Origin of the sequence: Cohnella endophytica, from assembly GCF_003628305.1 — a bacterium.
Classification (GTDB): Bacteria; Bacillota; Bacilli; order Paenibacillales; family Paenibacillaceae; genus Cohnella; species Cohnella endophytica.
On sequence record NZ_RBZM01000004.1, the window covers coordinates 230,686 to 692,058 of the forward strand.

At 53.0% G+C, this 461,373-nt stretch carries 431 protein-coding genes, 4 tRNA genes, 1 other RNA gene, 3 pseudogenes, 1 riboswitch and 3 other annotated features (2 of these 443 cut by a window edge); of the genes and pseudogenes, 363 read left to right on the top strand and 76 right to left on the bottom strand.

Annotated features, from left to right (window positions below; all coding sequences use genetic code 11):
* A protein-coding gene (locus D7Z26_RS07570; protein ID WP_120975487.1) for a methyl-accepting chemotaxis protein crosses the window boundary here: on the bottom strand, window positions 1-123 show its 5' end (the start). The gene continues 1,851 nt to the left of window position 1, outside the view; the window shows 123 of its 1,974 coding nt (coding positions 1-123); it begins with the start codon at window positions 121-123; its stop codon lies beyond the left edge, outside the window.
* Between the two features lie 173 nt (window positions 124-296).
* Between D7Z26_RS07570 and D7Z26_RS07575 the strand changes: the two genes are divergently transcribed.
* The 9 genes from D7Z26_RS07575 (at window position 297) to D7Z26_RS07615 (ending at window position 13,426) form a co-directional block, all read left to right on the top strand.
* Window positions 297-2,123 carry a cache domain-containing sensor histidine kinase gene (locus tag D7Z26_RS07575; RefSeq protein WP_120975489.1) on the top strand — a complete coding sequence of 609 codons (1,827 nt, stop codon included), beginning with the start codon at window positions 297-299 and terminating at the stop codon, window positions 2,121-2,123.
* A 17-nt stretch (window positions 2,124-2,140) separates the two neighbouring features.
* Entirely contained in the window at window positions 2,141-3,475 is a 1,335-nt protein-coding gene (locus tag D7Z26_RS07580; protein WP_120975491.1) for a response regulator, read from the top strand.
* Window positions 3,476-3,573: 98 nt separating this feature from the next.
* Window positions 3,574-4,494, top strand: coding sequence for a carbohydrate ABC transporter permease (locus D7Z26_RS07585; protein WP_120975493.1), 921 nt, complete (start codon window positions 3,574-3,576; stop codon window positions 4,492-4,494).
* 8 nt (window positions 4,495-4,502) lie between these two features.
* Window positions 4,503-5,369 carry a carbohydrate ABC transporter permease gene (locus D7Z26_RS07590; protein ID WP_120976498.1) on the top strand — a complete coding sequence of 289 codons (867 nt, stop codon included), beginning with the start codon at window positions 4,503-4,505 and terminating at the stop codon, window positions 5,367-5,369.
* Window positions 5,370-5,495: 126 nt separating this feature from the next.
* A complete protein-coding gene (locus D7Z26_RS07595) occupies window positions 5,496-6,959 on the top strand; it encodes an ABC transporter substrate-binding protein (RefSeq protein WP_120975495.1) in 1,464 nt (487 codons plus the stop codon).
* Window positions 6,960-7,032: 73 nt separating this feature from the next.
* Window positions 7,033-9,450 (top strand): glycoside hydrolase family 31 protein, encoded by a 2,418-nt coding sequence (locus D7Z26_RS07600; RefSeq protein ID WP_120975497.1) that lies wholly within the window; start codon window positions 7,033-7,035, stop codon window positions 9,448-9,450.
* Between the two features lie 11 nt (window positions 9,451-9,461).
* Window positions 9,462-12,200 (top strand): discoidin domain-containing protein, encoded by a 2,739-nt coding sequence (locus tag D7Z26_RS07605; RefSeq protein ID WP_120975499.1) that lies wholly within the window; start codon window positions 9,462-9,464, stop codon window positions 12,198-12,200.
* Between the two features lie 175 nt (window positions 12,201-12,375).
* Complete coding sequence (locus D7Z26_RS07610) at window positions 12,376-12,786, top strand: phage holin family protein (protein ID WP_120975501.1); 411 nt, start codon at window positions 12,376-12,378, stop codon at window positions 12,784-12,786.
* Window positions 12,787-13,045: 259 nt separating this feature from the next.
* Window positions 13,046-13,426 carry a cytochrome c oxidase subunit II gene (locus D7Z26_RS07615; protein ID WP_120975503.1) on the top strand — a complete coding sequence of 127 codons (381 nt, stop codon included), beginning with the start codon at window positions 13,046-13,048 and terminating at the stop codon, window positions 13,424-13,426.
* A gap of 77 nt (window positions 13,427-13,503) precedes the next feature.
* Here the strand turns inward: D7Z26_RS07615 and D7Z26_RS07620 are convergent, their stop codons facing one another.
* Window positions 13,504-13,755 (bottom strand): hypothetical protein, encoded by a 252-nt coding sequence (locus tag D7Z26_RS07620; protein ID WP_120975505.1) that lies wholly within the window; start codon window positions 13,753-13,755, stop codon window positions 13,504-13,506.
* A gap of 93 nt (window positions 13,756-13,848) precedes the next feature.
* On the opposite strand from D7Z26_RS07620, the gene D7Z26_RS07625 reads away from it, so the two are divergent.
* The 10 genes from D7Z26_RS07625 (at window position 13,849) to D7Z26_RS07670 (ending at window position 19,389) form a co-directional block, all read left to right on the top strand.
* On the top strand, window positions 13,849-14,136 hold the full coding sequence (locus D7Z26_RS07625) for a Dabb family protein (protein WP_120976500.1): 288 nt from the start codon (window positions 13,849-13,851) through the stop codon (window positions 14,134-14,136).
* Between the two features lie 154 nt (window positions 14,137-14,290).
* Complete coding sequence (locus D7Z26_RS07630) at window positions 14,291-14,713, top strand: DUF86 domain-containing protein (RefSeq protein WP_120975507.1); 423 nt, start codon at window positions 14,291-14,293, stop codon at window positions 14,711-14,713.
* 135 nt (window positions 14,714-14,848) lie between these two features.
* Window positions 14,849-15,511: a helix-turn-helix transcriptional regulator gene (locus D7Z26_RS07635; protein WP_120975509.1), complete on the top strand. Its 663-nt coding sequence runs from the start codon at window positions 14,849-14,851 to the stop codon at window positions 15,509-15,511.
* Between the two features lie 139 nt (window positions 15,512-15,650).
* Complete coding sequence (locus tag D7Z26_RS07640; protein ID WP_120975511.1) at window positions 15,651-16,130, top strand: hypothetical protein; 480 nt, start codon at window positions 15,651-15,653, stop codon at window positions 16,128-16,130.
* Window positions 16,131-16,134: 4 nt separating this feature from the next.
* The gene (locus D7Z26_RS07645; RefSeq protein ID WP_120975513.1) at window positions 16,135-16,452 is read left to right on the top strand and encodes a YtxH domain-containing protein; all 318 of its coding nucleotides are present in this window, start codon (window positions 16,135-16,137) and stop codon (window positions 16,450-16,452) included.
* A gap of 180 nt (window positions 16,453-16,632) precedes the next feature.
* Window positions 16,633-17,445: a glutamate racemase gene (racE, locus tag D7Z26_RS07650; protein WP_120975515.1), complete on the top strand. Its 813-nt coding sequence runs from the start codon at window positions 16,633-16,635 to the stop codon at window positions 17,443-17,445.
* A gap of 139 nt (window positions 17,446-17,584) precedes the next feature.
* Window positions 17,585-18,478, top strand: coding sequence for a M14 family metallopeptidase (locus D7Z26_RS07655; protein ID WP_120975517.1), 894 nt, complete (start codon window positions 17,585-17,587; stop codon window positions 18,476-18,478).
* A 63-nt stretch (window positions 18,479-18,541) separates the two neighbouring features.
* Window positions 18,542-18,796, top strand: coding sequence for a hypothetical protein (locus D7Z26_RS07660; protein ID WP_120975519.1), 255 nt, complete (start codon window positions 18,542-18,544; stop codon window positions 18,794-18,796).
* A gap of 52 nt (window positions 18,797-18,848) precedes the next feature.
* Window positions 18,849-19,151, top strand: coding sequence for an iron-sulfur cluster assembly accessory protein (locus tag D7Z26_RS07665; RefSeq protein ID WP_120975521.1), 303 nt, complete (start codon window positions 18,849-18,851; stop codon window positions 19,149-19,151).
* Window positions 19,138-19,389 (top strand): DUF1450 domain-containing protein, encoded by a 252-nt coding sequence (locus D7Z26_RS07670; protein WP_120975523.1) that lies wholly within the window; start codon window positions 19,138-19,140, stop codon window positions 19,387-19,389. The genes D7Z26_RS07665 and D7Z26_RS07670 overlap by 14 nt, the downstream gene beginning before the upstream one ends.
* Before the next feature lie 67 nt (window positions 19,390-19,456).
* Here the strand turns inward: D7Z26_RS07670 and D7Z26_RS07675 are convergent, their stop codons facing one another.
* Entirely contained in the window at window positions 19,457-21,475 is a 2,019-nt protein-coding gene (locus tag D7Z26_RS07675; protein ID WP_120975525.1) for an LTA synthase family protein, read from the bottom strand.
* Window positions 21,476-21,637: 162 nt separating this feature from the next.
* Between D7Z26_RS07675 and D7Z26_RS07680 the strand changes: the two genes are divergently transcribed.
* The 6 genes from D7Z26_RS07680 (at window position 21,638) to D7Z26_RS07705 (ending at window position 28,485) form a co-directional block, all read left to right on the top strand.
* Window positions 21,638-22,291 carry an O-methyltransferase gene (locus D7Z26_RS07680; protein ID WP_120975527.1) on the top strand — a complete coding sequence of 218 codons (654 nt, stop codon included), beginning with the start codon at window positions 21,638-21,640 and terminating at the stop codon, window positions 22,289-22,291.
* A gap of 528 nt (window positions 22,292-22,819) precedes the next feature.
* Window positions 22,820-24,505: a peptide ABC transporter substrate-binding protein gene (locus tag D7Z26_RS07685; RefSeq protein ID WP_120975529.1), complete on the top strand. Its 1,686-nt coding sequence runs from the start codon at window positions 22,820-22,822 to the stop codon at window positions 24,503-24,505.
* Window positions 24,506-24,643: 138 nt separating this feature from the next.
* Complete coding sequence (locus tag D7Z26_RS07690; protein ID WP_120976502.1) at window positions 24,644-25,573, top strand: ABC transporter permease; 930 nt, start codon at window positions 24,644-24,646, stop codon at window positions 25,571-25,573.
* A 3-nt stretch (window positions 25,574-25,576) separates the two neighbouring features.
* Complete coding sequence (locus D7Z26_RS07695; protein ID WP_120975531.1) at window positions 25,577-26,491, top strand: ABC transporter permease; 915 nt, start codon at window positions 25,577-25,579, stop codon at window positions 26,489-26,491.
* A 13-nt stretch (window positions 26,492-26,504) separates the two neighbouring features.
* The gene (locus D7Z26_RS07700; protein ID WP_120975533.1) at window positions 26,505-27,536 is read left to right on the top strand and encodes an ABC transporter ATP-binding protein; all 1,032 of its coding nucleotides are present in this window, start codon (window positions 26,505-26,507) and stop codon (window positions 27,534-27,536) included.
* Entirely contained in the window at window positions 27,529-28,485 is a 957-nt protein-coding gene (locus D7Z26_RS07705; protein WP_120975535.1) for an ABC transporter ATP-binding protein, read from the top strand. The genes D7Z26_RS07700 and D7Z26_RS07705 overlap by 8 nt, the downstream gene beginning before the upstream one ends.
* Before the next feature lie 434 nt (window positions 28,486-28,919).
* On the opposite strand, the gene serS is transcribed toward D7Z26_RS07705, so the two are convergent.
* The gene (gene serS, locus D7Z26_RS07710; protein ID WP_120975537.1) at window positions 28,920-30,212 is read right to left on the bottom strand and encodes a serine--tRNA ligase; all 1,293 of its coding nucleotides are present in this window, start codon (window positions 30,210-30,212) and stop codon (window positions 28,920-28,922) included.
* Window positions 30,213-30,582: 370 nt separating this feature from the next.
* Window positions 30,583-30,815, top strand: a binding site (T-box leader).
* 61 nt (window positions 30,816-30,876) lie between these two features.
* Here serS and tyrS point away from each other — a divergent pair.
* Window positions 30,877-32,163, top strand: a complete 1,287-nt coding sequence (tyrS, locus tag D7Z26_RS07715) for a tyrosine--tRNA ligase (RefSeq protein ID WP_120975538.1) — start codon at window positions 30,877-30,879, stop codon at window positions 32,161-32,163.
* A gap of 87 nt (window positions 32,164-32,250) precedes the next feature.
* On the opposite strand, the gene D7Z26_RS07720 is transcribed toward tyrS, so the two are convergent.
* Window positions 32,251-33,462, bottom strand: coding sequence for an MFS transporter (locus tag D7Z26_RS07720; protein ID WP_120975540.1), 1,212 nt, complete (start codon window positions 33,460-33,462; stop codon window positions 32,251-32,253).
* A gap of 188 nt (window positions 33,463-33,650) precedes the next feature.
* On the opposite strand from D7Z26_RS07720, the gene hemE reads away from it, so the two are divergent.
* From hemE to D7Z26_RS07760, 8 genes are all read left to right on the top strand, one after another.
* Window positions 33,651-34,706, top strand: coding sequence for a uroporphyrinogen decarboxylase (gene hemE, locus D7Z26_RS07725; protein WP_120975542.1), 1,056 nt, complete (start codon window positions 33,651-33,653; stop codon window positions 34,704-34,706).
* Window positions 34,703-35,653 carry a ferrochelatase gene (hemH, locus tag D7Z26_RS07730; RefSeq protein WP_120975543.1) on the top strand — a complete coding sequence of 317 codons (951 nt, stop codon included), beginning with the start codon at window positions 34,703-34,705 and terminating at the stop codon, window positions 35,651-35,653. Before hemE ends, hemH begins: the two co-directional genes overlap by 4 nt.
* Window positions 35,650-37,152, top strand: coding sequence for a protoporphyrinogen oxidase (gene hemG / locus D7Z26_RS07735; RefSeq protein ID WP_120975545.1), 1,503 nt, complete (start codon window positions 35,650-35,652; stop codon window positions 37,150-37,152). Before hemH ends, hemG begins: the two co-directional genes overlap by 4 nt.
* A 1,072-nt stretch (window positions 37,153-38,224) precedes the next feature.
* A complete protein-coding gene (gene mobA, locus D7Z26_RS07740) occupies window positions 38,225-38,842 on the top strand; it encodes a molybdenum cofactor guanylyltransferase (protein WP_120975547.1) in 618 nt (205 codons plus the stop codon).
* A 16-nt stretch (window positions 38,843-38,858) separates the two neighbouring features.
* Window positions 38,859-40,124, top strand: coding sequence for a molybdopterin molybdotransferase MoeA (locus tag D7Z26_RS07745; protein WP_233566708.1), 1,266 nt, complete (start codon window positions 38,859-38,861; stop codon window positions 40,122-40,124).
* Window positions 40,125-40,182: 58 nt separating this feature from the next.
* Window positions 40,183-40,701, top strand: a complete 519-nt coding sequence (gene mobB, locus D7Z26_RS07750) for a molybdopterin-guanine dinucleotide biosynthesis protein B (RefSeq protein ID WP_120975549.1) — start codon at window positions 40,183-40,185, stop codon at window positions 40,699-40,701.
* Window positions 40,702-41,022: 321 nt separating this feature from the next.
* On the top strand, window positions 41,023-42,777 hold the full coding sequence (locus D7Z26_RS07755) for a proline--tRNA ligase (RefSeq protein ID WP_120975551.1): 1,755 nt from the start codon (window positions 41,023-41,025) through the stop codon (window positions 42,775-42,777).
* A gap of 102 nt (window positions 42,778-42,879) precedes the next feature.
* Window positions 42,880-45,081, top strand: a complete 2,202-nt coding sequence (locus D7Z26_RS07760) for an ATP-dependent helicase (RefSeq protein ID WP_120975553.1) — start codon at window positions 42,880-42,882, stop codon at window positions 45,079-45,081.
* Window positions 45,082-45,100: 19 nt separating this feature from the next.
* On the opposite strand, the gene D7Z26_RS07765 is transcribed toward D7Z26_RS07760, so the two are convergent.
* Genes D7Z26_RS07765 through D7Z26_RS07775 form a run of 3 tightly spaced genes read right to left on the bottom strand, consistent with a single transcriptional unit; the run spans window position 45,101 to window position 47,505 of the window.
* On the bottom strand, window positions 45,101-45,883 hold the full coding sequence (locus D7Z26_RS07765) for an ABC transporter permease (protein WP_120975555.1): 783 nt from the start codon (window positions 45,881-45,883) through the stop codon (window positions 45,101-45,103).
* Window positions 45,884-45,889: 6 nt separating this feature from the next.
* Complete coding sequence (locus D7Z26_RS07770) at window positions 45,890-46,693, bottom strand: ABC transporter permease (RefSeq protein WP_120975557.1); 804 nt, start codon at window positions 46,691-46,693, stop codon at window positions 45,890-45,892.
* Window positions 46,690-47,505 carry an ABC transporter ATP-binding protein gene (locus D7Z26_RS07775; RefSeq protein ID WP_120975559.1) on the bottom strand — a complete coding sequence of 272 codons (816 nt, stop codon included), beginning with the start codon at window positions 47,503-47,505 and terminating at the stop codon, window positions 46,690-46,692. Before D7Z26_RS07775 ends, D7Z26_RS07770 begins: the two co-directional genes overlap by 4 nt.
* A gap of 894 nt (window positions 47,506-48,399) precedes the next feature.
* Here D7Z26_RS07775 and D7Z26_RS07780 point away from each other — a divergent pair.
* The 6 genes from D7Z26_RS07780 to D7Z26_RS07805 all read left to right on the top strand — a co-directional run bounded on the left by D7Z26_RS07780 (window position 48,400) and on the right by D7Z26_RS07805 (window position 56,285).
* Complete coding sequence (locus tag D7Z26_RS07780; protein WP_120975561.1) at window positions 48,400-50,244, top strand: cache domain-containing sensor histidine kinase; 1,845 nt, start codon at window positions 48,400-48,402, stop codon at window positions 50,242-50,244.
* Window positions 50,245-50,250: 6 nt separating this feature from the next.
* Window positions 50,251-51,882, top strand: a complete 1,632-nt coding sequence (locus tag D7Z26_RS07785; protein WP_120975563.1) for a response regulator — start codon at window positions 50,251-50,253, stop codon at window positions 51,880-51,882.
* Window positions 51,883-51,901: 19 nt separating this feature from the next.
* Window positions 51,902-53,491: a beta-N-acetylhexosaminidase gene (nagZ, locus tag D7Z26_RS07790; RefSeq protein WP_120975565.1), complete on the top strand. Its 1,590-nt coding sequence runs from the start codon at window positions 51,902-51,904 to the stop codon at window positions 53,489-53,491.
* 203 nt (window positions 53,492-53,694) lie between these two features.
* Window positions 53,695-54,804: a CapA family protein gene (locus D7Z26_RS07795; RefSeq protein ID WP_233566710.1), complete on the top strand. Its 1,110-nt coding sequence runs from the start codon at window positions 53,695-53,697 to the stop codon at window positions 54,802-54,804.
* A complete protein-coding gene (locus D7Z26_RS07800; RefSeq protein ID WP_233566711.1) occupies window positions 54,788-55,621 on the top strand; it encodes a glycerophosphodiester phosphodiesterase in 834 nt (277 codons plus the stop codon). The genes D7Z26_RS07795 and D7Z26_RS07800 overlap by 17 nt, the downstream gene beginning before the upstream one ends.
* A gap of 4 nt (window positions 55,622-55,625) precedes the next feature.
* A complete protein-coding gene (locus D7Z26_RS07805) occupies window positions 55,626-56,285 on the top strand; it encodes a fumarylacetoacetate hydrolase family protein (protein ID WP_120975570.1) in 660 nt (219 codons plus the stop codon).
* 50 nt (window positions 56,286-56,335) lie between these two features.
* Here the strand turns inward: D7Z26_RS07805 and D7Z26_RS07810 are convergent, their stop codons facing one another.
* From D7Z26_RS07810 to D7Z26_RS07820, 3 genes are all read right to left on the bottom strand, one after another.
* Entirely contained in the window at window positions 56,336-57,454 is a 1,119-nt protein-coding gene (locus D7Z26_RS07810; protein ID WP_120975572.1) for an HD domain-containing phosphohydrolase, read from the bottom strand.
* An 82-nt stretch (window positions 57,455-57,536) separates the two neighbouring features.
* Window positions 57,537-58,103, bottom strand: a complete 567-nt coding sequence (locus tag D7Z26_RS07815; RefSeq protein WP_120975574.1) for a TetR/AcrR family transcriptional regulator — start codon at window positions 58,101-58,103, stop codon at window positions 57,537-57,539.
* On the bottom strand, window positions 58,100-58,831 hold the full coding sequence (locus tag D7Z26_RS07820; protein ID WP_120975576.1) for an MBL fold metallo-hydrolase: 732 nt from the start codon (window positions 58,829-58,831) through the stop codon (window positions 58,100-58,102). Before D7Z26_RS07820 ends, D7Z26_RS07815 begins: the two co-directional genes overlap by 4 nt.
* Window positions 58,832-59,084: 253 nt before the next feature.
* Here D7Z26_RS07820 and D7Z26_RS07825 point away from each other — a divergent pair, with 253 nt between their 5' ends.
* The 4 genes from D7Z26_RS07825 (at window position 59,085) to D7Z26_RS07840 (ending at window position 62,810) form a co-directional block, all read left to right on the top strand.
* Window positions 59,085-60,473, top strand: coding sequence for an extracellular solute-binding protein (locus tag D7Z26_RS07825; protein ID WP_120975578.1), 1,389 nt, complete (start codon window positions 59,085-59,087; stop codon window positions 60,471-60,473).
* A 74-nt stretch (window positions 60,474-60,547) separates the two neighbouring features.
* Entirely contained in the window at window positions 60,548-61,426 is an 879-nt protein-coding gene (locus D7Z26_RS07830; protein WP_120975581.1) for a carbohydrate ABC transporter permease, read from the top strand.
* Window positions 61,426-62,256, top strand: a complete 831-nt coding sequence (locus D7Z26_RS07835) for a carbohydrate ABC transporter permease (RefSeq protein WP_120975583.1) — start codon at window positions 61,426-61,428, stop codon at window positions 62,254-62,256. The genes D7Z26_RS07830 and D7Z26_RS07835 overlap by 1 nt, the downstream gene beginning before the upstream one ends.
* 50 nt (window positions 62,257-62,306) lie before the next feature.
* Entirely contained in the window at window positions 62,307-62,810 is a 504-nt protein-coding gene (locus tag D7Z26_RS07840; protein WP_233566712.1) for a DNA-deoxyinosine glycosylase, read from the top strand.
* A 93-nt stretch (window positions 62,811-62,903) separates the two neighbouring features.
* Here D7Z26_RS07840 and pepF read toward each other — a convergent pair whose 3' ends face one another.
* From pepF to D7Z26_RS07855, 3 genes are all read right to left on the bottom strand, one after another.
* Window positions 62,904-64,694 (bottom strand): oligoendopeptidase F, encoded by a 1,791-nt coding sequence (gene pepF / locus D7Z26_RS07845; protein WP_120975585.1) that lies wholly within the window; start codon window positions 64,692-64,694, stop codon window positions 62,904-62,906.
* A gap of 236 nt (window positions 64,695-64,930) precedes the next feature.
* Entirely contained in the window at window positions 64,931-65,110 is a 180-nt protein-coding gene (locus tag D7Z26_RS07850; protein WP_120975587.1) for a hypothetical protein, read from the bottom strand.
* Window positions 65,111-65,140: 30 nt separating this feature from the next.
* The gene (locus tag D7Z26_RS07855; RefSeq protein WP_120975589.1) at window positions 65,141-65,374 is read right to left on the bottom strand and encodes a hypothetical protein; all 234 of its coding nucleotides are present in this window, start codon (window positions 65,372-65,374) and stop codon (window positions 65,141-65,143) included.
* Between the two features lie 208 nt (window positions 65,375-65,582).
* Between D7Z26_RS07855 and D7Z26_RS07860 the strand changes: the two genes are divergently transcribed.
* From D7Z26_RS07860 to D7Z26_RS07870, 3 genes are all read left to right on the top strand, one after another.
* Window positions 65,583-66,299: a class I SAM-dependent methyltransferase gene (locus D7Z26_RS07860; RefSeq protein ID WP_120975591.1), complete on the top strand. Its 717-nt coding sequence runs from the start codon at window positions 65,583-65,585 to the stop codon at window positions 66,297-66,299.
* A 91-nt stretch (window positions 66,300-66,390) separates the two neighbouring features.
* Window positions 66,391-66,588 (top strand): cold shock domain-containing protein, encoded by a 198-nt coding sequence (locus D7Z26_RS07865; protein ID WP_120975593.1) that lies wholly within the window; start codon window positions 66,391-66,393, stop codon window positions 66,586-66,588.
* Between the two features lie 162 nt (window positions 66,589-66,750).
* Entirely contained in the window at window positions 66,751-67,497 is a 747-nt protein-coding gene (locus D7Z26_RS07870) for a YebC/PmpR family DNA-binding transcriptional regulator (RefSeq protein ID WP_120975595.1), read from the top strand.
* Window positions 67,498-67,562: 65 nt separating this feature from the next.
* On the opposite strand, the gene D7Z26_RS07875 is transcribed toward D7Z26_RS07870, so the two are convergent.
* Window positions 67,563-68,216 carry a transposase gene (locus tag D7Z26_RS07875; RefSeq protein WP_147423838.1) on the bottom strand — a complete coding sequence of 218 codons (654 nt, stop codon included), beginning with the start codon at window positions 68,214-68,216 and terminating at the stop codon, window positions 67,563-67,565.
* Between the two features lie 539 nt (window positions 68,217-68,755).
* Window positions 68,756-69,928: a tRNA 2-thiouridine(34) synthase MnmA gene (mnmA, locus tag D7Z26_RS07885; protein WP_120975602.1), complete on the bottom strand. Its 1,173-nt coding sequence runs from the start codon at window positions 69,926-69,928 to the stop codon at window positions 68,756-68,758.
* Between the two features lie 228 nt (window positions 69,929-70,156).
* Here mnmA and cymR point away from each other — a divergent pair, with 228 nt between their 5' ends.
* From cymR to D7Z26_RS07960, 15 genes are all read left to right on the top strand, one after another.
* Window positions 70,157-70,576 (top strand): cysteine metabolism transcriptional regulator CymR, encoded by a 420-nt coding sequence (cymR, locus tag D7Z26_RS07890; protein ID WP_120975604.1) that lies wholly within the window; start codon window positions 70,157-70,159, stop codon window positions 70,574-70,576.
* 12 nt (window positions 70,577-70,588) lie between these two features.
* Window positions 70,589-71,743, top strand: coding sequence for a cysteine desulfurase family protein (locus D7Z26_RS07895; RefSeq protein ID WP_120975605.1), 1,155 nt, complete (start codon window positions 70,589-70,591; stop codon window positions 71,741-71,743).
* A 31-nt stretch (window positions 71,744-71,774) separates the two neighbouring features.
* Complete coding sequence (locus tag D7Z26_RS07900; RefSeq protein ID WP_120975607.1) at window positions 71,775-72,323, top strand: PRC-barrel domain-containing protein; 549 nt, start codon at window positions 71,775-71,777, stop codon at window positions 72,321-72,323.
* On the top strand, window positions 72,320-72,526 hold the full coding sequence (locus D7Z26_RS07905) for a hypothetical protein (protein ID WP_120975609.1): 207 nt from the start codon (window positions 72,320-72,322) through the stop codon (window positions 72,524-72,526). The genes D7Z26_RS07900 and D7Z26_RS07905 overlap by 4 nt, the downstream gene beginning before the upstream one ends.
* A 137-nt stretch (window positions 72,527-72,663) precedes the next feature.
* On the top strand, window positions 72,664-73,734 hold the full coding sequence (locus D7Z26_RS07910; protein ID WP_120975611.1) for an AI-2E family transporter: 1,071 nt from the start codon (window positions 72,664-72,666) through the stop codon (window positions 73,732-73,734).
* Window positions 73,735-74,098: 364 nt separating this feature from the next.
* Window positions 74,099-76,726, top strand: coding sequence for an alanine--tRNA ligase (gene alaS / locus D7Z26_RS07915; protein ID WP_120976510.1), 2,628 nt, complete (start codon window positions 74,099-74,101; stop codon window positions 76,724-76,726).
* A gap of 89 nt (window positions 76,727-76,815) precedes the next feature.
* Window positions 76,816-77,091 (top strand): IreB family regulatory phosphoprotein, encoded by a 276-nt coding sequence (locus D7Z26_RS07920; RefSeq protein ID WP_120975613.1) that lies wholly within the window; start codon window positions 76,816-76,818, stop codon window positions 77,089-77,091.
* Window positions 77,092-77,093: 2 nt separating this feature from the next.
* Window positions 77,094-77,507: a Holliday junction resolvase RuvX gene (ruvX, locus tag D7Z26_RS07925; RefSeq protein ID WP_120975615.1), complete on the top strand. Its 414-nt coding sequence runs from the start codon at window positions 77,094-77,096 to the stop codon at window positions 77,505-77,507.
* Window positions 77,508-77,517: 10 nt separating this feature from the next.
* Window positions 77,518-77,820 carry a DUF1292 domain-containing protein gene (locus D7Z26_RS07930; protein WP_120975618.1) on the top strand — a complete coding sequence of 101 codons (303 nt, stop codon included), beginning with the start codon at window positions 77,518-77,520 and terminating at the stop codon, window positions 77,818-77,820.
* Window positions 77,807-78,103 carry a DUF1292 domain-containing protein gene (locus D7Z26_RS07935; protein WP_120975620.1) on the top strand — a complete coding sequence of 99 codons (297 nt, stop codon included), beginning with the start codon at window positions 77,807-77,809 and terminating at the stop codon, window positions 78,101-78,103. Before D7Z26_RS07930 ends, D7Z26_RS07935 begins: the two co-directional genes overlap by 14 nt.
* Window positions 78,104-78,173: 70 nt before the next feature.
* Entirely contained in the window at window positions 78,174-79,502 is a 1,329-nt protein-coding gene (gene mltG / locus D7Z26_RS07940; RefSeq protein ID WP_233566714.1) for an endolytic transglycosylase MltG, read from the top strand.
* 166 nt (window positions 79,503-79,668) lie between these two features.
* Window positions 79,669-80,553, top strand: a complete 885-nt coding sequence (locus D7Z26_RS07945) for a peptidase U32 family protein (RefSeq protein WP_120976512.1) — start codon at window positions 79,669-79,671, stop codon at window positions 80,551-80,553.
* Between the two features lie 39 nt (window positions 80,554-80,592).
* The gene (locus D7Z26_RS07950; RefSeq protein ID WP_120975624.1) at window positions 80,593-81,852 is read left to right on the top strand and encodes a peptidase U32 family protein; all 1,260 of its coding nucleotides are present in this window, start codon (window positions 80,593-80,595) and stop codon (window positions 81,850-81,852) included.
* A 165-nt stretch (window positions 81,853-82,017) separates the two neighbouring features.
* Window positions 82,018-84,132 carry a methyl-accepting chemotaxis protein gene (locus D7Z26_RS07955; protein WP_233566716.1) on the top strand — a complete coding sequence of 705 codons (2,115 nt, stop codon included), beginning with the start codon at window positions 82,018-82,020 and terminating at the stop codon, window positions 84,130-84,132.
* 120 nt (window positions 84,133-84,252) lie between these two features.
* Window positions 84,253-86,088: a peptidoglycan D,D-transpeptidase FtsI family protein gene (locus D7Z26_RS07960; RefSeq protein WP_158602243.1), complete on the top strand. Its 1,836-nt coding sequence runs from the start codon at window positions 84,253-84,255 to the stop codon at window positions 86,086-86,088.
* On the opposite strand, the gene D7Z26_RS07965 is transcribed toward D7Z26_RS07960, so the two are convergent.
* On the bottom strand, window positions 86,021-87,166 hold the full coding sequence (locus tag D7Z26_RS07965; protein WP_120975628.1) for an AI-2E family transporter: 1,146 nt from the start codon (window positions 87,164-87,166) through the stop codon (window positions 86,021-86,023). The two genes, D7Z26_RS07960 and D7Z26_RS07965, sit on opposite strands and share 68 nt — an antisense overlap.
* A gap of 182 nt (window positions 87,167-87,348) precedes the next feature.
* Here D7Z26_RS07965 and D7Z26_RS07970 point away from each other — a divergent pair, with 182 nt between their 5' ends.
* Window positions 87,349-88,827, top strand: coding sequence for a polysaccharide deacetylase family protein (locus D7Z26_RS07970; protein WP_158602244.1), 1,479 nt, complete (start codon window positions 87,349-87,351; stop codon window positions 88,825-88,827).
* A gap of 73 nt (window positions 88,828-88,900) precedes the next feature.
* Here D7Z26_RS07970 and ilvD read toward each other — a convergent pair whose 3' ends face one another.
* From ilvD to D7Z26_RS07985, 3 genes are all read right to left on the bottom strand, one after another.
* Window positions 88,901-90,589 carry a dihydroxy-acid dehydratase gene (gene ilvD / locus D7Z26_RS07975; protein WP_120975632.1) on the bottom strand — a complete coding sequence of 563 codons (1,689 nt, stop codon included), beginning with the start codon at window positions 90,587-90,589 and terminating at the stop codon, window positions 88,901-88,903.
* Between the two features lie 167 nt (window positions 90,590-90,756).
* Window positions 90,757-91,419, bottom strand: a complete 663-nt coding sequence (locus D7Z26_RS07980; protein ID WP_120975634.1) for a 3'-5' exonuclease — start codon at window positions 91,417-91,419, stop codon at window positions 90,757-90,759.
* A 156-nt stretch (window positions 91,420-91,575) separates the two neighbouring features.
* Window positions 91,576-92,070, bottom strand: coding sequence for a DUF2269 family protein (locus tag D7Z26_RS07985; RefSeq protein WP_158602245.1), 495 nt, complete (start codon window positions 92,068-92,070; stop codon window positions 91,576-91,578).
* Between the two features lie 344 nt (window positions 92,071-92,414).
* On the opposite strand from D7Z26_RS07985, the gene D7Z26_RS07990 reads away from it, so the two are divergent.
* From D7Z26_RS07990 to D7Z26_RS08025, 8 genes are all read left to right on the top strand, one after another.
* Window positions 92,415-92,759, top strand: a complete 345-nt coding sequence (locus D7Z26_RS07990; RefSeq protein ID WP_120975638.1) for a DUF805 domain-containing protein — start codon at window positions 92,415-92,417, stop codon at window positions 92,757-92,759.
* 188 nt (window positions 92,760-92,947) lie between these two features.
* Window positions 92,948-94,657 carry an extracellular solute-binding protein gene (locus D7Z26_RS07995; RefSeq protein ID WP_158602246.1) on the top strand — a complete coding sequence of 570 codons (1,710 nt, stop codon included), beginning with the start codon at window positions 92,948-92,950 and terminating at the stop codon, window positions 94,655-94,657.
* Between the two features lie 57 nt (window positions 94,658-94,714).
* Window positions 94,715-95,644 (top strand): ABC transporter permease, encoded by a 930-nt coding sequence (locus D7Z26_RS08000; protein WP_120976516.1) that lies wholly within the window; start codon window positions 94,715-94,717, stop codon window positions 95,642-95,644.
* A 227-nt stretch (window positions 95,645-95,871) separates the two neighbouring features.
* Window positions 95,872-96,543: a carbohydrate ABC transporter permease gene (locus D7Z26_RS08005; RefSeq protein ID WP_233566717.1), complete on the top strand. Its 672-nt coding sequence runs from the start codon at window positions 95,872-95,874 to the stop codon at window positions 96,541-96,543.
* A gap of 22 nt (window positions 96,544-96,565) precedes the next feature.
* Window positions 96,566-97,390 (top strand): response regulator transcription factor, encoded by an 825-nt coding sequence (locus tag D7Z26_RS08010; protein ID WP_120975644.1) that lies wholly within the window; start codon window positions 96,566-96,568, stop codon window positions 97,388-97,390.
* A gap of 1 nt (window position 97,391) precedes the next feature.
* Entirely contained in the window at window positions 97,392-99,107 is a 1,716-nt protein-coding gene (locus tag D7Z26_RS08015; protein WP_120975646.1) for a sensor histidine kinase, read from the top strand.
* A 26-nt stretch (window positions 99,108-99,133) separates the two neighbouring features.
* Window positions 99,134-100,174, top strand: a complete 1,041-nt coding sequence (locus D7Z26_RS08020) for a Gfo/Idh/MocA family protein (RefSeq protein ID WP_120975648.1) — start codon at window positions 99,134-99,136, stop codon at window positions 100,172-100,174.
* A 162-nt stretch (window positions 100,175-100,336) separates the two neighbouring features.
* Entirely contained in the window at window positions 100,337-102,712 is a 2,376-nt protein-coding gene (locus D7Z26_RS08025) for a hypothetical protein (RefSeq protein ID WP_120975650.1), read from the top strand.
* 75 nt (window positions 102,713-102,787) lie between these two features.
* On the opposite strand, the gene sigK is transcribed toward D7Z26_RS08025, so the two are convergent.
* Window positions 102,788-103,489 (bottom strand): RNA polymerase sporulation sigma factor SigK, encoded by a 702-nt coding sequence (sigK, locus tag D7Z26_RS08030; protein ID WP_120975652.1) that lies wholly within the window; start codon window positions 103,487-103,489, stop codon window positions 102,788-102,790.
* Window positions 103,490-103,720: 231 nt separating this feature from the next.
* On the opposite strand from sigK, the gene spoVAC reads away from it, so the two are divergent.
* The 15 genes from spoVAC to D7Z26_RS08105 all read left to right on the top strand — a co-directional run bounded on the left by spoVAC (window position 103,721) and on the right by D7Z26_RS08105 (window position 116,511).
* Window positions 103,721-104,233: a stage V sporulation protein AC gene (gene spoVAC, locus D7Z26_RS08035; RefSeq protein ID WP_120975654.1), complete on the top strand. Its 513-nt coding sequence runs from the start codon at window positions 103,721-103,723 to the stop codon at window positions 104,231-104,233.
* Entirely contained in the window at window positions 104,220-105,239 is a 1,020-nt protein-coding gene (gene spoVAD, locus D7Z26_RS08040) for a stage V sporulation protein AD (RefSeq protein ID WP_199731691.1), read from the top strand. Before spoVAC ends, spoVAD begins: the two co-directional genes overlap by 14 nt.
* A 19-nt stretch (window positions 105,240-105,258) precedes the next feature.
* The gene (gene spoVAE, locus D7Z26_RS08045) at window positions 105,259-105,609 is read left to right on the top strand and encodes a stage V sporulation protein AE (protein ID WP_120976519.1); all 351 of its coding nucleotides are present in this window, start codon (window positions 105,259-105,261) and stop codon (window positions 105,607-105,609) included.
* Window positions 105,610-105,796: 187 nt separating this feature from the next.
* Complete coding sequence (locus tag D7Z26_RS08050) at window positions 105,797-106,750, top strand: AAA family ATPase (protein ID WP_120975658.1); 954 nt, start codon at window positions 105,797-105,799, stop codon at window positions 106,748-106,750.
* A gap of 2 nt (window positions 106,751-106,752) precedes the next feature.
* Window positions 106,753-107,997 carry a DUF58 domain-containing protein gene (locus tag D7Z26_RS08055; RefSeq protein WP_120975660.1) on the top strand — a complete coding sequence of 415 codons (1,245 nt, stop codon included), beginning with the start codon at window positions 106,753-106,755 and terminating at the stop codon, window positions 107,995-107,997.
* A complete protein-coding gene (locus tag D7Z26_RS08060) occupies window positions 107,994-110,216 on the top strand; it encodes a transglutaminase TgpA family protein (protein WP_158602247.1) in 2,223 nt (740 codons plus the stop codon). Before D7Z26_RS08055 ends, D7Z26_RS08060 begins: the two co-directional genes overlap by 4 nt.
* A 158-nt stretch (window positions 110,217-110,374) precedes the next feature.
* A complete protein-coding gene (locus D7Z26_RS08065) occupies window positions 110,375-110,899 on the top strand; it encodes a YqeG family HAD IIIA-type phosphatase (protein WP_120975664.1) in 525 nt (174 codons plus the stop codon).
* Between the two features lies 1 nt (window position 110,900).
* Window positions 110,901-112,022, top strand: coding sequence for a ribosome biogenesis GTPase YqeH (yqeH, locus tag D7Z26_RS08070; RefSeq protein ID WP_120975666.1), 1,122 nt, complete (start codon window positions 110,901-110,903; stop codon window positions 112,020-112,022).
* 32 nt (window positions 112,023-112,054) lie between these two features.
* Window positions 112,055-112,906 carry a shikimate dehydrogenase gene (gene aroE, locus D7Z26_RS08075; protein ID WP_120975668.1) on the top strand — a complete coding sequence of 284 codons (852 nt, stop codon included), beginning with the start codon at window positions 112,055-112,057 and terminating at the stop codon, window positions 112,904-112,906.
* Between the two features lie 47 nt (window positions 112,907-112,953).
* Window positions 112,954-113,250, top strand: coding sequence for a ribosome assembly RNA-binding protein YhbY (gene yhbY / locus D7Z26_RS08080; RefSeq protein ID WP_120976521.1), 297 nt, complete (start codon window positions 112,954-112,956; stop codon window positions 113,248-113,250).
* A 21-nt stretch (window positions 113,251-113,271) separates the two neighbouring features.
* On the top strand, window positions 113,272-113,859 hold the full coding sequence (locus tag D7Z26_RS08085) for a nicotinate-nucleotide adenylyltransferase (protein WP_120975670.1): 588 nt from the start codon (window positions 113,272-113,274) through the stop codon (window positions 113,857-113,859).
* The gene (gene yqeK / locus D7Z26_RS08090) at window positions 113,849-114,412 is read left to right on the top strand and encodes a bis(5'-nucleosyl)-tetraphosphatase (symmetrical) YqeK (RefSeq protein WP_120975672.1); all 564 of its coding nucleotides are present in this window, start codon (window positions 113,849-113,851) and stop codon (window positions 114,410-114,412) included. The genes D7Z26_RS08085 and yqeK (D7Z26_RS08090) overlap by 11 nt, the downstream gene beginning before the upstream one ends.
* Before the next feature lie 34 nt (window positions 114,413-114,446).
* On the top strand, window positions 114,447-114,791 hold the full coding sequence (rsfS, locus tag D7Z26_RS08095; RefSeq protein ID WP_120975674.1) for a ribosome silencing factor: 345 nt from the start codon (window positions 114,447-114,449) through the stop codon (window positions 114,789-114,791).
* Window positions 114,788-115,699 carry a CvfB family protein gene (locus D7Z26_RS08100; RefSeq protein WP_120975676.1) on the top strand — a complete coding sequence of 304 codons (912 nt, stop codon included), beginning with the start codon at window positions 114,788-114,790 and terminating at the stop codon, window positions 115,697-115,699. Before rsfS ends, D7Z26_RS08100 begins: the two co-directional genes overlap by 4 nt.
* Before the next feature lie 11 nt (window positions 115,700-115,710).
* Window positions 115,711-116,511, top strand: a complete 801-nt coding sequence (locus D7Z26_RS08105) for a class I SAM-dependent DNA methyltransferase (RefSeq protein WP_120975678.1) — start codon at window positions 115,711-115,713, stop codon at window positions 116,509-116,511.
* A gap of 72 nt (window positions 116,512-116,583) precedes the next feature.
* Here D7Z26_RS08105 and D7Z26_RS08110 read toward each other — a convergent pair whose 3' ends face one another.
* On the bottom strand, window positions 116,584-118,800 hold the full coding sequence (locus D7Z26_RS08110) for an MMPL family transporter (RefSeq protein ID WP_120975680.1): 2,217 nt from the start codon (window positions 118,798-118,800) through the stop codon (window positions 116,584-116,586).
* A gap of 135 nt (window positions 118,801-118,935) precedes the next feature.
* On the opposite strand from D7Z26_RS08110, the gene D7Z26_RS08115 reads away from it, so the two are divergent.
* From D7Z26_RS08115 to D7Z26_RS08125, 3 genes are all read left to right on the top strand, one after another.
* Window positions 118,936-119,553 (top strand): TetR/AcrR family transcriptional regulator, encoded by a 618-nt coding sequence (locus tag D7Z26_RS08115; RefSeq protein ID WP_120975682.1) that lies wholly within the window; start codon window positions 118,936-118,938, stop codon window positions 119,551-119,553.
* Window positions 119,554-119,605: 52 nt separating this feature from the next.
* Window positions 119,606-119,849: a binding site (T-box leader), on the top strand.
* Between the two features lie 81 nt (window positions 119,850-119,930).
* Window positions 119,931-122,369, top strand: a complete 2,439-nt coding sequence (gene leuS / locus D7Z26_RS08120; protein ID WP_120975684.1) for a leucine--tRNA ligase — start codon at window positions 119,931-119,933, stop codon at window positions 122,367-122,369.
* 329 nt (window positions 122,370-122,698) lie between these two features.
* Complete coding sequence (locus tag D7Z26_RS08125; protein ID WP_120975686.1) at window positions 122,699-123,406, top strand: hypothetical protein; 708 nt, start codon at window positions 122,699-122,701, stop codon at window positions 123,404-123,406.
* Window positions 123,407-123,980: 574 nt separating this feature from the next.
* Here the strand turns inward: D7Z26_RS08125 and comER are convergent.
* On the bottom strand, window positions 123,981-124,805 hold the full coding sequence (gene comER / locus D7Z26_RS08130; RefSeq protein ID WP_120975688.1) for a late competence protein ComER: 825 nt from the start codon (window positions 124,803-124,805) through the stop codon (window positions 123,981-123,983).
* 110 nt (window positions 124,806-124,915) lie between these two features.
* Here comER and D7Z26_RS27445 point away from each other — a divergent pair, with 110 nt between their 5' ends.
* From D7Z26_RS27445 to D7Z26_RS08150, 4 genes are all read left to right on the top strand, one after another.
* The gene (locus D7Z26_RS27445; RefSeq protein WP_199731680.1) at window positions 124,916-125,545 is read left to right on the top strand and encodes a ComEA family DNA-binding protein; all 630 of its coding nucleotides are present in this window, start codon (window positions 124,916-124,918) and stop codon (window positions 125,543-125,545) included.
* A gap of 85 nt (window positions 125,546-125,630) precedes the next feature.
* Complete coding sequence (locus D7Z26_RS08140; RefSeq protein WP_120975690.1) at window positions 125,631-126,917, top strand: homocysteine synthase; 1,287 nt, start codon at window positions 125,631-125,633, stop codon at window positions 126,915-126,917.
* Window positions 126,918-126,952: 35 nt separating this feature from the next.
* Window positions 126,953-127,489: a deoxycytidylate deaminase gene (locus D7Z26_RS08145; RefSeq protein ID WP_120975692.1), complete on the top strand. Its 537-nt coding sequence runs from the start codon at window positions 126,953-126,955 to the stop codon at window positions 127,487-127,489.
* 107 nt (window positions 127,490-127,596) lie between these two features.
* Window positions 127,597-130,176 carry a DNA internalization-related competence protein ComEC/Rec2 gene (locus D7Z26_RS08150; RefSeq protein ID WP_120975695.1) on the top strand — a complete coding sequence of 860 codons (2,580 nt, stop codon included), beginning with the start codon at window positions 127,597-127,599 and terminating at the stop codon, window positions 130,174-130,176.
* A 43-nt stretch (window positions 130,177-130,219) separates the two neighbouring features.
* Here the strand turns inward: D7Z26_RS08150 and D7Z26_RS08155 are convergent, their stop codons facing one another.
* Complete coding sequence (locus D7Z26_RS08155; RefSeq protein WP_120975696.1) at window positions 130,220-131,671, bottom strand: hypothetical protein; 1,452 nt, start codon at window positions 131,669-131,671, stop codon at window positions 130,220-130,222.
* Entirely contained in the window at window positions 131,668-132,207 is a 540-nt protein-coding gene (locus D7Z26_RS08160) for an RNA polymerase sigma factor (protein ID WP_233566718.1), read from the bottom strand. Before D7Z26_RS08160 ends, D7Z26_RS08155 begins: the two co-directional genes overlap by 4 nt.
* 196 nt (window positions 132,208-132,403) lie before the next feature.
* Between D7Z26_RS08160 and D7Z26_RS08165 the strand changes: the two genes are divergently transcribed.
* From D7Z26_RS08165 to holA, 3 genes are all read left to right on the top strand, one after another.
* A complete protein-coding gene (locus D7Z26_RS08165; protein ID WP_120975698.1) occupies window positions 132,404-132,952 on the top strand; it encodes an RNA polymerase sigma factor in 549 nt (182 codons plus the stop codon).
* Window positions 132,949-133,956: an anti-sigma factor family protein gene (locus tag D7Z26_RS08170; RefSeq protein WP_120975700.1), complete on the top strand. Its 1,008-nt coding sequence runs from the start codon at window positions 132,949-132,951 to the stop codon at window positions 133,954-133,956. The genes D7Z26_RS08165 and D7Z26_RS08170 overlap by 4 nt, the downstream gene beginning before the upstream one ends.
* A 224-nt stretch (window positions 133,957-134,180) precedes the next feature.
* The gene (holA, locus tag D7Z26_RS08175) at window positions 134,181-135,212 is read left to right on the top strand and encodes a DNA polymerase III subunit delta (RefSeq protein WP_120975702.1); all 1,032 of its coding nucleotides are present in this window, start codon (window positions 134,181-134,183) and stop codon (window positions 135,210-135,212) included.
* 134 nt (window positions 135,213-135,346) lie between these two features.
* Here holA and rpsT read toward each other — a convergent pair whose 3' ends face one another.
* On the bottom strand, window positions 135,347-135,619 hold the full coding sequence (rpsT, locus tag D7Z26_RS08180) for a 30S ribosomal protein S20 (RefSeq protein ID WP_120975704.1): 273 nt from the start codon (window positions 135,617-135,619) through the stop codon (window positions 135,347-135,349).
* A gap of 128 nt (window positions 135,620-135,747) precedes the next feature.
* Here rpsT and gpr point away from each other — a divergent pair, with 128 nt between their 5' ends.
* The 7 genes from gpr (at window position 135,748) to hemW (ending at window position 144,800) form a co-directional block, all read left to right on the top strand.
* Window positions 135,748-136,752, top strand: coding sequence for a GPR endopeptidase (gene gpr, locus D7Z26_RS08185; RefSeq protein WP_120975706.1), 1,005 nt, complete (start codon window positions 135,748-135,750; stop codon window positions 136,750-136,752).
* A 337-nt stretch (window positions 136,753-137,089) separates the two neighbouring features.
* Window positions 137,090-138,370 carry a stage II sporulation protein P gene (locus D7Z26_RS08190; protein WP_120975708.1) on the top strand — a complete coding sequence of 427 codons (1,281 nt, stop codon included), beginning with the start codon at window positions 137,090-137,092 and terminating at the stop codon, window positions 138,368-138,370.
* Window positions 138,371-138,385: 15 nt separating this feature from the next.
* Window positions 138,386-138,790 (top strand): hypothetical protein, encoded by a 405-nt coding sequence (locus D7Z26_RS08195; protein WP_120975710.1) that lies wholly within the window; start codon window positions 138,386-138,388, stop codon window positions 138,788-138,790.
* Window positions 138,791-138,981: 191 nt separating this feature from the next.
* Complete coding sequence (locus D7Z26_RS08200) at window positions 138,982-139,194, top strand: YezD family protein (protein ID WP_120975712.1); 213 nt, start codon at window positions 138,982-138,984, stop codon at window positions 139,192-139,194.
* Between the two features lie 440 nt (window positions 139,195-139,634).
* Entirely contained in the window at window positions 139,635-141,581 is a 1,947-nt protein-coding gene (locus tag D7Z26_RS08205; protein ID WP_120975714.1) for an endonuclease MutS2, read from the top strand.
* Window positions 141,582-141,683: 102 nt separating this feature from the next.
* Window positions 141,684-143,501 (top strand): translation elongation factor 4, encoded by a 1,818-nt coding sequence (gene lepA, locus D7Z26_RS08210; protein WP_120975716.1) that lies wholly within the window; start codon window positions 141,684-141,686, stop codon window positions 143,499-143,501.
* 114 nt (window positions 143,502-143,615) lie between these two features.
* Complete coding sequence (gene hemW, locus D7Z26_RS08215; RefSeq protein WP_233566723.1) at window positions 143,616-144,800, top strand: radical SAM family heme chaperone HemW; 1,185 nt, start codon at window positions 143,616-143,618, stop codon at window positions 144,798-144,800.
* A gap of 535 nt (window positions 144,801-145,335) precedes the next feature.
* On the opposite strand, the gene D7Z26_RS08225 is transcribed toward hemW, so the two are convergent.
* Window positions 145,336-145,881 carry a DUF1572 family protein gene (locus D7Z26_RS08225; protein WP_120975720.1) on the bottom strand — a complete coding sequence of 182 codons (546 nt, stop codon included), beginning with the start codon at window positions 145,879-145,881 and terminating at the stop codon, window positions 145,336-145,338.
* 196 nt (window positions 145,882-146,077) lie between these two features.
* On the opposite strand from D7Z26_RS08225, the gene D7Z26_RS08230 reads away from it, so the two are divergent.
* From D7Z26_RS08230 to deoC, 13 genes are all read left to right on the top strand, one after another.
* Window positions 146,078-146,578, top strand: coding sequence for an N-acetyltransferase (locus tag D7Z26_RS08230; RefSeq protein ID WP_120975722.1), 501 nt, complete (start codon window positions 146,078-146,080; stop codon window positions 146,576-146,578).
* A gap of 136 nt (window positions 146,579-146,714) precedes the next feature.
* On the top strand, window positions 146,715-147,740 hold the full coding sequence (gene hrcA, locus D7Z26_RS08235) for a heat-inducible transcriptional repressor HrcA (RefSeq protein WP_120975724.1): 1,026 nt from the start codon (window positions 146,715-146,717) through the stop codon (window positions 147,738-147,740).
* A 52-nt stretch (window positions 147,741-147,792) separates the two neighbouring features.
* On the top strand, window positions 147,793-148,389 hold the full coding sequence (gene grpE, locus D7Z26_RS08240) for a nucleotide exchange factor GrpE (protein ID WP_120975726.1): 597 nt from the start codon (window positions 147,793-147,795) through the stop codon (window positions 148,387-148,389).
* A gap of 77 nt (window positions 148,390-148,466) precedes the next feature.
* Complete coding sequence (gene dnaK / locus D7Z26_RS08245) at window positions 148,467-150,308, top strand: molecular chaperone DnaK (protein WP_120975728.1); 1,842 nt, start codon at window positions 148,467-148,469, stop codon at window positions 150,306-150,308.
* 86 nt (window positions 150,309-150,394) lie between these two features.
* The gene (gene dnaJ / locus D7Z26_RS08250) at window positions 150,395-151,516 is read left to right on the top strand and encodes a molecular chaperone DnaJ (protein ID WP_120975730.1); all 1,122 of its coding nucleotides are present in this window, start codon (window positions 150,395-150,397) and stop codon (window positions 151,514-151,516) included.
* A 143-nt stretch (window positions 151,517-151,659) separates the two neighbouring features.
* Complete coding sequence (locus D7Z26_RS08255; protein ID WP_233566724.1) at window positions 151,660-151,809, top strand: YfhD family protein; 150 nt, start codon at window positions 151,660-151,662, stop codon at window positions 151,807-151,809.
* A gap of 5 nt (window positions 151,810-151,814) precedes the next feature.
* Window positions 151,815-152,090 carry a hypothetical protein gene (locus D7Z26_RS08260; RefSeq protein WP_120975734.1) on the top strand — a complete coding sequence of 92 codons (276 nt, stop codon included), beginning with the start codon at window positions 151,815-151,817 and terminating at the stop codon, window positions 152,088-152,090.
* Window positions 152,091-152,248: 158 nt separating this feature from the next.
* Complete coding sequence (gene prmA, locus D7Z26_RS08265) at window positions 152,249-153,235, top strand: 50S ribosomal protein L11 methyltransferase (protein ID WP_120975735.1); 987 nt, start codon at window positions 152,249-152,251, stop codon at window positions 153,233-153,235.
* Window positions 153,232-153,909, top strand: a complete 678-nt coding sequence (locus D7Z26_RS08270; protein ID WP_233566725.1) for a site-2 protease family protein — start codon at window positions 153,232-153,234, stop codon at window positions 153,907-153,909. The genes prmA and D7Z26_RS08270 overlap by 4 nt, the downstream gene beginning before the upstream one ends.
* An 87-nt stretch (window positions 153,910-153,996) precedes the next feature.
* Window positions 153,997-154,767 carry a 16S rRNA (uracil(1498)-N(3))-methyltransferase gene (locus D7Z26_RS08275; RefSeq protein WP_120975739.1) on the top strand — a complete coding sequence of 257 codons (771 nt, stop codon included), beginning with the start codon at window positions 153,997-153,999 and terminating at the stop codon, window positions 154,765-154,767.
* Window position 154,768: 1 nt separating this feature from the next.
* Entirely contained in the window at window positions 154,769-156,118 is a 1,350-nt protein-coding gene (gene mtaB / locus D7Z26_RS08280) for a tRNA (N(6)-L-threonylcarbamoyladenosine(37)-C(2))-methylthiotransferase MtaB (RefSeq protein ID WP_120975741.1), read from the top strand.
* Between the two features lie 115 nt (window positions 156,119-156,233).
* Entirely contained in the window at window positions 156,234-156,662 is a 429-nt protein-coding gene (locus D7Z26_RS08285; protein ID WP_120975743.1) for an NUDIX hydrolase, read from the top strand.
* 40 nt (window positions 156,663-156,702) lie between these two features.
* A complete protein-coding gene (gene deoC, locus D7Z26_RS08290) occupies window positions 156,703-157,389 on the top strand; it encodes a deoxyribose-phosphate aldolase (protein WP_120975745.1) in 687 nt (228 codons plus the stop codon).
* Here the strand turns inward: deoC and D7Z26_RS08295 are convergent.
* Window positions 157,376-158,329 carry a Na/Pi cotransporter family protein gene (locus D7Z26_RS08295; RefSeq protein ID WP_120975746.1) on the bottom strand — a complete coding sequence of 318 codons (954 nt, stop codon included), beginning with the start codon at window positions 158,327-158,329 and terminating at the stop codon, window positions 157,376-157,378. The two genes, deoC and D7Z26_RS08295, sit on opposite strands and share 14 nt — an antisense overlap.
* A gap of 69 nt (window positions 158,330-158,398) precedes the next feature.
* Here D7Z26_RS08295 and D7Z26_RS08300 point away from each other — a divergent pair, with 69 nt between their 5' ends.
* Together D7Z26_RS08300 and D7Z26_RS08305 are read left to right on the top strand one after the other, a co-directional pair.
* Complete coding sequence (locus D7Z26_RS08300) at window positions 158,399-159,790, top strand: class I SAM-dependent rRNA methyltransferase (protein WP_120975749.1); 1,392 nt, start codon at window positions 158,399-158,401, stop codon at window positions 159,788-159,790.
* 146 nt (window positions 159,791-159,936) lie between these two features.
* On the top strand, window positions 159,937-160,158 hold the full coding sequence (locus D7Z26_RS08305) for a hypothetical protein (RefSeq protein WP_120975751.1): 222 nt from the start codon (window positions 159,937-159,939) through the stop codon (window positions 160,156-160,158).
* 54 nt (window positions 160,159-160,212) lie between these two features.
* On the opposite strand, the gene D7Z26_RS08310 is transcribed toward D7Z26_RS08305, so the two are convergent.
* Window positions 160,213-163,524 carry an S-layer homology domain-containing protein gene (locus D7Z26_RS08310; RefSeq protein ID WP_120975753.1) on the bottom strand — a complete coding sequence of 1,104 codons (3,312 nt, stop codon included), beginning with the start codon at window positions 163,522-163,524 and terminating at the stop codon, window positions 160,213-160,215.
* Between the two features lie 194 nt (window positions 163,525-163,718).
* On the opposite strand from D7Z26_RS08310, the gene addB reads away from it, so the two are divergent.
* The 24 genes from addB (at window position 163,719) to D7Z26_RS08435 (ending at window position 191,671) form a co-directional block, all read left to right on the top strand.
* Window positions 163,719-167,264, top strand: coding sequence for a helicase-exonuclease AddAB subunit AddB (gene addB / locus D7Z26_RS08315; RefSeq protein ID WP_120975755.1), 3,546 nt, complete (start codon window positions 163,719-163,721; stop codon window positions 167,262-167,264).
* A complete protein-coding gene (locus D7Z26_RS08320; protein WP_120975757.1) occupies window positions 167,251-171,255 on the top strand; it encodes a UvrD-helicase domain-containing protein in 4,005 nt (1,334 codons plus the stop codon). Before addB ends, D7Z26_RS08320 begins: the two co-directional genes overlap by 14 nt.
* Before the next feature lie 43 nt (window positions 171,256-171,298).
* Window positions 171,299-171,913: a hypothetical protein gene (locus tag D7Z26_RS08325; RefSeq protein ID WP_120975759.1), complete on the top strand. Its 615-nt coding sequence runs from the start codon at window positions 171,299-171,301 to the stop codon at window positions 171,911-171,913.
* A gap of 108 nt (window positions 171,914-172,021) precedes the next feature.
* Window positions 172,022-172,498: a hypothetical protein gene (locus D7Z26_RS27990; RefSeq protein WP_325050441.1), complete on the top strand. Its 477-nt coding sequence runs from the start codon at window positions 172,022-172,024 to the stop codon at window positions 172,496-172,498.
* A gap of 132 nt (window positions 172,499-172,630) precedes the next feature.
* Complete coding sequence (locus D7Z26_RS08340) at window positions 172,631-172,996, top strand: histidine triad nucleotide-binding protein (RefSeq protein WP_120975761.1); 366 nt, start codon at window positions 172,631-172,633, stop codon at window positions 172,994-172,996.
* A 144-nt stretch (window positions 172,997-173,140) separates the two neighbouring features.
* Window positions 173,141-173,314, top strand: coding sequence for a 30S ribosomal protein S21 (gene rpsU, locus D7Z26_RS08345; protein WP_115990702.1), 174 nt, complete (start codon window positions 173,141-173,143; stop codon window positions 173,312-173,314).
* 15 nt (window positions 173,315-173,329) lie between these two features.
* Entirely contained in the window at window positions 173,330-173,773 is a 444-nt protein-coding gene (locus D7Z26_RS08350) for a GatB/YqeY domain-containing protein (RefSeq protein ID WP_120975763.1), read from the top strand.
* A gap of 169 nt (window positions 173,774-173,942) precedes the next feature.
* Window positions 173,943-175,313 (top strand): NfeD family protein, encoded by a 1,371-nt coding sequence (locus D7Z26_RS08355; protein ID WP_120976531.1) that lies wholly within the window; start codon window positions 173,943-173,945, stop codon window positions 175,311-175,313.
* A gap of 66 nt (window positions 175,314-175,379) precedes the next feature.
* Window positions 175,380-176,366: a flotillin-like protein FloA gene (gene floA / locus D7Z26_RS08360; RefSeq protein WP_120975765.1), complete on the top strand. Its 987-nt coding sequence runs from the start codon at window positions 175,380-175,382 to the stop codon at window positions 176,364-176,366.
* A 48-nt stretch (window positions 176,367-176,414) separates the two neighbouring features.
* Window positions 176,415-176,951, top strand: coding sequence for a hypothetical protein (locus tag D7Z26_RS08365; protein ID WP_120975767.1), 537 nt, complete (start codon window positions 176,415-176,417; stop codon window positions 176,949-176,951).
* A gap of 185 nt (window positions 176,952-177,136) precedes the next feature.
* Window positions 177,137-177,433: a sporulation protein YqfC gene (gene yqfC, locus D7Z26_RS08370; RefSeq protein WP_120975769.1), complete on the top strand. Its 297-nt coding sequence runs from the start codon at window positions 177,137-177,139 to the stop codon at window positions 177,431-177,433.
* A gap of 61 nt (window positions 177,434-177,494) precedes the next feature.
* On the top strand, window positions 177,495-178,673 hold the full coding sequence (gene yqfD / locus D7Z26_RS08375) for a sporulation protein YqfD (protein ID WP_120975771.1): 1,179 nt from the start codon (window positions 177,495-177,497) through the stop codon (window positions 178,671-178,673).
* Window positions 178,674-178,711: 38 nt separating this feature from the next.
* A complete protein-coding gene (locus D7Z26_RS08380; protein WP_407643496.1) occupies window positions 178,712-179,668 on the top strand; it encodes a PhoH family protein in 957 nt (318 codons plus the stop codon).
* A gap of 22 nt (window positions 179,669-179,690) precedes the next feature.
* Window positions 179,691-181,985 (top strand): HD family phosphohydrolase, encoded by a 2,295-nt coding sequence (locus tag D7Z26_RS08385; RefSeq protein ID WP_120975775.1) that lies wholly within the window; start codon window positions 179,691-179,693, stop codon window positions 181,983-181,985.
* A complete protein-coding gene (gene ybeY / locus D7Z26_RS08390) occupies window positions 181,957-182,502 on the top strand; it encodes an rRNA maturation RNase YbeY (RefSeq protein ID WP_120975777.1) in 546 nt (181 codons plus the stop codon). Before D7Z26_RS08385 ends, ybeY begins: the two co-directional genes overlap by 29 nt.
* Window positions 182,499-182,873: a diacylglycerol kinase family protein gene (locus tag D7Z26_RS08395; RefSeq protein WP_120975779.1), complete on the top strand. Its 375-nt coding sequence runs from the start codon at window positions 182,499-182,501 to the stop codon at window positions 182,871-182,873. The genes ybeY and D7Z26_RS08395 overlap by 4 nt, the downstream gene beginning before the upstream one ends.
* A gap of 24 nt (window positions 182,874-182,897) precedes the next feature.
* A complete protein-coding gene (gene cdd / locus D7Z26_RS08400) occupies window positions 182,898-183,323 on the top strand; it encodes a cytidine deaminase (RefSeq protein WP_120975780.1) in 426 nt (141 codons plus the stop codon).
* 27 nt (window positions 183,324-183,350) lie between these two features.
* Window positions 183,351-184,253, top strand: coding sequence for a GTPase Era (era, locus tag D7Z26_RS08405; RefSeq protein ID WP_120975782.1), 903 nt, complete (start codon window positions 183,351-183,353; stop codon window positions 184,251-184,253).
* A 121-nt stretch (window positions 184,254-184,374) separates the two neighbouring features.
* Window positions 184,375-184,524 carry a YqzL family protein gene (locus D7Z26_RS08410; protein WP_120975784.1) on the top strand — a complete coding sequence of 50 codons (150 nt, stop codon included), beginning with the start codon at window positions 184,375-184,377 and terminating at the stop codon, window positions 184,522-184,524.
* A gap of 6 nt (window positions 184,525-184,530) precedes the next feature.
* Window positions 184,531-185,331 carry a DNA repair protein RecO gene (gene recO, locus D7Z26_RS08415; RefSeq protein WP_120975787.1) on the top strand — a complete coding sequence of 267 codons (801 nt, stop codon included), beginning with the start codon at window positions 184,531-184,533 and terminating at the stop codon, window positions 185,329-185,331.
* A gap of 325 nt (window positions 185,332-185,656) precedes the next feature.
* Window positions 185,657-186,544: a glycine--tRNA ligase subunit alpha gene (gene glyQ, locus D7Z26_RS08420; RefSeq protein WP_120975789.1), complete on the top strand. Its 888-nt coding sequence runs from the start codon at window positions 185,657-185,659 to the stop codon at window positions 186,542-186,544.
* Window positions 186,537-188,618, top strand: a complete 2,082-nt coding sequence (glyS, locus tag D7Z26_RS08425) for a glycine--tRNA ligase subunit beta (RefSeq protein ID WP_120975791.1) — start codon at window positions 186,537-186,539, stop codon at window positions 188,616-188,618. The genes glyQ and glyS overlap by 8 nt, the downstream gene beginning before the upstream one ends.
* A gap of 82 nt (window positions 188,619-188,700) precedes the next feature.
* Complete coding sequence (locus tag D7Z26_RS08430; protein ID WP_120975792.1) at window positions 188,701-189,507, top strand: pyruvate, water dikinase regulatory protein; 807 nt, start codon at window positions 188,701-188,703, stop codon at window positions 189,505-189,507.
* A gap of 598 nt (window positions 189,508-190,105) precedes the next feature.
* Window positions 190,106-191,671: a glycosyltransferase family 39 protein gene (locus D7Z26_RS08435; protein ID WP_120975794.1), complete on the top strand. Its 1,566-nt coding sequence runs from the start codon at window positions 190,106-190,108 to the stop codon at window positions 191,669-191,671.
* Window positions 191,672-191,698: 27 nt separating this feature from the next.
* Here the strand turns inward: D7Z26_RS08435 and D7Z26_RS08440 are convergent, their stop codons facing one another.
* A complete protein-coding gene (locus D7Z26_RS08440) occupies window positions 191,699-193,765 on the bottom strand; it encodes a glycosyltransferase family 2 protein (protein ID WP_120975796.1) in 2,067 nt (688 codons plus the stop codon).
* A complete protein-coding gene (locus D7Z26_RS08445) occupies window positions 193,762-194,787 on the bottom strand; it encodes a sugar phosphate nucleotidyltransferase (protein ID WP_158602248.1) in 1,026 nt (341 codons plus the stop codon). Before D7Z26_RS08445 ends, D7Z26_RS08440 begins: the two co-directional genes overlap by 4 nt.
* A 487-nt stretch (window positions 194,788-195,274) precedes the next feature.
* Here D7Z26_RS08445 and D7Z26_RS08450 point away from each other — a divergent pair, with 487 nt between their 5' ends.
* The 7 genes from D7Z26_RS08450 (at window position 195,275) to rnpB (ending at window position 202,173) form a co-directional block, all read left to right on the top strand.
* On the top strand, window positions 195,275-195,745 hold the full coding sequence (locus D7Z26_RS08450; protein ID WP_120976532.1) for a YaiI/YqxD family protein: 471 nt from the start codon (window positions 195,275-195,277) through the stop codon (window positions 195,743-195,745).
* An 85-nt stretch (window positions 195,746-195,830) separates the two neighbouring features.
* Window positions 195,831-197,657: a DNA primase gene (gene dnaG / locus D7Z26_RS08455; protein ID WP_199731681.1), complete on the top strand. Its 1,827-nt coding sequence runs from the start codon at window positions 195,831-195,833 to the stop codon at window positions 197,655-197,657.
* Window positions 197,658-197,690: 33 nt separating this feature from the next.
* A complete protein-coding gene (gene rpoD, locus D7Z26_RS08460) occupies window positions 197,691-198,833 on the top strand; it encodes an RNA polymerase sigma factor RpoD (RefSeq protein WP_120975802.1) in 1,143 nt (380 codons plus the stop codon).
* Between the two features lie 91 nt (window positions 198,834-198,924).
* The gene (locus D7Z26_RS08465) at window positions 198,925-199,758 is read left to right on the top strand and encodes a hypothetical protein (protein WP_120975804.1); all 834 of its coding nucleotides are present in this window, start codon (window positions 198,925-198,927) and stop codon (window positions 199,756-199,758) included.
* Window positions 199,759-199,778: 20 nt separating this feature from the next.
* Entirely contained in the window at window positions 199,779-200,579 is an 801-nt protein-coding gene (locus D7Z26_RS08470; protein ID WP_233566726.1) for a tRNA (adenine(22)-N(1))-methyltransferase, read from the top strand.
* Window positions 200,546-201,661, top strand: coding sequence for a Nif3-like dinuclear metal center hexameric protein (locus tag D7Z26_RS08475; protein ID WP_120975808.1), 1,116 nt, complete (start codon window positions 200,546-200,548; stop codon window positions 201,659-201,661). Before D7Z26_RS08470 ends, D7Z26_RS08475 begins: the two co-directional genes overlap by 34 nt.
* A gap of 101 nt (window positions 201,662-201,762) precedes the next feature.
* An RNA gene (gene rnpB / locus D7Z26_RS08480) (RNase P RNA component class A) lies at window positions 201,763-202,173 on the top strand.
* Between the two features lie 67 nt (window positions 202,174-202,240).
* Here rnpB and D7Z26_RS08485 read toward each other — a convergent pair.
* On the bottom strand, window positions 202,241-204,187 hold the full coding sequence (locus D7Z26_RS08485) for a S8 family peptidase (protein WP_233566727.1): 1,947 nt from the start codon (window positions 204,185-204,187) through the stop codon (window positions 202,241-202,243).
* Window positions 204,188-204,415: 228 nt separating this feature from the next.
* Here D7Z26_RS08485 and D7Z26_RS08490 point away from each other — a divergent pair, with 228 nt between their 5' ends.
* The 5 genes from D7Z26_RS08490 (at window position 204,416) to thiI (ending at window position 208,525) form a co-directional block, all read left to right on the top strand.
* Window positions 204,416-204,916, top strand: a complete 501-nt coding sequence (locus tag D7Z26_RS08490) for a YpuI family protein (RefSeq protein WP_120975810.1) — start codon at window positions 204,416-204,418, stop codon at window positions 204,914-204,916.
* An 86-nt stretch (window positions 204,917-205,002) separates the two neighbouring features.
* Window positions 205,003-205,209, top strand: a complete 207-nt coding sequence (locus D7Z26_RS08495) for a DUF1540 domain-containing protein (protein ID WP_120975812.1) — start codon at window positions 205,003-205,005, stop codon at window positions 205,207-205,209.
* A gap of 120 nt (window positions 205,210-205,329) precedes the next feature.
* Window positions 205,330-206,019 carry a lytic transglycosylase domain-containing protein gene (locus D7Z26_RS08500; protein WP_233566729.1) on the top strand — a complete coding sequence of 230 codons (690 nt, stop codon included), beginning with the start codon at window positions 205,330-205,332 and terminating at the stop codon, window positions 206,017-206,019.
* Between the two features lie 116 nt (window positions 206,020-206,135).
* Window positions 206,136-207,308: a cysteine desulfurase family protein gene (locus D7Z26_RS08505; protein ID WP_120975814.1), complete on the top strand. Its 1,173-nt coding sequence runs from the start codon at window positions 206,136-206,138 to the stop codon at window positions 207,306-207,308.
* On the top strand, window positions 207,305-208,525 hold the full coding sequence (gene thiI / locus D7Z26_RS08510; RefSeq protein ID WP_120975816.1) for a tRNA uracil 4-sulfurtransferase ThiI: 1,221 nt from the start codon (window positions 207,305-207,307) through the stop codon (window positions 208,523-208,525). The genes D7Z26_RS08505 and thiI overlap by 4 nt, the downstream gene beginning before the upstream one ends.
* A 38-nt stretch (window positions 208,526-208,563) precedes the next feature.
* On the opposite strand, the gene D7Z26_RS08515 is transcribed toward thiI, so the two are convergent.
* Window positions 208,564-209,313 (bottom strand): TerC family protein, encoded by a 750-nt coding sequence (locus D7Z26_RS08515; protein ID WP_120975818.1) that lies wholly within the window; start codon window positions 209,311-209,313, stop codon window positions 208,564-208,566.
* Between the two features lie 143 nt (window positions 209,314-209,456).
* Between D7Z26_RS08515 and D7Z26_RS08520 the strand changes: the two genes are divergently transcribed.
* From D7Z26_RS08520 to D7Z26_RS08545, 6 genes are all read left to right on the top strand, one after another.
* Window positions 209,457-210,134, top strand: coding sequence for a TerC family protein (locus D7Z26_RS08520; RefSeq protein WP_120975820.1), 678 nt, complete (start codon window positions 209,457-209,459; stop codon window positions 210,132-210,134).
* 138 nt (window positions 210,135-210,272) lie between these two features.
* Window positions 210,273-210,755 carry a hypothetical protein gene (locus D7Z26_RS08525; RefSeq protein WP_120975822.1) on the top strand — a complete coding sequence of 161 codons (483 nt, stop codon included), beginning with the start codon at window positions 210,273-210,275 and terminating at the stop codon, window positions 210,753-210,755.
* 217 nt (window positions 210,756-210,972) lie between these two features.
* A complete protein-coding gene (gene typA, locus D7Z26_RS08530) occupies window positions 210,973-212,814 on the top strand; it encodes a translational GTPase TypA (protein WP_120975824.1) in 1,842 nt (613 codons plus the stop codon).
* 80 nt (window positions 212,815-212,894) lie between these two features.
* Window positions 212,895-213,209, top strand: coding sequence for a YlaH-like family protein (locus tag D7Z26_RS08535; RefSeq protein ID WP_120975826.1), 315 nt, complete (start codon window positions 212,895-212,897; stop codon window positions 213,207-213,209).
* Window positions 213,210-213,259: 50 nt separating this feature from the next.
* Entirely contained in the window at window positions 213,260-213,574 is a 315-nt protein-coding gene (locus D7Z26_RS08540) for a hypothetical protein (RefSeq protein ID WP_199731682.1), read from the top strand.
* Window positions 213,571-214,698: an LCP family protein gene (locus D7Z26_RS08545; RefSeq protein WP_120975828.1), complete on the top strand. Its 1,128-nt coding sequence runs from the start codon at window positions 213,571-213,573 to the stop codon at window positions 214,696-214,698. Before D7Z26_RS08540 ends, D7Z26_RS08545 begins: the two co-directional genes overlap by 4 nt.
* A gap of 237 nt (window positions 214,699-214,935) precedes the next feature.
* Here the strand turns inward: D7Z26_RS08545 and D7Z26_RS08550 are convergent, their stop codons facing one another.
* Complete coding sequence (locus D7Z26_RS08550; RefSeq protein ID WP_233566734.1) at window positions 214,936-215,496, bottom strand: YhcN/YlaJ family sporulation lipoprotein; 561 nt, start codon at window positions 215,494-215,496, stop codon at window positions 214,936-214,938.
* Window positions 215,497-215,712: 216 nt separating this feature from the next.
* On the opposite strand from D7Z26_RS08550, the gene D7Z26_RS08555 reads away from it, so the two are divergent.
* On the top strand, window positions 215,713-217,044 hold the full coding sequence (locus D7Z26_RS08555) for a PhoH family protein (protein WP_120975830.1): 1,332 nt from the start codon (window positions 215,713-215,715) through the stop codon (window positions 217,042-217,044).
* Window position 217,045: 1 nt separating this feature from the next.
* On the opposite strand, the gene D7Z26_RS08560 is transcribed toward D7Z26_RS08555, so the two are convergent.
* Window positions 217,046-217,546 carry a hypothetical protein gene (locus D7Z26_RS08560; RefSeq protein ID WP_120975832.1) on the bottom strand — a complete coding sequence of 167 codons (501 nt, stop codon included), beginning with the start codon at window positions 217,544-217,546 and terminating at the stop codon, window positions 217,046-217,048.
* 144 nt (window positions 217,547-217,690) lie between these two features.
* On the opposite strand from D7Z26_RS08560, the gene D7Z26_RS08565 reads away from it, so the two are divergent.
* Window positions 217,691-218,986 (top strand): ABC transporter substrate-binding protein, encoded by a 1,296-nt coding sequence (locus tag D7Z26_RS08565; protein WP_120975834.1) that lies wholly within the window; start codon window positions 217,691-217,693, stop codon window positions 218,984-218,986.
* On the opposite strand, the gene D7Z26_RS08570 is transcribed toward D7Z26_RS08565, so the two are convergent.
* Window positions 218,969-220,054, bottom strand: a complete 1,086-nt coding sequence (locus D7Z26_RS08570; protein ID WP_120975836.1) for a coiled-coil domain-containing protein — start codon at window positions 220,052-220,054, stop codon at window positions 218,969-218,971. The genes D7Z26_RS08565 and D7Z26_RS08570 overlap by 18 nt on opposite strands.
* Window positions 220,055-220,149: 95 nt before the next feature.
* On the opposite strand from D7Z26_RS08570, the gene D7Z26_RS08575 reads away from it, so the two are divergent.
* Window positions 220,150-221,334: a class I SAM-dependent methyltransferase gene (locus D7Z26_RS08575; protein ID WP_158602249.1), complete on the top strand. Its 1,185-nt coding sequence runs from the start codon at window positions 220,150-220,152 to the stop codon at window positions 221,332-221,334.
* Window positions 221,335-221,422: 88 nt separating this feature from the next.
* Here D7Z26_RS08575 and D7Z26_RS08580 read toward each other — a convergent pair whose 3' ends face one another.
* Window positions 221,423-221,659, bottom strand: coding sequence for a DUF2626 family protein (locus D7Z26_RS08580; protein ID WP_120975840.1), 237 nt, complete (start codon window positions 221,657-221,659; stop codon window positions 221,423-221,425).
* Window positions 221,660-221,966: 307 nt separating this feature from the next.
* Here D7Z26_RS08580 and D7Z26_RS08585 point away from each other — a divergent pair, with 307 nt between their 5' ends.
* The 25 genes from D7Z26_RS08585 (at window position 221,967) to sigG (ending at window position 251,190) form a co-directional block, all read left to right on the top strand.
* Window positions 221,967-222,611, top strand: coding sequence for an RsfA family transcriptional regulator (locus tag D7Z26_RS08585; protein ID WP_120975842.1), 645 nt, complete (start codon window positions 221,967-221,969; stop codon window positions 222,609-222,611).
* Window positions 222,612-222,716: 105 nt separating this feature from the next.
* Window positions 222,717-223,634, top strand: coding sequence for a ketopantoate reductase family protein (locus tag D7Z26_RS08590; protein WP_120975844.1), 918 nt, complete (start codon window positions 222,717-222,719; stop codon window positions 223,632-223,634).
* Between the two features lie 19 nt (window positions 223,635-223,653).
* The gene (locus D7Z26_RS08595) at window positions 223,654-224,052 is read left to right on the top strand and encodes a DUF3397 domain-containing protein (protein WP_120975846.1); all 399 of its coding nucleotides are present in this window, start codon (window positions 223,654-223,656) and stop codon (window positions 224,050-224,052) included.
* A gap of 185 nt (window positions 224,053-224,237) precedes the next feature.
* A complete protein-coding gene (gene bshC, locus D7Z26_RS08600; RefSeq protein WP_158602250.1) occupies window positions 224,238-225,887 on the top strand; it encodes a bacillithiol biosynthesis cysteine-adding enzyme BshC in 1,650 nt (549 codons plus the stop codon).
* Between the two features lie 24 nt (window positions 225,888-225,911).
* Entirely contained in the window at window positions 225,912-227,174 is a 1,263-nt protein-coding gene (locus D7Z26_RS08605) for an adenosylhomocysteinase (RefSeq protein ID WP_120975850.1), read from the top strand.
* A 142-nt stretch (window positions 227,175-227,316) separates the two neighbouring features.
* Window positions 227,317-228,477 carry a DUF4349 domain-containing protein gene (locus tag D7Z26_RS08610; RefSeq protein WP_120975852.1) on the top strand — a complete coding sequence of 387 codons (1,161 nt, stop codon included), beginning with the start codon at window positions 227,317-227,319 and terminating at the stop codon, window positions 228,475-228,477.
* A gap of 142 nt (window positions 228,478-228,619) precedes the next feature.
* Window positions 228,620-229,057 (top strand): division/cell wall cluster transcriptional repressor MraZ, encoded by a 438-nt coding sequence (gene mraZ / locus D7Z26_RS08615; RefSeq protein WP_120975854.1) that lies wholly within the window; start codon window positions 228,620-228,622, stop codon window positions 229,055-229,057.
* 74 nt (window positions 229,058-229,131) lie between these two features.
* On the top strand, window positions 229,132-230,088 hold the full coding sequence (rsmH, locus tag D7Z26_RS08620) for a 16S rRNA (cytosine(1402)-N(4))-methyltransferase RsmH (protein ID WP_120975856.1): 957 nt from the start codon (window positions 229,132-229,134) through the stop codon (window positions 230,086-230,088).
* A 53-nt stretch (window positions 230,089-230,141) separates the two neighbouring features.
* Window positions 230,142-230,564 carry a cell division protein FtsL gene (ftsL, locus tag D7Z26_RS08625; RefSeq protein WP_120975858.1) on the top strand — a complete coding sequence of 141 codons (423 nt, stop codon included), beginning with the start codon at window positions 230,142-230,144 and terminating at the stop codon, window positions 230,562-230,564.
* Between the two features lie 29 nt (window positions 230,565-230,593).
* Complete coding sequence (locus D7Z26_RS08630; protein WP_120975860.1) at window positions 230,594-232,849, top strand: penicillin-binding transpeptidase domain-containing protein; 2,256 nt, start codon at window positions 230,594-230,596, stop codon at window positions 232,847-232,849.
* 88 nt (window positions 232,850-232,937) lie between these two features.
* On the top strand, window positions 232,938-234,866 hold the full coding sequence (locus tag D7Z26_RS08635; protein WP_120975862.1) for a stage V sporulation protein D: 1,929 nt from the start codon (window positions 232,938-232,940) through the stop codon (window positions 234,864-234,866).
* A 115-nt stretch (window positions 234,867-234,981) separates the two neighbouring features.
* Window positions 234,982-236,469 carry a UDP-N-acetylmuramoyl-L-alanyl-D-glutamate--2,6-diaminopimelate ligase gene (locus D7Z26_RS08640; RefSeq protein ID WP_120975864.1) on the top strand — a complete coding sequence of 496 codons (1,488 nt, stop codon included), beginning with the start codon at window positions 234,982-234,984 and terminating at the stop codon, window positions 236,467-236,469.
* Window positions 236,466-237,890: a UDP-N-acetylmuramoyl-tripeptide--D-alanyl-D-alanine ligase gene (locus tag D7Z26_RS08645; RefSeq protein ID WP_147423840.1), complete on the top strand. Its 1,425-nt coding sequence runs from the start codon at window positions 236,466-236,468 to the stop codon at window positions 237,888-237,890. Before D7Z26_RS08640 ends, D7Z26_RS08645 begins: the two co-directional genes overlap by 4 nt.
* Before the next feature lie 4 nt (window positions 237,891-237,894).
* On the top strand, window positions 237,895-238,857 hold the full coding sequence (gene mraY, locus D7Z26_RS08650; protein WP_120975868.1) for a phospho-N-acetylmuramoyl-pentapeptide-transferase: 963 nt from the start codon (window positions 237,895-237,897) through the stop codon (window positions 238,855-238,857).
* 16 nt (window positions 238,858-238,873) lie between these two features.
* On the top strand, window positions 238,874-240,313 hold the full coding sequence (murD, locus tag D7Z26_RS08655) for a UDP-N-acetylmuramoyl-L-alanine--D-glutamate ligase (protein WP_120975870.1): 1,440 nt from the start codon (window positions 238,874-238,876) through the stop codon (window positions 240,311-240,313).
* Between the two features lie 45 nt (window positions 240,314-240,358).
* Entirely contained in the window at window positions 240,359-241,456 is a 1,098-nt protein-coding gene (gene spoVE / locus D7Z26_RS08660) for a stage V sporulation protein E (RefSeq protein WP_120975873.1), read from the top strand.
* Between the two features lie 5 nt (window positions 241,457-241,461).
* Window positions 241,462-242,574, top strand: coding sequence for an undecaprenyldiphospho-muramoylpentapeptide beta-N-acetylglucosaminyltransferase (gene murG / locus D7Z26_RS08665; RefSeq protein ID WP_120975875.1), 1,113 nt, complete (start codon window positions 241,462-241,464; stop codon window positions 242,572-242,574).
* 153 nt (window positions 242,575-242,727) lie between these two features.
* Entirely contained in the window at window positions 242,728-243,633 is a 906-nt protein-coding gene (murB, locus tag D7Z26_RS08670; protein ID WP_120975877.1) for a UDP-N-acetylmuramate dehydrogenase, read from the top strand.
* Between the two features lie 16 nt (window positions 243,634-243,649).
* The gene (gene murA, locus D7Z26_RS08675; protein WP_120976539.1) at window positions 243,650-244,924 is read left to right on the top strand and encodes a UDP-N-acetylglucosamine 1-carboxyvinyltransferase; all 1,275 of its coding nucleotides are present in this window, start codon (window positions 243,650-243,652) and stop codon (window positions 244,922-244,924) included.
* Window positions 244,925-245,007: 83 nt separating this feature from the next.
* Window positions 245,008-245,793, top strand: coding sequence for a cell division protein FtsQ/DivIB (locus tag D7Z26_RS08680; protein ID WP_120975879.1), 786 nt, complete (start codon window positions 245,008-245,010; stop codon window positions 245,791-245,793).
* 187 nt (window positions 245,794-245,980) lie between these two features.
* The gene (ftsA, locus tag D7Z26_RS08685) at window positions 245,981-247,228 is read left to right on the top strand and encodes a cell division protein FtsA (RefSeq protein WP_120975881.1); all 1,248 of its coding nucleotides are present in this window, start codon (window positions 245,981-245,983) and stop codon (window positions 247,226-247,228) included.
* Window positions 247,229-247,280: 52 nt separating this feature from the next.
* Entirely contained in the window at window positions 247,281-248,417 is a 1,137-nt protein-coding gene (gene ftsZ, locus D7Z26_RS08690) for a cell division protein FtsZ (protein ID WP_120975883.1), read from the top strand.
* 193 nt (window positions 248,418-248,610) lie between these two features.
* Window positions 248,611-249,573, top strand: coding sequence for a sigma-E processing peptidase SpoIIGA (gene spoIIGA / locus D7Z26_RS08695; protein ID WP_120975885.1), 963 nt, complete (start codon window positions 248,611-248,613; stop codon window positions 249,571-249,573).
* A gap of 16 nt (window positions 249,574-249,589) precedes the next feature.
* Entirely contained in the window at window positions 249,590-250,312 is a 723-nt protein-coding gene (sigE, locus tag D7Z26_RS08700) for an RNA polymerase sporulation sigma factor SigE (RefSeq protein ID WP_120975887.1), read from the top strand.
* Window positions 250,313-250,407: 95 nt separating this feature from the next.
* A complete protein-coding gene (gene sigG / locus D7Z26_RS08705; protein ID WP_120975889.1) occupies window positions 250,408-251,190 on the top strand; it encodes an RNA polymerase sporulation sigma factor SigG in 783 nt (260 codons plus the stop codon).
* A 462-nt stretch (window positions 251,191-251,652) separates the two neighbouring features.
* On the opposite strand, the gene D7Z26_RS08710 is transcribed toward sigG, so the two are convergent.
* Both D7Z26_RS08710 and D7Z26_RS28085 read right to left on the bottom strand, forming a co-directional pair.
* Entirely contained in the window at window positions 251,653-252,345 is a 693-nt protein-coding gene (locus D7Z26_RS08710) for a hypothetical protein (protein WP_233566735.1), read from the bottom strand.
* Window positions 252,346-252,402: 57 nt separating this feature from the next.
* Window positions 252,403-252,576 (bottom strand): annotated as a pseudogene (locus D7Z26_RS28085) (transposase); the annotation flags it as partial.
* Window positions 252,577-253,030: 454 nt separating this feature from the next.
* Between D7Z26_RS28085 and D7Z26_RS08715 the strand changes: the two are divergent.
* The 9 genes from D7Z26_RS08715 (at window position 253,031) to D7Z26_RS08755 (ending at window position 261,116) form a co-directional block, all read left to right on the top strand.
* Window positions 253,031-253,309 carry a YlmC/YmxH family sporulation protein gene (locus D7Z26_RS08715; RefSeq protein ID WP_120975893.1) on the top strand — a complete coding sequence of 93 codons (279 nt, stop codon included), beginning with the start codon at window positions 253,031-253,033 and terminating at the stop codon, window positions 253,307-253,309.
* Between the two features lie 66 nt (window positions 253,310-253,375).
* Window positions 253,376-254,206, top strand: coding sequence for a peptidoglycan editing factor PgeF (gene pgeF, locus D7Z26_RS08720; protein WP_120975895.1), 831 nt, complete (start codon window positions 253,376-253,378; stop codon window positions 254,204-254,206).
* Window positions 254,207-254,213: 7 nt separating this feature from the next.
* Window positions 254,214-254,912: a YggS family pyridoxal phosphate-dependent enzyme gene (locus D7Z26_RS08725; RefSeq protein WP_120975897.1), complete on the top strand. Its 699-nt coding sequence runs from the start codon at window positions 254,214-254,216 to the stop codon at window positions 254,910-254,912.
* Between the two features lie 2 nt (window positions 254,913-254,914).
* Window positions 254,915-255,376: a cell division protein SepF gene (locus D7Z26_RS08730; RefSeq protein ID WP_120975899.1), complete on the top strand. Its 462-nt coding sequence runs from the start codon at window positions 254,915-254,917 to the stop codon at window positions 255,374-255,376.
* A 7-nt stretch (window positions 255,377-255,383) separates the two neighbouring features.
* Window positions 255,384-255,653, top strand: a complete 270-nt coding sequence (locus D7Z26_RS08735; RefSeq protein WP_120975900.1) for a YggT family protein — start codon at window positions 255,384-255,386, stop codon at window positions 255,651-255,653.
* Between the two features lie 11 nt (window positions 255,654-255,664).
* Window positions 255,665-256,450 carry a YlmH family RNA-binding protein gene (locus D7Z26_RS08740; RefSeq protein ID WP_120975902.1) on the top strand — a complete coding sequence of 262 codons (786 nt, stop codon included), beginning with the start codon at window positions 255,665-255,667 and terminating at the stop codon, window positions 256,448-256,450.
* An 83-nt stretch (window positions 256,451-256,533) separates the two neighbouring features.
* Complete coding sequence (locus tag D7Z26_RS08745; RefSeq protein WP_120975904.1) at window positions 256,534-257,019, top strand: DivIVA domain-containing protein; 486 nt, start codon at window positions 256,534-256,536, stop codon at window positions 257,017-257,019.
* A gap of 95 nt (window positions 257,020-257,114) precedes the next feature.
* Window positions 257,115-257,423, top strand: a binding site (T-box leader).
* A 44-nt stretch (window positions 257,424-257,467) separates the two neighbouring features.
* Window positions 257,468-260,554: an isoleucine--tRNA ligase gene (gene ileS / locus D7Z26_RS08750; RefSeq protein WP_120975906.1), complete on the top strand. Its 3,087-nt coding sequence runs from the start codon at window positions 257,468-257,470 to the stop codon at window positions 260,552-260,554.
* Between the two features lie 160 nt (window positions 260,555-260,714).
* Entirely contained in the window at window positions 260,715-261,116 is a 402-nt protein-coding gene (locus D7Z26_RS08755) for a DUF5665 domain-containing protein (protein ID WP_120975908.1), read from the top strand.
* A 76-nt stretch (window positions 261,117-261,192) separates the two neighbouring features.
* Here D7Z26_RS08755 and D7Z26_RS08760 read toward each other — a convergent pair whose 3' ends face one another.
* Window positions 261,193-261,927, bottom strand: coding sequence for a TraR/DksA C4-type zinc finger protein (locus D7Z26_RS08760; RefSeq protein WP_120975910.1), 735 nt, complete (start codon window positions 261,925-261,927; stop codon window positions 261,193-261,195).
* Between the two features lie 183 nt (window positions 261,928-262,110).
* On the opposite strand from D7Z26_RS08760, the gene lspA reads away from it, so the two are divergent.
* The 12 genes from lspA (at window position 262,111) to D7Z26_RS08820 (ending at window position 275,758) form a co-directional block, all read left to right on the top strand.
* Window positions 262,111-262,641, top strand: coding sequence for a signal peptidase II (gene lspA, locus D7Z26_RS08765; RefSeq protein WP_120975912.1), 531 nt, complete (start codon window positions 262,111-262,113; stop codon window positions 262,639-262,641).
* The gene (locus tag D7Z26_RS08770) at window positions 262,607-263,587 is read left to right on the top strand and encodes an RluA family pseudouridine synthase (RefSeq protein ID WP_407643497.1); all 981 of its coding nucleotides are present in this window, start codon (window positions 262,607-262,609) and stop codon (window positions 263,585-263,587) included. The genes lspA and D7Z26_RS08770 overlap by 35 nt, the downstream gene beginning before the upstream one ends.
* Before the next feature lie 139 nt (window positions 263,588-263,726).
* A complete protein-coding gene (locus D7Z26_RS08775) occupies window positions 263,727-264,980 on the top strand; it encodes an LL-diaminopimelate aminotransferase (RefSeq protein WP_120975916.1) in 1,254 nt (417 codons plus the stop codon).
* Between the two features lie 280 nt (window positions 264,981-265,260).
* Window positions 265,261-265,821 carry a bifunctional pyr operon transcriptional regulator/uracil phosphoribosyltransferase PyrR gene (gene pyrR / locus D7Z26_RS08780; RefSeq protein WP_120976541.1) on the top strand — a complete coding sequence of 187 codons (561 nt, stop codon included), beginning with the start codon at window positions 265,261-265,263 and terminating at the stop codon, window positions 265,819-265,821.
* A 40-nt stretch (window positions 265,822-265,861) separates the two neighbouring features.
* Window positions 265,862-267,163: a dihydroorotase gene (locus tag D7Z26_RS08785; RefSeq protein WP_120975918.1), complete on the top strand. Its 1,302-nt coding sequence runs from the start codon at window positions 265,862-265,864 to the stop codon at window positions 267,161-267,163.
* Between the two features lie 12 nt (window positions 267,164-267,175).
* A complete protein-coding gene (carA, locus tag D7Z26_RS08790; RefSeq protein ID WP_120975920.1) occupies window positions 267,176-268,321 on the top strand; it encodes a glutamine-hydrolyzing carbamoyl-phosphate synthase small subunit in 1,146 nt (381 codons plus the stop codon).
* Window positions 268,308-271,526 (top strand): carbamoyl-phosphate synthase large subunit, encoded by a 3,219-nt coding sequence (carB, locus tag D7Z26_RS08795; protein ID WP_120975922.1) that lies wholly within the window; start codon window positions 268,308-268,310, stop codon window positions 271,524-271,526. Before carA ends, carB begins: the two co-directional genes overlap by 14 nt.
* A gap of 78 nt (window positions 271,527-271,604) precedes the next feature.
* Window positions 271,605-272,342: an orotidine-5'-phosphate decarboxylase gene (gene pyrF, locus D7Z26_RS08800; protein WP_120975924.1), complete on the top strand. Its 738-nt coding sequence runs from the start codon at window positions 271,605-271,607 to the stop codon at window positions 272,340-272,342.
* Complete coding sequence (pyrE, locus tag D7Z26_RS08805; protein WP_120975926.1) at window positions 272,342-272,989, top strand: orotate phosphoribosyltransferase; 648 nt, start codon at window positions 272,342-272,344, stop codon at window positions 272,987-272,989. The genes pyrF and pyrE overlap by 1 nt, the downstream gene beginning before the upstream one ends.
* Window positions 272,990-273,115: 126 nt before the next feature.
* Complete coding sequence (locus D7Z26_RS08810) at window positions 273,116-273,520, top strand: hypothetical protein (protein ID WP_147423841.1); 405 nt, start codon at window positions 273,116-273,118, stop codon at window positions 273,518-273,520.
* A 188-nt stretch (window positions 273,521-273,708) separates the two neighbouring features.
* Window positions 273,709-274,638, top strand: a complete 930-nt coding sequence (locus D7Z26_RS08815; protein WP_120976543.1) for an ABC transporter ATP-binding protein — start codon at window positions 273,709-273,711, stop codon at window positions 274,636-274,638.
* Between the two features lies 1 nt (window position 274,639).
* Window positions 274,640-275,758 (top strand): ABC transporter permease, encoded by a 1,119-nt coding sequence (locus tag D7Z26_RS08820; protein WP_120975930.1) that lies wholly within the window; start codon window positions 274,640-274,642, stop codon window positions 275,756-275,758.
* A gap of 476 nt (window positions 275,759-276,234) precedes the next feature.
* Here the strand turns inward: D7Z26_RS08820 and nagZ (D7Z26_RS08830) are convergent, their stop codons facing one another.
* Together nagZ (D7Z26_RS08830) and D7Z26_RS08835 are read right to left on the bottom strand one after the other, a co-directional pair.
* A complete protein-coding gene (nagZ, locus tag D7Z26_RS08830) occupies window positions 276,235-277,536 on the bottom strand; it encodes a beta-N-acetylhexosaminidase (protein ID WP_233566736.1) in 1,302 nt (433 codons plus the stop codon).
* A 72-nt stretch (window positions 277,537-277,608) separates the two neighbouring features.
* Window positions 277,609-279,261 carry a glutamine--tRNA ligase/YqeY domain fusion protein gene (locus D7Z26_RS08835; protein ID WP_120975934.1) on the bottom strand — a complete coding sequence of 551 codons (1,653 nt, stop codon included), beginning with the start codon at window positions 279,259-279,261 and terminating at the stop codon, window positions 277,609-277,611.
* 233 nt (window positions 279,262-279,494) lie between these two features.
* Between D7Z26_RS08835 and D7Z26_RS08840 the strand changes: the two genes are divergently transcribed.
* The 12 genes from D7Z26_RS08840 (at window position 279,495) to D7Z26_RS08895 (ending at window position 289,403) form a co-directional block, all read left to right on the top strand.
* Window positions 279,495-280,271 (top strand): ABC transporter ATP-binding protein, encoded by a 777-nt coding sequence (locus tag D7Z26_RS08840; protein WP_120975936.1) that lies wholly within the window; start codon window positions 279,495-279,497, stop codon window positions 280,269-280,271.
* The gene (locus tag D7Z26_RS08845) at window positions 280,231-281,346 is read left to right on the top strand and encodes an efflux RND transporter periplasmic adaptor subunit (RefSeq protein ID WP_199731683.1); all 1,116 of its coding nucleotides are present in this window, start codon (window positions 280,231-280,233) and stop codon (window positions 281,344-281,346) included. The genes D7Z26_RS08840 and D7Z26_RS08845 overlap by 41 nt, the downstream gene beginning before the upstream one ends.
* 3 nt (window positions 281,347-281,349) lie before the next feature.
* Window positions 281,350-284,220 carry an ABC transporter permease gene (locus D7Z26_RS08850; RefSeq protein ID WP_120975938.1) on the top strand — a complete coding sequence of 957 codons (2,871 nt, stop codon included), beginning with the start codon at window positions 281,350-281,352 and terminating at the stop codon, window positions 284,218-284,220.
* A gap of 3 nt (window positions 284,221-284,223) precedes the next feature.
* Window positions 284,224-285,114: an ATP-binding cassette domain-containing protein gene (locus tag D7Z26_RS08855; RefSeq protein ID WP_120975939.1), complete on the top strand. Its 891-nt coding sequence runs from the start codon at window positions 284,224-284,226 to the stop codon at window positions 285,112-285,114.
* A complete protein-coding gene (locus D7Z26_RS08860) occupies window positions 285,111-286,667 on the top strand; it encodes an ABC transporter substrate-binding protein (protein ID WP_120975941.1) in 1,557 nt (518 codons plus the stop codon). Before D7Z26_RS08855 ends, D7Z26_RS08860 begins: the two co-directional genes overlap by 4 nt.
* Window positions 286,668-286,838: 171 nt before the next feature.
* The gene (locus tag D7Z26_RS27450; protein ID WP_199731684.1) at window positions 286,839-287,003 is read left to right on the top strand and encodes a hypothetical protein; all 165 of its coding nucleotides are present in this window, start codon (window positions 286,839-286,841) and stop codon (window positions 287,001-287,003) included.
* Between the two features lie 88 nt (window positions 287,004-287,091).
* Window positions 287,092-287,271, top strand: a complete 180-nt coding sequence (locus tag D7Z26_RS08870; protein ID WP_120975945.1) for a YycC family protein — start codon at window positions 287,092-287,094, stop codon at window positions 287,269-287,271.
* Between the two features lie 74 nt (window positions 287,272-287,345).
* Window positions 287,346-287,422: transfer RNA gene (locus D7Z26_RS08875), tRNA-Met, on the top strand.
* A gap of 28 nt (window positions 287,423-287,450) precedes the next feature.
* A tRNA-Ile gene (locus tag D7Z26_RS08880) sits at window positions 287,451-287,527 on the top strand.
* 93 nt (window positions 287,528-287,620) lie between these two features.
* Window positions 287,621-287,709: transfer RNA gene (locus D7Z26_RS08885), tRNA-Leu, on the top strand.
* Between the two features lie 126 nt (window positions 287,710-287,835).
* The gene (locus tag D7Z26_RS08890) at window positions 287,836-288,531 is read left to right on the top strand and encodes a uracil-DNA glycosylase (protein WP_120975947.1); all 696 of its coding nucleotides are present in this window, start codon (window positions 287,836-287,838) and stop codon (window positions 288,529-288,531) included.
* Window positions 288,528-289,403 carry an SPL family radical SAM protein gene (locus D7Z26_RS08895; RefSeq protein ID WP_120975949.1) on the top strand — a complete coding sequence of 292 codons (876 nt, stop codon included), beginning with the start codon at window positions 288,528-288,530 and terminating at the stop codon, window positions 289,401-289,403. Before D7Z26_RS08890 ends, D7Z26_RS08895 begins: the two co-directional genes overlap by 4 nt.
* On the opposite strand, the gene D7Z26_RS08900 is transcribed toward D7Z26_RS08895, so the two are convergent.
* On the bottom strand, window positions 289,346-290,218 hold the full coding sequence (locus tag D7Z26_RS08900; RefSeq protein ID WP_120975951.1) for a protease complex subunit PrcB family protein: 873 nt from the start codon (window positions 290,216-290,218) through the stop codon (window positions 289,346-289,348). The genes D7Z26_RS08895 and D7Z26_RS08900 overlap by 58 nt on opposite strands.
* Before the next feature lie 644 nt (window positions 290,219-290,862).
* Between D7Z26_RS08900 and D7Z26_RS08910 the strand changes: the two genes are divergently transcribed.
* The gene (locus D7Z26_RS08910) at window positions 290,863-291,102 is read left to right on the top strand and encodes a hypothetical protein (RefSeq protein ID WP_120975955.1); all 240 of its coding nucleotides are present in this window, start codon (window positions 290,863-290,865) and stop codon (window positions 291,100-291,102) included.
* Between the two features lie 370 nt (window positions 291,103-291,472).
* Here D7Z26_RS08910 and arsC read toward each other — a convergent pair whose 3' ends face one another.
* On the bottom strand, window positions 291,473-291,895 hold the full coding sequence (arsC, locus tag D7Z26_RS08920) for an arsenate reductase (thioredoxin) (RefSeq protein WP_120975959.1): 423 nt from the start codon (window positions 291,893-291,895) through the stop codon (window positions 291,473-291,475).
* Window positions 291,896-291,928: 33 nt separating this feature from the next.
* Entirely contained in the window at window positions 291,929-293,221 is a 1,293-nt protein-coding gene (locus tag D7Z26_RS08925) for an arsenic transporter (protein ID WP_120975961.1), read from the bottom strand.
* Window positions 293,222-293,312: 91 nt separating this feature from the next.
* Between D7Z26_RS08925 and D7Z26_RS08930 the strand changes: the two genes are divergently transcribed.
* The gene (locus D7Z26_RS08930; RefSeq protein WP_120975963.1) at window positions 293,313-293,696 is read left to right on the top strand and encodes a MerR family transcriptional regulator; all 384 of its coding nucleotides are present in this window, start codon (window positions 293,313-293,315) and stop codon (window positions 293,694-293,696) included.
* 52 nt (window positions 293,697-293,748) lie between these two features.
* Here D7Z26_RS08930 and D7Z26_RS08935 read toward each other — a convergent pair whose 3' ends face one another.
* The 3 genes from D7Z26_RS08935 to D7Z26_RS08945 form a co-directional block, all read right to left on the bottom strand.
* Window positions 293,749-294,018: a hypothetical protein gene (locus tag D7Z26_RS08935; RefSeq protein WP_120975965.1), complete on the bottom strand. Its 270-nt coding sequence runs from the start codon at window positions 294,016-294,018 to the stop codon at window positions 293,749-293,751.
* 179 nt (window positions 294,019-294,197) lie between these two features.
* Window positions 294,198-294,344 carry a hypothetical protein gene (locus D7Z26_RS27285; RefSeq protein ID WP_158602251.1) on the bottom strand — a complete coding sequence of 49 codons (147 nt, stop codon included), beginning with the start codon at window positions 294,342-294,344 and terminating at the stop codon, window positions 294,198-294,200.
* A 709-nt stretch (window positions 294,345-295,053) separates the two neighbouring features.
* Window positions 295,054-295,129: transfer RNA gene (locus D7Z26_RS08945), tRNA-Val, on the bottom strand.
* Window positions 295,130-295,330: 201 nt separating this feature from the next.
* On the opposite strand from D7Z26_RS08945, the gene D7Z26_RS08950 reads away from it, so the two are divergent.
* Window positions 295,331-295,525, top strand: coding sequence for a hypothetical protein (locus tag D7Z26_RS08950; RefSeq protein WP_120975969.1), 195 nt, complete (start codon window positions 295,331-295,333; stop codon window positions 295,523-295,525).
* A gap of 220 nt (window positions 295,526-295,745) precedes the next feature.
* On the opposite strand, the gene D7Z26_RS08955 is transcribed toward D7Z26_RS08950, so the two are convergent.
* On the bottom strand, window positions 295,746-296,492 hold the full coding sequence (locus tag D7Z26_RS08955; protein ID WP_456064393.1) for an MBL fold metallo-hydrolase: 747 nt from the start codon (window positions 296,490-296,492) through the stop codon (window positions 295,746-295,748).
* 561 nt (window positions 296,493-297,053) lie between these two features.
* Here D7Z26_RS08955 and D7Z26_RS08965 point away from each other — a divergent pair.
* Together D7Z26_RS08965 and D7Z26_RS08970 are read left to right on the top strand one after the other, a co-directional pair.
* Complete coding sequence (locus tag D7Z26_RS08965) at window positions 297,054-297,632, top strand: copper amine oxidase (RefSeq protein WP_147423842.1); 579 nt, start codon at window positions 297,054-297,056, stop codon at window positions 297,630-297,632.
* Window positions 297,633-297,756: 124 nt separating this feature from the next.
* On the top strand, window positions 297,757-298,053 hold the full coding sequence (locus D7Z26_RS08970; protein WP_120975975.1) for a DUF1292 domain-containing protein: 297 nt from the start codon (window positions 297,757-297,759) through the stop codon (window positions 298,051-298,053).
* 85 nt (window positions 298,054-298,138) lie between these two features.
* Here the strand turns inward: D7Z26_RS08970 and D7Z26_RS08975 are convergent, their stop codons facing one another.
* Together D7Z26_RS08975 and D7Z26_RS08980 are read right to left on the bottom strand one after the other, a co-directional pair.
* On the bottom strand, window positions 298,139-298,558 hold the full coding sequence (locus D7Z26_RS08975) for a DUF1885 family protein (RefSeq protein WP_120975977.1): 420 nt from the start codon (window positions 298,556-298,558) through the stop codon (window positions 298,139-298,141).
* Window positions 298,559-298,687: 129 nt separating this feature from the next.
* On the bottom strand, window positions 298,688-300,160 hold the full coding sequence (locus D7Z26_RS08980; protein ID WP_120975979.1) for an aminotransferase class I/II-fold pyridoxal phosphate-dependent enzyme: 1,473 nt from the start codon (window positions 300,158-300,160) through the stop codon (window positions 298,688-298,690).
* Between the two features lie 261 nt (window positions 300,161-300,421).
* On the opposite strand from D7Z26_RS08980, the gene D7Z26_RS08985 reads away from it, so the two are divergent.
* Window positions 300,422-301,594, top strand: coding sequence for an MFS transporter (locus D7Z26_RS08985; protein WP_120975981.1), 1,173 nt, complete (start codon window positions 300,422-300,424; stop codon window positions 301,592-301,594).
* Window positions 301,595-301,872: 278 nt separating this feature from the next.
* Window positions 301,873-304,899 (top strand): efflux RND transporter permease subunit, encoded by a 3,027-nt coding sequence (locus D7Z26_RS08990; protein WP_233566737.1) that lies wholly within the window; start codon window positions 301,873-301,875, stop codon window positions 304,897-304,899.
* Between the two features lie 89 nt (window positions 304,900-304,988).
* Here D7Z26_RS08990 and D7Z26_RS08995 read toward each other — a convergent pair whose 3' ends face one another.
* A complete protein-coding gene (locus tag D7Z26_RS08995; RefSeq protein ID WP_120975983.1) occupies window positions 304,989-305,639 on the bottom strand; it encodes a YktB family protein in 651 nt (216 codons plus the stop codon).
* Between the two features lie 219 nt (window positions 305,640-305,858).
* On the opposite strand from D7Z26_RS08995, the gene D7Z26_RS09000 reads away from it, so the two are divergent.
* The gene (locus D7Z26_RS09000) at window positions 305,859-306,458 is read left to right on the top strand and encodes a hypothetical protein (RefSeq protein ID WP_120976553.1); all 600 of its coding nucleotides are present in this window, start codon (window positions 305,859-305,861) and stop codon (window positions 306,456-306,458) included.
* 74 nt (window positions 306,459-306,532) lie between these two features.
* On the opposite strand, the gene D7Z26_RS09005 is transcribed toward D7Z26_RS09000, so the two are convergent.
* Window positions 306,533-307,066, bottom strand: a complete 534-nt coding sequence (locus tag D7Z26_RS09005; RefSeq protein WP_120975984.1) for a YceI family protein — start codon at window positions 307,064-307,066, stop codon at window positions 306,533-306,535.
* Between the two features lie 169 nt (window positions 307,067-307,235).
* Here D7Z26_RS09005 and gndA point away from each other — a divergent pair, with 169 nt between their 5' ends.
* Complete coding sequence (gndA, locus tag D7Z26_RS09010; RefSeq protein ID WP_120975985.1) at window positions 307,236-308,651, top strand: NADP-dependent phosphogluconate dehydrogenase; 1,416 nt, start codon at window positions 307,236-307,238, stop codon at window positions 308,649-308,651.
* A gap of 1 nt (window position 308,652) precedes the next feature.
* Here gndA and D7Z26_RS09015 read toward each other — a convergent pair whose 3' ends face one another.
* Window positions 308,653-308,937: a hypothetical protein gene (locus D7Z26_RS09015; RefSeq protein ID WP_120975987.1), complete on the bottom strand. Its 285-nt coding sequence runs from the start codon at window positions 308,935-308,937 to the stop codon at window positions 308,653-308,655.
* 127 nt (window positions 308,938-309,064) lie between these two features.
* Between D7Z26_RS09015 and D7Z26_RS09020 the strand changes: the two genes are divergently transcribed.
* A complete protein-coding gene (locus D7Z26_RS09020; protein ID WP_267900991.1) occupies window positions 309,065-309,598 on the top strand; it encodes a shikimate kinase in 534 nt (177 codons plus the stop codon).
* Here the strand turns inward: D7Z26_RS09020 and D7Z26_RS09025 are convergent.
* The gene (locus D7Z26_RS09025) at window positions 309,595-309,900 is read right to left on the bottom strand and encodes a rhodanese-like domain-containing protein (RefSeq protein ID WP_120975988.1); all 306 of its coding nucleotides are present in this window, start codon (window positions 309,898-309,900) and stop codon (window positions 309,595-309,597) included. The genes D7Z26_RS09020 and D7Z26_RS09025 overlap by 4 nt on opposite strands.
* An 83-nt stretch (window positions 309,901-309,983) precedes the next feature.
* Here D7Z26_RS09025 and D7Z26_RS09030 point away from each other — a divergent pair, with 83 nt between their 5' ends.
* The 6 genes from D7Z26_RS09030 to ptsP all read left to right on the top strand — a co-directional run bounded on the left by D7Z26_RS09030 (window position 309,984) and on the right by ptsP (window position 316,417).
* Window positions 309,984-310,364 carry a FluC/FEX family fluoride channel gene (locus D7Z26_RS09030; RefSeq protein ID WP_120975990.1) on the top strand — a complete coding sequence of 127 codons (381 nt, stop codon included), beginning with the start codon at window positions 309,984-309,986 and terminating at the stop codon, window positions 310,362-310,364.
* Complete coding sequence (locus D7Z26_RS09035; protein WP_120975992.1) at window positions 310,340-310,741, top strand: fluoride efflux transporter FluC; 402 nt, start codon at window positions 310,340-310,342, stop codon at window positions 310,739-310,741. Before D7Z26_RS09030 ends, D7Z26_RS09035 begins: the two co-directional genes overlap by 25 nt.
* 28 nt (window positions 310,742-310,769) lie before the next feature.
* Window positions 310,770-312,062, top strand: coding sequence for a 3-phosphoshikimate 1-carboxyvinyltransferase (gene aroA / locus D7Z26_RS09040; protein WP_120975994.1), 1,293 nt, complete (start codon window positions 310,770-310,772; stop codon window positions 312,060-312,062).
* Between the two features lie 40 nt (window positions 312,063-312,102).
* Window positions 312,103-312,537: a CoA-binding protein gene (locus D7Z26_RS09045; protein WP_120975996.1), complete on the top strand. Its 435-nt coding sequence runs from the start codon at window positions 312,103-312,105 to the stop codon at window positions 312,535-312,537.
* A gap of 281 nt (window positions 312,538-312,818) precedes the next feature.
* Window positions 312,819-314,666 carry a glucose PTS transporter subunit IIA gene (locus D7Z26_RS09050; RefSeq protein WP_407643498.1) on the top strand — a complete coding sequence of 616 codons (1,848 nt, stop codon included), beginning with the start codon at window positions 312,819-312,821 and terminating at the stop codon, window positions 314,664-314,666.
* Window positions 314,663-316,417, top strand: coding sequence for a phosphoenolpyruvate--protein phosphotransferase (gene ptsP, locus D7Z26_RS09055; protein WP_120976000.1), 1,755 nt, complete (start codon window positions 314,663-314,665; stop codon window positions 316,415-316,417). Before D7Z26_RS09050 ends, ptsP begins: the two co-directional genes overlap by 4 nt.
* Window positions 316,418-316,491: 74 nt before the next feature.
* Here the strand turns inward: ptsP and D7Z26_RS09060 are convergent, their stop codons facing one another.
* The gene (locus tag D7Z26_RS09060) at window positions 316,492-317,013 is read right to left on the bottom strand and encodes a type 1 glutamine amidotransferase domain-containing protein (protein ID WP_120976001.1); all 522 of its coding nucleotides are present in this window, start codon (window positions 317,011-317,013) and stop codon (window positions 316,492-316,494) included.
* A gap of 102 nt (window positions 317,014-317,115) precedes the next feature.
* Between D7Z26_RS09060 and D7Z26_RS09065 the strand changes: the two genes are divergently transcribed.
* The 5 genes from D7Z26_RS09065 to D7Z26_RS09085 all read left to right on the top strand — a co-directional run bounded on the left by D7Z26_RS09065 (window position 317,116) and on the right by D7Z26_RS09085 (window position 320,416).
* Entirely contained in the window at window positions 317,116-317,535 is a 420-nt protein-coding gene (locus tag D7Z26_RS09065) for a VanZ family protein (protein WP_120976003.1), read from the top strand.
* A gap of 69 nt (window positions 317,536-317,604) precedes the next feature.
* Window positions 317,605-318,015, top strand: a complete 411-nt coding sequence (locus D7Z26_RS09070; RefSeq protein ID WP_147423843.1) for a TraR/DksA C4-type zinc finger protein — start codon at window positions 317,605-317,607, stop codon at window positions 318,013-318,015.
* Window positions 318,016-318,112: 97 nt separating this feature from the next.
* On the top strand, window positions 318,113-318,472 hold the full coding sequence (ytxJ, locus tag D7Z26_RS09075; RefSeq protein WP_120976006.1) for a bacillithiol system redox-active protein YtxJ: 360 nt from the start codon (window positions 318,113-318,115) through the stop codon (window positions 318,470-318,472).
* Window positions 318,473-318,602: 130 nt separating this feature from the next.
* Entirely contained in the window at window positions 318,603-319,619 is a 1,017-nt protein-coding gene (ccpA, locus tag D7Z26_RS09080) for a catabolite control protein A (protein WP_120976008.1), read from the top strand.
* Between the two features lie 95 nt (window positions 319,620-319,714).
* Window positions 319,715-320,416, top strand: coding sequence for a 5'-methylthioadenosine/adenosylhomocysteine nucleosidase (locus tag D7Z26_RS09085; protein ID WP_120976010.1), 702 nt, complete (start codon window positions 319,715-319,717; stop codon window positions 320,414-320,416).
* A gap of 66 nt (window positions 320,417-320,482) precedes the next feature.
* Here D7Z26_RS09085 and D7Z26_RS09090 read toward each other — a convergent pair whose 3' ends face one another.
* Together D7Z26_RS09090 and D7Z26_RS09095 are read right to left on the bottom strand one after the other, a co-directional pair.
* Complete coding sequence (locus tag D7Z26_RS09090) at window positions 320,483-321,745, bottom strand: acetoin utilization protein AcuC (protein WP_325050446.1); 1,263 nt, start codon at window positions 321,743-321,745, stop codon at window positions 320,483-320,485.
* Window positions 321,706-322,338, bottom strand: a complete 633-nt coding sequence (locus tag D7Z26_RS09095; RefSeq protein WP_120976559.1) for a GNAT family N-acetyltransferase — start codon at window positions 322,336-322,338, stop codon at window positions 321,706-321,708. Before D7Z26_RS09095 ends, D7Z26_RS09090 begins: the two co-directional genes overlap by 40 nt.
* Before the next feature lie 250 nt (window positions 322,339-322,588).
* On the opposite strand from D7Z26_RS09095, the gene acsA reads away from it, so the two are divergent.
* Complete coding sequence (gene acsA, locus D7Z26_RS09100) at window positions 322,589-324,313, top strand: acetate--CoA ligase (protein WP_120976012.1); 1,725 nt, start codon at window positions 322,589-322,591, stop codon at window positions 324,311-324,313.
* Between the two features lie 90 nt (window positions 324,314-324,403).
* Here the strand turns inward: acsA and D7Z26_RS09105 are convergent, their stop codons facing one another.
* From D7Z26_RS09105 to rpsD, 4 genes are all read right to left on the bottom strand, one after another.
* Entirely contained in the window at window positions 324,404-327,502 is a 3,099-nt protein-coding gene (locus D7Z26_RS09105) for a penicillin-binding protein 1A (protein WP_120976014.1), read from the bottom strand.
* 158 nt (window positions 327,503-327,660) lie between these two features.
* Entirely contained in the window at window positions 327,661-328,164 is a 504-nt protein-coding gene (locus D7Z26_RS09110) for a ferritin (protein ID WP_325050447.1), read from the bottom strand.
* Window positions 328,165-328,229: 65 nt separating this feature from the next.
* Complete coding sequence (locus D7Z26_RS09115; protein ID WP_120976018.1) at window positions 328,230-328,454, bottom strand: DUF1450 domain-containing protein; 225 nt, start codon at window positions 328,452-328,454, stop codon at window positions 328,230-328,232.
* Window positions 328,455-328,576: 122 nt separating this feature from the next.
* Window positions 328,577-329,176, bottom strand: a complete 600-nt coding sequence (rpsD, locus tag D7Z26_RS09120) for a 30S ribosomal protein S4 (protein WP_120976020.1) — start codon at window positions 329,174-329,176, stop codon at window positions 328,577-328,579.
* 376 nt (window positions 329,177-329,552) lie between these two features.
* On the opposite strand from rpsD, the gene D7Z26_RS09125 reads away from it, so the two are divergent.
* The 5 genes from D7Z26_RS09125 (at window position 329,553) to D7Z26_RS09145 (ending at window position 334,363) form a co-directional block, all read left to right on the top strand.
* On the top strand, window positions 329,553-331,532 hold the full coding sequence (locus D7Z26_RS09125; RefSeq protein WP_120976022.1) for a sensor domain-containing diguanylate cyclase: 1,980 nt from the start codon (window positions 329,553-329,555) through the stop codon (window positions 331,530-331,532).
* 113 nt (window positions 331,533-331,645) lie between these two features.
* The gene (locus D7Z26_RS09130) at window positions 331,646-332,371 is read left to right on the top strand and encodes a hypothetical protein (RefSeq protein ID WP_120976024.1); all 726 of its coding nucleotides are present in this window, start codon (window positions 331,646-331,648) and stop codon (window positions 332,369-332,371) included.
* 60 nt (window positions 332,372-332,431) lie between these two features.
* Window positions 332,432-333,547 carry an aminopeptidase gene (locus tag D7Z26_RS09135; protein ID WP_120976026.1) on the top strand — a complete coding sequence of 372 codons (1,116 nt, stop codon included), beginning with the start codon at window positions 332,432-332,434 and terminating at the stop codon, window positions 333,545-333,547.
* Window positions 333,548-333,630: 83 nt separating this feature from the next.
* Window positions 333,631-333,870 carry an HPr family phosphocarrier protein gene (locus D7Z26_RS09140; RefSeq protein ID WP_120976028.1) on the top strand — a complete coding sequence of 80 codons (240 nt, stop codon included), beginning with the start codon at window positions 333,631-333,633 and terminating at the stop codon, window positions 333,868-333,870.
* A gap of 202 nt (window positions 333,871-334,072) precedes the next feature.
* Complete coding sequence (locus D7Z26_RS09145) at window positions 334,073-334,363, top strand: YlaN family protein (protein WP_120976030.1); 291 nt, start codon at window positions 334,073-334,075, stop codon at window positions 334,361-334,363.
* Window positions 334,364-334,431: 68 nt separating this feature from the next.
* Here D7Z26_RS09145 and cax read toward each other — a convergent pair whose 3' ends face one another.
* Window positions 334,432-335,493 (bottom strand): calcium/proton exchanger, encoded by a 1,062-nt coding sequence (cax, locus tag D7Z26_RS09150; protein WP_233566739.1) that lies wholly within the window; start codon window positions 335,491-335,493, stop codon window positions 334,432-334,434.
* Window positions 335,494-335,671: 178 nt separating this feature from the next.
* On the opposite strand from cax, the gene D7Z26_RS09155 reads away from it, so the two are divergent.
* On the top strand, window positions 335,672-336,049 hold the full coding sequence (locus D7Z26_RS09155) for an Asp23/Gls24 family envelope stress response protein (protein ID WP_120976032.1): 378 nt from the start codon (window positions 335,672-335,674) through the stop codon (window positions 336,047-336,049).
* A gap of 66 nt (window positions 336,050-336,115) precedes the next feature.
* Here D7Z26_RS09155 and ftsW read toward each other — a convergent pair whose 3' ends face one another.
* Together ftsW and D7Z26_RS09165 are read right to left on the bottom strand one after the other, a co-directional pair.
* Window positions 336,116-337,291: a putative lipid II flippase FtsW gene (gene ftsW / locus D7Z26_RS09160; RefSeq protein WP_120976033.1), complete on the bottom strand. Its 1,176-nt coding sequence runs from the start codon at window positions 337,289-337,291 to the stop codon at window positions 336,116-336,118.
* A 19-nt stretch (window positions 337,292-337,310) separates the two neighbouring features.
* A complete protein-coding gene (locus D7Z26_RS09165) occupies window positions 337,311-337,655 on the bottom strand; it encodes a YugN family protein (RefSeq protein WP_120976035.1) in 345 nt (114 codons plus the stop codon).
* 303 nt (window positions 337,656-337,958) lie between these two features.
* Here D7Z26_RS09165 and D7Z26_RS09170 point away from each other — a divergent pair, with 303 nt between their 5' ends.
* From D7Z26_RS09170 to D7Z26_RS09205, 8 genes are all read left to right on the top strand, one after another.
* Window positions 337,959-339,089: a M20 metallopeptidase family protein gene (locus D7Z26_RS09170; protein ID WP_120976563.1), complete on the top strand. Its 1,131-nt coding sequence runs from the start codon at window positions 337,959-337,961 to the stop codon at window positions 339,087-339,089.
* A 161-nt stretch (window positions 339,090-339,250) separates the two neighbouring features.
* The gene (locus D7Z26_RS09175; protein WP_120976037.1) at window positions 339,251-340,945 is read left to right on the top strand and encodes a DNA repair helicase XPB; all 1,695 of its coding nucleotides are present in this window, start codon (window positions 339,251-339,253) and stop codon (window positions 340,943-340,945) included.
* The gene (locus D7Z26_RS09180) at window positions 340,942-342,924 is read left to right on the top strand and encodes a helicase-associated domain-containing protein (protein WP_120976039.1); all 1,983 of its coding nucleotides are present in this window, start codon (window positions 340,942-340,944) and stop codon (window positions 342,922-342,924) included. Before D7Z26_RS09175 ends, D7Z26_RS09180 begins: the two co-directional genes overlap by 4 nt.
* Before the next feature lie 65 nt (window positions 342,925-342,989).
* Entirely contained in the window at window positions 342,990-343,481 is a 492-nt protein-coding gene (locus D7Z26_RS09185; protein ID WP_120976041.1) for a YlbF family regulator, read from the top strand.
* A gap of 24 nt (window positions 343,482-343,505) precedes the next feature.
* Window positions 343,506-343,769, top strand: a complete 264-nt coding sequence (locus D7Z26_RS09190) for a YlbG family protein (protein WP_120976043.1) — start codon at window positions 343,506-343,508, stop codon at window positions 343,767-343,769.
* A gap of 228 nt (window positions 343,770-343,997) precedes the next feature.
* The gene (locus D7Z26_RS09195; RefSeq protein WP_120976045.1) at window positions 343,998-344,435 is read left to right on the top strand and encodes a hypothetical protein; all 438 of its coding nucleotides are present in this window, start codon (window positions 343,998-344,000) and stop codon (window positions 344,433-344,435) included.
* A 140-nt stretch (window positions 344,436-344,575) separates the two neighbouring features.
* Window positions 344,576-345,478 (top strand): LysR family transcriptional regulator, encoded by a 903-nt coding sequence (locus D7Z26_RS09200; protein ID WP_120976047.1) that lies wholly within the window; start codon window positions 344,576-344,578, stop codon window positions 345,476-345,478.
* Entirely contained in the window at window positions 345,471-346,331 is an 861-nt protein-coding gene (locus D7Z26_RS09205; RefSeq protein ID WP_120976049.1) for a PHP domain-containing protein, read from the top strand. Before D7Z26_RS09200 ends, D7Z26_RS09205 begins: the two co-directional genes overlap by 8 nt.
* Before the next feature lie 66 nt (window positions 346,332-346,397).
* Here D7Z26_RS09205 and D7Z26_RS09210 read toward each other — a convergent pair whose 3' ends face one another.
* Window positions 346,398-348,137, bottom strand: a complete 1,740-nt coding sequence (locus D7Z26_RS09210) for an Rqc2 family fibronectin-binding protein (protein ID WP_120976051.1) — start codon at window positions 348,135-348,137, stop codon at window positions 346,398-346,400.
* Window positions 348,138-348,684: 547 nt separating this feature from the next.
* Here D7Z26_RS09210 and D7Z26_RS09215 point away from each other — a divergent pair.
* The 4 genes from D7Z26_RS09215 (at window position 348,685) to dapF (ending at window position 354,591) form a co-directional block, all read left to right on the top strand.
* Window positions 348,685-351,498: a calcium-translocating P-type ATPase, SERCA-type gene (locus tag D7Z26_RS09215; RefSeq protein ID WP_120976053.1), complete on the top strand. Its 2,814-nt coding sequence runs from the start codon at window positions 348,685-348,687 to the stop codon at window positions 351,496-351,498.
* Window positions 351,499-351,678: 180 nt separating this feature from the next.
* A complete protein-coding gene (locus tag D7Z26_RS09220; protein WP_120976055.1) occupies window positions 351,679-352,401 on the top strand; it encodes a DUF7002 family protein in 723 nt (240 codons plus the stop codon).
* A 71-nt stretch (window positions 352,402-352,472) separates the two neighbouring features.
* The gene (gene purT, locus D7Z26_RS09225; RefSeq protein ID WP_120976057.1) at window positions 352,473-353,630 is read left to right on the top strand and encodes a phosphoribosylglycinamide formyltransferase 2; all 1,158 of its coding nucleotides are present in this window, start codon (window positions 352,473-352,475) and stop codon (window positions 353,628-353,630) included.
* 127 nt (window positions 353,631-353,757) lie between these two features.
* Window positions 353,758-354,591: a diaminopimelate epimerase gene (dapF, locus tag D7Z26_RS09230; protein WP_120976059.1), complete on the top strand. Its 834-nt coding sequence runs from the start codon at window positions 353,758-353,760 to the stop codon at window positions 354,589-354,591.
* Window positions 354,592-355,781: 1,190 nt separating this feature from the next.
* Here the strand turns inward: dapF and D7Z26_RS09235 are convergent.
* Together D7Z26_RS09235 and D7Z26_RS09240 are read right to left on the bottom strand one after the other, a co-directional pair.
* Window positions 355,782-356,984 carry an MFS transporter gene (locus D7Z26_RS09235; protein WP_120976061.1) on the bottom strand — a complete coding sequence of 401 codons (1,203 nt, stop codon included), beginning with the start codon at window positions 356,982-356,984 and terminating at the stop codon, window positions 355,782-355,784.
* Between the two features lie 69 nt (window positions 356,985-357,053).
* Window positions 357,054-357,335, bottom strand: a complete 282-nt coding sequence (locus D7Z26_RS09240; protein WP_120976063.1) for an ArsR/SmtB family transcription factor — start codon at window positions 357,333-357,335, stop codon at window positions 357,054-357,056.
* Between the two features lie 193 nt (window positions 357,336-357,528).
* Here D7Z26_RS09240 and D7Z26_RS09245 point away from each other — a divergent pair, with 193 nt between their 5' ends.
* The 15 genes from D7Z26_RS09245 (at window position 357,529) to spoVM (ending at window position 373,368) form a co-directional block, all read left to right on the top strand.
* A complete protein-coding gene (locus D7Z26_RS09245) occupies window positions 357,529-359,412 on the top strand; it encodes a bifunctional homocysteine S-methyltransferase/methylenetetrahydrofolate reductase (RefSeq protein ID WP_120976065.1) in 1,884 nt (627 codons plus the stop codon).
* Window positions 359,413-359,596: 184 nt separating this feature from the next.
* On the top strand, window positions 359,597-359,857 hold the full coding sequence (gene remA / locus D7Z26_RS09250; protein ID WP_027084220.1) for an extracellular matrix/biofilm regulator RemA: 261 nt from the start codon (window positions 359,597-359,599) through the stop codon (window positions 359,855-359,857).
* A gap of 13 nt (window positions 359,858-359,870) precedes the next feature.
* On the top strand, window positions 359,871-360,497 hold the full coding sequence (gene gmk / locus D7Z26_RS09255) for a guanylate kinase (RefSeq protein WP_120976067.1): 627 nt from the start codon (window positions 359,871-359,873) through the stop codon (window positions 360,495-360,497).
* Window positions 360,498-360,512: 15 nt separating this feature from the next.
* Window positions 360,513-360,719, top strand: coding sequence for a DNA-directed RNA polymerase subunit omega (rpoZ, locus tag D7Z26_RS09260; RefSeq protein ID WP_120976069.1), 207 nt, complete (start codon window positions 360,513-360,515; stop codon window positions 360,717-360,719).
* 147 nt (window positions 360,720-360,866) lie between these two features.
* Window positions 360,867-362,132 carry a bifunctional phosphopantothenoylcysteine decarboxylase/phosphopantothenate--cysteine ligase CoaBC gene (coaBC, locus tag D7Z26_RS09265; protein ID WP_120976071.1) on the top strand — a complete coding sequence of 422 codons (1,266 nt, stop codon included), beginning with the start codon at window positions 360,867-360,869 and terminating at the stop codon, window positions 362,130-362,132.
* A complete protein-coding gene (gene priA, locus D7Z26_RS09270; protein WP_120976073.1) occupies window positions 362,129-364,630 on the top strand; it encodes a primosomal protein N' in 2,502 nt (833 codons plus the stop codon). The genes coaBC and priA overlap by 4 nt, the downstream gene beginning before the upstream one ends.
* A 34-nt stretch (window positions 364,631-364,664) precedes the next feature.
* Window positions 364,665-365,156: a peptide deformylase gene (gene def / locus D7Z26_RS09275; protein ID WP_120976074.1), complete on the top strand. Its 492-nt coding sequence runs from the start codon at window positions 364,665-364,667 to the stop codon at window positions 365,154-365,156.
* Window position 365,157: 1 nt separating this feature from the next.
* On the top strand, window positions 365,158-366,111 hold the full coding sequence (fmt, locus tag D7Z26_RS09280; RefSeq protein ID WP_199731685.1) for a methionyl-tRNA formyltransferase: 954 nt from the start codon (window positions 365,158-365,160) through the stop codon (window positions 366,109-366,111).
* 71 nt (window positions 366,112-366,182) lie between these two features.
* Window positions 366,183-367,580, top strand: a complete 1,398-nt coding sequence (gene rsmB, locus D7Z26_RS09285) for a 16S rRNA (cytosine(967)-C(5))-methyltransferase RsmB (RefSeq protein ID WP_199731686.1) — start codon at window positions 366,183-366,185, stop codon at window positions 367,578-367,580.
* A gap of 51 nt (window positions 367,581-367,631) precedes the next feature.
* Window positions 367,632-368,678, top strand: a complete 1,047-nt coding sequence (gene rlmN / locus D7Z26_RS09290; protein WP_120976565.1) for a 23S rRNA (adenine(2503)-C(2))-methyltransferase RlmN — start codon at window positions 367,632-367,634, stop codon at window positions 368,676-368,678.
* A 5-nt stretch (window positions 368,679-368,683) separates the two neighbouring features.
* The gene (locus D7Z26_RS09295) at window positions 368,684-369,451 is read left to right on the top strand and encodes a Stp1/IreP family PP2C-type Ser/Thr phosphatase (RefSeq protein ID WP_233566741.1); all 768 of its coding nucleotides are present in this window, start codon (window positions 368,684-368,686) and stop codon (window positions 369,449-369,451) included.
* A complete protein-coding gene (gene pknB / locus D7Z26_RS09300; protein ID WP_120976080.1) occupies window positions 369,448-371,535 on the top strand; it encodes a Stk1 family PASTA domain-containing Ser/Thr kinase in 2,088 nt (695 codons plus the stop codon). Before D7Z26_RS09295 ends, pknB begins: the two co-directional genes overlap by 4 nt.
* Window positions 371,536-371,597: 62 nt before the next feature.
* Window positions 371,598-372,503, top strand: a complete 906-nt coding sequence (gene rsgA, locus D7Z26_RS09305) for a ribosome small subunit-dependent GTPase A (RefSeq protein ID WP_120976082.1) — start codon at window positions 371,598-371,600, stop codon at window positions 372,501-372,503.
* 1 nt (window position 372,504) lies between these two features.
* Entirely contained in the window at window positions 372,505-373,149 is a 645-nt protein-coding gene (gene rpe, locus D7Z26_RS09310; RefSeq protein WP_120976084.1) for a ribulose-phosphate 3-epimerase, read from the top strand.
* A 138-nt stretch (window positions 373,150-373,287) separates the two neighbouring features.
* Window positions 373,288-373,368, top strand: a complete 81-nt coding sequence (gene spoVM / locus D7Z26_RS09315; RefSeq protein ID WP_041064529.1) for a stage V sporulation protein SpoVM — start codon at window positions 373,288-373,290, stop codon at window positions 373,366-373,368.
* A gap of 85 nt (window positions 373,369-373,453) precedes the next feature.
* Here spoVM and rpmB read toward each other — a convergent pair whose 3' ends face one another.
* Window positions 373,454-373,642: a 50S ribosomal protein L28 gene (rpmB, locus tag D7Z26_RS09320; protein WP_120976086.1), complete on the bottom strand. Its 189-nt coding sequence runs from the start codon at window positions 373,640-373,642 to the stop codon at window positions 373,454-373,456.
* Window positions 373,643-373,844: 202 nt separating this feature from the next.
* Here rpmB and D7Z26_RS09325 point away from each other — a divergent pair, with 202 nt between their 5' ends.
* From D7Z26_RS09325 to D7Z26_RS28090, 10 genes are all read left to right on the top strand, one after another.
* Window positions 373,845-374,204: an Asp23/Gls24 family envelope stress response protein gene (locus D7Z26_RS09325; RefSeq protein WP_120976088.1), complete on the top strand. Its 360-nt coding sequence runs from the start codon at window positions 373,845-373,847 to the stop codon at window positions 374,202-374,204.
* A 24-nt stretch (window positions 374,205-374,228) separates the two neighbouring features.
* Window positions 374,229-376,085 (top strand): DAK2 domain-containing protein, encoded by a 1,857-nt coding sequence (locus D7Z26_RS09330; protein ID WP_120976090.1) that lies wholly within the window; start codon window positions 374,229-374,231, stop codon window positions 376,083-376,085.
* Between the two features lie 32 nt (window positions 376,086-376,117).
* Window positions 376,118-376,972: a DegV family protein gene (locus D7Z26_RS09335; protein ID WP_120976092.1), complete on the top strand. Its 855-nt coding sequence runs from the start codon at window positions 376,118-376,120 to the stop codon at window positions 376,970-376,972.
* Window positions 376,973-376,976: 4 nt separating this feature from the next.
* Window positions 376,977-379,034 (top strand): ATP-dependent DNA helicase RecG, encoded by a 2,058-nt coding sequence (gene recG / locus D7Z26_RS09340; RefSeq protein ID WP_199731687.1) that lies wholly within the window; start codon window positions 376,977-376,979, stop codon window positions 379,032-379,034.
* Between the two features lie 110 nt (window positions 379,035-379,144).
* Entirely contained in the window at window positions 379,145-379,438 is a 294-nt protein-coding gene (locus D7Z26_RS09345) for a stage VI sporulation protein F (protein WP_267900992.1), read from the top strand.
* A gap of 144 nt (window positions 379,439-379,582) precedes the next feature.
* Window positions 379,583-379,697, top strand: a riboswitch (TPP riboswitch).
* A 113-nt stretch (window positions 379,698-379,810) separates the two neighbouring features.
* Window positions 379,811-380,851 carry an ABC transporter substrate-binding protein gene (locus tag D7Z26_RS09350; protein ID WP_120976094.1) on the top strand — a complete coding sequence of 347 codons (1,041 nt, stop codon included), beginning with the start codon at window positions 379,811-379,813 and terminating at the stop codon, window positions 380,849-380,851.
* Between the two features lie 36 nt (window positions 380,852-380,887).
* A complete protein-coding gene (locus D7Z26_RS09355) occupies window positions 380,888-381,190 on the top strand; it encodes a thiamine-binding protein (RefSeq protein WP_120976097.1) in 303 nt (100 codons plus the stop codon).
* Window positions 381,180-381,965, top strand: coding sequence for an ABC transporter permease (locus tag D7Z26_RS09360; protein WP_120976099.1), 786 nt, complete (start codon window positions 381,180-381,182; stop codon window positions 381,963-381,965). Before D7Z26_RS09355 ends, D7Z26_RS09360 begins: the two co-directional genes overlap by 11 nt.
* On the top strand, window positions 381,962-382,756 hold the full coding sequence (locus D7Z26_RS09365; RefSeq protein WP_199731688.1) for an ABC transporter ATP-binding protein: 795 nt from the start codon (window positions 381,962-381,964) through the stop codon (window positions 382,754-382,756). Before D7Z26_RS09360 ends, D7Z26_RS09365 begins: the two co-directional genes overlap by 4 nt.
* Window positions 382,757-382,906: 150 nt before the next feature.
* Window positions 382,907-383,089: a hypothetical protein gene (locus tag D7Z26_RS28090; RefSeq protein ID WP_407643499.1), complete on the top strand. Its 183-nt coding sequence runs from the start codon at window positions 382,907-382,909 to the stop codon at window positions 383,087-383,089.
* Between the two features lie 723 nt (window positions 383,090-383,812).
* On the opposite strand, the gene D7Z26_RS27995 is transcribed toward D7Z26_RS28090, so the two are convergent.
* Window positions 383,813-384,217, bottom strand: a complete 405-nt coding sequence (locus D7Z26_RS27995) for a DUF2642 domain-containing protein (RefSeq protein ID WP_325050442.1) — start codon at window positions 384,215-384,217, stop codon at window positions 383,813-383,815.
* 1,299 nt (window positions 384,218-385,516) lie between these two features.
* Between D7Z26_RS27995 and D7Z26_RS27920 the strand changes: the two genes are divergently transcribed.
* The 11 genes and pseudogenes from D7Z26_RS27920 (at window position 385,517) to D7Z26_RS09445 (ending at window position 395,710) form a co-directional block, all read left to right on the top strand.
* Window positions 385,517-385,642: a hypothetical protein gene (locus D7Z26_RS27920; protein ID WP_267900993.1), complete on the top strand. Its 126-nt coding sequence runs from the start codon at window positions 385,517-385,519 to the stop codon at window positions 385,640-385,642.
* 576 nt (window positions 385,643-386,218) lie between these two features.
* Window positions 386,219-386,875, top strand: coding sequence for a hypothetical protein (locus D7Z26_RS09395; protein WP_120976109.1), 657 nt, complete (start codon window positions 386,219-386,221; stop codon window positions 386,873-386,875).
* 360 nt (window positions 386,876-387,235) lie between these two features.
* Entirely contained in the window at window positions 387,236-388,162 is a 927-nt protein-coding gene (locus tag D7Z26_RS09400) for a 5'-nucleotidase (RefSeq protein WP_120976111.1), read from the top strand.
* 329 nt (window positions 388,163-388,491) lie between these two features.
* Complete coding sequence (locus D7Z26_RS09405; protein ID WP_120976113.1) at window positions 388,492-389,103, top strand: hypothetical protein; 612 nt, start codon at window positions 388,492-388,494, stop codon at window positions 389,101-389,103.
* 536 nt (window positions 389,104-389,639) lie between these two features.
* A complete protein-coding gene (locus D7Z26_RS09410; RefSeq protein WP_120976115.1) occupies window positions 389,640-390,593 on the top strand; it encodes a hypothetical protein in 954 nt (317 codons plus the stop codon).
* A 551-nt stretch (window positions 390,594-391,144) separates the two neighbouring features.
* A complete protein-coding gene (locus D7Z26_RS09415; protein WP_120976117.1) occupies window positions 391,145-391,678 on the top strand; it encodes a hypothetical protein in 534 nt (177 codons plus the stop codon).
* Window positions 391,679-391,763: 85 nt separating this feature from the next.
* Window positions 391,764-392,384 carry a bis(5'-nucleosyl)-tetraphosphatase (symmetrical) YqeK gene (gene yqeK / locus D7Z26_RS09420; protein WP_120976119.1) on the top strand — a complete coding sequence of 207 codons (621 nt, stop codon included), beginning with the start codon at window positions 391,764-391,766 and terminating at the stop codon, window positions 392,382-392,384.
* 31 nt (window positions 392,385-392,415) lie between these two features.
* Window positions 392,416-393,009, top strand: a complete 594-nt coding sequence (locus D7Z26_RS09425) for a hypothetical protein (RefSeq protein WP_120976120.1) — start codon at window positions 392,416-392,418, stop codon at window positions 393,007-393,009.
* A gap of 12 nt (window positions 393,010-393,021) precedes the next feature.
* A pseudogene (locus D7Z26_RS09430) lies at window positions 393,022-393,901 on the top strand (class I SAM-dependent methyltransferase).
* 125 nt (window positions 393,902-394,026) lie between these two features.
* On the top strand, window positions 394,027-394,422 hold the full coding sequence (locus tag D7Z26_RS09435; RefSeq protein ID WP_120976122.1) for a hypothetical protein: 396 nt from the start codon (window positions 394,027-394,029) through the stop codon (window positions 394,420-394,422).
* Between the two features lie 706 nt (window positions 394,423-395,128).
* Window positions 395,129-395,710: a phospholipase D family nuclease gene (locus D7Z26_RS09445; protein ID WP_120976127.1), complete on the top strand. Its 582-nt coding sequence runs from the start codon at window positions 395,129-395,131 to the stop codon at window positions 395,708-395,710.
* A gap of 9 nt (window positions 395,711-395,719) precedes the next feature.
* On the opposite strand, the gene D7Z26_RS09450 is transcribed toward D7Z26_RS09445, so the two are convergent.
* On the bottom strand, window positions 395,720-396,181 hold the full coding sequence (locus D7Z26_RS09450) for a nucleoside deaminase (RefSeq protein WP_120976129.1): 462 nt from the start codon (window positions 396,179-396,181) through the stop codon (window positions 395,720-395,722).
* Window positions 396,182-396,553: 372 nt separating this feature from the next.
* Between D7Z26_RS09450 and rsmD the strand changes: the two genes are divergently transcribed.
* Window positions 396,554-397,210 (top strand): 16S rRNA (guanine(966)-N(2))-methyltransferase RsmD, encoded by a 657-nt coding sequence (rsmD, locus tag D7Z26_RS09455; RefSeq protein ID WP_120976131.1) that lies wholly within the window; start codon window positions 396,554-396,556, stop codon window positions 397,208-397,210.
* A complete protein-coding gene (gene coaD / locus D7Z26_RS09460; RefSeq protein WP_120976133.1) occupies window positions 397,179-397,709 on the top strand; it encodes a pantetheine-phosphate adenylyltransferase in 531 nt (176 codons plus the stop codon). Before rsmD ends, coaD begins: the two co-directional genes overlap by 32 nt.
* 342 nt (window positions 397,710-398,051) lie before the next feature.
* On the opposite strand, the gene D7Z26_RS09465 is transcribed toward coaD, so the two are convergent.
* Entirely contained in the window at window positions 398,052-399,308 is a 1,257-nt protein-coding gene (locus D7Z26_RS09465) for a nucleoside recognition domain-containing protein (protein ID WP_120976135.1), read from the bottom strand.
* Window positions 399,309-399,397: 89 nt separating this feature from the next.
* Window positions 399,398-400,633, bottom strand: coding sequence for a nucleotidyltransferase (locus D7Z26_RS09470; protein ID WP_120976136.1), 1,236 nt, complete (start codon window positions 400,631-400,633; stop codon window positions 399,398-399,400).
* Between the two features lie 156 nt (window positions 400,634-400,789).
* On the opposite strand from D7Z26_RS09470, the gene D7Z26_RS09475 reads away from it, so the two are divergent.
* The 19 genes and pseudogenes from D7Z26_RS09475 (at window position 400,790) to uraD (ending at window position 418,482) form a co-directional block, all read left to right on the top strand.
* The gene (locus D7Z26_RS09475) at window positions 400,790-401,317 is read left to right on the top strand and encodes a YceD family protein (protein ID WP_120976138.1); all 528 of its coding nucleotides are present in this window, start codon (window positions 400,790-400,792) and stop codon (window positions 401,315-401,317) included.
* Between the two features lie 53 nt (window positions 401,318-401,370).
* Window positions 401,371-401,544, top strand: a complete 174-nt coding sequence (gene rpmF, locus D7Z26_RS09480; RefSeq protein ID WP_115990919.1) for a 50S ribosomal protein L32 — start codon at window positions 401,371-401,373, stop codon at window positions 401,542-401,544.
* Window positions 401,545-401,734: 190 nt separating this feature from the next.
* The gene (gene fapR / locus D7Z26_RS09485; protein WP_120976140.1) at window positions 401,735-402,310 is read left to right on the top strand and encodes a transcription factor FapR; all 576 of its coding nucleotides are present in this window, start codon (window positions 401,735-401,737) and stop codon (window positions 402,308-402,310) included.
* A gap of 13 nt (window positions 402,311-402,323) precedes the next feature.
* Window positions 402,324-403,313, top strand: a complete 990-nt coding sequence (gene plsX / locus D7Z26_RS09490; protein WP_120976142.1) for a phosphate acyltransferase PlsX — start codon at window positions 402,324-402,326, stop codon at window positions 403,311-403,313.
* Window positions 403,314-403,322: 9 nt separating this feature from the next.
* Window positions 403,323-404,309, top strand: coding sequence for a beta-ketoacyl-ACP synthase III (locus D7Z26_RS09495; RefSeq protein ID WP_120976144.1), 987 nt, complete (start codon window positions 403,323-403,325; stop codon window positions 404,307-404,309).
* Window positions 404,310-404,326: 17 nt separating this feature from the next.
* Complete coding sequence (gene fabD / locus D7Z26_RS09500; protein WP_120976146.1) at window positions 404,327-405,253, top strand: ACP S-malonyltransferase; 927 nt, start codon at window positions 404,327-404,329, stop codon at window positions 405,251-405,253.
* Between the two features lie 45 nt (window positions 405,254-405,298).
* Window positions 405,299-406,045: a 3-oxoacyl-[acyl-carrier-protein] reductase gene (fabG, locus tag D7Z26_RS09505; protein ID WP_120976575.1), complete on the top strand. Its 747-nt coding sequence runs from the start codon at window positions 405,299-405,301 to the stop codon at window positions 406,043-406,045.
* Window positions 406,046-406,110: 65 nt separating this feature from the next.
* Window positions 406,111-406,344: an acyl carrier protein gene (gene acpP, locus D7Z26_RS09510; protein ID WP_115990925.1), complete on the top strand. Its 234-nt coding sequence runs from the start codon at window positions 406,111-406,113 to the stop codon at window positions 406,342-406,344.
* 101 nt (window positions 406,345-406,445) lie between these two features.
* Window positions 406,446-407,684, top strand: a complete 1,239-nt coding sequence (gene fabF / locus D7Z26_RS09515) for a beta-ketoacyl-ACP synthase II (RefSeq protein ID WP_120976148.1) — start codon at window positions 406,446-406,448, stop codon at window positions 407,682-407,684.
* An 88-nt stretch (window positions 407,685-407,772) separates the two neighbouring features.
* Complete coding sequence (gene rnc, locus D7Z26_RS09520; RefSeq protein WP_120976150.1) at window positions 407,773-408,474, top strand: ribonuclease III; 702 nt, start codon at window positions 407,773-407,775, stop codon at window positions 408,472-408,474.
* Between the two features lie 30 nt (window positions 408,475-408,504).
* Entirely contained in the window at window positions 408,505-412,074 is a 3,570-nt protein-coding gene (gene smc, locus D7Z26_RS09525; protein ID WP_120976152.1) for a chromosome segregation protein SMC, read from the top strand.
* Window positions 412,075-412,318: 244 nt separating this feature from the next.
* Window positions 412,319-413,323, top strand: a complete 1,005-nt coding sequence (ftsY, locus tag D7Z26_RS09530) for a signal recognition particle-docking protein FtsY (RefSeq protein ID WP_120976154.1) — start codon at window positions 412,319-412,321, stop codon at window positions 413,321-413,323.
* A gap of 268 nt (window positions 413,324-413,591) precedes the next feature.
* Window positions 413,592-414,101 carry a serine O-acetyltransferase gene (locus tag D7Z26_RS09535; protein ID WP_120976156.1) on the top strand — a complete coding sequence of 170 codons (510 nt, stop codon included), beginning with the start codon at window positions 413,592-413,594 and terminating at the stop codon, window positions 414,099-414,101.
* A 418-nt stretch (window positions 414,102-414,519) separates the two neighbouring features.
* Window positions 414,520-414,675 (top strand): hypothetical protein, encoded by a 156-nt coding sequence (locus tag D7Z26_RS27290; protein ID WP_158602252.1) that lies wholly within the window; start codon window positions 414,520-414,522, stop codon window positions 414,673-414,675.
* Between the two features lie 2 nt (window positions 414,676-414,677).
* On the top strand, window positions 414,678-416,003 hold the full coding sequence (locus tag D7Z26_RS09540; RefSeq protein ID WP_120976158.1) for a 5'-deoxyadenosine deaminase: 1,326 nt from the start codon (window positions 414,678-414,680) through the stop codon (window positions 416,001-416,003).
* Between the two features lie 16 nt (window positions 416,004-416,019).
* Window positions 416,020-417,102, top strand: coding sequence for an XdhC family protein (locus tag D7Z26_RS09545; protein WP_120976160.1), 1,083 nt, complete (start codon window positions 416,020-416,022; stop codon window positions 417,100-417,102).
* Entirely contained in the window at window positions 417,062-417,655 is a 594-nt protein-coding gene (locus D7Z26_RS09550) for a nucleotidyltransferase family protein (RefSeq protein ID WP_158602253.1), read from the top strand. The genes D7Z26_RS09545 and D7Z26_RS09550 overlap by 41 nt, the downstream gene beginning before the upstream one ends.
* 249 nt (window positions 417,656-417,904) lie before the next feature.
* Window positions 417,905-417,973: pseudogene (locus D7Z26_RS09555) on the top strand (hypothetical protein); the annotation flags it as partial.
* Window positions 417,970-418,482: a 2-oxo-4-hydroxy-4-carboxy-5-ureidoimidazoline decarboxylase gene (gene uraD / locus D7Z26_RS09560; protein WP_120976163.1), complete on the top strand. Its 513-nt coding sequence runs from the start codon at window positions 417,970-417,972 to the stop codon at window positions 418,480-418,482. The pseudogene D7Z26_RS09555 and the gene uraD, both read left to right, overlap by 4 nt.
* Before the next feature lie 10 nt (window positions 418,483-418,492).
* On the opposite strand, the gene D7Z26_RS09565 is transcribed toward uraD, so the two are convergent.
* Window positions 418,493-419,728 carry an MFS transporter gene (locus D7Z26_RS09565; protein WP_120976165.1) on the bottom strand — a complete coding sequence of 412 codons (1,236 nt, stop codon included), beginning with the start codon at window positions 419,726-419,728 and terminating at the stop codon, window positions 418,493-418,495.
* A gap of 162 nt (window positions 419,729-419,890) precedes the next feature.
* On the bottom strand, window positions 419,891-420,364 hold the full coding sequence (locus D7Z26_RS09570) for a MarR family transcriptional regulator (RefSeq protein ID WP_120976167.1): 474 nt from the start codon (window positions 420,362-420,364) through the stop codon (window positions 419,891-419,893).
* Window positions 420,365-420,692: 328 nt separating this feature from the next.
* Here D7Z26_RS09570 and ylxM point away from each other — a divergent pair, with 328 nt between their 5' ends.
* The 17 genes from ylxM to D7Z26_RS09655 all read left to right on the top strand — a co-directional run bounded on the left by ylxM (window position 420,693) and on the right by D7Z26_RS09655 (window position 433,982).
* Window positions 420,693-421,061 carry a YlxM family DNA-binding protein gene (gene ylxM, locus D7Z26_RS09575; RefSeq protein ID WP_407643492.1) on the top strand — a complete coding sequence of 123 codons (369 nt, stop codon included), beginning with the start codon at window positions 420,693-420,695 and terminating at the stop codon, window positions 421,059-421,061.
* A 49-nt stretch (window positions 421,062-421,110) separates the two neighbouring features.
* Entirely contained in the window at window positions 421,111-422,490 is a 1,380-nt protein-coding gene (ffh, locus tag D7Z26_RS09580; protein WP_120976171.1) for a signal recognition particle protein, read from the top strand.
* Window positions 422,491-422,545: 55 nt separating this feature from the next.
* Entirely contained in the window at window positions 422,546-422,818 is a 273-nt protein-coding gene (gene rpsP / locus D7Z26_RS09585) for a 30S ribosomal protein S16 (protein WP_120976173.1), read from the top strand.
* Window positions 422,819-422,843: 25 nt separating this feature from the next.
* Window positions 422,844-423,077, top strand: a complete 234-nt coding sequence (locus D7Z26_RS09590) for a KH domain-containing protein (protein WP_115990949.1) — start codon at window positions 422,844-422,846, stop codon at window positions 423,075-423,077.
* 169 nt (window positions 423,078-423,246) lie between these two features.
* A complete protein-coding gene (gene rimM, locus D7Z26_RS09595; protein ID WP_120976175.1) occupies window positions 423,247-423,768 on the top strand; it encodes a ribosome maturation factor RimM in 522 nt (173 codons plus the stop codon).
* 2 nt (window positions 423,769-423,770) lie between these two features.
* Complete coding sequence (gene trmD, locus D7Z26_RS09600; RefSeq protein ID WP_120976177.1) at window positions 423,771-424,547, top strand: tRNA (guanosine(37)-N1)-methyltransferase TrmD; 777 nt, start codon at window positions 423,771-423,773, stop codon at window positions 424,545-424,547.
* Window positions 424,548-424,724: 177 nt separating this feature from the next.
* A complete protein-coding gene (rplS, locus tag D7Z26_RS09605) occupies window positions 424,725-425,069 on the top strand; it encodes a 50S ribosomal protein L19 (RefSeq protein ID WP_115990952.1) in 345 nt (114 codons plus the stop codon).
* A 78-nt stretch (window positions 425,070-425,147) separates the two neighbouring features.
* Window positions 425,148-425,870, top strand: coding sequence for a signal peptidase I (lepB, locus tag D7Z26_RS09610; protein WP_120976179.1), 723 nt, complete (start codon window positions 425,148-425,150; stop codon window positions 425,868-425,870).
* 57 nt (window positions 425,871-425,927) lie between these two features.
* Window positions 425,928-426,794, top strand: coding sequence for a ribosome biogenesis GTPase YlqF (gene ylqF, locus D7Z26_RS09615; protein ID WP_120976180.1), 867 nt, complete (start codon window positions 425,928-425,930; stop codon window positions 426,792-426,794).
* 143 nt (window positions 426,795-426,937) lie between these two features.
* Window positions 426,938-427,459, top strand: coding sequence for a thiol-disulfide oxidoreductase DCC family protein (locus D7Z26_RS09620; RefSeq protein WP_120976183.1), 522 nt, complete (start codon window positions 426,938-426,940; stop codon window positions 427,457-427,459).
* A gap of 83 nt (window positions 427,460-427,542) precedes the next feature.
* The gene (locus D7Z26_RS09625) at window positions 427,543-428,196 is read left to right on the top strand and encodes a ribonuclease HII (protein ID WP_120976185.1); all 654 of its coding nucleotides are present in this window, start codon (window positions 427,543-427,545) and stop codon (window positions 428,194-428,196) included.
* An 83-nt stretch (window positions 428,197-428,279) separates the two neighbouring features.
* Window positions 428,280-430,151, top strand: coding sequence for a hypothetical protein (locus D7Z26_RS09630; RefSeq protein ID WP_120976187.1), 1,872 nt, complete (start codon window positions 428,280-428,282; stop codon window positions 430,149-430,151).
* Window positions 430,148-430,459: an EscU/YscU/HrcU family type III secretion system export apparatus switch protein gene (locus tag D7Z26_RS09635; protein ID WP_120976189.1), complete on the top strand. Its 312-nt coding sequence runs from the start codon at window positions 430,148-430,150 to the stop codon at window positions 430,457-430,459. Before D7Z26_RS09630 ends, D7Z26_RS09635 begins: the two co-directional genes overlap by 4 nt.
* Window positions 430,460-430,484: 25 nt before the next feature.
* On the top strand, window positions 430,485-430,886 hold the full coding sequence (locus D7Z26_RS09640) for a YraN family protein (protein ID WP_233566745.1): 402 nt from the start codon (window positions 430,485-430,487) through the stop codon (window positions 430,884-430,886).
* Window positions 430,887-431,277: 391 nt separating this feature from the next.
* Window positions 431,278-432,324 (top strand): FtsH protease activity modulator HflK, encoded by a 1,047-nt coding sequence (gene hflK / locus D7Z26_RS09645; protein ID WP_120976191.1) that lies wholly within the window; start codon window positions 431,278-431,280, stop codon window positions 432,322-432,324.
* Window positions 432,321-433,187, top strand: coding sequence for a protease modulator HflC (gene hflC / locus D7Z26_RS09650; RefSeq protein WP_120976193.1), 867 nt, complete (start codon window positions 432,321-432,323; stop codon window positions 433,185-433,187). The genes hflK and hflC overlap by 4 nt, the downstream gene beginning before the upstream one ends.
* Before the next feature lie 48 nt (window positions 433,188-433,235).
* A complete protein-coding gene (locus D7Z26_RS09655) occupies window positions 433,236-433,982 on the top strand; it encodes a GTP pyrophosphokinase (protein ID WP_120976196.1) in 747 nt (248 codons plus the stop codon).
* 17 nt (window positions 433,983-433,999) lie between these two features.
* Here the strand turns inward: D7Z26_RS09655 and D7Z26_RS09660 are convergent, their stop codons facing one another.
* Window positions 434,000-435,562, bottom strand: coding sequence for a YifB family Mg chelatase-like AAA ATPase (locus D7Z26_RS09660; RefSeq protein WP_120976197.1), 1,563 nt, complete (start codon window positions 435,560-435,562; stop codon window positions 434,000-434,002).
* 180 nt (window positions 435,563-435,742) lie between these two features.
* Between D7Z26_RS09660 and D7Z26_RS09665 the strand changes: the two genes are divergently transcribed.
* The 28 genes from D7Z26_RS09665 to D7Z26_RS09800 all read left to right on the top strand — a co-directional run.
* On the top strand, window positions 435,743-436,312 hold the full coding sequence (locus D7Z26_RS09665) for a hypothetical protein (protein ID WP_120976199.1): 570 nt from the start codon (window positions 435,743-435,745) through the stop codon (window positions 436,310-436,312).
* A gap of 311 nt (window positions 436,313-436,623) precedes the next feature.
* On the top strand, window positions 436,624-437,784 hold the full coding sequence (sucC, locus tag D7Z26_RS09670) for an ADP-forming succinate--CoA ligase subunit beta (RefSeq protein WP_120976201.1): 1,161 nt from the start codon (window positions 436,624-436,626) through the stop codon (window positions 437,782-437,784).
* A 32-nt stretch (window positions 437,785-437,816) separates the two neighbouring features.
* On the top strand, window positions 437,817-438,743 hold the full coding sequence (gene sucD, locus D7Z26_RS09675) for a succinate--CoA ligase subunit alpha (protein ID WP_120976203.1): 927 nt from the start codon (window positions 437,817-437,819) through the stop codon (window positions 438,741-438,743).
* A gap of 173 nt (window positions 438,744-438,916) precedes the next feature.
* Complete coding sequence (gene dprA / locus D7Z26_RS09680) at window positions 438,917-440,122, top strand: DNA-processing protein DprA (RefSeq protein WP_120976205.1); 1,206 nt, start codon at window positions 438,917-438,919, stop codon at window positions 440,120-440,122.
* A gap of 58 nt (window positions 440,123-440,180) precedes the next feature.
* On the top strand, window positions 440,181-442,277 hold the full coding sequence (topA, locus tag D7Z26_RS09685) for a type I DNA topoisomerase (protein ID WP_120976579.1): 2,097 nt from the start codon (window positions 440,181-440,183) through the stop codon (window positions 442,275-442,277).
* Between the two features lie 32 nt (window positions 442,278-442,309).
* Complete coding sequence (gene trmFO / locus D7Z26_RS09690; protein WP_120976207.1) at window positions 442,310-443,641, top strand: FADH(2)-oxidizing methylenetetrahydrofolate--tRNA-(uracil(54)-C(5))-methyltransferase TrmFO; 1,332 nt, start codon at window positions 442,310-442,312, stop codon at window positions 443,639-443,641.
* 81 nt (window positions 443,642-443,722) lie between these two features.
* On the top strand, window positions 443,723-444,268 hold the full coding sequence (gene hslV, locus D7Z26_RS09695) for an ATP-dependent protease subunit HslV (protein ID WP_120976209.1): 546 nt from the start codon (window positions 443,723-443,725) through the stop codon (window positions 444,266-444,268).
* 32 nt (window positions 444,269-444,300) lie between these two features.
* Entirely contained in the window at window positions 444,301-445,689 is a 1,389-nt protein-coding gene (gene hslU / locus D7Z26_RS09700) for an ATP-dependent protease ATPase subunit HslU (RefSeq protein WP_120976581.1), read from the top strand.
* Between the two features lie 68 nt (window positions 445,690-445,757).
* Window positions 445,758-446,528 carry a GTP-sensing pleiotropic transcriptional regulator CodY gene (gene codY, locus D7Z26_RS09705; RefSeq protein ID WP_120976211.1) on the top strand — a complete coding sequence of 257 codons (771 nt, stop codon included), beginning with the start codon at window positions 445,758-445,760 and terminating at the stop codon, window positions 446,526-446,528.
* 293 nt (window positions 446,529-446,821) lie between these two features.
* Window positions 446,822-447,235: a flagellar basal body rod protein FlgB gene (gene flgB / locus D7Z26_RS09710; protein ID WP_120976213.1), complete on the top strand. Its 414-nt coding sequence runs from the start codon at window positions 446,822-446,824 to the stop codon at window positions 447,233-447,235.
* Between the two features lie 3 nt (window positions 447,236-447,238).
* The gene (gene flgC / locus D7Z26_RS09715; protein WP_120976215.1) at window positions 447,239-447,682 is read left to right on the top strand and encodes a flagellar basal body rod protein FlgC; all 444 of its coding nucleotides are present in this window, start codon (window positions 447,239-447,241) and stop codon (window positions 447,680-447,682) included.
* 46 nt (window positions 447,683-447,728) lie between these two features.
* Window positions 447,729-448,031, top strand: coding sequence for a flagellar hook-basal body complex protein FliE (gene fliE, locus D7Z26_RS09720; RefSeq protein ID WP_120976217.1), 303 nt, complete (start codon window positions 447,729-447,731; stop codon window positions 448,029-448,031).
* An 86-nt stretch (window positions 448,032-448,117) separates the two neighbouring features.
* A complete protein-coding gene (gene fliF, locus D7Z26_RS09725; RefSeq protein ID WP_120976219.1) occupies window positions 448,118-449,689 on the top strand; it encodes a flagellar basal-body MS-ring/collar protein FliF in 1,572 nt (523 codons plus the stop codon).
* A gap of 11 nt (window positions 449,690-449,700) precedes the next feature.
* Window positions 449,701-450,711, top strand: a complete 1,011-nt coding sequence (fliG, locus tag D7Z26_RS09730; RefSeq protein WP_120976583.1) for a flagellar motor switch protein FliG — start codon at window positions 449,701-449,703, stop codon at window positions 450,709-450,711.
* Complete coding sequence (gene fliH / locus D7Z26_RS09735) at window positions 450,704-451,546, top strand: flagellar assembly protein FliH (protein ID WP_120976221.1); 843 nt, start codon at window positions 450,704-450,706, stop codon at window positions 451,544-451,546. The genes fliG and fliH overlap by 8 nt, the downstream gene beginning before the upstream one ends.
* Window positions 451,533-452,852 (top strand): flagellar protein export ATPase FliI, encoded by a 1,320-nt coding sequence (gene fliI, locus D7Z26_RS09740; RefSeq protein WP_120976223.1) that lies wholly within the window; start codon window positions 451,533-451,535, stop codon window positions 452,850-452,852. The genes fliH and fliI overlap by 14 nt, the downstream gene beginning before the upstream one ends.
* A gap of 12 nt (window positions 452,853-452,864) precedes the next feature.
* The gene (fliJ, locus tag D7Z26_RS09745; protein WP_233566746.1) at window positions 452,865-453,311 is read left to right on the top strand and encodes a flagellar export protein FliJ; all 447 of its coding nucleotides are present in this window, start codon (window positions 452,865-452,867) and stop codon (window positions 453,309-453,311) included.
* A gap of 44 nt (window positions 453,312-453,355) precedes the next feature.
* On the top strand, window positions 453,356-454,270 hold the full coding sequence (locus D7Z26_RS09750) for a magnesium transporter MgtE N-terminal domain-containing protein (RefSeq protein WP_120976227.1): 915 nt from the start codon (window positions 453,356-453,358) through the stop codon (window positions 454,268-454,270).
* Between the two features lie 43 nt (window positions 454,271-454,313).
* A complete protein-coding gene (locus D7Z26_RS09755) occupies window positions 454,314-455,741 on the top strand; it encodes a flagellar hook-length control protein FliK (protein ID WP_120976229.1) in 1,428 nt (475 codons plus the stop codon).
* 24 nt (window positions 455,742-455,765) lie between these two features.
* Window positions 455,766-456,230 carry a flagellar hook capping FlgD N-terminal domain-containing protein gene (locus D7Z26_RS09760; RefSeq protein ID WP_120976231.1) on the top strand — a complete coding sequence of 155 codons (465 nt, stop codon included), beginning with the start codon at window positions 455,766-455,768 and terminating at the stop codon, window positions 456,228-456,230.
* Complete coding sequence (locus D7Z26_RS09765) at window positions 456,223-456,609, top strand: TIGR02530 family flagellar biosynthesis protein (RefSeq protein ID WP_120976233.1); 387 nt, start codon at window positions 456,223-456,225, stop codon at window positions 456,607-456,609. The genes D7Z26_RS09760 and D7Z26_RS09765 overlap by 8 nt, the downstream gene beginning before the upstream one ends.
* Window positions 456,610-456,701: 92 nt before the next feature.
* Window positions 456,702-457,520 carry a flagellar basal body rod protein FlgG gene (gene flgG, locus D7Z26_RS09770; protein WP_120976235.1) on the top strand — a complete coding sequence of 273 codons (819 nt, stop codon included), beginning with the start codon at window positions 456,702-456,704 and terminating at the stop codon, window positions 457,518-457,520.
* Between the two features lie 63 nt (window positions 457,521-457,583).
* Entirely contained in the window at window positions 457,584-457,817 is a 234-nt protein-coding gene (locus D7Z26_RS09775) for a flagellar FlbD family protein (RefSeq protein ID WP_120976237.1), read from the top strand.
* Entirely contained in the window at window positions 457,814-458,296 is a 483-nt protein-coding gene (locus tag D7Z26_RS09780; protein ID WP_120976239.1) for a flagellar basal body-associated FliL family protein, read from the top strand. The genes D7Z26_RS09775 and D7Z26_RS09780 overlap by 4 nt, the downstream gene beginning before the upstream one ends.
* Before the next feature lie 90 nt (window positions 458,297-458,386).
* Complete coding sequence (fliM, locus tag D7Z26_RS09785) at window positions 458,387-459,388, top strand: flagellar motor switch protein FliM (RefSeq protein WP_120976241.1); 1,002 nt, start codon at window positions 458,387-458,389, stop codon at window positions 459,386-459,388.
* Entirely contained in the window at window positions 459,378-460,589 is a 1,212-nt protein-coding gene (gene fliY, locus D7Z26_RS09790) for a flagellar motor switch phosphatase FliY (RefSeq protein WP_120976243.1), read from the top strand. The genes fliM and fliY overlap by 11 nt, the downstream gene beginning before the upstream one ends.
* Window positions 460,590-460,610: 21 nt before the next feature.
* On the top strand, window positions 460,611-460,973 hold the full coding sequence (locus D7Z26_RS09795) for a response regulator (protein ID WP_115990989.1): 363 nt from the start codon (window positions 460,611-460,613) through the stop codon (window positions 460,971-460,973).
* A gap of 36 nt (window positions 460,974-461,009) precedes the next feature.
* Window positions 461,010-461,373 carry the 5' portion of a flagellar biosynthetic protein FliO gene (locus tag D7Z26_RS09800; protein ID WP_120976245.1) on the top strand. Its footprint extends 179 nt past the window's final position, so 364 of the gene's 543 nt are visible here — the first part of the coding sequence; it begins with the start codon at window positions 461,010-461,012; its stop codon lies beyond the right edge, outside the window.

A 461,373-nucleotide genomic window follows, 5' to 3' on the forward strand; every position in this document is an offset into this window, starting at 1 on the left:
TTTCCGCTCGATTATCGATTGGGATTTGTTATACGAGATCAAACCGACAAGGAGAACGGACACAAACGTCGAAACAAAAAACAGAATAAATAATTTCGCGCTTACCGATCTGAACATAAGCATGAAGACGCCCCCTCGACTGGTTACCTATCTATAATTGTAAGGGCTATCTTAATCGTGATAATGTGTTATTCTACGGAAAATAGGCGAACTTGTACGCACTTCCGACATCCTTCTCCAAGAAGCATAGAAATGCGCGCATAATAGGGTTTCTACCAACCGTTGGAGGCAAGAGAATGAGCCCGAAGCTAAAAAATCCTTTGACGAGAATGAACGTGCGGCAGCAATTGATCTTATTGTTCCTGGTCTTGGTCAGCCCCGTATTCATTCTGAACTGGTACGCGAACACGAAAGCGGAAGGCATTCTTAAAGAGCACGTGACGAGCGCCTACGAGGAATTGAACAAACAAAACCATTTCCTGATCAATCGGGATATCGACACGGTCAGCCGGATCATGACTACGATTATCCAGAACCCGATCACCCAAAGCATGATCAAAACGGACCGGGAGGAGACGGACTTCGAACGGGTCGTCAAATACGGCGAGATGAACACGATGCTGGGCAGCAACTCGGTCGGTTTGTTCGGCGGCGAGGCCGTATACTATTTCCTTTTCGTATACGATCCGGACAATAACTACCAGTTCGCCCCGGCAATTCCCGACATCGACAAGCAGAACAACAATTCCTCCGTATTTTTCTATTCCGACCTCATGAAGACGCCATGGATCGAAGATGCGCTTAAGGCGAAGGGCAAGGGCGTGCTCGCGTTAATCGACAACTTCGGACCGAAGGCGAACCAAGAAACGCTAGCCTATTTGCGAGCGGTGAACAGCATTACGAACGGCAAAAGCGTCGTCGGCGTACTCGTCGCGACGAAGATGGACAAGAAGATCGAGGAATCGTTCTCTACCGTTTCGCTGCCGGAAGGCGGCCAAATCTATTTGACGGATTGGTCCAACCGAGTGTTGGCTTCGACGGACAATACGATGGGGCAAGTGCTGAAGTTACCGCAAGGCATGGACACGGACAGCTCGATGGAAGAGACGACGAACACGATCACGGACGATGCCATCTATGTGGTACATACGAAATACGCGATCAACCAGAAACTCGTGTACACGATTCCGATCAAGTCTCTGCTACAGCAGCAGAGTGCCTTAAAGCAAGTGATCCAGACGATCTCGATCGTATATTCCCTTTTCGCGATCGTCGTAATGATGTATTTCTGGAGATCGCTCATGAGTCCGCTTAGGAAACTCGCGATGTTCGCCCGCTCCCACGAGCCCGGCAAACCATTGGCCAGAGCGCCCCAGCGCGAACGGAACGACGAGGTAGGAGTGCTGATCTATTCCGTTCACAATATGGCGAACCGGATTAACGACATGATACATAACCAATACGACATGGAGATCAGGCAGAAGGAATCCCAGCTCAGGCTGCTCTATCAGCAGATTAATCCTCACTTGCTATACAATACGCTGGAAAGCATCTATTGGAAGAGCTCCTTGGAAGGCAACACCGGATCGGCGGAAATGATCAAGGAGCTGTCCAAGCTCATGCGGATCAGTCTCAGCAGGGGGAGAGAGCTCATTACGATCGAGGAAGAGTTAGAACATGCGACGGCATATACGAGCTTGCAGCAGAAAAGGTATGAATACGGCTTTGCGATAAGGTGGGAAGTGAGCGATGAGGTGACCGGCAACTTGATTCCGAAAATCACGTTGCAGCCTCTGATCGAGAACGCCATTATCCACGGGGTCATGAACATGGGTGACGATGGGGAAATCATCGTCAGGGTTCGTCCGGATGGAGGTAACGTATGCATTACCGTAGAAGATAACGGGTACAAAGAAGTCGACTACGCTGCGATTAACGGAGTACTTAGGGACGACCCGTCCGAATCTTCCTCGGGTTACGGAATCAAGAACGTCAATAAGCGGATTCAACTGCACTTCGGCAATCATTACGGCCTTCGTTACGAGGCGCGCGAACCGGAGGGGACGAGGGTCGTCGTCCTCATTCCGAAGCGGACGATCGCGGATCACAATGACGAACAATAGGGAAAGAGGCTGAAGCCGTGTACAACATCTTAATCGTGGACGACGAACCGCTCATCTGCAGAGGACTCGCGAATCTGTTGGAATCATCCGGGTTAAACATTCAGAATCTGTATACCGCGAATAACGGATACGAGGCGCTCGATTACTTGAAGATGGAAACGATCGATCTGCTCATCACCGATATCCAGATGGGCGCGATGAGCGGCATCGAGCTTATGCAACAAGCGAAAATCATCAAGCCATGGGTTCAAGTCATCGTGATCTCGGCGCACGAGACGTTCCAATACGCGCAATTGGCCATCCGGCTAGGAGCAAGGGACTATCTGATCAAGCCGATCAACAGCGAGCAGTTGCTGAACTCCGTGCGGCACGTGCTGCTGCACATGGACAGGCCGGTTCAGGATCAGAAGGAGCTGATCTCGGATTTGCGCGAGCATTTCCGCATGGATCAACCGATTCCGCAGCGCATGGAAGTACTTAACCGACTCGTAACGGAGCCGTTCACGGAAGACCGTTACGCGGAAGTGATCAAGCTGGAGCAAGCGAATGATATTCGCTTGAACGGACCGTATTTCGCCATGGTGAAAATTCGTCTGGACCTCGATGCGACCGCGAGAGGCACGGTAATCGACGCGAAGGACGCGAGGTTGTTGCAATATGCCGTCCTGAACATCGTGAACGAATTGCTCGACAAGGAATGGGACCACCAATCGTTTTATTCCTCCGGCCAAGAAGTCAGCATCATCGCGCAGTGGGACGAAGCGAGATACGGAGATTCCAGCATAGACAAAATTAATCAGCTGGAGATGATCGGGCGCAGCTTGCATTTCAACGTCCATAAGTTCCTCGGTTTCCAAAGCACCGTCGGCATTAGTCAGATTCTGAAGGGGAGAGAGTTTCTGCCCGAGCTGCACAATCAGGTGAATAAAGCGATCGTATGGAATAAGGAGCATAAGGATCACCACGTGTTTTATTTCGGCGACTTCAAATGGGGGTTGTTCACCGAGGATCCGACGGAAGAGGATTTGGCGGCCCAGAACAATTTGATCGTCGAACGGGCGCACGAATATATACATTCCAACTATGCCCAAAAAGGATTAACGCTGAACGAGGTCGCGCAGAAAAACCATGTCAGTCCCAACTATCTCAGCTACTTGTTCAAGAAAAATACGGGCATCAACCTCTGGGAGTACGTGATCAAGCTGCGAATGGAGGAGAGCAAGCGTCTTATCCAGAACACCGATCTTCGAAGATACGAAATCTCGGAGAAGGTGGGTTACGAATCGCCGGAACATTTTAGCAAAATATTCAAAAAATACTTCGGGATCAGTCCGAGCGAAATGAAGAAGTAGGATCGCCCATGATCCACATAGATACGCACATGTTCACGTCGTCTCCCTTTTCCTACAATAGAGAATATCAGTAGATGAAAAGGAATGAGGGAGACACAATGAATCAAACAACAGCAGTTCCGAGACTTCCCTTGGATTCCCTGCCTAAGCGGCCTCCCGCGAAGTGGAAGAAATATATCTGGGGGTACTTGTTCCTATTGCCCGCGGTAGCCATTTTCTTCACTTTCTTGTGGATGCCGATCGGTAAAGGAATAATCTTTAGTTTTTACCACATCGACTTCGTAAAAGGGGATTCATTCGTAGGCTGGGAAAACTATAAGAGAGTGTTCAAAGATCCCGAGGTCATGGTTTCCGTGAAAAATACGCTTTATTACATGGGGCTAGGCATCGTGATCGGGTTCTGGGTTCCGATCCTGTTCGCCATCGCGATCTCGGAGATGAGACGCCTTCAGGGCTTCGCCCGGATTGCGGCCTACTTGCCATACGTCGTTCCGCTCGTCGTTCTGTACGGCCTGTGGAGATGGTTGTACGATCCGGTTGGCCCGATTAACGCGGTTCTTTCCCATATCGGCTTCGATACGATTCTGTTCATGACGGACAAGGCGTGGTCGATGATCTCCATCGTCATCATGGAAACCTGGCAAAGCTTCGGTTCGGCTCTCTTGATCTATCTCGCGGCGATCTTGAGCATTCCCCGCGATTGGTACGAAGCGGCGGAAATCGACGGAGCGGGCATCTGGGGTAGAATCCGCCACATTACGCTGCCGGCGATTAAGACTCAGGTCGTTTTGTTGTTCTTGCTGCAACTGATCGCGACGTCCCAAGGCTTCCAAACGCAATACGCGCTGTTGGACGGCGGTCCGAACAACGCAACGCTTACTTATGCTTTGCTTGTCGTTAGATACGCGTTCACGCGTCAAGATTACGGATCCGCTTCCGCTCTCGGCGTGCTTATGTTCCTCGTGCTTGGTTTGCTGGCGGTAATTCAATACCGGATATCCAACAAAGAGGGGGCATAAGCGTGAAGATAATAGAGAGAGGAATCATTTCGGATTACGATCTGAAAAGGCCGGGAGTCAAGATCGCCTATGGCTTCATGTTGCTGGTCATTCTCGTCATGGTCTGCACGATGCTGTACCCGCTGTTGGTCATCTTCTTCAACGGCTTGAAGCTGAACGCGGAAGTCAACTCCTTCCCGCCGACGTTCCTGCCTTCGGAGATTCATTTCGAGAACTATCATAAAGCTTGGACTTACATCAAACTGCCGTTATTCGCCCGTAATACGCTGTTCATTTTCGCGGGCAACATGTTCATGACGATCGTCGTCGTCGGTTTCGCTTCGTTCAGCTTATCGAGGATGAACGTGCCGTACAAGAAGGCCATTCAGTACTTTTTCCTAATGACGTTGTTCATTCCGCCGACGACTTACATCATTCCGAACTTCGTGAACTTGCGCGATCTCGGGTTGATGAATACTTTCTGGGCGCTCTGGCTGCCTGCCGGAGCGAATGCGTTTTTCCTGCTCCTGCTGAAGTCGTTCTTTGACGGAATCAACATCGAGATGTTCGAATCGGGAAGAATCGACGGCGCATCCGAACCTAGACTGTTTTTCCAAATCGCGTTTCCGCTGTCCGTGCCGATCTTCGCCACGCTCGCGATCTTCGTCTTCTCGAGCTCATGGAACGATTGGTATTGGCCGTCGTTGATCCTGTCGGACAACAATCATTATCCGCTCGCGACGGCCATCTATAAGTACGTCGTTAACGTGAGGAGATTGGATACGAACATCAAGTTCGCGATTCTATCCATGGTTACTTTTCCGCCGGTCATCGTCTTCTTGATCTTCCAGAAGTACATCGTTCGCGGTCTTCATCTCGGAGGCGTGAAGGGATAACGTTAAAACACAGCATGCGTAAAACTGCACATGATCGAAATAGGAATACACATTTCCTAGATGAATGCGCCTCCATTATGATGAGCGTGTAAGCAAAACTATTAAACGAAAAGGGGAATAACAACAATGCGTAAGATTTCAACGATTATCGCTTGCTTGATCGTATTCAGCCTTGTACTGGCTGCTTGCGGCGGCAAGAACAACAGTAGCAACAATGCTTCTCCAGCCGCTTCTCCGTCCGCTAGCACGCCTGCGGATTCCGCTTCCGATCCTTCGCCTTCAAGCGACGAACCGCCTGCGGTAGACCTGACGCAAGTCAAAGCAACGATCAGCATCTACTATCCGACTCCGGACCAAGTTGAAAAACGCGCCCTGGAAGACGATAAAATCAAACGCTTCAACGAAGTGTACCCTAACGTTGAAGTCGTGAAGAGCGACTGGCAGTATAACCCGAACGAAATCGGCATCAAAATGGGCGCTAACGAAGCGCCGACGTTGTTCAACACTTACGCTACCGAAGGTAAATTCTTGGCCGAAAAAGGCTGGGCGGCCGATATCACGGACTTATTCAACTCTTACGACAAAAAAGATCAGCTGAACCCGATCCTGCTCGATCAATTCAACATCGGCGGTAAAATCTTCGGTATCCCGCAACAAGGATACGTGGTAGGCACTGTCGTTAACACGAAAATGCTGAAAGACAAAGGCGTAGAAGTTCCTGCGCTAGACTGGACATGGGACGACGTTCTGAAAACGGCTTCCGCGGTTGCCGATCCGAAAAAAGGAATCGCGGGTATCGCTCCTATGGGTAAAGGCAACGAAGCCGGTTGGAACTGGACTAACTTCTTGTTCGAAGCTGGCGGCGAAATCCAAACGGTAGCCGACGGTAAAGTTACGGCAGCGTTCAACTCCGAAGCTGGTTTGAAAGCACTCCAGTTCTACAGCAAGTTGAAAGAAGCCAACGTAATCCCTGCCGACTGGGCTCTTGGTTGGGGCGATGCGGTTGGCGCGTTCGCTCAAGGCAGAACGGCAATGGTTATCGCGGGTCCTGACGGTCCGGTTGACCAAGGTTTGAACCAAGGCGGGATGAAACCTGAAGATATCGTGGTTTACCCAATGCCTGCATCCGCTTCGGGCGGCAAACACACCGGCGTTCTCGGCGGAGACTTCCTCGTCGTCAACCCGAACGCAACAAAAGAAGAACAACAACTGGCATTCCAATACGCCGTGTTCGATTATTTCTCCGACAAAGGCTTGGCTTCGACGGAAGAGTCCATCAAACAACGCAAAACGGAAAACAAATATTTCGTACCGCCGGTTATTCAATACTTCAAACAAGATTCCGAATACGGCGCGAAAGTAAAAGCCGTATACGACAAATACGACAACGTATACCAATACAGCAACGAATTGATGGCATTGCTGGACGGCAAACCGGAAGCGCAATTCAATACGCAAGATTACTACGCGGCTATGACGAATGTCATTCAAGAAGTCTTCTCCAAAAAAGGTGTAGACCTGAAAGCTCAGCTCGATGCTGCAGCCAAAACGGTACAAGAGAAATTCTATAACAACATCAAAGTAGAATAGGTTAGTAGGGGGTTGCCTAAGGCAAACGAAAGTTTGCAGGAGGCAACCCTCTCCCCTATCAGAGGTGAACGACATGTTAACTAGCGAGGCGATCATGCCGGATAAGCCGAGCGATAGGAAGGAAACAAGCCTTTCCTGTTCGATCGGAGCCATTCATAACATAGACGAAAGCGAAGGAACCGTCATTCTGCGCGGGGAGTTTGCGAGCATCGTCTTCTTTTTCGTGAACGAGAACACGCTTCGGGTGAAACTGTTTTTCGGCGGGACGCCCGATATGCGAGCGACGGCCGCGATCGTAGCTTCGGCCATCCAGCCCGTACAAGCAGACGTTGAGGAGAAAGACGGCCACATCGTCATTTCGTCGAACGCGTTGCACGCGGTGGTGAATCCCCAAGCCTTTTCCTTGCGCATCTTCAATTCGGAAGGCGTCATGTTGCTGGAAGAGAAAGCGATAGCCTGGGACGACAAGCGCAAACCCACATTCACGGCTACGAAATCCGCCGATTCCCACTTCTACGGATTCGGAGAGAAAACCGGGTTTCTCGATAAAAACGGCGAGCGTTACGAGATGTGGAATAGCGACGTCTACGAACCGCACGTACAGGATACGGACGCGTTGTATCAATCGATTCCCTTCCTGATCCATTATGACTACGGCAAGCCTGCCTATGGGCTGTTACTAGATAATCCAGGTCGGACGACATTCGATATGAGATCGTACGAAGATCGTTATACGATCAGCCTCCAGAGCGGCGAATTGGATTTGTACGTTCTGAACGGACCGAGCATCAAGGACGTGGTAAAGCGCGTCGGCGTATTGACGGGGACGACTTATATGCCGCCGATGTGGTCGATCGGCTATCAGCAATCCCGTTACAGCTACATGAATCAAGAAGAAGTGCTGGATATCGCCCGCACGTTCCGGAAGAAACAGATTCCTTGCGACGTCATCTACTTGGATATTCACTACATGGACGAGTACCGGGTGTTTACTTGGGATGAGAAGCGGTTTCCGAAACCGCTTGAGATGATGGCCGAACTTCGGGAGCTTGGCATCGAGCTCGTGCCGATCGTAGATCCGGGAGTGAAGAAGGATCCGAAATATTCCGTCTATCAGGAAGGCGTCAAGAACGGATATTTCTGCCGCAAGCTGGAGGGCGATATTTTCATCGGCAAAGTATGGCCGGGATTAAGCGCGTTTCCGGATTTCACGGACGATGCGGTCGCTGAATGGTGGGGCGACCGTCACCGGTTCTATATCGAACAAGGAATTAGCGGAATATGGAACGACATGAACGAGCCGTCGGTGTTCAACGAGAGCAAGACGATGGATTTGGATGTCGTTCACGGCAATAACGGCAATCCGAAAACGCACGAAGAGTGGCATAACTTATATGGCTTGCTCATGTCCAAAGCAACGTTCGAAGGAATGAAGCGAGGACTAGGGGGAGAGCGTCCGTTCGTGCTTACCCGCGCCGGATATACGGGAATCCAGCGGTTCGCGACCGTGTGGACGGGAGACAATCGCAGCTTCTGGGAGCATATGGCGATGAGCATTCCGATGGTGCTTAACCTCGGCATGTCCGGCATCGCGTTCGCGGGTCCGGATGTAGGAGGCTTCTCGCATCACGCATCTGGCGAACTCGTGGCCAGATGGACGCAGATGGGAGCGTTCTTCCCTTTTTTCCGCAATCATAGCGTTATCGAGTCCACGCGCCAAGAGCCTTGGAGATTCGGAGATCAAATAGAAGAAATTTGTCGCGAGTATATCGGTTTGCGTTACAAGTTAATGCCGTATCTTTATTCTTTGTTCTATGAAGCGCATACGACCGGCTTGCCGATCCTGCGTTCGCTTATCATGGAGTATCCGGAGGACCGCAAGGCTTATAACGTGTGCGATCAATTCCTGTTGGGAGATGCCTTGCTCGTCGCTCCCGTCTATCGTCCGGGTGTAGCCTCGAGGGCGGTGTACTTGCCGGACGGCATATGGTACGACGAACGTACGGGAGAGAAGTACGATGGCGGAAAATCCGTACTCGCGGATGCCCCGCTCGAGTCGGTTCCCGTGTTCGTGAAAGCGGGAGCGATCGTCCCAAGACAGTCGTTACGGCAATATACCGGCGAAGCTTCCGTCGAGCCCATGAGCCTGCATGTCTACGCGGCCCCCGAAGGGCAATCGGTATCCGGACGATTCGCGTTATACGAGGATGACGGTCGAACTTACGATTTCGAGGCAGGCATATATAGCATGCGGGAGTGGACTTACGAACAATCACTCGAAGGCAAACGCCTCGGCTGCGATTTCGTGCACTCGGGAAGAGACATAGCTCCGGAGACGGTGTTGGTGCTTCATCAGGTTGCCTTGTCTCCGACGGATTTGACTTGCTCCGGCGAAGCTGAAATCTCGGCTTGGAATTACGACAAAGAGAGTCGCATCTTGCAGATTACGATTCATGCAAGGCATTCGTTTGAACTTATCATTCGATCGTAGGGGGAAAGCGCGTGGCCAAACGAAGCTCGAAATTCAAGCGGATAATCGGCGTTTCGACCGGAATCGTCGTTATCGCGGCGGCAGCGGCGGCCTATTATCTATTCTTCGCGCCCGGTAATGCCAAAGCAAACTTCAAAGACAAGAACGGATTGTTAATCGTCAGCAATTCGAGTTATGAAATCGCATTTCAAGCGGACAATGGCTCGATCGCCTATCTTAAGAATAAAGATTCGGAGACCAACATCACGCTTGGCAACAGAGAGAAGGCGCTCTGGTGGGCGTTCCTGCAAGACGACTCCTCGACGAACGGAAAGAAAGCCGATGATTTCTCTTACGATTGGAGCGGCAGCAAAGGCGAGCTCGTCTTCCATTACGGGGGGAAAGTCAAAGTAGACGTAACGGCCCGTTTCGAGGACGATAACCGGATCTATCTGAATGCCGCCGTCGACAACCAGACGGAGCAGCCGATCAAGTCGTTCCGTTTCCCTTACGAACTGAACGTCGAGACGGCGAGCGTAACCGACGGACTACTTCCGATGTTGCCAGGAGCGAAGCTCAAGGACGCCTTCTTTAAGGAGAGCAATTCTTTCCAAGACCAATATCCGGGCGTCATGTTCGCAGCCTACGTCGGGCTTCGCACGAAAGGCGGCAATCTCGCGGTATACGACCTGGATCGCGGCGTGACGGCAACGATCGACCTCGGCTTCAAGAGTCAAGTTAAAGACGCGGGCAAGACCGGAATCGTTCACGATTACAAAACGTGGATCGATCCGAAGAAGCAATGGAACAGCCCGTCCGTCGTGCTCGAGATCGGGGATTACGAGGCTACGATCGCGAGCTACCGCGATTTGAACAAAATCGGCGAATATCGTTCGTTGACCGATAAGCTCGGCAGCGCCAAGGACGCCTTCTTCGAGCAGCCGTTCTATAAGGCGGACATCTCCGCGATCAAAGACGGAAGCTGGAGCAACTTGACCCAAAATTATTTGAACAAAATGAATTACAACGGAGTCATTCACCTCGTCGGGTTCCAGAAGGGCGGACATGACGAGAACTATCCAGACTTCTATCCGCCGGAAACGAATTGGGGCGGAGAGAAGGCATTCCTTGCCTTTATGCAAGCCGCCAAGGACAAAGGCGATAAAGTCGTGCCCTACACGAACATGTCGTGGTGGGGCAACCATTCCCCGACGCTCGCGAAGCTGCCTTCGGGCGTAACGATGGAAGATTTGATCGTACTGAAGGACAATAACACCATTACCCAAGAAGATTACGGGAAGCATAGCGGATACGTCGTGAATACGGGGCATCCGTTCTTCCTCCAACGGACGGCGGAAGAACATAAGAAACTGTTCGATACGGCCGGATTCGACGGACTGTTCGAAGACCAATGGGGAATACGTAACGCTCCGTACGTCTACAACAAAATCATTCCGGAAGGCACCGATCCGTCGTCGGCGTATTTCCAAGGCGTTCGGAATTACTTCTCGGCTTTGACCAAGCCGATGTACATGGAGGACGGAACGGACGTCCTGGCTAAGGACGCCGTCGGCTTCATGGGTTCGAACTTCTTGTGGGACCAGCTCGGTTACCGCAAGAAAACGGCTTCTTACACGGAGTACTACCCGATGGCCGGTATGTTGTTCCGCGACAAGGTGATGCAATTCCAGCACGACTTGGCCGCGGAGACGATGACGGACGATCAAGACATGCTGAGATGGAATCTCGCGATGGGTTACAACTTAAGCGCGGACTTCTTTAACGGCGTCGCCAATCCATGGGTGGACATGGTCGGCGTATATCAGAAATTCATTTTGTCCCAATACGCTGACTCGCTGGTCAAGAGCTTCGGCCAAGTGACCCCGACCGTAACGAAAACGGATTTCGGCACGTACGCGGTAACGGCGAATTGGAACAAGAACGAAGCATACGCGCTAGATAACGAAGATTCGCTTGCTCCCGGCGGTTACGACGTATCCGCGGCGGACGGAAGCCGGAGAGCCGGTAACTACTCGCGGCTGAACGGGCAGGATCTGGATACCGGCGACCATAATCTGGTCGTAGTACGGGAGCAAGACGCGATTCGCGTCTATCAACCGATCGGCTCCGATACGACGCTCAAAATCCGTAAAGGCAAAGATTGGCCGCACGTGACGGCAGCGGTTTACCTGGCCAACGGGTCGAAAATATCGGATCTGCAAGTGAAAGAAGACGGAGAGTTCGCGGTATTCGACTACGTCGGTCTAATCAAGGAGCAGAAGGTCGGTTATGTCGAGCTGAAGAGCTCCCCCGACGTCAGCAAGGCGACGGAAACGTTCGAGAAAGTCAAATTCCAATTCAATATGGCGCTTAACCAGAAAGTATTCTCGACCTCTAACACGGCTGAAGCCTTTGCTCCGGAACTTTCCGTAGACGGTGACCCGTACACTTACTGGGAGAGCACGGCGAAGCAATTCCCGCAATCGCTGACGGTCGATCTCGGCGCCGAGAAGAAAATCAGCAAGCTTATATTAAAACTGCCTCCTCAGGATGCGTGGGAGGCACGCGATCAGCAGATCGAGGTGCTAACGGGCACCGACGGGGAGAACTTCAAAACCTTGCTCGCTTCTAAGCCTTACACGTTCGATCCGAAAAAGGCGAATGAGGTCGCAATCGAGCTTGGAGAAACGACGACCCGTTACGTACGGATTACGATCATGGGCAACACCGGTTGGCTGGCAGCTCAAGTGTCGGAATTCGAAGTGTATTGATGTAAGAAAACCTTTATAACTCGATGAAGAAGTTGCGTTCGAGGCCGGTAACCGGTCTAGGCGCAACTTCTTCGCGTTGTAGCCGAATATCGCCTGTCACTTACCGTTACCGTCTTGTCCGACCCCGAATAAGCTGAATAAATAAATAAGCGCAGATCAAGGGGAGGGACGATGGATGCAAGTGCAAGCCGGGATCGTATGCGTGATATTCGGTGCGGTAATCTCATTCTCATTCGGGGTGTGGAACCAATCGCTAACTTTTCTTGTCCTATTAATGGCTATCGATTATATAACGGGCGTGGTAGCCGCGATAAAGGATGGCAGCGGGTTGAACAGCAACGTTGGCTTCTGGGGATTGTTCAAGAAGGCTTTGATTCTACTCATAATGATGATTTCCCACCGATTGGACGTATTGCTTAACGTGAACATGATTATGGGGAGCGCGGTGTTTTTTTACATCGCTAACGAGCTGCTGTCGGTAATCGAGAATTACGGGCGCATCGGACTGCCTCTTCCGGACCGTATAAAGCAAATCGTTCAGGTGTTGCGCGACAAGGCAGGGGAAAAGAATGATCAAGACAAATGAAGTTTGCGATGGTATGAAGACCGAATTTCGTTCGTCCGAAAGGACGGAGGAGAGACGGTTTTTTTTCGTCGACGCCGGGACGTATTCATTCCGGGATAGCGGCCAACACTAAGGAGTAGCAAGCGAATACATAGCGATGTTCATGAATTTGTCAAATGTTAAAAAAGTTGAACATTCTCTTCTACAAGTGCTTGAGTTCAAATGCTTGTTTTAGGTAAAATAAGAGGTAGACATTTTGTAGGAGACAGGGGAGTAGAAAATGCATAAATGGCTAATGTCCACATTGGTAACGATCGCGTGCGCTATGGGTGTATACCTTCTGGCTACAAGCCTGCCGGACAAACCAAAAGACGAAGCGTCCGATTTGAAAGAAGGACAGGTATTACTCAAGATCAAAGCGACGAACTATGAATTCGACCAAAAAGAGTATCATGTCAAAGCGGGAACCCTTTATAAAATCAAGTTCTCCAACACGCTCGGCAATCACGGCGCCGAAATCGTCGGTCTAAACGTCGAGATGAGCAAAGACGCTCCGGAGATGGAAGTAACTTTCGATAAACCGGGCGAATACGAATTGCATTGTTCTATTATGTGCGGAACGGGCCATTCAACCATGAAATCGAAATTCATCGTCGAGTAATCAAGCGAAAAGAAAAGGAGCCGAGACGGCTCCTTTTTTCCGATTAAGATGGTTTAACCTCTTCTCGGCGTTCGGTATCAAAGATGACGCCAAGTGCGTATCCGCTTAACGCCCAAGTCGCCCAAGAAACCGATCAACGCCCAACTGATCACGGTCAATACGTACATAAACCATACATTGACCTTATGGATATCGGTGAACAGCTCGACGAACCACATCGGTACGCTGAACATGATCAGGAACATGTTATGAGGGTCGTAACCGGTCGAATTGAACAAGCTCAGCGCAATACCGATCAACGTGCCGGCAATCGTCATAGTGTAGCGCATGGTCGATGAGGGGACTCCCTTCGCTTTAAGGCTTATGTATTCCGTAGTATGCGCGTAGCCGCGAATCTCATGATAAGAAAGGATTGGGAACAGATGATTACTCATATCGTATTTTTTAAACTTAAAGATCGCACGCCGGAAAGCATCGAAAGCACGGCGCAAGTTTTGCGCGACATGGAGGGTAAGATCGACGAACTTCTTCATTTGGAAGTCGGGAAGGACATCCTTTTTACGGAGCGTTCTTACGATATCGCGTTAGTGACTAAATTCGCTTCATTGGACGCGCTTCAAGCTTATCAGGTGCATCCCGTGCATAAGAAAGTGATCGAGCATATGACGTCCGTTCGCGAAGCGTCCGTCAGCGTCGATTACGAGAGTTAAATGATGCGTTTAGTGGAGAAAGACCCCATGAACATGGGCGACGTGTATCAGATGATGACTTACGTCGTTCTTATTCTGATTAGTTGCGTCATTATGATGGTTTGGCTTAAACGCAAGGCAAGGCGTAAGAAGAAATAAAGAGGAGGCCCAATGAATGTATGACGTGAACGTGGGCAGCATTCGTTCCCGACTCGCTTGCTTGCCGGAAATCGCGCAAGCATTATCCTCGACGACGGTATCTTGGCAGGGCGGACTGATCGAAGGACTGGCGCAGGAACGCGCGCTTCATCTCTCCGCGGAAATCGTTACGGACGTCGGACATTCCTTGATCGACGGTTTTATTATGAGGGATGCGAGCAGTTACGAGGATATTATCGATATTATTGCCGGGGAAGGCGTAATTTCCGAGCAAGTAGCGGAACCGCTAAGACGGATTGTTCTGTTGCGCAAGAAGCTCGTGCAAGAGTACGAACAGTGGCCGAGGGCTGAATTGCATCCTCTCACGGCGGAGTTGCCAAGGGTTCTAATGGGATTCTCCGATCAAGTGGAAGCTTATTTGAGGAAAGAATTAGCATAGCGCTTAGCGATTCGCAAAGTTTGGACGCATTTTCCTCGCGCCCGCGATTTACGAACCTCGGTGATTCCGCTACAATGAAGCCAAGACGCAGTCGCGCCGCAATTGAAGGCGGTATCGGACAAGGAGGGAATGCCCATGCTGCCCGTGCAAGAAGTCTCGACGAGACGACAGTTGCTTCAATTGCTGAAGACGCAAGGAAATAATTGTATCAGCGATTTGTCCAAGGCGCTGGGAATAACCGAGATGGCCGTTCGCCGCCATATTCAATCCTTGGAACGAGACAACTTGGTTCAATCGGTATTGGTTCGGCAAGCAATGGGAAGGCCGATGTATCGTTATTCCCTTACCGTACAAGCAGACGATCTGTTCCCGAAAAATTATCCCCAGCTCATGCTGGATTTGTTGGGAGAGCTCGAAGAGCAGGATGGCGGAGAACAACTCATAGATCGAATGTTCCAAGGCAGAAGAGACAAGCTGGAATCCCGCTTGCGGGACCGAATGCAGGACCGGCCTTTGGCGGAACGGGTATCCGAGCTTAGTGCGATTCAGAATGCCGGCGGTTACATGACCGAATGGGAAAAAGACGAAGAAGAAGGAGCTTTCCTTCTCTACGAATACAATTGTCCGATTGCTCAAGTCGCGAATCGGTACCGGCAAGCTTGCCACTGCGAGAAGCAGTTATTCGAGCGGTTGCTGGACGCCGACGTAAAGCGGACGGAGTGTTTGGCGGATGGCGGCTCACGTTGCACTTATTCGATTCGGTCTTTCTCATCTGAGAACAATAGCTTGGCGGAATAGTACGGCCCGTTGCGCATGCGACGGGCTGTTTTTTTATTTTGACTTTGTCCGTTGTGTCAAGACGGGCTATCGCTTCTTATACTGTCATTAACCGCATGGGCATTCGCCCGGGTTGCGAAGCAGCTGGGAGGGATCGCGGATGGGATGGGAAATAGCGGGATATGCGGTAGCCGCGGCGGCGATCGCGATTGGGTTCGCCGTAGCCGCCGGTATCGTTAAGGTTGCGCGGTCGCTGCGCAGGATCGATGCTTCGCTGGATCAAGTCGGCAAGGAGGCCGTCGAGACCTTGCGGCAGTGTCGTCGGCTGTCCGAAGAAGCTAGAGAGGCGCTTCAGGCGTCCAGCCAACGTCTGCAAGGCTTCGCTTCGCTCGCGGAGGGGGCGCGGGCGATCGGAGAAGCCGCTCAGACGGCGGCGCAAACCGCCATTCGGGTTACGGAAAAGTACCGGGATTGCCTGCTCTCGCCGCTTCAATCCCCATCTCGCGATCAAGAACAGAACGACGACGGCGTACCGGACTTCAAGGAGTTCGGAAGGAAGCTGTGGTCGCTGTGGAAGCAGCGTTCCTCTCCCGGCAGTCAAGACGAAGGGCCGAGTGCGGAGCCATTAGAAGGAGAGTGACAGTATGTCTAATAAAAAAGTAGTCAAATCGTTTCTGTGGGGAGCTCTTACGGGTGCGGTTACAGGCGCGGTAACGGCGCTGTTGTTCGCGCCGAAGTCAGGTCGCGAGCTTCGCGGAGATATAGCCGATACCGCCCATAAGGTCGGAGAGAAAACGGCCGATATTAGCCGTCAAGCCGGTTCCGCCGTACAATCGCTAGCGAAGAGGACGGGGCGTTTCGTTACCGATATCCGCTCGCGCAAAAACATTGAATTAACGGAAACGAACGAAGCGGCAGCTACGTTGGAAGAAAACCACGAGGACGAAGCGTCCGCGTTGTAAGTGATGGATGTCCATAAAGCCCGCTAATGCCGATCTTTTGCGCCGCCCGCTCCCGCAGGGCGGCGTTTGAGCGTGCTTCCCGTCTTGTCCGCGTCGCGAAGTTGAAGGTAACATTTTGCATGAGGGGCTCATAAAGTATTCTGATACGACTCCAACATCCATGAAGAAAGCGGTGTTCCCGTGCAGCAAGCGATCGCAGTCTTGGATTCCGGCGTGGGGGGACTGACCGTCGTGAAGGAAGTCATGCGTCAGCTTCCCCGTGAGAAAATATTGTATTTCGGCGATACCGCCCGGACGCCATATGGTCCCAGGCCTGCGGATGAAGTTATCGCGTTTACCCGCGAGATCGTCGACTATCTTGTTCGATTCCAGCCAAAGATGATCGTTATCGCTTGCAATACGGCTACGGCGGTCGCGCTGGAGGATATCCGGCAACGAGTCGATTTGCCTGTCGTCGGGGTCATCAACCCCGGAGCCAGAGCTGCTATCGGACTTACCAAAACCGGAGTCGTCGGCGTTATCGGCACGGAAGGAACGATCAGAAGCAAAGCATACGAAGTGGCGTTAACGCGGCTTTCTCCGCAGGTCGAGGTCGTAAGCCAAGCATGCCCGACTTTCGTGCCTCTCGTAGAAGACGGCAACTTCCGCTCGCATGAAACATCCAGCGCGGTCTCGGTCGCGTTGAGCGGATTTCGGAATTCGTCTATGGATTGTCTGATTCTCGGCTGCACGCATTATCCTTTTCTCGCGGATACCATTTCGGAAACGATGGGCGCCAAAGTGTTGCTCATTAACTCGGCGGAAGAGACCGCAAGGGAAATTAGCGCGATCCTGTATGGGAACAATGCGCTGGCGGAAAAGGAGGAAGTGCCGCTGCATCAGTTTTTCTGCAGCGGAGATCCTCGCAAATTCCAAGAAATCGCTCAAGCATGGTTAGGGAATCAAATCAAGCTTAATCCCGTAGTTTGGCGAGTCCCTCATATCGGCGCATAAGCGCAAGCAATGAAACGAGCAAAGAGCGTCTATCCGAGCGCTTTTGCTCGTTTTTCGTCGAAAGTGGGATATGTCGGTCTCGAAGAACATAAATCAATAAATATACGAAGCCGAGATAACCGGGAAAAGGGGAAATCGCATGAAGGAAAACTTCGTTTACGGGATGGAGCAACTTGTTCGGGAGATAGGAGTAATAGAGCGGAAATACGATTTCATCTCGATCGGGACGATCGGGCATAGCGTGCAAGGGAGGCCGATTCCTTATCTTAAAATAGGCGAAGGTCCTTTTCGATGGCACTTTAACGGCGCTTGCCATGCCAACGAGTGGATCACTTCGTTATTGCTCATGAGGTTCGTCGAGGATTATGGAGAAGCTTACGTCAAGGGGTTGCCATTCTGGGGAAAGTCTGTCCATGATTTGTTTTCTCGATGCAGTCTATGGGTCGTTCCGATGCTTAACCCGGACGGCGTGGAGCTTGTGAGACAAGGTCCGAATCCGAACGATCTTTACGCTCGGGAACTGATGCAGTGGAATCGGAATTCCAAACGGTTTCATAGATGGAAAGCGAATGCGCGGGGAGTCGACTTGAACGATCAATTTCCCGCATTCTGGGAGGAAGAGCGCTCTCGTAGGGCGATTGGAGGGCCAGGTGCGCGCGATTACGGCGGTCCGTCGCCATTGTCGGAACCGGAGTCGGCCGCTATAGCAGAATTTACGGAGCGCAATGAGTTCGATGCGGTGATCGCGTTGCATACGCAAGGAGAGGAAATTTATTGGAACTACCGAGAGGCGGAGCCGGCGGAATCGCGAATCTGGGCGGGGCGGATGGCCGAAGCTTCGGGATATCGCCCCGTCTACTTGGAAGGAAGCGACGCGGGGTATAAAGATTGGTTCATTCATCGATATGGGAGGCCGGGATTCACGGTGGAAGCCGGCTGGGGACATAATCCGCTTCCGATGGACGGCTTCGACGAATTGTACGACGATGTAGCAAGACTGTTAGCCGAAGCGCTCGATTGTTCGCCTTCTTGATTCGAGAAAGGGCGAGAGGGGTAAACTGGTGGCAAGCTCTCGATGCGAAAGGAGGCTCCTCGTATGGCTCGGAAGTCGTGGACGCTCTTATGGCGGCGCCTACCCGTAAGGGTATGGCGTATTTTACGTTCTGATCGCGTATCGTTGCGGGACAAGCTGTTATTGATTGTGCCCGTAGGGTTGTATTGGGTTTTGCCGGACTTCATGCCGTTCGTGCCGATTGACGACGCGGCGTTTACCGTGATCGCGGCGGGCTGGTTCGCCCGATCCATGGAGCGTAAATATCGGTTGGGCGATCGTAAGCAGGATATTGCATGATAGATAACGTTTCTTTACAATAGAACGAGAAACTAACGGGAGTGAAGAAGCGATGAATTGCAAAATTACGCGCAACGCGGCCAACGTGCTTCGCCGTGAATTGGACAAGCCAGAGAACGCGGAGCTAAAGCTTAAAGTATTTATTACGCATAGTCATGGCGATCATGCTCATTATGGAATGGATCTCGCCAAGCCGACGGATAAAGACGAAGTCGTATCGACGGACAAGGGCATCGACGTCATCCTGCCCATAGGGGACGAACTGCTCGACGGCGTGAAAATCGATTACCTTTACTTCCCGAAAGAAGGATTCATTATCACGAATCCAAGCAAGGGCAACCATGGAGACCACTGATCCCCAGCAGAGGACTTCGGTTAACGACGTACGGATATGCGATAAATGCAAGCATATCCGAGTAAAGACGATGCTTCCGAAGCTGCAGAAATTGGCTCCGGGAGACGAGATCAAAGTCGCCTGCAAATCCTACTGCGGACCCTGCTCGCGTTACGCCTTCCTGTTCGTTAACGGACGTTACATTACCGCGCCGACGGAAGACGAAGTAATCGCAAAGGCGAGCAAGTACTTCAAATAATCGACGCATAAGAAAAAGCCCCGTTACCGGGGCTTTTTCTTATGTTTACGAGGGCGAGCTTATCAGCTTATCGATCGTCTTCCTTAAAGGTCGGAATCAGATTATGTTCGATGACCCGGTCCGACACGCTGAGATCTTTCTTCGCGGACTCCGCCCCGGCCGCGCAGGCCGACGAGTCCGTTTTCGTCTCGGCGCCGACTTCCGATACGTCGTAACAAGTGCCGTTGCTAACGATTCCGTCTCCGCTCGGAACGAAGTACACTTTGCCGTCCGTAAATCCGCCATTGCGGAATACGACGTCCTTAGGAGCCGCGGAAAGCATGCTGACTCCCATCAGGTAACGGTTATCCGTGGGTATGCCGAGCAGATGCATAATTGTCGGAGTCGTATCCATCTGTCCGACCGCTTTGTCCACGACGCCCGCATGCTCGTCGTTCGGCAGGTGAATGAAGAAAGGAACTTTGCGAACGAGCCGGTCTTTGTCGATGTCGGATACCGGCTTGCCGAATAATTTCTCGTAAAGACTCCAGTCGTATACGGAATTATCGTGGTCGCCATAGAACATCAAGATCGTATTATCCCAAAGTCCTTCTTCCTTTAGGTCCGCAACGAGTTCTCCCACGGCGGAATCGACATAATGGGCAGCCTGCACGTAGTCCCCTAGTATTGTGCCTTGCAGGTCTCCTATCTTCAATTCTTGGTCATTATAGGGCAACTTAAAGGGATGGTGGCTCGATAACGTGATCGACATGGCATAGAATGGGGATTTCCCCCGATCTTTCAGTTGCTCGATCGTTTGACGGAAGAAGGAGGGGTCGCCCAGCGACCATCCGACGGGTTCGTCGATCGTGTAATCTTTGATCGTATAAAATTGGTCGTAATTCATATTGTGATACATATTATTACGGTTCCAGAAGCTTCCGTCATAAGCGTGATGAACGGTCGCATCGTAGCCGACGCTTTTCAAGATCGACGGCGCGCAATCGAATTCGTTGCCGGCGAAGCGGATGAATACCGATCCCGTAGGCAAGGGATGCATCGAGCAGCTCGTGGCGAAGTCGGCGTCCGAAGTACGTCCTTGCGCGGTCTGGTGATAGAAGTTAGGGAAATAGACGCTCTGTCCGATCAATTCGTTCAGATTCGGCGTAATTTCTTCTCCGCCGATCGATTGTCCGATGACGAATTGCTGGAAAGCTTCCGCTTGAACGACTAGAACGTTTTTTCCTTTGTATTCACCATACATAGGTTCGGTTTCCATTTGTTTTTGCAGTTGTTGCCGGTCCGTAAACCAGCTTTTGGCTTCCTGGATCTGTTCGCCCGACAAACTATCGCCGAACCAATGCTCCTTGGCGTAACGGTAAGCGTCGTATCCGTGGAAGCCGAGTAATCCGGTCACGTTGTAGATCGGGATGTTCCACCAGTTACCGACGAATAACCCGCGCGCCCAGCCGTTTTTTTGTTCGTCGACGGGATAATAGATCAAAGCCCAGCCGACAACGAACGCTAACGTTGCAGGGATAAACTTCCGCCACAGCGACAGCGATTTTCTTCCTGTGATTCGAACTTTTGAGGATACGGCACGTCGAGCCTTCGCATGTCGCCAGAAAACCCAGCCTACAAGCGCGAAGGCGATGGGGATATCGGCGAAGAGTAGCCAATCTTCGGGTTGTATGAGGCTCCAGATGCTTGCCTGCAATTCTCCGACTTGGCCGGCTTGCAGCAAAACGGGAACCGAGATGAAATCCTTAAAGTAACGGAAATAGATCAAGTCCGAGAATAGAAGGATCGACAACGCAAGGTCCAAGACGGCGATCGAGAGCGCTTTGGCTCGGCGTCCCAGAAAAAACGTCCAGAACGACACGAGCAAGACTGCGCCGATATTTACGGCCCATTTCCAATAGTTCATGCCGCCTACGTTAAATTGATGGTCAAGTTCGTTTAATTTGTAGGCTACAGAGATAACGAGTAGGGTAATGCCCCACGGCCAATACTGTAGCACTTTCAGCAACCCATAAAGTCCTTTACGCACGGCGGAGCCGATCTGCGCCATCATGAACATGACTTCCTTTCCACAATCGGCGATCATTGTTAACTCGCCTTACAGATGATTAACGCAATGTAAACCAATAACAAAAAATAGTATATCGCTATTGCGGGGGATTTTACAAACCTTGTGTTAGAATATTAGAATATTATGATGTTAGAGCCCGGAGACTAGCAGGGCGGAGCGATTGGAGGTAAGTTTCGGATGGGAGATACGGCTGATCAATATTTCGACTCTTTATATGAAGCGGACCTTGATTTGGAACGCGTGCAGGATCGGATTCGCGAAGCGGGAATGCCGGAAATATCGGTCGCTCCCGGCTACGGACGTCTGCTGACCTTATTGGTTTCGACGTCGAAAGCGCGATCCGCGCTGGAAATCGGAGCGTTGGGCGGATATAGTGGCATATGCCTGGCAAGAGGATTACCGGAGGACGGTAAACTTCTATCCTTGGAGTTGAAGCAACCTTACGCGGATATGGCCAAGGAAAACCTGGTTGCCGCCGGATTAGGTAACAAAGTCGAGTACCTCGTCGGGGACGCATCCGCGAGCCTTGAGCGACTTCTCGACGAAGGGGCTCGATTCGATTTTTTCTTCATTGATGCGGATAAAGAGAATTACCCCAACTATTTGGAAGCTTGCATCAGGCTTGGGAACGAAGGAGCGATTATCGCCGCGGATAATACGTTATTAAGGGGAAGGACGTTAGACCATTTCAAACAAGGGCCTTCCGTTCAGGCGATTCGACATTTCAACCGGCTAATTGCCCAAGATTCGAGATTATTCGGCGTGCATCTGCCGACCTATGATGGTCTGGCATTGGCGCAAATCAAGTCCTCGGTCATAAAAAACAGTTAAAAATCGCGCATTCGGCCGGAAACCCGACTGGTTCGAATGCCTTTTTTTGCTAATGTATAGCGCATTCATTGACTTTTATAAAATTTAGTTAGTATTCTGCTAAAATTTAATCCATTAGTTCAATAAAAATTCCGTATACTGGTAATAAAATGAACAAAATTTCAGATTTGCGATTACATTATTTGCATTTCTATCATAATGAATGAATGTTTATGCGTGAGGGTTGATTAATACTCAATAAAGTAAGCGTTTTCTGTCATTTTAGTGTTAGTATATGTGACATGAGTAGTAATATTCTATTACGTTGCCATAAACTCTCATTGCAGAATCCGAACAATTTATAGTAGTATTTCTAATGTTCCGGGAAATGTTCGAGCAGTGTTAAACGAGCAACCGTTTACGCGTAGAATTTTGTCGGAGCCAATTACCGGGATTGTATGGATTGGCAATGTCCGGTAAGAAATGAAAATGCATAGGAACTATGCAGAGCAGAAATGATAGCCAGTAAAAAAACGGGGAGGCAACACAATGAAATTCAAGAAGATTTTCTCGACTGCGATGGCAGTCACGCTTGCGGGCACGCTTCTTGCGGCTTGCGGCAACAACAACAGCAACAATTCTTCACCATCTCCATCCGGTTCCGCTTCGGCTACGACTGGCTCGGGTACGGGAAGCAAGCAAGAATTGGTCATGAACTACCGTGCAGATCCTCCGGCGCTCGACGTATCGATCGCGGAATCCGCCGCATCGTTCACGATCTTGGGAGCGATCAGCGAAGGTTTGTACCGTTTGGACAAGGATATGAATCCAGAACCGGCGCTTGCTGCCGAATTGCCTAAGATTTCTGATGATGGTTTGACTTATACAATTAAATTGCGCGATGGTCTTAAATGGGCGAACGGCGAGCCGTTGACAGCCAAAGACTTCGTTTACTCTTACCAAAGAACGCTTGACCCTGCAACGAAAGCTTCTTATGCTTTCATCTTGACATGGCTTAAAGGCGGTCAAGCGGTTCAAGACGCTAAAACGCCTGATGAACTGAAGAAAGCGCAAGACGAGCTCGGCGTTAAAGCAATCGACGACACGACGCTTGAAATCACGCTAGATCAACCGCGCGCTTACTTCACGGCTCAGCTCGCGTTCCTGAACTACTACCCGCAAAACGAGAAATTCGTTTCCGCTCAAGGCGACAAGAGCGGCGCTGATGCCGACAAAGTACTCGGCGCTGGTCCATTCGTTCTGAAAAGCTGGAACCACGAGCAACAACTCGTTCTAGTGAAAAACCCGGAATACTGGGATGCTGCGAACGTGAAGCTGGATAAAGTCACTTTGAACATCGTTAAAGATACGGGCACGGGTCTTAACCTGTACGAGTCGAACAAAACCGACTATGCCGATATCAAAGGCGACCAAATGAAAGCTTACGAAGGCAAATCCGAATTGCACCGCAAGAGCGAGCTCGTTACGGGCTACCTGAACTTCCAACAAACGAAAGTTCCTGCGTTCGCTAACGTGAAAGTCCGTAAAGCGATGAGCATGGCTATCGACCGCGAAGGTCTCGTAAACGTCGTTCTGAAAAACGGTTCCGTACCTGCAACGGGTTACGTGCCGAACGGAAACAGCGACGGTAACGGACAAGAGTTCCGTAAATCCGCTGGCGACACGGAAGTCGCGTTCGACGCGGCTCAAGCGAAAACTTTGCTTGCAGAAGGCTTGAAAGAAGTCGGTATCGCTTCCCTGCCTAAATTGACTGTAATGGGCGATGACACCGAAACAGGCAAGAAATTGCTCGAGTTCCTCGTTTCCCAATGGAAAACGAACCTGGGCGTCGATGTTGCTACTGAGCCATTGCCACATGCAACTCGTCTGGAAAAAGAACTTAGCAAAAACTACTCCATCGTATCCACATTGTGGGGCGCTGATTACAACGATCCGATGACTTGGCTCGATATGTACCTGACGGGCGGTCCGTTCAACACGCAAGACTGGAAAAACGACAAGTACAACGAGTTGGTCAAAGCGGCTGAGAAAAACCTCGACAACGCGGCTCGCGCCGAACAGTTGAAAGAAGCCGAGAAAATCCTGATGGACGAAGCAGCGGTATTCCCATTGTACTTCCGTTCTTCTCCGTTCCTGATCAAGGACAAAGTGGATGGTTTGATCTTGCCTCCTTACGGTCCGGACTTCGAACTGAAATGGACTTCGGTTAAGTAATCCGATTCATCGGAACCGATCGCGTCCGAACTTCAGTACAAGCAACAATCCATGGAAGAGGCCGTTATCAGAACGGCTTCTTTCATGTTGATTGTAGGGCATAGGAAAATTATTCATCCCTTGAAAGGAGGATTCATCGTGCTGAAATACGTGCTGCGCCGTTTCGTGTATATGGTAATAACGCTTTGGGTCATTATTACGGCCACTTTTTTTCTCATGAAATTGCTGCCCGGAAATCCTTTTGGTGAAGCGGCTGCGAAGATGCCTCCCGAGAATCTGGCGATATTGAAGGCGCAGTATGGTCTCGACAAGCCAGAATGGCAGCAATATCTCAAGTATTTGGGTAACGTCGTTAAAGGGGATCTGGGCGTTTCTTATCAATTCCCGACCCGTACGGTCGTAGAGGTCATCAAACAATCTTTCCCGGCATCGCTTGAGCTAGGTATCGAATCCCTTGCGCTCTCGGTGATCGTCGGTCTCACGCTCGGTATCATTGCGGCGCTTCGTCATAACAAATGGCAGGATTATTCCTCCATGTTCATCGCTTTGATCGGAATTTCGATTCCGTCCTTCGTAGTCGCCCCGTTGCTATCCTTGTACGTGGGGAACAAGTGGGGAATTCTGCCTCCCGGATTATGGGAAGGCCCGGAAAATCGCATTTTGCCCGCCATTGCTCTCGCATTCGGAACGATTGCGATCTTGGCGCGGATGATGAGGGCTTCCATGCTCGAAGTCGCCAGCTTGGACTATATCAAGACGGCGAAGTCCAAAGGTCTTGCCACCGGCAAAATCGTTGTTAGCCACATGCTTCGGAATGCCATTCTTCCGATCGTGACGATTCTCGGACCGATCGCGGTCAACGTCATCACGGGAACGCTCGTTGTTGAAAGTGTATTCGTAATTCCTGGGTTAGGTTATCAATTCGTAAGCTCCATTACGACTTTGGATTATACGATGATTACGGGACTGACGATTTTCTACGCGGCAATTCTTATCGTCGTGATGTTCCTGACCGATATCGTCTACGGCCTTGTCGATCCACGTATTCGCATGTCGGGGAGGAGATAAACAATGGATATGATTTCTAAGGATCAGTTTCAACCAGCCGAGAAAACGACAAACGCAAACTCCATCGTGCGTCCTTCCCTTACGTATTGGCAGGATGCTTGGAGGCGTTTGAGATCTAATAAAATGGCAATGACCGGCTTGATCGTTCTCGTCATCATGACGCTTCTGGCGATCTTCGCACCGCTTTTCAGCAAGTTCGATTATGAAACTCAATATTTGATGGATACCGATCTTAAGCCTTCCTGGACGCATTTCTTCGGTACGGACGATTTCGGACGCGATTTGTGGACCCGCGTATGGTGGGGGACGAGAATCTCGTTGTTCATCGGATTGGTCGCAGCGACGCTGGATTTGGTTATCGGCGTATTGTACGGCGGAATCTCGGCTTACTTCGGCGGCAAAGTGGATAACGTGATGCAGAGGGTTATCGAGATTATTTACTCCATTCCGCTTTTGCTTTTGGCGATCATCCTGATCGTGTTCATGGGACCCGGCATCAAGTCGATTATTATCGCTTATGCGATCACGGGTTGGGTAGGCACGGCCCGGTTGGTTCGGGGACAAATCCTGCTCCTCAAGGAACAGGAATTCGTATTAGCGGCAAGAACGCTGGGCGCGAAGCCGTCGCGGATCATTCTTCAGCATTTGATCCCCAACGTAATCGGTCTTATTGTCGTGCAAATTACGTTTATCGTTCCACTGGCCATTTTCTTCGAATCGTTCCTGAGCTTCATCGGGGTCGGCATTCGTCCGCCGATGGCGTCTCTCGGAAATCTGATCAACGACGGCGCGCATTACATGCGTTACCAGCCGCACCGGATCATTTACCCGACGATCGTGTTCAGCATGATCTTGCTTAGCTTTAACATACTTGGTGATGGATTGCGCGACGCGCTCGATCCGAAAATGAGAAAATAAGGAGGAGTGCCGAATGGGTAAACCCATACTTGAAGTCAACAATTTGCGCGTATCATTCAAGATGTATGCCGGTGAAGTTCAAGCGGTCCGCGGCGTCTCCTTCACGTTAGATAAAGGAGAAGTCCTGGCGATCGTCGGCGAATCCGGTTGCGGTAAATCGGTAACCGCGCAGACGATCATGCGTTTGATCCCCTCTCCGCCTAGCTATATTAAAGAAGGGTCCTCGATCCTTTTCGACGGAAAACACGAAATTTCCAAAATGTCCGAATCGCAAATGCAGAACATTCGCGGCAATGAAATGGGCATGATTTTCCAAGATCCGATGACTTCACTGAATCCGACGATGACCGTCGGTGCGCAAATTTCCGAAGGCATCTTGAAGCATCAGAAAAAGTCGAAATCCGAGGCAATGAAACGCGCGTCCGAGCTTTTGACTCTTGTCGGAATGTCGAATGCCGACGAACGCCTTCATCAATACCCTCATGAGCTTTCAGGGGGTATGAGACAGCGGGTTATGATCGCATTATCGCTCGCTTGCAATCCGAAGCTTCTGATCGCCGATGAGCCGACGACCGCGCTCGACGTGACGATCCAAGCGCAGATTATCGATCTTCTTCGCGATATTCAAGAGAAGACGGAAACGTCGATCATCCTGATCACTCACGATTTGGGCGTCGTAGCCGAGATGGCTCATAAGGTCATCGTCATGTACGCGGGCAAAGTCGTCGAGAGAGGTACGCTGGAAGATATTTTCTATAACCCGAGACATCCGTACACTTGGGGATTGCTTCGTTCCGTTCCGCGGCTCGATAGCGATAAAAACGCCGAATTGGATTCGATTCCCGGCACGCCGCCGGATCTGTACGCGCCGCCTGTCGGATGCGCGTTCGCCGCGCGTTGCCCTTATGCGATGAAAGTATGCAAAGAGATCGACCCGGAGCATTTCCACGTGAACGACGGACATAGCGCGGCTTGCTGGTTGAACCATCCGGAAGCGCCTGAAGTCGAGATGCCGGTCGGAATTGGGAGGGGAGCTCATGGCTGAAGATAATATTCTTGAGGTCAGGAACCTGCAGAAGCATTTTAACCTCAGCAATAACCGCGTGCTTAAAGCGGTAGACGGTTTAAACTTCGCGATCAAGCGGGGCGAAACGTTCGGACTAGTCGGCGAATCCGGTTGCGGTAAATCGACGACCGGCCGTACGATCATTCGTCTATATGAAGCGAGCGGCGGTCAAATTCTGTTTAACGGCGAAGACGTGCAGAAGATGTCCGGCGAGAAGCGCAAAAAGTTCAACCGGGATATGCAAATGGTATTCCAAGATCCGTACGCTTCCTTGAATCCCCGTATGACCGTCGGCAAGATCATCGGCGAGGGCATGGAGATTCACGGTTTGTATAGCGGCAAGGAAAAGAAAGAACGCATCAGCCAACTGCTTAGAGACGTTGGATTGAACGAAGAGCATGCAAGCCGGTTCCCGCATGAATTTTCCGGCGGCCAACGCCAACGGATCGGAATCGCACGCGCGCTGGCGATCGAGCCGCAATTCATCATTGCGGACGAGCCGATCTCCGCGCTCGACGTTTCCGTTCAAGCGCAGGTCGTGAACTTGTTCAAGAAGCTGCAGAAGGATCGCGGTTTGACCTATTTGTTCATCGCGCATGACTTGGCGATGGTGAAGCATATTTCCGATCGTATCGGCGTTATGTACTTGGGTAAGCTCGTCGAGGTCGCGACTTCCGACAAGCTGAACGCGAAGCCTTTGCATCCGTACACGCAAACTCTGTTATCCGCGATTCCGGTTCCGGATCCGGACGTTCAGAAGCAGCGCAAACGGATTATTCCGCAAGGCGAAATCCCGAGCCCGTTGAACCCGCCGAGCGGTTGCCCGTTCCGTACGCGCTGCCCTCATGCGATGGATCAGTGCGCGGCTACTATGCCACCGTTCAAAGAAGTCGAGCCAGGCCACTACGCGGCTTGCCACTTGCTCTAATAATCGATTAGTTAAAGAAGCCCCCAAGTCTCTCGCAGACTTGGGGGCTTCTTCGTAATGCAGACAGTATTTCCTCGGAAATCAATGGTGTGAGATAAGCCAATCGGGATATTGAGTAACTCTGTTTCGGATTAATTGAGCAGCCCAGTAACCCAGCACCCCAGCACCTCGCCAACCTAGCAACTCAGCAACTCAGCAATTCAGGAACTCCTTAGGTCGTCGAAAGCGGGATTAAGTGGAAAAACTCCAACTAATTTGTTTGAGAGCCCCTTTTTCGAGTAATGAATGGAAAAACTCCACTTATTTTCTCCCGAATGACCATTCTCCGGCCAATTGCTCTCAAATAGTCGTAGTTTTTACAACTAATTACCTATCATCTCGTAATTAGCCTGGAATAGTTGGAGTTTTTCCAATTCAGATAACCGACAAAAGCTTCACTCCTGCTCCGCCTTCGGATATAGCCGTTCCCGGCCGCCTAGGTAGGGTCTAAGCGCGACAGGTACGTAAATGCTTCCATCGGCGGCTTGGTGGTTCTCGAGCAATGGAATGAGGATGCGGGGACTGGCGACGGCCGTATTATTGAGCGTGTGGCAGTAACGCAAGTTGCCTTCGGTATCGCGATAACGGATGTTCGCCCGCCGCGCTTGAAAGTCGTGCAAATTCGACGACGAGTGGGTTTCCCCGTAAGCTTGTCGGCTCGGCATCCATGTCTCGATGTCGTATTGTTTATACGTTTTCTGCGACATGTCGCCCGTACAGACGGCCATGACGCGATAAGGCAGTTCCAACAGACGAAGCAGCTCTTCGGCGTTCCCGGTAATTTCGCCGAGTAGCCGGTCCGACAGCTCCGCGTCCGCTTCGCAGACGATGACTTGTTCCACTTTGGCGAACTGATGCACGCGGTACAATCCTTGCACGTCTTTGCCGGTCGACCCGACCTCGCTGCGGAAGCAGACCGATGCGGCCGCTAAGCGCAAGGGATCCGTAACATCGACAACTTCGTTCGAATAGTATGCGACAAGCGGTACCTCCGACGTGCCGATCATGACTTTGTTCTCTTCGGCGACCTTATAAATCTGATCCTCGCCAAGCGGAAAGAAGCCCGTATGACGCATTGCATCCGGACGAACCATTAAAGGTACGTCCAGAAGCGTGAATCCGCTGGCCAACAACAGGTCGAGCGCAAGCTGCTGTACCGCGCGATGAAGCAAAACCCCGTCGCCCGATAAGTAATAATTGCGCGTTCCCGCCGTTTTGACACCCCGCGGAATATCGATCATGCCGTGCATATTCCCCAAGGCGATATGATCAAGCATCTCAAAGTCGGCTGCAATAGGAACTCCGACGCGCCTGATTTCCACGTTATCTTCGTCGGAACGCCCGATCGGCGTATCCGGCGACACATCGTTCGGCACAAGTTGCATCAAGCTTGCATATCGCTCCTCCGCCGCCGTCAATTCTTTTTCGATCATCGCTAACTCTACATTCACTTGAGCGACTTCCGCTTTCAACGCCGCGACGCGCATGAAGTCTCCGCGGCTAACGAGCCGTCCGATCTGCTGCGAGGTTTTGTTGCGCGACTCCCGATGTTGTTCCGCCTCGTTCAACAGCTTGCGCCGCGATTCGTCACAATCGAGCAATTCCTTGACGGATAGCTCGATCCCTTTTTGGTCCGCGACCGTCTGAACCCGCTCTCCATTCTGCCTGATCCACTTGATGTCCAACATGCCGACACGCTCCTTTTTCCGAATAAAAACGCAAAAAACGCCCTCGTCTTCATGGGACGAGGAGCGTTTCAATACTCGCGGTGCCACCCAAATTGACCGAACAGACGAAGCCGTCCGATCCTCTTTAGTTCCGCGGTAACGTGCGGCAACGGTTAACTTAGGGAGAGCGCGGCTAGCCGCGGCCCAGCTTGACGAGAACGCCTCCGAGTTGGATGCTCTTCAATGGCATGATGTCGATCATTTAATTTGTTGTAGTATAGCTCATATAAGGGGACGCGTGCAAGCCCGAAACGCGAAGAACCGTCAGGAAAACAAAAGCATTTGACAAATGCCGCGAGGATATAATAAAGTGATTCAAACGAATACTGTAACCATTGCGATGAAGGGAATCAGTAGCGTTCGGAACCCGCGTTCCAGAAAGCCGGCGGTCGATGCAAGCCGGTACGCGAACGAACGTGAATTACGTCCCGGAGCTTCTTCGCCCGAAACCGCGATTCGCGGAAGGGGAAGACGGATTCCGTCCGTTATTCGGTTTGAGTGGAAAGTGCGCGTTTACGAACCGCATTTTCAATTAGGGTGGTACCGCGATGACTCGTCCCTGTCGATGACAGGACGGGTCTTTTTTGCGTAAATATCGAGGTTAAGACGAAAAGGAGAGGTTCGCATGATGAACGGAACGAAGACGGACAATGCTTTCGATCTGTTGGAAGAACTGGAATACAGGGGATTGCTTCAGCAGGTGACGCATCGCGAGCAATTGCAAGAGAAGCTGGCCACGGAGCAGGTAAAGCTTTACTGCGGGTTCGATCCTACGGCTGACAGCCTGCATATCGGACACTTGCTTCCGGTGTTGATTCTTCGGCATTTTCAACGCGCCGGACACCGTCCGATCGCGCTCGTAGGAGGCGGTACCGGTCTGATCGGAGATCCGAGCGGCCGTACGACCGAGCGTTCCTTGAATTCGGACGACACCGTCGCGGCTTGGACGAACGCATTGAAAGGACAATTGTCGCGGTTCCTGGATTTTAGCGACGAGAGCGGAGCGAAGCTCGTCAGCAACTACGAGTGGCTGGGACCGATGGACATCATTACGTTCCTGCGCGACATCGGCAAAAACTTTACCGTAAATTACATGCTGGCGAAAGATTCCGTCGATTCTCGACTCGCGAACGGCATCTCCTTCACCGAGTTCAGCTACATGATCCTGCAATCGTACGACTTCTACAGGCTGCACGCGGATCACGGATGCTCGCTTCAGATCGGCGGCAGCGACCAGTGGGGCAACATTACGGCGGGACTCGACCTAATCGGCAAAATGGGCGGAGGAGACGCGTTCGGACTGACGGTTCCGCTAGTTACGAAGAGCGACGGCAAGAAGTTCGGCAAGTCCGAATCCGGCGCCGTCTGGCTCGATCGCAGCAAAACGTCGGTATACGCGTTCTACCAGTTCTGGATCAACACCGACGACAACGACGTGATCAAGTTCCTGAAATACTTCACGTTCCTGAGCCGCGAGCAAATCTCCGAGCTGGAGCAGGAGCTTAGCGAACGTCCGGAGAAACGAGCTGCTCAGCGCGAGTTGGCCCGCGAAGTGACGCGTCTCGTGCATGGCGACGAAGCCGTCGTCAGCGCGGAGAAAATCACGCAAGCGTTGTTCTCCGGCGACGTGACTCAGCTGAGCGAAGACGAGCTCGTAGAGGCGCTGGGAGACATGCCTACGACGGTCGTGACGGGCGAAGAGGAAAGTCCGCTCCTGGAATTGCTGATTACCGTTCAAGCGGCTCCTTCCAGGCGCCAAGCGCGGCAGGACATCGAGAGCGGAGCGGTGTACATCAACGGTCAGCGCGAGACGGCAACCGATTTCGTACTCACTGCCGAACACCGGTTGCATGGCAAGTATGTCGTGTTACGACGCGGCAAGAAAAACTACTACCTCGTGAAGTTCGAATAGACGACGGAAGAGAAAAGCAGGGAATGAAACGGCCTCGTTATCGCGACCGGATTCGCTCCCTGCTTTTTTGATTGGATCGTAGCCGAATCAAGCCTTTACCTGCGTTTGCTTCCTGTACCGAATGGCTCGGCTCGCCCAAATACACGTCAGGAAGAGCAAGACGCCCGAAAGGACGAACAAGCCTTCTATGCCGATGAAGCCGGACAGAGCGCCGCCAACGACCGGTCCTAACATGTTCCCGAGAGCGAGAGCGCTGCTATTGAAACCGAACGAGCGGCTGACCATGTCGTCCGGCGTATGTTTGCGGATGAGCGAGTTCACGGTCGGAATCAGTCCGCCCATGAAGCAGCCGAGCAGGAACCGGAAAATAAGCAAGTGTCCGACGGTACCGACGAAGGCTTGCGGAATGAGCATGACTCCCGCGCCGGCCAGCGAAATAATCAGGATGCGAGAAGCTCCAATTCGGTCGCTAAGCCTGCCTAGCAGCGGAGCGCAGATCAAATTCGAGATGCCGGTCACCGAACCGACGAAACCGGCGTAGAAGGCGAGATTTTCCGTCGTGCCGTGCAGCTTCTCGACGTACAAGGGAATTAGCGGCATCGGACTGAGCATCGCGAATTGAATCAGGAAAGTGACCGTTAACAGAACCGGAAGCTGGCGAATGACGAGCAATTCCTTTAAGCCTTTGATAACGCTTGTTTGCGCTTTAAGAGCTGCGGCGTTGCGGTCGAAGCTCTCTTGAACGAGTAGCCAAGATACGACCGAAGCTAAGAAAAGAAAACTCCCCGTAATGTAGAAAATCGGCCTAAATCCGAAGCTGTCGGCCAGCAATCCTCCGATAAAGGGACCAAGTATGGCTCCGGCCGTACCGCCGGATTGCAAAGTTCCCATCGCGAAGCCGATCCGGTTTTTGGGAGTCGTCGCGGAGACGAGGGCGACGGCTGCGGGCGAGAAGCCCGAGATAACCCCGTTAAGCATCCGCAACGCCAATAGATGCCATGGCTCTGTCGCGAATCCCATGAGCACGATTACGATCGCCATGCCGAACCCGGAGCGCAGCAGCATCATTTTACGTCCGTATTTGTCCGAAAGCTTACCCCAAAGGGGTTGGAAAATGAACGAGGTAATGAAATTCGCCGCGAAAATAAAACCCGCCCACAGTCCGACCTCGTGATCATCGGTGAGGCCGAGATCCTTTTTCAGATATAGCGATAAGAACGGCATGATCATCGTCATTCCCGCCATGACCAAGAAATTGCCGCCCATTAGGACGGCAAGGTTGATTTTCCAACGTTGCATAATAGCTCCTTTCTTTGTCGTAGTATGTACATTGTCGCTTCCTATCATAGACCTGTTGTTCGGCTAAAGGTAGCATTGTCAAAGTATTGTCATACTCCGGGCGGGCTCCGAGGTTGTTCGAGCGCGGCAAAAGGGGCATAATGAAAAGAAAAGCAAAACCAATCCTTTACATAAAAGAGGCAATGATCATGATAGAAAACGATTTGTTCCTTCGGGCATGCAGGCAAGAGGCTGTCGAGCGCATACCGGTATGGTACATGCGTCAAGCCGGGCGTTACGATCCCGATTACCGCAAAATCAAAGAAAAGTATTCGCTGCTCGAGATTTGCAAGCAACCCGAGTTGGCGGCCGAAGTCACAATGATGCCCGTTCATAAGCTTGGCGTCGATGCGGCGATTCTGTATTCCGACATCATGAATCCGGTCGCGTCGATCGGGATCGATTTCGATATCGTGAAGGATATCGGGCCCGTCATCCACAATCCGGTCCGTTCCGCGGCGGACGTCGACCGCTTGACGCCGATCGATGTAGAGAAAGATCTCTCCCACGTGCTGGAGACGATCCGCATTCTGGATCGCGAGCTTAAGGTTCCGTTGATCACTTTCGCGGGCGCTCCGTTCACGCTTGCCAGCTATATTATCGAGGGCCGACCTACTAAGTCGTACATCCGGACAAAAACGCTCATGTACAGCGAGCCGCAAATCTGGCATCGTCTGATGGGCAAACTCGCCGACATGGCGGCGACTTATTTGCGCGCGCATATTCGGAACGGCGCCAAAGCGGTGCAACTGTTCGACAGCTGGGTCGGATCGTTATCCCCGTTCGACTTCCAGACTTTCGTGCTTCCGCACGTAGAGAAGATTTTCGAAAGCTTATCCGATCTGGATATTCCGAAAATTTACTTCCCCGGAGTGAGCTCAGGCGAGCTCTTGCCTCATCTGACGGGCTTGCGCGCGAACGTTATCGGCCTCGATTGGCGTGTACCGTTGTCCCAAGGCAGACAGCGCACGGGAGGCAAATTCGCGATTCAAGGCAATCTAGATCCGTACGTGTTGACTGCTCCGTCGGAAGTCATTCATGAGCACGCCCGCCGTTTGCTGGACGAAGGTATGCATGAGCCCGGGTTTATTTTTAACTTGGGACATGGATTGTACCCGGAAGCGTCGCTGGAAAAGCTAAGGGATTTAACGGAATTCGTTCATACGTATAGCGAAAAACAAATCGCGACGGGGGTGAGCCGATGAGCGGCCAAGCGGGAAAATCGATCGGCGTATTGGTTATGTCCTACGGGACGCCGGAGAGCTTAGAAGGCATCGAAGCTTATTACACGCATATTCGTAGAGGGAATCCGCCGTCCGCCGAGCAGTTGGAGGATTTGACGAGCAGATACCATTCTATCGTCGGCGGAGTATTCCCGTTGCGAGAGAATACGAACAACCAGGTGGCGGCTTTGCAACGGACGTTGGACGAGCTTGCGGGAGCCGGCACTTACGTCTGTTACCAAGGCCTCAAGCATGCGGCACCTTACATCGAGGACGGCGTAGCCGCGATGGCGGCGGACGGCGTCAAGGAAGCGGTCGGCATCGTACTGACGCCTCAGTATTCGGCGATGAGCGTCGGCGGTTACATGAAACGCGCCCAAGAGGAAGCGGAGAAGCACGGCATCGCCTTTAAGGCGGTTCGAGAGTACCATCTGCATCCCGAGTTGATCGACGCGCTTAAGATACGAGTGACGGACGGTTTGGAGCGTCTCGGAGGAGCGGGAAGTTCGGACGCTTTGGTCTTGTTCAGCGCGCATAGCTTACCGGCTAAAGTGCTCGAGATGAACGATCCTTACGCCGATCAACTGCTTGCGACTTCCGCGGCAGTCGCCCAAGCGGCGGGGGCGGAGAACTGGCAATTCACGTGGCAGAGCGCGGGACAGACCGGGCAGCCATGGCTTGGACCGGACATTTTGGAGACGTTGGAGAAGCTGGCGGCCGAAGGCGTGAAGTCCGTGCTCGTAACGCCGGTCGGATTCGTGTCGGATCACCTCGAGGTTTTGTACGATATCGATATCGAAGCTAAGAAGTTCGCCGAGGAACGCGGGATTCGCTTGGAGCGCATCCGGATGTTGAACGACGATCCTCAGTATATGGCCGCTTTGGCGGAGACGGTGATCGAGGCGGTACGAGGGAGGAACGGCGGATGACGGGAATTCGACACGTTCGCCGCATAGCGGTGCTAGGCGGCGGAATTACCGGCCTTAGCGCCGCTTTTTATTTAATTAAGCTTGCCGAGGCACGCGGAGAGAAGCTAGAGGTCACGGTTCTGGAAGGTTCGGCAAGACTTGGAGGCCGAGTGAATACGCTTCGGCGCGACGGCTTCGTTATCGAGCGCGGACCGGACTCCTTCTTGGCGCGCAAGTTGCCGATGATCGAGTTGGCCCGGGAACTGGGACTCGAAGGCGAGCTTGTCGGAACGAATCCGGCGGCGAAAAAGACGTATATCGCGTTGGACGGAAAGTTGCTGCCGATGCCGGAAGGCATGACGCTTGGCGTTCCTACGGACCGGGACAAGTTCATGCGCACGGAGCTTGTCGGCGAGGAAGGGAAGCTGAGGGCGTTCGAGGAAGTCGATTTACCGGCTGGAGACTTGCCTGAGGATGAGACAGTTGGGGCGTTCTTGGAGCGACGAATGGGACGCGAGATGGTCGAGAGGATCTTCGAGCCTTTGCTGGCGGGCATTCATGCGGGCGACCTGTACCGATTGGGGCTGAAGGCGACGTTCCCGCAGTTCAGGACGATGGTCAAAGAGCACGGCAGCTTGATCGCGGGAACGCGGGAGTCGCAAAGGGCGGCGGCCGCGAAGGTTGCGGCGGAAGCAGCTACCATTGCTTTAGAGGGTAAAGCTGGTGGCCAGGACGGGGCTGTCGATAGTAAGCCGCTGCCCGCGTCCGTGTTCATGACTTTCCGTAACGGTCTATCTACGATTATCGAGGCGTTGGAGTCGGCTCTACAGGAAGCCGGGTGCAACATTGTTACTGAGGCTCAGGTAGACGAGCTCGAGGTAGTCGGGGAGGCCGCGAATGACCAAGGCCGATATCGTCTGCGCCTCGCAGATGGTACTACGTTCGAAGCGGACGATGTCATCCTTACGTTGCCGGCCTATGCCGCAGCCGAACTGTTGGCGCCGCACGCGGACGTGTCCGCATTAACGAACATTCGCTACGTCTCTGTCGCCAACATCGTACTTGCTTACGACGAAGTACGGTTTAACCATGCGCTCGACGGTTCGGGTTTTCTCGTTCCGCGCAGGGAGCATCGTCACATTACGGCAAGCACGTGGACGTCCTCGAAGTGGCTGCACACCGCGCCTAAAGGCAAACGCCTGATCCGGTGCTATGTCGGTAGAGCCGGCGACGAGAAAAGCGTCGAGTTAAACGACGCGGTACTTTCCGCTGCCGTTCAGCACGACTTGTCGGAGCTGATGGGACTTAACGCGACTCCGGATTTCGTCGAGATCACGAGACTTCGCCATTCGATGCCGCAATATCCGGTAGGGCATCCGGAGGCGATCGCGGCTTTCCGCCAAGGCGTCGCGGAACGCCTTCCGGGCGTATTTGTGACCGGTGCAGCGTTCGGCGGCGTCGGCCTACCCGACTGCGTCGCGCAAGGCAAGCAAGCGGCTCAGGCGTTGCTAGGGTTTTGATTTAGTGAAAAGGAACAACCTGCGAGCTTTTTCGTCTCGGGTTGTTTTTTTGTTTCGTAGAGCATCTGTAGCAATAGAGGGCTCGCAGCAGTGAGTTACTTGCTTTGGCGAATTAACTGGGTCTAGAAAGGTGCTAACAGCAGGTAGTTACTTGCTTTGACGAACTAACTGGCGCTCGAGAAGGGCTCACAGCAGGTAGTTACTTGCTTTGACGAACTAACTAGCGCTCGAGAGGGGCTCCCAGCAGGGAGTTACTTGCTTTGGCGAACTAACTGGCGCTCGAAAGTGGCTCACAGCAGGGAGTTACTTGCTTTGGCGCGAACTAACTGGCGCTCGAAAGTGGCTCCCAGCAGGGAGTTACTTGCTTTGGCGAACTAACTGGCGCTCGAAAGTGGCTCACAGCAGGGAGTTACTTGCTTTGGCGAACTAACTGGTGCTCGAAAGGGGCTCACAGCAGGTAGTTACTTGCTTTGACGAACTAACTGGCGCTCGAAAGGGGCTCACAGCAGGGAGTTACTTGTTGTGACGAACTAACTGGTGCTCGAAAGGGGCTCATAGTAGGGAATTACTTGCTTTGGTGAACTAATTGGCGCTCGAGAGGGGCTCATAGTAGGGAATTACTTGCTTTGGTGAACTAATTGGCGCTCGAGAGGGGCTCACAGCAGGGAGTTACTTGATAAGGTGAACTAATCGGCGCTCGAAAGAGGCTCACAGCAGTTAGTTACTAGAAAAGATTGAACATCCCGCGCACATGGGTCACTCCACGAAGGTAGTTACTCGAAAAAATCAAACAACTATCGCTCAATAGGTACTCTCAGCAGTTAGTTACTCGAAAAAATCGAACAACTCCCTCACAGAAGGCACTCTCAACAGGTAGATACTCGAAAAAATCGAACAGCCCCCTCACAAGAGGCACCTCCAGCAGATAGTTACACGAAAATATCGAACAACTCATACATTTGCGATCCCGAAACGTGTCAAACTTGTCCCCATAGTTGTCACCGAGCCTTACATCGGGATAAAATAGACCCATTCATCACCTGTCGCGGATTTATTGAAGGGAGGCGTCGTCATGACGTCCGATCGATCCGTCGTTATCTTAGCCGGCGGCCAAGGACGCCGCATGGGCGGCGTCAATAAGGCTTTACTTCCGTTAGGCGGAGAGACGTTACTGGAGCGGCAGCTCAGAGAGGCTAGGAAATGGTCCGACGAGATCATCATCGTCGCCAACGAACCGATCTCGATGCCCGCAAGCATCGAGGCTGAGGCGCGCGTCGTTACCGACATCTATCCAGGCGACGGTCCTATCGCAGGTATCCACGCGGGTCTATCCGCGTCGTCGCGCCCTTACGTCTGGGTGCTAGCTTGCGATCACCCCTACCCGAACGCAAACGCGGCCGAACGGCTGCTTGAACGGATGAACGCCGCATCCCAAGCCGCCATTCCGATCATCCTCGACAGACCGCAGCCTCTGCACGCGGTATACCGCAAAGAGGTGGCTTCCGAAGCGGAAGCCATGCTCGCCAAAGGCCAAAGACGACTGACCGAGCTGCTGGATAAGATCGAATGGGTGGCATTGAACGAATATATTTTCGCGGAGCGGGGCATTCGAATTACTTTTGCCGACGATATCGATACCCCCGAGCATTACGAGCGGGAGAAAAGACTTCTCCGGATGGAACAACAGTAAAGGGGCGAAATTGCTCGTGCAACCTATAGATCATAACCAGCCCGACCGGTTCAGGCGCCATGCACTGCAACCGGAAGAGGCGCAAAGAATCCTTTTCGAATATATATCGCCTTTGCCCGACGAAGCGGTCCCGCTTGCCGATGCATGGGGAAGAACGTTATCGCAAGACATCAACGCGCCTCATCCTTTTCCGCCGTTTCGACGATCCGGAATGGACGGCTTCGCCGTGCGCGCGCAAGATTTGCTAGAAGCTTCTCCCCAAATGCCGATCAGCCTTGACATCATAGAGTCGATCCCGAGCGGGGTAGCGCCGACGAGAGCGATCGGTCCAGGACAAGCTTCGCGGATTATGACGGGCGGCATGTTGCCGGACGGTTCGGATACGGTCGTGATGCTGGAAATGACGACGACGGCAGAACGGGAAGAACATTCCATCGTAACCATCTCCAGAAGCGTACCGAAAGGAATAAACGTAGCGGATATCGGTTGCGAGATTGAGCAGGGAACGCATTTACTGCATGCCGGACAGCGTATCGGGGCCGGAGAATCGGCGTTACTTGCCGCTTGCGGCTATGCGGAAGTCCGAGTAACCCGTAGGCCTCGGGTGGCGATCCTATCAACCGGCAGCGAGCTTCTGGAGATTCACGAGCCGCTTGCTCCCGCCAAAATCCGCAACAGCAATGCCCCGATGCTGGCCGCGTTAATCAAGGACTGCGGAGCGGAACCCGTCTTACTCGGACAAGTTCCGGACGACGCCGTTAAGGCTCGCTCCATTATCGACGAGAGTATCGGCACTTGCGATATTTTGCTTACTTCCGGGGGCGTGTCGGTCGGCGATTACGACGTGATGGTCGACGTTCTGGCTTCGCCCGGCGTCGAACTGCTCTTTAACAAAATCGCCATGAGACCAGGAAGCCCAACGACAGCCGCCACCCTAAGAGGCAAGCTGCTCGTTGCGCTGTCCGGCAACCCTGGAGCCTGTTTCGTCGGCTTTCATTTGTTCGTCGCCCCCGCGCTCAGGAAGATGCTCAGCCAACAACCTTTCACGGCTAACCAAAGCTTCAAAGCCCATCTCGGTAAGGATTTCGCGAAAGTAAACGCCTATCGTCGGTACATTCGCGCCAGAACCGAATTGAAGGACGGGACGGTATGGGTAACCCCGACCGGCGACGATAAATCCAGTCTTATGAAGACGATCGTAGGCGCGGATTGCTTGATCGAGATTCCTCCGCTTAAGGAAGGACTCGCGAAAGGACATCTCGTGACAGCTTGGAAACTTTAAGAGGCAAGCGATCGATTCCGACATCCGCACGCCGCCGAAGGAGGAACAATAACCGCCCATGGACATTATCCAAATCGTCGGCTACAAAAATTCGGGTAAAACAACGCTAACTTGCGAACTCGTCCGGGCTTTTTCCTCGAAGGGCCTACGAGTCGGCACGATCAAACACGACGCGCACGATCATGACCCCGAGCCGCAAGGCACGGATACACGGTCGCACCGGGAAGCGGGAGCGGAGATTACGGCGTTCTCTTCGCCAAGCCGAACCGCTTGGGTGGAGGAGCATACTACGCCGCTGGAGCAACTCGTTGTCCGGATGGAGCAACGGGCATTGGACGTTCTTCTAATCGAAGGCTACAAGTCCGCGCCTTATCCGAAAATCGCGCTGCTGCGGGGCGAGGAAGACATAAACCTACTCGCTCTCCCGAACTTGCTTTCTGTCGTGTCGCGAGAGCCGAATCCAACCTTAACCGCGATCGCCGAGCAGCGTCGGCTCCCATTGTTCATCCATCCGGATCTCCGTTCCTTCACGCCGATCATCGCCTACTTGCTTGACAGAAGAGAACGATTGTTGTAGATTAACTGAAATCATTGTTCTTGTAAGTTTTGTTTCATCCATACAATAATAGCTTCGACCAAGGCCATGAGCCCCATTTCCTTCGTTCCAGAAAAGAAACCCTAGGCTGAGAGGTTTCGCGATCGAATGGTTTACTCCCCTCCTTGCGAGCTGCGGCGGTGAAAATCCAGTATCCGTCGCCGGTAATTCCCGTTAAGATTTCGAGGGATGTCGCGCTCCGTGCGGCATTCGAATTTAGGGTGGTATCACGAACACATTCGTCCCTGGCGAGTGTGTTTTTTTGTTTTTCCGCGATTTGAAAAAAGGAGGTCATACTTTACGATGAGACAAAGCAAATTATTCGCCCAAACCTATCGGGAAGCTCCGTCGGATGCCGAGGCTTTAAGCCATCGGTTGTTGCTGAGAGCCGGATTCATCAGGCCGCTCGCGGCCGGAATATATGCCTATTTGCCCCTAGGTCAACGAGTGCTTCGCAACGTGGAGCGTATCGTCCGCGAAGAAATGGACCGGACGGGAGCGCAGGAGCTGCTTATGCCGGCGATGCAACCGTTGGAGCTATGGGAACAATCCGGTCGAGATCAAGCGTACGGCCCGGAGCTTATCCGGCTGAAGGATCGCCACGAAAGGGAGTTCGCCTTGGGTCCTACCCATGAAGAGGTAGTAACGACGCTGTTCCGAGGGGAAGTGAACAGCTATCGTAAGCTACCCGTTACGCTTTATCAAATTCAGACGAAGTTCCGCGATGAACGGCGCCCGCGATTCGGGCTGTTGCGGGGCAGAGAGTTCGTCATGAAAGACGCTTACTCCTTCGATGAAGATTGGGAAGGGCTGGACCGGAGCTACCAGCTTATGTACGAAGCCTATCGTCGCATTTTCGATCGATGCGGCCTGAATTATCGGGCGGTGGAGGCAGATGCCGGTTCGATCGGAGGCGAGGGCGAGACGCACGAATTCATGGCGCTCGCCGATATCGGCGAGGATACGATCGTTTCCTGCGAAGCGTGCGACTACGCGGCGAATCTGGAAAAGGCGGAAGCCGGTCCGTCGAACGCAACGACTATCCAAGTCCAAACCCCAGCCTACGGGGAAAATACAACGAATCAACAGCCGCAACGACTCCATACGCCGAATGTACGCACGATCGACGAACTCGTAACGGCGATGCAATTATCCGCGTCCCGGTTTGTTAAGACGATGATCTACATCGTGGACGGCCAAGCGGTTGCCGTCTTAGTTCGCGGCGATCGTGAAGTGAACGAGCTTAAGGTCAAGAACGCGTTGCAAGCCGAGAAGGTCGAGATCGCCGATGCCGACACGGTGCTTCGCGTTACCGGAGCTCCGTCGGGCTTCGCCGGTCCGATCGGTTTGAGCGTACCGCTTCTCGTCGACATCGAAATCGCAAACGGCGAAGCTTGGATCGCGGGCGCGATCGAAGCGGATTATCACGTTAGCGATGTTCGTCCGGGCAGGGATTTTACGTTAACGCGCGTTGGCGATTATCGGAACGTCGCGGAAGACGACGTTTGTCCGCGTTGCCGGTCAGGCAAGCTGCAATTCTCGCGTGGCATTGAAGTCGGGCACGTATTCAAGCTGGGCACGAAATACAGCGAGCGGATGAACGCGACTTTAGCGGACCGATCAGGCAACGAAAAAGCGGTAATCATGGGCTGCTATGGAATCGGAGTTTCTCGATTATTGTCCGCGATCGCGGAGCAGTATCATGACGGGGACGGAATGGCTTGGCCGATGGCGTTAGCCCCTTATCAAGTCCACATCGTTCCGGTATCGGTGAACGATTCCGTGCAGATGGAGCTGGCGGAGCGTCTTTACGGTCAACTCCGCGATTCCGGAGTCGATACGTTGCTTGACGATCGGGAAGAGCGTCCGGGCGTGAAGTTCAAGGATTCCGACCTGATGGGCATCCCGATCCGAATCGTCATAGGGAAACAAGCCGCGGAAGGAGTCGTCGAGTTCAAGTTACGTACGCGACCGGACAAAGAAACGGTGAACGCCGGCGACGTTTGTGATAAAGTGAAGGAAGCGATACGCGAGGCCCTTGGGGCCTACCGAACTTAACAGGCTTCGTTCAGGGGAGCGCCTACTAGGGCGCTCTTTCCGTTGAAATGCCTTTAATTGAACCCAACCGCAACATCTGTCAGCGAGAGGAATTTTGGACATATGAAGACGACTACGTTTTTCGAACGAAAATATAACGAACTCGGCGTGGAGCTAAACGAAGTTCAGCGTGAGGCGGCCATGCATGCGGAAGGTCCGTTGCTTCTGCTGGCATCGCCCGGCTCCGGCAAGACGACGACGCTCATCATGCGGATCGGTTACTTGATCGAGGAGAAGGGCGTGCGACCGTCGCGAATCAAGGCCGTGACGTTCAGCCGAGCTTCCGCCCAGGACATGAAGGAACGATTCGCACGTTTTTTCCCGGCGCTTGCCCATCAAGCTCCCGACTTCTCGACGATCCATAGCTTTGCGTTCGAGGTACTGAGAGATTATTATCGCGGGCGTAGAATCGCCTACCGTATGATCGAGAATCCGAACGAGCCGGGTGCAGAGAAGCTAAACAAGCCGGCGATTCTTCGAGATATTTTCCGCAAGGTGAACCACGATTACGCCACCGACGACCAAATGGAGGAACTGACGAGCTACATTAGCCTGATCAAGAACAAGCTCCTTGAGGGCGACCGTCTGTCCGAAGCGAAGTGCGACGTACCGAAGGCTGCGGATATTTACAAGGAATACGAGCGCTTCAAGCAGTCCGGAACGCCCGAATTGCTGGTCGATTACGATGATATGCTAACGATCGCCAACGAGGCGTTGACGCAAGACGCGGAGCTGCTGCGCGGCTATCAGAACCGCTACGATTACGTGATGACGGACGAGAGCCAGGATACTTCCCTCGTGCAGCATGCGATTATCGCAAATCTGGTGCAGTCGCACGGTAATCTGTGCGTCGTAGCGGACGACGATCAGAGCATTTATGCTTGGAGAGCGGCGGAGCCCCAATATTTGCTCGACTTCAAGAACGTCTATCCGAATGCATCCATGCTCAAAATGGAACAAAATTACCGCTCGACCCCAAACATCGTGGACGTGGCGAACCGGTTCATTAAACGCAACAAAAACCGTTATGACAAAAACATGTTTACTCGTAACCCTTCGCATTCGCCGATCGCGATTACGGAGCTGCCGGATTACCGGGTACAGGCGAAATACGTCGTGGAGAAAATCGCGGACGGAGATCCGGAGGATTTGGGCGAAGTCGCAGTCTTATACCGAAACAACTCTTCTTCCATCATGCTCATGAACGCGCTCGACCGCATGGGAATTCCCTTTTATATGAAGGATGGGGATAATCGTTTTTTCTCCCACTGGATCGTCGAGGACGTGCTGAACTTCATGCGAATGACGTTTAACGATAAGAGGCCCGACATTCTGGAAAGAATCCATACGAAGCTGAACTGTTACATCACGAAGCAGCAGATGGCGGCATTGTCGGCGCTTGGTCCGATCGAAGAGGAATCCGTGTTCGACGCGTTGCTGCAGCATGTTCCTTTGCAGGAATATCAGATCAAACAGCTGGAAGCGGCCAAAACGACTTTCGCGCAATTAAAGGGCGCGAAGCCGCTGATGGCGATTCAGACCGTCCGGGATAAACTCGGCTACGATAAGGCGCTGGACAAAATGTGCGAACGGATGGGGTTCCGGAAAGAGTATTTGTCCGGGATTCTTAGCACGCTCGAAGAAATCGCAGAGCCCCTCGACTCGATGGAAGCCTTCGCCGCGCGGTTGAAGGAGCTGGAGCGCAACATGAAGCAATCCAAGTTCAACAAAGCCGGCAACGCGGTAACGTTATCTACGTTCCATAGCTCCAAAGGCTTGGAATTCCGGCACGTCTATATGATCGATCTGATCGACGGCATCATTCCGTCGGCCGACGACCGCAAGAAGGAAGAGCAGGGTCGGTCCGAGGAGATGGAAGAGGCCGTGAGGCTCTTTTACGTGGGGATGACGAGGGCGAAACAACGGTTGGAGCTGCTATATTATAAGAAAAAGGACGGAGACAACGTTCAGCCGTCGCCGTTCGTAACGGAAGTTCGCCATATTCAGGATCCGCCGAAGGAGATCGCGAAGGCTCCGGTCAAGCTGTCGTCTAAGAAGGCGAAGGAGTTAAAAGCGCAAATCCCGCCCAACCCGAATGCGATCCGCGAGCTCGCCGGCTTGACGGAAGGCCGCGAAGTCCGTCATCGCGTATTCGGCACCGGCGAGATCGTTCGATTGGACGGCGACAGCATCGAGATTCGATTCGGGACCGCGATCAAGCGGCTTTCCGCGAACATCTGCGTCGATATGGGGTTGTTGGAATAACGGACGAGTACAAAGGGAATTAGGATCCTGTCGAACGATAGTGCCGGACTCCGAATCTCCATACTAGCACGCAAGGAACGAGGAAAAGGCATCCGGCGAGCGGAGTTAGCATGTGAAGCAGGGGGCTGCCATCGGTTTTGCCGAGAATGTAAAGCAACGGCAAATAGTTGACGCACCCGAACGGGATGACGTACGTGAAGAAACGCACGACCCATTTCTGGTAAATGTTCAACGGATATTGGGCCATCTCCCTGCCGCCGTCCGTGAAAATATTGGCGATCTCGAGTCCTTGGATCGTCCAGAAGCACATCGCGGCGACCAACATGAAGATGCCCGTGAAAATAAACACTCCGCTGACGACCATGAAGAGAAGCGTTATCGCTTTCGCGAACGTCCAATCGACGTCGATGCCATAGACAGCCCAGCCTAAGACGAGTAAGCTTTGGAGCAATCTGCCGATTCGCGTAAATTCGAATTTCGAACCGAGTACTTGCAGCACGGTGCCGCGGGGACGAACGAGCAACCGGTCGAAATCGCCGTTCGATACAAGGGTCGAGAACATGTCGAAGCCTCTTCCCAAGCATTCGCTGATCGAGAAAGCCATGTGGATGACTCCGAAGCAGAGCGCGACCTCGTAGAAGTCCCAACCCTTGATTTGTCCGAATCTCTCGAACATGAAGTAAAGTCCGGCGAACACGGAGAACGGGATAAAAAATTGGCCGAACGACATGAGCCAAAAAGAAGTACGATATTGCATCTGGGACTTGAACAAAATGAGCAAATATTTGCCGAATAGCTTCATGCCGGTTTAACCTCCTTGCACGACGACTCGTCGTAGCGCCTTGCTCATCGTATATTTGCCAACCGCTACGAGTGCCGCCAACCAAGCCAATTGCAAGGGAAGCAGCTTTAGAGCCTCGTTAACCGGAATGTGACCGGAATAGATTCGGAACGGAAAATCGGACGTAAACCGGAACGGAAGCGCATAGACGATCGATCTCATCCAAGACGGCATAAGCGGAATCGGAATAATCATGCCAGCCAGGAACTCTCCGAGCACCGCGAAAAGGAGCAAAGAGCCCGCAGGCGACATCGTAACGAAAGTAGAGATATAGATAAGCATCGAGATCGAGACGAGGATGAGCAAGCCGAAGAGCAGCGCGACGAAGGAAAGGATAGCCGCTTCGAAAGTAGCCGGGAGATTCAAGCGGTAAGGTTCAGGAAGAAACGCGGCTACGAGAAGAATAGGAAAGCATCTTAGCAAAGCGCCCGACAGTCGTTGCGCGAGCAGCTTCGCGTACCAGAAACCGTAAAGCTCGCTCGGGCGGCATAGCTCGTAGGCGATGTTGCCGCCGGTAATGAGCTGGAACAGCTCGTTGTCGCGGAACCAGAGCACGATAAGCGCCAGGAACGCTTGCTGGAGCCAGATGTAATCCGCGATCTGCGGTAACGAGATCGGAGAATCGATGCTCGATTGGCTGTAGAACGCGACGAATACCATCAAGATGAGGAAGCCCCAGAAAAATTGCGTCGCGATGCCCGCGAGCGCGGCGGTACGATACTGCAAACCCATGGAAAGGCGGAGACGGAAAACGGATAGGTAGGCTCTCATGTGATTTGGTACTCCTTGTACATCCGGACGATGATGTCTTCGATGGACGACGAGCCGTCTGCCGTTTCGTCGACGTATTTGTCTCTCAGCGTGCCGATATCCCCGTCGTAGAGGAGGGTTCCTTTTCCGATAAGGAGAATCCGGCTGGCCAAAGCTTCGATGTCGTTCATGTCGTGCGTCGTCAGGATGATCGTAACGCCTTTTTCTTGATTGATCCGGGAAATGAATTGTCTGACCGCGATTTTGGAGACGGCGTCGAGTCCGATCGTCGGTTCGTCGAGGAAAAGAATGCTGGGGCTGTGCAAGAGGGATGCGGCGATTTCGCACCTCATTCGCTGACCGAGGCTGAGTTGCCTGACCGGCGTGTGGATCAAGTCTCCGAGGTCGAGCGTCTCGGTGAGCAGCTTAAGATTTTCTTGATATTCGGCTTCCGGCACGTCATAAATATCCCGAAGCAGGTCGAATGAGTCGATAACCGGAACGTCCCACCATAGCTGCGAGCGCTGGCCGAACACAACTCCGATATTCTGCACGTACTTCACGCGATCGAGCCAAGGCGTATAACCCATAATCGAGCACGAGCCCTTGTCAGGTACGAGAATGCCGCTCATCACCTTGATCGTAGTCGACTTCCCCGCTCCGTTAGGCCCGATATAACCGACGATCTCTCCAGGCTTGATCGCGAACGAAATATCGTTCAGCGCGGCCACCTCCGTATACTCCCTCCGGAACAGCGCCTTAAACGCGCTTTTCACGCCGGAAGTCCTCTTCGCGACCTTAAAGCTCTTGCTTATACCGCTAACCGTAATCAATTGTCGTATCCTCCTGTATGGAATGAAAAGCGAAAGGAAGAAGATGGTATCACTTACTTGCAAGCGTTGTCAATCACAAAATGTTGAATCGATACGCGGAGCGCAAGGTGTTGACGATGAGCTGTAGTGCGATGTAATCGTACAAAGGAGCGAGTGCAGCGGGTGCGAACCCGTGCAGTCAGGTAAAACCGAACTGGAGCAAGAGAAATGTGTATTCGATGAGCTGTAGTCCGGTAAAACCGGACTACGGAGCGGGTGTAGTAGTTACAACCTGCGCAGTCAGGTGAAACCGAACTGGAGCAAGAGAATTGTGTGTTCGATGAGCTGTAGTCCGGTAAAACCGGACTACAGAGCGAGTGTAGTAGTTACAACCTGTGCAGTCAGGTGAAACCGAACTGGAGCAAGAGAAATATGTGTTCGATGAGCCGTAGTCCGGTAAAACCGGACTACGGAGCGAGACGGCAGTACAAGCCGGAGAGCAGAAAAACACGGTATCTCTAGGCATGGAGCGGGAATAGGTCTCGGAAGAGCGAAGCGTCCGCCTCTGTAAACCCATTGCCACCTCTACAGATTTTACCCATCAGGCAATGGGTTTGCAGGAAGCGGCTGGAGAGACCTATTCCCGTGGAATGCCGCCGCACCAACACCTCTTAACCTCGCCCCTCAACCTCGCCACCCCAATCTCACTACCCCGAAAACTCGCTGACTTCGCAGTAGCGCAACGCCACACCACTGTCCATTTTTATCCCTCCATAATGGGAATAACGTCTTATAGCCTCCGGCTTCCCACCTTATAATAAAAGGATAGCAACAAGTTTGCGTTAGGTAATAACGCCGACTACCTGCTCCTCCTGATATAATGAGTTCAACATTCCCGAGAGGACGGGCGCACAGATGAGCTTGAGTCAACGGATTTTTGTCGCCTTTTTCGCTTTTATAATCATTCCATTATTTGTGCTAGGCAGCGTCTCCTACCTCGTGTTCCAGAAAGTGACGCAAGAGAAATACGCCGAGCAGACGGAGCTCACGCTCAAAGCGATCGGCCGCAACCTCAACAACATGATCAAAGAAGCCAACTATTTCTCCGACTTCTGGGTTACGACGGAGGACAGTGTTGAGTCCGTGGAGCAATCCATCGATTCGGGCGCAGGCGCTTTGGAAAGCGACAAAGATAATTCCAAAAGTCCGGACTACGTTCAACTGCTCGAGAAAGAGAGGCTGCGCCAGCGAGTGCTTCTCACTTATCCCGGCATCAAGTCGGTTACTTTGTACCGCAATGACAACCAGCAGATTACAGTCAATTTTACGAAGGATACGCCGATCGCGCGCAGCGAATTGGAAAGCAATCCGATATACAAAGAGGTTCTGCGCAAGAACGGAGCCCCGGTATGGGTCGGACCGAACGAAGATCCCAAGCTGACGGGAGAAAATAATCTATTCACGCAAATCCGCGTCCTGCTTGACGTGGATTCGCTCACGAGCAAAGGCATTCTGGTGACGCGGTTCGAGCTCAGCGAGTTGGATCGGCTTTTCAGCTTTTATAGAAATCAAGGCAACAGGAACCGCAGGTTTCTTGTCGTGGCCGGCAACGGGAATATCGTCTTCGATAACGCATACGAAGCGAGCGGGAAATCCATCTCCGAATTTGTAGATACGAAGAACGGAATCGATATGAAGCGTCGCGGATCGCAGAGCAAAACCTTAACCTTCGACGGGAACAAAAGCTTCGTATCCGTGCAAGATTTGCAATTGCAGAGACTGGGGGTCGGAGATTGGAAGCTGGTCATGGTCACCTCCTGGCAGTATTTGTCCGGCGACATGGCGCTCGTGCTTCGCTGGATGGTCGTGGTCACGACGGTTTCGCTCATTCTGGCTTTAGTATTCAACTTGATGTTCGTCCGCCGTACGGTCCGGTTTATCATTCGCGTCGTCAGGGCGATGCGTCAAGTGGAGCGCGGAGACTTGTCGACCCGCGTCCCCGTCGTCGGGAAGGACGAGACCTCGAGTCTGGCCTGGGGATTTAACAGTCTGGTCACGAGGGTGTCGGAGCTGCTCGACGACGTGAAGCAGGAGCAATCGCGCAAGCGCAAAGCCGAGATGATGCTCCTGCAGGCGCAGATTAAACCGCATTTTTTGTTTAATGCGCTGGAGTCCATCAATATACTCGCGGTCCAGAACGAAGGACGCAAAGTGAGCAAGATGGTGCAGCGGCTCGCGAATATTTTCCGGATCAGCATTCAACAGAAGGAAGAAATCACGATCGAGCAAGAGCTGGAACATCTGCAAAGCTACTTGGAAATACAGAAGTACCGTTTCGAGGATTTGTTCGAATATTCGATTGACGTATCCCCCGAGCTCATGTCGAACACTATACTGAAGCTGACGCTTCAGCCGCTCGTCGAGAACAGTATCCAGCATGGATTCGAAGGCATCGACTATATGGGACGAATCCATGTCAGCGCCCGAGAAGAGGGCAATAACATCGCCTTCTACGTCGAAGATAACGGAATCGGCATTACGGAGGAGCAGATGGCACGCTTCGTTTCCAGCGGAATGACGACTTTGCAGGAAATGTATGAAGAGTCCCCGGAAACGGGCGAAAGACGGGGACTCGGCGTCGGCAACGTCGCGGACCGTCTGCGAATCCACTACGGCAACGGATACGGATTAACCTTGTGTAGCGCCCCGGATCAAGGAACGATTATTAAATGTTTGATACCGCAAGGAGCGGGGGAGTGACGATTAATGCGAATTAAAGCGCTTCTAATCGACGATGAAGTGAACATTCTAAAAAACCTGCAAGCCGTTATACCCTGGGAAAGCCTGAATATCGAGCTGATCGGTACGGCCCGCAACGGAGAACAAGCGCTGGAGCTGGCCAGAGCTCAGCGCCCGCAGCTCATTCTTTGCGATATTCGGATGCCCGTCATGGACGGCATCGAATTTCTGGAAGCGCTTCGCGAATTCGATGCGGAAGCCGAGGTCATCATGATGACCGGATATCAAGACTTCAGTTACGTGCGGTCCGTTATTCGTTATGAAGTAAAGGATTATATCCTTAAGCCAATCGACTACGAGGAATTGGAAAAAACGATCAAACGGCTTGCGGCCGGCGTCCGGGAGAGAAGTATCGAAGCGCATTCGATGCAGCAAGAATGGAAACATGTCTTCCATCTGGCCTATGAGAAAGTGCTCTACGATCGGATCGTCGACCTAGGAGGCTCGGCGAGCCGTCCTTTTCTGAAGCTGACCGAGCTGGACGGGGATAACCTGGCGTTCGCGATGATGTTAGTGGACGTAGCGGATTATTCCCAGCGGGAAAGGTCTTGGGACGACAAGGAACGGAAGCTGTGGAATTTCGCCATTCAAAATATTTTGCAGGAAAACCTGACAGCCTTTAATGTCCAGCACTCCGTGCTCCAGGTAAGGAGCGGGGAATGGTGCGTGCTGATCGAAAGATCCGCTCCGGATATCTATGACCGGGATCAAATCATGGGCTGGGCGGAGAAGCTGCGGTCTGCCGTCGAGAACTACCTCCGCCTATGTATCCGCATCGCGCTCCATCCGTCCGAGGTGACGCTTAAGCAGCTTGCCAAGACCTACAAGAGCCTCCAAAGATCGCTTAATTTGTCCCAGACGGCGGATACGGGCATTATCGTGTCGGAGAAAGCCAGAGGCAGCACCGAGCCTTCCCAGAAGCTATGGGACTGCATCGAAGAGATGGTAACGGGGTTGAAGCGGTGCGATCGGCGGCGGACGGAAACTTCGCTCAAGGAATTGAACGATAGCTTCCGACAACTGCCCGAAGCATCTTTCGAGCGCGTCGCGCCGATCGTCCACTATTTGTGCCTCCACCTCATCAGGGAGATGCGCGCGATGGAAGTGATCGGCCGGGAAGAGGAACTCGAGGTATGGCGGCGGATCGATCAGCATCACGGCATTCGCGACACGCTTCAGGTCATCAATCGCCTCGTCGACCAGTCGTTGGAGAGCGTGATGAGGAAGAAGACGAGCGACGTACTCATGCTGTCGGCGAGGGATTATATCGAACGCAATCTTTCCGCCGAACTAAGCATCGATTTGCTAGCCGATTACTTGGGCATAAGCGGAAGCTATTTTAGCCTGTTGTTTAAGCAGCATATCGGGGAAACGTTCGTCGAGTACGTGACGAAGCAGCGGATGGAGATGGCGAAGTCGATGCTCGCGTTAAGCGACAAGAGCGTCACGCAGGTGGGCCAGATGGTGGGCTACGCCGAAAGGCGTTATTTTACGCGGGTGTTCAGTAAATATACCGGGATGCTCCCATCGGAGTATCGCGACAGACAGCATAATCAATCCGGCGCGGAGCTGCCGGCATGGGCGATTCATGAAGACTGACAAGGGGGAGATGAACAAAATGGCTGCGAACAGGACATTTGATCAACTCGATTTGAAGGAAAAGATCGGTCAGCTCTTCATGTGCGGATTCGACGGTCTGGAGCCGACGGACGATATCTTGAGCTTGATCGCGGAATACGGGCTCGGCGGGGTAATTTACTTCCGCAGAAACGTACGAGACGCGGCGCAGGTCGCGGAATTGTCGAGCAAGCTGCAAGCCGCGGCTGCGGATCCGCTGTTCATCGCGATCGATCAGGAGGGCGGAATGGTCGTTCGTCTGGAAGAAGGCGTGACGGTTATGCCGGGAGCGATGGCGCAAGGCGCGGCAGACAGAGCGGAGCTTACAGGCGAAGCCGCGAAGCTGTCGGGAGCCGAGTTGCGCGCGATCGGAATTAACATGAACTTCGCGCCTTGTCTTGACGTAAACAATAATCCGTTGAATCCGGTCATTGGAGTCCGCTCTTACGGGGAAGACCCGAACCATGTCGCCGCGCTGGGAACGGCGGCGATTAACGGATATCGCGATGGCGGCATCGTTGCCGTGGCGAAGCATTTTCCGGGACATGGCGACACGGCGGCCGATTCCCATCACGAGCTGCCTTCCGTTCCGCACGGGGTCGAGCGTTTAAACGAAGTCGAATTGCTTCCGTTCCGCCAAGCGATCGAACAGAAGGTGGATGCGATCATGACGGCGCACGTCGTGTTCCCGGCGTTCGAGCCGGGCGGCATCCCCGCGACGTTATCTCGGCGCATTCTATCCGGCTTATTGCGCGATCAGCTAGGTTTCGATGGCGTCATCGTGACGGACTGCTTGGAAATGAACGCGATCGCGGAGACGATCGGAGTAGCCCGCGGAGCGGTCGAGGCGATTAAAGCGGGAGCGGACCTGATCTTGGTCAGCCATCGCATCGTCCGTCAGACGGCCGCTCTCGAAGCCGTCATGGAAGCGGTCATGACGGGGGAAATCGCCGAAGCCCGCATCGATGAAGCGGCGCGAAGAATTTGGGAGCTCAAGCATAATCGGGGCCTGTTCGCGGATGCGGCACCGGCTACGGATGCGGCTCGGGCGGAAGAAGTGCAACGTCTGCTATGCGAAGCTTCCGTAACGGTCGTTAAAGGCGGCGATCGGCTTCCTTTGTCGAAGGACGGCAATACGGTCGTCGTGTGGGTGGAAGCAAGGGTAGGGACGGAAGTCATCGAAGTGATCAAGCAAGAGTGGACGCTTGGCGCGGCGCTTACGCAAGCGGGTTACGATATCGCGGAAGTCCGGATCGGACTCGATCCGACGGCGGAGGAAGCAGCTGATGTCCGCAACGCGATCGAAGGCAGCCGTACGGTCATTTTCGCTTCCTACGACGCGGGATTCTCCGCCGGGCAAACGGCGCTTATTCGCGAATTATCGGCAAACGATAATTATGCCTTCGTATGGGTAGCCATGAGAACGCCATACGACCTATTGGTGGCTCCGGAAGCCCCTGTTTACCTTTGCGTTTACGAGAACAAACCCGCGATGATGACCGCCGTGGCGGGAGTGCTCTCCGGAGAATTGCCATTATCGGCTAAGCTTCCGGTAACGATCGGCGAATATGCGAGAGTAACCGCGCTTTAGAGCGGCAGAAAATCGTCTTTTTTGTCTCCTTGTTGTATAATAACGGGCAAGAGGCAGACGGAAGGGCGGTACAATCGATGACTTATTCGCGATCGCGCACGCATAATCAGCAGAAGTCCAAGCGTCGCAGCCGGACAAGATTTTTGCTCGTTTTAATTGGCATTTTATTGAGTTGCATCGTGATTGCAGGAGTTCTCCTATGGGTGGCTAGCAACAATGATGCCGATTCCGGCAATCCTAAGTCTCAACATACGGCATCGTCGGAAAGCGATCCAGTGACTGCGGAAACTCGGCAGCCGGATCCTTCGGAAGAAGCAAACGCGAACGCGACCGACGATCCTACGGGACAAACCCAAGGATCGGAAGGCGACTCATTATCGTTCTCCTTCGTGGGCGACATTCTGCCCGCGGCTAAAGTGTTGGAGCTCATGAAGATCAACGGTTTCGATTACCCGTTCCGTGGAGCCAAAGAAGCTCTGGCAAAAGCGGACATAACCGCGGGTAACTTGGAAACTCCGATTACGGTTCGGGGAACGCCGGCGGAAGATAAGCAATACGTTTTTCGCGGCAGCGCCGAAGCGATTCCCGAAATCAAAAATGCGGGATTCGATTTCTTATCTCTCGCTAACAATCATACGCTGGATTACGGATGGGATGGCTTAAGCGACACGATGGACGCGTTGGACGACGCGGGACTGAAGCACGCGGGTTCGGGCATCGACGATAAAGAAGCTTATACCCCGGCATACATAGAAAGCAAAGGAATGACGGTCGGCTTCGTCAGCGTGACGAGAGTCGTGCCGGAAGTGGGTTGGAAGGCGGATCGCAATCACCCCGGCGTAGCCGAGGCTTACGCGCCTGATCGCGCGGTCGCTGCGATCAAAGAAGCGAAGAGCAATGCCGATATCGTCGTCGTGATGGTCCATTGGGGCGTGGAAAGAGCCGAGCGTCCGGTGGCGCATCAGACGGATTTGGCTCATCGGTTCGTCGACGCCGGAGCGGATCTGGTAATCGGAAGCCACCCGCACGTCTTGCAGGGCTTCGAAGCGTATAAGGGTAAGTGGATCGCATATAGCCTCGGCAACTTCGTCTTCTCGACGACGACGTCTTCCATAACGTCGGAAACCGGCGTGCTTCACGCTTCCTGCGGCAAGAACGGAAGCTGTTCGTTAAATTTCGAGCCGATGTTTGCCACAAACTCTCAGCCGGCCCCTATGGAGGAGAGCGCGGGCAAAGCATTGCTGGCTCGCTTGTCGACCGTGTCTTATGGCGCAACCGTAAAGGAGGATGGCACGATTGTGGCTACAAATTAAACTTTGGGTCAGGGGCTTAGCCAACCTGCCTTTTCGTTTTCCATCCAAAGGAGTGAGCGTTAAGGACGAGACGAAGAGGATGCAACTCCATCCATGCGTCGCTCACCGGGGGTTCTCCGGGCGCGCGCCGGAAAATACGCTCGCCTCGTTCAGACTGGCGTTGGATCAACCGGGCGTGACGGGAATCGAGTTGGACGTACATCTATCCAAAGACGACATCCCGGTCGTTATTCACGATAGCACCTTGAAACGTACGACCAACGGAGACGGCCGCGTTCGGGATTTCTCGGCGGAGCAGTTAAGCCGGATGGATGCGGGGAGCTGGTTCGATCAGTCTTTTGCGGGTGAAGGAGTACCTGCGCTTGATCAGGTTCTCGAACTCGTAGCCGGGAAATGTCGGTTAAACGTAGAGTTAAAAGGGGACGACGCGGACCCGGGGCAACTTGCCCAACGGACCGTCGAAATTATACGCTCCCATCGTTTGGAAAACGACATCATCATTACGTCGTTTAATCCAGAGATTTTAAGAGCGGTGCGTCGTCACTCTTCATCGATCAGAACCGGTTTGATCATCGACGACTGTCCTCCGGGATTAATCGACCGGGTAACCGAACTCGGAGCTTCGTTTCTTTCGATCGGCTTTCAGCATCTGAACGATTCTTTGATGGAGCAGGCAGCCCGGGCATCCGTCGACGTCATGGCTTGGACGGTGAACACCGCGGGCGATCTGCGCAGGTTATCGAGAAGACCGGAAGCCTTTCAATTATGCACGAACTATCCGGACCGTTGGTTAGCGGCCGTTCAAGAGGAGAAGTGACAGCATGAGCATCAATGCCCGACATTCTCTAGCGTTAGACGCCATACGTAATATCTATTGCGTAGGGCGTAATTATCGATTGCATGCCGCGGAGCTCGGCAACGAAGTGCCGACGAGCCCGATGATTTTCACGAAGCCGTCGCATTCCGCCGTCGAGATGAACGGAAACGATCTCCTCGTTCCTAGCTCGCAAGGAAGCGTGCATTACGAGGCGGAGCTCGTCTTCGCGGTAGGGAACACCTATGAAGCCGGGATGAGCTGCGATGATCTGTTCTCGTCGTTTACCGTTGGCTTGGACCTTACGCTTCGGGATGTCCAAGATCGGTTAAAGGCAAAGGGTCACCCGTGGCTGGCCGCCAAAGGATTTCGAAATTCCGCGACGCTAGGACGCTGGCTCGAGTTCCGGAGCGTCGCCGCGATGGCGGATCACGACTTCGGATTAACAATTAACGGGCTGGAGGTTCAGAGAGGGAACGCGAACGACATGGTATTCGATCTGCAGAAGATCGTCGACCACGTCGGCGGCGCGTACGGTCTTGGCGCCGGCGATCTCTTGTTCACGGGCACTCCGGCGGGCGTCGGAGCTCTGAGCGAAGGAGACCGCGTAGAAGTCTGGTGGAACGAGAGCGACCTCGGAAGCTTGACCGTTAAGCTGCAAGGCTAATATCGACAAAAGGAGCTATCCGCCGGAAATGGCTTGGATAGCTCCTTTGCTTATTCTTCATCGGCCAAGCGCTTGCGAATTTGCAGCAGCTTAGGCAACTCGGCGAAGAAGACATCGACCACGCGCGGATCGAAATGCCGTCCGCGTTCCTCGCGGAACAACTTTTCGATTTTCTCGAGCGGCCAAGCCTCTTTATACACCCGCTCGGCGCTTAAGGCATCGAATACGTCGGCGACGGCGGTTATGCGGCCGAAAATATGGATGTCTTCGCCTTTCCTGCCGGCGGGATAGCCGCTTCCGTCCCATTTCTCATGGTGCTGCTCGGCGACGATCGAAGCGGTGCGCAAGAGCTCTCTTTTCGACCCTTTAAGCAATTGGTGCCCGATCTTCGTATGGTCTTTAATCAGATCGTATTCTTCTTCCGTCAGCTTCCCCGGCTTGTTCAGCACCGCATCGGGGATGGCGACTTTACCGATGTCGTGCATCGGGGAAGCCGTGCGGAGCAGCTCGGCCTGACTGACGCTCAGTCCGAGTCCGAGAGCGAGCACGTAACTATATTCGGCTACCCGCTTGACGTGGTTACCCGTCTCCTTGGAGCGAATCTCGCCGATTTCCCCCATCGTGAAAATGATCTCGCGCTGGGTGTCGATAATCTCTTGGTGTAGCATGACGGATTCCAACGATTTGCCTGCGTATGAAGCGGCTAGGGACAACAGCTCCAAATCCCGGGAAGTAAAATAGTCGACCTCCGTCAGTTTGTTAATCGCTTGGTAGGCGCCGATAATCTCTCCGTCGTTATTGCGGAAAGGAACTGTGATGATCGATTTCGTATGGTAGCCGGTTCTGCGATCATTGTCCGCATTGTGTCTGGGGTCGGAGTAGGCATCTTCTATAATAATCGGTTCTCCGGCGGATATGGCGTTCCCGACGAGACCGGTGCCGAAGGGAATGCGAATTTCATCGACTCCGTGGGCAACGGTCGTATAGATTTCATGATTCGTTTCGTCGATTAACCAAACCGTGCAACGATCGGACAAAATCAGCTCTCGTCCCATGTCCGCCATATGCACGAGCACCGCGTTCAATTGTCGTTCATTGGCGATTTTGGCCGTATATTCGAAGATGATCTTTAATAGATCTTCTGGCGTCAGCTCTTGTTTGTACATCATGCGTTCACTCCTTAAACTTTCCCTATCCCTAATTCGCCGAGAATTATGTCGAATCCTGCTATTTTCGGCGATTAAGATAACGTTATTTAAGGAAGAGAACGCTCAAGCCTTGGATATAATACGTAATCGACTTCGTTACGCTCTCGTAGAGTTCTTCCTGCATTTGAAACCCGCCCATTGATTTCAAAGAAGCGAAGCCGTGAACCATGCTTCTCAGGCCTCGAATCGCATGGACGAATTCAGATTCAGGCAGGCCGAGAGGCTCCATGAGACGAATAAATAATTTGAGGATTTGTTCGGCGTTGTGCTCGAATTCGACCGGTCCCGGCAGGGGAAGTCGATTGATCGCGTCGTACAAGCCAGGATGTTCGCTGACGAATTCAACGTATACGATGCCTAGCGCGATGAATGCTTGTTCTCCCGTCCGTCCGACGGCCGCATCCGTCAATCGCGCGAGAAGCAAACCCGAGGCGTGAATCGCGAGCTTCTGGCGCAAGTCCTGAAGACCGTCTACGTGATTGTATAAGGAAGGGGTTCTTATGCCGAGATTACCGGCCACGTTCGCGAGCGTAACCTGGTCCCAACCTTCGCGGTCCGCGATATCTCCTGCGGCGGCAATAACGGTTTCCGGTTTGATTCCCGCTCTCATCCGTTTTTCTTCCGATCCGCGTATTGCCGGGCTTCGTTCAAAGCGCGCTGAATGGCTTCGGCAGGCCGAACGATCGCGGGTCCATGTCCGACCAAGAGAACGGAGGGGTTCAGGGCGGCGATTTTTTCGGCGCTAGCGATTGCCGTCCGGGCATGCCACGTGGCCATGGCGGGGAAAGGGAACTTCCATTTCATCGTGCCGGATATCGCAAAGCCTCCCTTGGACTGAAAGGCGTCTCCAACGATGAGATTGCCGTTCTCGGATTCTAAGAAGGCGAAGTGTCCCGGCGTATGTCCTGGAGTCGCGATTGCCGTAAGCGATCCGATTCGCTCGTTATCGTCGAAGACGAAGTCGGGAGCGAAAGGCTGCTTTTTCGGAACGCCTCCTTTGATCGGAGTTTGAGCTTCGTTGGGGAGGAGGTGAAGCTCGCCCTTCAAAAGAGCGCTGTCCCTGCGCGAAATTCCGATTTTGACGTCGGGATATTTCTCTTTAAGATACGACACCGCGCCGATATGATCTGCATGGGCATGAGTGAGGAGAATCCGGGTCAAGGGTTTGCCCGTCGCTTGAATCGCCGTCTCAATGGCTTTCGCTACGAAGGGCATGCAAGCGTCGACTAAGGTAATGCCATCCTCTTCATCTACCAAATAACAATTCATCGGGAAAAGCTTTGGCATGAAGATCAATTGCGTAACCTTGCCGAACGTTAATTTTTTCATTAACCTCATCGCCTCCTGATTGCTAACTATATTATTATAATAACTAATCACATTAGTTTTTGCAAATGGAATTTTGGCCGGACGGAAATTTACTTTACTGCCAATTGCGGGGCGATTACTCGCGAATGAGGGGGAAAATACCGTAATGGGAGAAAGATGATCTTATCCCTTCGTTAGGTGAATGACTCCCTTACTTCGATAGGGTTTGCTCTTACAATTAGGGTGTAAGCAAACAAATATATATCTTTGGGAGGTCTACCGAATGAAAAAGAATTTAAAGGTTGCTCTAACCCTGCTAGTCGCAATGTCGACAGTTTTGGCCGCCTGCGGTAAAAACAACAATGCTTCATCCCCTGAAGCGTCTCCAAACGAATCGTCAAGCGCAACGGGTTCGGAATCCCCGGGCGAATCGTCGAATATCGAGCCATTCACGGTTTCTCTGCGCCATATTCAAATCGGCGAACCGCAGAAGTTTCGCAAAGCGATTCTTGACGACGTCGTCAAGAAAACGGAAGGCGAAATTCCCGGCCTGAAATTCGAGCTTGACGGTATCGAAGACGCGGTAAACCGATTCACGAAATTGCCTGCCGAGATGGCCGCAGGCAATCCGCCCAAAATATTCGATATGTTCGGCGGCAACGCCGACGCGCTGAAGTACGCGAAAGCCGGAAGGCTGCTCGACCTGACCCCGATCCTTGACGAATTGGGCATTAAAGACAAGTTCCTGAACGTATTCAGCCAATTCACGCTCGACGGCAAGATTTACGGTTTGCCGATCGGCGGTAACATGGAAGGCGTATTCTATAATACCGAAATCTTCTCGGCTAACGGCCTGAACGCACCGACGACTTGGGACGATCTGATCAAAGCGGCGGACTCGCTCAAAGCGAAAGGCATCACGCCGTTCGCGACGGGCTCCCAAGCGGGTTGGGTACCGAACATGCTCGTGAATACGCTTATCGGTCGCAACGTTGCGGCTAACTATCCGAACGGCTTGACCGACGGTACGCTGAAATGGAACTCCCCCGAGTTCGTGGCCGCCTACGCGACATATGGAGACTGGGTCAAAAAAGGCTACTTCACAAAAGGCGAACTAGGTAAAACTTACGACGACATGCTGAATGAATTCGCGGCCGGCAAAGCTGCGATGATCTTCGACGGAAGCTGGCGTTCGTCCGCTTTCAAAGCGGGTGCGGTAGCCGCTAACCTGGAAGGTAAAGTAGGTTTCATCGCGTTGCCGGCGATCCCCGATTACAAAGGCGACCAAACGTCAATCAACGCCAACTACGGCAACGGATACGGCTTCTCTTCCGACTTGAACGACAACGAACTGAAAGCCGTAACGGCATTCATCAAAAACCTGTACAACGACGAAATGCAACTTCGCGGCTTGCTCGAAGACGGCGTGCTTCCTTCGATGAAATTGTCCGACGAGGCGTTGGCTAACGTAACGGATCCGCTGGTTAAACAAGTCATGGAAACGATGAGCAAAGCGAGTTCATCATTCGTGCACTTCGACTCCGTCGTACAAAAAGCGGTTAACTCCGAGACCGAATTGCAATTGCAAAAACTGATCGCTAACAAAGCTACGGCCCAACAAGTCGGCGATGCGATCCAAAAGGTACAAGACTCCGAGAACGCGAAGAAGTAATCGTTTGTGTAGTTTGGCGAGGAGGTCTGCCAGCCAGTGGCTGGACCTCCTTAGCCGTAAGTGGGGGAGAAACCATGAAAAATACGCTAAAAAATCCCGCTGTATATCTCATGTTCGTTTTGCCGACGGTCATCCTTTACGGGCTATTTTTCCTCTATCCGATGTTTTCTTCCGTGTTCTATGCGTTTACGGACTGGGACGGATTGAATCCCGCCAAGTTTATCGGATTCGATAATTTCACCAAAGCGTTCAGCGACGATCAATTTCATGTAGCGATCTGGAACAACATGTCTTTCTTGCTCTTTTCCGTAATCCTGCAGGTTCCCGTGATTATCGTTTTTGCTTTGCTCATTAGCAACGTAAAGAAATTCCAAGGCTTTTACAAAACGACGGTTTTCATTCCGTCTATCCTTTCCACGTCCGTAATCGGGATTTTGTGGGGCTTTATCTATGATCCGGACATTGGACCGATCGCTGCGTTCCTTAAGTTCTTCGGCGTAGAACCGATCTATTGGTTGGCCGAGTCGAAGTGGGCGATGAAAGCGATTCTGATCACGAACGCGTGGCAGTGGGTCGGCTTCTATATTATATTGATTCTGGCTGCGATTCTCGCGATTCCGAGGGATATCGACGAAGCAGCGGCCATCGACGGCGCGACGGCTCCCCAGCGGGCTTGGTACTTAACGCTTCCTTTGATCAAGCCGATCATCTCGGTAGTCGTGATGCTTTCGATCGCCGGTGCGATGAGAGTCGTCGACGTCGTGCTCGTCATGACGAACGGCGGACCGGCGGGCACGACGGAAGTCATGGGCTCCATCATGGTCAATAAAGCGATCAAGTACGGCGAATACGGTTATGGCATGTCGCTCGCGATTATTATTTTCGCGTTCGCGCTTGTATTGACCGCCATCTACCAGCTTACCTTCGGCAGGACGGAAAGGATTGAATATTGATGCCAAGAACGCTCAGAAAATCATTGCCGCATATCGTTCTGATGGCATACGTGGTCATCATTCTCTTTCCTTTCGTGTTCGTCGTTTTCTCTTCCCTGAAAGAAAGCAACGTCGAAATCTCTCAAGCCCCGTTCGCTTTGCCGAAATCGCTTTATTTCGAGAACTACGCCAAAGCGTGGACGCAAGCGAAAATCGACAAGTATTTTGTCAATAGCGCGTACATCGGCGTTTCCTCGGCGGTCATTGGAGTGCTCATCGCCGCTGGAACTTCTTTTGCCCTGACTAGGATGAAATTCCGCAATTCCAGTAAAATCGTGTACCAAACGATCCTATTCAGCATGCTGATTCCGGCTAACGGATTGTTTATCGCTCAATACTTTCTCGTAAGCGATTTGCATATTATCGGAACCCACTGGGCATTATTCTGGCCATACACGGCAGGAGCGTTGCCGTTCAGCGTGCTTCTGATTTCCGCGTTCATGAAGTCGCTTCCGAACGAACTGGAAGAAGCGGCGATCATCGACGGGTTAAGCGCGGTCGGCTTATTCGCCCGCATCGTGCTTCCGTTGACGTTGCCGGCTCTCGTCACCGTGTTTATTATCAATTTCCTCGGCAACTGGAACGAATACTTGCTCGCGAACTTCTTCATCAGCAAGGACGCGCTCCGGACGTTGCCGACGGGTATGGTCGGTTTCCGCGACGCTTATCAGATGAATTACGCTCTGGTCAGCACCGGGATCGTATTCAGCGTATTGCCGGTATTGATCTTGTATGCATTTTTGCAGAAACAGATCATCGAAGGCATTACGGCAGGCAGCGTTAAAGGTTAATATTTGCCTGAGGAAGGTTAAGAGGTTGTGAAGGAGAAGGGAGCTTTAACGTGGACGTGCAGTCGTTTCCGCCGCTAGTCGATTCGGCATCCCGGATTTTGGTCATGGGAAGCATGCCTGGCGTGGCGTCGCTGAAGGCGTACCAATATTACGGCAATCCGCGCAACTATTTATGGCGTATCGTATATGCTCTATACGGTAACGGAAAAGAAGTGGACGCCGAGTATGAGGATCGGCTCGCTTTCGCGCTAAGTCATGGAATCGCCCTGTGGGACGTCATCGCGAGCTGCGAAAGGCCAGGCAGTCTCGATAGCGACATTAAGAAGGCGATTCCGAACGACGTGCCGGGTCTGCTGCGTCGGTTTCCGGATATCCGAGTCATCGCGTGCAACGGAACGAAGTCGCATTCGGAGCTGCTGAAGCATTTTGGAGCACATCCCGAGATTTTGAGCCGCAAGGTACTCCGAATGCCGTCGACGAGTCCTATACCGACCAGGGACTATCGGGGGCTTGAAGATCGGGTAGAAGCATGGCGAGCGATTAAGAATGTTTAACAAATAATAAAGCAGGGAGGAGGAGCGCTGAGCTCCTTCTCCCTGCTTTTTATCGGTTTACTAAACTTGGCGTTGGCGAAGAAACGTTGCTCATTATTTCGTCAATTGTTCCATCTCGTCGATTAATCCTTCGAACACGCTCATCGCTTGGCGAATCGGTTCGGGGGAGGACATGTCGACACCCGCTTTTTTCAAAATATTGATGGAGTAATCTTTGCCTCCGCTCTTCAGGAAGCCCAGATAACGGTCGACCGCGGGTTGGCCTTCGTCCAGAATCTGTTTCGCGAAGCTCGTAGCCGCGGAGAAGCCCGTTGCGTATTTGAATACGTAGAAGCTGTTATAGAAGTGGGGGATGCGCGCCCATTCCATCTCGATATCTTTATCCACGACCATACCTTTGCCATAGTATTTGACGTTAAGGTCGTAATAGATGGAACTGAATTCCTGCGGCGTTAAGGCTTCGCCTTGCTCCGCTCTTTCGTGGATGATTTTCTCGAATTCCGCGAACATCGTTTGGCGGAATACGGTCGTACGGAACTGATCGGCGTAATAAGTAAGCAGGTACATTTTTTCTTTGGGATCCGTCGAATGCTCGAGCAAGTGGTTCATGAGCAATGCCTCGTTCAGCGTGGAGGCGACTTCAGCCAAGAAAATCGTATATTGGGCATCGCGATACTCGTTGTTCGAGTCGGAGTAGTACGAATGCAGCGCATGGCCCATCTCGTGAGTCAACGTGAACATGCTATTTAAGTTGTCGTTATGGTTCAGGAGCACGTATGGATGCGTGCCGAATGCCCCCCAGCTATAAGCGCCGCTGCGTTTGCCTTCGTTCTCGTAGATATCGATCCAGCCGTCACTGAAGCCTTCTTGCAGCACTTTGCGATAGTCGTCTCCTAGAGGGGCTAAGCTCTCGTATACTTTCGCTTTCGCTTGTTCGTAAGTGATATCCATATCGAATTCTTCGACAAGCGGGGCGAATAAGTCGTACATATGGAGTTCGTCGAGCTTAAGCAGCTTTTTGCGGAGTTCCATATAGCGATGCATGAGCGGCAGGAATTCATGAATCGTGCCGATCAGGTTATCATAGACGGATTGCGGAATGTTATCTCCGAACAAAGACATTTCAAGCGCGGAAGGGTAATGGCGCGCTTTGGCATAGAACAGGTTTTTCGTTACGTTAGCGCTTAAAGTGGAAGCCAACGTATTTTTCATTTTGCCGTACGTATCGTACATGGCTTTGAAGGCATCCCGTCGAACCTCTTGTTTTTTGCTTTCCAAAAACTGAATGTACCGTCCGTGCGTGAGTTCGACTTCTTCGCCTTTTTCGTTTTTCACTTTCGGGAATTTCAGATCGGCGTTATTCAGCATTCCGAATATCGTTCCCGGGGCTTGCGAGATATTGCCCACTTGAGCAAGGAGGGATTCCTCGTTTTTGGACAAAATGTGCGGCTTCTGGCGAAGCATTTCTTCCAACGTGCGTTTGTATTTAGCAAGGGAAGGATCCGCGATGAGGTCGGTTAATTGTTGCTCGGAAAGGCTAAGAATTTCCGGCGTGATAAAGGAGGTTGCCTCTCCGACTTCGACGCTGATTTTTTTGGATTTCTCGGACAGCGCCTGATAGGTCGGCTCCGCGGTGTCCTCATGGTGACGCATGTTCGCGTACACGTAAAGGCGCTCGGTCAGCAACGAAACATCGTCATCCAGAGCGAAGCAGCGCGCGATCGAGGCGGCGTCCTTAAGCTTCCCTTGATAAGCGGCGATTTCGCCGGTCAAACCTTTGACGCGATTGAATTCGGCATCCCATGCAGCCTGGTTGGGATACAAATCTTCCAATTTCCAACGGTGTTCTTGAGGGACTTCGCTTCTTTTGGCTACTTGACTCATCGGTGAGCTCAACCTCCTGAATGGATTATCATGGGCGATGCCTGTTTTCTCGGCAACGTAACTCGGGGTTACGGAACCTATTCGGTCAACTGCCGAGGAGCATAGAACGGAAAGGACCGCCAACGAGGCGGTCAGCGGCAAAGAATACAGCTTCATAAAGCGCCTCCGGAAACGGAATGAGTTACCGGAGTAGTATGTCCTTGCCAGTAAGTTTTATCTGCATTTCGCTCGCATCTCTAAGTTCCGATGCGGAAGAAGCTATAGACGATAAGGAAAAATGCAAACAATACGAGTAAAATCGACGTGATGGCCATCGGTCGGCGCAAAGTCTCCGGAATTCTTTCCCGTGAGAGGATAAGAACAACCGCCAATCCGAAGGATGCGATAATAAAAATGATATTCGCTTCATTGTTCATGATAAGGTACTTCCTTCCCCATAGGATGTATTAGATGCTTTTAAGCTTCTCCATCGTTTGGCGAAGACCTTCTTCGCCGTTCGGGAAGTCCTCGGGGATAAATCTTTTTGACGCCCAATCCATCAATTCCGGTCTGCTTAGGAACTTGTGGCAAGTCTCTCCCCATTGTTCCGATATTTCGCGAACGACGAGCGTTTTGCCTTGGACTTCTACTGTCAGCATATTGTAGTTATCGTGCTTATAGACGGTATGTTTAGCGAACATGTTAGTCTCCTGATCTTGGGCTTGGATGCCGTTTTTCTCATCATAGAAGAGATGGGCTGAGAAATCAATGTGGAGCTGGGAAAATTAGGTTGACAGTGAGGCGCTCTTATGCGATTCTACATAGAATTCCGGACAATTGAAACGGAATTCAGACGATTAGACGAGCCGAGACGAGAAGAGTTTTGACGAGACGAGAGGAGACGAGAGTATGGAACGAAAAACCGCATTAACCGCGTACCCGCAAGTAGGGGTCGCATCTACCTGCCGCTCTTACGAAGAGTATTGCGCAATGTTCCGGCTACCCGGGTTAGACGGTGTTCGAGGTCCGGTGCTGGACGTCGCGGGGGGAGCTTCGTGCTTTACCGCGGAACTGAACGCCCAGGGTATTCCCGCGTTCGCCGCGGATCCGTTCTACGACGGATCGACGGAAGACGTAATTGCGGCCGCGAGGCAGGAGATCGAGGTGTCTTCGGCGAAAATCGCGGCGAATGCCGACATTTACGATTGGAGCTTTTATGGATCCCCCGAGCAGCACCGTGCCATTCGCGAGAAGTCGCTCGAACGGTTCGCCGAGCATTTCCGCGACGAAGAAGGAAGGAAACGTTATTATTCGGATTCTTTGCCTAAGCTGCCTTTTGCGAACGATACTTTCGAACTCGTGACCTGCAGTCACTTCTTATTCCTTTACGCGGATTCATTCGGTCAGCAATTCCATCTGGACGCGATTGCCGAGCTCATTCGCGTATTACGACCGGGCGGAGAGTTGAGGATATACCCTTTGATATCCTTGAAATGGGAGAATAACCCTTACATTTCTGATATTATTAAAGCTCTTAGCGATGTAGCCCAAGCCGAATATTTACCATCTGCTTTGCCCTTCACTCCGGTGCGGAGTCCCTTGCTACGCATGGTGAAAATGGCATAATGGCCGATCTGATTATCTTGCAGAAAAGGGTAATTTCGGTTATAATTATCGTATTCGCCGACTGACGGCGAGATTTTAGGAGGTTGTTCATTTGAGAGGAACAGTTAAGTGGTTTAACGCAGAAAAAGGTTATGGATTTATTTCTATCGATGACGGTAACGATGTATTCGTTCACTTCTCTGCAATCCAAGGCGACGGTTTCAAAACCTTGGAAGAAGGCCAAGCCGTTGAATTCGAAATCACGCAAGGAAACCGTGGCCCTCAAGCTTCTAACGTGGTTAAACTGTAAGTCGCGCCCCGCGCCGACTTATTATCATATCACGAACTAGCAATAAAGCCCCTGGCCAAGCGCCAGGGGTTTTATTGTCGATCCCTTTGACCTTCTCGTTGGCGAAATGGTACACTATTTCTGGGTTTTATTGATACTAATGTGTCTCGGGGGTTAAGGGTTATGCCAAAATTCAAGCTTTTTGCCGGTCGCAAAGGCAAAGCCGATCAAGCTAAAAACAATCGATTCGTAAAGCTTGCTCGCGAAATATATGTACAAGCTCGTAAAGGCGGGACTAATCCGGAAGCAAACTCCGGTTTGAAATCGGCCATTGCCAGCGCTCGCGCGATTCAGATGCCTGCCGATAATATCGAACGGGCGATTAAGAAAGCATCGGGCGGAACCGATAGCGTGGACTACGAAGAAGTTCTCTACGAAGGTTATGGCCCGGGTGGGGTCGCGATCATGGTTAAGTGCTTGACCGACAATCGCAATCGTACCGCCGCGGACGTACGTTCGATCTTCGGCAAGCGTGGGGGCAATCTAGGCGAGTCCGGCTGCGTCTCTTATATGTTCGACCAAAAGGGATTACTTGTCGTAGCGCGTGACGAGGACGAAGAGATCGACGAAGACGGATTCATGATGGAAGCGCTGGATGCAGGCGCTGAGGATGTTGTCATCGGAGAAGATAGCTTCGAAATTCTGACCGCTCCGGAAGAATTCGAAACGGTGAAAAACAAGCTCGATGCCGCCGGATATTCGTTCGAGACGGCAGGCGTGCGTTGGCTTGCCCAGAACACGGTCGCTTCCGAAGGGGAGAATGCCGATAAACTTCTGAGAATGATGGAAGCATTCGATGATAACGACGACGTTCAAGACGTCTATCATAACTTCGAGATTAGCGACGACGAGATGAATCGTTTAGGCTAATTATAATTAAGAGGGGCCGCAAGGCCTCTTTTTGTTTTATGGAAGGGCATAAATTTGGAATTCGTTCACGCAATGGCCGGTCCGCCTTTCAATCGCCCGTACTCGTTCCAGGTATATATGGTCTTTGCGCCCCTAATGATCAACTTCTCGATCGCCTCGGCCGGGCTGTGGCCATAGTTGTCCCGAAACCTGTATTCGGAGTAATAACGGTATCTGCATTGCTCGGAAGAGGATTTATAGTGTTCGCGAATGAACTTATCGGCTCTGCTCAGTAGGAGGAGTTTAAGCTCCTTGACGATTGCCGGGGACTTGTCGGTTTGATCCTTAGTCCAAAATTGAAAGGATGTAGCGAACGAATCTAAATACATGGCGTCCCGGACGCGATGAAGCAAACGAAGCGCGGTACGGTAATTCAATCGGAGCGTCTTGGCGACCTTCCGTGCCGAAATCCTTTCTCCCGAAGCCAACCAGTAGAAGGTTAACATCCAGTAACGGAGAGGAAGTTTCGTGCGGTGCATGACCGTATTGGCAGTCAGCGAGATTTGGGTTCGGCAATAACAACACTCGTATAAGTTCCTCGTTTTTATAAAACTGCACTTGCTTTCCCCGCACTTCGTGCAAATAAATCCTCGTGGCCAACGAACGTTGAATATGTAGTCTCGGCAGGCTTGTTCATCCGGAAACCGTTTCATGAACTTTCGAATCGATAGGATTGCCAAGGATACCGCTCCCTTTCTAAAAAACGAACATTTGTTCTATATTAATATCATACCGAACAAATGTTCCCGTATCAAGCAAAAATTTCTGTTTTTCCTCCCGTTTTTAGCTATGGGAACATGTTTTTCCACTCCTGAACAAACTACACACATTGGAATCCATTTCCTCATCGAGGGCACGAAATAGAAAAGAGCTTATTATTTCAGACACAGTGCAAAAGTGATGGTATCTGTAGTTTGTTCAGGGAATTTTTTGTTGGGAATTAGACGGGCAGGCGCGAGAAAATGATGAGTTCAGTGTAGAAGAAGTGATCACCGAAGAAGTTGAGATCAATGAGGAATATGAAAAAGAGGGGATGGAAAGCAACGGATATATACCATGAAGTCACCTATGTGTAGTTTGTTCAGGGAAACTTTTCACTTGATGAATTTAGGTTTATTAAACGGGAGTCCGATGCATAGAGAAGGAACGCGATAAAAAACGCCGAGTACCGTAGCAAGATTCGCTAGAAAGTACTCGGCGCGACTGATTTCGAACGGGTTTAAGATGAAACGCCCGACGATGTCACGGAAGGTTCAAGCATGTGGACTTTATCGATGGTGCCGCCCCCGAGGCAGGTTGCTCCGTCGTAGAAGACGACGGCTTGGCCGGGAGTGATCGCTTTCTGCGGAATGTCGAATTCCACGAGGTACGATCCGTTGCCCTGAGGCGTTAACGTTACCCCTTGATCCGGTTGGCGATAGCGAAACTTAGCCGTGCAACGCAAGGGAGCGTCGGGCTCACGAGGATCGATCCAATTGACGCCAGTGGCGGTCAAACCGACGGAATAGAGACTGGAATGCGCATCGCCTTGAACGACAAACAAAGTGTTAGTTTCCAAATCTTTGCTTGCCACGAACCAAGGTTCGCCATTGCCCGAACCGCCGATGCCTAGACCTTGGCGTTGACCGAGCGTGTAGTACATAAGTCCGTCATGCCGTCCTTTTACTTCGCCGGAGACGAGATCGACCATGTTGCCCGGTTTGGCCGGCAAGTACTGGCTAAGGAATTCCTTGAAATTACGCTCGCCGATGAAGCAGACGCCGGTGCTGTCCTTTTTCTTGGCCGTAGCCAAACCGGCTTCGTCGGCGATGCGACGAACGTCCGGCTTGTTCAGGTGGCCGATCGGGAACATGGCGCGAGCCAGTTGAGATTGGTTTAACGCATGCAGGAAGTAAGATTGGTCCTTGTTATTGTCGACGCCGCGTTGTAATTCGTAGCGGCCGTCGATCCGCTCGACGCGAGCGTAATGACCGGTAGCGATCGCTTCGGCGCCCAGCTCGAGCGCCTTCTGCAGAAACTCCCCGAATTTGATCTCGCGGTTGCACATAACGTCGGGATTCGGCGTCCGACCGCGGCGATATTCTTCTAGGAAGTACTCGAATACTTTGTCGCGATACTCCTCTTCGAAATTAACCGTATAATAAGGGATTCCGATCTGGTTGCAAACCCGGCGCACGTCCTCGGCGTCTTCTTCCGCCGTGCAAACGCCGAATTCGTCCGTATCGTCCCAATTTTTCATGAATACGCCGATCACGTCGAAGCCTTGTCTTTTTAACAGCAGCGCCGTTACCGAGGAATCGACTCCGCCGGACATGCCGACGACGACGCGAACCTTGGACGGGTCCGGAAAGCGGTCCCCGAAATCCGGCAAAATAGGCTCGTTACCGTTCATAGTTCATCTCTCCTTACTGGTGAAGCTCAGTCACTTGATTTATTTTAGCATATTCGTCCGATTTTCTCACTGCGGGACTGTGTTTCGTGAATATCTCGCGTTTTTTTTGAGCAAAAAAGGAATAGTTGTGATAACATAGATTTAATATGGGGATACCCCACTTTTTACAGTATGAATAAGGCATAAAGCAACTTATTCTATGCTAAAGGCATGAAAGCAGGTGTAGTTTTGAAAATTTCAACAAAAGGCCGCTACGGCTTAACGATCATGATGGAACTTGCGGCCAAATTCGGCGAAGGACCGATTTCGCTTAAGAGCATCGCGGAAAAGAACGGTCTTTCCGAGCATTACCTCGAACAATTAATCGCGCCGCTTCGCAACGCTGGCCTCGTAAAAAGCGTCAGGGGAGCTTACGGCGGTTATATTTTGTCCAAAGATCCGGAAACGATTTCCGCGGGCGACGTCATTCGCATTCTCGAAGGACCGATCAGCCCCGTCGATTTCACGGAAGAAGACGATCCGGCTAAGCGCGATCTCTGGTTGAGAATTCGCGACAGTATCGCGGACGTGCTCGATTCAACCACGCTGTACGATCTGATTACGTACAAAGGCCACGAGAAGCTGGACAACTATATGTTTTATATTTAGAAGGTGCAAGTCATGAAGGACTTGATTTATTTCGATCACGCGGCGACGACCGCTATGCATACGGATGTGCTTCAGGCTTACGTGGAAGTAATCGGCGAAGGCGCGGGCAATCCTTCGAGCTTGCACGCTCAAGGGCGCGCGGCCCGAGAAAAAGTGTCCAAAGCCAGGGACGCGCTGGCCGGCATTCTAAATTGCGACGCTTCGGAACTTGTTTTTACGGGAAGCGGAACGGAAAGCGACAATTCCGCATTGTTCGGCGCGGCTTACGCGCAGAAGAAACGAGGAAAGAACGGCATCGTGACGACGGCGATCGAGCATCACGCCGTCTTAAACGCGTGCCGCGAACTGGAGACTCAAGGCTTTTCCTTGAAGATCTTGCCGGTAGACGAATACGGTCGCGTATCCGTCGAGGATGCGAAAGCCGCCATTAACGAGGCGACCGCGGTCGTCAGCATCATGGCAGGCAACAATGAAACGGGAACGCTACAGCCGATCGCCGAAATCGGCGAATGGGCTCGCAAACATAAAGCCTTAATGCACGTGGACGCGGTTCAAGCTTTCGGTTATATCGATATTGACTTGAGGGAATGGCCGGTCGATCTGCTCAGTCTATCCGCGCACAAGATCAACGGACCTCAAGGTGTAGGGTTGTTGTATATCCGGAAAGGCTCTCCGTTCCAACCGTTGTTATACGGCGGATCTCAGGAGCGGAGTCGCAGAGCCAGTACGGAGAACGTAGCGGGAATCGTCGCATTCGCCAAAGCAGCGGAACTCGCATCCATTCAAAGGGATGAGCGCAGGGAGCATGCGGAGAACGTTCGCTCGACGTTGCTCAAGGAGTTAAGCGAGCAGTTAGGCGAGCAAAGCTTCGCCGTTAACGGTCATCCCGATGATCGGCTCCCGCACATCGTCAATATTAGTTTTGTCGGCATATCTTCGGCAAGCATGCTGATGAATCTCGACTTGGCGGGAGTGGCCGTATCCGGGGGCTCGGCGTGCAACTCAGGCTCGTTAAAACCGTCTCACGTTCTGTCGGCCATGAATATTTCTGCAGAAAGAGTGTCATCGGCCGTACGTTTTAGCTTCGGATTGGGCAATACTAGGGAACAAGCCGAGAAAACGGCGAAAATAACTGCAACCATTTCGGCTCGCTTGCGTAATAGATAACAAGCGCCGAAAACGGTTAGGGAGCCCGGGTATGATCCAAGCGCAACGGATTATCGGATTGACGGTGCTGCTCCAGAACGGGAAGTGCTTGGGCAAAGTCAAAGATTTATGGTTCGACGAGTTTTGGAGTTTGATCGGCGTCGTGTTAGACAAGGAAGCCAGATCCGGCTTTCGCGCAATGCCCAAGATCGTTTACTGGGAAAACATCGTTCACTGCGGCGAAGACGCCCTGTTGATTCGCGACCGTACGAACGTCGAGAAAGTTAACGGGAATCAACTGCTGCGAACGTTCCATACCGGTGTCGTCCGGTTGAAAGATATGCCGGTCTACACGATCGAAGGACAACATTTAGGCCAAGTGTCAGATGTTTACATGAAGCCGACTAAGGGTACACAAATAATAGGTTACGAGTTGTCAGACGGTTTTCTCGCGGACGTATTCGAGGGAAGGCGGAGATTGTTTCTGCCGGAAGCGCCCGAGAATATTATTTTGGGCGAGGATGCTATCCTGGTGCCAGCTTCTTACGAGCGAATACTTACGAGAGACCATACGTGGAAAGTGACAGGTGAAGACGGATGATGAGATGCCCGAACTGTAGTTCCAAAGATATTGGGAAAATCGGTTCCCATCAGTTTTATTGTTGGAGCTGTTTTATCGAATTAACGGTAAACGGCGAGAAAATGTCGGTGTATCAAGTGGAAGAGGACGGTACGTTAAGCTCGCTTGACGATTTGTTCTTCGAGGAACCGATGCCGGCGCCGATCCACGCCAACGGCATGTAAGCTAATACGAGAGTCGAACAGAGTGCTCCGCTTCCCCAAATCCGGGGAGAGGAGCGCTTTTTTTGCATGGGACGGTTTAGGCGCGCGGACAAGTACATATACTAAAAAAGAGTCGCGGCATCATGGGGGTGGGGAAGATGGGCCGTTTCACGCAGAGTCGTTTGTTTACCGTGCTTGTCTATGCCATACTCTGTTTGCTCGCTTTGTTTCTCGTCATACTCGTTAGGCCGATGCTCATGTCCGTATTCGGCTTCCTCAAAGCGGTGCTGGCCCCGTTTCTGGTGGCGATGGTCATCTCCTACATGCTTAATCCGATCGTGAACATGCTGCATGAACGAAAGGTTCCGAGGCCGGCGGCAGTACTGCTTATTTATGCGGTGTTCATCTCGGTATCCGTCGTTATCCTGATGAATGTCATCCCGATGTTCATGAAACAGGTGGATGAATTAAACGAACACATGCCCGAATTGACGATGAGAGCTCAGAGCATCGCCGATCACTTCAATAATAACGACGTATTGCCCGAAACCATCAGAGACGGAATCAATAGCTCCGTGGCGAACTTGGAGAAACAAATAGAGAAACGGATCGCCGATTTCCTCAATAATATCGATAAAGTCGTTAACGTGCTGTTCCTTGCGATGATCGTTCCTTTTTTGGCTTTTTACATGATGAAGGATTTGGACGTGTTCGAACGCACGACTTTGCAGTATGTTCCAAGAGCTCACCGCAAGCACGCGATCAGGCTGATGAAAGACATAGATGCCGCTCTGGGCAGTTACATAAGAGGTCAGCTTATCGTCTCGTTATGCATCGGAGTACTTGCCTATATCGGTTATTTAATTATCGGCATGCCTTATCCGCTGCTGATGGCGGGGTTTGTCTCGCTATTCGATATCATTCCGTACCTGGGGCCGTTTTTCGGAGCTTTTCCGGCTCTCGTCTTGGCGACTACGGTGTCGTGGAAAATGGTTCTCATGGTCATCGTCGTCAATGTAATTTGCCAAAATCTCGAGAGCAACGTCATCAGTCCGCAGGTCGTAGGGAAAACGATGAGAATGCACCCGCTTACGATTATTTTAGTGCTGCTTGTGGGCGGCGAACTTGCCGGCGTAGTGGGGCTAATCCTTGCGGTTCCGTTCTACGCGGCGATGAAAGTGGTCGTGCAACACGTGGCAGCTTATTACATTCATCGAAAAACCGTTTGACAGCGCCGAAAGACGTTGTCTATAATTTATTTGATATTCATATCGCAACACGTTGACGAAACATAAGTACCTCGTAGTCCGCATAACCAGAGAGAAGATTTCGACGCGCATTCTCGTGGCTCGCTAACGCGTTCCCCATCGAATGTCGCTTGGCTGAGAAAATCTTCGGTGCGAAGGACGGGAGAAGCTCGTTTCGGAGTGCGGATCGAAATCCGCCGGCGAGGGCCGTTATCCCGCAAGAGGAGATTGCATTCCGTGGAATGCGATAACCAGGGTGGTACCGCGAAAATTTTCGTCCCTGATTTCAGGGGCGTTTTTTATTTTTTTACGGAAAATTAAAGGAGGATTACATCCGATGAAACCGATGAAAGCAGCAGAAATCCGCAGCAAATGGTTGGCGTTCTTCGAAAGCAAAGGCCACAAAATCGAGCCGAGCTCGCCGCTCGTTCCGCATAACGACCCATCCCTTCTGTGGATTAATGCGGGGATGGCGCCGCTTAAGGCGTATTTCGACGGCCGAGTGAAGCCGGAAAATCCGCGCATCGCGAATTCTCAGAAATGCATTCGCACGAACGATATCGAGAACGTCGGCAAAACCCGCCGCCACCATACGTTTTTCGAAATGATGGGGAACTTCTCGATCGGGGACTATTTCAAGGAAGAAGCGATCACTTGGGCGTGGGAGTTCTTGACCAGTCCGGAATGGATCGGCTTCGATCCGGAGCGCTTGTCCGTAACCGTATATCCCGAGGATGAAGATGCCTACCGAGTCTGGAGCGAGAAAATAGGCCTTCCTGCCGAACGGATCGTCAAGCTTCAGGACAACTTCTGGGATATCGGCGAAGGTCCTTGCGGACCGTGCACGGAAATTTTCTACGACCGCGGCGATAAGTACGGAGATTTGAGCGATCCGGACTGCACGACGGGCGGAGAGAACGAGCGCTTCCTCGAAATCTGGAACGTCGTATTCTCGGAATTCAACCATAACAAAGACGGCAGCTACACGCCGCTCCCGAATAAGAACATCGATACCGGAGCGGGACTCGAGCGGTTCGCTTCCGTTCTGCAAGACGTGGATTCGAACTTCGACACGGACTTGTTCATGCCGATTATCGAACGCGCAAGCTCCATCGCCGGCGTGAAATACAAGACGAACGTCGAGCACGACGTTGCGCTGAAGGTGATCGCCGACCATATCCGTACGGTCGCGTTCTCCGTGGGCGACGGGGTACTGCCGTCCAACGAAGGCCGCGGATACGTCATTCGCCGTTTGTTGCGCCGCGCCGTTCGTTACGGCAAGGTTCTCGGCATCGATCGTCCGTTCCTTTGGGAATTGACGCCTACGGTCGGGGAAATCATGGGCATGTACTACCCGGAAGTGGTGGAAAAACGCGAATTCATCGAAAAGGTCATACGCACGGAGGAAGAACGTTTCCACGAAACGCTGTCCGACGGATTGGGCATCCTGGCGGATTTGTGCCAGAAAGCCCGCGCGGAAGGCCGCACGGCCATCTCCGGTCCGGACGCGTTCAAATTGTACGACACGTACGGATTCCCGTTCGATCTAACGGAAGATTACGCGACGGAGCAAGGCATGACGGTAGACCGCGAAGGCTTCGACGCCTCCATGCAGGAGCAACGCGATCGCGCGCGCGCGGCGCGCCAAGAGACGGATAGCATGAAGGTGCAGGGCGGTCCTCTTGCCGACTACACCGAGAAGAGCGAGTTCGTCGGCTACGACAGCTTGACCGCGGAAGTACGCGTCCAAGCGATCGTCTCCGACAATCAATTCGTCGACGTCGCCGGCGTAGACGAGAAAGTGCTCGTCATTCTCGATCGGACTCCTTTCTACGCGGAAAGCGGCGGACAAGTGAGCGATCGCGGAGCGCTCTTCGGCAAAGGATTGAACGCCGAAGTAAGCGGACTTAGCAAAGCGCCTCACGGCCAGTCGGTACATCAAGTGCTCGTAACGGGCGGAATTCTGCGGGTCGGAGATACGGTGACGGCTTCGGTTAACGCTTCCGAACGCAGCGATACCGTTCGCAACCATACGGCGACGCATTTGCTGCACCGCGCGCTCAAAGACGTGCTCGGCGAGCACGTCAACCAAGCGGGCTCTCTCGTCGAACCGGAGCGCTTGCGCTTCGACTTCTCGCACTTCGGCGCGATAACGCCAGAGGAATTGGCGGACATCGAGCGCCGCGTGAACGAGCAAATCTGGCTTGGTACCGAGCTCGACATCGGCTTCAAGCCGATCGCGGAAGCGAAAGCGATGGGCGCGATGGCGCTGTTCGGCGAGAAATACGGCGATATCGTCCGCGTCGTTCGCGTCGGCGATTACAGCTTGGAGCTGTGCGGAGGTTGCCATGTGCGCAACACTTCGCAGATCGGTTTGTTCAAGCTCGTCAGCGAAGGCGGCATCGGATCAGGCGTACGCCGGATCGAAGCCGTCACCGGACGCAACGCTTATCAATACATGGACGATCAGCTTAGCCTCCTAAAGGGCGCGGCCGGCTTGCTGAAATGCAACGTCGCCGACGTTCCTAAGCGCATCGAAGCCGCGCAAGGCGAGATTCGCCAGTTGCAGCGCGACAACGACTCGCTGCAAGGCAAGCTAAGCCGCCTCGAAGCTGCCGAGCTCGTGTCGGCGACCAAGACGGTCGGCGGCGTGACGCTGCTCGCCGCCCAAGTGAACGCTGGCGGCATGGACGCCCTCAGAGGCGTCGCCGACGAGCTGAAGCTCAAGCTCGGCTCGGCCGTGCTCGCGCTAGGTTCCGTCGACGGAGACAAAGTAAACCTCGTCGTCGCGGTAACTCCGGATCTCGTGCAGCAAGGCTTGCACGCGGGCAAGCTGATCAAGGACATCGCCGCGATCTGCGGCGGAGGCGGAGGCGGTAAACCCGAGCTGGCGCAAGCCGGCGGCAAGGATCCGTCCAAGCTGGCCGACGCGTTGGCCGCAGCCGAAAATTTCGTGCTGGCGCAACGCAAATAATCGCCGACGCGAATTTCCTGTCCAATGTAGATTATGGTATGATGTAAGCAGAAGGTTTAGAGGCTGTCAGCGAAAGCGAGGTGCTGGAGATGAGCTCGTCGGACAAAAATCATCTGGACCAAACCGTTAAATTCGACGTCGTCGCGGATCCTCATGAGGTATCGTCGCGCGATATCCTGTTTACCGTGCATGACGCGCTGGTGGAAAAAGAGTATCATCCGATCAATCAAATCGTAGGCTATCTACTGTCGGGCGATCCGGCGTTTATACCGCGCCATAACAATGCGCGAAGCCTGATCAGGAAGAAGGAACGCGACGAATTGATCGAAGAGCTCGTACGTTTCTATCTTCAGCAGAACCGGTAACCATGCGGATTCTGGGATTGGATTACGGCGAAAGAAGAATCGGCGTTGCCATGAGCGATTTATTCGGATGGACCGCTCAAGGCTTGGAGGTCATCGACCGTAAAACGGTCAGCGACCCAATGGCGCATATCGCCGGACTCGTTAAACAGCACGAAGTGGAATCCATCGTAGTCGGTCTGCCTAAGAATATGAACGGAACGATCGGACCAAGTGGGGAAAATTGCATTGCATTCGCGGAAAGCCTGAAGCAAACACTAGCTTTACCTGTCCAGCTCTGGGACGAGAGGTTAACGACGGTTTCCGCGGAACGAACGTTGCTTGAAGCCGACGTGAGCAGGCGCAAGCGCAAACTAGTCATCGACAAAATGGCTGCGGCGATCTTGCTGCAAAGCTATCTAGACTCGAGACCGAAATGAGGGAACTGCCATGACAGATTTGATTAACAACAACGAAGAAGAAGCGGAAATTATTTATATTCCGGATGACGAAGGCAACGATGAAGCGTTCGAGGTCATTATGCGTTTCGAACTGGATGACGGCACGGACCGTAAATACATCATGGTCGTTCCCGCCGAAGAAGACGGAGACGAGGAGCAGGAAGTGTTCGCGTTCCGCTACGACGAGGAAGACGACGAATTGAAACTGTATCCGATCGAAGATCAGGCGGAATGGGATATGGTAGAAGAAACGTTCAATACGCTGATCGGAGAATTCGATGAGCAACAATAAAGAGTCCGAACTTCGGCACCTCTTCGGGGATACCGTAGAACTAACGACGGAAGACGGAGCGTCCTTGACGTTCCGGATTTTGTCGGAACTCGAAGTCGGAGAAGGCCGGTATGCGGTGTTGCAATCGAAAGAAATGCAACAAGAAGGCGAAATCGAGATTTTTCGAATCGTATCCGATTCCGACGGAGAGCCGCAGCTTGAATCGGTAACCGACGAAGACGAGTGGGAGCTCGTTGCGGAGACTTACGACGATTCGCAGTTCGGAAGCGACGAACGGCCTTAAGAGATGAAGGGAAAAAGAGCGGGCGACCGCTCTTTTTCACGAATGAGGGGCTTGCTGGAGGGGAATAGGCGTGGATAGAGACGATGAGCCGACATCGGGATGGAAGTCCATATACGGCAATAAAATCAATAGCGACGAAGACAAATCGAGCGGCGGCGGAGAAACCGCGGCGGCCACGGAGCTGAGCGGCAGGACGCGCTCCGGTTCATATCCGCAAACGAACAGGCCGGCTGCTGCTTCGGGATCGCCCGATTCAACTTCTCGGGAAGCGACGAATCAGGAACCGCTTACGAGAACCGCGGCCAAGACGGCATCCGTTCCGCCCGTTCGCCGGCGTAAGCCGCGCGTATTGCTATGGTCGTTCCTGATCGCTTTAGGTATCGTACTGTCGGTTATGACAGGCATTGTCTTTTACTTGTGGAACGGACTTCGACCGGCGTCCGCTTCGGCGACTCCCGTGCAGATTTCGATCAGCTCCGGCATGCGCGCGAAGAAGGTGGCGGAGGTGCTCGAGCAAAACGGCCTAATCCGTAATGCTTCTTTGTTTAGCGCTTACTTGAAATTGAAGGGCGAGGGCTCCCGTTTCCAAGCCGGCGAATACGTATTGACTCCGGGCATGACCCGGGATCAAATTATCGCCAAGCTGAATAACGGGGAGACGGTAGCGACGGCTACGATCCGGTTTACGATTCCGGAAGGATTCACGATCGAGCAAATCGCGAACAGGCTTGCGGAAACCGCATCCGTGGACAAAGCCAAGTTCTTGGACGCCGCAAGCAAACCGGAGCTCTGGGCGGGTTCGACTTGGACGCGCGCGATTCCTACGGACAAGAACTTGAAATATCCGCTGGAAGGTTATTTATTCCCGGAAACCTACGAAATGAAGCGAGGAAGCACCGAATTGGATATCATAAATCGGATGCTGTCCGAGCTCGATCACAAACTCGACCAGTTGCCCGAGGATTGGCAGAGTACCCTCGAGGAACGAGGCCTGACCGTTCATCAGCTGTTGACGATCGCTTCCTTGGTGGAACGCGAAGTCGTCGTCGACGATGAGCGTCCGATCGTATCGAGCGTCATACAGAACCGGTTGACCAAGAAAATGCCGCTGCAGATCGACGCGACGATCCAATACTTGCTCGACAAACAAAAGGAACGCTTGCTCGAAGGCGATCTGAAGGTCAATAGTCCTTACAATACGTACTTGAACGCGGGTCTGCCTCCGGGACCGATCGCAAGCCCGAGCTTGAAATCGATCGAAGCCGCGCTCTTCCCGGGCAAGTCCGACTACTTGTATTACGTAACGAAAAAAGACGGAACGAACACGCATCTGTTCGCGGTCACGTATAAGCAGCATCAGAAGAACATTCAGCTTAGCGAGAAAAACGTTAAAAAATAGGAAGACGCGTTTCTAATCGAACGCGCCCCGACCCGGCTATAGCGCTTGGAAGCACCTACTATGGGATGCTTGCGGCGCGATCGCCGGGTCGAAGACTTCCCGGAGGTGTATTCCCATTACTGCAGTCATACCCGAATTGCTCATCTCGGCAGGCTCCTTGCGGCAGATGGAGCGATATATTCAAGCCGGCGCGACGGCCGTTCTGATCGGCGAATCGAGATTCGGCATGCGACAGCCGGCCGACATCGTCGCAAGCGACTTGAACGAAGCGGTGAGAATCGCGCATTCCTTAGGCGCTAAAGCCTATGTCAACATGAACAAGCTTTTCCGCAACGACGAGCTTCCCTACTTGCCTGAATATCTAAGCGCGGTCCGGGAAGCGCAGGCGGACGCGATCGTATTCGGCGATCCGGCCGTTCTTATGAACGTTCGGCAATACGCGCCGGAGCTTGCATGGCATTGGAACGCGGAGATGACCGGCACGAATTCGGCAACCGCTTCCTATTGGGGTCGCAGGGGTGCCGCTCGCGCCGTCGTGGCGAGGGAACTAAACGAAGAGGAAATCGTTGACCTGAAAGCCAAAGCCGGCATGGAAGTTCAAATACAGGTTCATGGAATGACGAACATTTATCACTCTCATCGGAATTTGCTTCAGAGTTATCTTGAACATCTGGGCCGCGAAGCGACGCTTATTCGCAAAGGCCCCGACAAAGGGTTGTTCCTCGTGGAAGCGGAACGTCCGGACGAGAAGTTTCCCGTCTACGAAGACGATAACGGCACACATGTCATGAGCCCGGATGACATTTGTTTGCTCGAAGCGCTGCCCGAACTCATCGAAGCAGGCGTCGATTGCCTATACGTCGAGTCGCTGCTGAAGACGGAACAATATAACGAGACGGTGTTACGCGGCTATCGCGCGGCGCTGGACGACTGGCAACGAGATTCGAAAGAATATCGTTTTAATCCGCATTTGCTGGCGGACATTCAAGCTTTGCAGAACCCGAACCGGGAGCTCGGTTTCGGATTTCTATACAAAGAGCAGGTCTATTAATCCCGTAACCTGATTACTAACCGCAAGGAGGTCATTCTGATGAGCCGATCCGTCATCGAGAACGCAACGAAGCGGACAGGGAAAAGACATAGGTTAGACAAGCCCGAACTGCTGGCGCCGGCGGGAAACTTGGAGAAATTGAAATTCGCCGTACACTATGGCGCCGATGCCGTCTATATCGGAGGTCAGAAGTATGGCTTGCGTTCCAACGCCGATAACTTCAGCTTCGAGGAAATGCGCGAAGGGGGAGAGTTCGCCGCGAAATACGGAGCAAAAGTATTCGTGGCTACGAATATTTATGCGCATCAAGAGGATCTCGATGGCATAGCGGAATACCTGAAGCAGCTCGAGGATGCGGGCATCGCGGCGATTATCGCCGCGGATCCCGCCATCGTGGAGACGGCTCAGAAATACGCGCCTAAGCTTGAAGTGCATCTTAGCACCCAACAATCGACGATGAACTGGCAAGCGGTTAGATTCTGGAAAGAGGAAGGTTTGCCCCGCGTCGTGTTGGCCAGAGAAACGACGATGGATGAAATTCGGGAGATTAAGCATCAAGTGGACGTGGAGCTCGAAGTTTTCATCCATGGAGCTATGTGCTCCTCCGTATCGGGACGCTGCGTATTGTCCAATCATTTCACGGACCGGGATTCCAACCGCGGAGGATGTTGCCAATCATGCCGCTGGAAATACGATTTGCACGCGGACGAGGAGTCCGTCATGGAGCAAGGACAAAATCCGTTCACGATGGGATCCAAGGATTTGTGCATGATCCAGCATATTCCGGATTTGATCGATGCGGGCGTGGACAGCTTCAAGATTGAAGGCCGGATGAAAAGCATTCATTACGTCGCATCCGTCGTGAACGCTTACCGGCAAGCTATCGATGCCTATATGGCCGATCCCGAAGGCTACCGACTGAAGCCGGAGTGGGTCGATGAGATCGGCAAGGCGGCCAATCGCCCGCTGAATACCGGCTTTTTCTACTCGGTTCCCGGATCCGGGGAGCATATCTACGAAGCGGAAGAGAAGCCTGCTCCGTACGATTTCGCGGCGATCGTGACCGATTACGACGAATCGACGGGAATGGCGACCGTACAGCAGCGCAGTCCGTTCCGTCCCGGCATGGAAGTGGAGTTCATCGGGCCGGGCGGCAGACAGTTCGCGCAGAAGGTCGGAGATTTGACCGACGTAGAAGGCGGTCCGCTAAGCGTGGCTCGGCATCCCCTCCAAAAGGTGCGTTTGAAGACGGAACATCCCGTTTTCCCACTGGATTTAATGCGTAAATGTATAAAATGATTAATTTTTTGTAAAAACTAAAGGAAATTCTGAAGAACCTGTCGAATTTCTCCATAAAGTTAACGCTGTGGACTCTAACAGCCGATATATACTTTGTGGGTTATTCGGCAGGTTTTTTTGTGCCGCAAGTCGGTCGTCACTACATAGTTGGAGGGTCATTACAGGATGAAAAAATCGTGGCGTGAGAAAATGGGGACGGAAAATTGGAAGAAAGCGTCCCAAGGTGTAAGCGGTTTATCGAGAAAAGTAGGAGATCAGCTCAGAGGAACCAAAATCGAGAATCCGATCCGTTCCGTCGGCATGAAGCTGTTTTTATTGATTTTCTGTAGTATTCTGGCTTGCGTCTTGACGCTTGGCTGGTTCTCTTACTCGAAGTCGAGTTCGATAATCCAGCAGAAAGTCGCGGATTCCAGCGCGGAAACGGCAAAGCAGACGGCCGGAAAAATCTCCTTGCTGCTCGACGGCTATGAAAGACAATCCCTGCAATTCATTACCGACAGCACTTTTACGAGTTATTTGAGTACGCTTGCGCTTACGAAAGACGATTACGAGTTATTCGACACGGCAAGACAGTTAACGGATAAATTGAACGGCATTGCGATGGCGGATTCGAGCTACGAATCGATATCGTTGATCCCTAAAGACCCCGCAGGCCAGTACATGACGACGGGAAACTCGATTTCCAAGGACGAAGCCATTAGCGAGCCGATTCTTAAAGCGATCGCCGACGGTAACGGCAGGGCCGTATGGAGCACGACATTGCCGAACGGATTGGACGGCAATCGCAATTCGCCTACGTTCACCGTCGGACGGATGCTTACGCAAGGCAAGCCTTATTACCTCATTCTCGAGATCAAGACAAAATCGCTTGCCGAACAGATGAGCACCGTTAATTTCGGGGAGAAGAGTTCCTCGTACATCGTTTCGAATGACGGCATGATCGTCTACGGTCCGGACCCGAAAAAATGGGGGACGAAATATGGTTACGATTTGCCTGGAGATAGCGGCACCGCGACAGTTGACGTAGACGGTACCAAGACGTTGTCGTCGGCGGGCGTTCTGGAGAAAAGCGGTTGGAGGCTGATCGGTAACATTCCGGTATCCTCTCTCGTAAAAGACGCCAAGGCGATCAGCAATTTGACGTTGGTCGTGTCCCTGATCGCGGCATTGATCGCGGCCGGAATCGGTCTGATCGTCATGGTGACGGTCGGCAAACCGCTCGCCCAGTTGCGTACGTTGATGAATGAAGGGGAAAGAGGCAACTTGACCGTCCGTTCGACCATTCGCAAGAAGGACGAGATCGGCCAAGTGTCCGACAGCTTCAACCGGATGATGGAAGAGATTACCGGTTTGGTTAAGCAAACGAACCGTTCCGCCCAAGAAGTGTTGGATACTGCCGTATCGTTGACGGATTCGTCTCGCAAGACGGCAGGGGCGGCCAAGGAAATCGCCATTGCAACGGAAGAAATCGCGAACGGAGCGACGAATCTGGCGGTCGAATCCGAGAAAGGAACGGATCTTACTATCCAGATCGGATCCCAAGTACAGTCGGTCATTCAATCCAACAACGAAATGGGACAATCCGCGAACGAGGTTGAAGAAGCCGGACGCAAAGGTACTATTTACATGAATGGTCTCATCCAGAAAACAAGCCAGACCGAAGAGATGACGCGTTCGATGGTCGAAAAGGTCGACAAGCTGAAAGAGAGCACGCTGTCGATTCGCAAAATTCTCGACGTTCTAGGCAACATATCGAAACAGACGAACATCCTCTCCTTGAACGCGACGATCGAAGCGGCCAGAGCGGGAGCCGCGGGCAAAGGCTTTATGGTCGTGGCGGACGAAATCCGCAAGCTGGCGGACCAATCGCGCGATTCGATCAGCATCGTCGGCAGCATCGTGCTGAAAATTCAGGGCGAGATCGACGAAACGGTTTCGGTATTGTCGGAAGCGTATCCGATCTTCAAGGAACAAATCGAATCCGTGCGCGAAGCGAACCAAATTTTCGTGACGGTCCAAGATAACATGGGAAGCTTCGTTCACCGCTTGGAATCCGCGACGGATTCCGTACGTCATCTGGAAGACGCGCAGAACACGCTTTCGCTGGCGATGAGCAACGTTAGCGCGGTTGCCGAGGAAGCTTCGGCAACCTCGGAGGAAGTGGCCTCCCTAAGTAACGAGCAATTGAACATCAGCGACGGATTGGTGCAGTTGTCCAATAGACTCGAGGCGGTATCCGTCGAGCTTCGCGAGTCGTTGAGCCGGTTCACGGTCGCCTAATAAAATGCATTTCGAGAGCAGATCGACAGGAATCCTTTCCTGTCGATCTGCTTTTTTAGGTTTATTTTGGAAACAATAGTGGAGGAGCATCGATGGAACGGGCAGGGAAGGGTGAACGGTTTGAAAAAGGATTGGGCCATTCGCGGATTTCACGTACTATTGCTGATCGCGATCATCTTCGGCGTGGAAGGAGCCCGCTTAGCGTGGTTGCAGCTAGGGTTGGGCAACTGGCAAACGGCAAGCGGCTCTTTGAGGCAAAACGCTTTGTTGCAGCGTTCGGACGAGCTATTGCTGGACAGCGGACGGGGACAGTTCTTCGATCGTTACGGTAGGGCGATTACGGGTATTGCCGTGCAAGCCTTGGCTGCTTTCCCGGATAATGGCATGTCGCGGGGCGCGGAAGAGGACGTCGTGCTTCTGGCTGCTTCTCTTGGAGTGAAAGCGCGACGTTTAGAGGATTGGTTATCGGAATTGCGCGTGCCCGAAGCATGGAGGGAAACGGGAAGCGGTCGGGTAATGGATCTGACGCAAACGCAAATCCGTGCGGTGGAACGAACGAAATTGCTAGGAGTTGCGGTAGTGCCGTTACTTAATCGTTATCCCGACGGATTATCGCCTTTGCATGCGATAGGCTATATCTCGCAGCATCCGGAGCAAGTACGCCTTGCCTATGCGAAGAGGCTGGACGAGCAACAAATGAAGGAAACGGATCCGATCGGCGGGGCGGGATTGGAGAAATCGATGGATCGGTTGCTTCAAGGCGTCGCCCCAACGAAGGCGATGCAAGTTACGAACGCGGAGAGATTGCCTTTAGGAGGACTCGGGTTGAGGCTGAAAGTACCGAATAACCCTCATTTTCCGGTAAAGGTGAACACGACGTTGGATTTGGACGCTCAACTCGCCGTTGAAGGCGTTCTCCGCAAATACGGCATTCATAAAGGCGCCGCGGTCGTCTTGGATGCCGCCAACTCGGATGTCAGGGCAATGGTGTCGTTACCGCGTCTCGATCCTTATCATATCCGTACCGAAGGCACGGACGAGCGCAATCACGCGCTAACGGCCGCGCCTCCGGGCTCCGTATTCAAGACGGTAACGCTGGCCGCGGCCCTTGAATCCGGAGTGACGGATTGGAATGAAAAGTTTCATTGCGACGGGCATTACGGGAAATACGGTTTGAAGTGCTGGAAGGAAGGCGGTCACGGCGATCTGACCTTGGAGCAAGCTTACGCGCAATCTTGCAACGTCGTTTTCGCAGGTTTGGCGGAACGGATGGATCCTGCTTGGTTGCAGATTACTGCAGAGAGAATGGGGCTCGGAAGGCAGATCGGTTGGCATACGGAGAAGTTCGCGGACGGCAAGCCGCTGCGGCTGCTTGGGGAAGAAGAAGCGGGTTCGATTTTCAAGGACAAGGAATCGGCCAAAGACGGAGGCGTTAGAACGGGAACAGGAATCGGCCAAAGAGACGTACGCGTAACGCCACTGCAAGCCGCGAACATGGCGGTCGCGATTTTGCATGACGGTCATGTGTTTTCCCCGAGGCTCGTGAAGGAAGTTCGTTATGCTGACGGGAATCTGATGACGACGCTCGGAGTTAAGTCCGGTAAATCGAAATACGGCCAGATCGAACCGCGTACGGCGGCGCTCTTGAGGGAGGGTATGCGGGCCGTCGTAACGGAGGGGACGGCGGAACGCGCGTTGAGTAATGCGAAGTGGACTCTGGCGGGGAAATCGGGAACCGCGGAGCTTGCGGGCAAGGAAAAAGGCCGTAACGACCATTGGTTCGTCGGTTACGGCCCTGCGATCAATCGTCCGCGTTATGCGGTAGCCGTGCTGATCGAGGATCAGCCGGCAGGCGCGAGCAATCGGGGCGCCACGGTATTCGGTGCGATCATGGACGCGCTTCGCTTTCTGGAGGAGAAGGATCCGACGGTTGCGGCTGCAACGGGTGAACGTTGAATTCCTCCCGAGGGAAGCGAATCCATCTGTGGAAGTAACCTTGATCGTATAATGCTTTTAGCAAAATCATCAGGATAGGGGCCAAAATGAGGCCCGATACGCCGAAGAGCGACAAGGAAACCATCATAAACGCCAGCATCGTGAACGCGGACACACCCACGGTCTGCCCCGTAATTCTCGGCTCCAGGAATTGTCTCGTGAGCGTGACGACGAGGAGCAATACGGTCAGCCAGATGGCGAGCGGCGTGTCCCCGACCACGAATAAGTAGACGATCCATGGAATGAAGAGCGTGCTTACGCCTAGCAACGGCAGGACGTCGAATATTCCGGCTAACAGAGCGATCGCGAACGCATTGTCTACGCGGAGCGCGAGCAAAGCGATGAAGATAACGATAAACGTAATGCTGATAAGCTTTCCTTGGGCTTTCAAGTAAGCTCCGATTCCTCTAAAAACGTTCGTGCGGAGAAAATCGAAAGCGATCTTGATCGTTTTGGGCGCGCGGTCGCTGCTCAACTTTTTCCACATGTCGATTTCCAAGCTTAAAAAGTAGGCAAGGATAATCGCGATGGAGAAATTGACCACGAAAGCGGAAAAAGACGTGAGCGCGCCGACTAGCCAACCTAGGAAATCCTTCGCGAGGATGGCGCCTTTGTCCGTAATGAATTCGGTGGCGTTCGTCAGCTTGGCCGAGATGTCGGGAGGCAGAGATTCTATTTTGCCTTGCAGATTAGCGGTCAATAATTCGATCTGGCGTTGAAGAAGCTGCTGGTACTTCGGCAGGTTATCGCTTAACTGGCTGATCTGTTGCGTGAAAATAAAACCGAGTCCGATAAAGATCGCGAGAATGACGAGGACGAAAAGCAAGACGCTAATGCCCGATGCGAACGCTTTGCGCAGACCTAAGCGATTCAAACGCTTAGCCAGTGGTTCGATGCACCAGAATACGATGAAAGACAAGAAAACGGGGGTGGCAAGATTGTACAAGTAACTGAACAAGTACATCGTCAGCCAGACGGTTAATGCGATTACGCCGATATCGAATGCGGTTCGCCAATACTTTTGGTACAAAGACAACATCGTTAGACCCATCCTTCTTTACGTTCGCTCAATTAAGTATGCTTGCCATTTAGTGCTTATTGTACACGATTCCAAAAAAGATGCCTATAAGAATGCCTATTTTACGGTGGTATATGATAAAATAGATGTATACGTACTACCGTGCGCACTTTAAATACGGCAATCAAGATGGTGGGGAAGGCATGGAAATCATCCTTTGGATCGGTTTTTATTTTTTGGCTTTTTATGCTTTTTTGCCGGCTTTAATTAGCCGGATTTTTGGCTTTAGGGTGTTTATGAAAGGAATATCGGATACGGATATCGCTCTTACGTTCGATGACGGACCGGATCCGGTCTATACGCCGAAGTTGCTCGATTTATTGAAGCGTACCGGTGCCAAGGGGACATTTTTCGTCGTCGGCGAGAACGCCGAACGGCATCCCGATATCATCGCCCGCATTCATGCGGAAGGTCACGTTATCGGGATCCACAATTACGTCCACCATACGAACTGGTTCATGCGTCCAAGCACGGTGAAACGGCAAATCCACCGCACTTCTGACGTTATCAAGCGAATTACGGGCTCCAGACCGATGTATTATCGCCCTCCTTGGGGGATCGTGAACGTGTTCGATTTCGCGAACCTCGGTTATTTGCAAATCGTACTGTGGTCAGAGCTATTCGGCGATTGGCGTAAACGCGTAGGCGCGGAGAAGCTGTACAAGAGAATGAAGCGGAAGCTGAAGCCCGGACAAGTATTCCTGCTACACGATTGCGGGATTACGTTCGGCGCGGATCGCGACGCCCCGGCCAGTACGATTTCGGCATTGGAGAGGATTCTGGACGACGGCAAACAATTGGGCTTCCGGTTCGTCGGGATCGATGACATGATCGCCGTCACGGAGCGTGCCAAGAACGCGAAGATTTCCGCGCGTCGCGACGCGAAGAGTCCGATATCCCGCGGCGAGCCCGCCGACGACAATCAACAAGCGATCGGCCCCGTTAAGAAAATCATCGTCAGCTTGTGGATGGTTTACGAAAAAGTATTCCATGTTCTTTTCAGACTTCGCCCGGTAGGTACCAGTCACTTCTTCAATTATCGGATTCGGAAATATTCCGGACCTCCGCTCGACTTTGTGGAAGGTCAGACGCTTCGTTCCGGGGATCAAATCATGGAAATCCATTTCGATAATCAGATGCTGTTCGACCTAAGCATGAAGTCCAAGTCTACGATGCAAGTCGGCATTCGAATCATACGCGAGATGCAAGGAGCGCTTCCCGATATGGCGCGAGAGCTGGCTATCGCTCCTAAGGGCGACCAAGTCAAAGCTCTCTACGGAATCTCGATGATCCATCGGGGAGCGGACGTTCTAGGTTATGAGACGTTCGAACTTCCAAAGAGCATGTTCTCTTGGATGACGAATTTATACCTTCGTTTTCTAATACGAGTCATTCATCCGTCAGGTAACGAAAGAGTTCGCGGCAAAGGCGATACGATGAACCCGCGGATGATCGTTATGCCCCGGGAAATGTTGCTAAGCTGGGCCGACGAGTCAAGTCCCCGCAAACGCAGGCCGGCAAACAAAAATTCCGCCGAGATCGAGAGCGCGGCGAGTATTAGCGCGGATCGCGAAGTCGAGCTTGCTGATTTCGAAGAAAGCACGATCGGCAAGCTCGTATAGAAGCCTTAAGAATATCGCATAGCCCAAAAGAACCGTCCCTGCGAGGGACGGTTCTTTTGTATGATTTCTAGATTTACATTTTCATGACGCCGCCCATGCTGGCGTTGGTTACCATTGCGGAGTAACGGGCAAGATAGCCACGTTTGATCTTCGGCTCGAAGCCTTTCCATTCGGAACGGCGGCGATCCATCTCGGCATCGCTCACTTCGAGGGTAATCGAACGATTGTTCATATCCAGCTCGATAATGTCTCCGTCCTCGACGAATGCGATCGGGCCGCCTTCCGCCGCCTCCGGCGAAATATGTCCGATGGCGATGCCGCGGGATGCGCCGGAGAAACGTCCGTCGGTGATAAGACCGACTTTGGTTCCAAGGCCCATGCCGACGATCTGGGAAGTCGGAGCAAGCATCTCGGGCATGCCCGGTCCGCCTTTAGGTCCTTCGTAGCGGATTACTACGACGTGGCCTTCTTTGACTTTGCCTTCCGCTAGCCCTTGAAGAACTTCCTCTTGGGAATCGAAGCAGATGGCCGGACCGCGGTGATAGCCGCCGACCGATTTGTCGACTGCGCCGACTTTGATGATCGAGCCGCCCGGTGCCAAGTTACCGAAGAGGACGGATAATCCGCCTTCTTTGGAATGCGGATCGTCGATCGGACGGATGACGGAATGATCCGTAATCTCGGCACCTTCGACGTTCTCGCGCAACGTCTTGGCCGATACGGTCAGAACGTCGCCTTTCAGAGCGCCTTCCTTCTTGAAGAGCTCGTTGATGATAGCGCTAACGCCGCCTGCATTGTGCAAATCTTCGATATGGTGATCGGAAGCCGGAGCGAGCTTGGACAAATAAGGTACGCGTTTCGCTACTTCGTTAATTCGCTCGATCGGATAATCGATGCCGGCTTCATGCGCTAAAGCTAGCGTGTGAAGAACGGTATTCGTGGAGCCGCCCATCGCCATATCGAGCGCGAACGCGTTGTCGATCGAGTCGATGGTCACGATATCGCGAGGCTTGATATCCAGCTTAACGAGCTCCATCAATTGTCTTGCGGATTGTCTGACGAAATCGCGGCGTTCCGGAGCGACGGCCAGGATCGTGCCATTACCCGGCAGCGCGAGACCAAGCACTTCGGCGAGGCAGTTCATGGAGTTGGCCGTGAACATACCGGAGCAAGAACCGCATGTCGGGCAACCGTATTGTTCAAGCTCGGTAAGGCTCTTCTCGTCGATCTTGCCGGTCATGAACGCGCCAACGCCTTCGAATACGGAAGTGAGCGAGATCGCGCGACCATCGCTCGTACGGCCGGCTTTCATCGGTCCGCCGCTGACGAACAGCGTCGGGATGTTGACGCGAAGCGCGGCCATCATCATTCCGGGCGTGATTTTGTCGCAGTTCGGGATACATACCATGCCATCGAACCAGTGGGCATTAACCATCGTCTCGACGGAGTCGGCGATAATCTCGCGGCTTGCCAGAGAGTATCTCATGCCGATATGGCCCATCGCGATGCCGTCGTCGACGCCGATCGTATTAAACTCGAAAGGCACGCCGCCGGCTTCGCGAATCGCATCCTTGACGATTTTGCCGAATTCCTGCAAGTGAATGTGTCCGGGAACGATGTCGATGTAAGAATTGCATACCGCGATAAGAGGTTTGCCGAAATCTTCTTCTTTAACGCCTGCCGCTCGCAGCAAGCTGCGGTGCGGAGCGCGGTCGAAGCCTTTGGTAATCATGTCTGAACGCATTTTTTTGTTAGCCAACAATAGCCCCTCGCTTTCGGTTAAATCGGAATGTCTTATCCTTGATTATACCACTGTAGCGGACGAGTTGACTAGAAGACTGCACGCGCATATCGGCGATTATTATGCTGAATCAACCGTCATTGCGGCTGCTTAAATCCAAATAACCTCAAGGCCTAACGGCCAAGAGGTTATTTGTTTTGCTCGGGGAATAGGTTCGCAAGACCGGCGAAGGGGAGATTCTCGTAGTGGTCGGTTTTGTAGACGACCTCGCTCTCGATTCTCGCTTCGTCGCTAAGCTTGTTGCGCTTAAACTGGAATTGATCGAAAAGCTTGACGAGGATGTGCGCCGTATTGATCGCGTCGTCCATCGCGCGATGGTGGGAGCCCGCGAATGGAATTTCCAGCATTTCGAGCGCGGGCTTCAAGCCCATCTGTTGATGCTTCTCCAGCTTGTAGATCTTGGATAGCATTTTTTGCAAATTGTTATGATTGACGATCCAATCCGTCGGGATCTGATGTTGACGGCACTCTTGTACGAGTTGACGGAGGTCATCCGGTCCCCATGCGCATAAGAAGTATTCTTCCGTGCCCATCCAATCCGCATAGGCCCGCAATACTTGAGAGAGCGAACCCGCACTGTTTACGTCATCCTGGGTTATCCCGGTAAACGTCGTCGTGTCGGCGGATAGTTGAGGAACGATCGCGGGTTTAACGAACGATTGGAAAGTATCGATAATTTGGGGGACGCCGTCGACAACGCCGACTCTGGCCGCGCCGATCTCGATTATTTCGGCGATCTGGCCTTTTTTACGGCGAACCGTCATCTCCAGATCGTATACGATTATAGTCACTTCATGCACCTCTAAGACATTCCGATAATAAAAATCCGTACCTTTGTTATTATAGTCTTCCCGCGGTCATTTGTCAGTGTGGAAAAATCGATTAGGGTTTCCAATTAAAAAGCCATCCCGACTTCCGGGATGGCTTCAAGGCTAGCGGTAAGTAAGTTACAGAGTCGGCTTAAAAAACATGAATAAGAAGAGGAGGACTCCGAGGCTAGTGGCTACATAATTAATCTTGTTGACCTTCGCAATTTCTGCGGCAAGCTCGGGCGATACCGATTGCTCCGCAGTATCCGTGGCGGCGAGAACTTTAACGCTCAATTTCTGGGCGGCAGGGGACATGAACGCGATTACGACGATCTGAATAAGCACGTAAATCGCGATCGAGCCGTAAATCCATAGCTCCTTGAAGCCATAGTCTCCGAGCCAGGCGAGAAGCAGCCCGCTTAAGACGGCGACGGAGCCGAGAAGTTTCGGGAATTTCTCCAGCTTGGGCAACAATCCGATCGAGTTGCGAAGCTGTCCGAAATTTTGCCCCCTGCGCAGCAAGACGTGGGCGAAATAGGTAGGCCCGATTCCGATAATCGCGGATAAAACATGGATGAATACAAGTGCGTTAAGCCAGTCTTCGTTAAGACCCGAATATCCATTTAGAGACAATTCATTAACCCCTTTCATGAAATAGTAACTCATTCAGATTTAACATCTTCTTTAGAGTTCGACATTTTTTCCAAATTCCTCCTGATCGCGCGTTTACCTGTAAAGCTTAACACGGGATTACAGGTTTGCCAGTCACGAAAAAGTCACTTTAGGTCATGCATGACTGTCATTTCACGTCATCGGACAACGATAATTAATATGGGAATATATGCAACGTTATCGGGTAATAGTCGCCCGGTGCCGGGCAGGATGATGGAATAATTTGATTGTATTTGGGGGCATTCTTTTAATGTTATATTCGATACCGTAAACAAAACAAATGCCTCATTGGGGGAAGTATAAACATGGTATGGTACTTGAAGGCGTTAAAGAATTACGTAGGATTTCAAGGGAGAGCTAGACGTAAGGAATACTGGATGTTTGCTCTTTTCAGTGCCATCGTTTCCATCGTCCTTGCAACAATCGAGTCAGTCGCTAATCTATCCTCATTTTTGACGGGAATCTATTCCTTGGCTATTCTGCTGCCTTCTTTAGCTGTTTCATTTCGTAGATTACATGATACCGGAAGAAGCGCATGGTGGCTTTTAATTAGTTTGGTTCCCATAATCGGTTTCATCGTATTGCTAGTATTTTCATGTCAAGATAGCCAGAAAAACAATAATCGATATGGTGCCAATCCTAAAAATTAGTTTTTACGGAAACAAAAAAAGTCGAAGCTCTCAAGATGAGCTTCGACTTTTTTTGCGGTATAAAGAGATTCATATGTAATCTTATATAGATCTAGGAAAACTGATATTTCATCAAAGCTTCGTCCTCCTTACAATAAGATCAGGAGATAGCGAGTTGGACACAATCGAATCTTATGGGGGATGGATCCATGAAAAGAGTAGCCTACGTATTAGCAACCGTTGTTGCGTTGACCTCATTAACGCTTGCGGGCTGTTCGGGAAACAACGATAATGCCTCAACAACGCCGCAATCGCAATCCGATGCGCCATCGTCAAGTTCTTCCGCCTCAACGGGGACGGTTGCGGTAGACGCTGATCCGTTCGGCAAATACGATCCGCCGATCAAGATGACTGCGGTGAACACCCTGATCGCAGGCAACGCCAAGTTTTTGCCGGGAGAATCTCCGAGCAACAATATATGGATCAAAACTTACGCAGACGAGCTCGGCATTGATGTCAACGTGCTATGGGGAAGCGATAACGTAGATAAGCTGACTTTAATGGTCGCTTCCGGAGATTTGCCCGATATATTCGCTTTGCCCGGCGACTCTACGATGTTCGATCAACTCGTGGATCAGGGGCAACTGGCAGATTTGACGGACGTCTACGAGAAATATGCCTCGCCTCTTGTGAAAGACTTAATGACTCGCGACGGCGGACGCACATTGGAAGGCAGTAAACGAAACGGCAGGATGTATTCCATCCCGAGGTGGCACGATCCTATCGATGCGTCGTTGGTGCTGTGGGTCAGGGAAGATTGGCGCGTAAAACTTAGCTTGCCCGAGCCCAAGACGATGGACGATGTCGTTGCGATCGCTAATGCCTTCGCAACGCAAGATCCGGACGGGAACAACAAAGCCGATACGACAGGTTTGTACGTATCGGGAGACGGCACGGAACCGGACGGTTATTACAACTTGGATCCGATCTTCTATGGATTCCACGCTTACCCTAATTCTTGGGTGGAAGATGCAAGCGGGAAACTCGTATACGGCAAAACGCAGGCGGACGTCATGAAGCCGGCTTTGAAAATGCTCCAGGATATGTACAAGAACAAACTGATTCCAAAGGAATTCGCTTTAAAAAAGGGAGAACAGCTCGAAGAAGATACCGCACAAGGCAAATACGGTCTGATCTATGGAGAATACTATTTTCCCGATTACCCGTTGCGATCTCTGAAGCAGGCGGATCCGAAGTCGGATTGGAAAGCGTACGCCATCGTATCGGCCGACGATCGGCAAGCCAAAATGCCGGTTCCGGGACTGGAAATTTTGAATCGGTTCGTCGTTAGGAAAAACGCGGAGCATCCGGAAGCGGTCATCAAAATGCTGAATCTTGCTACCGAGAAACTGTTCGGTCCGAATGCGGACTATGCCAAATACAATATCGACGCGCAAACAAATCGTAGCATTTGGAAATATACGGTCGTGCAGCAGCTGATGCCAAGGCAAGAGGACAATAAGTACGTGAACATCAATAAAGCTCTGGAGACTAAGATCACGTCATCGTTAACGACCATCGAGAAAGACGCCTACGATAAAGTCGTCGATTATATGAATAACGGAACGCTCGACAATTGGCCTTATTTCGCGATGTACGGTCCTGGCGGATCGATTAGGCATCATCTGGAATACGAGAAGGACGGCCGGCTTCTATACGATAAATTTACGGGAACGCTGACTCCGGCCATGATCGAGAATAAGGATGCGCTCGACGTGAGGTTTAACGACGTTTTGGTGAAAATCATCATGGGGTCGGACGTAAACGAATACGATAAATTCGTGGAAGATTGGTACAAGCTCGGCGGAGACAAGATGACCCAGGAAGCGAACGCTTGGTATACCGCTAATAAGAAGTAAGGAAGCGGAATGAACCGGAGAGGCAAGGTATGCCTGTTCATCCCTTGCCTCGAAGATATGGCGGAGGTGGCTGAAATTTCTCGTGCGGTCGATATGAAGCGGAACATTCCGCTGCACTTTATGCTCTTGCCGGGAGTCGTGCTTGTATTTATTTATAGTTATTGGCCGATGGCTGGCTTGGTGCTGGCTTTCCAGAAATTCAATATCGCAAGGTTCGCGAGCGGAGGCTACTTCGCTTCGCCGTTCATCGGAATCGACAATTTCAAATACGTGTTCGGCATGCCCGAGTTTCCCCGCGTGTTATGGAATACCGTGTTCATTGCCTCTATGAAGATCGTGGCGGGCACGGTCGCGCCGATCCTATTCGCCATTCTTCTGAACGAAGTAGGCAAAGCCTGGCTCAAGAGAGCCGTCCAAACGGTGACCTATCTGCCTTATTTTCTATCCTGGGTCATCTTGGGCGGGATTATTAGCGACATCTTATCTTCCGACGGAATGATCAATCAAATGCTGGCATCGCTTCATTTTCAGCCTGTTTTCTTTCTTGGAGATAATCGCGTCTTCCCTTATATGCTGGTCATTACGGATTTGTGGAAATCTACCGGGTTCAATACGATCATTTACTTGGCTGCGTTGACCAGCATTAACCCTGCTTTGTACGAGGCTGCCGTCATTGACGGAGCGAACCGTTGGAAACAAACGCTGCACGTCACGCTTCCCGGAATGATGCCGATTATCGTTCTGCTCGGAACTTTAAGCTTGGGCGATATTTTGAATGCCGGATTCGAACAAATTTTCGTGTTGTATAATCCGGTCGTGTTTCAAAGCGGCGATATTATCGATACTTTCAACTATCGAATCGGACTTCTGGGCGCAAAATACGATATCGGAACAGCGATCGGATTGTTCAAATCATGCGTATCCCTCGTTATGGTCTCGGTGTCGTATGCGTTAGCTTCGAAATTTGCCAATTATCGAATCTTCTAAGCGAACGAAGGTGTATGTAAATGAAAAGGTCTGCAGGGAAAATCACATTTGACTATTTAAATATGACTATACTATTCCTAATATCCTTGCTATGCTTATTTCCATATATTCATATATTGGCTGTTTCTTTAAGCTCAAGCGCATCGGTAGCGGAAGGGAAAGTTACGTTCTGGCCGGTCGACTTCACCATGAATTCCTATAACTTTGTCGCAAGCGGTTCTCGATTTATGACAGCCTTCGGTATCTCGGCGAAACGGGTTCTGCTCGGCGTCGTCATTTATATGATCATTACCGCCATTACGGCGTATCCGCTGTCGAAGGAAGATCGGCGTTTTAAATCGCGTACCGTATACGTGTGGTATTTCGTTGTCACGATGTTCGTGAGCGGCGGGTTGATTCCCACGTTTCTAGTCGTCAGATCGACGGGGTTGATGGACAGCATCTGGGCGCTAATTTTGCCGGGAGCCGTACAAATTTTCAACATCGTCATTTTATTGAATTTTTTAAGAGGTCTTCCCAAGGAGCTGGAAGAAAGCTCTTTTTTGGATGGCGGAGGACATCTCACCTATTTCCTTAGAATTGCGCTGCCGTTGTCCGTACCGTGTCTGATGACGCTCACTCTTTTTACCATCGTGTATCATTGGAACGCTTGGTTCGACGGTTTGATCTACATTAACAGCCCCGACCGTTATCCGTTGCAGACCTATATTCAGATGAACGTCATCGAGCCCGGCCGGCGGGTTAGAGACATTACCGATCTGGACGTATTAAAGACGGTATCGCAAAGTACGCTCAGAGCCGCGGAAGTGTTAGTTACGTCGATACCCGTCTTACTAGCGTATCCCTTTATTCAAAAGTATTTTATTACGGGTATTACGCTCGGCAGCGTGAAAGAATAATCTTCTGATCGGGAGGAGCAGCATGCATAAGATCCTTATCGTGGATGATCAGAAAATCGAGAGAACGGGAATCAAATTTCTAATTCATGAGTATCGTCTCGACTTGGAAGTGGCCGAAGCGGAAAACGGAAACAAGGCTCTTGACTATATCAGGAATCACGATCTGGACATTTTGTTTACGGACATTCGCATGCCGTTCATGGATGGACTGACTCTTGCCGAACAAACGAGAATCATCAAGCCGGACGTAAAAATCGTCATTTTCAGCGCTTACGGAGAATTCGAATACGCGAGAAAAGCGCTGGAACTGCACGTTCATCATTATGTTTTGAAGCCGGTGCAGGATCAAGAGTTTCTGGATGCGATCCGTAGCGTTTTCGAATTGTGCGCGCGAGAGAAAGCGGAAAAGGAGCGGACCCTTCGCTTGCTGGACGGTTATCGCAATGCTTTGAAACGCGATGACACCGATCGATTGCTTTCTATTCCTTCAGAAATACTGCAAGTAAGCAAGTCGCCAGAAAACGGAATCAACAAGGCGGTCATGAGTGCCGTTAAATTTATACACGACAATTACATGCGACCGATCGGCGTAGAGGCGGTCGCGGCTGAAGTGTATTTGTCGGCGGATTATTTGAACAGCCTATTCAAAGAGCAAACCGGTTACAGCTTAATGAAATATATTACCTCCTGCAGGCTGAAAAAAGCGGAGGAGCTGCTCAAAGGAACGAACCGCAAGATCGCGGACATCGGCAAATGCGTAGGGTATCAGGACACGTCCTATTTTTGCATGATTTTCAAAAATTGTTACGGAGACAGCCCGGCAAAATATCGGGAAAAGGTCGAATAAGATGAAGCCGTTTATGCGCTATTTCAAAAATTTGCGTTTCAAGCATAAGCTATTTCTTTCCTATTCGCTCGTAGTCGTGATTCCGATTATGATCCTTGGCATTTATTCGTTCGAAAGAGCCAAGTTCGCGCTCGAAGTGCAGGTGGAGAATAAGTGGCGCGTCTCCCTGACGCAATCGGCCAGCAATATCGACAATAAAGTCAAGCAATATGAAAGCGTTGCCGATTTTATCGGCATCAACAAGCGGATTCAGCGCATATTGAAAAACGATTATTCCGACATGTTTCTGTTATATGACGATATGACCCACTATCTGGGACCGACGCTGTCGGATATTCTTTACTTGAATGGCGATATCGACAAAATTATGATCTACTGCAACAAGGATATTCCGGAATATGGCCAATTTACCCGTTCCAGCGCCCGAGTAAGCGATTCGTCCTGGTTTAAGGAAGCGCTTACGAAACCTTCTTTGTACGATGACGGCGGGCGGGTTTTTGCCGTGCGCAAAATCGTAAGCATAAATAATAGTGCAACGGATCTGGGCGTGCTCTATATGGAAATCAACGTAGGCAAATTGTTACAAGGCTTGGCCGAATCGATCACGGACCAATACGGCATAACGGTTCTGGATAAGCACGGGAATACCGTATATGCGCGTAATACGTTCATAGATTCAAAGTATGCGCTGAATGGAAGCGAACTTCCGGATACGATCTCGCACAAGATGACGTTCAACGGCGAGACGTATCGCTTCATCCGAAGCGAAATGCCGGAATCAGGCTGGTCGATCTATTTCTATACGCCGCAAAAGCTCATGCCGGTGCACGGGCGCGATATTATCGAAGCGACGGTTCTGATTGCCGGTATTTGCCTCGTCGTGTTGATTCTGATCATTTGGCTGTTCTCCAATACCTTCGTCAAAAGAATCGCATGGCTTAATCGGATGATGCTGCGGGTACAGAACGGAGACTTGCAAGTGGAAGTGTCCAGTGACTCGTCGGATGAAATCGGAGAGCTGATCAACCGGTTCAGGGTGATGCTTAAGCGGATCAATAACTTGATCGACGACGTCTACCGAAGCGAAATCACGCAGAAAGAGGCGGAATTTAAAGCGCTTCAAGCCCAGATTAACCCGCATTTTTTATATAACGCGCTCTCCTTGATTAACTGGAAGGCGAAGATGATTCATGCCAAAGATATTAGCGATATCGCGAACTCCATATCCAGATTTTATCGGACAACGTTAAACAACGGCAAAAACGTCATCTCGATTCGCGACGAATTACGGAATACGCAGGCTTATCTGGAAATCCAAAGCGTGATGCACGACAACGGTTTCGAAGTCAGATACGACGTGGAAGAAGAAATCTATTCCTACGATATGATTAAGCTGATTTTGCAACCGATCGTCGAGAACGCCATTCATCATGGAATCGAAAGAATGATAGAAGGACGGGGGCTGATCGTCATATCCGGCCGTCTCGAGGGCGACAGCATTGAATTTCTGGTCTCCGACAACGGTCCCGGGATGGAACAAGATGTGATTGACGGCATCTTCGTCAAGCAGTCCGTCGGATATGGTTTATTGAACGTCCACAATCGAATACGGCTATTTTTCGGAAATGCCTATGGAATCAGTATCGCGAGCGATGTCGGCGAAGGGACGATCGTGAAGCTACAACTGCCGAAATTTAACAATGTTTCGGGTTATTAAGGGAAGTCAAAGACGGAGGTTGGGCGATGGGAAAAGTAAAAATCGGAGTCGTAGGTTTGAATTTCGGTTCCGCGATTATCGCCGAGCTGACATCAAAAGCAGGCGCCAAATGGTTCGAGCTGGCGGGGGTATGCGATCTGGATGCGGATAAAACCAGAAGTTACGCGATCAAATACGGAGTACGGGCATTTGCCAGCCTTGACGAGTTGCTCGGTGACGAAGAAATTCGCGCAATTGGGTTGTTCACACCGCCCGTTGGACGCGCCGCATTGATTGATCGAATCATTTCCGCCGGAAAAGACGTGATCACGACCAAGCCCTTCGAGCTTGATGTGGAGCAAGGAATAGGAATATTAAAGAAGGCGGAAAGACTAGGCAGGGTCATTCATCTGAATTCGCCTTCTCCTTGGTTACCCTCCGATCTACAGCTTCTTAAACAATGGCATGAGCGATATGAGCTTGGGCAGCCCGTCGCATGCAGGGCGGAAGTCTGGTGCGATTACCGGGAGAGATTTACGGGGACATGGTACGACGATTCAGAACAATGCCCGGTTGCTCCTATTTATCGAATCGGCATTTATTTGATTAACGATATCGTCAGATTGTTCGGAGAAGCGGATCAGGTTCAAGTGATGCATTCCAGGCTCTTCACCGAACGACCTACGCCGGACAATGCCCAACTCGGCATCAAATTCAAGAACGGCGCGATCGGCAATATTTTCGCTTCCTTCTGCGTCGACGACGGCCAAGCCTATAAGTATGCCTTGATCGTCAATTACGAAAAAGGAACCGTCTACCGGAATATCCTCCCGAAGCGGTTCGACGAGAATGGAGATAACTTCGAAAGCGAAATGATGCTGGTCACCCAAACGAAAGACGAGCCTTTCCACGTGGAGAGAGCGTCTCTGCCGGGCGCCGTCGGACAATATCAATGGGAGGCTTTCTACCGGGCTATCCAGGGGGAAAGATCGGAGCAAACCGTCTCAGCTGGTGAAATTATCGAAGGGATAAAGATCATTAGGGCGATGAGCAAGGCGGAAAAGTCGGGGAGATCGGAGAAAGTGTAAGCGCAAACAAAGATCGATGGATCGCCATACGGATCGAGGAAATCTTATATATCGGATTTTCCTTGACATCTCTAAACTGATGGCGTGAGGGGATGGGCGGCGACTAGATTGCGTAGGGGCTGATCATCCATCCTCTAATTCCTCGTTAAGGAGAGTGTATTGATGTTAAAGGAAACGAAATTGAATCGTCATGGGGGCAGTACTCGCAGATTATCGGGTTTTTGGGCAACGGTTCTGGTTTCGGCGCTTGTTTTCTCTCTGATGATTGGCATCATCGACGTTCCTATCTCCAAAGCTTCGACCGCCGTTCCGGCTTTTCCGGGGGCGCAAGGCGGCGGCGCGATCTCCGCCGGTGGTCGCGGAGGAGCCGTCATCAAGGTGACCAATTTAAACGATTCCGGACCCGGTAGCTTACGGGCATGCGCTACCGCCTCCGGTCCGCGGACATGCGTCTTTACGGTCGGAGGCACGATTAACCTTATGAGCACGATCTTAATCACGAACCCGAATTTGACGATAGCCGGGCAGACGGCTCCCGGCGGCGGGATCTTGATCAAAGGCACGAATATGTCGGACAATATGATCATGGTCGGCGTCGTCGGACAAGACGCTAACGTCATTATCCGATATTTGAGGCTTCGCAAAGGATACAATGCGAACGGCGACGACAGTGGCGGAGCGATCGAAATTTACAACGGCAACAATATTATTTTGGATCATATCTCCGTGAGCTGGAATCAAGACGAGGGGATCGGCGTATGGAAGAGCGCCAACATTTCCACCAAGAACGTTACCAGCCAGTATAATATTATGGCGGAAGGGCTATATCCTCACTCTACCGGCTTGCTTGCCGGAGGAGAGGGAGGGCAGGATACGGAAACCGATATCGACATGCATCATAATCTGATCATGAACGATACCCATCGCAATCCGCTCTTGAAGACCAAATCAAGCCGCGTCGTCAACAACATCACGTACAATCAGAGTTTTTATCTCGCTCAGGTCGGCGGCGGGATTTCGGTGGATTTCATCGGGAACAAGTATAAGAAAGGACCTCTATACGGCGTTACGACGTACGAGAGCAACTTCTACCCTCACGAAATCCAAGCTTTTCCTCAAGCCGTACCCTATGACAACAATACCGCGCATGGCGATCCTTCCATCTATTTGTCGGGCAACGTCGGCTGGAACCAAACGAATCCGAGCGGCAACCAGTGGCTGTTGACTAGCAAGATCGCTTGGGAGAACGAACCGGAGACCGGCGCGGCAATCCCCGCCTCTTGGAAACGTACTACGCCATTGCCCAACACGACCTATCCGATTGCGGCGGAGCCTGTCGGCAATATCGAAGATAGCATTCTTCCGACCGTAGGCGCATCGCAGCGGATTTCATGCGACGGTGCGTGGGTTCCCGCGAGAGACAGCGTCGATACGCGGTTAATTAATCAGTATCAGACAAATACCGGTATTAACTTTATTATTACGAACGAAAGTCAAGTCGGCGGATATCCGACGATAGCGGGCGGCACGCCATGTACGGACACCGATAACGACGGCATGCCGGACGCCTGGGAAATCTCTAACTTCGGCAATCTCAATCAGACGAGTAACGGAGATTTCAACAACGACGGCTACACGAATTTGGAGAAGTTCATGAACGGCATGTTGCCCGTCTCCGCTTCTGCACTCGTCAGTAACCTGACGGTAAACGACATCGCCAACGCGGCGAATTGGTCCGTCCGTAGCAACATTCGGATTGGGGATTTGGTTTACGGGGACCGAGCTAACTTGTTTGCGTCGATGCCTTCGAGCATGGCCGGAAGCGATTGGATCAGGCCGGCGAACGACTCCAAGTCCTATACGGGAACGACGCTCGCGAGCTTCAAGGTGAACGCCTCTAGCGATGTCTATGTCGCCCACAACGACGCGATTGCCGTAAAGCCTTCCTGGATGTCGTCGTGGACGGACACCGGACAAGACGTAACGTCCGATGCCGGACTGACCTACAGCCTGTACAAGAAAAACTACGCAAGCGGCTCCACCGTGTCTCTCGGCAATAACGGAGACGCTTCGGGACCGAGTAACTATTTCGTCATCATGAAAAATGCGACTGGCCCTCTTGTCAGCAATCTGACGGTGAACGACGCGTCCAACGCGGCGAATTGGTCTATCCGAAGCAACATTCGGAACGGGGATTTGGTCTATGGAGACCGAACGACATTGTTTACGTCGATGCCTTCAAGCGTTGCCGGAAGCGATTGGATCAGGCCGGCGAATGACTCGAAGTCCTACACGGGAACTACGTTGGCCAGTTTCAAGGTGAACGCCGCGAGCGACGTCTATATCGCGCACAACGACGCGATTTCCGCCAAGCCTTCTTGGATGTCGTCGTGGACGGACACCGGCCAAGACGTGACGACCGATGCCGGACTGACCTACAGCCTGTATAAAAAAAGCTTTGCAAGCGGCTCCACCGTGTCGCTCGGCAATAACGGCGATGCTTCGGGGCCGAGCACTTATTTCGTGATCGTCAAGTGAATGTCTTGAACTAAGAAACGATGGAGCTCCGCTTAGATCGGCTGATCTAAACAGGAGCTCCATCGTTTTTTGCCGTTAACGCTTCGCCTTATAAAACTCATGATAAAGTTTCATTAACGCCCTTTTCTCGATACGGGATACATACGACCTCGATATGCCAAGCTCCCGCGCGATCTCCCGCTGCGTCCGCTCGTCTCCGCCGCCGTCCAATCCGAACCTTCCCCGAATGACTTCTTGCTCTCGCTCGTCTAGAATATCCAGATTGCGATATATTTTGCTTTTCTCTATTTTCAGTTGAACCTTTTCGACGACCTCGTCCGGTTCCGTCCCCAGAATATCCTGCAGGGTGATTTCGTTGCCTTCCTTGTCCGTTCCGATGGGGTCGTGGAGGGAGACGTCTTTGCGTGTTTTCTTCAGCGATCTCAGATGCATAAGTATTTCGTTCTCGATGCAACGAGCGGCGAACGTGGCGAGCTTCGTACCTTTGTTCGGCTGGAAGCTCTCGATGGCTTTAATGAGACCGATCGTGCCTATGGAAATCAGGTCTTCCAGATCTTCTCCGGTGTTGTCGAATTTCTTGACGATATGGGCGACCAGACGCAGGTTATGCTCGATGAGCAGATTGCGCGAGACGGGATTGCCCTCCGCTAGCCGTTGCAGGTGAAGAGCTTCTTCTTCGTCGGTCAGCGGCTGGGGAAAAGCGTTGTTCTTCACGTAAGAGACAAGCAAGGAGAGCTGCTTGATGAATAGGGCGATCGAAGTGATAAAACCGGGCACGGGTAGGCCACCTCCGGTAGTAGGTTCGGCTTGCGGATAAGGAGCATTATCATTGTATGTGGGTTTGCGCCTATCCGTGCCTGTCACTAGGAAAATGATGCCGGCTCCTTTTTTAACTCAAAGTATCAATATATGCGCATGTGCAAATGTTCTTGGATCGGCATTTTTTTGGAACCCGCGGGAAATAATGAACACGATAAGTTTATGTTCATTTTCCATGGAGGTGCGACTATGGCAGTGAAAGGCGCGGGAAGCGGCGCGGGAGCTTATAAGCCGGTGTCCATGTCATCCAAAGAGTATCAAGCCTTCGCCAAGGCAAGGGGGCCGGTCCGGTCCGTTTGGACCAATTGCTTGAAAGCCTTTTTGGTCGGGGGCGTGATCTGCACGATCGGCGAGGGCGTACAGAAATTTTTCATGGCGGCATTTCACATGTCGTCGCGCGATGCCGGCAATCCGACGGTCGCGATCATGATCTTGTTCTCCGTCATTCTGACCAGCATGGGCGTCTACGACAAAATCGCCCAGTGGGCCGGGGCCGGGACTGCCGTTCCCGTAACGGGATTCGCCAATTCCATGGCATCCGCGGCGATCGAGCATAAGAGCGAAGGTTTGGTGCTGGGAGTAGGAGCGAATATGTTTAAGCTGGCGGGCTCCGTTATCGTTTTCGGGGTCGTGGCGGCATTCGTCGTGGGCATCATCTATTGGATTTTCGGAATCGGGGCTTGGCATGATACTACAGGGTAAACGCTCATGGGTATTTCCCAAGCCGCCCGTCATTATAGCGACAGGAACCGTCGCAGGCCCGGAAGAAGGCGAAGGTCCGCTCGCTTCGGAGTTCGACCTCGTACATCCGGATTTGGAGATGGGTCAGCCCACTTGGGAGAAAGCCGAAAGGCTAATGCTGGAACAAGCAACGGATATCGCGTTGCAACATGCCGGGCTGAAGAAAGAGCAATTGAGCTTCTATATCGGCGGAGATTTAATGAACCAAATCATTAGCAACACTTTCGCCGCTCGAACGTTGGGAACCCCTTTTCTCGGCGTGTTCGGCGCATGCTCCACGTCGATGGAGTCGCTGGCGATCGCTTCGCTGATCGTCGGTGCCGGAGCGGGTAATTACGCGATGGCGGGTACGAGCAGTCATAATTGCACGGTCGAGAAACAATTCCGATATCCGACGGAATACGGCTCGCAGAAACCGCCGACCGCCCAATTTACGGTTACGGGAGCGGGCGCGTCGATTGTCGCGAAGGAAGGGAAAGGCCCGGTCGTTACGGCGGCGACGATCGGCAAAGTCATGGACCTGGGAATTAAAGATCCGTTCAATATGGGGGCCGCGATGACCCCTGCGGCCGTCGACACGATCCAAGGCCACCTGCAGGATACGGGTAGGGAGCCGGGATATTACGACTTGATCGTGACCGGCGACTTGGCGAGCGTAGGCCATCCGCTCGCGAACGAGATGTTGCGCCGTAACGGGGTGCAGATGGAGCAAACGAAGTTCCTTGATTGCGCGCTTATGATTTTCGACGTCGAGAAACAGAAAGTACAAGCAGGCGCAAGTGGATGCGCATGTTCGGCGATCGTCACTTACGGTCATCTGCTTAAACGGATCCAAAAAGGCGAGTTACGCCGGATTCTCGTAGTCGCAACCGGAGCTTTGCATAGTCCGCTGACCTACCAGCAAGGGGAAAGCATCCCCTGCATCGCGCATGCCGTTGCCATAGAATCGCCAAATCCGGCTCATTAAGAAGGAGGTTTTGCGCATGATGCCTTTTGTTTGGGCATTCGTCGTGGGCGGCGGCATATGCGTCGTCGGACAGCTGTTGTTCGACGTCGCGAAGCTGACTCCTGCCCATACGATGTCTTTGTTGGTCGTTACGGGCGCTTTATTGGATGCCGTCGGCTGGTACGATCCGCTCATCGATTTCGCGGGCGCCGGAGCGACGGTGCCGATAACGAGCTTCGGAAACGCTCTCGTCCATGGATCGTTAACGGAGCTTCAGAACGTCGGCTGGATCGGCGTAATCACGGGGATATTCAGCATTACGAGCGCCGGCATTTCCGCGGCGATCGTATTCTCGTTCTTAGCGGCATTAGTCGCACGGCCTAAGGGATAAACGCGGAACTAACAATTAAAATACGTAAACTATTTTTGACCGACAGCCAAATTCTTCCGGGTTTGGCTGTTTCTCTATGGTTTTTTGGAAGAAACTAAAATTTACGACGACATCCAAATTCCGGTATAATAAGCGGAGGACTATCTAAAAACAACCCAACTAAGTAGATTCCATAGGAGGAACGAGAATGGACCATCATGCCGCGATGCAGCAACTAGATCAAATCAGGCGTAATATGGAATCATGCATTTATGGTAAAAAAGATGAAATCGCTTTAATGTTGACCGCGATGCTAGCGGGAGGGCACGTGCTGATAGAGGACGTTCCCGGTACCGGAAAAACCCAAATGGTCAAAGCGCTGGCCATGTCGATCGGCGGGGTTTTCCACCGAATTCAATGTAATCCGGATCTACTTCCGACCGATATTACGGGAGTTTCCATTTACCATCCGAAGCTGGAGCAATTCGTTTTCCGGCCTGGACCGGTCATGGCGAACATGCTGCTGGCGGACGAGATTAACCGGGCGACTACCAAAACGCAATCCGCTTTATTGGAAGCGATGGAAGAAAGACGAGTATCCGTAGACGGCGAGACGCATATTCTCCCTCATCCTTTCATGTTGTTCGCGACCCAGAACCCGATCGAATTCGAAGGTACTTATAGTTTGCCCGAAGCTCAATTGGACCGTTTCTTAATGAAAATCAAATTAGGGTATCCCGACGAGGCATCGGAGAAAAGGCTCGTTCTAGAGCCGGGCTCCGGCAGAGCCGCTGAATCTTTACAAGCGGTCGCTACCGTGGACGACGTCGCCCAAATGCAGCGATTGGCGGAAGGAATCCACCTGGAGACTAGCGTGGCGGATTATTTGATTTCCTTGATCCGGGGTACGCGTCAGCATTCCGCGGTCATTCTCGGCGCAAGTCCGCGCGCGGCCGTCGCATTGTCTTCCGCGGCGAAAGCCTACGCGTTCCTGAATCACCGCTCATTCGTGCTTCCCGATGACGTAAAGGCGATGGCGCCGTTGGTGCTCGGCCATAGGCTGCATCTGCGTTCCGAAGCCCGCATGCAAGGCACGACTACGCAGCAGGTATTGCAGGACGTGCTTCGGTTACTGCCCGTACCCGTTGGAATGGAGCGTTAATCATGGCTCGGCTGCATGTCCCGCGCGCTTGGTGGTTTAGCGCAGCGCTATACGCGTCTTCGTTTTTCTATGTGTTATTTCAAGGCGGCAAGACGTCTCTTATGCTGTTTATGATTCTAAATGCGCTAGCCCTCTATCTCATGCTTGGAAGATGGAGCGGCATCGGAGGCGTTCTGGGCCTGCGATACACGGATGCGGGGGAAGGCAGCGCGACGACGCTGACCGCCGGCATGCGGCTCCAGGTTAAGCTTCGCATGGTCATTCCCGGATTCTGGCCGCTTCCGTACGTCATCGTGAGAGAAAAGCTCGTGCGATCCTCGGGAGGCGAAGCGCAATTATACGAAATGTCCTTCGTGCCGGATTACCGGCGCAGGGGAGAGGTGCACTTCGAGACCGCGCCTTTGCGCAGGGGGAGATACCAGTTTCAGAACACCGACTGCTCTACTCGCGATATTTTCGGATTGTTCGAGCATCGCGGTTCGTTCTCTCAACCTATGAACATTCAAGTGCTTCCGAGAACCGTGCCGCTGAAAGATTGGCGTTTGTTCAGACGCTCGCAACGCGGAGTGTTCCAGCATACGTTCACGTCGTTGTGGGCAAGGGAGACGACGCAAATCGACGGCGTCAGGGAATACATCCACGGGGATCGTCTTTCGCGGATCCATTGGAACGCCACGGCTAAGACCGGGCAATGGAAGTCCAAGGAATTCGAGAGGGAAGCGCTCCCGCGCGTCTTGTTCGTCCTGGATCGCAACTCTTCTTCTTATTCGGCGCCGGAGCAATTCGAGCTTGCGGTTTCCGTAGCGGCATCTTTGTTAGAACTAACGATCGCCAAGAGAATGCCGATAGGTTTCGTTTCCTCGGGAGCCGTCTCCCGGTGGTTCGGCGAAGGCCGGACGCCCGTAACCCGAGACGAAGTGCTTCAGCATCTCGTTGACGTAGAGGCGGATGGCAAGCAATCGCTCGGAGACGTATTGGCTCAAGTGTCGGAGAGGTTCGAACCCGGCATTCATGTCGTCATTGTCGGTTCTTCCAAGGACGATCAGACGGTCGCGGCCATGAAAGCTCTGGAAAGCAGAAGAATGATCCCTAGCATTATTCATATTTCGGACAAACATATGTCGATAGACGAATCGGCTAAATTACAGCAATGGCAAGCGTTATGTCAGAGCAAACAATGGGAATTCAGCTCCGTTTCCCAGTTGGATCATCTGCCTCAGGCTCTTGGGGGAGGTTTGTCCGCATGACTCTTCGTACTCTGCTTAACGGACAATTCTGGAGAAGGGTCGTGCTGGAGCGGCTGCATCGCCTGCTGGTGATCATCATCGTCTTGCAATTGATCCAGTGCTTTTCCGACTTATGGTGGGAAGAAACTTATGCCATCGTCTATGGCGTTTTGGCCGTTACCGCGGTCGTCGAGTTGCTGTTCACTCGGTTAATCGGCCTACGGTTAATCGTGCAAGGCATTGCATTGCTAGGCATGATTCAATGGAAAATGCCGATCCAATGGGGCGGTTGGCCCGAAAAATGGCGATCGTGGGAACAAGTCAGAAGTTTCCTAACGTTCCACGTCGATCAGCTTCATCCGTTTTTCGAGATCGGAATCGGAGTCGTAGCGCTCGTACACGTGCTATCGTGGATCGGGTCGCGGCGTGCTGGAGCGATTGCCATCTTCGTCCTATCGATTGCCGGCATGGCGGCCGTGGATTCCTTTTTCCCGTTGGAGCTTTGGCATAATATCGCATGGATCGTGACCGCGGGACTCGCTTGGTTGGTCGTCCTGCACCTTAGGCAATTGCAAGTGCGTCACCCGGACAGCTGGGAGGCATTGGCTGAACGGCCTCTCGACATCGCATTCCCTGCCGTCGTTATTATCACGATCGTGCTGTTAGCCGGTATTTTCGTGCCGCGAGCGCCGGTAATTCTAGAGGATCCTTATACGATATGGACGGAAGCGCAAGGCCGGGAGGTACCTGCTTTCTCGGGCGAAGGAGGAGTACAGAAGGTTAGCGTAACGCCAAGCACCAAAGGGTCTTCCTTATCCGGCTATAGTCGCGATGACCGGAAAATCGGAGGTAGCTTCCAGTTCGATTACTCGCCGGTCATGACGATTACGACCTCACAAAGCAGCTATTGGCGCGGAGAGTCGAAGTCGATATACACCGGGAAAGGTTGGGCGGATACGAAGGATGCCCGGCTTGTCCCGTTGGCCGTCGGCGCTGCAACCGATCTCGAGCTCGATCCGCCTCGCGCGCCGGGCGTGAAGACGGTAGAAGTCGTCCAGACGGTGACCGTGCTCCGGAAAGACAAGATCCCGGTGCTGTTCGGCGCCGGCCCCGTATCCTCCGTCTCGGAACTTAAGAGCGACAATAACGCCGGTTTGAAATGGAATCCGGAGGAGTGGGAGGCACGTTGGACCAAGTCGGCAAGAGTCGAAAGCTATTCGATCGTCTCTCAAGTGGCCGTACTCGACGTTAAAGGTCTCCAGGGCGCTCCCGCGCCTTCGAGCATCGACGTTGCCCCGTATTTACAATTGCCGGATTCGCTGCCCGATCGGGTACGCGAGCTCGCCAAAGAAAAAACGGCGGGGTTAACGAACGATTACGATAAAGCGAAGGAACTCGAGAGTTATCTGAAAGAAACTTTTCCTTATACGAATAAACCGGATTTAACCAGGCAGACGAACCGGACGAACGGAGACTTCGTCGACGCGTTCCTGTTCGAGATCAAGGAAGGCTATTGCGACTACTTCTCGACTTCGTTCGTCGTAATGGCGCGTTCGATCGGACTGCCTACGCGATGGGTGAAGGGATACGCGACCGGCTACGATCCTTCGAGGTCGGAGCGGGAGCGTTTTGGCGGACCGATTGCAACGCCGGATCCATCCGGTGCCGGCACTTACACCGTCCGTAACGCCGACGCGCATTCGTGGGCGGAAGTATACTTCGAAGGCTACGGTTGGATTCCGTTCGAACCGACTTCAGGGTTCACCGTTCCGCAGCCGCTGCCCCAAGGGGAAGTGTCCCAACCCGAGACCGAAACGGACACTAACGCAACCCCGGTGGATACGAGCGTGTCGGACCGCAATAACGATTGGATCGTACCGGCCGGAGCGGTCGGCGTCATCCTGATCATTCTCGGATTGGTATTCGTCAGTTATCGCAACAACCGTGCCCGGAGATTGTGGGACCGAATCCGCAGCCGGGGCCATACGCCGAACCAACGCGTCGTCCGCGAGATGGAGAGATTGCTGGTCTTCATGCAACGTCAAGGCATGCGGAGGGAAAAGCATGAGACGATCCGGGAGACGTTCGAGCGCTGGAGCGACAAATTTTCTTCCCTGACGTTGGAATTCGACGGGGCGTTAACGAGCTTCGAGCAAGCGCGCTATGGACACGATACGGGCAATCCTCAGTTATTGCATGAATTTACGGAAGCGGCGACCAAAATACGCAAAGCTTTATAGGGAATCATAGGGAGTGCGCAAGGCAGCCGGGTATGTCCGGTTTGCCGGTAAGGGGGAGCCCGGGCTAATCGGGCTTCCCTTTTCTTTTGCAAGGCAGGGTGGGGTGTGGTATATTTTGAGGAAGATTAGCCATAGAGGGACAGGAGTTAACTTTATTGATGTTCAAGCGTTTGCTTCCCGATCAAATCGTGAATACCGTATTTGATATTGATTTGGATGAATTGCATAAACGGGGAGTTCAAGGGATCATAACCGATCTCGATAATACCCTCGTAAGCGCCAAAACTCCGCTCGCTACTCCCCAGCTTGTTGGCTGGTTGGATGTAGTGAAAGACCGGGGTTTTAAAGTCGTCATTTTATCCAATAACAATGAAACGAGAGTGGGCAATTTTGCGACGCCTCTTGGCATTCCGTTCATTCCCGCGGCTCGTAAGCCTGCTGGCGGCTCTTTCCGGAGGGCTTTGAAGCTCATGGAGCTGCAGCCGGATCAAGCCGTCGTCGTCGGGGATCAGATGTTGACGGACGTATTGGGCGGGCGTCGCGCCGGATTGCATACGATATTGGTTACGCCGATCGCCCCTAAAGAAGAAGGATGGGCGACTCAGATCAATCGCAAAATCGAGAAAATCGCCTTGGCAAGACTGCGTAAAAAAGGGCTATGGCCGGATAAGGGAGGACGCTAACATGACGCAACAACAAATTAAGCCTCCGCGCTGCGCCGGATGCGGAATTCCGCTTCAGAGCGAAGATCCGAAGAAGCCGGGATTCGTGCCCGCCTCTTCCATCGACAAGGAAGAAGCCGTATGCCAGCGCTGCTTCCGCATCAAGAACTATAATGAAGCATCGTCGGTAACGGTCGACCAGGACGAATTCCTGAAGCTCCTAGGCGGTATCGCATCCACCGACAGCCTAGTCGTCCATATCGTAGACTTGTTCGATTTCCAAGGCAGCTTGATCTCGGGGTTACAACGTTTCGTCGGTAATAATCCGGTGTTGCTCGTCGTCAACAAAATCGATCTGCTTCCGCCCGTGACGAACTGGAACCGGTTGCGGAACTGGGTACAGAAGCAGGCGCGCGAGGAAGGACTTAAGGTCGCCGACGTCGTGCTGTGCAGCGCGCGGCGCAATATCGGATTCGACCGCGTCGTCGAAGCGGTCAACTCTTACAGGCAAGGCCGCGACGTCTATGTCGTCGGAGCGACTAACGTGGGCAAGAGCACGCTCATAAACCGACTGATCTCGGATTACAGCGACTTGAAGCGAGAGCTCACGGTTTCCCGGTATCCGGGAACGACGCTCGACGCGGTTCATATTCCCCTTGATGATGGCAAGAGCATCATCGACACGCCGGGAATCGTCTACGCGTGGAGAATGTCGGAAATCGTTCCCCGCAAGGATCTGGCCGCGTTGCTTCCGGATAAGCCGTTGAAGCCGCTGACCTATCAATTGAACGAGAAGCAGACCTTGTTTATCGGCGCGCTTGCCCGGTTCGATTTCGTAGAAGGAGAACGGCAGTCGTTCACCGTCTATTTGTCGGGCGGCCTTGACGTTCACCGGACGAAGCTGGAACGCGCGGATGAATTGTACGAGCAACATCGCGGCGTCATGCTCAGTCCTCCGAACCAGGAAGATCTGGAGACGATGCCCGCTTGGACGCGACACCGGCTAAGAATTCCGCCGAATTCGCAGCAGGACGTTTTCATTTCCGGCCTCGGTTGGATCCAGACGAACGGCAAATCGGGCAGTACCGTCGACGTTCACGCTCCGCGCGGAATCAAAGTGATGCTTCGCGAGAGTATTCTATAGCAAGCGTCTCTTCGGGAGAGGAGAAACCATCGATGCAACGATTGGATAGCCATACCGCGTTATTCGGTGTCATCGGAGATCCGGTGCGCCACTCCAAATCCCCGATCATGCTTAACCGCGCTTTCGGGGAAACGGGCGTGAACGGCGCCTATGCGGCGTTTCACGTTAAACCGGAGCAGTTGGCGCAAGCGATAGCGGGCGTTCGAGGTCTCGGATTCAAGGGCTTAAACGTCACGATTCCGCATAAAATCGAAGTCATGGCGCATCTGGACGAGATCAGCGAAGGTGCCAAGGCGGCGGGAGCGGTCAATACGATCGTCAACGACGGCGGACGTCTGATCGGCTACAATACGGACGGCATCGGTTACGTACGTTCCTTGAAAGAGGAAGCGGAACCGGATCTCGCGGGCAAGACGATCGTCGTCTTGGGTGCGGGAGGCGCTTCCCGAGGCATTTTGTGGGCGTTGGCGCAAGAAGGTCCGAAGGCGATTCTGCTCGCGAACCGAACGGAAGCGAAAGCTTTCGAAGTGGCTTCCGCGTTCTCGCCCGACTATCGCATCTCGGCGATTCCTTGGGAGGAACTGCAGGCGGCTTGCGCGTCCGCGGACGTCGTAATCAATACGACTTCCGTCGGCATGTCTCCTAACGTGGACGCGGTGCCTTTGGATCCGTCGTGGCTGAAGCCCGGTTCGGTCGCAAGCGATTTAATCTATAACCCGCTCAAAACCGCTTTCCTCCGTCAAGCCGAACAACTCGGCTGCCGTATTCATGGCGGATTAGGCATGTTCATCTATCAAGGCGCATATGCCTTCGAATATTGGACCGGCCAGCCGGCCCCGGTCGCCGCGATGCGGGAAGCGGTAATGGCGTCGTTTAATCAATAAGAGTTCGCGGGCTCAGGAGTCCGCGACCTATGAAAGCAGGAAAACACATGTTAACAGGCAAACAAAAACGCCACCTCAGATCGATGGCGCATCACTTAACGCCGATTTTCCAAGTCGGCAAGGGCGGAACGAACGATCACTTGATACGCCATATCGAAGAAGCGATCGAAGTGCGCGAGCTGATTAAAGTATCCGTACTCACGAACTGTACCGACGATCCGCGCGAAATCGGAGCCGAACTCGCGGAGAAATCCGGTTCCGAGCTCGCTCAGGTTATCGGCAAGACGATCGTATTGTATAAGGAATCCAAAGATCATAAGCAAATCGTGCTTCCGCGCAAATGATGAACGGAAAGGCGGGGTCCCATGCGTAAAATCGGTCTGCTCGGAGGTACCTTCGACCCGATTCATCACGGCCATCTCATCGCGGCGGAAGCCGCGAGAGAAGCTGTCGGGCTAGACGAAGTGTGGTTGATTCCGACGGCGGCCCCCCCGCATAAGCCTCAGCCTAGCGCGAATGCCGATCAACGGCGTCTCATGCTGGATACGGCTATCGCCGGCAATCCGGCAATGCGCGTCGAAGATATCGAATTGCGGCGCGCAGGTTCTTCCTATACGATTGACACGGTAACTTCCTTGCAGGAACGCGAGCCGGAAATCATGTTTTATTGGATCGTAGGCTCCGATATGGTGAAGGATTTGCCGAATTGGCGACGTATCGAAGAGCTGGCGGAGCGGGTGACATTCATCGGACTGGAGCGGCCCGATCAGCCCTCCGACGACTCGCGTCTCCCGTCTTTCATCAGAAGGAAATTGCTGCGGGCGGCAATGCCTCCCATGGGTATATCCTCTTCCGATATCCGGCGCAGGCTGAAGAGTGGACGTTCCATCCGGTACATGCTTCCGGACTCGGTAATCGAGATCATTCAAAGGGATGGCTTATATGAATCTTGAAATGCTAAGGGAAGCGACCCGCGCGCAAATGCCGGACAAACGTTGGAAGCATACGTTAGGCGTCGTCGAGACGGCGATCAAGCTGGCCAAGCGATACGGAGGAGATTCCGCCAAGTCGGAGCTTGCCGCATTGCTGCACGATTATTCCAAAGCTTGGGCGATCGATCGCATGGAAGCGGTCATCCGGGAAAACCGTTTGCCGCCGGAACTGCTCGTTCACGATAAGGAGCTGTGGCATGCGCATGTCGGCGCTTGGGCGGTTCGAACCGAGCATGGCATCGAAGACGTCGAGGTATTGGATGCGATACGCTATCACACATCCGGTCGCGAGGGGATGACCCAGCTGGACAAAATCGTCTGCCTTGCGGATTATATCGAGCCCGGCAGGGACTTCCCCGGCGTGGATCGCTTACGCGAGTTAGCAAAGCAAAGTCTGGAGAAAGCGCTGGTCGCCGCCTTCGACTCCACGATCGAAGTACTGATTCAGCGCGGGAAAAGGATTTTCCCGCAAACCGTAATCGCGCGTAACGACTTGATCGCGCAACTAAAATAAACGAAACGAACTTATAGAAAACGGAGGCTGAGACATGGCAGGAAGCTCAGAACAATTATTGAAAACGGTGCTCGTCGCGGCGGAAGAGAAAAAAGCGCATGACGTAGTCGCGCTGAATTTGCAAGGCATATCGTTGATCGCGGATTATTTCGTCATCTGTCACGGGAATTCGGATACTCAGGTATTGTCGATCGCGACCGAAATCCGCAAGAGCGCGGAGTTGCTCGGCAAGAGGGTACGCATGGAAGGCGCGGATACCGCTCGCTGGGTACTCGTGGATATGGGAGACGTCGTCGCCCACGTGTTCCACCGCGACGAGAGGGAATTCTATCACCTGGAACGGTTATGGTCCGACGCGAAGGCAGTTGAGATCGTATGAATTTAACGGCCGGAACCTTGCAACGACTGTGGGTTCGCAGGGAAATATCCCCTTATGGCTGGTTTCTCGGATTCGGCCCGGATGAGGGGCCCGAGGTTCATCTGCCTTACGGAGAAGCCGTGGGCATTAAACCGGACATCGATACGGAGATCGAAGTGTTTCTGTTCCATGACGACAAGGAACGGGTAACGGCCACGCTGCGCAAGCCGCTGATCACGCTCGGAGAAATGGCGAAGCTTACGGTGGCGGATTTCCACCCGAACTTCGGCTTTTTCTTGGAGATGGGCATCGGCCGGCAACTTTTGCTTCCGCTGAAGCAGTTTCCTCCGGAGCGTAAGAATGTGTGGCCGCAAACCGGCGACGAATTGTTCGTGGTCATGAAGCAAGACAAAGAAGGGCGCATGCTCGCTCGCTTAGCCAAGATCGACGATTTCGCGCCGCACGTATTCCGCGCGCCGACCTCGTGGTTGAACCAATCGCGCGAAGGTTGGGTGACCGACGTGTTCCGGGACGGCGTATTCACGCTAGTAGACGGCGGCGTGCTCGGCTTCGGGGCGCTCGGCTACATTAACGACGCCTCGATGAACCATCCGCTGCGCATCGGACAGAAGTTCAACGCACGGGTTACGCAAGTGCGCGAGGACGGCCGCGTTTCCTTGAGTCTTCGGGCTACGAAGGAAGTCGGACGTCTTGAAGACGCGGATCGCATTCTGGCGTTCCTCAAGGAACGGCCTGGCAGTGCGATGCCTTATTCCGACCAGACGAGCGCGGATGATATTCAACGCCGGTTCCAACTGAGCAAGTCCGCGTTCAAGAGAGCGCTCGGCAAGCTGATGAAGGAAGGGCTCGTGAAGCAGGATGGCAACTGGACGCGGTTGATTAAGACCGAAGAAGAATCAGGGGAATAGGAGAAACCATAATGCGAACGTACCGGCAATTCGCGGCAGTTTATGACCGTCTGATGGAAGAGATGCCCTATTCCGACTGGATGAGCTTCGCTCGCCGTTGCTGGGACAAATATGGGATACCGAAAACGGTCGTCGATCTGGGCTGCGGTACGGGCAATCTGACGATCCCGTTAGCGCGTTCGGGATTTAGCGTGTTCGGCATCGACATTTCCTCGGAGATGCTATCGGTCGCCCGCAGCAAGTGGGACGAGCCCGCTAGCCGCGGCGGTTCGCGCGACGAGCCGGGAACGATTCGATGGCTGCAGCAGGATATGAGGGATTGGGATCTGCCACAGCCCGCAGATGCCGTCATCAGCTTCTGCGATTGCTTGAATTACTTGACCGAGCCGGAAGACATCGCCTCGACGATTCGTCACACTTACGAAGGACTCGGCCCTGGCGGGTTATTCCTGTTCGATGTGCACGCTCCAAGACAATTGGAGCGATATGCGGACGAGCAGCCTTTCGTTTACGACGAGAAGGACGTCGCGTATTTATGGACGTGCGATTACGATTCGGATCGCATGGAAATCGAGCACTCGTTAACTTTTTTCATTCAGGAGGAGCCGGGATCGAAAGGCGGAAGCGGGGCGTTGTATAGCCGATTCGAGGAATCGCACGTCCAGCGGGCGTACGATCCCGAATGGATCGCCGATCAACTCGTCGAAGCGGGCTTCGAGCTGCTTCACCGTTGCGCCGACTTCAAGTGGGAGCAACCGCCTGACGCCCGATCGGAAAGGTTGTTCTTCGTTGCCCGCAAGCCGCAATCCTAATCGCATACGAATAACGGGGCAACCCCTGAAGTCCGGTCGACTTCAAGGGTTGCCCCGTTTGTATTTCGGGCGTTAAGTCCGGGACTGTTCCGTTACCGGTTCATGCTTGCCCGGCCAGAAAGCCCAACGGCCGAGCAGAAGAGTTATAGCGGGCACGAGGAACGGACGAACGACGAACGTATCCAACAATACGCCGATCGCCGTAATCATTCCGAACTGGACGAGTACTTGAATAGGCAACGTGGACAGCACGGCGAACGTTCCCGCGAGGATAAGACCCGCGGAGGTGATGACGGCTCCCGTATCTCCTACGCCTTCTTTGATCGCTTGTATTAACGGCATATGTTTTCTCTTCTGCCAGATGCTCGAGATCATGAAGATGTTATAGTCTTCGCCGAGAGCGACCAAGAACACGAATGAGTATAACGGGATGGCGCCTTGTATGGCGTCCGCCCCCATTACGTAATGAACGATGATCCAACCGAGTCCGAGCGCCGAGAAATACGACAGGATAACCGTTAGCACCAAATAGATCGTGGCCACGATGGAACTAAGGTAGAGGAGAAGGAGCAACGTGATCAGTCCGATTACGATCGGAATGATCATCCTTGTATCTCTCTCGCCCGTTAGTTTCGTGTCGTGCTGTTCGGAAGTCGCTCCCCCGATCCACACATGGTCGTTCGGAGCCTCTATGCCCGCTTGGCTTAGAGCGCCGGCAACCGCTGCTTTGAGATCGGGAATGCGCGCCATCGCTTCGAGCGAATACGGATTCAGGTTGAATTGAACCTCGTAATTGATGATCTGCGGGTTCTCGCTACCCGTCTGCGGTTTGGCTACTTGGCTAATAAACGGGAGGCTGCTCAAGGTTTGTGCGAGATCGATCGCCTTGCCTTGCGTATCTACGATGACTTTCGCGGGAGCAAGCTCCCCGGGCGAGAATTGTTCGCCGATCGTCGCGAAGCCTTCCCTAGATTCCATTTCCTTCGGGAACGAGGAAAGAATGTCGTAAGTGTATTTGATTTGCGTCGTGAACGCCGCGAAACCGCCGAGCAGGACGATGCAAATGGCGACGATCCACCACGGCTTGCCGACAACGGTTTTCCCTACCCAATTACGCGGTGCCTTCGGATCAACCGTAGGAAGGGGTTTGCCTTGGCGAACGGCGCGTTCTCTTTGCATCTCTGGCGTGCGAGGCACGAACGGGTAAAAGGAAGCGCGTCCGATAATGGCTAACAGGGCGGGAACTAGCGTTAAGCTGGCGATTCCCATGATCAATATCGCGATGCTGAACGGAGCCGCGAACCGATGGAATGCGCCGAATTCCGCGACGAGCAGCGCCAATAGAGAGAGAACGACCGTCAAGCCGCTCATGGCAATCGCTCCGGAGGAACCGGTGATGGCGGCGAGCAAGGCTTTGCCTTTGTCTGGCTCTTCTTTCAGCAACTGACGGAAACGCGAGATCAGGAACAGGCAGTAGTCGGTTCCCGCGCCGAACAGCAGCACGGTCATGATGGAGATCGCTTGCGAGTCGACGACGATCCATCCTTCGTGCGCCATCCAACCGAGTATCGGATTTATGACGCCGTAGGCGAACCCGACCGCGATTAACGGCAGGAAAGCCAGTATCGGCGAGCGATAGATCAGGAGCAGCAAAACGAGCACGAGCAAAACGGTTCCGAGCATTAACGAAAAATCGGCGTTCTTGAACAAGCCGGTCGCGTCGACTTGAATTCCGACGGGTCCCGTGACGCGGGCGACGAGTTGATCGGCGGCGTCCTTCGCGGCGGCAAAAGGATCTGCGCCGAACAATTCCTTAACCTGATCTTTCATCACGGTTAAGCCTTCCCTCAACTGGTCGGCGTCCGCGTTTTTGGCGAAGAACACCGGCGTAACGATCGACTTGCCGTTCTCGGACAACTCGCCCTTCAACGCCTGAGACGGCAACTGGTGTAGAGGAGGTACGGATGTCTGGTGAGGAACGGGAGATGCTGTCAACCGCTCCGCGAGCTTCTGGATGTTACCTAGGTCCGCATCCGTTATTCCGCTCTGCCTATACCAGACGATGAGCGCGGGAACGTCCGCTCCGCTCGGGAATTCCTTTGCCGCGATCGCATCGGCTTGCACGGAAGGCCTAGCGTTGGTTAAGTTCGGAGCGGCGTTGTTTTCTTCCTTATTAACGGACGGCAGCAATGCGCCGAGCAACCCGGCGGCTACGATCCATACGATTAGAGTGACCCATTTCCCCTTTTTACCGGCAACCCATTTGCCAAATCCTCTTCTTTTGTGCATCGTTTTACTCCCTCCAAAACATAATTTCTATGAAACGGGTTAACTATTGGATATAATTTTAATGTGGACCTTTTAATTATATATACCGGAAGGTTAATTATGCAACTTCGATGTTAGAGAAAGGGGAGGACTTGGATGACAACATCCCAGGATAAACGTTCTCCGGGAAGACCGAAGACCAGATCGGATCAGCCGTCGATGCGCGACAAAGTGCTGAATACCGCATCTCTTCTTTTCATGGAGCTAGGCTACGAGCCCGTTTCAATAAACATGATCGCCGAACGAGCCGGAGTGACCAAAGCGTCCGTCTATTATTATTTCGAGAATAAAGCCGTCCTCTTCACGACATCCGTAACGGAAATGATGTCGAGGATATGTTCCTATACGTTGAAACACATTCAAGCGCACTCGGACATGAAGACGAGACTGGAACAGATCGCCCTGTCGAAAATGTCGAGATCGCACGTGGAATTCGAGAGTTTGATGCGGGAGGCGATGCCTTTCTTGACGGAGGAACAGAGGCAGGCTATTCGTACGGCCGAGAATTCCATTCACATGGTGCTCGCCGAGTCGTTCCGCGAAGCGATGGAGCAAGGCCAAATCGCGCAAGGCAATCCGATGATCTTATCGCACGCGTTCTCCGCGCTGCTCATGATCGGGAACCGGGAGTTTATCGGAGATCGTCCCGTCTCCGGAGCGGAAATGGCCAAGGAAATCATCGGCCTGTTCTGGAATGGGATTTCTCAGCGCTAGAGGGTGCCGTTCGCTTGACAGCATTCGCGTGAATTGGCTATAATCATGGCATACTTTGGCTGAGATAAGGAGCAGTACTCGCAACGCGTTAACTAGAGAGCCGGCGGAAGGTGCAAGCCGGTTAACGCGAACGACGAACTCGCCTTGGAGCCCCGAGCCGAACGAAAGCTTCCAAGGGAAGTTATTCGATAAGCTAGGCGATTACCTCTCGTTACGAGGCACGAGTGGGCAGTTCTCCAAGCAGGAGGCTTGCCAACTAGGGTGGTACCACGGGAATCCAATCTCTCGTCCCTAGCGACATCGCTAGGGGCGGGAGTTTTTTGTTTGTCTTGGCGCAGGATTGGACAATTAGAACGAACACAAGGGAGTTAACGGACATGTCTCACGAACAAGGGCAAGGCTATCAACCGCTGAAAATCGAGCCGAAATGGCAAAAGTATTGGGACGAGAACAAGACGTTCCGCACGACGGAAGACGAGGGCAAGAAAAAGTTCTACGCGCTCGACATGTTTCCTTATCCATCCGGAGCAGGACTGCACGTCGGTCACCCGGAAGGTTATACCGCGACCGATATCGTCAGCCGCTTCAAGCGTATGAAGGGCTTTAACGTCCTGCACCCGATGGGCTGGGACGCGTTCGGATTGCCGGCGGAACAATATGCGTTGCAGACTGGTCGCCATCCGCGGGAGATCACGGTGGAGAACATCGACAACTTCCGCCGCCAGATCAAGTCGCTGGGCTTCTCCTACGACTGGGAGCGCGAGTTCAGCACGACGGATCCGGACTACTATAAGTGGACGCAATGGATTTTCATCCAATTGTATAAGAAAGGCTTGGCCTACGTCGCGGAAGTTCCGGTTAACTGGTGTCCCGCGCTCGGTACGGTACTCGCGAACGAAGAAGTCATCGACGGACTGAGCGAGCGCGGAGGACATCCGGTCATCCGCAAGCCGATGCGCCAATGGATGCTTAAGATTACCGAGTACGCGGAACGGCTGCTCGAGGATCTCGAGGAACTGGATTGGTCCGAGAGCATTAAGGATATGCAACGCAACTGGATCGGCAAGTCGACGGGAGCGGAAGTGACTTTCGCGATCGACGGTCACGATTCGGCGTTGACGGTGTTCACGACTCGTCCCGATACGCTATACGGCGCGACCTATTGCGTCTTGGCGCCGGAGCACGAATTGGTCGGCGCGATCGCGTCAGCGGAGCAGAAAGCCGCGGTCGAGGCTTACGTCGAGCAAGCCGCGCGCAAGAGCGATCTGGAACGTACGGATTTGGCGAAGGACAAGAGCGGCGTATTCACGGGCGCTTACGCGATTAATCCGGTGAATGGAGCCAAATTGCCGATCTGGATCGCGGATTACGTGCTCGGCGGATACGGCACGGGCGCCATTATGGCCGTTCCGGGCCATGACGAGCGGGATTGGGAATTCGCGAAGAAATTCGAATTGCCGATCGTTGAAGTGGTCGCGGGCGGAGACGTTGTTGCGGAAGCTTACACGGGCGACGGTAAGTTGATCAATTCCGATTTCCTGAACGGATTGGGCACGGTCGAAGCGATTGCCGCTATGATCGCTCGTCTCGAGAAGGACGGCAAAGGAAAAGGCAAAGTCACTTACCGCTTGCGTGACTGGTTGTTCAGCCGCCAACGTTACTGGGGCGAGCCGATTCCGGTGCTGCATTACGAGGACGGCACGATGGATACGATCCCGGAAGAGGATCTTCCTTTGCTGCTGCCGGACGTTGAGGCGATTCAGCCTTCGGGCACGGGCGAGTCACCGCTCGCTAACGTGACCGAGTGGGTTAACGTAATCGATCCGCGCAACGGTAAAAAAGCTCGCCGCGAGACGAACACGATGCCGCAATGGGCCGGCAGCTGCTGGTACTACTTGCGTTTCATCGATCCGCATAACTCCGAGGTGATTTGTTCACCTGAGAAGCAGAAGGAATGGCTGCCGGTAGACCTGTACATCGGAGGCGCGGAGCACGCGGTGCTTCACTTGCTGTACGCCCGTTTCTGGCATAAGGTATTGTACGATCTTGGCGTGGTGAACACGAAAGAGCCGTTCCATAAGCTTGTGAACCAAGGCATGATCTTGGGCATGAACAACGAGAAAATGTCGAAGTCCCGCGGCAACGTCATTAATCCGGACGATATCGTAGGCGAGTTCGGGGCGGATACGCTTCGCGTGTACGAGATGTTCATGGGGCCTTTGGAGGCGACGAAGCCTTGGAACACGAACGGCGTAGAAGGCGTGTACAGATTCCTGGCCCGCGTCTGGAGATTGTTCGTCGACGACAATACAGGCGAATTGAATGCGAAGATTCAAGAAGTGCCGGGCGACGAGTCTTTCCGCCGCACGTGGCACAAGAGCCTAAAGAAGGTCGGCGAAGACTACGAGGCTTTGCGGTTTAACACGGCGATCAGCCAGATGATGATCTTCGTCAACGAAGCCTACAAGTCGGATGTGTTGCCGAAAGAAGCGATGGCGCATTTCGTGCAAATGCTGTCTCCGATCGCTCCGCATATCGCGGAAGAGCTGTGGGAGAAGCTTGGCTACGAGGGTTCCGTGTCCTACGTCGCTTGGCCGCAATACGACGTATCGCTTACGGTCGATGCCGAGGTCGAGATCGTCGTGCAAGTAAGCGGCAAAATCGCCGATCGCCTGAACATTCCGGCGGACCTCGACGAAGCGGACATGCAGGCGCTTGCGCTCGAATCCGAGAAAGTGAAGGAATTGCTCGCCGGCAAGACGGTTCGCAAAGTCATCGCGGTCAAAGGCAAGCTAGTCAACATTGTGGCGAATTAAGCGATTTAAGCAGGGTTAGCGAGTTGGCGGACAATGAGAGTTCGAAGGCAAATAGGTGAATATCGTGGCGACAAATGAGAGTTCAAGGGCAATTGGTCAACATCGAGGCGAACTAAGCAGGGCTAGCGAGTTGGCGACCAATGTGTTCAAAGGCAAATTAGTCAACATCGTGGCGAACTCTCACTTCTCCCAATTAGGCCCTGTTATGAAATGGCGAACGAATTGAATAGGTAATTGCAGCGTGAAGCACACGCCGCTTGTCCCCTTTGCGGGATAGGTGGCGTTTTTTTTTTTTTTCTTGTTTGATATTTGAACGGGAGGGAATGGGAATGGGAATGGGAATGGGAACGACGGCGGGTTCAGGTTTATTCGATGAAACGTTCGAAAGATTCCTCGCGATCCAGCGCGACTCCGCGAGCGGGCAGAGGCTCGAGATGTTGAATAGAAATTTGGAAGGTACGAGAAAGCTGCTCGAAGTCGTCGTATGGCCGGCTCTGCAGTCCTACGATGGAGTTATTTTGGAACAAGAGATGGTGGGTTCCAACGGCGTGAAGATCTATATCGATGTTTATTATGAGCCTCTAGAAATCGCCTTCGAATGCGACGGCTTCGTCGTTCATGCCGAGAAGATCACGAGAGACCGCTTCGATTTCGAGAAGACGCGAATAAGATCAATGGGGCTGTCACAGGTCCTCTATATGCCGTTCAGCAGGGATCAACTGGATAAGCAGCCCGATATGTGTAGGCGGGTGTTTTACGAAATTATCGGAAAGTATTCGAGTGTTTCCGGAAGTAGGTTCATGGAAGAATTGACGGTATATGAACGCGAGGTGATCAGGTATGGTTTTCATCTGAAGCGCGCTATTCGCCTAGAGGACGTGAAGTATTGTCTGAAGTGTGATTACAGACGAGCCTATAACGTGATAACCCGTCTCATCGAGAAGAACCTTATGAAAGCCGTAGGCACCTCAACCCAACGAGTTCATAAATATGAGCTGTTACCCCTTGCAAAGGAATACTTGCTAGGTCGAAGGTAGCTACAGCGAAAGAGCAGGGCGCTGGAAGGAGGGGGATCGTTCCACGGTTGTAGGAGCGTTGTAGTTGGAGTTAGTCAAACTAAATGAGTGCCGGGAGTAGCTTGGTAGCACTGTAGTTGGAGTTGGTCAAACTAAATAAGTGCTGGGAGTAACTTGGGGCGCTGTAGATGGAGTTAGTCAAACTAAATGAGTGCCGGGAGTAGCTTGGGGCGCTGTAGTTGGAATTAGTCAATCTAAATGTGTGGGGGGAGTAGCTTGGGAAGCTGTAGTTGGAGTTGGTCAAATTAAATGAGTGCCGGGAGTAACTTGGGAGCGCAGTAGTTGGAGTTAGTCAAACTAAATTAGTGCCGGGAGTAACTTGGAGCGCGGTAGATGGAGTTAGTCAAACTAAACGCGTGCTGGGAGTAACTTGGGGCGCTGTAGCTGGAGTTAGTCAAACTAAATTTGTGCCGAGAATAGCTAGGGAGCGCAGTAGTTGGAGTTAGTCAAACTAAATGAGTGAGAAGCGAATACAATTCAAACAAGGCGGCCAAAGCCGCCGGAGTGGAACGCCTATTATTGCAACCTAAGGTAGTTACCTTGGAAACAGGGAGGAGTCGACGCGGTCCAAGTCTTCGGCGAACTTCTCGTGAGTCGTGCCCAGTACTTGAAGGAAGACGCCCCGCGTAGACTGGCTTAATACTTCGAGCGCCGCCGCGGTGATGCCGCCGGGGACGGACACTTTACTCTGAAGCTCGGCGGGCGTGCAGGGCAATTCGAGCAGGAGACGCGAGGTTCCTAGCATCATCTCGCAAGCGAGCGCTGTCGCGGTTTCCCTTTCCATTCCGGTCGACATGACGGCCGCATCGATGAACTGTTCCAGTAAGTTGGCGAGGAATGCAGGTCCGCAGCTCGATATGTCCGAGGCGACGCGGACTTCCTCCTCCGGGACGACGATCGGTCGGCTGATCGCAGTGAATAGATCCCACAAAGCGACGCGATCCGCTTCCGTTAACCGGGTGCCCCACATGAACAAAGACGCCCCGCTTCCTACGGCATTCACGACGCTGGGGATGATCTTGGCTATTTTACAGGGAAGCAGTTCCTCCAAAGAAGAAATTTTCACGGGACTCGTGATAGAGATGACGATCTGCTCCGGCGTTAACGTGGATGAGATCTCGTCCAGCACCCCGCGGAAGTCCATCGGTTTAATGCATAAAAATAAATAATCCGCGCCGGAAGCCGCTTCATTGTTCGAAGAGGCTACGCGCATCCCGGGATATTCGTCGGCAAGTCGAACTGCTTTACCGGAGGTTCGAGTACTGACGCATATGTCGTCAGGTTGCATGGCTCCGGCGCGTACGAACGCTCCCACTAATAAGCTTCCCATGCTTCCGGCACCAATGAAACCGATTTTCATCACGTTGTCCCTCCCAATGCGAACTATACATCCCATTGTATGAAAGAGTGCTTGGGCGTCATGACGCTTTTTCTTTAGGTAAACTATTCATTAGAGAGGATGACTCGAAGATGCCGAGAGGTACGAAACGATCCATCAATCAAATCGTCGCATTTAGCATGCTCGCGGTCGCGGCGACGCTGCTAGCCTTTGCTTTTATTATTCAAGGTACTAAAACATCAATCCCGGGTTGGACGCCGGTTAACGAAGCGTTGACGACTGCCATCGCAAGTCTATCTCCCGAGCCTTCGGCCGGGAAATCCGGACAACTTACGGATAATATTGCACGCGCATCGGTAAACGCAACCGCAAACGCAAACGAAATCGCACCGCCCTCCGGGGAAGCCTCGGGAGGACCCGTACACTCGCAATCGCAGACCGATCCCCAGCAACCGCAGGAGCAGGTGCAGGGGCAATCCCAATCCCAGCAACCCCAACAGCAGGCGCAGGAGCAAATTCAGTCCCAGCAACCGCAACAACAGATTGCACCGGCGTCTCGATTAATGGACATTAACTCCGCGACTGAATCCCAGCTTGATACTTTGCCGGGAATCGGCCCAGCCAAAGCCAAAGCGATAATTGCTTACCGGGACCAGCATGGAGGTTTTCGGAACGTCAAGGAACTGATGAAGGTGAAAGGAATAGGAAGCAAAGTGTACGAGAAGATAGCCGATTCCATAGAGGTTGTCCAAAGGAACTAATTCCCGTCGCATGCTTTGACAATCCCTACAAATATGAGAGAATAAGAGGGATAACTATTTCTTTACCATTTGGGAGGTTCATTGAATGAGCAACGAATATTCATTGGAAACGCTTGCCGTACACGGCGGCCAGCAGATTGATCCAACCACGATGTCCCGCGCGGTACCGATCTACCAAACGACTTCTTACGGCTTCCGCGACACGGAACATGCCGCGAATTTGTTTGCGCTCAAGGAATTCGGTAACATTTATACTCGTATTATGAACCCGACATCGGACGTATTCGAGCAACGCGTAGCCGCGTTGGAAGGCGGAGCCGCAGCATTGGCGGTAGGTTCCGGACAAGCGGCCATTACATATTCCATCTTGAACATCGCCGGAGCCGGCGATGAAATCGTATCCTCCGCGAGCTTGTACGGCGGTACCTACAACCTGTTCGCGATTACGTTGCCCAAGCTGGGCATTAACGTCAAATTCGTTGACCCGTCGAATCCCGAAAATTTCCGCGCGGCGATCACGCCGAAGACGAAAGCGGTATTCGCGGAGACGATCGGCAATCCGCGGGGAGATATTCTCGATATCGCCGCCGTCGCCGCTATCGCGCACGACAACGGAATCCCGTTGATCGTGGATAGCACGTTCGCGACTCCGTTCTTATGCCGACCGCTCGATCACGGCGCGGATATCGTCTTGCACTCGGCAACGAAATTCATCGGCGGACACGGAACGTCTATCGGCGGTATCGTCGTCGACGGCGGTAAGTTCGACTGGAAAGCAAGCGGCAAGTTCCCAGGTTTGACCGAACCGGATCCGAGCTACCACGGCGTCGTATACGCGGACGCGGTAGGCCCGGTCGCGTACATTATCAAAATGCGCGTACAGCTCCTTCGCGACATGGGCGCGGCGCTTGCGCCATTTAACTCCTTCATGTTCCTGCAAGGATTGGAAACATTGCACCTTCGCATGGAGCGTCATAGCAGCAATACCTTGGCGGTCGCGAAATTCCTCGAGAGCCATCCGGCCGTCGAGTGGGTGAGTTATGCGGGCTTGGAAAGCCATCCTTCTTATGCTCTCGGACAACGTTATTTGCCGAACGGCCAAGGCGCGATTCTGACTTTCGGCATTAAAGGCGGCGTCGAAGCCGGCAAGAAAGTCATTAACGCGGTGAAGCTGTTCTCGCATCTGGCGAACGTGGGCGATTCGAAGTCCCTCATTATTCACCCGGCGAGCACGACGCATCAGCAACTGAGCGAGGAAGAGCAAATCGGCGCGGGCGTTCAACCGGGTATGATTCGTCTCTCGGTCGGCACGGAAGGCATCAAAGATATTTTGAACGACCTGGATCAAGCGCTGGTAGCTAGCCAGCAGTAATCGGCATACAAGAGCCTGACCGGAGGTAATGGAAGATGACGGCCCTGCGCAAGGACTGGGACACGTATTTTATGGATATCGCTTTTATGGTTTCGACCCGATCCAGATGCCCCCGACGGCATGTCGGCACCGTTCTCGTTCAAGGGAAAAAGCTGCTGGGGACGGCATACAACGGTGCGCCTATGGGCGTACAGGATTGTTCCGAAGCCGGTTGCATGATCGTCGAGGAATTCGAGCCGACGGCCGGCGACGAGCCGAATGGCGGAATGATCAAGAAGCAACGGTGTATTCGGACGATCCATGCCGAGCAGAACCTTCTGTTGTTCACGGATCGCGTCGACCGGGAAGGGTCGGTCGTCTACGTGACGGATCAGCCGTGCTGGACATGCGCGAACATGCTGGCGAATAGCGGTATTGCGGAAATCGTGTATTATCGCCTTTATCCGAAGGATCATGGCAAAGTCGCGGGATTGATGGAGCAACGGGGATTGATATTCAGGCAAATCGCCAATTATGCTCCTCCTGCGGATACTGAAGTTCAAGACGGCTTTAGTCCTCCTACCCATCGTTAATAATCGCGAGAGGAAGAACCTCTCCGCGGGCAGTCGCCCGTTGGAGGGGTTTTTTCTGTTGTAGATCCGGAATCTATGCGGTTCAACTTGATTCAAGGAGGGGGACTATGAACGAAAGGCCTTTAGTAGCCATTGCATGCAGCTGGATCGCCGGCACCGCTCTGCTGTCGCTCTTGCAGGAAGCGAGAGCGTTTATCGTGATATTCGCTTTTCTACTGTTTCTTGCCGGTATGCACATCTTAGGCTGGGCAAGACCCCGGATCGTTTTGTTATGCGCGGCCGCGATCCTCTTGGCATTCGGGGAAAGGCTATGGGTCGAGCATAGGCTCGATGCGGGACTTGAAAAGGCGATGGCCATTCAAGTCGAGGATGGGGGAGCAATCGAACTTACCGGCAATATTTCTTCGGATGTCGAAGTAGATGGCGATCTTGCCCTGTTCAAGTTCAAGGCTGCGGATCGTTCCGGCACTTTTCTCGTGCGCGTCAAACTAAGCAAGCAAGAAGATCGGACCGTTGCATCCGCATGGCGAAGGGGAGACGGCGTACGTATAAGCGGGACGTTAACTTTGCCGGGGGAAGCGGGCAACTTCGGCGATTTCGACTATCGGAGCTATTTGAGCAAAATGGGCATAAAATGGCAGTTGATCGCGAAGGGGTTAAGCTCGGTCGAGTTTACCGGTTCTTCCGTTCCCTGGACGATGCGGCCTCTCCGTATCATGGATCAATGGCGCGACGGAATCGGCGCGATCATGGACAAGCTTTACCCGTACGGCGATGCCGGTTATATGAAAGGATTGGTCATCGGGCTGCGTTCGGATCTTGATCCCCGCCAATACGATGGCTTCGCCAGAATCGGGTTGACGCATGTGCTGGCAATATCCGGACTTCACGTAGGAGTAATCGTATACATTCTGCTTAAGTTCGGAGCGATGCTAAGATTCACCCGCGAGCGCACGCTTGCCCTAACTATCGCGGCAATGCCGCTATACATGCTGATTACCGGCGCATCGCCTTCCGCGGTTCGCGCATGTTTGATGGCGATGCTCGCATTGTGGCTGGCCAGGCGCAACGAGTTGAAGGACGGCCTTCATTTGTTGCTTGCCGCGGCAATAGCGATGCTCGCATGGAATCCCCTACTCATCGAAGACGTTAGCTTTCAGCTCTCGTTTCTCGTAACTGCGGGGCTTATCTTGTTCGTCCCAGCGGTCAATGAAGCGCTGCCGATCCCCTGGACATGGCTTAAAGGACCTGTCGCCGTGGCGCTTACCGCGCAATTCATCTCTTTTCCGGTGACGATCTACTATTTTCATGCGGTTCATCTGCTCTCTTTGCCTGCGAATTTCGTTCTAGTACCGTTCATCAGTTGCCTCGTCATGCCGTTAGGGATGGCATCGATCGCGCTGGGCGGAATCTGGCTTCCTCTTGGTATCGTACCGGCCAAGTTGGCGACGTTGGGTAATCAATTAACGTTCGCGAGCGTCGATTGGCTGAACGGATTTATCGGCTTGCGAACGGTATGGCCGCAACCTTCGTTGCTTTGGGTTTTCGCGGCTTATGCCCTAATGGGTAGAAGCCTATATGCATTTAAAAGACGATCGGCCTTGTCGAAAAATCGAGAGTGGTGGGAGAAACGAGCATCCGAAGCCGCGGCTAGGGATTCGGATATGACGCAGCCGGTGGACGGCGTTGGCTTCACGGTGACGAAATCTGCCGCTCGCACGCACGGCTCCGCTATCAGGATGCTCGCATTCGCTTGCACGGTAATTCTATGGCTGCTTTGGGGCATCCAACCGGAAAGGTTGAATCGGCAAGCAACCGTTTCGTTCTTGAACGTCGGTCAAGGTGACAGCATCCTTATTCGCACAGGACAGGGCAAACATATTCTCGTCGACGCCGGAGGCACGGTAAGCTTCCGCAAGCCGGGAGAGGAGTGGCGGGTGCGCAGCGATCCCTACGAGATCGGTCGCAAGCTGATCGTCCCCTTGCTTCTGAAGCGGGGGATCGGACATCTGGACGCGTTGGTGCTCACGCACTTGGATGCAGACCATATCGGAGGCGCTGAAGCGATCCTGAGCAACATACCGGTTCGCGCATTGTTATTCAACGGGACGATCAAAGATTCGCCCGTCGCGGTATCTCTGCTAAGTCTCGCCGCGGCTAAACATATTCCGTGTTACGCCGTCCATGCGCAGTTGGATTGGAAGATCGACAAGTCGACGGCAATTCGCGTGCTGTATCCGATGGCGGACGATGGAGATTGGAGCACGCCGGAAGTATGGGACGAACAAAACAAACGCAGCGTAACGATGCTGTTGACGATGTACGGACGGACGTTCCTGCTTCCCGGCGATCTGGAAGCGGACGGGGAAGAGGAAACCGTCGTAGCGGAGAGACTGGCGGACGTAAGTCGCGGATCCCAAACTGGTATTCATCAAGTCGACGTTCTGAAAGCCGGGCACCACGGAAGCAAAACGTCGACGACCCAATCTTGGCTCGACTATTGGGTTCCGATAGAGACGGTTATCTCCGTAGGCGAGCGCAATTCGTACGGACATCCGAACGGCGGCGTGCTTGAGAGGTTATACGAGACGGGCAGCCGAGTGTGGCGAACGGACCTGAACGGCGAGATTCAATATCGCATTAAGCCGAACGGAGAGATGAGCCGAAGAACGCTTCGTGAGAAGTGAAAATAAGCCGCCCGGTCCAATAGTATCGAAGGCGGCAAGTAATCTAGCCGTTGGGCGAATAACGAACGGTCGTTGCGACCGCGAGTAATAAGGAATGGAGCTCGGCATCCTTCGAAGGGGAACGAATGACGATGATCGTCCCATGCTCTTTATCGGGTTCGTAAGCGAAGTAATCGAATCGAATCGTCTTATTGTCGCCCCAGAACTCGGAACCGAGGTAATCGGAATAGGTTTCGAGATCTTTTTCTTTTCTCAGAACAGGCAGAGGCGTTTCATCGGGATTCCGCAGATCAATATAGCTGAGCCCGTCAGCGGCTTGGAATTGATATCCGTCCTCGAACTGGACTTTTTTAATCGCATCGGGCAAATAAAGGCCGAAATCCTCCCGCGGAGCCTGAAACCAATGCGCTTCCGTTTCCCCGTCGCCGACCGGCAACGAAATCGCCGGAGTACCGTCGTATGCGTCCGAATTCGTTATCCATTTCGAAGCCGTTATCGGTTGTTTTACGATTTCTACGGAATCCGTTCCTTTAACGTAGCTGTATTGCTGTTCGCCCGTATCCCGGATTACGCGGAAAATTTGCCGCTCGCCGTCGTAGACGACCGTGCTCGGGTGCTCGGCATGGAGGGCTAAGTTCATGTCGACGAATCGAACCTTGCCGTCGATCAACTTGTAGACGATCGCTTTGCCGATCGTCGACGATACCGCGGCGACGGCTTCCGTATTTCCGTCCCCGTCGAGATCCGCCTCCTGAACGAAGGCGTTCAGGCGGAAATCGCTGATCGGAACTCCAGGCATCGAATCCTCGAAATGGAACCAATTGTTCGTTACGCAATTCGCGCCGCATGAGGCATAGAGACGAAGGTGAAACGAACCGAACAGATTGCTCTTCGTAATTTCGACGTCGTTCAAATAGGTCAGTTCGCCCGCGGTACCGATCTCGTAAAGGTCGGACGTCTCTTGGCCGCCGGCGACGATTCCCATACCCGCGTACAATTGCGAATCCCCCTCTTGCTTAGCGTATACGTAATAGTTGCCCAGTCCGTCAACTTTGATCACTCGTTTGACGATTACCGATGATTTGGCGATTCGGACGCCTTCGATCCGGTCGACTTCCACGGGATAATCCCCCAACGATTTAGCCGGATCTTCATAGACGAGAGGGATCCGTTCGTCGTTCGTCGCCTGCCCCGTGCTTGAAGGGTTATCGCTTCCCGCAGGGCCTGGATCGTTCGTGCCGAAGATCGAGGAGGGTGGGGATGCGAGGGAAGACTGATCGCCGGTATTCGTAAGCATAGGCAGCAGAATGGCCATGCCGACAACGATCGCCGCTAGTACGGCGCCGCCGAGCCGCCAAGCCGATCTTTTTGTCCGAATGTCCGCTGGCTTATTTTCGATTACCCGAACGACCTCGCGTTTCATTTCTTCGGTAAACGTACCTTTGCCGAGACCGCCTTGAGCCTCCCGATACCATTCCGGTTTCTGCGCAGTCATTGCTCCCACCCTTTCATTGTAGACTCGACCGATTTGCGGGCGCGATGAAGCCTGGACTTCACCGTTCCTTCCGGAAGCCCGAGAAGCTGAGCGATCTCGCGTACCGGAAGCTCGTGCTCCAAATCCAGTACGAGAACTTCGTGCAGCTTGTTCGGCAGGCACAGGATGACCTCCCAGATTTCCCCGGCCGTTCGCTCGCCCATATAGGCAGACTCTGCGGAAGGAACGGCTTGGCGCGATTTTACGATGCCGAACAGCAAGATTTTGCGGAAATAGCCGGATGATACGTAATTCAATGATAGATTCCGGGTAATCGCGAGCAGCCAAGTTTTGATCGAGGATTGACCTCGGAAAGAACGGATGCCGTAATGCGCTTTAATGAAAACCTCTTGCGCGATATCCCTGGCTTGCTCCCTGTCGCGGGTAATGACGTAGGCGTATTTCCAGACATCGTCCCCGTAGCGGTCCATAAGCAGCCGAAGCTCCGTCTCGTTCACGGAATCCATATGCTTTAAATATTCGGAACCCATACCCATCCTTACACCTCCAACCTATTAGACAGGTGCTTTAAGCATTCGGTTCCATAGTTCCAACATAAAACATTATGACTTTCTTCTCATTTTTGCTAGACTAAAAGTTAGTGATAACATATTACCGGAAATTCCCTTAAAGGGATTGCAACCTTTCATCGGACGCATGCGTCTGTGAAGGTGCAGGGGAGGAGGATCTTCTGTGGTGGAGCCGGCTCTGATCAAAGCCGCACAAGCGGGCGACCGAGAAGCTCTCGTTACGCTACTCCGCGAAATTGAGAATCAAGTGTATCGTACCGCGTATTATTTGCTGAATAACGAGCAAGACGCGATGGACGCTTCCCAGGATGCGCTTATCCGTATTTACACTAAAATCGATTCCTATGAGGAAAAGGCTCAATTTCGCACTTGGGTGCAACGGATCGTAACGAATATTTGCATCGATAAATTTCGGCGCAAAAAGCCATCGGTATCAATCGACGAGCATGAAATGGTTTTTCAGGCGGGAGACAACGTCGAGACCGAGGTTCTTTCCGCATACGCCGCGGAGGAGATACGCGAAGCGATCGGCAAGCTGCCCGAGCATCATCGGACCGTCGTCGTGCTGCGTTATTTACAGGATTTTTCGTATAACGAAATCGCGGATTCATTGAATCTGCCGCTTAATACCGTGAAATCATACTTATTTAGAGCCCGACAACAATTGCAAATTCTACTTCACGATTATCAGAAAGGTGGTGTCCGGGGATGAATTGCCAAGAGGTGATGGAACTCATGCAGCGTTACATTGACGGCGATCTGGATCAACAAGAAACGTCGCTCATGATGGATCATACAGGTCAATGCCCGGATTGCGCCGCCATGTTGGTCAGGTTGCAGAAGCTTTCCAGCGAGCTAGAACAGCTGCCTCGCGTCGTTCCGAAGTTCAGTCTCGTAGATGCGATCATGCCGGAGCTGGAACGTTTGCACGCGGCTAGCGACGCCGACGGCGGAGATCATGCCCGGGAGTCGGCGGTCAAGGAAGATGCGCCTAAGGTAACAAGATCGCAACGTCCAACGCGGCACCTGTACGGCAAAATCTCGGGAGTCGTCGCTGCGGGGATCGTCGCCGGCTTGCTCTTATTCGGACAGCCTGACAAATGGTTATTAACCGGAAACAGCCACAACGACGCTTCTTCCGAGCAAAGTTCGATGGCGTCAGACCTCGATAGCAACGCGCCGCAGGCGGCAAACCGTTCTCTGATGAAGTCGGAAGCCGCCGACAAAATGAAGGACGAAGCCGGCTTGGCCGCCGAAGAGCAACAAAAGGTTACGGGACTCAGCCAGTCCATCCCGGAATCCCCGACGCCGAGCTCCGCGCTTGCCGGAGCCGATAAAGCACCTTCAAAGCTCGACGCTAAGTCCGGCGGAAGTCAATTTTCGATCGCGGAACAGCCAAGCGCATCATCGTCGCCGGCGCCCGAACTTGCGAAACCCGGCATTACGAGCAATGGCTTGACCGCTATCCCGGCTACGTTGTCCGAATCTCCAGACGGTAAGTGGCAGGGAGTTGCGATCGAAGGAGACGGCACTTTCCAGGTCATCAAGAAGGAAGACAACAGCCTGTTCTACTCTTCCCAGAAAAGGGACGGCAAGATCGGTTTGCTGAGCTGGAGCGACGACAGCGCCGTTCTCTATTTCACCTACACCGATGCGGAGGGGACCCCGTCCCAGTGGGAGTTCGACACGACAACGGGCAAAGAAACCAAACGCTAAAAAGATTCGCACCTTTTCCGCGCAATCGCGTATAGTGTACGGAGAGTGTTGGCGATCGTCATTGGACTATCGTCGCGGTCGTTCGCGCACGGCACCATGGGCCGGCCTACGAACGTTGATATAGATGTCCGAGGACAAAGGGATCGCGCCTTGCGAAAGGTGTGATCTCTTTGTTTTTTTGTTGTACAATGAAGAAACGACTTGAAACGAAAGGCGGAGCGGCCATGGACGTTAAACAGGCATTTAGGTCGATCAAGACGGGCCAGATCTCTCCGGTGTACGTCTGTTACGGAACCGAATCCTACGTGATGAACGAATTCATCGAACGATTGCTGGAACAGCTTGTCCAACCCGATCACAGGGAGATGGGCGTGGTGCGGTTCGATACCGCGGAAACTCCGGTGGACGACATCGTCGACGAAGCGGAGATGCTTCCATTCCTCGTACCGAGCAAGCTAATCCTCGTTCGGGACCAAGTTTTGTTCGCATCGGGCAAAGAATCGGCGCGGGTCGAGCATCGACCGGAGCGGTTGCTTGCTTATATGGCGCAGCCGTCCGAGACGACGGTGCTCGTCTTTATGGTACCCAACGAGAAGCTGGACGAGCGTAAGAAACTAGTCAAGAACGCGAAGGCGAACGATTCGGCGATCGCCTTTAGCCCGTTGCAGGCGGAAGAGCTGCTGCAATGGCTGCTGAAGCGGGCGACGAATCAAGGCCGGACAATGGCCCGGCCTGCCGCGGAAGAGCTGCTGCGGCGCGTAGGGTCCGATATGCACGCGCTTGCCGCCGAAGCGGACAAGCTCTGTTTGCATGCGGGAACCGGCGGTTCCGTGACGTTGGACGCGGTGACCTCGCTCGTGCCGATGGCGACGGAGCAGAACGTTTTCAAGCTGACCGAAGAGCTCGCGGCGTTGCGGACGGAAGCGGCGATCGCGCTTTATTACGATCTGCTTAAGCAAAGGGAAGAACCGATAAAGCTGACGGCGCTATTAGTCCGTCAATTCCGCAATATGCTGTACGTGAAGGAACTCGGCAATCAAGGTTATTCGCAGCAACAGATGGCCGCGCAGATCGGATTGCATCCGTACGCGGTTAAGATTACGGGCGAGCAAGCCCGCAAATTCAGCCAAGAACGACTTGCGACGTTGCTATCGGAGCTGGCCGACCTCGACTTCGCGATGAAAACCGGGCGGGTCGACAAGGCGCTCGGCCTCGAGCTGTTCCTTCTCAAGACGAGTTCGAGAGGCGCGAGCTGATTACGCCGTTCCCGCCTTCAATTCATGAAAAGCAACAAAAAAAGCCATCCTACAAGCAGGTAAACTGCTTGGGATGGCTTTTTCGGCTGCCGGGTCCGAAAACGGGGCGGCCGCATATGCGTCAGGCACAAGACTTAAGCTTGCGCGGACAATGCGTTGAGTTTTTTGGCCAGACGGGATTTTTTGCGGGCAGCTGCATTTTTGTGAATGAGCCCTTTGGTTGCCGCTTTGTCCAGTTTCTTCTGAGCCGCGCCGTAAGCTGCTTTGGCAGCGTTAACGTCCGTTCCTACGACTGCTGCGTCGGCTTGCTTAACAGCGGTACGAAGGGAGGATTTAGCCGAAGCATTGCGAAGACGACGTGCTTCGTTCGTTTTAGTGCGTTTAATGGCGGATTTGATGTTTGGCATTCTTTTCACCTCCAGCAAAAACAGAAGTATTTCTCCACACAACTTGTAACATTCTATCATGCAAGGGGGCAAAATGCAAGTTGATTTCCCATCAGAATCCGTAAACGAAAGGGGTCTGTTTTCACCCGATGGATAAGGAATTGGCGTTATACCAGGCACGTACGGATTTGGCGCTGGAAGCCCATGAGAACGCGACGCAGGGGCAGAAGGATGCGGCAATACCCGGGGTTTGGGCCGAAACGGAAACCGCGGACGGAATTACCGTTTCCAGGATGGAGATCAAGACCGATCAAGCGGCCCAACAAGTCGGCAAAATGATCGGGCATTACGTCACGCTGGAGGTGCCGGAGCTGCGCCAGGGAGATACGACGCTGCAGGATAAGGTCGCGACGAAGTTCGCCAAAGAATTCGAGGCGTTCATGAGCCGAATCGGCATAGGTCCGAAGAGCAGCGTGCTGATCGTAGGCTTGGGTAACTGGAACGTAACTCCGGACGCGCTGGGACCGATCGTCGTGGAGAATACGATGGTGACTCGCCATTTCTTCGAGCTGATGCCCGATCAGGTCAGTCCGGGTTACCGTCCGGTCAGCGCCGTCGCTCCAGGCGTGCTGGGAACGACAGGCATCGAATCGAGCGATATCGTCCAAGGCATCGTCGCGCAGGCTAAGCCGGATCTCATCATCGCCGTGGATGCTTTGGCGGCGAAGTCGCTGGAGCGCGTCAATACGACGATCCAGATCGCGGATACCGGTATCCATCCCGGCTCGGGCATCGGCAACAAACGTAAAGGCTTGACGAAAGACATTCTCGGCGTGCCGTGCATCGGCATCGGAGTTCCGACCGTCGTTTATGCTTCCACGATCGTGAACAATACGATGGACCTCGTATTCGAGCACATGAAACAGCACACGACCAATACCGATCCCTTGTTCGGCGTCTTCGGGAAAATGGAGGAGTCGGAGCGATTGCAATTGGTCAAGGAGGTGCTCAGCCCGCTTGGGCACGACCTGCTCGTTACGCCCAAGGATATCGACAAATTCATGGAGGATATCGCGAACGTCATCGCGAGCGGCTTGAACGCCGCGCTTCACGAAGCCGTCGATACGAGCAATGTCGCCGCTTATACCCACTAAATCGCCAAGTCGTCGGAAGGGCTGTCCCGTAAATGAGAATTGCGGACAGCCTTTCTTTTCTAGTACGGGCAAGTATCGCAACCTTGTCCGATCCCCCGACGATATCGTACTCCGCAAATCGACGTGGGATTCTTTCTATCAAACCGAACTCTTGGACTATTTACATAGAAACGGCATCACTCCCAAGAACGGCAGCACGCCGTTCTTTTTTACGCGTTTTCTGCAACTCTAGCAAACTTCCGAGGTTCTATCAATTCGCGCTGACTCATATGATGGGATACCTGAGGAAAAAAAGAGATGGGGCTTGCGCATACCAAGAGCTCCGGGGAGGACGAGCATGAAGCGTAACGTCGGATCTCTGAAGTGGCCGCAGTTGCGGTCGAAATGGCGACGAATACTGGTGACGGGACGGGCTTACTTCCTACTAAGCGTATGCTCCATGGCGCTGTTCGTCTTGCTGGGTTTTGGAGGGATGCTGCAGCAAAAGCTAGCTGACTCTCCCGTGCGGTCGATGAAAGGATTGGCGGCATCCCTGTCGGGACAATTTTTTCAAACGTTGCTCAGCATGGAGCTCCCCCAGATGAAATCTTCGGAGAAATCTCCGTTCCAGGCCAGCCGCATGGCCGCATTCCTGCTTCGATTCATGACCGACATGAATCCTAACGATCCGAAGAGCCTGCTAGCCTTGGAGATGCCGGGGATGGATCGGGACCGCTCCGTGCTTCTTCGTCCTGGCTCCGGCGAACCGGAAGCGCCTGAGGACCGCGGACCGAGCGAAGAGGACTTCACGCAAGATGGCGTAACTCCGGACGGCGGCGAAACGCCTGACATAAACGCGACCCAAGCTCCCGAGCGAGATGGAGGGACGAGCCCGACCGAAGAAAAAGCGACTCCCGAGATCGATACGCCCCGGCAGGAAGACGATCCCGTCAAACCCGACGCGATCGATTCCCAGACGACGGCAGGACGGAAGGTCGTATTCATCTATCATTCGCACAATCGGGAGTCTTGGTATCCGGAACTGAAGCCGGGCAACAAGGACGCCAATTCGGATACGGTTAACGTGACGCTTGTCGGCAAAAGGCTGGCCAAACAGCTTGAATCCCTCGGCTTGGGCACCGTGCAATCGTCCGAGGATTATGCATCGGCGGTTAAAGGATATAATTGGAATTATTCGTATAAATATTCTTTGCAAACCGTTCGAGCCGCTTTGGCGTCGAACAAACAGCTGAAATTTTTCTTCGACATTCATAGGGATTCCCAAAGGCGCAAAAAAACGACGGCGACCATCAAAGGGAAAGACTATGCTCAAGTGTATTTCATCATCGGTCACAAAAATCCGGATTGGCGGGAGAACGAAGCGTTCGCGAATAGCATCCATGAGAAGTTGGAGAAGGATTACCCCGGTTTATCGCGAGGCGTATGGGGCAAGACGGCGGCCAACGGGAACGGGGAATATAATCAATCCGTAGCGCCCGACAGCGTGCTGATCGAGATCGGCGGCGTGGATAATACGCTGGAGGAGTGTTACAGGACGGCGGACATCCTGGCCAAGACGATCGCGGGCATTTATTGGGACGGGCAGAAGGCGATCAAAGCGAACGCGCAAACCAAATAGGAAGAAGGTAAAGCGATGCGTCGGGATACATTCAAATTGCTCATATTCGCGGGCATTATCGGATTCGCGATTTTATACGGAATGGAGCTATCGTCCAAGGGCATCGCGGACGTGAACGGTCCGATGTCGACGGGCAATCCGGCTGCGGGCGAAGAGACGACCGCGAATTCGGGAGACTGGACGCTGCCGGTAACGGATAACGGTCAGAAAGGACCTAAAACCGCGCCTTCGGAAACGAAATCAGTCGCCGGCGCGAACTCGGACGCGGAGAACCCTTACGACGAAGGGGTCGCCATTCCTCGCGACGATCGGGAACCGATCGTGGACCGAGTGTCCGGCAAGACGGGCGAGGTGCTGCATGATTTGTCCCGCAACGGAATTCGCATCGTCGTATCGCTGTTCGACCGGGTTCTGGGTTAATTCGGAAAGATTAGGTTGACACCAACGGGGCTGTCGTGATAATTTAAGGGTATAAAAAACCAAGTAAACTTATTGGATTATATTTATATGTCGACCATACCGATGGAGACTTTCCCTTTCCGAGCGCCCAGTCCGGAAAATAGGAAGGTCTCTTCGGCGATCGAACGCGAATTATTTGGGAGGGATGCGCTATGGCGGATTCGCCGCTCGTTGATCATGCGTTGCTGCGGTACATTAACGACAGCATCAACAGCTTGAAGTTCGGAAACATTCAAATTACGGTTCATGACGGCAGAGTTGTCCAGATCGATAAGACGGAAAGAAAACGATACGAAGCGGATGCGTCGCTCGCTCAAAAGCAAAAAAAGCAGGCGGGAGAAAAGAGATCCGCGACCGGCGGTTAACCGGCAGGATCGGGCTTGACGATGAGCATAAGGTCGCTTAGACTTAAATCATTAAGCTTCTAAGGGGAAATTTTAATGTTGGTAGCGGTTCTGAACTGAATTATCCGATACGTCGCGCATAAATGTAACGAGAAAGTAGCGTAAACCGTCCTAGGGAGGGTTTATTTCGTTCGTTGCTTCGCGCGGCACTGATAACCAGTGAAGAACCGGTCAAGACCGCCCTTGCGAAGAAAGCTTTTCGGGGAGATCAACCGTGCTCATTCAGGGTACGGTTTTTTTGCGCGATTTAACGGACGTCGGCGAACCTGCCCGTTTTCCGTTTCATTGTCCTTCATTCCCGAGGATTTCCGGCAGGCCGCGAGCTTGCGCCGATGGCGCATGTTTTCGCGGCCTGTTTTTTTTGCAGCGATTCAGAAAACGCGATTCGGGAGGAATTAACTTTGAGACAGCACGCATTGAACAAATTGGAATACAACCGGGTAATCGATTTGCTGAGAGGTTATGCCGTCACTTATCTTGGCCTGCGCCACATCGAGAGGCTGCATCCGCTTCAGGATAAAAGAGTGATCGTAAACAAGCTCGCGGAGGTTAGAGAAGCCTGCGGCTTGTTAGCAAAAGGAGGCCATCCGCCGTTGCCGTCGCTGGAAGGCATGGAGGCGCTGATGGGTTTGCTGGGAACCGGCTACGTCATGTCGGAGCAGGAGTTCGGGTTCATGGCTCAATTCGCCAGAAGCTGCGAGCAGCTTCGGCAATATATGGTCTCGAAGAAGGGAGAGGCGTCGGTCGTCTCTGCCTACGGGGCGTCCATGCACGATTTAAAGCCGTTGCGGGAAGCGATCGAAGCCTGCGTCGATCGCGGGCGCATCGTGGACACGGCCAGCTCGGAGCTTCATAAGTTGCGCAAAAAAATCCGCGCCGCGGAGGAGAAGCTGCAGAAAAGGCTCGAAGGCATGCTGTCCAGGTATTCCGATATTTTGCAGGAACGGCTGGTCAGCCAACGCGGGGGACGATACGTTCTGCCTGTCAAAAAAGAATACCGCAAAAGATTGCCCGGAACGGTACTCGACGAATCGTCCAGCGGGCAGACAGTGTTCGTCGAGCCGACGGAAGCTGCGGGCTTGCAGATGGAATTAAGCGAACTCAGAGTCGAGGAGAACCGCGAGGAATCGAGAATACTAGCCCATTTGACCGGAGAAGCGGAAGCCTATGCGTCCGAGCTGTCCGTTAATCTTGAAGCCGTCGGCCACTATGATTTCCTGTTCGCCAAGGCGAAATGGGGGCTGGCGATCGGCGGGAACGCGCCGGAATTAAACGATGCCGGTATCATCGATCTCCGCGAAGCGAGGCATCCGCTGCTTCGGTCGAATCCGGTGCCGCTCGATATTCGGCTCGGGGACGGTTTTCGGGCGCTATTGATTACGGGCCCGAATACGGGCGGGAAGACGGTGGCGTTGAAGACGGTCGGCCTGCTGACCCTTATGGCGCAATCCGGCTTGCTCATTCCGGCGGCGCAAGGGAGTCGCGTCTGCGTGTTTCGCACCGTAGAGGTCGATATCGGGGACGATCAGAGCATGGACTCGTCGCTGAGCACGTTTTCCTCTCATCTGCGCAATGTTATCGATATTTTGGCGCATTCCGGAGGTTCGACTTTAGTGCTGCTGGATGAGCTGGCTACGGGCACCGATCCGGGGGAAGGCGTGGGCCTGTCGATCGCGGTGCTAGAGGAACTGTATCGCCGGGGGGCTGTCCTGATGGCGACGACGCATTTCAATGAAATCAAGGAGTACGCCCGGGTGACGGAAGGTTTCCGTAACGCGAGGATGGCGTTCGACGAGAATACGCTGAGCCCGCTATACCGGCTTGACATGGGCGAAGCCGGGAATAGCTACGCCTTCGTCATCGCGGCGAAGCTGGGAATCGGCACCGCCATTATCGATCGCGCCAGGACAATCGCCGATACCTTAAAGCAGGGAGGCGGCCAAGCGCGAGTCCCACAGCTTTCGGAAGCGGAGAAGAAGCATTCCCGACCTTCGGGACGCGATCAGCGCTACGTGGACCGCAAAGCAAAGAGACCTGCGAATCCCGAGGAAGTTCAGCCGAAGCTGTGGGCGATCGGGGACGTCGTGTTCATCCCCCATCTGCGCAAGCCGGGCGTCGTCTATCGTCTGCCCGACGAACGGGGGAACCTGATCGTTCAAGTACAGAAAGAGAAAATTACGGTGAATCATAAGCGAATTCGCAAATTCATCGACAAAAAGCATCTCTATCCTGGCGAGGATTACGATCTGGACATCGTTTTCGAGACGGTGGAAAACCGCAAGAAGCGCCATCTGATGGGCAAACGGCACGTGGAAGGCGTGACGATCGAGAAGCCGCGAGAACAATGAACGAAAGGTTAGTCGGCATGCTCATTGATGCCCCGAGGATCCGCTGTTATAATGAAGTGATCGTCAACTGACGCATGGAACCGGCTGGGGGTACTCATTGGAATGGCTGAACTTACTTTTAAACAGACTCACATTCGCAATTTCTGCATTATCGCGCACATCGACCACGGCAAATCGACGCTGGCCGACCGCATATTGGAATATACGGGCACGCTGACTTCCCGCGAGATGCAAGATCAGGTATTGGATTCGATGGATCTCGAACGCGAACGGGGCATCACCATTAAATTGCAAGCCGTTCGTTTGTTATACAAAGCCGACGACGGCGAAACGTACATGCTGCATCTAATCGACACTCCGGGACACGTAGACTTTACGTACGAGGTTTCCCGGAGCTTGGCGGCATGCGAAGGCGCGCTGCTCGTCGTCGATGCCGCTCAAGGCATCGAGGCGCAGACGCTCGCCAACGTCTACTTGGCCCTGGACAACAACCTGGAGATCGTGCCGGTCATCAACAAGATCGATTTACCGAGCGCGGATCCGGAGCGGGTTAAGAAGGAAGTCGAGGACGTTATCGGTCTCGACACGAGCGACGCCGTGCTGGCTTCCGCCAAGAACGGGATCGGAATCAAAGAAATTCTGGAACAGGTCGTGCAGAAAATACCCGCGCCTTCCGGAGATCGCAACAAACCGCTTAAAGCGCTCATTTTCGATTCCCATTACGACCCGTACAAAGGGGTTATCTGTTACATCCGGATCGTGGACGGAACGATTCGCGCGGGAACGCGCATGAAGTTCATGGCAACGGGCGCGAACTTCGACGTCATCGAAGTCGGTACGTTTATGCCGCGTCCTACCGCGGTAACCGAATTGGGGCCGGGAGACGTAGGCTTCGTGACCGCATCGATCCGCAACGTGAAGGATACGCGCGTAGGGGATACGATCACCGACATGAGGAATCCTACCGCGGAAGCGCTGCCGGGCTACCGTCGGGTTAATCCGATGGTATTCTGCGGCTTGTATCCGATCGAGACGACTGATTATAACGACTTGCGCGACGCGTTGGAGAAACTTGAGCTTAACGATGCTTCGCTTCGTTACGAGCCGGAATCTTCCCAAGCGCTCGGATTCGGTTTCCGCTGCGGATTCCTTGGCATGCTTCATATGGAGATTATCCAGGAGCGCATCGAGCGCGAATTCAACATTCCGTTGATCACGACGGCGCCGAGCGTTATTTACAAAGTCACGCAGACGAACGGCGACATCATGGAAATTTCCAATCCGGCCGATTATCCGGAAGCGGGCAAAATCGACTTCGTGGAAGAGCCTTACGTGAAAGCATCCATTATCGTGCCTAACGATTTCGTGGGAGCGATTATGGAGCTATGCCAAGGGAAACGCGGAGAATTTATCGACATGCAGTATTTGGACACGAACCGCGTAACTCTGAAATACGACATGCCTCTCGCGGAAATCGTATACGACTTCTTCGACCAGCTGAAGTCCAGCACGAAAGGTTATGCTTCCTTCGACTACGAGTTAACGGGGTACCGTCAATCTACTCTCGTCAAAATGGACATTTTGCTGAACGCGGAGAAGGTCGACGCGCTTTCCTTTATCGTTCATAAGGATAGAGCCTATAATCGCGGCCGTGTCATTTGCGAGAAGCTTAAAGAGCTGATCCCGCGCCAGATGTTCGAGGTGCCGATTCAAGCGGCGATCGGGCAGAAGATCGTTGCCCGCGAATCGATCAAGGCGATGCGCAAGAACGTGCTCGCGAAATGTTACGGGGGCGATATTTCCCGTAAACGGAAATTGCTCGATAAGCAAAAAGAAGGTAAAAAACGGATGAAGCAAGTCGGTAACGTCGAGGTGCCTCAAGAGGCGTTCATGGCCGTCTTGAAGCTGGACAACGACTAAACCGAGAGTTTCCGATACGGACCGTTTTCCCGTTACAAGCGGGGGCGGTCCGTTGCGTTATATCGGAACCCATTCAGATAGCGGAATTCCGCAACCGAAACGAGGACGACCAACGTGAACGAACCGAACGAGACGATAAACAGGCCGCCGCTCCATACATGGACGCCCCGGGCGCTGTACATTCATATCCCTTTCTGCACGAACAAGTGCTTTTATTGCGATTTCAACTCTTACGTGGCCGCGGGCCAACCGATCGACGCTTATTTGGACGCTTTGGAGAACGAAATGAAGCTGACGGTCGAGGCGTTGCCGCCGACGGTAATCGATACGGTTTTCGTGGGCGGCGGTACGCCGACCGTGCTTAACCCGATCCAGATGGCGCGGTTCCTTGCGTCGGTAAAACGGCATTTCCCGCTCGCGGACGACGTAGAATTCACGATGGAAGCGAACCCGGGGACTACGGACATGGAGAAGCTCGCGGCGATGCGCGAAGGCGGCGTAAACCGGATCAGCTTCGGCGCTCAGACGTTCGACGACGGCTTGCTCGAGAGAATCGGCAGAATCCATGCGGCGCAAGATGTCATCCAGAGCATCGCGAACGCCAAGGCTGCCGGATTTACGAATCTGTCGATCGACTTAATGTTCGGCTTGCCGAACCAATCGCTGCAACAACTGAAAGACAGCGTGACCAAGGCATTGGAGCTGGATTTGCCGCATTATTCGTTGTACGGCTTGAAGGTGGAGGAGAATACGCTGTTCCACAGGTTGTATCAACGAGACGAATTGCCTCTGCCCGAAGAAGAAGACGAGCTTGCGATGTACGAGCATCTCATGGAGCGGCTCGGCGAAGCCGGGTACCGCCATTACGAGATCAGCAATTTCGCGAGACCGGGATACGAGAGCAAACATAATACGACCTATTGGCACAACGAGCCGTATTACGGTCTTGGAGCCGGGGCTCACGGTTACGCGTTGGGCGTGCGCCATATGAATATCAAAGGCGTTCAACCTTATATCGACGCCGCGAACAAAGCTTTGCCCCGATTGGAGATCAACGAAGTAAGCTTGGAAGAAGCGATGGGCGATTTCATGATGGTCGGATTACGGCTAGAGGAAGGCGTTGCGGAACATAGCTTCGCGCGCCAGTTCGCCGGCGCTTCATTGGAAGAGACGTTCGGACCGGCGCTACGAAAGCTAGTGGCGCAAGGGCTGCTCGAGAAAGTCGGTTCGCCGGAGGGTTATCGGTTAACCGCTCAAGGCATTCTGCTCGGCAACGAAGTGTTCGGAGCGTTTATCTAAGTCGTATATACGGGGACGATAAAACAGGCTACCTCGAAAATGTGCGTACGATGTGGTCTGCAAGTAAAGAAAATTAACTTGCAGCCCGGGAAATGAGTGCATGGAAGTCAGCAAGTAAAGAAAATTAACTTGCAGCTCGGGAAATGTGTGCGGGAAGCCTGCAAGTAAAGAAACTTAACTTGCAGCCCGGGAAATGAGTGTATGGAAGTCTGCAAGTAAAGAAATTTAACTTGCAGCCCGGGAAATGGGTGTATGGAATTCTGCAAGTAAAGAAATTTAACTTGCAGCCCGGGAAATGGATGTATGGAAGTCTGCAAGTAAAGAAATTTAACTTGCAGCTCGGGAAATGGGTGCATGGAGGTCAGCAAGTAAAGAAATTTAACTTGCAGTCCGCGAAATGTGTGCGGGAAGCCTGCAAGTTGCTTGCGACTCCCAATCAAGCCGACTTGTTGCTTGCCAGGCTTACACCGGTCTTGCAGTTCAGCAGCAGCCATAAAGTTAACCGGCGGGAGCCGTCCTTCAGGTCCTCATTGACCTATTGGGGCGGCTCCTTTTTCATCCGATCGTTAAAGGCGCCCGATTTGCCCTTCGCGATGCTCAGGGTTTGCCAACCTTCGGATTTGTAAGCTTTGGCTGCATAAACGATCTGTCCGATGTGATATCCGTAATGGGAAATTTGGCGATGAATGGCCTGCAGTACCGTATGGGCTTGACCGCGAATCTTTACTTCGCGTAGCAAGTCTTCCGGTTTTAAGGCTTCCAATGCGCCGAATAGGACGGACCACCCTTGCTCCCATATTTCGAGCAACTGCTCGCGCGACTCCAAGTCGTCCACGAACTCGTCGTCCCGGTTCCGGTTCGGCTTCTCTCCGTCGCTCGTCAAGAATTCCGTCCAGCGGGATACCATGTTGCCGGACATATGCTTGACGATTACCACGACGCTGTTGCTCTCGGGCTCGGGGCTCCAGTTTAACCCGGCTTCGTCCAGTTGGGCCAGCGAACGATCGCCAAGCGCCTTTTGACTTATGAAATCCGCGATGGACGTTTCGAGAACGTGTCGCGCTACATTATTTTCGGACATGAATGAATCCCTTCCTTCTTTAAATCGTATGATTTTCGTACATCTATTGTATGCCAATTTCGGGAAGGGCGCGGACAAAGTTTCCGATCTAGGCGATAAACGATCCTTTTCGGGGGAGCGAAATGTCCCTTGAGAGTTCATTCGTTATGTTGTATATTTATTCATACATATTTATTGCATGAGAGAAGGAATGAACATGTCGGTCGTGTGCCGCAAAGCGCTTCCGGAGGATGTAGAGGCGCTTCATGAACTGATACAGGGATACGCAGCCAAAGGAATTATGCTGCCCCGTTCCCGCGAGGCGCTTGCCCGCAACATCGATACTTTTATCGTGGCCCAAGACGGAGAACGTCTCATCGGCTGCGGTTCATTGTGCCGCTTGGGCAGCGATTTGGTGGAAATTCGTTCGCTCGGCATCGTCGAAGGATATAAGGGCCAAGGCATCGGCAGCCGTCTCGTCGACGCGCTGATGGCCGAAGCCAAAGCTCAAGGCATACCGAAAGTAATGGCGCTAACTTACGAGTCGTCCTTTTTCCAGAAAAACGGCTTCATCATCGTGGACAAAGAAATTTTTCCGGAAAAAGTATGGACCGATTGCGTAAATTGCCCGAAACAGCACGCTTGCGACGAAATCGCGGTCGTAAGAATCGTCGAGCCTACGCCGATCGAGGAGCAATTGACTTTCGCCCAAATCTGACGGAACAAGCCAAATCGAGCCGGAACATCCTTGACAGGTCCGCGCTTGGTTTGGTATTTTTGTATTAGCCGTTAGCACTCATCGAAACGGAGTGCTAACGATAACGGAAAACGAACGCCATGAAGGGGGAATTCGGATGCTGAGCGAACGCCAAAGAATGATACTGAACGCGATTGTAGACGACTATATCCGTTCTGCGGAACCGGTAGGGTCTCGCAGCATTTCCAAGCGCGGCGACGTGACCTTCAGCCCGGCTACGATCCGCAACGAGATGGCGGATTTAGAGGAATTAGGGCTGCTTGAGCAGCCGCACACCTCGGCCGGACGAATTCCATCCATTAAAGGCTATCGTTATTACGTGGACCACCTGGTCACCTTGAATGGCGTGGGGGATCAGGACGCGAAGAAGCTTCGTACGTTTTTCGCGGAAAAAATGAACCATTGGGAAGGCGTCATCGAACATGCGGCGACGATTCTATCCCAGCTTACGAATTATACGTCGATCGTTCTCGGACCGGAAATGTTCAGCACGACGCTTAAACATTTCCAACTCGTGCCGATTAACGACGTATCGGCCGTCGCGATTATCGTGGCGAATACCGGACATGTCGAGCATCGTACGATCACGATCCCGGAAGGCATCGACATGGACGATATGGCCAAGATCGTAAACATGCTGAACGACAAGCTGGCGGGAGTCCCTTTCTACAAAGTGAAATCCGTCCTGCACAGCGAGATCGCCAAGGAGCTTAGCCGTTACGTCGAGCAATGCGAGGGCATCCTAACGTTGCTAGAGGAGACGATCACGGAAGAACAAGAACCGAAGGTGTACTTGAGCGGCGCATCCAACATGTTGACGCAGCCTGAATTCAAGGACGTCGACAAGGCGAAGAACATTCTCGGCATGCTCGAAGAGACGCAATTGCTGATGCAGTTGTTCCAATCCAACCCAGGCGGCATACAAGTGAAAATCGGCACGGAAAACGCGTTAGAAGCGATTAACCATTGCAGCCTGATTACCGCGACCTATTCGTACGACGGACAGTCGCTCGGCACGATCGGTATCTTGGGACCGACAAGAATGGAGTACGGCAAAGTCATTAGCTTATTGAATTATTTATCCAAGGATATCGCCAATCTGATGTCCCGTTGGTATAAGTAACGAGTTGCATAGCCCCCTTTTACGGGTGGCACGGTAAGGAGGTGAATCCGACATGAGTAGTACGAAAGAAACGAAGGAGCCGTTGAATATGGACGAACATCAAGAAGAAATGTTGGAATCGAGCGAGACGGGTTCCGAAGCGAACGAAGCAGTCTCCGAGCATGGCGATCAGCCTTCCGCGGAACCGATCGACGAATCCAACGCCGCGATCGCCGAGCTTCAACGCCTAGCGGACGATAATCATAGCCGTTATTTGCGGGCACAAGCCGATTTCGATAATTTCCGTCGGCGTACATTGAAGGAAAAAGAAGAGCTTGCGCAATATGCGTCGCTAAAGCTGATTACCCAACTGCTACCCGTTATGGACAATTTCGAACGCGCGTTGCAAACCGGCGGCGAGGTCGCCGAAAACGGTTCATTCTCCAAAGGCGTCGATATGATTTACCGGCAGCTGTTCCAAGTGTTGGAAGCCGAAGGACTAAAACCGATGGACGCGGTCGGCCAACCGTTCGATCCCGAGCTTCATCAAGCGGTCATGCAGGTCGAGAGCGACGAGTATGACGAAGGGATCGTCGTCGAGGCCATTCAAACCGGTTATTTGTTGAAAGACAAAGTCATTCGTCCCGCGATGGTTAAAGTCAGCGGATAAAGCTTAAGAAATAACAACCGGAACCAACGTACCTAACCCAATTCAAGCGCACTTATATAAAGGAGGAACATACAGTTATGAGTAAAGTAATCGGAATCGACTTAGGAACAACCAACTCTTGCGTAGCGGTAATGGAGGGCGGCGAAGCCGTCGTCATCCCGAATCCGGAAGGCAACCGCACGACCCCCTCGGTCGTCGGCTTCAAGAAAGACGGCGAGCGCGTCGTCGGCGAGACGGCCAAACGCCAAGCCATCACGAACCCGGACCGCACGGTCAGCTCCATCAAGCGCCACATGGGAACGAGCCACAAGGAAACGATCGAAGGCAAAGCCTACTCCGCTCCGGAGATTTCGGCGATCATCCTGCAGAAGCTGAAAGCGGACGCCGAAGCTTACCTAGGCCAGCCCGTAACGCAAGCGGTCATTACCGTTCCCGCGTATTTCAACGATAGCCAGCGCCAAGCGACCAAAGACGCGGGCAACATTGCCGGCCTTGAAGTTCTTCGCATCGTGAACGAGCCGACTGCGGCAGCGCTTGCTTATGGCTTCGAGAAACAAGAAGACCAAACGATCCTCGTATTCGACTTGGGCGGCGGTACGTTCGACGTCAGTATTCTCGAGCTTGGCGACGGCTTCTTCGAAGTTAAAGCGACGAGCGGCGACAATCATCTGGGCGGAGACGACTTCGACCAAATCGTAATGGAATGGCTTTCCAACGAATTCAAGAAAGAGCACGGCATCGACCTGTTGAAAGACAAAGCAGCGGTACAACGTCTCAAAGATGCGGCCGAAAAAGCGAAAAAAGAACTTTCCGGCGTCGTGTCCACGACGATTTCCTTGCCGTTCATTACGGTCGTTGACGGAGTTCCGCAGCATTTGGAGCTTACGCTTAGCCGTTCCAAATTCGACGAATTGACGGCGGGCCTCGTAGAGCGCACGATGGGACCGACTCGCCAAGCTTTGTCCGACGCCGGAATGACTCCCGCGAACATCGACAGAGTCGTATTGGTCGGAGGATCTACTCGTATTCCTGCCGTAGTGGAAGCGATCAAAAAATTGACGGGCAAAGATCCGCACAAGGGCGTTAACCCCGACGAAGTCGTTGCTCTCGGAGCCGCCGTTCAAGCGGGCGTTCTGACCGGCGAAGTCAAAGACGTCGTCCTGCTCGACGTTACGCCATTGTCCCTCGGTATCGAAACCGCCGGCGGCGTATTGACCAAAATGATCGATCGCAACACGACGATCCCGACAAGCAAATCCCAAGTATACTCCACTTACGCGGATATGCAGACGCAAGTAGAAATTCACGTGCTGCAAGGCGAGCGCGCGATGGCGAAAGACAATAAAACGCTCGGACGCTTCATTCTTAGCGACATCCCGGCCGCACCGCGCGGAGTTCCGCAAATCGAAGTAACGTTCGACATCGATGCCAACGGTATCGTTAACGTATCGGCTCTTGATAAAGGAACGGGCAAAAGCCAGAAAATCACGATCACTTCCTCCGGCGGTTTGAGCAAGGAAGAAGTCGAGCGCATGCAACGCGACGCCGAATTGCACGCCGAAGAAGACAAAGCGCGCCGCGATCTCGTCGAAGCGAAGAACAGCGCGGATCAATTGATTTATAGCGTAGACAAAACGATCAAAGACCTCGGCGACAAAGTCGACGTGGGCGAGATCGACAAAGCGAACGCGGCGAAAGAAAAGTTGACGGGCGCGTTGGCTTCCGATAACCTTGAGGAGATTACGAAAGCGACCGAAGAGTTGACCGAAATCGTGCAGCAGCTTTCCGTGAAGCTCTACGAGCAGGCGGCTCAAGCCCAAGGCGGCGCCGAAGGCGCTTCTGCGGAAGCAGGCGGCGCGGCTCCGAAAGATAATGTCGTCGACGCCGACTACGAAGTCGTGGACGAAGACAAGAAATAAGAGTTTACCCAGCATAAAACCGAAAGTCAAAGTGATTTCCGCCCTTGCGGAATCATTTTGACTTTCCTTCATGAGGAGGTGGGGAAGTGTCGAACAAAAGGGATTATTACGAAGTTCTGGAGGTTCCGAAAAATGCCTCCGCGGACGACGTTAAGAAGGCTTATCGCAAGCTTGCCCGCCAATACCATCCGGACGTAAACAAAGCGTCCGACGCGGAAACCAAATTCAAGGAAGTCAAGGAAGCATACGACGTTCTTAGCGACGACCAGCAACGGGCGCGTTACGACCAATTCGGCCATCAGGATCCGAACGCCGGATTTGGCGGAGGCGGAGCGGACTTCGGAGGCGGGTTCGGCGATATATTCGATATGTTTTTCGGCGGCGGAGGCGGCGGACGGAGAGATCCGAACGCCCCGCAACGCGGCAACGATCTGCAATATACGATGACGATCGAATTCAAAGAAGCGGTATTCGGCAAAGAAATGGATATTACCATTCCACGTACCGAGACTTGCGACACTTGCCACGGCAACGGAGCGAAACCGGGCACTAAGCCGGAGACTTGTTCGGTGTGCCACGGCTCGGGACAGCAAGAAGTGGCGCAGAACACGCCATTCGGCCGTATCGTCAACCGACGTGCGTGCTCTGCCTGTTCGGGACGGGGGACGGTTATCAAGGAACGTTGCGGTACTTGCTCGGGCAGCGGCCAAGTGAAGAAACAACGCAAGATCCACGTCAAGATTCCTGCCGGCGTAGACGAAGGCGCCCAACTGCGCGTAAGCGGAGAAGGGGAAGGCGGCGTTCGCGGCGGACCTTCGGGAGATTTGTACATCTTACTGCGAGTGAAATCGCATGATTTCTTCGAGCGCGAAGGCGACGATATTTTCTGCGAAATTCCGTTAACCTTTACCCAGGCGGCATTAGGCGACGAGATCGAGATTCCTACTCTGACGGAGAAGGTAAAGTTGAAGGTTCCCGCCGGCACGCAGACCGGAACTTATTTCCGTCTAAAGGGCAAGGGCGTTCCGAAGCTCCGCGGATACGGACAGGGCGACCAACAAGTCAAAGTCACGATCGTGACCCCGACGCAGTTGAGCGAAGAGCAGCGCGAGTTGCTGCGCGACTTCGCTTCCAAGAGCGGCGAATCGACGCATGAGCACAGCAAATCGATCTTCGAACGCATGAAACGCGCCATTCTAGGCGATTGATCGCCGATAACATAGCTTCGAATCAGAACCGTCCGGCTATACGCCGGACGGTTTTATTTGGGTGAATAAGCGAGTCCGAGAGGGAGAAATCTATAACAATGCCGTATGCGTATGAGCGGCTCTCTCTTAGAGGAGGAAATCAATTGACCGACGATCAACAACATAAGCATTTGCCAGTCGTATCCGCCGAAGACGTGGAGTTCGCCGACGAGCTTGCGGACAGCGACGATAAAGAAGCGCAGAAGAGAGCGGCCGAAGCCGATCGGCGCGTTACCTCTTCCGAAGGAGAGTGAGGCGAGTGGACATGGAGTCCATGCAGGCCGGCTTCGCGACCCAGGATCAAGCCGAATCGGTAATCAAGAAGCTCGCTTCGCTTAGAGGCGACCGGTTCAGGTTGGAAAGGACGCGCGCGGCGTTGAGCGATACCCGGACGGAGTTCGCGGAGGAAAGCGGACTAGCGGCTTCCACGCAAGCGCCGCTGGAATTCACGTTTTCCGCCAACGTGCCGGGCGATGCCGCGGAGCAAGCTCGGGCCGTCATTGCGGAAGCCGGCGGCCGGATGTTAGAGCCTTAAGCATTAGCGCGCATCGCGGAGAATTCGCGATGCGCGCTTTTTTTGCGCCGTAACGCGATCGTACGGACATGATTGTTTTTGCTCCCGCAAATCAGGACGTGTATAATGAGAAGCATTGAGCGGCCGAAACGGCCGATTGCACCAGGGGAGGAACGGATTTGCGCTGGCATGAATTAACCGTCCTGGCGACGGAATCGTCTCAGGAGATGGTTACGCATTATTTAACGGAGCTCGGAGCGGGAGGAGTTTCCGTAGAAGAGGCATGGGACGCGGACGCACCGCGGGATACCAAGTACGGCGAGGTGTACGACACGCCGCTTAACGATATTCGACCGGGGTACGCAGTGTTCAAAGCTTACTTCTCGGAAGATACGAAAATGGAACCGATCGCTGCCGAACTAAAGACGCTTCTGCAAGGATTGCCGGAGTTCGGGTACGACGCAGGGGAATTCACGATCGCCTTGGGCGACGTGCACGAGGACGATTGGGCCGATGCATGGAAGCAATACTTCAAGCCGATCGCGATTACGGAACGGCTGACCATTAAACCGACTTGGGAAGAATACGAGCCTGCTAACGACCAAGAACTGATCATCGAATTGGATCCCGGCATGGCTTTCGGTACGGGCACGCATCCGACGACTTCGCTGTGCTTGAAGGCGCTGGATAACGCCATTCAAGGCGGGGAGCAGGTTATAGACGTAGGCACGGGTTCGGGCGTTCTTGCCATCGGCGCGATGAAGCTTGGCGCGTCGAAGGTCCTTGCGCTCGACCTGGATCCGGTCGCCGTAAAATGCGCGGAAGAAAATATCGCGCTTAACGGTTACCAAGAGGAAGTCGAAGTGAAGCTAAGCGACTTGCTCGGCATCTTGCACGAAGGCGATAACCGTTCCGAGAACGGCGTAAACCCGCCGGTCGACATCGTGGTCGCCAACATCTTGGCCGAGATCATCCTGTTGTTCATCGGCGATGTTATGGAAGTACTTAAGCCCGGCGGAATCTATATTACGTCCGGCATTTACAAGAACAAGGAAATGATCGTGGAAGCAGGGCTGCTGGCAGCGGGCTTCGAGATCGTCGACGTACTGCGTCAAGAGGAATGGGTCGCGTTCGTTGCAGGCAAACCGAAGGGGGACGGCGAGTGAACTTTTTCTGGTTTCCGATTGAATACCTTCCCGTAATCATCGTAACGATGCTGGTCGCGTTTACCGTGCACGAATTCGCGCATGCGTGGACGGCTTGGAAATTCGGCGACGATACGGCTTACCGCGAAGGCCGGGTAACGTTGAATCCGATCGCCCATTTGGACTGGATCGGAATGCTGTTCCTGCTTATCGGAGGATTCGGATGGGCGAAACCCGTTCCGGTTCGCCGCAGCAGGTTCAAGAACCCCCGTCTCATGAGCATTCTCGTATCCGTGGCGGGCCCTATCAGCAATTTGTTGCTGGCTTTCCTGATGTTGTTCGTCTTGGATTTGCTAAGCGCGTTAAAGGTAATTCACACGATTTCCGAACAAATGATTATTTTCATGCAATATTGGGTCACGATCAACTTGACTTTGTTATTATTTAACCTTATCCCGATTCCGCCTTTGGACGGATACAGAGTTTTGGAAGAATTTTTGCCTATCCGAACTCGAATCAAAATACAGGAAATGGCGCAATGGACGACGTTTCTGTTTTTACTGATCATCTTCATTCCTCCGCTGCGCAGCGTAACGATCGGACCGGTTCTGAGTTTAAGCACCCCGATCGTGCACGGCATGGTGCGGGTCCTCGATGTACTGTTCGGAGCAGCAGGAGGAAGTATTTTCGGCTAAACGGCGGAAATGCCAATAATGCGAGGTAGCGAAGGCCGCGATAACGCGTTATGATGAAGGATGGAGCATAGGCAGGAGGCATCGGAAATGCAGCGTTATTTTGTGCCGCCGGCGTTGATGGGACAGCAGTCCGTCATGCTTGAAGGCGATGACGCCCGGCATGCGGCCGCCGTCATGAGATCGAAGCCCGGCGATTGCTTCATCGCTTGCGACGGATGCGGGCGGGACGTGCTTGCCAAAATTACGTCGATCGACAAAGAAACCGTGAAAGCGGATATTATCGAAACATTATCCCGCCGGGCCGAGATGGCTTGGAAGGTGACGGTTGCCCAAAGCTTGCCCAAAGGCGACAAGCTGGAAACCGTCATTCAGAAGGGAGCCGAAGCGGGAGCGGCCGCGTTTCGGCCATTCCTTTCCCATCGTACCGTCGTGCAATACGACGAACGGAAGGAAGCGAAACGGATCGACCGCTGGCGCAAGATCGCCAAGGAAGCGGCCGAGCAGAGCCATCGTAGCATTATTCCGTCAATCGAGGCGGTAGCTACGTGGAAAGCGATGCTGGCCCTATTCGCCGAATATGAACTTGTATTGTTCTGTTACGAGGAAGAAGGCCGTTCCGGAGGCGGATTAAAGGATATATTGTCCGGCTTCAAGGCGAGTTTGCCCGATTCGGCGGAACCGCGCATCCTGATCGTCGTGGGGCCAGAAGGCGGCTTTACGCAGCAAGAGGCGGATCAGGCGGCATCGTCGGGCGCGAAGCTCGTCGGTCTCGGAACGAGAATATTGCGGACGGAGACGGCGGCGTTATATGCGCTCGCATGTCTTGCCTATGAGTCCGGAGAATTAGGAGGAATCTGAGATGCCGAACGTGGCATTTTATACGCTGGGCTGTAAAGTCAATTTCTACGATACCGAAGCGATCTGGCAGCTGTTCAAGAACGAAGGCTACGAGCAAGTCGACTTCGAACAGACAGCGGACGTTTATTTGATCAATACATGCACGGTAACGAATACGGGGGACAAGAAGAGCAGGCAGATTATTCGCCGCGCCGTGCGCCGCAACCCGGATGCCATTATCGCGGTAACGGGCTGCTACGCGCAAACCTCGCCCGCCGAGATCATGGCCATTCCCGGCGTCGATCTCGTCGTCGGAACGCAAGACCGCGAGAAGCTGATGAGCTTCATTACGGATATTCAGATTGACCGCAAACCGATGAACGCCGTACGGAACATCATGAAGACGCGCGAGTTCGAAGAGCTGGACGTCCCGGACTTCTCCGAACGAACGCGCGCGTTTCTGAAAATCCAAGAAGGCTGCAACAATTTCTGCACCTTCTGCATCATTCCTTGGTCTCGCGGGCTGTCCCGCAGTCGCAAGCCCGAGAGCGTGTTGAACCAAGCGCGCCAGCTCGTTGAGTCGGGCTACAAGGAAATCGTCCTGACCGGTATTCATACCGGCGGATACGGCGACGACCTGGAAAATTACAGGTTAGCCGATCTGCTTGCGGATCTCGATAAGATCGACGGACTGGAGCGCATTCGGATCAGTTCCATCGAAGCGAGCCAGATCGACGAGAAAATGATCGCGATCTTGAACAGCTCGCCTAAAATGTGCCGCCATCTGCACATCCCGCTGCAGGCGGGAGACGACGCCATTCTGAAACGGATGCGCCGTAAATATACGACGGCCGAATTCGCCGAGAAAATTCGCTTGCTGCAGGAAGCGATGCCTGGCGTCGCGATCACGACGGACGTCATCGTCGGATTCCCAGGGGAAACGCAGGAGCAGTTCGAGAATGGCTTCAAGTTCATGGAACAAATGAAGTTCGCTGAAATGCACGTTTTCCCTTACTCCAAGCGGACCGGGACGCCGGCTGCGCGCATGGACGAACAAGTGGACGAAGAAGTGAAGCACGATCGCGTGCATCAGCTTATCGACTTGTCCGAACGGATGCAAGCCGCTTACGGCCGCGAATGGGTCGGTCGCGAACTGGACGTCATTCCGGAGCGGGAAGCGAAAGGCGCGGAAGGCAAAGGACTCGTATCGGGCTACACCGATAACTATATCCAAGTCGTTTTCGGCGGCGACCCTTCCCTAATCGGCAAACTTTGCCGCGTACGGATTACGGGTTCCGGCGTTAACGAATGCCAAGGGGAACTGCTGGAAGTGCTGGATTCCGGCATTCGTCCGGTAGCCCTGCAAGCTTAGAGGTCGAGAGCGAAGATTTCATCGGATGGCGGATAGCGCGGCTGCCGCCATCGGTGAAATCTTTTTCTCGTACATAGGACGGATAATCGGCGGGACTGCGAGAGGAGAAGGTGACATGGCAAAGGAAATATCGGCCGGGGGAGTCGTCTATCGGCGGCGCGACGGCAAGCTGGAAATCCAATTGATCGAAGACCGATTCGGACGGATGACGTTGGCCAAGGGGAAAATGGAGCCGGGGGAAACGGTCGAGCAAACCGCGCTGCGGGAAATCGCGGAAGAAACGGGGATCGAATGCCGGATCGTCGAGCCGTTGCTCGTCATTGCTTACGAGTACGAGCACGCACAGCTTGGTACGGTCCAGAAGGAAGTTCACTATTACTTAACGGAAGCGATCGAAGGCACGTTGAAGGCTCAAGATGAGGAAATCTCCGGAGTAGCTTGGTACGAGCCGTTCGAAGCATGGAGACAGCAACTCGACGCCGGGTACGACAACAACGACGAAGTACTTCGCCTGGGGCTCGCTAAGCTCGGTCTTGCTTGGTAGCGACGTGCGGGGAAAATCGAACTTCGATGAGGTGAGCCTCATGCCTGAACAATTATCGCTGCCTTTGTGGCGGCCTTCCGAATCGTTGGCGGCGAGGATCGACTATACGGTCGTAACGCCTAGCGTAGGCGCCGACCAGCTTACCAAGCACTGCGAAGAAGCCGTAAGCTTTGGGTTTCATAGCCTATGCGTTAACGGAGGCTGGGTTCGGCTTTGCCGGGAGCGTTTAAGCGGAACGAACGTCAAAGTGAGTGCCGTGGTCGGATTTCCGATCGGCGCGCAAGCGACGAGGTCGAAAGCGTTCGAGGCTGCGGCCGCCCTTGACGACGGGGCTTCGGAGATCGACATGGTCCTATCTGCCGGGAAGCTCAAGGATGGGGATCACGAGGCGGTCGAACGGGATATCGCGGCGGTCGTTCTTGCCGTTCAAGGCGGCGCGTTGATCAAGGTCATCCTGGAAACGGGAAGTTTGACGGACGAGCAGAAGAAGCTGGCCGCCCGCATCGCGGAAACGGCCGGTGCGGACTACGTTCAGACTTCGACGGGATACGGGGTAACGGGCGCTACGGAAGCCGACGTTAGGCTCCTCCGCGCGGAATTGTCCCCCACGACGGGCGTTAAAGCATCGGGGGGCGTTCGTGATGCGGCAATGGCAATTGCCTTGCTGCAGGCCGGAGCTCATCGAATCGGAAGCAGCTCGGGAGTTGCGATCGTTAACGGAACTTAGGCAAATAGGCAATCGGAAGAGCGATCAAGGAGCAAGCGACGTTAAACAGAGTTTGCGCGTGGGCGACCTGCGCCGAAGGATCGCTCGGAGCGAGCGTCGCGGAAGCGGCATGAAGCAAGCCGATTAACGGGTAGAAAAGCAGAGCCCCGCCGGCGTTCAAGGCAAGCTGGGACAACGCGACGAAGCGACCTCCGGCTCCTCCGCCAAGCGAGGCGACCAAACCCGTAAAACAAGTTCCGATGTTCGCGCCGAGCACGATCGCGATGCCGGCGTCGGGGGAAAGAACGCCCGTGGCGGCGAGGCCCATGCTCATGGCGATTACGGCGGAGCTGGAATGGACGAGCGCGGTCAAGGCCGCTCCTCCTAGCACTCCCCAGAGCAAATTCTCGTTGGTGTGGCGCATAAGCAAGTCGAAATAGCCGTTGTCCTGCATGGCCGGGCCGATTCCTTGGAGCAGTTTGAAGCCGATGAGCAGCAACGCGAATCCGCCGAATGCCACGGATAAATAACGCAATGGCAATACGCGCTTCGGAGCTCTCGAGGCATCGCGCCATTCGTTCAACAGGAACGTGAGAACCCAGCCGAATAAGGCGACGGCCAACAAGGGAACGCCGTAGCGATGCAATCGCAAGCTCATCAGTTCCGTCGTGAAGCAAGTGCCGACGTTCGTCCCTAGAATAATGCCGAAGCTTCGGGACAACGAGAGCCAACCCGCGTTGACGAAACCGATCGTTAAGACGGTAACGGCGGAGCTGCTTTGCAATAGCGCCGAAGCCGTCGTGCCGACGGCGAAGCCCCGAAGAGGCGTAGCTGTAGATCGGGCGATCCACGTGGACAGCTTGTTGTCGGCCCACTGCTGCAGGGATGTCTCCATCGCTTTCATTCCCGATAACAGCAACGCGAAGCCAAGCAGAGACGGAATTAATAAACCGGATATCATAGGGCGCACCTCCCCTAATGACTATGCATAAGAAGGACAAGTTTATGATCGGAGAAGGAGTGAAGCACGATGAGCAACCAAGCATCGGTATGGTTAAATAAAAGCAGGCGTCCCCGTCTGGAGGAAGGACACCCCTGGATTTTCGCGAACGAGATCGGCAAAACGGAGGGCGAAGCAACGCCCGGAGATCTCGTGGAGGTTCGCGATCATCGCGGACAACTGCTAGGGACGGGCTATTGGAATCCGAATTCGCAGATTACGGTTCGGATCGTCGCTTACGGTGCTTTGGAGCGGATGGACGCCGAATTTTTCCGTCGGCGTTTCGAACGGGCCGCGTCCCATCGCAGACGTTTCGTTAGCGACGGCACGTCATGCCGTCTCGTGTATGGGGAAGCCGATTTCGTTCCCGGACTCGTCGTCGACCGTTTTAACGACGTGCTGGTCGTACAGGTACTTACTCTCGGAATGGAAGTCGCGAAAGAAGCCTGGCTCGCCGCTTTGATCGACGTATTCGCGCCTCGCGGCATTTACGAGCGAAGCGACGTAGGAGTGCGTACTTTAGAAGGCTTGGAAGAGCGGACCGGTGTGTTGTACGGCGACTGTCCGAGACTGATCGAAATGACAGAAAACGGACTAAAGGTGCAAGTCGATATCGTAGGCGGACAGAAAACCGGCTATTTCTTCGACCAACGCGAGAATCGGGCTTCGATCAAGCCGCTTATCCAAGGCTGGGGAGAGCGCAGCGGCATCAAACTGGAGCAACGGGATACGGAGGAAGGCGTCGGCGTGCTCGTTCCCGTCAACGCCAACGGCGGGCTCGTAACGTTCCCCTATTGGGACGGGGCGACCGTGCTGGAATGCTTCGCGCATACGGGAAGCTTTACGCTGCATGCATGCGACTATGGCGCCAAGAAGGTGACCTGCCTCGACATTTCCGAGCATGCGCTGGAGACGGCGCGCCACAACGTCGAAATCAACGGATTTACGGACCGCGTCGAATTCGTGGCGGCCGACGCTTTCGAATACTTGCGCAAGCAAGTCGCGGGAAGGGACGAGCGTCAGGCAAGAGCGAACGCCAAGGCATCCGGCGCCAAAGTAGACACTTCGAAGCCGTTGGTCGCGGAAGGCCGTACCTGGGACGTCATTATTCTGGATCCCCCGGCTTTCGCGAAGACGAAGAGAGCGGTGGAAGCGGCTTGCAGAGGGTACAAGGATATTAACCTGCAAGCGATGAAGCTGCTTAACGAAGGCGGCTATCTCGTTACCGCGAGCTGCTCCTATCACGTTCGGCCGGAGCTGTTCCTGGAGACGATTCAAGAGGCGGCGAAGGACGCGGGTAAAATCATCCGACGCATCGAATGGAACGGAGCAGGCAAGGATCATCCGCAATTGGCGGGCGTCGAGGAAGGCCATTACTTGAAGTTCGGCATATTCGAAGTGCGAAGCCGCAAGGAGCTGTAGTCAACGAACAACCGATATCGGGAAGCCTAAAATTTTTGTTAAGAAAATGTTAGCAAAAAGGAAGCATGTTCATCTCTCTTTTCGGGAACATTCCTAACGCCTCTGGATTATGTTTAATGCATAGGCATGGAAACGGAGGGTTGAACATGGTACACGAAGTCATTTTGTTCGGGAAGCGCGCGGTACCGCTGGAAAATAGAGCCAAAGCTCTAAGCAGCCGTAGCCGATTCAATACCCGCATGAAAGCGATGAAGGACGACCTGGATTTTCGCAGGCGTTGGAAAAACGTCTCCTATATCGAGCTATGGTCGGATGCGGCGATATTCAAATACGACGACGGCAGCAAATGGTATATGAATATTTCATAATGATTACGCAGAAGAGCCTTGCGATGGCGCGCAAGGCTCTTTTTTCGTCGTTCGTTATTCGACTTGTTTATTTTTGTAGTCGATTACTCGTTGAATCAATACGGCTGCTTCCGCGCGGGTCATCGATTCGGCTGGTTTGAACTTTCCGTCGGGCGTGCCCGACATGAGACCCGTCGACACGACTCCTCCGACTAAACCCGGCGCGATTCGAATTTCGGCACGATCTTTTAATCCTGCTATGCTAGCGGGAGATTCCTTTAATTTCAAAGCTATGGCCGTCCAGATGGCCGCTTCGACGCGAGTAATGTTTTTGGCGGGCTCGAACTTGTCGCCGTAAGCTAAAGGCTTAAACCAGCCACCGTTAGCGGAAGCCTCGATATACGGAAAGGACCATTTGCTTGCAGGGACGTCTTGGAACGATGGCTTAGCGGCTAGCATCGGTTTTGCTCCCGCGGCTTGCGCGAGCATCTTCGCGAATTGCTCGCGACTGACGGGAGCGTTTGGCCGAAACGTGCCGTCTTGAAAGCCTGCGACAATTCCCGCCTCGGCCAACATCGACACTTCCTTCCTTGCCCAATGCTTGATCATATCCGAGAAGGGACTGTCTTTTGACTCGGCGACCGAAGAATTAAATCGATACACGGCCAAGTTTTTCTCGGTGGAAGAAACTAACAGTATCCGATCGTCGCCTAACGATGCCGATAAAGCGTAATTCAGGCCGAATTCATCCGTCGTCCATTGGAGGGTACCGTCATAACGAAACTTGCTTACGGAATGCTTGTCCTGAATTTTATTTCCCAGCGGAATAACGCCGATATTGCTCCAGGCCAGGAATCCGTCGTCCAGTTTGAGCAAGGCGGTCACCGCCTTGGCATCGATCGTACGGGACAACGTTCCGTTCGTCTTAATGACCAAAACGTCGTTATAGGCGGGCACGAATAGCTCGTTTCCTCGCGAGATAGGGGCGGAAGATAGGGAACGCTTCAAATTCGTACGCTTGATAAGCTTGCCGCTTGCGTCCAATTGGACGATGATTCCATCGCTTAACGCTACGGCAATCGATCCGTCATCGGAGACGACCGGTTCGAAATAGCCCATCTGGGCGGTATCCGGTTCGTATTTCCAGCGAACGGAGCCGTTCGAAGCATCCAGAGCGTATAAGGTACCTGCGGTCACAACCGATTGCGGCGAGGATCCGCTATTCGTTTGATAGCTATATTGTTTGGCGATGACGTAGAGTACGGTGCCGTCAGGCGAGAAGCTCATCGCGTTATCTACGCGGCCCGTCAAGCTTGAGGTCCATTTCAGAGCATTATTTGCATCGATGGAATACAGCTTGGAAACGGACGTGTCTTTCTGATTTGTTATTTTTTGAACTGGGGGATTAAACGCGGCATATACGGTTCCGTTCCGGTCGATGGCCGTCGAACCGTGGCTACCTCCCAGCGCGTGAGTTTTAATTTCCGTTCCCTTATCCGAATCGAGTTTAATAAATTTTCCGTCCGCGGTGCCTATGTACAGCGCATGGTCTGAACCGTAAACCGGCGGCGAATTGACCGTTTGTCCCGCTTCGTATGTCCAAAGCGCGTTTCCTTCGGGACCAAAGGCTTTGACTTGTCCTTTGACGGAAACCGAGAATGCGTTCCCGGTAGAGTCGGCGACGGCTAGGGGAACGAGAAAGTCCGCGGAATCGAATTGCCATTTTCGTTCGGTGGTTTTAATCGTCGCGGTAAGAGGTTTTCCTTTCGACACGGTCAACGTTAAGGAAGCTTTGAATGTCTTGTAGGTCGCGGTTATCGTCGCTGTCCCGGAATTGACTCCAAGCACTTGTCCCGTAACGCCGTCTACTTGTACGACGGATTCGTTGGAGCTTGCGTATCGGGCTTCATTGCCAAGCGTAATCCGTCTGCCGTCCGAATATAGCTGTTCCGTGCTTAACGTTATCCGGTCGCCCGGCCTGAGCGAAATCGCCAGATTCGGCTTTACCGCTATCCCGGTGAGTCTGGATGGCCCGTTCGGTCGATCGTTCGCTTTCGTTAGCGACCCTTGAGCGGAGCCAATGAGGAAGTAGCCGTCCTCTTGCGGCGAATAGGCATAGTAATTTCCCGCCTCCCCAGTATATAGAGCGACGGACCGAAGATCGTAGGACACGGACAGCAATCCGTCGTAAGTTTTAAAATACAGCGTTTTGTCCGTCGGATAGGCGGCTTGGAGATAACCCGGATTATCGTATGAGCGGGTCAATAGGCCACCCGAATCCACGACGGCCAATTGATCGGAAATCAGCGCGGACACGCGAGTGTTGTCCGTCCCATCGGGCCGGAACAGCGCGACCGGAATGACCAATCCGCCTTCGGGCCTGGGGTAGACGTTATAGGAGGCATAGACTCCGGGTTGGTCGTTAAAAACGTATTTCCACTTCTCCGCCCCCGTCGCATCGAGCGCGTACACCGTCCCCGAGAAGGAGGCGACGTAAAGCGTGCCGTCCATTCCGAGAGCGAGACTATTTGCGGAGCTTGGGATTTCCCGCAGCTTCTTCGCGCCACCGGCATTCACCGAATAGATGGCCGAGGTGGCTTTGAGTTCATCGTTTGCCGTCATAAAAGTCTGCGGCGAGTCCGAACTGCCTATGATACCGGAAAAGTAAATATTTCCTTTTTCGTCGCTTATCGCCTTCAAGTACTCGGTTATATTGTCCAGCTTTTGTTGCCAGCGATAATTGCCGTTATCGAGCAATTCTCCGACGAGGAAGGTTCGATTCGACGTAAGTTTATTGGAACTGAAAATAGGCTTCAAGTCTTGGGTGACCGCGAATACTTTCGTCGCTCCGCCGACCTTCTGACTCCACAACGAACTTACGATAGCTTTCCGGCTTTCTTCTATTCCCGACGGGTTCAAATTAATCAGGATGTGAGACGACAGTAAATGCACATATCCGCTATCTTGAACGACCATGGCAGTAAAATAATCGCTCGTCGACTCGTATTCCCATTTCTTGCTTCCGTCGGAAGTAATCGAGTAGACGTTTCCGCCCGAGCCAACGTACAGGGTCCCGTCGGCGGCTTGCGCGATTTGGACCGTTCCCGCGTTTCTGGACACGGCGATCGGATACCGCCACGCAATCGATCCGTCTTTTCGGACGGCGACCAGGTTGCCGTCGGAGGTAGGTACATAGGCGATCTGTTCGGCGCCGATGTAAGGGTCGCCTATTACCGAAGCCCCGAGCCCGGTTCTCCATTGTTCCGAGAACGCGCTTTTGGCGGGGGCGAATTTCTCGGCGAAAGCGGCGGGCGCTAGGCAGGAAGCGATGAGAGTTAGACTAGCGATCAAAATAACGAGTTGTCGTAATACGCGAAGATACTTCATTGAAACCTCCCGGCAATTGAGAAATGAATGAAAGAGTATTCGATAGATCCAACTATAAAACCTTTATTTGGATGAGGAAATACTACGCATTCTCTTCGTTATCTTTTTTTGGATCGGCGAACGTCTGTGCGCATGGACGGGCCGTATGTTACAATGGGTGGAGTTTAAGCAGCACACGATCGGAGGAATGCCGCATGTCGCTTCGGCTCATAACGGGACGTTCGGGAAGCGGAAAGACGCGTCTCGTCTTGGATGAAATAAGAGAAAAGCTGCGGGAAGACGCGCTTGGATCCCCCTTGATATTGCTAGTTCCGGAACAGGCGACGTTCCAAGCGGAGTACGCGATGGCGACGACGCCCGGAATGAACGGCTTCATGCGCGCCCAGGTGCTTAGTTTCCGTCGGCTAGCGTTCCGCGTCATGCAGGAGACGGGAGGTTCCGCGGTCGTTCCGATTCACGATAACGGCAAAGCGATGTTGTTGCATAAAGTACTCGAAGCTCGGAGAGAGAGTTTGCGCTTATTCCGAGGAGGAAAGTCCGAGTCCGGGCTCATCGCGCGCATCAACGATTTATTGACGGAAATGAAAAGATACGGCATAGACGGCGATAAGCTGACCGAGCAGGCGAACGCGGCCGCAAGGCGAACGGCGAGCGATCCGCATTCCGCCTTGCTGGCTGACAAGCTTCACGATCTTTCCCTGATTTACTCCGAGATGGAGCGGGAGCTCGCGGGTCATTGGCTCGACGGAGAGGATATGCTTAGCTGGCTCGCGAAGGGAACGCCGTCGGCAATCTCTCTCGAGGGTGCCGAAATCTGGGTGGACGGATTCCACGGCTTTACCCCTAGCGAATACGCCGTATTGGAAGCCCTTCTGCGCAAGACGAAGCGGGTTAACGTGGCGTTATGCTTGGACCGTCCATACGGCGCAGGGGAGCGGCCGGACGAGCTCGAATTGTTCCATCCTACCGCGGAGACTTCCTCCCAGTTGTGCGAACTGGCGCAATCGGCCGGAGCGAAGCTCGAAGCGCCGGTTCTCGTTCATCCGGTTATCGCGCCGCGCTTCGAACGGAACCCGCTGCTCGCGTTTCTCGAATGCAATTGGAGCAATCGCGTTCGGTGGAACGGGGATGTTTCGCTGATGCGACCGGACCATCCGGACTGCGGGCTTTCCTTGCATGCCGCGGCTAATCGCAGGGCGGAAGCGGAAGCCGTGGCGAGGGATATGCGGCTTCGCGTCAGGGAGCAAGGCGGAAGATGGCGGGATATGGCCATCTTCGTAAGGAAAATGGACGATTACGCGGATTTGCTCGCTTCCGTGTTCGGGGATTACGGAATTCCTTATTATTTGGACGGCAAAGCCGGCGTTTCGCATCATCCGCTCGTCGAGTTCATTCGTTCCGCATTGGAATGCGTGACCGGCGGATGGAAAGCGGAAGCCGTGTTTCGTTGCGCGAAGACGGATTTGCTGGGAACGCCGGAAAGACGGGTAACGCGCGACGAAATCGATAGATTGGAAAATTATACGCTCGCCGCCGGAATCGACGGCTGGCGTTGGCACTCCGCGCAGGTTTGGCTGCCGCTATTCCGCGGCGATCTCGAAGACGAGACGGTCGCCAACGAAGCGGACGATGCGATGAGAAGGCTGATCGAGGTGCGCGATGCGCTAATCGGTCCGTTGCGGGAACTGCAGGAAGGGATGCAAGAGGCGACGACCGTAAGGGGGCTTTGCGAGAGCTTATTCGGTTTTCTCGAGCGCACCGGCGCGGCGGACATGCTGGAAAGTTGGAGCGCGGAAGACGGCGCCTCGGGCAAGCCGGGTAAAATGGCGCTGCATAGGCCGCTATGGGATGCGGTAATGACGCTACTAGACCAATTGGTAGAGTTGATGGGCGAGCAAGAGCCGGATTCGCTTCTGTTCGCCGGGATGGTGGATTCCGGCTTGGAGGAGCTGAAGCTCGGGGCCGTTCCCCCTTCGCTTGACGGCGTGCTGATCGGAAGTCCGGAGAGAACGCGTTCGGATCGCGTTCGGATCGTTTATTTGCTCGGCGCCAACGATGGGGTTCTGCCGATGCGAATTTCGGAGAACGGCTTGATCGCGGAAGAGGAGAGGGACCGGTTGGCCGCGACGGGACTGTCGCTTGCGCCCGGCTCGCGGCGGAGATTGCTGGACGAGCAATTCCTCGCTTATTTGACGTTGACGACCGCGTCCGAGCATCTCTGGATCAGTTATCCGGTCGCCGACGAAGAAGGAGGCGGGTTGCTGCCTTCGGAGTGGATCGGCAAGCTCAAGAAGAGATTCCCGGGCATTCCCGTCCGGTCGGTTGCGCCAGAGCCGCAGGAAACGCAATCCGAGGAAGAGCAACTCGAATACGCGGATCATCCGGGAAGAGCGATGACCCACCTTCTGGCAAGATTAAGGAGTTGGCGTCAAGGGGAAGCCGTGACCGCAGGCTGGTGGTCGGTATACGACTGGCTCATCGGCAACCGGGATTGGAACAAGAAATTAGTATCGCTCCTTTCCTCTTTGAACTATTCCAACGAAGAGAAGCCGCTGGAACCGGAGACAAGCCGTTTGCTCTACGGGGAACGGCTGCTCGCGAGCGTCTCGCGTATGGAACGGTTCATCGCTTGCCCGTTCCAGCATTTCGCCGCTCATGGGTTGCGGCTTCAGGAGCGCAGATTGTTCCGCGTCGACTCTCCGGATATCGGACAGCTTTTCCACGCGGCTCTTCGCCAGACGACGGAGAAGATGTTCGCGGAAGGTCCAGCAGGCGTCGACGCCGCCCGCTGGCAAAGCGAAGCGGCAGCGGCGGTGGATAAGCTGTTGCCCCGTATCCAATCCCAAATTCTGTTATCGTCCAACCGGCACCAAGTCATGGCGCGCAAGCTGCGGGACATCGTCAAGCAAGCATCGTCCGTTCTGGGCGAACACGCGGCGCTGTCGGCTTTCAAACCCGTCGGGCTGGAGATGAGCTTCGGTCCGAACGGTCTTCTCCCGCCACTGTCGCTTGAGCTGGACGGAGGACGTTGGATGGATATCGCGGGTAAGATCGACCGCGTGGACGCGGCCCACTCTTCGTCCGGTTTGTTGCTGCGGATACTGGACTATAAATCCAGCGCGATGAAGCTGAAGCTGGACGAGGTCGCTCACGGACTGTCGTTGCAAATGCTCACCTATTTGGACGTCGTCGTCTCGCATGCCCCGCACTGGCTCGGACAAGCGGCCAAACCGGCGGGCGTGCTGTATTTCCACGTGCAGAATCCGCTGCTTCTTACGCCGAATGGATTGCCTAAAGACGAAGCAAGGAATGCTTTGTTCCGTCAATACCGCATGCAGGGACTGCTGCTGTCCGACGGCGAGTCCGTTAAGCTGATGGACGAATCGTTGAACCAGAACAGCAAGTCCGCGGTCGTGCCCGTCGAATTCAAGAAGGACGGGTCTTTCTCCGCGCGCTCGCAGGTCGCGAATCAGAGCGAGTGGGAAGTGCTAAGAGGGTCCGTGCGCAGGCAAATTCGCCGGATCGGCAAACGGATCGTCGACGGAGACGTCGCGATCGCTCCCTATCGGCTCGACAAACGCAGTCCATGCACGTTCTGCGATTTCCGGCCGGTATGCCATTTCGACAGTCAAGTGGAAGGCAACGCCTATCAAGCGTTAAGCAAATCGGGCAGTCGCGAGGAGCTGTGGAGACGGCTCGCGGACGGCGCGCAAGGAGGGAATCCCAATGCATCAAATTAATCGTTGGCCGGCGAAACCGGAAGGCAGCCGCTGGACGGACGAGCAATGGGCCGCGATCTCGGCGGACGGTTCCAACTTGCTCGTCGCCGCCGCGGCGGGATCGGGCAAGACGGCCGTGCTCGTCGAGAGGATGATCTCGCGAATCGCGGACGAGAACCGTCCGCTGAACGTGGACGCAATGCTCGTGGCGACGTTCACGAAAGCCGCCGCGGCGGAGATGAAAGAGAGAATTCGCCACGCGTTGGAGGAGGCTCTAGAGAACGATCCGGACTCCAAGCATTTGCGGAGGCAGATCGCGCTCCTGCCCAGGGCGGCGGTAACGACGCTCCATTCCTTCTGCTTGGAAGTCGTGGAGCGGTACGCTCCGCTCATCGAGCTCGATCCCGGCTTCCGCATGGCGAACGAGACCGAAGCCGAACTACTCCGCATGGATACCCTGGACGAGCTGTTCGAGGAACGTTACGAAAGCGAAGGCGAGGCGGGAGGACTAGCGGCTCTCGCCGATCGGTTCGGCGGCGAGAGAAGCGACGAACCGCTTCACCGTCTCGTATTGGAGCTGCACGAATTCGCCGGCAGTCATCCTTGGCCGGAGCATTGGCTCAGGCAAAGGGCGGGTGAGTTCGGTCAAGCCGACGCGGAAGCGCTGCTCCGTTCGCTCTGGGTGAATACGCTTCGCCAGGATGCCATGCTTTTGCTGGAAGGGATGCTCCATCTATTGCGCGGCGCGCTGCGAACCGCGCATGAGCCGGGAGGGCCGGAGCCTTACATCGATACGCTGTTCGCGGATATCGACGGACTGGAGAACGCTGCGGAAGCGTTCGCGAACGGCGGCTGGGAGGACTGGCAGGCGGCCGTCGCGAACATCTCGTTCGGTAGGCTGAAGCCGTGCAAAGGCGACGAATACGATCCCGCTTTGATCGATCGAGTCAAAAGCATCCGCGACGCGGCCAAGAAAACGGCGGGCAAGCTATCCGAAGAATGGCTTATTCGCTCGCCCGCCCAATACGCGGAAGAATTACGGGCGCTCGCTCCCGACATGGAACGACTGGCGGAGCTCGCCATCGCTTTCGGCGAACGTTACGAACAAGCGAAGCGGGCGAAGGGATTGCTCGACTTCGGCGATCTGGAGCATTACGCGTTGCGCATTCTGCGCGACCCGGTCTCCACGCCTGACGCGAGCGTTCCCTCGTTGGCCGCGCTAAGCTTCCGCGAGCGATTCTCGGAAATTTATTTGGACGAATATCAGGATACGAACGAAGTCCAGGAAGCGATCGTTTCCTTGATCGCCAGAAGCAAACCGGGGAACGTATTCATGGTCGGAGACGTGAAACAGAGCATCTATCGTTTTCGACTGGCGGAACCGGGTTTGTTCTTGAACAAGTATAAAACCTATGAAGCCTATTCGGATCTCATCGGGAGCGAAGGTACCGGGACGCGAGCGTCGGAGACCGAAACGGTCGCGGACGTCTCCGATAATTCCGACGGTTTGCGCATCGATCTGGCGCGCAATTTCCGTAGCCGCAGGGAAATCGTAAACGCGGTTAACCACGTATTCCGGCTCATTATGCGAGAGCCCGTAGGCGAGATGAATTACGATTCTCGCGCCGAGCTGATCTACGGGGAAGGGTATCCCGAATCCGGACAACCGAATCCGTATGCGGCCGAGTTGATTTTGCTAGATGCCGCGAAGCCCGTCGAAGATAATGCGAGTCCCGCAACGGGCAAGACGGGAGTAACGGACTCCGTATCGGCCGATGGAGCGGACGATGCTTCCTCGGCGGGAGAAAACCCGTCCGATGAAACCGAGTCGGAGGATCTCGAATCGGCGCAGTTGGAAGCGAGATGCATCGCCGCCGAGATCCGCAAGCTTATGGGAGCGGACGATGAAGAAGGCAAGGCGTTCGCCGTATACGACGGCAAAGCCAAGCTGTACCGTCCGGCGCAATATCGGGACATCGTCATCTTGCTCAGGGCGGTCACGGCGCTAGCGCCGGCATTCCTCGACGAGCTGAAGGCGGCGGGCATACCGGCTTACGCGGATTTGGCGACCGGCTATTTCGCGGCTACGGAAGTCGATATTATGCTGTCGTTGCTGTCGGTCATCGACAACCCGCATCAGGATATTCCGCTGGCCGGGGTGCTTCGCTCTCCGATCGGAGGCTTCACGGCCGAGCAATTGGCCCGTATTCGCCTTGCGAGACGTTCCGGCACGTTCTGGGAGGCGGTTAATGCCGCGGTAGATAGAGCTGATGCATCGGCGGACGAAAGCGAAGAAGATGGATTTCGCGAGGCCTTAAGCGGCTTCGTGAACCAATTGGAGCAATGGCGCGATTACGCGCGAAGAGAACCGCTCGGCGACCTGCTCTGGAAGCTATATCGCGAAACGGGCTATTACGATTACGTGGGCGGATTGCCCGGAGGCGGACAACGCCAAGCCAACTTGCGCGCGCTCGTTAATCGCGCCGTGCAATACGAACGTTCCTCCCGTTTTCGAGGATTATTCCGGTTCCTTAGATTTCTTGGCAGGATGAGGGATACGGGAGCGGATCTCGGAGCCGCCCGCGCGCTCGGCGAGAGCGAGAACGTCGTGCGGATCGTGTCCATTCACCGAAGTAAGGGGCTGGAATTCCCGGTCGTATTCGCCGCGGGATTAGGCAGAAACTTCAATCGCCGGGATCTGAACGGGGCATTCCTGAAGCATAAGAAGCTCGGCTTCGGCCCGCGGGTCGTGGAAGAGGATACTCGCGTAACGTATCCGACGCTTCCGCAGCTCGCGATAAGACGCAAGCTGGCCGCGGAGATGCTCGCGGAAGAAATGCGCGTGCTCTACGTTGCGTTGACGAGGCCGAAGGAGAAGCTTTATCTCGTCGGGGTTAGCAAAGACGCCGCGAAAACTTGGGAGCAATGGACGGAAACCGCCGCTATGGCGGAGACGAGTCTTCCTAACCATTCCGTCGCCGCCGCGAGCAAGTATTTCGATTGGCTGGGACCTGCGGCCGTTATCGCGAGCGAACTCGACGACGCTGAGCGAAGATGGATTTGCCGGATCGTTCCGGCGGTCGAATATACCCGTCAAGTCTCATCGGAAACGCGAGCGGAGCACGATGACGCGAAGCGTTGGGACGCGGTGTTAAAAGGCGAACCCGTAGAAGCGGAGACTTCGGCGGCTTCGGCCCTTATCGACCGGATATTATCTTGGGAATACAACAATGTCGGCGCGACCCAAGTCGCGGCCAAGACTTCTATAACGGCGCTGAAAAACCGTATTCCTCAGCCGATGTTAGCGCGAATGGATGCAGCTTCCCCATTCCAGGATACGCCTGAAGATCCATCGACGCGAATGGCGGATGAAGGTTTGCCGCAGGAGGATGTCGCGGACGCGGCGGAAACGGCGAACGGCATCATGAGCGATGCTCCTGCCGCGACGTTCCGCCTCCGCCGACCGGGATTCATGAGTGCGCGGAAGCTGACCGCTGCCGAACGAGGCACTGCCTTCCACTTGGCCATGCAGCATTTGCCCCTGCAAGCGGGAATGGACTTGCTCCGTATCGACGACATGCTTGCCGATCTAGTCGAACGTCGAATTCTGACCGCGGAGCAATGCGAGGGCATCGAGGCTTCCGCCTTGGCCGCTTTTTGCGGAACCGCATTATACGATCGGCTTTGCAGAGCTTCGAGGGTATGGAGGGAAGTCCCTTTTACCTACGGGATGGAGGCGGCGGAAGCTTATCCGGCCGCAATCGAAGCCGGATCCGGCGAGACGGTCGTTATCCAAGGGGTAATCGATTGCTTGTTCGAGGAAGAAGACGGGCTCGTACTCGTAGATTACAAGACGGACCGGTTAGCGGGCTCGACCGCTATGGAGGCGGCGGAGAATCATCGGTTCCAGGTCGAGAAATACGGCGAAGCGGTCCGGAATATCGCGGGCAAACCGGTTAAGGAAGCTTATGTATACTTTTTCGAAGGCGGCCACGTGGTGCGCCTGGTTTAATTCAACATCTGCCGAATCGATCGGCAGCGCGGGAGGAAATCCGATGACGGATAACGTCGAAGTAAAGCGATCCTATACGGTTCCCATCTTGTTTCTGATCATGATGGTGATGCTAACTTTAATTATTATTTTTTATTCGAAATACTTACTGACCGATCAAGCGCGAAAGACGGATCAGGGACAAGCTTTAACCCAGCGTTACAACTTCGCGCTCTTATTCGCCGAAAGGCTTCATGACGGCGCCGACGGGTTGTTGAACGCCAAAACCGAAGCCGAGCGAATTCGTTCGGTCCGGATGCTCGGAGAAGCGGAAGTTGCCGCGGGAGAGGCGGCGGCTTTGTTCGGAGAAGCGACGAGCCGCTCGTCGGGCCAATCGTCGGAGGAAGCCGGCAAGCCGTTTTTCTCGACGATAAGCTCGCTTATGGGCTCGGAAGGACGTTTGGCGACGATAGGGGAGCGCGAAGGTTCCCTTAATGCGGAAGAAACCGAGGTATTGATCCAAGCGCGAGACGCCGCCGCGGAGATGCAGGAAGCGTTGGGGGAATTCCGTCCGTTGACCGGGGAAGCGGGATACCGGTCCATGGCGACGAAGAACGAATGGGTAGCTAGCGCGGTTAAAGCGGGCGAAGCGTTGCAGCGGAGTTTTTCCGCTAAATAAAAGAATTCCAAATGGGCGCGTTCTCGCGCCCATTTGTTGCACCTCCTTGTAGCCATTCGCCCATCTCGGCATATGATGTTGGGAAAAGCGCCCAAGGAGGGAATGCTCATGGAAAAAAACAAACCGGCTCAGGCTGCAACGCAGCAAGCGAAAAAACCTAACCAACCTATCGCGACGTTGCCTGCCGCGCCTCAACCTGTTGCGCCTCAGCCCGTTGCGCCGCAATATATCGCACCGCAATATGTCACGCCGCAATATGCCGCGCCGCAATATGTCGCGATGCAGCCGATGACGAAGCCTTCGACGCATAAGATAACCAAAAGCCAGTGCGAGTCCCACATGCACCGATACGTGGAAGTCAAAGCCGCGGACGGGTACTGCTATGACGGGATCGTGGAGCATGTGGACGACGAATGGCTGTGTCTCGCGGTTCCGGGAAGCGTGGATCTGATGAGGGCGTTCGGCCCCTACCCGCCGTTTTCTCCGTTCGGACCGTTTTCCCCATACCGTCCGCGAAGATTCGACAGGCTCGTGCTTCCGCTCGCAGGACTGGCCGCGATCTCGTTGCTGCCCTACTACTGGTAATCTCCCGCGCATATCGTTAACAGGCCTGCACGCGCTGCAGGCCTTTTCCGTCTGTTCCGTAAGCTTGTAGGTTGGACGAATGATGAGCCGATCGGTTATGATAAATGCATATCGATTCGAAGGAGTGCCATTATGTCCGACTGCCTATTCTGTAAAATCGTCGAAGGAACGATTCCGGCCCGTAAAGCGTACGAAGACGATCAAGTCCTCGCCTTTCACGATATTCAGCCCCAAGCTCCCGTCCATTTGCTCGTCATTCCGAAGAAGCATATCGCCACGATGAACGATTGCGAAGCGGAAGACGCCGCGCTCCTGGGGCAGACGTTGCTCGCCGCGCAAAAAGTCGCCGCAGAAGCCGGTTTGGCCGAAAGCGGATATCGTCTAATCAACAATTGCGGAAGGGATGCCGGTCAACTCGTGTTCCACATCCATTGGCATATTCTCGGAGGAGAGAAATTAGGTTCCTTGAATCCATCGGAAAAGCCCTCGATCGACTAGTTCGTCATCGGATGCGCAAAGGAAAAACTTAGTGCCGGACGATTCGTATTTTTTCGTCGAGCGTAAGTTGACACTCCCTTTCCTCATCACATATAATATAGTTTGATAACCGTGTTGGGTCTGTTGCGGAGGGAGGGAAAACAGGTGGCCGAAACAAAAGTACGAAAAAATGAAACAATCGACGCTGCACTCCGCCGCTTTAAGCGTTCCATTGCCAAAGACGGCGTTCTCGCGGAAGTGAAGAAACGTAAACATTACGAAAAACCGAGCGTTAAGCGTAAGTTGAAATCCGAAGCTGCGCGCAAACGGAAGTTCTAGGAGGAATCCGCACTCATGAATCTTGCGGAACGGTTGAACGAAGACATGAAGCAAGCGATGAGGGACGGGAATAAATTCCGTCTGCAAACGATTCGCATGGTTCGCGCATCGATCAAAAACCAAGAAATCGAGCTGCGCCGCCCGCTTGACGATAACGAAACGCTTAATATATTGAGCCGTGAACTCAAGCAGCGACGCGATTCCCAACTAGACTTCGAAAGAGGCGGTCGGGAAGACCTCGTAGCCAACGTTAAAGCAGAAATTGAGATCATCTCCGAATATCTCCCGCGACAGCTTACCGAAGAAGAAATCAAAGCTATTGTTGTACAGACCATGCAAGAGACCGGTGCTTCTTCTAAAGCAGACCTAGGGAAATTGATGGGTGCCCTTATGCCCAAGGTTAAGGGGATCGCGGACGGTAAACTCGTCAATGCGATCGTCCAACAATCTCTGCAATAATTCCGACGAACGACAGGCACTCCCGAATAGGGAGTGCTTTTTGCTTTATTTGAGCTTATTTCCTCATAAATAAGGAAATAACCGACGCGAAATGAAACGATACTTGCGGTAAACCGTATATTACTGTAAGTTGGAAAAAAACAGCTTGGGAGGAATGGATTTGATTCCAATGGATGCATACCGCCTAAGCCGGAACGGTCGGTCAAGCGCGCTAAGGCTTGCGGTGCTGTTCCTGCTAGCGGCAATCCCTCTTTTGGGCGCATTGACGGGGAGCGCGCAAGCGGCTTCCGCTCCGTCCGAAGGATCGGTGTACGTAGTTCCTTTGCAGCAGACCGTACAAAGCGGTTTGGCTTCATTTCTGGATCGCGCCTTAGCGGACGCGGAAAAAGTTAAAGCCTCGCTCGTCGTGCTCGATATCGATACGCCGGGGGGCAAGCTGGCTACCGCCGAGGAAATCGGTAAGCGCATTCGCGAGAGCAAAGTACCGACGGTCGCCTACGTCTCGGGTAAGGCCGCTTCGGCTGGCGCCTACCTCGCGCTAAGCGCGGGCGGCATCTCGATGGCGCCGGGAACGACGATCGGAGCCGCCATGATCGTGGACGGCAACGGCAATGCGGTGGATAATCCGAAGCTCGTTTCATTCTGGAGCGAGGAGATGGCTTCCGCGGCGCAGATTAACGGCCGCGACCGGAATATCGCGGTTGCCATGGTGGATCCGAGCCGGGTCATCGAGCTCAAAGCGATCGGGGAGACGAAGGAAAAAGGCCAGATTTTGTCCTTGAGCGCCGAACAAGCATTAAAAGTCGGATATGCGGACAATATTTCCAAGACGGTCGAGGAAGTTATCGCTTGGAAAGGCTTGTCCGATCGGCCGGTCGTGGAGTTCAAGCCTTCATTCGCCGAACGGGTGGCGGAAGTCGTTACGGGATCGGGCGTTAGCACTTTGCTGCTTATTATCGGAATCGCCGGAGTCGCCATCGAGTTTTTCGTTCCCGGCTTCGGGATACCGGGAATCGTCGGCTTGCTGGCGTTCAGCCTGTACTTCTTCGGCCAATCGATCGCGGGCTTCGCGGGAATGGAGGCGATGGTCGTCTTTATTATCGGAATCGGCTTACTTGTTCTGGAGGCGTTCATTCCGAGCTTCGGCATTCTGGGCATACTCGGAATCGCGGCGTTGATTACCGGGATTACGATGGGCGCGTACGACACGGGTAATGCACTTAGATCGTTAGGCATTGCGGTGATCGTCGCCGCGGTGATCGTCTCCGTAGTCGCCTACATATTCCGCAAGCGGGGAATATGGAACAAGTTTATCCTGAAGGAACAACTCACGACGGAAAAAGGCTTCGTTCCCCAAGTATCCCGCGAGCAATGGATCGGCCAGGAGGGGACTACGACATCGATGCTGCGACCTTCGGGCGTCGCGGATTTCGGAGGACAACGGCTTGACGTTATCACTTCCGGCGAGTTCATCGAAGCAGGAAAGCCGGTACGAGTCGTATCGGTAGACGGAACGCGGATTCTCGTAAAAGAAATCTAAGATCGCCGTAATTCGGAATTATAAGTTATGGAAGTCGCACGGCCACTAATTTGTCGGAGGTATACAATGAATAACACGGACGTTCAGTTACTCGTAATTATCGCTTTGGCAGTCATCGCGGTGTCGGTGTTCATGAGCTTTTTTCCCTTCATGCTATGGATCTCGGCGCTCGCTTCGGGCGTAAGAATCAGCATCATCACGCTGGTAGCGATGCGTTTGCGGCGCGTGACTCCAAGCCGGATCGTCAATCCGATGATCAAAGCGACTAAAGCGGGGCTCGGCTTGAACATTAACCAATTGGAAAGCCATTTTCTCGCGGGGGGAAACGTCGACCGCGTCGTCAATGCGTTGATCGCGGCGCAACGCGCGGATATTCCGCTCGTATTCGAACGGGCCGCCGCAATCGATCTTGCGGGCCGGGACGTGCTGCAAGCCGTGCAAATGAGCGTTAATCCGAAAGTCATCGAAACGCCGGTCGTATCCGCGGTCGCCAAAAACGGGATCGAAGTCAAAGTTAAGGCTCGCGTTACGGTTCGTGCCAATATCGACCGCCTTGTCGGGGGCGCCGGAGAAGAAACGATTCTTGCCCGCGTCGCGGAAGGAATCGTCAGTACGAACGGCGCGTCCGAATCCCATAAGGACGTGTTGGAACATCCCGATTTGATCTCCAAAACCGTTCTTAGCAAAGGTTTGGACGCGGGCACCGCATTCGAAATCCTGTCGATCGATATCGCCGACGTAGACGTAGGCAAAAATATCGGAGCGAACCTTCAAACCGAGCAAGCCGAGGCCGACAAGAGAATCGCCCAGGCGAAGGCGGAGGAACGCCGCGCTATGGCCGTCGCGCACGAGCAAGAGATGAAAGCGCGCGTCGTGGAGATGCAAGCCAAAGTTGTCGAGGCGGAGTCCGAGGTACCTCTGGCCATGGCCGAAGCGCTCAAGAGCGGCAAGATCGGCGTTATGGATTACATGAATTTGAAAAACATCGAAGCGGATACGCAGATGAGAGGCTCCATCGGCAAGCATAACGACGACGGATTTCCGAAGCCGTGACCGCATGCCTCCCCTACGATGAACTTGCCTAAGCGAGGAGGGTAACGCATGGAGCAGTTAATCTCGTTCTTGACGCACAATTTCTATTTCGTAATTGTCGTCGTCGGCATTTTTTATTCGATGTTCTTCCGCAAATCGCCGATCGAACGAAAGCCGAACAGAATGCCGGACTTCGGCGGCTCCGGACATCCCAGAACATCTGCGAATCCGCGGCAGCCGCATGAACCGAATCAATCGTCGCACCCGTCGCAACAACCCCTGCAGCGGCCAATCCAACAGCGTCCGCAGCCTCAGCAACGCCAAGAGCCTAATCCTCTTGCGTCAAGGCCCGCGGCCAAGCCGGACCAATCGAAGCGGGAGGCGCCGATACGGCTCGCCGAGGCCCATGTCGACCCCTACGCGCCTGAATTGGGGCCTTCGGCGGTTGCCGGGACGTCGCAACCTAAAGCGAACGCAGCGGCTGCGAGGACGGTCGAAACGCAGCGCGTAGGCGCCGCGGCCTTATCGCGGTCGGAAATCGCCCGCGCCGTCATGTGGGCGGAAATTCTCGGTCCTCCGCGCGCGAAAAAACCGTATCGGAGATAATTCCGCGGACTTAGATTAATCATCGATGCTCTATCGATCAGGGACTGCCCGAAAGGCGTTTTACGCCTTTCGGGCAGTCCCTTTTTCGATTAGAGGTTTGTTTCGAATCGAGGCTTGACCGCCCGCCGCTTCATAAAGGGAGCATTACGCGCATATGTTTACCCTATAGGAGGGAGGACCGCCCAATGGTGCGTGTAAGTCGGAAGCTGCGCAAATGGACCGCGACGATTCTCGACCTGCCGCAGGATGTGGTGCTGGACTTGCCGCGCATCACGATGATCGGGGGCCTTCAGGTAACGGTGGAAAATCACCGCGGGATTCTTCACTTCTCTCCGGATAACCTTCGCTTGGCCATGGATAACGGAGAAATGGAAGTGACGGGCCAAAATTTGATTATTCGCAATATCGGCGCCGAGGAAGTGTTCGTCGAAGGGAATATCTTGGGCGTGCAGCTGCGCGCCAAAGGAAAACCGCCCGGCTGAAGACCGGGCGGCGGCCGCGGCGGTAGGCCGATGATTCAGGATGGGCGGGGGGAGAGCGGGTATGAAAGGATCTTGGGTTGCGATGTTGCGCGGTTACGTATGGGTCAAGCTCATCGGGGGTGAGCCGGAATCATTCCTTAACGCTGCGACTAAAGAAGGAATATCGCTTTGGAATATTTCGTTCACGAAGTCGGGCGAGCTGAATTTCGGGGTGTCGGTTCCCGATTTCTTCAAGTTGAAGCCGCTGTTGCGCCTAAACGGCAGTCGTACTCGGATTTTGTCCAAGCACGGCTTGCCTTTTCGCATGGAGCGTCTGTCCAGAAGGAAGACGTTCGCGGTCGGCATGATCGTGTTCGTGGCGGCGCTCTTTATCCTCTCTACTTTCATCTGGAACGTGAAGGTGGAAGGTAATTCCGCGATTCCGGAAGAAAAAATCCTCCAAGCCGCAAAGGCGGAGGGCATTTACTCGATGCAATGGTCGTTCCGGATGCAAGACGCAGCATCGCTCTCCCAGAGGCTAGCGTTGCGTTTGCCCGATGCGGCGTGGGTCGGGGTGGACAAGCGGGGGACGTCGATAACGATTACGGTCATCGATTCGACCAAGCCGGACAAGAAGCCGCTGGAAGGGCCGAGGCATCTCGTGGCGAAGACGGATGCGGTCATAACCCGCATCGTCGCGGAGAGCGGGCGTCCGAAGGTAGAGCGCAACGATAGGGTACGCAAAGGAGACGTGCTGATCTCGGGCATTATCGGCGACGAAACAAACTTCAAGACGGTCGTTTCCAAAGGCAAAGTGATGGGACTCGTCTGGCACGAGTACCGCATTGCGTCTCCGCTCGCGACGAAAACGAAAAATTTCACCGGCGTTTCTCAGGACCGAAAATATTTGATCATCGGCAACAGGGCATTGCAAATATCGGGGTACAAAGGAGAAGAATACGGTAGCTCTCTGACGAGAACGTCGGTTCAACGCACACGATTGTGGAACCGGATGCTGCCGTTCGGCACGATGACGGAGCATGAACTGGAAGTCACGGAGATCGAGTCCGAACTGACCCCGACCGAGGCAAAGGAAGCGGGGCTTGCACAGGCGCGCGCCGAAATAAAAGTCAAATGGGGACAGGATGCGACGATTAAAGCGGAAAACATTTTGCATGAACATACCGAGAATGGTAAAGTGATGTTAACCGTTTTATTTGAAGTAGAACAATCCATAGAGATGGAACGTCCAATAGGATAAGCGTCTTCGATTAGGGGGAATGAGTTTTTTTGACGGAACTGAAACAATACACGACAATCCCGTTACGTAACGCGGCCGAAGGCTTGGCGGTATTCGGTCCCCAGGACAAATTCCTGCGACTAATCGAGAAGGAAACCGTATCGCTTATCCATTCCAGGGATGCGGAAATCTATATTGAAGGACCGCAAGATGAGGTACGCTCGCTGGAGCAGCTGTTCGAGACGCTGATCCAACTCGTCCAGGGCGGGCTCCAACTGAACGAACGCGACGTCCGTTACGCATTGGAACTGTCGCGAGAAATGAAAGCGGACGAGCTCCTTTCCTTGTTCAAAGGGGAAATCACGGCGACGTTCCGCGGCAAGCCCGTCATTCCGAAGACGCTCGGACAGCGGCATTACGTTACGACGATCCGCAAGAAGGACATCGTCTTCGGCATCGGACCGGCAGGGACCGGGAAAACCTACCTCGCCGTCATGTGCGCCGTAGCGGCTTTGAAGGAAGGCAGAGTTAAGCGGATCATGCTGACTCGGCCGGCGGTCGAGGCGGGAGAGAGCCTAGGGTTCCTTCCGGGCGATCTGCAAGAGAAGGTCGACCCATATTTGCGACCGTTATACGACGCTTTGAACGATGCGCTCGGCTTGGAAGGCGTCGCGAAGGCGATGGAACGCGGGCAAATCGAAATCGCTCCGCTCGCCTACATGCGGGGACGGACGCTGGACGATTCGTTCGTCATTCTCGACGAAGCCCAGAACACGACGCCGGAACAAATGAAAATGTTCCTGACGCGGCTAGGTTTCGGCTCACGAATGGTCATTACGGGCGACGTGACCCAGATCGATTTGCCGAAAGGAAAAAAATCCGGTTTGATCGAAGCGGAACGCATTCTAAGGGAAATCGAAGAAATCGGCATGGTGTACTTTACGGATCAAGACGTCGTGAGGCACGCCCTCGTCCAAAAAATCATTTTGGCTTATAACGACCATAGCGAACAATAACAATAAGGGAGGGGAGCGCCGGATGAGTCGGAAGATCAACGGCCAGCCAAGCAATCCGCTTACCTTATCGGGGGCAGCGGCAGGATGGAAGCAAAGCGCGGCGATGCGCTGGCTCCTGCTCCTGCTTTTTGTATTTTTGTTTTATTTCAGCGTAGCTCCCCGGCTCGTTCCGGAGACGTACGACATTACGCTGAACGGCAAGAGCGAGAAGGACATACGCGCTCCCCGCCAAGAGCTGGACGAAAAGGCGACGTTGCAAGCGCAGGAAGAAGCCGCCGAGAAGGTCGCTCCGATCTATTCGATCGTGGCATTGCGGAACGAAGCGTTGATCGACGATCTCTTCACGCGAATTGAAGAGCTTAACCTGGACGATCAGATAACGGAAACCGACAAGGTCGATATTTTCCGCAGGGTCATTCCCGAGCGCGTGCAACAATATGTAGAGAACTTCGTAGCCGCGAATAAAGGCTCGGAGACGTATTCCGAGGGCTTGTTGGCGGAAATGCAGAAAGTCGTGCAGTCCCAATCGTACGCGATTCCCGAAGAAACCTTCTACAAGATTCCTAGGCTGACTGCGACGCAATTGCAGGAAATGCGTCCCGTCGGAAAAGATATCGTACGAAAGCTGACCGGAGAGTCACTGACGCAAGCGGAAACGGCTCGAACGAAAGTAGCCGAGTTCGTCAACGCGAGCTCGTTGTCGCTTAAGACGGAGCGGGAAATCGTGCAGGAGCTGGCGCGGATCGCGATACTGCCCAATAAGTTTTACGATAAGCAAGCCACGGAAGAAGCGAAGGTCGAGGCAAAGCAGAATACGCAGCCCGTCTTGATCAAGCAAGGGGATATCGTGGTCAAAGCGGGGCAGGTGATCACGCAGAACCTGTACGAGAAGCTCGACTCCCTCGGTCTGCTTAAGGAACGCAAAAACTATTTGCCGCAATTGGGCGTGTTATTGTTCGCGATTATTTTCACCTTGGCGCTATATGGCTACGGCGAATTGACAGCCGCATCTTCGGCATCGTCGCTGAAACGCACGAACGTTCAGTGGGTCATGCTGCTGCTGATTTTCGCGCTTAACTTATTGTTCATGCACCTCGTCGCCTTGACGCACAGCTCGGACTGGCCTTACGTCGGGTATTTGGCTCCGATCGCGATGGGGAGCATGCTCGTTACGTTGTTGCTGGACGTGCATTTGGGGCTCGTCAGCTCCTTCCTGTTCACATTGATGGCCAGCATGATCTTGAACGTGGAGCAGGAGCATATTTTCGACTTCCATTACGGGTTCGTCGCGGCAGTCGTTTCGTTCACTGCCGTGTTATCCATTCATCGGGCGAGCCAGCGTTCCTCCATCCTTAAGGCGGGAATCATGGTCAGCCTGTTCGGTTCGGTTGCCGTTCTGGCCCTCATGCTGGTCAGCCCGGAGCCAAGTCGCACCGCGCTTGTCCAATCGGTTATTTTCATGTTGTCCAGCGGGCTGCTAACGGCCGTGCTCGTTATCGGTTTGATGCCGTTCTTCGAAGTCACGTTCGGCATACTGTCCGCGCTGAAGCTCGTGGAGCTGTCCAATCCGAATCATCCGTTGCTGCGCAAGCTGCTGACGGAAACGCCCGGAACTTACCATCACAGCCTGATGGTGGGCAACCTCTCGGAAGCCGCCGCCGAATCGGTCGGGGCCAACGGCTTGCTCTGCAGGGTCGGATCGTTCTATCATGATGTCGGTAAGACGAAAAGACCGCTCTACTTTATCGAGAACCAGAATGCTTCGGGAAATCCGCACGATAAGCTCGACCCGAAGGTCAGCGCATCGATCATAATCGCGCATGCCAAGGATGGAGCGGATATGCTGAAAGCCCATAAGCTGCCAAAGCCGATCAGGGATATCGCCGAGCAACATCACGGCACGACGTTCCTGAAGTACTTTTACTACAAAGCGGTGAAGCAGGCTCAGGAGCAGGGCGTCGAGAACGAATGGACGGAAGACGATTATCGTTATCCGGGCCCTAAGGCGCAATCCAAAGAGGCCGCGATCGTAGGCATTGCCGACTGCGTTGAAGCCGCCGTCCGCTCGTTGAATCATCCGAAGGTCGAGCAGATCGAGGACATTATCGGGAAGATTATCAAGGACAGGCTAGACGATAATCAGTTCAACGAATGCGATCTGACGTTGCGCGAATTGGACAAGATCGCGGAGACGCTCAAGGAAACGGTCATCGGCATGTTCCATTCGCGAATCGAGTATCCCGACGATAAAGAAATGAAAAAATTGAAAGAAACGAAGGAGATCAAACATGAGCTTACAGCTGGAGTGGATCGATGAGCGTGAAGGCGGCGCGGGGGAGCGCGAGGAGCAATGGATGGCGCTGCTCGAGAAGCTGCTTCGCATCGCGGGCGAGAAGGAACAGGTAACGGAGGGAATCGTTACCTTGACGCTGACGGACGATGAAGGAATCCGCGAGCTGAACCGTCAATATCGCGGATTGGACAAACCGACCGACGTGCTTAGCTTTTCCTTGATCGAAGGCGAAGAGCCGGAAATCCGTTACGAGGGAGAATACGAAGCCTCCGAAGAAAGCGAAGAAGGAGACGGGGAATGGACGGACGAGGCGCAAGCCGCGAGCCCGTATTCCGAATTGCTCGGCGACATCGTCATCTCGATTCCGCGCGCGGAAGCCCAGGCGGAAGAGTATGGACATAGCTTCGAGCGAGAGCTCGGCTTCCTGTTCGTTCACGGTTTCTTGCACGTTGTCGGGCACGACCACGCGGACGAAGCGCAAGAGAAGGAAATGTTCGCCAAGCAAGAGCTGGTGCTGCAGGAAGCCGGCTTAACGCGATGAGCGGCTGGCGTTCGCGGGAGATTCATTCATTCCGCTGCGCGATAGCCGGAATCTACGCGGCTCTGCGCGGCGAACGCCATATGCAATTTCATTTCGCCGCGGCGATCGCCGTCGTAGCCGCGGGTTTCTGGTTGCAGGTCGGGCGAGAGGATTGGTTATGGTTATCCGCAGCGATCGCCGTAGTATGGGTAGCGGAGTTATTCAATACCGCGATCGAGCGGGTAGTCGACATGGCTTCGCCGGGCATGCATCCGCTCGCGAAAGCCGCCAAAGATACGGCGGCAGGGGCGGTACTAGTAACGTCGCTTTTCGCAGTGATCGTCGGAGTGATCGTGCTCGGACCGCCGCTATGGGATACTTTTCGTAAATAATTACAACTACTGGGGGCTATTTTAATGGGATTCAATGGACTTTCTTACTCGATCGAGCAATTGTTGGAAGCGGCGAAGGAAGCGCGCGCCAAAGCTTACGTACCTTACTCGGGATTCGGCGTGGGCGCCGTCCTCATCGATTCGGACGGACAAATGCACAAGGGATGCAACGTGGAGAACGCGGCTTACAGCCCGACGAATTGCGCGGAGCGCACGGCTCTGCACCGCGCCATCGCGGACGGTCGTCAAGCGGGAGAATTCAAGGCGATAGCCGTCATCGCGGATACCGATCTTCCGGTTACGCCTTGCGGCGTCTGCCGTCAAGTGCTGGCCGAGCTCTGCGATCCGGATATGACCGTGATCTTAGGGAACATGCAAGGTGAACACCGTGTAACGACCGTGTCGGAATTGCTTCCGGGAGCGTTTACATCCCGGGACTTGAACAAATGAACGGACTAGATTGAAGGAGATTAGCACATGCAGAAAAAAGGCTTTAAATCGGGCTTCGTGGCGATCGTCGGCCGACCGAACGTAGGCAAATCTACGTTAATGAACCAAGTTATCGGACAGAAGATCGCGATCATGTCGGATAAGCCACAGACGACGCGGAACAAAATCCATGGCGTCTATACGACGGACGACGTGCAAATCGTCTTCTTGGATACGCCAGGCATTCACAAGCCGAACTCCAAGCTGGGTAATTATATGGTGAAAGCCGCGGAGAGCGCTTTGAACGAGGTGGAAGCGATCCTGTTCCTTACGGACGTCACCGAAGAACTCGGCGGCGGCGACCGCTACATTATCGAACAGCTCAAGAAGGTCAAAGATACGCCTGTTTTCCTCGTGCTGAACAAAATCGATAAAATCCATCCCGAAGCAATGCTGCCGGTCATCGATAAATTCCGCAAACAAATGGATTTCGCGGAAATCGTGCCCGTATCGGCTTTGAACGGGAATAACGTAAATGCGTTGCTCGAACAAGTATCGCGTTACTTGAAAGAAGGTCCGATGTATTATCCCGCGGACCAGCTTACCGATCATCCCGAGCAATTCGTGTGCGCGGAGCTCATTCGCGAGAAGTTGTTGCAGCTTACCCGCGAGGAAGTACCGCATTCGATCGCGGTCGAGATCGAGAGCATGAGCGTGGCGCCTAACGGACTCGTGAACATCGGAGCGGTTATTTTCGTCGAACGCGACTCCCAAAAAGGAATTATTATCGGCAAGAGCGGCGCGTTGCTCAAGGAAGTCGGCAAGCTTGCGAGGCTTGATATGGAGCGGCTGCTCGGCTCCAAGATTTTCCTCGAGTTATGGGTAAAGGTCAACAAGGACTGGCGCAATCGCGATTCGCTGCTGAAGACGCTCGGTTACAGGGAAGAATAGCGTACTAGGAATTCATACGCCCGCGTATCGAATAAAAAGTGTCAGGCATATCGTGGCTTCCCGCGAGACATCCTAATCCGTGAAGATGCAATTCATTTTCGCCCGGAGAGGATGAGGCGCTGTGCGGGATTTCACGTGGCACGTGTTTACGCAAACCGGCGATATCGAAGCTTATTTGCTTTATAATGAGGTACGCAATCTCGGGAACTCCGAGCTCGGCGCGACTGCCGGGACGGAAGACGAAGAGAACAGCGTAGAGGACGAGGAATGATGACCGTTGTTATATCGGGTCGAAGGGTTGGTCATCCGCAGCACCGATTACGGCGAAGGTAATAAAATCATCACCCTGCTTACGCCGAGTTACGGCAAGCAGGGCATTGTCGTGCGCGGGGCCAAGAAGCTGAAGAGCCGTTACGGCTCGCTCGCGCAGCTTTTTACATACGGAGACTATTCCTACTACAAGACCGGCTCGCTCGGTTCCCTGAACAGCGGCGAGATCATTCGTTCGTTTCATGAGCTGAGGGAAGGCTTGGAAGGTCCTGCTTACGCGTCTTACGCGGCGGAACTGACGGATCGGGCCATTAACGACGACGAAGCCGCGGCGTATTTGTACCATCAGTTAATGGCATGCCAAGTCGCGCTTGCCGAAGGTAAAGACCCGCAGATCGTGCTTCGGGCATATGAAATGAAGGTCGTTCAAGCGGCGGGCTACTCTCCGATGCTGGACGAATGCGTGAGCTGCGGGAGACAGGACGGATCGTTTCGTTTTAGTTCGACGGCAGGCGGCGCTTTATGTTATCTCTGCAAGCATCGGGATCCTTCGGCACTGGAGCTGGAGGATGGCGTCTGGCGGTTGCTTCGAGTGTTCGCGGCTCTCGATATGCGGAGGCTCGGCAATATCGCCGTACGGGAAAGCTCCAAACGCCAGGTACAGCTCGCTTTGAAGCGCTGGATGGACACGCATTTGAACTTGAACCTGAAGTCGCGGCATTTCCTGGAGCAGATGGACAAATACTCCGACATGCTCGGGGAGCGCACGAAGCGTCCCGATCCGGAAACCGGAGACGGGGCGGTTTGACAGGCTGCGGCGCTGTGGTTTAGAATGGCATCATAATCGTTATTGTCTCTGCGAAGGAGAAAGTAACCGAATACCGTTAGCAAGCTCAGCGAGCCGGGAATGGTGCAAGCCCGGAGGACACGGATCGGCGAAGGGCGCTCTGGAGAGATTTCGCAACTTTGAGGAGGGCTTCCGTGTACCGGCGCTATGATGCCGGACGCAATCGGGAAGCCAAGTAGGGTGGAACCGCGGGAATGCTCAGCTCCCGTCCCTATGTCTGTTCAGGCAGACGTAGGGACAGGGGCTTTTTATGTTGTAAAGACACTCGCCAAAGGAGCGAAAAAGAATGAATTTTCAACAAATGACGTTAACGCTGCAGCAATTTTGGGCGGAACAGAACTGCATCGTCGTTCAGCCGTACGACACGGAGAAGGGTGCGGGTACGATGAATCCGATGACGTTCCTTCGCGCGATCGGACCTGAGCCGTGGAACGTAGCTTACGTGGAGCCTTCCAGAAGGCCGGCGGACGGCCGTTACGGCGAGAACCCGAACCGACTGTACCAGCATCATCAGTTCCAAGTTATCATGAAGCCGTCTCCGGATAACATCCAGGAGCTGTATTTGGAAAGCTTGAAGAAGCTAGGCATCGATCCGCTACATCATGATATTCGTTTCGTCGAGGATAACTGGGAATCTCCAACGTTAGGAGCTTGGGGGCTTGGTTGGGAAGTGTGGCTGGACGGCATGGAAGTGACTCAGTTCACGTACTTCCAGCAAGTAGGAGGCATCGATTGCCATCCGGTCGCGGTGGAAATCACTTACGGGATGGAGCGGCTCGCTTCCTACATCCAGGACAAGGAGAACGTTTTCGATCTGGAGTGGGTACAGGGCGTCTCTTACGGCGACGTCTTCAAGCATCCGGAATACGAGCATTCGAAGTACACGTTCGAGGTGTCGGATACGGCAATGCTGTTCCAACTGTTCTCCACCTACGAGGCGGAAGCAAAACGGGCGATGGACGAAAACCTTGTTTTCCCGGCGTACGACTACGTGCTGAAATGCTCTCACACGTTTAACCTGTTGGATGCAAGAGGCGCGATCAGCGTAACGGAGCGCACGGGTTACATTACGAGAGTTCGTAACCTGGCTCGCCAAGTGGCGGCTACGTTCCTGCAGGAGCGGGAACGTCTTGAATTCCCTCTGCTGAAGAAAGGAGCGGCGAACAATGGCTAAGGACTTATTGCTGGAGATCGGATTGGAAGAGGTGCCTGCCCGCTTCGTGCGCGCGGCCATGGAGCAATTGAAGGACAAGACGGAGAAATGGCTTTCGGATAGCCGATTGGACTTCGCGGAAGTAAAAGCTTACGCGACGCCGCGCAGGCTTGCGGTGCTCGTGTCCGGGCTGGCCGACAAACAAGAAGACGTAAGCGAGGAAGTCAAAGGTCCGTCCCGCAAAATCGCGTACGACGAGAACAGCGGCTGGAGCAAACCCGCGCTCGGTTTCGCGCGCAGCCAAGGCGTCGAGCCGGACTCGCTGTTCATTCGCGAAGTCGCGAACATCGAATATATTTTCGCCACGAAAAGCAGTATCGGAGTAGAGACGGCTTCCTTGTTGTCCGAGGCGTTGCCGGCGCTCGTTACTTCGCTTACTTTCCCTAAAAATATGAGATGGGGCAGCTACGAGCTCCGTTACGTTCGTCCGATCCGTTGGCTCGTCGCGCTTCATGGGAACGAAGTCGTACCGTTCGAGATTACCGGCGTCAAGTCCGGCAACGTTACGCGAGGACACCGGTTCCTGGGTGGAGAGACGACGATCGAGGAGCCTGCCGTTTACGCGGAGCGATTGCTCGCGCAGCATGTAATCGTGGACGTAGAACAACGGGAGCAAGCGATTGTCGCCGGCATTCAAAGCCTGTCCACGGAACGTGGCTGGAATATCGCGGTGAAGGACGACTTGTTGGAAGAAGTACTGTTCCTCGTCGAAACGCCGACCGTGCTGACCGGTTCGTTCGACCCGTCGTTCCTGAACATCCCGCAAGAAGTGTTGATTACTTCGATGCGCGAGCATCAACGGTACTTCCCTGTGCTCGACGGTGAGGGCAAGCTGCTTCCGCACTTCGTAACGGTTCGCAACGGCGATAACGTATCGCTAGACGTCGTATCCAGAGGTAACGAGAAGGTGCTCCGCGCCAGGCTGTCAGATGCGAAGTTTTTCTACGAGGAAGACAAGAAGCTGGTCATCGCAAGCGCGCTCGCGAAGCTGGAGAACGTCGTGTATCACGAAGAACTAGGCACTGTAGCCGACAAAGTGCGTCGCGTTCGCAAAGTCGCCGATCAGATCGCCCGTCAGCTGCGCGTTGACGCGGAAACGCTAGACGACGTAGACCGTACGGCGGATATTTGCAAATTCGATCTCGTGTCGCAGATGGTATACGAGTTTCCCGAGCTCCAAGGCATCATGGGCGAAGATTACGCCCGTAAGGCCGGCGAGCGGGAAACGGTCGCGAAGGCGATCAACGAGCACTATTCTCCTCGGAACGCGGGCGACCGCCCTGCGGCTTCGATCGTCGGCGCGATCGTCGGCATCGCCGACAAGCTCGATACGATCGCGGGTTGCTTCTCGATCGGCATTATTCCGACGGGTTCGCAGGATCCATACGCCTTGCGTCGTCAAGCGGCAGGTATCGTGAATACGCTCCTGGCTCACGAAATGGAGATCACGCTCGACGAGTTGTTCCGAATCGCTCTCGACGTGCAAGCGGAACGCGGCTTGAAGCGCGATGCGTTCGATATTTCCAAGGACATGAACGAATTTTTCGCGCTTCGGATCAAAAACCTGCTGTCCGATCAATCGATCCGTTACGACGTCGTGGATGCGGTCCTCGGCGCGGGGGTCAAAGATATTCGGCGTACGTTGCTTCGGGCGCAAGCTTTGCAAGCCGTCCATGCGGATGGCGATAAATCGGACTTCCGTCCGGCGGTAGAGGCATTTAATCGGGTGTGCAACCTGGCTGCCAAATCCGATTCCAAACAAGTGGACGCGAAGCTGTTCGCCGATGCGGCGGAAGAGCGGCTGTACGAAGCTTGGCAGAAAGCGCACGGCGTCATGCTAAACGCTACCGCTCAAGCGAATCTGACGGAGGCGTTGTCGGCGCTGTCGTCCTTGAGCAAGCCGATCGCGGAGTTTTTCGAAGCGGTTATGGTAATGGCCGAAGACGAAGCGTTGCGTCGCAATCGCTTGGCGCTGTTGTCGTTAGTCGCGGACGACGTGAAGCAGTTCGCGGATTTCTCCAAGCTTACGGGCTGATTCCAGGCGTTTACGACATATTGGAAATGGCTAATGAAACCGAATGAAGCAAGTTAAGCATTTAACGGAAGGAGTTGGCGATATGTCACCCTCAAGCGTGACCGTATACGTCGTGTCCGATTCCGCAGGAGATACGGGCGAGCTGGCGGTCAGGGCCGCGGCCGCCCAGTTTCACCCGTTGTCCGTGCAGATCCGGCGTGCCGCGTTTATCCAGACGCGCGAAGGCATCGACGCTTTGGTTACCGCGGCGCAATTGGATAACAGCATCGTGTTATACACGCTGGTTATTCCGTTCTTGCGAGATTACATGGTCGAAAGGGCGAAACAGGCGAAATTGACGGCGATCGATTTGCTCGGTCCGCTGATCGATAGCTTGGAGCGGACGCTAGGCCACGAGTCCCGTCATGAACCCGGATTAAACCACGTGCTGGACGCGGATTATTTCCGCAAGGTGGAAGCGGTCGAATTCGCGGTGCGCTACGATGACGCCAGGGACGTGACCGGCATTCTGAAGGCGGACATCGTGCTTGTGGGCGTCTCCAGAACGTCCAAAACCCCGCTATCCATGGTGCTCGCGCACAAGACGTTTAAGGTAGCTAACGTTCCGCTGATCCCGGAGCTCGTTCCCCCTAAAGAATTATATTTGGCGTCTCCTCACAAAGTAATCGGACTGACGATCGATCCGAATTCGCTCAACGCGATCCGCAAGGAACGTTTGAAAGCGTTAGGCCTGCCGGACTCGGCGCCTTACGCGACGTCCGAGCGGATTCTGAAGGAGCTGGATCACGCGAAAGCGGTCATGGACAAAATCGGCTGCATCGTCATCGACGTGTCCAACAAAGCCGTAGAGGAAACGGCGAGCTTGATTTTGGAGCATTTTCAGCGCTGATTGCACGGATACCGAACGGGTCCATTCAAAAATCATTTACGCACAAGAAGAGAACCGCGAGGTTCTCTTTTTGCGCGTATTACGGAGACCTAAGTAACAACGCTACCAGCAGGCAGAAAATCCGTACCGAGAGCCCCTATCGAGCATCAGTTAGTTTGTCTCGCGAAGTAATTCCGTGCCGAGAGCTCCATTCGAGCATCAGTTAGTTCGTCTCGCGAAGTAACTCCGTGCCGAGAGTTCCATTCGAGCATCAGTTAGTTTGTCTCGCGAAGTAACTCCGTGCCGAGAGCTCCATTCGAGTAGCAGTTAGTTCGTCTCGCGAAGTAACTCCGTGCTAAGAGCCCCAATCGAACGGTAGTTAGTTCGTCTCGCGAAGTAACTCCGTGCTGAGAGCCCCAATCGAACAGTAGTTAGTTCGTCTCGCGAGGTAATTCCCTACCGAGAGCCACAATCGAGCATCAGTTAGTTCGTCTCGCGAAGTAACTCCGTGATGAGCACTTCCGACGGACTTTCCTAGGTCTCTACCTGCATGGTTTCCCTTCGAACTGGGTAATAATACTGGGAAAACTCAACTAGAGAGACTTGGAGGTGATGTTGCTTGCCCGTTCTCAGGATGGGAAAAAAGTTCGTGATCGCGGTCGCCGCTACCGTCTTCGCGTTGGAATTCGTTTTCGGCTATTATTTGGCTCATATTTACGGATTTATGTCGGGAGACGCATCAAGCCGCGTCGCGAACGCATTTTACGTCCTGTATAGCCGGAACCCGGCATTGGCTAACATCGGCTTCGTATGGGGACCGTTGCCGAGCCTGTTGGAAATGATTCCTTTGCTGTTTAATCCGTTCTTCCCGTTGCTTGCTTCTTCGGGTATTGCCGCCGTGCTCGTCAGCAGCTTGTTCGCGGCATCGTCCGCGGCGGTCCTGATGAGAATCGCCTTGGATTACGGCCTCGGCAAGTGGCGGAGCCTGGCGCTCGTCGCGCTCTATTCGCTGAATCCCTATATTTTCTACTATGGAGCGAACGGACTTACCGAAGTCATGTTCATTTATTTTATTCAAGCGATCGTTGTCCATCTTGCGCTATGGCTCAAGGACGGCAACGTTCGATCTCTCATCGTCGTGTCTCTCGCGTTGGGTTTGGCTTTCTGGATGCGCTACGAGGCGATTACGCTTGCCGCCGGCGTAGCCATGGTAATCGCGGTAGGCATTTATCGGAATAAAGCGGAGGGAAGCGGCAGGCGCTACAAGTGGACGAAGCTCGAAGCGGCTTGGATCGTCGTCCTTACTCCGTTCGTATTCTCCGTGTGCTGTTGGATTTTCTATAATTATACGATTATGGGCAACGGCTTTTATTTTCTGAACTCTTCCTATAGCAATCTTGGGCAAGCGGAGCTGATCAAGAGCAATCCGGAGTTCGCTTCGCTCGTCGGCGATCCGATCGCCGCGGCCGTATTCGTCATGAAGAAAAACGCCTATTTTAGCCTCCCGCTGCTAGCAATCGTTGCCTTGCGCGTTGCGGAAAAACGCCTGTTGAGGAAAGATTTTCTCGTCCTTCTGATTTTGATCGTCTCGTTAAGCGCGATGCAATACGGCTTGTTGGTAAAAGGGAGTTCGGCCGCATGGATCCGATACTTCATGTACCCGCTTCCGGTCGTCGCGGCATGGATCCCTTATGAACTCAGTCAGGCGAAATTTCGCAAAACCGCGTTCGCGGGTTATGCCGCGGCCATGCTCGTTAGCGCTTGGGTTCTGTTGGCCATGATGAACAATCCGGCGGTCGCATCCGACGAGTACGAGGCTTTTCGAAGGGGGAAGCTTTACGACGAACAGCAGGCAGGACAAGCCGCGAGCCGATATTTGAACGAGAATTATCCCGACAGCATGACGCTGACCGATTCGTTCAGCAGTTTCCGCATCATTATGGGCAGCGATCGTCCCCGGAAATTCGTGATCACGAGCGATCGGGATTTCCGGAGGATGCTTGAGGATCCGCAGGGTAGTGCGGTCGAACTCATTCTAGTCCCGAATCCGCAAGCGGTGCTGACGTTGGACGCGGTAAACCGGGAATACCCCCGCCTCTACGAGGAAGGGGCGCCATGGGCCACGCTATTGAAACAGTTCGACGATTATTGGAGATTGTATCGGGTTAATCATAACGTTTCGTAGTCATCGGCATCATCGGATAAAAATTCCTCACGCGGATTCGGATTCCGCGTGGTCCAAGCCATGGATCGTTTTCTCCCAATAGAAGGGTTTCGTAATGAGTTGCCACGCGGCTTTGTAAGAAGCGATGCTCATCATGACCCAATACAGCGGGAGCAACAGCGTGTACCGAACCAAGCTATAGGGAATGAGGTCCTGTCCTTTGTTCTCCGTATCGCTGACGATCCAATAAACTCCGACGATGCTGCTGAAAATAAAGAAGAAATTGCCCAGCATGAATTCGATTGCGGCCATATAGTAGATCGGTCCGGGAAACAGCTGCATGATGAAATCGGGCTTCCAGCCGTACCACAGGACGATAAGCAGCCAGAACAACGGGTTAAGCAAAGGAATGGCGGGCGATGCCAGCAGCATGACCTGAAAGCCGACGAATCCTTTGAAGCCAAGCTCTTTGTATAATTTTATCGGGTTTCTCATGTGCACGAGCCAAGTTTGCATATAACCTTTGATCCAGCGCGAACGTTGACGGATCCAATTGCCGAAGCGGCTATTGGCTTCTTCCCATGTGCGGGAGTCTACGATCGCGGTCGAATAACCTTCTTTGTACAGACGAACGCCGAGATCCGCATCTTCCGTGACGTTGTAGGGGTCCCATGCGTTCAGCTTTTTAAGGACGTCGGTCTTGAAATGGTTGGACGTTCCGCCTAGCGGAACCGGAATTCCGAGCTTCATGATGCCGGGCAGCAGCAGTTCGAACCACATGCTGTATTCTTGTGTAAACCACTTCGTCAACAAGTTCTGCCTGCTATTAAAATAGTTCAGTTTAGCTTGCACGCACGCCGTCGTTGCGGGACTGTCCCGAAACGTTAAGATGACCTTTTTCAATTGATCCGGATCGGGACGGTCTTCGGCGTCATAGATCACGACGTATTCCCCTCTGGCCCGGATCAAGCCGTAATTACAAGCTTTGGGTTTCGTCTTAGGCAAGCTATCGGGCACGATCAAGGTCGTATAGTAAGACGGAAGATCCATGTCATGGAGCATTCGTTGGGCATCCGTATCGTCCTCTTCGATCAGCAAGCGGATGTCCAGCTTCGCTTTCGGGTAATCCAGTTTGTCCAAGTTGCGTATCAGAGAAGGAATAACTTCGCTTTCCTTGTACATCGGAACGAGTATCGTATATAACGGCAGCTCCCGCTCGTCGAGCCGTCCCACGAGTTCATCGGAGAAACGGGATTGAACGTTCGTCCTTGAGCCGTACATGACGATAAGAAACTTTAACGCCGTCATAAGAAAATAAAAGACCTGAACGATCACGCTTACGATAATTACGGTAGTCATGAAATTCAGCGCCAAGCCGACGACGAAGAGCGCGAATGCGACGATGAACGAAATCAGTTGCGGTTTCGTAAAAGTTACGCTCGCCGAGTTATGGGGTTGCTCTTTGGCGAGCTTGTCTATGCTTTCTCCGATCATTTCGGTTTCATAGACGAGAGACCAAAGTTTCTCCATTTCGTCGCGCGTGGCAAGCACTTGTTCAATCGGTTTGCCAAGCTCGGATACGAGTTTCTTAGACATTTCGTCGGATAACGGCTCGGAGACCGCTACCGTAAATCGGTTATAATGCCCGTAAATCACGACCGCTTCGCACTCGCGGGCAAGTTGCTCGGAAATCTTGATCGAAAAATCGAAATTCCAATGGCTTCCGATACGTCCTATGCGAAATTGATTGGCAATTGCGCGATACAAGGCTTCGGCCTCCATGAAGCGCAAAGAGAGCAGGATGTCGCCGAGCTTACCGCCGCTCTTGGCTTGGAAAGCGAGTGCTTGATGCAACTGATCGGGCGTAAGATGTCCTTCTCGGACGAGAAGGTCGCCCAACCGCTCCTTTTCGGGCAGATCTTGCGTAACGAGAGCAAGGCTGTCCCGAGAAAGAAAGCCCAATTCGATCAAGATATCGCCTAGCCGGCCGCCGAACCTTCTTTGGTATCTTAGGGCTTCCTCCAACTGCTGCTCCGTAATCGCGTTCCGACGAAGAAGAACATCGCCGAGACGGCTGATCACAGTGACATCGATTTCATTGGCGTTCGTACTCATAGCTCCGACTCTCCTTGCTCGGAGGAATCGGGGGAGAGGCGTTCGACTAGAGGTTTAATCGTGTGCGTGGCGTTCTTATCGCTGATCAGAATACCGTCGGGCCCTGCGGCGATGATCGCATTGCTAATTCCCGTGACAATGATAGGAATGCTTAGCTGGTTGATGACATAGGTGTCGAGGCAGTTGTCATCCTGTATGACATTATTTCCGTTATCCGGCTCGAACGCGTTCACCATATCGCTCCATGTGCCCAAATCCGTCCATTTCCCCTCGTACGCGACGCATAAGATGTTCTTTTCAGGCTCGACGACCATGTAATCGAAGCTGATCCTTGGAAAGGCATCGTAGCGGTCGTATAGTTCTTCATAGCTCCAAGGCAAGTTATGGTCGAGGACGATCTGACGCATTTCATTCAGCTTGAAGGCGAATACGCCTCCGTTCCACAACGCATTGCGTTGCATGAAAGCTAGCGCGGACTGCCTGTCCGGCTTCTCGTGGAAGCCTCCGACATAATAATAGGAAGCTTCCGGCGCGGGAAGCGGGATTACGTATCCGAACTTCTCCGACGGATGGGTAGGCTTGACGCCGATTAGGCCGATGCGTGCTTTATCCGCGGCGATCAGCCTATCCAAGTCGGTCAAAAGGTCGTAAAACGAAGGCTCGGTGTAGGCGTCCACGGGCAACACGATAACCGTTTCGTCCGGATTAGCTCCGACATGATGAGCTAAATAAGACGCGGCAAGCGAAATCGCGGGGAAAGTATCTCTCTGTGCGGGCTCGAGAATAAGAGAGGCCTTCGGACCGAGCTGATCTTCCAGAACGGCTTGATGATGGCGATTCGCTACGACGAATATATTGTCCGGACCGAACTTGCGAGCGAGAATGCCCCAGGTGCGCTGTAACATGGATACGGAGCCGCCGGAAGGGTTCCGGATAATTTTCATGAAAGGCTTCGGCAGGATTTCGCTCGACAGAGGCCATAGCCGCTTGCCGGCTCCGCCGGATAGTAAAAGGATTTTCAAAGCAATGCCTCCTACTTGCGAATAGATGATAGAGAAATCGTCGATGATGGTGAGTAGAAGCTGTTGCAAACAAAAGGATGTAGTATTATTATCGCAGGTAATAAGAACTAATTATATGAATAAATACAGGAAAAACGACCTACACCTCTTTTGCAGATAACGTGTTTTGCGATTATGTGAGCATTTTATGAACGATTTACCCGAATTATTGGTGTTATAATCGGATATGGTGTATTCTGTTGAAAATCGAAAATGTCGAAATTTGTTGGTTTTTAGGAGATTTGAACTCCTTGTAACCTATGAACGCGCTATTTCGTATAAGAGAGAAAGGGAAATTGGGGGGATTTTCCTGTATCCGGACACAGGACGAGTTTCAAATGGGAAGTAATGGGGAACATAAAAATTGATGAAGGAAATGCAGGATTTTGAATCCGTCTAGCGTATATAATATAACGGCAAACTTTGGGTGAATCGTGCGGTGATGTCGATGATTGTCCCACGCAATCGGGTCGTGGTGGACGGCGATGCCTGTCCGGTTAAGGCGGAAATCGCCAGAACGGTAAGAAGTTGCGGGGCTACGGCTTTGCTTGTATCCAGTCACGCGCACGTGTTGGTACCGGAACCATCCGTGGATGTCGTGACCGTTGACGCCAGCGATCAAGCGGCGGATCTCTATATCGCCAACGTGCTTAAGGGAAGCGATATTCTGGTCACAGGGGATTACGGGTTGGCGGCGTTGGGGCTTGCTCGCGGAGCGGCCGTATTGACACCGAGGGGCAAGATGATTGGGGAGTCGGATATCGAAGAATTGCTTGAACAACGTCATTTCTCCGCCCGAATGCGACGCGGAGGCATGCGGACGAAAGGTCCGCGGGCGTTCACCAAGGAGGATCGCGATCGGTTTCAACAAAAACTGACAAGACTTCTGGGCGGGTTGCAGGAGAATCCCGACCTTTAGCGAATTGTATTACGTGCAAGAAATCGGCCCTGTCAGCGAAATGTCGCCCAAGGCCGAGCGCACTGGGAAGATAAGGTGGTAGATCTTGAGTTACGGAATGATACCCCAATCGGTTATCGATGAAGTGTTGCAGCGCCATGACATTGCGGAAACGGTAGGCAAATACGTTCATCTCACCAAGAACGGTAAATACTTGAAGGGATTATGCCCCTTTCATTCCGAGAAATCGCCTTCCTTTACGGTAACGCCGGAGAAGCAAATTTTCCATTGCTACGGCTGCGGCAAAGGAGGCAACGTCATTAAGTTCGTCATGGAGATGGAAGGAGAATCTTTCCCCGAGGCGGTCAAAGCGCTAGCCGAAGATGCTGGCATTCCCATTACGTGGACGACCGTTAATCCGGAGGAGCCTTCCGCTTTTCAGAAGGAGAAAAAAGTTCTTCACGAAGCCCATGAATACAGCTCGAAATTGTATCATTATCTTCTCTTGAACACGGAAGCGGCCAAGACGGCCAAAGAGTATTTGACGGGACGCGGATTCAACGATGCATTAATCGAGGAGTTCGGGCTTGGATACGCGCCGGCAAGATGGGACACATTGACCTTAGCGTTGGAACGCAAAGGATACTCCCCCGAAGAGATGGAAGCCGGCGGTTTGCTGTCGAGAAGACAAGAAACCGGAGGTTACGTCGACCGGTTCCGGGATCGGATCATGTTTCCGATTCATGACGCGAGCGGTAACATCATCGCGTTCGCGGGAAGGCTATTGTCCGACGGTCAACCCAAATACTTGAATTCTCCCGAAACTCCGTTGTTCAACAAGAGCAAGACGCTTTATCGGCTGCACGAAGCGCGATCGGCCATACGCCGCGCGAGACAAGTCGTCTTGTTCGAAGGTTACGTCGACGTCATCAAAGCATGGTCCGCCGGCGTTCATAACGGCGTCGCTACGATGGGTACGGCATTAACGGGAGAGCATGCGGCGCTTCTGAAGCGATTCGCCGACGAAGTGATCTTATGTTACGACGGCGATAACGCCGGACAAGCAGCCGCGCACAAAAGCATACCCCTGCTGGAAGAAGCCGGATTCCGCGTCCGGGTAAGCGTTCTTCCGAACCGGATGGATCCGGACGAGTACATCTCGGCCCACGGATCGGAGCCTTTCGTTCGGGAATTTATCGAGGGAGCGGTTTCCGCGGTCAAATTTCAGCTTATATATTTAAGGAAATCCCATATACTCCTAGAAGAAGATGGAAGGATTAGGTATTTGCGCGATGCCGTCCGCATCGTGGCAAGACGGGATTCTCCAACGGAACGGGAGTTGCTGCTCAAAGAGCTTGCACAGGAATTCGGAGTGTCGCTCGATACGCTCAAGCAGGAGAGCTTGGAGTATAGGCAGCAAGAGAAATTGGGAAACGCAGGGGATATTCCTGCGGGATCGTGGAATAATGTATGGAATGAAAAGAGATCCGCACCTAAGAATCCGCCGCTCGGCGCCGCGCACGTAAACGCGGAACGTCAATTGCTCTCTTGGATGATGCAGGACAAGGAAACGGCGCTGCTCGTGGAGCAAAGGCTCGGCGATCGTTTTCACGTTGAGGATCACGCAGCTTTGGCTGCTTATTTATATGCTTTTTACGCCCGTAATAATGATCCTGATGTCGGCAGGTTCGTCGCGGTTCTGCAGGACGACCGTCTGGAACGAACGGCCAGTTCCATCGCATTAATAGATATCCCGTTTGGCGAACGGGAACTGGAAGATTGCATTCGCACGATCGGTCGCGCTTCAATCGCGCGGGAAGTCGAACGATTGACCGAAGAATTGAATCGCGCTCAACGAGCAGGCGATTTCGCACGCGCAACACAAATGGGTATAGAGATTATCGCCCTGGAAAAGCAGCGCAAGCAATATTGACGCGCGAGCTATTCAGGGAGGAGGGAGTCGGTAATGGCTAACGATCAACACACCGGACTTGAAACGGAATCGACGCTTGAACAGGTCAAAGCTCAGCTCATAGAACAAGGTAAGAAAAAATCTACCTTGACCTATAAAGACATCATGGAGAAGCTGTCTCCATTCGATCAAGATCCCGAGCAAATCGACGAGTTTTTCGAACAATTGGCCGATATCGGCATCGAAGTGTCCAACGATCACGACGAGTTGGGCCGCGAACGGCACGGACACGGCAACGGGGAAGAGGAAGAACGCGACGAATTCAATTTCGACGACGATCTCTCGCTTCCGCCGGGCATTAAGATCAACGACCCCGTGCGGATGTACTTGAAGGAAATCGGCAGGGTGCCGTTGCTCGGCGCGGACGATGAAGTCGAACTCGCGAAGAAGATCGAGATCGGCGGACCGGACGGCGAAGAAGCCAAAAAAAGGCTGGCGGAAGCCAACCTTCGTCTGGTCGTAAGTATCGCCAAGCGTTATGTAGGCCGCGGAATGCTGTTCTTGGACTTGATTCAGGAGGGCAATATGGGACTCTTGAAAGCCGTCGAGAAATTCGACCACGACAAAGGCTTCAAGTTCAGTACTTATGCGACTTGGTGGATTCGCCAAGCCATCACGCGCGCGATCGCGGACCAAGCTCGGACGATTCGGATTCCCGTGCATATGGTGGAGACGATCAACAAGCTTATTCGCGTCTCGCGTCAGTTATTGCAGGAGTTGGGAAGAGAGCCTACACCGGAGGAAATTGCGGAGCAGATGGAATTGAGCGTGGATAAAGTCCGCGAAATCATGAAAATCGCGCAAGAGCCGGTATCGTTGGAAACGCCGATCGGAGAAGAAGACGACTCCCACTTGGGCGACTTCATCGAAGATCAAGAAGCATTAGCTCCGGCCGACGCGGCCGCGTACGAACTATTGAAGGAACAATTGGAAGACGTGTTGGATACGCTGACCGAACGCGAAGAGAATGTATTGCGCCTGCGCTTCGGACTGGACGATGGTCGTACCCGTACGTTGGAAGAGGTCGGCAAGGTGTTCGGCGTTACGCGCGAGCGTATCCGCCAGATCGAAGCGAAAGCTCTTCGTAAGCTTCGTCATCCAAGCCGGAGCAAACGTTTGAAAGATTTTCTAGAATAAATAAAAACATTAGGATTCGTACGATACAGAGACCTTTGCCGTCATGGTTGAAGGTCTTTTTGTTCAAATTGCGTTAAGGAGGCCCTTCGGCATGGCGGCTCTGGATGAAGCGAAGCGCGATCTAATAGTCAAAGAAATTGAATCCTGGCGCCGGAACAAGCTACTGCCGGAGCGATATTGCGACTTCTTGCAAAACATTTATTTGGAAGATCTGAATGAGCGTCCGCTAAGTCCGATAGGTACCGCCGTGAAGAAAATCGGGCAAGCTTCGGGCAAAAACTGGTTTCTTGCATTTGGAAGTTTTGCCTTGATTTGTTTTGTTGTACTTTATTTTAGCGTGTTTCCCGTGCTATTGCAAATAGGGCTGACGGCCGTCGTTACGGCGGCTTTTACCTTAGTAGGAGCGCGTTACAAGGAAAAAGATCCGGTGCGCGGACGCTTGGCTATAGGTGCCGGTATGGCTTTTCTAGCGGGCGTCGGCTTCGGAATCGTCAAGATCAACGGATGGACGAACGACTCCGGAACGTTATGGCTCGCAGGCATATGCGCGGCGATCTGGATCTGCTGCGGCATTATCCTTCGTTCCTCGTTCGTGCACGGCATCGGGTGGTTGTCGGCAATCGTGCTCTATTCATTGTTGCTGGCGGAGCATGCTCCGCATCCCACGCTGCTTGAGGTGCAAGTGTTCTGGATTCCAGCCGCCCTGCTATTCACTTGGTTAAGCTGGTATTTGCACGTTCGATTCAAATCGGCAGGGGCCGCGTTGTTCGCGACGGGTCTCGTGCTATGGTTCATGCCCGAAGTGTATTCGGCACTGTACGGTATTCACGCGAATTGGATTCAGCTCGAAATCTTGATTAAAATCGTAGTGGCAGGCGTCGGAATGTTCCGACTAAGAAAACAATGGATGGAATGGGTTGCTTAAGGATGAAGGATGAGAAAACAATGAACGATAACGGAGCAGGGCTGAAGCTGTCCCGCCGACTGTCGGCGCTCGCCGAGTGGGTTCCGCAAGGAGCCCGTTTCGCCGATATCGGGACGGATCACGCGCTGCTTCCGGTTTATCTGGCTCAGCAAAACCGGATTAGTTACGCGGTAGCCGGAGATGTCCACGAAGGACCGGTGGATGCGGCCAAAAAGCAAGTCGCGGAGGCGGGCTTGGCCGATATCGTCTCCGTAAGAATGGGGGACGGGCTTGCCGTATTATCTCCCGGCGAAGTCGATACGGTTACGATCGCGGGTATGGGCGGGAGTCTAATGGCGAGAATTCTCGATCAAGCGGGCAATCGTTTAGATGGCGTGACAACGTTAGTGCTATCGCCGCACGTCGCCGAAGACGCCGTTAGGCGATGGCTTGTAAGCCATCATTACGTGCTGGATCGCGAGATGCTGCTGGAAGAAGACGGCGTCATCTACACCTTAATGCGCGCCGTGCTCGTTCACGATCAATCGGAAGCGCGTTCCTCGAACGAAAGTCTATACGATCAGAACCTGCTCGCGCCTGCTCTCGAACGGATTTCGTCCGTGCTTATGCATGAAATGGGACCGCTTCTGCTAAGAAATCCCTCGGAAGCCTTCCATCGCAAGTGGGAACAGGAAATATTGAAACGGGAAAGAGTCATTTTACAGCTAAGCCATGCGACGGCCCCAGAAGCCGCCGAGAAAGCCCGCGAATGGGAAGAAGACGTTCGCGAGATCCGGGAGGTGCTGTCATGTTTGCCCGCGGCGAAACCATCGTCCAATTAATGGAGCGTCTCGCTCCGAAGCATTACGCCGTCCCGGACGACAAAATCGGATTGCAGGTCGGTTCCGTCGCGAAGGAAGTCCATAAAGTGCTCGTGTCGCTGGACGTAACGCCGGCGGTCGTCGAGGAAGCCGCACAATTAGGCGCCGAGCTCATCATCGCCCATCATGCGGTCATTTACAGGCCGCTAGCCCATTTGCGCACGGACACGCCTGCCGGAGCGCTAGCCGCCAGCTTGTTGCGCAAAGATATCGCGGTTTATATTTCCCATACGAATCTCGATACGGCGGAAGGCGGCATTAACGACCTAATGGCGGAAGCGCTTGAGCTTAAAGGGCGGGACGTGCTGGAGGAAGTCCATACGGATCGCTTGTTCAAGCTAGTCGTGTTCGTACCGGAAACCCATCACGAGAAAGTACGGTCGGCGGTGTTCGCCGCGGGCGCCGGATGGATCGGCAATTACAGCGACTGCAGCTTCAATATTGAAGGAACGGGGACGTTTTTGCCGCGCGAAGGCAGCAAACCGTTCATCGGAAAGCAAGGCAAGTTAACCGAAACGAAGGAAATCCGCTTGGAAACGATCGTCCCTTCAAGCGTCCGGAAGAAAGTGATCTCCGCAATGCTTAAGGCTCATCCGTACGAAGAGGTTGCTTACGATCTGTACGCGATGGACTTGAAAGGACGATCGTTCGGTCTGGGGAGGGTCGGCACGTTGCCTGCGCCGGAGAGCCTGGATCAATTCGCTGAGCGCGTGAAGACGGCTTTCGGAGTCCCGTTCGTGCGCATGGTCGGCGACGGCGCGAAACCGATTCGGAAAGTCGCGGTATTGGGCGGAGCGGGTGCTAAATACGTTCGCCATGCTTTATTCGCCGGCGCGGACGTTCTAGTAACCGGAGATATCGATTTCCATACGGCGCAAGACGCTCTGGCCGCGGGATTGTCGATTATCGACCCCGGCCATCATGCGGAGAAAATCATGAAGCCGAACGTCGCGAAGTGGTTGGCGGAGCAGTTGAAGTCCAAAGGGTACGAGACGGAAGTATTCGCCTCGACGATCGATACGGAACCTTTTAAACTGAGGTAGTTGCAAGTTTGTGATCACTTTACGACGAATTTGGATTCATCGCCATGCATTTCCGTTTGCCAGCGAAGGAGATTCGCGTTATACTAGTCGTTGCTAACCGGAAAGCTTGACAGACAATCGCTGGTGGCTTCGCGCCACGAGAGGAAAGTCCGGGCTCCGCAGGGCAGGATGCTGGATAACGTCCAGTCAGCGCGAGCTGAAGGATCAGGGCCACAGAAATGGACCGCCGATGGCTGCTTAGGCAGATCAGGCAAGGATGGAACCGTGGTGTAAGAGACCACGAGGAGCACTGGCGACTTTGCTCCTGGTAAACCCCATTTGGAGCAAGACCGAGGAGAACGCGGGCGGCAACGCCAGCCCTTGCCCGGGGTGCGTTCGGGTTGGTCGCTTGAGCCGTATAGCAATGTGCGGCCTAGAAAGATGATTGTCGCTTCAACAAGTGGGAGGGTTGCCACGCGCTGCCCGTTATTACCACGTGAAGTACAGAACCCGGCTTACGGCAAGCTTTCCGGTTATAACTAACGAAAATGAAAAAGCCATCCCGAGAGGGATGGCTTTTTTGCGAGCATATCGTAGATTTTATCTAACCTTCTCCTTCAATGCCTCAAGCTGACGCCGTACTTGCTGAGGGTAGAGCTGCAGGGAAACATTCGTGCTGCTCGCACTCCGCAAGGCGGCGCGCACGTCGATCTGTCCGTTGCCGTAATCGACGTCTTTGCCCTTTTTGCCCAAGTCTTTGGCCGTGCGGTTCAGCAGGTCCATGACTTCGGCGTTCGTGAGATTAGGATTAGCCGATCGAACCAAGGATGCTAACGCGGCAACGTGTGGCGATGCCATCGAAGTTCCGGATAAGGAGGCATACCGGCTTCCGGGATACGTGCTCGGGATGGAAGTGCCGGGCGCGGCGACATCGATATAGTCTCCAAAGTTGGAATATTCAGCCCGCGACTCGTCGGGATCGGTGGCGGAGACGGCAATGACTTCGGGATAAGCGGCGGGATAACCCGGGCGATCGGTATTGTCGTTGCCGCTTGCCGCGACAAGGATAACGCCGTGATCGTAGGCGTATTTCAGTGCATCATGCAAGAAATCCGCTTGCGCATAGTTGCCCAAGCTCATATTGATGACATGCGCGCCGTGATCCGTCGCCCATATAATGCCCTCGGCAACCGAATAGGTAGATCCGGCTCCGGTACTGTCAAGCACCTTCACCGGCATGATTTTCGTGTACCAGGTCATGCCGGCGACGCCTTCGTTATTGTTCACCTCCGCGGCGATAATGCCCGCGACGTGCGTACCGTGCCCGACATCGTCATCGGGCGGTTTGGAAGGGTCGACGATGTTCGTGCCGCCGACGAGCCTGCCCTTCAAGTCCGGATGATCCGCTTGGACCCCCGTATCCACTACGGCCACGATAATATCCTTGCTTCCTTTCGATAAATTCCATCCGTTTTCCGTGGCGATTTCGGGTAAATTCCATTGATACTCGGAATAGAGCGTATCGTTGGGAATGATGGGTTTCTCGTCGGATGCATCGAATGCCGTATCGGCTGTCGCTCCGCTCTTTTCCGGACGAATCCCCGAGCTGCCATTTCGCTGTAATTCATTGGTTAAATAGAGGTAGTGCGGCTCGACGAATTCCGGGTTCCAATTATCGGCGAAATACTTTTTCAGCTCTTCCGTCTTTAGCTTTTTGGAACGGAACACATACGTTTGGCGGGTATGCCTCACGACCGATAATTCGAGATGCTTGCGAAGCTGCAGCAACTGACGATCCTTCAACGGCTGCCGGAACTTGACGACGATCTCATCCACCGCATAGTGACTGGCGTTGCCGTTATCTTCTCCGGTTCGAACGGTTGTCTCGTTATTCGATCCCGGCGTTACGGATTCGATCCTGTATCTTCCTTCGGGAGGATAAGGAACGAGACGAAGGTTACGTCGTTGATGGCGCTCTACCGCCTGGATGACGTCGGAAGATACCAGAGCGACGACGGATTGCTTGCCCCCGTTAGTCTCTTCATGCTGAGATAGCACGTAGTAGCTTTTGCCGCCATAGTCGAATATCGGAGACGAGTAGCCAGCAAAACCGCTGTCGTCTTTTTTATTCGATGGCTTCGATCGTGCTAATGCCAAGTGCGATTCGGCGGCCTTCAACAATCCGGGCTTGACCGCCGATGCAGTCAATTGCCGCTTCTTGCCGTTATTGGCCCATTCCGCATAATGGATCTCGGGATGAGTGCGCATGAGCGTTCGCAAAGTCCGGTCCGAATCAGGCTTTGCTTTACCTCGAAGAAAGTTGCGAACGTCTCGGTTCACCTGAGCCCGGGACAGTAGCTCGGTTGCTTGCATATCTTGCTGAACGAGCTTGTGCTTGAACCTGGCTTCGGTCTGCGGATGAGGCGGCGGTTCCGCGACCCGCGAGGGAGAAGGCCGGGAATGCTTCGTGACCGAGGGGACGAGAGGAATCGCGAACAGCAGAACGGCGAGCGTAAACAACATGCCTAACAGCGTATTCCGACGCAAAACGCACCACTCCTTTGACATCCCCTTTCGGCAGGGAGTACATGTTATTAGAATGAAAGGGAGGCGCGAAAAATATACGGAGGCCTTTTTATCCTTGCCAGTACCGTTCCACCAAGTTTTATGATACGATAATGAAGGTTTCGCGACATAAAAGCGGGACTATTTAGCTTTACACCCACCAACTTACCCGAGGAATTTCTTTGTGCAAAATGGAAAGGGGAACAATCCATGCCAGCCACCAATATTAAGGCGTTAGCCGAATCTAGCCGAGATAAACTAAAAGCGGCGATCGATCCAATCGAACAATTTCTGAACCATCACTCCCTCGAACAGCTCGTTCAGTCCGACGATGCGGATAGCGAATGCTTTTACAGCGGGCTATTGTCCGATCTGCGGCATTTGCTCGTGTTCTCGGAGGTGGCTTACGAGAAGCTGGGCGCCGTGCTTAGACGCCCGAACTTAGATAACGATCTGGCTGAGCGTGCGCTATACGACGTATACCATCACGGCGTTAATTCCTTTTTCTATCCGAAAAACGAATGCTACTCGGAAGACGGGCGCTACGCATACACGGGACAAGACGCGATCCGTTTCCGCGTCAAACCGGTACGTACCGCAAGAGACATCATCTTGAGCATTTCCCGCATATACGAAGAACTTCGCGACGACTTGTCTTACTACGAAAGCGATTATTTAACGCATCGTCGCATGCAAAGCCAATCCAAATAACAAAACCATTTATGCCTGCAACCCCCACCCCTCTGTCCGTATACCTCCTTGCGCGAGGTACACAATAGGACAGGGGGGTGATTTGAATGCCGAACGGAGTCGCATGCAGCGTCAGCAATTGTTCGTTCTGGGGGGAAGGCAATCGTTGCGGAGCGAAAGAAATCGCCATTGAAGTGGATTCGCATGCCAATCATCGTTGGAACGAAGAGTTCGCCGAGGAGTTTCATTCGCATCGGGACACAGCGCCTACCTCATCCGTTACTTGTTGTCTGACGTTCCAACCGAAAGATTGACCTAGACGGAAAATGGGACTTATGGACGAGTTCGCGCGTTTGAGGTCGGGACTAGCCGCTTTGTCGGTTTTTGTTGTACAATAAAGACAACAACAATTTGACATACGGGAGCTAACCGAAGTGAACGTAACGACGGATCCACGCCTATTGAAGCAAATGCTTCTCACGCAATGGTCGACGGAATTGAATCCGCTCAATAGCCGATCTTCGACCAATAAGACGGACGAATCGTCCGGACTTTTCGAAATGCTGTTAAGTCAGTTGTCGTTCGATTCTTCTTCGCAATTATCGACCGGCCAGCTTATTTCGGATACGAATGCGTTAAACCCGTTATTTTCTTTGAATTCGTCATCGGTTTCCTGGAGAGGAGATTTAAGCGACGATAGCGGTTCGTCCTCGGCATACGATGATTTAATATCCGCCGCGGGCTCCAAATACGGAGTAAATCCCGCGCTGATCAAAGGCGTCATACAATCGGAGTCATCCTTCAATCGGGATGCGGTTTCTTCCGCCGGCGCCAAAGGACTCATGCAATTGATGGACGATACCGCCCAAGGGCTAGGCGTTAGGGATTCCTTCGATCCGGCGCAAAATATCGACGGCGGAACTAGACTCCTGTCCTACTTGCTTCGCAAGTACGACGGAAACGTGTCTACGGCGTTAGCCGCTTATAATGCGGGTCCCGGTCGCGTCGATCGCTTAGGAATCGCGAACGATCAACAGCTAGCCGAGCAGATGGATAAATTGCCTTCGGAGACGCAAAACTATGTTCGCAAGGTACTGAACGCATCCGCAAGGTGGAGCGGCTAACCGCAATCGGACATCAGCCTAATCTCAACGAGCAACGGGATCAAGACGGGAGGCCTCAGGCCGGTACCCGTCTTTTCTTATGAACGATTATAGAATGGGAAGAATGGGGAACCGGAATGAAAAATTATTATTATGACCATTGCGCCTCGACCCCGATGTGGCCGACAGTCGTCGAGACGATGACCGAGCTCATGAAGCTGCATTACGCCAATGCGTCCGCCCTACATAGGTCAGGCGCGGAAGCCATGAAGCTAGTCGACAGAGCGCGCTCGAGCGTAGCGGAACGAATGGGGGCGAAGCCCAATGAGGTCATCTTTACTTCGGGCGGCACGGAAAGCAACAATCTGGCGATCAAAGGGCTCATTAATCAAGCGGCCCGAACCGCGAAGCATATGATCGTCTCGGCGGTCGAGCACGCATCCGTAACCGAATGCGCGAAGCAACTCGAAGCTGCCGGAGTACGGTTGACGATTTTACCGGTAGATCGGCTAGGCAGGGTTAATCCGAAGGACCTCGTCTCGGCTATAGACAAGGATACGGTGCTCGTCAGCGTCATGCACGTGAACAACGAGACGGGTACCATTCAGCCGATCCGCGAGATCGGTCAAGCGATCGCGGCTTTTCCCCACGTCAAATTCCATGTCGACGGAATTCAGGCGATCGGAAGAGTGCCCTTCGACTGGGCGAACGATGGAGTGCACCTTTATTCGGGTTCCGCCCACAAATTCGGCGGCCCCAAAGGGATGGGATTCCTTCTCGTTAAGGAGGGCATAGATTTGACTCCGCTTCTTAACGGCGGCTCCCAGGAATCGGGCGTTCGTTCGGGTACGCATAACGTACCGGGTATCGTCGCGATGTCGCAAGCCTTAAGGCTCGCATCGGAGAGCATGGATTCGCGACGCGAGAAGATGTATTTGCTGAGACGCCAATTGCTCAGCATCGTAAGCGAAATTCCCGAGCTCGTCGTTAACGGAGCGAATGGCGAAGGGGAAAGGGAGATTACGGCGCCGCACGTCCTGAATATAAGCTATCCGGGGATGAGGCCGGAAGTCATCATTCATATGTTGGAAAAGCACAGTATCCTCGTTTCGAGCCAATCCGCCTGCTCGTCCAAAAGCCTGCGTCCCAGCAAAGTGCTTTTGGCCATGGGCTTCGATGCCGACCGGGCGTCCGGAAGCATCCGGATCAGCTTCGGTGACGAGCATACGGAGGAAGACGTCGCCGTTCTCGGAGAGCGCCTGAGAACGGTCGTGGCGAAGCTTAAGCCGCTGGAAAGGAACGACAAATGAAATACGACCTTATATTGGTTCGGTTCGGCGAAATTACGATCAAGGGCCGCAACCGCAATCGCTTCGAGACGATGCTGCTTACGCAAATACAAATGGCACTAAAGGCAATGCCTGCCTTAGAATACGTGCGCGGATACGCGAGAGTCTATATTCATTTGAACGGAGAGAGCTACGAGAAAGTGTCCGAGCGGTTAAAGGACATCTTCGGCATCATGACGTTCAGTCCGGTCATCAGCACCAAACATGACTTGGAGGCGATTCGCGAATGCGCGCTCGGCTTGATGCAAAGCATCGCTCCGGCTCCCGCAACCTTCAAAGTATCGGTCAAGCGCGGTTGGAAGCAATATCCCCACGATTCTTTGGAGATGAACCACCTGGTAGGCGCGCATGTGCTGCGCAATTCGCCGGGACTTAAAGTGGACGTGAGAAACCCGGAAGTCGAGTTAAAGGTCGATATCCAGCATTTGAGCGCGTATGTCTACTGCGAGGTTATTAAAGGAGCAGGCGGCTTCCCGCTCGGCATGAACGGCAAGGCGATGCTTCTCCTGTCCGGAGGGATCGACAGTCCCGTTGCCGGCTGGATGTCCATGCGCAAAGGACTCAAAGTCGAGGCGGTTCATTTCCACAGTTATCCTTTCACGAGCGAGCAAGCGAAGGAGAAGGTCATTACGCTGGCAAAGCGGCTTGCTTATTACGGCGGTAAAATCAAGCTGCATCTCGTGCCGTTCACCGAAATTCAAACTAAGCTAGCCCAGGCCGGTCAAGACAGCTTGATTATTACATTGATGCGCCGGAGCATGCTGAAGATTACCGAGCGTCTGGCGGAGGAGAACGGGGCGCTTGCCATCGTGACGGGCGATAGCCTCGGGCAGGTAGCGAGTCAAACGCTGGGTAGCATGAACGTTATCGGGCGATCGGCCGCCCTTCCATTGCTGCGACCGCTCGTTATGATGGACAAGCAAGATATTATTACGATCGCGGAACAAATAGACACCTTCTCGACGTCGATTCTGCCGTTCGAGGATTGCTGTACGCTATTCGTGCCGAAGTCTCCGGCCATTAACCCGAACCTGAAGCTTGTAGAAAAAGTGGAAGCCCATTTGGGCGAAGAGTTCGAGCGGCTAATCGATGAGGCCGTAGCAGGTACGGAAGTGTTGGTGTTGAAGGAAGACGGCCAAGAAACGACGGAAGCGCAAAAGGAAGACGCGTGGTTCTGATGATCCGTAGAAGGTCAAAAGCAAAGCCGAGAAACGCATTAATGCGTTTCCCGGCTTTTTTTCGTTGCGAGTTTCGGCGAAGTCGTTTGCTTTTGCGTTTGGATGCGGCGCGCGCGAATTGCGTTCGTCCAGACGCCTGCAACGATGACGAGAACGACCAGGGTCGCTATGAAAGTCCACGCGAGAACCGGGTTGCCGTCAAAGTAGCCGTCGAATTCCTCGGCGTGCGTAATCATCTTAGCGGCCGTATAGGCCAGTACGCCGGAGCCTAAATAGATGATGACCGGAAATTTCCCGATGACTTTAATGAACAGCGTGCTGCCCCAGACGACGATCGGGATGCTTATGAGCAGACCGAGCACGACAAGAAAATAATCTCCGTGAGCCGCGCCGGCGACCGCGATGACGTTATCGAGCCCCATGGCCGCGTCCGCGATAATGATCGTCCTGACCGCCGCCCATAACGTAGAACCCGGTTTGACTTCGTCATGCGCATCGCCCTGCACGAGCAATTTGTAAGCGATCCATAGAAGCAAGATGCCGCCGATCGCAAGCAAGAATGGAATTTTCAGCAAGGAGACGACGAGCATCGTCGCCACGACCCGAATAACGACGGCCCCTGCCGTTCCCCAGAGAACGGCGCTTTTTTGCATTTCCTTCGGTAAATTCCTTGCCGCCAGACCGATGACGATGGCATTGTCCCCGGCAAGCAACAGGTCGATGAAAACAATCGTCAGCAAGATCGACCAGAAATCCAAGCCCAACAAATCCCATCCGAATATTTCCATAATGAATCCCCCTATGATCTTACTTTCTGTTTGACCCGATGCTAAGCGATAATACGTCCGAATTTAACATTCGATTCAAAAAAATTGCTTTTACATATCCGTCGGCGCTTGTACATAAAACTGGTATGAGGGGGTGTCCGCATATGGGAATAATGGAAACATTGCTCGTTTTTCTCGAAATCGTCATGATCAATCTATTGTTAAGCGGAGATAACGCGATCGTCATCGCGATGGCGGGGAGAAGACTGCAGGCCGACCAGCGAAGAAGGGCGGTCTGGTGGGGAGCCGTCGCAGCCATCGTGTTGCGCTGCGTGCTGACTCTTGGCGCCATTCAGTTGCTCCACATTCCGTATATACAAACGGTGGGAGCGATATTGCTATTCGTTATCGCTATGCAACTGCTCTTGGACAACAAGGAGAAAACGTCGCATGCCAAAGCGGCGGCGACGTTGGCCGGGGCGATCTGGACGATCGTCGTAGCCGATTTCGTCATGAGTCTCGATAACGTTCTGGCCGTGGCGGCGGTAGCGAACGGGGATACGATCATGCTCGTTATCGGAATCGTCATGAGTATTCCGATCATTATTTGGGGAAGTTCGTTCATCATGAAAGTGCTGGACCGATTTCCGGGCTTGCTATACCTTGGCGGAGGCCTGTTGGGTTATACGGCTACCGAGATGCTGCTTGGAGACCCTGGCATTAAAAAGTACAGCGAGATGCTAACCCCCGATTACGAGCGGCTGATTCCTTTTTTTGCGGTTGCGGCTCTTCTCGTTCTTGCGCTGTTGTTTAGAAGCAGAAGCCGGATGAAAGGTTCGTGATTTCGACTCGGCTTTAGCAAAATTTTGCTTCCATGAACTAGTTTTTTCAGCGGACTTCCAGTAAACTAAAGAAAAAGATGTCACGTTCCGTATCGGGACGGCGGCGTTCAGAGATTGGAATGAACTGGGGGAACCATCGTGAACAGACAATCCGCAACAGTCGGGATTGGGGTCGCGGCTGTTGGATTGATCATTTTATTGGGCAAATTAGGTGTTTTTGCTTTTATCGGCGCCGTGTTCTGGCCATTGTTTATCCTTATTCCCGGCGTATTGCTTCATGTTCTTTATTTCGGTCGCATGGTGCCTTCCGTCGCGCTTATTCCCGCGGGAAGCTTAACCGTAGTCTCCGTTCTGCTGCTCATCGGCAACTGGTTCGGATGGGGCTTGATGAAGTATTTATGGCCACTGTTTCCTTTCGCGATCGCTGTCGGCTTGTACGAATATTACGTGTTCGGCAATGACCGTTCGAAGCAGGTATGGACGGCCGCGGTGGGGCTTGCCGCAATATCGATCGTTTTGTTCGGAATTACTTTATTATGGACATGGGGCATTTACTTGCTCGCCGCCGCGTTGATCGGATTCGGCGCATGGCTAATGCTTCGACGCCCGCGTAGTTGGTAAATAGCGAGCAATTCACAAATTTGTTGCTTTTCGTATTGCGTAGCGTATAATATAAGGGATGAGGACCAGCCACATTTTGTGTCGCTGAGTCAGTCGTACCGGTGATATTCATTAACGTCGGCCTCGAGTCGGCGTTTTGTTTTGTGGATTTAGAGAACCCTAATCATATGCGGTTATCGCCGTTTTAGGGGATCAGAGATAAACGAGGAGTGGAAATATGTTTCCAAGAGACAAAATTCGCAACATCGCAATCATTGCCCACGTTGACCATGGGAAAACAACGCTAGTCGATCAACTGCTTCGCCAATCGGGTACGTTCCGCGAGAACGAACAATTGCAAGACCGCGCGATGGATTCCAACGATCTAGAGCGGGAGCGCGGGATAACGATTCTTGCCAAGAACACCGCCGTTCAATACAAGGATCACTTGATCAACATCGTCGATACTCCCGGACATGCCGATTTCGGCGGAGAAGTCGAGCGGATCATGAAGATGGTCGACGGCGTTCTGCTTGTCGTTGACGCTTTCGAAGGCTGTATGCCGCAAACCAAATTCGTATTGCGCAAAGCGTTGCAACAAGGATTGACCCCCGTCGTCGTTCTGAACAAAATCGACCGCCCGGCGGCGCGTCCTACGGAAGTTATCGACGAAGTGCTCGAGCTGTTCATCGAATTGGAAGCTTCCGACGATCAATTGGAATTCCCGGTCGTATATGCTTCCGGATTGAACGGTATCGCGGGCAATACGCCTGATGATCTGCAATCGACGATGGAGCCATTGTACGAGATGATTCTCGATCAAGTTCCTTCTCCGAAAGAAAATCCGGACGAACCTTTGCAATTCCTTGTCACCTTGCTGGACTATAACGAATACATGGGACGCATCGCGATCGGCCGCGTAAACCGCGGACGCATCAGCCAGGGCCAATCCGTTGCCGTTATTAACCGCGAGGGCCAAGTCAAGCAGGCACGCATCGAGAAGCTGTTCGGCTTCCAAGGGTTGAAACGGGTCGAAGTCGAAGAAGCGGCTGCCGGCGACATCGTCGCGATCGCGGGTCTGAAAGAAATCAACATCGGGGAAACGATCGCGGATCCCGCCAATCCGGAAGCTTTGCCGGTACTGGCCATTGACGAACCGACATTGCAAATGACGTTCCTCGTAAACAATAGCCCGTTCGTCGGACGCGAAGGCAAATGGGTAACTTCCCGTAAGCTGCGCGAGCGCCTCTTCAAAGAAATCGAGACGGACGTAAGCTTGCGCGTAGACGAAACCGACAGCCCCGATGCTTTCGTAGTCAGCGGACGCGGCGAGCTGCATCTCGGTATTCTGATCGAGAACATGCGCCGCGAAGGCTTCGAGATTCAAGTTTCCAAACCCGAAGTTATTCTCAAAATGGTTGACGGCGTGAAGAGCGAGCCGATCGAGCGTCTTCTGATCGACGTGCCCGAGGAAAGCATGGGCGCGGTCATGGAAAGCCTTGGAACGCGTAAAGCGGAAATGGTGAACATGATCAATAACGGTACGGGCCAAGTTCGCTTGGAATTCTTGATTCCGGCACGCGGATTGATCGGATACCGTACGAACTTCCTTACGCTTACTCGCGGATACGGCGTTATGAACCACGCGTTCGACAGCTACGGCCCGTTAATCGGCGGCCAAGTCGGCGGACGTCACCAAGGCGTTCTGATCGCGAGCGAAACAGGAAAAACGACGATGTATGGTATGATGTCCGTAGAAGATCGCGGAATTTTGTTCCTCGAGCCGGGCATGGACGTATACGAAGGCATGATCGTCGGCGAGCATACCCGCGATACCGACATCATCGTTAACATCTGTAAAGAAAAAGCGTTGAACAATATTCGGACAGCGAACAAAGAAGAGACGGTAAAGCTGAAATCGCCTCGCCTCATGTCGCTCGAAGAAGCGCTCGAATATTTGAACGACGACGAGCTGTGCGAAATTACGCCTAAGAGCATTCGTCTTCGCAAAAAGGTTTTGAACAAAAGCGAGCGCGACAGATACGAAAAACAGCGCCGCGTAGCCGAAGCCGGAGTATAATCGCGAACGTTACAAAGGATGACGATCAATGGGCGGCCTAGCCGGGCCGCTCATTATCGCATCGTAAGGGAGGGTTCCGCATGCAGCAGTGGTTTCACGATCACCAAATCATTTCCTATCTGCTCATTGTCGCCTGTACGCTTTATATTTTTAATACCGTCTTCCGGACGGGGAAGCTCCCGCTACTTAAGGAAATACTCGTGCACGTCGTGCTTGCTCTCGGCTGCTTGATCCTGCTCCTGCTTCAGTTGGATAAGCTTCCGATCATCCAATGCATGGCCGTTGCCGTCGCCATGATGGGGCTACTTAGAATGCGCCAGCTCTACGATAAACGCAAAGCCTATCGCGAGAAGAAAACTAGCGGTCTGCCCGCGAAACCGGCGGATCCGCAATAATATAACCCGTATTCGCGCACAACAGCTTTCCTTGGAGAGGGGAGACGGCCGTGTCTTTAATGGATGCGTTGTTCTATTGGTTGCAGATGAAGTGGATTCTATCCGCTCGTCCCGATGATGAAGCGGCGAAGGAAACGCTTCTCTTTTTTGCGCAGATTTTGTCGGATGATCATGAATTGGCGTCGTACGATGTCAGTTCGACGGACGCGGGCAAAGTTCACGTGACCTATACGAAGACGGACGGATCGTCGAGAACGGTGTGGTTCGATCGCGAAGCGGTAGAGCAGTTAAACCGGGATATGTTCGGGCAACCGAACGATACGGACGAGGATTACGACACAGAGGACGAGGAGGAATCGGTTTGAGCCAGGATACACCTTTGCGATCGCGTTCGGGCAATCGCCTTCCGCCATCGCCCAAAGCATCCAAGCCGCCGGGCAAGAAATTGCGTTGGGGAAGGCTGATACTCATCGTCGTTGCCGTGATCATCCTAGCATTGGCGAGTTATGCCGTATATCTCTATTACGGGTCTTGGAAGCCTAACTTGACCAAGATCGCCAAGCAGGACGACGGGCAAGGCACCGTCGAGGTCAAGAAAGGCGAGCGGGCGCAGGAAAAACCGATCGCGCTCGTGCTTCTCGGATTGGATACCCGCACGGAGACGGGAAGCATGAATACCGACGTGATGATGGTGGCTGCGTTTAATCCCAAAACCAAAACGGCGACCGTCGTGTCCATTCCCCGCGATAGCGATTTGAAGCTGGACGGCTACAAGGAACGCAAAGTAAACGGCTATTATGCGGCTTTTTATTCTCAAGGCCGCAAGGATACCGCCTTGGAGGGCGATAAGGCGACGGAATATGCCCGCGGATACGCAAGGGACGAGACGCGTCAAATGCTTTCCAAGTTCACGGGTATTTCTATCGACTACACGGCAGTCATCGATTTCCACGGGTTCGTGGACGTGGTGGACGCGCTTGGCGGAGTAAAGGTTACGGTCGATAAAGACATGCGTTACGTCGACTCGGTCGACGATACGAATATCGATCTTAAGAAGGGCGAACAAGAGCTTAACGGCGAACAAGCTCTCGGCTTCGTCCGTTATCGGAAATCCAACCGCGGAACGGCGGCATCGAGCGACTTCGAGCGGAACGAAAGGCAGAACCAAGTGCTAGGGGCCATAACGGACCGAATGAAATCGTTCAGCAGCGTGACCAAGGTCGACAGTCTCCTTGACGCATTGGGGAACAATATGAGAACGGATATCCCGAGCGCGCAGATCGAAAATATTATCAAGACGTATTTGGGCATTAATCGTTCGGATATTCGCTTTATCCCGCTTACGGGAACATGGAAGAGTCCTTACGTTTATTTGGACGAGGACAAACTCGCGGTAGCCAAAAAGGCGTTAGCGGAAGAGATGAATCCGGATGGACGCCCTGTTGCGGTACCGACGAGCTCGCCGTCCGCTTCTGCCGATTCGAAGTAGGCGCAAACCGAAAATACGCATAGGCTAGAAGCGTTGGAAACGTTCCGTTCCTATGCTATAATGAACGTAGCACTACCACTTCTTAAGGGGGGCTGCGGATGAAAGGAACGAATTTCTCTTTTGCCGAGGCTCCGAACGTAATGAACCACACTTGCGACCATAAAGAGGCAATCGGCCTGGGCAACCGGGACGATGTCGCCATGAACGAAGCCCAGTGAATTTTCACTGGGCTTTTTGTCACTTTTGGAGCTTGTTTAATGTGCGCGTACCCGTGTTTTCAGCTTTTTTCGGCGGCACGATATTGCGCGGAATTTGGGGGATAAGCCGTCCGACGATATCGGAGAGCTCTTCCGCGAAACCGGAAATCGGATGCCCGCTCTTCACGTCGGCCCGAATCTCCCGAACTCTCTGGGCCATGTCTATATCCGCCGTCACGATCGCGTCGATGCCGTAAGGATCTTTGCGGAAAGCCTCCGCGACGGAATATTTGATCGTTCCGACTTGCGAGCGTTCCATTTTCTCGTCGACGTCGATTCCTACGATCGCATATTTGCCGAATACGACGCAGTTCGCGCCTTTGACGCCTTTGATTCCGCGAGCAAGCGACTCGAGGTGGGCGGCGACTTGCTTCGGATTGCCAAGAGCTTTGTTAGCCTTCGTCCCGGCTGATTTCGCGGTTATGCGATAATCCGTGGGGGCAGGCGATGCCGTATTTTTACCACAGCCTACGGTGCCTAATGTCTGCGCGAACAACATCAAAGCAGCGGCGCCGTAAGCGATCATTCTATAATGCTTCATTTCGTTTCACCACCCTAATCTGGAGGGATGCCCGCAATCGCCGAAACAAGAGTTCGTCCTAACCGGATCGTAACCGAATCGGCAACCGCAGGAAAAAGCGTTCGGTAAAGCTATTGTTCCCAGTCGTTCGATCGCTATGTAAGCCTCATTATGGAGAAAAGCTGCAGCCCTTGCGAAAGAGTAGCCCAAAATCGCCGAACCGGGAGGGAACGCCCCATGCGAAAAATTTACGTGATCGATACGAATGTGCTACTGCATGATCCGCTCTCCTTGTTTGCTTTCGAAGACAACGAAGTCATTATTCCCTCCGTCGTTCTGGAAGAAATCGACTCCAAGAAGAGACTGGCCGACGAAATCGGACGCAATGCGCGGAACATCTCTCGCGAACTAGACGCCATGCGGGCGTTGGGACAGCTGCACAATGGCGTTCCGTTGCCAAACGGAGGATTATTGAAGGTTGAAATGAATCATCGCCGGTTCGTGAAAGTGCAGGAGTTGTTCGGGGAAATGACGAACGACAACCGGATTCTCGCGGTGGCGTTGAATTATCATATGGAGGAGTTGGAAAGCGAAGATCCCCGCCCTGTCATTATCGTCAGCAAGGACGTGCTCGTTCGCGTGAAAGCCGACGTACTGGGCATCATCGCCCAGGATTACTTGACGGATCAAACGGTATCGGTATCCGATCAATATACGGGGCACATGAATTTGCACGTGCATCCTTCGGTCATCGACGAATTTTATTCTACAAGATCGCTAGGCGTTAATCAGCTCGGCATTAAGGTGACGCTACATCCGAACGAATTCGTGATCTTGCGGGATGAACTTGGAACTTCCAAGTCCGCGTTGCTTAAGGTCACGTCGGACGGCCGCCGGCTGGAGCCGCTTCATGTCAGCAACGATCCGGTTTGGGGAATTACGGCTCGCAACGCGCAACAGCGCATGGCCCTCGAATTGTTGCTTAACGACGACATTCCGCTGGTCACGCTCACGGGCAGGGCGGGTACGGGGAAAACGCTGATTACGCTTGCAGCCGGATTGATGAAAGTCGAAGACGAGCACCGCTTTAAGAAGCTGCTGATCGCCCGTCCGGTCGTACCGATGGGGAAGGATATCGGATATTTGCCTGGCGAGAAGGAAGAGAAGCTGCGGCCGTGGATGCAACCGATCTACGATAATCTGGAGTTTTTGTTCGACACGAAAAAATCCGGAGATCTAGACAAAATATTAATGGGAATGGGCAGCATTCAGGTAGAGGCGCTCACTTACATTCGCGGCCGTTCGATTCCCGGCCAGTTCATCATCATCGACGAAGCGCAAAATTTAAGCAAACACGAAGTGAAAACGATCGTTTCCCGCGTCGGGGAAAACAGCAAGATCGTGCTGCTCGGAGATCCGGAGCAGATCGATCATCCTTACTTGGACTCCCAAAGCAACGGTTTGACTTATTTGGTGGAGCGTTTTAAGGAAGAAGGCATTAGCGGCCACGTCACGTTGGAGAAGGGCGAGCGTTCGAAGCTAGCGCAGCTTGCGACGGAAAGACTGTAACTCATTCGTACAACCATCGTAGTCCGCAGCCATACGCCTTCGCGATCCTTTCCGCGAGCTCAGCGAGCTGCCGATCCACAAGATGAAGCTTCTCGCCGTCAACGGTTAGGCTAGCGACGAGATGTTCCTTCAATTGCAGCAAAGCCGGAGCGGCTTCCGCCTCCGGCTTTGCCGCGTTCAGGGCGAATACGGCCGTCAGCGATAGATCGATAAACGCGTTGCCGTTACGCGTTACGATCGCATAATCCTCGTAGAGATCGCCTTGTTCGATTAAATCCGCGGGCAACAGCAGCAATGCGACGTGTTCTGAAGGGACGCGATAGTGCTCTAACACCTCAAGAGCTTGAGGAAGTTGCGCTTCCGATTCGTAAATCAGCAATTCTTTGAAGCGGTCATACGGTGGAGAACTGTCGGCGATACCTTTGACGATGTGCGCGTAAAACCCCGGCGGCTTTCCTTCTGGCAAGATCATTTCCAAGCCGATCATTCGTTGAATTTCCATGTGCGACACTTTCCTTTCAACCCTAGTACGAGTATATCCAGTGTAAACGAAAAAGCGCTTCCCGAAAAAGGGAGACAGCCGCACGATGTCCTGTTATCATAAATAAAGCGTATTGTTAACGTTTACAAGAAAAAGGTGAGGGCTGTGGCACGACGTAAATCGGCCTTGGTATTCCTGTTGCTATGCATGATGGCCGTAATATTATCGCCTTGGGCGAAAGCGCCTTCTCCGGCGTCTTCGGTCGTTCCCATACCTGAAGAAGAGACGCATGCGACCGTCGAGCCTGCCGATATCCGGGAAATTTCCTATTTGAAAATCGAAGTCGCCATGGATCCGGCGGAATTCAATGAAATAAAGAACGAGAATGCCCGGTTCGTTCAAGCGAACCCCGATATTACGGTGGAATTAACAAGAGTCGACCCCGGTCAAGCGTATTCGGAATATAAGCAATCTTCCGAAATGAAAGACTCCATGGATATTATGCTTCTGAACAACGAGTGGGTGAAGGAGTTCGCGTCCTCGGGTTATTTGCTGCCGGCGGATGCGGCATTCGTGGGCAAAGCGTTGGCCGAGCAATTCGATGCCCTTACGGCGCCGTTGAAGTGGAACGGCTATTTATGGGGAGTCCCTCTCGATATGGATCCTTACGTACTCGTATGGAATATGAAATTGCTGCGGGAATGGCTTGGAGAAGATGTCGTTCTTCCGCTTACGGTCGAGCAGTGGTCGGTCGCTGCCGAGAAAAGCGAACAATCAGCGGTACCGGCGTCGTGGCTCGCCATCGACGGAAGCGAGCCGTTCGCGTTGCTGGCTTGGCTTGAGAACGCCGGCGGTCATAGAAGCGACGAACTGCTGGAGAAGGCAGGGAAGCCCTGGGAAGGGGCGCCGTTCGAGCTGCCTTTATCTCTTCTTGAACGCCATAGAGCCAGTATACGGTCTGTTGAAACCGATGAGGCATTCGGATTGATGAAAGAAGGAACGACCCTCGTGGCCGTCGTACCTTATTCGACGGCAGCGGACGAGCTTGCCGATTCGCGTTCGGGAATCGATTCGCTGGAATTGGATCATCAGTCTTGGAGATTACCGTGGATATGGCCTCGCGGACGGAGCTTCGTGATATCCGCCGATTCTGATAACGAAGAAGCCGCTTATCGCTGGATCGCCGGCATGACGGGCGAACAAGCGCAATTGGATAGACTGGAACAGCGTAATCGGCTTCCGGTATTCCGATCCTTCTACGATAGCGATCGAAAGCTGAATAATCTGCTGCCGGGCAGAACCGGCCAGGGTTTTCCGAATCAAGCGCCGCTCATTCTCGGACCCGACGTCACGGTTCGATTGCAGCGCCTAAGCGGGTTGTGGGAAAGGTTATTTAATGGCGAAGCGACGCTCCAGCAATGGATAACCGAGTGGAACGCGCCTCTAGCCGCCGATGGATAGCTGAACGACTAAGCGGCCTTCGTCCATCTCCACGCTCTTGGCTTTGACGTATTTAATGAGCTTCTGCGGATAGAAGCCGAGGTCGAATTCCCTTTCCAAGTCCGCTCTCGTCGTATCCGGCAAAGTTAAGCCGTTAAAGATCAAAGAATCGACATGGAATCGAATGGCGTTCTCCGGTTCGTCTTCGACCGTATAATGGCCTTGGATGGTCACTTTGATATTTCCGTTGTCGCCTTCCATCGTCAGCAATCCGTGATCGAATTTGAAGGCGAAGTCGTTGAAGCGGGAATCTTGCTTGCGCAGAAATTCGTTCAGTTGCGCGTCCGTAAGCGTCAGCTTCGCTTTGAGTCCGCTCGTTTGAATGATGCCGGGCGTATCTTTTACATAGTCGGGCAAGTTGCGCATGGCGTCGGCAAGCGCGCGGAAATGCTGCTTTACTTCGTATAGCCCGACGTTTTTCCAATAAGCTTGAAGTTCATCCATAAGGCGACGCAACATGTCGGAGTCTCCGCTGGAGGCGAGCGCGGAATCGACTTCCTTCTGCAACGCAACAATACGGGCTCGTTGCTCGACTAGTTGCTTCTCAACTGCGGCTAAGTCATCCTTATCGCTCTTCAACTGGGCGTACCCTTTTTGGATTTTACGATATTCGGCGGTGTAACCGTCCATCGTCTTGTGGTCGGATTCCATGATCATGTCCATCGTATCCCAGACGCGGATGAGATCGGGAAGCGAGTTCGCGTTAAGTATGGCGGATAACCAGAAATCCTTGTAACCCATATAGTAGGATCGGAGTACCCGGCCGGCCTTTTCCCTTTGCGCGGCGATCGCGATCTCTTGCCGGGCGAGAAGTTTCTCGTTACTATCGATTTCGTCCTGCGTCTTGCTCTGCAATCCCGATATTCGCTCGATCTCCCGATCCAGTTCGACAACGGACAAGCTTTTTTCCAATAGCTTTCTCGTATCCTCCGGCAACGGTTCCGCGTATACGGGGAATAATGCGCTACCGCGCGATAGAAGCAACACGATAGCCGAAGCCGTCAATACGGCCAGTATCAAGCGACGCATCGTGATCCCTCCTCTCGTGATGCGATGCGGCCTCGCGCCGTATGATCCTATGTTATTATAATATGACGATATTCGTGGGGGAAGGTGCAGCGAAGATGAATGCCGCGATACCGGATACGCCTCTGGTTCCCGTGATCAGACAACAGATCCTGACTAGCTCGATGGAAGGGACGACGAACGACGGACGCCGGTTGTCCGCCATCCCCTTCCATCATTATATGACGCTTTGTCTCTATCATCCCGATTTTGGTTATTATCGTTCGGGTACGTCCCGCGTCGGACGCGAGGGCGACTTCTATACGAGCGCTTACGTCGGGGAATTAATGGGGGAACAACTTGCTTCCGAGCTCTCGCGAATGGCGAAGTCATGGTTTCCGGAGCATCGGAACTTTCGCGTATTCGATTGGGGCGGAGGCACCGGCAGACTGAGCAAACAAATGCTTGACGCTTGGGGAGAGGAAAACCGAACCTCGATTCCGGAACGATCGCGGGCGGCGGAGTTTGCGCTGACGGTAGTCGACGGAAACCCGGAGCATCGGCGACAAGCTTCCGAAATATTAGCCCCTTATGCGGAAGCGGGGGTAGCCCGAGTAATCGGAGAAGAGGACGGTGACGAGGAGATCTTGTCGACGTCGATCGGCGGCGATCCGATATTCGTCCTAGGCAACGAACTTTTGGATGCATTTCCGGTACATCGCGTTATTAGGCGTGAGGGGCGCTTAAGGGAGTGGGGAGTTACATGGCGCGAGGAACAGGGCTTCATTCCTTGCCTTCTGGATACGGCGAATCCCCGCCTTGAGGAATGGACGGAGAAATACGGGGCGAATCCAGCGGAAGGCCAGACGTTCGAGATCTGCTTAGATGCCGCCGATTGGGTGCATAAGGTCGCCGAGCGGGTAGATCGCGGAATGCTTGTATTCATCGATTACGGAGACGAGACGGAGGAACTGTTGTCCCCGCACCGCATGGACGGCACGTTGCTCTGTTATCGCGAACATCGCGCTCACAACGATCCTTACGCGTTCCCGGGGGAACAGGACATGACAGCGCACGTGAATTTCAGCCATATTCGCCGCATAGCGGAACGATCGGGCTGGGAGGAAAGATGGTACGGGACGCAAAAGAAATTTCTCGTCGAATCCGGGATATTGGGAAAACTGAGCGCGCATGCGGAGACGGATCCGTTTCATCCCGTCGTTCGACGCAACCGGGCGATCCGGCAGCTCTTGCTATCGGACGGAATGAGCGAACTGTTTAAGGTGCAGATCTTAATTAAATAGTTTTTCGTGCAAGCAAAAAGGCTGCCTTCCGTCGCGCTAGACGCGGAAGACAGCCTCTTTGCTTATGTAGCCGGACATTGCATGCGGATTAAACCGGCATTCCCATCTCGAATACGCTCCAATACGTGAAGCCGAGGAAGGCGACAACCATGTAGCCCCAGAACATGAGCATGTAAGTGCGTTCGGTGAAGTTCAAATACCCGAACAAGAAGAAAACGGCCGTTTGCACGAAGAACAATAAAGCGAATTCATACATGTCGCCTGCAAACGCCATAAGGGCAATTACCAGTGTCCAGAAGCCGAGCACTCTAAACATTCGTGCCATCGTTGATATTCCCCTCTCATACACACAAGACGATTTCTACAGCATATTATAACGGTTGGAGAAAAGCGTGTAAACCCAACAAGTCGTGACGAATCGGCAAACTTTTCGAACGCTGCGTATATTGTTCCCGACTCTCGGGCGGTTATGTATTCCGATCGTTAGCATAGCGTTTTGGCGGTAAAAGGTATAGTGGATCGAAATATGGATATAAATAGAAGTATCCGATAGATTCTATGAATTCTAATGCGGGCATAGAAATGAACAAAGCAACAAAATATACGTGATTCTTAAGGAGGGAAGGGCACCCATGACGGCTGTGAGACAAGACGCATGGAGTCCGGATGACGACTTGATATTGGCGGAAGTTACGTTGCGCCACATCCGCGAAGGCAGTACCCAATTATCCGCTTTCGAGGAGGTCGGACAGCGAATCGCCCGAACTTCCGCGGCTTGCGGTTTTCGATGGAATAGTTGCGTTCGCAAAAGATATGACGAAGCGATAGGGTTAGCCAAGCAACAACGTCAGAAACGGAATTATCTCAAGAAGCAAGGCATCTCCACGATTTCTAGCGCGGACCGTTTAACCATCGACGAGGGCGAAAGCGTCAAATCCGAGCTGTTATCCGCGGAATCGTTGTCGCTAGAAGCGATTATTCGGTACTTGCGCCAATGGAAAGGGACCGTTCAAGAGATGAGCAGGCAAATTCGTCATCTTGAAAAAGAGTTGAAAGAGAAGGAAGACCGCCTGAACGAGTTCCGAGAGGTAAACGAACGGCTTTCCAAGGAAGTCAACGAAGTCCAGACGGATTACCAAGTCGTTAACGACGATTATAAAGCGCTTATTCGCATTATGGATCGGGCAAGGCGTCTTGCGTTTCTGACAGAAGAAGTAGAAGAAGACCGCGCGCGTTTCAAGATGGACGCGAACGGCAATCTCGAAAGAATCGAATAGACCGTAAAGCAAAACCCGCGAGGATTATCCTCGCGGGTTTTGCTTTGGCGATTCGGGAAGTATACTGTTCTTTATACAATAAATCGAAAAGAGGATGTCGGATCTATGAACGAAATAATCGTGCTAGGAGGAGGTTCGCTTGGTTTGCTTCTCGCGGGAAGGCTCAAAGCATCGGGATGCGATTGCAAGCTATGGACGAGAACTAGGGTACAAGCCGAGTCGCTAGATAGACATGGGCTTACGATACAGAACGAATCCGGTGAAAGGGAGGAGCGGGTAGAAATCCAAGCGGACCCGATCGATTCGGCGGTCACGGACGAACAAGGAATCGTATTGTTGGCGGTTAAGCAGACCGCGCTGACTCCGACTCTTCTTGCTCGGCTCGCCATCGCCGTGCCGATCGGCGGAACGTTGGTCCTGCTTCAGAATGGTATCGGCCACCGCGAGTTGATAGAGCAGGTCCTCCCAGGGAGGAAGCTTATTACGGCGATTACGACGGAAGCGGCTTTACGGATCGATACGACGACCGTCCGCCATACCGGCAAGGGAGAAATCCTCTTGGAGGACGAAACCTCGCATCGCCTCCAATCATCGGCACTGAAACGTCTGTTGAAGCGGGCAGGATTTTCCGTTTTTTTGTCGAAACAGTTGGAAGCGGCAATATTGCGCAAATTGCTCGTAAACGCGGTAATCAATCCGCTTACGGCGATTTTGCGCATACGCAACGGCGAACTCATCGAAACGCCTGCCAGATTGGACGCCATGAGAAATTTGTTCCGGGAGACTTTCGGCTTGTTGAGCGTTCGAGGATTGCCCGGCGACGAGGAAGAGCTATGGAATGCGGTGAAGCGCGTGTGCGCTGCGACTAGCGGCAACGAATCCTCGATGCTGCAGGACATTCGGGCTCGCAGGGAAACCGAGATCGATTCCATCAATGGCGCGATAATCCGCATGGCGGCAAGCCAAGGACGAACCGCGCCGTGGAACGAAGCCGTGACGGCGCTTGTGAAAGCCGTTCATTAAATTAGGGGAGAGGTCACCCATGCTCAGCTCCATCTGGAAAGCTTTGGTTTCGGCTTACGCATTTCTGGCGACCGTGCCGGTTATCCCGTTTCTGCTTGTCTACTTCGTCGCTTCCACGCGCGGAGGCGACCGCAAGAGCGCTTTTCGGCTTGCGATGGACTTGACGAATGCTTTCCTTATCGGATGCGTAGCGGAGCTGCTGAATCGCAGGCTGCACACCAGCTTCGGCCTTTTTTTCCTAATCCTTCTATTACTGATCGGCGGCGGGCTTATCGGCAATGCTCAGAATCGGATAAGGGGCAAAGTTGATGCCGGCAAGCTGTTCAGGGCGGTCTGGCGATTGTCTTTTTTTCTAATGGTTCCGTTGTATGTTTTATTAATGTTTTTCGAACTTGTTTTTCCCGCCGTTAAAGCGTAAATTGCTTTTTTCTGTCGCGAAAGACGCGACGGAGTCTGACGCATTCCTCCGCCACTTCCCCTCCTGTTACATAACCGACTATCCGCTCGATGACTTCCATTCCTTCGATTAACCTTTTGACGTGAATTCCGGCGTTGTGTACAATCAATTTGATATCACAACGACAGATTGGGGGAATTATCCCTTTGAATATTACATCCCTACACGAACCCAATCGTAGTTCCATAGCGGAACGTTATCGCATAGGTGATCCCGCCGTTCTACAATTGTTCGGACAACATCCATCGGAGGATCGGCATTGGGAGGAGCGGGCAGCCCGTTTGGATCGCTCCGCCTCCTCCAGAGCGAATTTGAAGGAAGTCGCCAATGCTTTACGTCTCTACCAAGGGCAATTGCCACATTATGAAGAAGTGACCAGATCGTTAGAAAAGCTGGAACAGCCGGGTAGCTTGGTCGTCGTAGGGGGCCAGCAAGCCGGCTTGTTCGGCGGCGCTCTCTTGATCTACTACAAAGCGTTGTCCGTTATTCAGTCCGCGAAAGACGCCGAGCGGAAGCTTGGCCGTCCGGTCGTTCCGATTTTCTGGATTGCCGGGGAAGACCATGACTTCGACGAAGCGAATCACGTAAACATTCAATCCGCGGGAGGCGGGATTCGGCGAATCCGGATCGAACGTCCGGAAGGCCCGCGTTTGGCTGTAAGCAGGACGACGCTTTCTACCGCGCAATGGGAAGCTTCGCTCTTGGAACTGGCTTCGCAGTTGCCGGATTCCGAATTCAAGCCGGCGTTGCTGGAGCGTCTGCGGAGCCACGTCGCGGACGCGCCTTCTTTGAGTCTCGCTTTCGCGAGATTGCTGGCCGACTGGTTCGGAAATCAAGGGCTCGTATTGCTCGATGCGGACGATGCTCGGCTGAGGTCGCTGGAAAGCCCGATGTTCCGGGAACTCGTCGTACGCAACGACGAATTGGAAGCTTCCTTGAAAGCCGGGGAAGAACAAGTGCAAAGCCATGGCTTCGCCCTTCAAGCGGAAACGGCCGAAGGCGGAGCGAACTTATTCCTTCATCATGAACAAGGCCGGCTATTGCTTCATAAAGAGCAGGGACGTTTCGTAGACCGCAGGGGCAACGTCGCCTTATCTAGCGAACAGTTGCTGGAAATGACGGGCAGCTCGCCCGACTTGCTCAGCACGAACGCGCTCACGCGACCGCTCATGCAAGATTACGTTCTTCCGGTGCTTGCCGCGGTATTAGGGCCGTCCGAAATCGCCTATTGGGGCATCCTCGGACCTGCATTCGAGGCTTTCGGCATGTCGATGCCGATTCTCGTTCCGCGTCAATCGTTCACGTATCTCGAACCGACGATTACGAAGCTGTTGGACAAATATTCGCTGACTCCCGAGCAAGCGATCGCGGATTGGAGCGAAAGAAAAGCCGAATGGCTCTCGCGGCAAGACAAATGGCATCTGGAAGAACAATTCCAGGACGTCAAAAGCAGATTCATGGCCCTGTACGAGCCGATCATGAATACGGTCTCGTCGCTGCAGCCTGGTCTTGCCATGCTTGCGGCCAGCAATCGGGATAAAATCGTTCAGCAAATCTCTTTCTTGGAATCGAGGTCGGTAGACGCGATCGCCAAGCAGCACGAAGCGTCGTTGAAGCAATGGGATCGCATACGCTCATCGCTCTGTCCAATGGATAAACCTCAGGAGAGAGTGTACGGAACCATTCATTATTGGAACAGATACGGCGCGGACTGGCTAGCCATATGGGCCAACGTTCCATTTGACGTAACCGGCGGACAAAGATTGGTTGAAGGCTTGGCGGTATCCGCTCACTAGAACCTACTATTGGAGGAATCATAAATGAAAACCGCATTGAATAGCATCGTGCGAGACCCATCCCTGGCACCCGAAGGCAAGCTTAAGATCGATTGGGTTCAAGCCCATATGCCGGTCTTGAATCAAATCCGCAAGGAATTCGAGCGCGATCAGCCTTTTAAAGGTTTGCGAGTGGCGATCTCCCTTCACTTGGAAGCGAAAACGGCCTATTTGGCTAAAGTCGTCCAAGCGGGCGGAGCGGAAGTCGTCATTACGGGCAGCAACCCGTTGTCCACGCAAGACGACGTTTGCGCGGCTCTCGTAGAGGACGGAATCACGGTATATGCCAAGTACAATCCGGACCCGCAAGAATACAAAGACCTGATGGTGAAAACGCTCGAGACGAAACCGGATCTGATTATCGACGACGGCGGAGATCTCGTGTCGATCTTGCACTCCGAACGCCAAGACTTGCTGGCGCAAGTGCGCGGCGGGGCGGAAGAGACGACGACCGGCATTCTTCGCCTAAAGGCAATGGAGAAAGACGGTTCGCTGAAATTCCCGATGGTCGCCGTTAACGATGCTTATTGCAAATACTTATTCGACAATCGTTACGGAACGGGTCAATCCGTGTGGGACGGCATCAACCGGACGACTAACCTTGTCGTCGCGGGCAAAACGGTCGTCGTGAACGGCTATGGCTGGTGCGGCAAAGGCGTGGCGATGCGCGCGAAAGGCTTAGGCGCCAACGTCGTCGTTACTGAGGTAGACGCGATCCGCGCGGTCGAAGCGTACATGGACGGGTTCACGGTCATGTCTATGGAGGAAGCCGCAAAAGTCGGAGAGTTCTTCGTGACGGTGACGGGCAACAAAGACGTTATTCGCGGAGAGCATATCGCGAACATGAAGGACGGCGCTATATTGTCCAACGCAGGTCATTTCGACGTCGAGGTTAACTTGGTCGAGTTGGCGGCGCTATCGGTATCGAAGCGCGTCGTACGCCGCAACATCGAAGAATACGTGCTCAAGGACGGACGCAAGATTTACGTCCTCGCCGAAGGACGTTTAGTAAACCTTGCGGCCGGAGACGGCCATCCGGCGGAAATCATGGATATGACGTTCGCGCTTCAAGCGATCGCGCTGCGTTACGTAAACGAGAATTACGAAGCTATGGGCAGTAAGGTCGTCAACGTCCCTTACGAGCTTGACGAGCTCGTCGCACGCACGAAATTGCAATCTCTCGGAATTAACATCGATACGTTGTCCGATGAACAGAAGGCATATTTGGACAGCTGGGCATCGCACTAACCGAACCAAGAATCATCAAGAGAGTAGAAAAATCCCGCTCGCGTTTTCGCGAACGGGATTTTTCTTGTTCGCGGCACTTTAGGTAACATTTCCCTATTCGGTTACGTCTAGAGTATCAGAAACCTAAAAGGGGGAGCTCGAGATGAAAAGACGATGGGGTCGTAGTTTGCGTTCTATGATGTTGTTCGCGCTAGTTACGGTACTTGCGATGGGCTTGACGGCATGCGGAAGCAGCAGCAGCGACAACGCGAATAGCGGGGCTGCCGCGAAGTCGGAAGACAGGTCGAACGCGATGGCGGCAGAAGCGCCCAGGTCGAACGCCGCGGCTTTCTCGGAGGCTAAGAGTCAAGCCGGGGCGGAGCAACTTGCGGAGTCGTCTTCGGCGCCGGTCGCCTCCGCGAGCGTCGACTTGAATACGGTCGGAGGGGGAGGCATCGGACAGATCGCCGACGCGAACGCGGGTTTCGGCCGGAAAGTCATCTATCGGGCCAACCTCGTCATGAAGGTCGAGGAGTTCAAGTCCGCGGAGGAGCAATTGACGAACCTGATTCATTTGGGCGGAGCTTACGTCCTGCAATTCTCCGATAGCCGCAACGCGGACGAGGTGGGGGCAACTTACGTAATTAAAGTGCCTTCCGAAGGATTCTCCCCTTTTCTGGAGAAGCTGCAACGGATCAAAAACCTGAAATACGAACGCGAGGTGGAAGGTAACGACGTAACCGAGGAATACGTCGATCTGGATGCGAGACTGAAAGCGAAGCAGGTCGTAGAAACCCGTCTGCTGTCGTTCATGGACAAAGCGACGAAAACGGACGATTTGGTACGATTCTCGAACGAACTCGCGAGAGTGCAGGAAGAGATCGAACAAATCAAAGGACGCACTCGTTTTCTCGACCAGAACGTAGCCTTCTCGACGATCAACCTGCGTCTCTATCAAAGTACGGGCCTTGTCGAGGTCAAGGAAGAGAAAAAGGAGGAACCGGGCAAAAGCTTCGGAGACCGGATCGGGGATGCGCTGGGAGGAAGCGTTAAGGTTCTGCGGCAGTTCGGAGAAGGCTTACTCATCGTTGTCGCCGCGATATTACCCGTGTTGATCGTCATATTGGTCATTGGTGTTCCGACCTATTTCATCCTTCGCAAACGTACGGCCGAGCGAAAAAAATTAGCGGAGGAAAGGCGTAAGACTTTAAACGCTCCGCGCATTTCGCCCGCTGTGCCGGAGAACGCCGTATCGTCTGCTCCCGCCAGCGTCGAATCGGATCCGGAAGCGTCGCCGGAGACGTCGAAAGATGAACAATCGTAAGCATGGGGTCATTAATCCCGTGAAATATTTTTTCGAAAATCCTGTCCACGAGGCAGGATTTTTATTTTATGCCACGAATAATCATCATAAGTGGTTCAGAGTGGTGGAAAGTGGGGAAAGTTGGAGGAGGTGAAGGGAGCTTATGTTTTTAGGGGAATTTCAGCATAGTATCGATGATAAGGGACGCATCATTATCCCGGCGAAATTCCGCGAAGCTCTCGGCACGGACTTTATCGTAACCCGCGGACTGGACGGATGCTTATTCGTCTACCCACGCGAAGAGTGGACCTTGCTTGAACAGAAAATGAAAAGCCTGCCCTCGATGGCGGCTAATGCCAGGGCGTTCTCCCGGCTTCTCTTCTCCGGCGCGTCCGAATGCGAGTGGGATAAACAGGGAAGGGTAAACGTACCGAATCATCTGCGCGAGTATGCCAAGTTGGATAAGGAATGCACCGTGATCGGCGTATCCAGCCGCGTGGAAATCTGGGATAAAGCGACCTGGGAAGAATACTCCCGGCAATCCGCCGATTCCTTTAACGAGATCGCCGAGAAGCTGGTCGATTTCGATTTTAACTTCTAAGCCGCTAACAACATCTTCAAACCTACATAAACAAGAAAGACGGACCCGTTACCGGGTACCGGGAGGCAGCTACGATGTTTCACCATGTGACCGTATTGAAAGAGGAATCCGTAAAAGGCTTAAACATCCGTCCGGACGGCATTTATGTCGATTGTACGCTCGGCGGCGCGGGGCATAGCGAGCTCATCGCATCGCAACTCGGGCCGCAAGGGAGATTGATCGCGCTGGACCAGGACGAAGCCGCCCTCGCGAATGCCCGTACACGGCTTGCCGCGTACGGAAATATCGTCACGTTGGTGAAGAGCAACTTTCGGCATCTGAAAATGGCGTTGCGTCAAGCCGGCGTACCCGAGTCGAACGGCGTGCCCCAAGTGGACGGCGTGCTGTTCGACTTAGGCGTATCCAGCCCGCAGCTCGACGAAGCCGATCGCGGCTTCAGCTATAACCTGGACGCAGAGCTGGATATGCGGATGGATCGCGACGAGTCGCTCACGGCGAAGGAAATCGTCAACGAGTGGGAAGAGCGGGAAATCTCCAATATTCTCAGGGACTACGGCGAAGAGAAATTCGCCCGCAAGATCGCGGCGAACATCGTGAAGCTTAGAGAAAAAAGTCCGATCGAGACGACGGCGCAATTGGCCGAGATTATCAAATCATCGATCCCGGCGGCAACGCGTCGCACGGGCCCGCATCCGGCCAAGCGTTCCTTTCAAGCCCTTCGCATCGCCGTCAACGACGAGCTTGGGGCGTTCAGGGAAGCGCTGGAGCAGACGATCGACTGCCTGAAGCCCGAAGGACGGGTCGCGGTCATCACGTTCCATTCGCTCGAAGACCGGATATGCAAGACGGCATTCGCCAAAGAAGTCGCAAGCTGCAGCTGTCCTCCCGATTTTCCGATCTGCGTTTGCGGAGGCGGAGACGGGCGATTGAAGTTGACGCCGCGCAAGCCGATCTTGCCATCGGAAGAGGAACTGGAAGCGAACCCGCGGGCTCGCTCTTCCAAATTAAGAATCGCTGAGAAGCTCGGATAACCGAGCTTGATATATTGCAAGAGAAATAGATATTCGAAAGGGGAACAGGAATTATGGCATATTACGGCAATCTGGCGCTTCGTCCTGAGCGCGTCGAGGAACAAAGGGCGCAACCGGCAGTACGCCAACAACAACAACAACAGTCGATCAAATCAAAAGTAACGAAGCGCCGGTCGATTCCGATCGGCGAGAAGCTGCTTTATTTGTTCTCGATCGCGCTCGTCGTTTTCGTCGCGGGTTTCGTTATTTTCCGCTACGCGCAAATCTATCAGATCAACGGGCAAGTACAAGCGTCGACCAAAGCCTACACGCAAGCGACGGAAAAAGCCAAAGAACTTCAACAGCAGATCGACCAGCTTAGCGCTTCGAGCAGGATAACCAAATGGGCCGAAGAGCATGGATTCGAAAGACAAACGGATAATAAGGTTAAGGTGAAGGTGAAGGACGACCGGAGCGCCGTAGCATCGAAGCATTAGGCGGTTCGGGGAAAGTTGAGGGCCCGGCTATGACGAAAAGGATAAAGCTGCGGACGCTGCTGACGGGAGGGTTATTCACCCTCCTTTTTGTCGGTTTAATCGTAAGAATATATGTGGTACAGATCGTGAAAGCCGATTACTGGACCGCGCAAGCGATGAAAACTTGGATGACGAAAGAGACGATTACGCAGGAACGCGGCAAACTGCTCGACAGGGATGGCAAGGTACTTGCCGCGGACGCGGTCGCTTATACCGTCGCCGTCGGTCCTAAGCAGATCGCGGAGCTGGAGAAGAAGCATCCGGAATGGAAACTGACCGACCGGATCGTGTCCAAGCTGCATATCGTTCTGGGCACGGAGGAAGCCAAGCTTCGGGAAATGATTACCGCGAAGAAGGAAAACGGCGAGTACCTCGCCCAGAAGGAAATTCGGCCGGAAGGCTGGAAGATCGACAAACCGGTCATGGACCGGCTGTCGGCCTTCCGCGACGAGCTTCGCAAAATAACCAAAACCAGCAACGTCGGCCTCTATTTCATAGACGAACAGAAGCGTTATTATCCGAACGGTTCGCTTGCTTCCCAAATTCTCGGATATGAGAACAAGGACGGCATAGCGATCGAGGGGCTGGAGAAAAAGCTGAATGATCAGTTAAGCGGAACTCCCGGATTCATTAAATACCAGAAAGACGGTTCCAGAACCCAATTGCCTAACGGCCAAGTCGAGTATAAGCAAGCGGTGGACGGTAATAGCGTGACGCTTACGATCGATAAGGATATTCAGTTCTATATCGAGGAAGCGCTCAAGACGGTTTACGAGAAAACCAAACCGATCAGCGCCACGGCGATCGCGGCCGACCCGGATACGATGGAAATTCTGGGGATGGCCAGTTTCCCGAATTACGATCCGAATGTTTACTGGGAGAAGTCGAAGGATCAAGCGGCTTTCAAGAACAACGCCATCCAGTCTCTGTACGAGCCGGGATCTACGTTCAAGATCGTAACGTTGGCCGCGGCCGTCCAGGAAGGAATCTTCAAGCCCGACGATATCTATATGTCCGGCAGCGTCAGCTATAAGAACGTCAGCACGATTCATGACCACAACTGGTCGGGATGGGGCCCGATTTCTTACTTGGACGGGCTTAAGCACTCCAGTAACGTGGCGTTCGTTAAGCTCGGTTATGAGTTTCTAGGCAAAGAAAAACTAGTCAAGTATATTAACGATTTCGGCTTCGGCCAGAAGACGGGCATCGAATTGCCGAACGAGATTTCCCGCTCGGTTAATCTCCAATGGCCCAGCGACGTCGCGCGGGCAACGTTCGGACAAGGCAGCGTGCTCGTCACGCCGATCCAGCAGGTTGCCGCGGTAGCGGCCGTCGCGAACGGCGGCAAGCTATTGGTTCCGCATATCGTAAAGTCGATCAGCGATCCGACCACGGGCGAGAAAACAGTGACGGAACCGCAAGTCGTACGCCAGGTAATTTCCGCAGATACATCCCGCAAGGTGGGCGAATATCTCGAAACGGTCGTTAGCGACAAGTTGATCGGAACGGGGAAGAGCGCATATATTCCCGGTTACCGCATTGCCGGGAAGACGGGAACGGCGCAGAAGGTCGTCAGAAATCCCGCCACGGGTAAAAGCGAGTATTCCAAAGATAGGTATGTCGTCTCTTTTATCGGATACGCGCCCGTCGAGAAACCGAAGGTCGTGCTGTACGTCGTCGTCGACGAACCGCAAGTCGACAATGCCGGGGGCGGTTCGATAGCAGGGCCGGTTTTCAAAGAAATCATGGGCAAGTCGCTTCATCATCTCGGCATCGAGCCGAATTTGGAGACGACGGACGATACCGACACGAAGGCAGCCGCCGGTACCGCGAAACCGGAGGAAGTTACCGCCTCCGTGCCGGACGTGACGGGCATGACCGTCGCCCAGGCGCAGGAGCGGTTGAAATCCACTCGTTTCCCTATCGGGGTGCTCGGAAGCGGAACGAAGGTGCTTCAGCAATTGCCGAAAGCGGAAAGCGTCCTGCCGGCATCGCAAAGAATCTACCTATTGACCGATACGAAACCCGGCAACGTTCCCGATCTAACGGGGTTGTCGCTCAGGGACGCGCTCGAGATGTGTTCGCTGCTCAAGGTCGTTTGCACGGTGGAAGGACAAGGCTACGTCGTTAGCCAGAAAGCCGTCAAGACCGATGGCAAGTGGACGCTTCATATCAAGTTGGCGCCGCAGAACGGGCCCGTCACGACGCCGGATCCATCGCAGCAGAATGTCGCGCCTCCCGAATAAGAAGGCTTGTTCTAACCCGCTTGCGCCGGGAATAGTCTGGAACTAGGCGAAAGCACGTCCAGACGTTCCCGGTAAAGGGGGTTTTTTGTTGAAGACATCGAAGGTAACGGTTCGCAAAAGGCTGTACGTCGCGCTAATATTCTCGGTTGTCGCGTTTCTCGCGTTGATCGTTCGGTTAGGCTACGTACAACTGATCGCAGGCGCGGAAATTACCAAGAAAGCGGAGGATTCCTGGAGAAGGGATATTCCTTTTCAAGCGAAGCGCGGGGAAATTCTCGACCGTAACGGGACCAGACTCGCGTATAACATCAGCTCTCCGACGATCTACGCGATACCGGTACAAATCAAAGACGCTAAGGATACGGCCCGCCAGCTGTCGGGACCGTTAGGCATGTCCGAGGCCATGCTGCTCGAGAAGCTTACGAAGCGACAGTCGAGCGTGGAATTAAAGCCCGGCGGACGCAAGCTGACGACGGAGAAGGCGCAAGCTGTCGCCGCGTTAGGACTTCCGGGCATCGTCGTCTCGGAGGATAACAAGCGCTATTACCCTTATGGCAACTTAGCCGCGCACGTGCTCGGTTTCACGGGAAGCTACAATCAGGGTTTAACGGGCTTGGAGCTGCAGTACGATCAAAGGTTGACCGGGTTGAAGGGAAGCGTGTCGTCTTTGGTGGACGCGGCCGGCCGCAAAATGCCGCAGTCGTCCGATAAATTCGTTCCCCCGCAAGATGGGCTTTCCTTGGAATTGACGATCGACAAAACGATCCAATCGATCGTCGAGCGCGAATTGGATCAAGCGATGCTTCATTATCAGGCGAACGACGTCATCGCCATTGCCATGAACCCGAAAACGGGTGAAATATTGGCGATGGGCAGCCGTCCGACGTTCGAACCGGATAAGTATCAAGAGGTATCTTCCGAAGTCTACAATCGCAACCTTCCGATCTGGATGACCTACGAGCCCGGTTCCACGTTCAAGATCATCACGCTCGCGGCGGCTATTCAGGAAGGCAAAGTCGATCTCGAGCACGAGCATTTTTATGATCCCGGCTCCATCGAAGTGGCAGGAGCGAAGCTGCGGTGCTGGAAAAAAGGAGGTCACGGAAGCCAGACGTTCCTCGAAGTGGTCGAGAATTCATGCAACCCCGGATTCGTAGCGCTCGGTCAAAGGCTGGGCAAGGATAAGTTGTTCTCGTACATTAACGCTTTCGGCTTCGGCAATAAAACCGGCATCGACCTGAAAGGCGAGGAGAACGGGATTTTGTTCAAGCCGAAGCAAGTAGGTCCGGTGGAGCTAGCTACGACTTCTTTCGGACAGGGGGTATCGGTAACGCCGATCCAGCAGATTACGGCAGTCTCGGCAGCGATCAACGGAGGTAAGCTATATAAGCCTTTCGTGTCCAAATCCTGGATACAGCCGGAAACGGGGACGATTCTGGAGGAAACGAAACCGACGCTCGTCAGGCAAGTCATATCCCCGGAAACATCCAAGACGGTACGCGAAGCGCTCGAAAAAGTGGTGGCCGAAGGAACGGGCGGCAAAGCGTTCTTGGACGGCTACCGGGTCGGAGGCAAAACCGGGACCGCGCAGAAGGTCATCAACGGCCGCTACTCCGCGAACGAGCATATCGTATCGTTCATAGGATTCGCGCCGGCGGACGACCCGCAGCTCGTCGTTTACGTAGCCGTCGACAATCCGCAAGGCATCCAGTTCGGAGGCGTCGTCGCCGCGCCGGTAGTCCGCAATATTATGGCGGATGCGTTACCCTACATGGGGATTCAGCCGCGAACGACCCAAGTGGACAAAAAATTCAAGCCGAACGCCAACGAGACGAGAATCGTCACCGTTCCGAATCTGGTCGGCAAAACGGTATCGGACCTCTACGAGGACATGAATTCGAACTTCCAACTGGCGGCTTCGGGCAGCGGAACGACGGTCCTTCGCCAAGCGCCGGCCGCCGGCGCGCGCGTCGAGCAAGGCTCGGTTATCCGCATCTATCTAGGCGCGCAGGATTAAAGTTTGCTCATTCCTCTTGAATGAAGGGGAGCCATTGGACCATAATGAGTGTACATTGTACAAATGATCACAAAGAAACGCATGTGAACTTGTCATCGTCAGGAGGACGCCACCTATGAACTTAGCCGAATTGTCGCAACAATTGCTGTTATCCCGGATCATCGGCGATCCGTCCGTCCGCGTGCTTAGCTTGGAGGCCGATTCAAGAAAAGCGAAGCCGGGCAATTTGTTTTTCTGCTTGCCCGGCCATACGGTCGACGGGCACGACTACGCCCCTCAAGCCGTCGCCGCGGGCGCGTCCGCGCTCGTCACGACGAGAGAATTGCCGTTGCCTATCGCGCAACTCGTCGTACCGGATACAAGACAGGCGCTCGCCGTGCTGGCGGATTATTTCTACGGCAAACCGTCGCACGCGCTTCGACCCGTCGGAATTACCGGAACGAACGGGAAAACGACGACGACGTATTTGATCGAACAGATATGGGCGGACGCGGGCGTATCCGCTGGCGTTATCGGCACGATCGAGACTCGTTATGCGGGCCAAAGCGTTCCGATGTCGGGTACGACTCCTGACGTGCTGGAGCTGCAGCGCATTTTCCGGTCGATGGCGGATGCCGGAACGGAACGATGCGTCATGGAGGTTTCCTCGCATGCGCTCGAACAGGGAAGAGTGAAAGGTACCCGGTTCCGGACCGCCGTATTCACGAATTTAACTCAGGATCACCTTGATTATCACGGTACGATGGAAGCTTATGAAGCGGCAAAAGGGTTGTTCTTCTCCCGCCTCGGCAACACGTATTCCAATAATCCGGGAGAGCGCAATTATGCCGTCTTGAACGCGGACGACGACGCTACGAAACGGTTCGCCAAGCTAACGTCCGCGGAAGTGCTGACTTACGGCATCGACAATGCCGCGGATATTAAAGCTTCCGAAGTGAAAATTACGTCGATGGGAACGACTTTTGCCCTCGAGACGTTTCTCGGGAATCGGCAAGTGAGCTTGCGTTTGGTAGGCAAGTTTAACGTCTATAATTCGCTTGCCGCGCTTGGAGTGGCGATATGCGAGGGAATCGGATTGGACGACGCGATACGCAGTCTCGAGCGGATTCCGGGCGTTCCCGGCCGCGTGGAACCGGTCGACGAAGATCAGGATTATGCCGTCATCGTCGATTACGCGCATACGCCGGACGGTTTGGAGAACGTATTGAACGCCGTAAAGGAGCTTGCCAAAGGCGAAGTGATCTGCGTATTCGGCTGCGGCGGCGATCGCGATAAGACGAAGCGCCCGCTGATGGGACGCATCGCTTCGGAGCTTGCGGACAAACTTATCGTGACGAGCGACAATCCGCGTTCGGAGGATCCGCTGGCTATCCTGCAAGATATTGAAGCGGGCTTGAAAGACGCGGGTGTTGCGCCCGAACGCTACGAACTGGAGCCCAATAGACGCTCCGCGATCGAAAAAGCGGTTGAAATGGCAAGCCCCGGCGATGTAGTATTGATTGCGGGGAAAGGGCACGAAACGTATCAAATCATCGGAGACGTTACGCATGATTTCGATGACCGTCTCGTGGCGAAAGAAGCGATAAGGAGTCGAAACAAGTGATGCAGGCAACGATTCGCGAAGTCGCGGAGTGGAGCGGCGCGTCAAGCATAATCGGTTTAACAAACGACGGCGAAAGACTCGTGCTGTCGGGCGTCTCTACGGATACGCGCCGGATCGCGCCGGGACAATTGTTCGTTCCGCTGCGGGGAGACCGGTTCGATGGGCACGATTACGTCCGCGCGGCGCGGGATGCGGGAGCTTCCGCCGCATTATGGGACGGCGGCGTGCGGGTTCCGAACGGAATCGATCTACCGCTCGTTATCGTCGATGATACGTTGGCGGCACTGCAAGCGTTGGCGGTCGGATACTTGCGCACGCTCGAAGCGAAGATCGTCGCGGTCACGGGAAGCAACGGCAAGACCACGACCAAGGACTTGATTTCTTCCGTACTGTCTACCGAGTTCCGCGTACATAAGACGGAAGGAAATTACAATAACCATATCGGGTTGCCGCTGACCGTGCTTAGCGCTCCCAAGCATACGCAAGCGCTCGTGCTGGAGTTGGGAATGAGCGGCGAAGGCGAGATTTCATTGCTGTCGTCGCTTGGTACGCCCGATATCGCCGTCGTTACGAACGTAGGCGAGTCTCATTTGCTTCAGTTGGGGTCGCGCAGGAATATCGCCCGCGCCAAACTGGAGATCGTCGACGGCTTGAAGCCGGGCGGCACGCTCGTCTATTACGGCGACGAACCGTTGCTCGTCGAGGAGCTTGCCGCCAAGCCCCTGATCAAGACGATCCGCACGGTAACGTTCGGCGAGAATACGGGCAACGATTGGATCGCCCGATACATTCGGGCGAACGCCGAAAGCACGAAATTCACGATCGGCGGGACAATGGGAGCGGACGAAGAGGAGAAGGCGTTCGAGTTGCCGGTGCCCGGCAGGCACAATGCGGTCAACGCGCTGGCGGCGATCGCGGTCGGCAGGCTGTTCGGCCTGTCGTTCGCCGCAATCGGAGAAGGCTTGAAGTCGGTGAAGCTAACCGGGATGCGGATAGAGCGCAGCGCGGCGAAGAACGGGGCAGTCATCCTTAACGACGCGTATAACGCCAGTCCGACGTCCGTCAGGGCCGCCATTAACCTCGTGGCCGAGCTGTCCGGGTACCGTCGCAAATGGATCGTGCTCGGAGACATGTTAGAGCTTGGCCCGAACGAAGCGGAAATGCATGCCGAAATCGGAAGCTACCTTAACGAAACGAAAGCCGACGAGGTACTTTTCTACGGACCGCTGTCTAATGATACGTACCGGGCGGCTCTCGCGAATTTTGCCGCGGGCCGGGCGAGATACTTTACGGACAAAGAGGCGTTGGCGGATGAGCTGCTCGACCGGCTCGATACGGACGATCTCGTCCTGGTGAAAGCTTCAAGGGGAATGAAAATGGAAGAAATCGTAACGATATTGCAGAAAGGAGCCAGAGGATAACGAAATGGACTATACTTCGATTTTTTGGACGCTCGGCGTCTCCTTCGTGCTTGCGGTACTATTCGGGCCTCTGTTCATTCCGCTGCTGCGCAGACTGAAGTTCGGGCAAACGGTCCGCGTGGACGGACCGGAGTCTCATCTGAAAAAAACGGGAACGCCTACGATGGGCGGGATTATCATACTCGTCGCCCTGACGCTCGCGTTTCTGAAGTTCGCCGACAGAGGTTTGGAATATTGGGCGCTCATCACGGCATGCCTCGGATTCGGATTGGTAGGTTTTCTGGACGATTATATCAAGATCGTATTCAAGCGTTCGCTCGGTTTAACCGCGAAGCAAAAGCTGTTCGGTCAGCTTCTGTTCGCCGCCATCTTCTGCTTTTTGCTATACCGGATGGATCATAGCACGGTCGTTAGCGTACCGGGCACCGGTTGGTCCTACGACTTGGGCTGGGCTTATTACGTTCTCGTCGTCATCATGTTTTTGGGCTCTACGAACGCCGTCAACTTTACGGACGGGCTAGACGGACTGTTGTCGGGGACAAGCGCCTTGGCATTCGGCGCGTTCGCGATTATCGCGCTGGAAGCGACGCAACCGCAATCGGCCGTATTCAGCGCCGCGGTCGTCGGAGCCGTGCTCGGGTTCCTCGTGTACAACGCGCATCCGGCGAAAATTTTCATGGGCGACACCGGCTCGTTAGGTCTTGGAGGCGGAATCGCGGCCGTAGCCATCCTGACGAAAACGGAGCTATTGCTGATCGTTATCGGAGGCGTTTTCGTACTCGAAATGTTATCCGTCATCATTCAAGTCGCTTCGTTCAAGACGCGGGGCAAACGGGTATTCAAGATGAGTCCGATTCATCATCATTTCGAACTGTCGGGCTGGTCCGAATGGCGGGTCGTCACGACGTTCTGGTTCGTTGGCCTATTGCTGGCGGGCGCGGGATTGTTGCTGTATAAGGCAAGCTAAAAAGGGGCAATAGCGGATGAGGCAACTGACATCATACCGGGGGCGGCACGTCGTCGTTCTCGGCCTGGCTAGAAGCGGCGTGGCCGCAGCCAAACTGTTCCATGGCATCGGAGCGGACGTCGTCGTCAACGACAAGAAAGAGCGGGAACAATGCCCTGAAGCCGACGAATTGACGGCTTTGGGCATTTCTGTTGTGTGCGGGCATCATCCGGACGGACTGGTAACGAAGGATACGGCCCTGTTGGTCAAAAATCCGGGCATTCCTTATTCCGCGCCTCCGATCGTCGATGCCGAACGGCTAGGCGTCGAGGTCGCGACCGAGGTCGAGGTCGCATGGCATCTGTCTCCGGCGCCGATCATCGGCATAACCGGTTCGAACGGTAAAACGACGACGACGACGCTGACCGGCGTTCTGCTCGAGGCCGCGGGACTGAAGCCGCTCGTCGCAGGCAACATCGGCAGACCGCTTAGCGAGGCCGCGCGGGAGGTTGCCGCGGACGGTTGGCTGGTCGCCGAGCTCAGCAGCTTTCAATTGAAGGGGACGACGGATTTCCGTCCGCGAATCGCCTGCCTGCTCAATGTTGCCGAAACGCATCTCGATTATCACGGCACGATGGAGGATTATGTCGACTCCAAGGCGAAATTGTTCGAGAACCAATCGGATGAGGACGTCGCGATCTACAACGAGGATGACGAAACGTGCCGACGGTTGGCGAAGAACTTCAAAGGCAGCTCGATGCCGTTTTCCGTCACTAGATCTTTACCCGTTGGCGTCATGGTCGAGCCTCCCTACGAGAACGTTAAGCCCGCCGAAGGAGAAGTCGAGTCCGAAGCGGAGAGATGGATCGTTCATCGCGCCGCCGACGGCGAAGAACGTCGAATTCTACGCGTCGACGAACTGGGCATTCCCGGACGCCATAACGCGGCGAACGCTCTGGCGGCCATCGCCATCGCGCTCGCGGCGGGAGCCGAGCCGGAACGTCTGGCGCAGCCTTTGCGCGATTTTCGCGGAGTGGAGCACAGATTGGAATACGTCGGAACGTTCGGCGGAGTAAAGTTCTACAACGATTCCAAGGCGACGAACCCGATGGCTACGACGATGTCGATTTTGTCATTGCCAGCTCCGCTCATCTTGGTGGCGGGCGGATTGGATCGCGGTTCCGACTACATGGAGCTGCTTCCGATTTTCCGCGACCGCCTGAAGGGTTTGGCGGCGCTTGGCGAGACGAGGGAAAAGCTGGGCCGGGTCGCGGCTATGTCCGGTTTAACGAGCGTGAAAATCGTCGAACCTGATAAGGACGCCGAGAGCACGCTCCGTCGAGCCGTAGAGGAAGCCGCCGCCATGGCGGAGCCGGGAGACATCGTTCTCCTGTCTCCCGCTTGCGCGAGTTGGGACATGTTTCCGTCCTATGAGGTTCGGGGCCGCATTTTTAAGCAATCGGCGCATACGTTGTAGAAGGGGGCTCGTCCCCACTTCTGCAAACCGTGAGGTGTCCGGTTCATGGCCAAAACCCGTTCCGTTCCCGATGTTTGGATGATCGCCGCTACGCTCGGCATACTGGCCATCGGAGTCGTGATGGTGTATAGCGCGAGCGCCGTCGCGGCTTTTCATGATTACGGCGATTCGTACTACTATGTGAAGCGGCAGTTAATATTCGCCGTGCTAGGCGTTGTCGCGATGTTCGTAACGATGAACGTGGAGTATACGTTCTGGAAGAAATGGGCGGTGCCGGCATTGCTGATTTGCTTCGGCATGCTCGTCATCGTGCTTGTTCCCGGGTTAGGCGTCGTTCGCGGAGGCGCCCGAAGTTGGCTAGGGATCGGCTCGCTCGGCATACAGCCGTCGGAGTTCATGAAACTGGCCATGATTATTTTTATCGCCAAGATGCTCTCGGAGCGTCAAAACCAGATCACCCAGTTTACGAAAGGGCTGCTTCCGCCGTTAAGTATTATCGGCGCGGCTTTCGCCCTGATCATGCTGCAGCCGGATTTGGGAACGGGAACGGTTATGATCGGAGCTTCGCTGCTTGCCATCTACGTGGCGGGCGCGCGAATTTCCCATCTCGGCGGCTTGGCGATGCTCGGCTTGCTGGGACTCGGCGGGCTGATCGCGGCGGCTCCTTATCGACTATTGCGAATTACGGCTTTCCTGGATCCCTGGCAAGATCCTCAAGGGGCGGGTTATCAATCGATCCAATCGCTATACGCGATCGGGCCCGGCGGACTTGTCGGTCTAGGTCTTGGGATGAGCCGACAAAAATATAATTATTTGCCGGAGCCGCAAACCGATTTTATTTTTTCCATCCTCGCCGAGGAATTGGGCTTTATCGGCGGCTCCCTGCTGATTCTATTATTCTTGTTGCTAATCTGGCGCGGCATGAGAACGGCGATTACGATATCCGATCCTTTCGGCAGCTTGCTTGCTACGGGGATCGTCGGTATTTTCGCCGTTCAGGTGCTCATCAATATCGGCGTCGTCATCGGTTTGCTGCCGATTACCGGCGTCACCCTGCCGCTCGTCAGCTATGGGGGCTCGTCGCTCACGCTGCTGCTGACGGCGCTCGGTATTTTGCTTAATCTATCCCGTTATTCGAGGTGACGTTCATGCGTGTCGTATTAACCGGCGGAGGCACGGGCGGGCATATTTATCCCGCTCTCGCCATCGGCCGCGAAATAACGGAAAGACAACCGGACTCGTCCACCCTGTACATCGGCACGAGTCGCGGCTTGGAAAGCCGGATCGTTCCGGAACAGGGCATTCCGTTCGAAGCGGTAGAGATTACCGGCTTTCGACGTTCCCTGTCTTGGGAAAACGTGCGAACCGTCATGAGATTCTATCAAGGCGTGCGTCGCTCCAAACAATTGCTTAAGAAATTCAAGCCCGACGTCGTCGTGGGCACCGGGGGATATGTGTGCGGGCCTGTCGTTTACGCAGCCTCCAAGCTCGGCATTCCGACGCTCATCCATGAGCAGAACGTCGTTCCCGGGCTGACGAACAAGTTTCTGAGCCGTTACGTCGATGGCGTAGCGGTTAGTTTCGCGGAATCCGTCCCTTTTTTCAATAAATGCAACGACGTGGAATATACGGGCAACCCGACCGCTACCCGCGTGTCGAACGCGGATCGCGACAAAGGCTTTGCTTCTCTCGGCCTCTTGCCGGGAACGCCGTTCATACTCGCGGTAGGCGGCAGCGGCGGAGCGCGGGCGTTGAACGAAGCTGTCATCCAGGCGGCTCCGTTACTCGGCAAGCTGCCGGGGACGCATCTAGTGTTCGTGACTGGCGAGAGATTCTACAAGGACGTGGAAGCCGAGATCAAACGTCGGTTGCCGGAGGCTTCCGGCCGCGTGCATGTCATACCCTACATCAAGAATATGCCTGACGTGCTTGCTGCCTCTTCGTTGTTCGTGGGCCGCGCGGGTGCATCCTTCCTCGCGGAAGTGACCTCTCTCGGCATTCCGTCAATCCTGATTCCTTCGCCCAACGTGACGAACAATCATCAGGAAGCGAATGCTCGCAGTCTTGCCGACGCGGGAGCGGCGATCATGATCTTAGAGAAACATTTAACCGGAGAGGCGCTGCATCGCGACATTAGCGCGATCATGTCCGACTCCGAACGCAGGAAACAAATGGCGCGCGCCTCCAAAGGATTAGGCATGCCTCGTTCGGCTTCATCCATCTACGAACAAATCTTGCGCATACAAAGCAAGAGAAAATAAATCGCATATTCGGGCTGGCTTGCCGGAACTAGGCGTTTGTCACCACCCCCGCCCAGCCGTCATAAGATACAGCGTGATCGTGACGGTCGAACCGGGGGCAACGGTAACGACGGCAACGCGCAGCCCTGAAGGACTTGTTAGGAGGATAACGCCATGCAGCAATTGGTCGCTGAGCTTAAACAAGCGGGAATTGGCGAAGTACGGACGAATGAACCGCTCGCCGGATATACGACTTGGAAGATCGGCGGGCCTGCGGATTTATTTCTCGTCCCGAATAACGATGAGGAACTCGCAACGTCATTGCGGCTATTGCGCGGCTATGACGTGCCCTGGTGCATGCTCGGAAGGGGCTCCAATACGCTGGTGTCGGATAAAGGGGTTCGAGGAGCCGTCATTAAGTTGGGCGACGGTTTCGACGAAGTGCGTTTCGATGGCGGGACGGTGTTCGCGGGCGCATCGTATTCGTTCATCAAGCTGTCGGTCATGGCCGGCAAACAAGGCCTTACCGGATTGGAATTCGCGGGAGGAATTCCGGGAACGGTAGGCGGCGCCGTGTACATGAACGCCGGAGCCCACGGTTCGGACATATCACGTATCTTACAGTCAGCCGACGTCGTCTGGGATGACGGAAGTCGCGCGGAGCTCGGGAAAGATGAGATGGCGTTTTCTTATCGCCACTCCATTTTGCAGGAACGGCGCGGGATCGTGACCCGTGCGGTATTCCGTCTGGAAGAGGGAGACCGCAAGGAGATTGCCGCCGCGCTGGCGACGTACAAAGATCGTCGCCGTCGGACCCAACCGCTGCAGATGGCATGCGCGGGCAGCGTATTCCGCAATCCGCCGAACGATCATGCCGCGAGGCTGATCGAATCGGCCGGATTAAAGGGAATGCGGGAAGGAGCCGCGGAAGTTTCTACCGTGCACGCGAATTTCATAGTCAACCATGGCGGCGCTAGAGCTGAGGACGTCCTCGCCCTCATCCGACGAGTTCAACGAACGATCGCGGAAGCTTACGGCATCGAGCTCGTACCGGAGGTACTCATGTTGGGTGAGCGGTAATCCGGAGGTGAAACCCTTGGACAATTTGGTGATTGAAGGCGGACAGCCGCTTTCGGGCACCATTCGTATCCACGGAGCCAAAAATGCTGCTTTGCCGATTTTGGCTGCCAGCTTGCTCGCGGAAGGAAAAGTTACGATCCGCAACGTTCCCCGGCTGCTAGACATTGAAGTCATGCTGGATATTTTGCGCGATCTCGGGTGTAATGCCCGACATCAGGATACGGTGGTAACGGTCGATTCGGCGGTAGCGACTTCCTCTCACATTCCGGAGACGCTTATGCGGAAAATGCGCTCTTCCGTGTTTTTGATGGGACCGTTGCTCGCGCGCTTCGGGGAAGTTCAGCTCTATCAGCCGGGCGGTTGCGCCATCGGCGAAAGAAAGATCGATTTACACTTGCGCGGACTAGAAGCATTAGGAGCGCATGTCGAAGAGAAGGGCAGCAGAATCGTCTGCACGGCCCGACGCCTGAAAGGCGCCGAAATCAGCTTGGATTTTCCTAGCGTCGGAGCCACTGAGAATATCATGATGGCCGCCGTTTTGGCGCAAGGTAGAACGACGATTATCGGAGCCGCTAGGGAGCCCGAGATTCAGGATTTGCAGCATTTCTTGAATACGATGGGAGCCCGGGTCAGCGGGGCGGGTACGGATACGATGACGATAGACGGCGTAGATTCTTTAAAAGGCTGCGACTTCGAAGTGATACCCGACCGGATCGTTACCGGTACGGTCATGGTTGCCGCGGCGGCTACCCGGGGAGAAGTCACGCTGGAAAATACGAATCCGACGCACCTGACCTCCTTGATTCACGTCCTGCGCCGAGCCGGTGTTCAAATCGAGGTTGGCAATGATATAATGAGGGTCGGCGCTTACAAGCGATCGGTCGCGGTAGACCGCATCGTGACGTCTCCTTACCCCGCATTCCCTACGGATCTGCAAGCTCAGGTTATGACGTTGCTTGCGCTATCGGATGGCGTCAGCGTCATAAAGGAGACGATCTTCGAAGGGCGGTTCAAGCACGTCGACGAATTATGCCGCATGGGAGCCGACATTCGGGTAGATCTGAACAATGCCTTTATTCGCGGAGTTCCGCAATTGTACGGGACGACGGTCGAAGCGACGGATTTGAGGGCAGGCGCCGCGCTCGTAATCGCGGGCTTGGCCGCGCAAGGCCGGACGGTCGTGGAGCAAGTGCACCACATCGACCGCGGATACGACAGGATCGAAGAGATGTTCCGTCTCATCGGAGGCAATATTTCTCGAGAAGTGCAATCTAGCAAGGTTTACAGCTAACGGAGATACGTTCCCCGCCGCAGAAGCCTTCTTCCGCGCCGGGGATTTTTGTGAATCGGATATGGACAAGGGAGGGATGGACGATGGCCGATAGAATTCCAGCGCTTAAGCGCGATGGAGCGATTCCGCGAACGCGCCGCAACAAGAGGTTGCTGACCATTTTGGTCGCTCTTGTCGCGATCGTGCTTGTCGCCCTGTTTTTCCGTTCCCCGCTATCTAAAATATCGGAAATCCAAGTAACGGGCACGACCTTTTTAACTCATGAAGAAGTAACCGGCGAACTGGGCGTGGCCGTGGGAGATTCGTTTTTCTTCCCGAGCATCGGTAAGCTTAAAGCCAGGATGGCCGGATTAAAGCCGGTGCAGAGCCTGACTATCATTAAGAATTTTCCGGGAGTTCTCCGAGTGGAAGTGAAAGAGTATCCGCAAGTGGCGATTCAACTGGCACCCGACGGCAAAGTGTCCGCGGTGCTGGCCAATGGGGTCGTACTGCCGCTGCCCGAAGGCAAAATGTTGGACAAGCCGATTCTCTCGGACTGGAAGTCGGACGATCCGAATTTAGCGGCGTTGTGCACGGCGCTGAGCGGGCTGCCAAGTTATTTGCTGGCGGATTTGTCGGAGATCCATCCCGATCCGTCGACCGCTTATCCTAATCGGATTAAGCTGTTCACTCGTTCCCGATTCGAAGTCGTGACAACGATCGATTTTTTACCGGATAAAATTTCTTATCTTAGCGATATCGTGCAAAACCGCGAGCCAGGCAAGATAATAATGTTGGAAGCGGACAGTTATTTGCCTTATTCCGCGGAAAATGTTACGGATGGAGCGCAGGCTGCCGATAAAGTTAAGGAAAAGGACTCTACTCAATAAACCAAAAGAATGCTAGAATTTCATTTATGGGCGAATTGGGTATATCATTAGAGTGCCTAATCTAGTACAATAACGATCCTTAAAAAAATTGTAGAAAAAAGAGGGAAAACCTCGTGGATGTGGAATTAGTAGAGGAAGCATCCCTAGTACGCAGCTACTTTCATCGATTTACGGGAGGTGCCACCGGTTGAGCAATAACGACCTCATCGTCAGCCTGGATATAGGAACGTCCAAGATCCGGGTGATTATCGGGGAGATCAGCAACGGGGCCATTAACATCATTGGCGTAGGATCCGCAGATTCCGATGGAATCCGCAAAGGCGCCATTGTCGATATTGACCAAACCGTGCAGTCCATCCGCAATGCCGTTGATCATGCCGAGCGCATGGTGGGCATTGGAATTAGCGAGGTTTACGTCGGGATCTCCGGCAATCATATCGCTTTGCAGAGCAATCACGGCGTCGTAGCCGTCTCCAACGAAGATCGCGAGATCGGCGAAGAAGATATCGAACGTGTTTTGCAAGCGGCCAAAGTGGTTGCTTTGCCGCCTGAACGGGAAATCATCGGTCTAGTTCCCAAACAATTTTTAGTAGACGGTCTGGCGGATATTCAAGATCCGCGCGGCATGATCGGAGTTCGGCTTGAAGTCGAATGTACGATTATTACCGGTACCAAGGCAGCAGTACATAACTTGATGAGATGCGTAGAGAAGGCAGGCCTGCGTATTTCCGGCCTAATCTTGATGTCGCTGGCGTCGGGTATGATGGCTCTGACTAAAGACGAGAAACAAATGGGAACCGTGCTTGCGGATATCGGAGCGGGTTCGACTACGCTTGCGATTTTCGAAGGAGGCAGCCTTGCCGCTGTTTCAACGCTCCCGATCGGCGGAGATTACGTAACGAGCGATATTTGTTACGGTCTCAAGACGCAAACGGAGCACGCGGAGAAAATCAAGCTGAAGTACGGGTGCGCCCGTACGGACGACTCGGCGGAAGATTTGAAATTCAAGGTTATGAGAGTCGGAAGCAATATGGAAAAGGAATTCTCGCAGCTCGATCTCGCGAACATCATCGAGCCTCGCATGCAAGAAATTTTCCAAATGATCCGCCAAGAGGTCAAACGTCTCGGTTACCACGACAAAATCAACGGTTATGTACTTACGGGCGGTTCCGTTTCATTGCCTAGCGTGCTTCCGTTGGCTCAGATCGAATTGGAGTCGAACGTGAGGATCGCCGTGCCGGATTACATCGGCGTAAGAGATCCCTCTTTTAGCAGCGGGGTCGGCATGATTCAATACGTAACCAAATACGTTCGTACGCGCGGCGCAGCGGGAGCCAAACGGGCACCGAAAGCGAAAGCGGCCGGAAGCGCGAGTTCGGCTCCCAAGCCTGGCATTGTTGAATGGTTCAAGAACATGTTCAAGGAATTCATTTAAGCCGCCGCTTATTAGGAACCATTCATGCGAAGCAAGGAGGAGTTAGCAAATTATGTTGGAGTTTGATTTTGAAATGGAACCACTTGCGAAAATCAAAGTCATCGGAGTCGGTGGCGGCGGCAGTAACGCTGTAAACCGCATGATTGAGAATGGCGTTAAGGGCGTCGAGTTCATTACCGTGAACACGGACGCGCAAGCCTTGCACTTAACGAAATCCGAACAAAAGCTGCAAATCGGGGACAAGCTTACCCGCGGTCTCGGGGCAGGCGCTAACCCAGAGGTGGGTAAGAAAGCGGCCGAGGAATCACGTGAGTTCATTACCAATACGTTGAAAAACGCAGACATGGTATTCGTTACGGCCGGTATGGGCGGAGGCACCGGAACGGGCGCTGCTCCCGTTATCGCGGAATTAGCCAAAGAATGCGGCGCGCTCACCGTGGGCGTCGTTACTCGTCCGTTCACCTTCGAAGGACGTAAGCGTTCTGCGCAAGCCGATCTCGGAATCGAAGCGCTGAAGGAAAAAGTAGACACGCTTATCGTTATTCCTAACGATAGGTTGCTAGAGATCGTCGACAAGAAGACGCCGATGATGGAAGCTTTCCGCGAAGCGGATAACGTATTGCGCCAAGCGGTTCAAGGGATTTCCGACTTGATCGCCGTTCCGGGACTTATCAACCTCGATTTCGCCGACGTGAAGACGATCATGACGGAGCGCGGTTCCGCTCTCATGGGAATCGGAACGGCGACGGGCGAGAACCGCGCGATGGATGCGGCTCGCAAAGCAATCATGAGCCCATTGCTCGAGACTTCGATCGAAGGCGCTCGCGGCATTATCATGAATATTACGGGCGGCTCTAACCTGAGCTTATTTGAAGTCAATGAAGCTGCCGAGATCGTCATTTCCGCTTCCGATCCGGAAGTGAATATGATTTTCGGCGCAAGCATCGACGATAACATGAAGGACGAGATCAAAGTTACCGTAATCGCGACAGGTTTCGAACATCGGAATGCGGCACGTCGTCAAGTACCGACGTCTACACCGCAACCGCAAGTTCAAGCGGAGCCGACCAGCGCGAACGATAACCGTGCGTCCGGCAACAATCTTCGTCCGTTCGGCAATCAGAGCTTGTCGAGCGACCAACTGGACATTCCAGCGTTTTTACGCAATCGTCCGCGCGGCGATCGTTAATTCGAATAGCTATTTCGATAAGAACTCCGGTCCACATTTGTGGGCCGGAGTTCTTTTTTCATGTCGACAAAAAAAGGTTTGGAAGGTCGGCAAGATTAGACAGACTCCGAATTTGAAAGCGATTATACTGGGTTCATCCATCCCGGATGCTCATCGAAAACCTTACCGGGCGATCAAGGATGGGGGGATTCCCATGGTCGTATACGTCGATCTTGTTTTTTTTGACAATCTGGCCGTCGATGCTGCCGTGCTTCTTGCGACGGCTAAAGTCCGGCATCTAAGACCGCCGCGTAAACGTCTTTTCTCCGCCGCGTCTCTAGGGGCGCTCTACGCTGCGGCAATGTTTATGGCCGATATTCCATACCTCTATTCTTTCTGGGTTAAGGTATTGGTATCGCTCCTCATGGTGCTGCTTACTTTCGGGTATGGAGATCCCAAGCTGTACCTGCGGAACTTCGGAACTTTTTACTTGGTTAATTTCGCGACGCTCGGAGGAGTCATCGGAATCTCTTTTTTGCTTCGATCCTTCGATTCTCCTTGGGACGTAATGAAGACCGCGTCCGATGGCGCGATCTTCCTCAAATGGCAGATGCAGCTCGTCATCTACGTTATCGCCTTTCTGCTCTCCCTATGGTTATACCGAAGTACATCCGAGACGCGCGCCAAGCGCCAAGAGCTCGAGCAGTTGTTCTGGGATATCGAAATTAGAGTGGAAGATGGCTGTTGGCCGGTAAAAGGATTGCTAGACACCGGCAACCGGTTATACGAACCTTTGACTCGCATACCTGTAATGATCCTGGAAGCGAGCGTATGGAAGGAACAATTGCCTTCAGGCTGGTCGGAACGACTCAAGAGCGTGGCTCCGGACGTGTTGCTCACCGAGATGGACGCAAGCTCATCCGAATATGAATCATGGAGCAAACGATTCCGGCTTATCCCCTATCGTACGGTCAACGGAGGCACTCGTCTTATGCTGGCGGTTAAGCCCGATCTTGTCCTGCTGTCGCGGGAAGGACATCCCCCTCTGCAAGTGAGTCGTGTACTTATCGGCTTGGATGGAGGCACGTTGTCATCCGAAGGAACTTATCGCGCCATCGTCCACCCCGACATGGCTCAAGCCGGCAACGCACCGTCGGCTCCATCACAACCCGCTTGACAGGAGGTTAGCAGAAATGATCGTAAACTTGAAATTAAGGTCCCAGTTATCGTTGTATCGCCTGTTATTCTGGTTAGGTTGGAAGAGCGAGGAAGTCCATTACATCGGTGGGAGCGAAGCTCTCCCGCCGCCGCTGAGCCGAGAAGAAGAGGAATACTTGCTGGAGAGACTATCTACCGGCGATGCCGCAATCCGCGCGATGCTTATCGAGCGTAATTTGCGTCTTGTCGTCTACATCGCTCGCAAATTCGAGAACACGGGCATCCATATTGAGGATCTCGTATCGATCGGGGCAATCGGACTTATTAAAGCGGTCAACACGTTCGATCCCGATAAAAAAATAAAGTTGGCTACGTATGCTTCGCGTTGCATCGAGAATGAGATCCTTATGTACTTAAGGCGCAACAGCAAAACAAGAACCGAAGTTTCATTCGACGAGCCGCTAAATATCGATTGGGATGGCAACGAGCTGTTGCTTTCCGATGTGCTCGGGACGGAAAACGATACGATTTATCGTAACATCGAAGAACAGGTAGATCGCAAATTATTGCATAAAGCACTCGACAAACTCAGCGAGAGAGAACGTACGATTATGGAGCTGCGATTCGGCTTGGCAGACGGGGAAGAGAAGACTCAGAAGGATGTTGCCGACTTGCTCGGGATATCCCAATCCTATATTTCGAGGCTCGAAAAACGTATTATTAAGCGACTTCGTAAGGAATTTAACAAAATGGTGTAGAAGTTGCGAGAAAATTCGAGCTTTTCCAACGGGGGAATAAAATGCCCCTTCCCGGAGATACTTTACATTAATGCTGCTCCCCGGGAGGGATTGCCTTGACCCGCAACAAAGTGGAGATTTGTGGAGTGGACACCTCAAAGCTGCCCGTTCTAACTAACGCCGAAATGAGGGAGCTATTTCTTGCTCTGCAAACCCGAGGAGAAATCGCCGCCCGAGAAAAATTGGTAAATGGCAATTTGCGTTTGGTGCTCAGTGTCATTCAAAGGTTTAACAACCGCGGAGAGTTCGTCGATGATTTATTCCAAGTCGGATGCATCGGCCTCATGAAAGCCATCGATAATTTCGATCTCGGCCAAAACGTTCGGTTCTCGACATACGCCGTACCGATGATCATCGGCGAAATCCGACGTTACTTAAGGGACAACAATCCGATTCGCGTGTCCCGTAGCTTGCGGGATATCGCGTACAAAGCGTTGCAAGTAAGAGACCAACTGACCAACCTGCACTCGCGCGAACCGACCATATTGGAAATCTCCCAGGTTTTGAACGTGCCGAAGGAGGATATCGTATTCGCGCTCGATGCGATTCAAGATCCGGTGTCGTTATTCGAACCGATTTACCATGACGGCGGGGATCCCATTTTCGTTATGGATCAGATCAGCGACGAGCGCAACAAGGATATTCAATGGATCGAAGAAATCGCCTTGCGCGAAGCGATGAGAAAATTAAACGATCGTGAAAAAATGATTTTATCCATGCGCTTCTTCGAGGGTAAAACCCAAATGGAAGTCGCCGACGAAATCGGCATCTCGCAAGCTCAAGTATCCCGTCTCGAGAAATCGGCCATTCAACAAATGCAAAAACACGTCAAAACATAAACTCGCCGCTAAGAGGATGAATCGATGATTCATCCTCTTTTTCATGCCGATTGCCGATCCCTTCAAAAAAACCTTTTCTTGGCCAATTCGTTTTCCAGGGTCCTCACTCAAATCTCCTATGTCCATTATCCCCTTCGCTCAGTTCAGCTTAGTTCAGCTCAATGCAGCTCAATGAAGCTTATTTCATCTCAGTTCAACTCAGTGCGCTTGATCCAATACTCGATGTTAGAGGATTCAGCGAAAAAGAAATGATGAGAACAACCGTAGAAGATCATTAACTTGAATGGTCTTGCCAGGTCCTCGTGTCTTCTACTCCGCTATGTCCATTATCCCCCTCGATCAGGAAAAGTGCGTAACTTCAGAATATGTGTGAGCAAATTTAATTTTTATTAACCCATTAGCCAATTTTCGAGGATAATGATTTCGGATATCGCATTCGAACAAATCAAAAATACATTGAATTTAACTCGCGTTCTTCAATTGTTCGAGATAACTGCGTTTGTGCTGGGATGCATCATTTTTGCGACGAATGAGGGTAGGGTATTTCAAGGTCGGGGTAATTGCACACCAAGTTAATAAAACTTCGAAACGATCATTATTCCGATGCTTCTGGATGAAGTCAAAACAGAATTGGTCGAGATAAGATTGAAGATGTTTGGGTCCGATGCCGTTAAAAGTATCGTTAATCCAGCATGCTGCTTGTTTGCATAGCCGAATGATATCCCTGTGTCTATGTATACTGAATTTCAATATGACCACGGACAAATTCTCTCGCGAGGGATCGACATGCTGTTGAACGAATTGATGGCCGCCTGAAGGTACGATTCTATCGTAAACAAGATGCTCGTCGGGCACTTGTTTGATCTTAAGGTAATTCATATGACCATCGGAGCCGACCGAGACTCCGGCGAGTAAAGGTTGTTCTTGCGGATGGCGATAGACGGTCGGATTGTAGGGCTTGCCGTATACGCCCCAGTTAACCTTTACGATGCCGGTAAGAAGCGTTGACGAGTCGGACGTGCTCATCGCATGACGAATCTTGTGGCAGATGAGCCAGGCGGTTTTGTAGGTCGTTCCGATAATGGAAGCTAATCGTGTTGCGCTTATGCCATGCGGGGCCGCATGCAAGTAAAGCGCCTGAAACCACAAGCGCAAGGGAGTGCGGGTTCCTTCCATTATCGTTCCTGAGATTAGGGAAGTTTGAGTATGACAATTCGCGCACTCGAAAAGCGGTAATCTGCGGGATCTGATGATATAAAAATAGGAGGTATCGCAATGTGGACAACGGAATCCATCCGGCCATCGGGCGGAAAATAGAGCCTGCGTGCAAACTTCTTCATTGTTGTATTTATCGCAAAACTGTTCAAATGAATAGGAGTGGGTCACGCAATTCTCACCGCCTTATATGAGAACATTTGTTCTCTTTTATTGTAAAGGAGCACTGAGATTTGGTCAAGCATTTTCGAGGAAAAAGTTGTAAATAATGGTGCGGTCTTGAGGTACAATTACTGAGCGAACGGGATAATAGTCATAAGAGGAAAGTGAGGGATTAGGCTAGCTCGAACTGAGCGAACGGGATAATGGTCATAAGAGGAAATTGAGGGATTAGGCTAGCTCAAACTGAGCGAACGGGATAATGGCTATAGGAGGAAAATGAGGGGATTGGCCACCACCAACCTGAGTGAAGGGGATAATGGACATAGGCGTCCAAGACTGACCGGAAACTGGACAAGGCTCGAATATATTCGGGATCGCGACGAACCGAGCCGTACATTTTTCCAGACTGGCTCATATAGTTAATACTAGGGTACGAATGCCCGGCGGACTGGGGGCGAGAAGGTTGAAAATATCCGATTTTCAGACGAAGGACGTTATTAACATCGTGGATGGGAAGAAGCTCGGCCAAGTGAGCGATCTGGAGCTGGATTTGCGCCAAGGAAGAATCGACGCCATCGTCGTGCCTACATCTACTCGACTATTCGGTATGTTCGGAGGCGGGAACGACGTCGTCATCCCGTGGAGGAATATCGTCAAAATCGGAACCGACGTTGTGTTGGTGAGGCTCGATGACGCCAAGGTGTACCGGCTGGAAGACGGGGAACAACACGTCGGGAGATAGCGCGCCAAGGCGCCTTTCTTCCGATCGTAGTTGAGCTATGGTAAACTGGTGGCGGAGGTGCATGCAATGGAACCCTTTCAACTCCGCGAAGACTTAGAAGGTCAGCCGTTATTCATGTTAGGAAAATGGTGCGAAGAGACCGGGCTAAGCGCCGGATTCACGTCAAGGCAGACGGGGAATGTCGCGCTTCATGTCGGAGATGACCCTGCAGCAGTCATCGGCAATCGGATAAGGTTAACAGATCAAATCGCGTGGCCTTTCGAGGCGTTTACGTGCGCGGAACAGGTGCACGGTATCGAGGTGCGCGTAATTAAGGAAAACGATATCGGGAGCGGCCGCAATAACCGGGAGAGCGCATTGCCGAATACGGATGCGATCATCACGAACGTTCCAAACGTGTTTCTCGCGATGTTTTTCGCGGACTGCGTTCCGCTCTATTTTTACGATCCGGTTACGAAAAGCATGGGACTAGCCCACGCAGGATGGAAAGGGACGGTTGCGGATATAGCCGCCGTTACGGTCGAGAAAATGCGAGCCGAATTCGGTAGTCTGCCGGAAAACCTATGGGCCGCGATCGGACCATCGATCGAAGGCTGCTGCTACGAAGTGGACGAATCCGTGTTAACTCATGTTCGTCCGATCGTGGATTCGATACGCGAGAGAGATCCCTTATGGAACGCGTCGGAAGCCGTCAAATCAAGCGATCGGGAAGGCCGAGCCTATCTCGACTTGAAACATTTGAACCGACAACTTATGATAAAAGCAGGAATTATGCCGAGCCGCATCGAAATGTCTTCATGGTGCACTGGCTGTCGAACGGACTTGTTGTTTTCCCATCGCAAGGAGAATGGAGCTACGGGTCGGATGATGAGCTGGTTAGGCAGGAAATCGAGGTGATCGTTTCATGACCCTGCGGAATCGTCTGCATGACGTTGAAGCGCGGCTGGAACAGGCTTGTTTAAGAAGCGGCAGGCAACGCGGCGACGTTCGAATTATCGCCGTAACGAAATACGTTTCCGTTGCGACCGCGGAGGCGGCCGTGCGGGAGGGCATAACCCATATCGGTGAAAATCGTTGGCCGGACGCCAAAGCCAAATGGGATGCGTTGCAAGGACAAGCTCTTTTTCATTACATAGGCTCATTACAGACGAATAAGGTTAAAGATGTCGTTGGGAAATTCGATTACATTCATTCCCTGGACCGAATGTCGTTAGCCGAAGCGATCCAAGGTCGCGCGGAGAAGCTGGATATTCAGGTGCCTTGTTTGTTGCAAGTCAACGTGTCGGGCGAGGAGTCGAAGCATGGCTTAGCCCCGGAGCAAGTACGATCATTTCTAGCCGATCTTCGGAAAATGAATCGCATTCGGCCGATCGGTCTAATGACAATGGCTCCTTACGAGAGCGAGCCGCATGCGACCAGACCCGTGTTCCGTGCTCTAAGAGCATTGCGGGACGAGCTTAACTGTATGGAGCTTACGGACGAGCCGATTACGGAACTCTCGATGGGAATGTCCAACGACTTCGAAATCGCCGTGGAAGAAGGCGCGACGATGGTGCGTTTGGGAACCGTGCTAGTAGGGAAAGAAGAAATAGGGGAGGGGTAGTGATGGGCGTGATGAATAAATTTCTGAATTATTTGGGTTTGCAGGAAGAGCATGAGCAAAACCTCGACCAAGATCGCGACAGATTCGTAGGAACGGAAGAGCAAGAAATTGAAACCCCCGCTTTCGATTCGCGTAAACAATCAGGAAAGAATAACGTCGTAAGCATTCATTCCCAGAAGAACGCCAGGGTCGTGCTAACCGAACCCCGTTCTTATGACGAGGCCCAGGATATCGCGGATCAGTTGAAATCGCGTCGCTCCGTCGTCGTAAATCTTCAGCGCGTGAGAAGGGACCAAGCCATTCGGATCGTCGATTTCTTAAGCGGCACCGTATATGCGCTTGGCGGCCATATCTCTAAGCTTGGATCGGATATTTTTCTTTGCACGCCGGATTCGGTGGAAATATCGGGTTCGATAACGGAGATGTTGTCCGAGGAAGCCTCCGACTACCCTAAAATGAGGTGACACCAGGTTGGATCAAGTAGAAAAATACGTTTGGTTGTTGTACAACATCTACCGTTACATGCTCATCATTTACGTGCTTATGTCCTGGTTGCCTTCCGTACGGGAAAGCTATGTCGGAGAATTGTTAGGCAAGCTGGTCGAGCCTTACTTGAAGCCGTTTCGGCGCTTAATTCCCCCGATCGGCGGCGTCTTGGATATTTCGCCGATTATCGCGTTTTTCTCTTTGTGGTTCGTAGCGCAAGGATTAATCGCAGTACTTAGCCTAGTCGTTCAATAAAGAGGATACTTATGTCGCATAAAGAGATATACGAGCACTTTCACCCGGATGAAAAAGCATTCGTGGATCGCGCCTGGGAATGGGTCGAACGAGCCGCAGAACGTCATGAGACGAAGCTGACGGATTTTCTCGACCCGCGCCAGGCGCATATTTTATTTTCGTTAGCCAACCGTCATCCCGACGCCCAAGTGCTGTTGAACGGCGGAAGCGCCGGCGCGGAACGCCAGAGGGCGATTATCGCACCGGACTATAAGCCGTTGGATGACGAGGATATCGGGATCGACGTTCTGGAAATCACGTCGGACGACCGGCGCATATCCGAGCTTGATCATGGCGATTACTTGGGAGCGCTTCTCGGTCTCGGAATTAAACGGGAGAAAATCGGGGATTTGCACGTAACCGATGACGGCTGCCACGCGCTTATCGTCAAAGGAATAGGCGATTTTCTGATCGGACATATGAAGCAGGCCCATAGGGTCGACGTGACCGTCTCCGTGCTCCCGCTGTCCGCGTTGCGGGTCGTGAAGCCCGAGATGGAAGAACAAGTGCTCTCGGTAGCTTCGTTACGCCTAGATGGCGTAGCCAGCGACGTGTTCCGGTTAAGCCGGACGAAAATACTCGCGCCGATCAAGGCGGGACGATGCCGGGTAAGCTGGAAACCCGTAGAGGATCCATCCCATGCGCTCAAACAGGGAGACGTCGTTTCGATGAAGGGATTCGGGAGATTTAAGGTGCTTGAAGTCGAAGGAATGTCGAAAAGCGGCAGAATTCGGGTGAGAGTCGGTAAATTTGTGTAGAATCATTGCAGGATTTTTCGTGCCTCCGTCGAATTCACTCAGTGAACAAGCTTCTTGGAAATCATGACTTAGGAGGTGCGCCAATGCCATTGACGCCATTGGATATTCATAACAAAGAATTTGCTCGCCGACTTCGCGGATACGACGAAGATCAAGTAAACGAATTCCTCGATCAGATTATCAAAGATTACGAAGCGATGATCCGCGAGAATAAAGAGCTGCAAAATATGGTGGCTGCTTCGCAGGACAAGCTGGGGCATTTCTCCAATATCGAAGAAACGCTGAGCAAGACGATTATCGTCGCTCAAGAAGCTGCCGACGAGTTGAGAGGCAACGCGAAGAAGGAAGCGCAGTTGATCGTGAAGGAAGCGGAGAAAAACGCCGATCGCATCATTAACGACGCTTTGTCCAAATCCCGCAAAGTCGCGCTCGAAGTCGAGGAGCTGAAGAAGCAAGCGACGATCTATCGCGCTCGTTTCCGCGCCTTGATCGAGACCCAGATGGAGCTCTTGACCCAAGACGGATGGGATACGCTGGAAAACCGCGAGCCAAGAGGAATCGAAGCTTAAAAGATCCTTCGGGATCTTTTTTTGCTATCAGCGAGCAGCGGAGTTTGACAAATGCCGCGGCAAAAAGTATAACAAGGATATACGAAATTTACATCTTCAAGTCGCAGACGGGAATGAGTAAGCGCGCGTCCGAAGTCCAGAGAGTTGGCGGTTGCTGCGAGCCAACGAGAAGAGCGTGCCGAATATCCTCCCCGAGATGCCTTGCCGAATTCCGTCGACTGGATAATCGATCCGAACGGATAATAAGCGAAGCCGGATGTCCACCGTTACAGGGAACGCGCACTAAGCCAGGAAACGGGAATTTTCCCGCCGCCTGTAGGTGCGTTGCGAGTTGTCGCCGCCTTCCCACGATCGGAAGCGTTGGCGGAACAAGGGTGGTAACGCGAGCTAACCTCGTCCCTTTATTAGGGACGGGGTTTTTATTATGGAATTGAAAGGATGAGGAACGATGCAGCGCGTCGACGTCAAGGAAAAGGCAAGATCCCGCGAGCAGCGGATATTGGAACAATGGAGACAAGAGGATACGTTCCGCAAATCGATCGAGAACCGCGAAGGCAAGCCGAACTTCGTGTTCTACGAAGGCCCCCCTACAGCTAATGGAAAACCGCATATCGGGCACGTCTTAGGCCGCGTAATCAAGGACTTCGTCAGCCGCTATAAAACGATGTCCGGTTACCGCGTCATCCGCAAAGCCGGATGGGATACCCATGGATTGCCGGTCGAACTCGGCGTCGAAAAACAGCTGGGCATATCCGGCAAGCAAGAGATCGAGAACTATGGCGTGGAGTCTTTTATCAAAAAGTGCAAGGAAAGCGTGTTCGAATACGAGCGTCAGTGGCGCGAATTGACGGAAGCGATCGCCTACTGGACCGATCTGGACGATCCTTATATTACTTTGGACAACAATTATATCCAAAGCGTATGGCACGTGCTCGCGACGATTCACGATAAAGGTTTGTTATATCGCGGTCATCGCGTGAGTCCGTATTGCCCATGCTGCCAGACGACGCTAAGCTCCCATGAAGTCGCCCAAGGCTACGAAGACGTGAAAGACTTGACAGCGACGGCGAAATTCAAGCTGAAGGAAAACGGCGAATTCGTACTCGCTTGGACGACGACGCCTTGGACTTTACCCGCGAACGTAGCGCTAGCCGTTAACCCGAATATCGAATACGCGCGAGTCCGCCAAGAAGGCGAAACTTACATCGTCGCTTCGGCCTTGACCGAGAAAGTCATGAAAGGCGAATACGAGACGCTGGGTACGGTAAAAGGACAGGATCTCGTCGGGTTGACTTATGAGCCGCTATTCCCTTACGTGAAGGTAGACAACGCTTATCGCATCATCGACGCGGAATACGTTACCGATTCCAGCGGAACGGGGATCGTCCATATTTCCCCGGCCCACGGGGAAGACGATTACCGCGTAGCCCGCCAGCATAACATTCCGATGCTGATGGTCGTGAACAACGAAGGCAAATATATGGCCGAGGTAACGGATCTGGCAGGCCGTTTCGTGAAGGATTGCGATATCGACATCGTCAAGATGCTGTCGGAGCGCGGGCTGCTGTTCCATAAAGAGAGAATGGAACATAGCTATCCGTTCTGCTGGCGTTGCAAAACGCCGCTGCTCTATTACGCGACGGAAAGCTGGTTCATCAAGACGACCGCCGTCAAAGATCAATTGATCGAGAACAATAAAACGATCCAGTGGTACCCGGAGCATTTGCGGGATGGCCGCTTCGGGAAGTTCCTCGAAGATCTGGTCGACTGGAACATCAGCCGCAACCGTTACTGGGGTACGCCACTAAACGTATGGACCTGCGAATCGTGCGGCAAGGAAAAATCCCCGCACAGCATCGCCGAGCTTCGCGCGCTAGCGGTCGAGGACGTTCCGGAAACGATCGAATTGCATAAGCCTTACGTGGATGCCATTCACTTGCGATGCGAATGCGGCGGGGTCATGAACCGCGCTTCCGAAGTCATCGACGTCTGGTTCGACAGCGGATCGATGCCGTTCGCGCAATACTTCCATCCATTCGGTGACGAAGCGAAATTCCAGGAGCAATATCCGGCGGACTTTATTTGCGAAGGCATCGATCAAACCCGCGGTTGGTTCTTCAGCTTGCTAGCGGTATCGACGTTGTACAACGGCAAATCGCCTTATAAGTCTGTCATCTCTACCGGGCACGTCTTAGACGAGAACGGGCAAAAAATGAGCAAATCCAAAGGCAACGTCATCGACCCTTGGGAGATCATCGACGAGTTCGGGACGGATGCGTTCCGCTGGTCGTTGCTCGCGGATAGCGCGCCTTGGAATAGCAAACGTTTCTCCAAAGGCATCGTAGCCGAAGCCAAATCCAAGGTCGTAGATACATTAGTTAATACGCATGCATTCTACGCGCTGTACGCTTCGATCGACGGTTACGTCCCGTCCGAGCACGCGAAGGTGAATTCCGACAACAAGTTGGACCGTTGGATCCTTTCCCGTTTGAATTCCTTAATCGCGGACGTCGCGAAGGGGCTGGAAGCTAACGACTTCCTGAATCCGGCCAAAGGTATCGAAACGTTCATCGACGAGCTATCGAACTGGTACGTTCGCCGTTCTCGCGACCGTTTCTGGGGAAGCGGGCTTACGGACGACAAGCTTGCGGCCTATCAAACGTTGGGTGAAGTTCTGCTCTCCTTGTCCAAGCTTATCGCTCCTTACGCACCGTTCGTATCCGAAGATATTTACGGTAATCTCGGCGGCGAAGGCAGCGTTCATCTCGCTGATTTCCCGCAATCCGACTCCTCGGCGATCGATTCCGGGTTGGAAAGAGAAATGGGCGCGGTGCGCAATATGGTCGAATTGGCGCGCAATATCCGCAACGAATCGAGCTTGAAGACGCGCCAGCCGCTATCCGAGCTGCTAGTTTCCTTAAGCGAGAGCTTCGGACTAGAGGGTTACGAGGATATCGTCAAGGACGAGATCAACGTGAAGAAAATCACGGTCGTAAACGACGACGGAGGCTTCGTTAACTTCAACCTGAAGCTGAACCTGAAGGTAGCGGGCAAAAAATACGGCAAAAACGTCGGTCCGATCCAAAACGCGTTCAAAGGAATGTCCAGCGAGGAAACCCGGAATGTCGTCCATTCCGGCAAATTCGACTTCGTGACTCCGGAAGGAGAAGCCTTGACGGTCGATCTCGAGGAAATCCTGGTCGAGAAAGAAGCGAAAACAGGCTTTGCATCGGCAACCGGAAGCGGCCTTACGGTTGCGCTGAACACCGAAATCACGCCGGAACTCGAGCAAGAGGGCTGGGTTCGCGAAGTGATCCGCGCGGTACAGGATACGCGGAAGAAGCTTGACTTGCCGATCGAGAAACGAATCGATCTCGTTCTCGACGTCGACGCCGATCTGGAAGCCGCATTACGCGCTTTCGATCACGTGCTGAGGGAAAACGTGCTAGTTAACGATGTATCCTTCGGACGCGCTGCAGGAGCGGAATCCGTGCAAGCGGGTGAGAAGACGATCGGAGTCGCGATCTTGGCATAAGCATAAATAACGCGGCTTAAAGCGAAACCTAATAAAGAAATCGAAAGAACGAGCTCTTCCCCCGGTTGGACGGTTATGCCGAATCCCCCGGGAGAGCTCGTTTTGTTTTCGGTTGGCAAAGGGTATGTATAGGAAAAGACGCCTGAAGGGGTGTGCGGCAATGGGCGACAATTCCAAACGTAGAAATCCGAGCGGACGCATCGTCAACAAAAAACCGAAAGTCCCCGCGAACTCTCCGGAGCGGCTTGCCGACGAAGCGAGAGAAATCAGAGGTACGCTCACTTACGTGACCGAAACGCTGGAAAGAATATCGCTCGACTTGGAAAAATCGAGGATTAAGGATTACGTCAATTTATCGCAACATCCATGGTCGCTGATCTGGAGAAACGTCGTCGCCGGATTGGCACGAGGCGTCGGCATCACGATCGGATTTACTTTTTTCGCGGCGACCATCGTGTACGTTCTGCAATTTCTTGGAGCGCTGAACTTGCCGATCGTAGGGGATTATATCGCCGATATCGTACGAATCGTTCAAAGGCAATTGGAAATAAATCCTCATTAAGCCCACCGCCAATCGTAGAAGAGAATGGCAATGGGCTTGAAGAGGAGCGCTAAATCAAGCTGAAAATCAAGCTAATTCAAAATTCGTCCATGACTTCGTCGGGCTCCAATAGAGGATCGCCTTCGTGGTTCGCCATGTATTTGTGGTAGGCGCGGTTGCGCACGACCGTAACATTGTGACCTGTAATATCCGTCGCAAGGAAGCTTTCGAGAGGTTCGACGAATCCGTCGTTCTCATCTGCTTCGATGGCCATGGCATCGTAGTCGGAAACGTTGTTTCCTTCGGCCATGGCAGGACTGTTCGACGTTCCCCACGACTCGACGATCTGCCAGGCATCCTCGCCGTCGAAGCCGTTCTGGCCTTCCCGCTCATCCAGACTGGTGCGACCGAAGGGAGGAGTAAGAAACTCTTCTTCGACCGGCCTGTTATTCGAGGTTTCCTGGCGGGGTTCATGCTCCAAACAATAAATCGCCGTCGGGAGGGCTTCCAACCGTTCGATCGGAATAAACTTGCCGCACGCGACACAATGCCCGTATTCGCCGGTATCCATCCGCTGTAATGCGGCATCGACGCGTTCCAGCCGGAAAGCTTCTTTCTCCAGAAGTGCAATATCCTTGCTTCGTTCGAACATTTCGGTCCCGGCGTCGCCGGGGTGGTTATCTATCCCGGAGAGCTCGCCCGTAGAGTCGCGAAAAGATGCGGCAAGGCCGAAGTGTCCATTGTCGTTTACCCGTTCCTCCAATTCGCTCCGCTCTTGCAATAATCTTCTTCTGAGCGCCTGGATCCTTTCCTGATTGATCGGAATCGTCATAATGCCCACTCCTCTCATCGATTGAATGCTTGTAGTTTACTCATGGGAATCGGGTTTTACGTGTTCTTATCGGAGGACAAGTATGGGGGTTCTGTCGTTTTTTACTTGCGCCTCGTGGACGGTGCTTGGCGCAATGTGATAAAATCAACACGCAGGAGAAACGGACGAGAGGCGGATAAACGGATGCAACGTCGAATTTGGCCAGTATGGGCCTATTATGTGGTAGCTATTGTTGTTTTTCTAATCGATTACGTGAGCAAAAAAATCGTTAGTCACAATATCGAGCAGGATAAGGAAAGGATTTCGGTGCTGGGCGATTTCTTTATTATTTCCCATATCCGCAACAGGGGCGCCGCTTTCGGCATGCTGCAGGAGCAGCGTTGGTTTTTCCTCATCATTACGGTTGTCGTCGTAGTGGGCATATTATGGTACTTGCACCGCTCGTACCGCACGGGAAGCATGCTGCTGATGTTCGCGCTGTCCATGATATTGGGCGGTGCCGTAGGTAACTTCTTGGATCGCGCGCTATTCGGCGAGGTAGTGGATTTCTTGCAACTCAACTTTGGTTCTTACACGTTTCCGATATTCAACCTTGCCGACTCCGCGATTTGCATCGGTGTCGCGCTCGTGATATTGGATGCGCTGCTGGCCATGAAACAGGAGAATAAAACGAATGGCAATGGTGAACAACCCCGAGAACAACAATCCGTCTGAACTAGCGGAGCAAGAAGACGTCGATGGACGCTTCGAATGGCAAATAGAGAATGAACAATCCGGCGAACGTCTGGACAAGCATTTAGCTGAAGCGTTAGCGGACAAATCCGTTTCCCGCTCTCAAGCGCAGGAATGGATCCGAACGGGCGCGATAACGGTTAACGGCAATGTCGTAAAACCGAATACCAAGCTAGCTGCGGGCGATCGCATCGTGGTCGTTTTACCGGAGCCCGAGCCGCTGGAAGCTTTACCGGAAAATATCCCGCTGGAAGTCGTATTCGAAGACAGCGATGTCATCGTTATCAATAAACCCCGCGGCATGGTCGTACATCCCGCGGCGGGCCATCCGAGCGGCACGGTCGTAAACGCGCTGCTGCATCATTGCAAAGACCTATCCGGAATTAACGGCGTCATGAGGCCGGGCATCGTGCACCGGATCGACAAGGACACATCCGGCTTGCTAATGGTCGCGAAGAACGATTTGGCTCACACCTCGTTAGCCGAGCAATTGAAGGAACATACGGTCACGCGCAAATACTCGGCTCTCGTATACGGCGTGATGCAGCATGACAAAGGAACGATAGACGCGCCGATCGGACGCGCGAATCACGATCGCAAGCTTTATGTCGTCACCGAAAAGAACAGCAAACACGCGATTACCCACTTTGCGGTCACGGAGCGGTTCGACGAATACACTTTGCTTGAATTGAAGCTCCAAACGGGACGTACGCATCAAATTCGCGTTCACATGAAGTACATCGGATTCCCGCTTGTCGGAGATCCGGTATACGGAGGGAAGAGCGGAAGAACGCTGGGAATGAACGGACAAGCGCTGCATGCAGGCATCCTAGGTTTCGTTCATCCGCGAAGCGGAGAGTACATGGAATTCACGGTACCGATCCCGGAAGATATGGAACATGCATTGAACATCTTAAAAACGCGTTAAACTCGAGATCGCCGCCGGATATCCGCGCGGCGATTTCTGCAAATGATGTGCGTAAAAATCCATGGTGATAAAAGTTCGTTTCCGTCATAGTTTGAGACATAGTCCATAAATCTTAGGATTTCTTAAGGAGTGTCTAGACGTGAGCGTGGAACAATACCAATCGACCTTCATTCAAGAGCAATTCGCAAGCCGAATCGGCGGAGCCGACTACGGCAAAGATACGAACATCTATAAATTCGAGAAAATCAAAAGAGCTAAAGCGGCCGCGCGCAAAGCGCACCCGGACGTTGAGCTGATCGATATGGGCGTAGGCGAGCCAGACGAAATGGCGGACGCGGGCATCGTCGCGAAGCTGGCCGAAGAAGCGGCCAAGCCCGAGAACCGCGGCTACGCGGACAATGGGATCGCGGAATTTAAGGAAGCCGCGGCCAAATATTTAAAGGAAGTGTTCTCCGTCGACGGAATCGATGCGGAGACGGAAGTGTTGCACACGATCGGCTCCAAGCCCGCGCTTGCCATGTTGCCTTCGGTATTTATCAACCCGGGCGACGTAACGATTATGACGGTGCCAGGCTACCCGGTAATGGGCACGCACACGAAATACCTCGGCGGCGAAGTGTACAATATCAAGCTGACGAAGGAAAACAACTTCCTTCCCGACATCGACGCCATTCCGGAGGACATCGCGCGCCGCGCGAAATTGCTTTACTTGAACTATCCGAATAACCCTACGGGCGCCGCGGCTACGGTCGAGTTTTTCGAGCGGGTCGTCGCCTGGGCCAAAAAATACAACGTCGTCGTCGTGCACGATGCTCCTTACGCCGCTCTTACTTATGACGGCGCCAAACCGTTCAGCTTCTTGTCCGTACCGGGAGCGAAAGACGTGGGAGTGGAATTGCACTCTCTGTCCAAGTCTTACAACATGACGGGCTGGAGGATCGGCTTCATCGCCGGCAACCCGCTTATCGTTAAAGCTTTCGGGGACGTGAAGGATAACAACGACTCCGGCCAATTTATCGCCATCCAGAAAGCGGCTGCTTTCGGTCTCGCCAACCCGCAAATAACCGAAGAGATCTCGGCCAAATATTCACGCCGCCACAACATGCTTGTCGCCGCATTGAACGAAATCGGCTTTCAAGCGGAAAAACCGAAAGGCTCCTTCTTCCTTTACGTCGAAGCGCCGAAAGGCATCGTAGGCGGCCAACGCTTCGAATCCGCCGAGGATTTCTCGCAGTATTTGATCCGCGAGAAATTGATCTCCACCGTGCCATGGGAAGACGCTGGCAAATTCGTTCGCTTCTCCGTTACGTTTATCGCTCAAGGCGAGGCCGAAGAAGCGCGCGTAATCGACGAAATTAAACGCCGTTTAACGGACGTCCAATTCGAATTTTAATCGGGAAAAATCAGCTCGAATTCCTTGACACTTCATGTCGAACATGGGATAATCATTGTTAATGAATGGGTACCTTTAACTCAGTCCTGAGAGACTGGCAAGGTGGCGCAGAGTTGACACATATCCAGGTTGTACGATTGATCATGTCCCGCAGCATCTCTATGCGCTTTGGACAGGTTTCTCGGCGTACGCCTGTCGATATCCTCAATTGACTGAATCCTCCTTGCGTATGACGCAAGGAGGTTTTTTTGTGCAAGTAACGCGTGAAGGAGGGATCGAGATGTTGGACTCCCGCGTCATCATGGATGAATCCGCCATCAGGCGGGCGCTTACCCGGATCGCTCACGAGATGGTGGAGAAGAACAAAGGTATTCAAGGCTGCGTGCTGATCGGCATTCGGACGAGGGGGGTCTATCTCGCTCGCCGCGTGGCGGAGCGCATCTTCGATATCGAAGGACATCCGATCTCCGTAGGCGAGTTGGATATTACTCGCTACCGCGACGATCGTCCGACTTCCGCGGAGGCCGCGGGCGGCTTGCCGGACGAAGAGCTCAAGCTTCTGGTCAAAGACAAACGGATCATCCTGGTCGACGACGTGCTCTACACCGGGCGAACGATTCGCGCCGCGCTGGATGCTTTGATGGACTGCGGGAGGCCGCAATCGATCCAACTGGCCGTACTCGTGGATCGAGGCCATCGCGAGCTTCCGATCAGGCCCGATTACGTGGGCAAGAACGTACCGACCTCTCGGCACGAGAAGATCGACGTTTCGCTGAGCGAGATCGACGACGGCGACTGCGTTACGATCCTGCATCCAAGAGAAGCGGAAATCGGAAGATAACGTCACGGCTTACACAACAGCAGAGGAGGCAACGGTTAATATGGCTACATGGATCGTAAACGCCAAAAGATTAAATCCGGAAACCGGCGAATCCGAGCTTGCGCACGTTCGCGTGGACAACGGAGTGATCGCCGAATGGCGCCAGGGAACTTTGCCAGAAACGGCGGGTGCACAAGTCATCGATGCGAAGGGCAAGCTAATTGCGCCTGGGTTGATCGATATGCACGTGCACTTGCGCGAGCCGGGATTCGAATATAAGGAAACGATAGCAAGCGGAACGGAGTCGGCGGCCAAAGGCGGATTCACGACGATCGCTCCGATGCCGAACACGCGCCCGGTCATGGATACGCCGGAGACGATCCGGTTCGTACTGGACAAAGCGGCGACCGAAGGCGTAGTCAGGGTTCTTCCTTACGCGGCGATCACGAAGAACGAGCTCGGCCGCGATCTGACCGACTTCCCCGCTCTGAAAGAAGCCGGAGCGATCGGTTTTACGGATGACGGCGTCGGCGTGCAAAACGCGCAAATGATGAAGAACGCGATGGCGTTGGCCAAGTCGCTAGACATGCCGATTATCGCCCATTGCGAAGACGATTCGCTCGTCGAAGGCGCGGCGGTGTCGGAAGGCGAATTTTCCCGCAAGCACGGGCTTAAGGGGATTCCGAACGAATCCGAAGCGATCCATGTCGGCAGGGATATATTGCTGTCGGAGGCGACCGGGGTTCATTACCACATCTGCCACGTCAGCACCGAACAGTCGATCAGGCTGATCCGCCTTGGCAAGTCCGTAGGCGTTCGCGTAACCGCCGAAGTGTGCCCGCATCATCTGCTTCTATCGGACGAACACATTCCGGACAGCATGGACGCCAATTGGAAAATGAATCCTCCGCTTCGTACGCCGAAAGACGTTGAAGCCTGCATCGCGGCGTTGGAAGACGGAACGATCGACATGATCGTAACCGACCACGCTCCGCACAGCGAAGAAGAGAAAGCGCGCGGCATGGAGAGAGCGCCGTTCGGAATCGTCGGCTTCGAGACGGCTTTCCCGCTGCTTTATACGAAATTCGTCCGCACGGGACGCTGGAGCTTGGACTTCTTGCTCCGGAGAATGACCAGCGATCCGGCAAGGGTTTTCCGCTTGCCTTATGGCAATATCGATACCGGCGCACCCGCCGATCTTATACTTATCGACTTGGATAACGAACGGGAAGTCGATCCCGCTACGTTCCTCACGAAAGGTCGCAACACTCCGTTTACGGGCTGGAAGCTGCATGGCTGGCCGGCGCTTACGATGGTTGGCGGCAAGGTTGTATGGACAGAAGAGAACGGCATTAACCGCTAAGGAGTGATTGGGATGCAAGCAAGATTATTGTTGGAAGACGGCACGTTGTTCACGGGCCAAAGTTTCGGCGCTGAAGGCGGATCCGTCGGTGAAGTGGTGTTCAACACCGGAATCACCGGCTATCAGGAAGTATTGTCCGACCCGTCCTACTGCGGACAGATCGTTACGATGACGTTCCCGCTGATCGGGAACTACGGCATTAACCGCGATGACTTCGAAAGCATTCGCCCCTATATCCACGGCTTCGTGGTTCGTCGCCACGAGACGGTGCCTAGCAACTGGAGGGCGCAATATACGATCGACCAATTGTTGAAAGAATACGGCATTATCGGAATCAGCGATATCGATACGCGCATGCTCACTCGTATTCTCCGCCAGCACGGCACGATGAAAGGCGTTCTGTCGACAGGCAACGAGCGCGTGGAAGAGCTCAAAGAACGTCTTGACGCTTCTTCCCTGCTTCGGGATCAAGTAGCCCGCACGTCGACGAAGACGCTGTTCTCCAGCCCCGGCGAGAAAGAACGCATCGTGCTGATCGATTACGGCGCGAAGAGCGGCATTCTGCGCGAGCTGACGAAACGCGGTTGCGACGTCGTCGTCGTGCCTCAAGATACGAAGGCGGAAGACATTCGCAAGCTTTCTCCGGACGGCATTCAGTTGTCCAACGGCCCTGGGGATCCGAAAGACGTGCCTCATGCGGTCAATACGATCCGCGAGCTGCTCGGCGAATATCCGATCTTCGGCATCTGCCTCGGACACCAACTATTCGCGCTCGCTTGCGGAGCGGATACCGGCAAGTTGAAGTTCGGCCACCGCGGCGGAAACCATCCGGTTAAAGAATTGGAATCCGGACGTTGCTTCATCACTTCCCAGAACCATGGCTACACGGTCGTCGAGGAATCGATTGCCGGAACGGAACTGGAAGTGACGCATATCAACAACAACGATAAAACGATCGAAGGTTTGAAGCATAAGCGTTATCCGGCCTTCACGGTTCAATACCACCCGGAAGCGGCTCCGGGGCCTTACGACAATAGCTACTTATTCGATCGCTTCCTGCAAATGATTCGCGACAACAAGATCGCCAACCCGGAACGTCCACGCCAAGCGCAATTGTCGGAGACGCTGAGAGGAGAGCTGCAATATGCCCAGAAATAATGACCTCAAGAAAATTCTCGTAATCGGCTCCGGACCTATCGTCATCGGGCAAGCGGCGGAATTCGACTATGCGGGAACTCAAGCCTGCCAAGCCTTAAAAGAAGAAGGCATCGAAGTCGTGCTGATCAACAGCAATCCGGCTACGATCATGACCGATACGAATATCGCGGATAAAGTATATATCGAACCGATTAACCTGGAGTTCGTCTCCCAAATCATTCGCCAAGAGCGACCGGACGGATTGTTGCCTACGCTCGGCGGACAAACGGGCCTGAATATGGCCGTAGAACTCGCTCGCGCGGGCGTCCTGCAGCAAGAAAACGTGAAACTGCTCGGTACGCAATTGGATGCGATCGAGCGTGCCGAAGACCGCGACCTGTTCCGCGAATTAATGCGCGAGTTGGAGCAACCGGTACCGGAAAGCGACATCGTTACGACGGTCGAAGCGGCGGTTGATTTCGCGAACGGACTGGGTTACCCGGTCATCGTTCGTCCGGCGTACACGCTGGGCGGTACGGGCGGCGGCATCGTCGCCAACGAAGAAGAGCTGCGCGAAACCGTCGCGAACGGAATTCGTTATAGCCCGATCGGCCAGTGCCTGATCGAGAGATCGATCGCCGGCATGAAAGAAGTCGAGTATGAAGTCATGCGGGACGCGAACGACAACTGCATCGTCGTCTGCAACATGGAGAACTTCGACCCCGTCGGCGTTCATACCGGCGACAGCATCGTCGTGGCGCCAAGCCAAACGTTGTCCGACCGCGAGTACCAAATGCTTCGTTCGGCTTCGCTCAAAATCATTCGCGCCCTTAACATCGAGGGCGGCTGTAACGTGCAATTCGCGCTTGATCCGCAAAGCTATCAATATTACGTCATCGAAGTTAACCCGCGCGTTAGCCGCTCGTCGGCGCTCGCATCCAAAGCGACAGGCTATCCGATCGCGAAGATGGCCGCTAAGATCGCCGTCGGCTACACGCTGGACGAGATCGTTAACCCGGTTACCGGACAAACATATGCATGCTTCGAGCCGACGCTCGATTATATCGTGTCGAAAATCCCTCGCTGGCCGTTCGACAAATTCACGTCCGCGAACCGCAAGCTCGGCACGCAGATGAAAGCGACCGGAGAAGTCATGGCCATCGGCCGCACGTTCGAAGAATCGATCCATAAAGCCGTGCGCTCATTGGAAATCGGCGTTCACCGCATTTATCTCAAGGGCGCGAACGAGCTGTCCAACGAGATTCTGACGGCGCGTCTGGTTAAACCCGACGACGAGCGGATCTTCCTCGTCGCCGAAGCTTTCCGCCGCGGTTGGACGCTGCAGCATATCCAAGATCTTACGAACATCGATTGGTGGTTCTTGGATAAGATCGAGCGTATCGTTCAATTCGAAGACGTCATTCGCCGCGAACCGGCGTTGACGCCCGAAACCTTGTACAAAGCGAAGAGAAACGGGTTCACGGACCGTGCCATCGCCGAATTGCGCAACGAAGGTCATCCGAACAGCGCTCTGACGAAGGAAGCGGACGTACGCGCTCATCGTCTGGCTCAGGGACTTAAGCCGGTCTACAAGATGGTAGATACATGCGCCGCGGAATTCGAAGCGACGACGCCATATTATTACTCGACTTACGAGACGGAGAACGAAGTCATTCCAAGCGCGAAGGAAAAAATCATCGTGCTCGGTTCAGGTCCGATCCGGATCGGCCAAGGGATCGAATTCGATTACTCGACCGTACACGCGGTATGGGCGATCCGCAATGCCGGATACGAAGCCGTCATCATCAATAACAACCCGGAGACGGTATCCACCGACTTCAGCACTTCCGACCGTCTATACTTCGAGCCATTGTTCTTCGAAGACGTTATGAACGTCATCGAAGAAGAGAAGCCAATCGGCGTTATCGTACAATTCGGCGGACAAACGGCGATCAACCTGGCTGCTCCGCTCTCCAAAGCGGGCGTACGCATCCTTGGAACGTCCCTGGAGAGCATCGACGAAGCCGAGAACCGCAAGAAGTTCGAAGCTTTGCTTAGCAAGTTGAGCATTCCGCAACCGAAAGGTACGACTGTTACTTCCGTAGGAGAAGCAGTAGGCGCGGCGCAAGAACTCGGATATCCGGTTCTCGTTCGTCCTTCTTACGTACTCGGCGGTCGGGCGATGGAAATCGTGTACTCCGACGAAGAACTGCTCGCTTATATGGAAATCGCCGTGACGATCAATCCGGAGCATCCCGTACTGATCGACCGCTACATGCTGGGCAAGGAAATCGAAGTAGATGCGATCTGCGATGGCGAAACGGTCCTTATTCCTGGCATCATGGAACACGTAGAACGCGCAGGGGTACACTCCGGCGACTCCATCGCCGTGTATCCTCCGCAATCGTTATCCGACGATATCAAGCAACAAGCGATCGATATTACGATCAAGATCGCCAAAGAACTGAAAACGATCGGGCTCGTGAATATCCAGTTCGTCGTATGGCAAGAAAAAGTGTACGTGATCGAGGTTAACCCTCGTTCGTCGCGTACGGTTCCGTTCTTGAGCAAAGTTACGAAAATTCCGATGGCGAACTTGGCAACCCAAGCGATCCTAGGTAAAAAGTTAACCGAACTCGGTTACCAAGAGGGTCTCTGGCCGGAAGACGATTTCGTCTCGGTCAAAGTTCCGGTGTTCTCCTTCGCCAAGCTTCGCCGCGTAGACCCGACGTTGACTCCGGAAATGAAATCGACGGGCGAGGTCATGGGACGAGATCGTTATTATGCGAAGGCTCTCTACAAAGGATTGGTCGGTTCCGGAATGAAAATTCCGAACTCGGGAGCTATCATCGCCACCGTCGCCGATAAAGACAAGGATGAAGCGATCCAAATCCTGAAAGGCTTCTATGCCCTCGGTTACAAACTGATGGCTACGGGCGGAACGGCGGATGCGCTGGAAGCGGCAGGACTTAAAGTGCGCCGCATCAACAAACTATCCGACGGATCGCCGAACATTCTTGACTTGATTCGCACGGGCCAAGCGCAATTCGTCGTCAATACGCTGACGAAAGGCAAGGAGCCAGAGCGCGACGGCTTCCGCATTCGCCGCGAAGCGGTCGAGAACGGCGTCGTGTGCCTGACATCGCTAGATACGGTAAACGCGCTGCTCAACATGCTGCAAGCGCTCCGCTTCTCCAGCGAGCCGATGCCCGCATTCCAAGCTTAATCGATGAAAGCCGCCCGGTCCCCGAGCAACGAGGGGATCGGGCTTCTATATGAACATGAACCGATAGGAGGCAAAACCATGTCAGTATTGAGTCGCGTAGAAGCCGCTAGCAAAATTATGGTTGCGCTTGACAAGCCCGATGCCGCCGCGGCGTTGGCGCTTGCCGATCGACTTCAAGGGTCGGGGATTTGGGTGAAGGTAGGCATGGAGCTGTTCTTCGCCGCCGGGCCATCCATCGTTCGCGAACTGAAATCTCGCGGATTCCGTATTTTCCTCGACTTGAAGATGCATGATATTCCGAACACCGTCCGAGGCGGTGCTCGCAGTATTACGCGGCTGGGCGTGGACCTGTTTAATGTTCATGGAGCTGGCGGCCTCGCGATGATGAGGGCGGCTGCGGAAGGCGTACGGGAAGCGGTTGAAGCAGGGGGAGCGCAACAAGCTCCGATCGTAATCGCCGTTACGCAGCTGACGAGCACGAGTCAATTCGTATTGAACGAGCAGATCGGCATTGCAGGTTCGATAGAACAAGCAGTCGTACGATATGCCGGACTGGCGAAAGAAGCCGGGCTTCAAGGCGTCGTCGCATCCCCTCTTGAGGTCGCGGCGATCAAAGCTGCATGCGGAACCGGGTTTATAACGGTTACGCCCGGCATACGCCCCAAAGGCTCCGACGCAGGCGATCAAACCCGTATCACGACGCCGAGCGAAGCGGTCGGAATCGGCACCGACTATCTCGTTATCGGGCGTCCGATTACCGCGGCGAACGACCCGGCGACAGCGCTGGATAATATTTTGAAGGAGATGACCGAATAATGAGTAAATTAAGCTTGGAACAATTGCCGGCCGAGATCGCTGGCAACCTATTGGAGATCGGAGCGGTAAATCTTAGGCCTAACGAGCCCTTTACTTGGACTTCCGGTATCATTTCCCCCATTTATTGCGACAACCGCCTGACGATGAGCTTCCCGGCTATCCGCGATGCGATCGCCGAAGGCTTCGCTGCCGTAATTCGCGAGCATTTCCCCGATACCGAAGTCATAGCGGGAACCGCAACGGCGGGTATTCCCCATGCTGCCTGGGTCGCGCAAAAGCTCAACCTCCCTATGGCTTACATTCGCGATAAGGCCAAAGGTCACGGGAAACAAAACCAAATCGAGGGGCTTATCAAAGAAGGACAGAAAGTCGTCGTGATCGAGGACTTGATTTCTACGGGCGGCAGCTCGCTCAAGGCGGCACTTGCGGTCATCGAAGCAGGAGGAGACGTTCAGAGCGTTCTGGCGATATTCACCTACCAATTCGCCAAAGCGGAGGAAGCGTTCCGGGAAGAAGGAATCGAGCTGCGGACGTTGTCCAATTACTCGGCTCTGGTCGACGAAGCTCTTCGCAGAGGGGCAATCAGCGCTTCCGACGTTAGCCTCTTGCAATCATGGCGAGAAGATCCTCTAGCTTTCGGTAAGTAAGGCAGTAAGGCCAATAATAAGACCGTTCTCGTAACAGGGGACGGTTTTTTAATGTATAAATTATAATGAAATATTCGAAGACCTATGCTAATATTGGTGCAATGGAACCAGAGAAGGGGTCTTCTTATGTCATATGAACTATTAGTGGCCCACTGCCCGGAATGCGGCAATGTTTTTCAGAAAAACGTTCGTAACCTTTGTACTAACTGCTCTATTCTCGTGGACGATCAAATGTCGGCAATCGAAAAGTACTTGCTGCGAGACCGTATGGCAACAACCCAACAATTGGCTGCCGGCGTTTCGTTGTCCGTCCAGAAAGTCCGATCATGGATCAGAAAAGGCAAACTCAAAATATACGATTATCCTAACCTGACGGATCAATGCGACCTTTGTTCTTCCGAGATCCGGAAGGGTCATCTATGTCCGTCATGCGCATCGCGAATCAACGAGGACATTGCTCGAACGTTCGAGCGCGAGCGTATCATGAAAGAGCGATTGAGAGCCGAGAACAACTACAGATACAAAAAATAGATTTATGTAAGAATTAAGAGGTTATCCCGCAGCGTCACTGCAGCAGGGATGGCCTCTTATATTATTTTCCGACATCTCTCGGTCTTAAGACCGAGGCGAAAAGCATGCGCAAGACCGTCGAGGCTTTAAGCCTCTTCGGTTACAATGTGATTGTTAAGTCAGGTCTGGAAAATAAAGGAGAGGAATTTATGTCCTTATTAGAAGCGAGAAACTTGAAGAAATCTTTCGGAACGGTTAAAGCGGTGGACGGAATCAGCTTTTCCGTCGAGGCGGGCGAGGTGTTCACGATTATCGGTCCCAACGGCGCCGGGAAAACGACGACTCTCGAGATGGTCGAAGGTTTGCAACCGCCGGATGGAGGGTCGATTTCCATCGCGGGGTTAACTTGGGATAAAGACGCGTTTGCCATTAAGCTCATGATCGGCGTTCAACCTCAGTCTGGCGCGATGTTCGACTTGCTGACGGTGAAAGAAAATTTGGAGCTGTTCGCTTCTTTCTATCCTAAGCCTAAGAGTACGGAAGAAGTGCTGGAGATGATCAACTTAAGCGACCATCGGAGCAAGAGAGTGAAGTCGCTTTCCGGAGGACAGCGTCAAAGGCTTGCGATCGGGCTCGCGATGATCAGCGATCCCAGTATTATTTTCTTGGATGAACCGACTACGGGTTTGGACCCTCAAGCTCGCCGCAATATATGGGACATCGTTCTCAAACTGAAGGAGCTTGGCAAGACGACGATCTTGACGACGCATTACATGGAAGAAGCGGAGAAGCTGAGCGATCGGGTATGCATCGTAGATCAAGGGCGTATCGTGACGTTGGATACCCCTGCCGCGTTAATTGAGCGGCTTACTAAAGAACGAGAAGTACGTCTGACGTTCCAGGATGGGGAAGAAGCGGCTAAGGAAACGGAACGGATGGCGATGGGAGAGTCGACCGTCGTTCGGACGCTTCGGGAAGGCTCTTCATTAAAGCTTTGGTCGGTTCAGCCCGAGGAAACGCTGTATGGCTTGTTCGGATTTACGAAGGAGCAAGGTTATAGAGTGGAACAGGTATCGATTCGGGAAATGAGCTTGGAAGACGTATTCATCGCCTTCACCGGCAAGGAATGGAGGGATTAAGATGAGCAAGAGCAAGCAGCTAGGCAAGCTGTTCGGAGCGCAGATCAAGATGATGTTTCGAGAGAAACAGGTTTGGTTCTGGAATTTATTTTTCCCTATTATTTTGATGGTGCTGTTCATGATCATATTCGGGGGCGGCGGCAGTAAGGAATTCAAGGCGGATATCGCCGTCGTCAAGCCGAGCGCGAACGCTACGGCCGACATGTTGGAGGATCATCTTCGCCAGGTTCCGGTGTTCAAGTGGAAGTCGGATCAGCCGGTCAGCCAGGAGCAGGCGGATACCTGGATCAAGGATAAAGACGTCGAGGCGGTAATCGTGCTTCCCGCGACGGAGGACGCGACGGCAGTCAAACTGATCGTAAATAAAGAAAACGAGAAGAGTGCCACTACGCAAGCCATATCGGGCATACTGGACCAGTTCATCCAACAAACGAATTTCTCCGTTGCCGGCGTTCAACCGACCTTTAAGTTAAATATGGATTCTATCTCCAACGGAAACGATGATTTAAGCTATGTGGACTTCCTCATGACGGGTATGATCGCGTTATCGATCGCGCAAGGCGGATTGTTCGGCATGGTGGAAATGGTGGAGATGCGGCGAAAAGGGCTGCTTAGAAGGTTGAGACTAACTCCGGTGAAAATGGGGCTGTACGGTGTCGCAGGGATGCTCGTACGTTTCGTCCTCGCCTTCGTGCAAATCTGCATTTTATCGGCAATCGGAATATTCGGTTTCGGGGCACATCTTCACGTCGACATCCCGACGCTCGTAATCGCATTTTTCGTAGGAGCTCTAGCATTTAATGCGCTTGGCTATTTATTCTCGTCATTCAGCAAAACTTTGGAAGCTTACATGGGAGTGGCGAACATCGCGAGTTTCCTGATGATGTTCCTAAGCGGGATATTTTTCCCGACGAACGGTTTTCCCGATTGGCTGCAACCGGTGTCGAAAGTGCTGCCTCTCACGTATTTCGTCAACGGAATGAGGGATGGAATGGTATACGGCAACGGAATCGGTACGGGAGAGTTTTGGATGGGGATCGGTATATTAGGCGCATGGGGAGCCGTCGCTTTCCTGGTTGCGGCTATGATCTATCGTAATGGGAAAGTGGAAGTTCGATAGACATGTAAAAAGAGGGGCTGTCTTGACGCGATAATCGCGTTTGCGTCAGCCCCTTTTCGCTATCTATGTCCATAATCCCCTTCGCTCAGGGTGACTCGCTGATCCTCTCTTTTCGAATCGCTATGTCCATAATCCCCTTCGCTCAGGGTGACTCGTTGATCCTCTCTTTTCGAATCGCTATATCCATTATCCCCTTTGCTCAGGGTGACTCGTTGATCCTCTCTTTTCGAATCGCTATGTCCATTATCCCCGTCGTTCAGGAGGGTTCTGTTATTCATCGTAAAGTCCCCTGCCCGATGTAACCACAATCGACCTGAGCGAGCGGGATAATGGCGATAGCAATACGGTTATAGGCTTATCAACGAAACTGAGCCACGGGGATAATGGCCATAGGACTTCCGAAGCGTTGCCAATCGCGGACCTGAGCGAGAGGGATAATGGGCGCACAGAAGACGAGACCGGGTCTGCCCGTAAAGTTACTTCAATTGCGCGAGCCAATCGCGAATGTCGGAGTTCGGCAAATCGTCGACGCTCGGAATCGGAACGGGCATATCGGATAGCCTGTATTTATTTTTCAACGCAAGAATGCGCCGAACGCTCTGGTCGATCCGAGACTCATCTATTTGACCGGACTTGACCGCTTGAAGCAACTTGTCGTACACCTTTTTCTCCGTATCGTAACCATGTGCCACGAGGATAATGTCGCTGCCCGCCTCGATGGATTTCACCGCGGAGTCCGCTATGCCGTAGTGGTCGGCGATAGCGCCCATCGTCATGTCGTCGGTAATGACGACGCCGTCATAGCCGAGCGTTCCGCGAAGCTGATCGCCGATGATCTTCTTGGAGAAGGAGGCGGGGGCATTCGGATCGATTTTCGGGAATAAGATATGCGCGACCATGACGGCATCCGCTTTATCGTCGATCGCAGCCTGGAAGGGGATCCATTCCAGCTTCTTCAATTGTTCGGTCGTTTTGTTGACGACGGGCAAATCCAGATGGGAGTCGACGGAAGTGTCTCCGTGGCCGGGAAAATGCTTAACTACGGCGACTGTGCCTCCATCGCGCAAACCGTTCATTTCGGCGATTCCCATCTTGGTGACCAGGTCAGCTTTATTCCCGAACGATCGAGTGCCGATGACGGGGTTTTTAGGATTGCTGTTTATATCCAGCACGGGCGCGAAATCCACGTTAAATCCTACGAGCTTCAATTGTTGCGCTAGCAGTGCCCCCATTTGCTCGGCCAATTCCGGTTTTCCAGTCTTGCCGACCTTCGCCGCGTCGGGCATGGCGACGAATTCCTTCGGCAAACGGCTCACTTTGCCTCCTTCTTGATCGACGCTAATGAAGAGGGGAGCGGGATTGCTGAAATTCGCCTTTTTGAGGTCGTTAACGAAACGTACGGAGCCTTCGAGATCGGAGAAATTATTTTTATAAAAAATAACGCCTCCGACGAATTGTTCGGTTAACATTTTTTTCGCGGAATCGTCAATTGAAGTTCCTTCGACGCCGACGAGCAACATTTGCCCGATTTTTTGTTCCAGAGTCATCGCTTTGATCGTTGCGCCGATCACATCCGCTTCAACCGGCGAGGAAGGAGACTCGGCGGGAGTCGAAGAGGGGGACGATGCGGATGCCGAAGGAGACGCGGAAGTAGCGGGGGGCGGGGATGTCGTACCCGAAGCCGTGTTTCCGTTGTTTCCATTGCCGCATCCGACGGCGAACAGGAGAAGCAGTCCAATACCGGCACTGCCCATGCCCCGCGTTAAATTGATATTCACTAAGTAAGCCTCCTCTTAAGCAAAAGGCTCCCGCACTCCCCGATTCAGGGTGCAGGAGCTCTTATGAAACGATTAAACCGTGAACGAGCTCTTTAACGAAACGATCCGGTTAAATACCGGATGCCCGGCCGTCGAATCTTTAGGATCAACGTTAAAATACCCATGACGGAAAAATTGATACTTGTCTCCGCCGACGGATTCTTTCATTCCTTGCTCGACGAAGCCTTCGAGCGTTTCAAGCGAGTTCGGGTTGAGATGGTCGAGGAACGATTGACCTTCTTCTTCCTCCTCATCGGTAATCAGCGGCTCGTAGAGACGGAATTGAGCAGGGACGGCATGCGTCGCTTCGACCCAATGGATCGTGCCTTTGACTTTGCGCCCGGCAAAACCGGAGCCGCTCTTCGTCTCTGGATCGTAGGTGCAGCGAAGCTCGACGACATTTCCTTCCGAGTCGAGAACGACTTCCTCGCACTTAATGAAGTATGCGTGTTTCAAGCGCACTTCGTTGCCCGGGAACAGGCGGAAATATTTCGGCGGAGGATTATCCATGAAATCGTCGCGCTCGATGTAGATTTCCCTGGAGAACGGAATTTGACGATGTCCCATGTCCGGGTTCTCGGAATTGTTCTCGGCGTCCAGCCATTCGACTTGACCTTCGGGATAGTTCGTGATGACGACCTTGAGCGGTTGCAGCACGGCCATCGTACGAAGCGCTTTAAGCTTCAGATCCTCGCGGATGAAATGCTCCAGCATCCGTTCGTCGACGATGCCGTAGCTCTTCGCGACGCCGATCTCCCGGCAGAAAGCCCGGATCGCTTCGGGCGTATAGCCTTTGCGCCGAAGTCCGGAGATCGTCGGCATGCGCGGATCGTCCCAACCGTCCACCGCTTTTTCGTCCACGAGTTGTTTCAGTTTTCTTTTGCTCATGACGGTGTTCGTTAGATTCAGACGGGCGAATTCGTATTGGCGAGGAACCCACTTCATTTCGCTCTCGCGGATTACCCAGTCGTAGAACGGACGTTGATCTTCGAATTCGAGCGTGCAGATCGAATGCGTGACGCCCTCGATCGCGTCTTCCAGCGGATGGGCGAAGGCGTACATCGGATAGATGCACCATTTGTCTCCGGTGTTGTGATGAAACGCGTGGACGACGCGGTAAAGGATCGGATCGCGCAAGTTGACGTTAGGCGAAGCCATGTCGATCTTGGCGCGCAGCACCTTCTGTCCGTCCGCGAATTCACCATCCTTCATTCTGCCGAACAAATCGAGATTTTCCTCGACCGTCCTGTTCCGGTATGGACTTTCTTGTCCGGGAGCGGTCAGCGTTCCTCTCGTCTCGCGGATTTGGTCGGCGGTCTGATCGTCCACGTAAGCCAACCCTTTGCGAATGAGCAACAATGCCCTTTCGTACATTTCTCCGAAATAGTCCGAAGCGAAGAACAGTCCGTCCCACTCGAAGCCGAGCCATTGCACGTCTTGTTTGATGGATTCGACGTACTCTACGTCTTCTTTGACAGGGTTCGTATCGTCGAACCGCAGATTCGTCTTGCCCTTGAATTCGTCGGCGAGCTCGAAGTTCAGGCAGATCGATTTGGCATGGCCGATATGCAGGTAACCGTTAGGCTCGGGGGGGAAGCGGGTGATGACTTCCTTCACTTTTCCCGACGAGAGATCCTCGGCTACGATGTTCTTGATAAAGTTCGATGACGACGTCTTTGTTTCCAAGCGGACCAACCTTCCTCACAGTAGCAAGTATATCTTCTAATAATACACAAAAGAGGCGGTGCTTATAAAGGGCTGAACGAAAAAATGGTGAAATGTCGAAACCCGTTGTCGAAGTAACGCTTTTGTTTTATGAGTTTTCTTCTAAAAAAATGATAAAGGTTTCATTTTTCCGTAACTTTTCTTTACAAAGCCTCGTTATAATCAATGAATAGATTGGAAAAGGAGGAAATGACATGTTGTCATGGTTGGGTCGAGGCTCTACGGCGGAGAAGGCCCCGGACGATAAGGAAGCCGCGGAGCGGAATGCGGATTCGGATAAGAGAGAAATCCGGTCGGAGCCGTTGTTGACCGTTAGCAACGTGGAACGTTCCTTCGATGTCGGCAGCCAGAAAATCCGCGTGCTTAAGGGCATCAATCTTGACCTGTATCCGCAGCAACTGGTCATGCTCAGGGGGAGATCGGGCTCCGGCAAGACGACGTTGATGAATTTAATGGGCGGGCTGGATACGCCGACGGAGGGCGAAATTCACTTCAAAGGCCGACCGTTTCACAAATGGGACGACGACAAGCGCACCGAAGTGCGCCGAAAGGATATCGGGTTTATTTTCCAAGCCTATGCCTTGATGCCTCTATTGTCCGCTTACGAGAATGTCGAATTGTCTCTTCGGATGGCGAATACGCCCCGGGGGGAATGGAAGGCAAGAATTATTTCCTGTCTCGATCTGGTCGGCTTATCGAAGAGGATGCATCACCGTCCTTTCGAGTTGTCCGGAGGAGAGCAACAGAGGGTCGCGATCGCAAAGGCGATTGCCCACAAACCCAGCTTGCTGCTCGCGGATGAGCCGACGGCGGAATTGGACAGCCAGATGGCCGCGCAGGTCATGCAAGTGTTCAAGGAAATCGTCGCGACCGAGAACGTGTCGATCTGCATGACGACACATGATCCAACAATTATGGAGGTAGCAGACCATGTCTATGAAATGGTGGATGGCGTATTCGTCGGAAAGTAAACGGGAAGCGCTCAAACGAAAACGCCGCAAAACTTCGGTAGCGGCGGCCTCGCTAGTGCTTTCCTTCGCGCTTGCCGGCTGCAGCATGCTTCCGAGCGAACCGGTGGAAGAGGACTTGTCCGCGATTCAATTGCCGAAAATTTCGGAGAAGCCCAAATACGACGTGACGACGAAGACGTTAGAAACGACGGTACAAGGCTCGGGTAGGATGATGTCCACGCAAGAAAAAACGTTATACTTTACGCTGGAAGGCAAGCGCCTGAAGAAATTATACATACAAACCGGTGACAAGGTCGAAGCGGGTCAGGCGATCGCCGAGCTCGACGTCGACGATATGAAGAAAACTTTAAAGAACCAGACGCTTGCTTTCAAGAAAACGGAACTGGCGATGAAGGATACGCTTCGCAAACGCGACGAGATGGATCCGATCGAGTTCGAGCAGCAAATGCTGAGCTTCGAGGAATCGAAGCAAGTGCTGGTCGATATGCAGGAAGATATCAACAAAGCCGTATTGACCGCGCCGTTCTCGGGTACGATCGCGTCCGTGTCCGTCCAGGAAGGGGCTTCGATCAAAGCATACGACACGATCTGCGTCGTCGCCAACCCGAGCAGCTTAATCGCAGCCGCTACTTTGTCCAAAGACGATCTGGAGAAAATCGCCCTCGGCATGGAAGTTCGCGTCGATATTAATAACGCCGGGCAACTCAAAGGCACTATCAAGCAACTTCCCATTCCATCCGACAACCAGAACGGAAACGGAAATGGAAACGGCAACGGTCAAGGCGGCAGCGCCGTCGAAAGCCTCAACAAATACTTGCTGGTCGAAGTAGCCAACTTGCCGAAGACGGTTACGAGAGGCACGCCGCTGTCGGTTTCCATCGTCGTGAACCGTAAAGAAAACGCGACCGTTATTCCGTTAGCCGCGCTGCGTACGATCGGTGCCCGCACGTATGTTCAGGTCGTCGAAGCCGACGGAACTAAGCGCGAAGTGGACGTGGAGGTCGGACAGCAAACTTCGACGGACGCGGAAATCGTGAGCGGATTGACGCCGGGGCAGAAAGTCGTAGGTCGTTAAACGATGAATGCACTTATTCGGTTTCTCTTCCGCAAAATGTGGAACACCCGTTGGATGACGCTAAGCACGCTTGCCGGATTGCTCGTCGCGGTAGCTTTCACGACGAGCATTCCGATGTACGCGGACGGCGCCTTGAAGCGCGTCGTCTCCCAGTCGCTGAAGGACAATAGCGAAGGACTCCCTGCGGGATCGTTGCTGATTCGGTACCAATCAACGGACGGGAAGACGGACATGGACAGCTTCAAGGAAGTCGATAAGTATATCGGCGAGGAAGTTCCGTCCAACATCGGGTTCCCTGTTCAAGTAAGCCAACGCAGTTTGTCGTTGCGCAGCGGCGAAGTGTCTCCCGAGGACCCGAAGAAGGTCGACGCGAGCCGTACTCGCAAGCTTACGTTATCCGCATACAGCGGTCTGAAGGATCAGGTCGAAGTGGCGGGCGGCAAGTGGTTCGCCGACCGGGCCGAATCGGACGGTACGCTCCAAGCGGTCATGATGGAAGAGGCGATGTTCCGCAACGACCTCCATGTCGGAGACGTGTTGCTCTACCCGATATATGGAGGCTTGGACCTGACGCTTAGGGTTCAGATCGTCGGCTCCTTCAAGGCAATCGACGACAACAGCGATTATTGGTACCAAGGGCTGGAAGGCATCATGAACAATCTGTACATCGCGGATAACGCATTCGTCGAGGATCTGGCGGTGAAGCAACATATTCCGGTACAGATGGCGGCTTGGTATTCGGCCTACGATTTGCGGGAGATCAAGACGAGTCAGTTGACTCCGCTCACCAACAAATTGAACCGCGTCGATATCGAGGTTTACAAGAAGCTGAAAGACACGCATCTCGAGCTTTCGTTCGCCGATATGCTCAGCGAATTCCGGAGAAGCAGCATTCAGCTTCAGACGCTGTTGTTCACTTTGGCGGCGCCTATGATCGCGATGGTATTTTACTTCATTACGATGAATACGCAGCAAGCGCTCGAGAAGCAACGCTCCGATATCGCGGTGCTTCGAAGCCGCGGAGCGAGCACGAGGCAGGTATTCCTGCTGTTCTTGCTGGAAGGTGCCTTGCTCGGAATCGTCGCATTGTTGGTCGGGCCGTTCATAGGCTGGTTCATGGCCAAGAGCATCGGTTCGGCGAGCGGCTTCCTCGAATTCGTCGACCGTAAGGCGATTCCCGTCGGCTTCTCGACGGACAGCGTATTGGCGGGAGTCGCCGCGGTCATCGTGGCGATCGGAGCGGCGGTCATTCCCGCCCTCGTGTTCACGCGAACTTCCATCGTGGATTACAAGCGGCAGATGGCCCGGGGAGACCGTCAGCCGTTCTGGCAGAAATGGTTTCTCGACGTAGCGTTACTCGGAGTTGCGGGTTACGGCTGGTATTTGTTCAACGAACGCCAGATGGTTTCGTTCCAGACAGGCGTAACGACGGATCAGCTAAACGTTCAGCCGTTCCTGTTCTTCGTGCCGGCGATCAGCATTTTCGCAGGGGGGCTAGTTTTCCTAAGGCTGTTCCCGTTACTGTTGAAGCTGTTTAACTTGATCTGGAAAAAGATTTTGCCCGTACCGTTCTATCTGACGCTCACGCAATTATCACGTTCGTCCAAATCGTATTATCCGCTCATGATCTTGCTCATCCTTACGCTCGGGCTCGGCGTATACAACTCTTCGGCCGCCCGTACGATCGGTTTGAATTCGGAGGAGAGGATCATGTACAAATACGGATCCGACGTCGTCGTCAAAACCGTATGGGAAGGCAATGCGGAATTTAAGGCCCCGAAAAAGTCGCAAGGCGGTTCCGGCGGCGGTGGTTCCGGCAGCGGCGGTTCGGGAGGCTCCGGCGGAGGTCAAGGATCGAATCCGACTCCGACGAAGATTAATTACAACGAACCTCCGTTCGAGATTTTCCGTACTTTGCCCGGAGTGAAGCAAGCTGCCAGGGTGCTGCAGACGAAGAGCAGCTTGACGATATCCGGCAAGACGGCGGGACAAACGACGATCATGGGCATCGACAACGTCGACTTCGCCCGGGTCGGATGGCTGCGCAAAGATATGTACACCATCAATCCTTACAAATATTTGGCCTGGATGGGTCAGGTGCCGGAAGGCGCGCTTATTTCGTCCAACGTAGCCAAAAAGTTCGACTTGAAACGCGGGGATAGCGTATCGACGGTCATTCAAGATCAGAAAATCGATTTCGTCATTCTCGACATTTTGCCTTACTGGCCTAGCTTGTATCCGGATCAAGCGCCTTTCCTGATCGCCAACCTGGATTACATCTACGATCAGGTGCCGCTAATTCCTTACGACGTATGGTTGAAAATGGACCCCGACGCCAAAACCGCGCCGATCATCCCTGTGTTGCAGGATAAAGGGATCGAACTGGCTTCCATCGACGACATGCGCAGCGAGCTCGTTACGCAAAGCAAGCACCCTGCCCGGGGAGGCGTGTTCGGCATTCTGAGCTTAGGCTTCCTGGTCACGATCATCGTCTCGTTGTCGGGTTACGTGTTGTTCTGGTTTTTCAATCTCTCGCGGAGGGTCGTGCAGATCGGGATATTGCGGGCGATGGGACTTTCGCGCAAGCAGTTGACCGGCATGCTGCTGCTGGAGCAAGTATTTACGGCGGGATTGTCGATCGGCCTCGGGATCGGCATCGGAAAGCTCACGAGCATTCTGTTTCTGCCGTTCCTGCAGACCACGGATAATTCCGCGAACCAAGTGCCGCCATTCCGGGTCGTTTTCGCGGCATCGGATACGATGAGGCTGTATATCGTCGTTGCGGTCATGATGAGCATAGGCGTCGCGCTTCTCATCACGCATATTCGGCGGCTGAAGGTTCATCAGGCCGTCAAGCTCGGAGAGGAGCGGTAAACGATGATTCAATGCGAAGGGCTCGTCAAAATTTACAAAGCCGACGATCTGGAAGTCGTCGCCCTCCAAGGATTGAACCTTAGCGTCAAGCCGGGCGAAATGATGGCGATCATTGGCAACAGCGGAAGCGGGAAATCGACTCTCTTGAACATTCTTGGAGGTCTGGACCGTCCTTCCGCGGGTCAAGTACAGGTAGGCCCATGGAATCTTCTCAAGGTGGACGACGAAGATCTCGTGAAGTACAAACGGGATACGGTCGGCTTCATCTGGCAGAACAACGCGCGAAACTTGCTGCCGTTCTTGACGGCGCTAGAAAACGTCGAGATGCCAATGATGTTCTCCGGGAAGCTGGACCGGGCTTACGCCAAGCAATTGTTGGAATGGGTCGGGCTTAAGGAAAGAATGCACAACAAGCTTCAACAGCTGTCGGGCGGGGAGCAGCAGCGGGTGGCCATCGCCATCTCGCTCGCGAACCGGCCGCAGCTGCTGCTCGCGGACGAACCGACGGGATCCGTCGATTCCCGCACATCGGACGTCATTATGGATATTTTCCGCAAGTTCAACAAGGAATTAGGGCTTACGATCGTGATCGTTACGCATGATTTGTCGCTTGCCGGCAAGGTGGATCGGGTCGTCGCGATACGGGACGGTTTGACGAGCACGGAGTTCATTAAACGCAATCCGAACCTCGATCTGTCTCTTCCGTTGTCCGAGGGGCAAAGCGCGGAAGAAATTCACGAAGCTTACATCGTCGTAGACCGGGTTGGTCGACTGCAGATTCCTAAGGAATACTTGCAGGCTCTATCTATCGGAGACAAGGCGACTATGGAGTTCGACGGCGACAAGATCGTCATTACGAAACCGAAATCATTGGAAGGGGATCAAACCGCATGATCAAGACATCGAAACGCGCACGCAAATGGGTGCTAACCGGACTTACTTTATCTTTATTGATTCCAACATTGGCGGCTTGCAGCACGAGCAAGGGGAAAGACGCCGACGTCAAACGAACGCTTCGCATCGGCACGATGTATGGTACCAAACAGGACGATTCGTGGTTCCGCCAACAATTTACCGACATTTTCGAAATAACTCACGACAGCAATATCGAGATCGAAATCGTGCCGGCGATCGATTATTCGGAACAACAGTTCGAGGATCAATCCAAACAGCAAGAACAGCCGGATCCGTTGGAGAAAGTGAAGGCGATCATGACCGGCACGAATCCGGTGGACGTCATGATCTTCGACTTGGGCATGCTCGGCCAATTGGTTAACGAGAACTTGCTCAAGCAGCTTGATCCTTTGCTTAAGGAAGACAAAATCGACGTAAACGATTTCGTTCCGACGGTTATAGAGGGCATTAAAGATCAAGGAAACAACTTCATCTACGGCTTGACGCCGACGTTTACGCCTGCTGCCTTGTTCTATAACAAGACGCTATTTACGAAGCAGGGCGTAGAATTCCCGAAAGACGGCATGAGTTGGGACGACGTCTTTAATCTCGCGAAACGGATGAAATCCGGAAGCGGCAAAGACTCCGTCTTCGGCTTCACCTTCAATCAATGGGGAGCGGGCGATAACTTTTGGGATGTCCAGAACTTCGCGGCCCCGCTTCAATTGAAAATGTTCGACGCGAAAGGCGAGACGATGACCGTGAATACCCCGCAATGGGAAGCGGTATGGAAGTCGGTTACGGATCTGTACAAGGATCACGTAACCCCGCACCAAGAAGACATGCAAGCGATGTACGAAGAACCGGCGAAAGATTCGATCCGCAATCCGTTCCAAGGCCAATTGTTCTTGAACAACAAAGTAGCCATGACGATCGGAAATTACGATATGATTAACCAGATCCAACAATTGAACGATAACGCCGATAAACTCAAAATCAATAAATTGGATTGGGACGTCGTAACGGTGCCTTTCCATCCGGGTCATGAAGGCATCGGCGGAAATATTTATCTGAATAACCTTGCCGGTATCAACGCCAATGCAGCGAACCCCGATGACGCATGGGAATTCGTTAAGTTCATGAACGGCAAGGAATGGGCGAAGCTTAAGTCCCGCAGCACGTACGAGATGTCCGCGCGCAAAGAGTTCGTGAAGGTTCGGGAAGGAATGAGCTATAACCTGAACGCGTTTATGACGATGAAGCCGGCTCCTTTGTTGCAATCGTCCGCGGCCGAACAGAAGCTGTATCGCGAAAAACCGAATTTGGATAAGGTTACGGAGCTAGGCTCGAGAGCTTACTCGGATGTCATCCAAGGCAAGAAATCGGTGAAAGAAGCGCTTGCGCAATGGGAAACGAAAGGAAACGACCTGCTTCAAAAAATCAAGGCGAATCCGAAAGGGCCAATCGATGGCATCTTCGACGATGTCTATGGCGGCGGCGGAGGTATATCCATCGATAAGCAGGCCGTAATGGAAGCCGCTGGCGAGGGCTGATAAGGAAAGATAAGCGGTTGAGAAGGAAATATAAGTGTCATGACCGAACCGCTCGAACCTGAGCGGTTCGGTTTCTTTTTGCGCGGAAATCAGGGTTCAAAATCGGCAAAGCCGCGCATCCTATGTTCATCCACGCTCTTACTGGAATCCTACATTGCGGAGGGATCGACAATGAAATGGGTATATTGGTCAAGGCTGTACGATAGCAAATTCCAAGCGGGTTGTCTCGTCCAACGGATGGAGCACGACAGTTGGGTGTTCGGCGTAGACGTGCCGCAAGAAATCGAAGTATTCCGTTCCCGCAAAGGAAAATACGGCGTCCGTTATTTGCCCTAAACAAAAAACGCTCGCCTCTCGGTATTGGCAAGCGGAACCCTCCTATGCTAAGCTGATTTCTAGGTTAACGAAAGAGGAGGAATCGTTCATGCGTAGAATGCCGTTGTCCGCGGACACCGCGGTTAAGTTAGCGGATTATATGAAGGTGCCGCTCGAGCATCTCATGCACATGCCGCAACACATTTTAATGCAGAAATTAGCGGAGATGGCGAAAGCGCAAACGTCCGAAACGGAGAAAAAATCGGAAATCGAGGGAAAAACAGAATAAAGTTGTTGACGTGCCGATGTGATTTATAGTATATTATTACTTGTCGCCAATAAAGGCTTCATTGATAAAAACGACGCGGGGTGGAGCAGCCCGGTAGCTCGTCGGGCTCATAACCCGAAGGCCGCAGGTTCAAATCCTGCCCCCGCAACCAACCTTATCTCTTCTCTGGACCGAGACGGGGGCCTTTAGCTCAGTTGGTTAGAGCGGTCGGCTCATAACCGATTGGTCGGGGGTTCGAGTCCCTCAAGGCCCACCAAGCCATTTCAACAAGCTAACTTTACGGAATACATAGTACGACATTACATATCCTACCTTAGCGCAATTAATCATTGCCGGTGGGGTCCCTTATGCCGGGATGGCGGAATTGGCAGACGCACAGGACTTAAAATCCTGCGGTAGGTGACTACCGTACCGGTTCGACCCCGGTTCTCGGCACCACTTTGAATTTGCAACCTCTTTAGCGACACCCGACTCGATCGGATGCGGCGAAGAGGTTTTTTGTTTTCTCGTTAATATTAAGTGTTTGTTATAATAAGTGTACAGAAGTGGGGGGGGGGAAGTTCTATGGAACTCGATAAGCTGGACGGGGAATGGGGGCGCATGCTCGGAGAAGAACGCGAGAAAACCTATTACCGGGAGTTGATCGCTCGCGTGGAAGAGGAATATCGCGAGGCGACGGTATATCCTCCGCGTTCGGAAGTGTTCCGAGCGCTCGAGCTTACGCCTTACGAGAAAGTGAAGGTCGTAATTCTAGGACAGGATCCGTATCATGGAGCCGGACAAGCTCATGGTTTAAGTTTCTCCGTACAACCTGGCGTGAAACTGCCCCCGTCCCTTCGCAATATTTTCAAGGAGCTTGGCGACGATGTCGGTTGCCCGGTACCCGGCGACGGGTGCTTGGAACATTGGGCTAAACAAGGCGTTCTGCTTCTTAATAACGTTCTGACCGTCCGAGAAGGGGAGGCTAACTCCCATCGCAAACTAGGTTGGGAGAAGTTCACCGATCGGGTCGTCGGCCTATTGAACGAGCGGGAGACGCCTATTGCATTCGTGTTATGGGGCAAGCCGGCGCAGGATAAAGGACGTTTCATCGATACGGAGAGACATTTCGTGCTGAACTCGGTACATCCGAGCCCCTTGGCCGCTTACGGGGGGTTCTGGGGGAGTAAGCCGTTCACGCGCTGCAACGAGTTCCTCAACGGAATCGGCATTGACGAGATCGACTGGCGCCTTCCGGAGCCGGAGGAGTTGAAGCCGTGACCGGGAACGCGAAATGGCTCACGCCGACCTCCGGTTATTTGCAAGGGTATTCTCATACATTGAATCCTTATGTGGGATGTTCGTTCGGTTGCTCTTATTGTTATGTGCGCCGCATGCCGGTCGGTTTATTCCGCGGACAACCGTGGGGGAGCTGGGCGGAGCCAAGGAAGGCAGATCCCTCCAAGTTCAGGGTCGAATTGGCCAGAGCGAACCAAAAAGGGCCCGTAACCGTGTTCTTCTCGTCGGCGACGGACCCTTATCAGCCGTTGGAAGCGACTCTCGGGGTTACGAGGGCGTTATTGGAGGCGATGGCGGACGAACCGCCGGCGTTCGTGCTGCTGCAGACGAGAAGCGCTCTGGTCACCCGAGATATCGACGTTTTGCAACGTTTGAAGGGGAAGCTGAGGGTTAGCATGACCGTCGAAACGGATCTGGAGGAAGTCAGACGAGAACTGACCCCGTCGGCTCCGCCGCTAGCATCCAGATGGTCCGCCCTAAGGCGGCTGAGAGAAGCCGGAATCGACATCCAGGCGGCGGTATCCCCGATATTACCGCATTCGGCGGACTTTGCCGAGCGGCTTGCGGAAGCCGTTCCGAGAGTCGTCGTAGACGATTATTTTCGAGGCGATGGCAGCGGAGGGAAGCGAAGCGCGGCGCTTGACTTAAAATCTCGTTATGAAAAAAACGGATGGATCTCGTGGTACGATCCATCCGTTGCGGAGCATTTAGTCGCGAAATTGCGGTCGATGATGGGAGAAGCTTCAGTAGGATTCAGCGCAGATGGTTTTGCGCCTCCTCGAGCTGTTTTACGCCCTTATTTGACGGAAGCGGATAACGGACTCAATACCGGCTTAAAGGCGGACGAAACATAAGTAACGGTTTTCAGCTCGGTGATCACTTGGGCATACATTTTGTTCGGATCGGGCTGTATGGCTTTGTACTGAATGATGGCCTGGCCGTTCGCGAATTGAATGCCCGTAATCTCGATTCCGTAGCCTGGATGCGGTGCAAGCGCGGACAAGGTCACTTTTAGGACCGCGTCCGTTTCTTTTTCTACGGTTAACTTAGCGTCCGTAAGGACCGGTGTTTCAGGTTGCGGTTCGGTCGGTTTTGTCGCCGCGATGTACTTTACCGTTTTGTCGATCATGGAAGTCGCCTGCGTGCGGGTGATATGGATTTTCGGATAAAACTTTTGTTTGCCGTCCAATGTCGCGATTTTGGCGATCAACAGCTTTTGGATGCTATCCATATAACCTTTCGTCACTTGACCGGCATCTGCGATATTAACGTAGATTTGGATCCATACATTATCTTGCTTATGGCTTAAAGCTCCGAATAACCATTTGGCGAATTGTTCCCTCGTAACCTTGGCGGAAGGATTAATATCCTTCGGTAATTCCAATCCGTTGTATTGGGCGATGATAAAATATTTCGCGTAAGCGGACGTATCCTTCACTTTCGTATAATAATCGCTGGCTTTAGGTTCCTTAATGAATCTGAGGTTGTCGATATTCAGATCAAGCCCTTTCACGATCATGGTGACGGCGGTTGCGGCATCCAGGCCTGAGTTCTTAGCGTTGTTCCCCTTACCGTTATTTTCATGCGCGAATGCAGAACTGCTGACGCTTAAGGCGAACATAGCAGCAAGCAAGATGAGCATAAAAGGTTTGCTCCATGTTTTTCTCATCATTATCCCTCCAATTTGTATTGTTTTCCTATTTGCACCCCCATAGACGCGAAGAGATTGGAAAAGGTTGCACGAAAAAAACGCCAAGCTCGTGGGAGCTTGGCATAGAGAGGCACCGATAGACGGGCGAGGAATCCTGATAAGGGTCGTAAATGGAATTCATAATCCTAGTCGATTAGACACATCCATGAAAGTTTTTCCGATAAGTATGAAGACTAAAACGATAAAAATTACGAGCACGATTAAAGCGACTACCGAAAGATTCACTGATACACCGCCTTATGGAATAGTAAAAACCCGTCATTCTTATGAAAGATGACGGGTTGGCAACAAATTAATAACCGGCTTTAAGAATAATCACCAAAAGAATAAAAAGCACAAGCACGAATGCTGCAGCTCCCATTCCGCCGTAGCCGCCGCACGAGCCAACACCGCTGATTTCACAACCCATGTCAATCACCGCCGTTTATTTATTGTGATATTTCATCACACATTAGCTTATGTTAAGATAAATTGATGGACAGGTACATTCACACAGATCGGTCAATGATCAGCATTTGCCTAGGTGACTATCGAAGGAGAATGTTGATTTTGTCGAATTGTTGTTATGTGGAGGGGGTGAAGTTTTGACAGGTGTTAACAGAATGGAATACCGAAATCAGGTGCTAACGGAATTATATAACCATCATTTTATCGAAAAGAAGCATCAGCGCCGGTACCATGACGAGGAAATGCTGGATAACGATTTTTACATGGCGCTCATGTACTGGATAGATAAAGGGTTTATTAAAAATTTATCGACCACGGATCCAATCGCCTATCTCTACCGAATAACGGCCAACGGTATCGATTATGTAGAGGCTTCCGGGTTCTCTTTGGCGTAGACAAGATTTGATTAGCCTCTCGGACAAATAAAAAAAGCCCCATCATGAGGCGGCTCATGATGGGGTAAAACTAAAGCGGCGAACGCGAATTATCTTAGTAGATTCCAGTTCCAGCACGCAGAATGATTACCAGCAAAATGAAAAGAACAAGTACAAATGCAGCAGCTTGCATTCCGCCGTAACCAGCGCAGGATCCAGCGCCAACTCCGCCAACTCCATAGCCCATGTAAATCACCACCAGAGTTTTTTTGTGACTGTTGATCACACAGACATCATATGTGGGGATAAACATACCGCCAGTGCATTCGCACAGATTAATCAATAATCCGCATTTACCCATAACGGCCGGTTCGACCCTACGTTGCCGCGACTATTCCCCGGATTTAATGAAATCTTCAATCCGCGATCGAATTGCATCGCGAACGTTCCGAAACTTCTCCATGATCTCGTCTTCAGTTCCGGTTGCTTTGGCCGGGTCATCAAAGCCCCAGTGCCATTTCACGACATTAGGATTAATAATTATCGGACAATGTTCATCCGCATGCCCGCATAATGTTATTACATAAGTAGCCTTGTTCAAAATTTCCGGGTCTATGACATCCGAGGTATTCCGACTGATGTCTATTCCGACTTCCTTCATTACTTTTACGGCCCGCGGATTTAGTCCGTGAGCTTCCAATCCCGCGCTTTTAACTTCGTAACGGTCGCCACCGATCGCGTTCATAAAGCCGTCCGCCATTTGACTGCGGCAAGAATTGCCCGTACATAAGAAATAAACAAGCGGTTTATTCATCGTTTATTATTGCCCCTTTGCTGGTTGGATTGATTAAGCGATAATTTTGAGCCAGAAGAACAGTCCGGTAAGAGTAATAAGCAGAACCGGAATCGTGATGATAATTCCCGTTTTGAAATAGGATCCCCAAGTGATCTTAACGCCTTTGTTAGACAAGACATGTAGCCAAAGGAGCGTAGCGAGAGAACCGATCGGGGTAATTTTCGGTCCCAAGTCGGAGCCGATTACATTGGCATAAATGAATGACTCTCTAACAATGCTATCCGTATCCGTTCCCTGAATGGCTAGGGCGTTAATCATCACGGTAGGCATATTATTCATTACGGAAGACAGTATTGCGGCGATAAATCCTGCGCCGATCGTCGCGAGAAAATTACCTTGCTCGCTGACGAACTGGAATAAGTCGCTTAACTTACCCGTCATGCCGACGTTACGCAACCCGTATACGACAACATACATCCCGATGGAGAAGATGACCACTGCCCAGGGAGCTCCTCGTACAAGCTTCCAGGAATGAATCGCTTTGCTTTTTCTGGCCATAGCCATAAATACGATAGCCGCGATTCCGGCAATGAGGGAGACGGGAACGCGAGTGATCTCGCTTGTTAAATAGGCCACTAGAAGTATCGCTAATATGACCCAGGAGATCTTGAACAATCGGATGTCCTTTATCGCCTCGTTCGGTTTCTTCAATTGAGATAGATCGTATTGGGCTGGGATTCTTTTGCCGAAATAGAGGTAGAGAACGATTAAGCTTGCACCGATCGAGATGAGCGTAGGGACTATCATACGACTTGCATACTCAACGAATCCAATCCCGAAGAAGTCGGATGAGACGATGTTTACTAGATTGCTCACGACTAATGGCAATGAAGCGGTGTCGGAAATGAACCCGCTTGCCATGACGTACGGAATGATCATTCGTTCGTCGAATTTCAACGCGCGAACCATGGCCAGGACGATCGGGGTCAATATTAGCGCCGCGCCGTCATTGGCGAAAAAGGCGGCAACGGCTGCGCCGAGCATTACGACATAAACGAACATTCGTCTTCCGTTTCCTTTGGCGAAACGGGCCATATGAAGAGCCGCCCATTCGAATAATCCGATTGCATCCAGTATCAACGAAATAAGGATTACCGCAACAAAAGCTAAAGTCGCATTCCATACGATCTGCGTAACGTTCCAAACATCTTGAAGGTTCACGACTCCGCATAAGAGAGCTAAAACGGCGCCGCCGCTCGCGGACCAACCGATGTTCAGACCTTTCGGCTGCCAAATAACAAATAGCAAAGTAATTACAAAAATGATTGAAGCGATGAGTAACATAATACCTCCCCGTTGTCTTAATTCGTTTGTTCGTGTATTCTTGTTGAAGCTTATCACTTCAAGTTAACTTGAAGTCAAGGGGGACTTGTGAATGTTATCCATTGGTGAAGTGGCCGAGAAGAGCGGTACTGCGACTTCGGCTCTGCGGTATTATGAAGAGATCGGTTTGATTCCGCCTCCAGCGCGACAAAGCGGCAGAAGGGTGTATTCGGAAGACATTCTTGGCCGATTAGATACGATTAAGCTTGCTCAGAGCGCCGGATTTCAAATCCAGGAGATTAAGCAACTTCTAGACGGATTCGATTCCAACGTTCCGCCATCTGAGCGATGGAAGGTCATGGCACGGAAGAAACAGGAGGAGCTTGAATCGAAAATCAATCAGATGACGAAAATGCGGACGATCTTGGCGAAGAGCTTGGATTGCGATTGTCTATCGTGGGAAGAATGCTTCGCGGATAATATTAAGAAGGATTGAATCGTAAGTATTCTGTTGATCAAACGTTAGTTAAGTCAGCCCTCTCGATAGATTAAGAAATGCTTCCTAGGAGTGCTCGAATGATCTGGCTGAGTAATAATAGAAGTGGAAGAAACAAAAAAAATAAAATTAAAAAGCCGCTTCTCTTAGCTTTCCCATCAACTCGAGCAGCTGCGTCATCGCCACAACTGCATAGTACCTTTGGCGACAGCTCATAACCAAAAGATGCTTCTGCAAAGTTACCTTTAAGGACGATGTGTTTCATCCCGCATGAAGAACACTCGAGTTCAAGATTACCATTTGTTACTGCTATGTATTTCAAATGAAGTGCCTCCTATTTTAAAAAATAGAATTCTTGTTCGCTTGATCATTTTTATTCTACTTAAAATACTTTAAGTCATAATTCGACAAACTCTGGAAACTTCCTTCATAAATTGATCAATAACAAAGAGCCTAGCTTTAATTAGCCGGGCTCTTTGTTATTACTATGATGGGAGAGTTTCAATCGGGATTTGTCCGGAATTCTTCTTCCATAATCTCTTGAAGATTGTCGGACTGTTCGGGGTCATTGGCCATGTCAGCCGCAAGCTCTGCAATTTGTTCTTCGTAAGTGTGATTTTCTAGATCATCGATGTTTCTTTCGGTCATAGGAAAGTCTCCTTTGAGGGGGTTCAACATCAATAATCATTTGCTTAAGGTTTGCTTTTTATTCTAGGGAAGCCGAATACGCCGCTTTGTATGGGGGGGGACGGATATTAAGCAGATCTAACAAATACCCGCCATCTCATCTTACCTGGATTTATCTATTACGTTGCAACAATAAGAATCCGCTGATAGTGGAAGTCCTTTTACTAAACACAATTTTGAAACCAACATCATGGTCTAATAGGCATGCTAAGGCTGTGCTAAGCAATGCATTGTGTTTCAAATCAGCCGTACACGGTCGAGCATTTCCGATGACTCTAGCAGCAATAATCCTACGAGCAGAACCGGGAACCAGAGGGTTTCTTGTCCAACTTATCAAAACCAAATCAGGTTGGGGAATAGCTTTTACACTTACCACGCATTATCGCCTCATTTCTTTTAGCTACCCTATATTAAATGCGAAGTAGATAATAGAGGTGCTAATTAAAAGGCGGAGTAAACCTAAGGTAGCTGTACAGGGTTTTTACAAAAAGCGAGTAGGAGGGGAGAGATATAGTTGAAAGGAAAGAGTTACGGAGCAACGGATAATTACGAGGATAAGCTAATGCTTTTCATGGAACGCTTCAGGGATTGAGTTTCCGGGTCAAAAGTACGCAGGAAAGAGAATAAAAAAGAGAGCCCTATAGTTCTAAGGCTCTCGGTCGCTTATGTATGGTGATCTGAACAGGGATCGAACCTGTGACCCCCACCCTGTCAAGATGGTGCTCTCCCAGCTGAGCTATCAGATCATGTTTGTTTTAGTGTTCGTATTTCAGCGGCGACAAGAGATATCATACCAAGTTGGGAATGCGAAGTCAACACTTTTCCTAAAATTATTTTAGTTTATTGTACGCCTAGCTTTCGTGCCCTTTATTCCCGGCGAATGGTGATGTTTCTCGTTATGGAAACGTACACATGGTAGTAGCGGTAATTAGCGGGAGGAGCGGACCATGAGAGAAGCGGTTTTGCTGTTCATATGGTTGGTCGGGCTATTCGGCTTAATCGGAGGAGTTCTGGTTGCAGTCGCCCGATTCGTGAAGAAGGACTCCATGAATTACGACAAACGCTTTACTTGGGCGGCGTTCTCGTTATGGGGGAATAGCCGGAACGAGAATACGACGAATACTCCCGGGCAAGACGAATAAACGGATACGTATATCAAAAGGGTGACTTCATGCCATACGGCCGAACGTCACCCCGGGAGCGATTTATTCTTCTTCATCCCATTTGCGGGAGTAGGCTTTCTTAGTGGCCCAAAGTACGACCCAAATAAGCAGGGCCGCGATAATGCCGCCGATGATAAACGTAGTTAACAATGCGATGTCGTCCTTTCATGCTTTGTCTACATCCCATTTTACCTTATCGTTAGGCAAAAGTTAATCCGTCCCACTCATATACCCGATGCTGTTCGACAAATCGCATCGCTCCGGTACGTCCGACGAACTCCGGTTGGTCGTCCCCGTAATGCATTAGGAACGTACGCTCTTGAATGGGCAACGGCAAAGTCAAAAGCTGCGGCAAAGACGCATGTACGACGCCCGGAGGGTGCAACTGGCAATCGTGGAACAGCGCCTGAACTCCCCGGTCATGAACGAGAGAATGAAGCAAGTCCGGATCGAAAACCATGTCCGCAGAATAGAAAAAGGTATCGTTAAACAGCAACGAATAGCTAGGCTTGTTCGGAATATGCGGAGTTAGCATCAATTCTACGCTTAAGCCGGGCAGGAGCTCATGAGTCGTGTCCGCCGCGAGAGGACGAACGTCGAAGTAATCGGATAACGTATCGGCGGGGTCTTGCTGAAGGCCTCCTCTTAAGGAATGCTCCCATAACGTATCGATTAACGTATCCGCGATATATAGGATCGGCTTGCGGCCGAAAACGAATTTCGATTGAAAAGCGAACTCTTCCATTCCCCCGATATGGTCGGCATGGATGTGCGTTAGCAATACGGCGTCGATCTCGCCGAAGTTGTAACCAAGCTCGTGAAGCGCTTTGGGGGCGGTAATCCCGCAGTCGACCAGTAGGTTGCGGCCATTCGCTTTAAGCAATGCGTTATTGTTGTTGAAGGCTTTGGCGAAGGCGCTTCCCGTACCCAACATCTGAATTTTCAATTCGAAACCCCCTAAACATGGATGACATTGTTTGACGTAAATCACTTTACCCAATGTACCATAATTTACCTCGTTAAGGTAGAAGGCCACTGAAAAAAGCTATCGGACCATTGTGGCGGTATGGGCGCTTGGCGCATAGGCTGTGAGGGAGTTATTCTCTCCGATGCGCGAAGCGAAAGGAAGATCACGATGGCGAAGGCGGCGAAGAAAAAAAAGAAGGTACACTCTGAGCGACAACGGCCTCAAATGAAAATCGTAACGTCCGACACGTGCGCGGTTTGCAAAACGCCATGCAAACGCGGCTTGGACTATTTAGCGAAAATGAGAATTCCTGGAGCGTCAGGCAACGGCGTACCGTGCGTGTTAACGCTGCCGGGACGCAAGCCTTAAGAAGCGCAAGCGGGCAATAAGGCATGGAAACTTTCATTTCCCAGGCAAGCGCATACTTCGTCAGATTGCGACATGAAAAATTTTTCATTTCCTGCGCAACTTTCCGCTCGACCGTCGGTATAACCCAATACAGACAAGTAAGTGAGTCGGTGAAGACGGAGGATGCTGATGATGAAGGTCCGTAAACTCGTTCTATTAACATTAGCTTTTAGTTTGATTTTCGGTAGCGTGGCTTATGCCGCCGATTCCGCTACGCAGAAGTTGCGCTTATGGATAAATAAGAAGTCCGAGTCCTCCGGCGTGGTTGCCGTGGATAACAAGACGTATATTTCGACCGACATCGTATCCGACAAGCTCCAAGCGATCGTGATCAAGGACGATAACAAAGTCGTGATATACAAGCCTAACGTCAACATGCTTACGAGCAAAAATGACGGTTCCATCTTCGGCGACGTTCCGCAAGGCAAGAAAGTGAAATTCAATACGTTTATTCAAGTCGACTCGTTAAAAGTCGATATCAGCGCGTTGAAGCTTACGATCGCGGACCCCTACGGAGACGAAACGCTTGTCGAGACGCGCAAATCCGGCGACGACGATTTTCCGGACGGCAAGGACAACTACTGGATTACGATGAAAGATATTTCCTACATCTTTGACTCTGCCGGGTTGTACACTCTCCGTTTCTGGATGAAGCCCGCCGGAGAATCCTCGTTCCAGGTCGTGGCCGAGAAGACGATTACTTCCAAATAATCCAGAGGATCCACTTAACGCCCGTTCCCGCAAGCCGGAACGGGCGTTTTTCGTTTGACCCCCGATAACGGAAATGTTACGATACGTGAGTAGGTAAATTCAACCGATTGAACGGAGGTTCGCCATGAGCGATCATGTCCACGACGAGAATTGCGAACATGACCACGACGAAGCCGTATTTATCGTAACGGACGAAGACGGCAACGAACACGAGATGGTTCTCGTGTATACATTCGAATCCAATGATCGTGCATATGCCGTTTTGTTGGACCGTAACGATCCAGAAGATGACGGCGTCATTTTCCGCGTCGAAGAAGAGGGCGAGGACGAAATCCTCGTCAACATCGAAGACGATCAAGAATGGGAAACGGTCATGAAGGTATATGAAGAGCTTGCTGCCCTTGAGAACGATAACGGGTAATCAAGCCGGCAATAACGTCGCAAGAACGAAAGCAGCAGTCGAGTCCCCGCAAAGCGGACCCGACTGCTGCTTTTAAGTTTGGTTATTATTTGCGTGGATTAAAGTAGATCGTCCGCCCGTTGAACATTTTAACTTCCGCCTGTAGTTGTTTGCCGATCCATTTGCACAATTCATTCGCCTTGGCTTTGTCGCCATGCGTAGAATCGTTAGGAAGGACGAGATGGATGTAAGGGACGATAGATCCGTCTTCTTCGCGGGTACCCGTACCGACGACGATGTACCGATAAAGAGGATTAATTCCCTTCAGATAGAACCATTGATCCTGTGCTTCAGGCTTACTCTCGATGCTGTAAGGGAATGCTGCTTCCGCGTAATCCCAGCCCAGCTGTCGGCCGGTTAAAGTCATCTGCTCCTTGTAATGGCCCAGTTGCTCCTTTACGCCGTTCAAGTCGATCTCGGCTACGGCAGAGCCTTGCACGAGAGATATGTAAGCGCTTTGACTCATCGGGTTCCACCTCCACGCCCATGATAGCATTTCCCCGATCGGTTGGCAACGGGTTCCAGCAACAGTCGGGACGCCGCCGTCAGCGGATCGAAAAAGCGCCTATTCCCATAGGGAACAGGCGCAAGAAAGTTACGAGATTGCCGTTTCTTCCATAATTACTTTGACGTTCGTTACGGACCTGTCTTCCGGACCTTTAACGGGGAGACCGACTTCCAAATGATCTGCGATATAATCGATATTCTCCTGGGAGATCACTTCGCCCGGCAGCAAGATCGGAATACCCGGAGGGTATACGTAGATGAACTCGGCGATAATCCGGCCGGCGGATTCCCTGAAAGGAACGAGCTCCGTTTCTCCGTAGAACGCGTCCCTTGGAGTTAATGCCAGGTGGGGAATTTCCGGAATTTTGACTACGACCTCCGGAATTTCTTTGTCATCCGCATGGTAGGCATCGGCCATCGCTTGCAGTGCTTCTATGAGTATGCCGATCGACTCCTCGTTGTCGCCCGGCGTGATCAAGCACAAAATGTTGTACATATCGCTAAGCTCGACTTCGAGACGGTAATGCTCGCGCAACCAATTTTCCGCGTCGTAACCGGTAATGCCCAGATGACGAACGTGAATGGCCAACTTAGTCGGATCGTAATCGTACGTCGCTTCATCGCCAAGAATTTCTTCGCCGAAGCTGTACAAACCTTCGATCCGGTTAACCGCCTCGCGGGCTTTCAAGGCCAGTCTCAGCGTTCTTTCCGCAATTTCTTTGCCGTGCATGGCAAGCTGGCGTCTAGCGGTGTCCAAGGAAGCGAGCAACGGATAGGAAGTCGAAGTGGTCATGAGCAAGCTCAGAATCGTCTGAACGCGTTGGGGATTGACCAGGCCCTTGCGAATATTCAGGATGGAGCTCTGGGTCATCGACCCTCCGAGCTTGTGAATGCTCGTAGCGGCCATGTCGGCTCCTGCTTGCATGGCGGATAGTGGCAAGTTTTCCGAAAAATGAATCAGCGCACCGTGGGCCTCGTCTACGAGCACAGGAATGTCGTATTCATGTACTAGGTCGACGATTTCTTTCAAATGCGTGCATACACCGTAATAGGTCGGGTTGATAACGAGCACCGCGGCTGCGTCGGGGTGGCGTTCAAGCGCCCTGCGAACGGAGCGAGTCGTGACGCCGTGGTCGATCCCAAGGTTCGTATCGCGAACGGGCGAGAGAAACACGGGACGAGCTCCGGCGAAAATGATCGCGGACAAAATCGATTTATGTACGTTGCGCGGGATAATGATTTTATCGCCGTGACCGCATACGGATAAGATCATCGTCATGATGGCGGTGCTTGTTCCTTGAACCGAGAAGTAAGTAGCATCCGCGCCGAAGGCGTCGGCGGCAAGCTGCTGGGCTTCAAGAATAACGCCGATCGGTTGATGCAAGTCATCAAGCGGAGCGATGTTGATCAAGTCGATATCTAGAACGTTCTGGCCGATAAAGTCGCGGTACTCGGGATCCATTCCCACGCCTTTCTTATGACCTGGAATGTGGAATTGCACGGGATTCTGCTTCGCGTGGGAACGCAGCGCGTCGAATAACGGAGTACGATTATGATCCATATGGAGTTCCCTGCCTTTCTCGAACATACGTCGGATAGGTTTGAACGCTTAGTTCAAACAAGCATGAGTATAACAAAAATAGGGGGGAAATCAACCGCCGTAGGAACAATGTGTCCTCCATGCGAGCGATGTTGCCCAACTTGTCACCAAAACGTCAACAGAACGGATTTGGAACGAAGCCCCCGATATGCTACGATTATTTCATCGAATCGAGATTTAGATCAGTTTCGCAACGCAAATGACAGAGGAGAGACAATTTCCGTGAAAAGCAAATTAGCTATCGTTGGACTTATGCTCTTTACGATTTTTATCGGATTCGGCATCATTATTCCCGTATTGCCTCAATTAGTGACGGAAGCCAGCAAAGAATCGGCGAACTGGCACACGGGGGCGATGCTCGCGATTTATTCCCTCATGTCTTTCCTGCTCAGTCCCGTATGGGGAGGACTGTCCGAGCGTATCGGGCGCCGGCCGGTCATCATGACGGGCGTTCTCGGATTCAGTATCAGCTTCCTCTTGTTCGGATTATCTGGCGATAACTTGGCGATCATGTACGCTTCCCGTATATTGGGCGGTCTGTTCTCGGGGGCGGTCGTCTCATGCATCGTAGCCTACGTCGCGGACATAACGACCGAGAAGGAACGCACGAAAGGAATGGCGGTCGTCGGGATGAGCATCGGACTCGGTTTCACTTTCGGACCCGGATTCGGCGGGTTCTTGAGCGAAATTCAGATCCATACCCCGTTCTATGCCGCCGCCGCGCTTTCGTTCCTCGTTTTCGTGGCCGCATGGTTCAAGCTTCCCGAATCTTTGCCGGCGGAACGCCGGGCATCCCAGGATTCGGCAAAGAGAGTATCTCGCTGGACCGCGTTCCAGGGGCCGCTTAAATCGCTGTACGTGCTCGCATTTTTCGTTACGTTCTCGCTCGCCATTCTGGAAGCGACTCTTCAACTGTTCGGCATCGACAAATTCGGCGTTACCCCGCTGCAGATCGGAATGATGTTCTTTTTCTGCGGATTGGCGGGAGCGCTCGTGCAAGGCGGCTTCGTACGCAGGAAGGTGAAGAACGGTCAGGAAACCCGTTACATTGCCATCGGGTTGGTCATCTCCGCGATCGGTTTCTTCTTGCTCTTGACCGCTTCGAGTTGGGTCATTGCGACCGTGTACCTATGCGTGTTCGGAATCGGCAATTCGCTTATTAAGCCTTGCGTTACTTCGCTTATCACACAGAAGACGACGGTCGGACAAGGCATCGCCTCCGGGCTTAGCTCCTCGATGGATAGCTTGGGCCGAATCGTCGGGCCATTGCTGGGAGCGGCGTTGCTCGGCGCTACCTCATGGTTGCCGTTCGTCGTCTCGGGCGCATTATCCATCGCCGCGCTCGGATTGCTGGCTCAATTCCGTAGCAAAGTCCGTCAGAAGGCGCACGCATAACCGATAACCGACACCCTTCATAAAGGAATGCAGAAAACCGGAGCCCATCGCTTCGGTTTTTTTACGTTCTATCAATTTGACTCAGCAGTTCATATTCCGTTCATAAATCCCCTTTATGATAAGAAGGGAATGATTTCCAAAAGCAGACTTCGGCAGGAAGTGGCATCAGACTTTAGTCTAGGTTGAAGTCCGGTCTGCAGTCGTTTCTCACAATGCCAAGGAATCCGTTATGCTTGAGACACAGAACAATCAAAGGTGTGGAAGGGGAATTTTTTCGAGTGAAAAGTTTAATTAACGGCGCATTCCGCAACAAAGCGGCAATGATCATCATTGTCATCATGGTTTTAGGGATGGGGATTCTCAGTTATACGAAGTTGCCGAGGGAGTTTCTGCCCGAAGCCGACAACCCGCAAGTTACCGTATCGGTAATCGGGCCGGGTTACGACGCGTCTTCGATGGACCGCTCCGTAACTGGGCCGTTGGAGAAATCGTTGGCGGCTATTAAAGGCAAGACAAACGTCTTTACGAACTCGGGAGACGGCTTCTCCCAAGTAAACCTGAATTTCGATTCGAATACGAACATGAAGGAAGCGAAGGCGGAAGTCGAGAAAGCCGTTAACGCGGTTCGGCTTCCAGCTAACGTGTCTCCGCCTTACGTCGTGCAATTCAATACTTCGATGATTCCGATCTCATTCGTAACTCTAACCTTCGAAGACGGATTGACGGATGCGCGGAAGGATGCGCTAGAACAGCAAGTGCTTGGCGAATTCGAAGCGATCGACGGCGTCGGCAGCGTTCAGATGTCCGGGAAGTCCCAGCCGAAAGTCAATATCGTACCCGACCTGGCCAAGCTTGCCGAGAAGGGCGTTCCGCTGCAATCGCTGTACGGCGTACTGCAAGGACGCGAAGCTTCCGCTTCCGTCGGCGAGAGTACGCTTGGCGGCCAGGTCGTGAACTTGAACGTCTCCGCCGCGCTGAGCGACGTCGAAGCCTTGAAACGTCTTCCCGTCGCGCAAGGCGTTAAGCTCGCGGACGTAGCGACGGTTACTTACGATGACGCAAAAGAAACGCTGTTCCATATGAACGGCAAAGACGCGCTCAATTTCGTCATCTCCAAAGGCGCCAATTCCAATGCGGTCAAAGTCGGCGGCGCGGTAGAAGACATCGTCAAGAAATACAATGGCGAGAACAAATCCGTCAACATGATCGTCTACATCAGCACGTCCGAGCAAGTGGTTCATTCCGTAGACAGCATGATCCGCGAAGTATTAATCGGTGCCTTGCTGGCAACGATCGTCATCCTGATCTTCATGCGCAACATTCGCGCGACGCTGGTTACGATCGTCTCGATTCCGCTATCGCTCGCGATGACGCTTTATTTGCTCGATATGTCGGGCATTACGCTTAACATTCTTACGCTCGGCGGTGTCGCGGTTGCCGTCGGACGTCTCGTCGACGATAGTATCGTCGTTATCGAGAATATTTTCCGCCGTCTGCAGCAAGAGAAGTTCTCGCGCGATCTCGTAATCGACGCGACCAAAGAAGTATCTCGGGCAATTACGGCGTCCACTCTCGCGACGATTTGTATTTTCTTGCCGATGAGCTTGCTAAGAGGCGGTCTGCAATCTTTCTTGCTTCCGTTCGCCCTGACGATGACCTACGCGATGCTATCCTCGTTGCTCGTAGCATTGACGATCATCCCGCTCATGAGCTCCGGTATGCTCAAAAAATCGAAAATCAAGGAACATCAACCTTCCAAGCGGTTCGTTCGCTTGCTCGAATGGAACTTGCGTTTCAAATGGATTCCGATCATTGGAGCGATCCTTCTGCTCTTCGGTTCCATTGGAACGTACATTGCGATGCCTAAGGGCGCGATCGATTCGTCCAGCGCGGAGAACCTGAACGTGAGCTTGGAATACAAGCCGGATACGCCGATCATCCAAGTGCTGGATAGCGGCAGTAAGCTGGAATCGTTCCTCATGAATCGCGACGACGTCGAATGGGTCACGATGAGTAACGGGAATAGCGCGGAAGCCGCGAAATACGCCTCGGTACAATCTCCGACGCTCGTGTCTTACATGCTGAAAATGAAAAAAGGCGCGGATGCCGAGAAAGTGATCGAAGCCGTTAAAGCGGAAGCCGCGAACTATCCAGGGGCGACGCTGAATACGGGGACGGGAACTTTCCTTTCCGGCGGCGGAAGCTCGACTCAAGTCATCGTCGACATAACGGGGGATAATCTCGAGACGATCGGCAAGACGGCCGAGGAAGTCATGGCCAAGATCAAACCGATCAAAGACGTTCTGAAAGTCGAAAGCAACCAACAAGAGAAGAAAACGGTATACACCTTGGAGATCGATCCTACGACGGCCAAGGGCGGCGATGTCGCCATGCAACTTCAAGGCATGCTCAATCCGGTGCCGGTAGGTTCGCTGACGATTGACGATCAAGACATCTCGGTTATGCTGCAACCGGCTTTGAAACCGACATCGGAGAGCGATTTGTCCGCGCTTACCATTATGACGGACGCAGGACCGAAACCGGTATCCAGCATCGCCAAATGGGTGAAAGCGGAGCAAGCGACGACGTTCTTCCATAAGGACGGCAAAAGCTACGTTCGCGTATCGGCTTCCGTCGAACCGTCCCAACTGTCCAAAGTCGGTTCCGAGATCAGTAAGCAGATGAAGGAAGTGAAGCTGCCTGAAGGCGTGAAGCTGAACGTAGGCGGCGCATCCGCCGACCAGTCGGCGGACATCATGAGCCTATTGATGATGGCGCTCGTGTCCATCGGGATCGTTTATCTGGTTATGGTATTCACGTTCAAGACGATCAAAGCGCCACTGGCGATTCTCAGCTCGATCTTCTTTATTCCGATCGGTTCGGTGCTTGGTCTGATCGTCTCCGGGATTACGCCGGACTTCACCGCCATCTTCGGCGTCGTTATGCTCATCGGTATCGTCGTTACGAACGCGATCGTCTTGATCGACCGCGTGAAGCATAACGAAGTCGACAAGAACATGACGATTCGCGAAGCGCTTCTCGAAGCGGCCGGCATTCGTATGCGTCCGATTCTGATGACCGCGATCGCGACGGTCGGTGCGATGCTGCCCCTCGTCTTCAGTTCCGCGGAAAGCGGAAGCATCGTCTCCAAAAGCCTTGCCATCGTCGTTATCGGAGGCCTCGTCATTTCGACGGTGCTGACGCTGGTCATCGTGCCTTGCATTTACGAATTGCTGTACTTCCGCAAATCGGCCAAACAACGTAAATCCGCCGTGAAGGCGGTCGACGCGGGAATCGCGCAATAAATCGGGTTCATGCACAAAGCCGTTCAAGGGATATTCCCTTGAACGGCTTTTGTTGTACGCTATTATTGCGGAATCGCTATCCCCTTCGCTCAGGCGAATGCCATGCGATACAAAGGCAACAACGTCTTGAACGTTTCCTTTGTTTTGCTCAAGAAAGCATCGGCATCGGATAGAATCGGATCGCCGCGCCGGATATGAATGCCGCACGTAAGCTCAGCGGCTTTGACGGTTTTAAGTCTGGTAAACAATTCGGCCAGTTCGTCATTCGTCATTTGCCCATGCACGAGCCCCGTAGGAACCATATGGTCCTTAGACCAGACGAAGCCGGCGGGAACGGAGCGGCGTATGGATTCCAACTCGTTCAAGGCGCGCTCCGCGAAGGCGTCCTTATTCGGACATTCATAAATAATGGCGAACTGCACGAAGACGTGGCTTGACCATAAGCCGATCTGAAAATGCGGGTAGGCTTTATAACCGCGCTTATTATTGGCGAAGGCGACCCAACTGTCGTTCGGAGGGTTAACGGTTCTGCGCGCATGCTTGGCCACGTGGACGAACATCTCTTCCTCGCACATCGACTCGAGCGAAGGGATGATCTCTTGGCCGATGAGGTGGAATTTCGGCCGGACGTTCTCGATGAGCGCTTCCATCCGCGCTTCCAGTCCGGCGATCTCGAATACCGCGAAATCCCGGTCCTCGAAACCTTGAAACTCGGCTAAAGTATTTGTCGATTGGGTCATATGAGAACTCTCCTTTCACGAGAGTTTAACATTCTCGTCCGCATGTACGCAATATTGGGATGAACGGCACCGGATTGCGTAAAAAATAGGAAGGAAAATAGTCAAGAAACCAAGTTGCCATAACATAAGATGGAGTATAAGATAGTAGTAAGCCACAATATTCAGACAATTCGGTCAATATCTCAAGCCATGCGATTAATGCAGGAGGGGGGGATGGCCGTGAACCGCAGCCATGAGGTGGAGTATTGCAACCTAGAGCTACGATTCGAACGTCGCCAGATTCAGAATTTGATCCGGGAACTCATTCAGGAAGGCTATTCCCTGTATTGGAACGAGAGCGAGCATCAGTTCATCGTATCCGTAAGAACGGGCCGTAAATTGCTGAAGCTTAGGTTCCTCAGAGTGCTGGGCCGCTACAAAATGGTCGGAGATTATTTGGTCAAGGACGAGAAGCTGTCGCAATGGATCGAGAAGCTTATCAACGATACCCGAGGTCACGCTGTCGTAAAGAGAATTCACGACCGTCAAGTGCTTAGAATCGAGAATATCATGTTCGGCGAAATTATCCGTCTCGTGGAGGTGTCCGGCATGGAACATCGGATTATTTTTCAAAAGCGGCCTCAAGTTACGATAGAAGACATGGTGCAGGCCTTCAAATCAAAAAGAGCCGAGCTGCGAGCGGGCGTGCTACGCCTTGAGGTCGATTACGAACTCGCCGTTCTTCACGAGGCGATCGCGAACGATTGGACCGAAGCGATCGAGTCCAGCAAGGAAAAGCTCAAGGCTATGCGTACCGAGATGCTTCTATTGGAACTTTAACCAGCGCGTAAACCCATATATGAAACAAGAGGAGACCCTAGTCTTTAAGGGTCTCCTCTTTATTTAGGAATAGATTAGTTCGCTTGAGCGAATTCCAATTCGATGTGAACTTTGATAGCGTCGCCTACGAGCAGGCCGCCCGTTTCAAGCGCGGCATTCCAAGTTAATCCGAATTCCGAACGGTGGATAACGCCGTCGGCCGCTACGCCCAATTTTACGTTGCCCCACGGATCTTTGGCAGGACCGGAAATTTCCGCGTTTAACGTAACGGATTTCGTTACGCCGGCGATCGTAAGATCTCCGGTTAGCGCATAGTCTTCGCCGCCTTTGGTTTCGATCGAGGTTTTCTTGAACGTAATTTGCGGGAACTGCTCGGCATTAAAGAAGTCCGGTGATTTCAAGTGGCCGTCGCGTCCTTCGTCTTTCGTGCTGATGCTGTTGACGTCGATCGTAAGCGTCGCTTCCAGATCGGCCAAGTTCGCGGGATCCGCGGAGACGGTTGCGTCGAATTCGTTAAAGTTGCCGCGTACGTTCGTGATCATCATGTGACGGACGCTGAAGGAAATTCCGCTGTGAGATTTATCAAGTGCCCAATTGCTTGCTGCCATAATTAACACTCCCTTTATTATTTATATTTACTATTAAATATTAAGTTAAAGAAAAAAGCAAGCAATTTTTAGGCGATTATCGGCATTGGAAATGGTGGTTTTCTTCTGGTCGCAAAAAGAGTACAATAGTTTTATTGTGAAAATTTTGTAACAGGGGATGAAGAACATTATGTCGAAAGCAAACATTGGCGTTGTCGGCTTAGCCGTCATGGGACGCAACCTGGCCCTGAATATCGAGAGCCGCGGATTTACGGTTGCGGTATATAACCGCTCGAGAGAAAAAACCGACGATCTGCTCGCTACGGATGGACAAGGCAAAAATCTCGTAGGCACGTTTTCCGTGGAAGAATTCGTGAACTCGCTCGAGAAACCTCGTAAAATTCTGATTATGGTGCAAGCGGGCGCAGGTACGGACGCGACGATCGAATCGCTCGTTCCGCATCTGGATCAAGGAGATATCATTATCGATGGCGGTAACGCATTTTTCCCGGATACCCAACGTCGCAGCAAAGATTTGACGGCGCAAGGCTTCCATTTTATCGGAACGGGCGTATCCGGCGGCGAAGAAGGCGCGTTGAAAGGCCCGTCTATCATGCCGGGCGGACCTGAAGAAGCTTACCGTTTGGTCGAGCCGATCTTGACGGGCATTTCCGCGAAAGTCAATGGCGATCCATGTTGTACATATATCGGACCGGATGGCGCGGGGCACTACGTTAAAATGGTGCACAACGGAATCGAATACGGCGACATGCAGCTGATTTGCGAAGCTTACCAATTGCTTAAGGACGTCGTAGGCGTGTCCACGGACGAGTTGCACGACATCTTCGGCGAGTGGAACAAAGGCGAGCTGGATAGCTACCTGATCGAGATCACGACCGATATTTTCGCGCAGAAGGATGCGGAGACCGGCAAACCGATGGTCGACGTTATTCTGGATTCCGCGGGACAAAAAGGAACCGGCAAATGGACGAGCCAAAGCGCGCTCGATCTCGGCGTACCTTTGTCCATCATCACGGAATCGGTATTCTCCCGTTTCTTGTCGGCTATGAAAGAAGAACGCGTAGCCGCCAGCAAAGTGCTCAAAGGACCGCAAACGAAACCGTTCCAAGGCGATAAAACCGCGTTCATCGAGAGCGTCCGCAAAGCGCTGTTCGCGAGCAAAATTTGCTCCTACGCGCAAGGCTTCGCGCAAATGCGTGCCGCTTCAGATGAGTACGGCTGGAATTTGCGTTACGGCGCTATCGCGAAGATCTTCCGCGGCGGCTGCATCATTCGCGCGCGTTTCCTGCAAAACATCATGGACGCGTACGACCGCGAGCCGGAACTTCGCAACCTGTTGCTCGACGAGTATTTCAAAGGCGTCGTCGAATCGTACCAAGACGCATGGCGCGAAGTCGTTTCCACGGCAATCGCATACGGCATACCAGTTCCTTCGTTCGCCAGCGCGATCGCTTATTACGATAGCTACCGTTCGGAGCGTCTGCCGGCTAACTTGCTTCAAGCGCAACGCGACTACTTCGGAGCCCATACGTTCAAACGTCTGGACAAAGAAGGCACGTTCCATCATAACTGGATGAACTCTTAATTCAGTCGCGCGGGGCAAGCTCGCTTAACATCCGGCGAAAGCAGGCGGTATCGTGACCGCTCGGACTTCGCCGGTGAAGGAGCAACAAAGCCATATCCGCGAAACAGGTAAAATGGGCAAGCAGCTGTGGCCGATCGAGCCCCGACCATTCGGGCGCTCTATCGGCCACTTTTTTCTTAATGAAGCCGAGCGCCCAAAGCACATCCTCCCTGCACAGCGGGTGCGAGGGATCGAGTAGCCGGCGCAGCGGTTGTTCGGCCGGCAGGTAGACCCGTGTTTTATCCAAGCATAACATCACCTTTGACGACATGTTCGTACACTATCAAAGTTACGGAAAAACTGCTCGTTTTATACCTGAAATGCGATATGCTATGATAGATAAAACGTAATAAACAAGAAATGGGGAGCTTGCGTTGAACGGAAACGGCTCTAGCCGCAACATTATCATTGTGGGCTTCATGGGGACCGGCAAATCGACGGTCAGCCGAATCCTATCCGAGCGTCTTGGCTGGGAGAGCATAGACACGGACGAAGAAATCGAGAGATTGGCGGGTAAGCCTATCAGGCAAATATTCGCCGAAGACGGAGAGCCGGCATTCCGGGATTGGGAAACGAAGGTTCTGGAACGGGTGCTGGAGAAGGATAAGCAAGTGGTGGCGACCGGAGGGGGAGCCGTACTTCGCGAGAGGAATCGGAGCATCCTGTTATCCGGAGGTTGGGTTGTGGCGCTTACGGCCGATAAAGAAAGCTTGATACGGCGCGTAACGAGCGCGGCCGCCGCGGGAACGAGGCCGCTGCTCGAAGGCGATGCGGAGGAACGGGTTACCAGTTTGCTGGAATCGAGGCGCCATGCCTACGATTTCGCGCATGCGAGCGTGGATACGTCCGACCGATCGCCTTCGGAGGTAGCGGATTCGTTAATGGTTGGTTTGCCCGAGCAATCTTAAGGAAGCTGCGACCAGGCGAGCATGCCGCCGATCATGTTCGTTACGCCTTTATATCCGAGCGAGGACAAGTACTGGCAGGCTTGATCGCTGCGATAGCCGCTGCGGCAGATGAAGACGACTTCCTCTTCTTTCGGAATCGCGTTTAATTGCTGCGGAACTTGACCGAGAGGCAGGTGAATCGCTCCGGAAATCATGCCCTGAGCCACTTCTTCCTCTTCCCGTACGTCAATTAGATGAATTCGTTCTCCGGCATCCAGCCGGGATTTAAGTTGTTCGACGGAAATCGTCGCGTGTTCGCTCATCTGAGGTCAACCTTCTTTTCAATGGAATATAAGTTCATCATAAGAAACTGCGCATAGCGATGTCAACGTAAGGCGGGGAATTGATGAGAATCGCGATCGGTATCGCCGTTGCGGGATTTCTAGGAGCCTTGTTCCGCTTCGAGCTTGGGTTCCTGTTTCCGCAGCATGCGGAAGGAACTCCTTTCCCATGGGCCACGCTGGTTATTAACTTGTCGGGCTCCTTGCTGCTCGGTCTTCTGACGGGCAAAGTTTCGGGAGGAAATGCACCGGCCTGGCTGGGAGACGTACTGGGCGTCGGATTTCTTGGCGCTTACACGACGTTCAGCTCGTTTAACGGGCAGTTGTGGCAGCTATGCGATAACGGAGCATACGCATTCGCTGCCGCATACGCGCTAATCAGCGGGCTAGGCGGCTGGTGGCTTGCCTCAAGAGGCTTGGAATGGGGAAGGGGCAGGTCGGCATGAACGGCATATGGACGGCTTGCCTCGTCGGCATCGGGGGTTCGATCGGGACGTTATTGCGCTACGGCGTCAGCCGTTCTGCGGCCGCGAAGCTTAAGCCGGGTTATTACGGTACTTTAACCGTGAATTTGGCAGGCTCCTTCGCGATGGGAATGTTGATCGGGACTCATCTGGAACAAACGGATTTCGCCGCATACGCTTTCTCGGGAATCGGCATTCTAGGCGGGTTGACGACGTACTCGACATTAAACGTGCAGAAAGCCGATTTATCCGCAAAGGGAGCTAAGGGAACGTTAAGAACGTATATCGCCGCGACTTATATCGGCGGCTTCGGATTGACCGCCATTGGCGTCGCATTGGGCAACCTCATGAATACATAATCGTTATCGACAAGGAGCGTGTTTAGGAATGGATATGATCGTTACCCCAACCGGCAAACTCAACGGTGAAATTCAAGCTTTATCCTCCAAAAATTATACGACTCGTTATTTACTCGTTTCCGCGCTAGCGGAAGGCACGAGCACGATCCTTTACCCCGCGCACAGCGAAGACGGAGAAGCGATGCGTCGTTGCATCCGCGATCTGGGAGCGATCGTCGAAGAGGACGAGGAGAAAATCGTCATTACCGGCTTCGGTCGCCATCCAAAAGCCGCGAACGAGCTTAACGTAGGCAATGCGGGCGCCGTATTGCGTTTCGTCATGGCCATCGCGGCGCTGCTGCCGGAAGTTCATTTCGTCAATGCTTACCCGGAATCGCTTGGCAAACGTCCGCATGACGATCTGATCGTCGCGCTTGAGAGCATGGGCGTTACGATCGAGCACAACAACGGTCGTCTGCCGATGACGATCAAAGGCGGGAATCCGCGCGGCGGCAAAATTCAAGTATCGGGTAACGTGAGCTCCCAGTTCCTCAGCGCGCTCTTGTTCTTGACCCCGCTATTAGAAGAAGATAGCGAAATCGAAGTGCTTCACGACCTGAAATCCAAGGTCGTTATCGGTCAGACGCTCGAGGTGCTCGCCCAAGCGGGAATCGTCGTCGATGCATCCGAAGACCTGATGCATTACAAAATTCCGGGCAAGCAGAAATATAAAGCGCAGACCTATACGGTTCAAGGAGACTACCCCGGCTCGGCGGCGATCTTGGCCGCTGCGGCGGTTACGGAATCCGACGTCGTCGTCCATCGTTTGATGGAGAACAGCAAACAAGGCGAGCGCGCGGTCGTCGACGTATTGCGCGCGATGAACGTTCCGTTGACGCACGAGAACGGCATCGTTCACGTGCAAGGAAACGGCCGTCTGACTGCAGGAGAGTTCGACGGCGACGAATTTACCGACGGCGTGCTCGCCATGGTGGCGGCAGCCGTCTTCGCCGAAGGCACTTCCCGTTTCTACAACGTGGAGAACTTGCGTTACAAGGAATGCGATCGCATTACCGACTACTTGGCCGAGCTGCGCAAAGCGGGGGCGCGGGTAGAAGAGAAGCGGGACGAGATCATCGTCCACGGCCGTCCGGAAGGCGTGGAAGGCGGCGTCGAGATCGACGCTCACTTCGATCACCGGGTAATCATGGCGCTTACGATCGTGGGCTTGCGTTCGGCGCAGCCTATCCGCATTAAGGATGCGCATCACGTGGCCAAATCTTATCCGATCTATTTCGATCATTTGAAGGCGCTTGGCGCCCAAGTCGAGTGGGCAGACTAAACCGAAATCAAATTCGCCCCAATCAAGGGAGGTTCATCCAATGGCATACGTTCACCCGTCAAGAGATGAAATCAAGCAAATTTTGATCGGCGCCGATACGATCGCCGTCGTCGGTTTGTCCGACGACCCTAGCAAGACGTCTTATATGGTGTCCGAGGCGATGCAAGCCAAAGGCTACCGCATCATTCCGGTTAACCCGAACGCGACGTCGATCCTCGGCGAGAAAAGCTATCCTTCCCTGAAGGACGTTCCGGAACCGATCGACATCGTGAACGTCTTTCGCAGACCGGAGCATACTCCGCCGATCGCCAAGGAAGCCGTCGAAGTCGGCGCGAAAGTACTTTGGCTCCAACTCGGCATCTCCAACGAGGAAGCCGCGTCCATCGCGACCGAAGGCGGCCTTCGGATCATCATGGACCGCTGCATCAAAGTCGAAGATTCGATTCTTCTCCCGCAGGGTAAACCTGCGTCTTAAAAAAATCGGCAATGAAAAATCAGGATTTGAAGGAAGTAAATAGATGACCATAAAAGGGACCAAGATGTATCTCCTGTAAGAGTTTACGTCCGCCTCTTGGAGCTCATTGCCACCTTGAAAGTCTCATCAGGCAATGGGCGGAGAGGAAGCGGCTGGAAGGAGATACATCGTCGTCCCATCCCTTGGTCATCTTTTTATTTCCTTCTCGCTTTCATTTTTTCATCGGAAAGGAGGGGAAAAACTTGTACGGAATCGGCTATCTCCAGAGGCTCGGCCGAGCCATGATGCTCCCGATGACGGTACTTCCCGCGGCTGCCATCTTCCTGATGTTGGCGCGCCTGCCGTGGGACTCCTTCGGCTGGCCGCAAGTGCCGGACATTCTACACGCGGCGGGAATGGCCATCTTCGAATACATCCCTTACGTCTTCGCGATCGGGATCGCGCTGGGCTTGTCCAATCAGACCGCGACGGCGGGCATGGCGGCGTTAACCGGCATGTTTATTTTTCATATCGTTACGTATACATACGACCCGAACGGCGTTCAACCCTCGATGTTCGCCGGCGCGGTCATTGGCATCATTTCCGGATGGGCGCACGATCGGTTCAAGTCGTTCCAGCTTCCCGAATTTTTGCAGTTTTTCGGAGGCTCGCGTTTCGTTCCGCTATTCATGAGCGTCGTTTCGCTCCTCTTTTCTTGGATCATGATCGGCGTCGGCGAAGGGTTAAGAGGCTGGGCGGAATCGGCGGGCACGCTCGTTTATTCCGCTGGCGGCTTTGGCGTGTTCTTGTATGGGTTCCTGCATCGGATTCTTGTCGCGTTCGGGTTGCACCATCTGCTGAACCACGTTTTCTGGTTCCAGGTCGGGCAGTATTCCGATGCTAACGGTTCCGTCTATTTCGGGGATATGCCGCGTTTCTTCGCCGGCGATCCGAATGCGGGCATATTCATGGCGGGATTGTACCCGATCATGATGTTCGCCCTGCCGGCGGTCGCGTTCGCGATCATTCACGAAGCCCGTGAAGATTTGAAGCCGAAGACGAGGAAGCAATTCCGGATTGCCGCTTTGAGTTCTTTTTTGACGGGAGTCACGGAACCGGTAGAGTTCGCGTTTCTGTTCGTCGCGCCGTACCTCTTTATCGTGCATGCGCTAATCTCCGGGGGAATCATGTGGCTCGTGTACGAGCTCGATATTCATCACGGTTTTACCTTTTCCGCGGGAGCCCTGGAGTTCTTGGTCAACATGCCGCTGGCTCAAAAGGGATGGCTGCTTATTCCGATCGGCCTCGTTGTCGGTCTGCTGTATTACGTGATGTTCAGATGGAGTATTCGCAGGTTCCAATTGGCGACTCCGGGACGCGAAGACGCGACGCGGCTGGACGATTGGGCGGGAGATATCCCCTACCGGGCTCCCCTTATTTTGCAGTCGCTGGGCGGGAAGGAGAACGTCGTCAGGCTCGAAGCGTGCATCACCCGCTTGCGCTTAACCTTGGAAGACGATCGACGGGTCGATGTGCAGTCGCTGCGTCACCTGGGAGCAGCTGGAGTTATCCGCCTTGGGGGCGGGCACGTGCAGGTCGTCTTCGGAACCTTCTCGGAGCTGATCCGGGAAGAAATCAATAAACATATCCAGACAGACGTCCAGCAAATACAATTCCATTCCCCCTTGCAAGGTCGCATGATTCCTCTCGAAGAGGTAGACGATCCGATCTTCGCGCAACGGCTTGTCGGGCGAGGGGTCGCGTTTATTCCGGACAAAGGGGAACTCGTAGCGCCCGTTCATGGAACGATCATTCACATCCATCCCTCCTTGCATGCAATCGGTTTATCGACGAAGGATGGACTGGAGGTGTTGCTGCACGTCGGCATAGACACCTCTCATCTTGGAGGCAAAGGCTTTACGATTCTCGTAAAGATGGGAGACGAGGTAACTCCGGGACAGCCGCTCCTGAAGTTCCATATCCCTACCTTGAAAAAACATGCCAAATCGTTGGCGACTCCGATGGTCATCACGAATCCGGACATCGTGAAGTCTTGGAGGTTCGCGCCGTATAAGGCGGTCAAGAAAGGCCAGGCTGCCGTCATGTCGGTCGTTGTGAAAGAGAGAGAGAACAAGGGGGCGGAGAAATGATTCAGGCGTTGGGGGCATCGCAGGGAATCGCCATCGGCAAAGCGTTCGTTTTGCCGCATTGGGAGTGGGAGTTGCCGGATCAGAAAATCGACGTGGCGGACTTGGCCAAAGAATTCGAGCGGCTTTACGAGGGGATTCGGCGCTCCAAGACCGAGATCAATCAGATGAGGACGGAGCTTGACGAGGTCGTAGGCTCGGAGGAAGCGAGCATATTCGACGCCCATCTGGCCATTCTGGAAGATCCGGTGTTCATGAACGAGATCCAGGGCATTATTCAGCGTCAATATAAAGTCGCGGAAGTGGCCGTCAAGGAAGCGATCGATCACTTCGTTACGATGTTCGATTTGTTGGACGACGAATATATGAAAGAGCGCGCCTTGGATATCAAAGACGTAGGCAACCGTCTGCTTAAGCATTTGCTTGGCGCTCCGGATATCGCTTTGCCGGAGGACACGCAGCCGTTCGTGCTCGTCGTGCGCGAGCTGTCTCCTTCGCAGCTGGTTCATCTGAAGCCGGAGCTCGTACTCGGGATCGTCACGATGGTAGGCAGTCCTACCTCGCATTCCGCGATCATGGCGAGAGCGTTCGGAATTCCGATGGTCATGGGCGTCGAAGGCAAGCTGGAGCAACCGATCGCGACGGGAGACTTGCTCATTATCGATGGCGGTTCGGGGATGCTGCAGGTCGATCCTTCGTCGGAAACCGTATCCCGCTATACGGATATGCGTAAGCGTCAGAACGTCGTCAAGGAGCAGTTGCTCAAGCTCGTAGAGGTGCCTTCTCTATCTCAGGACGGCGTTCCTCTGACGCTAGCCGCAAATATCAGTTCGCTGAAAGAGCTGGATGCGGCTCTTGCCAACGGGGCGGAAGGGGTCGGACTGTTCCGGACGGAGTTTCTGTACATGGATCGGAGCCGATTTCCAACGGAAGATGAGCAATTCGAAGTGTATCGAGCGGTAGTCCAGAAGCTAAGAGGGGAAACCTTGATCATCCGAACGCTGGATATCGGCGGAGACAAACAGCTGGATTATTACGAGCTGCCGGAGGAAGAAAACCCGTTCCTCGGTTTCCGGGCGATTCGGTTCAGCTTGGAGCGCAAGGATTTGTTCAAAATCCAGCTCAGAGCGATTCTGCGTGCGTCCGAATACGGCGACGTGCGGATTATGTATCCGCTTATTACCTCCATAGACGAGGTAAGGGATGCGAACGCGGTGCTTTCCGAGGCGAAACGCGAACTGGCAGCGGAAGGCATTCCTTATGATGCCGACATCCAAGCCGGCATTATGATCGAAGTGCCCGCGGCCGTGGCCATCGCGGATTTATTAGCCGAGGAAGCGGCGTTTTTCAGTATCGGAACGAACGACCTCATTCAATTCACGTTAGCCGTCGATCGCATGAACGAGCAGATCAGCCATCTATACGAGCCCTATCATCCGGCCATCTTGCGGATGATCCGCGCCGTGACGAACGCGGCCAAATCGCAAGGAATTCCGGTCAGCATCTGCGGGGAAATCGCGGGCGACGTCAATGCTTTACCGATCTGGTTAGGTCTTGGTATCGAGGAGTTGAGCTTATCCGCGCAAGCGATCCTGCCCGTTAAGGATGGCCTGCTGCGAACGAAGGCTGCGGATAGTCGCAAGCTGCTCGAAGAGATGTTCCGCTGCAAGACGGCGTCGGAAGTGCGCGCATTGGCAAGCCAATTCCATGCGGAAGCGGCGCTTGCTCCGGGGAACGTACAATCGCTGCTATAATCTAAGGTAATATGAAATGCCTCCGCGCCGCCCGGAAGAAACGAATTCTTGGCGGAGGCAGGGAGGCATTTGGTTTAACGTCCGAAGAGCAAATCGCAGAACGCTTTGGCGTAAGGGGGAAGATCGGGCGGTCTCCGGGCGGAGACGATGTTACCGTCGACGACGACCGCTTCGTCCAGCCACGTGGATCCGGCGTTCTCCATATCGTCGCGTATACCCGGCGTTGAGGTTACGGTCCTGCCTTCCAATATTTTGGCGGAGATGAGAACCCAGCCGGCGTGACAGATTTGTCCGATCGGCTTGCCGGCATCGTTCATGCGACGTACGAAGTCCAGCACGCGGGCATCTCTGCGGATTTTATCCGGAGCCCATCCGCCCGGGACGAGCAGTCCGTCGAAAAGGTCCGCGTTAAGCTCTTCGTAGCCGATATCCGCCACCGCGGGCACGCCGTACTTGCCGATGTGCTTGCGCCCTTTTTCCGGACCGGCGTACAGTACCTCGGCGCCTTCTTCGCGAAGACGGTAAACCGGATACCAGAGCTCCAAATCTTCGAACTCGTCGTCTAGCAGACATACGACTCTTTTGTTTGCGGTCATAATCACATATCCTCCATTCAACGTCTTTACGGAAACTAGACTCCATTGTACCAGAATAGAGATTACGGTTCACGCCGGCGCGGAGGAGCAGGAGGAGGAAAAATGAGATTGAATTCGAAATGGAGATATGCTCCCGCGGTCATCTGCATGCTGACGATTTTTATTACTTCGTCCAGAAGCGGCGACCAACTGGATACGGTTCTTCCTTGGTTACAGAAATGGTTGCCGGCCTTAACGGATTTCAACCCGATGCATTACGTCGCTTATTTCGCGTTAGGCTTGTCCTTCGCGCTGGCGATGGGGAAGAGGGCGGCCACATGGCCGGGATTCTTGTTGAACGTTGTCCTCTGCTTGCTCTATGGGATTACCGACGAATGGCACCAGTCGTTCGTGCCGATGCGCACGCCGGATCCTCAGGACTTGCTGCACGACGGGATCGGAGCGGCCGTCGCGGGCTTGCTCGTGCTTATCGTATATTACTTAATAGGTAGGCGGAGTTCCAGAAATTACACCGTTAGGTAATGCAGGATTCCCTAGGCCGGGGAGCGAATAAATCAGGGAAAGCTCTTTGCTCATAAGGAGAGAATCCCGTTGCTTAAACACTGTCCCTGCGGAGGAGACATGACGCTCATGCTCCGTACCGTCATTTTCGCCAAAAAAGTAAATATCAACAACGTCCCCGTATACAATTGCCACATGTGCGGCAGGAACGACGTGTTCCCGGGCGTCAAGGAAGACGTCGGCAAGTTGGTAGGCCAGCTAGGAGCTAGACCGGTCGCCCATAGCATCTCGTTCGATCAGGTACACGAGTGGGCAGGGGTATTGTCGCAAGCGCTAAATCGCTCGGATAGGTTGCATGCCGCCGCTATTGCCGAAGTCACGGAGGAAAGAGTGAATCAGCTGCTCGATTTGCTGCTGCTCGCCGATTCTCTCAAAGATGAAGCATGGAAGGCGGACTTAGAGAATCGGTTATCGCAATTAAGCGCCCAATACATATTCTAGCGCCTAAGACGGGGGCGACCGCCCTCGTCTTTTTTTGCGAAGGACGCCTATTTCTGCTACGATGATCTTACGACTTTTTTTGAGGAGGCTGAATCAAATGGCAAACGTACAACAATTGACGACCATAGAGCAATGGGAACAAGCGCTCAAGGGTTCGGCCGCTAAGCCGTTGCTCGTATTCAAGCATAGCACGAGCTGTTCGGTCAGCGCGGGCGCGCACGAAGAGTTCACGCACTTTATCGAAGACCGCAAGGCGGAGCAGGTCGATTACGCGATCGTTCACGTTATCGAGGATCGTCCGGTCAGCAACGCGATCGCGGAGCAACTCGATATCAAGCACGCTTCCCCGCAAGCGATTCTAGTAAAAGACGGTCAACCGGTTTGGAATACGTCGCATTGGCATATTACTTACGCTTTTTTGTCGGAAAAGCTCGTTCCTTCCGCAAGCAATCTCTAATCTCGACCTCATGCGCTTAATAAACCCCATGTTAGATTGCTAAACATGCGGTTTTGTCGTATGATTACCTTAATAATCCATGACTGGACGGTCAATTGTTTTCCAGTCACGAACATTGGAGCGAATTATTGTGACGGTAACCATTTACGACGTGGCGCGCGAAGCTGGCGTATCGATGGCGACAGTATCGCGCGTAGTCAATAACAACCCGAACGTAAAGCCGCAAACGCGGAAAAAAGTATATGAAGCGATAGAACGTCTCGGTTATCGGCCGAATGCGGTCGCTCGCGGACTCGCCAGCAAGAAAACGACGACCGTAGGGGTCGTTATTCCCGATATCGCTAACGCGATTTTCGCGGAGGTGGCGCGCGGGATCGAAGACATCGCGAACATGTACCACTACAATATTATTCTTAGTAACGCGGACAAGCGCAAGGACAAGGAAATCCGCGTTATCAACACGTTGCTGGAGAAGCAAGTCGACGGTTTGCTATTCATGGGCGGAGCCGTAACGGACGAGCATATTCAAGCTTTCAAAACTTCCAACGTGCCGATCGTGCTTTGCGCGACGAAAGACGAGAAGGGCACGATCCCTTCCGTCGATATCGACCATGAAGCCGCGGCTTTCGACGCGGTTAACCGTCTGATCGAGGAAGGCCACAAAGCGATCGCGATGATCAGCGGTACTTTGCAGGATCCTGCCAACGGTTATGCCCGTTACCAAGGCTACAAGCGCGCTCTTGATCAAGCGGGGCTTCCTTACCGCGAGGAATACGTTAGGGTCGGGAATTATAAATACGAGTCCGGCATCGACGCCATGCAGTATTTCCTCACTCTGACCGAGCGTCCGACTGCCGTTTTCTCCGCAACGGACGAGATGGCGATCGGAGCGATCCATTGCATTCAAGACGCGAACCTGAACGTTCCGAACGACATTTCCGTCATCAGCGTGGATAACAGCCGGATCTCCTCGATGGTTCGTCCGCTCTTGACGACGGTCGCGCAACCGATGTACGACATCGGAGCGGTGTCGATGAGGCTGCTGACGAAGCTGATGAAGAAGGAAGCCGTAGAGAACGGAACGGTTATTTTGCCGCATGAGCTGATCGTTCGCCGCTCCGTAACCGGACCGCGAAACAACGGTTAGCACGCAACTTTCGCGAATAGACAGCCCTGCTTCGGTGCCAGATCGGCCGCGGCGGGGCTTCTTTATGAGTTAAATACAGAAGGGGATGAACGGGTATGGCTTTCGGTACGATCGGAATCATTGGCGCCATGCAGGAAGAGATCGAGCTTGTATTGGCGCGATTGGAAAATAAGCAAACGGAAAAACATGGGGGAATCGTCTATCACCGAGGCGATTTTCACGGCAAGAAGGTCGTGCTGACCCGTTCCGGGGTCGGCAAAGTAAACTCGGCGGTATGTACTCAAATCCTAATCGACCGTTTCGGCGCGGATGCCGTTATTTTCACGGGGGTAGCGGGCGCTGTGGATCCGGCATTGAACATCGGGGACATCGTCGTCTCCTCCAGCAGCTTGCAGCATGACGTTGACGTGACGGCTCTTGGATTTCCGCGCGGAACGATTCCTTATCAGGACGTGTCGGAATACGCCGCGGACGCGCGTCTCGTTGCGCTTGCCGAACTATCCGGCGAGAAGGTGTTTCCCGGCCGATGCGTGACGGGAAAGGTGCTATCCGGCGATCAATTCATCGCGGATCGCTCCGCCGTCAAGCAGCTCTACGAAGAACTCGGCGGCGCTTGCACGGAGATGGAGGGCGCATCGGTCGCCCAAGTCTGCCACATGAACGATATTCCGTACGTCGTTATTCGTTCGATGTCCGATAAGGCGGACGGTTCGGCTCACGTGAATTTTGCCGAATTCACGATTGAAGCGGCCAACCGGTCCTTCGCGATCGTGGAAGAAATGGTAAAGGCGTTGTAATTCGAATAACAAAAAGACCGTTGCGGGCAAATGCCTGCGACGGTCTCTTTGTTATGTCCGTATGAGTTACCCGATATGCTGCAGGGCGATCTCGAGCATCGCCCTGTTCTTTGCCGTAATCTCCGCCCTTCGCGGCATTGGCGCCCAAGCGGTAACGTTATCGAGCCACGTGACCGGAAGAGTTTCTTCCGGCTTCATATTCGTTAGAATATCGCTCCATCCTTCCGGAAGTAAGCCTCCGTCAGGCTCGGAGTCGATGGAGGCTAGCAAAGGATGAGCGTTCATCTCCAGCCACAGCAAGCTCCAAGCTCTCGGAACGACTCTCCAGTGGTCGTAGCCGCCTCCGCCCAAAGCGACCCATTTGCCCGAAGTATAACGATCCGCGAGTTCATGAATGATCCGCGGCATCTCGCGATAAATGCGCATGCTGCAATGAATATGGGCGAGCGGATCATAGGCGTGGGCATCGCACCCGTGTTGGCTGACGATAATATCCGGTTTGAAGGCGAGAGCCGCGCGTTCGACAGCCTCGCTAAAGCACTCGAGCCAAGACTCGTCCTCCGTGTAAGGTTCCATGGATACGTTTAAGCAGGCGCCGTAACCCGAAGAATCTCCCCGTTCGTGGGGGAAGCCGCTGCCCGGAAACAAAAATTTGCCCGTTTCGTGGATCGAAAGCGTAAAAACGTTAGGGTCCGTGTAAAAAAACCATTGAACCCCGTCTCCATGATGAACGTCGGTATCGATATAGAGGACGCGTGCGTCGTAGACGTCGCGCAAATACGAGATCGCGGCTGCCGCATCGTTGTATACGCAGAAGCCGGAAGCCCGGTCCGGGAATGCGTGATGCAATCCTCCGGCTAGATGAAGAGCCCGGTCGACGCTTCCCGACATGACCGCGTCGGCCGCGGCGATGGATCCTGCCGCCACGGACAAGGAGGCTTCGTGCATCCCGTGAAAGTAAGGGGTGTCCCCGTCGCGGGCGAGCCCGTAAGCGTTTGCTTTGCGATCCGCGTCCTCGCCGGGAGCGCTCGCGCTAAGCGCCTCCACGGCTTCGATATAGTCGGCTCTGTGAATACTCCGGACAACCCGTTCGGCTTCTTCCATAGAGACGGGAAAGGCTATCTGCGCGTTGTCCAACGCCCGTTCGCCTCGCAGAAGGCTTTCCGTCAACGCGAGCCTCACCGGATGAAACGGATGTTCGTCCGAGAATCTGTAACGCGCGGAATCGGAAGTTTGTATCCATATCGTTCTGGAATCGTTGGAAGTCAGTGGAGGTCGCCTGCCTTTCGCTAATACATGAAACGTTGACGGAACCGTACCCGGTCGAATTGCTCGACGGACGAGAGCGGGACGTCCTTGCCGATTCTTACCATGAGACAGTTGGCGGGATGGGCGCAAATTTCCGGGTCGTCGGTCGCGAACCAGACCATGCCGACCGATTTCATCAGCTTTTCCATCATCTCGCGGTATTCCCATACGTTCAGGCCGCTGGACTCCAAATCCCAGTGCCAATAATACTCGGTCGTAAATACGATAATATCGTCCAATTGCCCATTCTCGAACGCGGTAGAGATCAGCAATTTGCCGAATCCGAGGTTACGATAGTCGTCGGCGACTTCGATCGCTCCCAATTCGACCAGGTCGACCATTCCGCCTTCCGACCAACGCTCCATCTCGTCCGGGTAATGGAAAGTCACGTATCCGACGACGACGTCGCCGTCGCGGGCGACGATAATTCGCCCTTCGGGAAGCTCGGCGATCTCGATCAAAGCTTGATGTTGTTCCTTCGGCCTACGGAAAGCATCCAGGCTAGGATGGAGCGTCATATTGCGTAAGGATTCCGGAGGTACGGGCCCTTCGACGATCAGGAATCGGCCGCCCCGATCCAAGGAGTGTCGAACGTGGGTTTTCGTATGCTGCATGCCGGTTCCCCCCTTCAATTTGCCGTACTCGAACTTGATGTCCATTATATCATCAAATCCGGTTCCTTAGGCACGCGATTGGAACTTGTTAGGCAATATTGCCCCTCCTTAGCCGAAAAAGTCCTTTCCCCCTATGACGGGTTTCCGCACACTATGTTATAATGACTTTGGTTGAGGACTGCTTTTCCTCATGATCATGAAAGCGCATTCGGGATCGGATGCCGGCATTCCAATAGGAAGGTGATGGATCGTGACATTTCAATCGGACGAGAAATTAGCCGCAACGGCCACGACGTCCAACATGGCGTCTTATGAAGAAGCGGTCAAAAGCTTTAACTGGTCAGAAGTCGAGAATCAATTTGCTTGGGCTTCGACAGGCAAGGTCAATATGGCATACGAGGCGATCGATCGCCATGTGGACGATGGACGCGGCGATAAAATCGCGCTCCTTTACAGCGATGCCCAGCGCGACGAGAGCTATACTTTCGCGGAATTGTCGCGTCAGTCGAATCGTTTCGCCAACGTGCTTCGAAGCCTTGGCGTAGTTAAAGGCGATCGGGTGTTTATTTTCATGCCGCGTACGCCCGAGCTTTATTTCAGCTTGTTCGGGACGCTGAAAGTCGGCGCGGTCGTCGGGCCATTGTTCGAAGCGTTCATGGAAACTGCGGTCAGGGATCGTCTGCAGGATAGCGGAGCCGTCGCGATCATTACGACGCCTGCGCTTCTCGGAAGGGTGCCGCGCGCCGAATTGCCGGACTTGAAGCATGTTATCGTTCTAGGCGATAACGTGGAAGCCGGAAACGGGGTCGTGGATTTCAGAGCGGCGATGGAAGAGGCTTCCGAACAAGCGGAGCTGACGTATGTTGACCGCGAAGACGGACTTATCCTTCATTACACCTCGGGTTCGACGGGCAAGCCTAAAGGCGTATTCCATGTTCATAACGCGATGCTTCAGCATTATCATACGGGACGCGTAGTACTCGACTTGCGGGAAGACGACGTTTACTGGTGCACGGCCGACCCGGGCTGGGTAACGGGCACCTCGTACGGAATATTCGCCCCATGGCTGAATGGCGTAACCAATGTCGTGCGCGGCGGAAGATTCAGTCCTCAAGATTGGTATTCTACGATTCAAAAATATAAAGTAACCGTCTGGTACAGCGCACCGACGGCATTCCGCATGTTGATGGGCGCGGGAGACGACGTCGTGAAGTCTTTCGACCTGTCCAGCCTTCGTCACGTACTAAGCGTCGGCGAGCCGCTTAACCCGGAAGTCGTGCGTTGGGGGGACAAAGTGTACGGACAACGCATTCACGATACGTGGTGGATGACGGAAACCGGCGGACAGCTGATCTGCAACTATCCGAGCATGGACATCAAACCCGGCTCGATGGGGCGTCCCGTACCGGGCATCGAAGCCGCGATCATCGACGATCAAGGCAACGAACTGCCGCCGTTCCGTATGGGTAACCTTGCGATTAAAACGCCGTGGCCGTCCATGATGCGCAAGATCTGGAACAACCCGACGAAATACGCGGAGTATTTCCACATCCCGGGATGGTACGTATCCGGGGATTCCGCTTATCGTGACGATGAAGGTTACTTCTGGTTCCAAGGCCGGATCGACGACGTCATTAACACGTCGGGCGAACGAGTCGGTCCTTTCGAAGTGGAGAGCAAGCTGGTCGAGCATCCGGCGGTTGCGGAAGCCGGCGTTATCGGCAAGCCCGACCCGCTGCGGGGAGAGATCATTAAGGCTTTCATTTCCCTCCGGGAAGGCTTCTCGCCGTCGGATGAGCTCAAAGCGGATATCTCCAAGTTCGTCAAAGAAGGCTTATCCGCGCATGCCTCGCCTCGCGAGATCGAGTTCAAAGATAAGCTTCCCAAAACGCGCAGCGGCAAAATCATGCGCCGCGTACTGAAGGCATGGGAACTTAACTTGCCTACGGGCGACTTGTCGACGATCGAAGACTAATCAGAATTCTTCTCAAGAATAGAAGAAGCCCCCGTCTCGTCCATGAGGACGAAGAAGGGGGCTTCTTCCTATTGTTCGATTTGTCTCGCGTCAACCGCCGGTCTTCACTTCCACGGAAACGGAAGGAGAGGACTCGCCGGACGCGCTGACGGCCGTAACTCGATACCAACCTGCCGAGAGCGGAGCGATGTACTCGAACGACGTCGTTTCAGCCGTGCCTAGAAGCTTGTATTTGCCTTTCTCGGTCGTGCTGTACCATACCTGATACTTAGAAACGCCTTCGCCGCCCGGGTTGGCGTTCCAGGCGAGGGAGACACCGATTTCCGATGCTTGGGCGCTTAACCCGCTCGGTACGGACGGATTGCGGTTATTCGTTCCTCCGTTAGGATCGCCCGGCGATCCCGTGCCATCGTCCGGATTCTCGATCGGGAAGTAAGGATCCGTGCCTTGACCGGATTCCGAAGAAATCTTCTCGCTTGGCGCCGATTCGTTGCCGGCCACGTCGACTGCGGTGACGTAATAGCTGTATACCTGGCTGGAGCTAATGTAATTGACGAATTTCGGTTCGTCGCCTGCCGGGATGGAGGCTTCGACTTTCTGGTAAGGTCCGCCGTTCGTCGACCGATAGAGCCTGTATCCGGCCACGTCGGCCTGAAGAGACGGCGTAAAGGTAATTCTGGCCAGATTGTTCAAGTTCTCGACGGTAACGCGTGCCGGCGCGCTAGGGACGGCTCCGTCGTCCACGCGCGGATCGATCTTGGAAGGCGCGCTTTGGGCCGCGTCTCGCGGCAAGTAATACGAGAGCGCCTTGCGCGATTGAGCCGACACTTGCCCAAGCTTCGCTTGCAGTTCTTCCATGAGCGTATCGAGCGGCGTTTCCCTGACCACCATGACGGATTCCCGAAGCAAGTCTTCCGGCGTATCCGCTTGAGGTAAGTAGTTAACGCCGTTGTAAGAAATATACTTTACTTTCACGAGCGCGTCGTCTTCTTCGGTCGGAATGAATTTGCGGTTGAAAATATCGGTGACCAGCCTGCCCGCCTGTTTCGTAAGCTCGGTAGGCAGCTTGCCGCTAACGCTGGATACGGTCATCGATACGATTCCGTCAGGCATATCGAACGACTTCGTCGGGAACAGTTCCGGCTTCGCGTCGATGACGCCGTCCATGATCTGCGCCCACACCGTCTTGGCGCGGTTCTTGCCGTCTTCGGATAGCGTGTGAATGACTTGCTCGTATCCGGACCATACGCCCAAGGTGATATCCGGCGTGTAGCCTTGGAACCAGACGTCGCCATAATTTTGGGTCGTACCGGTTTTGCCGACGACCGGGATTTTGCCGAAGTGTTTAAATTTGGATTGAAGCGTCTTCGTTGCCGTACCGTTCGTTACGACCGTGCGAAGCATGTCCGTCATTAGGTAGGCGGATTGCTCGGAGACAATACGCTTAGGATCCGCTTCGTGCTTATAGATCGGCTTATAATTCGGGTCCAAAATCTCGTCGATCAAATAAGCGTCGTTGAATACTCCCTTGTTACCGATCGCGGAGTATGCGTTCGTTAATTCCTCGACGGTTACGCCGTATTTCAAGCCTCCGATAACGCCCGTTTGAGCGCCGTCGTCTTCTTTGACCAATGTCGTGATTCCGAGCGAACGTACGAAATCCCACGATTCTTTGATGCCTAGCTTATCCAAGAAGATCTTAAGCGCCGGGATATTGTAAGAGCTGTTCAGCGCTTGGCGCGCGGTAACCAATCCCGAATAATATCCGTTCGAGTTTTTCGGAATGTGGTAACCCCCGCCGCCGTTCTTCAAGATGATCGGCGAATCGTCCAAAATGCTGGCGGGTTGGATGAGCCCTTTGTCGATCGCCGGCAAATACGCGGCGATCGGTTTCATGGCCGAGCCGGGTTGACGCGTCATCTGCGTGGCGAAGTTCATTTGCTCGATATGGAAGTCGCGTCCTTCGAGCATGCCCAGTATCGCGCCCGTCTTCTGATCGATCATGACCGCCGCGATTTGTTCCACGCCTTTAACGGGATTGTCGGGGGAGAAGTTTTTCGGGTTTTCGGCGATTTCGTGCATGATATTGTATACTTTTTTGTCGATCGTCGTTTTGATTTTATAGCCGCCCCGCAACAGTTGCCCGCGAGCGTCCTCGATCAACGACGCATTTTCTTTTTTCTTGAGATCCGCGGCGGTCAGAGTCGGATTCTCTTTCAGAACGAGGATTTCGGCTGCTTGTCGTTCTACCTCCAACATGAGGTAGGGATACGTGTTATAAGCTTTCTCGGACGTTTTGGCCAGCGACTTGTACAAGTCGAAGGACAGCGCCTCTTCGTACTGGGCTTGCGTAATTTTTTTCTCGTCGAGCATGCGGCTCAAGACGAGCTTCTGGCGCTGGACGGCGCGGTTGAAGTTTTTCTCGTTAAAATCGCCTTTGCCGTTAAACGCGGAATACAGCGAAGGAAGCTGCGGAACTCCCGCAAGATAGGCCGCTTGGGCGATATTCAGCTTGTCTAAGGATTCGATGCCGAAGATCCCCTTGGCCGCCGCCTTGATGCCGTAGACTTGGTATCCGTTGGAACCGTTGCCGTAAGGAATTTTATTCAAATAGGCCGTGATGATTTCTTCTTTGCTCATAAAACGCTCCAGGCGCAGCGACAGGAATATTTCCTTCGCTTTCCGGCTGGACGTCTGATCGAGGCTCAGGAAAACCCTTCTGGCCACTTGCTGGGTGATCGTGCTTCCGCCCGTCTGCACGCTTTCGTTCAGCAATTGCTGTTTTACCGCGCGCAGCAGTCCGTTCGTATCTACGCCGTGGTGAGTGAAGAAGTTTTTGTCTTCGATCGAGACGACCGCATCGATGATCGTTTGCGGAATTTGCTCGAACTTGACGGGACGGCGGTCTTCTTCGGAGCGCAATTGTCCGATAGGAGTGCCATCGTTAAAGTATACGAATCCGGTTATCGCGTTCTCGTCGATTTTTTCTTCGATCAGGCTGCGTGGACGAATCGGATCGTCATGAACTAGAGAAGCGATAAACCCCGTTACCGCGCCAGCCCCTACAAGCCCGGCCAGTACGCCGAACAAGATGAGCCATAACACGGTAAAGCCTGCGATTTTCCCCGCCGTCTTGAAGCCTTCGCCTCTAGGGATCGGCTCGGAAGGGGGGGTTTTAGTATTGGTCATAAGTTTAGAATGCCTCCTTCAACAAACAGAATTATTATAGCACATTTACCCATGGCTTGACCTCCATCCATCGGGAATGCCGCAAGAAGCCCAAAAAAACCGGCCCGGAAGTCGAAGACTTCGGCCGGTTTTGTATTGTTCTTATTACCGTACGCGCCTTAAAGCGCTGGAGGCGTAAACGTTCTAAGTGCGAATTCCGCATCCATCATGAAGAAGGCGTTGCTGTCCTTGTCAATGCGCTTCAACTTATTGATGATGGTGTCGAACATGGATTCTTCTTCGACTTGCTCGTCGATGAACCATTTGAGGAATTGAATCGTCGCATGTTCGCGGTCGTTCATCGCGAGATCGGACAGGTGGTAAATGCGGCGCGTCACTTCTTGCTCGTGCTCGAAAGCGTGCTCGAAAGCGTCCAGCGTCGATTTGTATTCGTTGAGCGGCGTATCCATGCCGGCCATCGTAACTCGTTTTCCCCGGTCGTTCAAATACTTATAGATTTTCATCGCGTGGAATTTTTCTTCTTCGGCTTGAACCATGAAGAAATTGGCGAATCCGTCCAGGCTTTCGCCGGAACAGTAGGCGGCGATGGCCAAGTAAACGTGAGCGGAATACAGCTCGTAATTTAACTGATCGTTTAATGCTTTGCTTAGGGAGTCATTCAACATTTGGCCTTCGCTCCTTCGTAGTTTCTATAGGACATACCCGAATTGTACCATAAATGCTCGGGTCATCCTATCCGGCTCTTTAATTTCTCGTACAGAGCCTCGGGCGAAGGAGCAAGGACGATCTCGGTTTTGCCGATGAGAACCATACACTGCTTCGTGCACAGCCTGCATTCGCCAAGGCAGTCTTTTTTCTTTTGCTTCATATCGGGAAATTCGGTCTTTAGCGATTTGTATACCGCCTTGGAGCCGTGTTTGAAATTTCTGCAGCAGTACTTGATTTTTTTCATCGTCCAACCGGCTTTCTCACGTGTTTTTACGCTCAGTTAGATGATATTAATTCTCATTATCAATGTCAACATAAAAAAGAAAACCACTCCGCCGGATGACGGAGTGGTTTCGGAGACTGCGATTAACGGCTGTAGAACTCGACGATTTGTTTAACGTCGATGTCTTGGGACAACTCGCCGCGATCTGGAAGGCGAACATACTTACCGACCATATCGTTAGCGTTGTAGTCCACGTAGCCTGGCAGGTGGTGACGAGCTTCGGAAGCTTCTTTAATCGATTTCAGGGAGCGGGAACGCTCGCGAAGGCCGATTACGTCGCCTACTTGTACGGTGTAGGAAGCGATATCCACTTTCTTGCCGTTTACCGTTACGTGACCGTGGGATACCAATTGGCGGGAACCATAACGCGAGTTCGCCCAGCCCAAACGGTATACGAGGTTATCAAGACGGCTTTCGAGCAAGAACATGAAGTTCTCCCCTGCGATACCTTGTTGCTTCGAAGCGCGGTCGAACAAGTTGCGGAATTGCTTCTCGTTCAAGCCGTACATGTGACGAAGCTTTTGTTTTTCTTGCAATTGCATGCCGTAGCCGCTGATTTTGCGACGAGTGTTAGCACCGTGCTGACCCGGAGGGAAAGCGCGTTTCAATTCTTTACCGGTTCCGCTCAGGGAAATTCCGAGACGGCGACTTAACTTGAACTTAGGGCCTGTATATCTTGACATGAGTTAGAAAGCTCCTTTTTCAAAAAGAAATTTGTTTTGAAAATGGGTTTCATTGCGCGGATTTCGCCATAACCGAGAGATTCGGTTCCAGTAGGGATGTTCAGCCGCAGCCCGCTGGCGGTTCGTCCGAGAGGGTGTCACAAGAGCTAAGCCCAGTATTCAACAAGTTATATTATAAGAAACTGACCGTAATTGTCAAGATGGTTATGAGATGAGCAACGGGTTTTCGAATAATGACCTCGCTAAAGTGCGATAGAAGAGAAAGAAGTAAAAAATTTTCCATAGGACTTTAGGACTTCTATGAACCTAGTGCAAAATTCACTGTTTCATTGTATAGTTAAGGAAAGAGATGACATCGGGGGCGGAGGTGTCGGGAATGGTCAATAAGAGGAAGACGCAGCAGCAACTAGACGCGCAAGAGGATTACGAGAATCCATCCCGCACCCGTCAACAGCTGCCGAGTTGGCTGCAGAAGCAGGATTTAACCGAAGCCGATCTACCTTACATCCATCTCATGCTGGCGAGCAGCTTTACGGACTGGCTAGAGGAAGTAGACGGTTTTCCTTGGCTCAGCGGTCACGTTGCGCTGCTCCATCCGGACGGAACGAGAATTTCCGCGGTCGGGCATACGGAGGAGAGCGATCCTTATTTCGTATCTTGGGATGCGAACGATATCGGCCATACCGCGGCCGGCATCGCGCTTGAAACTTGCCGTCCTACGTTAACGCGAGCGGAAGAGCATCTGGTTGCGAAGCTGAAGGCATTCGATTCGATCGCGGTTCCGATCTTTACCCGCACTACCGGAATTCCATGCGCGATCGTCGCATGCCTGCTTCCGGCGGGTACGGCGCAAGCCGGCGACCTGAAGCTGCTCCAAGCTGCGGCTCTACATATTCGCAGTTGCATTTACCGCCATTTCGAGAATTTGTTCGTGGGCGGCTTGTTAAGGGAACGAAAGCTCTCCAAAAAAGAAGAAAGCCGCAGAGACATCTTATTCGAAGTCTTGCGGCGTTTAAACGATCATATCGACGTTGAGAACGTGCTTTCCGAGGTGCTGGATAGTTTGGAGGAGCTTTATCCGATCTGCAAAGCGGATCTGTTCCTTTCCCAGGACTATAATAGCCCGAACGAGAAAGTCAAACCGCTGGCCTTCCATCTGAACGACATGGATCTGTGCAAATCCGCGTTCTTGGACGGACGCATCCGGGAAGAACGGGTTGCCGGGCGCCATCAACTGGCGTTGCCGCTGTCCGGCAAGCAAGGCGTTTACGGCGTGCTGAGACTCGACTTGCCGGAGAATGAGTTCGATGAAGCGGACATCAGCTTCTTGACGATGCTGGCGGGAGCGGCAGGCGCGGCCTTCGAGAAAGCGAAGCTACACGAGCAAGCGAACGTGATGGTCGGCGAGCTGCGGCTCATCAACGAACTGACCCATCGGTTGAACAGCAGCCTGAAGCTGTCGGATACGATGCAGTTCGCATCGGCCGAGCTTTTGTCGATATTCAAGTCCGACTTCTGTTGCATCCTGCAATTCGACCCCCTCGTTCAGGAATTTATCGTCATGTCCGCCAACGTGGCGGAGATGATCGGGGAAACCTATTCGAAGGATTACGGTTTCTGCGGGGTAATGTGGGCAACCAAGGAACCGATCATCTTGTCCGATTATTGTTCGGCGACTCCCGTAGCTTCCCAGCTTATGGACGTTACCGCCTCCCGATCGCTTCTCGCGTCCCCGCTTCTTCTTAACGGTGACGTAATCGGAGCGGTAATGATCGCGAAGAACGAGGCGAATCATTTCTCCTATGATAATTATAAGCTGCTGCAAGTTTTGTCCGCTCACTTGGGACTTGCCATGTCTAACGCGACTTTGCATGCGGAAGTACGGAGAATGGTCATCACCGATAATCTAACCGGATTGTACGCCCGTCATTATTTGAATGAGCGAATCGGACGTAAACAGCTTCGGGATACATCCGGCTCGCTTATCGTCGTCGATATCGATCATTTTAAGAAAATCAACGATACTTACGGACATCAAGTCGGTGACGATATCCTTATTCAAGTAAGCGGAATCATACGCACTTCGATCCGCGACAGCGACATCGCCGCAAGATGGGGCGGGGAGGAGCTCGCGATTTATTTGCCGCTTCTCGGACTGGATCAGACCGAACGAGTAGCGGAGAGGATCCGCCATCGCGTCGAATCCGAGACGAATCCGCAAGTAACGGTAAGCTGCGGTATCTCGGAATGGGCGATTGCCGACGATAAGGTTAGCGTAGAATCTTTGTTTTACAAAGCGGATATGGCCTTGTACGAAGCGAAGCATCATGGACGGAACTGCATCGTAGTCGGATAGTCGGATTCGGAATAGCAGAAGCATGCCCGATCTTTGCGAGCGGGCATGCTTCTTTTTTTTTTGCATATCCAGGGCAAAAGGGGACACGATACGGTACAAAAGGAGGGAACGAGATGTCTATGAATCGTATAATCGGCATGAAACCGATTGCCGCGATCTCCTCGGTTACAATCCTGTTTCTCGGCTTGCAGGGGTGCATGACTTCTTCGACAGCCCTGTCGCCGGATAAAGCGTTCGCCCTGTCTGCTTCCGCTTTATCCGGAGTAGAGAACTACGCGTTCGACGGGGAATTATCCGTCATCGACCCGCATGGAACCGTCGGAAGCAAAGCCGCTTACGAGGGAGAGGTTAGCGGACACGGACAGCTCAAGCTGCTCTGGAAAAACCCGCCCGCCACGGCTTCCGTCAGCCAGTCGAAGCAACAAGAGACGGCATACCGACCGCTTCAAATATTGGATGCACTGAACGGCAAGTCGACCGTCATTACTTACGCCGAGAAACCGGTCGCCGCCCGACCGATTCGCTTGCGAATCCGATTGGAGGATTCCGTAGCCAAGGCTCGCGTCGCCGACGGGCTGAAGGAAGAGCTAAGCAATTTGCGTGCGGACGCGAGTTTGACGAAAAACAATTCCGCGAAGGCAGAGCTAATCCTAAACGCAGCCGACAAGCGATTGCAGGCGGCGATATCTACTTTGTCCGTGGAAACGGTCTGTTATTGGACCGCCGATCCGAAGAGTTGGTTCCCCAAGCAGATGAGGGAGGAGACGGTGCTCGCCTATCGATGGGATGGCAAGCCTTACAAAGAGAAGCGAGTATCGCAAACGAATTTCCTCCGTTAGCCCGAAGATGTTACAATAGGGAAGTAACAGTAATTGTGGACTAAGGAGAGTTGGACGACAATGCGGGACTCACGACTTCAGAAATTAGCCGCCAATCTGGCGGGGTACTCCGTGAAGGTACAACCGGGAGACAACGTGCTCATCGAGATGATCGGTTCCGAGCGCGAGCTGCTGAAATGCTTAATCGAAGAGGTAGCACGCTTAGGCGGCAATCCGTTCGTGGAAATCGAAGACCGTTCCGTCACGCGGACGTTGCTTAATCACGCCAACGAGGAGCAGCTTGCGACTTGGGCTGCTTACGATCTAGATAGAATGAAACGGATGGACGGTTACATCGGCATCCGTGCCGGAGAGAACGTGAACGAGCTCGCGGACGTGGCCGCGGACAAGATGAAAGCTTACGATCGCATTCATCGCCATCCCGTACATATGGAGCAACGGGTCAAGAAAACGAAATGGGTCATTCTCCGTTATCCGAACAGCTCGATGGCTCAATCCGCCAACATGAGCACGGAAGCTTTCGAGGACTTTTATTTCGACGTATGCAATTTGGATTACGCCAAGATGGATCTGGCGATGGATCCTTTGCAGAAGCTGATGAGCCGGACGGACAAAGTAAGAATCGTATCCCCCGGCACGGATCTTACTTTCTCCATTAAAGGAATCGGAGCCCAGAAGTGCTCCGGAGAGCGCAATATTCCGGATGGGGAAGTTTACTCATGCCCGGTACGCGATTCCGTAAACGGAACGATCGCCTACAATACGCCTAGCGTATACAACGGCTTCACTTACGAGAATATCAAGTTCACGTTCAAGGACGGCAAGATCGTCGAAGCGACGGCGAACGATACGGAGCGGATTAACGCATTGCTCGATAGCGATGACGGAGCCCGCCATATCGGCGAGTTCAGCTTGGGCTTTAATCCGTTTATTTTGCACCCGATGAAGGATACGCTGTTCGACGAGAAAATCGCCGGAAGCCTGCACTTTACGCCGGGTCAAGCTTATGACGTTACCGATAACGGCAATCGTTCTTCGATCCATTGGGATCTCGTTCTGATCCAGCGGCCCGAATACGGCGGTGGAGAAGTGTATTTCGACGACGTGCTGATCCGCAAAGACGGCCTATTCGTCATTCCCGAGCTGGAAGGGTTAAACCCGGATTCCTTGAAATAATCCTTTCACCCTCTTGCGTGAATTTGGTGGAACAAGGTATGATGTGGAAGAGATTGTATCGTATATTTTTAGGAGGGGATACCATGTCTAATAATGCGGCTATTGTAGAATTGTCCCAAGCGGCGAATAAATACCGTTCTTCCATCGTGCTTCAAGCGGAAAATAAGTACATTGACGTCAAAAGTATCCTAGGCTTGTTTACGACGCTGGTCGGCAATCTTTCCTACGAGCTTCACGTTCATGGTCCGGATGCCGAAGAAGCGAAGAAAGAACTGGGCGATATTTTCGCCAAACATAACTTGAACGTTAAGGTAGTAGAATAACGTTTAATCCGTAAATAAAGCAAAGCTGACATCCCGTCCTTCAAGGCGGGGTGTTTTTGCATATTTGGGATCGCGCATCCTTGTACTTCTGGTCAATATCGTCTAATATAAAAGTGATAGCTTGATACGGCCGGCATGTGACACCGCTAACGGACGCAGCCGCTCGCCGTCGAATGGGAGTTTGGGCACAGGGGGAGTGGAAATGGCAGCATCGGAAACAATCGTCGATCTGAACGAGAAGGCTTTACGTCTGCTTCAGGAGGATGCCGACAAGATCGAGAAGTTGATCGCCATCCAGATGGAACACTTGACGACCCGCAAATGCCCGCTATATGAGGAAGTTCTGGACACCCAGATGTACGGCTTCTCGAGAGCGGTTGATTTCGCGGTAAGAACGGGTTTAGTCGAAGAAGGCGCAGGCAAATTGCTGATCAGCCAGTTAGAACGCAATCTGGCGATTTTATACGAGGCATTGGAACGTAAAGCAGAGTAGCACCCTTCCGGGTGCTACTTTTTTCATAACAATATTGGACTTAGGTACGAAGGGAATCTGCGTGCAACTTATACGAAGTAGAAGGAAACGCCCAGGATGGCATAGACGATCAGGAGCAGCTTTCCCTCGAACCAGGTCGTTGCGCCATCCCTCGAGATCGAAGTGGCGATCAAGACGGACACGCCGATGGCGGCTAGTTCGATCGTCGAGAAGATCAGGTTCATCTCTTTGCCGAATAAGAGGCTGATGAATACGAGAACGGGAGCGACGAACAAGGCGATCTGCAGGCTGCTTCCGACGGCGATCTCGACGGCGGCTCCCATCTTGTTTTTCAGGGCAAGCATGACGGCGGCGCTATGTTCGGCCGCATTGCCGACGATGGCGACGACGAACGCGCCGACGAACAATTCGGACAAGCCGAACTTCGCCGAGAACGTATCGAGCGTATGCACGAGCCATTCGCTTATGAACGCAACCATGACGGTTGCGACGAGCAGCAGCAAGATGGATTTATTGCGCGACCATGCCGGGCTCTCTCCGTGATCCGCTTGCGTGTCCTCATGATCTTCCAGCAGATCTTTGTGGGTAACCATGGAATAGACGAGCCAGCCGAGGTAGGCGAAAATAAGGAACGCGGCTACTACGATACTGATCGTCATCGTATCGCGATCGGAAATATGCTCTGTCTTCACGAAAATCGCGGGTATGAAGAGAGCGATGATGCCGAGCAAAGTCAGGGAGGCGTTCTGTCCGGCCAGGTGGACGTTGAATTTCTGTTCCTTGAACTTCAAGCCGCCGATAAAAGCGCTAGCCCCGAGCACGAGCAACAGATTGCCGATGATCGCCCCGGTCAAGCTGGCTTTGACGATGTCGAACAAGCCTTCCTTGATTAGGAAAATCGCGATAATAAGCTCGGCGGCGTTGCCGAACGTGGCGTTTAAGAATCCTCCGAGTCGCTGTCCCGCGTAATGGGCAACGGATTCCGTCGCTTTGCCAAGCAGGCCGGCGGCGAATAAGATCGCGATACCTGCCAAGGCGAATTCGATCGCGGCTCCCCATTTCATGAAGTGGGAAATGGCGCTTAGCGCAAAGGTTATTATCAGCAGCGGGAAAAACAACTTTTTCAGCAAAAAACCCACCCCGTGTCGTCGAGAATTGCAAGCTCGGATTTACAGTTCTTACTATATCCAATAAGCAGGTCGAAGTAAACGCCGGCTCGGAAACCTTGCGCTGGCAACGCTTACGGTTGCTTCTGGCGTAGTCTTCCATTACAATGTATACATACTAGGTTCGGGAGAGTGAGCCGCCATGACGGAAGAGTTGCAACAAGGATTAATTCGGATTTCTGACGATGTCGTCGCTACGATTGCCGGACTAGCGGCATTGGAAACGCCCGGAGTTGCCGCCATGTCGGGCGGGATTTCGGAAGGCTTGGCCAAGCGGCTTAGCGGACGCAACGCGCAAAAGGGCGTGTCCGTCGAAGTAGGACAAGTGGAAGCGGCGATCGATCTGCGTATCGTCGTGCAATACGGCATTCCGATTCAAGAGGTTGGACGCAGACTGCAGGATAATGTCCGAGAAGCGGTTGAGAATATGACGGGACTAAACGTCGTCGAAGTGAACGTTAAAGTCGAAGGCGTTGCTTTCAAAGACGAAGAAACCGAAGAAGCGCACCGTGTGAAATAAGAGCGTTTCATGCGGCAACGAAAAAACCGATCGAGCAGGCCCTTGGGCTTGTCGATCGGTTTTTTGTTAATGTTTGATTATTCTCGGCCGCGGTGACGCCGGTTCCTTCTCGACCCGGTTGTACTCCCTCGAGATGCTAAGCAATACGCCCATGCCCGTTAGCAAGGTGAGCATGGAGGAACCGCCGTAGCTGATAAAGGGAAGCGTTACCCCGGTGACCGGAATCGCCCCGCTAACGCCCCCCATGTTGATGAGCGCTTGAATGGCGATAAGCGAGACAATGCCTATGCCGACTAAAGTGCCGTAAATATCGGGACATCTAAGCGAGACGATCAACGCTCTCCACAGGAAGACGACGTACATCAAGATAAATATCGTCGTGCCGATAAAGCCGAGCTCCTCGCCGATGACCGCGAATATAAAGTCGTTGTAGGCGTACGGGAGATAAAATAGCTTCTGCACGCTGTTCCCTAAGCCGGTTCCCGTCAAACCCCCGTGACCGAAAGCTTCAAGCGATCGCACCATATGATACCCGGTTCCTTGCTCGTCGGCCAGCGGATCCAGGAATGCCGTGAATCGGCTTCCCCGGTAGCCGAAGTCCGCTCCGGGATGGATCAGAAAGTACAAGCTTGTCCCGAGCGCGGCCAAGCCGAGCAGGACTCCGGACGAGAGCACGATGTGCTTCAGGTTGGAACCGCCCGCGATAACGATCGCGGCCGCGCACATGACGAGGATGGCGCAGGAACCGAAATCCGGCTGAAGCATGATCAGGAACGCAAAAAAGCCGACGACGATCATGACGGGGAGCAACCCGCGCTTGAAGTCGCGGAACTTCTCGTCCTTCTTCGCGATAATCGCGGCTAAGTAAAGAATGATGGCCAGCTTGGCGAACTCGGTAGGCTGGACGCCGAATACCCAGCTTCTGGCGCCGTTCTTCATAACGCCGAAGATCGGAACAAGGAATAGCAGGATCATCGACCCGACGAAGAACAAAAGGAACAGTTTCTTGTATTTCTGATAATGGATATTCATCAGCACGAGCATAACGCAAGTGCCAAGCCCGACCCACATCAACTGTCGCTTCACGAAATAAAGCGCATCGTTGTTGTAAGCGGACTTGGTAACCGCCATGCTGGAGCTTGCGCTGAACACCATGATCAAACCGAAACCGACGAGCAGAAGCGTCATTATAAGCAACAGAAAATCTGGCGTGCCCCGCTGGCCGCTCTCCGGAGTCTTCATCCCGCATTCCCCCGAGACGCTACGATAGCAGCTTTTTTAATTCCTGAGCGCGTTGCGTAGCGGCATTCAAGATCGGTTCCGGAATTTTCGATTCGTAGTCCAGACCGTGCGGGAACGTGGCGCGCCCGATGTAGACGGCTTCCACTTCCAGAATCGCGTCCGGATTCTCGAGCTTGCCTTCGATGGCTCTCGTCGTAATCCGCAAGAAGTAGTCTTGGCTGTTCGCGCGGTCGTGAAGCTTCAAATCGTATGTAGCGCGGCGGTATTCCCATTGCCAGCGTACGAAGCCGAGCTTGTCTCCGGATTCGTCGAAATGACCGAGGTCGCTGCGTACTCCATTTAATCCTGTATTGTCGAGTAACATGAATAATCCTCCCTTTGTAGGTGCGAACCGACAGGCAGCGTCCGTGACGTCTGCGGTTTGTCATTGCGTGATCGAGGTCCAATCAAGCTTTGTCCCCTTCCATGATAGTCGGTTTGCGAACCTTCTGCAAGCCCGCGGACGACCTCGATTTCGAACGTTCATTGACATTTATCTCCTGAACGGAAAGAAGCGAGGTTACGGAGCGGAGACGTTTCTGATACAATAATACAAATAAACGCATTTCCGGAAGGAGGCGCCGCCTTGAATGTCAATGAACAGACGCTGCAGACTTTATACGGGGACATGGTTAGCTGGCGCCGGCATTTACATCGAAATCCTGAGCTATCGTTTCAAGAATACGAAACGTCCGGCATGATCGCCAAGTTGCTGGAAGAGTGGGGATTGGAAGTTCGCAGGGGCATGGCGGGCACGGGGATTGTCGCTACGCTGGTCGGGGCGTTGCCTGGACGAACGATCGCGCTTCGCGCGGATATCGACGCGCTGGCGATTCAAGACGCCAAGGACTGCGAATACCGTTCCGCCGTGGAGGGCGTCATGCACGCCTGCGGTCACGACGGACATACCGCGCAAATGCTCGGGATTGCCCGTTACTACAGCCTTCATAGAGATCGCACCTCGGGTAAGCGAGTATTCCTGTTTCAACCGGGAGAGGAAGTATTGCCCGGCGGCGCGGTGAGCATGATCGCGGATGGCGCGCTGGAAGGCGTGGACGCGATATACGGCGTTCATCTCTGGTCGCCGCTGCCTTACGGTACGGCAACGACGCGCCCGGGACCGTTCATGGCGACGCCGGATGAATTCGAGCTCGAAATTATCGGACGCGGGGGGCACGGCGGCTTGCCCCACGAGAGCAGGGACGCGCTCGTCGTCGGAGCCTCGCTCGTCGTTGCGCTCCAGACGATCGTCTCGCGCAGCGTGAATCCGCTCGACGCCGCGGTGTTGTCGGTCGGCAAGTTGAACTCGGGGACGGCCAACAACGTCATCGCCGAACGCTGCAAGTTAAGCGGTACGGTACGTTCCTTTAATAAGGAAATGAGGGCTGCCGTTCGCGAACGGTTGGAAAGCATCGTTAAGCATACATGCGAGATGCACGGTTGCGATTATCGCTTCGAATATTTTGAAGGTTATCCGCCCGTCGTAAACGACGACAAGGAAGCCTCGCGAGTGCTTCGGATCATCTCCGAGTTGTTGCCGGATACGTTCGAAGGTCCTTGCGAGCGGATCATGGCGGGAGAAGATTTCTCTTACTATTTGGAGCAGAGGCCGGGTTGCTTTTTCTTTGTCGGCGCGGGAGCGTCCGACGGAAGCTCCGCCCCCCACCACCATCCGCGCTTCGATCTGGATGAACGAGCGATGCTGAACGCGGCCAAGCTGCTCATCGCGATCGCGGACGATTCGGCCTTGGACGACTAATCTAATATTCTTAATCAATAAGGTTCATTTTCCGACGCAATCGGGAAATGAACCTTTTTCGTCCGATTGCATGAACGAATTCCTTAAGGGAAGGCTGTAAACTAGCAGGTATTTAGCAGGCATAGAGCTGCCGGCGAGCAGTCGAAAGGGAGAGGCTGATCATGACGTTGCCCAAACCGTTATGGGTACAATCGGACGGTACGTTGCTTCTGGACGAGCGCCACCCCGACCATGAGGAAACGAGAAAGTTTCTCCGGGAAATCGCCGAGCTCCATAAGCGTCCGGGTGCATGGCATACTTACCGGTTTACACCGGTTACTTTGTGGAACGCGGCAGCCGCGGGCTGGAGCTCCGAGCGGGTGCTTCAAAGTCTCGCGTTATGTTCGCGTAACCCGCTTCCAAAGCAAATAGAGGACCTCATCCGCACGTATATGGACCGTTACGGGCAAATTCGTCTCGTTACCGGAGACGGCGGATTAAAACTCATTGCGGCGACGCCGGAGCTCATGGATCGGTTGCGCGGGATGGAGACGATCGGCCCGATATTGGGTACATTGCCGGAGACAGAGTCGTCGGATACGATCGCCCTCGTAGCGTCGGAATGTCGAGGCACGGTAAAGCGCGAACTGGCAGCGAGAGGTTATCCGGTCAAGGACGAAGCGGGATTCCATGCCGGCGAACGCTTGGAGATTGAATTGCGCACGGAAACCGCCTCGGGGGGACCGGTGATCGTTAGGGATTACCAAGCGGATGCGGTAGAAGCGCTGCTCGGAGAAGCGGCGATGGATGGAGGAAGCGGAATCGTCGTGCTCCCGTGCGGCGCGGGCAAAACTTGGGTAGGGCTGGCCGCCTTGGCCAGACTGCGGTGCGAAACGCTCATTCTGACGCCGAACGGAGTGTCCGTCTCGCAATGGATCGCGGAGCTTCTTAAGAATACGACCTTGACGGAAGCGGATGTCGGAGAATATACGGGGCGCGCGAAAAACGTCAAGCCGGTTACCGTCGCGACTTACCAGGTGCTCACGCATAGGCGTTCTAAGGAGGAGTCGTATCCTCATCTGCAATTGTTCGTTAATCGCGACTGGGGATTGATAATTTACGACGAAGTACATTTGCTGCCGGCTCCGGTATTTCGCATTACGGCCGACATCCAAGCGACGAGAAGACTCGGACTGACCGCGACGCTAGTCCGGGAAGACGGGCGAGAGGGAGACGCCTTTGCTTTGATCGGGCCGAAGCGTTACGAGATGCCGTGGAAGACGATGGAGAGCCAAGGCTGGATCGCCCGGGCGTCTTGCACGGAAGTGAGAGTGCCGCTCGACTCGCGGACCGCTTCCGACTATACGGCTGCGCCAAAGCGAAGCCGACACCGTATCGCCGGCGAGAACCCCGTCAAAGCGGAAGTCGTTAAGGCGCTGCTAAGAAGGCATATCGGTACGCCGACGTTGGTCATCGGACAATATTTGGACCAACTGCACGCTTTGTCCAAGGAATTGTCGCTCCCGCTTATTACCGGAGCGATGCCTCATAGAAGCCGCAAAAGGTTGTTCGACCGGTTTAACGATGGCGAGATCGATGTGCTGCTCGTGTCCAAAGTCGCCAATTTCGCGGTCGATCTTCCGGATGCGGCGATCGCGATCCAAGTGTCGGGGAGTTATGGATCCAGGCAAGAGGAAGCTCAGAGGTTAGGTCGCATTCTGAGGCCGAAACGGAACGGAACCGAAGCCTCGTTCTATTCGCTCGTCAGCGAAGGGACGGACGAGGTGGAGTTTTCGCGTAATCGCGGCCGGTTTTTGTTGGAGCAGGGGTACCCTTATTCCGTCGATCGTTGGCAAGGGGAGGAGACGAGAATATGAACGTTGCGCAATCGCTTCTGCGGTTACCCGAGTCTATTCGCGCGCTCATCGAAACGGATCCGGTCGTACGGGAACGCCTCGAAGATGGGCAATACCTTGAGGATATTTTGCGATGTCGGGAATGGGCGGAGGCATGGCTTCGATCTTACCTCGATACCGACCAAAGAGCAGTTCTGAATAACCTTGTGGAACGATTCGCGTCAAAGCCGTTCGAACCGGTAAATTTGATCAAATCGTTAGGCCGGTCGTCGGCTTTCGCGGGATCCGAAGTGAGAGTCGCCCTCGCGAAGCTTCGGAGAAGCGGGATTATTTTTGCCGTTCGCAAGGCTTGGGGAGATCAGCTGCTTTATTTGCCGGAGGACACCGTTACGCTCTGGCAACCGTTATTGCTTCCGCTAGGGGGAGAGCCTCTTGCTCCTGACGAAGCTGCCGATGTGACGGTTACTTCATCCGCCCTTCCTTTGCCTCTTTCTATGGAGTTACTGTCGGCATGGCAAACGTTGCGCCGTCAACCTTTGACCTGGACAGGCAAAGGCTCGTTGCATCGCCCTACGGTCGCCAAGTTTACGGGAGAGTTGCGATTTCCGGCCGATGCGATCAGGTGTCTGAACCTTACTTATCCTCATGCCGATCAACTTGCTCCTCAAGCGGCTATCGCCCTAGATATTGGTTTGCATTTGAAAGCGCTGATGAGATCGGACAACGAAATCAAGGTTGCGCCATCCGGCATGGAGAATTGGTTGGCGTTGTCTCCCGCGGAAGCGGATGCCAGGTTGTACGATATTCTTCTTACCAGGTATGGGAAAGCGGACGCAGGGCTGCAATTGATCGCCTCGGCAGTAAGAGCGCTGGAGCCGGGAGTATGGTTCCGGGAATCCCGGCTTGTCATTGACGACGGCAATCGAAATGGGGAGCGATTCGGTCTGGAGTGGCTCGGTCTCATGGAAGCATTCGGTTGGTTGGAGCGAGGAGATTGCGCCGGAGAGGCGGTTTATCGGAAAAGACTCGACAACGAGCCTAAGCTTTCCCAATCGGGTGAAGCGGGAGCAATAGACGCGTTCGAGGAATTGTTCGTCCAACCCGACGGAGAACTGTTCGTGCCGCCGGATGCCAAGCTGAAGCTTCGTTGGATGCTGGCGGATATCGCCGATCCGGTTACGTCGGACGCGATATGCATTTACCGCCTAAGCCGCAACGCCTGCGCACGCGCATATAATGCAGGTTACGTGCTTCGATCGGTTACCGAACTCCTGGAGCAAGCATCCAGGGCTCCGTTGCCGGAGCCCGTGGCCGATTCGTTGGCCGATTGGTTTGCCCCGCTCGGTAAAATCAAGTTCGCCGAAGCGATGCTGCTAAGGACGGAGGACGCTACGGTTGCCGACGCGATTATGCGCGATCCGGACATCGCGGACATGTTGCTGGAGAAAATAGGGGACCGCGATTTTATCGTTCTCTCCGAATCCTATTCCGTCCTATCGGCGAAGCTAAGACAGATCGGTTACCCGCCTCCCGATCGCATTCAGGTGATTTCTTCCCCGGCTTCGGACAAGAACGAGAATCATCCGGAGGAAACGAAATCCGATTCGGGGTGGGTGTACGCCCCCGACGCCGTTGGCGTTTACGAGGCAGATCCCGTATGGCCTGACGCGGAGTCGTTATTTCCGGGCTTATCGGAAATCCCTGCCGCTTGGATCATGAAGCCCCGAGCTTATCACGCTACGACGAGGAAGAAAATGATTCAGCGGGCGATCGAATGGGAAGCGTTAGTCCGGTTGGAGGTTGACGGCAGCGCCCGTACGTTCGTCCCGAATGGATTGCGCGAGGATGGCGACCGATGGACGGTGAGCGGAAGGTGGCAGTCCGACGATTGCGAAATCGGGACGAGGCTGGATAAATCCGAGCAGGCATTCGTGAACGCCGAGCAATTTACGGATATGATGATCGTGCTTCCGTCATTGGACGCGCTTGAAACCGATTGACCGATGTCGAGCAATTTGTGTTATGATTGTTGGGTATGGCAAAGCCGAAAGGTGAGGTGAGGCCGATGGCCAGCATGACGCAAACCCTCCCTGCGGCGGGACAAGGTGTGATGGAGAACGAGCCTGCCGACATGGCATTACTCTTATCCCGCGCCTTCGAGCTGGGGGATTCGCTTAAAAATTCCGCCTTCGCCGCGGAATACGTTTATTGGAAAGATCAAGTGCATCAAGATGCCGAGGTGCAAGTACTGACCAAGCAATTCGCCAAAGCGAAAGAGAAGTTCGCCGAGTGCGAGAGGTTCGGCAGGTTTCATCCGGATTACAACGCGGCTCTGGACGAGGTTTACGCCATCGAGAGCCGGCTTGACCAGGTGGAATGCGTGCGCCAATATAAAGCCGCGGAAAGCTCGCTGGATTATTTGCTTAACGATATATCCAGAACGCTTGCGCATGCCGTATCCCAAAGCATTAAGGTTCCGGACAACGATCCGAATCCGAAGGCATCGGGTTGCGGCAACGGAGGCAGTTGCTCTTGCGGAAGCGGCGGCTGCGGATAAACGAACGGATTGAGGAGGTTAGACATGTTTGCCGAACGGACAGGTTATATCGTATGGTTCAGTGATCCGAAAGCGGCCAGAGGATTGGACAAATACGGCACGCTGCATTATTTGTCCCGTAAAATGCAATACGCCGTAATGTATATGAACGCCGACGTGGCGGAGGAAGCCGTTCGCAACTTGCAGCGTCTACCCTTCGTCCGCAAAATCGAACGCTCCTACCGCAACGAAATCAAGACGGAGTACGAGAAAAACGTACCCGACAAAACCCGTTTTTACGGTCTCTGATCGCTTGCGGTAAAAATAATTCGATCATAAAGAAAAGTCTCCTAAATAATAGGAGACTTTTCTGCTATATAAGTGATATAAATAATATTAACCAAATCGTGGGATGAAAGGAGGCTTTTTAATTTTTTGTTGAATCCTCGGGAATAAATGCTGTAAAATGTACTTAACTCCCTATTTATATGGGATTATTTGGTTCATAGTACCTAGAATCGGGAAGGGGATAGCCCGGTGAAGGATAAACATACCGAACGATGGAATACTTATGAGCCCTTTCATGTCATCCTAGGGGACAAGAAAGTATGCGACATCATTATTACCAACCATGCTCGCACGCGTTGGACCGACCGGGTCGAAAGCGAAAGGACCGGTTATTCCGACATTGCTGAGTATATGTGGGAGTGCCTAAAAGAAGACCGGATCGTTTCTTATTATCGCAACGAACAAGACGTATACACGATCGACGACGATCTCGTATTCGTAGCGGAGTTCGCGATTAGCGAGACGGATACCGATCTGCTGGGCAATCCATTGCATAAGATGATCGTCGTTACTTTTCTGGGTAGAATGTCGGAGACGATGGAATTGCGCGATCTGAAGACGTATTACTCGTGGCTTAGGCATTCCCGCCGCATGACCTTGATCAAGAATAATCGCAAACGCAGATAGATTAGACCCGAATACGAACGAGCAGCCGGCCCGGAAGAGAACCTTCCCGCCGGCTGTTCGTGCGAGGCGAAACGGAACGACGAAACCTCGCCGCGTGTGGTATAATCCGGAGAGAATAGCGGACGGAAGGCGGTACCGGCATGGCGTTAAACGTGCATCAATTACATATTTTCTACACCGTGGCGGAGCGGGGAAGTTTCTCGGCGGCGGCGCAAACGCTTCATATGACGCAGCCTGCCGTAACGATGCAAGTTCAGGCACTCGAAGAACGATTCGGCACGAAGCTATTGAACAGGACGACGAAGAAACTGGAATTGACGGAAGCGGGACATCGTTTACTGCCCCAAGCGCGGAAAGCGGTCGAGCTTATGCAAGAGACGGACGAAATGATGATCCGATTCATCGGGGACTTGAAAGGTCGTCTACAATTCGCTGCGAGCTTAACGATGGGCGAATATGTTTTGCCGGGGCTGCTAGGCTCGTTCCTGAGAAGGTTCCCTGAAGTATCGGTCGTCATGAAGGTCATGAACACGACCGAAATTATCGAGGCGGTCGCCCACCAAGGACTCGAATTCGGTCTGATCGAAGCGCCTTGCGACGTTCCGGGCATCGAAGCGCAACCGGTTATGGATGACGAATTGATATTAGTCGTACCGACGGGACATCCCTTCGCGTCCCGAGACGAGGTTACGCTCGGCGAAGTCATTAGCGAGCCGCTGGTGTTAAGGGAGAAGGGGTCGGGTACCCGCCAGATCATGGAGGACGAGTTGCTCCGGCATGGCGTCTCCGATACGCAATTGCGCATAATAAGCGAGTTCGGCAGCACGGGCGCGATTAAATCGGCAGTGGAAGCCGGGCTAGGTTTATCTATCTTATCTATGTGGACGATCAAGCACGAGATTACTCTGGGGCTGCTTAAGCCGGTAAAAATTAAAAACGTCAGCTTCCGGAGGCAATTTTTCTCCGTTCGTCTGCGTTCATCGCTATTGTCGATACCGGCTACCACGCTTTTGCATGATCTAAAGGAGCTTTCTCATGAATAACGGGGATAAAAGGGCGGATTTGCATACCCATACGATCGCTTCGGATGGGTTGCAGCGGCCGGAGGACAACGTACGCATGGCCCGCGAAGCCGGTCTGGCGGCAATCGCGATTACGGATCACGATACGATCTCCGGCATTCCGGAAGCGATGGAGGCTGGCGCAAGACTGGGAATACTCGTCGTTCCCGGCGTCGAATTGAGTACCGGGGTCGCCGGCAAAGACATTCACGTTCTAGGTTATGGATTTAAGCTGGACGATCCGGAATGGCTCGAGAGGTTAAAGTCATTGCGAAATGTTCGTAACGGTAGAAACGAACGAATTCTCGCGCTGTTAGATCGGTTAGGCATGCCTGTCAGCATGGAGGAACTAAAGACTGCAGCCGGCGCCGACAAGAGCGATCGCAAGGGACGCTCCGTTGGCCGGCCGCACATCGCGCAAGCGATGGTCGACAAAGGATACGTGGCCGATCTCCGCGAAGCTTTCGACCGCTGGCTCGGGGAAGGTCAGCCGGCGTACGCAAGTCCCGAGCGTATCGGGCCGAGCGAAGCGATTCGCTGGATCCATGAAGCGGGGGGCATAGCTATCGTCGCCCACCCCGGCATCTATGGAAACGACGAGTTAGTGTTGAGCTTGCTGGACGGGGAAGCCGACGGATTGGAAGCGTATCATTCCGACCACGATTCGGAGACGGAATCGCGCTACGCGGAATGGGCGGCAAGCCGGGGGAAACTCATAACGGGAGGCTCCGATTTCCACGGAGTCAAGGACGGGATCGCCTATCACGGTGAAATCGGCAACCGATCGGTGGATTCGGCGGTCGCAATTCGATTGCTTCGAGGCTTACAGAAGTAACGAAAACATTAGCGGGGCCAATAAAAAACAGCGGTTCCTCCCTAGGGGCAGGAACCGCTGTTTGCGTTATTTTACCGTTGAGGGCATTTGTTGGATGGCCGTTTCGTCCGGCGTTACGTAAAGCGTCTTCTGGTTGTCGTATATGACGAAGCCGGGCTTAGCGCCGCTTGGCTTGCGAACATGGCGTATGCGGGTGTAATCGACGGGCACGCCGCTCGATGCCCTGGCTTTGCTGTAATATGCGGCTAAGACGGCCGCTTCGAGCAAAGTAGTTTCGCCGAATTCCGCGCTTCGGATCAAGACGTGCGAGCCGGGAATGTCCTTCGTATGCAGCCATGTGTCGGAGGACATCGCGAGCCGGTTCGTCACGTAGTCGTTCTGCGTGTTGTTTTTGCCGACGTAAATCGGGATACCTTCGCTAGACGTATAACAAAGAATGGCGGGGGTGTCCTTCTTTTTCTTCTTCATGCCCTTCTTGATTCCGCGCTCCCGGATGTAACCTTGTTCGATAAGCTCCTCGCGAATTTCTCCGATATCGTTCGGCGTAGCCGACTCCAAGCCTTGAAGCACGGAAGCCAAATATTCGAGCTCCGTCTTCGTCCCGTCCATCTGCTCCATGACGACCGCGCGGCTGTTTTTTAATTTGTTGTATTTGCGGAAATAACGTTGGGCGTTCTCGTTCGGAGCGAGCAGCGGATCGACGGCGATCGTCCGCGTCGGTTGCTCTTCCTCGTAATAGTCGACGACGTCCACGGATTTGTCGCCACGTTTGAAAGCGTGCAGATGGGCCGTCAGAAGCTCACCGTTGCGACGAACGAGGTCGGCTTCGTCCGCTTCCTCCAGCGTCTCCTTGAGCTTCAGCAGTTTCTTCTCGTTCTTGGCAATCTCGTTGACGAGAAAACGGTTCAAGTCGCTCGTGCGCTGACGGACGAGGTCTCGCGACGCTTTGTCGCGATAGAACGCTTCTAAGCATGCGTGCATGGAAGCGAACGATTGGACTTCCCCTTGCGCGTGTGTGAGGGAGATGGCCGAGAACAAAGCTTTGCCGTCTTCTTGAAGCACGAGATTCGGCTCGTATTGCTGACGCAAAGCTTGATTAACGATATCGTCGAAAATCGCCCTTACTTCCAAGCCTTGATGCGTCGCGCGGTATGCGATTTCTTTGGCGATTAGCGGACTGAAGCCGGTAAAGGTTCCTAGCAGCGCGGAAGCGACGGCGTTAGGATCCTCGTTGTTGTCGGGAACGTTAACGATCAAAGTATCCAACATTTCACCGGATGACGGCTCCAATGGGTTAACTTTGTCTTGCGACGGAGGGGAAACGTAGGCGCTTCCGGGCAGCACGACGCGATAACTGCTAATGGCGGGAGTGACGTGACGAATGCCATCATGGATGACGCCGGTAACCGGGTCGAGCAGAATCAGGTTGCTGTGGCGTCCCATGATCTCGAGCACGATCGTCTTGAAGGAGGAATCCCCAAGCTCGTCGCGGTGGCGCACGTCGATCTCGACGATCCGTTCCAGTCCGATCTGGCGAATGGCTTCGATAACGCCCCCCTCGCAGTATTTGCGAAGCAACATGCAGAACATCGGTGGCTCCTGGGGATTCGCCCAAGTTTGTTCCGTCCAATGGATGCGGGGCATCGAAGGGTGAGCGGACAGCAACAGTTTTCCGTTGACGCCTTGTCCGCGGATATGCAAGATGAGTTCGTTATCCGTTGGTTGATAAATTTTATGAATTCGCGCTTTGACGCAAGCTTGCAGCTCGTGTACGAGCGCGCGGGTGACGATTCCGTCCAATGACATAGCTGTTTCTCCTGTCGCATCTCCGTGATGCGTGATTTTCTGTCTTCCTATGATGCCATACATCTCCGCAAAGGGAAAGCTTTCGGGACCGGGTATCGAGCTTCCGATAGGAGGAGGAATCGCCTTTAACGGTGCTTATGGCTGTTAGTATGCCATTTGACATTCGAAGACCGCTTTTACCGCCCGATAAGACCGTTACGTCGTCGCATGAACACTCAACAGGGCTAGAAATGGGTCATTAAAGGTCAAAAGGGCCGTTACAGGAAGAAATAGACGGCATATTTTCGCTTTAACGTTCCAAATGGCTCTTAATACTGTTTTGTTTCATAGTTACTTCAACTAGCTCTTTATGACGTAAATATGCGATAGCAAAGAATGAGCTGTCGAGCGAAATGAATGATTTTGCCTAACGCACCTCATCATTTTTTTGCATCCCGAGCAATTGCCATAGACCGATCCGCGACTTGGACAACCGGCGGGATATTTCCCGGCTTGTCTGAATACATATAGGTCATAAAAGCGGATATGACGGAAGGGGATGGCTACCGTGGAAGGAAAGGCATGGCACCAGCTAAGCGAGGGACAGCTGCTGGAGGCGCTGGGTACCGATCTGAACAATGGGCTTGCGCCGGAGGAAGCGGGCGAAAGGCTGCAGACTCAAGGGCCGAACGAGCTGGCGGAGAAACGCGGGGAATCTCCCCTTAAGCTGTTGTTTAATCAGTTCAAGGATTTCATGGTGCTTGTACTGTTGGGAGCGACAGTAATCTCCGGCTTGCTCGGAGAGATGCTCGACGCGTTGACGATCGTCGCGATTATTTTAATTAACGGAATTCTAGGATTCTATCAGGAATTCCGCGCGGAACGTTCTCTTAGAGCGCTTAAGGAGCTATCCGCTCCGAACGCGAAAGTCATTCGAGGCGGAGAGTTGTTAATGATCCCGGCTCGCGGTCTGGTTGCGGGAGACGTCGTGCTGCTAGAGAGCGGCGACCGGGTACCGGCGGACATGCGGTTCATCGAGTGCAACGAGTGCTCCGTGGACGAAGCGGCGCTAACGGGCGAATCGGTTCCGGTCGTCAAGGAAGCCGTCAGCCTATCGGCCGCCGATCTTCCGCTTGGCGATCGCAAAAATTGCGGGTATCTAGGAACGATGGTTACGCGGGGAACGGCTAAAGGGATCGTTACCGTTACGGGCATGCAGACGGAAATGGGGAAAATCGCGGATCTGATCCAACAGACGGATGAGGCGGATACGCCGCTTCAACATCGCTTGGAGCAACTCGGCAAAATCCTCATCATCGTCTCGATTATCTTGACCGTTGTCGTCGTGCTGGCAGGGATTTTGCATGGCCAGCCAATCTACGATATGTTCCTTGCGGGCGTGAGTCTGGCTGTTGCGGCCATCCCGGAAGGTCTTCCCGCGATCGTGACGATCGCGCTTGCGCTCGGCGTTCAACGAATGATCAAGCGCCGGGCAATCGTGCGAAAGCTGCCGTCCGTGGAGACGCTCGGGTGCGCCTCCGTTATTTGCTCGGACAAAACGGGTACGCTAACGCAAAATAAAATGACGGTGACGCAAGTGTGGCTGGGAGGACGTTCGATCGAAGTGACGGGCGAAGGTTACGAGCCGATCGGATTGCTTCGGGAAGGCGGCAAGAGCATCGACGCCAAAGGCGACTCTTCGCTTCGCAGGCTGACTCAGATCGCCGCCCTCTGCAATAATTCGGAGCTGACGCAGCAAGAGAAGAACGAGGATCCGAAGAAACGCAAGCCGGGTAAACCGGATACGACGGCGGGAGAGCCGTTGGAATGGAAAATCAAAGGCGATCCGACGGAAGGCGCGCTGCTCGTGCTTGCGGCCAAAACCGGATTGACGAAATCGACGCTGCAGAGCTTGTATACAAGAGTGAAGGAATTCCCTTTCGACGCCGAACGGAAACGGATGTCCGTGCTTATGTCGCATCAGGGCGGCAAACTGGTGTGCACGAAAGGCGCGCCGGACATGCTCGTCGAGCAATGCGCGTACGTGTTGTGGAACGATCAAGTCGTCCCTTTTACCGGCACGTTGAAACAGAAAGTACTGTCCGCGAACGAGGCGATGGCGAGAGATTCGCTGCGGGTGTTGGGACTCGCGTTCCGGGAAGTGAAGTCTTACGACGAGTGCGCGAGCACCGAGCAAGCGGAGAACGGATTGATCTTTATCGGGTTGACTGGGATGATGGATCCGCCGCGCAAGGAAGTGAAGGAAGCGATCTACAAATGCCGTCAAGCCGGCATCAAAACCGTCATGATTACGGGAGACCACGGGACGACGGCCGAAGCGATCGCCAAGACGCTCGGCATTATCGGACGAGAAGGACGCGTGCTTACGGGCGCGGAGCTGTCGGCCATGAACGACGAAGAGCTGGAGAAAATCGCGGACGACGTGAACGTGTACGCACGCGTTTCTCCAGAGCATAAGCTGAGAATCGTCCAAGCTCTGCAACGGCGCGGACACGTGGTGGCGATGACGGGCGATGGAGTCAACGATGCTCCGGCCGTTAAAGCCGCGGATATCGGCATCGCGATGGGGATTTCCGGAACCGACGTAACGAAGGAAGCCTCTGCGCTCGTGCTCGCCGACGACAATTTCTCCAGCATCGTCGCCGCCGTCGAGGAAGGACGGGGAATTTACGAGAACATTCGCAAGTTCATCCGTTATTTGCTCGCCTCCAACGTCGGGGAGATCATGACGATGTTCATGGCGATGATGGCGGGGCTGCCATTACCGCTCGTTCCGATCCAGATCCTCTGGGTCAATCTCGTAACCGACGGATTGCCTGCCATGGCGCTTGGCGTCGATCAAGCGGAAAGCGATCTGATGCAGCATAAACCGCGTTCCGCCAAAGAAAATATTTTCGCCCGCCGGCTTGGATGGAAAATTATCAGCCGCGGCATCTTGATCGGCGTGTGCACGTTGGCGGCATTCGTCATGGCGCTGAATCAGAGAGCGGGCCATTCCGATCAGCTCATCCATGCGCAGACCGTTGCTTTCGCGACTCTCGTCATGGCCCAGCTCATCCACGTATTCGATTGCCGCAGCTCCAGATCGATTTTCCATCGCAAGCTGCTCGAAAACAAATTTCTCGTTTTTGCCGTCTTGTCTTCGCTCATATTGATGTTAGGAGTATTGTACGTGCAGCCGCTTCAGCCGGTGTTCAAGACCGTTCCGCTCGATTTCCGCGATTGGGCGCTCGTTATCGTCGCCGCGGGCATCCCGACGTTCGCGATGGGGATCGGCAGCGTGCTCGGAACCTCGAAGCAGAAAAAAGGCCGCAATATCACTTACAGAGGGACTTCGGTACCCCCGTCCGCGGCCAGGTAAACTAACGTTCGATTCCGCAAAAGGCAAAGCAAGGCGCTGGCGAATCCGTCGGCGTCTTTTTCATGGCGAATAAATGGGCGGAACTTCAAGCTTTTACCGAGTGAATAGAATGCATGTATCTGCCTAGGCTAGCTAAGATGCGGAACATTAATTTACCGGCGGAAGAGGAATCGAACAATAATGGATCATGCGGTTGACCCAGCGGCAGCGATAACGAAACCGAGCGGAAGGAAGTCTTTATTTCATTTTACGAGAGTCGGCAATTTGCCGGGAATAGCGCGTTTTGACGCATTGATGTCCAGCTACCGCATTCATCCGGACAACTCGGGAGAACGCCGCTTAAAGCCGTTTAACGTCGATTACGGGGGAGAAGAGGGCATGCCGGCAATTCAGATGACCATCAATGCCCATCTGCGAATTCCCGAGAAGATGATGGCTCCCGGCACGACGCTGGAGGCATTCCGGCATTGCCTGGACAGGCACGTGTTTTTCTGGCCGACGTTGGCGGATTGCAGGAAGATGATCGATACGTACGCGCGAAGGGAGCCCGAGGAAAGCTTTGCGGTGCTGAAACTGGACGCGCAGCGCTTAATCGCGGATCATGCCGGGGACGTAAAGCTGTCCAAATACGATTCGGGGAGCGCGCCGCGATACCCGGACCGTTGTTCATACAGAAAAAGCCCGGACATGTTCCTGCCGTTAGACCGATTCCGGAAGACGACGGATGGAGCCGTGCCGGGCAAAGCTTCCGAAATTCACGAGATTCTCGTTCAAGACCGCGTAACGAACGTCAGCGGATATTTGCAAGCCGTATACGTCGATCGGGCAGAATACGTACCCGAACTTTGGAGGGAGCTTGCTCGGCCCTTGGCGGAGCTGACGATACCTGCGGCGAAGAAGTAACCGACTGCCCGGCGTTATTTCATCGTGTATAATGGACGGTATTGAAAATAGCGAATTTGGAGGAATCGATGATGTACATAAGCAAGAAGCTGCTCCTGCTTGGATCCGGAGAATTGGGCAAAGAGGTCGTTATCGAAGCGCAACGGCTCGGGGTCGAAACCATTGCCGTCGATCGGTACGCGAATGCGCCCGCGATGCAGGTCGCACACCGCAGCTACGTGATCGATATGTTGGACCGGCAAGCGCTCCGCGACGTGATCGAGAAGGAGAAGCCCGATCTGATCGTGCCCGAGATCGAGGCGATCGCGACGGTCGAGCTGGTGAAGTTGGAGGAGGAAGGCTATCGTGTCATTCCTACGGCGCGCGCTGCCCAACTGACGATGGACCGGGAAGGCATCCGGCGTATGGCATCCGAGACGTTAGGCTTGCCGACGGCGGGATATCGTTTCGCCGACACGTACGAGCAATTCGCGAAAGCTGCCCGGGAAATGGGATTTCCATGCGTAGTTAAGCCGCTCATGAGTTCTTCGGGCAAAGGGCAAAGCGTATGCCGTTCCGAGGCCGAGCTGGATCGTTCCTGGACGATCGCGATGGAAGGCGGGCGCGTTCAGCAAGGCAGGGTTATCGTCGAGGAATTCATTACATTCGAATCCGAGATCACGTTGCTTACGGTTCGTTCGGTCAACGGCACGTTGTTCTGTCCTCCGATCGGCCACGTTCAGAAGGACGGAGACTATATCGAGTCCTGGCAACCGCACGAAATGACGGAAGACCAGCTCGCCGAAGCCAAAAGAATCGCCGGCGTCATTACGGATGCCCTTGGAGGCGCGGGAATTTTCGGCGTGGAGCTCTTCTTGGCGAAGGACAAGGTATATTTCAGCGAGGTGTCGCCTCGTCCGCACGATACGGGGTTAGTCACGCTAGTCAGTCAGAACTTATCCGAATTCGCGCTGCACGTCCGGGCGATTCTAGGGTATCCGATTCCGGAAATCTACGTGTCCGCTCCGGGCGCCAGCAGACCGCTGAAAGCGGAAGCCGAATTGGAGGATTACCGGATCGAAGGGATCGGAGAGGCGCTGTCCGTCCCGCATACGCAGCTCCGCGCCTTCGGCAAACCCGTTACGAAGGTCGGTCGTCGCTTGGCGGTCGCGCTATCGACGGGAGATTCCGTTCAGGAAGCGCGCGACAGAGCTAAAAAAGCATTGGATTGCTTGCGCATCGAAGGCTGATCTAACCGAACGATCGTCGAATAGTGCAAACAAACGGAGAATTGCTATATGCTCATCCCGTTCAAAGAGCATTATGATGAGATCAGAGGTTTAGATAAGGCGAGTCTATCGCGGGAGGCAAGTCGATATGGAATTTACGAAAATGCATGGATTAGGCAACGACTTCATCGTCGTCGCCGGGGAGCGGGCGCTTCCGGATAATGCGGCTGAGCTGGCCGTAAGGTTGTGTAACCGTTTCTTCGGTATCGGAGCCGACGGGTTGGTATATATACTGCCGTCCGATAACGCGGACTTCAAGATGAGAATCATCAATTCCGACGGATCGGAAGCGGAGCAATGCGGCAACGCGATCCGTTGCGTCGCGAAATACGTGTACGATAACGGTTTGACGGACAAAACGGAACTGACGATCGAGACGATCGGAGCGGGCGTGCAACCGGTTCGGATTACGACGGAATGCGGGCAAGCCGCCTGGGTAACCGTGGACATGGGACAACCGATTCTGAACGGACTGGACGTTCCCACGACGATCGACGCGAATCCGGTTCTCGGCCATAGCGTAGTGGTCGACGGTCGCGAGTTCAAGTTCACCGCGGTTTCCATGGGCAATCCGCATTGCGTCATCTACGTGGACGACGCGGCGAATTTCGATCTGGCCGCATGGGGGCCTAAGCTCGAGAAGCATCCGTTGTTCCCGCGCAAGATCAACGTCGAATTCGCGACCGTCAACTCGCGCGAGCAAGTCGACATGCGCGTATGGGAGCGCGGAGCGGGGCCGACGCTTGCATGTGGCACCGGCGCTTGCGCGACGCTCGTCTCGTCCGTGCTGAACGGACTGACGGATCGTAAGGCGACGATCTCGCTCGCCGGCGGGGATTTGTCGATCGACTGGAACGAGGACAATAACCGCATCTATATGACAGGCCCGGCTGCGGCCGTGTACACTGGCTCGGTGGACTGAACGGGGAAAGGAAGAGGAAATAGCGTTCAAGAGAAAAAGCCGACTGAGTTGATTGTGCAACTCAGTCGGCTTTTTTTGTTGAATCCGGAGGCTGCTTGTAATCGTAACTCCCTGCTCAGAGCCCCTCTCGAGAGCGAGATGTTCGATTTTTTCGAGTAATTCCCAACTGAGAGTCTCTCTAGTGTGCGAAATGGTCGATTCTTTCGAGTAACTCCCAGCTGAGAGTATCTCTCTTGGGCGAAATGTTCGATTTCTTCGAGTAACTCCCAGCTCAGAGCCCCTCTCGTGCGCGAGATGTTCGATTCTTCGAGTAACTCTCTGCTGGGAGCCCCTCTCGTGGGCGAAATGTTCGATTTCTTCGAGTAACTCCCAGCTCAGAGCCCCTCTCGAGGGCGAAATGTTCGATTTTTTCGAGTAACTCCCTTCTCAGAGATCCTCTCGAGGGCGAGATGTTCGAATATTTCGAGTAACTCCCAGCTGAGAGTATCTCTCTTGGGCGAGATGACCGACTTTTTCGAGCTCAAACCGACTAACTTCCGCCAAAGTGTTGCTCCATGGGTGGAGTTACTCGCTGAAACCGACTAACTCTCGCCTAATGGTGCTCATTGAGAGGGAATTACTCGCTCAAACCGACTAACTTCCGCCAAAGTGTTGCCCCATGGGGTGGAGTTACTCGCTGAAACCGACTAACTCTCGCCAAATGGTGCTTCTTCAGGGGAAGTTACTCGTTCAAACCAACTAATTTCCGCTAAAGTGTTGCCCCGTGAGTGGAGTTACTCGTTCAAACCGACTAACTCTCGTCTAATGGTGCTCCTTGAGAGGGAGTTACTCGCTCAAACGGACTAACTCACGCCAAATGGTGCTCCTTAAGGGGAAGTTACTCTTTCAAACCGACTAACTTCCGCTAAAGTGTTGCCCATGAGTGGAGTTACTCGATCAAACCGACTAACTTCCGCCAAAGTGTTGCCCTATGTGTGGAGTTACTCGATCAAACCGACTAACTTCCGCCAAAGTGTTGCCCTATGTGTGAAGTTACTCGCTCAAACCGACTAACTTCCGCCAAAGAGTGCCCCGTCGAGGGAAGTTACTCGATCAACACGACTAACTTGTGCGGTAGCGCGGCGGAGGTTTGATCCCGCAGGGAAGTAAAAACATAAACACATAGCGACTAACCCCTAACCGTAATAAAATTACGACGGGCAGACTTCCGGCTCGGATACGGCAAGGCGCGACCGTCGCGCGACGTAGTTGGCGGTAACGCCTAGCGAGACGGCGGATAATGCGGCGGCGACTCCGACGCCTACAGCTCCGACCCAACCGATGGCCGTTAAGCTCGAGTTGTTCACGACGAAGCCGCCGACTCCGGCGCCCGCTGCCATGGCAAGCTGCAGCACGGAAGAGTTCAGGCTTAACATGATGCCGGACGCTTCGGGCGCCAAGCTAAGCAAATAGTATTGTTGGGTAGGGCCGGACGACCATGCGGAGAATGCCCATAACATCAGAAGCGGGAATACGATCCAGGCGGCTTGCGAGAATGACGCCAGCAGGAATAAGACTCCCGTATGCAGAAGCATTCCGCCGATTAACGTTCGCCCGACGCCCCATTTGTCGGTGCTGAATCCGCCGAACTTAGAACCGACGAGACTCGCGACACCGAAGGCGAAGAGGGCGATGCTTACCGTGCGTTCGCTCATGCCCGTAACCGTAAGCAGATAGGGAGAAATATACGTATATACGATGGAATAGCCGAATATCCAGAAGAAGGTGACCGACAAAGCAAGAGCGATTCGCGGACTTTTCAGGATGTTCGCTTGCGCCCGGATCGGTACCGGAGCTTCGCCTTCCGATTTCGGGATCGATTTGAAAATCGCGAGCATGGCCAGCAAGCCGAGAACGCCGATGGCCGCGAATAGGAGGGTCCAATCATACGAGGCCGCAATGACCCGACCGACCGGAACTCCTATGATCAATGAAGTGCTGAAGCCCATGACCAGCGTGGCGATCGCGCTTCCTTGTTTGCCGGGCTCCGCCATTTTGGCCGCGACCGTCAACGCCACGACGACGAATACGCCGGTGCTGAGCGCAAGCACGACTCTGGCTCCCATTAGAAGCAGGTAACTCGAAGAGAACACCGACAATACGTTGCCGACGACGAACAATCCAAGCGCCGCAAGCATCAATTTTCTTCTTTCCACGCGTGCGGTAAGAGCCATAAGAACCGGCGTTCCGAAAGCGTAAGCGAGCGAGAATACGGTGATGAGCTGACCCGCTGCGGCAACCGATACACCAACGTCCGAAGCGACTTTATCCAAGATACCCGCGATAATATATTCCGACGTTCCCACTAAAAAACTAACGATGGCCAACATGTAAATTTTCCAAGAATTCGACATATGCAAGCTCCTTCACTCCGCTCCACTTATTCTATATTTCTAGATGCATCGAAATATGGCGCAAAAAAATCATGCGAGCAAATAAGGCGCGTATTTTTCCGCCATTTCGCGATTCACGCTATAGTAAATATACGTTCCGTCTTTGCGGAGAGAAAGCAGACCGCAGTCGGTCAATTGCTTCAGATGATGCGACAGCGTAGAACCGGCGACCGATTCCAGCTTGCTTCCGATATCGGAACAGCACAGATTCCGCTCCTCTGTCAGGAGTAGGGCGATCTTAAGCCTAGTCGGCTCCCCAAGCGCTTTATAAACCTTCACCGCTTGCTGCATTTCGACGTTTTCTTCGATCATCGTTTTCACACCTCGGGACTCGGCGTATATTTCCACATCTATCGAAATAGAGAATAACATATGCAATGTGAAAAGTAAACGACGAAGAATATCCGCTTCTTCCGATAGAATGAATCGGGTTTTTCCATTTTCCCCGGGGCGGAATTGTGCTACATTAAGAATACTTTATCGATGGAATGGATGGGGAAGCTTCATGAAACCGGATTTGCGCACGGCGCTAGCTCTTAAGCCCCGGGTCGGCGACGGTGCGATGGCAACTTATTTGTACCAACTCGGCTTGCCCGTCGGGGTATCGTTCGAGGAATTCAACCTGCTCAAGCCCGACGTGATCGCCGACGTGCATCGCCGGTACGCGAACGCCGGAGCGGAGATTATCGAGACCAATACGTATTCCGCGCAACATAATAAATTGTCCCGCTACGGACTGGAGAAAAAAACGGAAGAAATCAACGCGGCGGGCGTCGCGATCGCGCGTCGCGCCGTCGGGCAAGAAGCGTACGTCGTCGGCTCGATCGGGGCCGTACGCGGCGGAGCGGGCAAAAACGTACGAACCGCGACGGTAAAACGGGATTTCGAAGAGCAAGTAGGAGCGTTGCTCGCGGCGGGCGTCGACGGTTTGTTGCTGGAAACCTTTTTCGATTTGGAAGAGCTGTCTCTCGCGCTATCGATTATTAGGAAGAAAAGCGATATTAGCGTCATTTGCCAATTCGCGGTCGAGGACGCGGAGCGGACGCACGACGGCATTCCGTTGCCCGAAGCTTTCCGCAGGCTCAAGGGAGAAGGGGCGGACGTCGTCGGCTTTAACTGCCGCAGCGGTCCGAACGGCATCCTGAGAGCAGTCGAGACGCTGCCTCGGGATCTCGGATTGCCGCTTAGCGTGTTCCCTAACGCGGGCATTCCGGATTACGTGGACGGCAAAGTCGTGTATTCCGCCACGCCGGAATATTTCGCTTCGTCCGCGATCAGATTCGCCGACGCGGGAGCGCGCCTCATCGGCGGTTGTTGCGGAACTACGCCGGAGCATATCGCCGCGATTGCCAAAGCACTGCAAAATTATTCTCCGGTTCAGATTGCCAAGGCTCCTGCGGAAGCCCCGGAAGTCCGCCAGTCAATCGACGTCGCGTCGGACCTTTCGGAGCCGCAGTCGGACATTCCGCCTACGGAACTAGAACCGAGCATCGTCGATCTCGTTCGCGAACGCCATACGGTCATCGTAGAGCTTGATCCTCCTCGCGATCTGGATATCGCCAAGTTCATGGCCGGAGCCCAAGCGCTCAAAGAAGCCAATGCCGACGCGCTTACGATGGCGGACAATTCGCTCGCCGTTACCCGGATGAGCAATATGGCGCTTGCCGCCTTGCTGAAGGAACGCGTCGGAATCCGGCCGCTCGCGCATATCGCTTGCCGCGACCGGAACCTGATCGGAACGCAGTCGCATATGATGGGCTTCGACGCTCTAGGCATCGACCACGTTCTCGCCGTAACGGGCGATCCCGCCAAATTCGGAGACCTGCCGGGCTCGAGCTCGGTGTACGACCTGACGTCGTTCGAAATCATCCGAATGATCAAACAATTGAACGAAGGCATTGCCTTCTCCGGCAAACCGTTGAAGCAGAAAGCCAAGTTCATCGTAGGCGCCGCCTTTAACCCGAACGTGAAGCATCTGGATAAAGCGATCCAACGGTTAGAGCGCAAAATCTCGGCCGGGGCGGACTACATCATGACGCAGCCCGTCTACGATCCCGAGCTCATCGTTCGCATCGCGGAAATGACAAAGCACTTATCCGTTCCGATCTTCCTAGGCATCTTCCCGCTCGCAAGCGGCAGGAACGCCGAATACTTGCATAACGAAGTTCCCGGCATTCAGCTTTCCGATTCCGTCCGCGAACGGATGAGCGGATTGGAAGGTCCGGTCGGTCGGGCGGAGGGCGTGAAAATCGCGGAGGAATTGCTGGACGTGGCGATGGAGCATTTCAACGGAATCTACTTGATGACTCCTTTTATGGCGTACGAAATGACCGTATCCTTGACCGAATACGTCAAGAAGAAGAGCGCTCATTTGACTTCCGTTAACTAACCTGCTTCATCCTCTTGTCCCACTAGGGGATTTGAAGTACAATATAGCAATAAATCGTTGAGTAACAGTTTAGGCATTTTCAAGCCGGCAGTATGCGGCCAGCCGCTTTCGGCAACAATGGAAGCGAATTAGGTTGTCCGCATGCATGCCGTTTGGTAGGAATGCCGGAGGGAAAGTGCTAACCATGGCGATCAAGCTGATTAATATCGGATTTGGCAACATCGTATCTGCGAATCGGATTATTTCCATCGTCAGTCCGGAATCGGCTCCGATTAAGAGAATTATCCAGGAAGCGCGCGACCGGCATATGCTGATCGACGCGACTTACGGTCGTCGCACCCGCGCCGTCATTATTACCGACAGCGATCATGTGATTTTGTCGGCAGTCCAGCCAGAAACGGTTGCGCACCGGTTGTCTACCAAAGACGACGAACACGATGAATGAATTGGGGATCACCATGAACAGAGGCATTTTATTCGTTTTATCCGGCCCTTCGGGAGTCGGCAAAGGCACCGTATGCGCCGAATTGCGCCGCAAGCTGCCCGAGCTGGTTTATTCGGTTTCGGCGACGACCCGTTCACCGCGGGAAGGCGAACAGGACGGAGTCAATTATTTCTTCAAATCCCGCGAGCAGTTTCATCTAATGATCGAGAACGACGCGCTTCTCGAGCATGCGGAATACGTCGGCAACTATTACGGTACGCCGCGCGATTTCGTGGAGAAGACGCTGTCCGAAGGTAAAGATATTATTCTGGAGATCGAAGTTCAGGGAGCGCTCAAGGTAAGAGAGAAATTTTCCGAGGGCGTATTCATTTTCCTTATGCCTCCTTCCTTGAACGAATTGAAGCAACGAATCGTAGGCAGGGGGACCGAATCCCAAGCGACGATCGACCATCGGTTGTCCGTAGCCGTAGAAGAGATGAACCTGCTGCACCATTACGATTACGCAGTCGTGAATGACGAGATCGATCAGGCGTGCAACCGGATAAGCTCCATTATTACGGCGGAGCATTGCAAGCGCGAAAGGTTCTTGGGCGAGCTGTTCCAGCAGCTCGAGAACGTCGAAACCGCGGACAACGTCTGAAAGAGGTGAAAAACCATGCTATATCCATCCATTGATGAATTGGTCAAAAAAGTAGACAGCAAATACACGCTCGTCGTTGCGGCTTCCAAAAGAGCCCGTAATCTTCGCGAAGGCGTCATGTGCAATCTCGGCGCTCCCAAGTCTCATAAGTTCGTCGGCGTCGCCCTCGAAGAAATCTATCACGATGCGATCAAAGTCGAGCACTTGAAACCGATCGTGTAAGATCCGCTTAAGGCAACAATAGAGCGGTTATTCGATCTAGATGAATAGAATAACTCTCGGAAGGAAGGACAACCCGCGCGGTTGTTTTTTTTCTACGATCAGATAGAAATAACGGCTTGTGGCTAGATTGTTCTAGGAGGGGAAACGATGAACAAACCGCTAGCGGGCAAAACGATATTACTGGGCGTTACGGGCGGAATCGCGGCTTACAAATCGGCGACTCTGTGCAGCCGGTTGGTCGGCCTTGGGGCCGAAGTCAGGGCGATGATGACGCAAGGGGCGACGCAGTTCATTACCCCGCTCACGCTGCAGACGCTCACGCGTCATCCCGTCGCCACGGACGTATTCGACGAACGCGACGCTTCGATCGTCCAGCACATCGATTGGGCGGATTCCGCGGACTTGGCGGTCGTCGCCCCGGCGACGGCGAACATGCTCTCCAAGCTGGCGAACGGATTGGCCGACGATATGGTCAGCACGACGCTGCTGGCGATTACGGCGCCTCTATTGATCGCGCCGGCGATGAACGTGCATATGTGGGAACATCCCGCGGTCGTCGAGAACGTAAATAAGTTAGCTTCCCGAGGCGTCACGTTCGTGGAGCCGGGGACGGGCCAATTGGCGTGCGGCTACGTTGGCAAGGGCAGGCTCGCGGAACCGGACGAGATCGTCGAGGCGATCGTCGCGATGCTGGTCGGACCGAAGCCGCTGGCCGGGAAGAACGTGGTCGTAACCGCGGGAGGGACGGTCGAAAGAATCGATCCCGTGAGGTACATTACGAACGATTCATCGGGCAAGATGGGATTCGCGATCGCTGAAGCGGCGCGCGACAGGGGAGCATCTGTTACGCTTGTTTGCGGCAAGACGGACGAAGCGCCTCCGCACGGCGTTCGCGTCGTGAAGGTCGATTCAGCCCTTGAAATGCGCGAAGCGGTCATGGAGCGGTTGTCGGAAGCGGACCTCGTAATCAAGGCGGCCGCGGTCGCTGACTACCGGCCTGCTCGCCAAGCGGCGAGCAAGATGAAAAAAACGGCGGAGTCCCTTACGCTCGAGCTCGTGCCGAATCCGGATATTTTGCTGGAAATCGGGGAATGGCGGGAGGTTAGAGGCGGCGCGGCTGCGACGAAACCTTTCGTAATCGGCTTCGCGGCCGAGACGACGGACGTGGAGAAGCACGCGCTGGACAAGCTGAAGCGCAAGAAGTGCGATCTGATCGTAGCCAACGACGTGACCGCGGAAGGCGCGGGCTTCGGCTCGGATACGAATATCGTTACCGTCTATGGCTCGCAAGGGCTGGCGGAGAAGTTGCCGCGCATGTCCAAAAGGGCGGTTGCGGAGCGTATTCTCGATCTGGCTCAAGCCGGCATCGCCTCGAATCGTCCGTCCGGGGACGGGAGTGAGGCGATAAAATGACGATTGCTCGAGTCATTGTCGACGTGCCTAGCCGCGATACGGATCGCGCGTTCGACTATACGATCCCGGAACGCCTGCAAGGTTGGGTAGAGATCGGGAGCCGAGTTGCGGTGCCATTCGGGCCGCGCAAGCTGCAAGGGATCGTCATCGGTCTCGCGGAGGACGCCGACGTCGAACTAGCGAAGCTGAAGCCGATCGAGGAAGTGCTGGATGCGCTCCCGCCATTGTCGCCGGAGCTCGTGGAGCTTGGCGAATGGATGAGCCGAAGATGGCTGTGTCCGCTGACGGTTTCACTTCAGGCGATGCTTCCGGCAGCTCTGAAGGGACGCTCGGAGAAATACGTGTTTCCGGCCGCTGGAGCCCAGTGGTCCGACGAGGAGACCGCCCGGAGTGGCGGTCTCTTGCTTGCGCTAAGGAAGGGCAAACCGTTGAAGTTGGCCATGTTGCTGCAACAATATCCGGAGCAAGGGGCAGCGCTGAAGAGATGGCTGCGGCAAGGACGACTGGAGGAACGGCAGCGGGTAGAAGATAAATCGTCCGGAAAAACGGTGTATACCGTGTTTCCGGCGGACGCCGAAACGTTGTTGAAAGCGGTCGAAGAGATTCCGGCCAGAGCGAGCAAGCAACGTGAGGTCGTACGCTACTTGGCGGAAAATAACGATCCGATCGCGGTTGCCAGATTAGCCGCAGAAGCTTCGACGACGTCTGCGACCATTCGATCCTTGGAGGAGCGAGGTTTGCTCGAGATCCGCTCCGTCACGGAAGAGCGCGATCCTTACGCCGATCGGGATTTTACGGCTTCCAATCCGATGGTGCTGACCCCGAAGCAGGCAACCGCCTTGGCTCCGATCGTGGACGCGCTCAACGAGCGGTCCTCGGAGGCGTTCTTGCTCCACGGAGTTACCGGCAGCGGCAAAACGGAAGTGTATCTGCAAGCGATCCAACGATGCTTGGAGCTTGGGCGCGAAGCGATCGTGCTCGTGCCGGAGATCGCGCTTACGGCTCAATTGGTAGAACGGTTCAAGAGCCGGTTCGGCGCTCTCGTTGCGGTGCTGCATAGCCGGTTATCCAACGGCGAACGTTACGACGAATGGCGCAAAATCCGGGAAGGCCGGGCCCAAGTGGCGGTCGGCGCGAGATCCGCGATATTCGCTCCGTTCTCGAGTATCGGTCTGATCGTCATCGACGAAGAACACGAAACTTCCTATAAACAAGAGGAAAGTCCGAGATACCATGCGCGCGAAGTGGCGATCGAGAGAGCCCGCCTGCATGGCGCGGCGGTTGTTCTGGGCTCCGCTACGCCGGCGCTCGAGACTTACGAAGCCGCCGCTCATACGCGGGGCGGTTCGCAATCCGGTCTCGGGAAAATCGGCTATATCGGCTTGCCGGAAAGGGTGGCTAATCGGCCGCTGCCCGGCGTTCAAATCGTAGATATGCGCGAGGAGCTTAAGCTCGGCAATCGCGCGATGTTCAGCCGTTCGCTCGCCGCGGCGATCAAGGACCGCCTCGAGAAGCAAGAACAGATCGTGCTTCTCTTGAACCGGCGAGGTTACGCGACGTTCGTCATGTGCCGGTCTTGCGGGTACACGGCCGCTTGTCCGCACTGCGAAATCTCGCTGACATACCATAGGGGCTCGTCGAATTTGCGCTGCCATTATTGCGGTTATTCCGAGGCGGAGCCCAAGACGTGCCCAAGCTGCGAGAGCCCGCACATCCGCTTCTTCGGCACGGGGACGCAGAAAGTCGAGGAAGCGTTGGCCGAAGCGTTCCCGGGCATTCGCGTCATTCGGATGGACGTGGACACGACGACGGAGAAAGGTTCTCACGAGCGCTGGCTGACGGAATTCCGGGAACGCCGCGCGGACGTGTTGCTAGGCACGCAGATGGTCGCCAAAGGGCTCGATTTCCCTTACGTTACGCTTGTCGGCGTGTTGGCGGCGGACTCGGCGCTTCGGCTACCGGATTTCCGTGCGCCGGAGAGAACGTTCCAACTTCTGACGCAGGTGGCGGGCAGGGCGGGCCGGCACGAACTGCCGGGAGAAGTCATCATCCAGACGTACGATCCGGAACACGAATCGATCACGTCCGTTCAAGGCCACGATTACCAAGGTTTCGTCGAGAGAGCGTTGTTGCTGCGCAAGCAGTTGGGTTATCCGCCGTATGGCCGCCTTATCGGAGTGACGTTCTCGCACGAATCGGCGGCGATGCTGCTGTCGATCGGAGGGCAGTTCGCTTCCGGCCTTCGCGAGCGAGCGATGGAATTGGGCATTCGCAAGGAATTCGACTCCACCGGGGCTTCGGCTTTGGAGGTGCTCGGTCCGGTTTCTTCGCCGATCGCCCGATTGAAAGATCGCTACCGTTTTCAATGTATGGTAAAATATCGGGGAGACGTCGATGCGAGCTTGCTCGTATCGCGGGTTCTCGGCGAAATAGGAGAAGCGGCGAAACGCGGCGGCGTGCAAATCAGCGTCGACGTGGATCCGCAGATGATGCTCTAGCCGAGCTATTTGGAACGAAAAGGGAGTTGCCGTTATGTCCATTCGATTAATCGTGAAACACCCTGATGCTGTGCTGAGGGAAAGAGCGCAGGAAGTGACGAAATTCAATGCCAATCTGCATAAGTTGCTGGACGACATGGCGGATACGATGTACGATGCCGACGGAGTCGGTTTGGCCGCCCCGCAGGTGGGAATCTTGAAGCGCGTTATCGTCGTGGATGTCGGGGATGAACATGAGCTCATCGAGTTGGTGAACCCGGAAATCGTCTTCTCGGAAGGCGAGCAATTGGGGCCGGAAGGCTGCCTTAGCATTCCGGGTCTTCAGGGAGACGTTCGCCGGGCTAATCATATTATCATTCGGGGACAGGACCGCAACGGCAATCCGATACAATACGAGAGCACGGAATTTTTGTCCAGGGCATTCCAGCATGAGGTCGATCACCTAAACGGAGTATTGTTCATCGACTCGGCCGAATCGGTATACGAAGCCCGCAAACGCGAAGAGCAAGAGCAGGATGGAGAATAGCATGAAAATATTGTTCATGGGGACGCCGGATTTCGCGGTTGCCTCGTTACAGACGTTGTTGGAGCAAGGCTACGAGATCGCGGCTGTCGTTACGCAGCCGGATCGCCCGAAAGGGCGCAAGCGCGAGTTGACTCCGACTCCGGTGAAGGCGTTCGCGCTGGAGCGCGGCTTGGAAGTGCTGCAGCCCGAGAAGCTTCGTTCGCCTGAAGGCGTAGCCGCAGTGACGACGATCGCGCCGGATATTATCGTTACGGCCGCTTACGGACAAATTTTGCCGAAGGCGATTTTGGAATTGCCTCGTCTAGGGTGCATTAACGTGCATGGTTCGTTGCTGCCCCGTTATCGGGGAGGCGCTCCGATCCAACGCTCGATCATCGACGGCGAGACGGTTACGGGCGTGACGCTGATGTACATGGCGGAAGGTTTGGACACCGGCGATATGATCGCCAAGGTAGAGGTTCCGATTACCGACGAAGATACGGCGGGCTCGATGTTCGGCAAGCTGAGCGTCGCCGGAGCGAAGCTGCTGACCGAGTGGCTTCCCCGCATCGCGGACGGGACGGCGGGCCGTACGCCGCAGAACAACGACGAAGCGACTTACGCGCCCAATTTGACCCGCGAAGACGAGAAGCTAATCTGGTCCCAAGACGCTCGCAAGCTGTTTAACCGGGTGAGAGGTCTGAATCCGATGGCGAGCGGCTTCACGTATCTAGACGGAGAAGTGTTTAAAGTATGGAGTTGCCGCATTCCCCAAGGATCGGATACGATGATGCGTCCGGAATGGACTTCGTTGTTGCCGGGGTCCGTGCTCGAATCCGGCGCGTTCGGTATTCGGGTGCGCACGGGCGACGGCAGCATCGTGTTGACGGAAGTGCAGCCGGCGGGCAAGAAGGCGCTGGCGGCGGCCGAATTCGCCAAGGGCGCGCGATTGGCTCCCGGTAAGGTGCTCGGGTAACCCCGGGCTTTTTTTATGATTTCATGGAACAATATGCATAATACAAAGATAGACGGATAAGGATGCGAAAGATGAATACACCGAAACGAATACCGGGCGGGAAACCGCAAGGCGCGCGGGAAGTCGCCATGAGCGTGCTTCATAACGTGGAAACCCGCGGCGCATATAGCGGATTGGAGCTTAATCAGGCGCTGAACGCGGCCGAATTGTCGCGGCCGGACGCGGCGCTGGCGACCGAGCTTGTGTACGGGACGATCCAGCGGCTGAATACGATCGATTACGAGTTAGGCAAGCGGGTAAAAGGGTGGCCTCGCAAGGTCGAGCCCTGGGTACGCAGCTTGCTGCGGCTGAGTTACTATCAGTTGCGCTGGTTGTCCCGCGTCCCGGCGCACGCGGTCGTGGACGAAGCGGTTCGCATCGCCAAAAAGCGGGGACATGCCGGAATCGGCGGTCTCGTCAACGGCGTCTTGCGCGGGCTACTGCGGGACGGCTTCGATACGGTCTTGCCGGCGGAATTATCCGCCGCGGAACGGATTTCGCTTAACCAGAGCCATCCGCTATGGTTGGTGGAGCGTTGGGTGGAGCGTTTCGGCGAACGGGCAACGGAAAACATGTGCGCGGCGGGTAACGAGCATCCCCGAGCTTCGGCGCGGGTCAATCCGCTTCGCGGGACGCGCGAACAAATCGTCTCGGGCATGACCGACGCGGGCATGGAAGTGTTGCCTTCGGCGTTAGCCGAAGCCGGCATCGTCGCGATCAAAGCGGGGAACCTGGGTCATACGGACTGGTACCGGCAAGGTTTTATCTCGATTCAGGACGAGAGCTCCATGCTCGTCGCGGCGGTCGCCGATCCGAAACCGGGAATGCGGGTGCTCGATTGTTGCGCGGCTCCCGGGGGCAAGAGTACGCACATGGCGGAGCGGATGCGCAACGAAGGCGTCGTCATCGCGAACGACGTGCATCCTCATAAGGAGGCGCTCATCCGGCAGCAAGCGGATCGCTTGGGATTATCGATCGTAGAGACTACGACAGGAGACGCGCTCGGGTTGTCCGAACGAATCGCGCCGGAATCGTGCGACGTCGTATTGTTGGACGCCCCGTGCTCCGGACTCGGCGTCATCCGGCGCAAGCCGGAGATCAAGTGGAACAAGACGGAAGACGATATCGCGAGCCTGGCGCAGCTCCAGGGCAAGCTGTTGGAGCAAGCGCAATCTATGGTGAAGCCCGGCGGCGCGCTCGTGTACAGCACGTGCACGATCGCTTCCGAGGAAAACGAGGATGTCGTTCGGGCGTTCCTGATTAACCATCCCGAATACGCGTTGGATCCGGTATGGCCGGAAGAGGTGCTCGCGCCTCTTCGCGAGAGCGGCAATTTGCCGGACGGGTTCGAGGGCATGCTTCAACTGCTGCCTCAGATGTTCGGCAGCGACGGGTTTTTCATCGCTCGAATGCGGAAGAAATTACGTTGATTTTATGGTAAAATAGCAAGAATGGTGGTGACGAATATGGAAAACGAACAAATTAAACCTTTTATTTACGACTACACGCTGGAACAAATCCAAGAATGGATTAAAGAGCAGGGAGAGCCTGCTTTCCGAGCGGGACAAATATTCGATTGGCTATACGTCAAACGGGTCGGCTCGTTCGAAGAAATGTCGAATTTGCCGAAGCCGCTGAGGGATAAGCTAGTCGACAGCTTCAATTTCGTGACGCTCACCGAGATCGCGAAGTTCGAATCCAAGGACGGCACGGTGAAGTTTTTGTTCGGCCTTCAGGACGACCATGCCATCGAGACGGTCATCATGCGCCACAATTACGGGAACAGCGTATGCGTAACGACGCAGGTCGGTTGCCGCGTCGGTTGCACGTTCTGCGCTTCTACGCTGGGCGGACTGAAACGAAGCCTGACGGCGGGCGAGATTATCGCTCAAGTCGTCCAGTCCCAAAGAATTCTGGACCCTCTTAACGAACGCGTGTCGAGCATCGTTATTATGGGGATCGGCGAACCGTTCGAGAATTACGACGCGACGATGCAATTCCTGCGGACGATGATCCATCCGAAAGGGCTTAACATCGGAGCAAGGCATATTACCGTGTCGACCAGCGGTATCGTGCCGAGCATGATCAAGTTCGCCGACGAGGATACGCAGATTAATCTGGCGATTTCGATTCATGCTCCGAACGACGCGCTTCGCTCGAAGTTGATGCCGGTTAACCGTCGTTTCCCGTTCGCGGACGTCATGAACGCCTGCAAATATTACCTCGAGAAAACGGGTCGGCGGATTACGTTCGAATACGCGCTTATCGGCGGCGTAAACGATCGTCCCGAGCATGCAGAAGAGCTTGCGGACGTGCTGCAAGGCATGTTATGCCACGTGAACCTGATTCCGGTTAACTACGTGCCCGAGCGCAATTACGTGAGAACGCCGCGCGACGACATCTTCGAATTCCAACGTATCTTGCAGAAGAAAAACGTAAACGTAACGATCCGCAGGGAACAAGGCCACGATATCGCGGCCGCATGCGGACAGCTTCGCGCGAAGCATATGGAGACGACGACGGGGTGATCTTTGTGAAGACGGTATTACGGAGTCATGTCGGCAAGGTAAGACAAGTGAACGAGGATAAAGCCTGGAGCGGACATTTGGCCGGAGGCATTACCGCCGCCATCGTGGCGGACGGGATGGGCGGACATTTGGCCGGCGACGTGGCGAGCGCGCTAGCCGTGGACAGCTTGGTTCAGTCCCTGCAAGGCGCGGGGGGAGCGATTACCGTTCAAGGCGGCGCGGTTATCCTGAAAGAGATGATTCGCAAAGCCAACCAAGTCGTGTACGATACGGCTTCCATGAACGAACAGTACCATAACATGGGAACGACGGTCGTCGTTGCGCTGCTGGACGGAAATGCCGGATTGATCGGCCACATCGGGGACAGCAGGGCTTACCGTCTTCGGGAAGGTCGACTCGAGTTGTTGACCGAGGACCACACGCTCGTCAACGAATTGACCAAATCCGGACAATTAAGCCCGGAAGAAGCGGCTCATCATCCTAGACGCAACGTATTGACTCGAGCGCTAGGGACCGACCGGTCCGTGGAAGCCGACGTTCAAGAGATCGTCTGGCAGAACGGCGACGTGTTGCTATTGTGCAGCGACGGTCTGAGCGGATTAGTCGAGCCCGACATCGTCCAAGCGACTTTGGGGGAAGCGAAGGATCCGTTGGAACAACATGCCCAGAAGCTCGTCGACCTCGCGATGGCCGCGGGCGGAGACGATAATATTACCGTCGTCCTTGTGACGGACGACGACTGGGCGAATGCCGCGGGAGGGGAAACAGCATGATCGGACTTACGCTAAGCGGGCGTTACGAACTGCTGGCTCGCGTCGGCGGCGGCGGTATGGCGCTTGTCTACAAAGCAAAGGACTTATTATTGAACCGATACGTGGCCGTCAAGGTGCTGCGTCAACAATTTACGCACGACGATGATTTCGTGAAGCGGTTCCGCCGCGAAGCGCAAGCCGCGGCATCGTTGTCGCATCCGAATATCGTAAGCATTTATGACGTAGGACAAGTCGAAGATACCCATTATATCGTCATGGAATATATCGACGGCGCCAATTTGAACGAAATCATTCGCGACAGGGCGCCCTTGCAGGCGGAAGAAGCCGTTAGAATCACGGCGCAAATCTGCGACGCGCTGGAACACGCCCATCATAACCAAATCATCCATCGCGATATTAAACCGCATAACATTCTGATCGGCAATAACGGCAGGGTTAAAGTGACGGATTTCGGAATCGCTCGGGCCGTAACGTCTTCGACGATTACGCAGACGGGTTCCGTTATCGGATCCGTGCACTATTTCTCCCCCGAGCACGCCAAAGGAGTGGCGACGGGCGAGAAGTCCGACCTGTACTCTCTCGGAATCGTGCTGTACCAGATGATGACGGGGCGTTTGCCGTTTCTGGGCGAGAGTCCGATCAGCGTAGCGCTTAAGCATCTCCAGGAGCCTTTCGAGCAGCCTCGCAAGGTCAATCCTTATATTCCGCAAAGCGTGGAGAACATTATTCTCCGGGCGATGCGCAAAAACCCGCAGGAGCGTTATCAGTCGGCCAAGGAAATGCAAGCCGATCTGGAAACTTGCCTGCAGCCTAATCGGAAAAACGAGCCGGCGGTTTATTATTCCAGCGACGAGGAAGACGCGGCGGACCAGACGAAGGTCATTCCGGCGATCCGTCCGGACATGAGGAATACGATAGAAGCGCCGGCGGTCAAAGTGAGTACGAACGAAGAAAGATGGAACTCGGACGGTCTGCAGGAACGCAAGCGCAAATGGATCGTTCCTACCGCCCTTGGCGTGCTTGCCATCGTATTGATCGGCGTGCTGATCTGGGCGATATCGGCTCTGAAAGATCAGATGCCGAGTGACGTACTCGTTCCGAACGTCGTGGGGCAGCAGTTGGAAATCGCCAAGGAAAAGCTGACTTCAGTCGGCTTTACGGTAGCGGATCCGATTCAGTACGAGGAAACGGACGACCCGGCCAAGGTCGGCATCGTGCTTAAGCAAGATAAGGATCCCGACATGAAAATCAAGGAAGGGTCGGCGATCGAATTGACGGTCGGCAAGGCGAAAGATTTGCCCGCCATGCCGAACTTGTTGGGTCAATCGTTCGAGGACGCCAGCGCGGTATTAGTGCAAATGGGCGTGGACAAAAACAATATTCTTCCAAGCGAGAAATACGACGTCAGCGAACCGGGAACGGTACTGGATCAATTCCCGGCAGCGGACGCGAAGTTCGATCCTACCGCGGCCGATACGAAGATTACGTTAACGGTGAGCAAAGGCGAGGAAGCTTTCCCGATGCCTGACTTGATGGGTAAGACGGAAGCGGAAGCGAAGGCGATCTTAGAGAAGAACAATCTGAAGATCGGCGCGGACAAAATTTATTACGAACGGGATTATTCGCCGAAAGGGAAAGTATTTAAACAGTTCCCTGCGGATAAAAACGAAAAGGTGACGAAGGATACGGAAATCTCGATTTGGATCAGTAGCGGCTATCCGGAGGATTCCCGGGAGCAGAAGCTGAACATCACGGTTTCTCCGGCCGTGGCTGGCAAGTCGAGCAAAATCCGCATCGAATATTCCGATGCAACCGGAGACAACAAAGACGGCGGCACGAAGAAGATTACAGCTACGACTTCGATTCCGATCACGTTGATTTTGTCCCCGACCAAGGACGGATTAATCCGGATCTACAGGGACGACCAGTTCCTGCAGCAGGAAACGGTTCCGTATCTCGTCGTACCGGTAACTACGGATCCCGATCCGATAGTTCCGGGAGACGGTAACGGCGACGGCAACGGAGCCGGCACGGGAGACGGAACGGGCGGAGACGCAGGTAACGGCGAAGTCGTTAACCCGTAAGACCAAATAGCGTAGACATCGAGACTAGAGCCTTTTCGGGCTAGGAGAAGGAGAATCGTCCAATGCCCGAGGGCTTAATCGTAAAAGCGTTGAGCGGTTATTATTACGTGCAGGACGAAGAGATCGCGACCCCGGTTCAGTGCCGGGGAAGAGGAATCTTCAAGAAACGGGGAGAATCCCCGCTCGTCGGGGATCGCGTCGTATACAGCGAGACGGAGAACGGGGAAGGAACGGTGGAACAGATTTTGCCGCGTTCCTCGGAGCTTATTCGTCCGCAGATTGCGAACGCCGACTTGGCCGTGCTCGTATTTTCCGTCGTGCGGCCGGAGCTTAGTTTAATCTTGCTAGACAAATTTCTCGTGCACGTCGAGCATGCGCGGATGGATGCCTTGATCGTGCTGACGAAGCTCGACCGCATTCCCGAAGGGGAAGCGGGCGAGCAAATTCGTCGTACGGTGGAGGCGGCGCGGGCATTGTACACGTCGATCGGCTATCAGGTGCTGTTGACGAGCGCGCATGAAGGAGAGGGATTAGACGATCTAAGAACGGCGCTAGCGGGGCATATTAATATGCTTGCGGGCCAATCCGGCGTCGGCAAATCTTCTCTCGTTAACGCGCTCGTTCCCGGTTTGAAGCTGGAGACGAACGAGATTAGCGATAAGCTTGGAAGGGGTAAGCACACGACTCGGCACGTCGAGCTTGTGCCGATTCCGGGCGGCGGCTATATGGCAGATACACCTGGATTTAGCCAACTGGATTTCGCCGAGCTCGGCATCGACGAGATCGGGTCTTGCTTCCGGGAATTCAGGGAGTTATCCCACTCCTGCAAGTTCCGCGGTTGTACGCATACGCACGAACCGCATTGCGCGGTTCTCCAAGCGAAAGAGCAAGGGCTTGTCGCGACAAGCCGTTACGATAATTACGTCGGATTCATGACAGAATGGAAAGAAACAAAGCGGAGGTACTAACATGACAATTATTGCACCTTCGATTCTCGCCTCGGACTTCGCTTCGCTCGGAGACGAGGTTCGCAGCATCGATGCCGCTGGAGCGGATTGGGTACATATCGATATTATGGACGGACATTTCGTGCCGAACCTGACGTTCGGCCCTCCGATCGTATCGATGATCAGACCGGTTACGAAGCTGTTTTTCGACGCCCATCTCATGGTCGAGAATCCGCAATCGCTTTTCCCGGCTTTGGCCGCGGCGGGAGCCGACCGGATTACCGTGCATGCCGAAGCTTGCGTGCATCTTCATCGCACGCTTGCGGAAATTCGCGAGCTCGGCATGAAAGCCGGCGTAGCGCTTAATCCGCATACGCCGCTGTCGGTGCTCGAGTATATTCTTGACGACATCGACCTCGTTCTCATTATGACGATCAACCCCGGCTTCGGAGGGCAGTCGTTCTTGCCTTCCATGCTGCCGAAGCTTCGCCAATTGCGGGAAATGCTCGAGAAACACGGCCGAAGCGACGTCTTTATTCAAGTCGACGGAGGCATCAACGCCGATACCGCTAAGCTCGTAAAAGAAGCCGGCGCGAATTCGCTCGTGGCGGGAACGTATATTTTTAACCATTCGGACCGGGCTGCGGCAATCGCTTCCTTGAGGTAAACAAGCAGTCGACGATTCATGCCCATCTTATGCGCTCGTCTGGCATAGGACAAATCCGCAGGCGCATACATTGGAATCAGTAGCGGCTTCGACCGAAGAAGCCGGCAAGGGTTCAGCCTGCGGAGGAGGGATGGGACGATGAAGTTTTACACCATCAAGCTGCCGAAATTTTTGGGTGGCTTCGTCAAAGCGATTCTCAATACATTTCACAAAAATTGACGCCTTGCGGGCATGGCGAGACGCAAAAAAAGAACCGTCAGGATGACCTGACGGTTTTTCTTCATGGCTGATTAAGCTTCGTACATTATACGCGTGTTACTGCTCCGGACTTCAAAGCACGGGCGCTCACATATACGCGTTTCGGTTTACCGTTCACCAGAATGCGCACTTTTTGTACGTTAACCCCCCAAGAACGGCGGGTAGTGTTATTCGCGTGAGATTTGTTGTTTCCGGAACCGGGTTTTTTCCCTGTGATATAACATTTACGAGCCACTAAAAATACACCTCCCTGCCACGTCCATACAAATACTTCACTATATTAGCACAGCAAGCATAGGGATGCAACGGAAAAAGACGACTTAACGAGCGTTTCCCCTATAATCGTGAGAATTACCTAGAAAACGGCTTCATTCTCCCCTTTTTTTATAGTACAATGAGGTATGGTCCATAATAATGGCATAAAGGAGTGAATTTCCATGCCTCTGCAACTCGTCTCGGAGAACGGAAAGATTGATGTAGCCGATCAAGTCATCGCTGTGATCGCCGGCTCTGCGGCATTGGATTGTTATGGACTCGTCGGCATGGCCTCCCGCAAGGGATTGAAGGATGGCATCGCGGAGCTGCTTGGCCGCGAGAATCTGTCACGGGGCGTCGAAGTGCGCCACGAAGGCGAGAAGGTCCACTTGGATTTATACGTCATCGTCAGCTATGGGACTAAGATTTCCGAAGTCGCACATAACATCCAATCCAAAGTTAAATACGTTTTGGAAGAAGTCGTGGGTCTTAAGGTAGACGTAGTGAATGTAAATGTTCAAGGAGTGCGAGTGTTGAAGTAGCTTATTAGGAAGGGGAAACCATCATTGAGTAAGCGCTTCTTGAACGGTACGGAATGGACGGCCATGATTATGGCCGGCGCGGAACGTTTATCCGGCAACGTGGACAGGGTCAATGCCCTGAACGTATTTCCCGTGCCGGATGGCGATACGGGCACGAACATGAATTTGACGATGTCGGCCGGAGTGGCCGAATTAAACCATAAACCGTCGGATGAAGTCGGACGGGCGGCGGAAGTGCTGTCCAAAGGCCTTCTGATGGGCGCAAGAGGCAATTCGGGCGTAATTCTGTCCCAATTGTTCCGCGGATTCTCGCGGGCTGTTACGGGTCAGAAAGAGCTGACGGTGCCATTGTTCGCGAATGCTCTGCAACAAGGTGTTGATACCGCTTACAAGGCGGTCGTTAAACCGGTCGAAGGTACGATTCTGACCGTTGCAAGGGAGGCTGCGCGCCACGGGCTTACTTCGGCTCGCAGGGTCACCGATTTGACGGAATGGATGCACGACGTACTTGCGAAAGCGCAGGAGACGCTTGCTCGCACGCAGGAAATGTTACCCGTCTTGAAGCAAGTCGGCGTCGTCGACTCGGGCGGGCAAGGACTCGTTTACTTATACGAGGGGTTCGCGGCCTATTTGGGCGGCGGTCAATTCGCGACCGGGGACGTCCCGCAACTCGCGAAGGCTCCGTCGGCTTCCGTTCGCGCGTCTTCGGCGGCCGCAGCTCCGGCTGTTACGGCTACGCCGGTTCGCAACGCTGGCACGGCGAACGTAACGGCTCAATCTAAGATTACGACGGAAAGCATCGCCTTTCCTTACGATATGGAGTTTTTTATCCAACGGGCTTCGAATTCGTCTCCGTTCCCGGAGCGTTCGTTCCGCCAAGCGTTGGAACGGGACGGCGATTCGATCATTTTGATCGAGGACGATGACATCGTAAAGGTGCACGTACATTCTCGACGTCCGGGAGACGTTATGAATTACGCGCTGACGCATGGGGCGATTACGCACATTCATATCTTGAATATGCAAGAACAGCACAAAGACCTGTTAGCCCAACAAACGGAGTCTCATCCGGTAACGCCGACCTCGATTCCCTTCTTTGGCATTCCCGAGGCACCGGCTTCGGGAGCGAAGAACGTCGACTACGCACTTCCCGGCGTCGTGAACCTGCCTTCGGTGACAGCCTCACCCGAGAGCGTGCCGAATCCAGACGTCTACGAAATGGCCGAATATGGCGTCGTAGCCGTTAGCGTGGGAGAAGGGAACGCAGAGCTGTTCCGCAGCCTTGGCGTAGATATCGTTCTATCTGGCGGTCAGAGCATGAATCCGAGCACGGAGGATTTGCTCGGGGCGATAGCTTCCTTATCCGCTCATCATGTGTTCCTGTTGCCTAACAACCCGAACATTATTATGGCGGCTAAGCAAGCTGCCGAACTCGCGGAACGACCGGTCACGGTACTGCCTACCCGGACGTTGCCGCAAGGCATGGCGGCGATGCTCGCCTTCCAAGAAACGGACGGCGAAGCGGCGAATGCCGAGCGAATGACGAAAGCGTTCGAACGCGTAGTCACCGGGCAAGTGACGCAGGCGGTCAGAGATACGGAGATGGACGGCTTGCAGATCAGGCAAGGGCATTTCATCGGAATCAAGGATAAGACGATCGTGGCTTCCGCTCCGTCCCAGATCGAAGCGTGCGAGGCGCTCTTGTCGGAGCTGCTCGTGTCGGGCGGAGAAATCTTGACGATTCTGACCGGCGAAGACGCGGATCCGGATCAGACCGAGGCGTTGGAGACGTGGTTGGCGGAAATCTTCCCTAACGTGGAAGTCGAAACGCATGAAGGCGGCCAACCGTTGTATACGTACTTGTTCGCGGTCGAACCTTAACAACCAATTCAAGCGATGGGAGGGTACGAGTAATGGCATCGATCGTTCTAGTCACGGATAGCACCGCGGACATACCGCCCGCGACGAGAGAAAAGCTTGGCATCGCGATGGTACCCCTCAAGGTGAACTTCGGCAACGACAGCTTTCTGGACAACATTACGCTGCAACCGGCCCAGTTTTACGAGAAGCTGACGTCCTTTAATGGGCTGCCGACGACTTCGCAGCCGTCTCCGGCCGACTATCTGGAGCATTTCAAGCGTCTAACGGAAGAGGGACATTCCGTCATCTCGATCCACCTCTCGGGAGCGCTAAGCGGGACTTATCAGTCGGCGACGATCGCGCAATCGATGCTCGAAGACGACGCTGACGTTACGGTCATCGATTCCAAATCGGCATCCTACGGGTACGGGCAACTGGTCGTCATCGCCGCCGAGATGGCACAAGCGGGTGCGTCGAAGGAAGAAATTATCGCGGAAGTAGGGCGCATGCGCGAGGAACTGAGGCTCTTTTTCTTGGTGGACACGCTCGAATACTTGCAGAAAGGCGGCCGAATTGGCAAGGCTTCGGCCGTGCTCGGTTCGCTGCTCAACATTAAACCGATCTTATCCATAGATAAAGAGGGAGTCGTCTTTCCCTACGATAAAGTCAGAGGCCAGAAGCGGGCGATGGCCCGTATCGCGGAGGTTCTGCATGAGGATCTGGGCGATAGGCCGGTCAACCTGACCATTGCGACGACGCCGGGGTTCACGTCAGGCTCGGCGGAAATCACCGAGCTATTGAAGCAGCAATTGAACGTTCGAACATTCAACGAGACGGATATCGGCCCGGTCATAGGTACGCATGCGGGTCCGGGAACAATCGGATTGTTCGTTTTCCCCGAGAGGTAGTCCAATGTCGGCACAAATACGATTGTTTCAACTGCCATTGACCAAGATTCAAGGCGTGGGCCCTCAGAAAGCGGAGGAGCTCCACGCCTTAGGCATTTTATCGGTCGGACACTTGATCGAATATTATCCTTTTCGTTACGAGGATTATCGGATACGCGACATAAGCGAAGTGAAGGACGGGGAACGCATTACCGTTCAGGGTACGATCGCCTCGATGCCTTACTTGCAGCGGTACGGAGGTAAATCGCGGTTAATCAGCCGCGTCACTGTCGGCTCGACGCTTGTTACCGCGGTGTGGTTCAATCGCACGTTCCTCAAGGATCAACTCACGATCGGCCGCGAGATTACGTTGACGGGAAAATGGGATCAACGTAGGCGGCACCTTACGGTGGCGGACTCCGAATTTCCCGATCGCGGCGCGGCGAAGACGGGCACGCTTCAACCGGTTTACTCGGTTGGCGGAAGCATCACGCAGTCGACGATTCGCAAGCTGATCGAACGCGCGATGACGCAGTTCGGCGAGCATATTCCCGAGATTCTGCCCGAGGAGCTTCTTCAGCGGCATGCGCTGATTCCCCGGAGGGAAGCGATCGCGCGCATCCACCATCCCGAGAATACTCGGGAAGGGCAGGAAGCTAGACGCAGAATGGTGTACGAGGAGCTTTTCTTGTTCCAATTGAAGCTCCAAGCTTATCGCGCGATGCATATGAAACAGCCTGACGGCATCGTTCATCCCGTCAACAACGACGAAATTCGCCAGTTCGTAGGTGCGCTGCCATTCGAGCTGACGAATTCGCAGAAGCAAGTCATCAATGAAATCTTGCACGATATGAAGCAACCCTTCGCGATGAATCGATTGCTGCAAGGGGATGTCGGCGCGGGCAAAACCGTCGTAGCCGCCGTTAGTCTGTACGCGACGATAAGAGCGGGCCATCAAGGGGCGATTATGGTACCGACGGAAATATTGGCGGAGCAGCATGCAAGGTCTCTCGGGAAGCTGTTCGAACCGTACGGCATCCAAGTGGGATTGTTGACGGGGAGTTTAACCGACCGCAAACGGAGGGATTTGATCGCTTCGTTGCAGATGGGGCTTCTGGATATCGTCGTCGGCACTCACGCGCTCATTCAAGAGGACGTTTTCTTCAGAAGTCTTGGACTTGTCGTCATGGACGAGCAGCATCGTTTCGGCGTTAATCAACGGAGCATTTTGCGCCGGAAGGGGATGAACCCGGACGTGTTGACGATGACGGCCACGCCGATCCCGCGCACGCTTGCGATTACCGTGTTCGGCGATATGGACGTGTCGACGATTCGCGAACGCCCGAAAGGGCGCAAGCCGATCAAGACGTACTCGGTTAAGCATGGAATGATGGATCGCGTGCTCGGTTTTATTCGTAAGGAAGCGGAGCAGGGAAGGCAGACGTTCTTTATTTGTCCTTTGATCGAAGAATCCGAGAAGCTTGACGTTCAGAACGCGATCGATCTGCATGTGCAGCTCACTCAGGCGCTGCCGGACATGACGATCGGGTTGTTGCACGGCCGGATGTCCGCCGCCGAGAAAGAGGCGACGATGGCGTTATTCGCTGCCGGAGAAACGACCGTGCTCGTCTCCACGACGGTAATCGAGGTCGGAGTCGACGTGCCGAACGCCACGCTGATGATCGTCATGGATGCCGACCGGTTCGGTTTATCGCAACTCCACCAGCTCAGAGGCAGGGTCGGACGCGGCGAGCACCAGTCCTACTGCATCCTTATCGCGGATCCGAAGTCGGAGAACGGACAAGAGAGAATGCGGGCGATGACAGATACCGACGACGGTTTCGAGATTTCGCGGCGAGACTTGGAGATTCGGGGGCCGGGAGAATTTTTCGGAACGAAGCAGAGCGGGATGCCGGAGTTCCGGCTGGCGAACTTGCTTAACGATTTCGAAGTGCTCGAGCAGGCGAGAGACGACGCGGCGGAATTGACGGCCAGCGAGCCGTTCTGGTCGTCTCAGCAGTACGCGGGACTTAGGGATTTTCTCGCGCGAGAAGCCAAACAGCACGCGGAACCGCTCGATTAAGCAAGCGCGATGCGCGACGCGGAGCGGAGTTGGGCGCTTCTTCTTGTCATTCCGGATACGCAGGCGGCATATGATGTACCGAATAGCGGCCGGAAGGAGCGTGATTCTCTTTGAGCCCAAGCTGGCAAAACTTCGGTATCAAGGCGGAATTCGTAGAGCGCGTAAAAGTGAAAATGAAAAATCCGGCGACCAAAGAAAAAATCAAAGGTCTGCTTGAGGGCGTAACGAAATACGATCTTCAAGATCGGACCAAAGTACGTCGTTGGGTAAAAACGTTCGCCAAAATCTTGAACGAACCGGTAACGGAAACGCAAGAGGATCAACTCGTCAACTTCATCATCGCGCAGAAAATCGACCCGAATAACATGCTGCATCTGATTAAGCTATATACGATGTTCAGATAGGCGAATTGAAGGCGAATCGAGACCGTCGCCCGGATCCATCCGGGCGAAGAGGAGAAAAAAGTGCTGCGAGATTTGTTCGTAGCATAGACAACCGCGGATGCTTTGTTATAATAAGGGAAGTGTGAAGCGGGTAACCTGCAATTGAATAAGCCCCGGGGGAGCTGGAGCAAGGCCGGCTGAGAGTGCATCCCATTAAAGATGCAGACCCTTATAACCTGATCTGGTTAGTACCAGCGTAGGAAGGTGGGAGCACGACGGATAGCCGTCGTGTCGTTCGTCCGTATATTTAGGACGCCCTCCGGAATCGGGGGGCGTTTTTTGATAGCTTGGAACCCCTTCGCATCCATATCGGAAGTTGAGAGGGAGAGTAAGATGAAGAAAAGGAACAAAACGGTTAAAGGTTTGGCATTAACGCTGCTCGCGGGTTTGCTGTTGGCGGGCTGCGGGAACAAGGAGGCTTCGAACGCTTCCGGCCAGTCGTCCCAGCCGGCAAGCGCATCGGCTTCCGCCGGAGCACTACAGGAAGTAACGTTGGTGCTGGACTGGACGCCGAATACGAACCATACGGGTCTTTACGTGGCGAGAGACATGGGGTTGTGGGAAAAACACGGACTCAAGGTTAACTTGATCCAGCCGCCGGAAGCGGGCGCGAGCGCGCTGGTGGCGAACAATACGGCCGAATTCGGAGTGGGCGCCCAGGAAAGCATGATTCTGGCCAGGGAACAGGGCTTGCCTCTCGTGTCCATCGCGCCGATTATTCAGCATAATACTTCCGGATTCGCGTCTCCGGTTGACAGGAACATTAAGGAACCGAAGGATTTCGAAGGCAAATCTTATGGTGGATGGGGTTCTCCTGCCGAGCAAGCCGTTATCGAATCCATGATGAACGTACAGAAAGCCAACGTTAGCAAAGTCAATTTCGTCAGCGCCGGCACGGCTGACTTCTTTACCGCGGTGAAGAAGGGGATCGACTTCGAATGGATTTTCTACGGTTGGACGGGAATCGAGGCGGAGCTTCGCAAGGAACCCGTGAACATGGTGTATCTGACCGATTACAGCAAACAATTGGACTATTATACGCCGTTGCTGTTAACGAACGAGAAGATGATCAAGGATAAGCCGGATATCGTTCGCGCATTCTTGGCCGGCGCATCGGAAGGCTATAACTATGCGATCGAACATCCGGATGAGGCGGCTGAAGTATTGATCAAGGCGGAGCCGGAAATCAACGCGGATCTCGTCAAGGCGAGCCAGAAGTGGCTGAGCCCCAAATACAAGGATGATGCTCCCCGGTGGGGCGAACAGAAGCGGGAAGTGTGGTCCGGCTACGGAGATTGGTTAAAGCAGAACGGTTTGATGAAAAAAGATTTGAATTACGACGATATGTTCACGACGGAATTTTTGCCGAAATAATAACCTACGATAGGAACAAAAGGAGAGGCGATAATTATGGCTCAAGCGCTGCTAAGCATTCAAATTTTACCGAAGGTGAATCCCGGGGAAGACGTTATTCCTTATGTTGACCGGGCGATCGAGATCATCAAGGAATCCGGCGTTGCTTATCGCGTCGGTCCGCTGGAGACGACGATGGAGGGGGATCTTGACCAATTGATCGATATCGTCAAAAAGATGAACGATGCGATGTTCGAGCGAGGCAGCCCGTCCGTCATGTCGCAGATCAAACTAGTCGTCGATTCGAAACAAAACGCGTCGATCGCGCGGCAGCTGCAAAAATATCCAGATGGGCAATAGAACGGTAAGAACGGTAGCGTTGCCGGTCGTTACCCTCATTGTGTTTCTTGGGCTATGGCAAACGATATGCGTCGGATTCGGGATCGAAACGTATACGCTCCCTACGCCTTGGAATATCGCGTTGTCCATGTACGAAGATTCGGCCTTGCTCTGGAAGCACGTGCTGGCCACCGCGTATCTGGCGATCGTCGGCCTCGGGCTCGGACTTGTCGTGGCGATCGTCGTGGCGATCGTTCTGCACGTCGTTCCCTTGTTGCGGGAAGCCTTCTCGCCGCTGCTCGTTCTTTCACAGAACGTGCCGCTGATCGCGCTCGGGCCGCTATTGATGATCTGGTTCGGTTTCGGTTGGACGCCTAAGCTAATATTGCTTGTGCTTGTTTGCTTTTTTCCGATCGCCTTATCGATTCTCGTCGGACTGAGCCAGGCGGAGCCACAACTCAGAGAGTACTTGGGCATGATCGGGGCTTCCCGCTGGGAACGGTTGAAACGATTGGAATTTCCGGCGTCTCTGCCTTATTTATTTTCCGGATTGCGTATTGCATGTACTTATGTCGTCTCTTCGGCGATCGTCGCGGAATGGCTCGGGGCAAACAAAGGCATCGGATATTACTTGAAGTTTAAATCCAACGGATTCAATCAACCGGGCGTCTTCGGCTCCATCGTCTGCGTCGTGGCGCTAAGCCTTGTATTCTATTATGCCGCGGTTATCGCGGAGCGGCTCGTCATTCGTTGGCGTCCGCGATCGCAGGGCGAGTGGAAGGGGGCTTCCAAATGAATCCGTCGAATAACGGGAATAATCCGATGCTGGAGCTTAGGAACATCTCGAAGGCTTATAGGCGGGGCAAAGAGACCGTTCCGGTCTTGAACGATATCTCGATCCGGGTAAACGCTGGGGAATTCGTGAGCTTGATCGGACCGTCGGGAAGCGGGAAGTCGACCTTGTTCAGGTTGATCGGCGGCGTCGAACGGCCGGATGGCGGCCGGATCAACATCGACGGCAACGACGTGACCGGCAAAAGAGGGTTAATCAGTTACATGCCTCAGCAAGCGGCGTTGTTCCCTTGGCTGTCGGTGGCGGACAATATTTCCTCGGCGCTCGTTACGGCGGGAACTTCGAAGAAGGAAGCGAAGGAGCAAGCGGTGGCTTGGCTCGATCGCATCCATCTCGGGGGCGTCGCGAAGGAATACCCGCATTTGTTATCCGGGGGCATGCAGCAGAGGGTTTCGTTCTTGCGGGCGCTGCTCATGCGACGGAACGTAATGTGTCTAGACGAGCCGTTCGCGGCGCTAGATGCCTTGACCCGGGCGGAAATGCAGCGCTGGCTTCTGGATCTATGGGAAGCGGACAGGAGATCGGTGTTGTTCGTAACCCATAGCATCGAGGAAGCTTTGATGCTCTCGGATCGCATCTACGTGTTATCGCCGGCTCCGGCAACCGTGTTGAGAGAACTTGATGTTCCGTTCGAACGTCCTCGCAGGGCGGAAGTATGGACGGATCCGGCTTTCGTCACTCTTAAGCGAGACGTATTGGAATTGTTAGGAGAAAGTCATTCGTCTCGCGCGTAACGTCATGATTCTCGGATGATATCCATGGTATAATGGGATCAAACGGATCCGGAGGATTGGCGAAAATGAACGAATGGCAATACGACCGTTACGGACAAGCCGCATTCATTAGTACGGACGGAGTAGCCGTGCGGATGGTTGGATAAAGGGGTGCTAAGAGATCGTTCAGGAGGCGTTGTCGCCTTCTCGCGGTCGAGTAGCGCCTCTTTGTCATCGAGACCGGAAACCACCATGTTGAGGATAACTTGCACGAGCAGCGGTCGTCCAAAACGGAAAAATGGTGGCGCAGGAAAGTTATCTGCACCACCATTTTTCCTTGCTAGCTTATCTTAGCGATCGACAAAGAGGTTATCTTTTTTAGTGTGATTCGGGTTCGTTCTTTTGTAAGACTTTACGTGAGTACCGTTTTTCTTCGTATAACTTTTGACATTATGCGTGGGCCCGTGATGAGGATTATACACTTTTTTGGCATCTGCCACCGGGATGGCAAGAACGAATACGGCCATAAGTACGATGAATAATGATGTTAGGCTCTTTTTCAATTTATTATCTCCTTAAAGATCGTTTCATAAAGCGAAGTTGGATCATTCCGACAGCGTAAAATTCTTAGCTTTTCCAATAGTTTACACTAACGACGAGAGGAAGGATAGAAGAAACGACAAAACCGGCAACGAAATATCGACGCGTTAGGGCTAGAAAAATAAGTCGACCCCCGTCTAGTGACGAGGGCCTTCAGGGGAGAGGAGAATAATAATACTATTTTGACTTCCTATGAGCTGGAACAGGCGGCGTAGGAGGTATTGCCGGTGCTGTTGGCGGAATTGGAGGGACCGGCGGGATCGGCGGAATAAAAGGAGTTGGAGGCAAAAACTGGGGGAAGTCCGGAAATAACGCCATGGTGTAATTCCTCCCTCCGGAATGGTTTGCATCATATTATTCGGACGGGGGCCATTTGCGAAGGTATTTGACCAGTATGTAATTCGATAAGTCGGGATTCGACTTGCGCCATGGTAAGTGAAAAATGAAAATGGAACTGCCTCAGCAGTTCCATCGGTCTTATAAAGGCATCGTCCATACGATCTCCGCAATGCGAACGCAAGCTTGGCGGGAATGCAATTGCAAAAGCACATGATCAGGTTTAACATCAACTATTGTACCTTCGATAGCTCCGCGAGTCGTTTCTAACAATACGCAGCGCCCGATTAAACGCCTGAGCGCTTCCACGACGTAAGGATCTACATTTGATACTGTTAGTATTTGGTTGGGACTCATCTGCGATGGGCTAATCTGACTTGGATGATACAAAAACAACAACTCCTTAGAATAGGTTTGAACCCATTGTATGCAGTTGCCTAATGAATGACTGGGCGGTTGTCTACAAACGTGAGTATGGGGAACATGCTTTTGCAAATGCAGCTGAAAGTTAATACGATCTGTACATGAAATTGTTGCCATAATCATGCAAAGTCTACGGCTAAAAGGAAGAGACTAGTCATGATTAAATCTAACGAGGTGAAAAGAAATGAATGATCCTGCTCTTGCCATGCGCCTGCTACGCGCCCGTCGCAAGGAAGCCGGAGTTTGTATCTACTGCGGCGGTCCCCTTCTGACGACGACGATGTGCGAGCCATGCGCAGATAAGAAGAGACCCGGTACCGGCGAAACAGCCATGCGAGCGAAAAGAAGATATCCCTTGGTAAGGAAATCAGCGTCCAAGACTCCTAAGGGAAAAAAGAAGAATGAAACTGACGGCTGAAGAACTGGAATTTCTCCGTTGTTGATATCATATGGCTTGAATCGATATTTAAAGGCCTGCTCTGATGAGCGGGCCTTTTCCTTTGGATATTCTTGCAGGATAATTTTACAAATTTCGCGAATATTCATATGATTCATGAAGTTCGTGGATATTAAGTAATATGAAATCACTTAAATCTTTTAAGATCAGGAGAACAATAATGTGGTTAGTTATTTCTGAATTAGGATTATTATTGATATGGATTGGGATTAAATCAACCGTCTCCATTTTTTACAATGAAAGCAACCAGAATTCATATTTTGTTCATTACCTTTATCATTCGTTTTTTGGCTTTCCAATAGTTTTTATTTTGATGTTATCAGTTCTGGTTATTTTTATAATCCACAATAAGATTAAAGAGTTAAAGACAAAAAGAGCATTTAAGATTCGCCTAATTACTAATAGTTTGCGCATTTCAAGAATACTTGTCTTGTTTTTTCTAATCTTAATGTGCATTTCAATAGGATATCAAATTCAGGAAGATTTCAATCATTACATTTCAAAGCAAACCATTTCAAAGACTCTAATAATTTCTGATTTCAAGTTATCTGATGGGGCTAGAATTAGTAAAAGTGTATTACCTTATCAGATTCAATCGGAAGGAGACATCTATTACCTTTATACGAAAAATAAATTATATAGACAAACAACATATACAATTCACTATTTCATAAATCATAGTAATGATAAAGTCATATTAGGAATTAAGGAATTATAAATCAATCAAAGAAGAAGTGACTTCGTATAACACCATGTTCACGTATCGGGGCATTCGCCCCTCGGTCCAGCAGAAGTTAGATGAGGATTCGAAGATGCAATGGACAGTTGCAGGGAAGCACATTCAGCCAGACACATCCAACTCCCTAACTGCATCGCGGCCGCCCTTCGGACTAAAGGGAGTTGGACGTCGTGAACACAAGAACGTTATGTGAATGACCGAAATACTAATTAAGAGGACGACTTGAATGAAAGCAATTCTGCCATTACCTAAAGGCATCACTGGATTTACAAACAATCAGAACTACCTTGAAGCGCATGATGTGAGAGGTATTTATAGTATTCTTTATACAATTTTAAGAGGGGGGAAATAGATTGGGAAGATCTTGATCTCACAGGGACGAATTATTATTACTTTGTGCTAAACTCAAAAAAAGGTGAGTTTCATTTTTTTATCAATGCGTATTTCCCTTTTGTAGCTATTGCAAGATATAGCATAGGCAATGAGTTTCATTTTTTAGAAAAAAATGAATTGAAAGATGATTTCAGACTTTTTATAGAGTGTAATTATTTCATTCTGACTAGAGAATTACTGGAACAACCATTCACTAAGGAAGATATTATTGAACTAGATAAAAATGAGATTAAACAGTATTATTATTGGAAGCCAGAAACAATTAAAGATATAGTATTTAATAATTAGGAGTAAGCGATTCGAGGAATTCGGTCACATCACATAACAATATGTTCACGCTTCGGTGCATTCGCCCCTCGGTCCGGCTGGAGTTAGTAATTTTCAGCAGCAGGGAAGCGTAATCAGCCGGACACATCCGCAACGACTAAGCACATCGCGCCCGGCGACTTCGTCGCCTTAAGTCGGTGGGATGTTGTGAACACAAGAACGCTATATACAATAGAGGCAAACATAAATAAAGGAGTTATTCTTTTCAATGCAAAATGAATTAGTATTCAAACTAAAGAAACTGTTCAGCCCGGATAATAAGCTATCGAGTTGGATACTTAAACTCACTCTTATTAGAAACGATTTGTTTTATGTTCATAGATCGTTAATTGATTACCTTGATTGTACTAAGAAAGCAAAGAGTGGTGAATTTATTTATTATTTTCGTTTAGCAGCTTCTCATTACAGAGAAGCTGCTAAGTATATAAGTAGAGGGAAAAATAAGCCTGAAATTCAAGCATTCATTCAAGAACTTTCAGATAATACTATTAATAACTATAAATTAATTATTGAGTCGTGTACCCCCTGGAAATCTTCTTTTGTAAATCAAATTGTAAAGCCAATAAGGGACAATTTCTTCCATTATGATATTGAAAGTTTTGAAGAAGACTACAATCAACTAGAAGACTTCTTTACAAGAATAATCTCTACTGGAAATACTAGAAAAGAGACAGAGTTAATTTTTGCTGATGAATTATCTATAAATTTGATCTTTGGAAATAAATCTAGACAAGACATCGAAAAAATACTTTCAGAATTATCCACGTATATGTCAGCATTAATTTCCTTTGTTGATGAAACTGTAGGTAGATTTATAAATAATAACAAAAATAAAAGTGCATATATAATTCGTGTTAAGAACTAGAGATTTGTAGGATTATTCAAAGATGGCCTCGACAGCATATAACACCATGTTCACGCTTCGGGTCATTCGGCCCTCGGTCCGGCAGGAGTTAGATGTGGGTTCGGAGAAGTAATTGACAGTAGCAGGGAGCAGATTTAACAACACCACATTCATGTATCGGGACATGCGCCCCTCGGTCCGACCGGAGTTAAAAAGAGGATTCGGAGAGGTTTTTGACAGTAGTAGGGAAGCGTAATCAACCGGACACATCCGCACCGACTAAGCGCATCGTGCCCGGCGAGTCTGTCGCCTTAAGACGGTGGGACGTCGTGAATGCAAGAACGTTATACGAAAATGTGCTAAGAGAAAGGAGAAATCTAATTGGGATATCAAATACAAAATAAATTTGTTATTGCAATAGCCTCTAGTGCATTATTTGATTTAACCGAATCTGACTCAGTCTTTAGAGAAAATGGAGAAGAGAACTATAGGAAATATCAAAGGGAAAATGAAAAAGTAGTATTAGGGAAGGGAGTTGCCTTTCCTCTTATAAAGAGATTACTAAGAATGAATGGAATAGAAGCAAGTGATCAACCCGTTGAAGTAGTTTTATTATCACGAAATGATCCAGATACTGGCCTCCGTGTTTTTAAATCAATTGAACATTATAGACTTCCAATTAGTCGTGCAGTTTTTGTCACGGGTAATGATCCATTTCTCTACATGGATGCATTTAATGCTTCTTTATTTTTATCAGGAAATATTCAAGATGTAAAACGTGCTGTTGCATTAGGGCTTCCAGCAGGATGTGTATACCCAACAGATTTCATTGATGATGATGAAGATGAGGAACTCAGGATTGCATTTGACTTTGATGGAATTATCGCCGATGACTCTGCCGAAGCTGTGTTTCAGCAGGGAGCTTTAGATCTTTTTCATCAGCATGAGCGCTTACAGGCAGGGGAGCCTTTACCTGCTGGACCATTACTCCGTTTTTTTCTTGAAATTTCAAAACTTCAAAAAAGAGAGATAGATAAGTTGATTGAAAACGTTAATTATAAACCTAAGATTAGAGTAGCAATCGCAACCGCAAGAAATGCACCTGCTCATGAGCGTGTTATCTCAACACTTAGGCAATTTGAAATTCGAATTGATGAAGCATTTTTCTTAGGAGGAATTGATAAAGATAGAGTTTTAAAGATATTTAAGCCGCATATTTTCTTCGATGATCAGGTAGGACATATTGAAGGTGTCGCAAGAATTGCTCCATCGGTTCATGTCCCTTTTGGAGTAAGGAATGTAGAATAGATCGTATATTCTTGATGGTTTTAAAAGGAAGAGCACAACTAAGAATAACACCATATTCAAGTTTCAAGACATCCGGTCCTCGGTCCGGCGGGAGTTAGAAGTGGATTTGGGGATGCAAAATGTAGTATCAGGGAAGTAGATTCAGCCGGACACATCCGCACCACCCAACTGCGTCGTGGCCAGTCACTTTGCTCCTTTAGGGTGGTGGGACGTTGTGAAAATAAAAATGTTATACAACATGATTTTATGTTCAAAACAAGAACATACTTTCGCACCATATTTTTATGTGGTAATATTTATATATATTACCAACTGAGGGAGGTGGAAGTATGTCCGAAATAAACATAAGTCTAACTCAATTTATCGATTTTACTTTAAAGCAAAGTCCATCTAAAGTTAGTGCTGTTAGAAAGATTAAAGAGCAAGGTGAATATCATCCTGCATTTGATTACTGGAGAGAACTAAGAGAAGCTATCAAAGCAATTCACGAAGACAATTTGAACATCTCATATTTAGATCATGTCATTGAAAAGGTTCATATAAGAAAAAAGAATCAATATACAGAAACTGTTAAGCAATATAAGAGGTTTGTAAGAAAGAAAAGTATTGAATGGTTTGATCCTGGCAAAGCATTTTGGGCTTCAGGAGATTTAGCGGTACGAGCAACCCCGGAGCTTGGGTTATTAATAAATGGACAACCACACTTAATTAAACTTTATTTTAAAGATGCCTCAGAAAAGTTAGAAAAGCGTTCAGCAATCCCAACTCTATCATTAATGGCTGCATCAACTAAATCTAATGATGTTCCAAATGCAATTAATTGCATATTAAATATTAAGAAATGTATGTTGTACCCGGCAGCGACAGAAAATAATCAAGATTTACTTCTCTCATTAGATGCAGAAGCAACTCATTTCGTTCATATTTGGAACAACATATAGATTTGAAAAAAAAATGCCGACAATTTGTCGGCATTTCTAATGAATAATAGTGAACTTGAGAAGGCAATCACGTCATGTAACGTCATGTTCACACTTCGCGGCAATCGCTCCTCGATCCGGAAGTAGCTAGATGCAGATTCTAAGAAGTAATTGGCAACAATAGAGAAACGGCATTAGCCGGACATATCCGCATAACTTAACCGCATCGCAGGCGGTCTATCGGACCTTAAGGTGGTCAATGACCTTAAGGTGGTGAGTCGTCAGTGAACACCAGAACGTTAGCTGAAATTCCCGAAAGCTAACCCTAAAGGGATGAGAATAATGCATCTACAACCAGAATTAGTTCAATTCAAAGTACTAAATGGCTGGAAGGTTTGTTAGAGTTTATGAGGGTTGGGTTTATCATCAGATAATACCATGTTCAAGCTTCGGGGCATGTGCCCCTCGGTCGGCAAAAGTTAGACGAGGATTCAAAGTAATCTTTAAGTACAATTTAATGCATTTTGATGACTTAACGACAAGGGGACTGGAATTTATTGTCGAGCGACAAGTTGAATTATTGGAATAATGAAATGAATCAATCAAAGGAATTTGCCAATAATCTTGGTGTACCTGAAGATGATTTTCAAAAAATAAACAAGTGGATTGAATCATGGGTAAAAATCAATCAACTAAATGAACCTGGCAATGAACAGAACAATAATTTTAAACGGGCGTATTTCATGTTACAGGATTCAACAATTGATTTAAATGATCAATCAAGTAAATATCTGATCGGACGTCTTATTAAGATGTACGATATAATCTGGGGCGGAATACTTTCTTCAACAATTGATGGTTCTACCATGCAAATTAAGCATTTTATTGACGGTTTTGAATCTAAGTTATCATTTTCTACTTTTGAGTTCGTATCTTTGTTGTCTTATTTAATCAATACACCAGTTAGTCCAAATTCAAATATATTCGAGAGCATTTGGGTAATAGAAAAGCGTAGTAAGTTTTTTGCAACATCTCAAATTGATTTTCAAAATAAAGCTTTAATATTTCTTTTGCAACTTAACGGTTCAAGGGGATTCCATCACAATTTAAAGGATTTTAAGAAGATATTATCATTCGTTGGCCAGGAAAATTCAGAAGTTTTTTCTTATTTAAAAAGCTATCAAGTTAGAAATAATCAAGGCTGTTATAAAGCTATTAATTACATTCTCATGCACTTTATTAGAGAAAAAGGATATGAAGATAAAAAGAATGCACATGAGATAATTTTATGGCTTGATAATGCAGAAGGAAGTTCACCGAAAAAACCTTGGCTAGATAAACTAGATTCTATCCAAAAACAATTTTTAGAAATTGAAATAAATGAAATTGCGAAATGGCTAATAGACAATAAGCACTTGGATCGTGAAGAAGGAACTGGATGGATTGACGACATATTCAAAAGATTTCATAAATCAGCTCTATGGTATTTAAATATGACAAGTTCAGCTTAAAGCAATTGATTGTATTTCAAGATGCCGGCGACTTCAATTAACACCGTATATACAAGAACTTATTTGAAAGATACACAAAATCAAAAGCAATTAAAGGGCGGGAAGACTTAATGGTTTTACTAATAATCATCGTGCTTATAATTGGACTAGCTGGAATTATTGGAAATCAATATTCGGGCATAAAAAGGATGGGATCAATTCAAAGATCGCTAGATGACATTAACCAGAAACTAAGGGATATGTATAATATCAATAAATAAACTTATGAGATCAATATAAATTCATGAAAACTATAGAGACTCATGGATAAGGATTGTGTATATGATCATTAATTTGAATCAAATCAAAGCAAATGCTAATAAGATCATTGAGGTAGAAGAACACGGTGAACCCGTTTGTAGTATCAAGATGCCGACAACTTCAAAATATTTCTCAACAACGATGAGTTCAAATGGAGAAGTATTGTATAGTACTCATTTTCAATTAATGAATGAACTAAAAATTCAATACCATTTAAGTGGCTTTGGAGTGACCAAACAACTGCTGCGTGTTTGGTTAAAGATACGAATAAGAATATTATCGGTGCAATGCAAAATATCGGAAAAGAACTTTTGCTTAGCTTTTATGAAGTGAAATTCAGGGATGAAAGCATCAAAATCTATGAGGTAACAAAAAAGCATTATGTTCATCTACTGATTTTTTTAGACAATAGACAAATAGGTCAAATCGAAAAGAGTTTAATAAGACAAAATAATCTTGATCAATATACGTTATTTCTGTTGGATAAGTATTCTAGATTCAAAGACATTCTTATTTTGTTTGTGGGTTATTTCGATAACTGGAATTATTCGGGTACTGGAGAATTTGTAATGAAGAAAAAGGAAATCGTGTGGGAGTGGACTTACAGTAAGGCAAATGAGAAATACAATAAAAAATGGCTACAAGAAAATTTCGATATAAGCGAAGAACACAAGTTAGCTATTGAAAATGAGGAAATGGGATTAATAGTCAAAATTCTATTTGTAATTTTAGGTTTAGCTGGACTGTCAGTCCTTGTCTTCGCTATAGTTGTACGTTTCAACTAATTGTTTCAGAAGACATTGACTTCAGGTAACACCATATTTACGCATTGGGCATAAGCACAGACATTAATTCGAAGGCGGGATAAAAATGAATGCCATTTTCAAACCGTATTTGTTAGATTTGAATCTTTCCGATCATTTGAAAGATGATATTCATTCTTTTTTTATTGCCCATAACGATAATGAAACTTTGGAACATACCCTTACCGTTGCATATGAAGCGAGGAGAATTGCAGAGCTTTATGGTGTAGATCCTATAAAAGCCGAATATGCAGCATTATTACATGACATCAGTAATGTCGTTCCAGTGAAGGAAATGTTGAGTATGGCAAAAGAACTTGGAATTGAATTACTTGAAGATGAATATAAGTATGCACGAATCGTACATCAGAAATTATCGAGTGCTATGGCCAAGGATATATTTCATATGAATGATCAAGAGATATTAGACGCAATTGAGTGTCACACGACTTTGAAACCGCAATCGAGCATGTTGGATAAGGTGCTTTTCATTTCCGACAAGATATCATGGGATCTTCCTGGAGATCATCCTTATTTAATTGAAATTAGAAATAAAATTAACAATCATAAACTTAATGAAGGAGTACTTATTTATTTGAACCACATTTGGGAACAACGTTCGAAACTAAAGTTAGTACATCCGTGGCTAATAAAGGCGAGAGAAGAGTTGTTGAAAATAGGTCCATGAGTAGGCGAATCCACTTATTCGAGGAGGAAAAATGAAATACTTTAAACTTCTCTTAATCGTATTCGTTTTGGTTTTATTTCAATTAAAAGATAGTTCAAATGGGAACAGTGAAACTGTTTTTTTGGTTATGAAACCTTTGGACTCATCCAGTAGAGAATTTTCAATAATGGGTGCTTCAGGCGCTAACTCTACAATAATATACACATTGGGACATATAAGTGAGCCTATTAGTATTGAATTTTGGCTTGATCATTACTTGAATGGACAATATAAAGAAAAAATACTTGATCTTCAAACATATCTGAGTAAGAGCGAAAAAGAAAATAGACTATATATCTTTAATAGGACTACAGAATCTACAAAACCATTATGGACAATAACGTTAAGACAAAACAGAGATTTAAGCGTATTGAGTAATTCAATTACTCAACCAACTGCTGATTCAAGTGTTCGTAATTTCAAGGTATATCCCAATTTATATATAAAAAAAGGGAAAGAAACATCGTTAGGAATTATCTCGATTATTCTAGGTTCCAACGACAATCAATTTAATGTTAATGACAGCGAAGAAGAAACCATAAAGAAGAGCGATGAAGTATTTATTATTAAGTGCAGGATAGAGTGAAAGGAGAAATACATGTCTGATTACTTTTGGGACAATCAAGTAGAGTACCTCAGAAATACTCGATGGCTATATTACAATGATGATTATCTTGAGTTCCTAATTCAAAAGGTATGGAAGATTAGCGAACCCGTAAAAATAATCGATTATGGCTGCGGTTATGGATATCTCGGTCTTAAACTGCTTCCAATGCTGCCGGAGGGCTCTACCTATACCGGATTGGACAAAGGTAAGGATTTGATTGCGAAGGCAGAGGGATTATTCGTTAACCTTCCGTATCAAACTGAGTTCATTGCAGCTGACATTGAAGAAGCAAATATTAACTGCGAGTATGACATTGCCATGTGTCATGCTTTTTTACTGCATATGACTGAACCAACAACTATTCTGAAGAAGATGATTCAAAGCGTTGTGAATAGTGGGAAAATCATATGCTTTGAGCCCCACTGGATTGCGAATATGGCCAATTTTCATTTCGATGGGCTAGATCAATCGAAGGTAATACCATTAGGAATTCTTCAGAGATTGTTTGAAGAAGATGCTAAGCAGAATGGGAAAGACGGGAATATCGGAATGAATGTGCCAATACTTCTAAGCCAATTAGGTATAAAGAATATAGATTGTCGAGTGAGTGATAGAGTTAATTTTTTTGGATCAAAACATGGATTTATTGATTAAGAAAAAACTATATCAATCTCTAAGAGAAGATGGATTCGGTCAAGTCCCAGGCGATATTAACGAAGTTTTGAATAATTTAATTAGGAGAGGGTTGTCTGCTGACGAGGCAGGAAGACAATATGAAGCTGAGTTATTATTGTCTCAAGAATTTGGAGAGAGCTCGTGGTTAACGTACGCTCCGAATATGAAGATTTCGTGTGGTACGGTTTATCGATAGTCGGCGTGACGTCGTGAAGCGTTCATTGGATGTAAGTTATTGTCGTAATAAACCTAGTATTGTCGTTTTCCTATATTCTAGTATAATATGATCGATGGAAATTATTAGAATATCGGGGTGACTAAATGAAAAGATTTTTGTTCATTTCATTGGTAGTATGCTTTTTGTTAGCCGGCTGTGGGGCAGAAAGCAAGATTGCAGAAATCAAATTCGGCGATTGGTCCGAACATAAAGATGATTTGTTAGTAAACGAACGAAGTACGTTTAAAATTAACGAGAACATTACACTTGCTTTTGAATCATCTGATAAATTCGGAACGAGGTCACTAGGCGTACATTTATATAAAGCGTCAAATAGTCAGTTGCTTGATAGTTGGGACGTGGATGTTGATCCTGACTGGAGCTCATATAGTTCCGAATTTCAAACATCCGAAGACGATGAATTGGAACCGGGTGAGTATGAGATTGCGATCTTTAAGGACACTTCCCGCATCGGGGAAGGTAAATTTACAATCGAATAAACGGATTGACAAAGTACTCCTTAACAGGAGTATTTTTTTATCAGCCCGTGGGCTTTGGGTCTCGGGCGGGTATACACGGGAAAAAAACAAAAAGAACAGTAGGGACCTACTGCTCTTTTTGTTTGAACTTAATATTTACATGGCAATCGGTGGGGCAGCTGAAATAATATTCCGTCTAACGAGTTCAGCTCTTGCAGACTCATCCGATGGCAGGTATCCCTTTTCAAGCAATCCTTTTGTATAGCGCGAGTTATATGTCCAGCAAGCAACCCAATAATAGATGCTCAAAGTTACGATCCCAAGAAGCCAGATCCTTAATAAATTCCTAAAATCGCCCCGGAATATCGGAACCCACAATCCGAAAAAGAACAATGTCCACGAAAAGCCCAACTTAATTCTCTTGGTAACGCCTGATGGGTGCCGCAAAGTAATTTTCAAGATATCACCTTTAATATTCCCCATCGGCTGGGGGATTGGCTTGAACATGAATGACATCATTTTACACCAATCGACTCAATTTGGCGATATGTGGGAGAATTTCAGTGTTTAATTTTTTTAACTAAAAATATACCAAAATTTACTCCGAAATGTAGATAATAATGCAACTAAAGCTCACTTTCACTTGCAGCCCGGGGGCTTCGGCACTCGGGCTTTTCTCTTCCATTTCCATGAGGTAAAATGGCACAAACGACCTCAGGAGGAAATCATGCACATAAAGAAGCTCATAATCATCCCAGCTATTACTCTCTCATTAATAGGGTGTTCTACTTATGTAAATCCAACAACTCAGAATTCCAATGTAGGTGGGACAGATCTCGAATGGGCATTCACAAAGTCCGACCAACATCCGGAAAAGTTACTGATAAGTGTAATAGATTCGGCTAAGTCTACGTTAGATGTCGCGATCTACAGTCTCACCTATCCGGATATCGTCGATGCGATCAAGAACGCTAAAAAGCGTGGCGTTAAGATCCGTCTAATAACCGACAAACAGCAATCAGGCGGTAAAACGCAAACGGAAGCATTAAAGTTACTAGGAAGCGCCGGTGTACCGATGAAGATCAATAAACACAGTGGCTTGATGCACCTAAAAATGGTCGTGGCAGATAACAAAATCGCAACAACAGGTTCATTTAATTATTCCAAGGCTGCGAGTACGACGAACGATGAAGTGCTTATGGTCATCAGAAAAGAAGAAGTTGCCAAATCATTCGCAGCTGAATTTGAGGCCATGTGGAATGATGATAAGGGATTTAAAACGATCGAACCGAAGATCGCTCAACCTTAAAACGGTAACCTAATTAGAAAATGTGTACCCCTCAAATACTTTTAACCCTTCGTCATTTAATACTAGTTCAACTACGACTGGTTTATGAGGGCTTCTTTCAATAACTTCCTTACAAGAAATCATGATATTGCTACCAGCGATTTCAGCTAGTTGATCATGTGAAACGCTATAGACTATTTTCCCTAAATGAGACCACACCATAGCTCCCGTACACATTACGCAGGGTTCGCAGCTGGTATACAGCGTGTATTCGCTAAGATCAAAAATATTATTTTCAGAGCAATAGGTGCGTATGAGCCCAATTTCGGCATGATGCGTAGGATCGCAATTACTATTTATTTTATTTTCTCCATACATGACGATTTCGTTATTTTTCACTAAAATCGCACCAAATGGTTCATTTCCATCTTTTCTGGCTTGTAGAGCTAATTTAATGGCTACTTCAATAAATTGTTCATCTTTTTTGGTCAATTTCAGCCCCCCAGTTAACGTTAGTATAACAGAAATAATATCTTTTCCCGTGACTAGGCAAACGCCAAAATCGGGATTACATAAAAAGTCGACCCCCGTCTCGCGACGAGGGCCTTCATGGGAGAGGAGAAACCGGACGAAGAGCTTATGGGGAAACGTAAGTCTTCTCCGCGGTTGTCCCCGACACCTCTCGGTGCCGGTAATATCATTGTGACCTTAGCCGAGGAAAATATACGTTTCGATGGAAAAAAATTAGCGAACGTCCTAAGCTTGTGAAGAGGCGGCTGGAATATGCTTTTGAATCGCCGAAGATTGTGGTAACATAACACCAGTTAACGTACATAAAGCTTACGTCTTTAAGGTGATAAGGCGCTGCATGATGGGGTTGAGAAATTGCGAGTCATTTCAGGACAGGCCAAAGGACATCGGCTTAAAGCGGTGCCTGGCAACAATACGCGTCCGACGACGGACAAGGTTAAGGAATCGCTATTTAGCATGATCGGTCCTTATTTCGATGGAGAACGCGTGCTGGATCTTTTTGCCGGAACGGGCGGATTGGGAATCGAAGCCTTAAGCCGCGGTGCCGGCTCCGCGGTATTTATCGATTCGCAAACGCAGAGCATCGAGGTAATCCGTAGCAATCTGGCATCGACGAAATTAGCGGAGCAGGCCGAAGTGTATCGGAACGATGCGCGAAGGGCGCTTAAGCTTCTGGAACGCGCGGGTAAACCGTTCGATCTTATTTTCCTGGATCCGCCCTATGCGTTGCGGGATTGCGATGAATTATTGAAAGAGATGGCTTCGAGAGGTCTTGTGGCCAACGATGCCGTTGCGGTCATAGAGCATCATCCGGACGTCGCGTATACCGAGGTTTTCGGCGGTTTTCAACGGAAAAGATACGCGACCTATGGCGAGATCGCTTTGTCGATCTACCGATTTCAGACAGAAGACGAGGCGGAGCATAGCCCAACCTCGATCCGAGAGGAGGCAACCGAAGATGAGTCCTCAGCAGACCCGAATCGGACATGAATTTCGTATTGCCGTATATCCGGGGAGCTTCGATCCCGTTACGTTCGGCCATTTGGACATCATTCGGCGTGCGGCCAAGCAGTTCGATCGCGTAATCGTAGCGGTGCTGAACAACACGGTCAAATCGCCGCTATTCAGCGTGCAAGAAAGAAAAGAGCTGCTCGCGGAGGTGACGCGCGATCTGCCTAACGTCGAGATCGATAGCTTCCGAGATTTGCTCGTTCGATATATGCGCTCTCGGCAGGCCCAAGTCATCGTACGGGGAATTCGGTCCGTGACGGATTTCGAATACGAGCTGCAGATGGCCTCCACGAACCGCCAGTTGGACGAAGGCATCGAAACGGTATTCATGATGACGAACCCGAAATATTCTTATTTGAGTTCGAGCATCGTCAAAGAGATCGCCAAGTTTAATGGCCCCGTGCACGATTTGGTTCCGCCGGCCGTCGAAGTCGCGCTCCAAGGTAAATACGTTCCGCCTGACGAGTCCTCTAAGTAAGGTGGGACTTGAGACACGAGAAAAGAAGCCAACGGTTTTATTGTTGGCTTCTTTTTATTTCGATTATTGGTTACTAACTAGATCACTTGCAGAAGAACGAATGGGCTACGCACCGCGAAAGATGCAGATGTACAGGTTTTCGTCACAGGATTGTCCCCAAATAATAAGTTCCTGCGAATGTGCAGGAATTATTAAGGGACAATCCAATTTTAATCCGATTCGGGTCAGAAAGCTGCACTTTTGCAGGAAATGGTGAGGGTACAACCGAAATAGCGCGCAATTCCTGCAGACCTGCAGGAATTGCGCGACTCAGATACGACCATCATGAAAATTGGCGCCCATTCATTCCATCGGAGGTTGGGAAGATGGGGGGCTCTTATGTGGCTTTGGCGGTTTTGGACGGATGATCGCCGCGAGCAACGCGAGAAGCAAGAAAATTCCGAAGCTGACGAGCGCGATTGCGAGATTCTGGGTCAAGTGTCCCCAACCGCTTGGCATCGGTCCTTCCGCTACCCAGGCTTCCGTTGCCGGCCAACGGACGGACCAAGGGCCGAGAGCGAGATTTTTGAACGAAACGGACGATGCGGCCGAAGCGACAAAATAGGTGACGACCAACGCGATGGCTCCGTGCAGAAGTCGGCTGGCGATGACTTTGAGCCAAGGGAACGCTCCCGAACCGAAGGCCGCACGAGCCTGCAGCAAGCCGCTCCAGCCGCTCCAGGCTAACACGCAGGCAATGAGCGCCGCGCCCTGCGCCGGAGCGGAGGAGAACAGAGCGGAGCGGCTGCTTTCGTATGCGCCGAGATTCATCTCATAGAAGCCGGGAAAGGCAAGCCATAGGTCGTTGCCGGGAATGAATAGCTGAACGAGACGGATGACGACGGCGCTCATAATCATGAGGCCTCCCAACGTCATCAGCGTGCCGACCGCGTTCGTAACCGAATCCGCTAGTTGCTTGCCGAGCGGACGGCCATCCTCTTTGCGCGCGTCGGCTGAGGCGCGTAATGCGCGCACCAGCAATGCGCGCGTTTGGGTAACCGGGATGTGGGGAACCTTAGGTTTCCTCGGTTTCCCGATGCGCGCCCACCAATAACCGGCGATGAGCGCTGAAGTCCATAGCCCGATCGCGATAGACCACCCGAGCTCCGGGGATTGAAGGAAGCCGCAGCCGATCACGAGAACGACGAGGAAAGGGTTGGGCAGATGGGAGACGAGCAGTACGGTATCGATTTCATCATCTTGAATTAATCCGTTATCGCGAAGGCGTGCCGTTTCTTTGGCCCCCGCGGGAATGCCGGCCGCCCAACCGAAGGCAATCGCCCAGCCCGCCGAGCCGGGCAGGCGGAACAGACCGCGCGTGAGCGGTTCCGCGAGCGTAGAGATGCCGTGCAGAAGCCCGGAAGCTGCCAATAGCTCGGCCAATATGAGAGGCGGGAGAAGACCGGGAAAGACGTTCTGCCACCAGATCTGCAAGCCCGATAGCGAAGCGCTAAACGCCTCGCCGGGCGAATGAACGATGCCGACGACCACGGACAACGCAGCCGCGCCCAAAACCAGGGATAAGAAGACGGGATTTTTTTTGACCGCAGGGTTGTCCATTGAGTGATGCCTCCTCGTACGAACACATTACAATGTACGCCGGGAAGAGGCTTGATAGACCATCTTGTCCAGGGATGGAGGCAACCGAGTCAGAGACGTATCGGAGGTTGGGTGTAGTCCCGGTAGGCTAAGGACGATTCGGAGGAGCGGAAAGCGAGGGCGTATACGGCGGAGGCTTGGGCATCCAGCGCCAAATAAGGCCAGGCTCCCCTCGCGGCGGAGTCGATGACGGGTACTTTCGCTTTTTTGCGCATCTCGTGCAGCAGCGTTCTGCCGCGTTCATTAAATCCGAGCACCCGAATATACTCTATTCCATCCGCTAATCGATCGGGGGCGATCAATTCTTTGCGGTGACCCAGCAGAATTCGCAGGAGTGTTCTTTGAAGCTTCGTTCGGGTATATCTCTTCGTTTTCAAGGACTGAAGCAGCTCCGACACGGTAAGTTCGGACAAGCCGGGAAGAGCTTTCTTGATTCGATGTTCCAGCCCTTCGGTCACTTCCGCGTACTCGGCGATTCGCGCTTCGTCCTGACGGAATAGCTCATGGTAGAGTGGGCGGGCGAAGCTTTCCCAATGAATCGGAGCCCGTCCGGCCGATATTTCGCGACGTAAAATGTCCAATGTCGTGTCAGGTACGTAAGGAGACAAGGCGTCAAGCGAGCCTTCTTCGCCAAGCAGGAGCTTACGAAGAGCGGTTGCGCTGGCAATCCGGATGTCGGTAATATCGTCTTGACCGTATTCGGATTTCTCCCGGCGAACCGTGTAGGGCGCGATGTCGCTGTTTATTTTGCGCAGAGCGATTAAATAATGAAGGCCCAACGTGTGGTTAGGCTGAGACAGCGACGAAGCGTGCTCGTCCATTCCGCGAAGCCGCAAATAGACCGTTGCGGCGGCCGTGAACGCGGACGGATAGGGAAGGCCGGACTTGAGCTCGGCGGCCAGGAACGGGGCAAAATCTTCGGGTTCGTCGGCAAGCAACGAAGCGAGCAGTTGCAGCGATTCCAAGTCCCCGCTTTCGCTTCCAAAGCAGATGGAATCCACGATTCCGGTCGCGTCCAGAATCGCTATGGAACCATGAGCGAACCATTGCGCGGGTTGCGAGCTATACGCGACGGGCAATTCCAGCACGAGATCGCATCCGGCCCGAAGGGCCATCTCCGCGCGCGCCCATTTATCGGCTAACGCCGGTTCGCCGCGCTGCAGGAAGTTGCCGCTCATGACCGCGACGACGCTATCCGCACCCGTTATTTTCTTGGATTGCTGCAAATGATAGAGATGTCCGTTGTGCAATGGGTTATACTCTACTATGACGCCTACTGTCGACATGGCGGCCTCCTGACCCGGAAATGGGAAAATTAATGTTTGCCACAATATAACACGCGAAGCGTTCGCAAGAGAAGATTGCCCGAAAACTCTCTGATATTGTTGACAAAGGCCGTTCAAACTCGATATAATAATTTTTGTTTGTTTGGAGTGATCTCATTGTTGCTGAAAGTACAAGAACTTGTAGCCCGACAAGAGTCGATGAAGGCACAAGGCACTCTCGACTTAACGGATTTGTTCCGGGACAGTCCGGAATTCAAGCTGCTAACGCCGGTCGAATACGATCTAGTCGCGCAAGCCGCGAACGATCGGATCCTCGTATCCGGACAGCTCTCATGCGACGTTCGCATGCAGTGCTCGCGTTGCTTGGATCAAATCGAGGAAAATGTCCGCGTTCCTTTCGAGGAGCAGTTCAGGATCATCGATGAAGACGAAGAAGCGGAAGCTCAGATGAGTGAAGACGATGATGCCGTACCGGTATCGGAAGAGCGGATCGACCTCGTGCCGTTCTTGGCGGAAGAGTTCGTGGTCCAATTACCGTATGCGCCTCTCTGCAAGGAAGATTGCAAGGGGTTGTGCCCGGAATGCGGAAGTAACCTGAATGAACAATCGTGCGGTTGCAATACGGAGAAGATCGATCCCCGTATGGCTGCGCTTCAGGATTGGTTTAAATCTCAGAATGATTAGCCCAAGGCTTCCTTAGCCGAAAGCGACTCGGACCTGATAAGGAGGTGGCAGCAATGGCAGTCCCTTTTGCGAAGACATCGAAAGCCCGCAAACACAAACGCCGGACGCACTTTAAGTTGGTAGTTCCTGGTATGGTGAAATGCGAGCAATGCGGAGAGTTGAAAATTTCGCACCGCGTATGCAAAGTGTGCGGTACTTACAAATCGCGCGAAATCATCAAGCAATAAAGCTTAGACGCGTCAGGGTTCACGACGGGGAAACGCATTCGGCTGCATGCAGTCCGTGATGCCGTTTCATGCGTTCGTTGCATACCGGCGCGTTTTTCTTTATACTCTTTTTGGCACCAGGTATTAAAGGTTATCTACAAATATTAAGCTCGAAAAGCTTATTTCTAAACAGGAAAGCGCGGTGGTGGGTATGGAACGGCTTCCTAAACGTCAGCGTCATCAGCAGTTAAGCAGGCTTTTGGACGAGAACCCATTTCTCACCGACCGGGAACTGACGCGGCAGCTTAAGGTCAGCATCCAGACGATCCGTCTGGACAGGCTTGAATTGGCTATACCCGAGCTTAGGGAAAGACTAAAGCTTATGGCCGAACGTTCTTACGATTCCGTGCGTTCGTTGCCTTTGCATGAAGTGATCGGGGATATTCTCGACTTGCAATTGGACAAAAGCGGGATTTCCTTGTTCGAGATCAGCGATGAGCACGTATTTTCCCGTTCGGGCATCGCCCGGGGACATCACGTATTCGCGCAAGCGAATTCGCTTGCCGTCGCGGTCATCAACGATGAAATCGCGTTAACGGCTTCGGCCGATATTCGTTTCGTGCGTCCAGCGCGTTTGGGAGAAAAATGTATTGCGAAAGCATACGTTAGAACGAGCGGGGAACTTAAAGGCAAAGCAAAAGTAGAAGTGTTTACATATGTAGGCGAGGAAATGGTGTTTCAAGGGAACTTTATTATTTATAGATCCGCGGGAGAATCGAAATCATAAAGGAGTGTAGCTCATGCGGATTGCCATAGATGCCATGGGCGGCGACAACGCGCCGCACGCTCAGGTCGAAAGCGCTTTGTCAGCGGCTGCCGAATGGCCGGATACGCATTTGATTCTGGTCGGCGATCCGGAAGTGCTTCAACCTCTACTGGGACCAAAAGCTCCTAGCAGCATTACGATCGAAAGCGCGCTCGAAGTAATCGGCAGCGAGGACGAGCCGGTTAAAGCCGTACGGCGCAAAACGGATTCCTCGATGGTCGTGGCCGGACGTTTGGTGAAGGAAGGCAAAGCCGACGCGATGATCTCCGCCGGGAATACCGGCGCGCTTATGGCCACGGGGCTGCTCGTCGTCGGAAGACTGAAAGGAATCGAACGTCCGGGCTTGGCCGCGATATTCCCAACGCTCGATAACGTAGGAATACTGGCTCTCGATATGGGAGCCAACATGGACGCCAAACCGGAGCACCTCGTTCAATACGCGCTCATGGGAAGCTTGTACCGTAATAAGGTGCATGGCATCCGCGAACCGCGCGTAGGCTTGCTTAACGTAGGCACCGAAGCGTCCAAAGGGAACGAGTTGACGAAGACCGCATTCGAAATGCTCGAGCAGGCTCCGATTAATTTCGTCGGCAACGTGGAATCCCGAGACGTGCTGGAACGGCCGTGCGATATTCTCGTATGCGACGGCTTCTCGGGGAACATCATGCTCAAGTCGATCGAAGGCGCGGCATCCGCGATATTTACGCTACTTCGCGGGGAATTAATGTCGACTTTTACTTCCAAGTTGGCTGCAGGCATGCTTAAACCAAGTTTTCGCCGCGTAAGAGACAAAATGGATTACAATGAATACAATGGAGCGCCGTTGCTCGGCATTAACGGGTTGGTCGTCAAAGGGCATGGCTCTTCGGACGCCAAGGCGATGAAGACGGCGATCAGGCAAACCCGCACGGCAATCGGCAACAGACTGATCGCGGCAATCGTCGACGAATTCAGCGGAAAGTGAGAGAGACCCATGAATGAGATTTCCGTAGGCATTCTCGGAACGGGCAAATACGTTCCCGAACGCCGCTTAACGAATCAGGATCTTGAGAAAATGGTAGATACGAACGACGAATGGATCGTTAGCCGGACGGGTATGCGCGAAAGAAGAATCGCCGCTCCCGAGCAAGCGACATCGGATCTTGCTTACGAGGCGTCGCTCCAAGCACTTCAAGCGGCGGGGCTTACCGCGGACCAGATCGATCTGATCATCGTGGCAACCATTACGCCGGACATGTTTTTCCCGTCCACGGCGTGCCTGCTGCAAGAAAAGCTCGGCGCTAAGAACGCGGCCGCTTTCGATCTATCCGCCGCTTGCTCCGGATTTATCTACGGCTTGGCGAACGCGACCGGATTCATAAAGATGGGAATGTACAAGCACGTTCTCGTTGTAGGCGCGGAATGCTTATCGAGAATTACGGACTACACCGATCGCAACACGTCGATTTTGTTCGGCGACGGCGCTGGCGCGGTCGTTCTCGGTCAAGTGCCGGAAGGACGGGGCTTTAAGTCGTTCAAGCTGGGAGCCGATGGAGCCGGCGGAGATCTTCTTCGCATTTGCGGTGGCGGATCGCGCTTGCCGTCGTCCGAGCAGTCGGTGAACGAAAAGCGTCATTTTATCGAAATGAACGGACGCGACGTGTTCAAGTTCGCCGTGCGCGTCATGGGGAGCGCGGCCGAGGAAGCATTGGCTCACGCCGGTTATACGAAAGCGGACATCGATCTTCTTATTCCTCATCAAGCCAATATTCGTATCATCCAATCCGCGCTCGAGCGGCTGAACTTATCCGAAGATAAAGCCATGATCAATCTGGATCGTTACGGAAACATGTCCGCGGCATCGATTCCGCTCGCATTGGCGGAAGCGGTCGAGGAAGGCAGAGTGAACGAAGGCGACTGCTTGGTGCTCGTCGGCTTTGGCGGCGGACTTACTTGGGGCGCTTCGGTATTGATCTGGTAAGCAGAGGAGAGAATGATTTGGGTAAAATCGCATTTGTGTTTCCCGGCCAAGGCGCTCAAGCGGTAGGCATGGGGAAAGACGCGTACGAAAGCAACGATGCGTCCCGCGCGATCTTCGATCGGGCGGACGAGGTGCTCGGTTTTCCGTTGACGAAGCTCGCGTTCGAAGGACCGGACGAGCAGCTTCGCCAGACGGCGAACACGCAACCGGCATTGCTTGCGACGAGCGTGGCCTTGCTCGAGATGTACAAGGCGCAAGGCATCAAGCCGGACTACGTGGCGGGTCATTCGCTCGGCGAATATAGCGCGCTCGTAGCGGCGGGCGTACTCGCTTTCGAAGACGCGCTGCGGCTCGTCCGCGCGCGCGGCCAGTTCATGGAGCAGGCCGTGCCTAGCGGCCAAGGCGCGATGGCGGCCGTACTCGGCGCTGAACGCGAAACGTTGCAAGCGTTATGCGCGGATATTACCGCGACAGGCGGCCTTGTGGAACTGGCCAACGTTAACTGTCCGGGCCAGATCGTCGTTTCCGGGTCCGCCGAGGGCGTAGCCGCGGTCGGCGAACGCGGCAAGGAAGCGGGCGCCAAGCGGGTCATTCCGCTGGACGTGAGCGGACCTTTCCATTCGTCGCTCATGCAGCCGGCGGCCGATAACTTGGCGGCGGAGCTCGCCAAAGTCGCGTTCAACGACGCGGCTGTTCCGGTAATCGCCAATGTACACGCCCAACCGGTCACGTCCGGCGACGAGCTTCGGAACTTGCTCGTGCAACAGGTCGTATCTCCGGTTCAATGGGAAGATACGGTGAAATACTTGATCGGCGAAGGCGTCGATACGTTCGTCGAGATCGGTTCAGGCACCGTTCTAGCCGGTTTAATCAAGAAAATCGACAAATCCGCGCAGGTCATTTCGGTCAACAGCGCGTCCGCGGCTGCCGCGGTTGCGCAATGAGTTCGAAACTGCGACAATGATCGAGAGGGTGAACCGATAATGGCGATGTGGGATCTAAACGGAAAAAGCGCTCTCGTAACCGGGGCGTCACGCGGTATCGGTCGCGCGATCGCGATTGCGCTCGCGGAAGCCGGGGCCGACGTGGCGATCAACTACTCGGGCAGCGAAGCCGCTGCGGCGGAGACGGCGAAAGCCGTGGAAGCGCTCGGACGCAAAGCGATCGTCATTAAGGCGAACGTCGGCAAGTCGGCGGAATTCGAAGAGATGGTTGCCAAGACGCTCGAAGCGTTCGGCAAGCTGGATATTCTCGTGAATAACGCGGGCATTACCCGAGACAACCTCATTATGAGAATGAAGGAATCGGAATTCGACGAAGTCATCGAGACGAATCTGAAAGGCGTATTCAACGGCGTCAAAGCCGTAACGCGCCCGATGATGAAACAACGCTCCGGAAGGATTATCAACATCTCTTCCGTAGTAGGAGTTCTCGGAAACGCGGGACAAGCGAACTACGTCGCTTCCAAAGCCGGAGTAATCGGCATGACGAAATCGGTAGCCAAGGAGCTGGCTTCGCGCGGAATCACGGCTAACGTCGTCGCGCCCGGTTTCATCGAGTCGGATATGACGGACAAAATCCCCGCGGATCTTCGCGAGAAAATGTTGGGAGAAATCCCTCTGGCCCGCATGGGCCGTCCCGAGGACATCGCGGCGGCCGTCATTTATTTAGCCTCCGATGCCGCCTCATACATGACCGGCCAAACGATTCACGTCGACGGCGGAATGTACATGTAGGTTGGTTAGGCGGTATGGCTTTTTGTCCATGATTCACGTATAATACGTTAAGGGAGGTGAACCGGATGTCCGATGTACAAGAACGTGTAAAACGCATCGTTATCGAACGCCTAGGTGTTGAAGAGGCAGAGGTAACAGCCGAAGCATCCTTCAAAGACGACTTAGGCGCTGACTCTCTCGATGTGGTAGAACTCGTTATGGAACTCGAAGACGAATTCGACTTGGAGATTTCAGACGAGGATGCAGAGAAGATCACAACGGTGGGAGAAGTCGTAAAATACATACAATCTCATGCGTAATGATCGACCGGGTCCCGTTATCGCGACGGGACTTCTGCACATTTAAGGCGCCGCTTCACGCTCCGAAGCGGGGATGAATACCCTGAAGAGGTGAATAGGTTTTGACACAGCGTGTTGTCGTCACAGGTATGGGGGTCGTTACGTCCCTAGGTTCGGATTTGCCAACGTTCTGGAACAATCTGTTGAACGGAAAGTCTGGCATCAGCTCGATCGAAGCTTTCGATACGAGCGAGTATACAACGAAGATTGCCGCAGAAATCAAGGATTTCGATCCTGGTGCATATATCGACAAAAAAGAATCCCGCAAAATGGACCGCTTCGTGCAATTCGGAGTCGCCGCGAGCAAGCTCGCGGTCGAGGACGCCAAGCTCCTCATCGGCGAGAATGTCGACCCTGAACGGGTTGGCGTTATCGTAGGATCGGGAATCGGCGGACTGGGCACATGGGAAGACCAGCATACGATCTTGATGGAGAAAGGCCCGCGACGCGTTAGTCCGTTCTTCATTCCGATGATGATCGCGAACATGGCCAGCGGCCAAATCTCGATCACCACGGGCGCCAAAGGACCGAACACGGCTGTCGTGTCGGCCTGCGCGACGGGAACTCACTCCATCGGAGATAGCTTCAAAATGATTCAACGCGGCGACGTGGACGTTATGATCTGCGGCGGCGCGGAAGCGACGATTCGTCCGATCGGCATGGCGGGTTTCTGCTCGATGAGAGCGATGAGCACCCGCAACGACGAGCCGGAGAAAGCAAGCCGTCCGTTCGACGTGGATCGCGACGGGTTCGTCATGGGAGAGGGTTCCGGAGTAGTGATTCTGGAATCGCTTGAGCATGCAGTAGCTCGCGGCGCGCATATCTACGCCGAAGTAATCGGATACGGCATGAGCGGCGACGCGTTCCACATGACCGAACCCGATCCGGAAGGCGCGGCGCGCAGCATGAGCAAAGCGCTCAAAGATGCGGGCATCGATCCGAACGCGATAGATTATATTAACGCGCACGGGACATCGACGCCGGTCGGCGACAAGTCCGAAACGTTAGCCGTGAAAAAAGTATTCGGAGATCACGCTTATAAGCTCGCGGTCAGCTCGACGAAGTCGATGACGGGGCATTTGCTCGGCGCAGCCGGCGGCGTGGAAGCGGTTGTACTCGCGTTGACGTTGGAGAAGGGAATCATTCCTCCAACGGCTAACTTGGACAATCAAGATCCGGAGCTTGATCTCGATTTCGTTCCGAACACTCCGCGGGAAGCGGACGTGCAAGTGGCATTGTCGAACTCCTTCGGATTCGGCGGTCACAACGCAACGATCATTATGCGTAAATACGAAGCCTAATAAGCGCGTGAACGTCGACGCAGGCGGCATATGCTGTCTGCGTCGGTTGTTTATGCGGGACATCGGGCGCAACTCGAGGTGGGAAATCATGCAGGATGGTTTACAGCGATTGCAAGAACGCATCAACGTGACTTTTCGCAATTCCGCGTTGCTTAGACAAGCGTTCACGCATACGTCTTACGTTAACGAGCAGCGAGGGGCGCGGATCGCGCACAACGAGAGGCTCGAGTTTCTCGGAGACGCGGTGCTTCAGTTGACCGTGTCGGAATATTTGTACCGTCGTTATCCGGATTCTCCCGAAGGGGAAATGACCCGGTTGCGGGCGAGTATCGTCTGCGAACCGTCGCTTGTCCGTTTTGCCGAGGCGCTCGAATTCGGGCAGGTCGTGCTGCTGGGCAAAGGGGAGGAGCAAACCGGCGGTCGTACGCGGCCGTCGTTGCTTGCGGACGCTTTCGAAGCGTTCTTAGGAGCTCTGTACTTGGATCAGGGGTTGGAAGCCGCGCGCAATTTTCTGGAACGGCACATGTTCGAGCAATTGCCGGTCGACGGGCAAGCTCCGCTTAAGGATTACAAAACCGAACTGCAAGAAAAGATCCAACAGCTTTCGATGGGAGCGCTGGATTACACGATCGTGGAAGAGAAAGGTCCCGCGCATGACCGTGAGTTCGTATCGGTCGTCTCCATCGGCAATCAGCGTCTCGGGCAGGGATCCGGACGTTCGAAGAAGGAAGCGGAGCAAAGGGCGGCATCGCAGGCGCTTACGACTTTTCCCAAGCCGTTTCCCGGTTAAGAGAACGACTCGAGAGGAGTATTTGTCCTTATGTTTTTGAAAAGAATCGAGCTGACTGGGTTCAAGTCTTTCGCCGATCGTACCGAATTGGAATTCGTGCGTGGAATTACAGCGGTCGTCGGACCGAACGGCAGCGGTAAGAGCAACATTTCCGACGGTATCCGCTGGGTACTCGGGGAACAGAGCGCGAAGTCTCTTCGCGGCGGCAACATGCAGGACATTATTTTCGCGGGCAGCGATTCCCGTAAAGCGGTTAATTTCGGCGAGGTTTCCTTGACGCTGGATAATATGGATAAGGTGTTACCGCTGGACTTCAGCGAGGTAACGGTTACCCGTCGCGTTCACCGGAACGGGGAAAGCGAGTACTTAATCAATAAGCAACCTTGCCGGCTTAAGGATATTACCGAGTTGTTCATGGACACGGGGATCGGCCGCGAGGCATATTCGATCATCGGACAAGGCCGTATCGAAGAAATCTTGAGTACGCGTTCCGAGGACCGCCGCGGCATTTTCGAAGAGGCTTCCGGGATCGTCAAGTATAAGAGCCGTAAGAAGGAAGCCCAGAAGAAGCTCGAAGATACGGAAAACAACTTGCTGCGGATCCATGACCTCGTCAGCGAGCTGAAGGTCCAGATCGACCCGCTCAAGGAGCAATCGGAGAAAGCCGAAGCCTACAAGAAGTTAAAAGAGGAATTGAAAAATAAAGAAATCGCGTTATACGTTCATCAGATCGAAGGCGTGCACACGTCTTGGACTCAGACGAACGAACGTCTGACGGCGTTGCGCGAAGAGCAGTTGGGCTTGTCTACGTTCGTAAGCAAGCATGACGCGATTCTGGAAGAGGAACGGCAAGCTCTCGTTCAGCTCGAAGAGCTGCTCGAGAGATTGCAGGACGAGCTGCTTCGCTGCAGCGAAGAAACCGAGAAATCGGAAGGTTACGTCGAGCTGTTGAACGAACGCCGCGGACATTTGACCCGCACTCGCGAAGGGTTGCAGCAATCGCTGGCTTCCGCGGAAGAGCGATTCGCGCAAGCGACGGCGGAAGAAGCCGATCTGCGGAATAAACGCTCGGTATTGGAGGCGGAGTTATCCGCTTCTTCCGCGAAGCTGGCGGACGAGGAAGATCGGCTCGCTCTCGCGGACGGAAGCACGGAAGTCGAAGAGCGTCTGAAAGCGGAGCTGTTCGACACGTTAAACGCGATGGCGCAGGCCCGGAACGATATCCGTTACGGCGACGGCCAGCGGGAAGCGTTGGAGCGCCGCGTCGCGCGGATCGCGGAAGAGGAAGCGAAGCTTCTCGAGCAGACGGAAGCGCTGCAGGGAAAACGCGAGCGCCTCGAAGAGCGAATCGCCGAAGTGACGCGCACGCTCGCCGAGGTGCGCGACCGGTACGTGGCGGAAGGCGCACGATCGGGCGAACTGCAGCGCAAGCTGGAGGAAGCGCAAGCATCGGTGCGCCGCTGCGAGCAGAAGAAGGATGCGCTAGTCTCGCGTCGCGATACGATCAAGGAGCTACAGAACGATTACGACGGCTTCCAACACGGCGTTCGGGAAGTGCTTAAAGCGTCCAAACGCGGAAATCTGCATGGCGTGCATGGCGCGGTAGCGGAGTTGGTCAGCGTTCCGGGGCATCTGGAAGTCGCGATCGAAACCGCGCTCGGAGCGGCTTTGCAGCATATCGTCATGGAAGACGAGAAAAGCTCGCGAACGGCGATCGCTTATTTGAAACAACGGCAATCGGGGCGGGCCACGTTCTTGCCGCTCGACGTTATTCGACCAAGGAGTTTGTCGGATAGCGATCGCCGCGTCTTGGAGCAAGCCGAAGGCTTTATCGGCGTGGGTTCCGAACTCGTCGGATCCGAACCGAAATATGCCGCGATCGTCAGCAGCATGCTCGGCAACGTGCTTATCGCCGAGTCACTGGAGTTGGCGAACCGGATCGCATCCAGACTGCAATACCGTTACCGCGTAGTTACTCGCGACGGCGATGTCGTTAACGCCGGGGGATCGATGACGGGAGGTAGCCTGCAGAAGAAGTCGTCCAGCTTACTAGGTCGCCAACGGCAGCTCGAGGAGCTTGAACGGGAAATCAAGGAAGCGGAAGTCGCAAGGGAACAAGCGAAGGCGTTAGCTGACGACTTAAGGAAAGAATTGGCCCAGACGGCTCAAAATATCGAACAACTCCGCGACCAAGGGGAGCAAGAGCGGCTGCGGGAGCAGCAGACGGCCGGAGAAAGCGCGCAACTGAAACAGGACGAGAAGCTTATCGCCGAGCAGCATGCGGCCTTGCACTTAGAGAAAGCGGCTTTCGAAGCGGAAGCAGGCGGTCTGCGTACGAGCAAGGAAGAGGCGGAAGCTCGGCTTGCGACTCTGACGGCAGAAGAGCAGCGCATTCAAGAACGAATGCTTGAAGCGGAGGAATTGCGCCGCAAGAGCGCGTCGGCCAAGGAAGAATTGCAAGCGGCGCTCACTGAGATCAAGATTTCCATCGCGCGGATGGAGCAGGATCGCAGCGCGCTTGACGAGCAATCGGCACGCCATCGCGCCGACATTGCCCGTCTCACGGCGGAACGCAAGCAATTCAGGGAATCGCTCGAGCATAACGAGGCGGAATCCGCGCGTACCGAGCAAGAGTCGGTCGAGCATCGCGAACGTCTGAACGAGCTCCGCATTCAGAAGAAGCAATTCACGGAAAACATCGAGTTCAAGAGAGCGGACCGCGCGGAGAAACACCGCGAGCTCGAGCGCAAGGAAGGCGAGACGAAGGATCAGCGCGCGAAATTGCGGAACGTCGAAGAAGGCATGCGCCAAGCCGAGATCGCGGTCAACCGGATGGATGTCGAACTCGACAACTTGCTGCGCAAGCTGACCGAGGAATACGAGATCGGATTCGAGCTCGCCAAAGCGCGCTATCCGATGCCGGAAGACATCGTCGCAACCCAGAACGAAGTTCGCGACATGAAACGCAAAATCTCCTCGCTCGGCGACGTGAACTTGGGAGCTATCGAGGAATACAAAAGGGTATCCGAGCGATTCGATTTCCTCTCGGAGCAAGAGAACGATTTGATCGAAGCGAAGACGAAGCTGCATGGCATTATTCGCGAGATGGACGAAGAGATGTCTAAGCGGTTCCGCACGACATTCGAGGAAATCCGCAAGCATTTCGTCGTCGTATTCTCCCGGATGTTCGGCGGCGGTCGAGCCGATCTCGTGCTCGTCGAGCCGGATCGTCCGCTCGATACGGGCATCGACATCGTCGCCCAACCGCCGGGCAAGAAGCTGACGAACCTGCAGCTTCTGTCCGGGGGCGAGCGCGCGCTGACGGCGATCGCGTTGCTATTCGCGATTCTTAACGTCAAGCCCGTGCCGTTCTGCGTACTCGATGAAGTCGAAGCGGCGCTCGACGAGGCGAACGTTGCCCGTTATGCGCAGTACATGCGCGAATTCTCGGATTCGACGCAATTCATCGTCGTTACCCACCGCAAAGGGACGATGGAGGAAGCCGACGTGCTCTACGGGGTAACGATGGAAGAGGGCGGCGTATCGAAGCTCGTATCCGTCCGCCTGGAGGAAACGGAAGAGATGACGGCCACGGCTTAGCGCTCTCCGAGGCCGCTAATTCCGCGGAAGTGACTCCGTGAGCTGAAATAAGGCCCTCCGAGACCGCTAATCCGTGGAAGTAGCTCAGTGAGCCGAAATAAGGCCCTCCGAGACCGCTAATTCCGCAAAAGTAGCACCAAGAGTGGAAATAAGGCCCTCCGAGGCCGCTAAATCCGCGGAAGTAGCTAACAAGCTTGCATATATTATGTAGTTGCGATAGAGAGATAGGTTGGAGGAATCGAGCATGAGTTTTTTTAAGAGATTGCGGGAAAGCATCGCTTCGAAGACCGAAGCGGTAACGAGCAAGTTCCGCGACGGGCTGGCGAAGACGCGCGATGCGTTCGTCGGCAAGGTGGAGGAGTTGTTCAGCCGCCGCAAGAAAATCGACGAGGAATTTTTCGAGGAGCTCGAAGAGATCCTAATCGGCGCCGACGTTGGCGTCAACACGGTCATGGGATTGATCGACGAGCTGCGCGCGGAAGTGAAGAAGCGCAAGATCGAGGAGCCGTCCGAGCTCCGTCCGATCCTCTCGGAGAAGCTCGTAGGAATGCTGCAAGGCTCCGGCGATGAAGTCGGCATGAAAGAGAACGCCGACGGGATTACGGTGATCTTATTCGTTGGCGTTAACGGTGTCGGGAAAACGACGACGATCGGCAAGCTCGCTTGGCGATACAAGCAACAGGGTAAGAAGGTACTGCTAGCCGCGGGAGATACGTTCCGGGCCGGCGCCATCGAGCAACTGGAAGTTTGGGGCGGGCGCGTCGGCGTTGACGTGATTAGGCAAGAGTCGGGCTCCGATCCGGCGGCCGTTATGTTCGATGCCGTACAAGCGGCCAAAAAACAAAACGTCGACATCCTGATCTGCGATACGGCAGGACGCTTGCAGAACAAAAACAACCTGATGGAGGAGCTAGCCAAAATCCATCGGGTCATCCAACGCGAAATTCCGGGCGCGCCGCATGAAACGCTGCTCGTGCTCGACGCGACGACTGGACAGAACGCGCTTCAGCAGGCGAAGCTATTCGGAGAGAAAAGCGGGGTCACCGGACTCGTGCTCACGAAGCTCGACGGAACGGCCAAAGGCGGCATCGTGATCGCGATCCGCAACGAATTGTCGCTTCCGGTGAAGTTCGTCGGATTGGGCGAGCAGATGGACGACCTCCAGCAATTCGACGCCGATCAATTCGTGCATGCCTTATTCGCCGGCATGGCCGGAACCGAGGACAATGGCAACAAAGAAAACGATTAAGAATAATTCGCATTGCCATTCATCGGGCTAGATTTCGATATTGAAAAGCTTCAAACTGCAAACGACGGGGTATCGTGGAATAAACACGGATATCCCGTCGTTTCTGCGTTCTGATTTCCCTATTTTCTCGCTTTTTAGAAGGCTCATTAGGTCGAGATATAGGTTATTTATGATAAATTGCTCAGCATATCACATTAAAGTTGCCGAATTCCCTAATTTATGTAAAATGATAGGAGTAGATCATATTTCATAATAGGGCGGAAGAACAATGTCGAGATTAATGAGAATTGCGCGTAGCGTATTCAGATTTAGTCATGATCCCGGGTATCGAGGCACGAACATTCATAAAATCGCTTATTTTTTCTGGAATCGCAATTTCAAAAGAATGGCTTCGGTAGTAACTTCTTTTAATCATATCTTATCGGGTACGGCAATTGGACCTGGCGCAAAAATCCATCGCACGGCAGAGATCGTTCATGGGGGCGTTTTTATAGGTGAAACAGCCGAAATAGGTCCGAATTGCAAAATTATGCAAAATGTAACGATCGGAGCCAAGTTTAAAGATATAAATTCAAATAAAAGATTACATGCTATCTTAGAAGAAAACGTAGTCGTCTGTGCCGGAGCCGTTATTCTAGGTGCGGTCACGATCGGTCGCGACTCGGTGATTGGGCCGAATAGCGTTGTTACCAGAAGTATGCCACCCTATTCATTAGCGGTCGGAAATCCAGCAAAAATCCATAAGAAAAATACTCAATTGAACGAACAGAAATGTTAAAGAATGAACGCCGCTCCTAACCCGTAATACGGAAACGCCCTTATCGACCTCGTGTCGACAGGGCTTTTTTGTCGTTCCTCCGGAAAAATGTATTTTTGCTAAAAATCAACTCATATGTTATGTAATCTAACCATAAATTCCGTAATACGTTGATCAAGCTCGCACGTACAACATGAAATGAGGCTTTGGACAATCCGGACCCTTAAGGTCTAAGTAAGTGGTCGTCCGCGCTGCCCGGCGTGGAGCGTAGTAATGTATCCTTTTCTTACAACAAGCATTCTATGTAATAATATATTACATTATAATTGCAAACGATCATTAACAGCTATATTATGTTATATATATTTACTTATAATTCACATAATCGTTTAGGGAGGGCCATTTGCCAAGATTAGCTTGCAAGGGGAGGAACGTCCATGTGTATAACGGACGAGCAAGCTTTATCGAGCGAATGCGGATCGGCGGGACTTGGCATCAAGCTTGGAAGGTTCTGGCATTATTGAATCGCGAATCGTACTTGTTCGATCGCAAACGGTTAGAAAGTAGGCACATGCAACTTGGAGAGGGCGGATAAGCATGAAGACGAAATTGATTCGAAATGCGGTAATCATGACAATGAACGACAACAACGAGGTGCTCGAAGGCGACGTGGCAATCGCGGGTAACGTCATTATGGCGATCGGGAGCGAACTAGAGTTCGAAGCGGACGAAATCATCGACGCCGGGGGCAAGGTGTTGCTTCCCGGATTCGTGCAAACTCATATTCACTTGTGCCAGACTTTGTTTCGGGGACGGGCGGACGATTTGGCGTTAATCGACTGGCTCCGCCAGAAAATATGGCCTCTCGAAGCCGCGCACAACGAAGACTCGGTATACTACTCTGCTTTGCTAGGAATCGGGGAGCTCATCCGAAGCGGTACAACGACGATTCTGGACATGGAAACCGTTCATCATACGGATGCGGCTTTTCGGGCGATCGAGGAAAGCGGTTTGCGTGCATTGTCCGGCAAAGTGATGATGGATTATGGGACGGAAGTCCCGCTAGCGTTGCAGGAGGTCACGGAGACGTCGCTCCGGCAAAGCGTCGATCTGCTCGAACGCTGGCACGGCGCGGCTAACGGACGCATCCAATACGCGTTCTGTCCGCGATTCGTCGTCTCTTGCACAGAGGAGCTGCTCGTAGGAGTAAGGGACTTATCGGAGCAATATAATGTTAAGGTGCATACGCACGCTTCGGAAAATAAAGACGAGATCGCATTGGTGGAAGCCGAGCGAGGCATGCGAAACGTTGTTTACTTGGATCATATCGGTTTGGCGCGTCCGAATCTTATTCTCGCCCATAGCATTTGGCTCGACGACGAAGAGAAACGGATTATACGCGAACGCGGCGTTAAGGTGACGCATTGTCCCGGCTCCAACATGAAGTTGGCTTCGGGGATCGCCCAAGTGCCGGAATTGATGCGGGAGGGCATCCCCGTCGGCATTGGTGCCGACGGAGCTCCATGCAACAACAATCTCGATATGTTCCAAGAAATGCGCTTGACCGCTTTTATCCAAAAAATTCAGCACGGCCCTACGGTCATGGACGCGAGGACGGTGCTGCGAATGGCGACGATGGGCGGAGCCGAGGTGCTCGGAATGGAGGAAGAAATCGGAAGCATCGAAGTCGGTAAGCTAGCCGATCTTCAGATTCTAGACCTGGAAGATTTCCATGCTTATCCGTCCTATGACGCGGATTGGTTTTCCAGAGTCGTCTATGCGGCTACCCGGGGAGACGTGGATACCGTGATGATCGATGGAGAAATCGTTATGAGGGGCAAAATCGTTAAGACGATCGACCGCAAACGCGTGTTAAAGGAGTCGGATCGCGCGCTTCGCGGTTTGTTGAACAGAATCGGCTAATCGAGGAGAGAACGCAATGGATGGATACGCCGTCTTGTCCTATGCGCATCGCGTCGGAAAACCTGCCGTGCTTGCGACCCTCGTTCACGCGCAAGGACATTCCTATCGCAAGCCGGGCGCGACGATGCTGTTGCTTCCGGATGGGGGGAAGATCGGATGCTTAAGCTCGGGCTGCTTGGAGGCCGATCTTCAACTCAGATCCGAACAACTCCTTATCTCTGACGAAGCCGAGATTGTTACTTATAATTTGCAGCCCGAAGAGGATGCGATCTGGGGAGAGGCCATCGGATGCGGTGGCATGCTTCGGATACTGCTGGAGCCGCTTGGCTCCGATTGTATGTCGATGCTCGCCGATGCTTATCGGATTGTCGAATCCGGCAGGGAGGTCGAATGGCTTCGCTATTCCTCCGCAAGGAGGAAGCTCGAATACGAGCTCGTGCCGCGTCTTTTCGACGGTATCCCTTTGGCTCAGGATCGCGGGCAAACGAAGCAAACGAAGCAAACGAAGCAAGGGAGCGAATCATTGTTTTCTACCGTATTCAGACCGCGTGCGAGACTGTTCGTTTTCGGAGCGGACGAAGGCACCTTGCCGATCGCGAGACTGGCCGGCCAGGTCGGCTTCCGTATCGCGATCGGAGATTGGAGAGCTTCAGTGGCCAATTCCGAGAGGTATCCGGATGCCGAGATCGCCGTGGGATCGCGGGAAGAAATCATGGATTCGCTCCGGCTTGGCTCGGAGGATTATGTGCTCATCTGCGGTCATCAACTTCGCAAGGATCGGGAGATGCTGGAATGCGTGCTGCCGATCCGACCTGCCTTTCTCGGAATAATGGGCTCCAAGAGTCGTATCGGTCATTTGCTTGAAGGATTAACGAAGAGCGAGTTTACTCTCGTATCCGCGCCCGTAGGCCTCGACATCGGAGCGGAAGGGCCGGAGGAAATCGCCGTAAGCATAGTGGCTCAGCTCATTGCGACAAGAAAAGAACGAATGAAGGATCGGAGAGTGAGCACCATTGCGAGTCGCGGGAATGTACTTGGCTGCTGGAGCGAGCAAGAGGATGTTCATACCGAAGCTACGCATGGAACTTGCTCCCGGTAAAAAGCTGGGCTCGTTCGCGCTGGAGGCGATGCGCGCAAACAAGCGGATCGGATCGATCTCCGTCGTCGTCAAAGAGCAAGACGTACGTGAAGAACGGAGCTGGCTCCCGGACGATGAAGCCGATGATCCGTCGCTCAGAATCGTTCCTTGTCCAGACGCCGCCTACGGAATGTCATATTCGCTTCGCGCCGGTTTAAGCGATGTTCTGGCGGCGGAGGTACACCCGGATGCGATCATTATCGCTCTAGCCGATCAACCTTTTATTACGCCTGATTTGATTGACGGCTTAATTCAAACCTATCAAGACGATCGCCGATTGGATTTCGTCGCCTGCGCCGGCGATGCAATCGCGGTTCCTCCGGTGCTGTTCGCTCCTTCGATGTATAAAGCATTAAGCGAGCTCGAAGGAGATGCTGGAGCGCGTAAGTTGCTGTCTTCTCCCCGATACAGGGGGGAGGTGGTGCAGGCATCTAGCGGACTAATGTTATTAGACATCGATACGCGGCAAGATTTCGAAGAAGCGCGGCGATGTTGTGCGGGTTTGATTAAGTAAGGGGGCAACAAGGAAGAGCGATCTGGCGTCGGATGAGATGCGTCAAATTTGCAAGCAATTCGGTCAACTCGCGGCGAACGCCCATATGGATTTCAGCGCAGAGACCGTAGAAATCCATCAGTTGACCCGAAATCTAGATACGTATATGATTCCGACATGGGCCGATCTTAGCGGTGAGATCGAAGTCGAGGCCAACGAAGAGCTTACCGCGGAGGAAAACGAGAAGCATTATCGGGTAACCTATGCAGATGTACCGGCTACGGCGAAATCGTCCGTTCCGTCCATCGGGCTGCTATACAAGGGAGGATTAAGTCATGAGAACGAAACCGGGCATTCCGATGCTCGTGATTAGCAAGATGAGCAAAGATCAATTTATCGAAGTTCTTGGGGGTATTTTCGAGAATGCGCCATGGGTAGCGGAAGGCGCTTGGGAGCACCGCCCGTTCAAAACCCGCAAACAGCTCCATGATCGGATGATCGGTATCGTCAAGGAAGCCCCGGAGGAAACGATATTGGCATTGTTCCGCGGGCATCCCGATCTGGCGACCCGATTGGAAGTGACGGAATATTCCGCTGCCGAACAGCAAGGAGCGGGACTGAGTCAGCTGACGCATGAAGAATACGAGGAGTTCGCCGCTTACAACCGTGAATATACGGAGAAATTCGGGTTCCCGTTCATTATGGCGGTCAAGGGAAAAAGCAAAAACGAGATTTTATTGGCGATGAAAATCCGGATTCATCATATCGTCGCGGAGGAGCGGGATACCGCGCTCGGGGAAATCGCGAAAATTACGGGATTCCGGTTGGAAGATTTGTTGGAAGTCTAATATCCTCGGTTTATATCTTTACATGCTTTCTCTTATATAGAACCGGTATTGCAGCTGCTATAAGGATCATGCCCATAAAAGCAGGTGCGGAATGACCAAGCGATACATAGATTTGCCCTCCGATGATTGGCCCGATCATTCTGGCTAAAGCCTGAATAGATTGGCTGCCTCCTTGAATCCTTCCTTGTTCGCTAGAATCGACGGACTTGGAAAGCATTCCGTTGAATGAAGGCCCGAAGATCGAATCGCCAAATCCAAATATAAACATACCGGCGATAAAAAGAGGGAAGAACGAGAACAAAGCCGAGGCTGCGATAAGTCCGTAACCTATAATCTCCGCAACCATTCCAAGCATCGCTATCTGTTTATCGCTGAGTTTTATCAAAAGCTTCGGCATGATGAAGCCTTGTGAAACGATGTCTTGGATGCCCATGATCGAAAACATAAGTCCGATTAGCGCAGGTTTCCAACTGAAAGTATCCATCGTAAATTGTGAAAAAACGGCCTGTAAAGATCCGTTCGGTATCCAAAGCAAGAACGCTGAGACAAGCAGCCTTTTTAAGTTTTTCATGGAAAGAAGGTTTGCGAGCTGGGTAAATGGATTCAGTCTTACAAAGGTAATCTCTTTCAGTCTATTATTCTTACTAAGGCTCTCGGGCATAAAATAGAATCCATAAACGACATTCAATAAAGTTATGAATGCTCCAAAATACAGGGGTACGGAATAACCGAACTTGGCAAGCAACCCGCCTAGAGTCGGACCAATGACTGTGCCTACGCCTACAACCGCACTCACCCATCCAAAGTATTTGGTTCTCTGTTCTGGAGGAATGATGTCGGCGAAATAGGCGAAGATGGTGCCAATGCTCCCGCCTGTTATGCCTTCTATTATGCGCCCGGCAAATAGTACCCACAGAGCTCCTCCTATGCCAAAAACGATATACCCGATCGCGGAACCCAAAAGGCATACTAAGAGTAAGGGGCGGCGGCCATATTTGTCGCTCAAAGCTCCAAGTACGGGAGCCGCGAAAAACACACAGAATGCATAAACAGAGGTCAGCAGCGTAACGACTATAGCTTGTTCTCCCGGATTGCTAATATAAGGCTGTACTAAGAATGGGACGACAGGTGCTATGATACTGAAGCCTATTCCGCAAAGAAACACGGAGATAAGACCGAATATTAAAGCGTGTTTATCTACGGTTTGTTCTGTGTTCTGTTTATTGCTCGATCCAAATTTGAACATTAAATTCTCCCCTCAGAAGTTGCGATTTTGAATTTTGATTCCTTGGAAACATAATCATCGTATCTCGACTTTGTTTCCTTGTCAACAAAATGGCTGCAATAAAAAAGCAGCCTGTTCTCCAAAGAGTTGGGCTGCCTGTGGTTTCAAATTGATGATTCAAAGTTATTCCGACTTCATGTCTAGACCCTGTTTCTTTATTACTGCATCCAAATGCCTGCTATACTTTTCCACGAAGCTTAGCATACTGTCGAATTGTTCCTCGGTTACCTGCTCGAATACGGCTTTATCCCGCTCTTGAAACTCTTTGTGCAGGTCCTCATGGATTTTATCAATTACTTTCCCTTGCGCGGTAAGCCTAAAATAGATTTCTTTCTTGTTATCCGATTTCTGGTAGCTCTCGATAAGGCCTTTTTTTATGAGCTTCTGAGTTAATTTACTTATGGCGCCGCGAGTCATATAAAAGGACTCCGCGAGTTTTGTCACGTTGGAATCCGCATTTTTTTCAATATACTCGATGCAGTGTACTTCAGAGGACGTATAACCCTTAAGACTATCTTCCATCTTATTTTTATTAAGCCAAACTATCTTGTTATATAAGTCCCTGAAACCCATCAGGACCTGATCTTCTTTTTTCATCGCCTGTCCTCCCACCCGTCGGTGAATTAACAATAGTATATTGAATTATTGTTTCCGTTTCAGCAATATTAGTAATAATTATTTTAGGAATTGAGCTTTACGTGAAAAAAGAGAACCAAAAGCGTCTAAGTACTGAGTAATACCGTGGTTATTTTCAGGTTCAACTTATTAAGTATTTAGTGTTAAGTGTTTTCCCTTGACATCCTATCGGCGATTGGGTAATATGGTTGAAGCACCGATATTGTAAAGGGTTTTTCCTTGACAATGAATTAGCGGATTAAGCGAGCGCGGGCCGGATCGTCGGAAGCGCGGAAGCGGCCGCTGGGGAATGAAGGGAGCAGCCATTGTGCACGGGGAGAACGCGCTTGAGAAAACGAACCGAATCAATGCGTTGTACGATTTTTACGGACCTTTGTTAACCGACAAACAGCAAACGTTCCTGAAATGTTATTTTCACGATGATTATACGTTAGGCGAGATCGCCGCAGATTTCCGGATTAGCAGGCAAGCGGTGTACGAGCATTTGAAGCGGGCGGAGCAGGTGTTGGAGGATTACGAATCCAAGCTGAAGCTCATCGACCGCCACGAACGGTTGCATGCGGGCATTGACTTACTGGAAACGCAAATCGCCGGCCTTCCGAACGAATGGCGCGAGTCGCTAACGGAAACCGCCGCCAAGCTGCGTAACGCGGAATAACACAATCGATAGATATGAATGAACAACCGTTCCGAAGGAGGGATGGGAAATGGCTTTCGAAGGATTATCGACCCGGCTGCAGAACGTGTTCGGCAAGCTGAAGGGCCGAGGTAAAGTAACGGAGGACGACGTCAACGACGCGATGCGCGAGGTTCGCCTCGCCATGCTGGAAGCGGACGTTAACTTCAAAGTCGTCAAGGACTTCATCGCCAAGGTGAAAGAGAAGGCACTAGGGCAAGAGGTCGTCAAGAGCTTCACCCCCGCGATGGTCATCATCGACATCGTCAATAAGGAACTGACCGAGCTCATGGGCGGCACGCAGTCGAAGCTGGCGAAGGCGAACAAGCCTCCGACGGTCATCCTGATGGCGGGTTTGCAAGGCGCCGGTAAAACGACGCTAACCGGCAAGCTGGCCAAGCTGTTGCAATCGCAGAGCCATAAGCCGTTGCTCGTCGCGGGCGATATTTACCGTCCGGCCGCGATCAAGCAATTACAAGTGCTCGGAGGACAGATCGACGTTCCGGTATTTACGCTCGGCGATCAGGTCAGTCCCGTCGAGATCGCCAAGAAGGGCGTCCAGCAGGCCAAAGATCAAGGACACGATTATGTTCTGATCGATACCGCCGGCCGCTTGCAGATCGATGCCGAGCTGATGCAAGAGATCAAAGATATTCACACCGCGGTAAACCCCGACGAAGTTTTGCTTGTCGTCGACGCGATGACCGGTCAAGAAGCCGTTAACGTAGCCCAGAGCTTCCACGAACAGCTTGCGCTCACGGGCGTCGTCCTGACGAAGCTCGATGGCGATACCCGCGGCGGAGCCGCCTTGTCCGTCAAAGCCGTTACCGGTTGCCCGATCAAATTCGCGTCCACGGGCGAACGAATCGATCAGTTGGAGGCGTTCCATCCGGATCGGATGGCTTCGCGGATTCTCGGAATGGGAGATATGTTATCCCTGATCGAGAAAGCCCAGACGAACATGGATGCGGAGAAAGCGAAGGAAATGGAGCGCAAGATGCGCACCGCGGACTTTACTTTCGACGACTTCCTGGAGCAAATGGAGCAAGTCCGCAAGATGGGCCCGCTCGAGCAATTGCTCGATATGATGCCCGGCATGGGCAAGCTCAAGAACAATCCGAATTTCAAGATCGACGAGAAGCAGATCGCCCGCACCGAAGCGATCGCCAAGTCGATGACGAAGGCGGAGAAGAAAAAACCCGACATCATCAACTACAGCCGTCGCAAGCGGATCGCCGCGGGAAGCGGAACGACGCTGGCCGACGTGAACCGTCTCCTGAAGCAATTCGAGGACATGAAGAAGATGATGAAACAGTTCTCCGGCATGATGGGTCCGAAAGGACCGAAGGGCGGCATGAAGGGCCTGAAAAACATGCTCGGCGGCGGCAAAGGCATGAAGTTCCCGTTCTAAGTTCCGCTTAGGACATCGAATAGGCATCGCATTTTTTTCAAGGAGGTGAAAGTCAATGTCAGTTCGCATTCGTTTGAAACGTATCGGCGCTCATAAAGCTCCGTTTTATCGCGTAGTCGTATCGGATTCCCGTTCCCCGCGCGATGGTCGTTTTATTGAAGAAATCGGCGTGTACAATCCGGTTGCTCAACCGGTTCAAGTACAAATCGACGAGGAAAAAGCTTTGAAATGGCTGCAAAACGGCGCGCAAGCGTCCGATACAGTTCGCAACCTTCTGAGCACAGCCGGCGTTATGAAGAAATTCCACGAATCCAAGCTCCAGAAGTAATCGTCAATTACCGGAGGGCTGAGCCATGGAACAATTGATTCGGGTTATCGCCCGAGCTTTGGTGGATCATCCGGAAGACGTGCAAATTCAGGTCAAGGAAGACGCGAGAGGCCTGGTGTACGAGCTTTCCGTTCATCCCGACGATGTCGGTAAAGTAATCGGCAAGCAGGGACGCATCGCGAAAGCGCTGCGTACGGTAGTCTCTTCCGCCGCCGTCAAGGAGCGGAAGCGCGTCATCGTGGACATAGTTTCGGAATAATCGGTAAAGAGTCGTATCGTGCTCAAGCATGGTGCGGCTTTTTTCATATGCGTCGCCTTTAAGTCCGCATAATCGGAGGACATCATACATAGGTTTGCGAAAAACGTCCCGGGTGCTTTATGATGAAGAAAGAAGATTGTGGCTTGAAGAGTTGAAGGGAGTTACATCCATGTCCGACGGGCGCTTGCTCAACATAGGTAAAGTAGTGAATACGCATGGCATCAAAGGGGAATTGAAAATTTGGCCGCAGACGGATTTCCCGGAAGTCCGGTTTAAGCCGGGCAATAAACTGATGATGGTCCCGCCGGAATCCGGAGATCCGATTACGGTCGAGATCGTTTCCGCGCGCGAACAGAAGAAGATGTACGTCGTCAAGATCAAGGGCTTCGATAACATCAACCAAGTGGAAAAATATAAAGGCTGGGAAATGAAGGTTTCCGACGAAGAACGCGTGCCGTTAGACGAAGGCGAATATTACGTGCGCGATATCGTGGGCTGCGAGGTCGAGACCGAAGAGGGCGAAATACTCGGTACCGTCACGGATATTTTGTCGCCGGGCGCGAACGATATATGGGTAGTCAAGATGGCGAAGGGCAAGGAGCTGCTTCTGCCGGTCATCGACGACGTCGTGCTGAATGTAGACGTATCCGCTCGCAAGATCAAAGTGCACCTGATGGAAGGGTTGCTCTAGACATGCGGATCGACGTAATGACATTATTCCCGGAAATGTTCGACGGCGTGTTCGGTTCGAGCATTCTCGGCAAGGCCCGCGATAAGGGGATCGTCTCGCTGAACACCGTTAATTTCCGCGACTTCTCGAATAACAAGCACAATACGGTGGACGATATGCCGTATGGCGGAGGCGGAGGCATGGTGCTCAAGGCGGAGCCCATATTCGGAGCGGTCGAACACGTTCTCGAGCAACAAGCCGAGCTAACGGCCGAAGGAAAGAAACCGCGAGTTATCCTCATGTGTCCCCAGGGGAAGACGTTCTCTCAGGAGATCGCACGGGAGTTGTCCGAGGAGTCGCACTTGATCTTCATTTGCGGCCACTACGAGGGCTACGACGAGCGCATACGCGAGTTTCTCGTGACGGACGAGCTGTCGGTCGGGGACTATGTCCTAACGGGGGGGGAGCTTCCCGCCATGGTCGTCGTCGACTCGGTCGTCAGGCTGCTGCCCGGCGTACTCGGCAACGAGCTGTCCGCGGTCACGGATTCGTTCAGCGACGGTCTCTTGGAATATCCGCACTATACGCGTCCCGCTGAGTTCCGAGGCTGGAAAGTTCCCGATGCGCTGTTATCCGGTCATCACGCGGAAATCGGCAAATGGCGGAGACGTCAATCGCTGGAACGAACGCTGGAGCGGCGCCCGGAATTGTTGGAGCAGGCGGAGTTAACGCCGGAGGAACGCAAGTGGCTTAAGCAGGCACGTATAGAACGTGCGCAGAAGGACGAAGATAGGAAGTAATGGTTGTATTCCGCACGCGGATATGATAAAATTTCAAATGTTGTTTTGTCTTTCTTCTCCGCTCGGAGAGGACAAACGGTGCGACACAAGTAGGACGGTCCTCTGCACGCCAAGATCCGGGTGAAAGCATTCGGGGAGCGGGGTACGAACGTCTGTTATGGAAGGAGTGAAAACTCTATGAGTAACCTGATTCAAGCGATTACACAAGAGCAATTGCGCAAGGACGTTCCTAACTTCCGTCCGGGCGATACGCTTAAAGTACACGTGAAAGTCGTCGAGGGTTCCCGTGAGCGCGTACAGTTGTTCGAAGGCGTTGTAATCAAACGTCGCGGCGGCGGTATTAGCGAAACATTCACGGTACGCAAAATTTCTTACGGCGTCGGCGTAGAACGTGCTTTCCCAGTACATTCCCCGCGTCTTGAGAAAATCGAAGTCGCTCGTCGCGGTAAAGTTCGCCGCGCGAAACTGTACTACCTGCGTAACCTTCGCGGTAAAGCAGCGCGTATTAAAGAAATTCGATAATCGGCGTCAGAGGAGGGCTTGGCAACGTTCAAGCTCTCCTTTTTGCATTTCTAAATAGAAAGCTAGAGGCGATCGCGAATGGAACAAAATCGGAATAACCTACCCAACGAATCGGCGTCGGATCATTCGGAGTTCGCTTCGGATGCCCAGTTGGATAATTCGCCTAACGGAAACCCGCAAGCCGATCAACCGGAAGCCCCGGGCTCGGACGGACCGAAGAAACCGGGCAAGTCACGCTCCGGCAACGAAGTGACGGAATGGATCAAAGCATTAGCGATCGCCGGCATACTCGTATTCGTCATCCGGTGGTTTCTCGTTAGTCCGTTTATCGTGGACGGACCCTCTATGCAGCCGAACTTCTGGAATCGCGAACGCATCATCGTCAACAAAATCGTGTACGACATCCGCTCGCCGAAGCGCGGGGAGGTTATCGTATTCCACGTGCCGGACGAAGGCCGCGATTTCATTAAACGGGTCATCGGCGTGCCGGGCGACACCGTGAAGGTCGAAGAGGATACGGTATACATAAACGGAAAAGCGATCGAGGAAAAATACTTGCAGGGCGCCTATGCGGAAGCTCACGCCAAAGGCGAGAAATACAATTATCGCCCCGACGGCTTCTTCCCGAATAACGAGTTTCCGGACGGGGTCGTACCCGAAGGTACCGTGTTCGTTATGGGCGACAACCGCTCGAACAGCGAAGACAGCCGCATGATCGGCTATATTCCGCAGGATCGGATCGTCGGTCGCGCGGACCTGATCTTCTGGCCGCTCAAAAACTTCAGCTTCGTGAAACATTAGCGGGAACGGCGAGAGCGAGGGGGGAACCCCTCGCGTTTGTTTTGGAGGTGAAAGAAAATGACGATTCAATGGTTTCCCGGGCATATGACCCGCGCGAAGCGACAGATCGAAGAGAAGCTTAAGCTCATCGACGTCGTGTTCGAATTGCTCGATGCCCGAATTCCGCAATCGAGCCGAAATCCGATGGTCGACGAAATTACCAGCTCGAAGCCAAGGCTAGTGCTGCTGAACAAAGCGGATTTGGCCGATCCGGACAAGACGGCGGAATGGGCTCGTTACTTCCGTTCGAAGGGACTTGCGACTCACGCGATCGACGCGAACGCGGGCACCGGTGTCAAGGATTTGGTCAACAAAGCGAAGGAATTGCTGGAGGAAAAAATCCAAAAGCAAATCAGCAAAGGGATGAAGCCGCGCCCGATGCGCGCGCTAATCGTCGGAATTCCGAACGTGGGCAAGTCCACTCTAATCAATAGGCTGGCCGGAAAAAGCATAGCGCTGACCGGCGACCGTCCGGGCGTGACGAAGGGACAGCAGTGGATTCGCTTCGGAGGGGATCTAGAGCTTCTAGATACGCCGGGCATCTTGTGGCCGAAGTTCGACGATCCGATTGCCGGCTTCCGGCTTGCGGCAACGGGCGCGATCAAGGAAGACGTTCTGCACATCGACGAGGTCGCTTGTTTCGTCCTGAAGGTGCTCGTCGAGAACTACGGACCGGTGTTGAAGGAACGTTACGGGCTCGATGAACTGCCGAAGGAACTACCCGATATGCAGGCGGCCGTAGACGTACTTGAAAGCATCGGAAGGCGAAGAGGCTGTATCGTGAGCGGCGGACACGTCGACTACGATAAAGCCTCGACTTTGCTGCTTAGGGACTTGCGCTCCGGCAAGCTCGGCAGAATGACTTTGGAAAGTCCGGAAGCATAGAAAATAGAAAAAGCATTACAGTTGGAATAAGAAACGGCTTCCCGGATGGAGACATTCGCGGGGAGTCGTTTTTGTGTGTTGCCGCGCCCGGAAATATGTTAAGTTACGTATAAACGAAATGCATTCGAACGGAGCTGAGGAGTATGGCGAGGAGCACCGGAGATGCGGATTCGGAGATAAAGAAACAACGAACCGACGGCTCGTACGCTCCAAACGCCCTGACGGCCAAAGAATTGTCCGGGCAGTCCGCGTTATTGTTGATCGACGGGGTGTGCAACTTGTGCCAAGGCATCGCGAGATTCATCATCGCACGCGACCCCGAAGCGAAGTTTCGTTTTGCTTCGCTTCAATCGGATATTGGACAAAGGCTGCTGCAAGAAGGCGGAATGGCCGTGCAAAACATGGATACGTTCGTCATGATCGATAATGGGCGTTTTTATACGAAATCTAGCGCGGCGCTCAAAGTCGTACGCAGACTAGGCGGATTATGGCCGCTGCTTTATGCGTTAATCGTAGTCCCTCCTTTCTTAAGGAACGGGGTTTACGGCTTCGTGGCGAAGCGCCGCTATCGTTGGTTCGGCAAGGAAGACAGTTGTATTTTGCCGACGCCGGACATTCGCAGACGTTTTATCGACGGTTCTTGGGGAGCCGCGAAAGGCGAATAATGGAAATCGCGAAAAAAGCTTGGCATTAGTTCTGCCATGTCGGAAAATAGGGAAATGGATCGGATTTGGGAGGCAAGACGGAAATGGACGAAACGAATGAAATCATAGAAGTCAAAGAAATTAATCGGCTCGCTTATGAGTCGGACCTTTGGTCGCGGGGTTTGACGGCAATCGCCGGCGTGGACGAGGTCGGCAGAGGCTGCTTGTTCGGGGATGTCGTGGCGGCGGCGGTTATTTTGCCGGTCGGATTAGTGCTTGAAGAGGTGAACGATTCTAAGCAGCTCAGCGAGAAAAAAAGGGACAGACTGTACGATCAGATCCGGGAAGAAGCGATCGCGTGGTCGGTGGCGCGCGTCGAAGCATCGGTTATCGACGAAATCAATATTAGGCAAGCGTCGCGGTTAGCGATGAAGCAAGCGGTCGAGGGACTAACGGTACGTCCCGAGCATCTGCTTGTCGATGCGGAATCGGTCGATCTATCGATCGGTCAAACCGCGATCATTAAAGGCGATAGCTTAAGCCAATCGATCGCGGCGGCATCGATTATCGCCAAGGTAACGAGGGATCGCTTATGCGCGGAAGTATGGGATAAGCTGTATCCCGGATACGGGATCGCGGGGCATAAAGGCTACGCGACGAAGGTTCACCGGGAGGCGTTACTGGAGCTAGGACCGACGCCGCATCATCGCAGAAGTTTTCTCGGTAATCTTTTCGCGGAGCAACAAGTCTTGTTCTAAGATTATGAGGGCTTTATCATTCAACGGGATCGATCGGTTTGCCGATACATAAGGTAGAAGGTTCGAGCGGGAGGGAATGCGTAATGAGCATGAATATTGGTCCGATGATAAGGGCGATGATGGGCGACGCCCAGCCGACGGACGCGCGTTCTCTGGAGCTAAGGATCGGTCAGATCGTTAGAGGCGTGCTGATGGAGCTCTTGGAAAACCAAGAAGCGATAGTGAATATAAACGGAGTTCAAGTAAAAGCCAAGTTGGAAGCGGACATGCCGGTCGGGAAAAGCATGCTTCTTCAGGTACAGCCGAACGTAAACGGAGGTCTTTTGGCTCTGAAGCCTCTTCCGGACGCTTCGGATGCGATGCCGTACGAGACGTTGTCGAAGGACTTACTGAAGTCGTTCGGACTGCCGGAGCAAAAATGGTCCATGGAGCTGTTGCGCGGATTAAAAAGGGACGGCTATCCGATTGGAAAAGAAGCGGCGTCGTTTTTCCAAACGGCGGCCGCGCTAAAGCCGGCCGGCGTCGACGCAGCCTCTTGGGCGAGCTCGGCGGACGTCGCTTTCCGGCGCGGACTGAAGCCTACGGAGACGACGCTGTCGTCGCTGAAACAAGCGCTATTCGGTCAGCCGATACATGAGGAATTGGCAAATCTGCGCGCCGCGGTAGATAGCTGGCTGGGAGGAGCGAAGGCTCCCTCGCAGGATGCCGCCGCTCTGGGTCAGAAGCTGCAAAGCCTGCTCGCGCAAGGCGCGGCATTGGTTGCCGAGGGCGAGTCGGAATTGACCGGAACGCAGTCGTTGCCGGCTTCAGCCTTTGCGAAAGTGCCCGATGAGGGTGAAGGGAGCGGCGTTGCTCCTGGGAATAAAACGGCAGGCGAGGCGGTCGCGAAGCAACCGGCGGAGGCAGGGAAACAAGCACCGCCCGTAAGCCAGCTTGTACAGGGCGCGCGGGCGGAAGGGACGTTGCCTGCCGCAACCGAGGGGGCGGCTGGCAAGGCCGAGGCGCAGCCTAGCGCGCCTCGCGCGGCTGCGCAAGGCATGGCACCGCCGGCAGCCGGACTGGCTGCAGCGGTGCCGGAGCAGGCGGCGAAGGCGGCTACGCGCGCCGTCGCTGCCGAGAGCGCGGCCGCGGATGGCCGCCGCGCCGCGGGAGAGACCGCCGCCGGGGCTCAGCCGGCGGCGGCAGTTAAGCAGGAAGCGGGGCCGTGGATCGGCCGCTTCCTGCAATGGCTCGGCGTCGGGCATGAGCGCCAGCTCCTGCACGCCGCCGAGGCGCGGTTGCCCGGCGGGAACGCCGGGCTTGACGCGGGCGGAGCCGCGGGGGTGGCGCCCGGGGGGGCGGAGGCCGCCGGGCAGGAGGCGCGGCATGCGGCCGCGGAGACGCTCAAGGGCGCGTTGCTCGCCCTTGCGTCGCATGACGAAGCGCCCCCGGCACTGCGGGAGGCGGCGCAAACGTTGGCCAATCAAGTGACCGGCCAACAGCTTCTGCTCTCCTCGGACCGGAATTCTCCGGCGCCGTTCAGTCACATGACGATGTTCATCCCGATGAAGGGATCGGACGGCGAGACGACGGCTACCGTGCACGTGCAGACTCGCCGAAGCCGCAAAGGAGAATGGGACACCGACAATTGCCATTTGCTCTTCGATCTTCGGATGCGTAATCTCGGAGATACGCTCGTCGACGTGCAGGTCGTCGACCGGATCGTCTCCCTGAAGCTGCTTAGCGACTTCCCGGGTATGTCGGATCTCATCGAACAGGCGAGGGACGAACTGGTATCGGGTATGTCGACGGCGGGCTTCCAACTCCTGTCGCTTTCCGCTTCGCCGCTCCCGCAATGGAAGCTCGGTTCGGTCGCGGCGGCCGCGCAAACCGTAGGCGCCCAGACCGCTGCGACTGCCGCTGTAGCAAGCGCTTATGCCGCCAAACCGTATAAGGGAGTAGACTATCGCGCATGAATGAAGCAAGCAATAACAAACGGCATATTCCCAAAAAAGCGGTAGCGCTCAAGTACGAGCCGGAGCAAGGCTCGGCTCCGACAGTCATTGCTAAAGGACAAGGAGTCATTGCGGACGAGATCATGCGGCGCGCGCAAGAGAACGGGATTCCGATGCAGGAGGATTCCTCGCTCGTCGAAGTGCTCTCCAAGCTGGATCTTAATCAAGAAATCCCGTCCGAGTTGTATCAGTTGGTAGCGGAAGTTCTTAGCTTCGTATACCGTTCGGATCGTCGCGCGGGAACGCTGCCGGGCGACTCGTTGAAATAGCGATTAGAGAAGGAGGCGAGCGCTTGTGGAAGATGATCGACTTCAAGCTGCCTCCTCGTCTCCGCTGAGCCGGAGAGCCGAGGTAGGCAGGGCGGGAGAAGATTCCGCGGCAGACTATTTACGGCAATTGGGATACGTTCTAATCGAGCGTAATTGGCGTTGTCGTTCCGGGGAACTGGACCTGATCGCCCAAGACGGCGCGACGCTAGTTATTGTTGAGGTACGTTCGCGAACGAATCCGACCCGATTCGGCACCGCGCTCGAAGCGATGACCCCGCGCAAATGCCGCCAAGTCCGCGAACTCGCGTCCATCTACTTGAAATCGCGTCGCGCCGAACATCAATCGGTTCGCTTCGACGTCGTGGCCGTCACATTTGCGCTTGATGGCGCGGTCCAGGAACTTAAACACATTGAAGGAGCCTTTTAGAGACAGGTGTACCCAAAACACTTGCGTTCCGTCATAGTACAAATTTACCCGACATTCTCCAACTAAATTTACATACTCCAGTTCCGCACATCAGCCAAACTCCCCGTATCCAACCGAAATAACTATCCCTCTTTCCACTAACCGCTCGATTTTTCTATGTCCTCAACTAAAAAGTACCACCCATTTTCCTCTAACCCCTATTCATTGAGCCAGATCGAAATACTTAAACGTACACTTCACAGCGTGCTATGGGCCGAATTCCGAAAGAAAATTACCTATCGAACGCAAAGGACCTCCACCAGCCTCTGGAATATTTATGAAACGAAATTGCCCCCGAACGCGTAACAAGAGTTAAGTTAACATAATGACCTCAAAGGGGGCGCAAGCCGGAATGGAACTGATCAAAATACCGAAACAACGCAATAACCAAATCGACATACCGCCTGGATTGTTCAAGAAAATCGCCATCGGAGTCGCGGCCTTGTTCGTCGCGATTATCGCGTATTCTTCTTTTTACACTGTGCAAGAACAGGAAAGAGCGGCGATTCTGACGTTCGGCAAATACACGGGAGAGTCGACGGCGGGTTTGCATTTCAAGTGGCCGTATCCGATTCAGCAAGTCATTGTCGTGCCGGCCGAGCTGACTCAACGGATTTACATAGGCTATCGTCAAGACGGAGATATCGTCACTCCGATCGAGGAAGAAGCGATGATGATTACGGGAGACGAGAACATCGTATCCGCGGACGCCGTCGTCCAGTGGAAAATAAGCAACATCCAACAGTACTTATACAATATCGATAATCCGGAGCAATTCCTCCGCAACGCAGCAAGTTCTTCCATTCGTTCCGTCATCGGTTCGGAGAAGCTTGATTATGCGATTACGGACGGGAAAACCGAGATCCAGGACAAAGTCAGAGAAATTCTGATCGAGTTGCAAGGGAAGTACCAAACGGGCATGCAGATCATAGATATCAAGTTCCAGGATATAGAACCGCCGAGCGGACAGGTCGAAGAAGCGTTTCGTAACGTCACGAACGCCAGGGAAGAGAAAAACACGAAAATCAACAACGCGAACAAATACGAGAACGATAAAATTCCGAAAGCCCGAGGCGAAGCGCAAGCATTGCTCGAAAACGCGGAAGGCGTAAAGAAGTCCAGAATACTGAACGCGGAAGGGGACGTGGCGCAGTTTAACGCGATTTACGCAGAATACGCCAAAAATCCGGGAGTAACCGAAAGCCGTTTGATCATGGAGACGCTGGAGAAAATATTGCCTAAGGCGAAAATATTCATCTCGGATTCGAAAAGCGACACCGTGAAATATTTGCCGATTAACGAGCTGTTGCGCAATTCGAGCCAAACTTCAAGCAGCGCTTCGGGTTCGGCTTCCGGCTCAAGCGGATCCGGTACGACGCAAGGAGGTAGCAATCCATGAGCAGAAAATTCATATACGGCACCGTAGGCGCCATCGTATTCCTTATACTTTTGTTCGGATCTTTGTTTATCGTGAAAGAAGGAGAATTTAAGGTCGTCCTAAAGTTCGGCGAAGCGGTAAGGGTAGAGGAAAGTCCGGGGCTTTATTTCAAAATCCCGTTCATCGAGAGTACCTCCCAGCTGCCGAAATACCAGATGACGTACGAAAGCAACCCAACGACGATACTGACGAAGGATAAGAAACCGATCATCGTGGATAATTACACGGTATGGAGAATTAAGAACCCGCAAAATTTCCTGAAAACCGCGCAATCCGTGAGCACGGGAGTGCAGCGGATCGACGAAGCCGTATTTAACTCCGTCCGTCGCAAGCTTTCCGAGGTCAATTATGATACGATAATAAGCGAGAATACCGAGCGAGGAAATATTAACGACGAGATCACGAAGGACGTAGCGGATGCTCTGGTTAGGGATAGCTACGGCATAGAGGTCATCGACGTACGCATTAAACGGACCGATCTGCCGGAAGGAAACAAGCAGAGCGTCTACAACCGGATGATCTCGGACCGGCAGTCGATCGCTGCCCGTTATTTGTCGGAGGGCGACGAGGAGTCGCGCAAAATCACGTCCAAAGCCGACCGCACCGCCACGGAATTGCTCGCTCAAGCCGAGGCCGACGCGAAGAAAGTAATCGCCCAAGGCGAGCAGCAAGCGGCGCAAATCTATAATGAGGCTTATGGCAAGAACCCGGAATTTTACAAATTTTATCGTACGTTGCAAAGCTACGTTACGACGCTGAACAACGAGCCGGTCATCTTGCTTCCGATCGATTCGCCGTACGCCAGCATTTTACTCGGTAAATAAACAAGACAATGATAAGGGTGATTTTTTCTGAGCAACCTACCGCTTCCGATGGAACAATTCAAAAGATTCAAGGATGAAATTACCCGCTTTATGATGATGTACAAGTTCGCGCTGGATTCTCTGGAGACGAAAATAGAAATTCTTAAGGAAGAATTTCAATTCCTGCACGACTATAACCCGATCGAGCATACGAAATCCCGGTTGAAGACGCCCGAGAGTATCTTGACCAAAATTCACCGCAAAGGCTGCGATATTTCTTTTTCGAGCATTAGGACTCATATCAAGGATATCGCCGGCCTAAGGATCACTTGTTCGTTCGTCACCGACATTTACCGGATTAGCGAGATGCTGCGCAGCCAGTCGGACCTTACAATCGTGGAAGTGAAGGATTACATCGAGAATCCTAAGCCCAACGGTTACCAGAGCTTGCACATGATCGTGGAAGTTCCCGTTTATATGTCCGATAGGCAGGAGCAAGTATGCGTAGAGGTGCAAATCCGGACGATCGCGATGGATTTCTGGGCAAGCCTCGAGCATAAAATATTTTACAAGTACAACGCGTCCGTTCCGCCGAGACTGCTTCAAGAGTTGAAGGGGGCGGCGGATTCGGCGGCGGCGTTGGATAAGCAAATGGAAAGATTGCATAACGAGATCGCCGAAATCAAGGAAACCCGCGATGGCGAAGAACGCGCAAACGATGGCTCTAAGCGTATCGTCATTCGGAACCAGGAGTTCCAACTTCCGGCCGGGCTTCTTGAAATGATCAATATCGACATCGGGCAAGGAAACGACTAGTTTCCTTGCTTTTCCTTTTATTCCGCGGCCTGATCCAAGAACCGATAACTGATCGCCTCCGCGACATCCTCAGAGCGGATAGCTTCCCTGTCCGCCAAATCCGCAATCGTGCGGGACATTTTCAAGATGCGATCATGGGCGCGGAAGCTGAGTCCGAGTTGCTCGTACACTTGCTGGAGCAACATCTCGGCGTCCGAAGACAATCTGGCGTATCGGCTTAACAGCGGACCGTGGAGCTGGCTGTTCCAATGTAACCCGTGTTTGGCGTAACGGGCTTTTTGACGATCGGCGGCGGACTTGACGATATGCCGAGCTTCCGCTGACGTCATTCCGGACGTCGATCCCGGTTTGATCGTCTGACGAGGCAGCTCTACTTGAAGATCCAACCTATCGGCAAGCGGGCCGGACATGCGCGCCCGGTACCTGGTAATAGCGGTAGGGGTACACGTGCAAGGACGATCGCCCGGGCCGCCGCCGTTATATCCGCACGGACAGGGGTTCATCGATGCCGCAAGCATGAAGCGGGCAGGAAACCGGCAGACGCCCCTGGCACGTCCGATCGTGACCTCGCGATCCTCGAGCGGTTGCCGTAACGCCTCCAAGCAAATCCGAGAAAATTCGGGCATCTCGTCCAGGAACAAAATGCCATGATGGGCCAGCGTCACCTCGCCGGGTTTCGGAATCGAGCCTCCGCCGATGAGGCCGGCGGCCGATATCGTGTGGTGGGGAGCCCGAAAAGCGCGGTGGCGAATAAGGCCTGAAGGGGCATTGCCGAGCTTGCCGCAAACGCTGTAAATTTTCGTGACGGCGAGCGCTTCTTCGTCGTCTAGCGGAGGCATGAGCGTGGGGAGCCTTCGGCATAGCATCGTTTTGCCGGTGCCGGGAGGCCCGACGAACAGCAAATTATGCATTCCGCTAGCCGCGATAAGCAGGGCGCGTTTCCCCTTCTCCTGCCCGATGACGTCGGAAAGATCAAGTTCTCCCTCGTTCGGAGCGCCGTTAGCCTGATTTTTACTCATCCGACGTGAATGTCTGCCGATTTCTTGCCGAGAATCGGAAGGTGCATCATCATCGTCGGTGAAACCGTTAATCCATTCGACGAGCGACGAGATGCCGAATACTTCGATTCCGGGCAGGAGTGAAGCTTCGGCCACGGCTGCTCGCGGCACGACGATGCGCCGAATGCCGGTGCTCCTCGCCAACTCGGTCATCGGAAGTACGCCCGGGACATTCCTTATCGTGCCGTTAAGCGACAGTTCTCCGATAAACAGCGTATCCTCGAGCAGCATCGGATCGACTTGCCCGCTCGCGCACAAGATCCCCGCGGCGATGGCGAGATCGAAGGCGCTGCCTTCCTTGCGAAGATCGGCGGGCGCCAAGTTAATCGTGATCCGGTCCATCGGGAACTTCATTCCGCCGTTCTGGATCGCGGCCCGCACGCGTTCGACGGATTCCCGCACCGCGGTGTCGGGTAAGCCGACCACGGCTACTTGCGGAAGCCCAGAGCAAATATTCACTTCCACTTCGATCATACGGCCTTCAATGCCTAACACGCTTGCGCTTAATATTTTGACGTACACGAAAAAGCACCTCTCTCCGCAGGTTGAAATAACACGCGGGAAAGGTGCTTCCTCTCCAAGTCTTTCGATTAAATAAATCATAGCTCCGGGGAAATGCGTTGTCAACACAAGTGGCTCCCATTCATAGGCATCCATAGTATAATGGAAAAATTAGCCTATGCTAGACGAGGGGGAATCGGAATGAAATTGTTGAGGATTATCGTACCCGCTTTATTAACGGTAATGTCTTTGGCAGGATGCTCAGGGGGGAGCGTTTTTAAGTCGGATTTTTTTTCGAAAGACGACATGTGCGCGATCAGACAAAGCGATAAGAAAACAATATGCTATGGCGACAAGAAATCCGAGGTTGAAAAGGTGCTTGGTTCCAGAACAACCGGCGGGATGCCGAATTCATTCGATTACGATTCAGGCATATCCGTCTATTATCGTGAGGACGCCGTAGCGGGGTTAGTCTTCAAGCCCGAATCGAAGGACGTCTTCGTTACAGCGAGGGGCGCAAAAATCGGCATGTCGAAGGAAGAAATGAAAAAGCTGTACGGGAGTAAACACGCAATCGAATCGGGCCCGCATAATCTGGATTATATTTATGATTCGAAAAACGGTAACTGGTTAAATCAAATGCCGGCGGGACAAGCGCAAACTCCGGAAGTAATGATGTCCACGATGATATGCTCGGCAATATTCGATGACGAAGGACGCGCAGCGAATATTTGGTTGCTGGATCAAAGATATGCGACGCTATTCCAATAATCGGATCTAATCGGCAGGGTTGGGATAGAAACGAGACAAATAGCAAAAGCTATATGTGTTTGCCTTGTTTCCATATCGAATTGAGATGAAACCATTGCCAAATCAGACTAATAAATTGATGAAAAAGAGAGGAAGCCTGAATCATTTAGTGATACAATAGTGAAGGTTTTGTTACATAAATTCGTTTGTGTGACAACTACGGGCGATGAAGCGATCGCTAAAAGAAAGTCACCTGTGACGGCTGCGCCGGTTATCTACAAGCGATCAGCCGCACTCGATATTAATGCGCACAACGGGAGGATGCCAGGGTCATGAATATTCATGAATATCAAGGCAAGGAAGTCTTGAGGCAGTATGGCGTTAACGTGCCGCGCGGCAAAGTGGCGTTTACCGTCGAAGAAGCCGTAAGCGCGGCGAAAGAACTCGGAAGCTCGGTTACCGTGGTTAAAGCTCAAATCCACGCGGGCGGACGCGGTAAAGCAGGCGGAGTAAAAATCGCTAAGAGCGTGGACGACGTCGCGGCTTACGCGAAAGAATTGCTCGGCAAAGTATTGGTCACGCACCAAACCGGTCCTGAAGGCAAAGAAATCAAACGCCTGCTGATCGAAGAAGGCTGCGACATCAAGAAAGAATACTACATCGGCGTCGTCGTCGACCGGGGAACCGGACGCGTCGTCATGATGGGCTCCGAAGAAGGCGGCATGGATATCGAAGAAGTAGCCGCTCATTCCCCGGAGAAAATCGTAAAAGTCGTCGTAGACCCTGCGGTCGGACTGCAAGTATTCCAAGCCCGCCAATTGGCGTACGATATTAAGATTCCGGGCGAGCTGATCAACAAAGCGGTCAAGTTTATGCTCGCTCTGTACAAAGCTTTCGAAGAAAAGGATTGCTCCATCGCGGAGATCAATCCGCTTGTCGTAACGGGCTCCGGCGACGTTATGGCGCTCGATGCCAAGCTGAACTTCGACTCCAACGCCTTGTTCCGTCATAAGGACATCGTGGAACTGCGCGACCTGGACGAAGAAGACGCGAAAGAAATTCAAGCTTCCAAATTCGATCTGTCTTACATCGCTCTCGACGGCAACATCGGTTGCATGGTTAACGGCGCCGGCCTTGCGATGGCAACGATGGATATCATCAAATATTTCGGCGGCGAGCCCGCTAACTTCCTTGACGTCGGCGGCGGCGCAACGAAGGAGAAAGTTACCGAAGCGTTCAAGATCATCCTTTCCGACGTGAACGTCAAAGGGATTTTCGTTAATATCTTCGGCGGTATCATGAAGTGCGACATTATCGCGGAGGGCGTCGTTTCGGCAGCGCGCGAGCTTGGTCTAGACAAGCCTCTCGTCGTTCGTCTGGAAGGCACCAACGTGACATTAGGCAAAGAAATATTGAACGGATCCGGCCTGAACATCGTGGCTGCGGATTCGATGTCGGACGGCGCGCAAAAAATCGTGTCGCTCGTGAAATGATTAGGGAGAACCTACCGGGGAGTGTATAAATCATGAGTATTTTGATCGATAAGAACACCAAGGTGATCACCCAAGGCATCACGGGCGCAACGGGATCTTTCCATGCCAAAGGTGCTTTGGAATACGGCACGCAAATGGTCGGAGGCGTAACGCCGGGCAAAGGCGGCCAAACGATCGATTTCGATCTGGAGAACGGAACGAAAGTCACGTTGCCGATTTTCAATACAGTCAAAGAAGCGGTTGCCGCTACAGGCGCTACCGCATCCGTTATTTATGTCGCTCCGCCATTCGCGGCCGACTCCATCATGGAAGCGGTAGAAGCCGAGCTTGATCTCGTCATCTGTATCACAGAAGGCATTCCGGTGCTCGACATGGTTAAAGTCAAGCGCTTCATGGAAGGCAAGAAAACGCGTTTGATCGGACCGAACTGCCCCGGCGTTATTACTCCGGACGAGATCAAAATCGGCATCATGCCGGGTTATATCCACAAAAAAGGCCACGTAGGCGTCGTATCCCGTTCGGGGACGCTTACTTACGAGGCGGTTCACCAGCTTACGACGAACGGCATCGGCCAATCGTCCGCGGTCGGTATCGGCGGAGACCCGGTCAAAGGCTCCGAGTTCATCGACATTCTTAAGCTGTTCAACGAAGATCCCGATACTTACGCGGTCATCATGATCGGCGAAATCGGCGGAACCGCGGAAGAAGAAGCGGCGGAATGGATCAAAGCGAACATGACGAAACCTGTCGTCGGTTTCATCGGCGGTGCTACGGCTCCTGCCGGCAAACGGATGGGACATGCCGGCGCGATCATCTCCGGCGGCAAAGGAACGGCTGCCGAGAAAATTTCGGTGCTGGAAGCTTGCGGCGTTCGCGTTGCTCCGACGCCTTCCGACATGGGCGCGACTTTGATCTCCGTGCTCGAAGAAAAAGGCATGCTGGAAAAATGCAAAGCTTAATGGTACAGTAAAGTCATAGAAGATAAGCGCGAATTCCGTCGAATCGGAAGTCACGAACCGGCAAGGCAAGCAGCCTTCTGCCCCCTCTAACGAGGGAGTGGGAGGCTTTTTTGCGTTAATCTTCCCCCATCGCGGCCGGGTTATCGGAACGAAATAAGAGGAGAGATCTAATTATGGGAGTGTACGAAGACGGCGACTCGGGCCAACATCAGAAGGAAACGGTCAGGACGGTTTCCTTGGAGGAAGCGCGTTTGACGGGAATCGGACGGGATGCGCTAATCGCTTTGCACGAAACGGACGGCGTGGGCAGAATATCGATCGCGACGATCCTGTTGTACGGCGCAACGAGGGGCGAAGGCTCGTTAAGTCGCGCGAATCGCCTGCTGGCGCAGGATTGGAGGGACATGGGTTTGTTCGCGAAGCAATCGGCCGCGATCGTCGCCAATCTGACCGAGGAGGCGGAAAATCGGAGAAAACGAAGGCATGCGGCACTCCGACTGAGCATCGTTACTTACTTGGACGACGAATATCCCGAGTTGCTTCGACAAATTTCGGATCCGCCATGGGTGCTCTATTATAAGGGGGATTTAAGGTTAGCGCATCATCCGGCAATCGCCATCGTCGGCACTAGACTGGCGACGGGATACGGACGAAAGATGGCGGAAGACGTCGCTAAGGGGTGCTCGAGACGCATGACGGTCGTTAGCGGCTTGGCGAGAGGCATTGATGCCGCAGCTCATTCGGGCGCGGTACGCGGACGATACGGGACGATAGCGGTGCTGGCGGGAAGCGTCGATTATTGTTACCCGCCGGAGAACAAAGCGTTGTACCGGGATATTTCCGAAAATGGCCTTATTCTATCGGAAAGCCCGCCGGATACGGTCTTGAGGCCCGGACTGTTCCCATTGCGGAATCGAATTATCGCCGGGCTAAGCTATGGCGTCATCGTCGTGGAAGCCGCCCGACGCAGCGGCGCGTTGATAACGGCCGATCTTGCGCTCGGGTACGACCGCGATATCTTCGTCGTACCCGGACAGGCAACGTCTCCGCGAAGCTTGGGAGCGCTCGAATATTTTAGAAAGGGAGCGCATCCGGTTTTGGACGAGACCGATATTTTCGAGATGTATAAGTACCGGCTCCCCTTCCAATCAAGCGCCGAACCTGATGATCCGAGCAATTCCAAGAGGTCGGGCGAGCCGGATCCGCTGACCGGCGAGGAGCTCGCGATCTACGAGATTTTACTTGAACAGCCTTGTTCTATCGACGACCTTGCGGTACAATCCGGGATGACGTTTGGACATTTACACTCCGTTCTGCTATCTTTACTAATAAAAAGACGGATTCATCAACAACCCGGTTCTGTATATCATGTCCTTTAATGAAGACATATGCGAATAGACAGTAGGACTTGTCGACCGTAGGAGAGGAGGAATGGACGTGGCGGATTCACTCGTAATCGTAGAATCACCGGCAAAAGCCAAGACGATCGGAAAATATTTGGGAAGTAAATTTATCGTCAAAGCGTCCATGGGGCACATACGCGATTTGCCCAAGAGTCAGATCGGCGTAGAGGTGGAGAACGATTTCCAGCCGAAATACATCACGATCCGCGGCAAGGGGAGCGTTCTTAAGGAACTTAGGGACGCCAGCAAAAAAGTTAAAAAAGTATATCTCGCGGCTGACCCGGACCGCGAAGGAGAAGCGATCGCGTGGCATTTGGCGCATTATTTGGAAATAGACGAGAAAGACGCTTGCCGCGTCGTTTTTAACGAAATCACGAAACAAGCGGTGAAGGATGCTTTCAAGAATCCTCGCCCTATCGATATGGATCTGGTGAACGCCCAGCAAGCTAGGCGGGTTCTCGACCGTCTGGTAGGTTACAAGATCAGTCCATTATTATGGAAGAAAGTCAAAAAAGGATTAAGCGCGGGTCGCGTGCAATCGGTCGCGGTCAAACTGATCTACGATCGCGAGAACGAGATTAACGCTTTCGTGCCAGAAGAATACTGGAGCATTACCGCCCATCTGCTGAAGGGGAAAAACGTCTTCGAGGCGAAGTTCCATTCGGTTAACGGCGAGAAAAAAGAGCTGACGAGCGAAGCCGAGGTTAAGGAAGTATTGGCCTTAATGGGCGGAGATTCGTTCGTCGTAGGCGACGTGAAAGAGAAGGAGCGGCAACGCAATCCGTCTCCTCCGTTTATTACGAGCTCTTTGCAACAGGAAGCGGCGCGCAAGCTGAATTTCCGCGCTTCCAAGACGATGCAGATCGCTCAGCAACTGTATGAGGGCGTCGATCTCGGCAAAGAGGGCACCGTCGGTCTTATCACTTACATGCGTACGGACTCCACGCGCATTTCTCCCATCGCTCAAGAAGAAGCGAAGGAATTCATCGAAGGCAAATACGGGAGTACGTTTTATCCGGAAACTCCCCGCGAATATAAGAAAAAGAGCGCCGGAGCCCAAGACGCGCATGAAGCGATCCGTCCGACCTCGGTGTTGCGGGATCCGGAATCCGTCAAAGCGTTCACCTCGAAGGATCAGCTCCGTTTGTATAAGCTCATCTGGGAGCGTTTCGTCGCCAGCCAGATGTCCTCCGCAGTACTCGATACGATGACCGTGGATATGAGCAACGGTCCGGTCGTGTTCCGCGCGAACGGCTCCAAGCTGAAGTTTCCCGGCTTCATGAAAGTGTACGTGGAAGGCAACGATGACGGTACGACGGATGAAGACCGCTTGCTTCCGGCGCTTGCGACCGGAGAAGGCGTGAACTCCACGCAGATCGATCCGAAGCAGCATTTCACGCAGCCGCCTCCCCGTTATACGGAAGCAAGGTTGGTAAGAACGCTGGAAGAACAGGGGATCGGCCGTCCGAGCACGTACGCGCCGACGCTGGAAACGATTCAGAAGCGCAATTACGTCGCCATGGAAGAGAAGAAATTCATCCCGACCGAATTGGGCGAGCTCGTCATCCAATTGATGGAGGAATTTTTCCCGGAGATTCTCGACGCGGAGTTCACCGCCAACATGGAAGGCGACTTGGACCACGTGGAAGAAGGAACCCAGGATTGGGTTAACGTTATCGGTGACTTCTACAAATCGTTCGAGGTTCGTTTGAATTTCGCCGAGGAAGAAATGAAGGAAATCGAAATCAAGGACGAACCGTCCGATGAGATTTGCGATAAATGCGGAAGCCCAATGGTGTACAAAATGGGACGCTTCGGCAAATTCTTGGCCTGCTCGGGGTTCCCGAACTGCCGGAATACGAAGCCGATTATCAAGGATACGGGAGTCGGTTGCCCGAAATGCGCCAAAGGGGTTATCGTCGAGAGACGAAGCAAAAAAGGCAGAATTTTCTATGGCTGCAACCTCTATCCCGAGTGCGATTACGTCTCGTGGGATAAGCCGGTATCGAAACCATGCCCTAGCTGCGGAGGCTTAATGGTCGAGAAACGAGTAAAGGGCGAAGTTCAGCTTCATTGCACGGCATGCGATCATTCCGAAAGCGCGGAGGAAGCGGAAGAAGCAGCGGAATAAAAAGGTTATGACAGCTTAGGAGGTTTATCGCTTTGAATGAAGTTCAATCCGTGACGGTCATCGGCGCAGGTTTGGCCGGGAGCGAAGCCGCGTGGCAAATCGCCAAGCAAGGCGTGCCCGTCACTTTATACGAGATGCGCCCCGTCAAAAGTACGCCGGCCCACCATACCGCGGAATTCGCGGAATTGGTTTGCAGCAACAGCTTAAGAGCGAATGGACTCGCGAACGCCGTAGGCGTGCTGAAAGAAGAAATGCGCAGGCTGGATTCGTTAATCCTTTCCTGCGCCGATCAACATGCCGTTCCCGCCGGAGGAGCGCTCGCGGTCGATCGCGACGGTTTCTCCGCCGAGGTGACCAAACGGTTGCGCGAGCATCCGCTGATCACGGTCGTGAACGAAGAGGTTTCCGAGATTCCGAAGGATGGCGTCGTCGTGATCGCGACCGGCCCTCTGACCTCTCCCGAGCTTTCCGAGAGCATTAAGCGATTGATGGGAGAAGAGTATTTTTATTTCTTCGATGCGGCGGCGCCGATCATCGAGAAAGACTCGATCGACCTCGACAAAGTATTTTTGGCTTCCCGGTACGATAAAGGCGAGGCCGCGTATTTGAATTGCCCGATGACGGAAGCCGAGTACGACGTCTTTTACGATGCGCTCGTAACGGCGGAAACCGCGGCGGTCAAAGACTTCGAGAAGGATATGTACTTCGAGGGCTGCATGCCGATCGAAGTGATGGCGAAGCGCGGCAAACAAACGATGCTATTCGGTCCGATGAAGCCGGTCGGACTTGTCGACCCGCGAACGGGAACGAAATCCCACGCGGTTATCCAGTTGCGGCAAGATAACGCCGCGGGAACGTTGTATAATTTGGTCGGCTTCCAAACTCACCTCAAATGGGGAGAGCAGAAACGGGTATTCTCGCTCATCCCGGGGCTCGAGAACGCGGAATTCGTCCGATACGGCGTCATGCATCGCAATACGTTCATCAATTCGCCGAAGCTGTTGCATCCGACTTATCAGTTCCGGGACCGCGAGACCCTGTTCTTCGCGGGCCAGATGACGGGCGTGGAGGGCTATGTGGAATCGGCCGCTTCGGGCTTGATATCCGGATTGAACGCGGGAAGACTAGTCAAAGGACTGGAGCCGCTTGTTTTGCCCGAGCATACGACATTAGGAAGCATGGCCCATTACATTACGACCGCGGACTTTAAGCATTTCCAGCCGATGAACGCGAATTTCGGGTTATTCCCGCCGCTGGGGCATCGAGTAAGAAGCAAGAAGGAAAAGAACGATGCCATCGCGGCCAGAGCTCTCGAGAGTATCGACGCGTTAAGCGAGGAATTGAAACAAAGTTCGAGTTTGTAACCGATCGAGCAGCGGCTGCGTATAAGTCATTAGCCGCTGCTTTTGCGACTTTACCAACAATCGTACGGGGAGGATACATCCATGGATATGAGTTTTCACGCGACGACGATATGCGCGGTACGCCATAACGGCAAAGGCGCGATCGCAGGCGATGGCCAAGTCACGTTCGGGAATAGCATGGTCATGAAAAATACCGCCAAAAAAGTGCGCAGGCTTTATCGCAACCAAGTGGTGGCGGGATTCGCCGGGTCGGTTGCCGACGCGATTACGCTATTCGAGAAATTCGAAGGCAAGCTTGAAGAGCATCATGGCAACCTGCAGCGCGCGGCAGTCGAGCTTGCGAAGGATTGGCGCTCCGATCGGGTGCTTCGCCGGCTGGAAGCGATGATGATCGTCGTAGACGCTACGGGGATGCTCTTATTGTCCGGCAACGGAGAAGTCATCGAGCCGGATGACGGGATCCTTGCGATCGGATCGGGCGGAAGCTTCGCGCTCGCCGCTGCCAGAGCCCTGAAACGCCACGCGCCCGGAATGGAAGCGAATCAGATCGCGCGGGCGGCGCTGGAGACCGCGGCGGAGATTTGCGTCTTCACGAATAACAATATCATAGTCGAGGAAATAGGATGATACTATTCGATAAGTTCAAGGGAGAGGGTCGCATGAACGATTCGTTGACGCCCCGTCAGATCGTGGCGGAGTTGGATAAATACATTGTCGGTCAGAAACCAGCCAAACGTTCCGTTGCCGTCGCCTTGCGCAATCGTTATCGTCGCAGCCGATTGCCGGAAGAAATCCGAGACGAGATCGTACCGAAAAATATATTGATGATCGGACCTACCGGCGTCGGGAAAACGGAGATCGCGCGCCGGCTGGCGAAGCTGGTGCACGCGCCTTTCATTAAAGTCGAAGCGACCAAATTCACCGAAGTCGGCTATGTCGGCCGGGATGTCGAATCCATGGTCCGCGATTTAGTCGAGACCTCGATTCGGATGGTTAAGGAAGAACGCACGGAGAAAGTGAAGGACAAGGCCGAGAAAGCCGCGAACGAACGTCTGGCCGCCCTGCTCGTGCCCTCCCCGGCCAAACCGAAGTCGCAGAAAAATCCGTTGGAAATGTTGTTCGGAGGCATGACCACGCCGAGCGACGAACCGGAGCCAGTCGATCCTAGCTTGAACGATAAACGAAAAGACACGAAGGCGAAGCTGGACGCGGGTCAACTGGAAAACGAAACGATCGAGATCGACGTGGAAGACAACAGTCCGAACATGTTGGATATGCTTGGTGGCCCCGGTCAAGATCAGATGGGCAACATGCAGGAGATGCTTGGCCAATTTCTTCCGAAGCGCCGCAAGAAGCGCCGTCTGACGGTGAAAGAAGCCCGTAAGGTGCTGATCGTCGAAGAAGCGAACAAACTGATCGACATGGACGACGTCATTTCCGAGTCGGTGCGTCGCGCGGAGCAATCCGGCATTATTTTTATCGACGAGATCGACAAGATCGCCAGCAGCGGAAGAGGCCAAGGACCCGACGTGTCGCGCGAAGGGGTTCAACGAGATATACTCCCGATCGTCGAAGGTTCGACGATCATGACCAAATACGGTCCGGTGAAGACGGATTACGTGTTGTTCGTTGCCGCAGGAGCCTTCCACATCGCCAAGCCTTCTGATCTCATTCCGGAGCTTCAGGGCCGGTTCCCGATTCGCGTCGAACTGAGCAGCTTGACGGACGAAGATTTCGTGCGCATCCTTACCGAGCCGGAGAACGCGCTTACCAAGCAATACACCGCGCTTCTGCAAACGGAAGGCATTGCCGTTACCTTCACGGAAGCGGCCATCTCCGAGCTTGCGAGAATGGCTCAAGAGGTCAACCATAATACCGAGAATATTGGTGCCCGCAGGCTGCACACGCTCTTGGAGAAGCTGCTGGAGGATCTGAGCTTCGAAGCGCCCGAGCTGCAGTTGGAAGAGATGCTGATCACTCCGGAGTACGTGCGGGAAAAACTGGCGAGCATTGCCAGCAATCGCGATTTGAGTCAATATATTCTATAATGGAAGTATCCCGCCGAAAGGCGGAGAAGCTTGCTTGTCGTTTGTTGCAATAGGGGGAAGTAAATATCATGACATTGTTGACGAAAACCCGTACGCTCAATAAATTGCTTCAGGAAGCGGCGGGCAAACCGCTTAATTTCCGCGAAATGGCGGAAGGATTGCGGGAAACGATGCGTGGAAACGTGTTCGTGCTTAGTCGCAGGGGGAAAGTGCTCGGTTCCGCGCACGCGTCCGGGTTTCCCGAGACGTGGTTGCGCAAGGAACCGTCCGACGAGCTCAGGTTCCCGTCAGAGACGAACGATCGCCTCCTGCGCATAACGGAAACGGCCGCGAACGTATCCTCGGATGAGGAAATTTTAATCCCCGTCGAAGCTGCTTTTAATGGCGAAATTGTGACGATCGTTCCCATCATCGGCGGAGGAGACAGATTAGGGACTTTAGTCCTATCCAGAGAAAATCAATCTTTCGGGGATGACGACCTGATTTTAGCCGAATATGGGTCTACGATAATAGGAATGGAGATTCTGCGGGAAAGAGCCGAAGAGAGGGAGACGGAAGCGAGAAGCAAGGCGATCGTATCCGTGGCCGTCAATTCATTGTCGTTCAGCGAAATGGAAGCCGTTGAGCAAATATTCGAGGAACTGGAAGGCAAGGAAGGCTTGCTCGTTGCTTCCAAGATTGCGGACAGGGCAGGCATCACTAGGTCTGTCATCGTAAATGCGTTGCGGAAACTCGAGAGCGCCGGCGTCATCGAAACGCGATCGCTGGGCATGAAAGGGACGTATATTCGGATCCTGAACGGCCAGTTATTGATCGAGCTGGAGCACCGCAGAAACTAAATGAGTCTTCGGTATATTGTCATAAAAGCCCAATCTTTCTTGAAAAGATTAGGGCTTTTTTCTTATTGTCACAACACCGTATGTCGTAGATGATGTTCTTAGAAAATTTTAATTTGTCGTACCGCGCAGTTTAATTTGTCGTACCGCGCAGTTTAATTTGTCGTACCGCGCAGTTTAATTTGTAGAAACGCGTAAATTTATGTCGTATCAAGCAGGAATATGAGACTTTAACGTGGAATAATTTCGGAGATGAACTGACGAAAACTTCATGTCGGCGAGGAGAGACCCATAATATGCAAGTATTAGGTGGCGCAGCATTTCAACGCCTGGAAAGCGCAATAAACGCCGCTTCGTTAAGACAACGCGTTCTATCCAACAATATCGCGAACGTAGATACCCCGTATTTCAAAAGGTCGGACGTCGCATTCGAAGAATACTTGTCGCAAGCGATCGGAACTAACGGCACCCCGGTTCTGGCAGGTAAAATGACGAATTCGCGCCATATTCCGATTAATTCCTCCTATCCTTCGCCTACGCCGCAGGTGATCATTGACGAATCCACATCGATCAACAATGATCGGAATAACGTAGACATCGATAAAGAGATGTCCCTGTTAGCGGAAAATCAGCTTCGGTATAACTTGTTGGCTCAGCAATTCAGCCATCAAGTCAAAATGATGAACATCGGAATTAAAGGGGGCGCGTAACGGATGAAGCTCGGAGGGTTCGATATTAGCGCTTCGGCATTAACGGCGCAGCGCCTTAGAATGGATGTTATCTCGGCGAACATCGCCAACGCCGAAACGACGCGCGCGGGCGTGGTGAACGGCCAAGCCGTGCCATACCGTCGCAAGATGGTCGTTATGGGAGCGGTTCAGCCGAAATTTCAAGACGTATTCGCGGAGAAGTTAAACGGATCGTCCGCGCAGGGCGTACAGATTACTCAGATCAAAGAAGATTCGACTCCATTTAAACAAGTTTATAATCCGACGCATCCCGATGCGGACGCCAACGGAATGGTTTATATGCCCAACGTTGATATGCTGAAAGAACAAGTAGACTTATTGGCGGCTTCCCGTTCTTACGAAGCTAACGTAACGGCGCTGAACGCAAGGAAAGCGATGTTCATGAAAGCTCTTGAAATGGGCCGCTAAGACATTATTGGCGGACCTAATTTAGCATGAAAGCGAGGAACAACGGATGATCAATATTCCATCTATCTCACCTATAGGGTTAGTACCCCCAATTAACGGAGCTCAAACAAAGACGACTCCGGCGGAAGCCACGGAGAGTTTTGCGTCCTTCCTGAAAAATGCCATCGATAGCGTGGCCGCGCAGGAACAAAACGTACATACGGTGACCGATCAATTCCTGATCGGCGAAGTCGACGAGAATAAAGTCATGATTGCTACGCAACAAGCCGAGCTGAGTTTGAATTTGACGGCTCAAATCAGAAACAAGGTTATCGAGGCTTATCAGGAAATCATGCGTACGCAAATCTAGATAGGTAAAGCGTTGAAGCAAAACGCAACGGCACGAAGCGATGCTTTATCGCTTCACCGTTGTGCAACCGCAGGTGAGGTGAAATCGTGAACGAGAAGTGGGCGCAGGTTCGTGGGAAACTGGAAGGTTTCTGGAACCAGTACAGCAAAATGCAAAAGTGGGTTCTCGCTTCAACAGCGGCCTTACTGTTATTTGCGATTATTTTATTTACTTACTTGTTTACCCGGACGCAGTACGAATTGGCATTCCAGAACTTGGATACTACCGATGCGGCGGCGATCATGGAATATTTGGACGGAAACGGAATTAGCTACAAGCTAGGCGACAGCGGGCAAAGCATCTCGGTACCGAGCGCGTCCGCGACAAAAGTGAAGGTGGCTATCGGTTCGCAGGGCTTGATTTTAAGCGGATCGGTCGGAAGCTTCGCGAAGATGAGCGAATCCTCATCATCGATCGGCATTACGGACCAGGAGTTCAAGGTTAAGTATTTGAACGCTTTGAACGGAGAGGTTCAGCAATTGCTGATGAGCAAGCAGGGGATATCGCGGGTGAAAGCGATCGTTACGTTGCCGGAAGACACCGTCTTCCTGAACGATTCCGATAAAAGCAAAGCGAACGCGGCTGTCGTGATTACCTTTAAGCCGGGTTTCCGGCCGAAGCAGGAAGAAATCGATAGCTACTATAATCTCGTAAAGTCCGCGGTTCCTAAGCTCGCTGTCGAAGATGTTACGATCAGCAGCAGCACGGGAGACTTGACGCCGTCGGCAAAAATGAGCGGCGGCTCGCAATCGCTCGGCGGAGTGTACGAGAATCAAATCGCGATCCAGACGGACGTAGAGAACACGCTGAAGAAAAACATCGCGAACTTCTTGAGTCCGATCGTCGGCATGGACAACATGGTCGTTAGCGTCGTTTCTTCGTTGAACTTCGATAAGAAGCAATCGACGGAAAACCTCGTGCAGCCTTTGCCGGATAACGACAACAAAGGGATCGAGATCAGCAGGCAAGATTCCAGCGAAACCTACACGGGCCAAGACGGCCAGACTAGCGGAGTCGCCGGAACGGGCTCCACGGACATCGCCAACTATCCGGGCGGTGGAAGCTCCGGAGCTTCCTCGTCGGAGAAAGTATCCAGCACCGTGAATTTGGAAGTAAACCGCATTACTAATAATATCGACTACGGACCTTACAAAGTGAAGGACATTTCGATCAATGTCGGTTTGGATTCTTCGAACATGACTCCCGAGAAGCTGACGGAAATCAAAGGCGTGCTCCTCAGCAGCGCAAGAGTGTTGCTTTCCCAATCGGGATTGGATTTGTCCGACGACGAATTGAACAAAAGAGTATCGGTAATATCCCAGTCGTTCACCGCGAACGCGGGGACGAGCGGTGGCGCATCTAATTCCTCCTTCTTGCTCGCCGGAGCCGGCCTGCTCGCGTTGGCATTGCTCGGCGGAGGCGGATACTACGTATATCGCAGACGGAAAGCAGCGCGCGAAGCCGCGGAGCTGGAAGCCATGCCGAAAGCGGAATTGCCGACGATCGATATCGACAACGTCGCGAACGAGAGTCAAGTGCGCAAGCAGTTGGAAAGCTTGGCCAAACGCAAGCCGGACGAATTCGTCAATCTTCTCCGGACTTGGCTAGTGGATGAATAGAGGTGGCAGTATTGGCAAAGGGAGTTCAGTTGTCCGGTAGACAGAAAGCGGCCATCCTGCTCATCACGCTCGGGCCGGAAGTGTCCGCGCAAGTGTTCAAGCATTTGCGAGATGATGAGATCGAGCAATTAACGCTGGAAATCGCGAACGTCCGCAAAGTGGACGGCGGCGAGAAAGAAATGATTCTTAGCGAATTCCATCAGATATGCGTCGCTCAGGAATTCATCACGCAAGGCGGCATTACATACGCCAAAGAAATATTGGAGAAAGCTCTCGGCTCTCAGAAGGCGATGGACATTCTCAATCGTTTGACCGCGACGCTCCAGGTTCGCCCGTTCGATTTCGCCCGCAAAGCGGAACCGCAACAAATCCTGAACTTCATTCAGAACGAGAACTCCCAGACGATCGCCTTGGTGCTCTCGTATCTGCAACCGGAGCAATCGTCTTCGGTACTTTCGTCCTTGCCTCAAGAGAAGCAAGCCGAAGTGGCACGGCGGATCGCGTTGATGGACAGCACGTCGCCGGACGTCATCGCGCAAGTCGAGAGGGTGCTAGAACAGAAGCTGTCCTCGACGGTTACGCAGGATTACACGAACGCTGGGGGTATCGAGTCCATCGTCAAAATCCTCAACGGCGTCGATCGCGGAACGGAGAGGACGATCCTCGATTCGCTCGAGATCCAGGATCCGGAATTGGCGGAGGAAATCAAAAAGCGGATGTTCGTGTTCGAGGACATCGTCAATCTGGACAATCGTTCCATTCAACGCATCATTCGCGACATCGAAACGGCAGATCTTCAATTGGCGCTTAAAGTGGCAAGCGAGGAAGTTCGCGAATCGATCTTCAGGAACATGTCCAAGCGGATGGCGGAAACGTTCAAGGAAGAAATGGAATACATGGGGCCCGTTCGGTTGCGCGACGTCGAAGAAGCGCAGACTCGCATCGTAGCGACGATCCGCAGACTGGAAGAAGCCGGAGAGATCATCATCGCTCGCGGCGGAGGAGACGATATTATTGTCTAATCTCATCAAATCCTCTCACGTCGTTTCCTTGGATGATCTAAAGAGACTAGAGCTTATCCGTATGCTTTCTCCCCCTCCGCATAATATTTCGGACGGGGATGTCGATAGCGAAGGAAATTCGGCGATTGACGTCGAAACTCAAACGTTGAAAGAGCGAATTTTGGCCGATGCGGAGCACACCGCCCAACAAATTCTGATTCAGGCGCAAGCCGAAGCCGCGGAAATTCGCGCGACGGCGCAACGGGAAACGGAAGCATGGTGGCAGTCCCAACGGGACGAGGATCATTTGCACCGCGAGGAATCGAACCGTCAAGGCTTCGAGGATGGACATCGGAGCGGAACGTTGCAGGCGGAAGAGGATGTAAAGCGGAACTGGGAAGCGCGTATGCAGGAAGCTCAGGCGATCGTTGAAGAAGCTTATGCGGCTAAAGCATCGGTCATTACGGAAGGGGAAACGTTTCTCGTTGAGTTGAGTTGCTCCATTGCGGAGAAAATCTTGAACCGCAAGCTGGCGAAAGCTCCGGAAATGGCAATGAAGCTTTTCGAGAAGGCGCTGTCGCGCAGGAAAGAGCAAGGCGTCATCACGCTCTGCGTATCTCCTTCTCAGTTCGCGTTCGTGCAAGCCGCCAAAGAAGAGCTCAGTCACTTCTTGGATTCTCAGGCCGAGTTGCAGATCGTCCCGGATTCTTCCGTCCAAGAAGGCGGATGCATCGTTCGTTCGGCGTTCGGCAGCATCGACGCTCGCGTAGATACCCAGCTGGAAGCGATCCGGGAGCAACTGCTTAAAGTTGCCGCCCACGGCGCCGAGGAGGGGAAACGCGATGCCGCACCTTGATATTCATCGCTATACGGAAACGTTAGACCGGATGGATCCGGTCAGGGTTAACGGCAAGGTCATTCAGATCATCGGTTTAACGGTGGAGTCGGAAGGGCCGGACGCCAGCATCGGAGACGTGTGCTCGATCCACCCTTCGAAGGGCGGTAAGCCCGTGTTGGCCGAAGTGGTCGGGTTTCGCAACAACCGGGTTCTCCTCATGCCATTGGGCGAACTTGACTCCGTTGGGCCCGGATGCGACGTGGTCGCGACGGGAGGACCTTTAACGGTTCAAGTAGGCTCGGAACTGCTAGGCAAAGTTCTAGACGGGCTTGGAAAACCTTTGGACGGAACGAGCCTGCCGGCGCGCATGCCGCATTACTCGACGAATAACTCTCCGGGGAATCCTTTGCAGCGCCCGCGGGTCAAAACTCCTCTCGGAGTCGGCGTGAGGGCAATCGACGGCCTGCTAACGGTGGGCCAAGGGCAACGGGTAGGCATCTTCGCCGGTTCGGGCGTCGGGAAAAGCACGTTGCTAGGCATGGTCGCGCGGAATACCGCAGCGGACGTCAACGTTATCGCGCTTGTCGGCGAGCGCGGACGCGAGGTGCTGGAGTTCGTCGAGAAGGATCTCGGGCCCGAGGGGCTCGCGAGATCCGTCGTCATCGTCGCCACTTCGGACCAACCCGCGTTGATTCGTATCAAGGGAGCTTTGATCGCCACGACGATCGCGGAATATTTCCGCGATCGGGGCATGAACGTCATGCTCATGATGGACTCGGTTACCCGTTACGCCATGGCGATGCGCGAAGTCGGGCTTGCCATCGGCGAACCGCCTGCTACGCGTGGTTACACGCCGTCCGTGTTCGCGGCGTTGCCTAAGTTGTTGGAACGCGCGGGAACAGGTCCTACGGGCTCGATAACGGCGTTCTACACGGTGCTGGTAGACGGAGACGACATGAATGAGCCGATCGCCGATGCGGTCAGAGGCATACTGGACGGTCATATCGTGCTTCATCGGAACCTGGCCAATAAAGGCCATTTTCCTGCGATCGACGTCCTGTCCAGCGTTAGCCGCGTCATGAAAGACATCATTTCAGACGATCAGCAGAGCGCCGCCGAACAGTTAAAGAGGCTGCTAGCCGTATACCGCGATTCGGAAGACTTGATCAATATCGGGGCCTATCAACGCGGCTCTAACGCCGAGATAGACAAGGCCATTCAATATTACGATTTATTCAAAACCTACACCCAGCAGAAAACGAACGAAAAAGTAACCTTGCATGACGCACAAGAGCGATTGATCATCGATTTCTTCAGGAGATGAGAATAAGCAATCATGAGATTCCGATATCCGTTGCAGAAAATCGTTGATCTCAAGGGCAGCGAGAAGTCGATGGCGGAGTGGGAGTACGCCGCGTCGCTTGGCAAGCTACGGCAAGAGGAAGAGCAACTCAAACAGTTGCAGGACGAACGCCGAGAGCTGGAAACCTCGTTGCAGGCTACGGCAATGCAACCTACGCCGCTGACCGACCTGCTGGTCGTACAACGTTACATCGAGATCGTCGACGTGCGCATACGCAAGCAACACGAAGGCGTGCAAACCGCCGAACAAGTCGTCAGGAAGCGACAAGGCCATCTTACGGATAAGATGGTCGACGAAAAAGTATGGTTGAACACAAGGGACCGGGCGTTCGAGAGATTCAGAAGCGAACAGCTGGCCAAGGAACAGAACGAACTGGATGAAATCGCGATCGTGCGGGCCGCCGCGGCATCTAGGGGTTAAGGCGGATAAACGTGAACGAATCGCAGCGGAAGGGAGGGACAATCGTGGCGGGCGCGGATGTAGAAAAAAGCAGTTACAGCGGCTTCGAGCGATTTCTCTTTTTTGTAACACCGATCTTATTTACAGCCGTGTTGCTCGGCGTATTGCTTCTTATGTTCAACGCGGATTGGCGCAATTCGGCGTTGGAATTCGGTCATAAGATTCCGATCGTGAAATCGATGCTGCCGGCCCCGGCCAAAACCGAGCAGACCGCAGGCAAGACGGATGCAGAGCTTACGGTTAGCAACGCCAAGACGAAGGTCGACGAGTTGAACGCATTGTTGACCGATCGTGAGACGGCGTTGAAGCAGGCGACGGAAGAAACGACGCAGCAGAAAAAGCAGATCGAGGAATTGAAAGCCAAAGTAGACGAGCTAACGAAAGACAATTCCGACAAAACGATTACCAGCGACGCTTACCGTGCTCGAATCACGTCGTTGGCGGATATGTACGGCAAGATGACGCCAAGCAAGGCGGCGCCGATCCTCGAGAGCATGACGACCGACGAATCGGCTCTCGTTCTCGGCGCAATGTCGGATACGCTGCGCGGCAAAGTTCTCGAACGAATGACGCCGAAGAAGGCCGCGGAAGTATCCATGAAGTTGAAAGACGCGGACACGGTCGATAGCCGGGAAATCGCGGCGCTCCAATCGCGAATTAAAGAACTGGAGCTCCAAACGGGCAAAAAAACGTCCGAGCTGGATAACGCGGAACTCAATCGTACTTTCTCGGCGATGAAGCCGGCTAACGCGGCGACGCTGCTCTTGCAAATGGCAAGCACGAATCAGGATAAGGCGCTTCGTATCCTAAGCTTGCTCGACGATTCCGCCCGCTCGAACGTATTGGCGTCGATGTCGGATCTCGACAAGAAGAAAACGGCTGCCCTTGTTACCAAGTTAATGCCGACCGCAAATCCTTAATCGGACGTTTCATAACCCTTCTATTCGAAAGGAGGTGAAAAAAATGAACATGACGATTTCTTCTAATTCGACGCCCATAGGCAAAACCGTCTCCGCTAATGCAAGCAGCGCTTCGAGCGCCGTATCCGGCAGCGGATTCGCGGGTGCTCTCGTTCAAGCGATCGATGGCAAGAGCGCTCCTACGCCAACGAACGGCGGACTATCCTTACCGATAGCTCTTACCGGTTTGCTCGGTCAATTGGGAGAGGATGCTACGGCAGAACCCGCTCAAGATTTGCTGGAAATGCTGACGAAGCTAATCGAGCAATTGCAGCAGTTGGAGAAGGATGGCTCGGATTCTTTGACTTCCGATACTCAGGATCAGTTGGCTTCGTTGTTGGCTGCTTTTCAATCCGTCTTGCAGCAAACGAATCCGATCGCGATTAAACCGGAAACCGAGGCTGGGCAAGCCGTTGGCGCCATTGCGGAAACGGATACGCCTGAAGTTAAGCCATCCGTTGCTTCGAACGTAATCAGCGCTTTGCGCGAGACTCTTCAACAGCTTTCCAAGGCAGTCGCTTCCGGTAAGGAAGGTGCATCCGCCGCCGCTAACTTCACGGCTAAGCTTCAAGCGGTTCTGGATGCGAATGCCGGAATGCCTTCCGCTTCGACGCAGCCCGTTCAAGTAACTAAAGCCGACGAATCGCAGGCATCGGTTACGCCTAAAGACGTTAAAGATGCCGGAAACGGTAAGGCGGTTCCCAAGGAAACGTTCGGACAAGCGGCCGTGGTCGTACAAGAGCAGCGGCGTCCAATCCAAGCGCTCCGCGATCCGATCTGGAGATTTAACGTCGAAGGTACGGAAGATACGAGGACGGAGAATAAGGCGAACGCGGTTGTTCCGGCCGTTGCTACGGCGAAGGAAGCGAATCAATCCGAATCGCAACCGGTATGGACTTACTTGGCCAACGATTCGGTAAGCAAAGCCGATTCTTCCGCGATGAAAGCGACTTTGCCGGCGCAAGTGCCCGTTCAGCAATTCGCCGAACAAGTCGAGAAGTTCCTCGTGAAGCAATTCCAGCTGACGCTAGGAAACGGGACGTCGGAAGCGAAGCTTTCGCTTACGCCCGAGCATCTTGGACAAGTCGATATTCGCATCGTGATGCATAACGGGCAGCTTACAGCCCAATTCATGACGGATAACGCGATGGCTAAAGACATGCTGGAGAATCAAATGGCGCAACTCAAGACCTCGTTGAGCGGTCAAGGCTTGCAAGTCGAACGTCTGGAGGTCGTGCAACAATCGTCTTCGGCGAGTACTTCGTTCATGCAACAAGAGCAACGCCACTCGAGTTCCGGTAACGGCCAAGGAGGCAACGGTCGCGGTAAAGGAGAAGCCCTTGAGGATTCTGCCTTATTCGCTGCCGAGATGGAGCGTACTTCCAGTCTCAAAGATTTCGGATTCGGAGGTTCGATCAGCACCACGGCATAATACCGTACAAAGGAGGTGAATCCCGTGGCTGACGTAGTAGGAACTTCGAACATTTGGCCTTATTATTCTTCGCAAAACGTCCAAGCCGCCGCAAGGAAGCCGGTCAAGGAGTTAGGCAAGGATCAATTCCTGCAGATTCTGGTTACGCAGTTACGCAACCAAGACCCGATGCAGCCGATGCAAGATAAAGAATTTATTTCGCAGATGGCGCAATTCTCCTCATTGGAACAAACGATGAACATGTCCAAGGAGTTGACTAATCTCAGGCAATCGGCGGGAATGTCCGCGGGTCTAATCGGCAAAGAAGTATCCTGGTTGGATGATTCGGGCCCAATCATTGTCGAGAAATACGGCACGGTAAGTTCCGTAATGTGGCGTGACGGCGTTCAATATTTGAAAGCGGGAACCGAAGAAGTGAGGTTGGATAAAATCATTTCGATCGCCGAGCCGACTGACGAAAGCGGAACGGGGGGGCCTGGAAATGAGTGACCGGATGCTCGTTGGGCAACTCTCAACGGGAATAACGGTACCGATCCAAGGCAACCGAAATGGCGTACGTAATCCATCCATGCCTTCGGAGCAAACTTCGTTCCGGGATATCCTTAACAACCAGCAGTTGAAGTTCAGCCACCATGCTGAACAGCGCTTGCAACAAAGGGGCATCCAATTGCTTCCGGACCAAGTTGCGCGCATCGCAAACGCAGTCGATCAGGCAGCCGCGAAAGGCGCCAAGGATTCATTGGTGTTGTTCCGGGATATCGCGATGATCGTGAACGTACCGAATAGAACCGTTGTAACCGCGATGGACGGCAATTCGATGAAAGAACATATTTTTACCCAGATCGATAGCGCAGTCGTCGTGAGCTAAGGCATTGCAGGGCTGGTCCTACTCAGGAAGCCCCAACGCCGCGGACCGATTGAAGCGGCGTTAATCCAACAACCAATGGAGGTAGGCAATACATGTTACGTTCTATGTATTCCGGCGTATCCGGTATGCGCGGTTTTCAAACGAAGCTCGACGTCATCGGCAACAACATCGCCAACGTTAATACGGTCGGCTTCAAAGCAGGACGCGTCATGTTCAAAGACATTTTAAGCCAATCGATGTCCGGCGTAACCGCCCCCGTAGAAGGCGAGAAAGGTGGCGTAAACGCGAAGCAAGTCGGTCTAGGCGTAGCGGTCGCATCGATCGATACGGTTCATACCGCGGGCAGCGCGATGACGACATCGGTTTCCACTGATCTTCGGATCGATGGCGACGGCTTCTTCGTCGTAAGTCCCGCGGACGGCGGTCCGCAATACTTGACGCGTGCCGGTAACTTCACTCTGGACGCTAACCGTCAACTCGTTAACGCGGACGGAATGTTCGTTCTTTCCTCAGACGGCGCGCCAATCGTGCTGGACGAAGCGGTAACGGCGTTCTCGATCTCCCAGGACGGAACGATTATTTCCATCGACCAAGAGGGACTGGCAACGCCGACCGACTTCAAGATCGGAGTCGCCAAAGTCGTTAATCCGGGCGGTCTCGAGAAAGTCGGAGGAAATCTTTATCGGATGACTCCGAACGCGAACGCCGGAGGCGAACTGACGATCGGTGAAGCCGCGAATTTGGAAACGGGTACCGGTTCGATCGTTTCCGGACAACTCGAGATGTCCAACGTTGACCTGACGAACGAATTCACCGAAATGATCGTCGCCCAACGCGGGTTCCAAGCGAACTCGAGAATCATCACGACATCCGATGAAATTCTTCAAGAAGTCGTTAACTTGAAAAGGTAATTGAACGACTGCCAGAGGAGAGCGGCATAGCTCTCCTTCCGGCAGATTGGGGAGGACCCTCGCATGATTCAAGTCACTCGCCTAAACGGCAGCAAGTTTCATCTCAATGCTTTATTGATCGAGACGGTGGAAGAAACGCCGGACACGATCATCTCGCTTACGACGGGAAAAAAATTCATTGTACTCGAAAATTCTTCGGATGTAATCCGGTCAATCCGGCATTACTTACGCAGTATCGGCGTTCTGGCGGCTGTAAGCCGGCCAACGGACGCGCAATCGGAGGGAGCTACGTCATGAGAAAATTGTTGCCATGGCTCGTTTCGCTATTATTGGCGATTACGTTGATTGTCGGCGCCACGTTTTACTTCTGGACCAATTTGTTCGGGGACAAAAAGACGACCGATCCCGACCAAGCGGCGAAAGATGTTGCCGGCAATGTGCAAGTTGAGCCGATATCTGCGGATGAATTAGTCAAAGTGACATCCGAATTAATCGATATCAAAACGAATCTAGCGGACACGGATTACGTCGTTCAGATCAGCTTCTCGTTCCAGTTCGACAACGAGAAAGCCAAAGACGAGTTCGACAAAATCAAAGAAGACGTAGTTAAACCGATCGTTAACCGCGCATTATGGGTGATGACCCCTGATGATATGAATGGAACGAAAGGCAAAGACCAGCTTACGGCAGGACTTATCAACTCCATTAACGTGGTCTTGTCCGAAGGCAAGCTCTTGAAAGTCGGCGTTAAAGGCTTCATCATGACGCGCATTTAACTTAGGGAAAACGAATACGACCGATAGAAAGCACCATAGTCCGGAGTCGGAGCCATCGTTCCGACGACGCCTAAGAAAGGGGTGAGAGATTTGGTAGACGTACTTTCGCAGAATGAGATCGACGCGTTATTGGCGGCGCTCTCTTCGGGAGAAATGGATGCGGAAGAGCTAAAGAAAGAGGATACTCAGAAAAAGGTTCGCGCATACGACTTCAAACGCGCGACCCGCTTTTCCAAGGATCACATTCGAAGCTTAACCCGAATTCACGAGAATTTCGCTCGCTTTTTGACAACTTATTTCTCCGCACAACTTCGAACGTTCGTCCAAATTAACGTCGTTCAGGTAGAACAACTGCCTTACGACGAATTCATCCGCTCCATTCCGAAGATGACGATACTGAACATTTTCGAAGCGGAGCCGCTTGAAGGGCGAATGGTTCTAGAGGTGCACCCCAACGTCGCTTTCGCAATGCTTGATAGACTGCTTGGAGGCGGTGGCAGCGCGCCCGGCAAAATAGGCAGTTTAACGGAAATCGAAACGATAATCATGGAAAAAATATTCAGCAGGGCGCTGGAAAGCTTGCAGGAAGCATGGCGAACGATTATCGACATACAGCCTCGGCTCGAAGCGTTGGAAACGAATCCGCAGTTCATGCAGATCGCTTCACCGAACGAAACGATCGCCCTCATTTCCTTGAGCACGAAGATCGGCGAGACTACGGGCATGATCAACCTTTGTATTCCTCACGTCGTCATCGAACCGATAATGCCGAGATTGTCCGTGCATCACTGGTTCGTATCGCAGAAGAAAACGAGGGCGCCGGAAGAGCAGCAAATGCTCGAGCAGCGATTGAACAAAGCGAAGTTGCCGATCATAGCCGAGTTAGGTTCCTCCCGAATCTCGGTACATGAGTTCCTCAACCTAGCGGTCGGGGACGTAATTGCCTTACATAAGCCGACGAACGAAGGATTGGAAATAAGGGTTGGAGAGAACGTGAAATTTATCGCCAGCCCAGGCACCGTGCGTGATAAAATGGCGATTCAAATTCATGAAATCGTCAACGAAGGAGTGGATGAAATCCATGACGAGTAAAGATTACTTATCCCAAGAAGAGATCGACGCTTTATTGCGTCAGTCCTCAGGCGGCGATACCGATTCCGGGAATGCATCTTCCGGCGGCGTGAAAACCATCGACGACTTCTTGACTCCGCTAGAGCAAGATGCCTTAGGAGAAATCGGCAACATTACGTTCGGAAGCGCCGCGACGGCGTTGTCTACTTTGCTTGGCAAGAAGGTCGACATCACGACTCCGACCGTCTCCGCGATCGCGCGCGAACAGTTCGAAGCGGAATTTCCCAGACCGCACGTTGCGGTTCACGTAAGCTACGTAGAGGGGTTTGAAGGTATCAACTCTCTCGTTATTAAATCGCACGACGCGCAAGTGATCGCCGATTTAATGCTCGGGGGAGATGGCAACGTTACTTCCGAAGAGCTGAACGAAATTCATATTAGCGCCGTTCAGGAAGCGATGAACCAAATGATGGGTTCGTCCGCGACTTCCATGTCGACGATTTTCAACCGAATGGTCAATATTTCGCCGCCGGGCATCGACATCATGGACGTACCTAACAATTCCGGTATAAGCAATATTCCGCATGAGGAAGTGTTCGTCAAAATCTCGTTCCGTCTTCGTATCGGGGATTTGATAGATTCGTCCATCATGCAGTTGATTGCCGTATCGTTCGCGAAGGAATTAGTGAGTTCGTTGATGGGGGGCGTTTCGGAAACATCCGCTCCGCCAGCGGCAGCGCAGCCCGCCGCGCAGCAAGCGCCCGTCGCGCAGCCGGCATACTCGGCACCGACGCCTCCCGCGCCGCCTGTGCATCAGGCGCCTCCGATGGCTTCCGCACCGCCAAGTTATGCTGCGTCCATGCCTCCCCAACCGCAGACGCTAGGAGGATTGAATAGGAACGTGAACGTGAACCCGGTCCAGTTCGCGAATTTCCAAGGTTCGACTTATGCAAACGGGGAAGAAACAAATTTAAATCTACTTCTCGACATTCCTCTCAAGGTCACGGTAGAATTAGGCCGTACCCAAAAACAGATCAAGGATATTTTGGAGCTGTCCCAAGGCTCGATTATCGAGTTGGACAAGTTGGCCGGCGAGCCCGTAGACATCTTAGTGAACAACAAATTGATTGCCAAAGGCGAGGTCGTAGTTATCGACGAGAATTTCGGCGTTCGCGTAACGGACATCGTAAGCCAATGGGATCGGGTACAAAAAATCCAATAAGCTCATCGGGAGGAAATTGAAATGGCAAATCGCATACTCATCGTAGATGACGCAGCTTTCATGCGTATGATGATCAGAGACATTTTGACGAAAAATGGTTACGAGGTTGTTGGAGAAGCACAAGACGGCGCGCAAGCAATCGAGAAGTATAAGGAACTGAATCCGGATCTTATTACTATGGATATTACGATGCCGGAAATGGACGGCATTACCGCACTGAAGGAAATTCGCAAGTTGGATACGAACGCGAAAGTCATCATGTGTTCCGCTATGGGTCAACAAGCGATGGTAATCGACGCAATTCAAGCCGGAGCTAAAGATTTCATCGTCAAGCCGTTTCAAGCAGACCGCGTAATCGAAGCGATCAAAAAAACTTTAGGCTAATACGGGGTTAGACATAGCAAGGAGCGTTGAAGATTCATGCGAACTTATGGGCTTGTCGAGGATACTCCGATAGCGGAGAACACCTCGGCATGGGAATTGATTTGGGTGTTGTTCGTCCTCGCGGTTATCGTCGGGCTGATCGTTTTGCTCTTGCGGTTTTTCGCCAAACGCAATCGCGGATGGGGAATGAATCGGTCGCTTCGTTCTTTGGGAGGGTTTTCTCTTGGGACGAACAAATCGATGCAAGTCGTGGAGTGGAACGGTCGGATTTACGTGCTCGGCGTCGGCGACGACGTTACTCTGCTCGAGTCGATCACGGAGCCCGAAGTCGTAGCCTCTCTGTTAGCGGAGCATGATTCCGCTACGGCTAGCGCAGGAGTCGCGCTGCCCGAGTGGCTTC

What these genes read in the sequence shown, in the direction of transcription:
- D7Z26_RS08840 (WP_120975936.1), top strand. Translation starts at nt 279,495, where the DNA reads ATGTTGTCATGGTTGGGTCGAGGCTCTACGGCGGAGAAGGCCCCGGAC.
- D7Z26_RS09240 (WP_120976063.1), bottom strand. Translation starts at nt 357,335, where the DNA reads ATGATCGAAGAAAACGTCGAAATGCAGCAAGCGGTGAAGGTTTATAAA.
- rsmH (WP_120975856.1), top strand. Translation starts at nt 229,132, where the DNA reads ATGTTTCACCATGTGACCGTATTGAAAGAGGAATCCGTAAAAGGCTTA.
- spoVE (WP_120975873.1), top strand. Translation starts at nt 240,359, where the DNA reads ATGGCCAAAACCCGTTCCGTTCCCGATGTTTGGATGATCGCCGCTACG.
- D7Z26_RS09470 (WP_120976136.1), bottom strand. Translation starts at nt 400,633, where the DNA reads ATGTCGACAGTAGGCGTCATAGTAGAGTATAACCCATTGCACAACGGA.
- lepB (WP_120976179.1), top strand. Translation starts at nt 425,148, where the DNA reads ATGGAACAAAATCGGAATAACCTACCCAACGAATCGGCGTCGGATCAT.
- D7Z26_RS09565 (WP_120976165.1), bottom strand. Translation starts at nt 419,728, where the DNA reads ATGTTCAAATTTGGATCGAGCAATAAACAGAACACAGAACAAACCGTA.
- D7Z26_RS09435 (WP_120976122.1), top strand. Translation starts at nt 394,027, where the DNA reads ATGAAAAGATTTTTGTTCATTTCATTGGTAGTATGCTTTTTGTTAGCC.
- fmt (WP_199731685.1), top strand. Translation starts at nt 365,158, where the DNA reads ATGAAAATATTGTTCATGGGGACGCCGGATTTCGCGGTTGCCTCGTTA.
- D7Z26_RS08450 (WP_120976532.1), top strand. Translation starts at nt 195,275, where the DNA reads ATGATTGTCCCACGCAATCGGGTCGTGGTGGACGGCGATGCCTGTCCG.
- D7Z26_RS07670 (WP_120975523.1), top strand. Translation starts at nt 19,138, where the DNA reads ATGGAGACCACTGATCCCCAGCAGAGGACTTCGGTTAACGACGTACGG.
- D7Z26_RS08595 (WP_120975846.1), top strand. Translation starts at nt 223,654, where the DNA reads ATGCTCAGCTCCATCTGGAAAGCTTTGGTTTCGGCTTACGCATTTCTG.
- D7Z26_RS09545 (WP_120976160.1), top strand. Translation starts at nt 416,020, where the DNA reads ATGGATGGATACGCCGTCTTGTCCTATGCGCATCGCGTCGGAAAACCT.
- D7Z26_RS09125 (WP_120976022.1), top strand. Translation starts at nt 329,553, where the DNA reads ATGGTCAATAAGAGGAAGACGCAGCAGCAACTAGACGCGCAAGAGGAT.
- D7Z26_RS08505 (WP_120975814.1), top strand. Translation starts at nt 206,136, where the DNA reads ATGAAAAATTATTATTATGACCATTGCGCCTCGACCCCGATGTGGCCG.
- lepA (WP_120975716.1), top strand. Translation starts at nt 141,684, where the DNA reads ATGGCTGAACTTACTTTTAAACAGACTCACATTCGCAATTTCTGCATT.
- D7Z26_RS08300 (WP_120975749.1), top strand. Translation starts at nt 158,399, where the DNA reads ATGAGCAACCAAGCATCGGTATGGTTAAATAAAAGCAGGCGTCCCCGT.
- hemG (WP_120975545.1), top strand. Translation starts at nt 35,650, where the DNA reads ATGACGGGAATTCGACACGTTCGCCGCATAGCGGTGCTAGGCGGCGGA.
- D7Z26_RS08065 (WP_120975664.1), top strand. Translation starts at nt 110,375, where the DNA reads ATGTTCAAGCGTTTGCTTCCCGATCAAATCGTGAATACCGTATTTGAT.
- D7Z26_RS09140 (WP_120976028.1), top strand. Translation starts at nt 333,631, where the DNA reads ATGTCTAATAATGCGGCTATTGTAGAATTGTCCCAAGCGGCGAATAAA.
- D7Z26_RS07935 (WP_120975620.1), top strand. Translation starts at nt 77,807, where the DNA reads ATGAGCAACAATAAAGAGTCCGAACTTCGGCACCTCTTCGGGGATACC.
- spoIIGA (WP_120975885.1), top strand. Translation starts at nt 248,611, where the DNA reads ATGGTCGTATACGTCGATCTTGTTTTTTTTGACAATCTGGCCGTCGAT.
- D7Z26_RS07585 (WP_120975493.1), top strand. Translation starts at nt 3,574, where the DNA reads ATGAATCAAACAACAGCAGTTCCGAGACTTCCCTTGGATTCCCTGCCT.
- D7Z26_RS08965 (WP_147423842.1), top strand. Translation starts at nt 297,054, where the DNA reads ATGAAGGTCCGTAAACTCGTTCTATTAACATTAGCTTTTAGTTTGATT.
- hemE (WP_120975542.1), top strand. Translation starts at nt 33,651, where the DNA reads ATGATAGAAAACGATTTGTTCCTTCGGGCATGCAGGCAAGAGGCTGTC.
- D7Z26_RS07900 (WP_120975607.1), top strand. Translation starts at nt 71,775, where the DNA reads ATGATCCAAGCGCAACGGATTATCGGATTGACGGTGCTGCTCCAGAAC.
- D7Z26_RS08230 (WP_120975722.1), top strand. Translation starts at nt 146,078, where the DNA reads ATGTCGGTCGTGTGCCGCAAAGCGCTTCCGGAGGATGTAGAGGCGCTT.
- yqeK (WP_120975672.1), top strand. Translation starts at nt 113,849, where the DNA reads ATGAATCTTGAAATGCTAAGGGAAGCGACCCGCGCGCAAATGCCGGAC.
- D7Z26_RS07990 (WP_120975638.1), top strand. Translation starts at nt 92,415, where the DNA reads ATGGTATGGTACTTGAAGGCGTTAAAGAATTACGTAGGATTTCAAGGG.
- rpmF (WP_115990919.1), top strand. Translation starts at nt 401,371, where the DNA reads ATGGCAGTCCCTTTTGCGAAGACATCGAAAGCCCGCAAACACAAACGC.
- D7Z26_RS07720 (WP_120975540.1), bottom strand. Translation starts at nt 33,462, where the DNA reads ATGCAACGTTGGAAAATCAACCTTGCCGTCCTAATGGGCGGCAATTTC.
- D7Z26_RS09105 (WP_120976014.1), bottom strand. Translation starts at nt 327,502, where the DNA reads ATGACCAATACTAAAACCCCCCCTTCCGAGCCGATCCCTAGAGGCGAA.
- D7Z26_RS07895 (WP_120975605.1), top strand. Translation starts at nt 70,589, where the DNA reads ATGAAGGACTTGATTTATTTCGATCACGCGGCGACGACCGCTATGCAT.
- coaBC (WP_120976071.1), top strand. Translation starts at nt 360,867, where the DNA reads ATGAACAAACCGCTAGCGGGCAAAACGATATTACTGGGCGTTACGGGC.
- hrcA (WP_120975724.1), top strand. Translation starts at nt 146,715, where the DNA reads ATGCTGAGCGAACGCCAAAGAATGATACTGAACGCGATTGTAGACGAC.
- D7Z26_RS08020 (WP_120975648.1), top strand. Translation starts at nt 99,134, where the DNA reads ATGGGAAAAGTAAAAATCGGAGTCGTAGGTTTGAATTTCGGTTCCGCG.
- D7Z26_RS09115 (WP_120976018.1), bottom strand. Translation starts at nt 328,454, where the DNA reads ATGAAAAAAATCAAGTACTGCTGCAGAAATTTCAAACACGGCTCCAAG.
- D7Z26_RS08475 (WP_120975808.1), top strand. Translation starts at nt 200,546, where the DNA reads ATGTTTGCCCGCGGCGAAACCATCGTCCAATTAATGGAGCGTCTCGCT.
- D7Z26_RS07965 (WP_120975628.1), bottom strand. Translation starts at nt 87,166, where the DNA reads ATGTTGTCTTTGTACCAAAAGTATTGGCGAACCGCATTCGATATCGGC.
- D7Z26_RS08515 (WP_120975818.1), bottom strand. Translation starts at nt 209,313, where the DNA reads ATGGAAATATTCGGATGGGATTTGTTGGGCTTGGATTTCTGGTCGATC.
- D7Z26_RS08550 (WP_233566734.1), bottom strand. Translation starts at nt 215,496, where the DNA reads ATGAAGCATTATAGAATGATCGCTTACGGCGCCGCTGCTTTGATGTTG.
- spoVAC (WP_120975654.1), top strand. Translation starts at nt 103,721, where the DNA reads ATGGCAGTGAAAGGCGCGGGAAGCGGCGCGGGAGCTTATAAGCCGGTG.
- D7Z26_RS09445 (WP_120976127.1), top strand. Translation starts at nt 395,129, where the DNA reads ATGCACATAAAGAAGCTCATAATCATCCCAGCTATTACTCTCTCATTA.
- D7Z26_RS07810 (WP_120975572.1), bottom strand. Translation starts at nt 57,454, where the DNA reads ATGATGTACAAACAAGAGCTGACGCCAGAAGATCTATTAAAGATCATC.
- D7Z26_RS07815 (WP_120975574.1), bottom strand. Translation starts at nt 58,103, where the DNA reads ATGAGAGCGGGAATCAAACCGGAAACCGTTATTGCCGCCGCAGGAGAT.
- glyS (WP_120975791.1), top strand. Translation starts at nt 186,537, where the DNA reads ATGGCTAAGGACTTATTGCTGGAGATCGGATTGGAAGAGGTGCCTGCC.
- D7Z26_RS07950 (WP_120975624.1), top strand. Translation starts at nt 80,593, where the DNA reads ATGAGCCGATCCGTCATCGAGAACGCAACGAAGCGGACAGGGAAAAGA.
- D7Z26_RS08100 (WP_120975676.1), top strand. Translation starts at nt 114,788, where the DNA reads ATGAATTTAACGGCCGGAACCTTGCAACGACTGTGGGTTCGCAGGGAA.
- D7Z26_RS08440 (WP_120975796.1), bottom strand. Translation starts at nt 193,765, where the DNA reads ATGAGTACGAACGCCAATGAAATCGATGTCACTGTGATCAGCCGTCTC.
- D7Z26_RS08160 (WP_233566718.1), bottom strand. Translation starts at nt 132,207, where the DNA reads ATGGGTATGGGTTCCGAATATTTAAAGCATATGGATTCCGTGAACGAG.
- D7Z26_RS08640 (WP_120975864.1), top strand. Translation starts at nt 234,982, where the DNA reads ATGAACTTAGCCGAATTGTCGCAACAATTGCTGTTATCCCGGATCATC.
- D7Z26_RS08000 (WP_120976516.1), top strand. Translation starts at nt 94,715, where the DNA reads ATGGCGGAGGTGGCTGAAATTTCTCGTGCGGTCGATATGAAGCGGAAC.
- D7Z26_RS07995 (WP_158602246.1), top strand. Translation starts at nt 92,948, where the DNA reads ATGAAAAGAGTAGCCTACGTATTAGCAACCGTTGTTGCGTTGACCTCA.
- D7Z26_RS08140 (WP_120975690.1), top strand. Translation starts at nt 125,631, where the DNA reads ATGAGCAACGAATATTCATTGGAAACGCTTGCCGTACACGGCGGCCAG.
- D7Z26_RS08085 (WP_120975670.1), top strand. Translation starts at nt 113,272, where the DNA reads ATGCGTAAAATCGGTCTGCTCGGAGGTACCTTCGACCCGATTCATCAC.
- murB (WP_120975877.1), top strand. Translation starts at nt 242,728, where the DNA reads ATGCAGCAATTGGTCGCTGAGCTTAAACAAGCGGGAATTGGCGAAGTA.
- pepF (WP_120975585.1), bottom strand. Translation starts at nt 64,694, where the DNA reads ATGAGTCAAGTAGCCAAAAGAAGCGAAGTCCCTCAAGAACACCGTTGG.
- yqfD (WP_120975771.1), top strand. Translation starts at nt 177,495, where the DNA reads ATGAAAGGATCTTGGGTTGCGATGTTGCGCGGTTACGTATGGGTCAAG.
- D7Z26_RS09145 (WP_120976030.1), top strand. Translation starts at nt 334,073, where the DNA reads ATGGCAGCATCGGAAACAATCGTCGATCTGAACGAGAAGGCTTTACGT.
- smc (WP_120976152.1), top strand. Translation starts at nt 408,505, where the DNA reads ATGTTTTTGAAAAGAATCGAGCTGACTGGGTTCAAGTCTTTCGCCGAT.
- D7Z26_RS07850 (WP_120975587.1), bottom strand. Translation starts at nt 65,110, where the DNA reads ATGAACAATGAAGCGAATATCATTTTTATTATCGCATCCTTCGGATTG.
- deoC (WP_120975745.1), top strand. Translation starts at nt 156,703, where the DNA reads ATGCCTGAACAATTATCGCTGCCTTTGTGGCGGCCTTCCGAATCGTTG.
- pyrE (WP_120975926.1), top strand. Translation starts at nt 272,342, where the DNA reads ATGAGTAAATTAAGCTTGGAACAATTGCCGGCCGAGATCGCTGGCAAC.
- D7Z26_RS08680 (WP_120975879.1), top strand. Translation starts at nt 245,008, where the DNA reads ATGGCCGATAGAATTCCAGCGCTTAAGCGCGATGGAGCGATTCCGCGA.
- D7Z26_RS08055 (WP_120975660.1), top strand. Translation starts at nt 106,753, where the DNA reads ATGGCTCGGCTGCATGTCCCGCGCGCTTGGTGGTTTAGCGCAGCGCTA.
- D7Z26_RS07870 (WP_120975595.1), top strand. Translation starts at nt 66,751, where the DNA reads ATGCCAAAATTCAAGCTTTTTGCCGGTCGCAAAGGCAAAGCCGATCAA.
- dprA (WP_120976205.1), top strand. Translation starts at nt 438,917, where the DNA reads ATGGGAGTGTACGAAGACGGCGACTCGGGCCAACATCAGAAGGAAACG.
- D7Z26_RS07640 (WP_120975511.1), top strand. Translation starts at nt 15,651, where the DNA reads ATGGGATGGGAAATAGCGGGATATGCGGTAGCCGCGGCGGCGATCGCG.
- D7Z26_RS07970 (WP_158602244.1), top strand. Translation starts at nt 87,349, where the DNA reads ATGGAAATCATCCTTTGGATCGGTTTTTATTTTTTGGCTTTTTATGCT.
- ylqF (WP_120976180.1), top strand. Translation starts at nt 425,928, where the DNA reads ATGACGATTCAATGGTTTCCCGGGCATATGACCCGCGCGAAGCGACAG.
- D7Z26_RS08005 (WP_233566717.1), top strand. Translation starts at nt 95,872, where the DNA reads ATGACAGCCTTCGGTATCTCGGCGAAACGGGTTCTGCTCGGCGTCGTC.
- hemH (WP_120975543.1), top strand. Translation starts at nt 34,703, where the DNA reads ATGAGCGGCCAAGCGGGAAAATCGATCGGCGTATTGGTTATGTCCTAC.
- D7Z26_RS08350 (WP_120975763.1), top strand. Translation starts at nt 173,330, where the DNA reads ATGAATCTTGCGGAACGGTTGAACGAAGACATGAAGCAAGCGATGAGG.
- D7Z26_RS08815 (WP_120976543.1), top strand. Translation starts at nt 273,709, where the DNA reads ATGTCCTTATTAGAAGCGAGAAACTTGAAGAAATCTTTCGGAACGGTT.
- D7Z26_RS09210 (WP_120976051.1), bottom strand. Translation starts at nt 348,137, where the DNA reads ATGTCATTGGACGGAATCGTCACCCGCGCGCTCGTACACGAGCTGCAA.
- D7Z26_RS08950 (WP_120975969.1), top strand. Translation starts at nt 295,331, where the DNA reads ATGAGAGAAGCGGTTTTGCTGTTCATATGGTTGGTCGGGCTATTCGGC.
- mraY (WP_120975868.1), top strand. Translation starts at nt 237,895, where the DNA reads ATGGACTATACTTCGATTTTTTGGACGCTCGGCGTCTCCTTCGTGCTT.
- D7Z26_RS08925 (WP_120975961.1), bottom strand. Translation starts at nt 293,221, where the DNA reads ATGTTACTCATCGCTTCAATCATTTTTGTAATTACTTTGCTATTTGTT.
- D7Z26_RS09570 (WP_120976167.1), bottom strand. Translation starts at nt 420,364, where the DNA reads ATGAAAAAAGAAGATCAGGTCCTGATGGGTTTCAGGGACTTATATAAC.
- D7Z26_RS07665 (WP_120975521.1), top strand. Translation starts at nt 18,849, where the DNA reads ATGAATTGCAAAATTACGCGCAACGCGGCCAACGTGCTTCGCCGTGAA.
- mtaB (WP_120975741.1), top strand. Translation starts at nt 154,769, where the DNA reads ATGCCGAACGTGGCATTTTATACGCTGGGCTGTAAAGTCAATTTCTAC.
- D7Z26_RS27920 (WP_267900993.1), top strand. Translation starts at nt 385,517, where the DNA reads ATGAAAGCAATTCTGCCATTACCTAAAGGCATCACTGGATTTACAAAC.
- sigE (WP_120975887.1), top strand. Translation starts at nt 249,590, where the DNA reads ATGATCGTAAACTTGAAATTAAGGTCCCAGTTATCGTTGTATCGCCTG.
- D7Z26_RS08970 (WP_120975975.1), top strand. Translation starts at nt 297,757, where the DNA reads ATGAGCGATCATGTCCACGACGAGAATTGCGAACATGACCACGACGAA.
- D7Z26_RS09245 (WP_120976065.1), top strand. Translation starts at nt 357,529, where the DNA reads ATGAAACCGGATTTGCGCACGGCGCTAGCTCTTAAGCCCCGGGTCGGC.
- D7Z26_RS08810 (WP_147423841.1), top strand. Translation starts at nt 273,116, where the DNA reads ATGTCATATGAACTATTAGTGGCCCACTGCCCGGAATGCGGCAATGTT.
- D7Z26_RS07825 (WP_120975578.1), top strand. Translation starts at nt 59,085, where the DNA reads ATGAAAAAGAATTTAAAGGTTGCTCTAACCCTGCTAGTCGCAATGTCG.
- D7Z26_RS09630 (WP_120976187.1), top strand. Translation starts at nt 428,280, where the DNA reads ATGAGCATGAATATTGGTCCGATGATAAGGGCGATGATGGGCGACGCC.
- D7Z26_RS08465 (WP_120975804.1), top strand. Translation starts at nt 198,925, where the DNA reads ATGGCGGCTCTGGATGAAGCGAAGCGCGATCTAATAGTCAAAGAAATT.
- D7Z26_RS08575 (WP_158602249.1), top strand. Translation starts at nt 220,150, where the DNA reads ATGAATGCCGCGATACCGGATACGCCTCTGGTTCCCGTGATCAGACAA.
- mobA (WP_120975547.1), top strand. Translation starts at nt 38,225, where the DNA reads ATGACGTCCGATCGATCCGTCGTTATCTTAGCCGGCGGCCAAGGACGC.
- ptsP (WP_120976000.1), top strand. Translation starts at nt 314,663, where the DNA reads ATGATTCAGGCGTTGGGGGCATCGCAGGGAATCGCCATCGGCAAAGCG.
- D7Z26_RS08760 (WP_120975910.1), bottom strand. Translation starts at nt 261,927, where the DNA reads ATGACGATTCCGATCAATCAGGAAAGGATCCAGGCGCTCAGAAGAAGA.
- D7Z26_RS07805 (WP_120975570.1), top strand. Translation starts at nt 55,626, where the DNA reads ATGAGCATCAATGCCCGACATTCTCTAGCGTTAGACGCCATACGTAAT.
- D7Z26_RS08495 (WP_120975812.1), top strand. Translation starts at nt 205,003, where the DNA reads ATGCCGAACGGAGTCGCATGCAGCGTCAGCAATTGTTCGTTCTGGGGG.
- dapF (WP_120976059.1), top strand. Translation starts at nt 353,758, where the DNA reads ATGGAATTTACGAAAATGCATGGATTAGGCAACGACTTCATCGTCGTC.
- mraZ (WP_120975854.1), top strand. Translation starts at nt 228,620, where the DNA reads ATGTTTTTAGGGGAATTTCAGCATAGTATCGATGATAAGGGACGCATC.
- D7Z26_RS09425 (WP_120976120.1), top strand. Translation starts at nt 392,416, where the DNA reads ATGAAATACTTTAAACTTCTCTTAATCGTATTCGTTTTGGTTTTATTT.
- alaS (WP_120976510.1), top strand. Translation starts at nt 74,099, where the DNA reads ATGAAAGCAGCAGAAATCCGCAGCAAATGGTTGGCGTTCTTCGAAAGC.
- D7Z26_RS08900 (WP_120975951.1), bottom strand. Translation starts at nt 290,218, where the DNA reads ATGAGAAAAACATGGAGCAAACCTTTTATGCTCATCTTGCTTGCTGCT.
- D7Z26_RS09775 (WP_120976237.1), top strand. Translation starts at nt 457,584, where the DNA reads ATGATTCAAGTCACTCGCCTAAACGGCAGCAAGTTTCATCTCAATGCT.
- D7Z26_RS07785 (WP_120975563.1), top strand. Translation starts at nt 50,251, where the DNA reads ATGCGAATTAAAGCGCTTCTAATCGACGATGAAGTGAACATTCTAAAA.
- comER (WP_120975688.1), bottom strand. Translation starts at nt 124,805, where the DNA reads ATGAAAATCGGTTTCATTGGTGCCGGAAGCATGGGAAGCTTATTAGTG.
- acpP (WP_115990925.1), top strand. Translation starts at nt 406,111, where the DNA reads ATGTCCGATGTACAAGAACGTGTAAAACGCATCGTTATCGAACGCCTA.
- D7Z26_RS07660 (WP_120975519.1), top strand. Translation starts at nt 18,542, where the DNA reads ATGGCTCGGAAGTCGTGGACGCTCTTATGGCGGCGCCTACCCGTAAGG.
- D7Z26_RS07780 (WP_120975561.1), top strand. Translation starts at nt 48,400, where the DNA reads ATGAGCTTGAGTCAACGGATTTTTGTCGCCTTTTTCGCTTTTATAATC.
- fliE (WP_120976217.1), top strand. Translation starts at nt 447,729, where the DNA reads ATGATCAATATTCCATCTATCTCACCTATAGGGTTAGTACCCCCAATT.
- spoVM (WP_041064529.1), top strand. Translation starts at nt 373,288, where the DNA reads ATGAAGTTTTACACCATCAAGCTGCCGAAATTTTTGGGTGGCTTCGTC.
- fabG (WP_120976575.1), top strand. Translation starts at nt 405,299, where the DNA reads ATGTGGGATCTAAACGGAAAAAGCGCTCTCGTAACCGGGGCGTCACGC.
- D7Z26_RS08125 (WP_120975686.1), top strand. Translation starts at nt 122,699, where the DNA reads ATGGGAATGGGAATGGGAACGACGGCGGGTTCAGGTTTATTCGATGAA.
- D7Z26_RS08275 (WP_120975739.1), top strand. Translation starts at nt 153,997, where the DNA reads ATGCAGCGTTATTTTGTGCCGCCGGCGTTGATGGGACAGCAGTCCGTC.
- D7Z26_RS08395 (WP_120975779.1), top strand. Translation starts at nt 182,499, where the DNA reads ATGAGCGGCTGGCGTTCGCGGGAGATTCATTCATTCCGCTGCGCGATA.
- D7Z26_RS08325 (WP_120975759.1), top strand. Translation starts at nt 171,299, where the DNA reads ATGACGGATAACGTCGAAGTAAAGCGATCCTATACGGTTCCCATCTTG.
- uraD (WP_120976163.1), top strand. Translation starts at nt 417,970, where the DNA reads ATGAGAACGAAACCGGGCATTCCGATGCTCGTGATTAGCAAGATGAGC.
- D7Z26_RS08010 (WP_120975644.1), top strand. Translation starts at nt 96,566, where the DNA reads ATGCATAAGATCCTTATCGTGGATGATCAGAAAATCGAGAGAACGGGA.
- D7Z26_RS09535 (WP_120976156.1), top strand. Translation starts at nt 413,592, where the DNA reads ATGTCGAGATTAATGAGAATTGCGCGTAGCGTATTCAGATTTAGTCAT.
- gmk (WP_120976067.1), top strand. Translation starts at nt 359,871, where the DNA reads ATGAACAGAGGCATTTTATTCGTTTTATCCGGCCCTTCGGGAGTCGGC.
- D7Z26_RS27990 (WP_325050441.1), top strand. Translation starts at nt 172,022, where the DNA reads ATGGAAAAAAACAAACCGGCTCAGGCTGCAACGCAGCAAGCGAAAAAA.
- D7Z26_RS09060 (WP_120976001.1), bottom strand. Translation starts at nt 317,013, where the DNA reads ATGACCGCAAACAAAAGAGTCGTATGTCTGCTAGACGACGAGTTCGAA.
- D7Z26_RS09175 (WP_120976037.1), top strand. Translation starts at nt 339,251, where the DNA reads ATGACGTTGCCCAAACCGTTATGGGTACAATCGGACGGTACGTTGCTT.
- yhbY (WP_120976521.1), top strand. Translation starts at nt 112,954, where the DNA reads ATGTTAACAGGCAAACAAAAACGCCACCTCAGATCGATGGCGCATCAC.
- D7Z26_RS07760 (WP_120975553.1), top strand. Translation starts at nt 42,880, where the DNA reads ATGAAGACGACTACGTTTTTCGAACGAAAATATAACGAACTCGGCGTG.
- D7Z26_RS07765 (WP_120975555.1), bottom strand. Translation starts at nt 45,883, where the DNA reads ATGAAGCTATTCGGCAAATATTTGCTCATTTTGTTCAAGTCCCAGATG.
- D7Z26_RS08725 (WP_120975897.1), top strand. Translation starts at nt 254,214, where the DNA reads ATGACCCTGCGGAATCGTCTGCATGACGTTGAAGCGCGGCTGGAACAG.
- fliY (WP_120976243.1), top strand. Translation starts at nt 459,378, where the DNA reads ATGACGAGTAAAGATTACTTATCCCAAGAAGAGATCGACGCTTTATTG.
- D7Z26_RS08535 (WP_120975826.1), top strand. Translation starts at nt 212,895, where the DNA reads ATGCAGCAGTGGTTTCACGATCACCAAATCATTTCCTATCTGCTCATT.
- ffh (WP_120976171.1), top strand. Translation starts at nt 421,111, where the DNA reads ATGGCTTTCGAAGGATTATCGACCCGGCTGCAGAACGTGTTCGGCAAG.
- rpoZ (WP_120976069.1), top strand. Translation starts at nt 360,513, where the DNA reads ATGCTATATCCATCCATTGATGAATTGGTCAAAAAAGTAGACAGCAAA.
- D7Z26_RS08585 (WP_120975842.1), top strand. Translation starts at nt 221,967, where the DNA reads ATGACGGCTGTGAGACAAGACGCATGGAGTCCGGATGACGACTTGATA.
- D7Z26_RS08730 (WP_120975899.1), top strand. Translation starts at nt 254,915, where the DNA reads ATGGGCGTGATGAATAAATTTCTGAATTATTTGGGTTTGCAGGAAGAG.
- D7Z26_RS08745 (WP_120975904.1), top strand. Translation starts at nt 256,534, where the DNA reads ATGCCATTGACGCCATTGGATATTCATAACAAAGAATTTGCTCGCCGA.
- D7Z26_RS08560 (WP_120975832.1), bottom strand. Translation starts at nt 217,546, where the DNA reads ATGGAAATTCAACGAATGATCGGCTTGGAAATGATCTTGCCAGAAGGA.
- D7Z26_RS09635 (WP_120976189.1), top strand. Translation starts at nt 430,148, where the DNA reads ATGAATGAAGCAAGCAATAACAAACGGCATATTCCCAAAAAAGCGGTA.
- D7Z26_RS07835 (WP_120975583.1), top strand. Translation starts at nt 61,426, where the DNA reads ATGCCAAGAACGCTCAGAAAATCATTGCCGCATATCGTTCTGATGGCA.
- flgG (WP_120976235.1), top strand. Translation starts at nt 456,702, where the DNA reads ATGTTACGTTCTATGTATTCCGGCGTATCCGGTATGCGCGGTTTTCAA.
- D7Z26_RS08590 (WP_120975844.1), top strand. Translation starts at nt 222,717, where the DNA reads ATGAACGAAATAATCGTGCTAGGAGGAGGTTCGCTTGGTTTGCTTCTC.
- D7Z26_RS09620 (WP_120976183.1), top strand. Translation starts at nt 426,938, where the DNA reads ATGGCGAGGAGCACCGGAGATGCGGATTCGGAGATAAAGAAACAACGA.
- holA (WP_120975702.1), top strand. Translation starts at nt 134,181, where the DNA reads ATGGACGTTAAACAGGCATTTAGGTCGATCAAGACGGGCCAGATCTCT.
- D7Z26_RS08860 (WP_120975941.1), top strand. Translation starts at nt 285,111, where the DNA reads ATGATCAAGACATCGAAACGCGCACGCAAATGGGTGCTAACCGGACTT.
- D7Z26_RS07610 (WP_120975501.1), top strand. Translation starts at nt 12,376, where the DNA reads ATGCAAGTGCAAGCCGGGATCGTATGCGTGATATTCGGTGCGGTAATC.
- D7Z26_RS09655 (WP_120976196.1), top strand. Translation starts at nt 433,236, where the DNA reads ATGGAACAATTCAAAAGATTCAAGGATGAAATTACCCGCTTTATGATG.
- D7Z26_RS08855 (WP_120975939.1), top strand. Translation starts at nt 284,224, where the DNA reads ATGATTCAATGCGAAGGGCTCGTCAAAATTTACAAAGCCGACGATCTG.
- D7Z26_RS09540 (WP_120976158.1), top strand. Translation starts at nt 414,678, where the DNA reads ATGAAGACGAAATTGATTCGAAATGCGGTAATCATGACAATGAACGAC.
- recG (WP_199731687.1), top strand. Translation starts at nt 376,977, where the DNA reads ATGTCGGCACAAATACGATTGTTTCAACTGCCATTGACCAAGATTCAA.
- D7Z26_RS09495 (WP_120976144.1), top strand. Translation starts at nt 403,323, where the DNA reads ATGAATGAGATTTCCGTAGGCATTCTCGGAACGGGCAAATACGTTCCC.
- D7Z26_RS09550 (WP_158602253.1), top strand. Translation starts at nt 417,062, where the DNA reads ATGTTCATACCGAAGCTACGCATGGAACTTGCTCCCGGTAAAAAGCTG.
- D7Z26_RS08570 (WP_120975836.1), bottom strand. Translation starts at nt 220,054, where the DNA reads ATGCGTCGCTTGATACTGGCCGTATTGACGGCTTCGGCTATCGTGTTG.
- D7Z26_RS08490 (WP_120975810.1), top strand. Translation starts at nt 204,416, where the DNA reads ATGCCAGCCACCAATATTAAGGCGTTAGCCGAATCTAGCCGAGATAAA.
- murG (WP_120975875.1), top strand. Translation starts at nt 241,462, where the DNA reads ATGCGTGTCGTATTAACCGGCGGAGGCACGGGCGGGCATATTTATCCC.
- D7Z26_RS08155 (WP_120975696.1), bottom strand. Translation starts at nt 131,671, where the DNA reads ATGACTGCGCAGAAACCGGAATGGTATCGGGAGGCTCAAGGCGGTCTC.
- D7Z26_RS09135 (WP_120976026.1), top strand. Translation starts at nt 332,432, where the DNA reads ATGCGGGACTCACGACTTCAGAAATTAGCCGCCAATCTGGCGGGGTAC.
- priA (WP_120976073.1), top strand. Translation starts at nt 362,129, where the DNA reads ATGACGATTGCTCGAGTCATTGTCGACGTGCCTAGCCGCGATACGGAT.
- rpoD (WP_120975802.1), top strand. Translation starts at nt 197,691, where the DNA reads ATGGCTAACGATCAACACACCGGACTTGAAACGGAATCGACGCTTGAA.
- gpr (WP_120975706.1), top strand. Translation starts at nt 135,748, where the DNA reads ATGGATAAGGAATTGGCGTTATACCAGGCACGTACGGATTTGGCGCTG.
- rsgA (WP_120976082.1), top strand. Translation starts at nt 371,598, where the DNA reads ATGCCCGAGGGCTTAATCGTAAAAGCGTTGAGCGGTTATTATTACGTG.
- D7Z26_RS27445 (WP_199731680.1), top strand. Translation starts at nt 124,916, where the DNA reads ATGCCGAGAGGTACGAAACGATCCATCAATCAAATCGTCGCATTTAGC.
- leuS (WP_120975684.1), top strand. Translation starts at nt 119,931, where the DNA reads ATGTCTCACGAACAAGGGCAAGGCTATCAACCGCTGAAAATCGAGCCG.
- hflK (WP_120976191.1), top strand. Translation starts at nt 431,278, where the DNA reads ATGGAACTGATCAAAATACCGAAACAACGCAATAACCAAATCGACATA.
- D7Z26_RS09355 (WP_120976097.1), top strand. Translation starts at nt 380,888, where the DNA reads ATGGCTCAAGCGCTGCTAAGCATTCAAATTTTACCGAAGGTGAATCCC.
- flgC (WP_120976215.1), top strand. Translation starts at nt 447,239, where the DNA reads ATGAAGCTCGGAGGGTTCGATATTAGCGCTTCGGCATTAACGGCGCAG.
- D7Z26_RS27450 (WP_199731684.1), top strand. Translation starts at nt 286,839, where the DNA reads ATGAAATGGGTATATTGGTCAAGGCTGTACGATAGCAAATTCCAAGCG.
- thiI (WP_120975816.1), top strand. Translation starts at nt 207,305, where the DNA reads ATGAAATACGACCTTATATTGGTTCGGTTCGGCGAAATTACGATCAAG.
- D7Z26_RS08320 (WP_120975757.1), top strand. Translation starts at nt 167,251, where the DNA reads ATGCATCAAATTAATCGTTGGCCGGCGAAACCGGAAGGCAGCCGCTGG.
- mobB (WP_120975549.1), top strand. Translation starts at nt 40,183, where the DNA reads ATGGACATTATCCAAATCGTCGGCTACAAAAATTCGGGTAAAACAACG.
- D7Z26_RS27995 (WP_325050442.1), bottom strand. Translation starts at nt 384,217, where the DNA reads ATGATTATGGCAACAATTTCATGTACAGATCGTATTAACTTTCAGCTG.
- D7Z26_RS07830 (WP_120975581.1), top strand. Translation starts at nt 60,548, where the DNA reads ATGAAAAATACGCTAAAAAATCCCGCTGTATATCTCATGTTCGTTTTG.
- D7Z26_RS07635 (WP_120975509.1), top strand. Translation starts at nt 14,849, where the DNA reads ATGCTGCCCGTGCAAGAAGTCTCGACGAGACGACAGTTGCTTCAATTG.
- D7Z26_RS07655 (WP_120975517.1), top strand. Translation starts at nt 17,585, where the DNA reads ATGAAGGAAAACTTCGTTTACGGGATGGAGCAACTTGTTCGGGAGATA.
- D7Z26_RS07695 (WP_120975531.1), top strand. Translation starts at nt 25,577, where the DNA reads ATGGATATGATTTCTAAGGATCAGTTTCAACCAGCCGAGAAAACGACA.
- ftsZ (WP_120975883.1), top strand. Translation starts at nt 247,281, where the DNA reads ATGTTGGAGTTTGATTTTGAAATGGAACCACTTGCGAAAATCAAAGTC.
- D7Z26_RS07625 (WP_120976500.1), top strand. Translation starts at nt 13,849, where the DNA reads ATGATTACTCATATCGTATTTTTTAAACTTAAAGATCGCACGCCGGAA.
- murD (WP_120975870.1), top strand. Translation starts at nt 238,874, where the DNA reads ATGAGGCAACTGACATCATACCGGGGGCGGCACGTCGTCGTTCTCGGC.
- era (WP_120975782.1), top strand. Translation starts at nt 183,351, where the DNA reads ATGCAGAAAAAAGGCTTTAAATCGGGCTTCGTGGCGATCGTCGGCCGA.
- ruvX (WP_120975615.1), top strand. Translation starts at nt 77,094, where the DNA reads ATGCGGATTCTGGGATTGGATTACGGCGAAAGAAGAATCGGCGTTGCC.
- D7Z26_RS08975 (WP_120975977.1), bottom strand. Translation starts at nt 298,558, where the DNA reads ATGAGTCAAAGCGCTTACATATCTCTCGTGCAAGGCTCTGCCGTAGCC.
- hslV (WP_120976209.1), top strand. Translation starts at nt 443,723, where the DNA reads ATGGATATGAGTTTTCACGCGACGACGATATGCGCGGTACGCCATAAC.
- spoVAE (WP_120976519.1), top strand. Translation starts at nt 105,259, where the DNA reads ATGCCTTTTGTTTGGGCATTCGTCGTGGGCGGCGGCATATGCGTCGTC.
- aroE (WP_120975668.1), top strand. Translation starts at nt 112,055, where the DNA reads ATGCAACGATTGGATAGCCATACCGCGTTATTCGGTGTCATCGGAGAT.
- pyrR (WP_120976541.1), top strand. Translation starts at nt 265,261, where the DNA reads ATGTTGGACTCCCGCGTCATCATGGATGAATCCGCCATCAGGCGGGCG.
- D7Z26_RS09030 (WP_120975990.1), top strand. Translation starts at nt 309,984, where the DNA reads ATGAGAATCGCGATCGGTATCGCCGTTGCGGGATTTCTAGGAGCCTTG.
- D7Z26_RS09235 (WP_120976061.1), bottom strand. Translation starts at nt 356,984, where the DNA reads ATGTCGAATTCTTGGAAAATTTACATGTTGGCCATCGTTAGTTTTTTA.
- D7Z26_RS09165 (WP_120976035.1), bottom strand. Translation starts at nt 337,655, where the DNA reads ATGTTACTCGACAATACAGGATTAAATGGAGTACGCAGCGACCTCGGT.
- D7Z26_RS07930 (WP_120975618.1), top strand. Translation starts at nt 77,518, where the DNA reads ATGACAGATTTGATTAACAACAACGAAGAAGAAGCGGAAATTATTTAT.
- D7Z26_RS08195 (WP_120975710.1), top strand. Translation starts at nt 138,386, where the DNA reads ATGCGTCGGGATACATTCAAATTGCTCATATTCGCGGGCATTATCGGA.
- fliJ (WP_233566746.1), top strand. Translation starts at nt 452,865, where the DNA reads ATGAGATTCCGATATCCGTTGCAGAAAATCGTTGATCTCAAGGGCAGC.
- D7Z26_RS08520 (WP_120975820.1), top strand. Translation starts at nt 209,457, where the DNA reads ATGGGAATAATGGAAACATTGCTCGTTTTTCTCGAAATCGTCATGATC.
- trmD (WP_120976177.1), top strand. Translation starts at nt 423,771, where the DNA reads ATGCGGATCGACGTAATGACATTATTCCCGGAAATGTTCGACGGCGTG.
- D7Z26_RS08115 (WP_120975682.1), top strand. Translation starts at nt 118,936, where the DNA reads ATGACAACATCCCAGGATAAACGTTCTCCGGGAAGACCGAAGACCAGA.
- D7Z26_RS08820 (WP_120975930.1), top strand. Translation starts at nt 274,640, where the DNA reads ATGAGCAAGAGCAAGCAGCTAGGCAAGCTGTTCGGAGCGCAGATCAAG.
- D7Z26_RS08555 (WP_120975830.1), top strand. Translation starts at nt 215,713, where the DNA reads ATGCGAAAAATTTACGTGATCGATACGAATGTGCTACTGCATGATCCG.
- coaD (WP_120976133.1), top strand. Translation starts at nt 397,179, where the DNA reads ATGAGTCCTCAGCAGACCCGAATCGGACATGAATTTCGTATTGCCGTA.
- D7Z26_RS08850 (WP_120975938.1), top strand. Translation starts at nt 281,350, where the DNA reads ATGAATGCACTTATTCGGTTTCTCTTCCGCAAAATGTGGAACACCCGT.
- D7Z26_RS09170 (WP_120976563.1), top strand. Translation starts at nt 337,959, where the DNA reads ATGGTTAGCTGGCGCCGGCATTTACATCGAAATCCTGAGCTATCGTTT.
- yqfC (WP_120975769.1), top strand. Translation starts at nt 177,137, where the DNA reads ATGGTGCGTGTAAGTCGGAAGCTGCGCAAATGGACCGCGACGATTCTC.
- D7Z26_RS08200 (WP_120975712.1), top strand. Translation starts at nt 138,982, where the DNA reads ATGGCGGATTCGCCGCTCGTTGATCATGCGTTGCTGCGGTACATTAAC.
- yqeH (WP_120975666.1), top strand. Translation starts at nt 110,901, where the DNA reads ATGACGCAACAACAAATTAAGCCTCCGCGCTGCGCCGGATGCGGAATT.
- lspA (WP_120975912.1), top strand. Translation starts at nt 262,111, where the DNA reads ATGCAACGTCGAATTTGGCCAGTATGGGCCTATTATGTGGTAGCTATT.
- D7Z26_RS09590 (WP_115990949.1), top strand. Translation starts at nt 422,844, where the DNA reads ATGGAACAATTGATTCGGGTTATCGCCCGAGCTTTGGTGGATCATCCG.
- D7Z26_RS09220 (WP_120976055.1), top strand. Translation starts at nt 351,679, where the DNA reads ATGGATCATGCGGTTGACCCAGCGGCAGCGATAACGAAACCGAGCGGA.
- D7Z26_RS07680 (WP_120975527.1), top strand. Translation starts at nt 21,638, where the DNA reads ATGGGAGATACGGCTGATCAATATTTCGACTCTTTATATGAAGCGGAC.
- rpsD (WP_120976020.1), bottom strand. Translation starts at nt 329,176, where the DNA reads ATGTCAAGATATACAGGCCCTAAGTTCAAGTTAAGTCGCCGTCTCGGA.
- D7Z26_RS09405 (WP_120976113.1), top strand. Translation starts at nt 388,492, where the DNA reads ATGTCCGAAATAAACATAAGTCTAACTCAATTTATCGATTTTACTTTA.
- grpE (WP_120975726.1), top strand. Translation starts at nt 147,793, where the DNA reads ATGAGTAGTACGAAAGAAACGAAGGAGCCGTTGAATATGGACGAACAT.
- D7Z26_RS09365 (WP_199731688.1), top strand. Translation starts at nt 381,962, where the DNA reads ATGAATCCGTCGAATAACGGGAATAATCCGATGCTGGAGCTTAGGAAC.
- codY (WP_120976211.1), top strand. Translation starts at nt 445,758, where the DNA reads ATGACATTGTTGACGAAAACCCGTACGCTCAATAAATTGCTTCAGGAA.
- ftsW (WP_120976033.1), bottom strand. Translation starts at nt 337,291, where the DNA reads ATGAAGACTCCGGAGAGCGGCCAGCGGGGCACGCCAGATTTTCTGTTG.
- fapR (WP_120976140.1), top strand. Translation starts at nt 401,735, where the DNA reads ATGGAACGGCTTCCTAAACGTCAGCGTCATCAGCAGTTAAGCAGGCTT.
- D7Z26_RS08995 (WP_120975983.1), bottom strand. Translation starts at nt 305,639, where the DNA reads ATGACCCAATCGACAAATACTTTAGCCGAGTTTCAAGGTTTCGAGGAC.
- D7Z26_RS07645 (WP_120975513.1), top strand. Translation starts at nt 16,135, where the DNA reads ATGTCTAATAAAAAAGTAGTCAAATCGTTTCTGTGGGGAGCTCTTACG.
- fliI (WP_120976223.1), top strand. Translation starts at nt 451,533, where the DNA reads ATGCCGCACCTTGATATTCATCGCTATACGGAAACGTTAGACCGGATG.
- D7Z26_RS08930 (WP_120975963.1), top strand. Translation starts at nt 293,313, where the DNA reads ATGTTATCCATTGGTGAAGTGGCCGAGAAGAGCGGTACTGCGACTTCG.
- D7Z26_RS07855 (WP_120975589.1), bottom strand. Translation starts at nt 65,374, where the DNA reads ATGTTCGCTAAACATACCGTCTATAAGCACGATAACTACAATATGCTG.
- D7Z26_RS09325 (WP_120976088.1), top strand. Translation starts at nt 373,845, where the DNA reads ATGCCTCTGCAACTCGTCTCGGAGAACGGAAAGATTGATGTAGCCGAT.
- D7Z26_RS07755 (WP_120975551.1), top strand. Translation starts at nt 41,023, where the DNA reads ATGAGACAAAGCAAATTATTCGCCCAAACCTATCGGGAAGCTCCGTCG.
- D7Z26_RS09625 (WP_120976185.1), top strand. Translation starts at nt 427,543, where the DNA reads ATGGACGAAACGAATGAAATCATAGAAGTCAAAGAAATTAATCGGCTC.
- D7Z26_RS09025 (WP_120975988.1), bottom strand. Translation starts at nt 309,900, where the DNA reads ATGAGCGAACACGCGACGATTTCCGTCGAACAACTTAAATCCCGGCTG.
- rnc (WP_120976150.1), top strand. Translation starts at nt 407,773, where the DNA reads ATGCAGGATGGTTTACAGCGATTGCAAGAACGCATCAACGTGACTTTT.
- gndA (WP_120975985.1), top strand. Translation starts at nt 307,236, where the DNA reads ATGTCGAAAGCAAACATTGGCGTTGTCGGCTTAGCCGTCATGGGACGC.
- D7Z26_RS08190 (WP_120975708.1), top strand. Translation starts at nt 137,090, where the DNA reads ATGAAGCGTAACGTCGGATCTCTGAAGTGGCCGCAGTTGCGGTCGAAA.
- D7Z26_RS09465 (WP_120976135.1), bottom strand. Translation starts at nt 399,308, where the DNA reads ATGGACAACCCTGCGGTCAAAAAAAATCCCGTCTTCTTATCCCTGGTT.
- D7Z26_RS09395 (WP_120976109.1), top strand. Translation starts at nt 386,219, where the DNA reads ATGCAAAATGAATTAGTATTCAAACTAAAGAAACTGTTCAGCCCGGAT.
- D7Z26_RS08170 (WP_120975700.1), top strand. Translation starts at nt 132,949, where the DNA reads ATGAATTGCCAAGAGGTGATGGAACTCATGCAGCGTTACATTGACGGC.
- D7Z26_RS09180 (WP_120976039.1), top strand. Translation starts at nt 340,942, where the DNA reads ATGAACGTTGCGCAATCGCTTCTGCGGTTACCCGAGTCTATTCGCGCG.
- D7Z26_RS08610 (WP_120975852.1), top strand. Translation starts at nt 227,317, where the DNA reads ATGAAAAGACGATGGGGTCGTAGTTTGCGTTCTATGATGTTGTTCGCG.
- D7Z26_RS08755 (WP_120975908.1), top strand. Translation starts at nt 260,715, where the DNA reads ATGGGCGACAATTCCAAACGTAGAAATCCGAGCGGACGCATCGTCAAC.
- rplS (WP_115990952.1), top strand. Translation starts at nt 424,725, where the DNA reads ATGAGTAACCTGATTCAAGCGATTACACAAGAGCAATTGCGCAAGGAC.
- D7Z26_RS08145 (WP_120975692.1), top strand. Translation starts at nt 126,953, where the DNA reads ATGACGGCCCTGCGCAAGGACTGGGACACGTATTTTATGGATATCGCT.
- D7Z26_RS09130 (WP_120976024.1), top strand. Translation starts at nt 331,646, where the DNA reads ATGTCTATGAATCGTATAATCGGCATGAAACCGATTGCCGCGATCTCC.
- aroA (WP_120975994.1), top strand. Translation starts at nt 310,770, where the DNA reads ATGGATATGATCGTTACCCCAACCGGCAAACTCAACGGTGAAATTCAA.
- nagZ (WP_120975565.1), top strand. Translation starts at nt 51,902, where the DNA reads ATGGCTGCGAACAGGACATTTGATCAACTCGATTTGAAGGAAAAGATC.
- D7Z26_RS09095 (WP_120976559.1), bottom strand. Translation starts at nt 322,338, where the DNA reads ATGCAGCATACGAAAACCCACGTTCGACACTCCTTGGATCGGGGCGGC.
- pknB (WP_120976080.1), top strand. Translation starts at nt 369,448, where the DNA reads ATGATCGGACTTACGCTAAGCGGGCGTTACGAACTGCTGGCTCGCGTC.
- D7Z26_RS08630 (WP_120975860.1), top strand. Translation starts at nt 230,594, where the DNA reads ATGACGAAAAGGATAAAGCTGCGGACGCTGCTGACGGGAGGGTTATTC.
- D7Z26_RS09335 (WP_120976092.1), top strand. Translation starts at nt 376,118, where the DNA reads ATGGCATCGATCGTTCTAGTCACGGATAGCACCGCGGACATACCGCCC.
- D7Z26_RS08470 (WP_233566726.1), top strand. Translation starts at nt 199,779, where the DNA reads ATGAACGATAACGGAGCAGGGCTGAAGCTGTCCCGCCGACTGTCGGCG.
- D7Z26_RS08770 (WP_407643497.1), top strand. Translation starts at nt 262,607, where the DNA reads ATGGTGAACAACCCCGAGAACAACAATCCGTCTGAACTAGCGGAGCAA.
- D7Z26_RS08845 (WP_199731683.1), top strand. Translation starts at nt 280,231, where the DNA reads ATGTCTATGAAATGGTGGATGGCGTATTCGTCGGAAAGTAAACGGGAA.
- D7Z26_RS08980 (WP_120975979.1), bottom strand. Translation starts at nt 300,160, where the DNA reads ATGGATCATAATCGTACTCCGTTATTCGACGCGCTGCGTTCCCACGCG.
- D7Z26_RS07595 (WP_120975495.1), top strand. Translation starts at nt 5,496, where the DNA reads ATGCGTAAGATTTCAACGATTATCGCTTGCTTGATCGTATTCAGCCTT.
- carB (WP_120975922.1), top strand. Translation starts at nt 268,308, where the DNA reads ATGCCCAGAAATAATGACCTCAAGAAAATTCTCGTAATCGGCTCCGGA.
- pyrF (WP_120975924.1), top strand. Translation starts at nt 271,605, where the DNA reads ATGTCAGTATTGAGTCGCGTAGAAGCCGCTAGCAAAATTATGGTTGCG.
- D7Z26_RS07600 (WP_120975497.1), top strand. Translation starts at nt 7,033, where the DNA reads ATGTTAACTAGCGAGGCGATCATGCCGGATAAGCCGAGCGATAGGAAG.
- flgB (WP_120976213.1), top strand. Translation starts at nt 446,822, where the DNA reads ATGCAAGTATTAGGTGGCGCAGCATTTCAACGCCTGGAAAGCGCAATA.
- rpsT (WP_120975704.1), bottom strand. Translation starts at nt 135,619, where the DNA reads ATGCCAAACATCAAATCCGCCATTAAACGCACTAAAACGAACGAAGCA.
- D7Z26_RS08430 (WP_120975792.1), top strand. Translation starts at nt 188,701, where the DNA reads ATGTCACCCTCAAGCGTGACCGTATACGTCGTGTCCGATTCCGCAGGA.
- D7Z26_RS08305 (WP_120975751.1), top strand. Translation starts at nt 159,937, where the DNA reads ATGGTACACGAAGTCATTTTGTTCGGGAAGCGCGCGGTACCGCTGGAA.
- ybeY (WP_120975777.1), top strand. Translation starts at nt 181,957, where the DNA reads ATGAGCTTACAGCTGGAGTGGATCGATGAGCGTGAAGGCGGCGCGGGG.
- sucD (WP_120976203.1), top strand. Translation starts at nt 437,817, where the DNA reads ATGAGTATTTTGATCGATAAGAACACCAAGGTGATCACCCAAGGCATC.
- D7Z26_RS07860 (WP_120975591.1), top strand. Translation starts at nt 65,583, where the DNA reads ATGGAACGAAAAACCGCATTAACCGCGTACCCGCAAGTAGGGGTCGCA.
- D7Z26_RS08910 (WP_120975955.1), top strand. Translation starts at nt 290,863, where the DNA reads ATGGAATACCGAAATCAGGTGCTAACGGAATTATATAACCATCATTTT.
- D7Z26_RS08105 (WP_120975678.1), top strand. Translation starts at nt 115,711, where the DNA reads ATGCGAACGTACCGGCAATTCGCGGCAGTTTATGACCGTCTGATGGAA.
- D7Z26_RS07700 (WP_120975533.1), top strand. Translation starts at nt 26,505, where the DNA reads ATGGGTAAACCCATACTTGAAGTCAACAATTTGCGCGTATCATTCAAG.
- remA (WP_027084220.1), top strand. Translation starts at nt 359,597, where the DNA reads ATGGCGATCAAGCTGATTAATATCGGATTTGGCAACATCGTATCTGCG.
- def (WP_120976074.1), top strand. Translation starts at nt 364,665, where the DNA reads ATGTCCATTCGATTAATCGTGAAACACCCTGATGCTGTGCTGAGGGAA.
- D7Z26_RS07630 (WP_120975507.1), top strand. Translation starts at nt 14,291, where the DNA reads ATGTATGACGTGAACGTGGGCAGCATTCGTTCCCGACTCGCTTGCTTG.
- D7Z26_RS08025 (WP_120975650.1), top strand. Translation starts at nt 100,337, where the DNA reads ATGTTAAAGGAAACGAAATTGAATCGTCATGGGGGCAGTACTCGCAGA.
- ftsY (WP_120976154.1), top strand. Translation starts at nt 412,319, where the DNA reads ATGAGTTTTTTTAAGAGATTGCGGGAAAGCATCGCTTCGAAGACCGAA.
- D7Z26_RS09205 (WP_120976049.1), top strand. Translation starts at nt 345,471, where the DNA reads ATGAATAACGGGGATAAAAGGGCGGATTTGCATACCCATACGATCGCT.
- D7Z26_RS08580 (WP_120975840.1), bottom strand. Translation starts at nt 221,659, where the DNA reads ATGGCACGAATGTTTAGAGTGCTCGGCTTCTGGACACTGGTAATTGCC.
- D7Z26_RS07770 (WP_120975557.1), bottom strand. Translation starts at nt 46,693, where the DNA reads ATGAGAGCCTACCTATCCGTTTTCCGTCTCCGCCTTTCCATGGGTTTG.
- D7Z26_RS09005 (WP_120975984.1), bottom strand. Translation starts at nt 307,066, where the DNA reads ATGGCAGCAAGCAATTGGGCACTTGATAAATCTCACAGCGGAATTTCC.
- D7Z26_RS07945 (WP_120976512.1), top strand. Translation starts at nt 79,669, where the DNA reads ATGGAGCGATATATTCAAGCCGGCGCGACGGCCGTTCTGATCGGCGAA.
- D7Z26_RS07705 (WP_120975535.1), top strand. Translation starts at nt 27,529, where the DNA reads ATGGCTGAAGATAATATTCTTGAGGTCAGGAACCTGCAGAAGCATTTT.
- D7Z26_RS07685 (WP_120975529.1), top strand. Translation starts at nt 22,820, where the DNA reads ATGAAATTCAAGAAGATTTTCTCGACTGCGATGGCAGTCACGCTTGCG.
- floA (WP_120975765.1), top strand. Translation starts at nt 175,380, where the DNA reads ATGAATAACACGGACGTTCAGTTACTCGTAATTATCGCTTTGGCAGTC.
- D7Z26_RS08890 (WP_120975947.1), top strand. Translation starts at nt 287,836, where the DNA reads ATGGAACTCGATAAGCTGGACGGGGAATGGGGGCGCATGCTCGGAGAA.
- D7Z26_RS09155 (WP_120976032.1), top strand. Translation starts at nt 335,672, where the DNA reads ATGACGGAAGAGTTGCAACAAGGATTAATTCGGATTTCTGACGATGTC.
- cdd (WP_120975780.1), top strand. Translation starts at nt 182,898, where the DNA reads ATGGGATTCAATGGACTTTCTTACTCGATCGAGCAATTGTTGGAAGCG.
- D7Z26_RS09085 (WP_120976010.1), top strand. Translation starts at nt 319,715, where the DNA reads ATGGCTTTCGGTACGATCGGAATCATTGGCGCCATGCAGGAAGAGATC.
- dnaK (WP_120975728.1), top strand. Translation starts at nt 148,467, where the DNA reads ATGAGTAAAGTAATCGGAATCGACTTAGGAACAACCAACTCTTGCGTA.
- D7Z26_RS08110 (WP_120975680.1), bottom strand. Translation starts at nt 118,800, where the DNA reads ATGCACAAAAGAAGAGGATTTGGCAAATGGGTTGCCGGTAAAAAGGGG.
- ileS (WP_120975906.1), top strand. Translation starts at nt 257,468, where the DNA reads ATGCAGCGCGTCGACGTCAAGGAAAAGGCAAGATCCCGCGAGCAGCGG.
- D7Z26_RS07955 (WP_233566716.1), top strand. Translation starts at nt 82,018, where the DNA reads ATGAAAAAATCGTGGCGTGAGAAAATGGGGACGGAAAATTGGAAGAAA.
- D7Z26_RS08340 (WP_120975761.1), top strand. Translation starts at nt 172,631, where the DNA reads ATGTCCGACTGCCTATTCTGTAAAATCGTCGAAGGAACGATTCCGGCC.
- rpsP (WP_120976173.1), top strand. Translation starts at nt 422,546, where the DNA reads ATGTCAGTTCGCATTCGTTTGAAACGTATCGGCGCTCATAAAGCTCCG.
- D7Z26_RS08870 (WP_120975945.1), top strand. Translation starts at nt 287,092, where the DNA reads ATGCGTAGAATGCCGTTGTCCGCGGACACCGCGGTTAAGTTAGCGGAT.
- D7Z26_RS07620 (WP_120975505.1), bottom strand. Translation starts at nt 13,755, where the DNA reads ATGCGCTACACTATGACGATTGCCGGCACGTTGATCGGTATTGCGCTG.
- D7Z26_RS07615 (WP_120975503.1), top strand. Translation starts at nt 13,046, where the DNA reads ATGCATAAATGGCTAATGTCCACATTGGTAACGATCGCGTGCGCTATG.
- hslU (WP_120976581.1), top strand. Translation starts at nt 444,301, where the DNA reads ATGAACGATTCGTTGACGCCCCGTCAGATCGTGGCGGAGTTGGATAAA.
- addB (WP_120975755.1), top strand. Translation starts at nt 163,719, where the DNA reads ATGTCGCTTCGGCTCATAACGGGACGTTCGGGAAGCGGAAAGACGCGT.
- D7Z26_RS08150 (WP_120975695.1), top strand. Translation starts at nt 127,597, where the DNA reads ATGAACGAAAGGCCTTTAGTAGCCATTGCATGCAGCTGGATCGCCGGC.
- hflC (WP_120976193.1), top strand. Translation starts at nt 432,321, where the DNA reads ATGAGCAGAAAATTCATATACGGCACCGTAGGCGCCATCGTATTCCTT.
- D7Z26_RS09045 (WP_120975996.1), top strand. Translation starts at nt 312,103, where the DNA reads ATGGCATACGTTCACCCGTCAAGAGATGAAATCAAGCAAATTTTGATC.
- D7Z26_RS09035 (WP_120975992.1), top strand. Translation starts at nt 310,340, where the DNA reads ATGGGGAAGGGGCAGGTCGGCATGAACGGCATATGGACGGCTTGCCTC.
- D7Z26_RS07910 (WP_120975611.1), top strand. Translation starts at nt 72,664, where the DNA reads ATGGGCCGTTTCACGCAGAGTCGTTTGTTTACCGTGCTTGTCTATGCC.
- D7Z26_RS08740 (WP_120975902.1), top strand. Translation starts at nt 255,665, where the DNA reads ATGTCGCATAAAGAGATATACGAGCACTTTCACCCGGATGAAAAAGCA.
- D7Z26_RS27285 (WP_158602251.1), bottom strand. Translation starts at nt 294,344, where the DNA reads ATGACCGAAAGAAACATCGATGATCTAGAAAATCACACTTACGAAGAA.
- D7Z26_RS09185 (WP_120976041.1), top strand. Translation starts at nt 342,990, where the DNA reads ATGGCCAGCATGACGCAAACCCTCCCTGCGGCGGGACAAGGTGTGATG.
- D7Z26_RS08785 (WP_120975918.1), top strand. Translation starts at nt 265,862, where the DNA reads ATGGCTACATGGATCGTAAACGCCAAAAGATTAAATCCGGAAACCGGC.
- D7Z26_RS09765 (WP_120976233.1), top strand. Translation starts at nt 456,223, where the DNA reads ATGAGTGACCGGATGCTCGTTGGGCAACTCTCAACGGGAATAACGGTA.
- rimM (WP_120976175.1), top strand. Translation starts at nt 423,247, where the DNA reads ATGTCCGACGGGCGCTTGCTCAACATAGGTAAAGTAGTGAATACGCAT.
- D7Z26_RS07575 (WP_120975489.1), top strand. Translation starts at nt 297, where the DNA reads ATGAGCCCGAAGCTAAAAAATCCTTTGACGAGAATGAACGTGCGGCAG.
- D7Z26_RS09665 (WP_120976199.1), top strand. Translation starts at nt 435,743, where the DNA reads ATGAAATTGTTGAGGATTATCGTACCCGCTTTATTAACGGTAATGTCT.
- purT (WP_120976057.1), top strand. Translation starts at nt 352,473, where the DNA reads ATGTACATAAGCAAGAAGCTGCTCCTGCTTGGATCCGGAGAATTGGGC.
- sucC (WP_120976201.1), top strand. Translation starts at nt 436,624, where the DNA reads ATGAATATTCATGAATATCAAGGCAAGGAAGTCTTGAGGCAGTATGGC.
- rpe (WP_120976084.1), top strand. Translation starts at nt 372,505, where the DNA reads ATGACAATTATTGCACCTTCGATTCTCGCCTCGGACTTCGCTTCGCTC.
- ylxM (WP_407643492.1), top strand. Translation starts at nt 420,693, where the DNA reads ATGAAGGGAGCAGCCATTGTGCACGGGGAGAACGCGCTTGAGAAAACG.
- ytxJ (WP_120976006.1), top strand. Translation starts at nt 318,113, where the DNA reads ATGGCAAACGTACAACAATTGACGACCATAGAGCAATGGGAACAAGCG.
- D7Z26_RS08385 (WP_120975775.1), top strand. Translation starts at nt 179,691, where the DNA reads ATGAGTCGGAAGATCAACGGCCAGCCAAGCAATCCGCTTACCTTATCG.
- D7Z26_RS08310 (WP_120975753.1), bottom strand. Translation starts at nt 163,524, where the DNA reads ATGAAGTATCTTCGCGTATTACGACAACTCGTTATTTTGATCGCTAGT.
- pgeF (WP_120975895.1), top strand. Translation starts at nt 253,376, where the DNA reads ATGGAACCCTTTCAACTCCGCGAAGACTTAGAAGGTCAGCCGTTATTC.
- D7Z26_RS09350 (WP_120976094.1), top strand. Translation starts at nt 379,811, where the DNA reads ATGAAGAAAAGGAACAAAACGGTTAAAGGTTTGGCATTAACGCTGCTC.
- glyQ (WP_120975789.1), top strand. Translation starts at nt 185,657, where the DNA reads ATGAATTTTCAACAAATGACGTTAACGCTGCAGCAATTTTGGGCGGAA.
- D7Z26_RS09050 (WP_407643498.1), top strand. Translation starts at nt 312,819, where the DNA reads ATGATGCTCCCGATGACGGTACTTCCCGCGGCTGCCATCTTCCTGATG.
- D7Z26_RS08295 (WP_120975746.1), bottom strand. Translation starts at nt 158,329, where the DNA reads ATGATATCCGGTTTATTAATTCCGTCTCTGCTTGGCTTCGCGTTGCTG.
- serS (WP_120975537.1), bottom strand. Translation starts at nt 30,212, where the DNA reads ATGTTGGACATCAAGTGGATCAGGCAGAATGGAGAGCGGGTTCAGACG.
- D7Z26_RS09190 (WP_120976043.1), top strand. Translation starts at nt 343,506, where the DNA reads ATGTTTGCCGAACGGACAGGTTATATCGTATGGTTCAGTGATCCGAAA.
- tyrS (WP_120975538.1), top strand. Translation starts at nt 30,877, where the DNA reads ATGATGAACGGAACGAAGACGGACAATGCTTTCGATCTGTTGGAAGAA.
- D7Z26_RS09780 (WP_120976239.1), top strand. Translation starts at nt 457,814, where the DNA reads ATGAGAAAATTGTTGCCATGGCTCGTTTCGCTATTATTGGCGATTACG.
- carA (WP_120975920.1), top strand. Translation starts at nt 267,176, where the DNA reads ATGCAAGCAAGATTATTGTTGGAAGACGGCACGTTGTTCACGGGCCAA.
- D7Z26_RS07920 (WP_120975613.1), top strand. Translation starts at nt 76,816, where the DNA reads ATGAGCTCGTCGGACAAAAATCATCTGGACCAAACCGTTAAATTCGAC.
- rsfS (WP_120975674.1), top strand. Translation starts at nt 114,447, where the DNA reads ATGGCAGGAAGCTCAGAACAATTATTGAAAACGGTGCTCGTCGCGGCG.
- yqeK (WP_120976119.1), top strand. Translation starts at nt 391,764, where the DNA reads ATGAATGCCATTTTCAAACCGTATTTGTTAGATTTGAATCTTTCCGAT.
- D7Z26_RS08605 (WP_120975850.1), top strand. Translation starts at nt 225,912, where the DNA reads ATGAAAACCGCATTGAATAGCATCGTGCGAGACCCATCCCTGGCACCC.
- typA (WP_120975824.1), top strand. Translation starts at nt 210,973, where the DNA reads ATGTTTCCAAGAGACAAAATTCGCAACATCGCAATCATTGCCCACGTT.
- D7Z26_RS09360 (WP_120976099.1), top strand. Translation starts at nt 381,180, where the DNA reads ATGGGCAATAGAACGGTAAGAACGGTAGCGTTGCCGGTCGTTACCCTC.
- D7Z26_RS08225 (WP_120975720.1), bottom strand. Translation starts at nt 145,881, where the DNA reads ATGTCCGAAAATAATGTAGCGCGACACGTTCTCGAAACGTCCATCGCG.
- D7Z26_RS09755 (WP_120976229.1), top strand. Translation starts at nt 454,314, where the DNA reads ATGAACATGACGATTTCTTCTAATTCGACGCCCATAGGCAAAACCGTC.
- arsC (WP_120975959.1), bottom strand. Translation starts at nt 291,895, where the DNA reads ATGAATAAACCGCTTGTTTATTTCTTATGTACGGGCAATTCTTGCCGC.
- mnmA (WP_120975602.1), bottom strand. Translation starts at nt 69,928, where the DNA reads ATGAACGGTAACGAGCCTATTTTGCCGGATTTCGGGGACCGCTTTCCG.
- D7Z26_RS07820 (WP_120975576.1), bottom strand. Translation starts at nt 58,831, where the DNA reads ATGAGGTTAATGAAAAAATTAACGTTCGGCAAGGTTACGCAATTGATC.
- D7Z26_RS09795 (WP_115990989.1), top strand. Translation starts at nt 460,611, where the DNA reads ATGGCAAATCGCATACTCATCGTAGATGACGCAGCTTTCATGCGTATG.
- D7Z26_RS07675 (WP_120975525.1), bottom strand. Translation starts at nt 21,475, where the DNA reads ATGATCGCCGATTGTGGAAAGGAAGTCATGTTCATGATGGCGCAGATC.
- D7Z26_RS08015 (WP_120975646.1), top strand. Translation starts at nt 97,392, where the DNA reads ATGAAGCCGTTTATGCGCTATTTCAAAAATTTGCGTTTCAAGCATAAG.
- D7Z26_RS09200 (WP_120976047.1), top strand. Translation starts at nt 344,576, where the DNA reads ATGGCGTTAAACGTGCATCAATTACATATTTTCTACACCGTGGCGGAG.
- plsX (WP_120976142.1), top strand. Translation starts at nt 402,324, where the DNA reads ATGCGGATTGCCATAGATGCCATGGGCGGCGACAACGCGCCGCACGCT.
- D7Z26_RS08060 (WP_158602247.1), top strand. Translation starts at nt 107,994, where the DNA reads ATGACTCTTCGTACTCTGCTTAACGGACAATTCTGGAGAAGGGTCGTG.
- D7Z26_RS08355 (WP_120976531.1), top strand. Translation starts at nt 173,943, where the DNA reads ATGGATGCATACCGCCTAAGCCGGAACGGTCGGTCAAGCGCGCTAAGG.
- rsmB (WP_199731686.1), top strand. Translation starts at nt 366,183, where the DNA reads ATGAATACACCGAAACGAATACCGGGCGGGAAACCGCAAGGCGCGCGG.
- D7Z26_RS07905 (WP_120975609.1), top strand. Translation starts at nt 72,320, where the DNA reads ATGATGAGATGCCCGAACTGTAGTTCCAAAGATATTGGGAAAATCGGT.
- ftsL (WP_120975858.1), top strand. Translation starts at nt 230,142, where the DNA reads ATGGCATATTACGGCAATCTGGCGCTTCGTCCTGAGCGCGTCGAGGAA.
- D7Z26_RS08050 (WP_120975658.1), top strand. Translation starts at nt 105,797, where the DNA reads ATGGACCATCATGCCGCGATGCAGCAACTAGATCAAATCAGGCGTAAT.
- D7Z26_RS08285 (WP_120975743.1), top strand. Translation starts at nt 156,234, where the DNA reads ATGGCAAAGGAAATATCGGCCGGGGGAGTCGTCTATCGGCGGCGCGAC.
- D7Z26_RS08365 (WP_120975767.1), top strand. Translation starts at nt 176,415, where the DNA reads ATGGAGCAGTTAATCTCGTTCTTGACGCACAATTTCTATTTCGTAATT.
- D7Z26_RS09065 (WP_120976003.1), top strand. Translation starts at nt 317,116, where the DNA reads ATGAGATTGAATTCGAAATGGAGATATGCTCCCGCGGTCATCTGCATG.